Annotated in this window: 323 protein-coding genes and 3 pseudogenes; 170 read left to right on the top strand and 156 right to left on the bottom strand. The window is 68.1% G+C overall.

What is annotated here, in order from left to right; all coding sequences use genetic code 11:
* Window positions 1-107: 107 nt before the first annotated feature.
* Both lpxO and J8I35_RS11430 read left to right on the top strand, forming a co-directional pair.
* Window positions 108-977, top strand: a pseudogene (gene lpxO, locus J8I35_RS11435) (lipid A hydroxylase LpxO); the annotation flags it as partial.
* 166 nt (window positions 978-1,143) lie between these two features.
* Window positions 1,144-1,935, top strand: a complete 792-nt coding sequence (locus J8I35_RS11430; RefSeq protein WP_209925449.1) for an extensin — start codon at window positions 1,144-1,146, stop codon at window positions 1,933-1,935.
* Between the two features lie 96 nt (window positions 1,936-2,031).
* On the opposite strand, the gene ahpF is transcribed toward J8I35_RS11430, so the two are convergent.
* The 3 genes from ahpF to J8I35_RS11415 all read right to left on the bottom strand — a co-directional run bounded on the left by ahpF (window position 2,032) and on the right by J8I35_RS11415 (window position 5,683).
* Entirely contained in the window at window positions 2,032-3,633 is a 1,602-nt protein-coding gene (ahpF, locus tag J8I35_RS11425) for an alkyl hydroperoxide reductase subunit F (RefSeq protein ID WP_209925448.1), read from the bottom strand.
* A 123-nt stretch (window positions 3,634-3,756) separates the two neighbouring features.
* Window positions 3,757-4,320 carry an alkyl hydroperoxide reductase subunit C gene (gene ahpC / locus J8I35_RS11420; protein ID WP_034179823.1) on the bottom strand — a complete coding sequence of 188 codons (564 nt, stop codon included), beginning with the start codon at window positions 4,318-4,320 and terminating at the stop codon, window positions 3,757-3,759.
* A 466-nt stretch (window positions 4,321-4,786) separates the two neighbouring features.
* Window positions 4,787-5,683, bottom strand: coding sequence for a LysR substrate-binding domain-containing protein (locus J8I35_RS11415; protein WP_050018014.1), 897 nt, complete (start codon window positions 5,681-5,683; stop codon window positions 4,787-4,789).
* A 178-nt stretch (window positions 5,684-5,861) separates the two neighbouring features.
* Between J8I35_RS11415 and J8I35_RS11410 the strand changes: the two genes are divergently transcribed.
* The 3 genes from J8I35_RS11410 to J8I35_RS11400 are packed head-to-tail and all read left to right on the top strand — an operon-like array spanning window position 5,862 to window position 8,833.
* Entirely contained in the window at window positions 5,862-7,028 is a 1,167-nt protein-coding gene (locus J8I35_RS11410; RefSeq protein ID WP_176015364.1) for a branched-chain amino acid ABC transporter substrate-binding protein, read from the top strand.
* 31 nt (window positions 7,029-7,059) lie between these two features.
* Window positions 7,060-7,584, top strand: coding sequence for an L-2-amino-thiazoline-4-carboxylic acid hydrolase (locus J8I35_RS11405; RefSeq protein WP_209925447.1), 525 nt, complete (start codon window positions 7,060-7,062; stop codon window positions 7,582-7,584).
* Window positions 7,577-8,833: a Zn-dependent hydrolase gene (locus J8I35_RS11400; RefSeq protein WP_209925446.1), complete on the top strand. Its 1,257-nt coding sequence runs from the start codon at window positions 7,577-7,579 to the stop codon at window positions 8,831-8,833. The genes J8I35_RS11405 and J8I35_RS11400 overlap by 8 nt, the downstream gene beginning before the upstream one ends.
* 36 nt (window positions 8,834-8,869) lie before the next feature.
* Here the strand turns inward: J8I35_RS11400 and J8I35_RS11395 are convergent, their stop codons facing one another.
* The 10 genes from J8I35_RS11395 to J8I35_RS11350 form a co-directional block, all read right to left on the bottom strand.
* Complete coding sequence (locus J8I35_RS11395; RefSeq protein WP_209925444.1) at window positions 8,870-9,706, bottom strand: cytochrome c; 837 nt, start codon at window positions 9,704-9,706, stop codon at window positions 8,870-8,872.
* A gap of 278 nt (window positions 9,707-9,984) precedes the next feature.
* Window positions 9,985-11,250 (bottom strand): hypothetical protein, encoded by a 1,266-nt coding sequence (locus tag J8I35_RS11390; protein WP_209925442.1) that lies wholly within the window; start codon window positions 11,248-11,250, stop codon window positions 9,985-9,987.
* On the bottom strand, window positions 11,247-13,070 hold the full coding sequence (gene glmS, locus J8I35_RS11385; protein WP_209925441.1) for a glutamine--fructose-6-phosphate transaminase (isomerizing): 1,824 nt from the start codon (window positions 13,068-13,070) through the stop codon (window positions 11,247-11,249). Before glmS ends, J8I35_RS11390 begins: the two co-directional genes overlap by 4 nt.
* 119 nt (window positions 13,071-13,189) lie before the next feature.
* Window positions 13,190-13,678, bottom strand: coding sequence for a hypothetical protein (locus J8I35_RS11380; RefSeq protein ID WP_050018021.1), 489 nt, complete (start codon window positions 13,676-13,678; stop codon window positions 13,190-13,192).
* Window positions 13,656-14,927: a poly-beta-1,6-N-acetyl-D-glucosamine synthase gene (pgaC, locus tag J8I35_RS11375; protein ID WP_050018022.1), complete on the bottom strand. Its 1,272-nt coding sequence runs from the start codon at window positions 14,925-14,927 to the stop codon at window positions 13,656-13,658. Before pgaC ends, J8I35_RS11380 begins: the two co-directional genes overlap by 23 nt.
* Window positions 14,924-17,017, bottom strand: a complete 2,094-nt coding sequence (gene pgaB, locus J8I35_RS11370; protein WP_209925467.1) for a poly-beta-1,6-N-acetyl-D-glucosamine N-deacetylase PgaB — start codon at window positions 17,015-17,017, stop codon at window positions 14,924-14,926. Before pgaB ends, pgaC begins: the two co-directional genes overlap by 4 nt.
* A gap of 18 nt (window positions 17,018-17,035) precedes the next feature.
* Complete coding sequence (pgaA, locus tag J8I35_RS11365) at window positions 17,036-19,564, bottom strand: poly-beta-1,6 N-acetyl-D-glucosamine export porin PgaA (protein WP_209925439.1); 2,529 nt, start codon at window positions 19,562-19,564, stop codon at window positions 17,036-17,038.
* A gap of 116 nt (window positions 19,565-19,680) precedes the next feature.
* Window positions 19,681-20,439, bottom strand: coding sequence for a hypothetical protein (locus tag J8I35_RS11360; RefSeq protein ID WP_209925437.1), 759 nt, complete (start codon window positions 20,437-20,439; stop codon window positions 19,681-19,683).
* Between the two features lie 52 nt (window positions 20,440-20,491).
* Complete coding sequence (locus J8I35_RS11355) at window positions 20,492-20,917, bottom strand: hypothetical protein (protein ID WP_050018025.1); 426 nt, start codon at window positions 20,915-20,917, stop codon at window positions 20,492-20,494.
* 633 nt (window positions 20,918-21,550) lie between these two features.
* On the bottom strand, window positions 21,551-22,546 hold the full coding sequence (locus J8I35_RS11350) for a LysR substrate-binding domain-containing protein (RefSeq protein ID WP_050018026.1): 996 nt from the start codon (window positions 22,544-22,546) through the stop codon (window positions 21,551-21,553).
* Between the two features lie 583 nt (window positions 22,547-23,129).
* Here J8I35_RS11350 and J8I35_RS11345 point away from each other — a divergent pair.
* The 7 genes from J8I35_RS11345 (at window position 23,130) to J8I35_RS11315 (ending at window position 34,370) form a co-directional block, all read left to right on the top strand.
* Window positions 23,130-24,545 carry a circularly permuted type 2 ATP-grasp protein gene (locus J8I35_RS11345; protein ID WP_050018027.1) on the top strand — a complete coding sequence of 472 codons (1,416 nt, stop codon included), beginning with the start codon at window positions 23,130-23,132 and terminating at the stop codon, window positions 24,543-24,545.
* A 64-nt stretch (window positions 24,546-24,609) separates the two neighbouring features.
* Window positions 24,610-25,551 (top strand): alpha-E domain-containing protein, encoded by a 942-nt coding sequence (locus J8I35_RS11340; protein ID WP_050018028.1) that lies wholly within the window; start codon window positions 24,610-24,612, stop codon window positions 25,549-25,551.
* Between the two features lie 8 nt (window positions 25,552-25,559).
* Window positions 25,560-26,549: a transglutaminase family protein gene (locus tag J8I35_RS11335; RefSeq protein WP_209925435.1), complete on the top strand. Its 990-nt coding sequence runs from the start codon at window positions 25,560-25,562 to the stop codon at window positions 26,547-26,549.
* A 93-nt stretch (window positions 26,550-26,642) separates the two neighbouring features.
* Entirely contained in the window at window positions 26,643-30,056 is a 3,414-nt protein-coding gene (locus J8I35_RS11330; protein ID WP_209925434.1) for a transglutaminase family protein, read from the top strand.
* A 214-nt stretch (window positions 30,057-30,270) separates the two neighbouring features.
* Window positions 30,271-32,877 carry a circularly permuted type 2 ATP-grasp protein gene (locus J8I35_RS11325; protein ID WP_209925463.1) on the top strand — a complete coding sequence of 869 codons (2,607 nt, stop codon included), beginning with the start codon at window positions 30,271-30,273 and terminating at the stop codon, window positions 32,875-32,877.
* The gene (locus tag J8I35_RS11320; protein WP_209925432.1) at window positions 32,871-33,920 is read left to right on the top strand and encodes a transglutaminase family protein; all 1,050 of its coding nucleotides are present in this window, start codon (window positions 32,871-32,873) and stop codon (window positions 33,918-33,920) included. The genes J8I35_RS11325 and J8I35_RS11320 overlap by 7 nt, the downstream gene beginning before the upstream one ends.
* Window positions 33,921-34,097: 177 nt before the next feature.
* On the top strand, window positions 34,098-34,370 hold the full coding sequence (locus J8I35_RS11315) for a hypothetical protein (RefSeq protein WP_124638543.1): 273 nt from the start codon (window positions 34,098-34,100) through the stop codon (window positions 34,368-34,370).
* Window positions 34,371-34,431: 61 nt separating this feature from the next.
* On the opposite strand, the gene pip is transcribed toward J8I35_RS11315, so the two are convergent.
* Complete coding sequence (gene pip / locus J8I35_RS11310) at window positions 34,432-35,364, bottom strand: prolyl aminopeptidase (RefSeq protein ID WP_209925430.1); 933 nt, start codon at window positions 35,362-35,364, stop codon at window positions 34,432-34,434.
* 327 nt (window positions 35,365-35,691) lie between these two features.
* Here pip and J8I35_RS11305 point away from each other — a divergent pair, with 327 nt between their 5' ends.
* Entirely contained in the window at window positions 35,692-36,843 is a 1,152-nt protein-coding gene (locus J8I35_RS11305) for an acyltransferase (protein ID WP_209925428.1), read from the top strand.
* Window positions 36,844-36,870: 27 nt separating this feature from the next.
* Here the strand turns inward: J8I35_RS11305 and J8I35_RS11300 are convergent, their stop codons facing one another.
* The 9 genes from J8I35_RS11300 to J8I35_RS11260 form a co-directional block, all read right to left on the bottom strand.
* The gene (locus J8I35_RS11300) at window positions 36,871-37,689 is read right to left on the bottom strand and encodes a multidrug ABC transporter ATPase (protein ID WP_209925427.1); all 819 of its coding nucleotides are present in this window, start codon (window positions 37,687-37,689) and stop codon (window positions 36,871-36,873) included.
* 121 nt (window positions 37,690-37,810) lie between these two features.
* Complete coding sequence (locus tag J8I35_RS11295; RefSeq protein ID WP_209925426.1) at window positions 37,811-38,731, bottom strand: serine protease; 921 nt, start codon at window positions 38,729-38,731, stop codon at window positions 37,811-37,813.
* Between the two features lie 85 nt (window positions 38,732-38,816).
* A complete protein-coding gene (locus tag J8I35_RS11290) occupies window positions 38,817-39,881 on the bottom strand; it encodes a 2-aminoethylphosphonate aminotransferase (protein WP_124554117.1) in 1,065 nt (354 codons plus the stop codon).
* Complete coding sequence (gene aepY / locus J8I35_RS11285; RefSeq protein ID WP_209925425.1) at window positions 39,881-41,077, bottom strand: phosphonopyruvate decarboxylase; 1,197 nt, start codon at window positions 41,075-41,077, stop codon at window positions 39,881-39,883. Before aepY ends, J8I35_RS11290 begins: the two co-directional genes overlap by 1 nt.
* Window positions 41,074-42,759, bottom strand: coding sequence for a phosphoenolpyruvate mutase (gene aepX / locus J8I35_RS11280; protein ID WP_209925424.1), 1,686 nt, complete (start codon window positions 42,757-42,759; stop codon window positions 41,074-41,076). The genes aepY and aepX overlap by 4 nt, the downstream gene beginning before the upstream one ends.
* Window positions 42,756-43,523: a phosphocholine cytidylyltransferase family protein gene (locus tag J8I35_RS11275; protein WP_050010761.1), complete on the bottom strand. Its 768-nt coding sequence runs from the start codon at window positions 43,521-43,523 to the stop codon at window positions 42,756-42,758. The genes aepX and J8I35_RS11275 overlap by 4 nt, the downstream gene beginning before the upstream one ends.
* A 35-nt stretch (window positions 43,524-43,558) precedes the next feature.
* Window positions 43,559-44,560 carry a TIGR00374 family protein gene (locus J8I35_RS11270; protein ID WP_050010763.1) on the bottom strand — a complete coding sequence of 334 codons (1,002 nt, stop codon included), beginning with the start codon at window positions 44,558-44,560 and terminating at the stop codon, window positions 43,559-43,561.
* Entirely contained in the window at window positions 44,557-45,366 is an 810-nt protein-coding gene (locus J8I35_RS11265; RefSeq protein ID WP_209925418.1) for a 2OG-Fe(II) oxygenase, read from the bottom strand. Before J8I35_RS11265 ends, J8I35_RS11270 begins: the two co-directional genes overlap by 4 nt.
* A complete protein-coding gene (locus J8I35_RS11260) occupies window positions 45,363-46,058 on the bottom strand; it encodes a CDP-alcohol phosphatidyltransferase family protein (RefSeq protein ID WP_050010767.1) in 696 nt (231 codons plus the stop codon). The genes J8I35_RS11265 and J8I35_RS11260 overlap by 4 nt, the downstream gene beginning before the upstream one ends.
* A 654-nt stretch (window positions 46,059-46,712) precedes the next feature.
* Between J8I35_RS11260 and J8I35_RS11255 the strand changes: the two genes are divergently transcribed.
* On the top strand, window positions 46,713-48,227 hold the full coding sequence (locus tag J8I35_RS11255; RefSeq protein WP_124650982.1) for an acetyl-CoA hydrolase/transferase family protein: 1,515 nt from the start codon (window positions 46,713-46,715) through the stop codon (window positions 48,225-48,227).
* Between the two features lie 30 nt (window positions 48,228-48,257).
* Here J8I35_RS11255 and J8I35_RS11250 read toward each other — a convergent pair.
* A pseudogene (locus J8I35_RS11250) lies at window positions 48,258-48,362 on the bottom strand (multidrug transporter); the annotation flags it as partial.
* A 108-nt stretch (window positions 48,363-48,470) separates the two neighbouring features.
* A complete protein-coding gene (locus J8I35_RS11245; protein WP_209925416.1) occupies window positions 48,471-48,968 on the bottom strand; it encodes a DUF2938 domain-containing protein in 498 nt (165 codons plus the stop codon).
* Window positions 48,969-49,108: 140 nt separating this feature from the next.
* Between J8I35_RS11245 and J8I35_RS11240 the strand changes: the two genes are divergently transcribed.
* Window positions 49,109-49,534 (top strand): helix-turn-helix domain-containing protein, encoded by a 426-nt coding sequence (locus tag J8I35_RS11240; protein WP_209925414.1) that lies wholly within the window; start codon window positions 49,109-49,111, stop codon window positions 49,532-49,534.
* 146 nt (window positions 49,535-49,680) lie between these two features.
* On the opposite strand, the gene J8I35_RS11235 is transcribed toward J8I35_RS11240, so the two are convergent.
* Together J8I35_RS11235 and J8I35_RS11230 are read right to left on the bottom strand one after the other, a co-directional pair.
* Window positions 49,681-50,562, bottom strand: a complete 882-nt coding sequence (locus tag J8I35_RS11235) for a helix-hairpin-helix domain-containing protein (RefSeq protein ID WP_124650978.1) — start codon at window positions 50,560-50,562, stop codon at window positions 49,681-49,683.
* 182 nt (window positions 50,563-50,744) lie between these two features.
* Window positions 50,745-52,271: a sigma-70 family RNA polymerase sigma factor gene (locus J8I35_RS11230; RefSeq protein WP_124554123.1), complete on the bottom strand. Its 1,527-nt coding sequence runs from the start codon at window positions 52,269-52,271 to the stop codon at window positions 50,745-50,747.
* A gap of 297 nt (window positions 52,272-52,568) precedes the next feature.
* Here J8I35_RS11230 and J8I35_RS11225 point away from each other — a divergent pair, with 297 nt between their 5' ends.
* Window positions 52,569-52,991 carry a hypothetical protein gene (locus J8I35_RS11225; RefSeq protein WP_124594644.1) on the top strand — a complete coding sequence of 141 codons (423 nt, stop codon included), beginning with the start codon at window positions 52,569-52,571 and terminating at the stop codon, window positions 52,989-52,991.
* A gap of 28 nt (window positions 52,992-53,019) precedes the next feature.
* Window positions 53,020-53,865: an SH3 domain-containing protein gene (locus J8I35_RS11220; protein ID WP_209925412.1), complete on the top strand. Its 846-nt coding sequence runs from the start codon at window positions 53,020-53,022 to the stop codon at window positions 53,863-53,865.
* Window positions 53,866-53,985: 120 nt separating this feature from the next.
* On the opposite strand, the gene ilvD is transcribed toward J8I35_RS11220, so the two are convergent.
* From ilvD to J8I35_RS11195, 5 genes are all read right to left on the bottom strand, one after another.
* The gene (gene ilvD / locus J8I35_RS11215; protein WP_209925410.1) at window positions 53,986-55,845 is read right to left on the bottom strand and encodes a dihydroxy-acid dehydratase; all 1,860 of its coding nucleotides are present in this window, start codon (window positions 55,843-55,845) and stop codon (window positions 53,986-53,988) included.
* 337 nt (window positions 55,846-56,182) lie between these two features.
* Window positions 56,183-57,205: an Ldh family oxidoreductase gene (locus J8I35_RS11210; protein ID WP_209925408.1), complete on the bottom strand. Its 1,023-nt coding sequence runs from the start codon at window positions 57,203-57,205 to the stop codon at window positions 56,183-56,185.
* Window positions 57,198-58,790 carry an aldehyde dehydrogenase (NADP(+)) gene (locus tag J8I35_RS11205; protein ID WP_209925406.1) on the bottom strand — a complete coding sequence of 531 codons (1,593 nt, stop codon included), beginning with the start codon at window positions 58,788-58,790 and terminating at the stop codon, window positions 57,198-57,200. Before J8I35_RS11205 ends, J8I35_RS11210 begins: the two co-directional genes overlap by 8 nt.
* A 71-nt stretch (window positions 58,791-58,861) precedes the next feature.
* Entirely contained in the window at window positions 58,862-60,487 is a 1,626-nt protein-coding gene (locus tag J8I35_RS11200) for an APC family permease (protein ID WP_124680050.1), read from the bottom strand.
* Between the two features lie 236 nt (window positions 60,488-60,723).
* A complete protein-coding gene (locus tag J8I35_RS11195) occupies window positions 60,724-61,644 on the bottom strand; it encodes a dihydrodipicolinate synthase family protein (RefSeq protein ID WP_089489277.1) in 921 nt (306 codons plus the stop codon).
* A gap of 251 nt (window positions 61,645-61,895) precedes the next feature.
* On the opposite strand from J8I35_RS11195, the gene J8I35_RS11190 reads away from it, so the two are divergent.
* The 8 genes from J8I35_RS11190 (at window position 61,896) to J8I35_RS11160 (ending at window position 67,095) form a co-directional block, all read left to right on the top strand.
* A complete protein-coding gene (locus tag J8I35_RS11190; protein WP_209925461.1) occupies window positions 61,896-62,828 on the top strand; it encodes a 4-hydroxyproline epimerase in 933 nt (310 codons plus the stop codon).
* Window positions 62,825-63,952 (top strand): FAD-dependent oxidoreductase, encoded by a 1,128-nt coding sequence (locus J8I35_RS11185; protein WP_089489278.1) that lies wholly within the window; start codon window positions 62,825-62,827, stop codon window positions 63,950-63,952. The genes J8I35_RS11190 and J8I35_RS11185 overlap by 4 nt, the downstream gene beginning before the upstream one ends.
* A 130-nt stretch (window positions 63,953-64,082) precedes the next feature.
* Window positions 64,083-64,316, top strand: coding sequence for a 2Fe-2S iron-sulfur cluster-binding protein (locus J8I35_RS11180; protein ID WP_050010794.1), 234 nt, complete (start codon window positions 64,083-64,085; stop codon window positions 64,314-64,316).
* The gene (locus J8I35_RS11175; RefSeq protein ID WP_209925404.1) at window positions 64,313-65,581 is read left to right on the top strand and encodes an FAD/NAD(P)-binding oxidoreductase; all 1,269 of its coding nucleotides are present in this window, start codon (window positions 64,313-64,315) and stop codon (window positions 65,579-65,581) included. Before J8I35_RS11180 ends, J8I35_RS11175 begins: the two co-directional genes overlap by 4 nt.
* Window positions 65,582-65,663: 82 nt before the next feature.
* Window positions 65,664-65,798, top strand: coding sequence for a hypothetical protein (locus tag J8I35_RS34835; protein WP_256975748.1), 135 nt, complete (start codon window positions 65,664-65,666; stop codon window positions 65,796-65,798).
* 98 nt (window positions 65,799-65,896) lie between these two features.
* A complete protein-coding gene (locus J8I35_RS11170; protein WP_209925402.1) occupies window positions 65,897-66,247 on the top strand; it encodes a metalloregulator ArsR/SmtB family transcription factor in 351 nt (116 codons plus the stop codon).
* A complete protein-coding gene (locus J8I35_RS11165) occupies window positions 66,237-66,671 on the top strand; it encodes a YeeE/YedE family protein (RefSeq protein WP_089489279.1) in 435 nt (144 codons plus the stop codon). Before J8I35_RS11170 ends, J8I35_RS11165 begins: the two co-directional genes overlap by 11 nt.
* A gap of 1 nt (window position 66,672) precedes the next feature.
* On the top strand, window positions 66,673-67,095 hold the full coding sequence (locus J8I35_RS11160) for a DUF6691 family protein (RefSeq protein WP_124554133.1): 423 nt from the start codon (window positions 66,673-66,675) through the stop codon (window positions 67,093-67,095).
* Between the two features lie 109 nt (window positions 67,096-67,204).
* Here J8I35_RS11160 and J8I35_RS11155 read toward each other — a convergent pair whose 3' ends face one another.
* The gene (locus J8I35_RS11155) at window positions 67,205-67,555 is read right to left on the bottom strand and encodes a hypothetical protein (protein WP_124638530.1); all 351 of its coding nucleotides are present in this window, start codon (window positions 67,553-67,555) and stop codon (window positions 67,205-67,207) included.
* A 213-nt stretch (window positions 67,556-67,768) separates the two neighbouring features.
* Here J8I35_RS11155 and J8I35_RS11150 point away from each other — a divergent pair, with 213 nt between their 5' ends.
* The gene (locus tag J8I35_RS11150; protein WP_209925400.1) at window positions 67,769-69,253 is read left to right on the top strand and encodes a PLP-dependent aminotransferase family protein; all 1,485 of its coding nucleotides are present in this window, start codon (window positions 67,769-67,771) and stop codon (window positions 69,251-69,253) included.
* An 84-nt stretch (window positions 69,254-69,337) separates the two neighbouring features.
* Here the strand turns inward: J8I35_RS11150 and J8I35_RS11145 are convergent, their stop codons facing one another.
* The 3 genes from J8I35_RS11145 to J8I35_RS11135 all read right to left on the bottom strand — a co-directional run bounded on the left by J8I35_RS11145 (window position 69,338) and on the right by J8I35_RS11135 (window position 72,567).
* The gene (locus J8I35_RS11145; RefSeq protein WP_209925398.1) at window positions 69,338-69,616 is read right to left on the bottom strand and encodes a hypothetical protein; all 279 of its coding nucleotides are present in this window, start codon (window positions 69,614-69,616) and stop codon (window positions 69,338-69,340) included.
* Between the two features lie 96 nt (window positions 69,617-69,712).
* The gene (locus tag J8I35_RS11140; protein WP_209925396.1) at window positions 69,713-71,107 is read right to left on the bottom strand and encodes a cytochrome c peroxidase; all 1,395 of its coding nucleotides are present in this window, start codon (window positions 71,105-71,107) and stop codon (window positions 69,713-69,715) included.
* Entirely contained in the window at window positions 71,104-72,567 is a 1,464-nt protein-coding gene (locus tag J8I35_RS11135) for a metallophosphoesterase (protein WP_209925394.1), read from the bottom strand. The genes J8I35_RS11140 and J8I35_RS11135 overlap by 4 nt, the downstream gene beginning before the upstream one ends.
* Before the next feature lie 163 nt (window positions 72,568-72,730).
* On the opposite strand from J8I35_RS11135, the gene J8I35_RS11130 reads away from it, so the two are divergent.
* Window positions 72,731-73,579 (top strand): class I SAM-dependent methyltransferase, encoded by an 849-nt coding sequence (locus tag J8I35_RS11130; protein ID WP_050010811.1) that lies wholly within the window; start codon window positions 72,731-72,733, stop codon window positions 73,577-73,579.
* 103 nt (window positions 73,580-73,682) lie between these two features.
* Here J8I35_RS11130 and J8I35_RS11125 read toward each other — a convergent pair whose 3' ends face one another.
* From J8I35_RS11125 to J8I35_RS11105, 5 genes are all read right to left on the bottom strand, one after another.
* Window positions 73,683-73,994, bottom strand: coding sequence for a hypothetical protein (locus tag J8I35_RS11125; protein ID WP_209925392.1), 312 nt, complete (start codon window positions 73,992-73,994; stop codon window positions 73,683-73,685).
* Window positions 73,991-76,012, bottom strand: a complete 2,022-nt coding sequence (locus tag J8I35_RS11120) for a BCCT family transporter (RefSeq protein WP_124594655.1) — start codon at window positions 76,010-76,012, stop codon at window positions 73,991-73,993. The genes J8I35_RS11125 and J8I35_RS11120 overlap by 4 nt, the downstream gene beginning before the upstream one ends.
* A 315-nt stretch (window positions 76,013-76,327) precedes the next feature.
* Window positions 76,328-77,515, bottom strand: coding sequence for a porin (locus J8I35_RS11115; protein WP_089489281.1), 1,188 nt, complete (start codon window positions 77,513-77,515; stop codon window positions 76,328-76,330).
* A gap of 112 nt (window positions 77,516-77,627) precedes the next feature.
* The gene (locus J8I35_RS11110; protein WP_209925391.1) at window positions 77,628-80,048 is read right to left on the bottom strand and encodes a glycoside hydrolase family 31 protein; all 2,421 of its coding nucleotides are present in this window, start codon (window positions 80,046-80,048) and stop codon (window positions 77,628-77,630) included.
* A 27-nt stretch (window positions 80,049-80,075) separates the two neighbouring features.
* Entirely contained in the window at window positions 80,076-81,347 is a 1,272-nt protein-coding gene (locus tag J8I35_RS11105; protein WP_124594658.1) for an MFS transporter, read from the bottom strand.
* Between the two features lie 472 nt (window positions 81,348-81,819).
* Between J8I35_RS11105 and J8I35_RS11100 the strand changes: the two genes are divergently transcribed.
* The 9 genes from J8I35_RS11100 to J8I35_RS11060 all read left to right on the top strand — a co-directional run bounded on the left by J8I35_RS11100 (window position 81,820) and on the right by J8I35_RS11060 (window position 92,143).
* Window positions 81,820-82,764, top strand: coding sequence for a MurR/RpiR family transcriptional regulator (locus J8I35_RS11100; RefSeq protein WP_209925390.1), 945 nt, complete (start codon window positions 81,820-81,822; stop codon window positions 82,762-82,764).
* On the top strand, window positions 82,761-83,750 hold the full coding sequence (locus J8I35_RS11095) for an isoaspartyl peptidase/L-asparaginase (protein ID WP_209925389.1): 990 nt from the start codon (window positions 82,761-82,763) through the stop codon (window positions 83,748-83,750). Before J8I35_RS11100 ends, J8I35_RS11095 begins: the two co-directional genes overlap by 4 nt.
* A gap of 26 nt (window positions 83,751-83,776) precedes the next feature.
* Window positions 83,777-85,681, top strand: coding sequence for a dipeptide ABC transporter ATP-binding protein (locus tag J8I35_RS11090; RefSeq protein ID WP_124554143.1), 1,905 nt, complete (start codon window positions 83,777-83,779; stop codon window positions 85,679-85,681).
* Between the two features lie 102 nt (window positions 85,682-85,783).
* Complete coding sequence (gene gsiB, locus J8I35_RS11085; RefSeq protein WP_089489285.1) at window positions 85,784-87,346, top strand: glutathione ABC transporter substrate-binding protein GsiB; 1,563 nt, start codon at window positions 85,784-85,786, stop codon at window positions 87,344-87,346.
* A 67-nt stretch (window positions 87,347-87,413) separates the two neighbouring features.
* On the top strand, window positions 87,414-88,334 hold the full coding sequence (gene gsiC / locus J8I35_RS11080; protein WP_050010825.1) for a glutathione ABC transporter permease GsiC: 921 nt from the start codon (window positions 87,414-87,416) through the stop codon (window positions 88,332-88,334).
* A 7-nt stretch (window positions 88,335-88,341) separates the two neighbouring features.
* Entirely contained in the window at window positions 88,342-89,235 is an 894-nt protein-coding gene (gsiD, locus tag J8I35_RS11075) for a glutathione ABC transporter permease GsiD (RefSeq protein WP_050010827.1), read from the top strand.
* Complete coding sequence (locus J8I35_RS11070) at window positions 89,235-90,317, top strand: P1 family peptidase (protein ID WP_209925388.1); 1,083 nt, start codon at window positions 89,235-89,237, stop codon at window positions 90,315-90,317. The genes gsiD and J8I35_RS11070 overlap by 1 nt, the downstream gene beginning before the upstream one ends.
* On the top strand, window positions 90,314-91,141 hold the full coding sequence (locus tag J8I35_RS11065; protein ID WP_209925387.1) for a M55 family metallopeptidase: 828 nt from the start codon (window positions 90,314-90,316) through the stop codon (window positions 91,139-91,141). The genes J8I35_RS11070 and J8I35_RS11065 overlap by 4 nt, the downstream gene beginning before the upstream one ends.
* Window positions 91,142-91,363: 222 nt before the next feature.
* Window positions 91,364-92,143 (top strand): helix-turn-helix transcriptional regulator, encoded by a 780-nt coding sequence (locus tag J8I35_RS11060; RefSeq protein WP_050010830.1) that lies wholly within the window; start codon window positions 91,364-91,366, stop codon window positions 92,141-92,143.
* A gap of 429 nt (window positions 92,144-92,572) precedes the next feature.
* On the opposite strand, the gene pcaG is transcribed toward J8I35_RS11060, so the two are convergent.
* The 3 genes from pcaG to J8I35_RS11045 form a co-directional block, all read right to left on the bottom strand.
* A complete protein-coding gene (gene pcaG, locus J8I35_RS11055; protein ID WP_050010832.1) occupies window positions 92,573-93,166 on the bottom strand; it encodes a protocatechuate 3,4-dioxygenase subunit alpha in 594 nt (197 codons plus the stop codon).
* 3 nt (window positions 93,167-93,169) lie between these two features.
* Window positions 93,170-93,877 carry a protocatechuate 3,4-dioxygenase subunit beta gene (pcaH, locus tag J8I35_RS11050; protein ID WP_006489685.1) on the bottom strand — a complete coding sequence of 236 codons (708 nt, stop codon included), beginning with the start codon at window positions 93,875-93,877 and terminating at the stop codon, window positions 93,170-93,172.
* A gap of 275 nt (window positions 93,878-94,152) precedes the next feature.
* Window positions 94,153-94,719: a YiiX/YebB-like N1pC/P60 family cysteine hydrolase gene (locus tag J8I35_RS11045; protein WP_209925386.1), complete on the bottom strand. Its 567-nt coding sequence runs from the start codon at window positions 94,717-94,719 to the stop codon at window positions 94,153-94,155.
* A gap of 120 nt (window positions 94,720-94,839) precedes the next feature.
* Here J8I35_RS11045 and J8I35_RS11040 point away from each other — a divergent pair, with 120 nt between their 5' ends.
* From J8I35_RS11040 to J8I35_RS11025, 4 genes are all read left to right on the top strand, one after another.
* A complete protein-coding gene (locus tag J8I35_RS11040) occupies window positions 94,840-95,577 on the top strand; it encodes a helix-turn-helix transcriptional regulator (RefSeq protein ID WP_050010837.1) in 738 nt (245 codons plus the stop codon).
* Window positions 95,578-95,654: 77 nt separating this feature from the next.
* Entirely contained in the window at window positions 95,655-96,641 is a 987-nt protein-coding gene (pcaQ, locus tag J8I35_RS11035) for a pca operon transcription factor PcaQ (protein WP_050010839.1), read from the top strand.
* Window positions 96,642-96,769: 128 nt separating this feature from the next.
* The gene (locus J8I35_RS11030) at window positions 96,770-97,129 is read left to right on the top strand and encodes a type II toxin-antitoxin system RelE/ParE family toxin (protein WP_124554150.1); all 360 of its coding nucleotides are present in this window, start codon (window positions 96,770-96,772) and stop codon (window positions 97,127-97,129) included.
* Between the two features lie 73 nt (window positions 97,130-97,202).
* Window positions 97,203-97,499, top strand: coding sequence for an XRE family transcriptional regulator (locus J8I35_RS11025; RefSeq protein ID WP_012338300.1), 297 nt, complete (start codon window positions 97,203-97,205; stop codon window positions 97,497-97,499).
* Window positions 97,500-97,595: 96 nt separating this feature from the next.
* Here the strand turns inward: J8I35_RS11025 and J8I35_RS11020 are convergent, their stop codons facing one another.
* The 3 genes from J8I35_RS11020 to J8I35_RS11010 all read right to left on the bottom strand — a co-directional run bounded on the left by J8I35_RS11020 (window position 97,596) and on the right by J8I35_RS11010 (window position 104,323).
* A complete protein-coding gene (locus tag J8I35_RS11020; protein WP_124650949.1) occupies window positions 97,596-98,870 on the bottom strand; it encodes an amino acid permease in 1,275 nt (424 codons plus the stop codon).
* A gap of 139 nt (window positions 98,871-99,009) precedes the next feature.
* The gene (locus tag J8I35_RS11015; RefSeq protein ID WP_209925385.1) at window positions 99,010-103,521 is read right to left on the bottom strand and encodes a DEAD/DEAH box helicase; all 4,512 of its coding nucleotides are present in this window, start codon (window positions 103,519-103,521) and stop codon (window positions 99,010-99,012) included.
* A gap of 277 nt (window positions 103,522-103,798) precedes the next feature.
* Complete coding sequence (locus J8I35_RS11010) at window positions 103,799-104,323, bottom strand: metal-dependent hydrolase (RefSeq protein WP_209925384.1); 525 nt, start codon at window positions 104,321-104,323, stop codon at window positions 103,799-103,801.
* 398 nt (window positions 104,324-104,721) lie between these two features.
* Between J8I35_RS11010 and ggt the strand changes: the two genes are divergently transcribed.
* Both ggt and ppk2 read left to right on the top strand, forming a co-directional pair.
* Window positions 104,722-106,443 carry a gamma-glutamyltransferase gene (gene ggt, locus J8I35_RS11005; protein WP_050010847.1) on the top strand — a complete coding sequence of 574 codons (1,722 nt, stop codon included), beginning with the start codon at window positions 104,722-104,724 and terminating at the stop codon, window positions 106,441-106,443.
* A gap of 298 nt (window positions 106,444-106,741) precedes the next feature.
* Window positions 106,742-107,692, top strand: a complete 951-nt coding sequence (gene ppk2, locus J8I35_RS11000) for a polyphosphate kinase 2 (protein ID WP_050010849.1) — start codon at window positions 106,742-106,744, stop codon at window positions 107,690-107,692.
* 143 nt (window positions 107,693-107,835) lie between these two features.
* Here ppk2 and J8I35_RS10995 read toward each other — a convergent pair whose 3' ends face one another.
* Both J8I35_RS10995 and J8I35_RS10990 read right to left on the bottom strand, forming a co-directional pair.
* Entirely contained in the window at window positions 107,836-108,423 is a 588-nt protein-coding gene (locus J8I35_RS10995) for a YigZ family protein (RefSeq protein WP_124630314.1), read from the bottom strand.
* A 163-nt stretch (window positions 108,424-108,586) separates the two neighbouring features.
* A complete protein-coding gene (locus J8I35_RS10990) occupies window positions 108,587-109,444 on the bottom strand; it encodes a LysR family transcriptional regulator (protein WP_209925382.1) in 858 nt (285 codons plus the stop codon).
* A 130-nt stretch (window positions 109,445-109,574) separates the two neighbouring features.
* On the opposite strand from J8I35_RS10990, the gene J8I35_RS10985 reads away from it, so the two are divergent.
* On the top strand, window positions 109,575-110,153 hold the full coding sequence (locus tag J8I35_RS10985; RefSeq protein ID WP_209925380.1) for a DUF4865 family protein: 579 nt from the start codon (window positions 109,575-109,577) through the stop codon (window positions 110,151-110,153).
* Entirely contained in the window at window positions 110,153-110,275 is a 123-nt protein-coding gene (locus tag J8I35_RS34830; protein WP_280884144.1) for a hypothetical protein, read from the top strand. The genes J8I35_RS10985 and J8I35_RS34830 overlap by 1 nt, the downstream gene beginning before the upstream one ends.
* A gap of 82 nt (window positions 110,276-110,357) precedes the next feature.
* Here the strand turns inward: J8I35_RS34830 and J8I35_RS10980 are convergent, their stop codons facing one another.
* On the bottom strand, window positions 110,358-112,559 hold the full coding sequence (locus J8I35_RS10980; RefSeq protein ID WP_209925378.1) for a glycoside hydrolase family 3 C-terminal domain-containing protein: 2,202 nt from the start codon (window positions 112,557-112,559) through the stop codon (window positions 110,358-110,360).
* Between the two features lie 501 nt (window positions 112,560-113,060).
* Complete coding sequence (locus tag J8I35_RS10975) at window positions 113,061-114,320, bottom strand: oligosaccharide flippase family protein (protein ID WP_050010854.1); 1,260 nt, start codon at window positions 114,318-114,320, stop codon at window positions 113,061-113,063.
* 558 nt (window positions 114,321-114,878) lie between these two features.
* Here J8I35_RS10975 and J8I35_RS10970 point away from each other — a divergent pair.
* A complete protein-coding gene (locus J8I35_RS10970) occupies window positions 114,879-116,732 on the top strand; it encodes an alpha/beta hydrolase (protein ID WP_209925376.1) in 1,854 nt (617 codons plus the stop codon).
* Window positions 116,733-116,894: 162 nt separating this feature from the next.
* Here J8I35_RS10970 and J8I35_RS10965 read toward each other — a convergent pair whose 3' ends face one another.
* A complete protein-coding gene (locus tag J8I35_RS10965; RefSeq protein ID WP_209925374.1) occupies window positions 116,895-117,326 on the bottom strand; it encodes a hypothetical protein in 432 nt (143 codons plus the stop codon).
* 134 nt (window positions 117,327-117,460) lie between these two features.
* Here J8I35_RS10965 and J8I35_RS10960 point away from each other — a divergent pair, with 134 nt between their 5' ends.
* Genes J8I35_RS10960 through J8I35_RS10950 form a run of 3 tightly spaced genes read left to right on the top strand, consistent with a single transcriptional unit; the run spans window position 117,461 to window position 122,396 of the window.
* Entirely contained in the window at window positions 117,461-118,678 is a 1,218-nt protein-coding gene (locus tag J8I35_RS10960) for a polysaccharide biosynthesis/export family protein (protein ID WP_050010859.1), read from the top strand.
* A 59-nt stretch (window positions 118,679-118,737) separates the two neighbouring features.
* On the top strand, window positions 118,738-121,017 hold the full coding sequence (locus J8I35_RS10955) for a polysaccharide biosynthesis tyrosine autokinase (RefSeq protein WP_209925372.1): 2,280 nt from the start codon (window positions 118,738-118,740) through the stop codon (window positions 121,015-121,017).
* Entirely contained in the window at window positions 121,014-122,396 is a 1,383-nt protein-coding gene (locus tag J8I35_RS10950; RefSeq protein ID WP_245170195.1) for an oligosaccharide repeat unit polymerase, read from the top strand. The genes J8I35_RS10955 and J8I35_RS10950 overlap by 4 nt, the downstream gene beginning before the upstream one ends.
* A 42-nt stretch (window positions 122,397-122,438) precedes the next feature.
* Here the strand turns inward: J8I35_RS10950 and J8I35_RS10945 are convergent, their stop codons facing one another.
* From J8I35_RS10945 to J8I35_RS10930, 4 genes are all read right to left on the bottom strand, one after another.
* A complete protein-coding gene (locus J8I35_RS10945; RefSeq protein WP_209925370.1) occupies window positions 122,439-123,491 on the bottom strand; it encodes an acyltransferase in 1,053 nt (350 codons plus the stop codon).
* Between the two features lie 130 nt (window positions 123,492-123,621).
* Window positions 123,622-124,701, bottom strand: a complete 1,080-nt coding sequence (locus J8I35_RS10940) for a glycosyltransferase family 1 protein (protein WP_209925459.1) — start codon at window positions 124,699-124,701, stop codon at window positions 123,622-123,624.
* 21 nt (window positions 124,702-124,722) lie between these two features.
* Complete coding sequence (locus J8I35_RS10935) at window positions 124,723-125,871, bottom strand: glycosyltransferase (protein WP_209925369.1); 1,149 nt, start codon at window positions 125,869-125,871, stop codon at window positions 124,723-124,725.
* Window positions 125,872-126,191: 320 nt separating this feature from the next.
* On the bottom strand, window positions 126,192-127,238 hold the full coding sequence (locus tag J8I35_RS10930) for a glycosyltransferase family A protein (protein WP_209925367.1): 1,047 nt from the start codon (window positions 127,236-127,238) through the stop codon (window positions 126,192-126,194).
* Between the two features lie 288 nt (window positions 127,239-127,526).
* Between J8I35_RS10930 and J8I35_RS10925 the strand changes: the two genes are divergently transcribed.
* Window positions 127,527-128,813 carry a right-handed parallel beta-helix repeat-containing protein gene (locus tag J8I35_RS10925; protein WP_209925359.1) on the top strand — a complete coding sequence of 429 codons (1,287 nt, stop codon included), beginning with the start codon at window positions 127,527-127,529 and terminating at the stop codon, window positions 128,811-128,813.
* Between the two features lie 62 nt (window positions 128,814-128,875).
* Here the strand turns inward: J8I35_RS10925 and J8I35_RS10920 are convergent, their stop codons facing one another.
* Window positions 128,876-130,453: a mannose-1-phosphate guanylyltransferase/mannose-6-phosphate isomerase gene (locus J8I35_RS10920; RefSeq protein WP_124594676.1), complete on the bottom strand. Its 1,578-nt coding sequence runs from the start codon at window positions 130,451-130,453 to the stop codon at window positions 128,876-128,878.
* Window positions 130,450-131,028 (bottom strand): drug:proton antiporter, encoded by a 579-nt coding sequence (locus tag J8I35_RS10915; RefSeq protein WP_050011082.1) that lies wholly within the window; start codon window positions 131,026-131,028, stop codon window positions 130,450-130,452. Before J8I35_RS10915 ends, J8I35_RS10920 begins: the two co-directional genes overlap by 4 nt.
* A 1,198-nt stretch (window positions 131,029-132,226) precedes the next feature.
* Between J8I35_RS10915 and J8I35_RS10910 the strand changes: the two genes are divergently transcribed.
* Entirely contained in the window at window positions 132,227-133,618 is a 1,392-nt protein-coding gene (locus J8I35_RS10910; RefSeq protein WP_175976070.1) for a sigma-54 dependent transcriptional regulator, read from the top strand.
* A gap of 41 nt (window positions 133,619-133,659) precedes the next feature.
* On the opposite strand, the gene J8I35_RS10905 is transcribed toward J8I35_RS10910, so the two are convergent.
* The 6 genes from J8I35_RS10905 to J8I35_RS10880 form a co-directional block, all read right to left on the bottom strand.
* Complete coding sequence (locus tag J8I35_RS10905) at window positions 133,660-136,146, bottom strand: glycoside hydrolase family 2 protein (protein ID WP_209925356.1); 2,487 nt, start codon at window positions 136,144-136,146, stop codon at window positions 133,660-133,662.
* Window positions 136,143-137,198: a DUF1839 family protein gene (locus J8I35_RS10900; RefSeq protein ID WP_050011084.1), complete on the bottom strand. Its 1,056-nt coding sequence runs from the start codon at window positions 137,196-137,198 to the stop codon at window positions 136,143-136,145. The genes J8I35_RS10905 and J8I35_RS10900 overlap by 4 nt, the downstream gene beginning before the upstream one ends.
* On the bottom strand, window positions 137,195-138,178 hold the full coding sequence (locus J8I35_RS10895) for an amino acid--[acyl-carrier-protein] ligase (protein WP_209925354.1): 984 nt from the start codon (window positions 138,176-138,178) through the stop codon (window positions 137,195-137,197). The genes J8I35_RS10900 and J8I35_RS10895 overlap by 4 nt, the downstream gene beginning before the upstream one ends.
* Window positions 138,175-139,371 carry an acyl-CoA dehydrogenase family protein gene (locus tag J8I35_RS10890; protein WP_209925352.1) on the bottom strand — a complete coding sequence of 399 codons (1,197 nt, stop codon included), beginning with the start codon at window positions 139,369-139,371 and terminating at the stop codon, window positions 138,175-138,177. Before J8I35_RS10890 ends, J8I35_RS10895 begins: the two co-directional genes overlap by 4 nt.
* Window positions 139,368-139,619 carry an acyl carrier protein gene (locus tag J8I35_RS10885; protein WP_006490451.1) on the bottom strand — a complete coding sequence of 84 codons (252 nt, stop codon included), beginning with the start codon at window positions 139,617-139,619 and terminating at the stop codon, window positions 139,368-139,370. Before J8I35_RS10885 ends, J8I35_RS10890 begins: the two co-directional genes overlap by 4 nt.
* Before the next feature lie 180 nt (window positions 139,620-139,799).
* Entirely contained in the window at window positions 139,800-140,582 is a 783-nt protein-coding gene (locus tag J8I35_RS10880; protein WP_209925351.1) for a Crp/Fnr family transcriptional regulator, read from the bottom strand.
* Between the two features lie 916 nt (window positions 140,583-141,498).
* Here J8I35_RS10880 and J8I35_RS10875 point away from each other — a divergent pair.
* The 3 genes from J8I35_RS10875 to J8I35_RS10865 all read left to right on the top strand — a co-directional run bounded on the left by J8I35_RS10875 (window position 141,499) and on the right by J8I35_RS10865 (window position 144,476).
* The gene (locus J8I35_RS10875; protein ID WP_050010874.1) at window positions 141,499-142,281 is read left to right on the top strand and encodes a Crp/Fnr family transcriptional regulator; all 783 of its coding nucleotides are present in this window, start codon (window positions 141,499-141,501) and stop codon (window positions 142,279-142,281) included.
* An 11-nt stretch (window positions 142,282-142,292) separates the two neighbouring features.
* Entirely contained in the window at window positions 142,293-143,699 is a 1,407-nt protein-coding gene (locus J8I35_RS10870; RefSeq protein WP_050011086.1) for an undecaprenyl-phosphate glucose phosphotransferase, read from the top strand.
* Between the two features lie 384 nt (window positions 143,700-144,083).
* Window positions 144,084-144,476: a TraR/DksA family transcriptional regulator gene (locus tag J8I35_RS10865; RefSeq protein WP_050010876.1), complete on the top strand. Its 393-nt coding sequence runs from the start codon at window positions 144,084-144,086 to the stop codon at window positions 144,474-144,476.
* A gap of 274 nt (window positions 144,477-144,750) precedes the next feature.
* On the opposite strand, the gene ald is transcribed toward J8I35_RS10865, so the two are convergent.
* Window positions 144,751-145,866, bottom strand: coding sequence for an alanine dehydrogenase (gene ald, locus J8I35_RS10860; RefSeq protein WP_209925350.1), 1,116 nt, complete (start codon window positions 145,864-145,866; stop codon window positions 144,751-144,753).
* Window positions 145,867-146,153: 287 nt separating this feature from the next.
* Here ald and J8I35_RS10855 point away from each other — a divergent pair, with 287 nt between their 5' ends.
* Window positions 146,154-146,570 (top strand): DUF3995 domain-containing protein, encoded by a 417-nt coding sequence (locus tag J8I35_RS10855; protein ID WP_050010881.1) that lies wholly within the window; start codon window positions 146,154-146,156, stop codon window positions 146,568-146,570.
* 19 nt (window positions 146,571-146,589) lie between these two features.
* Here the strand turns inward: J8I35_RS10855 and J8I35_RS10850 are convergent, their stop codons facing one another.
* Window positions 146,590-147,177: an RNA 2'-phosphotransferase gene (locus tag J8I35_RS10850; RefSeq protein ID WP_209925349.1), complete on the bottom strand. Its 588-nt coding sequence runs from the start codon at window positions 147,175-147,177 to the stop codon at window positions 146,590-146,592.
* Between the two features lie 591 nt (window positions 147,178-147,768).
* Between J8I35_RS10850 and J8I35_RS10845 the strand changes: the two genes are divergently transcribed.
* The 4 genes from J8I35_RS10845 to J8I35_RS10830 all read left to right on the top strand — a co-directional run bounded on the left by J8I35_RS10845 (window position 147,769) and on the right by J8I35_RS10830 (window position 153,639).
* Complete coding sequence (locus J8I35_RS10845; protein WP_124594681.1) at window positions 147,769-148,512, top strand: gluconate 2-dehydrogenase subunit 3 family protein; 744 nt, start codon at window positions 147,769-147,771, stop codon at window positions 148,510-148,512.
* Entirely contained in the window at window positions 148,512-150,290 is a 1,779-nt protein-coding gene (locus J8I35_RS10840) for a GMC family oxidoreductase (protein WP_011547848.1), read from the top strand. The genes J8I35_RS10845 and J8I35_RS10840 overlap by 1 nt, the downstream gene beginning before the upstream one ends.
* Window positions 150,287-151,714: a cytochrome c gene (locus tag J8I35_RS10835; protein ID WP_209925348.1), complete on the top strand. Its 1,428-nt coding sequence runs from the start codon at window positions 150,287-150,289 to the stop codon at window positions 151,712-151,714. The genes J8I35_RS10840 and J8I35_RS10835 overlap by 4 nt, the downstream gene beginning before the upstream one ends.
* A 209-nt stretch (window positions 151,715-151,923) precedes the next feature.
* Window positions 151,924-153,639 (top strand): cation:proton antiporter, encoded by a 1,716-nt coding sequence (locus J8I35_RS10830; protein ID WP_050010888.1) that lies wholly within the window; start codon window positions 151,924-151,926, stop codon window positions 153,637-153,639.
* A 27-nt stretch (window positions 153,640-153,666) separates the two neighbouring features.
* On the opposite strand, the gene J8I35_RS10825 is transcribed toward J8I35_RS10830, so the two are convergent.
* A complete protein-coding gene (locus J8I35_RS10825; RefSeq protein WP_209925347.1) occupies window positions 153,667-155,529 on the bottom strand; it encodes a penicillin-binding protein 2 in 1,863 nt (620 codons plus the stop codon).
* Window positions 155,530-155,943: 414 nt separating this feature from the next.
* Window positions 155,944-156,291 carry a DUF3564 family protein gene (locus J8I35_RS10820; protein WP_050010890.1) on the bottom strand — a complete coding sequence of 116 codons (348 nt, stop codon included), beginning with the start codon at window positions 156,289-156,291 and terminating at the stop codon, window positions 155,944-155,946.
* 650 nt (window positions 156,292-156,941) lie between these two features.
* Between J8I35_RS10820 and J8I35_RS10815 the strand changes: the two genes are divergently transcribed.
* Entirely contained in the window at window positions 156,942-158,153 is a 1,212-nt protein-coding gene (locus J8I35_RS10815) for an SDR family oxidoreductase (protein ID WP_209925346.1), read from the top strand.
* Between the two features lie 55 nt (window positions 158,154-158,208).
* Here J8I35_RS10815 and hpaR read toward each other — a convergent pair whose 3' ends face one another.
* A complete protein-coding gene (hpaR, locus tag J8I35_RS10810; protein WP_209925345.1) occupies window positions 158,209-158,649 on the bottom strand; it encodes a homoprotocatechuate degradation operon regulator HpaR in 441 nt (146 codons plus the stop codon).
* Window positions 158,650-158,801: 152 nt separating this feature from the next.
* Between hpaR and J8I35_RS10805 the strand changes: the two genes are divergently transcribed.
* Genes J8I35_RS10805 through hpaI form a run of 7 tightly spaced genes read left to right on the top strand, consistent with a single transcriptional unit; the run spans window position 158,802 to window position 164,701 of the window.
* The gene (locus J8I35_RS10805; protein ID WP_209925344.1) at window positions 158,802-159,491 is read left to right on the top strand and encodes a fumarylacetoacetate hydrolase family protein; all 690 of its coding nucleotides are present in this window, start codon (window positions 158,802-158,804) and stop codon (window positions 159,489-159,491) included.
* On the top strand, window positions 159,488-160,252 hold the full coding sequence (locus J8I35_RS10800; RefSeq protein WP_050010894.1) for a fumarylacetoacetate hydrolase family protein: 765 nt from the start codon (window positions 159,488-159,490) through the stop codon (window positions 160,250-160,252). The genes J8I35_RS10805 and J8I35_RS10800 overlap by 4 nt, the downstream gene beginning before the upstream one ends.
* Before the next feature lie 25 nt (window positions 160,253-160,277).
* A complete protein-coding gene (gene hpaE / locus J8I35_RS10795; protein WP_209925334.1) occupies window positions 160,278-161,741 on the top strand; it encodes a 5-carboxymethyl-2-hydroxymuconate semialdehyde dehydrogenase in 1,464 nt (487 codons plus the stop codon).
* A gap of 47 nt (window positions 161,742-161,788) precedes the next feature.
* Window positions 161,789-162,637, top strand: a complete 849-nt coding sequence (gene hpaD, locus J8I35_RS10790; protein WP_209925332.1) for a 3,4-dihydroxyphenylacetate 2,3-dioxygenase — start codon at window positions 161,789-161,791, stop codon at window positions 162,635-162,637.
* 28 nt (window positions 162,638-162,665) lie between these two features.
* Window positions 162,666-163,058 (top strand): 5-carboxymethyl-2-hydroxymuconate Delta-isomerase, encoded by a 393-nt coding sequence (locus J8I35_RS10785; protein ID WP_011547838.1) that lies wholly within the window; start codon window positions 162,666-162,668, stop codon window positions 163,056-163,058.
* A 20-nt stretch (window positions 163,059-163,078) separates the two neighbouring features.
* Window positions 163,079-163,882 (top strand): 2-oxo-hept-4-ene-1,7-dioate hydratase, encoded by an 804-nt coding sequence (gene hpaH / locus J8I35_RS10780; RefSeq protein WP_089489299.1) that lies wholly within the window; start codon window positions 163,079-163,081, stop codon window positions 163,880-163,882.
* 12 nt (window positions 163,883-163,894) lie between these two features.
* Complete coding sequence (gene hpaI, locus J8I35_RS10775; RefSeq protein ID WP_050010898.1) at window positions 163,895-164,701, top strand: 4-hydroxy-2-oxoheptanedioate aldolase; 807 nt, start codon at window positions 163,895-163,897, stop codon at window positions 164,699-164,701.
* A gap of 75 nt (window positions 164,702-164,776) precedes the next feature.
* On the opposite strand, the gene J8I35_RS10770 is transcribed toward hpaI, so the two are convergent.
* On the bottom strand, window positions 164,777-165,568 hold the full coding sequence (locus tag J8I35_RS10770) for a helix-turn-helix transcriptional regulator (protein WP_089489301.1): 792 nt from the start codon (window positions 165,566-165,568) through the stop codon (window positions 164,777-164,779).
* A 95-nt stretch (window positions 165,569-165,663) separates the two neighbouring features.
* Between J8I35_RS10770 and J8I35_RS10765 the strand changes: the two genes are divergently transcribed.
* The 6 genes from J8I35_RS10765 to J8I35_RS10745 all read left to right on the top strand — a co-directional run bounded on the left by J8I35_RS10765 (window position 165,664) and on the right by J8I35_RS10745 (window position 169,198).
* Window positions 165,664-165,915, top strand: coding sequence for a hypothetical protein (locus J8I35_RS10765; RefSeq protein WP_050010900.1), 252 nt, complete (start codon window positions 165,664-165,666; stop codon window positions 165,913-165,915).
* Window positions 165,916-165,946: 31 nt separating this feature from the next.
* Window positions 165,947-166,909 carry a zinc-binding alcohol dehydrogenase family protein gene (locus J8I35_RS10760; protein WP_209925330.1) on the top strand — a complete coding sequence of 321 codons (963 nt, stop codon included), beginning with the start codon at window positions 165,947-165,949 and terminating at the stop codon, window positions 166,907-166,909.
* A gap of 178 nt (window positions 166,910-167,087) precedes the next feature.
* Window positions 167,088-167,432: a hypothetical protein gene (locus J8I35_RS34585; protein ID WP_245170194.1), complete on the top strand. Its 345-nt coding sequence runs from the start codon at window positions 167,088-167,090 to the stop codon at window positions 167,430-167,432.
* Window positions 167,433-167,511: 79 nt separating this feature from the next.
* Window positions 167,512-168,288 carry a DUF6402 family protein gene (locus tag J8I35_RS34960; protein WP_348522257.1) on the top strand — a complete coding sequence of 259 codons (777 nt, stop codon included), beginning with the start codon at window positions 167,512-167,514 and terminating at the stop codon, window positions 168,286-168,288.
* Entirely contained in the window at window positions 168,249-168,701 is a 453-nt protein-coding gene (locus tag J8I35_RS34820; RefSeq protein ID WP_348522256.1) for a DUF6402 family protein, read from the top strand. Before J8I35_RS34960 ends, J8I35_RS34820 begins: the two co-directional genes overlap by 40 nt.
* Window positions 168,698-169,198: a hypothetical protein gene (locus tag J8I35_RS10745; protein WP_244137922.1), complete on the top strand. Its 501-nt coding sequence runs from the start codon at window positions 168,698-168,700 to the stop codon at window positions 169,196-169,198. Before J8I35_RS34820 ends, J8I35_RS10745 begins: the two co-directional genes overlap by 4 nt.
* A gap of 142 nt (window positions 169,199-169,340) precedes the next feature.
* Here the strand turns inward: J8I35_RS10745 and J8I35_RS10740 are convergent, their stop codons facing one another.
* The 5 genes from J8I35_RS10740 to J8I35_RS10720 form a co-directional block, all read right to left on the bottom strand.
* Window positions 169,341-170,432, bottom strand: coding sequence for a porin (locus J8I35_RS10740; protein ID WP_089489303.1), 1,092 nt, complete (start codon window positions 170,430-170,432; stop codon window positions 169,341-169,343).
* A 145-nt stretch (window positions 170,433-170,577) separates the two neighbouring features.
* Window positions 170,578-171,645 carry an ABC transporter ATP-binding protein gene (locus J8I35_RS10735; protein ID WP_050010903.1) on the bottom strand — a complete coding sequence of 356 codons (1,068 nt, stop codon included), beginning with the start codon at window positions 171,643-171,645 and terminating at the stop codon, window positions 170,578-170,580.
* The gene (locus J8I35_RS10730) at window positions 171,638-173,410 is read right to left on the bottom strand and encodes an iron ABC transporter permease (RefSeq protein WP_089489304.1); all 1,773 of its coding nucleotides are present in this window, start codon (window positions 173,408-173,410) and stop codon (window positions 171,638-171,640) included. Before J8I35_RS10730 ends, J8I35_RS10735 begins: the two co-directional genes overlap by 8 nt.
* Before the next feature lie 113 nt (window positions 173,411-173,523).
* Window positions 173,524-174,621 carry an ABC transporter substrate-binding protein gene (locus J8I35_RS10725; RefSeq protein ID WP_209925329.1) on the bottom strand — a complete coding sequence of 366 codons (1,098 nt, stop codon included), beginning with the start codon at window positions 174,619-174,621 and terminating at the stop codon, window positions 173,524-173,526.
* Between the two features lie 192 nt (window positions 174,622-174,813).
* A complete protein-coding gene (locus J8I35_RS10720; protein ID WP_209925328.1) occupies window positions 174,814-176,292 on the bottom strand; it encodes a PLP-dependent aminotransferase family protein in 1,479 nt (492 codons plus the stop codon).
* Between the two features lie 102 nt (window positions 176,293-176,394).
* Here J8I35_RS10720 and J8I35_RS10715 point away from each other — a divergent pair, with 102 nt between their 5' ends.
* The 3 genes from J8I35_RS10715 to J8I35_RS10705 all read left to right on the top strand — a co-directional run bounded on the left by J8I35_RS10715 (window position 176,395) and on the right by J8I35_RS10705 (window position 179,991).
* Window positions 176,395-177,636, top strand: coding sequence for a multidrug effflux MFS transporter (locus J8I35_RS10715; protein ID WP_209925327.1), 1,242 nt, complete (start codon window positions 176,395-176,397; stop codon window positions 177,634-177,636).
* 125 nt (window positions 177,637-177,761) lie between these two features.
* The gene (locus tag J8I35_RS10710) at window positions 177,762-178,436 is read left to right on the top strand and encodes a response regulator (protein ID WP_050010908.1); all 675 of its coding nucleotides are present in this window, start codon (window positions 177,762-177,764) and stop codon (window positions 178,434-178,436) included.
* A gap of 151 nt (window positions 178,437-178,587) precedes the next feature.
* Window positions 178,588-179,991: a sensor histidine kinase gene (locus tag J8I35_RS10705; protein WP_050011087.1), complete on the top strand. Its 1,404-nt coding sequence runs from the start codon at window positions 178,588-178,590 to the stop codon at window positions 179,989-179,991.
* A gap of 77 nt (window positions 179,992-180,068) precedes the next feature.
* On the opposite strand, the gene J8I35_RS10700 is transcribed toward J8I35_RS10705, so the two are convergent.
* From J8I35_RS10700 to J8I35_RS10655, 10 genes are all read right to left on the bottom strand, one after another.
* Window positions 180,069-181,022: a quinone oxidoreductase gene (locus tag J8I35_RS10700; protein WP_245170193.1), complete on the bottom strand. Its 954-nt coding sequence runs from the start codon at window positions 181,020-181,022 to the stop codon at window positions 180,069-180,071.
* 63 nt (window positions 181,023-181,085) lie between these two features.
* Window positions 181,086-181,652 carry a TetR/AcrR family transcriptional regulator gene (locus J8I35_RS10695; RefSeq protein ID WP_089489307.1) on the bottom strand — a complete coding sequence of 189 codons (567 nt, stop codon included), beginning with the start codon at window positions 181,650-181,652 and terminating at the stop codon, window positions 181,086-181,088.
* A 117-nt stretch (window positions 181,653-181,769) separates the two neighbouring features.
* The gene (locus tag J8I35_RS10690; protein ID WP_050010911.1) at window positions 181,770-182,636 is read right to left on the bottom strand and encodes an MOSC N-terminal beta barrel domain-containing protein; all 867 of its coding nucleotides are present in this window, start codon (window positions 182,634-182,636) and stop codon (window positions 181,770-181,772) included.
* Between the two features lie 94 nt (window positions 182,637-182,730).
* Complete coding sequence (locus tag J8I35_RS10685) at window positions 182,731-183,684, bottom strand: ABC transporter substrate-binding protein (RefSeq protein WP_050010912.1); 954 nt, start codon at window positions 183,682-183,684, stop codon at window positions 182,731-182,733.
* Window positions 183,681-184,901 carry a cytochrome c gene (locus J8I35_RS10680; RefSeq protein ID WP_209925326.1) on the bottom strand — a complete coding sequence of 407 codons (1,221 nt, stop codon included), beginning with the start codon at window positions 184,899-184,901 and terminating at the stop codon, window positions 183,681-183,683. Before J8I35_RS10680 ends, J8I35_RS10685 begins: the two co-directional genes overlap by 4 nt.
* 50 nt (window positions 184,902-184,951) lie before the next feature.
* Entirely contained in the window at window positions 184,952-185,773 is an 822-nt protein-coding gene (locus tag J8I35_RS10675; protein ID WP_209925317.1) for an ABC transporter ATP-binding protein, read from the bottom strand.
* Window positions 185,767-186,864, bottom strand: coding sequence for an ABC transporter permease subunit (locus tag J8I35_RS10670; RefSeq protein ID WP_050010915.1), 1,098 nt, complete (start codon window positions 186,862-186,864; stop codon window positions 185,767-185,769). Before J8I35_RS10670 ends, J8I35_RS10675 begins: the two co-directional genes overlap by 7 nt.
* Window positions 186,865-186,868: 4 nt before the next feature.
* Window positions 186,869-187,903 (bottom strand): ABC transporter substrate-binding protein, encoded by a 1,035-nt coding sequence (locus J8I35_RS10665; RefSeq protein ID WP_027782912.1) that lies wholly within the window; start codon window positions 187,901-187,903, stop codon window positions 186,869-186,871.
* Window positions 187,904-187,936: 33 nt separating this feature from the next.
* Complete coding sequence (locus J8I35_RS10660; RefSeq protein WP_209925309.1) at window positions 187,937-188,776, bottom strand: class II aldolase/adducin family protein; 840 nt, start codon at window positions 188,774-188,776, stop codon at window positions 187,937-187,939.
* Window positions 188,777-188,799: 23 nt separating this feature from the next.
* Window positions 188,800-189,885 (bottom strand): LLM class flavin-dependent oxidoreductase, encoded by a 1,086-nt coding sequence (locus J8I35_RS10655; protein ID WP_209925307.1) that lies wholly within the window; start codon window positions 189,883-189,885, stop codon window positions 188,800-188,802.
* 239 nt (window positions 189,886-190,124) lie between these two features.
* On the opposite strand from J8I35_RS10655, the gene J8I35_RS10650 reads away from it, so the two are divergent.
* A complete protein-coding gene (locus tag J8I35_RS10650) occupies window positions 190,125-191,483 on the top strand; it encodes an acyl-CoA dehydrogenase family protein (protein ID WP_209925306.1) in 1,359 nt (452 codons plus the stop codon).
* 79 nt (window positions 191,484-191,562) lie between these two features.
* Here J8I35_RS10650 and J8I35_RS10645 read toward each other — a convergent pair whose 3' ends face one another.
* Complete coding sequence (locus J8I35_RS10645; RefSeq protein WP_179233168.1) at window positions 191,563-192,537, bottom strand: LysR family transcriptional regulator; 975 nt, start codon at window positions 192,535-192,537, stop codon at window positions 191,563-191,565.
* A gap of 17 nt (window positions 192,538-192,554) precedes the next feature.
* Between J8I35_RS10645 and J8I35_RS10640 the strand changes: the two genes are divergently transcribed.
* Both J8I35_RS10640 and J8I35_RS10635 read left to right on the top strand, forming a co-directional pair.
* On the top strand, window positions 192,555-193,121 hold the full coding sequence (locus J8I35_RS10640; protein WP_006482085.1) for a cysteine dioxygenase: 567 nt from the start codon (window positions 192,555-192,557) through the stop codon (window positions 193,119-193,121).
* Between the two features lie 105 nt (window positions 193,122-193,226).
* Entirely contained in the window at window positions 193,227-194,852 is a 1,626-nt protein-coding gene (locus J8I35_RS10635; protein WP_124638086.1) for a rhodanese-related sulfurtransferase, read from the top strand.
* A 70-nt stretch (window positions 194,853-194,922) separates the two neighbouring features.
* Here the strand turns inward: J8I35_RS10635 and J8I35_RS10630 are convergent, their stop codons facing one another.
* Window positions 194,923-196,068 carry a glycerophosphodiester phosphodiesterase gene (locus J8I35_RS10630; protein ID WP_050010922.1) on the bottom strand — a complete coding sequence of 382 codons (1,146 nt, stop codon included), beginning with the start codon at window positions 196,066-196,068 and terminating at the stop codon, window positions 194,923-194,925.
* A 369-nt stretch (window positions 196,069-196,437) separates the two neighbouring features.
* On the opposite strand from J8I35_RS10630, the gene J8I35_RS10625 reads away from it, so the two are divergent.
* Both J8I35_RS10625 and J8I35_RS10620 read left to right on the top strand, forming a co-directional pair.
* On the top strand, window positions 196,438-197,502 hold the full coding sequence (locus J8I35_RS10625; protein ID WP_050010923.1) for a phytoene/squalene synthase family protein: 1,065 nt from the start codon (window positions 196,438-196,440) through the stop codon (window positions 197,500-197,502).
* A 465-nt stretch (window positions 197,503-197,967) separates the two neighbouring features.
* Window positions 197,968-199,182 (top strand): porin, encoded by a 1,215-nt coding sequence (locus J8I35_RS10620; RefSeq protein WP_050010924.1) that lies wholly within the window; start codon window positions 197,968-197,970, stop codon window positions 199,180-199,182.
* 68 nt (window positions 199,183-199,250) lie between these two features.
* Here J8I35_RS10620 and J8I35_RS10615 read toward each other — a convergent pair whose 3' ends face one another.
* From J8I35_RS10615 to J8I35_RS10560, 12 genes are all read right to left on the bottom strand, one after another.
* Window positions 199,251-200,729, bottom strand: coding sequence for an efflux transporter outer membrane subunit (locus J8I35_RS10615; protein WP_209925303.1), 1,479 nt, complete (start codon window positions 200,727-200,729; stop codon window positions 199,251-199,253).
* 10 nt (window positions 200,730-200,739) lie between these two features.
* Window positions 200,740-201,894, bottom strand: a complete 1,155-nt coding sequence (locus J8I35_RS10610) for an ABC transporter permease (RefSeq protein WP_209925301.1) — start codon at window positions 201,892-201,894, stop codon at window positions 200,740-200,742.
* Window positions 201,891-202,841, bottom strand: a complete 951-nt coding sequence (locus tag J8I35_RS10605; RefSeq protein WP_089489318.1) for an ABC transporter ATP-binding protein — start codon at window positions 202,839-202,841, stop codon at window positions 201,891-201,893. The genes J8I35_RS10610 and J8I35_RS10605 overlap by 4 nt, the downstream gene beginning before the upstream one ends.
* Window positions 202,838-203,803, bottom strand: a complete 966-nt coding sequence (locus tag J8I35_RS10600) for an HlyD family efflux transporter periplasmic adaptor subunit (RefSeq protein WP_209925299.1) — start codon at window positions 203,801-203,803, stop codon at window positions 202,838-202,840. The genes J8I35_RS10605 and J8I35_RS10600 overlap by 4 nt, the downstream gene beginning before the upstream one ends.
* Window positions 203,800-204,495 (bottom strand): TetR/AcrR family transcriptional regulator, encoded by a 696-nt coding sequence (locus J8I35_RS10595; RefSeq protein ID WP_050010929.1) that lies wholly within the window; start codon window positions 204,493-204,495, stop codon window positions 203,800-203,802. Before J8I35_RS10595 ends, J8I35_RS10600 begins: the two co-directional genes overlap by 4 nt.
* A gap of 273 nt (window positions 204,496-204,768) precedes the next feature.
* Window positions 204,769-205,188 (bottom strand): cupin domain-containing protein, encoded by a 420-nt coding sequence (locus tag J8I35_RS10590; protein WP_124630287.1) that lies wholly within the window; start codon window positions 205,186-205,188, stop codon window positions 204,769-204,771.
* A 10-nt stretch (window positions 205,189-205,198) separates the two neighbouring features.
* Window positions 205,199-205,636, bottom strand: coding sequence for a carboxymuconolactone decarboxylase family protein (locus J8I35_RS10585; RefSeq protein ID WP_209925297.1), 438 nt, complete (start codon window positions 205,634-205,636; stop codon window positions 205,199-205,201).
* Window positions 205,637-205,731: 95 nt separating this feature from the next.
* A complete protein-coding gene (locus J8I35_RS10580; RefSeq protein WP_209925295.1) occupies window positions 205,732-207,216 on the bottom strand; it encodes a PLP-dependent aminotransferase family protein in 1,485 nt (494 codons plus the stop codon).
* Window positions 207,217-207,319: 103 nt separating this feature from the next.
* On the bottom strand, window positions 207,320-208,597 hold the full coding sequence (locus tag J8I35_RS10575; protein WP_050010933.1) for an MFS transporter: 1,278 nt from the start codon (window positions 208,595-208,597) through the stop codon (window positions 207,320-207,322).
* Window positions 208,598-208,626: 29 nt separating this feature from the next.
* A complete protein-coding gene (locus J8I35_RS10570; protein ID WP_209925294.1) occupies window positions 208,627-211,449 on the bottom strand; it encodes a molybdopterin cofactor-binding domain-containing protein in 2,823 nt (940 codons plus the stop codon).
* On the bottom strand, window positions 211,430-212,284 hold the full coding sequence (locus tag J8I35_RS10565; RefSeq protein WP_209925293.1) for an FAD binding domain-containing protein: 855 nt from the start codon (window positions 212,282-212,284) through the stop codon (window positions 211,430-211,432). The genes J8I35_RS10570 and J8I35_RS10565 overlap by 20 nt, the downstream gene beginning before the upstream one ends.
* A gap of 56 nt (window positions 212,285-212,340) precedes the next feature.
* Window positions 212,341-213,018, bottom strand: a complete 678-nt coding sequence (locus J8I35_RS10560; RefSeq protein WP_050010936.1) for a TetR family transcriptional regulator — start codon at window positions 213,016-213,018, stop codon at window positions 212,341-212,343.
* 332 nt (window positions 213,019-213,350) lie between these two features.
* Between J8I35_RS10560 and J8I35_RS10555 the strand changes: the two genes are divergently transcribed.
* The 3 genes from J8I35_RS10555 to J8I35_RS10545 all read left to right on the top strand — a co-directional run bounded on the left by J8I35_RS10555 (window position 213,351) and on the right by J8I35_RS10545 (window position 216,010).
* Entirely contained in the window at window positions 213,351-214,733 is a 1,383-nt protein-coding gene (locus J8I35_RS10555) for an ATP-binding protein (protein WP_209925292.1), read from the top strand.
* Between the two features lie 338 nt (window positions 214,734-215,071).
* Entirely contained in the window at window positions 215,072-215,461 is a 390-nt protein-coding gene (locus tag J8I35_RS10550) for a BON domain-containing protein (protein ID WP_050010938.1), read from the top strand.
* Window positions 215,462-215,548: 87 nt separating this feature from the next.
* Complete coding sequence (locus tag J8I35_RS10545; RefSeq protein WP_245170192.1) at window positions 215,549-216,010, top strand: DUF3331 domain-containing protein; 462 nt, start codon at window positions 215,549-215,551, stop codon at window positions 216,008-216,010.
* A 23-nt stretch (window positions 216,011-216,033) separates the two neighbouring features.
* Here the strand turns inward: J8I35_RS10545 and J8I35_RS10540 are convergent, their stop codons facing one another.
* The 3 genes from J8I35_RS10540 to J8I35_RS10530 all read right to left on the bottom strand — a co-directional run bounded on the left by J8I35_RS10540 (window position 216,034) and on the right by J8I35_RS10530 (window position 217,537).
* A complete protein-coding gene (locus J8I35_RS10540; RefSeq protein WP_050010940.1) occupies window positions 216,034-216,465 on the bottom strand; it encodes a universal stress protein in 432 nt (143 codons plus the stop codon).
* Window positions 216,466-216,650: 185 nt separating this feature from the next.
* Window positions 216,651-217,196, bottom strand: a complete 546-nt coding sequence (locus J8I35_RS10535; RefSeq protein WP_209925291.1) for a sigma-70 family RNA polymerase sigma factor — start codon at window positions 217,194-217,196, stop codon at window positions 216,651-216,653.
* A 110-nt stretch (window positions 217,197-217,306) separates the two neighbouring features.
* On the bottom strand, window positions 217,307-217,537 hold the full coding sequence (locus J8I35_RS10530; protein WP_209925290.1) for a DUF4148 domain-containing protein: 231 nt from the start codon (window positions 217,535-217,537) through the stop codon (window positions 217,307-217,309).
* A 584-nt stretch (window positions 217,538-218,121) separates the two neighbouring features.
* Between J8I35_RS10530 and J8I35_RS10525 the strand changes: the two genes are divergently transcribed.
* The 4 genes from J8I35_RS10525 (at window position 218,122) to J8I35_RS10510 (ending at window position 221,884) form a co-directional block, all read left to right on the top strand.
* A complete protein-coding gene (locus J8I35_RS10525; RefSeq protein ID WP_050010943.1) occupies window positions 218,122-218,790 on the top strand; it encodes a response regulator in 669 nt (222 codons plus the stop codon).
* Between the two features lie 128 nt (window positions 218,791-218,918).
* A complete protein-coding gene (locus J8I35_RS10520; RefSeq protein WP_050010944.1) occupies window positions 218,919-219,302 on the top strand; it encodes a response regulator in 384 nt (127 codons plus the stop codon).
* A 142-nt stretch (window positions 219,303-219,444) separates the two neighbouring features.
* Window positions 219,445-220,521, top strand: a complete 1,077-nt coding sequence (locus J8I35_RS10515; protein WP_209925289.1) for a HAMP domain-containing sensor histidine kinase — start codon at window positions 219,445-219,447, stop codon at window positions 220,519-220,521.
* 172 nt (window positions 220,522-220,693) lie between these two features.
* On the top strand, window positions 220,694-221,884 hold the full coding sequence (locus J8I35_RS10510) for an MFS transporter (protein ID WP_209925288.1): 1,191 nt from the start codon (window positions 220,694-220,696) through the stop codon (window positions 221,882-221,884).
* A gap of 34 nt (window positions 221,885-221,918) precedes the next feature.
* Here J8I35_RS10510 and J8I35_RS10505 read toward each other — a convergent pair whose 3' ends face one another.
* Window positions 221,919-223,184 (bottom strand): condensation domain-containing protein, encoded by a 1,266-nt coding sequence (locus J8I35_RS10505; RefSeq protein WP_348522255.1) that lies wholly within the window; start codon window positions 223,182-223,184, stop codon window positions 221,919-221,921.
* A gap of 252 nt (window positions 223,185-223,436) precedes the next feature.
* On the opposite strand from J8I35_RS10505, the gene J8I35_RS10500 reads away from it, so the two are divergent.
* The 4 genes from J8I35_RS10500 to J8I35_RS10485 all read left to right on the top strand — a co-directional run bounded on the left by J8I35_RS10500 (window position 223,437) and on the right by J8I35_RS10485 (window position 227,155).
* Entirely contained in the window at window positions 223,437-223,853 is a 417-nt protein-coding gene (locus tag J8I35_RS10500; RefSeq protein ID WP_124554201.1) for an organic hydroperoxide resistance protein, read from the top strand.
* Window positions 223,854-224,069: 216 nt separating this feature from the next.
* A complete protein-coding gene (locus J8I35_RS10495; RefSeq protein WP_050010948.1) occupies window positions 224,070-224,618 on the top strand; it encodes an RNA polymerase sigma factor in 549 nt (182 codons plus the stop codon).
* A gap of 20 nt (window positions 224,619-224,638) precedes the next feature.
* On the top strand, window positions 224,639-225,481 hold the full coding sequence (locus J8I35_RS10490; protein WP_245170191.1) for an anti-sigma factor: 843 nt from the start codon (window positions 224,639-224,641) through the stop codon (window positions 225,479-225,481).
* A 210-nt stretch (window positions 225,482-225,691) separates the two neighbouring features.
* Window positions 225,692-227,155 (top strand): catalase, encoded by a 1,464-nt coding sequence (locus J8I35_RS10485; protein ID WP_209925283.1) that lies wholly within the window; start codon window positions 225,692-225,694, stop codon window positions 227,153-227,155.
* Window positions 227,156-227,305: 150 nt separating this feature from the next.
* Here J8I35_RS10485 and J8I35_RS10480 read toward each other — a convergent pair whose 3' ends face one another.
* Window positions 227,306-228,211: a ketopantoate reductase family protein gene (locus tag J8I35_RS10480; protein ID WP_209925281.1), complete on the bottom strand. Its 906-nt coding sequence runs from the start codon at window positions 228,209-228,211 to the stop codon at window positions 227,306-227,308.
* Between the two features lie 308 nt (window positions 228,212-228,519).
* Between J8I35_RS10480 and J8I35_RS10475 the strand changes: the two genes are divergently transcribed.
* The 3 genes from J8I35_RS10475 to J8I35_RS10465 all read left to right on the top strand — a co-directional run bounded on the left by J8I35_RS10475 (window position 228,520) and on the right by J8I35_RS10465 (window position 231,746).
* Window positions 228,520-229,812, top strand: coding sequence for an MFS transporter (locus J8I35_RS10475; protein WP_124593318.1), 1,293 nt, complete (start codon window positions 228,520-228,522; stop codon window positions 229,810-229,812).
* Between the two features lie 144 nt (window positions 229,813-229,956).
* Window positions 229,957-230,874 carry a LysR family transcriptional regulator gene (locus tag J8I35_RS10470; RefSeq protein ID WP_124638094.1) on the top strand — a complete coding sequence of 306 codons (918 nt, stop codon included), beginning with the start codon at window positions 229,957-229,959 and terminating at the stop codon, window positions 230,872-230,874.
* A gap of 122 nt (window positions 230,875-230,996) precedes the next feature.
* A complete protein-coding gene (locus J8I35_RS10465; protein ID WP_209925279.1) occupies window positions 230,997-231,746 on the top strand; it encodes an SDR family oxidoreductase in 750 nt (249 codons plus the stop codon).
* Window positions 231,747-231,791: 45 nt separating this feature from the next.
* Here the strand turns inward: J8I35_RS10465 and J8I35_RS10460 are convergent, their stop codons facing one another.
* Window positions 231,792-233,429 (bottom strand): glycoside hydrolase family 32 protein, encoded by a 1,638-nt coding sequence (locus J8I35_RS10460; RefSeq protein ID WP_209925278.1) that lies wholly within the window; start codon window positions 233,427-233,429, stop codon window positions 231,792-231,794.
* A gap of 177 nt (window positions 233,430-233,606) precedes the next feature.
* On the bottom strand, window positions 233,607-235,190 hold the full coding sequence (locus J8I35_RS10455; protein WP_050010956.1) for a glycoside hydrolase family 68 protein: 1,584 nt from the start codon (window positions 235,188-235,190) through the stop codon (window positions 233,607-233,609).
* A gap of 187 nt (window positions 235,191-235,377) precedes the next feature.
* Between J8I35_RS10455 and J8I35_RS10450 the strand changes: the two genes are divergently transcribed.
* The 5 genes from J8I35_RS10450 (at window position 235,378) to J8I35_RS10430 (ending at window position 240,520) form a co-directional block, all read left to right on the top strand.
* Complete coding sequence (locus J8I35_RS10450; protein WP_209925276.1) at window positions 235,378-236,406, top strand: substrate-binding domain-containing protein; 1,029 nt, start codon at window positions 235,378-235,380, stop codon at window positions 236,404-236,406.
* Window positions 236,407-236,780: 374 nt separating this feature from the next.
* Entirely contained in the window at window positions 236,781-237,467 is a 687-nt protein-coding gene (locus tag J8I35_RS10445) for a type 1 glutamine amidotransferase domain-containing protein (protein WP_050010958.1), read from the top strand.
* Window positions 237,468-237,605: 138 nt separating this feature from the next.
* Window positions 237,606-238,715, top strand: a complete 1,110-nt coding sequence (locus J8I35_RS10440) for an NADH:flavin oxidoreductase/NADH oxidase (RefSeq protein WP_209925273.1) — start codon at window positions 237,606-237,608, stop codon at window positions 238,713-238,715.
* Window positions 238,716-238,854: 139 nt separating this feature from the next.
* Entirely contained in the window at window positions 238,855-239,925 is a 1,071-nt protein-coding gene (locus J8I35_RS10435; protein WP_050010960.1) for an AI-2E family transporter, read from the top strand.
* Window positions 239,926-240,145: 220 nt separating this feature from the next.
* Entirely contained in the window at window positions 240,146-240,520 is a 375-nt protein-coding gene (locus tag J8I35_RS10430) for a hypothetical protein (protein WP_209925272.1), read from the top strand.
* Between the two features lie 39 nt (window positions 240,521-240,559).
* Here J8I35_RS10430 and J8I35_RS10425 read toward each other — a convergent pair whose 3' ends face one another.
* Window positions 240,560-241,354, bottom strand: a complete 795-nt coding sequence (locus J8I35_RS10425; RefSeq protein ID WP_050010962.1) for an SDR family oxidoreductase — start codon at window positions 241,352-241,354, stop codon at window positions 240,560-240,562.
* Window positions 241,355-241,514: 160 nt separating this feature from the next.
* Between J8I35_RS10425 and J8I35_RS10420 the strand changes: the two genes are divergently transcribed.
* The gene (locus tag J8I35_RS10420) at window positions 241,515-242,360 is read left to right on the top strand and encodes an AraC family transcriptional regulator (protein WP_209925270.1); all 846 of its coding nucleotides are present in this window, start codon (window positions 241,515-241,517) and stop codon (window positions 242,358-242,360) included.
* A 12-nt stretch (window positions 242,361-242,372) separates the two neighbouring features.
* Here the strand turns inward: J8I35_RS10420 and J8I35_RS10415 are convergent, their stop codons facing one another.
* The 4 genes from J8I35_RS10415 to nthA form a co-directional block, all read right to left on the bottom strand.
* Complete coding sequence (locus J8I35_RS10415; protein ID WP_209925268.1) at window positions 242,373-242,960, bottom strand: LysE family translocator; 588 nt, start codon at window positions 242,958-242,960, stop codon at window positions 242,373-242,375.
* Between the two features lie 187 nt (window positions 242,961-243,147).
* Complete coding sequence (locus J8I35_RS10410; protein WP_050010965.1) at window positions 243,148-244,410, bottom strand: GTP-binding protein; 1,263 nt, start codon at window positions 244,408-244,410, stop codon at window positions 243,148-243,150.
* Entirely contained in the window at window positions 244,407-245,060 is a 654-nt protein-coding gene (gene nthB / locus J8I35_RS10405; protein ID WP_209925266.1) for a nitrile hydratase subunit beta, read from the bottom strand. Before nthB ends, J8I35_RS10410 begins: the two co-directional genes overlap by 4 nt.
* 46 nt (window positions 245,061-245,106) lie before the next feature.
* Complete coding sequence (gene nthA, locus J8I35_RS10400) at window positions 245,107-245,706, bottom strand: nitrile hydratase subunit alpha (protein ID WP_050010967.1); 600 nt, start codon at window positions 245,704-245,706, stop codon at window positions 245,107-245,109.
* Window positions 245,707-246,217: 511 nt separating this feature from the next.
* Here nthA and J8I35_RS10395 point away from each other — a divergent pair.
* The 4 genes from J8I35_RS10395 (at window position 246,218) to J8I35_RS10380 (ending at window position 251,029) form a co-directional block, all read left to right on the top strand.
* Window positions 246,218-247,114 carry a transporter gene (locus J8I35_RS10395; RefSeq protein WP_050010968.1) on the top strand — a complete coding sequence of 299 codons (897 nt, stop codon included), beginning with the start codon at window positions 246,218-246,220 and terminating at the stop codon, window positions 247,112-247,114.
* 95 nt (window positions 247,115-247,209) lie between these two features.
* Window positions 247,210-248,262 carry a phenylacetaldoxime dehydratase family protein gene (locus tag J8I35_RS10390; RefSeq protein ID WP_209925257.1) on the top strand — a complete coding sequence of 351 codons (1,053 nt, stop codon included), beginning with the start codon at window positions 247,210-247,212 and terminating at the stop codon, window positions 248,260-248,262.
* A 55-nt stretch (window positions 248,263-248,317) separates the two neighbouring features.
* Window positions 248,318-249,844 (top strand): amidase, encoded by a 1,527-nt coding sequence (locus tag J8I35_RS10385; RefSeq protein ID WP_124630273.1) that lies wholly within the window; start codon window positions 248,318-248,320, stop codon window positions 249,842-249,844.
* 144 nt (window positions 249,845-249,988) lie between these two features.
* Window positions 249,989-251,029: a helix-turn-helix domain-containing protein gene (locus J8I35_RS10380; protein WP_124630272.1), complete on the top strand. Its 1,041-nt coding sequence runs from the start codon at window positions 249,989-249,991 to the stop codon at window positions 251,027-251,029.
* A gap of 75 nt (window positions 251,030-251,104) precedes the next feature.
* Here J8I35_RS10380 and J8I35_RS10375 read toward each other — a convergent pair whose 3' ends face one another.
* The 6 genes from J8I35_RS10375 to J8I35_RS10350 form a co-directional block, all read right to left on the bottom strand.
* Complete coding sequence (locus tag J8I35_RS10375) at window positions 251,105-252,616, bottom strand: heavy metal sensor histidine kinase (protein ID WP_209925255.1); 1,512 nt, start codon at window positions 252,614-252,616, stop codon at window positions 251,105-251,107.
* Window positions 252,613-253,308 carry a heavy metal response regulator transcription factor gene (locus J8I35_RS10370; RefSeq protein WP_124554216.1) on the bottom strand — a complete coding sequence of 232 codons (696 nt, stop codon included), beginning with the start codon at window positions 253,306-253,308 and terminating at the stop codon, window positions 252,613-252,615. Before J8I35_RS10370 ends, J8I35_RS10375 begins: the two co-directional genes overlap by 4 nt.
* 33 nt (window positions 253,309-253,341) lie before the next feature.
* Window positions 253,342-254,853 carry an efflux transporter outer membrane subunit gene (locus tag J8I35_RS10365; RefSeq protein ID WP_209925452.1) on the bottom strand — a complete coding sequence of 504 codons (1,512 nt, stop codon included), beginning with the start codon at window positions 254,851-254,853 and terminating at the stop codon, window positions 253,342-253,344.
* 5 nt (window positions 254,854-254,858) lie between these two features.
* On the bottom strand, window positions 254,859-256,088 hold the full coding sequence (locus J8I35_RS10360; protein WP_050010974.1) for an efflux RND transporter periplasmic adaptor subunit: 1,230 nt from the start codon (window positions 256,086-256,088) through the stop codon (window positions 254,859-254,861).
* Window positions 256,089-256,124: 36 nt separating this feature from the next.
* Window positions 256,125-259,292 carry an efflux RND transporter permease subunit gene (locus J8I35_RS10355; RefSeq protein ID WP_209925253.1) on the bottom strand — a complete coding sequence of 1,056 codons (3,168 nt, stop codon included), beginning with the start codon at window positions 259,290-259,292 and terminating at the stop codon, window positions 256,125-256,127.
* A gap of 185 nt (window positions 259,293-259,477) precedes the next feature.
* Entirely contained in the window at window positions 259,478-260,221 is a 744-nt protein-coding gene (locus J8I35_RS10350) for a Crp/Fnr family transcriptional regulator (RefSeq protein WP_050010976.1), read from the bottom strand.
* Between the two features lie 168 nt (window positions 260,222-260,389).
* Here J8I35_RS10350 and J8I35_RS10345 point away from each other — a divergent pair, with 168 nt between their 5' ends.
* On the top strand, window positions 260,390-262,042 hold the full coding sequence (locus J8I35_RS10345; protein ID WP_050010977.1) for an acyl-CoA synthetase: 1,653 nt from the start codon (window positions 260,390-260,392) through the stop codon (window positions 262,040-262,042).
* A 37-nt stretch (window positions 262,043-262,079) separates the two neighbouring features.
* Here the strand turns inward: J8I35_RS10345 and J8I35_RS10340 are convergent, their stop codons facing one another.
* The 3 genes from J8I35_RS10340 to J8I35_RS10330 form a co-directional block, all read right to left on the bottom strand.
* On the bottom strand, window positions 262,080-264,074 hold the full coding sequence (locus J8I35_RS10340; RefSeq protein WP_124554220.1) for a methyl-accepting chemotaxis protein: 1,995 nt from the start codon (window positions 264,072-264,074) through the stop codon (window positions 262,080-262,082).
* A 139-nt stretch (window positions 264,075-264,213) separates the two neighbouring features.
* Window positions 264,214-264,645: a YqaA family protein gene (locus tag J8I35_RS10335; protein WP_209925251.1), complete on the bottom strand. Its 432-nt coding sequence runs from the start codon at window positions 264,643-264,645 to the stop codon at window positions 264,214-264,216.
* 82 nt (window positions 264,646-264,727) lie between these two features.
* Entirely contained in the window at window positions 264,728-265,393 is a 666-nt protein-coding gene (locus J8I35_RS10330) for a LysE family translocator (protein WP_050010980.1), read from the bottom strand.
* Between the two features lie 285 nt (window positions 265,394-265,678).
* On the opposite strand from J8I35_RS10330, the gene J8I35_RS10325 reads away from it, so the two are divergent.
* Window positions 265,679-266,161 carry an Lrp/AsnC family transcriptional regulator gene (locus J8I35_RS10325; RefSeq protein WP_006479115.1) on the top strand — a complete coding sequence of 161 codons (483 nt, stop codon included), beginning with the start codon at window positions 265,679-265,681 and terminating at the stop codon, window positions 266,159-266,161.
* An 804-nt stretch (window positions 266,162-266,965) separates the two neighbouring features.
* On the opposite strand, the gene J8I35_RS10320 is transcribed toward J8I35_RS10325, so the two are convergent.
* The gene (locus J8I35_RS10320; protein WP_209925249.1) at window positions 266,966-268,615 is read right to left on the bottom strand and encodes an IclR family transcriptional regulator C-terminal domain-containing protein; all 1,650 of its coding nucleotides are present in this window, start codon (window positions 268,613-268,615) and stop codon (window positions 266,966-266,968) included.
* A gap of 177 nt (window positions 268,616-268,792) precedes the next feature.
* Between J8I35_RS10320 and J8I35_RS10315 the strand changes: the two genes are divergently transcribed.
* The 3 genes from J8I35_RS10315 (at window position 268,793) to J8I35_RS10305 (ending at window position 272,732) form a co-directional block, all read left to right on the top strand.
* On the top strand, window positions 268,793-269,752 hold the full coding sequence (locus tag J8I35_RS10315) for an MBL fold metallo-hydrolase (RefSeq protein ID WP_050010982.1): 960 nt from the start codon (window positions 268,793-268,795) through the stop codon (window positions 269,750-269,752).
* Between the two features lie 183 nt (window positions 269,753-269,935).
* The gene (locus J8I35_RS10310; protein WP_124679545.1) at window positions 269,936-271,288 is read left to right on the top strand and encodes an MFS transporter; all 1,353 of its coding nucleotides are present in this window, start codon (window positions 269,936-269,938) and stop codon (window positions 271,286-271,288) included.
* Between the two features lie 94 nt (window positions 271,289-271,382).
* Window positions 271,383-272,732: an MFS transporter gene (locus J8I35_RS10305; RefSeq protein ID WP_124638105.1), complete on the top strand. Its 1,350-nt coding sequence runs from the start codon at window positions 271,383-271,385 to the stop codon at window positions 272,730-272,732.
* Here the strand turns inward: J8I35_RS10305 and J8I35_RS10300 are convergent.
* Entirely contained in the window at window positions 272,729-273,529 is an 801-nt protein-coding gene (locus J8I35_RS10300) for an SDR family oxidoreductase (RefSeq protein WP_050010985.1), read from the bottom strand. The genes J8I35_RS10305 and J8I35_RS10300 overlap by 4 nt on opposite strands.
* Before the next feature lie 133 nt (window positions 273,530-273,662).
* Between J8I35_RS10300 and J8I35_RS10295 the strand changes: the two genes are divergently transcribed.
* A complete protein-coding gene (locus J8I35_RS10295; RefSeq protein WP_209925247.1) occupies window positions 273,663-274,622 on the top strand; it encodes a GlxA family transcriptional regulator in 960 nt (319 codons plus the stop codon).
* Window positions 274,623-274,700: 78 nt separating this feature from the next.
* Entirely contained in the window at window positions 274,701-275,849 is a 1,149-nt protein-coding gene (locus J8I35_RS10290; protein ID WP_209925245.1) for an epoxide hydrolase, read from the top strand.
* A 101-nt stretch (window positions 275,850-275,950) separates the two neighbouring features.
* On the opposite strand, the gene J8I35_RS10285 is transcribed toward J8I35_RS10290, so the two are convergent.
* The gene (locus tag J8I35_RS10285) at window positions 275,951-276,442 is read right to left on the bottom strand and encodes a 2,4'-dihydroxyacetophenone dioxygenase family protein (protein ID WP_050010988.1); all 492 of its coding nucleotides are present in this window, start codon (window positions 276,440-276,442) and stop codon (window positions 275,951-275,953) included.
* 168 nt (window positions 276,443-276,610) lie between these two features.
* Here J8I35_RS10285 and J8I35_RS10280 point away from each other — a divergent pair, with 168 nt between their 5' ends.
* The 3 genes from J8I35_RS10280 to J8I35_RS10270 are packed head-to-tail and all read left to right on the top strand — an operon-like array spanning window position 276,611 to window position 278,692.
* On the top strand, window positions 276,611-277,081 hold the full coding sequence (locus tag J8I35_RS10280; RefSeq protein ID WP_209925243.1) for a MarR family transcriptional regulator: 471 nt from the start codon (window positions 276,611-276,613) through the stop codon (window positions 277,079-277,081).
* Between the two features lie 37 nt (window positions 277,082-277,118).
* Window positions 277,119-277,454 carry a hypothetical protein gene (locus tag J8I35_RS10275; protein ID WP_209925241.1) on the top strand — a complete coding sequence of 112 codons (336 nt, stop codon included), beginning with the start codon at window positions 277,119-277,121 and terminating at the stop codon, window positions 277,452-277,454.
* Entirely contained in the window at window positions 277,451-278,692 is a 1,242-nt protein-coding gene (locus J8I35_RS10270; RefSeq protein ID WP_209925239.1) for an MFS transporter, read from the top strand. Before J8I35_RS10275 ends, J8I35_RS10270 begins: the two co-directional genes overlap by 4 nt.
* 18 nt (window positions 278,693-278,710) lie before the next feature.
* On the opposite strand, the gene J8I35_RS10265 is transcribed toward J8I35_RS10270, so the two are convergent.
* Entirely contained in the window at window positions 278,711-279,661 is a 951-nt protein-coding gene (locus J8I35_RS10265; protein ID WP_050010992.1) for a LysR family transcriptional regulator, read from the bottom strand.
* Between the two features lie 105 nt (window positions 279,662-279,766).
* Between J8I35_RS10265 and J8I35_RS10260 the strand changes: the two genes are divergently transcribed.
* The gene (locus J8I35_RS10260) at window positions 279,767-281,122 is read left to right on the top strand and encodes an aspartate aminotransferase family protein (RefSeq protein ID WP_175976165.1); all 1,356 of its coding nucleotides are present in this window, start codon (window positions 279,767-279,769) and stop codon (window positions 281,120-281,122) included.
* 49 nt (window positions 281,123-281,171) lie between these two features.
* Window positions 281,172-282,689 (top strand): CoA-acylating methylmalonate-semialdehyde dehydrogenase, encoded by a 1,518-nt coding sequence (locus tag J8I35_RS10255; protein WP_209925237.1) that lies wholly within the window; start codon window positions 281,172-281,174, stop codon window positions 282,687-282,689.
* Between the two features lie 128 nt (window positions 282,690-282,817).
* Here J8I35_RS10255 and J8I35_RS10250 read toward each other — a convergent pair whose 3' ends face one another.
* On the bottom strand, window positions 282,818-283,192 hold the full coding sequence (locus J8I35_RS10250; RefSeq protein ID WP_050010995.1) for a hypothetical protein: 375 nt from the start codon (window positions 283,190-283,192) through the stop codon (window positions 282,818-282,820).
* A 406-nt stretch (window positions 283,193-283,598) separates the two neighbouring features.
* On the opposite strand from J8I35_RS10250, the gene J8I35_RS10245 reads away from it, so the two are divergent.
* On the top strand, window positions 283,599-283,976 hold the full coding sequence (locus tag J8I35_RS10245; protein WP_050010996.1) for a nuclear transport factor 2 family protein: 378 nt from the start codon (window positions 283,599-283,601) through the stop codon (window positions 283,974-283,976).
* 97 nt (window positions 283,977-284,073) lie between these two features.
* Here J8I35_RS10245 and J8I35_RS10240 read toward each other — a convergent pair whose 3' ends face one another.
* A complete protein-coding gene (locus tag J8I35_RS10240; RefSeq protein ID WP_050010997.1) occupies window positions 284,074-284,877 on the bottom strand; it encodes a helix-turn-helix transcriptional regulator in 804 nt (267 codons plus the stop codon).
* Window positions 284,878-285,009: 132 nt separating this feature from the next.
* On the opposite strand from J8I35_RS10240, the gene J8I35_RS10235 reads away from it, so the two are divergent.
* On the top strand, window positions 285,010-286,416 hold the full coding sequence (locus J8I35_RS10235; protein WP_209925235.1) for an APC family permease: 1,407 nt from the start codon (window positions 285,010-285,012) through the stop codon (window positions 286,414-286,416).
* 64 nt (window positions 286,417-286,480) lie between these two features.
* A complete protein-coding gene (locus tag J8I35_RS10230; protein ID WP_209925233.1) occupies window positions 286,481-287,590 on the top strand; it encodes a P1 family peptidase in 1,110 nt (369 codons plus the stop codon).
* Window positions 287,591-287,758: 168 nt separating this feature from the next.
* Here J8I35_RS10230 and J8I35_RS10225 read toward each other — a convergent pair whose 3' ends face one another.
* Complete coding sequence (locus J8I35_RS10225; protein WP_012338215.1) at window positions 287,759-287,971, bottom strand: hypothetical protein; 213 nt, start codon at window positions 287,969-287,971, stop codon at window positions 287,759-287,761.
* A 136-nt stretch (window positions 287,972-288,107) separates the two neighbouring features.
* The gene (locus J8I35_RS10220) at window positions 288,108-290,291 is read right to left on the bottom strand and encodes an FUSC family protein (RefSeq protein ID WP_209925232.1); all 2,184 of its coding nucleotides are present in this window, start codon (window positions 290,289-290,291) and stop codon (window positions 288,108-288,110) included.
* 198 nt (window positions 290,292-290,489) lie between these two features.
* Here J8I35_RS10220 and J8I35_RS10215 point away from each other — a divergent pair, with 198 nt between their 5' ends.
* Entirely contained in the window at window positions 290,490-291,437 is a 948-nt protein-coding gene (locus J8I35_RS10215; protein ID WP_050011002.1) for a LysR family transcriptional regulator, read from the top strand.
* A 110-nt stretch (window positions 291,438-291,547) separates the two neighbouring features.
* On the opposite strand, the gene J8I35_RS10210 is transcribed toward J8I35_RS10215, so the two are convergent.
* The gene (locus J8I35_RS10210) at window positions 291,548-291,850 is read right to left on the bottom strand and encodes a DUF4148 domain-containing protein (protein WP_050011003.1); all 303 of its coding nucleotides are present in this window, start codon (window positions 291,848-291,850) and stop codon (window positions 291,548-291,550) included.
* A gap of 213 nt (window positions 291,851-292,063) precedes the next feature.
* Window positions 292,064-293,206, bottom strand: a complete 1,143-nt coding sequence (locus tag J8I35_RS10205; protein ID WP_209925230.1) for a porin — start codon at window positions 293,204-293,206, stop codon at window positions 292,064-292,066.
* A gap of 335 nt (window positions 293,207-293,541) precedes the next feature.
* Between J8I35_RS10205 and codA the strand changes: the two genes are divergently transcribed.
* From codA to J8I35_RS10180, 5 genes and pseudogenes are all read left to right on the top strand, one after another.
* Window positions 293,542-294,783, top strand: a complete 1,242-nt coding sequence (gene codA / locus J8I35_RS10200; RefSeq protein WP_050011005.1) for a cytosine deaminase — start codon at window positions 293,542-293,544, stop codon at window positions 294,781-294,783.
* Window positions 294,784-294,947: 164 nt separating this feature from the next.
* The gene (locus J8I35_RS10195) at window positions 294,948-296,282 is read left to right on the top strand and encodes a chloride channel protein (protein WP_209925228.1); all 1,335 of its coding nucleotides are present in this window, start codon (window positions 294,948-294,950) and stop codon (window positions 296,280-296,282) included.
* A gap of 255 nt (window positions 296,283-296,537) precedes the next feature.
* Window positions 296,538-296,849 carry a helix-turn-helix transcriptional regulator gene (locus J8I35_RS10190; RefSeq protein WP_332371493.1) on the top strand — a complete coding sequence of 104 codons (312 nt, stop codon included), beginning with the start codon at window positions 296,538-296,540 and terminating at the stop codon, window positions 296,847-296,849.
* The gene (locus J8I35_RS10185; RefSeq protein WP_209925226.1) at window positions 296,846-298,105 is read left to right on the top strand and encodes a type II toxin-antitoxin system HipA family toxin; all 1,260 of its coding nucleotides are present in this window, start codon (window positions 296,846-296,848) and stop codon (window positions 298,103-298,105) included. The genes J8I35_RS10190 and J8I35_RS10185 overlap by 4 nt, the downstream gene beginning before the upstream one ends.
* Before the next feature lie 115 nt (window positions 298,106-298,220).
* Window positions 298,221-298,367: pseudogene (locus J8I35_RS10180) on the top strand (TIGR00366 family protein); the annotation flags it as partial.
* Between the two features lie 14 nt (window positions 298,368-298,381).
* Here the strand turns inward: J8I35_RS10180 and J8I35_RS10175 are convergent.
* The 4 genes from J8I35_RS10175 to J8I35_RS10160 all read right to left on the bottom strand — a co-directional run bounded on the left by J8I35_RS10175 (window position 298,382) and on the right by J8I35_RS10160 (window position 302,492).
* Window positions 298,382-299,710, bottom strand: coding sequence for an MFS transporter (locus J8I35_RS10175; protein WP_209925224.1), 1,329 nt, complete (start codon window positions 299,708-299,710; stop codon window positions 298,382-298,384).
* A gap of 223 nt (window positions 299,711-299,933) precedes the next feature.
* Entirely contained in the window at window positions 299,934-300,866 is a 933-nt protein-coding gene (locus tag J8I35_RS10170) for a 3-keto-5-aminohexanoate cleavage protein (RefSeq protein ID WP_124630254.1), read from the bottom strand.
* A gap of 35 nt (window positions 300,867-300,901) precedes the next feature.
* On the bottom strand, window positions 300,902-301,708 hold the full coding sequence (locus J8I35_RS10165) for an SDR family oxidoreductase (RefSeq protein ID WP_124554243.1): 807 nt from the start codon (window positions 301,706-301,708) through the stop codon (window positions 300,902-300,904).
* A 73-nt stretch (window positions 301,709-301,781) separates the two neighbouring features.
* On the bottom strand, window positions 301,782-302,492 hold the full coding sequence (locus J8I35_RS10160; protein ID WP_209925222.1) for a GntR family transcriptional regulator: 711 nt from the start codon (window positions 302,490-302,492) through the stop codon (window positions 301,782-301,784).
* 287 nt (window positions 302,493-302,779) lie between these two features.
* On the opposite strand from J8I35_RS10160, the gene J8I35_RS10155 reads away from it, so the two are divergent.
* A complete protein-coding gene (locus tag J8I35_RS10155) occupies window positions 302,780-303,232 on the top strand; it encodes a type VI secretion system amidase immunity protein Tai4 (protein WP_209925451.1) in 453 nt (150 codons plus the stop codon).
* Between the two features lie 54 nt (window positions 303,233-303,286).
* Here J8I35_RS10155 and J8I35_RS10150 read toward each other — a convergent pair whose 3' ends face one another.
* A complete protein-coding gene (locus J8I35_RS10150; protein ID WP_175977248.1) occupies window positions 303,287-304,078 on the bottom strand; it encodes an IclR family transcriptional regulator in 792 nt (263 codons plus the stop codon).
* A 159-nt stretch (window positions 304,079-304,237) separates the two neighbouring features.
* Here J8I35_RS10150 and J8I35_RS10145 point away from each other — a divergent pair, with 159 nt between their 5' ends.
* From J8I35_RS10145 to J8I35_RS10125, 5 genes are all read left to right on the top strand, one after another.
* Window positions 304,238-305,014, top strand: a complete 777-nt coding sequence (locus tag J8I35_RS10145; RefSeq protein ID WP_089489349.1) for an ABC transporter substrate-binding protein — start codon at window positions 304,238-304,240, stop codon at window positions 305,012-305,014.
* Window positions 305,015-305,102: 88 nt separating this feature from the next.
* Window positions 305,103-305,759: an amino acid ABC transporter permease gene (locus tag J8I35_RS10140; RefSeq protein ID WP_050011016.1), complete on the top strand. Its 657-nt coding sequence runs from the start codon at window positions 305,103-305,105 to the stop codon at window positions 305,757-305,759.
* Window positions 305,756-306,511, top strand: coding sequence for an amino acid ABC transporter ATP-binding protein (locus J8I35_RS10135; RefSeq protein ID WP_050011017.1), 756 nt, complete (start codon window positions 305,756-305,758; stop codon window positions 306,509-306,511). Before J8I35_RS10140 ends, J8I35_RS10135 begins: the two co-directional genes overlap by 4 nt.
* Complete coding sequence (locus J8I35_RS10130) at window positions 306,508-307,803, top strand: FAD-binding oxidoreductase (RefSeq protein WP_209925220.1); 1,296 nt, start codon at window positions 306,508-306,510, stop codon at window positions 307,801-307,803. Before J8I35_RS10135 ends, J8I35_RS10130 begins: the two co-directional genes overlap by 4 nt.
* A gap of 78 nt (window positions 307,804-307,881) precedes the next feature.
* The gene (locus J8I35_RS10125) at window positions 307,882-308,613 is read left to right on the top strand and encodes a class I SAM-dependent methyltransferase (RefSeq protein ID WP_209925219.1); all 732 of its coding nucleotides are present in this window, start codon (window positions 307,882-307,884) and stop codon (window positions 308,611-308,613) included.
* Window positions 308,614-308,637: 24 nt separating this feature from the next.
* Here J8I35_RS10125 and J8I35_RS10120 read toward each other — a convergent pair whose 3' ends face one another.
* Both J8I35_RS10120 and J8I35_RS10115 read right to left on the bottom strand, forming a co-directional pair.
* Entirely contained in the window at window positions 308,638-310,059 is a 1,422-nt protein-coding gene (locus tag J8I35_RS10120; RefSeq protein ID WP_209925217.1) for a cytochrome c peroxidase, read from the bottom strand.
* 96 nt (window positions 310,060-310,155) lie between these two features.
* The gene (locus tag J8I35_RS10115) at window positions 310,156-311,829 is read right to left on the bottom strand and encodes an alkaline phosphatase family protein (RefSeq protein ID WP_209925215.1); all 1,674 of its coding nucleotides are present in this window, start codon (window positions 311,827-311,829) and stop codon (window positions 310,156-310,158) included.
* A 401-nt stretch (window positions 311,830-312,230) separates the two neighbouring features.
* Here J8I35_RS10115 and J8I35_RS10110 point away from each other — a divergent pair, with 401 nt between their 5' ends.
* The gene (locus J8I35_RS10110; protein WP_209925213.1) at window positions 312,231-313,088 is read left to right on the top strand and encodes an EamA family transporter; all 858 of its coding nucleotides are present in this window, start codon (window positions 312,231-312,233) and stop codon (window positions 313,086-313,088) included.
* A 70-nt stretch (window positions 313,089-313,158) separates the two neighbouring features.
* Here J8I35_RS10110 and J8I35_RS10105 read toward each other — a convergent pair whose 3' ends face one another.
* The 3 genes from J8I35_RS10105 to J8I35_RS10095 all read right to left on the bottom strand — a co-directional run bounded on the left by J8I35_RS10105 (window position 313,159) and on the right by J8I35_RS10095 (window position 315,143).
* Window positions 313,159-313,650 carry a hypothetical protein gene (locus J8I35_RS10105; RefSeq protein ID WP_063772871.1) on the bottom strand — a complete coding sequence of 164 codons (492 nt, stop codon included), beginning with the start codon at window positions 313,648-313,650 and terminating at the stop codon, window positions 313,159-313,161.
* Complete coding sequence (locus J8I35_RS10100) at window positions 313,647-314,360, bottom strand: M35 family metallo-endopeptidase (RefSeq protein WP_124554253.1); 714 nt, start codon at window positions 314,358-314,360, stop codon at window positions 313,647-313,649. Before J8I35_RS10100 ends, J8I35_RS10105 begins: the two co-directional genes overlap by 4 nt.
* 309 nt (window positions 314,361-314,669) lie before the next feature.
* Window positions 314,670-315,143: an Lrp/AsnC family transcriptional regulator gene (locus J8I35_RS10095; RefSeq protein WP_050011023.1), complete on the bottom strand. Its 474-nt coding sequence runs from the start codon at window positions 315,141-315,143 to the stop codon at window positions 314,670-314,672.
* 322 nt (window positions 315,144-315,465) lie between these two features.
* Here J8I35_RS10095 and J8I35_RS10090 point away from each other — a divergent pair, with 322 nt between their 5' ends.
* The 6 genes from J8I35_RS10090 (at window position 315,466) to J8I35_RS10065 (ending at window position 319,837) form a co-directional block, all read left to right on the top strand.
* Window positions 315,466-316,851 (top strand): amino acid permease, encoded by a 1,386-nt coding sequence (locus J8I35_RS10090; protein WP_209925211.1) that lies wholly within the window; start codon window positions 315,466-315,468, stop codon window positions 316,849-316,851.
* 46 nt (window positions 316,852-316,897) lie between these two features.
* Window positions 316,898-318,100 (top strand): amino acid aminotransferase, encoded by a 1,203-nt coding sequence (locus tag J8I35_RS10085; protein WP_124554254.1) that lies wholly within the window; start codon window positions 316,898-316,900, stop codon window positions 318,098-318,100.
* Between the two features lie 167 nt (window positions 318,101-318,267).
* A complete protein-coding gene (locus tag J8I35_RS10080) occupies window positions 318,268-318,666 on the top strand; it encodes a DUF488 family protein (protein ID WP_209925209.1) in 399 nt (132 codons plus the stop codon).
* 120 nt (window positions 318,667-318,786) lie between these two features.
* On the top strand, window positions 318,787-319,077 hold the full coding sequence (locus tag J8I35_RS10075) for a DUF1488 domain-containing protein (RefSeq protein WP_209925207.1): 291 nt from the start codon (window positions 318,787-318,789) through the stop codon (window positions 319,075-319,077).
* Between the two features lie 16 nt (window positions 319,078-319,093).
* Window positions 319,094-319,333, top strand: a complete 240-nt coding sequence (locus J8I35_RS10070; protein ID WP_006479066.1) for a hypothetical protein — start codon at window positions 319,094-319,096, stop codon at window positions 319,331-319,333.
* Between the two features lie 153 nt (window positions 319,334-319,486).
* Complete coding sequence (locus tag J8I35_RS10065; RefSeq protein WP_050011028.1) at window positions 319,487-319,837, top strand: hypothetical protein; 351 nt, start codon at window positions 319,487-319,489, stop codon at window positions 319,835-319,837.
* A 29-nt stretch (window positions 319,838-319,866) separates the two neighbouring features.
* On the opposite strand, the gene J8I35_RS10060 is transcribed toward J8I35_RS10065, so the two are convergent.
* From J8I35_RS10060 to lhpI, 3 genes are all read right to left on the bottom strand, one after another.
* Entirely contained in the window at window positions 319,867-320,643 is a 777-nt protein-coding gene (locus tag J8I35_RS10060) for a helix-turn-helix domain-containing protein (RefSeq protein WP_089489355.1), read from the bottom strand.
* Window positions 320,644-320,659: 16 nt separating this feature from the next.
* Window positions 320,660-321,064 (bottom strand): response regulator transcription factor, encoded by a 405-nt coding sequence (locus tag J8I35_RS10055; RefSeq protein ID WP_050011030.1) that lies wholly within the window; start codon window positions 321,062-321,064, stop codon window positions 320,660-320,662.
* Between the two features lie 181 nt (window positions 321,065-321,245).
* A complete protein-coding gene (gene lhpI / locus J8I35_RS10050) occupies window positions 321,246-322,181 on the bottom strand; it encodes a bifunctional Delta(1)-pyrroline-2-carboxylate/Delta(1)-piperideine-2-carboxylate reductase (protein WP_209925205.1) in 936 nt (311 codons plus the stop codon).
* A 263-nt stretch (window positions 322,182-322,444) separates the two neighbouring features.
* Between lhpI and J8I35_RS10045 the strand changes: the two genes are divergently transcribed.
* The 7 genes from J8I35_RS10045 (at window position 322,445) to J8I35_RS10015 (ending at window position 330,469) form a co-directional block, all read left to right on the top strand.
* Window positions 322,445-323,182 carry a GntR family transcriptional regulator gene (locus J8I35_RS10045; protein WP_209925203.1) on the top strand — a complete coding sequence of 246 codons (738 nt, stop codon included), beginning with the start codon at window positions 322,445-322,447 and terminating at the stop codon, window positions 323,180-323,182.
* Window positions 323,183-323,297: 115 nt separating this feature from the next.
* Window positions 323,298-324,419, top strand: a complete 1,122-nt coding sequence (locus J8I35_RS10040) for a branched-chain amino acid ABC transporter substrate-binding protein (RefSeq protein ID WP_209925201.1) — start codon at window positions 323,298-323,300, stop codon at window positions 324,417-324,419.
* A gap of 68 nt (window positions 324,420-324,487) precedes the next feature.
* Window positions 324,488-325,495, top strand: a complete 1,008-nt coding sequence (gene lhpH / locus J8I35_RS10035; RefSeq protein ID WP_089489359.1) for a trans-3-hydroxy-L-proline dehydratase — start codon at window positions 324,488-324,490, stop codon at window positions 325,493-325,495.
* 174 nt (window positions 325,496-325,669) lie between these two features.
* Window positions 325,670-328,255, top strand: coding sequence for a transglycosylase domain-containing protein (locus J8I35_RS10030; RefSeq protein ID WP_209925199.1), 2,586 nt, complete (start codon window positions 325,670-325,672; stop codon window positions 328,253-328,255).
* A gap of 79 nt (window positions 328,256-328,334) precedes the next feature.
* Window positions 328,335-329,213, top strand: coding sequence for a PilZ domain-containing protein (locus J8I35_RS10025; protein ID WP_209925196.1), 879 nt, complete (start codon window positions 328,335-328,337; stop codon window positions 329,211-329,213).
* A gap of 223 nt (window positions 329,214-329,436) precedes the next feature.
* Window positions 329,437-329,766 carry a DUF4148 domain-containing protein gene (locus J8I35_RS10020; protein WP_105132824.1) on the top strand — a complete coding sequence of 110 codons (330 nt, stop codon included), beginning with the start codon at window positions 329,437-329,439 and terminating at the stop codon, window positions 329,764-329,766.
* Window positions 329,767-330,064: 298 nt separating this feature from the next.
* Window positions 330,065-330,469 carry a lysozyme inhibitor LprI family protein gene (locus J8I35_RS10015; RefSeq protein WP_050011038.1) on the top strand — a complete coding sequence of 135 codons (405 nt, stop codon included), beginning with the start codon at window positions 330,065-330,067 and terminating at the stop codon, window positions 330,467-330,469.
* 82 nt (window positions 330,470-330,551) lie between these two features.
* On the opposite strand, the gene J8I35_RS10010 is transcribed toward J8I35_RS10015, so the two are convergent.
* Together J8I35_RS10010 and J8I35_RS10005 are read right to left on the bottom strand one after the other, a co-directional pair.
* Window positions 330,552-331,199 carry a response regulator transcription factor gene (locus J8I35_RS10010; RefSeq protein ID WP_006479054.1) on the bottom strand — a complete coding sequence of 216 codons (648 nt, stop codon included), beginning with the start codon at window positions 331,197-331,199 and terminating at the stop codon, window positions 330,552-330,554.
* Complete coding sequence (locus J8I35_RS10005; RefSeq protein WP_209925195.1) at window positions 331,196-333,298, bottom strand: PAS domain S-box protein; 2,103 nt, start codon at window positions 333,296-333,298, stop codon at window positions 331,196-331,198. Before J8I35_RS10005 ends, J8I35_RS10010 begins: the two co-directional genes overlap by 4 nt.
* 321 nt (window positions 333,299-333,619) lie before the next feature.
* On the opposite strand from J8I35_RS10005, the gene J8I35_RS10000 reads away from it, so the two are divergent.
* The 5 genes from J8I35_RS10000 (at window position 333,620) to J8I35_RS09980 (ending at window position 339,104) form a co-directional block, all read left to right on the top strand.
* Window positions 333,620-334,090, top strand: coding sequence for a universal stress protein (locus J8I35_RS10000; protein WP_124554261.1), 471 nt, complete (start codon window positions 333,620-333,622; stop codon window positions 334,088-334,090).
* Between the two features lie 310 nt (window positions 334,091-334,400).
* Complete coding sequence (locus J8I35_RS09995; protein WP_050011041.1) at window positions 334,401-334,907, top strand: cupin domain-containing protein; 507 nt, start codon at window positions 334,401-334,403, stop codon at window positions 334,905-334,907.
* Window positions 334,908-335,092: 185 nt separating this feature from the next.
* A complete protein-coding gene (locus tag J8I35_RS09990; RefSeq protein WP_050011042.1) occupies window positions 335,093-336,118 on the top strand; it encodes a DedA family protein/thiosulfate sulfurtransferase GlpE in 1,026 nt (341 codons plus the stop codon).
* Window positions 336,119-336,576: 458 nt separating this feature from the next.
* Window positions 336,577-337,959, top strand: a complete 1,383-nt coding sequence (locus J8I35_RS09985) for an amino acid permease (protein ID WP_209925193.1) — start codon at window positions 336,577-336,579, stop codon at window positions 337,957-337,959.
* Window positions 337,960-338,168: 209 nt separating this feature from the next.
* The gene (locus J8I35_RS09980) at window positions 338,169-339,104 is read left to right on the top strand and encodes a universal stress protein (protein WP_209925191.1); all 936 of its coding nucleotides are present in this window, start codon (window positions 338,169-338,171) and stop codon (window positions 339,102-339,104) included.
* A 462-nt stretch (window positions 339,105-339,566) separates the two neighbouring features.
* On the opposite strand, the gene J8I35_RS09975 is transcribed toward J8I35_RS09980, so the two are convergent.
* Window positions 339,567-340,001 carry a hypothetical protein gene (locus J8I35_RS09975; RefSeq protein ID WP_089489368.1) on the bottom strand — a complete coding sequence of 145 codons (435 nt, stop codon included), beginning with the start codon at window positions 339,999-340,001 and terminating at the stop codon, window positions 339,567-339,569.
* Window positions 340,002-340,543: 542 nt separating this feature from the next.
* On the opposite strand from J8I35_RS09975, the gene J8I35_RS09970 reads away from it, so the two are divergent.
* Together J8I35_RS09970 and J8I35_RS09965 are read left to right on the top strand one after the other, a co-directional pair.
* A complete protein-coding gene (locus tag J8I35_RS09970) occupies window positions 340,544-340,798 on the top strand; it encodes a DUF3562 domain-containing protein (protein WP_050011051.1) in 255 nt (84 codons plus the stop codon).
* A 186-nt stretch (window positions 340,799-340,984) separates the two neighbouring features.
* Window positions 340,985-342,784: a methyl-accepting chemotaxis protein gene (locus tag J8I35_RS09965; protein ID WP_089489369.1), complete on the top strand. Its 1,800-nt coding sequence runs from the start codon at window positions 340,985-340,987 to the stop codon at window positions 342,782-342,784.
* A gap of 21 nt (window positions 342,785-342,805) precedes the next feature.
* Here J8I35_RS09965 and J8I35_RS09960 read toward each other — a convergent pair whose 3' ends face one another.
* Window positions 342,806-343,846, bottom strand: a complete 1,041-nt coding sequence (locus J8I35_RS09960) for a sigma-54 dependent transcriptional regulator (RefSeq protein ID WP_209925189.1) — start codon at window positions 343,844-343,846, stop codon at window positions 342,806-342,808.
* A gap of 391 nt (window positions 343,847-344,237) precedes the next feature.
* Here J8I35_RS09960 and J8I35_RS09955 point away from each other — a divergent pair, with 391 nt between their 5' ends.
* The 4 genes from J8I35_RS09955 (at window position 344,238) to J8I35_RS09940 (ending at window position 347,994) form a co-directional block, all read left to right on the top strand.
* A complete protein-coding gene (locus tag J8I35_RS09955; RefSeq protein ID WP_209925187.1) occupies window positions 344,238-346,214 on the top strand; it encodes an ATP-binding protein in 1,977 nt (658 codons plus the stop codon).
* A 66-nt stretch (window positions 346,215-346,280) separates the two neighbouring features.
* Window positions 346,281-346,691: a BON domain-containing protein gene (locus tag J8I35_RS09950; RefSeq protein ID WP_209925185.1), complete on the top strand. Its 411-nt coding sequence runs from the start codon at window positions 346,281-346,283 to the stop codon at window positions 346,689-346,691.
* Window positions 346,692-346,770: 79 nt separating this feature from the next.
* Window positions 346,771-347,319, top strand: a complete 549-nt coding sequence (locus J8I35_RS09945) for a hypothetical protein (protein WP_209925183.1) — start codon at window positions 346,771-346,773, stop codon at window positions 347,317-347,319.
* A gap of 51 nt (window positions 347,320-347,370) precedes the next feature.
* Window positions 347,371-347,994: a DUF4142 domain-containing protein gene (locus tag J8I35_RS09940; protein ID WP_209925181.1), complete on the top strand. Its 624-nt coding sequence runs from the start codon at window positions 347,371-347,373 to the stop codon at window positions 347,992-347,994.
* A gap of 31 nt (window positions 347,995-348,025) precedes the next feature.
* Here J8I35_RS09940 and J8I35_RS09935 read toward each other — a convergent pair whose 3' ends face one another.
* The 3 genes from J8I35_RS09935 to J8I35_RS09925 all read right to left on the bottom strand — a co-directional run bounded on the left by J8I35_RS09935 (window position 348,026) and on the right by J8I35_RS09925 (window position 349,682).
* The gene (locus tag J8I35_RS09935; protein ID WP_050011057.1) at window positions 348,026-348,529 is read right to left on the bottom strand and encodes a PRC-barrel domain-containing protein; all 504 of its coding nucleotides are present in this window, start codon (window positions 348,527-348,529) and stop codon (window positions 348,026-348,028) included.
* 99 nt (window positions 348,530-348,628) lie between these two features.
* Window positions 348,629-349,060, bottom strand: a complete 432-nt coding sequence (locus J8I35_RS09930) for a CBS domain-containing protein (RefSeq protein ID WP_209925180.1) — start codon at window positions 349,058-349,060, stop codon at window positions 348,629-348,631.
* Window positions 349,061-349,433: 373 nt separating this feature from the next.
* Window positions 349,434-349,682 (bottom strand): hypothetical protein, encoded by a 249-nt coding sequence (locus tag J8I35_RS09925; protein WP_089489373.1) that lies wholly within the window; start codon window positions 349,680-349,682, stop codon window positions 349,434-349,436.
* 121 nt (window positions 349,683-349,803) lie between these two features.
* Between J8I35_RS09925 and J8I35_RS09920 the strand changes: the two genes are divergently transcribed.
* The 5 genes from J8I35_RS09920 (at window position 349,804) to J8I35_RS09900 (ending at window position 355,889) form a co-directional block, all read left to right on the top strand.
* Window positions 349,804-350,103: a hypothetical protein gene (locus J8I35_RS09920; protein ID WP_050011058.1), complete on the top strand. Its 300-nt coding sequence runs from the start codon at window positions 349,804-349,806 to the stop codon at window positions 350,101-350,103.
* A gap of 303 nt (window positions 350,104-350,406) precedes the next feature.
* Complete coding sequence (locus tag J8I35_RS09915) at window positions 350,407-350,718, top strand: hypothetical protein (RefSeq protein ID WP_041492268.1); 312 nt, start codon at window positions 350,407-350,409, stop codon at window positions 350,716-350,718.
* Window positions 350,719-350,921: 203 nt separating this feature from the next.
* Entirely contained in the window at window positions 350,922-351,803 is an 882-nt protein-coding gene (locus J8I35_RS09910; RefSeq protein ID WP_124554268.1) for a MipA/OmpV family protein, read from the top strand.
* 94 nt (window positions 351,804-351,897) lie between these two features.
* Window positions 351,898-353,592: a VRR-NUC domain-containing protein gene (locus J8I35_RS09905; protein WP_209925179.1), complete on the top strand. Its 1,695-nt coding sequence runs from the start codon at window positions 351,898-351,900 to the stop codon at window positions 353,590-353,592.
* Entirely contained in the window at window positions 353,589-355,889 is a 2,301-nt protein-coding gene (locus tag J8I35_RS09900; protein WP_209925178.1) for an ATP-dependent DNA helicase, read from the top strand. The genes J8I35_RS09905 and J8I35_RS09900 overlap by 4 nt, the downstream gene beginning before the upstream one ends.
* Window positions 355,890-355,904: 15 nt before the next feature.
* On the opposite strand, the gene J8I35_RS09895 is transcribed toward J8I35_RS09900, so the two are convergent.
* From J8I35_RS09895 to shiA, 3 genes are all read right to left on the bottom strand, one after another.
* On the bottom strand, window positions 355,905-356,678 hold the full coding sequence (locus J8I35_RS09895; RefSeq protein WP_050011062.1) for an IclR family transcriptional regulator C-terminal domain-containing protein: 774 nt from the start codon (window positions 356,676-356,678) through the stop codon (window positions 355,905-355,907).
* Between the two features lie 382 nt (window positions 356,679-357,060).
* Entirely contained in the window at window positions 357,061-358,362 is a 1,302-nt protein-coding gene (locus tag J8I35_RS09890) for a UDP-N-acetylglucosamine 1-carboxyvinyltransferase (RefSeq protein ID WP_124554271.1), read from the bottom strand.
* Window positions 358,363-358,593: 231 nt separating this feature from the next.
* Window positions 358,594-359,901, bottom strand: coding sequence for a shikimate transporter (gene shiA, locus J8I35_RS09885; protein ID WP_089489376.1), 1,308 nt, complete (start codon window positions 359,899-359,901; stop codon window positions 358,594-358,596).
* A 359-nt stretch (window positions 359,902-360,260) separates the two neighbouring features.
* Here shiA and J8I35_RS09880 point away from each other — a divergent pair, with 359 nt between their 5' ends.
* On the top strand, window positions 360,261-361,388 hold the full coding sequence (locus J8I35_RS09880) for a VOC family protein (protein ID WP_050011065.1): 1,128 nt from the start codon (window positions 360,261-360,263) through the stop codon (window positions 361,386-361,388).
* 45 nt (window positions 361,389-361,433) lie between these two features.
* Here the strand turns inward: J8I35_RS09880 and J8I35_RS09875 are convergent, their stop codons facing one another.
* The 3 genes from J8I35_RS09875 to J8I35_RS09865 all read right to left on the bottom strand — a co-directional run bounded on the left by J8I35_RS09875 (window position 361,434) and on the right by J8I35_RS09865 (window position 364,026).
* Window positions 361,434-362,774: a type II toxin-antitoxin system HipA family toxin gene (locus J8I35_RS09875; protein WP_089489377.1), complete on the bottom strand. Its 1,341-nt coding sequence runs from the start codon at window positions 362,772-362,774 to the stop codon at window positions 361,434-361,436.
* Between the two features lie 2 nt (window positions 362,775-362,776).
* On the bottom strand, window positions 362,777-363,184 hold the full coding sequence (locus J8I35_RS09870) for a helix-turn-helix transcriptional regulator (RefSeq protein ID WP_050011067.1): 408 nt from the start codon (window positions 363,182-363,184) through the stop codon (window positions 362,777-362,779).
* 176 nt (window positions 363,185-363,360) lie between these two features.
* A complete protein-coding gene (locus J8I35_RS09865) occupies window positions 363,361-364,026 on the bottom strand; it encodes a cation diffusion facilitator family transporter (protein ID WP_050011068.1) in 666 nt (221 codons plus the stop codon).
* Between the two features lie 270 nt (window positions 364,027-364,296).
* On the opposite strand from J8I35_RS09865, the gene J8I35_RS09860 reads away from it, so the two are divergent.
* The 8 genes from J8I35_RS09860 to J8I35_RS09825 all read left to right on the top strand — a co-directional run bounded on the left by J8I35_RS09860 (window position 364,297) and on the right by J8I35_RS09825 (window position 373,532).
* A complete protein-coding gene (locus tag J8I35_RS09860) occupies window positions 364,297-365,316 on the top strand; it encodes a DNA-binding protein (protein WP_050011069.1) in 1,020 nt (339 codons plus the stop codon).
* Between the two features lie 169 nt (window positions 365,317-365,485).
* Entirely contained in the window at window positions 365,486-366,106 is a 621-nt protein-coding gene (locus tag J8I35_RS09855) for a TetR/AcrR family transcriptional regulator (RefSeq protein ID WP_050011070.1), read from the top strand.
* 234 nt (window positions 366,107-366,340) lie between these two features.
* Entirely contained in the window at window positions 366,341-367,399 is a 1,059-nt protein-coding gene (locus J8I35_RS09850; RefSeq protein WP_050011071.1) for an NADP-dependent oxidoreductase, read from the top strand.
* Window positions 367,400-367,491: 92 nt separating this feature from the next.
* Window positions 367,492-367,791 (top strand): putative quinol monooxygenase, encoded by a 300-nt coding sequence (locus tag J8I35_RS09845; RefSeq protein WP_209925177.1) that lies wholly within the window; start codon window positions 367,492-367,494, stop codon window positions 367,789-367,791.
* 144 nt (window positions 367,792-367,935) lie between these two features.
* Window positions 367,936-368,391, top strand: a complete 456-nt coding sequence (locus J8I35_RS09840; protein ID WP_006479019.1) for a (2Fe-2S)-binding protein — start codon at window positions 367,936-367,938, stop codon at window positions 368,389-368,391.
* A 1-nt stretch (window position 368,392) separates the two neighbouring features.
* Window positions 368,393-370,612: a xanthine dehydrogenase family protein molybdopterin-binding subunit gene (locus J8I35_RS09835; RefSeq protein ID WP_209925176.1), complete on the top strand. Its 2,220-nt coding sequence runs from the start codon at window positions 368,393-368,395 to the stop codon at window positions 370,610-370,612.
* 16 nt (window positions 370,613-370,628) lie between these two features.
* On the top strand, window positions 370,629-371,933 hold the full coding sequence (locus J8I35_RS09830) for a cytochrome c (RefSeq protein WP_209925175.1): 1,305 nt from the start codon (window positions 370,629-370,631) through the stop codon (window positions 371,931-371,933).
* A gap of 153 nt (window positions 371,934-372,086) precedes the next feature.
* A complete protein-coding gene (locus J8I35_RS09825; RefSeq protein WP_050011075.1) occupies window positions 372,087-373,532 on the top strand; it encodes an NAD-dependent succinate-semialdehyde dehydrogenase in 1,446 nt (481 codons plus the stop codon).
* Window positions 373,533-373,746 lie beyond the last annotated feature (214 nt).

Genomic DNA, 373,746 nt, shown 5'->3' with positions numbered 1-373,746 from the left:
GTGTCGTGCATGATCGTGATATCAACGCTGCGCTGAACATTCTCCGATGCGGACGTGCATCGCCAGGTGTGGGAATCTTCCGCCTTTAGGCGGAGGAGGACGTCAATGCGTGCGTCGCGTACACGCATCGGCGCGGCAAGGTTCGGCACCGGTTGTTCAGGCAACTATCCGACCACTCGACCTTTACCGCACCGCTGAACTGCTTTTCGTACGCGTTCTCGTCGGTGCCGACCACGCCGTTTCTCGACACCGATCATTTTCCGGAGCTCGCGGTGCTGCAGCGCGAATGGCGCACGTTTCGCCGCGAAGCGCTCGCGTTGCGCGACGCGAGCCGGATCAAGGCGTCGGGCGAGTACAACGACATCGGCTTCAATTCGTTCTTTCGCCGCGGCTGGAAGCGGTTCTACCTGAAGTGGTACGACGCGCCGCATCCGTCCGCGCAGGCGTTGTGTCCGCGCTCGGTCGAGATCCTGTCGCGGATGCCGTCGATCAAGGCGGCGATGTTCGCGCAGTTGCCGCCGGGCGGGAAGCTCGGCCTGCATCGCGATCCGTATGCGGGCTCGCTCCGCTATCACCTCGGGCTCGATACGCCGAACGACGATGCGTGCCGGATCGTCGTCGACGGCGAAGCGTACGCGTGGCGCGACGGCGACGCCGTGATGTTCGACGAGACGTACCTGCACTGGGCCGAAAACCGCACCGCGCACGATCGCGTGATCCTGTTCTGCGACGTCGCGCGCCCGATGAAATATCGCTGGGCGCAGCGCGTCAACGATGCGGTCGGGCAACTGCTGATGCGCGCGGCCGCATCGCCGAACGAAACCGGCGATCGCACGGGCGGGCTCAATCGCGCGTTCCGGTACCTGTATGCGATTCGCCGCGCCGGCAAGCGGCTGAAGGCGTGGAATCGCACCGTGTACTACATCGTCAAGTGGCTGCTGTTCGGCGGGATCGCGGTCGCGATTTTCTGGATCTGACGACGGGCGAGAGTGGGCGGTTGCTTTCCGTCTGACGATAGCGCGCGGCCTCGCACGGGCCGACGGCCTTGCGCCGCCGTCAATGCAACCAAATGTATTCGTGCGAGATCAACGTGCATTGGCCGCGTATGATGGCTTGTTCACATCGATAGGTCGGTGAGCAAGCATGACGAGTACCCGTAAAACCATGATCATCGCCGGCGGGCTCCTGGTCGCCGCGGCCGGCACCGCGTACGTGATGCTCCTGCGCGCGGACCACCGTGCGATCGAAGACGCCGGCATCGCCGATTCGGCCGCACCCGTTGCCGCGGCGTCCGCGGGCAGCGATCACGCGGTGCAGGGCGCGATCGCGCCGCCGGGGCCGGCTGCTGCGACGGTACCGAAACAGGCGGCTGTCGCGGCACCAATAGCACCAGTCGCACCAACACCCGCGCCGGCCCCGACCGCGCGCGTCGCCGCCGCGCCTGCGCCGGCCCCCGCGGTCCCGGTCGTCAGCGACAAGCCGCAACTCGTGACGAAGCCCGCTGCGCCGCCGCCGAAGGTCAATGTCGTAACGGTGGATGCGCAGGATTCGACCCCACCGGCACCGGCACCGGCCCCGGCCGCGAAATCCGCTCAGTTCATGCCACCCGCGCAGGTCACGCAACGCGCGCCGCGCAAGCGCGACGGCCTCGAACGCCACGCCACCGCCGCGCCGCCGGCCGCGACGAAATCCGAAACGCCGGAGACCGCCGCGCTCGTCAGGGAATCGGCGAAGCTCGATCCGTCGTTGCCGCCGCCGTCGATGTCGTCGATCTCTTCGATGCCGGCGAGCACCGGTTCGTACCGGCAGGGCGGTTCGTCGTCCGGCGCGAATCCGGTGGCGGCCGCGATGACCGAGCAACTGGTCAGGCAGTCGAGCAGTTTCAAGTCGACGGCGCCTGCGCCGGCGGACGGCGGCCCGAGCGCGACCAAGTAACCGCGAACGCCTTCGGCATAAAAAGCGCCCCGCACGCCGACCAAAGCATGCGGGGCCAAGAGAGACAAACTTTAATGTCGTCGGGGCTGACGTCCGTCAGGCGGCGACCGCTTCCTCGGCTTGCGGCTGAGCGGTCGTCACGGGCGCGGCCACGTCCTGCCGGATCAGGTGGTCGAACGCGCCGAGCGACGCCTTCGCGCCTTCGCCGACCGCGATCACGATCTGCTTGAACGGCACCGTCGTCACGTCGCCGGCCGCGAACACGCCCGGCACCGACGTCGCGCCGCGCGCATCGACGACGATCTCGCCGTGCTTCGACAGTTCGACCGTGCCTTTCAGCCATTCGGTGTTCGGCACGAGGCCGATCTGCACGAACACGCCTTCGAGCTCGATGCGCTGCGTGTCGCCCGAGCGCAGATCCTTGTACACGAGCCCGTTCAGCTTGCTGCCGTCGCCGGTCAGCTCGGTCGTCTGCGCCTGCGTGACGATCGTCACGTTCGGCAGGCTGCGCAGCTTGCGCTGCAGCACCTCGTCCGCGCGCAGTTGCGTGCCGAATTCGATCAGCGTGACTGCCTTCACGATGCCGGCGAGGTCGATCGCGGCCTCGACGCCCGAGTTGCCGCCGCCGACCACCGCGACGCGCTTGCCCTTGAACAGCGGGCCGTCGCAGTGCGGGCAGTACGCGACCCCGCGGTTGCGGTATTCGCGCTCGCCCGGCACGTTGATTTCGCGCCAGCGTGCGCCGGTCGCGAGGACGATCGTCTTCGCTTTCAGCACCGCGCCGTTCGCGAGGCGGATCTGGTGCACGTCGCCGGGAATCAGCGCGTCGGCGCGCTGCACGTCCATGATGTCGACGTCGTATTGCTTCACGTGCTGTTCGAGTGCGGTCGCGAACTTCGGCCCTTCGGTTTCCTGCACCGACACGAAATTCTCGATCGCCATCGTGTCCAGCACCTGGCCGCCGAAACGCTCGGCCACGACACCCGTCGCGATGCCCTTGCGTGCCGAGTAGATCGCCGCGGCCGCGCCTGCCGGGCCGCCGCCGACGATAAGCGTGTCGAACACCGGCTTGTTTTCGAGCGACTTCGCCGCGCGTTCGCTGGTGCCCGTGTCGAGCTTCGCGAGGATTTCCTTCACGCTGCTGCGGCCCTGGCCGAACGATGCACCGTTCAGGAACATCGTCGGCACGGCCATGATCTGGCGCGATTCGACTTCATCCTGGAACAGCGCGCCGTCGATCGCGACGTGGCGGATGCGCGGGTTGATCAGCGACATCACGTTCAGCGCCTGCACGACTTCGGGGCAGTTCTGGCACGACAGCGAGAAATACGTTTCGAATGCGTAGTCGCCGTCGAGCGCGCGAATCTGTTCGATCACGTCGTCGTCGAGCTTGATCGGATGACCGCCCGTCTGCAGCAGCGCGAGCACGAGCGACGTGAATTCATGGCCCATCGGAATGCCGGCGAAGCGGATGCCGGCCGGCTTGCCGGGTTCGCCGATCGAGAACGACGGCTTGCGCTCGGCGTCGTCGCGGCGTTCGGCCACGGTCACGCGATCCGTCAGCGACGCAATCTCGTTCAGCAGCGCCAGCAGTTCCTGCGATTTCGCGCTGTCGTCGAGCGAGGCGGCGAGTTCGATCGGGCGCGTGATCTTTTCGAGGTACGCTTTGAGTTGGTTCTTGAGATTGGCGTCGAGCATGGCGTTTCGGATTCCGTATTGATGATGCTGGTCGGGCACGTCGTGCCGGAAGAGGGCGCGGGCCGCGCGAGGCCGCCCGTGGTGACGCGTGTCGCGCGCCTCGTGCGAGGCGCGCTGCGACCCTTAGATCTTGCCGATCAGGTCGAGCGACGGGGTCAGCGTTTCCGCGCCCGGCGTCCACTTGGCCGGGCACACCTCACCCGGGTGAGCGGCGATGTATTGCGCGGCCTGGACCTTGCGCAGCAGTTCGCCTGCGTCGCGGCCGATGCCGTTGTCGTGGATTTCGCACAGCTTGATCTCGCCTTCCGGGTTGATCACGAACGTGCCGCGCAGCGCCATCCCTTCTTCCTCGATCAGCACGTCGAAGTTGCGCGACAGCGTGAGCGTCGGGTCGCCGATCATCGGGTACTTGATCTTGCCGATCGTGTCCGACGTGTCGTGCCAGGCCTTGTGCGTGAAGTGCGTGTCGGTCGACACGCCGTAGATTTCGACACCCAGCTTCTGGAATTCCGCATAACGGTCGGCGAGGTCGCCCAGTTCGGTCGGGCAGACGAACGTGAAGTCGGCCGGGTAGAACACGACGACGGACCACTTGCCCTTGAAGTTCTCTTCCGAGACGGGCACGAATTCGCCGTTGTGGTAAGCGGTTGCCTTGAACGGCTTGATTTGGGTGTTGATGATCGGCATCTGGACAATTCCTTTTCGTCAGGGGTGAGTGGAGTGTTGCCAGTATCCGGGTTCACCCTGAACTTGTGAAATTGCTTGTTTCAATCCGGGGCATCGGGATTTTCTATCTGCTTCCGGCCCTTGATTGGCGGGGGCGGGCGGGGGACATCGGATGAGTAGTTGCGACGCTGGGGCCGCGATGGGCCGGACGGCGGGCTTCTGGTGACGATCGCCTCCCGGCGAATCGGTTCCGGACGGCGCCTGAGGACCTGCGCTCGGAATGGTGAGTGCGCGGGAGCGGTTCCCGGCCGCTGCGATGAGGCTCAACGCGGCATGCTGGTCATCCGACAGATCGATCGGGATCGTGCGCATTGCAATCTCCATGACTTGATGCATCCATCATCGATATGCGGTTGCGCAAATGCAAGGTCGCCGCCGATCCGAAGCGAATACCGCTTCGCGGTTCGGTCGGCGGGACACGCGCCGCTCAAATCCCCGCCATCTTCCGCAACCACGCCGCCAGCCGCCGCGCCCCGTCCGGCATGTCCGCGTCCTCGCGCGTGCACAGGTAGTAGTCGCGCCCGTCGTCGAGCGCGTGATCGAACAGCTGCACGAGCTCGCCGTTCGCCAGTTCGCGCTGGACCAGCGGCGCGCGCAGCAACGCCGCGCCGAGATCCGCGCGGGCGGCGCTCAGCGTGAGCTGCCCATCCTCGAACATCGGCCCCACCGCGTGCGACACGTGCCGCACGCCGGCGCCCTGCAGCCAGTTGACCCACGTGCTGCGATCCTCGTCGTGCACGAGCGGCGCGCGCGCGAGATCGGCCGGCGTGCGGAACGGCCCGTGACGCTTCAGGAACGACGGGCTGCACATCGGCACCATCGCGCCCGGCAGCAGCCGCTCGCAGCGATAGCCGGGCCAGTCGCCGGTGCCGAAACGGATCGACAGGTCCGACGCATCGCTTCGGTAATTGCGGTGATGCGCGTACAGCACCGTGACGTCGACATCGGTGTTGTCGGCCAGGAACGCGTGCAGCCGCGGGATGAACCAGCCGATGCCGAGCAGCGGAATCAGGCTGACGGTGATCTGGCGCAGCGACGAACGGTCGCGCACGAAGCGCGTCGCGCTGCGCAGCACCGAGAACGCCGCGCTGATCGACCGGTAGTAGTCGCGTCCCTCGTCGGTGAGCGCGAGCAGCCGGCCTTCGCGTACCGTCAGCGGCGTCTGGATGAACGCGTCGAGCAGTTGCAGCTGATGGCTGACCGCCGACGGCGTGATGTCGAGCTCGCTGGCCGCCGCGGTGACCGACCCGAGACGCGCAAACGCTTCGAACGCACGCACCGCACGCAGCGGTGGATCGTGCGGCAATTGTTCGATATTTTTCATGTATCGAATTTTATCGAAAAATCAGGGTAAGCGACAACACAAAAATATCCCGTATTTACAGGGTGATACGTTAATGTGTCGGGAACGGCATAAGCATCCAACAATTGGGTATTTGGGGTTTGGATGTCGAATATTTAATATTTTTCATGTTTCAGATCCAACCGACCGATCCCCGCACATGAAAATCGCTTTCCTCTCCGTCAGCCTCGCCTTCTCGGCGGCCGCCCTGGTCGCTACCGTTCCCGCGTCCGCGCAGTCCGCGCCGCAGACGGTCCTGATCGGTCTCGCCGCGCCGCTCACCGGCCCGTCCGCGCGGATCGGCAAGGATCTGCAGAACGGCGCGCAACTCGCGATCGACGACGCGAACGCGAAGCATCCGACCATCGGCGGCAAGCCGGTCGTCTACAAGCTCGTCGCGGCCGACGACCAGTCCGACCCGCGCACGGCCGTCGCGGTCGCGCAGCAACTCGTCGACCAGCACGTGATCGGCGTCGTCGGTCACTGGAACACGGGCTGCAGCGTGCCGGCGTCGCGCGTGTACCGCGATGCGGGCATCCCGCAGATCGCGCCGGCGTCCACCGGCCATCAATACACGCAGCAGGGCTACGCGACGGCGTTCCGCATCATGGGTCACGACGATGCCGGCGGCCATTTCACCGGTGCGTACGCGGTGAAGACGCTGAAGGCGAAGCGCATCGCGGTGATCGACGATCGCACGTCGTTCGGCGCGGGGCTGGCCGATCAGTTCATCAAGGGCGTGCAGGCGAACGGCGGCACGATCGTCGATCGCCAGTACGTGAACGACAAGACGACCGACTTCAGCGGCGTGCTGACCGCGATCAAGGGCAAGCGCGCGGATCTCGTGTTCTTCGGCGGCCTCGACGCGCAGGCCGCGCCGATCGCGCGCCGGATGCGCCAGCTCGGCGTGAACGCGCCGCTGCTCGGCGCGGGTGGTTTCGTGAGTCAGACCTTCCTGTCGCTCGCGGGCAAGGACGGCGACGGCGTGACGGCGCTCGAACCGGGCCTGCCACTCGACCGGATGCCGGGCGGCAAGGCGTTCGACACGCAATACCAGGCACGCTTTCATGCGCCGATCGAATTGCATGCGCCGTTCGCGTACGACGCGGCCGCCACGCTGATCGCGGCCGCGCAGAAGGCCGGTACGACGCAGCCGGCGAAGCTGGTCGCGGCCGTTCGTGCGGCAGATCGACCGGGCGTGACCGGGCGCATCGCGTTCGACGCCGAAGGCAACCTGAAGGACCCGGCTTTCACGATCTATCAGGTGCGAGGCGGCAAGTGGGCCGTCGTCGACGTGCTCGGCGGCTCGCGCACCGCGGCCAGGTAACGACAAAACGACAATAACCAGGACGATTCCCATGACAGAAGCGAACCCGACATCCGCCGCCGCTCCCGAGGACACGCGCCTCGGGATCCTCGCGCGGCGCCGCATCGAAGCGGAAATCATCAAGCCGATCTACGAGATCATGAAGCGCGAATTCGGCACCGAGCGCGCGCAGGCCGTAATCGCGGAAGCCGTGCGCGGCGCGGCCATCGACGCGGGCCGTACGTTCGCCGCGCAGGAGCCGGACGGCACGAGCGTGAAGTCGTTCATCGCGCTGCAGGTGCTGTGGGAGAAGGACGATGCGCTCGACGTCGAGGTGCGGCGCGCGGACGACGCGCACTACGACTACGACGTGCATCGCTGCAGTTACGCTCAGATGTATCACGCGATGGGGCTCGGCGAGATCGGCCACCTGCTGAGCTGCGCGCGCGACAGCCATTTCATCCAGGGCTATGCGCCGGACATCGCGCTCACGCGTACGAGCACGATCATGCAGGGCGGCAAGCGCTGCGATTTCCGCTATGCGCTGCAACGCGCGCCGGAGAACGGCGATGCGTGACGATACCGATATGGCGAGCGTGCCGCGCGTCGACGGCGAACGCCTGTGGGCGTCGCTCGAACGGATGGCGCAGATCGGCGCGACGCCGAAGGGCGGCGTCTGCCGTCTCGCGCTGACCGATCTCGATCGCGAGTCGCGCGACCTGTTCGTGCAGTGGGCGCGCGATGCCGGTTGCGCGGTGCGCGTCGATCGGATGGGCAACGTGTTCGCGCGCCGTGCGGGCCGCAATCCGGACGCCGCACCGGTGATGACGGGTTCGCACGCCGATTCGCAGCCGACCGGCGGCCGCTACGACGGCATCTACGGCGTGCTCGGCGGGCTCGAAGTCGTGCGCGCGCTGAACGATGCGGGGATCGAGACCGAACGCCCGATCGACGTCGTGATCTGGACCAACGAGGAAGGCTCGCGCTTCGCGCCGGCGATGGTGTCGGCCGGCGTGTTCTCGGGCGTCTATACGCTCGACTACGGGCTGTCGCGCACCGACGGCGCGGGCCGGACGATCGGCGAGGAGCTCGAACGGATCGGCTACGCGGGCGCGGAGCCGGTCGGCGGCTATCCGGTGCACGCGGCGTACGAACTGCACATCGAGCAGGGCGCGATTCTCGAGCGGGCCGGCAAGACGATCGGCGTCGTGACGGCCGGGCAGGGACAGCGCTGGTACGAGGTGACGCTCACCGGGGTCGACGCGCACGCCGGTACGACGCCGATGGCGTTCCGTCGCGACGCGCTGGTCGGCGCGGCGCGGATGATCTCGTTCATCGACGTGCTCGGCCGCCGTTACGCACCGGATGCGCGCGCAACGGTCGGGATGATCGAGGCCCGGCCGAATTCGCGCAACACGGTGCCGGGCGGCTGCTTCTTCACGGTGGAATTCCGTCACCCCGACGATGCGGTACTCGACGAACTGGACGCGGCGCTGCGCGCGGAACTCGCGCGCGTGGCCGACGAAACCGGTCTCGGCGCGCAGGTCGAGCAGATCTTCACGTATGCGCCGGTGCCGTTCGCGCCGCGCTGCATCGATGCGGTGCGTGACGCGGCGCGCTCGCTCGGGCTGTCGCACATGGACATCGTGTCCGGTGCCGGCCATGACGCATGCTATGTCGCGCGTGTCGCGCCGACCGGGATGATCTTCGTGCCGTGCGTCGACGGGCTGAGCCACAACGAGGCCGAAGCGATTACGCCGGAATGGGCGACGGCCGGCGCCGACGTGCTGTTGCGCGCGGTGTTGCAGAGCGCGCAGGAAGCATAAGCGCGACGCGCGCGGCCGAGCAGCGGCGCGCCCGCGTTACTTCGCTGCCTTGCGCCGCGCCCTATACGCGAGATACGCGACGATCTGGTCGAGTTCGCGGTCGCTCAACTGATCGGGCGGAAACGCCGGCATGCTGCGGCCCGGCCAGTCGCGCACCGACGCCGGATTGCGGATGTAGCGGCGCAGCGCGGCGGGCTGGAAGTAGTCGACCGGGTTCATCGGCGTGTTCAGATCGGGGCCGGCGTGGCTGCTGCCCGCGCCGTCGATGCGGTGGCACGCGAGACATTGCGTGACGAACAGCCGCTGGCCCGCACGGGCCGGATCCTTCGCGGGCAATGCGGTGTCGACCGCGAGCGACGGCCAGCGCGCGAGCGGCGACGATTCGATCGTGATGCGCACGATCTGGTACGGCCACTGCTCGCCGCGCACCGACGACGCGTCCGGGCCGAGCCAGACGAGATAGAACGGCCCCGCGCTGACCTGCTTGCCGGGTAGTTTCGGCCACGGACGGGCCGGATCCTCGATCGCGAGCCACGGGGTCGCGCCGGCCGGCGCGCGGCGGTGCACGAGATCGAGCGGCAGTTGCGCGGCGAAGCCGTCGGCCGCGCGCGTTTCGAGCACACCGTCGTCCGGCAGCGGCGTGTCGCCGAGCAGCGCGGCGAACGGCACCGCGCGGAACGTCATCGGGCGGCCGTATGCGATGTCGCGCGGCACGTGGATGTCGGCCGCGTCGGCGCGTGCGAGCAGCGTCTGGCGGGAGACGGCGCGGGCCGTGCCGTCGGTGTCGAGTTCGAGCGTGGACTGGGCCGACGCATGTTGCCCGAGCAGGCAAACCGTCAGCAGCACAAGCGAAAACCACTGGCGCTTCAGCATTCGTTCTCCGGGAAGGGGCGTTCCGGCGGCGGCAGGAGGCGGGGCGCCGCGGCCGATGGAAGGAATCGGGCGACAGTCTATCCGGTACGGGCGGCGCTGGCGAATTCGGCAGAGGAAAGGCGCGGCGGTCGCGGTCGGACAGGCCCGCGACAGCGCGCCCGACTACCGGGTTGGCGGGGTGGTGTCATAGCGCGGTCCGGACGGAGGGAAGACGAAGGGCTCGCTGGCGACACGCGGCCTGCCCGCGTTCACGACGACATTGCGTTACCGGACCGCCATCAATGATTCGAACACGTCGCTTCGTTTCTCGGCATCGGCGTGTCTTGCTTCGGTTCGAAATCGGCTTCGCGCATTCCCGACGGCGTCAGCGACACGAAATGCATCACCGTGCCGCGCGCCGGGAAGCCGGCGACGCCGGTCGAGCCCCACGGAATCGGTGAGCGCTGCACGCCGCTCACCGCGATGTCCGCCGGCGCGAGCGCGAGCGTCAGCAGCCGGCCGTCGCGGGTTGGCACGTACGCGTGCGTGCCGGAAACGCCGATGTCCGATTCGCGCACCGACGCGGGCAGGCAGTCGAGCGTCGCCGTGCGGCGGCCGTCCGGTGCGATCAGCATCGCGACGCCGCGATCGTCCGCCGCCGTCGTGACGACGATGAAACGGTCGATGTCCGGCACATAGGCGGCCGAATACACGTAGTACTGGATCGCGCCGTTCAGCGATCCGAACGTTTCCAGCTTCGCGGCGACCGGGTCGAACATCGCGTATTCGAGCGTCGCGTCCGTGCTGCCTTCGATGAACTTCTGCCACACCAGCAGCGCGTTGCGCGGCGAGCCCGCGATCACGGGCCACCACTCGCGGCGGTGCGGCGCGACCGCGACATGGTTCAGCACGCGCCCGGCCGCGTCGTAGGTTTTCAGGTAGACGCCGTTGCCGCTGCCGAGGTTGTCGACCCCGCCGCCGTTGACCCAGTCGGCCGAATAGAACACGACGAAGCGGTCGCCGACCGTCGCGACGTGCCCCGAATGGCCGCCCGATTCGACGTCGTTCGGATAGGGCTTGATCGGCTTCAGGTCGCGGCGGTAGACGCCGTAGCGCTGGCTGACTTCCTGCGACGTGTTCCAGCCGTCCTCGAACGTGACGAAGATGTCGCCGCGCGCGTTCTGCGCGATCGACACGGGTTCCTGCGCCTCGGGGCGGCTGATGAACGTGCGGACGCGCAGCGCGCGCCGCTTGTCGGGCAGCCATTCGCCGACGTACACGTCATGCGGCCAGTTGCCGCTGCGCAGCGCACCGCGCGGCACGATGCCCGAGCTGCTGAAGAATACCCAGCGTTTGCCGTCGCCCGCATCCGCCACGCCGATGCCGTGCATGAAGCGCCGCGGGTCGCCGGTGTCCTGCGGCGACGGGGCGCTCGACACGGTGACCGTATGCACGGCCGGCGCGCCGGCGAGGGCCGGCAAGCCTGCGCCGACGCCGCCCGCGCCGCAGAGCACGGTCGCGGCCAGCCGCATGACCGCCTGTCCCGCGCGCGTTCGCCGCGTCATTCGACGGTCACCGATTTCGCGAGGTTGCGCGGCTTGTCGACGTCGGCGCCGCGCGCGCAGCCGACGTGATACGCGAGCAGTTGCAGCGGGATCACGTTGACGATCGGCGACAGCAGGTCGCCCGATTCGCGCACGCGGATCAGGTGCGTGTCGCGGTCGGCGTCGATCTCGAGCTGATTGCCGGCCAGCACGTAGAGCCGGCCGCCGCGCGCGCGCACCTCGGCCATGTTGGACTTCAGCTTCTGGAACAGGCGGTCGTCCGGCGCGATCGTGACGACCGGCATCGCGCTCGTGACGAGCGCGAGCGGCCCGTGCTTCAGCTCGCCGGCCGCATAGCCTTCCGCGTGGATGTACGACACTTCCTTGAGCTTCAGCGCGCCTTCCAGCGCGATCGGGAAATGGACGCCGCGGCCGAGGAACAGCGCATTCTCGGTGCGCGCGAATTTCGCGGCCCAGCCCATGATCTGCGTTTCCAGCGCGAGCGCGTGGCCGATGCGGTCCGGTAGCGCGCGCAACTGCTTCAGATGCGCCGCGACTTGCGCGGCATCGAGCCGGCCGCGCAGTTGCGCGAGCGTCAGCGTCAGCACGAACAGCGCGACGAGCTGCGTGGTGAACGCCTTGGTCGACGCGACGCCGAGTTCGATGCCGGCCCGCGTCAGGAACCGCAGCGGCGCGTTGCGCGCGATCGTGCTGGTCGCGACGTTGCAGATCGCCAACGACAGTGCCTGGCCCATCGCGCGCGCCTGCTCGATCGCGCCGATGGTGTCGGCCGTTTCGCCCGACTGCGAGATGCCGACGACGAGCGTGCGCGGATCGGCCACCGTATCGCGGTAGCGGAATTCGCTGGCGATCTCGACCTGGGCGGGCACGCCCGCGATGCTTTCGAGCCAGTATTTCGCGGTCAGGCCCGCGTAGTAGCTGGTGCCGCAGCCGAGCAGCAACACGCTTCTGACCCGCGACAGCAGCGCGCGCGTGCCTTCCGTCGCGTCGAACAGCGCCGGCGAGATCGTGTCGATGCCGTCGAGCGTGCTGTCGATCGCCTTCGGCTGCTCGAAGATTTCCTTCTGCATGAAATGCTGGTACGGGCCGAGCGCGGCGTCGTCCGCGCGCGCCTTCACTTCGCACAGCGGGCGCCGCGCGTCCTGCCCGCCCGCGTCGACCACGGCGATGCGATCCGGCGTGATCAGCGCGACGTCGCCGTCCTCCAGGTACACGAAGCGGTCGGTCAGGTCGCCGAGCGCCGCGCAGTCGGACGCGAGGTAGTTCTGCTCGGCGCCGATGCCGATCACGAGCGGCGAGCCGGCGCGCGCGGCGACGAGGCGCTGCGGCTCGCGCGCGCCGAGCACTGCGATCGCGTACGCGCCGTGCAGCCGTTTGACGGCGCGCACCACCGCGTCGAACAGGTCGTCGCGATAGAAACTGTGGATCAGGTGCGCGATGACCTCGGTGTCGGTCTGTCCGCGAAACGTGTAGCCGCGTTGCTTCAGTTCGGCGCGTAGCGTGTCGTGGTTCTCGATGATTCCGTTGTGCACGACGGCGATCGTGTCGCCCGACATGATCGGGTGTGCGTTCATTTCAGACGGCGCGCCGTGCGTCGCCCAGCGCGTATGCGCGATGCAGGTCTGTGCTTCGAGACCGAGCGTCAGCACGCGATCCTGCAGATCCGTCACGCGTCGCAGCGTGCGTTCGCTGCGCAGGCGGCCGTCGCCCTGCACGGCGATGCCGCACGAATCGTAGCCGCGATATTCGAGCCGGCTCAGCGCATTGACCAGTTGCGGCACCTGATTGTTCAGGCCGCTTGCTCCGACGATTCCGCACATGATTCACCTCGTCTCCATGAAGTTTTCCGGCTGGCGCGCGACGCGCGCCGGCGCGATGTCAGAAGCGGCGCCGCGTCGCGCGGCAGGCGTCGCGCCCGGCGCGGCACGTCTCCGGCGGGCTATTCGCGGGGCTGCGGCCCGGCATGGGCGACCCATTCGATGCCCGAAATCGACCCGTTCGCATCGTGCGACGCGACGAGAATGCGCGTCGTGCGCCGCGCGCCGCGCCGGCGCTCGCTCGCGAACGCGGTCGGCGGCACGGAGCGCACCTTCACGCTGGCCGAGCGCCGCATCATCTTCGATACGCGTAACCGATAGGCGAATGGATGCACGACGCGTCCCGCGATCAGCCACATGACGATCGTGCCGGCGATCAGCGCGATGCTCGTCACGTAGAACACGATCTGTTCGATCGGCATCTCGGCCTCGTTGAACGGCAACAGGTAGCGATACGTGTAGATGCAGATCGATGCCCATACGCCCCCGACCAGCGCGGGCCGCACGAGGCGGAACCACGCGACGAGCACGGGCCCGACGATGCTGCCGCGTTCGGCGATCATGTCGCGCGGTGCGCGCAGGGAAAGGTCAATAATCGGCGCGTTCTTCATGTTGAATGCCTCGGTCGGGACTGACCCAAACGGCGCGCTTGCCGCGGCCCCGCAGTACGACGGCGGGCAGGGCGACGACGGTGGTGATCATGCTGATCAGCCAGAACGCGACGGGGTACCAGATGGTGTCAAGGAAGTACATCAGGAGTTTTTCGTCGTAACGACGATCGATCATGCTGCCGATGATCAGCTGCAGGATGCAGGTCGCGACCAGCAGCATCCCGTGCCAGTGCGGCACCACGGACACATGCCAGTTCGGCGGAAGCGGGTAGACGACGTCGATCAGCGCGAGCAGCAGGATGAACGACATCGAGTACGCCCATGCGATGCCGATCAGGTACTCGACGAACAGCGGCCACATCATCATTTGCGTCGGCCGCATCAGCGTGCCCGCGTACTTGAGCAGCACCTGGATGCCGCCCTTCGACCAGCGCAGCCGCTGCCGGTAGAGCCCCTTGATCGTCTCGGGCATCAGGATCCAGCTGAGCGCGTGCGGCTCGTACACGACGCGCCAGTCGCGGCACTGCAGCTTCCAGCTGATGTCGATGTCCTCGGTCAGCATGTCCGAGCTCCAGTAGCCGACGTCGGCGAGCGCGGTCTTGCGGAACATCGTGATCACGCCCGACACCGTGAAGATGCGGCCGTACACCTGCTGCGTGCGCTTGATCAGCCCGACGATCGACGAGAACTCGCCGACCTGCATGCGGCCGAGCAGCGACGTGCGCGTGCGGATGCGCGGGTTGCCGGTCACCGCGCCGACGCCCGGGTCGGTCAGGAAGTGCTCGAGCATCCAGCCGATCGCGTCGTGCGCGAGCAGCGCGTCGCCGTCGATGCACAGCAGGTACTCCGCGTTCGACACGGCCGCCGCGGTCGTGAGCCCGACCGCCTTGCCTTCGTTGCGCGCGTGATGGATCACGAGCAGCCGCGGAATCTCGACGGCCAGCTCGTTGAGGATCTCGCCGGTGCGATCCTTGCTGCCGTCGTTGACCGCGATGATGTCGTAGTTCGGATACTGCATCCCGTTCAGATGCGCGATCACGCTGCGCGCGTTCGCGGCTTCGTTGAAGCAGGGCACGACGATCGAGACCTTCGGGATGCCGCTCGACGCGATCGTGCGCGTCGACAGCTCGCGGCCCTCCTCGAGCAGGAAGTAGTGCACGACGCCGCCGATCATCCACAGATACGACATGAAGAACGGATAGTAGAAGACGAAATCCTGCAGGCGCTGGATGAGGCTATGGGAGGTCATGGCGTCTTGGTTCCCTGCGCGTGCTGCATCTGCATCAGCGCGTTGATCGAGGTCGGGTCGAGGCGCGACTTCAGCGACATCACGTCGCGCATCGCGTCGAGCTCCGGCTGGCCGTTCAGGAAGTTGTCGGGGTAGTAGCCGAAATTCACGGCGCCCTCGCTGCGCAGCCGCCGCATCTGCGCGAGCAGCGTGCTGGCGGGCACGGCCTTCTGCGCGTGCCAGTCGTACGACTGCAGTTCGAACACGGTGCGCTGCAGCCCGCGCTGCTTCGTGCGCACCGCCTTCACGAGTTCGTCCAGCCAGCCTTCCGGGTCCTTCGCCTGCTCCATGTACGGCATCGCCATCAGCGCGACGTAGTCGTAGGCGGCGAGGAAATCGTCGTAGTTCTGCGCATACCATGCTTCCGATTCGGGCTTGAGCACCGGCATCGCGAAGATGTTGCGCGCGGTCAGCACGTCGCCGACGTTCTGGTGAGCCAGCACGATCTGCTCGAGCTGCCGGGTCATGTCGATCAGGTGGCGCGTCTTCTGGCGCGTCCAGCGCTTCATCAGGTCGGGGTTCTCGCGGATCTTGCCGACGTCGGCCGGCAGCCCCCATTGGGAATAGATGCGCAGCGCATGCCGGCCCGCGTCCTCGTAATCGTCGAGCGCCGCGTCGTCGCCGAACAGGATGCCGCTGAACGACGCATGCTTGCTGAGATCCTCGTAGATCTGCTGGATCATCAGCCGCGCATCAGGATCGAACGGGCTCAGCCGGAACACGCGCGTGCCGTTCTCGCGGGCCGGCGCGCCGCCGAATGCCGTGACGGCCTCGAGGCTGCGCTGCTTGTCGGCAGGCGGCCGGAACGCGAGCACCGGCATCCATGCATACACCTGCACGTTGGCGCGCGTATTGAGTTGCCACGCGGCACGCGAGAACAGGTCGGAACGCATCGGCAGGTGCCGGTTCGGGAAATACACTGCTTCGGCCACGCCGGTGCCCTTCGGGTCCGCATACGCCTGCAGGTACACCGATTTCGGCTGCATCCGGTAGATGCGCTCGATCAGCTTGCCGAGATTCGCTTCCTGTCGCGCGGGATCGGGATCGTAGACCTGGTCGAGGTCGACCTGCACGGTGCGCTCGGGCACGTCGACGTCGCCGCGGTTCGACGCCGGTTCGCGCATCGAGCGCTCGAACCCGCCGATGTCGACGTCGTACATCATCAGGATCCGTCTCAGCCGATCGAGCGGCACGTCCGGCGTATTCGGGCCGGCGTCGAGGCTGAACTGGATGTCCATGCCGAGCGACGTCGAGATCTGGCGCACGGGCTGGTTTTCCGCGCCGTACGGCCACACCATCGAGCGTGCGACGATGCCGGTGCGTTCGCGGATCTGCCGCACGCACGTCTGCAGGTCGTCGTGCACGCGTGCGTGGAACTCGGCGTCGGTCTCATAGCGCTTCTGGTCTTGCAGATAGAGGTGCGACGTGGTCGCCGGCAACTCGTTGCCTTGCGGATTGGCGATCGCGCCGTGATGGAGATTGTGCGTGTGGCAGCCGAGCTCGACGAATTCCGACTGCCCGAGCTTCTTCACCTCGTCCCACGACAGGAAGTAGTCGCGCGGCACCTGAACCTTGTCGCTGATGCGGATCGGCGTATCCGGCGGCGTGTCGATCCATGCGGTGACGAGCCCCATCACGGCCGGATACTTGAAGCGCTCGAGCAGCGGCAGCACTTTCGTATAGTGGCTGCGGAAGCCGTCGTCGAACGTGAGCAACACCGAGCGCGGCGGCAGCGGCTTGCCGCCGTGCCGCGACGCCTCGATCTGCTTGACCGTGATCGTGTGGTAGTTGTTGGTCTGCAGCCACGAGAAGATCGCGGTCAGCGTGCCGGTGTCGACCGCGAACGGATCGATGATGGCCGTCTGCGACGAAAACGACGCCATCAGGTTGTCGCGCACGTCGTGCATGCAGATCACGCGGAACGTCTTGCCGTCGGCCGGATCGGACGGCGGCAGCAGGTCGATCATCTTGGCGCCGGTCACGCCCGGAAACAGCGAACAGGCGGCAAACGTGCCGAGGCATCCGCACATGAAGGTCCGTCTGGATTGCAGCATTGCCCGATCTCCTTGCTAGAACGGCAGGTTGAGCGACAGGAAGCCGGTTTCGGAGCGCTCGCGCTGGCCGTCGTATGCGTGACTGCTGACCTCGACGCCGTAGCTCAGCGTGATGTCGTGCTTGAACGTCCACGCGTGCTCGAGGCGCGCGCTCCACAGCGGGCTGGTGCCGAAGCCGCGCTCGTTGTACACGCCGCCCGACACCGACACGCGCTGTTGCAGCCCCACGTCCCCCTTCTTGAACAGCGTCAACTGATGCATCACGGTCGCGGCGGCCGCGTAGTCGCGACCGGGGCTGAAGTAGGGCGCGTCCCGGCGCGTGTTGCTGTCGGTACCGAGGTTCAGCGAGACGTTGACGAGCTGGTTCGCAGCCGTGTACACGCGCTGCGTGGCGGTCGCCGCGATCTCCTGGTGGAAGTTCGAATCGCTGTAGCGGCTCACGCCGTAGCTCAGCCTGACCTGGCGTCGGTCGTTCTGGCGATACACGACCTCGACGTTCGCGGAGCGGCCCCAGATGTGCGCGGCATACGCCTTCCACGGCAGCGAGTTGTCGTTGGTGTCGAGCCCGGCGCTGACCGTCCAGTAGTCGTTCAGCGCGTACGCGATCGTCCCGCGGCCGCCGGTTCGACCGTCCCCGCCCATCGAGCGCGTGACTTCGCCCAGCACCGTGAGCGGCCCATGCCGGTAGTCGCCGCCGATGCCCGTGCGCGTGCGGCTGAGGTTGCCGTCGTCGGTCTGCGCGAAACCGTAGAACGTGTGCGAAAACACGCGCCAGTTGTCGCCGAATGGTTGCGAATACACATAGCTGTCCGACGTGAAGCTGTTGTTGGCCAGTGCGCTGTTGCCGTGCTCGAAGCTCAGGTCGGTCGTGAACACCGGGCTGCGGTACGCTTTGTAGTCGCGCTTGAAGCCGCGCACGGCGCCGCTGTCCGGGAACGTGTTGCCGAGCGTCTGGTCGACGGTCTTCGCGGTCGCGTAGTCGTCCGCCACGAGCGACGCGCGGCCGAGGCCCGCGAGCATCTCGACGCTGTCCGGGTGATCGGTCAGCGACGCGCGATACATCGAGATCGCCTGGCGCGGATGCGACTGGCCCGATACGGCGTCGGCGTGCGCGGCGCGGATCTCCGCGTTGAACGGCACCTGCTTCTCGAGTTCTTCGAGCGCGGCAATCCCCTGGTCGACGTGTCCGGTGAAGATCAGGTACTGCGCGCGCAGCCGGTAGTAGCGCAGATAGTCGCTTTCTCCGGGACCGACGTTGGTCACCTGCTTGACCGGCGGCAGCGACTTCTCCATGTCGTCGAGCACCTGTTTCGCTTCGGGCGCACGCGCCTGGTCGACGTACGACCAGAACAGCCCTTCGCGCAGCTCGATCGGCTGCGTGCGGGCGCCGTACTGGAAGCCGCGGGTCGCGCGATCCGTCGGCGACGCGGTCGCCTGCTGCAGCGCACGCGCGTAGACGGCGTTCGCCTTGGCCGGCTCGCTCAGGTACAGGTAGGCGTCGCCGACGGCCGCCAGCGCGTCGATCGAGATCTCCGCATTCGACGGAATCGTCTCGAACGTCGCGACGGCCGGCTTCATGTCGCCGCGTGCCGCAAGGGCGACGACCCGATCGCCCGCGAGCGCCGTGCGGACCGGCGTGTACTCGGGTGTGGCCGGCATCCGCTTGTCGAGGTCGTCGGCCGCGCGCAGCGCGTTGTCGAGCCCGTCGAAGCGGTCCGAACTCGTCATCGAGCGCGACTTGTCGCGTCCGCCGCGCACCTGCTGGCGAATCGACAGTTCTTCGAGTTGTGCGATGTCGACGGCGGAGAACGCATCGGGGCGGGCCTTCGCTTCGTCGAGCGCCTTGACCGCGCCGCCGCTCGTCGCGAGGCCGAACACGTCGTTGCGGACCGTCGCGACGTCGGCGGTGCGCAGATTCGGCGCCTGCGCATTGGGCGCCTCTACGTCGGGTCCTTGCGATCGCTGGATCGGCTCGCCGGGGAGCTGCGCGCCGGGTGACTGTGAAGTCGGTTGCCGGGACGACGGCGGCTCGGCGCCGGCGGGCTGGGTCATGGGCGTGGGCGAATTCGGCATCGGCGTGCCGGACGCCTGCGCGGTGAGCGTCGGCGTAGTCGGTGGTGCGGGCGGTGCGGGCGGTGCGGCGGTCGCGGTTTGGGCGGGCGGCTGCGGTGCATCCGACGTCTGCGCGCGTGGCGCCGACGTATCCGGCGGCGCGGTGTCGACGAATGCCTGCGCAAGCAGCATCGGCGCATTCGACGATGGCCCGCTCGGCTGCGCCGCATCGGGGTCCACCACGACCGTGGTCGGCATCGCCGGGTTCGATCCCTGCGCGATCTGCATCGACGTATCCGACGCCTGCGCGATCGGCGTCGGCGCTTGAGGGGGCTGCGTACCGGAACCCTGGGCGACCTGCGGCTGCGCGTCGCCTTCGCCGGCAAGGCACGGGCCGGACGCGACGAGCAGGCACAGCAGCGGCGCATGCAGGAGGATCCGCCGGGTCGGCGGAACGACGGTGGTGCATTGTTGTTGACGATTGTTAGCCACGGTGTCTCCTCACTTTGAAACGATCACATCGGTTGCACGCCCGACGGCGCGCGTCGCCGGCCGTGATGCCGGCCGTCATGCCGCCGGGCGGCAAGGCCCGACGACATCCGGCCCGCTCACAAGCGGTTGCGGATCGCTTGTCCAAGCAGCGCGCGCGATTCGCTGTTCTTCGGATCGATGGCGAGTGCACGGCTCGCGTTTTGCTCCACACAGCTCCATTCGTCGATCTGTGCGCACCAGCGCGCCTTGGCCAGCGCGCGGGCGCCTTCCAGCTCATCGTGTGTGACGCTGGTCGCTTCCATGTGCGACGCGCCGGCGAGATACGATTGCGGTTGCTGTTTCGGCACGGGGTCGGGGTGTTTTCTCGTGCGCGCCAGCGCCTGTGAACGGGATGTCCGGTGCGCGTCGCCGGCGCGCGCCGTGCGCCTGGCGGCCGACGCGGCGTGCGGCTCGGCCGCGAGCTTCGTCGCCGGCACATGCGCGGGGCGCATGGGTTTCACGTCGGAACGGGCCGTCGTTTGCGGCGGTACGGGCGGCTCGGCTGCGGCCGACATGGCCGGCGTCGCCGAGGCAGACGGCGGAATCGGCCCGGCCCGCGCGACCGTCGCCGTCGAGCCCGCGGGCGCCGCGGTGCCGGACGCGCCGCCCGTTGCCGCCACGATGAACTCGCGGTACTTGCCGGCGGCGTTTTCGATCACGCCGGCGATATCGTGCGTCACGCTCGCATGGCCGATCCTCGCGTCTCGCTCGACATACGCGAAGGCACCGAAGATCGCGGCAAATGCGGCGACGCTGAGCGCCGCATTCTTTCCCGGACCCCACGAGGGTTTCGGCTCACGGGCGGGCGAGTCGTCCGGTCGTTCTGCACGAGGCATTCAAGGCTCCTTGATTCGATACGTTCGACGAATGACGCGATCGGCGCGACGCTCACCATCGCAACTGCGTCGTGAGCGTGCCCGTCTCGACGATCGCGAACTGGGTTGCTCCCTGATAGGTCCCTTCGACCCGGTAGCTCGCATCCGGCACGCTGAACAGGCAGCGCGATCCCGATGCATTGAATTCGACGAGCACGCGCCCATGCCGGCGCAGGCGCACCTGCACGTTGGAGAGCGGCTGTCCGGTGCTCTCCGACAGGAAAGACACGCCCAGGTTGTACGGGCGTCCGTCAGGCGGAAGCGGCGCGGTACCGTCGATTCGCGCGTCACCGCAGATATACGAAATCACGTACCGGTTCGCCCCCGGCCCGGACGCCGGCGACGAAGCCGCCGGTGTCTGGGCCATGACGTTCATGCAGAGCGTGGAAAGCACGGCGCTCAGGAAAGGGCGAGCATGTTGTCGAAGCGAGGGTGACATTGCAATCTCCCGTCCAGACGCGATGACGCGCATCGACGCCGAGTCGAATTTGCCAACGTTCTTTTTGCGACAAGCTATTGATACACGATGGTTTTTGAACCAACAACTGCGTGTGGCCCGAATGGGACGAAGGGAAAGATCCTATCTAAACAGGATAAGGACGGATTGGTGAGGATTTCTTAATTCTGAATAAAGTCGAGAATTCCGAACATGGAAATTGCTCGTCGGTAGCGATGATCGAGCACGCTTTGAATCACGTCGGAGGTATCGATTTTCGTGCCGAAAAATAACGACTGATAAAAGAAACTATTGCACCTGTATTCAAGGCGAATCGATGAAGGTCCGAGTACAGGTGGCGGATTGTGAAATAAGGGTGCGACGTTTTTGATCATCCCGGCAGTTACAGGTAAATGGAAACTTGTGTAACAAGGTATTTCTGCCTGGAAAATCTGGCTGAATATTCTTACTTAATACCGAAAACAGTAAAAAATACGATGTGAATTCGCAAACGTTTGCGTTTTCCGCAGATCGATTACAGGTCTGCAAGGGATTTTATGGTGTCGGACGGGATTATCGATTGCTATTGAAACCACGCGCATTCGCGCCGTGGGCGCTCACGGCGCGAATGCGCGATCAGCGGCTGCCGCCCGCGCTTCGCCGCGCGCTGCGCATCGCCGGCGCGGCCGCCTCTTCGGTGCCGATCGCGCCGTCGAGCGCCGTGCGCGGCCGGTTCATGATGTAGGCCCACAGCTGTTCGGCCGCGAGCCCGCGCTTGCGCGCCGATCGATACAGGCGGATTTCGAGTTCGGTGATCCAGTCGCCGGCGCCCGCGCACACGAGCGTGCCGTCCACGAGCTCCTTCGCGACACAGCTTTCCGGCAGCCAGCCGATGCCATGCCCGGCCACGACCATGCCTTTCAGCGCCTCGGACATGTGCGTCTCGAAACACCGGTGCAGCACGTACGGCTCGGTCGCATTCAGCAGCAGCATCTCGACGATGTTGCCGAGAAACGCGCCCGACGAATACGCGAGCAGCGGCAGCGGCGCGTCGGGCGTGCCGGGCAGCTGGAACACCGGCTTGCCGCGCGCGTCGGGCGACGACACCGGCAGGATCCGCTCGACGCCGAGGCTGACGAACGGGAAGTGGTTCGGATCGAGCACGATCGGCAACTGCGGGTGGTGATAGCCGAGCAGCAGGTCGCATTCGCCTTCGACCAGTTGCTGCACGCCCTCCGGCACGTTCACCGCATTGACGCGGGCCGTGACGTGGCCGACCTCGCTATTGAGCTGCTTGAGCCATTCGGGAAACAGCGTGAACACGAGCGTGTGCGCGACGGCGAAGCGCACGACCTGGTCGCTCGCCGCGAACTGGTCGTAGCCGTTTACGAGATTGCGCGCCGCATACATGCTGCGCAGGATGTCCGCGGCGAGCCCGCGGAACATCTGGCCGGCGGGCGTCAGCGCGACCGGGTTGATGCTCCGGTCGACCAGCTTCGCGTCCATCCAGGTTTCGAGGGCGGCGATTCGTCTGCTGAACGCCGACTGCGTCAGGTGCCGGTGACGCGCGGCCCGGGAAAAACTCTTGGTATCCGCCAGGCTCAGGAAATCTTCCAGCCACTTTGCTTCCATTTCGATCTTCGCTTTTTATAGTCGGGCGCCTGAAAGGCGGCGCCGTCTGCTGCACCAACGTTCTAGCGTACCGCGCATCGCGCCGGTCGGGCCGATGTTTTTTTTCGATCGGTGTCAGTCGAAATATGCATGGGCGTTGTCGGCGGGATTACGGCTGCATAGCGTTGAGGGGCCGGACCGGTTAACCGGACAGTTCACCGCGTTGGACTGTCCCGGCCGCCCGGACGGCACTTCCCCAGGGCCGGCTGCGCCGTGTGCGTGCCGGCCCGCCCCGTTCACGGTCGTTCCGGGGGCCCGGCTCGCCGTTTTTGGTGCAGTGCAGATTGCACATTCGTGACACGCGGGGGAACTATGTTCGTCGGACGCGGCGCAGCATCGGCCGTGTGCGCTCGCGGCGCACCGCCAGCGCCCGTCGCGCCCGACGTTGCACCGTTATGGTGCGCAATGCCGCGCAGGCGTGCCTGCACGGCGCAAAACAGGGGGATATCGAAGGGATCGAGCAAGGCACGTTCCTTGCAAAGCAATCAGTACGCCGGTCCGGCATGCGCAATGCCGGGGAAAACGATCGATGGAGAGAAGATCGATGAAGCCATTCGATGAAATGCTGCAATCCGGCGACATGGTGAGGGCGCCTTACGCGCGCCTGAAACAATGGCTCGACACGCAGGATCCTGCGAGCCTCGCCCAGAAGGCCCACGACGCGGAAGGCGTGTTCCGCAAGACAGGCATCACGTTCGCCGTCTACGGCGACGCGGAAGCCGCCGAGCGGCTGATTCCGTTCGATATCGTCCCGCGCATCATCTCGGGTTCGGAATGGAGCCGGCTGTCGCTCGGCATCGAGCAGCGCGTGATGGCGCTGAACGCGTTCCTCGACGACATCTACCACCGCCAGGAAATCGTGCGCGCGGGCATCGTGCCGAAGCACCTGATCGCGCACAACGAGGCGTTCATCCCGGAGATGATCGACTTCCGGCCGCCCGGCAACGTTTACACGCACATCATCGGCGTCGACATCGTGCGCACCGGCGAGAACGCGTTCTACGTGCTGGAAGACAACGCGCGCACGCCGTCCGGCGTGTCGTACATGCTGGAAAATCGCGAAACGATGATGCAGCTTTTCCCCGAGCTGTTCCAGCAGGTGAAGGTGCGCCCGGTCGAAACCTATCCGCAGATGCTGCGCCAGTCGCTCGCGGCCGTGTGCCCGCCGGGCGGCAACGCCGACAACCCGACCATCGCGGTGCTCACGCCCGGCATCCACAATTCCGCGTACTACGAGCATTCGTTCCTCGCCGACCAGATGGGCGTGCACCTCGTCGAGGGCAGCGACCTGCAGGTGATCGACGGCCGCGTCGCGATGCGCACGACCGAAGGCTTCCAGCCGATCGACGTGCTGTACCGCCGCGTCGACGACGCGTTCCTCGATCCGCTGACGTTCCGCCCCGACTCGGTGCTCGGCGTGGCCGGCATCATGGACGTGTACCGCGCGGGCAACATCACGATCGCGAATGCGCCCGGCACCGGCATCGCCGACGACAAGGCGATCTACTCGTACATGCCGGAAATCGTCGAGTTCTACACGGGCCGCAAGGCGCTGCTGGAGAACGTGCCGACCTGGCGCTGCGGCGAGGCCGACAGCCTGAAGTACGTGCTCGCGCATCTCGACGAACTGGTCGTGAAGGAGGTGCACGGCTCGGGCGGCTACGGGATGCTGGTCGGGCCGTGCGCGTCGAAGGCCGAACTCGAGGCATTTTCCGCGAAGCTGCGCGCGCGTCCCGCGAACTACATCGCGCAACCGACGCTCGCGCTGTCCACGACGCCGATCCTGACCGACGCCGGCCTCGCGCCGCGCCACGTCGACCTGCGACCGTTCGTGCTGGTGTCGGACCGGATCCGCATCACGCCCGGCGGGCTCACGCGCGTCGCGCTGCAGGAAGGATCGCTGGTCGTCAACTCGAGCCAGGGCGGCGGCACCAAGGACACCTGGGTGCTGGCCGACTGAGCCGGGCACGACCGCGCGCGCCGGAGCCGGCGCGCGAACCGAACGAAGACGGAGTGGACACGAGATGCTTCTGGGACGTACTGCAAGCGGTCTCTACTGGATGTACCGCTATATCGAGCGCGCGGAGAATATCGCGCGCATCGTCGATGCCGGGCTGCGGATGGCGCTCACGCGCACGGCCGACGCGCCGGCCGAATGGTCGTCGGTGCTCGTCAGCTCGGGCGCGGACGACGGCTATCGGGAGAAATACGACGCGTATGCGGCCGATACCGTGACCGACTACCTGCTGCGCGACCGCGACAACCCGTCGAGCGTGCTGTCGTGCATCGAGGCCGCGCGCTCGAATGCGCGGATGGTGCGCACGGCGCTCACGCGCGAGGCGTGGGAAAGCGTGAACGGCGCGTGGCTCGCGCTGCGCCGCGCGTTCGCGCAGCCGGTGCCGGAAAGCGAGCTGCCGGCCGTGCTCGACCAGGTGAAACGCGAAACCGCACTGATTCTCGGCAGCTTCTACAGCACGATGCTGCGCAACGAGATCTTCGATTTCGCGCAGATCGGCGCATTCATCGAACGCGCGGACAACACCGCGCGGATCATCGACGTGAAATACCACCTGCTGCTGCCGTCGGTATCGCACGTCGGCACAATCCTCGACAACTACCAATGGGAGACGATCCTGCGCTGCGTGGCCGCGCATCGTTCGTACCGCTGGGTGTACGACGTGCAGTACAAGCCCCTGAACATTGCCGACTACCTGATCCTGAACGGCCGCATGCCGCGTTCGCTGCGCTATTGCTACGGGCGCGTCGTATCGAGCCTGAACCTGCTCGCGAAGGATTACGGCGTGACACACCCGTGTCACGACACGGCCACGAAGATCCTGCAAATGCTGTCCGATACGTCGGTCGAGCGAATCTTCAAGAGCGGCCTGCACGAGTTCCTGACCGACTTCATCGGCCGCAACAACAGCCTCGGGCTCGAAATCGCCCAGGCTTACAACTTCGACTGAGACTTGCCATGCGACTCGCCATCCGACACATTTCGCGTTATCAGTTCGACGATCAGGCCACCCACGCGCTGCAACGGTTGCGGCTGCGCCCGCAGTCGGGCCCCGGGCAGACGGTGCGCGCGTGGCAGGTCACGATCGACGGCGTCGAGCCGACGCTGTCTTACGCCGACGGGCTCGGCAACCGGATCGACCTCGTGCGCCACGATCGCGGCGCGAAGGCCGAGATCGTCGTCGTGGCGGCCGGCGTCGTCGAGACGCAGGACCGCTCGGGCATTATCGGGAATCCTGAAGGCTATGCGCCGCCGTGGATCTTCGAGCGCGAAACAGCGCTCACGAAGGCCGGCGACACCGTGCGCGCGCTGACCGACGCGCTGCCGATCGAGCCGCACGGCCTCGACGCTTTGCACTGGCTGATGACGGAAGTGCACGGCCGCATCGCGTACGCGCCGAACCTGGCCGCCGACGCGCCCGTCGATGCGGAAACCGCGCTGCAAAGCGGCGAGGGCACGAGCCGCGACCATGCGCACGCGTTCATCGCGGCCGCCCGCGTGCTGAAGATCCCCGCGCGCTACATCTCGGGCTACGTGCTGGCCGACAGCGCGATGCAGCGCATCGCCGATGCGAAGCAGAATGGGACCGACGTCGAGGACGAGGAAGCGCTCGCGCTGCAGAGCGGCGACGGGATGCAGCAGGTGCTCGGCGCATCGCATGCCGCGCAATCGCAGTCGCAATCCCAGGGGCAGCCGCACGCGGCGCTCGGCGCGCAGCCGCAAGCCACGGCGCTGATGCAGCAGCCGGCCGGCCATGCGTGGGCGGAGGCCTATGTCGAAGGGCTCGGCTGGGTCGGTTTCGACCCGTTCATGAACCGTTGCCCGGACGAACGCTACGTGCGCATCGCGGTCGGCCTCGACCATCGCGACGCGCAGCCGGTGACGGGGCTCGGCGCGACGGCCGTCGGCGTCGAGATCAGCGTCGTGCAGACGCCGGAACTCGTCTGACCCGCGGCGCGCCTTCGCCGCATCCGCCATGCCGGGCCGCCGCGTTGCAAACGACGCGGCGTGCGCGGCCGGCCCAACCCGACTCGAGCTCCCATGTCCATCCACGTCGCGCTGCATCACACCACCCGCTATCGCTACGACCGGCTCGTCAACCTCGGCCCGCAGGTCGTGCGACTGCGGCCCGCGCCGCATTGCCGGACCCCGATCCTCGCGTATTCGATGACGGTCGAGCCCGCGCAGCACTTCATCAACTGGCAGCAGGATCCGTTCTCGAACTATCTCGCGCGGCTCGTGTTTCCGGAGCGCACCGAGCACTTCGAGATCACGATCGATCTCGTCGCCGAGATGTCGGTGTACAACCCGTTCGACTTCTTTCTCGAAGCGAGCGCGGAGCAATACCCGTTCAGCTATGACGACGCGCTGAAGACCGAACTCGCGCCGTATCTCGCGTGCGACCCGCAGACGAGCGCCGCGCCGCTGTTTCGCGCGTATCTCGACGGCGTCGACCGCACGCCGGCCGGCACCGTGAACTTCCTCGTCGCGCTGAACCAGCAGCTTCAGCGCGACATCGGTTATCTGGTGCGGATGGAGCCGGGCGTGCAGACGCCCGTGCAGACGCTCGAACTCGCGTCGGGCTCGTGCCGCGACAGCGCGTGGCTGCTCGTGCAGCTGTGCCGTCATCTCGGCATCGCCGCGCGCTTCGTGTCCGGCTACCTGATCCAGCTGACCCCCGACGTGAAATCGCTCGACGGCCCGAGCGGCACGTCGGTCGATTTCACCGACCTGCACGCATGGTGCGAGGTCTACCTGCCGGGCGCCGGCTGGATCGGCTTCGATCCGACGTCGGGCCTGCTCGCCGGGGAAGGGCATATTCCCCTCGCGTGCACGCCGCAGCCGACGAGCGCCGCGCCGGTCGAAGGGCTGATCGACGAGTGCGAGGTGTCGTTCGAGCACGAGATGAGCGTGACGCGCGTGTACGAATCGCCGCGCGTGACGAAGCCGTACACCGAATCGCAGTGGGAGGCCGTGCTCGCGCTCGGCACGCAGGTCGACGGCGCGCTGGCCGCCGGCGACGTGCGGCTCACGCAGGGCGGCGAGCCGACCTTCGTGTCGATCGACGATCGCGACGGCGCCGAGTGGAACACCGACGCGCTCGGCCCGACCAAGCGCGGCTACGCGACCGAACTCGTGCAGCGGCTGCGCGCCGAATACGGCGACGGCGGCTTCCTGCATTTCGGGCAGGGCAAGTGGTACCCGGGCGAGCAACTGCCGCGCTGGGCGCTGTCGATCTTCTGGCGCGCAGACGGTCAGCCCGTGTGGCACGATCCGTCGCTCTTTGCCGACGAGCGCGAACCGTCGTCGTACACCACCGACGACGCGAAGCGCTTCATCGATGCACTCGCCGCGCGGCTGAGCCTGAGCGGCGAATTCATCCAGCCTGGCTACGAGGACGTCTGGTATTACTTGTGGCGCGAGCGCCGGCTGCCCGTCAACGTCGATCCGTTCGATGCGCGCCTCGACGACGAGCTCGAACGCGCGCGGCTGCGCAAGGTTTTCGAGCAGCAGCTCGACAGCGTGGTCGGCTACGTGCTGCCGGTCAAGCGCACGGACGACGCGCCGGGCCTCGACGGGCCGCGCTGGCAGACGGGCCCGTGGTTCTTCCGCGACGAGCGGATGTATCTCGTGCCGGGCGATTCGCCGATGGGCTATCGGCTGCCGCTCGATTCGCTGCCGTGGGCGGCGCGCGCCGACTATCCGTACCTTGTCGAGCGCGATCCGTTCGCGCCGCGCGACGTGCTGCCGGACGCCGCCGCCATTCGCGCCCGTTACGCCGGCCCGGCCGACGCGCCGCGCTATCTGGCCGGCGTGCATCGCGAAGCGTCCGCGCAGACCGTGATGCAGTGGCGCGACGACGGCACGGCCGCGAGCGGCCGACCGGACGCCGCGGATCCGCATCGCCGGCCCGAGCGCTTCGAATCGGCCGCGTGGATCACGCGCACCGCGCTGTGCGTCGAAGTGCGCAACGGCATCTTGTACCTGTTCATGCCGCCGCTCGCCGCGCTCGAGGATTATCTCGACCTGCTCGGCGCGATCGAGCTGACCGCCCACGCACTCGGCGTGAAGCTCGTGCTCGAAGGCTATCCGCCGCCGCGCGACGCACGGCTGAAGCTGCTGCAGGTGACACCGGATCCCGGCGTGATCGAGGTGAACATCCATCCGGCCGCGAGCTTCGACGAGCTCGTCGACCACACCGAATTCCTGTACGACGCCGCGTGGCAATCGCGGCTGTGCAGCGAGAAGTTCATGGTCGACGGGCGGCACGTCGGCACGGGCGGCGGCAACCACTTCGTGCTCGGCGGCGCGACGCCGGCCGACAGCCCGTTCCTGCGCCGCCCCGATCTGCTCGCGAGCCTGATCGCGTACTGGCACAACCATCCGTCGCTGTCGTACCTGTTCTCGGGGCTGTTCATCGGGCCGACGAGCCAGGCGCCGCGTGTCGACGAGGCGCGCAACGACCAGCTTTACGAGCTCGACATCGCGTTCGCGGAGATCCAGCGCAACAAGCTGCTGTTCGGGCAGGACATGCCGCCGTGGCTCGTCGACCGCGTGCTGCGCAACCTGCTGATCGACGTGACGGGCAACACGCACCGCAGCGAGTTCTGCATCGACAAGCTGTATTCGCCCGATTCGTCCACCGGCCGGCTCGGCCTGCTCGAACTGCGCGCGTTCGAGATGCCGCCGCATGCGCGGATGAGCATCGTGCAGCAACTGCTGCTGCGCGCGCTGGTCGCGCGCTTCTGGGCCGCGCCGTACACGACGCCGCTCACGCGCTGGGGCACCGCGCTGCACGACCGGTTCATGCTGCCGGAATTTCTTCAGATGGATTTCGACGACGTGCTGGCCGAGCTGCGCGACGCCGGTTTCGCGTTCGATCCGGCGTGGTTCGCCCCGCACTTCGAATTCCGGTTTCCGCTGTTCGGGCAGATCGCGGTGAACGGGATGGAACTGTCGCTGCGCGGCGCGCTGGAACCGTGGCACGTGATGGGCGAGGAAGGCGCGCCCGGCGGCACGGTGCGCTACGTCGATTCGTCGGTCGAACGGCTCGAAGTGAGCGTGACGGGGCTGAACGACAACCGGCACGTCGTGACCGTCAACGGCCGCGCGCTGCCGCTGCAGCCGACCGGCACCGTCGGCGAATACGTCGCGGGCGTGCGCTACAAGGCGTGGTCGCCGCCGTCGGCGCTGCATCCGACCATCGGCGTGCACGCGCCGCTCACGTTCGACATCGTCGATACGTGGCTGCAACGCTCGCTTGGCGGCTGCCGGTATCACGTCGCGCATCCGGGCGGGCGCAACTACGCGACGTTCCCGGTCAATGCGTACGAAGCGGAGAGCCGCCGGCTCGCACGCTTCGTCGAGATCGGGCACACGCCGGGCCGGATGGAGGTCGCGGCCGCCGCGCCGAGCCGCGAATTCCCGTTTACGCTCGACTTGCGGCGGCCGTGATCGATCGATGACAGGGCGGACGACGATGCGCGGTTCGCGACCGCCCGGCGCACCGGCCGGTCGCGGCCCCGCCGGAATGCTAGGATGCGGGCAGAATGCGGTTCCGCACTGCGGCTTGCCGCCTGAATGGCGGCGCGCATGCGCGGCCGCACCCTGACGACGGAACGACATCGTGCCGCCCATTGACCTCGATCATCTCGCCGCCCTCGACGCGATGCCCACGCTTTTCGATACCGGCGCGCAGCCGGACGCCGCCGAACTGGCCGCCGCGCTCGCGGCGCCGGCCGCCGCCGGCCGCTACGACGAACTGCGCGGCAGCGCGGCCGGCCTGCACGCGCCTGCGCTGGCGCCCGCGTGGCGCAGCTTCTTCACGTCGATCGGCAGCGACGGCGTGGCCGACCTCGACCGCCGCGCCGACGCGCTGCACCGGCGCATGCGCGAGAACGGCCTGTTCTACCAGTTGCACGAGCAGCGCGCCGGCGACGGCGCGGTCGGCCCGTGGTCGCTCGACCTGCTGCCGCTGATCGTCACGCCCGAGGACTGGGTCGGGATCGAGCGTGGCGTGCTGCAGCGCGTGCGGCTGCTCAATGCGACGCTGGCCGACCTGTACGGGCCGCAGACGATCCTGCAGCGCGGGCTGCTGCCGCCCGCGCTCGTGACCGGCCACCCCGGGTATCTGCGTGCGATGCGCGGCGCGCGCGTGCCGGGCGATACGTGGCTGCACGTCGTCGCGTTCGATCTCGCGCGCGGCCCGGACGGCCAATGGCGGATCGTCGCGCAGCACACGCAGGGCCCGGCCGGGCTCGGCTACCTGCTCGAGAACCGGCTGATCGTGTCGCGGCTCTTTCCGCGCGGGTTTCGCGGGCTGCGCGTGCAGCGGCTTGCGTCCGCGTACCGCGCGCTGCTGCAGAGCATGCAGTCGCTCAGCCCTGCCGCGAAGAGTTCGCGGATCGTGCTGCTGACGCCGGGGCCGCACAGCGCGACCTATTTCGAGCATGCGTATCTCGCGCGCTATCTCGGCCTCACGCTCGTCGAAGGCGGCGACCTGACCGCGCGCGACAACCGCGTGTTCCTGAAGACGCTGAGCGGGCTCGAACCGGTGCACGGCATCCTGCGGCGCGTCGACGATGCGTGGCTCGATCCGCTCGAACTGCGGCCCGATTCGATGCTCGGCGTGCCGGGGCTGTTGCAGGCCGTGCGCGCGGGCAACGTGCTGCTCGCGAACGCGCCGGGCTCGGGCTTCCTCGAGTCGCCGGCGATGCTCGGCTTCATGCCGCGTCTCGCGGAAGCGCTGCTCGGCGAAACGCTGACGCTGCCGGCCGTGCATTCGTGGTGGTGCGGCGAGGCGGCCGCGTGCGACGACGCGCTGCCGCAGCTCGCGCGCGGCATCGTGAAGGCATCCTATCCACCCGACGTGCAGGAAGGCGGTGCATTCGAACCGGTGATCGGCGCGCGGCTCACGCAGGCGCAACTGGCGGAATGGCGCGCGCGGATTCTCGCGCAGCCCGAACACTACACGGTGCAGGCCGACCTGCCGCTGTCGCAGGCGCCGACCTGGCCGCGGCCCGACGCGCCCGACGGCAACGACAGCGCGCGCATCGTGCCGAAGCCGCTGCTGCTGCGCGTGTTCGCGCTCGCCGACGGCGCGCAGCGCTGGCGGCTTCTGCCGGGCGGGCTGTCGCGGGTCGGCACGCGCGACGCGCTGTTCAACGCGCCGATGCCGCGCGGCGGCAGCACCGTCGACACGTGGGTGATGACCGAGGGCATCGTCGATTCGACGACGCTGCTGCAGACGCATCTCGGCCCCGACGACCTCATCGAACGGCCGCGCGCGATCGCGAGCCGGGCGGCCGAGAACCTGTTCTGGCTCGGCCGCTACACCGAGCGCGCGACCAACCTGATGCGCCTCGCGCGCGCCGCGCTCGAACGGCTGCGCGGCGAAGACGACGTCGACAGTCCCGCGCATCTGGAACTGATCGACACGTTGTGCCGGGACACCGGGCTGATCGCGGCCGACGCGCCGCACGCCGTCGATGCGCCGCGCGCGTTCCAGCATGAGCTGGCGACGTCGCTGACGCGCGGCGCCGACCGCACGTCGGGGATCGCGTCGTGCCTGTTCGGCATGCGCGGCGCGGCTGCCGCGATCCGCGAACGGCTGTCGAGCGATCAGTGGCGGCTGATCGACGACGCGACCCAACTGTTCGCCGACAGCGCAGGACAGCAGGAAGCGGAGGAGCAGGTCGGCAACGACGCGCTGCAGTTGCTCGAGCGCCTCGGCCTGCTGCTCGGCGCGATCACCGGTGCGCAGACCGACAACATGACGCGCGACGACGGCTGGCGATTGCTGTCGATCGGCCGGCAGATCGACCGGCTCGACTTCCTGTGCAGCGTACTGAAGTTCGCGTTCGACGAAGGCGCCGTGCATCGGCAGGACGGCTTCGAGCTCGTGCTCGAACTGTTCGACAGCACGATCACGTTCCGCTCGCGCTTCCAGCGCGGCTTCGACGTCGCGCCGCTGCTGTCGCTCGTCGTGCTCGATACCGACAACCCGCGCTCGCTCGGCTGGGTCGTGCAGGCGCTGCGCGGCCGGCTGACGAAGGTCGAACGCGGCGAAGGCTATGCGCTGTCGGAACTGGCCGAGACGGTTCCGGACATCCCCGCGTGGTCGCTGCACGAGCTGTGCGAGACCGCCGAAGACGGCCGACACGACAAGCTGCTCGCCGCGCTCGACACGACGGTAAAGGCCGTCTGGGAGCTGTCGAACCGGATCGGCGAGCGCTATTTCAGCCACGTGCGCGAGGCGGGCAGGACGCTATGGTGACGACGAAAGGCGCACCGAAAACCCCGGCTGGTTCCGGCAACGCACGGCAGGCGCCGCCCTCGGCTCCGGCGGCGACGGTTGCGCCGGCCGCCGTTGCGCCGGGCCGGTTGCTGCGTGTCACGCACGACACCGAATACCGTTATGCGGCGCGCGTCGAATCCGCGCAGCACCAGGCACGCCTGCAACCGCTCGCGACGCCGCGCCAGCAGGTGCTGTCGTTCTCGCTCGACATCGAACCCGCACCGGAATCGGTTTGTACCGAAGTCGACGCGTTCGGCAATGCACGTGCTTCGTTCGCGCTGAACCTGCCGCACGACACGTTGCTGGTGCGCAGCCGCAGCACCGTGCGCGTGACGCCGCCCATGTGGTCGCTCGGCGCGCGCGGCGCGCCGCCGCCTGCGATCGCGAACCCGGACGCCGCGCATGGCACCGCATGGGAGGCCGTGCGCGACCGCCTGCGGTTCCGCGCGGGGCAGCCTTACGACCCGGCGAGCGAATTCGTGTTCGCGTCGCCGCACGTGGCGTGCGACCCGGAACTCGCCGCATACGCGGCCGCGAGCTTCACGCCGCAACGGCCGCTCGTGCAGGCGGCATGGGACCTGATGCGGCGCGTGCATGCCGATTTCGCGTACACGCCGAACAGCACCGACATCACGACGTCGGCGCTCGACGCGCTGCGGTTGCGCAAGGGCGTGTGCCAGGATTTCGCGCACGTGATGATCGGCGCGCTGCGCTCGCTCGGGCTGGCCGCGCGTTACGTCAGCGGCTACCTGCTCACGCAGCCGCCGCCGGGCCAGCCGCGGCTGATCGGCGCCGACGCTTCGCATGCGTGGGTCGAGGTTTACGACCCCGCGTGGCCCGAGGACAACGGATGGCTGCAACTCGATCCCACCAACGATCGTGCTCCCGGCGACGACTACGTGATGCTGTCGGTCGGCCGCGATTATGCCGACGTGACGCCGCTGCGCGGCGTGATCCGCGGCGGCGGCGCGGATCAGGAGCTGAAGGTCGGTGTGACGGTCGAGCCGCTCGATGCGGCCTGAGGGTACTGTCAGGCGGGGCTCGCGCGCTTTAAGTCTTCGTTAATTCTGCACGCCTAGCATGGTGATGCCGGCGGACGGCTCGGACCCCGGTCCGGCGCGCCGGCGGCACGCGCGGGTGCGTCGACGTCACGGCGCCGCGCCGTCGCGCGTCGCCATTTCCCTGCAACGGCGGCGGACATGATCAAGAATTTCGACTATACGCTCGGCAACGAGAAGATCGAGCTTTGTGCGAGCTTCGGCGCGGGTCCGGCATTCCGCCGTGTGCTCGTGAGCCGTGCGGATTCGATGGAAACACTGGTGGTGCTCGACGCACGCGGGCTGTCGGGCCTGCTGAAGGTGGCGACCGAAGAACCGGAAGGGCTGCTCGACGACGCGATCCGCAAGGTCGGTGACGAACAGCTCGTCGAGCGGGCGATCCGCGGCCGGACGATCGTCGAAGCCGCACTGTGATCGGGCGGCGCGTGAGCGTGCCGGCAGGCACGGCAACACGCGCCGCGTCGCGTGACGTCGCTCAGGCGGCGAACCGGTCCGTCGCCACAACCAGCGCCTCCAGAATCCCCGGCTCGTTGTACGCGTGCCCGGCGCCGGGCACGATTTCGAACGTGGCGTCCGGCCACGCCTTCGACAACTCCCACGCGGTGCGCGCCGGCGTCGCGATGTCGTAGCGGCCCTGCACGATCACGCCAGGGATGCCGGCGAGACGATGCGCGTCGCGCAGCAACTGGCCTTCCTCGACGAAGCCCTTGTTCACGAAGTAGTGGTTTTCGATCCGCGCGAACACGAGCGCATAGTGGCCGTCCGCGAAGTGCGCGGCGAGCGCGGGATCGGGCAGCAGCGTGATCGTGCGGCCCTCCCAGATGCTCCATGCGCGCGCGGCTTCGAGTTTCGCGGCTTCGTCGTCGCCGGTCAGCCGACGATGGTAGGCGGCCATCAGGTCGCCGCGCTCGGCTTCCGGAATCGGCGCGAGGAAGTCTTCCCAGTGATCGGGGAACAGCCACGACGCGCCGTCCTGGTAGTACCACAGCAATTCCGCGCGACGCATCGTGAAGATGCCGCGCACGATCAGCGCGCTCACGCGTTCCGGATGGGTTTCCGCATACGCGATCGCCAGTGCGCTGCCCCACGAGCCGCCGAACACCAGCCATTGCTCGGCGCCGACCATCTCGCGCAGGCGCTCGATATCGGCGACCAGATGCCACGTCGTGTTGTTCTCGAGGCTCGCATGCGGCGTCGAGCGCCCGCAGCCGCGCTGGTCGAACAGCAGGATGTCGTAGCGCTCGGGATCGAACAGGCGGCGATGGTCGGGGCCGCAGCCGGCGCCCGGGCCGCCGTGCAGGAATACGGCGGGCTTGCCGGCCGGATTGCCGCAGCGCTCCCAGTAGATGCGATGGCCGTCGCCGGTGTCGAGGTGGCCGTGGGCGTAGGGTTCGATCGGTGGGTACACAGGCAGGCTCCGGGTGAGGGTCGACAGGAGGCGGACGAGGCGCGGACCGGTGTGCGGGCGGGGTACGGTACTGCGTGGATTGCTGCGCCGCAAAAGTCGTTGCGTGGGCATCGGACCGGCCGCCGCCGGACAAGGTTTGTCATTATGCCCATTCGTCGCGCCGGACGTTGACCCGCCGGGAAGCGGCGTCGCCGGCGGTGTGAGTCACGCGGATTTTTGAAGCAATTTCATTCCGATATTTTTCATACAAAATCCGGCGACAGGTCGGCGGGCTGATCGGACGCCGGCCCATTCCCGCTCCTTCACCGTGCCAACGGAAACCAGCCGATGAACCATCGCGTCACGCAGTTGACCGGGTTGCGCGCCGTCGCGGTCGCGATGGTCGTCGTCGGTCATGCCGAGCATGTGCTACCCGGCGGCTATACCGGCTGGTACGCGCCGTTGCGGCTGATCGCCGATGGGCGGCTCGGCGTGCTGATCTTCTTCGTGCTGAGCGGTTTCCTGATCACCAACGTGCTGCGCGCCGAGTTCGCGCGCACGGGCGGCATCGCGCTGACGTCGTTCTACGTGCGCCGGGCGCTGCGGATCTGGCCAGCTTGCTACGTGTATCTCGCGGCGGTGGCGATCGTCGCGTTCGCCGGCGGGTTCGATGTCGACCGCCGGCAGTGGCTTTATGCGGCGCTGCACCTGTGGAATTACTCGGCGTGGTTCGGGCTGACCGGGGACAACGCGCTGCATCCGGACGGCGCGTGGTACCTCGGCCATTTCTGGTCGCTCGCGCTCGAGGAGCAGTTCTACTGGTTCTGGCCGCTGCTGTTCGTGTTCGGCATCCGCCGCACCGGCACGCGCTGGCTGGCCGCGCTGATCCTGATCGTACCGCTGGTCCGTGCGACCACGTATTTCCTCGCGCCCGCGCTGCGCGGACAACTCGGGATGATGCTGCATACGGGTATCGATCCGATCCTGATCGGCTGCTATGCGTCGCTCAACCGCGAACGGCTCGAAGCGTGGATCGGCTCGTGGCGCGGCGAGGCGCGCATCGTGACGGCGCTCGTGTTCGTCGTGCTGCTCGGCATGCCGCTCGCCGAACACCGGCTCGGCGGCTTCTGGAATGCGACGTACGGCGTGACGCTCGAAGCCGCGCTGATCGCGATCGTCATCGTCGTGCTGAATTTTCGCAGCGAGTTCTGGTGCGCGCGCTGGCTGCGCGCCCGGCCGGTGGTGTTCGTCGGCACGATCTCGTTCAGTCTTTATCTGTGGCAGCAGCCTTTTGCGAATCCGGATCTGCCGGTGCCGCATGGGTTTCCGCTGGGCATCGTATGGGCGCTGATTGCCGCGACCGCCAGCTATTTCCTCGTCGAAAAGCCGTTCCTGCGGCTGAAGGATCGCTATTCGGCGCGCGAGGCGCGACGCGTGCGGGACGACGCATTGCGGAGGCCGGCGCCGACCGAGGCGATCGGGCCGAAGGTGGTGGAATAGGTGGGCGGGGTGGTGATTCGCGTGGCCTTACTTGAAGCGCTTCTTCGAGGCGGGTGAATACCAGAAGTCGCGGAACATATCGATTCCATACGACTTGCCGTCGTATTTGACGATCGTGCGCACGGTACGTTTCCCGGTGGCCGAGCCATTGTCGTCGTCGCTTTCCATATCGGTGACGTGCGCCGTAATCGATAGATCCGCGAAACCGTTGTGAGACGTTTTCTCGACAGCAATCGTCATGTGCGCAGATTCACTACGCAAGTCGCTCGTGTCGGGGCCGCAAGCGGTGCCCGTGGTGGCTACCCAGCCATGGAGATTTGTACCGAACACCGGCCGGAGGCGGGCGCCGTCGCGAATCCACAGCGTCAGGTCGTTCTCGGGGTATGCGTCCACGCAACTTGGCCCGCGCGCGCTGCTGGTAAACACGACGCCGAACGCACGCACGTCGGGCGACAACCGGTAGGGCGCCGTGTCGATGCGGTAGCTGTTCTCGCCGATCTCAGTCGCCGCATCCTCTTCGACCACCGATCTATCGGCCGCCACGACCTTGCCGCCCTCGACGAGCGCGACGACCTGCAGCTTTTTGCTCTCGTCCGGGTTCTTGCTTTTGGGCAGCGAATCGAACGCGACGGCCGCGATCGTCGTTTGCGGCGCGTTCGGCATGGCCTTGCATGACGACGCGACGACGAGCCGATCCGCGTCGCGCGTGGCGATGCGTGCGCTCGCGATGCCGGCCCAGCGGGCGATGGCTGTGACGGTTTCGTCGCCGCAAGGATGATTATCGGCGGCGTGAGCGACGGGGAAGGCGGCGAGCGCCAGTATTGGGGCGAAGCGCAGGACTCTCATTGTCGCGATCGGAAATGTCTCTTCATGGATTTTCGTGGGTGTCGTTTACCGGCCCGTTGTTGCCGTTGAGCTTTGACGAAAGCTGTTGTTCAATGAGATGTTAGGCGGCAACCGCAAGAACCTAGTTAAGTGCACCACAGCACTCCTTGTATCGCTTTCCGCTTCCGCAGGGGCACCGCGCGTTTCGGGACACCGCCGGCGCTGACTGCAAAGCTTTCTTTACGGCCTCTTCGAGCACCAAAAGCTCACTTGCCTGAATCACGTATCCAAGGTTGTTCGGGATACTTCCAACTGCTATCGACTTCGTATCCGTTGGAACGTCAACTACGACGATCTCGCCGGTTGTAGTGTGTTGAGGGCCGGCGTACAGGGTTCCAAGCAATGCCACTCGACTTCCTGCACAAAGCGAACCGTTCGGGCTGACATAGCTTCCAATATTCGCCAAGAATACGGGGGATCCTGACGAGCCAGGGAAGCAAGCCGCATCAATGAGGAACTCAGGCTTCCCGTTCAATTTCAGCTTGGGATGTGTTGCCGTAATTCCCTTTCTGATGATTGGTAGATTGTGAAGCTGATCCCATAGACCGTTGGGGTAACCAATCATCACGATCTCCTCCATCGGAGGCAAAGACTCCAGAAGATCGTTGCTTGCGAGCGCCCCTTTACCAAGAGGTACAAAATGATAGGCCCGCCCGTCCTTGCTTGCACTATTTAAGATTGGGCCTATAGGAAAGGCAACTAGATCTATCGTGGCTGTAGGGTGGGGTATGCAATATTTACCCAAATCGTTAAGGACTACGGCCTCATGCTTCCCAAGCTCTGGAGTACCGTCTTTATTCTTCAACGTTAAATGAAAGACTCCTCGGATCGCACCCTCGACAACATGCTTGTTCGTCACTACGCAGGGAAGTACTGTCCCCTCTGCCTCGCAGAACATAAAGATGTAGCCAGAACCCGACGAAATTCTATTCTGTGAATCCGTGCATTCAATGCGCACCGTGCTATGCACAAGTTGCGTGATGGGATGGATGAACTGAGACATCGATCAAAGCGCTTTACGTTCAAAGATTTTCGAAGAATAAAAAAGGCCCTTGCGGGCCTTTCGTCGACGAAGATGCGGACAACGCTTACCGCGTCAACGCCGTAAACCCCTCCAGCAACCGCTCGACATCGGCCGCCTGAATCGCGCCCATCGTCGAGATCCGGAACAGTTCCTTCGACAGCCCGCCTTGCCCGGCATAAATCACGAAGCCGCGTGCCTTCAGCCCGTCGTGCAGCGCTTCGTACGTTACACCTTGCGGCAGCCGATACGCACGCAGCACGACCGACGACGCACCTTCCGGCAGCACCAGCGGCATCCCGCGCGCCGCAAGCCCGGCCTGCGCCTGGTCGGCAAGCGCCTTGTAATGCGCATGCCGCGCGCGCCAGCCGCCAGCCTCGTCAAACTCGCGCAGCGCCTCGACGAGCGCGTAATACGCATGCACGGAAGGCGTAAACGGCGTATTCCGCTGATCCTGCAGCTTCGCAAGCCGCCCGAGATCGAGGTAGTAAGTCCGGCTCGCGGCTTTCACGAGCGCGCTGCGGCGCACGATCACGAACGCCGCGCCCGGCACGCCGTGCAGGCACTTGTTCGCGGTAGCGGCAACGGCGTCGATCACGCCACCGCCGAAATCGATCGCTTCCGCACCGAAGCTGCTGACGCCATCGACAAGCATCTTCACGCCACGGGCACGACAGACTTCGGCGATCGCATCGAGATCATTCAGCCGGCCCGTCGTCGTTTCATGATGAATCACCGCGACGTGCGAATAACCGCCGGCGTCAAGACGCGCACCGATCTGCGCGAGATCCGGCGCCTGCATCCACTCATGCTTGAGCACGTCATGCGCGATGCCGTACTGCGTGGCGATCTGCGTGATCCGCTCGCCGTACACGCCGTTCTCGATCACGAGCAGCTTGCCGTCCTGCGGCACGAGCGCCGCGATCATGCTCTCGACGGCGGCCGTGCCCGAACCCGTCATCAGCACGGCAGCCCATTCGGCCGGATCGAGTTCGTACGCGGCGACGAGGCGCGCGCGCGCTTCATCCTGCAGGTCGAAGAATTCGCCTTCGCGATGGCACAGATCGGGTTGCAGCAGGCTGCGGCGCACGCGTTCGGTGAGCGTGACCGGGCCGGGGTTCAGCAGCAGCATCAATGGGCTCCTTCAACGTGGGCTTCGGTCTGCTCGGCGCCGATGTGCCGCATCAGACGGGTCTTGACCTCGACCGGCGTGACGGTCGGGCGGGGCAGGCCGTCGGGCACGCCCGTGCGGATCGCCACGCGAACGAACTGCGCACCGGATGGCCGGCCCCCCTCGCTGGTTGAGGCGAGCGTCGCATCGAGCACGTCGAGCGTATCGCCTTCGACCGCCGACGCGTAACCGCAAGCGGCCGCGACGCCCGCGAACGACACATGCTGCGACACCGTCGCCTGGCCGCCCGTCGATTCGTGCGCGCCATTGTCGAGCAGCGCGTGCGTGAGGTTGGCCGGGCCGTAGGTGCCGAGCGTCGCGAACACGCCCATGCGCATCAGCGCGGCGCCGTCGCCGTCGACGGCCACCACGCGCAGGTCGGGGCGCGCGAGCGCGAGGCCGAGCGCGAGCGGCGTCACGCAGCCCATCGAGCCGACCATGTACAGCTGGTTCGGGCGATCGTCGAGCGCGTAGAGTTCGCGCCCGCAGAAACCGGTCGATGCGAGCACGACGGTCGAATCGACCGGCGTATGCGCGATCACGCGCTGCAGCGCGTCGTGACGGGTCGGCCACGCGTCGGCCGATGCGGCGCGCGACGACGATTGCGCGGCGACGTGCGCGCGCGGCTTCGCGGCCGGGTTCGCCTTCAGTTCATACGGCGCGACGCTGCCTTTCTGCATCACGAGCGCGTACGGGCGGCCCGTCGCGTCCATGTGCGCGATCGCGCGGTCGAGTGCCGGGCCGACCTGTTCGGGGTCGGTCGGGAACGTCTCCCACGGGATCTCCATCGTGTCGAGCATCGCCGGCGTGATCGGGCCCATCAGCGCATGCTGCGGCTCGTCGGCTACGCCCGGCTGGCCGCGCCACGTGACGATCAGCAACTGCGGCAGGCGGAACGTCCAGGTCAGCGACGTGAGCGGGCTCACCGCGTTGCCGAGCCCGGAGTTCTGCATCATCGCGATCCCGCGCTTGCCGCCGAGCGTCGCGCCCGCGATCAGCGCGACCGCGTCGCCTTCGTTCGCGGCCGACACGTAGTGCAGCGTCGGGTCCTGCAGCACGTAATTGATGAACGGCGTCAGGTACGAGCAGGGCACGCCCGCGTACCAGTCGAAGCCGCGTTCGCGCGCGGCCTCGACGAACTGGGCCGCTTCGATCATTGCGCGCCCCCGTTGCCGGTACCCGGTTCGGACAGCGGCGTCTGGCCGTGCGCGAAGTCGCCCGCGCGACGGAAGTCTTCCAGATCGTTGACGCCGCGCCAGTGGCCGTGCACGTACTGCACCTCGATCTTCTCGCCGGCGGCGATCAGCTCGTTCAGCAGCGACGGGATGTCGAGCGTGTCGAAATCAGGACGTGCCTGCAGCGTCGCGAGCATCGCCTTCAGGCGGTCGACGCCGGCGCCGCGCACGTTCAGCAGACCGATCCAGCGGCCGTGCGGCGTGCCCGCGGCGACGTCGCTCGATACGCGTTGCAGATAGGTCTTCTGGCCGAACAGGCCGCGATCGTCGGCTGCCGAGCAGAGGGCGAAGTCGCGCACGCTCTGATTGGTCTCGGTGAGCGACGAATCGACCACCACGCTGAACTCGGCCTCGCTCTCGGCGAGGTCGCGCACGATGTAGCTGCGGAACAGCAGGTCGCCGTACGAGATCACGGTGTCGCCGGTCAGGCGTTCGGCCGCGCATGCGAGCGACGCGAGCTCGCCGGTCTGCGCGTGGCGCTCGTTGACGATGAGCTTGATGCCCGACGTATCGATCGCATCGGCGCGATAGCCGCCAACCACGGTGATGTCGTTCACGCCGTGCGTCTTGAAGCCGTCGACGAGCCAGCGCAGCAGCGGCTTGCCGGCGACCGGCAGCATGACCTTCGGCTTGTCTTCGGTCACGGCTTCGAGGCCCTTGCCGCGGCTCGCGGCGAGCACGATCGCGGCGTTCGACGCGCGCGACGACGACGACAGGTAGATACGCTCGGCGGCCGAGTACTCGTCGGCGTCCTGCAGGCGGAAGATCTCGTTGACCGACGCAACCCGGTCCTCGACGTTGATCAGCGTTTCGCTTTCGTGGATCTCGCGCGCGGTCGCCTGCATCGCCGATGCCGACGCGCGGATCAGATGATTCGCCCAGATCACGGTGCTGATGCCGGCCTGGCGGAACACGTCGGTCGGCGTGCTGTAGTACTTGGTCGGCACGATCACGAGCGGCGCCTTGCCGCTCCATTCGCGCGCGAACTGCAGGATCTCGTCCGGGCGCGACAGCTTGCTGTGGATCAGGATCGCGTCGGCGCCGGCTTCCGCGTACGCGTTCGCGCGGCGCAGCGCCTCGTCCATCCCCCAGCCTGCGATCAGCGCCTCGACGCGCGCGACGATCGAGAAGTCGGGATCGGTCTGCGAATCCTTGCCGGCCTTGATCTTGCCGCAGAATTCGTCGATTTCCGCGAGCGGCTGGCGCTCGCCGCCGATGAAGCTGTTGGTCTTCGGGAACTGCTTGTCCTCGATGCAGACGCCCGCGATACCGCGCTGTTCGAGCTTCTTCACGAGGCGGCGCACGTTGTTGAAGTTGCCGTAGCCGGTGTCGCCGTCGAGCAGGATCGGCAGGTCGCTCGCATCGGCCATGAACTCGAGCACGTCGACGACCTGGGTCCAGCTCGCTTCGTTGTTGTCGCGCACGCCGAACTGCGCGGAGATCGCGAGGCCCGACGCCCAGATGCCCTTGAAGCCGGCTTCGCGGACGATCCGCGCGGACAGGCCGTTGTGCGCTTCCATCAGGAATTCGAGATCGCTGCTCACGAGCATGCGGCGCAGGCGCGCGCTGCGCGATTCGGTGAAGTTGGGTTCGCGTGCGTTCATCGTGCGGCTCCGGCGGTGGTGCGTTGAATCAGGGGAAGAATGTCTTGCGTCGCGCGTGCGACGTCGTTCGGGAAGTCGATCTCGATCCACGGCGAGCCGGTGACGTCGGCGACGTCGAACGAATGGCCGCCTTCGAGCAGCAGGTCGCGCACGGCTTCCTCGTGCGGCATGTTCGCGCGGCCGCTGTCGACGTAGCCCGCGACGATCGTCGCGAGGCGGCGTGCGGTGCCTTCGGTGAAGCGGAAGAAGCCGACCGATTCGCCGATCGTGTCGTAGTCGAGGTCGACCGCGAGCTGCTTGCGCAGCTCGACCGGCACGCCGTTCTTCAGGCACAGCTTGACGGGTTCGTCGCCGGCCTCGAAGTCGCGGTCGATCAGCAGGCGGTCGACGGTCTTGTCGGCATCGGCCACCAGCGCGTGCAGGATGTTCTCGTCGTACAGCACGTCCGCGTCCATCAGCAGCACGTCGCCGCCGCGCGTCATCGCATCGGCGACGGTATGCACGGTCAGCACGCTGCCGAGGTCGTAGCGGTCGTTGATCACGATCTCGGCGGTGCGGCCGAGGCGCTTGAGCTCCTGTTCGACCTTCTCGTGCTGGAAGCCGAGCCCGAGCACGATGTCATCGACGCCCGCGGCGTCGAGCACGCGCAGATGGCGCTCGAGCAGCGACACGTCGTCGAAGCGCAGCAGGCACTTCGGGAACTGCGCCTCGGGCGGTTGTTGCAGGCGCAAGCCGAGGCCTGCCGCAAGAATGATGGCTCGCATGGGTTCTCCAACCAAAAAGCCGGCGATCTGAACGATCAGTCGGCGAGCGGCTGCGGCGCACGACGCCGCTGCCAGTTTCTTTCACTGAAATGCAGATAGAGCAGGCCGGGCAGGCCGAGCGCGAGTTCGCGCGCGCGCTTCGCGAGAGACAGCGCGAGCGCTGCGTCGGGCGGCAAGCCGACCAGCGGCGCGAGCAGCAGGTAGCCGCCTTCCTGCGCACCGAGCGAGCCGGGGATCGCGAAGGCCGCCCCGCGAATCGCCTGGCCGACGCTTTCCAGCAGCAGCGCGTCGAGCCAGCTGACCGGGTGCCCGAGGAAGTGCAGCGCGAGCCACACTTCCGCGGTGCCGACGATCCAGCCGACGAGGCTCAATGCGAAGGTCTTCGCGACTTTCGCGCGATCGCGGTACAGCGCGCCGACCGCGTCGTCGATCGCGTCGGCGCGCGTGGCCAGCGACGACCAGTCGCGCGGACCGAGCAGCTTCGACGCGAGGCGCAGGCCGCGGCCGAACAGCCCGCGCCGCTGCGCCGCGTAGAACGCGACGGCGAGGGCGCCGAGCACGCCGGTGGCGATCAGCGCGGGCGTGCGCAGATACGCGACCGACTCGTGCGTCGCATACAGGCTGAACGCGGCGATGCCGATCAGCGCGAACGCCATCTGCGCGAGCGCCTGCATCGTCGTGCCGACGGTCATGGCGGCAGCCGCGTCGGCCATCCGCGTGCCGCGCTGCGCGAGGTAGCGCACCATCAGCACGGGGCCGCCGATCTGCCCGGCGGGCAGCAGGCTGTTTACCGATTCGCCGACCCAGCGCGCGCGCAGCGCGTTGCCGAGTTCGGCGCCCGGCTGCCCGCGGCGGAACATCACGGAGATCGCGACCGCGTCGATCGCGAGCGGCACGACGTGGAACGCCGCGACGAGCGCGAGGCCCCAGCCGGCCGCGAGGAGCGTGGACGCTACCGCGCCGACGCCCTGCCAGGCCAGCAGTGCGATGAAGAGTGCGGTCCCGAGGGACAGCAGGATGAGGCCCGCACGTGTCATGACCCGCTCGTGCGTCGCGTGGCCAGTTGCTTGAACACCTGGCGGAAACCGAAATACGCGATCGCGTCCTTCATGTTCGAGATGAAGCGCTTCCACGGCCGCATGCCGGGGTTCGTCACGTATTCGAACGTGAGCGACACGCGCATCTCGTTCTGGCCGAGCGGCGTGATGCGGTGGCGCAGCTTGTCGCCGTCGAACAGCACGATGCCGCCGTCGGCGATCTGCACGGAGCCCGGTTGATCAGGCACGTCCGGGTTGCGCGTATGCAGCTCGTAGTCGAGCCGGCACGACGATTCGTCGATCACGCCGATCAGCAGCGTGTAGCGGCGGCCATCGTAGTACGACGTGTCGTAGTGCCAGCCGATGTGGTCGCCGGGCTTCGTGTAGTAATACAGCGCGTACGCGTGCGGATCGTCGTCCGGCGACAGCATCAGCTTGTCGCCGGTGATCTTCTCGAGGAAGGAGAGGAGTGCCTTCGAGCGATACAGCTCGGCGATGTACGGCGCCTGCTCGTCGATCGTATGGCGGCTCACGCTGCCGCCCTGCTTGTGGCCGGGCAGGTAATTGCGGTTCAGGCCGGCCTGCATCGCGCGGGCCGCGTTCGCGAGCTTCGCGTGCGCGTCGGCCGGCAGGAAGGTGTCGAGGTAGAGGAACGAGCCCTGGCGCGTGTAGTCGCCGCGCAGGCGGTCGAGGTCGAGCTGGCCGACGCGGTCGGCCACGGTGCGATCGGGATCGGCCGCGGCCGCGCGCACGGGCGCGGGGCGTGCCGGGCTCAGCACGGAATCGTCGCGCGTGCTAGGAGTCATTTGGAAGCCTGGATTTCGGTTGGGTTCTGCGCGGCCGGGGTCTGCGGGAGGTTGCCGCGCCGCACGATGCGCCACCAGTCGATCACGACCCAGGCGGCGAACAGCGGGGCGCCGATCGACGCCGCGAGCAGGAACGGCTCGACGCCGTCGACGAGCGTCACGATCGGCAGCAGGTACAGCACGTCTTCGGTCTCGAAGCCGCCGGCGAACGCCTGCTTGGTGCCGGCCTTGCCGGCGATCGATTCGATCCGCATGCGCAGGAAGAAGATCAGCGCGACGGCCGCGCCGGCGACCGCGCCGAGCAGCACCGGCGACGCGGCCATCTGGCCGCCCTGGGCGACGATGCCGACGCCCATGCTGACGAACAGCGCGACCGTGACGAGCGCATCGGCCGCGAGGTCGTAAAAATGACCGATTTTGCTGGACTTGCCGCTGATGCGCGCGAGTTCGCCGTCGGTGTGGTCGACGAAGTTCGACAGCACGATCAGGAACGCGCCTGCATTGCCCCAGACGAAGCCGCCGTGCGCGAGGCACCAGGCGCCGGCGAGGCCGATCAGCAGACGAAGGGTGGTGAGGTGATTCGGCGTGACCGGCGTATCGACGAGCGGCCGGACAAGCGAGCGCGCGAGCCGCGCATCCCAGGTGCGTGGCGGGGGCGGCTCGGGGCGTTTGACGGTTTTTCTTTGGTCCATCGGCGAAATATATACGGAATTGTAATTTGTTGCTTTTTATTCGATCAATGTCCTGACATGCGGGAGTGTTACCGCGTCTTGCAGGCATCGGCCGGTTCAAAAACGCACCCGCGAACGACGCGGCCGACCGGGCGGCCGGACCCGTCTTCCAGTGTGGTTCGCGTCGCGCGACTGTCAAGGCCGGACGGGCCTCGCAGGCCGGCGAGGCGGTGTTTTTCGCGCCGCCCGGCCGGTGTCGCGCAGCCCATGCGACCTTGATCCCCGTCAGCGCCGGAAAAACCGCATCGGGCGACAATCGGCCGCGCCGGACGGGTCGCGGCGATGACCGAGCCGAACGTCGCCGATGTCGATGCAGACCGGTCGATCGACGCGCGACGGCCGGCGATCGCGAACCGGCGATTCGCCCGATGCTTTCGTGCACCTTTCGTGGGTGTCCGGGGCGGGCGGATCGCCTGTCACAGAACGGTCGTTCGATACCCGGCAAATCCGGCAAGGATCTTTTGCATCCAGCGGACATTTCGCGGCGATCGCCTCTGCGATACTCCGACCGTGCCTGTGGTGCCGGGCCGCCCCTCGCGGCCCCAAGGGCTTCGCGTCGCTCAGGAGACACCCCCCGCGACGTCAACGACAGACCCAAGCGTCAGATAACCAGCCATGTCTTCTTCACGCATCCTCGCTCCCGCCCTGCGTTCGCTCGTCCGCACCGCCGACGAAGCCGCCGCGCTGATCCGCCCCGGCATGACCGTCGCCATGAGCGGCTTCACCGGGTCGGGCTATCCGAAGGCCGTGCCGGCCGCGCTGGCCGCCCACATCGACGCGGCGCACGCGCGCGGCGAGGACTTCCGGATCAACGTGCTGACGGGCGCATCGACCGCACCGGAACTCGACGGCGCGCTCGCCCGCACGAACGGCATCTCGATGCGGCTGCCGTACCAGTCCGACCCCACGCTGCGCGACAAGATCAACGGCGGCGAAGTCGATTACCAGGACGTCCACCTGAGCCACGTCGCGCAATACGCATGGTTCGGGCTGTACGGCGATCTCGACGTCGCGATCGTCGAAGTCGCGGGCATCCGCGAGGACGGGTTGCTGATTCCGTCCGCGTCGATCGGCAACAACAAGACCTGGCTCGAGCGCGCGAAGCACGTGATCCTCGAAGTGAATACGCGGCAGCCGCTCGGCCTCGACGGGATGCACGACATCTATTACGGCACCGCGCTGCCGCCGCACCGCAAGCCGATTCCGCTGACGAAGAGCGACGACCGGATCGGCGAGCCGTATCTGCGCTGCCCGGCCGACAAGATCGTCGCGATCGTCGAGACCGACGCGCCCGATCGCAGCAATGCATTCTCCGCGCCGGATGCGACGTCCAAGCAGATCGCGCTGCAGCTGATCGACTTCCTGCGTCACGAAGTGAAGCGCGGCCGCCTGCCGGAAAACCTGCTGCCGCTGCAGTCGGGCGTCGGCAACATCACGAACGCGGTGCTCGCGGAACTCAGCTCGGCCGGCTTCTCGAACCTGACCGCCTACACCGAGGTGATCCAGGACGGCATGCTCGACCTGCTCGACGACGGCACGCTGAGCTTCGCGTCGGCCACCGCGCTGTCGCTGAGCCCCGCCGCCGTGCAGCGTTTCGCCGACGAAATCGCGACGTTCCGCGAGAAGATCGTGCTGCGCCCGCAGGAGATCAGCAACCATCCGGAACTCGTGCGCCGGCTCGGCTGCATCGCGATGAACGGGATGATCGAGGCCGACATCTACGGCAACGTGAATTCCACGCACGTGATGGGCACGAAGATCCAGAACGGCATCGGCGGCTCGGGCGACTTCGCGCGCAACGGCTACCTGTCGTGCTTCATGTCGGCGAGTACCGCGAAGGGCGGCGCGATCTCGCGGATCGTGCCGATGGCGAGCCACGTCGACCATACCGAGCACGACGTCGCGGTCGTCGTCACCGAACAGGGGCTGGCCGACCTGCGCGGCCTGTCGCCGAAGCAGCGCGCGCGCAAGATCATCGCGACCTGCGCGCACCCGGACTACCGGCCGATGCTCGAGGACTACTTCGAGCGCGCGTCGCGCGAGAGCTTCGGCAAGCACACGCCGCATCTGCTCGCCGAAGCGCTGTCGTGGCACGAGCGCTACGTGCGCACCGGGTCGATGAAGGCCTGACGGGGCCTGGGACGGGCGCAGGCGGGCCCGTCAATCCATCGCCGCATGCGCGACGTCGACGCTCGCCGCTTTCTGCGGCGGGCGGATCAGCAGCAACAGCGGGATCATCAGCAGCGTCGCGACGCGCGAGATCTTTCCGCAGATGCTGGAGGTGGGCGATACCGCCGCCGATGACGGGCTGCGCGGCTTCACGCCCGACGAGCGCGATACGCTGGTGCGGCTGACGGTACGCCGGTGCGCGGGTCAACCGGCCAGCGCCGCGAGCGTGTACGCCGCAACGTAGAGCCCCACGCCGTACGACAGATGCGTGACGAGGCAGTGCCGGCGCGCGACGCCCGGCCGCGGCGTGCGCGACGCCGCCATGCCGAAACCGAACGCCGGATGCATCACGAAGAACGGCGCGGCCACGCTCGCGAGCCCTGCCACGAGGGCGGGGAGCAGCGTCGGCGCGTCGATCCACGCCGGGCCGGCGATCAGCACGGGCAGTGCCGCGAACGCGATGCCGATCGCGTAATGCGCGACCCATCCGAGCACGCGTTCGCCGGGCACGGGCGCGGCGGCGACGATCGACGCATGCCGGAACCGGCCGTGCGTCATGTGGCCGAGCCAACGGCCGACCAGCGCGTAGTCGAGCGACGGAATGCCGAACGCACGCCGCCGGAACAGCGTCCACAGATCCATCACGAGCGTGGCGCCCGCGCCGATCAACAGCAGTTTGAGGAGGGTATCGGGCGTGCTCATCGCGCCCCTCTACAGCGGGCGGTGATGGCGATGCGGTACAGCGGAATACGACGCGGTTTCAACGGTTTCATGACGGTTGGGGCTTGTCTTCGTGGAGTCGGGCGACTATCTTGCAACTTCAAGTTAACTTGAGGTCAAGCATGAGCCGACTGGACATTGCGGACGTCGTGCGGCGCACGGGATTGCCCGCGTCGACGCTGCGCTACTACGAGGAAAAGGGACTGATCGTTCCGATCGGCCGGCACGGGCTGCGGCGGCAATACGACGAGTCGGTGCTGGAGCGCCTGGCGCTGATCGCGCTCGGGCGGGAGGCCGGGTTCTCGCTCGACGACATCCTCTCGATGGTCGGCGCGGAGGGCCGGCCCGCGATCGACCGCGCGAAGCTCGACGGCAAGGCCGACGAGCTCGATCGCACGATCCGCCGTCTCGGCGCGGTACGCGACGCGCTGCGGCATGCGGCCGTGTGCCCGGCCGTGAACCACCTCGAATGCCCGTCGTTCCAGAAGCTGCTGCGCATTGCCGCGCATCGTCATCCGGCGCGCCGCGCGAAGGCGGAAGGTGCGTAGGCGGCGAGCCTGCGCGAAGCGGGCGGTGCGGTAGCGGTGCGGCAGGAGAGGCTACGTGGCGACGTAACGGGTTCGACCCGTCGAATCGCGAAAAGGCGACGCGGCCTGTGCCGCCTTCGACGTCAGCGAAACCGCCGACGCCTGCATCACCCTGCGTAATACACGCGGCATTCCATCTCGCGCCCGCGCACGATCCGCTTGCCGGCGAGCGCGCCGTACGTTCCGGTGAACACGGTGCGCTGGTGCTCGCATTGCACGGCGTCGTAGAAGTAGAGCGACACCCAGTCGGTCGGGCGCCCGGCTTCCGGCGTGCGCATGGCCGCATGCTGGCTCAGCACCGTGAAATGCCAGCCGCCCTTGGTCATGTGCATCACGGGCGGCGGCACGTAACCGTCCGCGTTCAGGCGCCGGTGCGCGAGCGTCGGCAGCACGCCGGCGGCCGCCTTGTTGCGGTACTGGCGATCGATGTAAAGCAGCAGTTCGACGGGCGGCTCCGTGCCGGGGCCGGCATGTCGCATATGGCCTTGCCAGCGCCGGCGGCGGCTCAGCACGTCGTCGAGCGCGGCGCGGATGCCGACCGCGCGTCGCGGGCCGACGCCCGCGATCGTTTCGAGCTGGCCGTTGCGGGCCGCGCGTTCGAGCTCCTCCAGCGTGTCGATGTGCAGTGCGTCGTGAATGCGCAGCGCGAGCGCGTGGCCGATGCCCGGCACCGCTTCGAAGGCGGACGCGCGTTCCGCGTCGCCGCGCAAGCGGTCGAGCTGGCGCCAACGTCCCGTGACCAGCAACTCGGCGATCGCCTGCGCGACGCCCGCGCCGATGTCGGGCAGCGCGCCGAGCGCCTCGACGCCGCCGGTTTCGAACACGCCGCGAATGTCGCGGTCGAGCGCGTCGACCGTATCGGCCGCCGCGCGGTACGCGGCGACCCGATACGGGTTCGCGCCCTGGTCGACGAGCCACTGCGAGGCCTCGCGCAGGCAGGCCGCGACAGTCCGGTTTTCCTCGTACGTCTGGCTGACGGTCGACTGCATGGCAAGAGACCCGGAAAGCACAAACGGAATGGACGCGGCGCGCGACGCGCCGGTCGGCTGTCAACCATTGTCGCGACGCGCGATGAAGAAAACTTGATGCGCGTCAATGGCAAACGTAACACAGGCGCGCGGCGCACGGTCGTGCCGGAGTGCGGCATGACCGTGCGCCGCGCGCGATGCGGTTACGCGTCGAGAAACGACTGCGCGTTCTCGGCCTCGGCGGCCGTACGCAGCGCGGCGAGCGCCCGTTTCTCGATCTGCCGCACGCGCTCCCGCGACATCCCCGCATCCTGCGCGATCGCGTCGTAGGTGTCGGGCTCGGCGCCGCCGAGGCCGAACCGCCGGCGCAGCACGTCGGCCTCGGTCGGCGTGACCGAACGCAGCAGCGCCCGTACGCATTCGCGCATGCGCGTGTCGGCCAGTTGCTCGAACGGGCTGGCCGATGCCTGATCCTCGATCAGCTCCACGAGGCCGGTGTCCGCGTCGGGCAGCGGCGTGTCGAGCGAGACCGGCTCGGCGGGCAGCGCGAGCACCGCGCGCAGCTTGCCTTCGTCGAGGCCGGTTTCGGCCGCGAGCTCGGCCGGCGTGGCCCGCCGGCCGGTGCGCTGCCGAAAGCGCAGCGCATGCCGCTGCACGCGCTGGTACTGGTCGCCGACGTGCACCGGCACGCGGATCGTGCGCGAACGATCCGCGACCGCGCGCGCGATCGCCTGGCGAATCCACCAGGTTGCATAGGTCGAGAACTTGAACCCGCGCCGGTATTCGAATTTCTCGATCGCGCGCATCAGGCCGAGGCAACCGTCCTGCACGAGGTCGGACAGGTCGACGCCGCGGTTCAGGTACTTGCGCGCGATCGACAGCACGAGCCGCAGGTTCGCCTCGAGCATCGCACGCGTCGCGTCGCGGACTTTCTGCTGGCCGTCGCTCAGCGCGGCTGCGAGGGCGCGCCGCGCGACCGCGTCGAAGCCCGCGGCGTCGGTCGCCGACGGATCATCGCGGGCGGTGGCGAGTGCGCGCACGGCACGACTTGCGTCGTCGACGGCCGGCGCGACCCACGCGAGCGAACCCAGCAGGGTCGCCACGTGGTTGCGCGCGTCACGGTAGTCGGCCGAACGACTGCCATGCGTATGCAACGCGTCGCGCAATGCCGACACCGCTGCGTGCAGCGCGTCGTAGCGGGCGGGCGCGGACGTTTCGCGATCCTCTTCATCGGGCGATCCGGTTGCACCCGTCGCGCGATGGCGCTCGAGCAGCGCGTCGACCGCGGGCGGATAGCCGGCAATCGCATGCAGTATCTGATGGCGGCCCGTCTCGATCTCGCGGGCGAGCACGATTTCGCCTTCGCGCGTGAGCAGGGGCACCGCGTGCATGCGCCGCATGTACAGCGCGAGCGGATCGGTCGACGCGCTCGTGCCGCGCGCGAGGTCGCCGAGCATGGCGCGGCCTTCGTCGAGCGCGTCGCGATCGACCTCGACCGGCGCCGCGCCGGCGAACGGTGCAGGCACGGCCGGCTCGTCGAGTACCGCGATGCCGATGTCGGCCAGCGCGGCGCGCACGACCTCGAGCGCGTCGGGGCTGTCGCTTTCGGGCGGCAGCGCGTCGACGAGGTCGGCGTGCGTCAGATAACCCTGCTCGCCGGCAAGGGCCAGCAGCTGGATGATCGGATCGAGCGGTGTGTCCGCCCGGGGAGTGGGGCGTGGCGTAGTCATGTCGATGGCGGCGCGAGCCGCGTTCCTGTCAGGGCGGGCCGAAGCTCGCCGGTTTGCGGTTGCCGGTGGACCGCGGACGCCCGTCCGCGCCGGTCAGCCCGACATCGTCCAAGTTGAGGGCATTTGCGCCAACTTCAACGCGGGCGCCGCGGACGGGCCAGCACGCGGCGTGCCCGCGCGGCCGTCCGGCGCAGGAAACAAAAAGTAACCGATCATACGCGCGGAAATCTGCAGGGGACGTAAGCTAGAGTCAGGCGCGCGCCCGGCGGCGGCGCGCGGATTCTGCCGGAGTACGAGATGAACCCGATTTCCGCCGCGAGGCCCGCCGTCGTCGCGCTGGCCGCATTGACGCTGGGCGGCTGCTACTACACGAGCCCGTACGGTTATGCACCTTATTACGCGCCGGTGCCCGCCACGGTGACGCAGCGCGAGATCCCGGCCGCACCGACTGCGTCCGGTCCGGCCGCGTCGACCGTGCCGCAGGCGCAGGTCGACGCCGGCACGGCGGTGCCCATGTACGTCGCCCCGGCCTACGTGCCGCCACCGTATCCGTATTACTACCCGGCGTACTACTCCGGCTGGTACGGGCCGCCCGTGACGATCGGCTTCTGGGGCCGCTGGGGCGGCGGATACTGGGGCGGGCGCGGCGGGTACTGGCATCGTCCGTGGGGCGGCGGGCATTGGGGTGGCGGTCACTGGGGTGGCGGCCATCGGCACTGACCGGCGCGCGGCGGCGCGGGAGAGCATCATGAGGAACACGATTGTCCGAAGTCTGTGCATCGTCCTGGCTGGCCTCGCGGCCGCGCCGGGCGTCGCCGATGCGCAGAGCAGCGCTTACACGAATTCGCCGGCCGAGCTGTATGCGGGGCCGGCGCCCGATTACCCGGTGGTCGCGCAGATTCCGCCCGGCACCGCGCTGGGCGTATTCGGCTGCCTGAGCGACTACACGTGGTGCGACGTCGCGCTGCCGGGCGTGCGCGGCTGGATCGATGCGCAACTGCTCGACTATCCGTATCAAGGCAGCTACGTGCCGTTGCTCGAGTACGGCGCGATCATCGGCGTGCCGGTGACCGGATTCGCGATCGGCGCGTACTGGGATCGTTATTACCGGCACCGCCCGTGGTATCCGGACCGCGACCGCTGGGCGCGCCGTCCGGAGCCGAGGCTCGGCCCCGGAGGCATGCCGCCGGCGCAAGGGCGTCCGCAACCGGGCGCGCCGATGCAGGTCGCGCCGGGCGGCCCGCCGCCCGTGCATGACACGCGGCCGTCGGCGACGCGCGGCGGCTGGAACGGTGCGAACCGTATGCCGCCGCCGGCCGCGCCAACGCCGATGCCGGGTGGGGTGGGCAATGCGCGTCCGGCGAGCCCGGCGCCCACGCCGATGCCGGGCGGAGCGGGCAACGCGCGTCCGGCCGGCCCGCCGCCGGCCGTGCTCCGGCCGCCGCCCGCGCCGGGCGGCGAGGCCCGCACGATGCCGCCGCCGGTGCGGCAGGGAGCCGGAGGCGGCGGCGGTTATGCGCAGCCGCAGGGCGGCGGAAACGGTGGCGGTAACCGCGGCGGCGGTGGCGGCGGCCCGGACGAACGCCGGCACTGACCGCGCCGGTGCCGCGGGTGCTCCGGCACCGGACGAAAAAAAGCCGCTCCGGAGAGCGGCTTCGGGATCAGGCAAGCGGGGGCGAGGTCACGCGCTACCGGTCGCCCGCAGCCCGCTGCGTCAGTCGTCGAGCAACGACAGATCGCGCACCGCGCCCTTGTCGGCCGACATGACCAGCTTCGCGTAGGCCTTCAGCGCCGCGGACACCTTGCGCGGACGCGGCTGCGCGGGCTTCCAGCCCTTCGCGTTCTGCTCCTCGCGGCGGCGCGCCAGTTCCTCGTCCGACACCAGCACGTCGATCGTGCGGTTCGGAATGTCGATGCGGATCCGGTCGCCGTCGCGCACGAGGCCGATCGCGCCGCCCGCTGCCGCTTCCGGCGAGCAATGGCCGATCGACAAACCCGACGTACCGCCCGAGAAACGGCCGTCCGTCAGCAGCGCGCACGCCTTGCCGAGCCCCTTCGACTTGATGTAGCTGGTCGGGTAGAGCATTTCCTGCATGCCCGGGCCGCCCTTCGGGCCTTCGTAGCGCACGATCACCACGTCGCCGGCCTTGACCTTGTCGTTCAGGATGTTCTCGACCGCTTCGTCCTGCGATTCGGTCACGTGCGCCGAGCCTTCGAACACGAGGATGCTCTCGTCGACGCCGGCCGTCTTCACCACGCAGCCGTCGAGCGCGATGTTGCCCGTCAGCACCGCGAGGCCGCCTTCCTTCGAGAATGCATGCTCGTACGAGCGGATGCAGCCTTCGGCGCGGTCGAGGTCGAGGCTCGGCCAGCGCGTGTTCTGGCTGAACGCGACTTGCGTCGGAATCCCGGCCGGGCCGGCCTGGTAGAACGTGCGGACCGCTTCGTCCTGCGTGCGGACGATGTCCCACTGGTCGAGCGCATCCTTCAGCGTCGGCGCGTGCACGGTCGGCACGTCGGTGTGCAGCTTGCCGGCGCGGTCGAGTTCGCCGAGGATCGCCATGATGCCGCCTGCGCGGTGCACGTCCTCGATGTGGTACTTGTTCGTGTTCGGCGCGACCTTGCACAGCTGCGGCACGATGCGCGACAGCCGGTCGATGTCCTTCATCGTGAAGTCGATGCCGGCTTCCCGCGCGATCGCCAGCAGGTGCAGGATCGTGTTGGTCGAGCCGCCCATCGCGATGTCGAGCGTCATCGCGTTCTCGAACGCCTTGAAGCCGACCGCGCGCGGCAGCACGCGGTCGTCGTCCTGCTCGTAGTGCTGGCGCGTCAGTTCGACGATGCGGCGGCCGGCGCGCTTGAACAGTTGTTCGCGGTCGGCGTGCGTGGCGACCACCGTGCCGTTGCCGGGCAGCGACAGGCCGAGCGCTTCGGTCAGGCAGTTCATCGAGTTCGCGGTGAACATGCCCGAGCACGAACCGCAGGTCGGGCACGCCGAGCGTTCGACTTCGGCGACGTCGGCGTCCGAATACGACTGGTCGGCTGCGATCACCATCGCGTCGACGAGGTCGAGCTTCTTCAGTTCGATGGCCTTGGTGACCGGGTTCGCGAGGCGCGTCTTGCCGGCTTCCATCGGGCCGCCCGACACGAAGATCACCGGAATGTTCAGGCGCATCGCGGCCATCAGCATCCCCGGCGTGATCTTGTCGCAGTTCGAGATGCACACCATCGCGTCCGCGCAGTGCGCGTTCACCATGTATTCGACCGAGTCGGCGATGATGTCGCGGCTCGGCAGCGAATAGAGCATGCCGTCGTGGCCCATCGCGATGCCGTCGTCGACCGCGATCGTGTTGAATTCCTTCGCGACGCCGCCCGCGGCTTCGATCTCGCGCGCGACGAGCTGGCCGAGATCCTTCAGGTGCACGTGCCCGGGCACGAATTGCGTGAACGAGTTGACGACCGCGACGATCGGTTTCGAGAAATCGTCGTCTTTCATGCCGGTGGCGCGCCACAGCGAGCGCGCACCTGCCATGTTGCGGCCGGCGGTGGAGGTTTTGGAACGGTAAGTGGGCATGGTGATGGCTGAAGAAATATCGCGGGAAAAGGGTGGAGGCTCGGGGAATAAAGGCCTCTCTCGCGCCCGTGCGAACAACCTCTTGAGCTGCGCCCTGGGCAAACTCCGCGATTATCCCACAGCCGCCGGGCGGGCGGCGCCGGCGGACAAGGCCGACCGGCGCGGGGCGGGCGCGGTGGGCAGCGCGTAGGCAAACGAAGCGCGGCGCGAAGGCGCGAAGACGGAACGGCGGGAACGCGCGAATTCGGAACCCGGCCATCGCCAGCGGAGCCCGGCAGCGGCTTCATCGCCCGTCTTGCCGACGATGAAGCCGTGCCATGCCGTCCGCGATCGCGCATCAATCGAGCAACGTCAGGATCTCGTCGTACAGCGGCTTCGGAATCCGCACCCCATTCGCGATGCTGCGCGCGCGGGCGTCGAAGCGCCGTTGCGACGGCAGCCGCGCGCCCTGCGCGACGATCGATTCGAACATCCGCTCGCCGCGCGCGAGCCCCGCGTCGAGATCGTCGCCGAGAAACACCTTCGGATCGAACGCGATCACGAGTTCGCCGTGGCACGGCGTCGCGCCGACGCCTTCGTCGAAGTCCATCGATTCCCGGCTCGTCATGTCGCCGATCAGCGCGCCGCCGAGCAGCTCGACCATCGCCGCGAGCGCCGACCCCTTGTGGCCGCCGAACGTGCGCATCGCGCCTTGCAGCGCGGCCTTCGGGTCGGTGGTCGGCTGGCCGTCCGCGTCGATCGCCCAGTGCGCCGGAATCGCCTTGCCCTGTTTCGCGTGCAGCTCGATGTCGCCGCGCGCGATCGCGCTCGTCGCGAAATCGAACACGAACGGCTCGCCGCCCGGGCGCGGCCACGCGAACGCGATCGGGTTGGTGCCGAACACGGGCTCGCGGCCGCCTTCCGGCGCCACCCAGCTATGGCTCGGGTTCATCGCGATGCCGACCAGCCCTTCGGCCGCGATCGCCTCGACCTCGGGCCACAGCGCGGAGAAGTGATAGCAGTGGTTGATCATCATCGCCGCGATGCCGTGCTGCTTCGCCATCTCGACCAGCACGGGCAGCCCGGTCTCGAAGCTCAGCAGCGAGAAGCCGCGATGCGCGTCGACCGCGACGACCGACGACGACAGCCGGCGCAACGTCGGCACGGCTTGCGGATCGACCTTGCCTTTCTTCAGCGACCGCACGCAGACGAGCAGCCGGTACACGCCGTGCGAATGGCATTCGTCGCGCTGGCCCTGCGTGATCACGTTGGCGATGGCGCGCGCATGCGCGTCGGACATCCCGTTGTGCATCAGCACGCGCAGCGCGAGCGCGTGGACTTCGTCGAGCGACAGCACGACTTCGGCGGTGCGCTCAGACATGGTTCACCTCGCGCGGGGCGGGCACGCCGTCGATGCGTTGCGGCACGTGCAGCGGATTGCTGCTGCGGAGCGCGTCCGGCAGCAGCGCGTCCGGCAGGTCCTGGTACGACACGGGGCGCAGGAAGCGCTCGATCGCGCGTGCGCCGACCGACGTCGTACGCGTGTCGGACGTCGCCGGGAACGGGCCGCCGTGCACCATCGCGTGGCCGACTTCGACGCCCGTGCCGAAGCCGTTGACGAGAATGCGGCCGGCCTTGCGTTCGAGCGTCGGGCGCAGCGCGGCGAACAGCGCCGCGTCGCCGTCGGCGAGATGCGCGGCGATCGTCAACTGGCCTTCGAGCGATTTCAGCACGCGATGCAGCGTGTCGGCGTCCGCGCAGCGCACGATCAGCGACGCGGGGCCGAACACTTCGTCGCGCAGTTCGGGGTGCGCGATGAACGCGTCGGCGGAGGTCGCGAACAGCGCCGCGCGGGCCTGATGGCGGCCGCCTTCGACGCCTTCGGCCAGCCGTTCGACGGCCGAGTGATCGCGCAGCGCCGCGACGCCTTGCGCATAGCTCGCGTGGATGGCCGGTGTCAGCATCGTTTGCGCGGCGACGGCGCGCACGGCATCGGCCGCTGCGGCTTCGAACGCGCGCAGCGCGGGGCCGTCGACCGCGAGCACGAGGCCCGGATTCGTGCAGAACTGCCCGGCGCCGAGCGTAAGCGACGCGACGAACTGCGATGCGATGGTGTCGTGACGCGCATCGAGCGCGGCCGGAAACAGCAGCACCGGGTTGATCGAGCTCATTTCCGCATAGACCGGAATCGGTTCGGCTCGCGCCGCCGCGATATGCATCAGCGCCACGCCGCCACGGCGCGAGCCGGTGAAGCCGACGGCCTTGATGCGCGGATCGGCGACGAGCGCCTGGCCGATCTCGCGCGATGCGTCGAACAGCAGCGAGAACACGCCGGCCGGCATCCCGCATTCGCGCGCGGCCTGCTGGATCGCGCGGCCGACGAGCTCCGACGTGCCCGGATGCGCGGAATGCGCCTTGACGATCACCGGGCAGCCGGCCGCCAGCGCCGACGCCGTGTCGCCGCCGGCCACCGAGAACGCGAGCGGGAAGTTCGACGCGCCGAACACGGCGACGGGCCCGAGCGCGACGTTGCGCAGCCGCAGGTCGACGCGCGGCAGCGGCTTGCGCTCGGCGCGAGCCGGATCGATCCGCGCGTCGAGAAAACCGCCGTCGCGCACGAGCGACGCGAACAGCGCGAGCTGGCCGACCGTACGGCCGCGTTCGCCCTCGATGCGCGCGCGCGGCAGTCCCGTTTCGACGATGCAGCGCTCGATCAGGTCGTCGCCGAGCGCCATGATGTGGCGGCCGATCGCGTCGAGGAACGCGGCGCGTGCTTCGAGCGACGTCTCGCGATAGGTGTCGAACGCGTCGTCGGCGAGTGCGCACGCCGTTTCCAGATCGTGCAGGCTCGCGCCGCCGAAGGCCGGTTCGAGCGGTTCGCCGGTGGCGGCGGCGAGCGCGTGGAGGGTGCCGTTCTGTCCGGCGACGGCCGACTGGCCGATCAGGAGCTGACCTGTGAGTTGCATGGTTTTCCTCGAAAAAAGCCGGGCCGGGCGTGGGGCGCCCGGCCGATGGAAGGGGAAAGGGTGCGGGCGCGTCAGTCCTCGTCGTCGTCGAGTTGCAGCTTGTCGGCGCGCACGCCGGTGTTCGCGCCCCAGTAGTAGATGACGAGCGCGACGGCCGCGACGACGACCGTGTCGTACGGATGCGCGAGCCGGCCCGTGCCGCCGAAGCCGCCGAGATACGACAGCACGATCATCGCCGCATAGAACGCGATCAGCCACGCGGACGAACGCACCTGCTCGGCGAGGCTCAGGTGCGCGGTCGGCACCCAGCGGCGGCACGCGAGATAGACGACGAACATCGCGATTTGCAGCCCGAGCAGCCAGGACACCGTGCTCCAGCCCGACCAGTAGACGATCAGCGCGGCGATCACGAACGACGCGGGGCCGGTGAGGCCGAACGCGCTGGCGCGGAACGGCCGCGGCAGGTCGGGCGCGGTGCGGCGCAGCGCGGCGACCGACACGGGCGCGACCGCATAGCTCAACACCAGCGCGGCCGACACGATGTTGATCAGCGCTTCCCACGACGGGAACGGCAGCGTCCAGAAGATCGCGAGTCCGAACGTGAGCCACAGGCCCGCGCGCGGGATGCCCGACGCTTCGTCGACGCGCGTGAACACCTTGAAGAACGTGCCCGTCTTCGCCCAGCCGTAGACCACGCGCGGCGTCGCGTTCATGTAGATGTTGCCGCAGCCGCTCGGCGAGATCATCGCGTCGGCGACGACCATCACCGCGAGCCAGCCGACGCCGAGCGCGAGCGCGATGTCGCGGTACGGCAGCGAGAACGCCTTGTTCACGTCGTGCCAGCCGGCGGCGAGCATGTCGGTGGGAATGCTGCCGATGAACGCGAGTTGCAGCAGCACGTAGATCAGCGTCGACAGCAGGATCGACAGGATCAGCGCGATCGGGATCGTGCGCTGCGGATTGCGCACCTCGCTCGCGACCGACACGATCGGCGTGAGCCCCAGATACGCGAAGATAATGCCGCCCGCGGACACGGCCATCTCGATGCCCGGCATGCCGAACGGCGCGAAGCCGTGCACGGTCAGGTTCGCAGGCTTGAAGAACGTGAACAGCACGCCGATCACCGCGAGCGGCACGATGAACTTGAAGATGCTGATGATGTTGTTCGCCTTCGCGAACGTCTTCACGCTCGAATAGTTCAAGTAAAAGAAGAAGCAGAGCAGCGCGGCCTGCACGAGCCAGCCGAGCGTGGTCGGGTCGCTCGATCCTTCGACCGTCAGGCCCGGAAACCACGCGGCCGCGTACTGGCGCGCGGCGACGACTTCGATTGCGATCAGGCTCGAGAACGCGATCAGCGTGATGAAGCCCATCAGGTAGCCGAGCAGCGGGCCGTGCGAGAACACCGGGTAGCGCACCACGCCGCCCGCGCGCGGCAGCGCGGCGCCGAGTTCGCAGTAGACGATGCCGAGCAGCAGCACCGCGAAGCCGCCGAGCAGCCACGAGAAGATGCCGGCCGGGCCCGCGATCGTCGACACGTGACTCGCGGCGAACAGCCACCCCGAACCGAAAATGGCGCCGAGACCGATGAACGTGAGATCGGTCAGCGACAGCTGTTTCTTGAACTTGCCGTGACCCGCGCCGGGGTGCGCGGAACGGGAAAGCGGGACAGACGGGTGTGCATTGCCTTGGCCTGGCATGGGCGTGTCTCCTGGAGGGAATATCGGCACAGGCTTGAGGTGCGCCGCGCTCCGACGGAGCAGCCGCGCCTGCCTGTCGGCCGGCAACGCCCGGTTCGAGCGACCGGGGCGGGCTGCGGGACATTCACGCGCGGCGCGGGCTGGCGCCGGGGGCGAACGGGCCCGCAGGCCATGCCGGACCGGAGACGGCGGCACGCAGGCGAAATGCCCGCGCACCGCCGCCGCAGAGGCGTCGATCAGAGACCGACGTCGGGCAGCGCCGGGCGCGTGTCGAGCGCCTTCGCGACGATGGCCTTCACTTCCGCGAGCGTCTCGCCTTGCAGCGCGAGGCGCGGCGGACGCGTGACCGCGCTACCGCGGCCGACGAGTTCTTCGCACAGCTTGATGCACTGCACGAGGTCCGGGCGTGCGTCGAGGTGCAGCAGCGGCATGAACCAGCGATACAGCGCGAGCGCTTCGTCGAAGCGCTTCTGCTTCGCGAGGCGGAACAGCGTCTCGCCTTCCTTCGGGAACGCGTTCGACATGCCCGATACCCAGCCTTCGGCGCCGACCGCGATGCTCTCGACCACGACGTCGTCGAGGCCCGCGAACAGCACGAAGCGATCGCCGACCGCGTTGCGCAGGTCGATGAAGCGGCGCGTATCGCCCGACGAATCCTTGAAGCAGACGATGTTCTCGCAATCCTGAAGCGCGATCAGCACGTCGGGCGTCACGTCGTTCTTGTAGATCGGCGGGTTGTTGTAGACCATCACTGGCAGGTCGGTGCTCGTTGCGACCGCGCGGAAGTGCGCGGCGGTTTCGTGCGGCTTCGCCGAGTAGACGAGCGCGGGCATCACCATCACGCCGTCGACACCGACGCGCTGCGCTTCGCGCACCGTGTTGCGCGCGAATTCGGTCGTGAATTCGGCGATGCCGGCGATCACCGGAATCTTGCCGCCGGCCGCGTCGCGTGCGGCCTCGATCACCTGGAGTTTCTCGCTCGTCGACAGCGACGTGTTTTCGCCGACCGTGCCGCAGACCACGAGGCCCGACACGCCGTCGTTCACCAGGTTCTTGACCACGCGGTGCGTGGCGTCGATGTCGAGGGAAAAGTCCGGCTTGAACTGGGTGCTGACGGCCGGGAAAACCCCGGTCCACTGAATGGCTTTGCGGCTCACTGAAATCTCCTACGTTCGTATCGGTCGGCCGACGGGTGTGTCGGTGTGGCAACCAGTATCGCCGCGCAAACGTCCATCACGCTTGAGTCGTATCGCGGAGCAAAATGACGAAATCGGCACAGCGGCCGGCAGGGGCGCGAAGGGCGCGTCGCACTATGCCGATTTCGTCGTCGTCCTCATCGAAAAGCCACAAGCGGACGGACGCGCGACGGAGGAAGCTATGCTCCTTTCCCCACTTCGGACAGCTCATGATGAAGCGCATCCAGATCATCGATTCGCACACGGGCGGCGAACCCACTCGGCTCGTCGTGTCCGGCTTTCCGTCGCTCGGCAACGGCACGATGGCCGAGCGCCGCGACGTGCTCGTGCGCGAGCACGACCGTTATCGCACCGCGTGCATCCTCGAGCCGCGCGGCAGCGACGTGCTGGTCGGCGCGCTGTTGTGCGACCCGGTGTCGGCGGACGCGGCGGCCGGCGTGATCTTCTTCAACAATAGCGGCTATCTCGGGATGTGCGGGCACGGCACGATCGGCGTCGTGCGCACGCTGCATCACATGGGACGTATCGCACCCGGCGTGCACCGGATCGAGACGCCGGTCGGCACCGTCGAGGCGACCCTGCACGACGACCTGTCGGTCAGCGTGCGCAACGTGCCCGCGTATCGCCATGCGCAGGGCGTCGCGCTCGACGTGCCGGGATACGGCCCCGTGAAGGGCGACGTCGCGTGGGGCGGCAACTGGTTCTTCCTGATCAGCGACCACGGGCAGCGCGTCGCCGGCGACAACGTCGCGGCGCTCACCGCGTATGCGTCGGCCGTGCGCGAAGGGCTCGAACGCGCGGGCATCACCGGTGCGAACGGCGGCGAGATCGATCACATCGAGCTGTTCGCCGACGATCCCGCGCACGACAGCCGCAGCTTCGTGCTGTGCCCGGGCCTTGCCTACGACCGTTCGCCGTGCGGCACCGGCACCAGCGCGAAGCTCGCGTGCCTCGCGGCCGACGGCAAGCTCGCGCCCGGCGTCGTGTGGCGGCAGGCGAGCGTGATCGGCAGTGTGTTCCACGCAAGCTACGAGTTGGCCGACGGCGGCATCGTGCCGACGATTCGCGGCAGCGCGCACCTGAGCGCGGAAGCGACGCTGCTGATCGACGAAGACGATCCGTTCGGCTGGGGCATCGGGTCGTGAGCGAAACGAAGACCGACGTCGTCGTGATCGGCGCCGGCATCGTCGGCGCGGCGTGCGCGCACGAACTCGCGCAGCGCGGGCTGCGCGTGCTAGTCGTCGACGACGCGAGCGGCGGCGCGACCGGCGCGGGCATGGGGCACCTCGTCGCGATGGACGACAACGCGGCCGAGCTCGCGCTGAGCCATTACTCGATCGGACTGTGGCGCGCGTTGAGTGGCGAGATGCCCGACGGCTGCGCATACCGCAACTGCGGCACGCTATGGCTCGCGGCCGATGCGCACGAAATGGATCTGGCGCGCGCGAAGCAGGCGACGCTCGCTGCCCACGGCGTGGCCGGGGAGCTGATCGACGCGGCGGCGCTCGCGCGACTGGAGCCGATGCTGCGCGCGGGCCTCGGCGGCGCGCTGAGGATTCCGGGCGACGCGATCCTCTATGCGCCCGTCACCGCGAACTGGCTGCTGCAGCGCGCGCCGCGCATCACGTTGCGCCGCGAGCGGGCCGTCGCGATCGACGGCCCTAGCGTGACGCTCGCGAGCGGGGACGTGCTGCGCGCGGAGCGTGTGGTCGTCGCGAATGGCGTCGCGGCGCGTACGCTGCTGCCCGAACTGCCGCTGCGCCCGAAAAAGGGCCATCTGCTGATTACCGACCGTTATCCGGGCCACGTGTCGCACCAGCTCGTCGAGCTCGGCTATGCGGCGAGCGCGCACGCAAGCGACGGCACGTCCGTCGCGTTCAACGTGCAGCCGCGGCCGACCGGCCAGTTGCTGATCGGCTCGTCGCGCCAGTTCGACACCGAGGACGCGCAGGTGGAGCCGCCGGTGCTCGCGCGGATGCTGCGCCGCGCGGTCGGCTATCTGCCGGATCTGGCCGACCTGAACGGCATCCGCGCATGGACCGGCTTCCGCTCCGCGAGCCCCGACGGCCTGCCGCTGCTCGGCGAGCACCCGGCGCGGCCGGGCGTGTGGCTCGCGGTCGGGCATGAAGGGCTCGGCGTGACGACCGCGCCGGGCAGCGCGCGGCTCGTCGCCGCGCTGATGGCCGGCGAGCGGCCGCCCATCGATATCGAACCGTATTTGCCGGGACGCTTCCTGAGCGCGTCCCTCGTCACCGGAGCGCTGACATGAAACGACCCCCACGCTCACTTTGTTCGCTGTCGACCGGAGTTGGTGCATCAGCGCTTACTCCGGTCCCATGCAACGCTCTCCCCGAGGGGGCGGTCAGCCTCATTGGCGCGGCCCGGCGGCGGAGGCTGACATGATCATTCATCTGGACGGCCGCGCGCTGACGGTGGCCGACGGCGCGACCGTCGCGGCCGTCGTCGCGGCGAGCGGCGACGACACGACGCGCGTGTCGTGCACGGGCGCGGCGCGCGCGCCGTTTTGCGGGATGGGCATCTGCCAGGAATGCCGGATGACGATCGACGGCCGCCGCCGGCTCGCGTGCCAGACGCTGTGCCGCGACGGCATGCAGGTGGAGCGCACGCGATGAAACAGGAACGACTGAGCGTCGACGTCGCGATCGTCGGCGCGGGTCCGGCCGGGCTGTCGGCCGCGCGGGCCGCCGCGCGAAGCGGCGCGACCGTTGCGATCGTCGACGACAACCCGCGTGCGGGCGGGCAGATCTGGCGGCAGCCGGCAGCGGCTGTACCGACGCCGGCCGCCGCCGAACGCGTCGCCGTGCTGCGACAGCCGAACGTCACGCACCTCGCGGCGACCCGAATCGTCGCCGAAACGCAGCCGGGCACGCTGCTGCTCGAAGACGACGAACGCGGGCTGCTGCTCGATTTCCGGACGCTGATTCTCTGCTGCGGCGCGCGCGAGCTGCTGCTGCCGTTTCCGGGCTGGACCCTGCCGGGCGTGACCGGCGCGGGCGGCTTGCAGGCGCTGATCAAATACGGGCTCGACGTGCGCGGGCAGCGTACGGTGATCGCGGGCAGCGGGCCCCTGTTGTTGGCCAGCGCGGCGACGGCCCGGCAGGCCGGCGCGCGCGTGTCGCACGTGGTCGAACAGGCCGCATGGGGCGACGTGGCCGGCTTCGGCGCGGGGCTGTGGCGCTGGCCGTCGAAGCTCGCGCAGGCCGCGAAGCTCGTTACGACCGCGTATCGGCCCGCTGCGCACGTCGTCGAGGCATTCGGCGATAAGCGGCTCGAACGCGTGCGAATTCGCCAGGGCGATCGCGAATTCGACGTCGGCTGCGACCGGCTCGCGTGCGGCTTCGGCCTCGTGCCGAACACCGTGTTGCCGCGTCATCTCGGCTGCCGGATCGACAACGGCGCGGTGGCGGTCGACGCGCACCAGCGCACGAGCCGCGACGGATGTTTCGCGGCGGGCGAGTGCACGGGCGTCGGCGGCAGCGAGCTGGCGATGGTCGAAGGCGAGATCGCCGGCTATGCGGCGACCGGGCAGACCGCACAACTGGCCGCGCTGGTTGCACGCCGCGCGCACTGGCAGGCGTTCGCGGATGCCGTGCGCGAGCGCTTCGCGATCCGGGAGCCGATCCGCCGGCTCGCGCGACCCGACACGCTGCTGTGTCGTTGCGAAGACGTGCGGTTCGATGCGGTCGCGCGGGAACCGGGCTGGACGGCCGCCAAACTGCAATCGCGCTGCGGGATGGGCGCGTGCCAGGGCCGTGTGTGCGGCGCGGCCGCGCAGGTGTTGTTCGGCTGGACGCCGCCGGCGTCGCGCACGCCGCTCGTGCCCGCGCGGGTCGGCACGCTGATGCTCGACGGCACGGAATCCTGCGACCGCGCGTGACGCATGCAGCGTCGCGGTGATGCGGCCCGGTTCAGGCCGGGCCGCGCCTTTTACTCTTCCTCCACTTCGGATCGGCGACGCGATGCTGTTGACCGCGTTCGCCGTTGTTACCGCGCCACGCGTGATCGCGGCGGTCGTGATGCTCGCGCTCGGCGTGGTTCGCGGAGGTGCGGTACGCGCGGCAGCCGCCGACGGGTTGGCGGGCAAGCAGGCCTGACAGAAGGAAGGGCGGCCGGATTGCCGATCCGGGAAGCAGCGGGATACGACAATATATAAAGTTATATAATATTAGTTCTTTAATCGTATCCCGCCCCGATGAACGACGATCTTCCCGCCGGCTTGCCCGGCCTCGATCAGATGCGCGCCGCCGCCGAATCGGCGTGCGCGCTCCTCAAGGTGATGTCGAATCCCGACCGGCTGCTGCTGCTGTGCGAACTGTCGCAGGGCGAGCGCGGCGTGAGCGATCTCGAGGCGCGACTCGACATCCGTCAACCGACGCTATCGCAGCAGCTCGGCGTGTTGCGGGACAACGCGCTGGTCCGTACGCGCCGCGAAGGCAAGTCCATCCGCTATTCGCTCGACAGTCCGGCCGTGATCGCGGTGATGGGCGTGCTGTACGAACAGTTTTGCGGGGCGACCGCGACGGAGGCGCGCGATGCAGGTTGATGCGCTTCATTTCACGCCGTGGCTGTCGCTGGCCGGCGGCGTGCTGATCGGGCTCGCGGCAGCGTGGCTCGTCGCGTTCAACGGCCGGATTGCCGGTATTAGCGGGATCGTGGGCGGCTTGCCGACGGCGGGCGGCGCAGAGCGCGGCTGGCGCGCCGCGTTCGTCGCCGGGTTGATCGCAGCGCCCGTCGCGATGCGTTTCGTCGGGAGCGATCTGACGCCGCAGGTCGACGCCAATTGGCCAGAATTGCTGGCGGCCGGGCTGCTGGTGGGAATCGGCACGCGGTACGCGGGCGGCTGCACGAGCGGTCACGGCGTATGCGGGATATCGCGCGGGGCGTTGCGTTCGGTGGTCGCCACGGCGACCTTCATGGTCGCGGGCTTCGCGACCGTCTTCGTGCGGCTGCACGTGGCGGGAGGCTGACATGCAAGCAGGATTCGCGTTTCTGGCGGGGCTGCTGTTCGGCGTCGGCCTCATCGTGTCGGGCATGGCCAATCCGCAGAAGGTGCTCGGTTTTCTCGACTTGGCGGGCCGCTGGGATCCGTCGCTCGCGTTCGTGATGGCGGGCGCGATCGGCGTCGCCGTGTTCGCGTTTGCGTGGGCGAAGCGCCGGACACGGTCGTGGCTCGGCCTGCCGATGCAGTTGCCGGCATCGCGGGCGATTACCGTGCGCCTCGTTGCAGGAAGTGCGGTATTCGGCATCGGCTGGGGAATTGCCGGGTTCTGCCCGGGGCCCGCGATCGTGTCGATCGGCTTCGGGTCGGCCAAGGGGATCGGGTTCGTCGTCGCGATGCTGGCCGGGATGGCCCTGTTCGAGTGGATCGAGCGTCGGCGAAACGGGCGGTGACGCCGGTGCACGCTCGCCGGGTACGGTTGCCCGGAACATCATGTGTTCGTCGGTCACCGCGATGATGCGATGAGCTCCCAGTGTTTCCCGCGGCAGGCAGGTCGCGATGTCAGACATGCTCGCTTACGTGGCGGCCGCCGTGCGCTCGCCCGGACAGCCGGCGCAGGATGCCGCGCCACACCGAGAGCATGCCTCGTTGCCCCGAGGGTTCAACGATCGTTGTGCTGACCACGCGGCTGCCGCGAGCCGACAGCGCGACATGACCGGCGGTTTCGAGCGTCAGGCATTCGCCTTCGTCGAGTTCGCGGCGAACGTATTGCGGTACATCGGGCAGCCAGTCGAGCCCGCCATGGCGCAGCGTGACCGCCAGCGCGCCGTCCAGCACGATCAACTGGCTGCCCTTGTCGAACCACGCAAAGTGGCTTTGCCCGGCGTCGAGCCGGAGGTGTTGCGTCCGCATGGCGATTCCCTTTTTCCGGTTACTCCGGTTGTGCGGCCTCGCGACGACGAGGCGACATCGTGCAATCAGGTTAGGGAAACGGACGTGCGCACGACAGATTCAGGGGACGGGAATCTGTTGCGGTGCAGGCGACGATTTCGGGCTGCTGTATCGGTGGGTTTTCCCCGGATCTGTATCTGGCGTGCGCGGGAGGCAGCGGGCACGATGGTCCGCATGACGATTCCCGCCGACGCATCCCGCACGCCTTTGCCGAGGGACGGCGAGCCGCTTTACGAACGGCTCGCCGAACATTACCGCCGCATCATCGCGGCCGGCACGCTGGCGCCCGGCGACCGGATGCCGTCGGTCCGCGCGTGCATGGCGCAGCACGGCGTGAGCCTGTCGACCGCGATCCATGCGTTTAGGCGGCTCGAGGATGCGGGCTGGTGCGACGCGAAGCCGCGTTCGGGTTACTTCGTGCGCCGCCGCGCGGCGGCCGTGCTCGACACGCTGCCGGAAAGCGACGGGCCGCCGCTGAGCGTCGAGCCGCCGTTCGCGGGGCTGCACGAGCGCGTATCGCGCGTGATCGACCGTGCGAACGCGGCGACCGATGCGTTGAATCTCGGCGGCGCATCCGCGCACGCCGCGCTGTATCCGACCGAGCGCCTGCAGGCGCTCGCGATCCGGCTGCTGCGGCGCAAGCCCACGTTGCTGACCGACGCGGGGCCCGTCGGCGGCTCGCCCGAATTCCGGCAGACGATGGCCAAACGCGCGTTGTCTTACGGCGTGACGCTGACGCCGGACGACGTGATGTCGACGAGCGGCGGCGTCGATGCGGTGAATCTCGCATTGCGGGCGGTCGCGCGGCCCGGCGACACGATCGCGATCGAATCGCCGGCCTTCTTCGGCCTGATCCAGTTGCTCGAAAGCCTCGGCCTGAAGGCGCTCGAAATTCCGGCAAGCCCGACGACCGGCCTGTCGATCGAGGCGCTCGACGTGGCGCTGGCTGCCTATCCGGATATCCGGGCCGTGGTCGTCGTGCCGAACCTGCAAAACCCGCTCGGCTGCGTGATGCCCGACGAGCGCAAGGCCGCGCTCGTCGCGCTGTGTTCGCGCCACGGTGTGGCCGTGATCGAGGACGAGCCTTATCGCGAGCTCGTCGAGGCGCCGACGGCGGCCAGGCCGGTCAAGGCATGGGATCGCGACGGCACGGTGATCTACTGCCCGTCGTTCAACAAGGTGCTGGCCCCCGGGATGCGGCTCGGCTGGATGAGTGCGGGCCGCTGGCAGGCGCGCGTGAGGATGCTGAAATTCGCTCAGAGTCGACACAACGCCGCGTTGCTGCAGGCCGTGGCCGCCGAATTCGTCGGCTCCGGCGCATTCGATCGACACCTGCACCGGTTTCGCGAACAGTTGCGCGTGCAGCGCGACGTGACGATCGACGCGATTGCGCGGCATTTCCCGGCCGGCACGCGGATGAACCAGCCGCCGGGCGGGATGTTGCTGTGGATCGCGTTGCCGGCAGGCGTGCGCTCCGATGCGCTGTTCGACGCCGCGCTGGCGCATGGCGTCAAGATCGCGCCCGGTTCGATCTTCTCGAATTCGGACCGTTTCGACGGCTATATCCGGCTTGCCTGTACGCGCGTATTCGACGCGGCGCACGAGGCGGCGTTCGACATACTCGGCCGCCTCGTACGGGAAGCCATGGCGGCCGCGTAAGCGCGACGGCGGCAGCGGGCCGGATTTCCGAATACGCGAGTGCTCCGGCCGGACGCGGTACCGAAGCGGCAAGCCGCCGCCACTTCATCGGCCGACCGAATGCGTGGCGAGGTGCTGGCGGATCAGCGACAGATAACGATCGCCGACCGAGAAATCGAGTGCCGCGCGCGGCCGGGCGGGGGCCGGACGCAGCGTGGCCGGCGCGCTCATGCCCAGGTACCGGCAGACGGCGGACGGAAAGGGCTTGCGCGTATGCCCGAGCTGACGCGCCGCGCGCTCGACGCGGGCATCGCCGACCTGGGCACGCAGCCACGCCAGCACTTGGCGATCGGTGTCGTTGACGATACGGACCAGATGTTCCATCGCGCACCTCACTGTTCATAAATACAGTACTGTAAATATAACCAGTGTTTGCGCGAACCGCAAGCGCGGGCGCGTCGGCTGGCCGTTCGGCCAGGGTCAGCGCACCGGCGCGGCAGTGCGCGCGACCCGGGCCGCAGGAGGCGCAGAGGCGGCAGGCGCGGCCCGGCCGGTATAGCGCGCGTCGGTCAGCGTGCCGAGGAACGCGACGATGTCGTCGATTTCCGCGTCGGTCAGTGCGGGCGGCGTGCCGGGCCGGCGGTTCATCGGCGTCGAATTCACGTTGATGTTGCCGCGATAGGCGGCCGGCACGTCGTCGAACGTCTTGGCGCCGTGATACCAGAAGCCGGGATCGGTCGAGCGCGTGTTGTAGAACGCGACCGCGTCGCGCAGCGTCGTGAACACGCCGTTGTGCATGAACGTCTGCTTGAGCGCGACGTTACGCAGCCCCGGCGTGCGCAGGTAGCCGCACCATTGCGTCGGCTCGGGCCAGCGCAGCCGCCGCGCGGTATCGCACAGCCCGTTGTCGAAATGGCGCGGATCGCGGTTCGCCGGCAGCGCGCGGTTGCGCGGCACGGCGATCGCGTCGTAGCCGAAATCGGTGAACAGCGAGCGTTCCGGGCGGCTCGACGTGTCCGACAGCGTATGGCAGGTCATGCAATTGCCCTTGTCCGGATTCCGGAACAGCGCGAGGCCGCGCATCTCGGCCGGCGCGAGCGGCTTGCGCGTGCGCAGGAACGCGTCGAAGCGCGACGTGAACGGCGCCATCTCGTCGCTCTGCAGATAGGCTTCGACGGCCGCGCCCAGCGCGCGCACCAGTTGCTCGGGATCGCGCCGCACCGGCGCGCCGAAGCGCGCGGCGAGATCGGGCGCGAGTTCGGTCGCATCGACCTTGCGCAGCAGCGCGGCCGGCGACCGGTTGTTCATCTCGTTCGGATCGAACAGCGGTCCGCGGATCTGTTCGGCGAGCGTATCCGCGCGACCGTCGCTGAACAGGCCGCCGAACGGCGACGGCGCGGGCGCATCGTCGTCCCGGTAGAAGTGGCGGCGCGGCACGTAGCGCACATACAGCAGCGATGGCGCATTGCGCTGGCTGAAGCGTCCGGGCCGGCTGCCTTCCGGCACGCCGGGCCCCGCGAGCGATGCGGCCGACAGTGTCGGCGCGAACGCGCGGCCCGGATCGTGGCAGCCCGCGCACGACATGCCGCGCGGCTCGGACAGCCGCGGGTCGAAGAAGATCCGGCGGCCGAGCGCGACGAGCGTCGGGTCCGGCGCGAAGCGCGCGGTGGCCGCGTCGATCTTGCCCGTCACCTGCGGCGTGCCGTTGCCGATCGTGTCGACGACGCGCGACGGCGGCGCGCCGGGAAGCAGCACCGTTTCGGCCGGCGCGGCGTGAACCGCGAGCGTCAGGCCGGCGAGCACGGTGGCGGCAAGCGTGTGCAGCGTCTGCCGGCCACGCTTGCCGCGGCCGTCGCATCGAACTTCTTCCGTCACGGCGCGATGAACCCCGTCTTGTCGCAGGCGAGCGTCCGGCCCGACTGATTGCACGACGCCAGCAGCTTGCCGGCCGCCGAATACGCATGGAACGTCCAGCCCGTCGCCGGCGCGGCGTTGCGCTCCATGATCAGGAAGCCGAAGCTGTTGTTGTGCGACAGCCGTTCGATCACCGCGCCCGGCGCGGGCGTCAGGCCGGCCGGGAACGGGTCGGGCAGCGCGACGTCGAGGTTGTCGCCGCCGTTGCCGGACACGATCGTCGCCGGGTGCCCGGACGAGAAGTTGATCGCCTGGAAATCATGCACGTGACCATGCAGCGCGACGTGCACGCCCGGCGGGTAGTACGCCTGCGCGTTGAGGCTCGACATCACCGACTGCAGTGCGAGGTTGCCCGGCGCGGGCGTGCTGCCGGCGATCGGCGCGAACGCGAGGATCGGATGATGGTTCGTGAAGATCGTCGTGGTCATGCCGGCCTTCGACGCGAGCGATGCGACCGTCTGGAACTGCTTCTGGTAGATGCCGAACTGCGCGTCGGTGGTCTTCAGCGGCGTGCGGCCGACCTTCGCGGTGTCGAACACGATCACTTGCGAGCCGCCGCCGAGCGACACCGCATAGGGTTCCGAATAGTTCGCGGTGTTGTCGTTGGCCGGATCGTCGCACGAGCGTGCGGCCGAATACGGGCGCGGGTCGAGGAAGCGGAACCAGCCCTGGCCCGCACGTGCGCATTCCTCGTGATTGCCGCGCACGACGACCCACGGCGCCTTCGCGAGCAAGGCGGCGGCCGGGCGGAACAGGTCGGCCTGCCACGTATCCCAGCCGTAGCCCCACGGGCTGTCCTTGCAGCCGGCGATATCGGGCGGGCACGCGTTCTCGCGATAGTGGTAGTCGCCGACGTGCAGCACGAGATCGGGCGACAGCTTCGCGACGCTGGCCGCGATCGTGTCGAGCGGCCAGACCGCGGCATCGTTGCATGCCTGCCATGCGTTGTCGGCCTTCTTCATTCGGCAGCCGGTGTCGGCGATGATCGCGATGCGCTGCGGCTGCGCTTTCGGCAGCGGCAGCGTGCGGCCCGCGACGCTCGCCGCCTGCGCGCCGGCCGGCAGCGTCATTTCGCAGACGGACACCGGGAAGCTCGACGGTTTCGAATCGGCGGGGTCGCTGGCGGTCGGCCGCTGGGCGACGGTCGCGGCGCCCACGCGCAGCGCCATGCGCGAGACCTTGCCGTCGACGGTCAGTTGCGGGCACAACGGATCGCCGGCCGACGCGGGCGTGTAGTTCGTGATCACGCGCGCGATCGCCTGGTTCGCATCGCCGATCTCGACCCATGCGGCCCGGACGTTGGCCGACGCGCTGGCCGGATCGTCCGGCGTATCGATGTGATTCGAGCACGCGGACAGCGCGGCGAGGGCAGCAAGGGGAGCGCAGCGCACGAGCAGGCCGCGCGTGAGGAATCGTCGCATGGGAGGGGCAGGCGCCGTAGGAAAGTCGTCAACGATACGCAGCGCGAATGTAAGAAATGTGAAAACGGGGCGTGACGGGGCGCACACCGGCAGTCCTTGACTTCAAGCCGGCTTGAAGCAGCACAGTCCGGTTCGTGATCAATGAAACGGAAGGGGATCGACGATGGAAGCCAACCGGCCCAATGAAGCGCAATCCGCGCTATGGAACGGTCCGTCGGGGCGCGCATGGGTCGATGCGCAGGCGCTGCTGGACCGGATGTTCGAGCCGTTCGAAACGCTGCTGGCGGATGGCGCGGCAGCGTCGTCTGCCAGCAGCGTGCTCGACGTCGGCTGCGGCACGGGCGCGGTCACGCTCGCGATCGCGCGGCGGCTCGGCGCGAACGCGCAGTGCACGGGCATCGACATTTCGGCTCGAATGATCGACGCCGCCCGGGCGCGTGCCGGACGCAGTGGTCTGCCCGCCCGGTTCGTGTGCGCGGACGTGCAGACGCACGCGTTCGAGCCGGCGAGCGTCGACCTGATCGTGTCGCGTCTCGGCGTGATGTTCTTCGACGATCCGGTGCGTGCGTTCGCGAACCTGCGGCATGCGGCGCGGCCCGGCGCGCAGATGCGGTTCGTCGCGTGGCGCGGCGCGGCCGACAACCCGTTCATGACGACGGCCGAGCGGGCGGCCGCGCCGCTGTTGCCGAATCTGCCCGCGCGGCAACCCGGCGCGCCGGGGCAGTTCGCGTTCGGTGACCGGCAGCGCATTGCGTCGGTGCTGTCGGACGGTGGTTGGGCCGACGTTGCGATCGAGCCGGTCGAGCGGGCATGCGTGCTGTCGGAATCCGCGCTGGACGACTACCTTGCCCGGCTGGGCCCGGTCGGCCTGGCGTTGCTGGAGACGGACGAGGCGACGCGGCGGCGCGTGATCGACACGATGCGCGCGGCGTTCGAGCGGTACGTGCACGGCGCCGAGGTGCGCTTCGATGCGGCGTGCTGGTTGGTGACGGCGCGCGCGCCGTCCGCATGACATGTAGCGTGGAAGCAGCGGATGAGGAACGGCATGGCCGCCCGTTCGCCCCGCACGCGACCGTGCCCGCGTGACGAAGCTGGGGCTGCGCGACCTGCGTGCGTCAGCGTTTGCGCGCGCGCAGCATCAACCACGCGCAGCCACCGGCGACCAGCGCCAGCCCGAGCAGAACGGCCTCGGTGCCGAGTGCGAAACCCGGCGGCATTTCGCCGCTGTTCGGCACCGGCGACAGGTTGCCGCCCATCGCGACCGCGCCGCCGGCAAGCAGTGCCGCGCAGACGATCCAGTAGACCTTGCCGAGCGGCGCCGCGGTGCGGATTCGCCACAGCGCGATGCCGGCGCCGCCGAGGTACAGCACGGCGAGCGTGCCGAGCGCGATGACGTCGACCGCGCGGCTTTGCAGCAGTCCGCTCATTCGGCCTCCGTCGCGTGCCCCGGCGCGCGGCTCAGCAGATGCGTGCGGGTGTCTGCCGCGAGCGATACGTAGCGTTCGTACTGGCGCAGCACGTCGGCGATCACTTCGTCGCCGCGCAGGTATTCGACGTCGTAGCCGAGCCGGCCATCCTCGAAGAACGTGACGATGCCATACACGTGCGCACGTGCCTCGTCGGGCTCGGCCGTCTCGCGCACCAGGAACGCGGCTGCGGATTTCGCGGTGACGCGCACGCCGTACACGAAATCGCGATGTTCGGCTGTCGGCACGGTCAACCGCACCGCATCGTCGCTGTCGTGCTGTACGTGCGCATCGACGCCGCTCGCGCGCAACTCGTCGGCGACCTTGCGCAGCGCCGGTTCGACCGTTTCCGCGATGAACTGGCGCGCTTCGGCCTCGGTCGTCTGCCGCAGGATGTGCGTCAGGCGATGGCGCCAGTGCTGACCGGTCCAGAAGCTCGTTGCAGGCGCAACGTCCTGCGAATAGTGCGCGCGATCGGCCGCGAGCCCGCGCCACAGCCCGTAGCAGAGCGCGAGCATGATGATGGCGACCGGCAGCGCGGCGATCAGCGTCATCGCCTGCAGCGCGCCCAGCCCGCCCGCGACGAGCAGCACCGCGGCCGTCACGCCGAGCAGTGCGGCCCAGAACAGCCGCTGCCAGACCGGCGAATGCGCGCTGCCGCGCGTCGCGATCTGATCGATCACGAACGCGCCCGAATCGGCGGACGTGACGAAGAACACCGCGATCAGCACGATCGCGACGATCGATAGCAGTTGCGGCAACGGCAGGAAATCGAAGAAGCGGAACAGCAGCGCATCGACGTTGGTCGCCGTCTGCGCGAGCGCGCCGGCCGCGCCGTGCGTATCGAGCCAGATCGCGCTGTTGCCGAACACGGTCATCCAGACGAGATTGAATGCGGTCGGCACGAGCAGCACGCCGATCACGAACTGGCGGATCGTGCGGCCGCGCGAGATGCGCGCGATGAACATGCCGACGAACGGCGACCACGACACCCACCACGCCCAGTAGAGGATCGTCCAGCCCCCGAACCAGCCTTCCTCGCGCGGCGGTGCGTACGCATAGGTGCGGAACGACAGGTCGACGAGGCTCGACAGGTACTGGCCGATGTTGTCGCCGAGCGCACGCAGCAGGAACGCGGTCGGGCCCGCGACGGCCACGAACGCGAGCAGCAGGAACGCGAGCAGCAGGTTCAGCTCGGACAGCCGGCGCACGCCCTTGTCGAGGCCGCTCGCGGCCGACAGCCCTGCGAGGATCACGACGAGCGCGACGAGCCCGATGCGAAACAGGTTGCTGCCGGTGTCCCATCCGGCGACCGTATGCAGGCCCGCGCTGATCTGCATCACGCCGTAGCCGAGCGTCGTCGCGATGCCGGCGACCGTGCCGACCAGCGCGAACGCATCGACGGTGTGGCCGATCCAGCCGTTGATGCGCTCGCGCAGCACCGGATACAGCCCCGAGCGCAGCGTCAGCGGCAGGTTGTAGCGAAAGCCGAAGTACGCGAGCACGAGCCCCATCAGCCCGTAGATTGCCCACGCATGGAAACCCCAGTGGAAGAAGGTCATCAGCATCGCCTCGCGCGCGGCGGCGGACGTGCCGGGGTCGACGGTCGGCGGCTTCAGGAAATGCTGCATCGGCTCGCCGACGCCGAAGTACATCAGGCCGATGCCCATGCCGGCCGCGAACAGCATCGCCGTCCACGACACGAAGCTGAATTCGGGTTCGGCATCGTCGGGGCCGAGCCGGATGTTGCCGAAATCGCTGGCGGCGATCAGCACGAGAAACACGAGGAAGCCGGTGACGGCGAGCACGTAGAACCAGTCGAACCGTGCGATGACCCATTGCTGGCCGGCGGAGAACAGCGCGCCGGCTTCGCTCGGGCGCAGTGCGCACACGACGAGCAGCGCGCCGATCACGACGAGCGCGGGCAGGACGACCTGCGGCTTGAATGTCGTGCGGGGCGAGGGACGGGAATCCGGCATGGCGGGTATCCAGTTGTGGGCGCAACGAGGCGCGACGCCGCCCGGCGCGTGGTGCGCGTCGGACCCTGATACGGCGTGCGTCGAGTGTACCGCGGTGTCAGGACTGCAAGAATAGGGCATGCAGAAGGGTAAACCTGACGAATTGTAAGGTATCGGGGCGAGCGAGAAAACCCGCGCGGTGCGTGCGGCGGGCCGGCGAGGCCGGGAAAAACGCCGCGGCGAACGCATATCGGACACCCGGACGGCGCGCACGGCATGCGCAGCGTCCAGGCGTCCAGGTAGAAGACAGCGCGCGGAAGGCGCCGTCGGGCGGGTTCAAAACGTGACCGCGATCCCGGCCATGCCGACGAACTGGCCGTGCGTCGTCGACGGCGTGAGCTGCTGCGAATCGCCGACGATCGGCGCCGCGTCGACGATGTGGCCGGCGCCTTGCGCGCCGAGCGTCCGCCCGCTCGAATGCGTGTACGCCTGCAGCGCATAGAGCGTCGTGCGTTTCGACAGGCTGTACGACTCCTTCAGCGAGTACTGCTGATAGCGGGCCGCGTTCGCGACGCCGTTCGCCTTCGATGCGAGCGTGTACGCGAATGCGCCGGCCACCGAGAACGTCGGCGTGAAGCGGTACGCGGCGAGTGCGCCGTAGGTATTGAACACGGCCGTATCGGTGAAGGCCGAGCCGTTGCCGGGCAGGTACTTCACGTTCGAATAGTTGAGCCCCATCGTCAGGTCGCCGAGCGTGTAGTTGCCGGCCGCCGCGACCTGCTCGACGGCCTTCGCGGTCAGGTAGCCCTGGTTCAGCACGGACACCGCGAAGCTGCCCGACGACGCGGTGGCCGGATTCAGGAAGCCCACGGAAGAGCCCGAGCTGTTGATCCGCAGATAGCCGGCCGCGATCCCGATCGGCCCGTTCGCGTAGCGCAGCGCGGCGCTGAACGTGTTGCCCTTGCCGGTCGCGCCGGCAATGCCGCCGAATGCGTACATCGCGCTCGCGGTCAGCCCGGCGAAGGTCGGCGACGTATAGGTAACCGAATTGTTCACGCGAATCGTCGTGTCGAGGCCGTCGATGTCGCCCGGATGCGCGCCGGTCGCACCGGTCAGCCAGCTGCTCGACGCGTACGGGCCGACGAACAGGAAGTAGGGCGTGTACTGGCGGCCGGCCGTCACCGTGCCGTAGCTCACGTTGCGCAGGCCGACGAAGGCCTGGCGATTGAACATCGTGCCGGCGGCGGCCTGCGCGCCCGTATTCAGGTTGAAGCCGGCCTGCAGGTCGAAGATCGCATGCGTGCCGCCGCCGAGATCCTCGTCGCCGCGCAACCCGAACTTCGACGCATACAGGTTGCCGTCGCGCAGGTAGATGTTCGAGTGCCCTTGCTGGTTGTTCACGTACGCGAGCGAATCGTCGACGACGCCGTACAGCGTGACGCTGCTCTGCGCATGGGCGGCGGTCGCGCCGAGCGAAGCGGCCGATAAAATCAGGATTGCATAACGGTTGACGGGTGCTTTCATTGTCGATCTCCGGGGTGCGTCATCTTTTCAAGGGGCGGGAGGTTGAATGCCTCCTCTGTGGCAGGCGGCGGGCTGCGCGAACGGCCCGCCTGATCGGGTTGGCTTCAGTGGTTCAGTGGTCGAACGCGACGACGAGGCGGCGCCACGCACCGTCCCCCGCATCCTGCTCGACACGCGCGCCGCGCACGGCGACCGGGCCTTGCAGCGACGCGGGCAGCAGGATCTCGACGCGCTCGGCCGGGCGCGCCGGGCGGCCGTCCCAGCGGACCGACACGCCGAGCACGCCCGACGCCTCGCGGCCGGTCTCGATGCGCCACAGGCCGTATTCGCCGTCGCGCCACGCTTCCGTCTCGCCGTCGTCCTCGACGCATTCGCCGTACGCGACGCCATCTTCGATCCGCGGTGCGACGACGAAGCCGCGCGTGTCGGCACGCGCACCGAAATGCTGGACGGCGACGTTCAACGGCAGCACGCGACCTTCGCGCAGCAGCATCACCGGCGTGTCGAGCGGCGCGGGCAGCGTCACGCTCGCGCCGCCGTCGAACGACTGCGCGCTCGAACAGCATGTCCAGCGTGCGCCCGACGGCAGGTACACCGTGCGTTCGGTCCGGCCGGGATCGACGACCGGTGCGACCAGCAGCGCGTCGCCGAGCATCATGTCGTCGCACGCGTCGTAGCAGCGCGCATCGCCGGGGAAATCGGCGAGGGTCGGCCGCAGCACGGGCTCGTAGCGCGTCGTCGACAGCCACAGCAGGTGATAGAGGTACGGCAGCAGCCGGTAGCGCTGCTTGATCAGCGACGCGACCTGCGCGGTGATCTCCGGGTACATCCACGGTTCGTTGACGGTGCCGTCGTCGTTCCACGAATGAATGCTGAAGCGCGGCATGAAGATGCCGAACTGCACCCAGCGCAGCAGCAATTCGGGCGACGGCGCGGGGCCGGAGAAGCCGCCGATGTCGTGGCCGATGTTCGACACGCCCGACAGCGCGAGCCCAAGGCCCATCTTCAGGTTGTAGCGCAGCGTTTCCCACGACGTAGTGTTGTCGCCGGACCAAGTCTGCACGTAACGCTGCATGCCGGCGCCGCCGGAGCGCGACACGAGGAACGGCCGCCGCGCCGGCGCATGCGCGCGCTGCGCGTCGCGCGACGCGCGCATCATCAGCATTGTCTGCAGCACCTTCGCTTCGCGCGCCGGAAACGGCTGGCCGAAGCCGTGCGCGATCGCGTCGGGCGACCAGATCTCGTATTCGTTGTTGTCGTTCCAGGTCGATTGGATCCCGTATTCCAGCAGCGCCGACGTGACCTGCTCCTGCCACCAGCGGTAGGCGTCCGGCTGCGTGAAGTCGATGTACGCGCCGACCTCGTCCCAGAACTGCACCCATGCGGGCTCGCCCGACGCGGAACGGATCAGCAGCCCGCGCTGCGCGGCGTCGTCGAAGGCGGGATGGTCGCGCAGCAGGCACGGCTTGATGTTCGCGCACAGGCGGATGCCGTGGTCGCGATAGTGCTGCACGAAGCCTTTCGCATCCGGAAACTTGTCGCGGTTCCAGTTGAACACGTAACGCTTCGCGCCGATCGACGTATAGCCCGACGACAGGTGGAACGAATCGCACAGGATGTCGTGCGCGTCGCACTGCTCGACGAACTGGTTCATCTGCTGCTGCGCGTCCGGCGCGTCGGTATAGCTCATCGTCGAACCCGAATAGCCGAGCCCCCATTTCGGCGTGCGCGCGGGGCGCCCGGTCAGCCACGTGAAGCGTCGCGCGGCCGCGAGCGGCGTCGCGGGCGACGCGATGAAGTAGTAGTCGAGATCGCCGTGCTCGGCGACGAAATAGCGATAGAGCCCGTGATAGTTGTCGAGCTCGCGGCCCATGTCGAACACGCAGTCGGACAGCGTGTCGTAGAACAGCCCGAAGCCCTGGCACGCATCGGGCGACCACGTGATGTAGAACGGGATGTGCTTGTACAGCGGGTCCGTGCTTTTCGCGCTGTAGCCCATCGCGTCGACGTTGCGCATCTCGAAGCGCGCGCCCGTGCGGTCGAGTTCGCCCGCGCGTTCGCCGAGGCCGAACACCTTGTCGCCGCGCTCGCGGGCGACGTAGTGATACGCGCGATCGTCCCACCAGCCGAAGTTGTATGCCTGCGTCGCGCGGTCGGCGAGCGCGACGCGCCATGCGCCGTTCGCGTCGCGCATCGACCACGTGCAATGGCCGCCTCGCCGGCGCACCATAAGCCGGACCTGCGCGGTTTCGATCCGCACGCCGTCGTCGTCTTCGACGAAGTCGTAGTGGGGCAGCGCGAAGCCGCTCAGGTCGAGGCGGTCGCGCCCGTCGAGCGGCACGTCGTCGAGACCGGGTGCGATCGTCCACGTGCGCGGGGTGCGCGCCGTCGCGTCGGGCAGCACGCGCACGCGCACGATGTCGTCCTCGAGCACGAAGATTTCGACGGTGGCGCCCGTATCGGACGCGAGCAACACGCGGTTCGCGTGGTGGCTGGCGACGCGGAACACGGGCGGATGAAGGAGCGAAGTCATGAATGCGATTCCTGGTGAAAACGGAGGTCAGGCGTGCTGCGCGAGCAGGCGTTCCTGCTTCGACTGCCCGCGGATCAGCAGCGCGAGCAGCGTGACGCCGATGATGTCGAACAGCCCGAGGCACGCGAACAGCGGCGCATAGCCGATCTTGTCGGCGAGCGCGCCGACCAGCAGCGAGAAGCCGAGGCCGCCGATCCACGCGGCCATCCCGGCGAAGCCGCTCGCGGTACCGACTTCCTCGGGGTCGAACACGTCGGCCGACAGCGTGTTGACGAGCGCGGAGATCATCTGGTGCGCGAAGCCGCCGACGCAGAACAGCGCAATCGCCGTGTACGGCGACGACACGAGCCCGATCATCGCCGGCCCGAGCATCAGCACCGCGCCGAGCGCGACGCCGGCGACGCGCGACCACACGAGCGGCAGCTTGAAGCGATTCGCGAGGTACGGCGACAGGTAGCCGCCCGCGATGCCGCCCAGGTCGGCTGCGAGAAACGGCATCCACGCGAATACCGCGATCTGCGTGAGCGGCATGTGGCGCTCGGTCGCGAGGTACAGCGGAATCCAGAAGCTGAAGGTCTGCCACGCGGGTTCCGCGAAGAAGCGCGGCAGCGCGATCGCCCAGAAGCGCCGCGCGGTGACGACGTCGCGGATGCGGCGCTTCGACACGGGCGGCATCGTCGCCTGGCCGTCGCGGATCAGCGTGCGCTCCTGCGGCGTGAGGCGCGGATGGTCGGCCGGGGACCGGTACTGCGTGTACCAGAGCGCGGCCCACAGGAACCCGAGCGCGCCGGTGACCATGAACGCGGCCTGCCAGCCGAAGCGCATCGAGATGAACACGACGAGCGGCGGCGCGATCGCGGCGCCGAGCGACGTGCCCGCGTTGAAGTAGCCGACCGCGACGGATTTCTCGCGATCGGGAAACCATTCGGCGACGGCCTTCATCCCCGACGGAATCGCGGCGGCCTCGAACAGGCCCAGAAAGCCGCGCAGGATGCCGAGCGACAGCCAGCCCGATGCGAAGCCGTGTGCGACGCCGACCACCGACCACAGCATCGCGAACAGCGCGAAGCCGAGTCGCAGCCCGATCAGGTCGACGATGAAGCCGCACACCGGCTGCATGATCGTGTAGCCGATCTGGAACGCGCCGACGATGTACGAGTACTGCTGCGTCGAGATCGCGAACACCTGCTTGAGTTCGGGCGCGAGCACCGCGAGGGAATTCCGTGCGAGGTAGTTGAGGATCGTGCCGAGACATACGAGCACGATGATCCACCAGCGCAACGCCTTGACTGTCTTCACTGCTGTCTCCTGTCAGGGAGGGCGGCGCGCGGCGCCTGCCCGGTCCATGAGGGCCATCCGTCGGAATGGCTTGTTTCGTTCTGGTTCGTACGATGTCCGATCTTGATGCACGCCGGTTTTTGCCGGTTCATATCGAAATCACGGTGTTCGAGCGAACATTTCGTCGTCACAAAGCTGCAATGTTATCTGACGACTGATCATTTTCGAACATCCTATGTTCGAATGCGAATCCGGTCAATGTGAATCTGCATTCGAACGAACGTACTCGGGGTTTTCCCGATGACCGGATGGCGACCGTGAGCGGCGACGCAGGGCGATCGGCCGTCAAAGGCCCGTGGGGCGGGGCCGAACGATCGTCCGCACGGTCGACGGACGCCGGTTGAGGCGCAACACACCCTGATGAAAATTTATTTCTTTTCAGTCGGGAGATTGTGTAAATTCATTTTCATCGAACCTTGCAACAACCCTTCGCATGACGCCTCTCGTTCCGCCCGATGTCAGTCACGACGAACCCGCGATCGCCGAGCGGATCGCGTCGGCGATGCCGTTGATGACGCCGATTCACCGGCGCATGGGCGAGTTCGTGCTCGCGAACCCGTTTCGCGCGGCGACGATGCGGATCGACGAGCTCGCGCAGGCCGTGAATGCGTCGATCGCGACCGCGAACCGCTTCGCGAAGGCGCTCGGTTTCGACGGCTATCCGGCGATGCGCGCGGCGCTCGTGCGCGGCTTCGAGGCCACGCTCGGGCCGGTCGAGCGGCTGCGTTCCGCGCAGGAGCAGGAATTCGGCGTACGCGGCGCAGTCTGGATCGATGCGGTATTCGACCAGGCTGTCGCCAACATCGAGAACACGCGCGCGCAACTGGACGCGGCCGATGTCGAGGCGGCGGTCGAGGCGATCGTCGGCGCGCGGCGCGTGCTGATTCTCGGCGCCGGGTCGAGCGCGTTCCTCGCCGGGCTGATCGAGCATGGCCTGTCCGTCTGCCATGACAGCGTGCAGTCGCTCGCGCTGCTCGGCGGGCCTTCGCATGCGGCGCGACGCCTGTACACGGCCGATTCGCGCGATCTCGTGATCGCGCTCGCGTTTCCGCGCTACGTGAAGGACACGATCGAGCTGGCGCGTCGTGCGGCGGCGCGCGGCGCGCGCGTGCTCGGCATCTCCGACGGCCCGCAATCGCCGCTCGCGCCGATCGCGTCGCTGAACCTGTACGTGAAGGCCGAGCGGCGTTTCGCGGCCACGTCGGAAGCGGCCGTGCTCACGATGATCGAGGCGCTGATCGATGCGGTCGCGCTGCGCACGCACCGGTCCGCGAAATCCGCCGCCGAGATGACTGAATTCCTGCTGCCGTGGCTCGTGCAGCCGCAAGCGGCGCTGCCGGCCGCCAACCCTTCTTCCCCACGTCCGAAAAAATCATGACTTCACCCGCGATCGTCGCGATTCACGGCGGCGCAGGCACGATCCTGCGCGAAGCGATGGATACCGACACCGAACGTCGGTACCGCGCCGAACTCACCGCGATCCTGCAGGCCGCGCAGCAAGTGCTGGCCGACGGCGGCAGCGCGCTCGACGCCGTGACCGTCGCGGTGCGCATACTCGAGGACTGTCCGCTGTTCAACGCCGGGCGCGGCGCCGTCTATACGGCCGAAGGCAAGCACGAACTCGACGCGGCGGTCATGGACGGCGCGACGCTCGGCGCCGGCGCGATCTGCTGCGCGACGCGCGTGCGCAATCCGGTGCTCGCCGCGCGGCGCGTGATGGAGGCGAGCGAGCACGTGCTGTTCGCCGGCGCGGGCGCCGATGCGTTCGCGGCCGCGCAAGGGCTCGAACTCGCGGAACCCGGCTACTTCGACACCGAAGCGCGGCATGCGCAGTGGGTCAAGGCGCGCGCGGCGGCCGGCATGATGCTCGACCACGATGCGGCCAGCTTCGCGTTCGGCGGCGCCGCGCAACCCGCCGAGCCGCTCGATCCGGACCGCAAGCACGGCACGGTCGGCGCGGTCGCGTGCGACGTGCACGGCCATATCGCGGCGGCGACGTCGACGGGCGGCATCACGAACAAGCAGCCGGGGCGCGTCGGCGATTCGCCGATCATCGGCGCCGGCTGCTATGCGGACGACGCGACCTGCGCCGTCTCCGCGACCGGCACCGGCGAGATGTTCATCCGGCTCGCGACCGCGCATGACGTGGCCGCGCAGATCGCGTATCGCGGCGCGTCGCTCGCGGACGCCGCGCACGACGTCGTGATGAACAAGCTGCCGCGCCTCGCGGGCCGCGGCGGGATCATCGCGGTCGATGCGCACGGCAACGTCGCGATGCCGTTCAACACCGAAGGGATGTACCGCGGCTACGCGCGCGTCGGTGAAGCGCCGGTCGTCGGCATCTACCGCGACGATGCGGCCTGATTCCGGATCGCACGAGGAGAGATGCCATGACTTCGAGCCGTAACCCGTCGCCCCTGACGTTGCCCGAGCAGCGCGTGGTGGCCGTCGACGACCTGTCGGTCACGTTCCGCCGCGAAAACGCGACGTTCGACGCGGTGCGCAACGTGTCGTTTCACGTCGATCGCGGCGAGACGCTCGCGATCGTCGGCGAATCGGGCTCGGGCAAGTCGGTCACGTCGCTCGCGCTGATGCGGCTCGTCGAGCACGGCGGCGGCGAGATCACGAGCGGCCGGATCGCGTTCCGGCGCCGTGGCGGCGCGCTGGTCGATCTCGCGCGGGCGAGCGCCGCGACGATGCGCGGCATCCGCGGCGCGGACATCGCGATGATCTTCCAGGAGCCGATGACGTCGCTGAACCCGGTGTTTACGGTCGGCGACCAGATCAGCGAGGCGATCGCGCTGCACCAGTCGAAGAGCGCGGCCGAAGCCCGCGCGGAAGCGCTGCGGCTACTCGATCTCGTGCGCATCCCGGAAGCGCGCCGCGTGTTCGCGCGCTATCCGCACCAGTTGTCGGGCGGGATGCGACAGCGCGTGATGATCGCGATGGCGTTGTCGTGCCGGCCCGCGCTGCTGATCGCCGACGAGCCGACGACCGCGCTCGACGTGACGATCCAGGCGCAGATCCTGCAACTGGTGCGCGGGCTGCAGGACGAAATGAACATGGGCGTGATCTTCATCACGCACGACATGGGCGTGGTGGCCGAAGTGGCCGATCGCGTGCTCGTGATGTATCGCGGCGAGAAGGTCGAGGAGGGCGAGTCGGACCGCATCTTCGCGACGCCCGCGCATCGCTACACGCGCGCGCTGCTCGCGGCCGTGCCGCGGCTCGGCTCGATGCAGGGCACCGACGCACCGGAGAAATTCCCGCTGTTGAAGGTGGACGGCACGAACGCGACGGCCACGGCCGCGACGACGGCGTCCGCGGCGAACGACGCGCAGCCGCCCGTCGATCATGCCGCGCCGCCGATCCTGCGCGTGCGCGATCTCGTCACGCGGTTTCCGGTGAAGAGCGGCGTGTTCGGCCGCGTGTCGCAATACGTGCATGCGGTCGAGCGCGTGAGCTTCGAGCTGCGTGCGGGCGAGACGCTCGCGCTCGTCGGCGAATCGGGTTGCGGCAAGTCGACCACCGGCCGTTCGCTGCTGCGTCTCGTCGAATCGCAAAGCGGCTCGATCGAATTCGACGGCCGCGACATCAGCGCGCTGAAGGGCCCGGACCTCCAGGCGCTGCGTCGGAACATCCAGTTCATCTTCCAGGACCCGTTCGCGTCGCTGAACCCGCGCCTGACCGTCGGCTTCTCGATCATGGAGCCGCTGCTCGTGCACGGCGTCGCGAGCGGCAGCGAAGCGCAGGCGCGCGTCGACTGGCTGCTCGACAAGGTCGGCCTGCCGCCGGAGGCCGCGCGCCGCTATCCGCACGAATTCTCGGGCGGCCAACGCCAGCGGATCGCGATCGCGCGTGCGCTCGCGCTGAATCCGAAGGTCGTGATCGCCGACGAGTCGGTGTCGGCGCTCGACGTGTCGGTGCAGGCGCAGATCGTCAACCTGATGCTCGACCTGCAGCGCGAGCTCGGCGTCGCGTACCTGTTCATCTCGCACGACATGGCGGTCGTCGAGCGCGTCAGCCATCGCGTCGCGGTGATGTATCTGGGCCAGATCGTCGAGATCGGCCCGCGCCGCGCGGTGTTCGAGGCGCCGCAGCATCCGTACACGAAGAAGCTGATGAGCGCGGTGCCGGTGGCCGACCCCGCGCGCCGGCATGCGCCGCGCCAGCTCGCGGCGGACGAGATTCCGAGCCCGATCCGCGCGGTCGGCGACGAGCCGGTCGTCGCGCCGCTCGTCGCGGTCGGCCCGGATCATTACGTCGCGACGCATCGCGTGGGCGGCGCGTATTGAGGAGTGGCGTCGTGCGCCGCGATGACGGTGCGCGAACCAGCAGGCAGTCGAAACCGAAACGCCCGTGAGGCGTCACCGATTCACCGATAGGAGCCCAGCAAAATGAGCAAGCAGCATCCGTTTCCGATGTTTCGTCCGCGCGCATGCTTCGTCGCGCTCGCCGGCGCGTTCGCGCTGTCGGCCGCGCTGCCCGCGTTCGCGCAGCAGACCGCGGTGATGGCGGTGGATTCGACCTTCACGACGATGGACCCGTACGACGCGAACGACACGGTGTCGCAGGCGGTCGTCAAGTCGTTCTACCAGGGGCTGTTCGGCTTCGACAAGGACATGAAGCTCGTCAACGTGCTCGCGACCGGCTATGAAGCCAGCCCCGACGCGAAGACGTACACGATCAAGCTGCGCTCGGGCGTGAAGTTCCACGACGGCACCGATTTCAACGCGGCGGCCGTGAAGGCCAACTTCGACCGCGTGACCGATCCCGCGAACCATCTGAAGCGCTACAACATGTTCCGCGTGATCGAGAAGACCGAAGTGGTCGATCCGACCACCGTGAAGGTCACGCTGCACGAGCCGTTCTCGGCGTTCATCAACACGCTTGCGCACCCGTCGGCCGTGATGATTTCGCCGGCCGCGCTGAAGAAGTGGGGCCGCGACATCGCGCTGCATCCGGTCGGCACCGGGCCGTTCGAGTTCGTCGAATGGAAGCAGACCGACGACCTGAAGGTGAAGAAGTTCGCCGGCTACTGGAAGAAGGGCTATCCGAAGATCGACGCGATCGACTGGAAGCCGGTGGTCGACAACAACACGCGCGCGGCGCTGATGAAGACGGGCGAAGCCGATTTCGCGTTCCGCATTCCGTTCGAACAGGCGGCCGACCTGAAGAGCAACCCGAAGGTCGACGTGGTCGAGCGGCCGTCGATCGTGCAGCGCTACGTGTCGCTGAACATGCTGCAAAAGCCGTTTGACAACCCGAAGGTGCGCCAGGCGCTGAACTACGCGGTGAACAAGGAAGCGCTCGCGAAAGTTGCGTTCTCCGGCTTCGCGACGCCGTCGACCGGCGTGGTGCCGCAGGGCGTCGATTACGCGACGAAGCTCGGGCCCTGGCCGTACGACCCGGCAAAGGCGCGTGCGCTGCTGAAGGAAGCCGGCTATCCGAACGGTTTCGAGACGACGCTGTGGTCCGCGTATAACAACTCGACGTCGCAGAAGGCGATCCAGTTCGTGCAGCAGCAGCTCGCGCAGGTCGGCGTGAAGGTGCAGGTGCAGGCGCTGGAGGCCGGCGAACGCGTCGCGAAGGTCGAGAGCGCGCCGGATCCGGCGAAGGCGCCGGTGCGGATGTACTACATCGGCTGGTCGTCGTCGACCGGCGAAGCGAACTGGGCGATCACGCCGCTGCTGGCCGGCGCATCGGCGCCGCCGAAGCTGGTCAACACCGCGTACTACAAGAACGACACGGTGGACGGCGACCTGACGAAGGCGCTGGAGACGGTCGACCGCGCGAAGAAGGCCGAGCTGTACGCCGATGCGCAGAAGCAGATCTGGGCCGATGCGCCGTGGATCTTCCTCGTGCAGGAGAAGATCGTGTATGCGCGCAGCAAGCGGCTGCAGGGCGCGTACGTGATGCCGGACGGCTCGTTCAACTTCGACGAGATCTCGCTGAAATGACGGCGGTTTGCCCGCCACGCAGTGCCGGCGGCGCGAGCCGCCGGTGCGCTGACTCGATCGGTGTCCCATGCTGAATTTCCTCGTCAAACGCCTGTTCGGCCTGCTGCCCACGCTCGCGATCGTCGCGGTGCTGGTGTTCCTGTTCGTGCATCTGCTGCCGGGCGACCCGGCGCGGCTCGCGGCCGGTCCCGAAGCCGACGAGGCGACCGTCGCGCTCGTGCGCGCCGATCTCGGGCTCGACCGGCCGCTGCCCGCACAGTTCGCGCGTTTCTTCGCGAAGATCGCGCACGGCGATTTCGGGATGTCGACGCGCAGCAAGCGGCCGGTATCGACCGAGATCGGCGAGCGCTTCATGCCGACGCTGCTGTTGACGCTCGTCAGCATGGGGTGGGCGACGGCGTTCGGGATGGCGATCGGCATTGCGTCGGCGGTCTGGCGCAATCGCTGGCCTGATCGGCTCGGCATGACGCTCGCGGTGTCGGGCATCTCGTTTCCTGCGTTCGCGCTCGGCATGCTGCTGATGGAGATCTTCTCGGTGAAGCTCGGCTGGCTGCCGGTCGTGCCGGACGGCACGTGGAAGAGCTACGTGCTGCCGTCGCTGACGCTCGGCGCCGCGGTCGCGGCGGTGATGGCGCGCTTCACGCGCGCGTCGTTCGTCGAAGTGCTGAACGAGGATTTCGTGCGCACCGCGCGCGCGAAGGGCGTGCATGAACCGATGGTCGTGCTCAAGCACTGCCTGCGCAACGCGATGATCCCGGTCGTCACGATGATGGGGCTGCAGTTCGGCTTCCTGCTCGGCGGCTCGATCGTCGTCGAGGCCGTGTTCAACTGGCCGGGGCTCGGGCGCCTGCTGGTCGACGCGGTGACGATGCGCGACTACCCGGTGATCCAGGCGATCGTGCTGCTGTTCTCGCTGGAATTCATCCTGATCAACCTGACCGTCGACGTGCTGTACGCGGTCATCAACCCGACCATCCGGTTCAAGTGAGGCCCGCATGAACGCGACTGTCCAGCCCGCGGCGCCGGCCGCAACGACCGCGATCCGCACGCCGTGGCGCGAATTCTGGCGCAAGTTCCGCAAGCAGACCATTGCGCTCATTGCGGGCGGCTTCGTGCTGGCGCTCGTCGTGCTCGCGTTCGTCGGCCCGCACATCGTGCCGTTCGATCCGGAAAACTATTTCGACTACGACGCGCTGAACGCGGGGCCGTCGGCCGTGCACTGGTTCGGCGTCGATTCGCTCGGCCGCGACATCTTCAGCCGGATCGTCGCGGGCACGCGCATCTCACTCGCGGCCGGCTTCTTCTCGGTGGCGCTCGGCGCGGTGATCGGCACGTTCTTCGGGCTGCTCGCCGGCTATTACGAAGGCTGGTGGGACCGCATCACGATGCGCGTCGCCGACGTGCTGTTCGCGTTCCCGGGCATCCTGCTCGCGATCGGCGTGGTCGCGATCCTCGGCAACGGGATGGTCAACGTGATCTGCGCGGTCGCGATCTTCAGCATCCCGGCGTTCGCGCGGCTCGTGCGCGGCAACACGCTGATGCTCAAGCACATGACCTACGTCGAGGCCGCGCGCAGCATCGGCGCGTCCGACTGGACGATCATCATGCGGCACATCCTGCCGGGCACCGTGTCGTCGGTCGTCGTCTACTTCACGATGCGGATCGGCACGTCGATCATCACCGCCGCGAGCTTGTCGTTCCTCGGGCTCGGCGCGCAGCCGCCGACGCCGGAGTGGGGCGCGATGCTCAACGAGGCGCGCGCGGACATGGTGACGGCGCCGCACATCGCGGTGTTCCCGAGCCTCGCGATCTTCCTGACCGTGCTCGCGTTCAACCTGCTCGGCGACGGGCTGCGCGACGCGCTCGACCCGAAGCTGGAGCGCCGTTGATGCAGGCTGCGCCGATGTGGACCGCGACGCTGCCGGCCGGGCCGCGCGGCACGATCGCCGACGTGCCGGGCGTGATGGTCGGTCATTGCACGCTCGACACCGGCAGCGTGCAGACGGGCGTGACCGTCGTGAAGCCGCATCCGGGCGACGTGTACCGCAGCAAGGTGCCGGCGGGGGCGGCCGTGATCAACGGTTTCGGCAAGAGCGTCGGGCTCGTGCAGGTCGACGAACTCGGCACGCTCGATACGCCGATCGCGCTGACCAATACGTTCGGCGTCGGCGCGGTCGCAGAGGCGCAGATCCGCGCGGCGATCGCCGCGAATCCGCGGATCGGCCGCGACTGGCCGACCGTCAATCCGCTCGTGTTCGAGTGCAACGACGGTTACCTGAACGACATCCAGGCGTTCGCGGTCACCGCGGCGCATTACGACGACGCGTGCCGCGCGGCGTCGCGCGACGTCGCACGCGGCGCGGTGGGCGCCGGGCGCGGGATGTCGTGCTTCGACTTGAAAGGCGGGATCGGTTCCGCGTCGCGCGTCGCCGTCGCGGCCGGCCGCCCCTATACGGTCGGCGCGCTCGTGCTCGCGAATTTCGGCCGGCTGCCGATGCTGACGCTCGGCGGCGTACCGCTCGGCCGTGTTGTCGCGCAACGGCGCGCGGCCGACGCCGCGTACGCGGCGCCGCCCGAGCAGGGCTCGATCATCCTGTTGCTGGCGACCGACGCGCCGCTCGACGCGCGGCAGTTGTCGCGGCTCGCGCGCCGCGCGGCGGCGGGGCTGGCCCGCACCGGTTCCGTGTACGGGCATGGCAGCGGCGACATCGCGCTCGCGTTCTCGACCGCCTACACGATCGCGCCTGACGCATCGACGATCGCGCTGCCGGCCCTCGTGGCCGATGCGGCGCTCGATCCGCTGTTCATGGCCGCGGCCGAAAGCGTCGAGCACGCGATCGCCGACGCGTTGCTGCAAGCGGTAACGGTCGCCGGGCGCGACGGCCACGTGCGGCCATCGCTGCGCGACGCGGTGCCCGATCTCGACCGGTGGTTCAACGAATACAACGAAGGACGTTCGACCCTGTCATGAAGATCCTGATCTCGACCGACATCGAGGGCGTCGCCGGCGTATTCGCGACCGAGCAGACGCGCGCCGGCAATCCGGAATACGAGCGCGCGCGCCGCTGGATGACCGCCGAGGCGAACGCGGCGATCGAAGGCGCGTTCGCGGGCGGCGCGCTGGCCGTCTGGGTCAACGATTCGCATGGCGGCTTCCGCAACCTGCTGCCCGACGGGCTCGATGCGCGGGCGCGCGTCGTGCTCGGCAAGCCGCGTACGCTCGGGATGATGACGGGCGTCGAACAGCAGCCCGATCTCGTGTTCATGATCGGCTATCACGCGAAATCGCAGACGCGCGGCGTGCTCGCGCACACGATCAACAGCTTTGCGTTCACGCAGGTATGGCTGAACGGCGTCGAGCTCGGCGAAGCCGGGCTGTACGGCGCGCTGGCGCGCGAATACGGCGCGCATGTCGCGCTCGCGACCGGCGACGACGTATTCGCCGAGGAAACCCAGCCGCTGTTTCCGGACGCGCGTTTCGAGACGGTCAAGACGGCCGGCGGCGCATCGAGCGGCGAGACGCTGACGCCGTCGGCGTCGTGCGCGCGGATCGCGACCGCCGCGCGGGAAACGGTCGCGCATGCGCTGTCGTCCGGCGTGCGCGCAGGCGCGCATCGGCCCGCGCCGGCCGCTTGCACGCTGCGCGTGCAGACGGTCGCGCTCGCCGACCTGTTCTGCGTGCTGCCGTCGCTCGAGCGCGTCGATGCGGTGACGCTGCGCTTCGACGGGCCGTCGGTCGAGCACGTGGTGCGCACGCTGAACAGCCTGTCGGCGATGTCGTTCATGCTGCGGTAATGCGTGCTGCGACGACGCCGCCGGTGCGCGGCCGGTCAGCCGGTCGCGACGGTGCCAACCGTCGCGGCGAGCAGGAATGCTTCCATCGCCGCAACCGGCGAGAACGGCGTCTCGTTCATCGGATGGGTGTTGGCCGCGAGGTCGCGCAACGGTGGAGCGAGTCGTGGATCGTTCGAAGGCGACCGCCTTCGATATCGGGTCATTGATGATGGAATTCGGGCCGTGAGAAATACGCAGCTAGATCCCTACGAACACATTCCCCGGAGCGTGGTCGTGACCGCCAACGACTATGCGGGGGGCACGACGTTTCCGGATCACGCGCACGTGCGCGGACAATTCGCGTTCGCGTCGCGCGGCACGATCAGCGTATCGACGCCGCACGGCCGCTGGCTGGTGCCGCCGCAGCGCGCGTGCTGGGTGCCGGCCGGCGTGCGGCACGAAATGACGATGACCGGGCCGGTCACGATGCTCAACGCGTTCGTGGCCGCGGACGCCGCGCAGGCGGCCGGGCTGCCCGCGCAGTGCGGCGTGTATGGCGTGTCGCCGCTGCTGCGGCAACTGCTCGACGATGCGGTCGACCTGCCGGCGATGTACGACGTCGACGGCCGCGCAGGCAAGCTGATGGATCTGCTGGTCGCCGAAATCGCGACGATGCCGCGCCTGTCGCTGCATGCGCCGCTGCCGGCCGACGCGCGGCTGGCGAAGGTGTGCCGGCACCTGTTCGCGGCGCCGTCGATCGCGGCCGATCTCGACCGGGTCGCGGCCGACGCGGGCGTGAGCCGGCGCACGTTCACGCGGCAGTTCCGCGCGCAGACGGGCGTGAGTTTTGCCGCGTGGCGCCAGCAGGTGTGCATGCTCGCGGCGATTGCCCGCCTGACCGACGGGCAGCCGGTGACGCGCGTCGCGCTCGATCTCGGCTATGCGAGCGCGAGTGCGTTCACGTCGGCGTTTCGCCGCATTCTGGGCGACACGCCGAGCCGGTATCTGGAGAGTCGCCGCTAGGCGGTGCCTGCCGCCAAAAAATACGCGTCCGCCAACTTCGGCCAGACGCGTTCAAAGGCACTCCGTGTGAAAAAATGCGCGACCGGCCTGTCGGGCAGCGTCGCGCATCGTCCATATCATTGTTGCTTCGTCCGATTCAATCCTGCCGGCTCGTTGCGGATAACGAAGCATACGCTGCATAACGCGCAAACGATATCGTGTCGATCCCACGATTCATGTGCTGTCGCAGCATACGTTCCGATTGCGCATTCGATATCGGAGCGGAAAACCGATGAGGACGGGCATCCGCGGCTCCGCCGGTCACGATGCGCCGCACCATCGAATGCGGGCGACGGAGTCCCCCCAAACGCCGCGTGGCGCGATGCCCATCGGTATCGCGCCACGCGGCGGTGCGGTTGCAGGCGAAGCCGACGCGCGCCGGCGCACGCGTCAAACGTCGAAGAACACGGTTTCGTCCGGCCCCTGCATGCGGATGTCGAAGCGATAGACGACCGGCCGGCCCGGCTGCGCGTCGCGTTTCGCGACGAGCGTCGCGCGTCGCTCGGCGGGCACCGCGTTCAGCACGGGGTCGGTCGCGTTCGCGGCGGCCTCGTCGTCGAAGTACACACGCGTGAACGCATGGGTGAGGATCCCGCGCATCATCACGGTCACGTTGATGTGCGGCGCGTCGTCGGCGGCGACGCGGCCCGGCTTCACCGTCTCGACGACGAAGCGCTGCTGCGGATCGGTGCCCGTGCCGACGCGCGCGAAACCCGTGAAGCCGGATTTCGCGATGTCGTCGCGCGACGCGGGGTAGCGGCCCGCGCCGTCCACCTGCGTGAATTCCAGCACCGCGTCGCCGACGACGTTGCCGTCGCCGTCGAACACCTGCCCGACCAGCAGCACATGCTCGCCTTCGGCGTGCGCGGCGGCAATCGTCGGCGTGAACAGGCTTTTCAGGTCGTAGTCGTATTGCTGCGGGCACAGGCCGTACGCGAAGTACGGGCCGACCGTCTGCGAAGGGGTTTGCTTCAGCGTCGTCATGGTTCAGCGCTCCATCGGGGTGGCGTCGCGGCCGCGCAGCACGATGTCGAATTCGTAGCCGAGCGCATAGCCTTCTTCGGTGATGTCCATCGAGAAGCGCGAGATCAGGCGATCGCGCGCGGCCTCGGGCGTGCCCTGAAAGATCGGGTCGTACGCGAGCAGCGGATCGCCGGGGAAGTACATCTGCGTGACGAGACGCGAGCCGAAGTAATCGCCGAACAGCGAGAAGTGGATGTGATTCGGGCGCCACGCGTTCGGATGGTTGCCCCACGGATACGCGCCGGGCTTGATCGTCAGGAAGCGGTAGCGGCCTTCGTCGTCGGTCAGGCAGCGGCCGGCACCGAGGAAGTTCGGGTCGAGCGGTGCATCGTGCTGGTCGACCTTGTGCACGTAGCGGCCGGCCGCGTTGGCCTGCCACACCTCGACGAGCGTGTTGCGCACGGGCTTGCCGCCTTCGTCGAGCACGCGGCCGGTGACGACCATCCGCTCGCCGAGCGGCTCGCCGTTCTTCACGGCGTTCTTCGTCAGGTCATGGTCGAGCGCGCCGAGATCTTCCGCGCCGTAGACGGGCGCGTACTGGTCGCGCAGCTTCTCCTTCAGCGGGATCAGCGGGCGGGTCGGGCCGCGCTTGACGGACGAACGGTACTCGGGGTGAACATAGGCCGGATGCGACGGCCAGTCGCGCGGCGTGAGGATCGTGGGGGAATCCATCGGGCGTCTCCTGTCAGTTTTTCGCGAAGTGGATGGCACGACTTTAGCCAATCCGGAAAGTTATGCAAAATGACCTTTTTTCGCGAATCGCATAACCGTTCGTTATGTTCGTCCTGACAATGAAAATTCCGCCGGACAGGCAACCTGTCCGGCGGAAAAAGCGATCGGGCTTCGCGTCGTCGGTGACGACCCCGTGCACGGCCCTCCAGCCAGCCCGTCGCTGTTTTTTGTCTTTCGTTCTCGTTGTTATCCGGTCTCCCCGAGCGTGCCCGTCGTCATGGATGGCGGGGATCGAAGACGATCCCGTCGAATTCGAGCACCAGCGTGCCGCTGCGCAGCAGGGCCGACGGTGTCGACGCGTGGCCGGCGCCGAGCACGTCGGTCACGTACTGCGCGCAGAAGCTGCGCCGCGCCCGCAGGTTCAAGCGACGGCCGAGCAGCGCATCGATTCGCTGTTCGGCCAGCGCATGAACGTGGCGCTGCGCGTCGGCCGACGCTGCCGCGACGCGGCGCGCCAGTGCGATGCGTCCGCCGTCGGTACGGGCGACGAAGCGCGACAGCGGCGTGAGCTTCGTCCACGCAAACGCGGTGGACTCGGCGATCAGCGGTTCGTCGCCCGACGTATCGACGACGATGCCGAAGCGATTGGCCCAGGTGTCGACCGCGCCAGCCGCGGCATCCGATGCACCGGCCGGTACGCGGATGAACACCAGATCGCCGACATGTGCGCCGGCGGCCAGCGTGCGCACGGTCGCGAGCGGCATCGTGCGATCGGTGTCGCGTGCATCGCGCGGGGCGGCGTGGTGCGGTTCGCAGAGGGCAGTGTCGATTCGGGTCGTCATTTCGGCTCCGTCGTTGCGTGACAGGACGGAGCGGATTATGCAGACAAGTAACCAAAAGTGCTGATGTGGATGCGCAAGTAGCCTAATATCCGACCTCGAGCATCATTTTTCGATACCGCCATGACCGAGACCGCCCAACTCATCGAAACGCTGAAGCGCCAGCTGAAGGCGCAGGGAATGACTTACCGGGACGTCGCGCGTGCGCTGGACGTGTCCGAGACGAGCGTGAAGCGGCTGTTCGCGAGCGGCCGCTTCACGCTGGAGCGTGTCGCGGAGATCGCCCAGCTGCTCGGCTATACGCTCGCCGAGCTCGTGCAGGAAGCGTCGGCGTCCGCGCCGCGCTTGCGCGTGCTGACCGAGCAGCAGGAGGCGTTGCTGGTGTCGGACGAGAAACTGCTGCTGGTCGCCGTCTGCGCGATCAACTACTGGACCGTGCAGGACATCGTGTCGGCCTATCGGCTCACGCAGGCCGAATGCGTGAAATATCTGCTGATGCTCGACCGGATGAACGTGATCGCGCTGCTGCCCGGCGACCGGATTCGCGTGCGCGTCGCGCGCGATTTCGACTGGCTGCCGGGCGGGCCGATTCGCCGCTACTTCCATGCGCACGTGCTCGACGACTTTCTCGGCAGCCGCTTCGACGGCCCGGGCGAGACGATGACGTTCCTGCAGGGGATGCTGACGGACGCGGCTGCCGCGGAGCTCGAACAGGAACTGCGGCGGCTCGCCAGCAAGGCGGCGGCGCTGCATGCGGAGTCGTCGTCCGCGCCGCTGGGGCAGAAGCACGGCACGGCCCTCCTGATCGCGAAACGAATCTGGGAGCCGACGGGATTCCACGCGCTGCGGCGCCATGCGTGATGCCGCGCCGAATGCTTGGGCCTTTCCGGAAAGTTATGCAAAATGGCGATTCATCATCATTCGCATAACGACTCGTTATGAATAACCGTATCGCCGACGGCCGTGTCAAATTCCGGCACCTGCAGTGTTTTCTCGCGGTCGCGCAGCTGGGCGGCGTGCAGAAGGCGGCCGAAAGCCTGTCGATCACGCAACCGGCCGTGTCGAAGACGATCGCCGAGCTGGAGGCGATCCTCGGCGTGAAGCTGTTCGAGCGCGGCCGGCACGGCGCGCAGCCGACCCGCGAAGCGCAACTGTTCATGCCGCACGCGAACGCGTGCGTGCTGGCGCTGCGGCAGGGCGTCGGGCTGCTGGCGCGCGAGGGCGGGGCCGCCGCCGCGACGCTGGAAATCGGCATGCTGCCGACCGTCGCGGCCTCGCTCGCACCGGCCTTGATGAAGGCGCTGACCGCGCGCTGGCCGCGCATCGTCGTGCGGATCGCGACGGCCGCGAACGCCGAGTTGCTCGAGCGTCTGAAATCCGGCGCGATCGAGTGCGCGATCGGTCGGCTGTCGGAGCCCGAGCGGATGATCGGGCTCGCGTTCGAGCAGTTGTACAACGAGCCGCTCGTCGCGGTCGTGCGCGCCGGGCACCCGCTGCTCGCGAGCGCGGCGCCGGCCGCCGAGCTGGCGCGCTATCCGGTCGTGCTGCCGCCGTTCGGCACGTTGATCCGCCAGTCCGCCGAGCAACTGCTCGGCGCATGCGGCGCGCCGCCGCTGGATTCGTTCATCGAGGTGCTGTCGGTATCGGTCGCGCGCGCCTTGGCGCTCGAGAATGACGCGGTCTGGTTCGTGCCGCTCTATGCGGCCGAATACGATCTGTCGGCAGGCGCGCTGGCGCGCCTGCCGCTGCCGTCGGCGGGCACCGACGAGCCGGTCGGGCTCGTGCTGCGTACCGATGCGCAACCGTCGCCGGTCGCGCGGACGCTGATCGACGCGGTGCGCGACATCGCGCGATCGCGGTTCGGCGATGCGCACCCGCACCGGGCGCCGCGTGCGGCGCGCAAGCCCGGTCGCGGCAAGCGTTGATTCATCGGGCCGGGCGACGCGCCGGGCCCGATCTCCTTTCTTGCTGCAGGGATCCGCCATTCGGCCAGTAGCCGTCATAGGGGTGCTTGGCATATCGTACCGTTTTTGATACGATTGGCGGCAAGACGATGACGAGACAGCAGATTCAGGCCACGCTCGGCGTGCGGTTCTTTCGCTCGGCCCGCGGCAACGAGCCGGTGCGCGAATGGCTCAACGCGCTCGGGCAAGTGGATCGAAGGGCGATCGGCGAAGAGATCAAGACCGTTCAACTCGGCTGGCCGCTCGGCATGCCGCTGGTCCGCAAGATGGCGAAGGATCTTTGGGAGATCCGCGTGGCGGTGCCGGGGCGCAGCGCACGCGTGCTGTTCACGGTCGTCGGCGACACGATGGTGCTGCTGCACGGCTTCTTCAAGCAGTCGCGCGCCACGCCGTCGAACGATCTCGACGTCACCGTCGCGCGCCTGAAAGCGCTGACGCACGCCATCTGAATTCCCCGGTTGCGCCGGAATACACCGTCTCCGACGGTCGGGCAGCCGGCAACGCCATGCACTGGAGTACGACATGACGACCACGAACAATCCGCATATCGGCAGCGATTTCGATGCCTTTCTCGAAGCGGACGGCAATCTCGAAGCGGCCACCGCCACCGCGATCAAGCGCGTGATCGCGTGGCAGATCGGGCAGGAAATGAAGGCGCAGCACATCACGAAAACCGCGATGGCCGCGCGGATGAAAACCAGCCGCGCCGCACTCAACCGTCTGCTCGACGAAACCGACACGAGCCTCACGCTGGCGACGCTCGCGAGCGCGGCCGCCGCGCTCGGCAAACGGCTCAGCTTCGAGCTGGTGCCGGCCTGACCGGCGTGAACGAACGGCGCACGGGCGGCTCGACGTGATGGTTCGCGCGCCGGGCGGGGCGAGCGGGCCGGCGTCGGCCCGCGGGCGCATGCCGGGTCATTTGCGCGGGCCGGCGACCTGCAGATAAAGCAGTGCGCCGCCCGCGAGCAGTAGCGGGAACAGGAAATACCAGCCGGTCGTCATGAACAGTCCGGCCACCGCAATCAGCGAAATCCACGCGCAGCGATACGCGATGCCGCCACGCGGCAACAGTTTCAGCGCGGCCGCCGCGCCGAGCCCATACACCATCACGAAACATCCGGACGTCACAAGCACGAGCGGCTTCGGCCCGACGTCCGACAGCGCCGTGGCGGCCAGTGCGACGGCCGCGAGCACGGCGATCACGCCGAGGCTGCGGCGCGGCACGCCGCCCACCTGGCTGCCTTGCGCGAGCCACGCAGGCAACGCGCCGTCGCGTCCGAGCGCCGCGCCGAGCTTGGCCGCGCCCGCGAAATACGCGTTCATCGTGCCGAGCGTGAGCAGCAGCGCGGCGGCCGCCGCCAGCACTTGCGCATGGCCGCCGATGCCGCCCGCGATCAGTTCGGCGAGCGGCGCGCCCGATGCGCCTGCGGAAGGCCCGAGCACCGTCACGCTCGCGGCGGCGACCGACAGATACAGGAACCCGACGACCACGACCGCGATGCCGGCCGAACGCGGCATGTCGTGCGCGGGCCGGCGGAATTCGGCGGCGAGATGGGTGATCGCTTCCCAGCCGGCGAAGCTCCACACGAGCAGCGCGGCGGCCTGGCCGACGGCGAGCCAGCCATGCGGGGCGAACGGATGCAGGTTCGCGGTGCGCGCATGCGGCGCGGACGCAAGCACCGCGGCGAGCAGCAGCGCGACGAGCAGCGCCGACAACACCAGTTGCATGCGGCCCGACACGGTGACGCCGAATGCATTTGCGGCCGACACGGTCGCGATCAGCGCGGCGGCGGTGACGATGACCGTCGTGTGTCCGCCGCCCGTGACGGCCGCGACGTATGCACCGCCGAACATCGCGGCCGCCGGTGCGCCGGCAGGCACCGCGAAATAGAAGCACCAGCCGACGATGGCGGCAGCCTTCGGGCCGAACGCGCGCCGCGCGTAGGTCGACACACCGCCCGCATCGGGATAGCGGGCGCCGAGTGCGGCGAAGGTGGCCGCGAGCGGCCCGGACAGCACGACGAGCGCCGCCCATGCGAGCAGCGAGGCCGGCCCCGCGACTTCGGCGGCGAGCGCGGGCAGCGCGATCACGCCGGTGCCGAGCACCGCGCCGATATAGAGCGCGGCGCCCTGGAAAATGGTCAGCGAACCCGCGTGATGAGCAGCGGGCGAATCGGCATGCGAAGGCATGAGCGGCAGTCTCCGGGAGTCTTGTTTTGTGTGGACGACGCGCGAAAGCCCGCGCGGTCGATCACCGATGCTACCCGAACGATGGCGCTCGCGCGGCCCGGCGATGAGTAGTCTCGTGCCGCGACCGTGTCAGCCGATGTCAGCAGGAACGCGCGAGCCGCAGGCGCGCGTCCTCGCGCGCGGCAGGCGACAGGTCGGGCGCGTAATGGAACGTACCCGATACCAGCGAGGCGACGGGCACGCCATCGCGGAACAGCACGCGATTGCCGGCCAGCGCCGGCACCTTGTCGCCGGGCAACAGCGTGCCGGCGAGATTCAGCGGATCGGCGCCCGTCACGCATAGGTATTGTCCGTCGCCCGGTTGCCGTCGGAGTTCGCGCAGGATCGGGATGGCCTCGGGCAGCGCGAACTGCTCGCCCGCGAGCCCGGCGACGAAGCGACCGCCGCGAATCTCGCCGCGTGCTTCGAGGCGCTGCAGCACGCGCACGAGTTCGCGCCAGCTGGGCAGCCAGTCGGCTTCGCGTTCGAGCAGCCGCCAGAACACGACGCCGTAGCGGCGCAGCAGCGTCCACACGATATGTTCGAGCGCGTCGGGATCGGTCGTGGCGAGGTTGCGTTTCGGTGCAGGCGTGTCGTCATCCGGCGGTGCCTGACGCTGTACGAGCGCCCAGCGGCCGGCGTCGTCCATCCCGCCGATCAGCGCGCCGCCGCGGCGCGTGCGTGGCGCATACGTCGCGCTGCGCTTGACGGCCGGCTTCAGCAGCGCGCGCAGGCCCGCGTAGCTGTCCGCATTCACGAGGCCGGCCGACACGAGTTCGCCGAGCGCCTGTTCGAGTTCGACGGGCAGCATGCGCAGGTCGTCAAGCAGCGCATCGAAGAACATCGCGCCGTGCGCGGCGAGTGCGTCGCGCACTTGCGTGGCGCGCGCGGACAGCGCCGGTTGCGCATCGGGGTCCCGCAGCGCCTGCCACGCGGAAAGATGACGGCGTGGCAGCAGCACGATTGGCGTCGTCTTCACGGGCGTGCCGGCCGCGCGCGCCGGCGCGCCGATGCGGGTCCACACGAGCTTGCCCGAGCGGCACAACTCGTCGAGGCCGCCCGCCGTGTAGTCGGTGAGCCGCGCGGGCAGCAGCGCGTCTTCCCACGCGCTTGCCGCGGCCTCGTAGCCTTCGAGCTGTTCGACCACGGCTGCCAGCGCGTCGCGGCCGGTGCCGCGCGTGTCGGGCGTCAGGTGCTGCCAGTGGAACAGGAAGCGCATGAAATCGGCGCGTTCGACCGGCTCGATCTCGCGACGCAGCCGCTTCACCGTATAGCGATGAATGCGCGCGAGCAGGTGGCGTTCGCACCATTCGTCGATCGTCGCGCCCGGCGTGAAGCGGCCGCGCATCACGTAGCCTTCGCGCTCCAGCGCCGCGAGCGCCGTCGCCACCGACGCGGGCGGCAGCCCGAGCGGCGCGGCGATCGCATCGAGCGTCAACGGCCCGAAGCCGGTGAGCCGCGCGCGGATCACGTCGACGAGCGCCGCATCGGCTTCCCACGGCTGCACGCATGCGGCCGGCACCTTGAGCGCTGGTGTCGCACGGGCGTCCGCATGCAGCGCGCGCAGGCAGACGAGCCGCTCGACCGGCACCCACAGCGCGGCGCCGCACGGCGTGGCGAGTTTCGTCGCGCGGCGGCGTTCCGCGAGTTCCGCCAATCGCTCGGGCCAGCCTGCGTGCGCGTGCGCCTCGCTGTCGGCGACGCACGCGAGCGTGAGCAGCGCATCATGCATTTCGTCGGCGTCGCGCACGAGCGGCCACGCTTCGTCACGCACCGCGTCGATTGCGTCGGCGTCGAGCGCACCAAGATCGTCGGCCGATTCGGGATCGCTCCAGCGGCGCGACTGCACGGCCTGCGTGCGGCGTTCCTCGAGCGGCGCATCGTCGAGGAATGCGTAGGGCTTCGCGTTCAGGATCTCGGCCGCGAGCGGCGACGGCGCGGGCAAGTCGCGCGCGACGAGCTCGATCGCGCCGCTTTCGATCCGGCGCAGCAGCGCGAGCCAGCCGTCGGTGTCCATCGCGTCGTGCAGGCAGTCGTCGAGCGTCTGGTCGACGAGCGGATGATGCGGAATCTCGCGTTCGCCGACGATGTTCTCGAGGCACGCGACCTGATCGGGGAACACCGTCGCGAGCAGATCGTCGCTCTTCATCCGCTGCAGTTGCGGCGCGGTGCGCCGGCCGCCGGTGAAGCGCGGCAGCGCGAGCGCGGTGGTCGCGTTCCAGCGCCAGCGCACGCCGAACATCGGCGCGTCGAGCAGCGCCTGGGTCAGCACGTGCTCGGCGCTGGCCGAACGCAGGTAGCGCCACACTTCGTCGAGCGCGAAGCTGTGCGCGAGCGACAGCGACAGGATGATCGCGTCGTCGGTCGCGGCGGCCTGCAGTTCGAAGTTGAAGTTGCGGCAGAAGCGCTTGCGCAGCGCGAGCCCCCAGGCGCGGTTGATCCGGCTGCCGAACGGCGAATGGATCACGAGCTGCGTGCCGCCCGATTCGTCGAAGAAACGCTCCATCACGAGCGTGTCCTGCGTCGGCAACGCGCCGAGCGCGGCGCGGGTGCGCGCGAGGTAGTCGGCGATCTGGCGCGCGGCGTCGGGCGACAGGTGCAGATCGTCGACGAGCCAGCGCAACGCGGGCGCGAGGCGGCTTTCGGTGGGGGCGAGCGCGGTGCCGCCGGGCGCGTTGTCGGGCGAGGCGGCGGGCAGCGCGTCAGTGTCAGCGGCCGCTTTTCGGGGTTTGCCGCGGGCGGTCGTCTTGCCGGCCTCGGTGACGTTCGCGTGCTTCGCCGTGTCGGCCCGCGGATGCCGGTCGCCTTCCGCGAACAGCGCATCGAGCCGCGCACGCAACCGGCCGACCGCCATCGACAGCTCGTCGCTGCGCCCGAGCCCCTCGCCGAGCCAGAACGGAATGCTCGGCGATTGCCCCTGCGCATCCTCGACACGCACGCGGCCCGTCTCCACGCGAATGATCCGGTACGACTGGTTGCCCAACTGGAACACGTCGCCGGCCAGGCTCTCGATCGCGAAATCCTCGTTGACCGTGCCCACCTGGATGCCCTGCGGTTCGAGCAGCACCGCGTAGTCGGCCATGTCGGGGATCGTGCCGCCGGAAGTGGTCGCGGTCATCATCGCGTTGCGGCGGCCGCGCACGGTGCCGCCCACCACGTCGCGATGCAGGTATGCGCCGCGCACGCCGCGCCGGCTCGTGAACCCTTCGGCGAGCATCTTCATCACTTCGTCGAAGCGCTCGCGCGTCAGCCGCGCGTACGGCGCGGCGCGCGTGAAGCTCGCATACAGCGCGTCTTCCTGCCATTCCGTGCACGCGACTTCGGCGACGATCTGCTGCGCGAGCACGTCGAGCGGCGCTTCGGGAATCCGCAGCGCGTCGAGTTCGCCGCGCTGCACGCAGTCGAGCAGCGCCGCGCATTCGACCAGCTCGTCGCGCGACAGCGGAAAGAGCCGCCCCTTCGGCACGCCGCCGACGTGGTGCCCCGAGCGGCCGACGCGTTGCAGGAACGGCGCGATGCCGCGCGGCGAGCCGACCTGGCAGACGAGATCGACGTCGCCGATGTCGATGCCCAGTTCGAGCGACGCGGTCGCGACGAGCAGTTTCAGTTCGCCGCGCTTCAGGCGCTGCTCGGCGTCGAAGCGGTGCTCCTTCGCGAGACTGCCATGATGCGCGGCGATCGCGTCCTTGCCGAGCCGGTCGGCGAGATGGCGCGCCATGCGCTCGGCGGTGCGGCGCGTGTTGACGAACACCAGCGTCGTGCGGTGCGCGGCCGCGAGCCCCGCGATGCGGTCGTACACCTGTTCCCACACGTCGGTCGCCATCACCGGTTCGAGCGGCACGTTCGGCAGTTCGAGCGCGAGATCGCGCTCGCGCGTGTGGCCCGTGTCGACGATCGCGCAGTCGCGCGGCGCGTCGGCCGGCCCGCCGACCAGGAAGCGCGCGACCGCGTCGATCGGCTTTTGCGTGGCCGACAGCCCGATGCGCGGCAGCGCGCGGCCGACCAGCGCGTCGAGGCGTTCGAGCGACAGCGCGAGATGGCTGCCGCGCTTGGATGACGCAAGCGCATGGATTTCGTCGACGATGACCGAGCGCACGTTCGACAGCATTTGCCGCCCCGACGTGGACGACAGCAGCACGTACAGCGATTCGGGTGTGGTGACGAGGATGTGCGGCGCGCGCTTGCGCAGCGCGGCGCGCTCGGCCTGCGTCGTGTCGCCGGTGCGCACCGCGGTGCGGATCGCGGGCACCGGCAGGCCGAGTTGCGCGAGCGATTCCGCGATGCCGGCGAGCGGCGCGTCGAGGTTCACGTGGATGTCGTTCGACAGCGCCTTCAGCGGCGATACGTAGACGACCAGCGTCGCGTCGGGCAGCGTGCCGTCATGCGCGAGCGCATCGCGCACCAGATCGTCGAGCGCGCACAGGAACGCGGTGAGCGTCTTGCCGGAGCCGGTCGGCGCGGCGACGAGCGTCGAGCGGCCGGCCTTGATGTGCGGCCACGCGAGCGCCTGCGCGCCGGTCGGCGCGGCGAACGTGCGGCGGAACCACGCGGCGACGGCCGGGTGGAACACGTCGAGCGCGCGGGCGGCAGGGCGGGTAGCTGTGACGTCCATCGGAGCGTTGAAATAGGGTGCGAGCGGGGGGCGAGCGTGCGACGGATCGCACGCGAATCGAATTGTCAGTGTGCCAGACGCCGCGCGCGCGTGCCGGGCATGCGTGCCGACGATTCCAATTCAGATGGGGGCCCGCGCCGTGCTTTCAATCGACGGAAAGTTGCGTGCCCGCCGGCACGCCGAGCGCGCGCTGAATTGTGTCGAATTGCAACTGGGCCGAGCCCCAAGCCTGAATTTTTCCGAACAGCGGAACGTGCGTGATGAGCGCGAACCGCTCCTAGACGCGATGCAGCCAGCCGAGCCAGTGTTCCACCAACGGCGCACGCGACCACAGCGACTGCGCGAGCCACAGCGTGCCGCCCCACGCGGCGGCCACGACGATCAGGTCGCAACGCCCGCTGTTCCACAGGTTCAGCGAATGGCGCCGCCAGATCCACGGTACGCCGAGCGGATTGGGCCAGTCGGCGAGCAGGTGCATCACGCCGCCGCAGGCGAAGCCGAACAGCGGCGCGGCCCACAGCGGATGCGGATGATGGGTGAGCCCGTGCCAGCCGAGCGCGAGCAGCGCGACCCAGCCGATACCCCAGTGCGTGAGGGTGCGATGCGTGATCCACAGGCGGCGTTTGCGGCTCCACCAGGCGACTTCGAGCCAGTCGGGCGCGGTGCCGCCCGCGACGCCCGCCGCGAACGCGGCGAGCATGCCCGAATGCCACGGGCCGGTTGCGCCGGTTTGCGCGACGAGGACGGCGGCGGCGACGCCGGCCGCGAAGCCGGACGCGTGATGCGCATTGTGTGATGCCATAGCGAGCGAGACGAGGAAACGTGAAGCGGCGCGTGCACGAAACGATGATGCGGCGCGCAAGCGGGGCGCTATCTTCGCAGATCGGCCTGAGCCGCGCGCGGCGCGTTTGCAGATTTTTTTGTGCGCAATGCACGGCATGCCGCGCGATTCGCAACTTTCGGTTTTGTGCATTGCGCGACGGCGCGCGCCGCAGGCGGTGCCGAACGCGCCACGTGCGCGTCGCGGCGCCGCAACGTGACCGGCCGCACACACGCGGCACGCTTTCGTCGCGCGCCGCGTGTTCGACCCTTTTTGTGCCCCTATACTACGAAGCCGGCAGATGGCCGTCGGCGCGCCAGCGGCCATCCACGGATCAGGTGCTCGTCGTGCCTGAAGGAGATCCACATGGGGGACATGCAATGACTACGCTGAATCGCTTCAAATCATCCGCCGCCGTGCTGGCGACGGTGGCCGGCATCGGCTTCCTGCCGAACGCGCCCGCCTACGCGAAGGGGCCGCAGCCCGCGGTCCTGACGAGCTCGGCGGTGGCGGTGGCCGACAAGTACAGCGCGGATGCCGCGGAGCGGATCTTCAAGGAAGGCGGCAACGCGATCGACGCAGCCGTCGCGATCGCGTTCACGCTGGCCGTCACGTACCCGGAAGCCGGCAACATCGGCGGCGGCGGCTTCATGACGATCTACAAGGACGGCAAGCCGTACTTCATCGATTACCGCGAGCGCGCGCCGCTCGCCGCGACGAAGGACATGTACCTCGACAAGGACGGCAACGTCGTCAAGGGCATGAGCCTGTACGGCCCGCGCGCGGTCGGCGTGCCGGGCACGGTCGCGGGCATGTGGGAGGCGCAGAAGCGCTTCGGCAAGCTGAAATGGAAGCAGGTGCTCGCGCCGGCGATCCACTACGCGCGCGACGGCTTCGTCGTCGACGAACAGCTCGCGCAGCGCGGCGTCGACGCATCGAAGGAGTTTGGCGGCAAGACCAACTTCGACAAGTATTTTTCCGGGCTGAAGGCCGGCGCGAACTTCAAGCAGCCCGATCTCGCCGACGTGCTGACGCGCATCGCGAACGGCGGCGCGGAGGGCTTCTACAAGGGCAAGACGGCCGAACTGATCGCCGCGTCGATGAAGACCGGCGACGGCAACGGGCTGATCACGACCGAAGATCTCGCGCAGTACCGCGCGGTGTGGCGCCAGCCGGTGCAGGCGAAGTGGAACGGCTATGACGTGATCACCGCGCCGCCGCCGAGCTCCGGCGGCATCGGCCTCGTGCAGTTGCTGAAGATGAAGGCCGACCTCAAGCAGGACTTCGAGGGCGTGAAGCTCAACTCGCCGCAGTACATCCACCTCGTCGCGGAAATCGAAAAGCGCGTGTTCGCCGATCGCGCGCAGTATCTCGGCGATCCCGACTTCTACAAGGTGCCGATCGCGCAGCTGACCGACGACGCGTACATCGCGAAGCGCGCGGCCGAGGTCAACCCGAAGGAGCCGTCGGACACGAAGAGCGTGCAGCCGGGCCTCGGCACGACGATGCCGGAGAAGGCCGAAACGACGCATTTCTCGGTGGTCGACAAGTGGGGCAACGCGGTATCGAACACGTACACGATCAACGGCTATTTCGGCTCGGGTGTGATCGCCGACGGCACGGGCATCGTGCTGAACGACGAGATGGACGACTTCTCCGCGAAGCCGGGCGTCGCGAACATGTTCGGCGTGGTCGGCAGCGACGCGAACGCGATCGAACCGAAGAAGCGTCCGCTGTCGTCGATGTCGCCGACGATCATGACGAAGGACGGCAAGGTGTCGCTGGTGATCGGCACGCCGGGCGGCTCGCGCATCTTCACGTCGATCTTCCAGGTGATCAACAACATCTACGACTTCAAGATGCCGCTGAAGGAAGCGGTCGGTGCGATGCGTTTCCATCACCAGCTGCTGCCGCCGAACACGATCTTCTGGGAGCCGTACCACCCGATCGAAGGCGAACTCGCGAAGCAGATCGAGGCGCGCGGCTATACGCTGAAGGGGCAGGATTTCAGCGGCGACATCCAGGTCATCAAGATCGACGGCAAGACGCCGGAGGCGATGGCCGATCCGCGCGGGCGGGGCGTGACGCGGGTCATTCGTTGACGTTGACGTTGACGTTGACGTTGACGTGAAGCGATGCGTGCGCGTTGGCGACAGCCGCCGCGCGCGCCGTTCGGCAGCCGGTGTCTCGACCCGGCTGCCGAATTTTTTCAGCCGGTCGTTCGGATGAAGCCCGCGATCCGCGCGGCAATGGCTTCGGGCGGATCCTCGAGGCAGCCGTGCCCGATGCCGGTCCGCTCATTTCGCTTCCGACGGGCTTGGCCGCCCGTTTTCATGAATTTGACGCGCGACGCTGGGATAATGGGCGAGTTTGGCTGCGTCAATGATGGAAGGAGGCCCCATGGGCGACAACGATACCCGCACCGAGACCGACAACCGCACCGATACGGACCCGATGGAAGCGCGCCAGCGCCGTTTCGAGGAGGATCTCGTCGACGCCTACGACGAAGAGCTCGAGATGGAGCTCGACGACCGCCGCTTCGACGACGGCGAGGACCTGCTGTTCTCGCCCGAGCGTCGCGAGGCGCGCAAGGAATATTTCCGCGAGCTGTTCCGGCTGCAAGGCGAGCTCGTGAAGCTGCAGGACTGGGTCGTGAATACCGGACACCGGCTCGTCGTCATTTTCGAGGGGCGCGACGCGGCCGGCAAGGGCGGCGCGATCAAGCGCATCACGCAGCGCCTGAACCCGCGCGTGTGCCGGGTTGCCGCGCTGCCGGCGCCGAACAACCGCGAGCGCACGCAATGGTACTTCCAGCGCTATGTCGCGCATCTGCCGGCCGGCGGCGAGATCGTGCTGTTCGACCGCAGCTGGTACAACCGTGCGGGTGTCGAGCGCGTGATGAATTTCTGTACCGACGACGAGTACGAGGAATTTTTCCGGTCGGTGCCCGAGTTCGAGAAGATGCTCGTGCGCAGCGGGATCCAGATCGTCAAGTACTGGTTCTCGATCACCGACCACGAGCAGGAGCTGCGCTTCCAGAGCCGGATCGCGGATCCGCTGAAGCAGTGGAAGCTGAGCCCGATGGACCTCGAAAGCCGCCGCCGCTGGGAGGCTTATACGGCCGCGAAGGAAGAGATGCTGCAGCGCACGCATATTCCCGAGGCGCCGTGGTGGGTCGTGCAGGCCGTCGACAAGAAGCGCGCACGGCTGAACTGCATTCACCATCTGCTGGGCCAGGTGCCGTATCACGAGGTGCCGCGCCCGACGATCGATCTGCCGCAGCGCGAGCATCACGAGGATTACATTCGCCGGCCGGTGCCGGACAACATGATCGTGCCGGACGTTTATTGAGCGATTCGCCCGGTCGATCGCAATGCGACGAAGCGCGCAGCGGTATGCGGCGCGTTTTTTTTGAGGTCTGGCGGAGGGTGGGCGGTTCGAATGCATGCAGTGCATGCGTACGCGCACGCCGCGCGGGCTGTCGCCGCAACGGCTCAAAGATCAGGAAACCCCGAGCGCCCCTGCGTCAGATCGAACAGTTCGGCTCTTGCCGCGGCTTCGGCGGTTTCGGGCAGCTTGATCACGAGCTTCACCGTCATCCCGTACGCGCTGTCCACCAGTTCATAGCCGGCTTGTTCGATCCAGCGGCGCACGCGCGCCTCTTCCGGGTAGCCGATCTCGACCGCGAGCCGCGTGCGCCGAATGCGCTCGACGCGCTCGGCATCGAGCAGCGCCGATGCGATCGCATCCGTATACGCACGCACCAGCCCGCCCGCGCCGAGCTTCACGCCGCCGTAGTAACGCACGACCGCGCCGAGCACGCCGTCGAGGTCGTGATGGCGCAGCACTTCGAGGATCGGCCGGCCCGCGGTGCCCGACGGCTCGCCGTCGTCCGACATACCGGACTGGCCGCCCGCCAGCAACGCCCAGCACACGTGGGTGGCCGCCGGGTGCTCGTCGCGCAGGCGTTGCAGGACCTGCATCGCGGCATCGCGGTCCTCGACCGGAACCGCGTACGCGATGAAACGGCTCTTGCGGATTTCGAGTTCGCGGATGGTGGAGGCGGCGAGCGAGTAACTCATGCGTCGCGACGCGGAAAGTGTAGGGAAGTCAAGGCGATGATAGCTGGTCGATGCGTTTGACGGGGGCCCGTGGACGAATGGATATCGTCTGCATGAGCGCGGGGCAAAGACGGAATTTTACCGTGGCGCGCGTCGAAGCATTTCGATGTCGCTGCGCACGGCATCAACGCACGCCGACCGACGACCGCAGCGCGGCGCCCAGCGTGCGCAGCGCCTGCCGGGCGTGCGCATCGGTCAGATTCGAGTAGAGCACCACGTCGCGCGTCGGCAACGGCGGCAGCCCGTAGCGCATCCCCACGTCGACGGTGCCGGCGGGCGCCACGCGATGCCCGAGCGCCGCGACGGCCAGCCCCGCGGACACCGCCGCACCGATCGTCGCCACGCCGCCGCCGACGAAGACTTCCGTCCACGCGACACCGGCTTCGTCCAGCGCGCCGACCGCCATGCGGCGCACGCTGCACGGTTCGGCCTGCGTGGCGAGCCGCAGCGGTTGCGGCGGATGGTATTCGAAATCGGCCGCCGCCATCCAGCCGAACGACTCCGACAGAATGGTTTCGCCGTCGAGCCGCCGGCTGTCGTGCTGCAGCGCGACGGCCGCATCGAGCAGGCCGCGATCGAACGCATCGAGCACGTCGCGCGACGCGGCGACGCGGATCTCCAGCACCAGCGCCGGCTCCGCTTCGCTCATCCGCCGCAACAGCATCGGCAGATCGGCGCCGACGACATGGTGGCTGACGCCGATCACCAGCCGTCGCCGGCTCGTGCCGAATGCGCTGATTGCGCCATGGTGAGCAACCACCAGTTCGCGCGCCGGCTCCAGGAACGCAGTGCCGTCGGCCGACAGACGAACCTGCCGCGGCGTGCGTTCCAGCAGACGGCGGCCGAGCCCGTCTTCCAGCCGCTTGATCTTCAGGCTCACCGCGGACTGCGTGGTGTCCAGCGCCTCCGCCGCCCGCGTGAAGCTCTTGAGATCGGCGGTCAGCACGAATGCCTGCACGGCTTCGATGTCGAGCGTTTTCATCGCACCCTCGGTCATTTCAGAATCGAATCATTGAAATATTCTGCCATCGTCTTTTCAAATGATTCAAGGTCTTCTACGCTGCGTTCATGCCGTCCGGAATGCCGTCCGTTTCTTTCGCCAGGAGTCGATCATGCTGACCGCGTACTACGTGCACCGCCTGCCGGCGGACTACGACCTCGACATCATCCGCCAGCGTGTGCGCGAGCGCGGCCGCCTGTGGGACGGCACGCCGGACCTGCTGTTCAAGGGATTCCTGCTGCGCGAGGCAGGCCGCCACGGCGCGACGGAAAACGGCTACGCGTCGTTTTACCTGTGGCGCAACGAACAGGCGTTCGCGCGGTTCGTGACGGACGGCCGCTATCGGGTCGTGACGGACAGCTTCGGCCGCGCGCCGATCGACACGCAGGTGGCGCTGGACGCGCGCAAGGGCACTGCGTCGACGGGACGTTTCGCGCGTCTGGAAACGATCGAGATTCCGGCGGATGCCGACCTCGATGCGGCACTGGCGCGGGAGATCGAACGCAATCGCGAAGCGGCGGCACGGCAGGGCGTGGTCGCGGCGGCCGTCAGCCTCGATCCGCTGCGCTGGCGGCTGACGCGTGCGCTCGTGACGGAACACGAACCGGACGACGGCGGCGCGGGCACGGTGTACCAGGTCCTGCATCTGGCGAGGCCGCTGCTCGACACGCTGGAAGCGGGCGGCGCGTGATGGCCGGCATCATGTCGCGATTGCCGGCCGGCGTGGTGGTGGCCGCGCATCTGGCGGGTGTGGTGGCGGGCATCGCCGCGATTGCGGCGCTTGCGACGATGCTGGCGCTGCTGTTCAGATAAGGCGCTTCAGCGCAGTGGTGGTTCAGAAGGGGCGCCGCGCATGCGATGCACGGCGCCCCCGGGTCGCTTCATCGCCGCTTGCTCAGTGGCCCTGCAAGCGGATATCGCGCGACGACGCGCCGACATACACGGTCCCGCCCGGCACGAGCTTCCAGCCGTTGCGCGACGTATCCCACACGCTCTGCATCCGTGGCGACACGGTCACGCGCACACGCCGCGCCTCGCCCGGATTCAGCCGGACCTTTTCCCAGCCGACCAGCCGCTTCGGCGGCTCGTCCTTGTACGGCACGCCGAGATAGACCTGCGGTATTTCGGCGCCGGCGACGCGCCCGTCGTTGCGCACCGTGAACGCGACGCTCAGCGAGCCGTCCCATTGCTTCGACACCGACAGGCCCGAATACGCGAAGTGCGTATACGACAGGCCGTAGCCGAACTCGAACATCGGCTTGATGTTGCGCGCGTCATACCAGCGGTAACCCATGTTCAGTTTTTCCGCGTACACCGGGTCGGGGTCGAACGTGCCGTTTTGCCCCCACGTCGGCGAGTCCTGATCGCGTGCCGGGAACGTCACGGGCAGCTTGCCCGACGGATTGACCGCGCCGAACAGCACGTTCGCGATCGCCTTGCCGCCGGCTTCGCCCGGATACCACGCCTCGACGATGGCCGACACGTTGTCCTTCCACGGCATCAGCACCGGGTTGCCGCTCTGGACGACGACGATCGTATGCGGATTCGCACGCGCGACGGCTTCGACGAGCGCATCCTGGTTCGACGGGTTCGCGAGGCTCAGGCTCTGCAGATCGCCGAAATCCTCGCCGGCCGGCTGCGCGACCACGACGATCGCGACATCCGAGCGGCCCGCGAGCGCCGCGGCCTGATCGATTTCCTGCTGCGTGTATGCGCGGAACGGCGACTGCTGGTCGCTGTTGCCTGCATACGTGACCTGGGCGGCCGGCGCCAGCGCGCGGATCGCCGCGACGATCGGCACGTCGACCTTGAGCCACGGATTGCGCCACCAGCTGCACCCGGTCGACGACCCGAACGTCAGGCCGCCGCAGCCGGCGAACGAACCCGATACCGGGTCGCGCGTATTGCCCGAGCCGCCGCCGGACAGCACGGCCGCATCCGCATGGCCGCCGATCACGGCGATACGCGACAGCGCCGACGCGACCAGCGGCAACTGGTTGCCGTCGTTCTTCAGCAGAACGATCGACTGTTCGGCGGCCGCCTGCGCGAACCGGTTGCCGGCCGCGAAATCGATCGTGCCGCCGCCCTGGGCCGGATCGTCCATCACGCCGACGCGGATCATCACGGCGAGCTTGCGGCGCACCATATCGTCGAGGCGCGCGGTCGACACCGAGCCGTTCGCGATCGCCTGCTTGACGGCCGTCGGCGTCAGGTACACGCTCGGCCCGACGTCTTCTTCCTCGTCGAGGCCGGCGTTGATCGCGGCGGCGGTGCTGTGCGTGGCGCCCCAGTCGGACTGCACCTGGCCCTGGAAGCCCCACTCGTTCTTCAGCACGTCGTTCAGCAGGTGAGGGTTCTCGCACGCATAGGTGCCGTTCAGGCGGTTGTAGCTGCACATCACGCTGCCGGGCCGGCCGCGCTTCGCGGCGATCTCGAACGGCAGCAGGTACAGCTCGCGCAGCGTGCGCTCGTCGATCTGCGTATTGCCGCCCATCCGGCCGTGTTCCTGCTCGTTGCCGGCGTAGTGCTTGATCGTGGCGATGACTTTCTGCCGCTGCGTGGCGAGCGTGCGTTCGGCGAGCAGGTCGCCGGCGAGCAGCGGATCCTCGCCGAGATACTCGAACAGGCGGCCGCCGCGCGGCTCGCGCGCGAGGTTGGTGCCGCCGGCGAGGCCCATGCCGAATCCTTGCGCGCGCAACTGGATCGCGACCTGCTTGCCGAAGTCGTACGACAGCCGCCGATCCCAGCTCGCGGCGACCGCGATCGTGGCCGGGAACGTCGTGCTGGCCTGCGACGTGCTGCCGGAGCCGGTCGCCGAATCGACCATGTTGAGATCGGGAATGCCGAGCCGCGGCACGCCCTGGATGTAGCCGGCGCCGCCGCCCGGCACCTTGGACATTTCGTATTGCGAATGAATGAATTGTAGTTTTTCGTCGAGCGTCATCTTGCGCACGAGCAGGTCGGCGCGCCGTTGCGCGGCGGCTGACGCGAACGTGTCGGTCGCGTCAGCCTGCGCATTGAAATCGGCGTCGCCGGCGTAGGCGGTGGTGCAGAGGGTCGCTGCCAGCACGACGGCCGGCCAGAGTGTGTCCCGCATGTTGCTCTCCTGATCGTATTGCCGGTTGTTGGAATGATGTCTGGAGTTGCGTACGTCCGGCGGATTCGCACCGGACGCATTCGGCTGGCGATGCAGGGTGGTTGCGCGTCGGCATGCCAGCCAGGCGGGGAATCGTTACGGCCGGTTGGGCTCGATCGAGCAACGCGGACGGCGACGCGGACCGTCCGATGCTGCCGAATCGGATGTAGCGATTCTCTGCAGCGACTAATCGTACGAATGTAGTTTGACTACAGCATCGGTGTTTCTACCGATACGTGTGATCTTTATTTCGTAGGGACGCGCGGCGGGGCGGAAAGGCGGTCATCGTTCCCGATCGGGCCTGCGCGGCAGAGTAAGAATTGCCTGCGCATGGGGCGCTCGGAGGGGCGGAAGGTCGGGACGTGTATGCCCGTGCGATATGGTTCGTTGCGCGCGCATCGAACGGAACAGCGTCGGATGCCGGTCGCCCCGTGCGGAAACCGGCGCAGCACCGACAGTGGGCTAGCCGCGTCGAGCGACCGGACTGCCGGGCATCGGAATCCCGGCGCGATAGACGACGGTGGCGAGTGCCGCGGCGACCGCCGCCTCGGCCATCAGCACGGCGACGGCGGCGCCCCGCTCGGCGAAATACCTGGCGAGCACGGGCACCAGCACGATGTTCAGAATGCCCGACGACATCAGGATTCGCGTGAATGCCGACTTCATCCCGAGCGGCAGCATCGTCTGCACACCGAACAGGTCTGTCATGCCGGCCATGAACGGAATGAAGGCCATCCAGCGCAGCACCTGGACCGTCGGTTCGTACGAAGGGCCATACAGGATCCGCACGGCGAGCGGCGCGCCGAAGAAAATCGCGAGCGAGATGCCGAGCACCATCGCGACCTGCACGACGAACAGCTTGCGCAGGAACGAGAACGCGTCGTTGCGCGCATGCCGCATCAGGTAGCTGATGCGCGGATAGGTGGCGGCCTTCAGCGGCTGCAGCATGCTGAGCGCCGCGCGGATCAGCTTGTCGCCGGCGGCGAAGTAGCCGGCCGCGACGTTGCCCGACACGAAGCCGAGCAGCACGGTGTTGGTCGACGCATAGAAGGCGATCGACGTCGACGCGAGAAACACCTGCCAGCCGCCCTTCAGCGATTCGGCGATGTCGGCCGCGCCGACGCGTACGAAGTCGATTTCACGGTTGAGGTACAGATAGGCCGCCAGCGCGATCGCGGACAGCGTCGGCACCGCTGCGTTGACGATCATCGCGCGGTCGATGTCCGCCGGGCTGTGCACGAGCGCGAACATGGCCGGCAGGCTCAAGATGCGCCCGACGAACAGGATCATGCTGAGCGCGCGCAGCTTTTCCATTCCCTGGAAATACCAGCCCGGCGTGAACGCCACGCCGGCGACCATCCCGAACCCGATCAGCAGCAGGTCGCGGTCTTCGCCGAAGCGCTCGACCGCAAAGGTCAGCGCGACGAGCACGACGAAGCAGATCACCGCGATGCCGATCTGCGCGTATAGCGTCGCCCAGAAGATGCGCGAGCGTTCGGCGCGGTTGTCGCGAGCGAGCGCGATGCGCGGCGTGGCGGTCAGGTCGAAGCTGTAACTCGTGCAGTTGGTGAGATACGCGATGACGGCGAGCGAGAACGCGAGCTGCCCGTAGCCTTCGGGCCCGAGGGCGTGCGTCAGCAGCGGTGCGATCAGCAGCGGCACCGCGTACATCGAAATCTGCAGCGTCAGCAGCAGCAGGAAATTCTTCTTGAGGTTTGACATTCGCTGGGTCGGCGCCGTGAGTGTCGCAGTACGGCGGCATGGGACCGCGGTGCGCGCGTGCATCCGGTCGGCGCTGACCCGGGTTGCATGGGTGGGTGGCGCGTCCGGCGTCGCCGGGCACGGCCACATCGTATGGCGGCCATGATACGGGCCGCACGGGACGACTATGTTCGCGAGCCTACCGTTCGCGGATTCCGTTCGTGCGCGCGGCATGAATCGCGGCACGGCGCGCGTCGGCGTGCGTTGTTGTCTCGCGACAGCGATGAATCTATTTGTAAGCTGCCGCACCGAAGGACGTTCGAACCGAGTGCTTTAATCGATCGCACTGTTTTGGTTCACGGTGCAAACCGCCCGACGATGCCTCGGGCACGCAACATCACCTCCCGCGGGCATGGGGAGCAGGGCAACGCATGGAACCGGGCGGGCCGCGCAGGGGCGCGGCGGGGGCCGCTGCCGCGCGTTCATCGACGAGTCGCACGATCGTGGATCGCTCATTCCGGTGGAGCGGCCCGAACGCGTGTCCGCGTCCGATAAAAATACCGATCCGAGGAGTACCGATTGAAGCCGATTACGTTCGGCAGCTGCGTGGGGTGGCTGCACGAAGGACAGACGACACAAGGTGTGATCCTGTGCGAATCGCTGGGACACGAGGCATCGTGGACGCACAAGCTCATGCGGGCGATCGCCGAGCGCCTTGCCCGCGACGGCGTCACGGTGTTGCGATTCAACTATCCGTGCACTGGCGATTCCGCGGGTGACGACCGTGACGCCGATCGGTACGCCGCGACCGTCGGCAGCATTCACGATGCGATCGATCTGCTGCGCGACCAGGTCGGTGTCGGGTCGCTGACGCTCGTCGGAATCCGCGCGGGCGCGCTGTTCGCGATGCTGGCCGCCGCGGGCGACGGGCAGCACCCGTCGCCGCGCGTCGACGCATTGGTGGCGCTCGCGCCGGCCGTGCGCGGACGCGCTTATCTTCGCGAGCTGTCGTTCGTGCATCGCCAGTGGCTCGACGTCACGTCGCCTGCGATTCGCACCGCCCATCGTGACGAGCCCTGCATGAACGTGCTCGGGCACCGCTTTCCGGACGATTTCGTCGCCGCGTTGAAGGCGGTCGATCTGTGCGACGTCGTGCGCGCTGCCCCGAGGCTGCCTGATGCGATGCTGCTGATTCAGCCCGATCAGGACGGACCTGCGTTGCGCGATGCGCTGCTCGCGCGGGGCGTGAACGTGGCGGCCGATCCGTTTCGCGAATGGCCGACGACGATGCTGGACGGGACGCGCTCGCGCCTGCCGCTCGCGGCCATCGACACGCTCGCGCGCTGGATCGGCGAACGCGTGCCGCGCACGGCCGCCGGCGTCGACCCGATGTGGCGGCATGATCCGCCGTGGAACGGCGAATCGGCCGCCGCGCTCGACATGACCGACATGACCGAGCAGGTCGTCGCGGTGGGGCCGGACCGGTTGGTCGGCGTACTGTGCCGTCCCGCCGATACGGGGCCGGCGAATCCCGCCGCTCCGGCGCTCGTGATCGCGAACACGTCGACGAATCCGCGAAGCGGCGAAGGGCGCTTCAGCGTGCGCCTCGCGCGGACGCTTGCACGCGCCGGCGTCACGACGCTGCGGATCGACGTGAACGGCGTCGGCGACAGCGGCGCGGCTGCGCTCGACGACCAGTCGCGCGTCGTGTATTCGGCGCAGTCGAGCGACGACGTGGCGGCCGCCGCCGACTGGCTGCGTGCGCTCGGCCATCCTGACGTGGTCGCGGCCGGCATCTGTTCCGGCGCCTATGCGGCATTGCATGCGGCCGTGAAGACGCCGTCGCTCGGCGGCGTGATCGCGATAAACCTGGCGCGCTTCGTGTGGCCGGCCGGGCTCTCGCTCGACGCGGTGCAGAAGCAGCGGAACAACTCGGTGCGCGGTTACTGGCTGTCGGTGCGCGACTGGCAGAAGTGGAAACGCCTCGTGCGCGAACGGCGCGATTTGCGGCCGATCGCGCGCGCCGTCGCCGCCAATGCGATCGCGCGAGTCAGCGTGCCGGTGAAGGAGGCGGCCGCGCGCGTCGGCTGGAAGCCGCGCGCCGGCACCCCACGCGGCGTGATGCACGTGCTTGCGCAACGCAATGTCCGCACGACCCTGGTATATGGCGCGCTCGATCCCGGCATCGACGATGTCCGGCGCCACTTCGGCGCGATCGAGCACGCATTCAGATGCTCGCGTCACGTGCGGCTGCACCTCGAGCCGCAGGTCGATCACGCGGTGTACGGCGCGGTCGGCACGGACATCGTGATCGAGCGGTGCTTGCAGGCGCTCGGTCGCGACTTGACGAGGCCGGCCGTGCACGTTGCCGATCCCGTCGCGCGTGAAGCGGCAGCGGGATCGTACGCAAACGTGTCGGTCGGCAGCCCGTGATGCGCGCGGTGCCGCATGCGTCGGCGCTTTTGGGGCGCGATCCACGCTTCGTATGAAGATCGACGTTCGGTGGGGTCGCTCACAGACGCGCCGTTCGCCGTGGTGTCCAATCCCTTATCGATGCATGCACGGTCGTGCCGCGGCATGACCGGCCGGGACGGGTCAGTCGCGATCGCCCGGCTCCGCATAGGGTGATTTCGCGTAGGGCGATGCGTACAACGTGTCGCTGCGCCATACGTCGTCGGCGGGCGCATGGGCGACCTGCGCGCGATGTGGCCGCGTCGGCACGAGCGGCCGGCGCAACGCGACGCGGGCCCGCGTGTCGGGCTGGACGGCGGCGCTCGCGGCTGAACGAGCGATCGCGGGTGCTGTCGCCGCAGATGCAGCCGCGGACGCAGCCGCGGCGGGTTCGGCGGCCGCACTCGCGCCGGCAGCTTGCGCCGAGCGTTGTGGCGGCACCGGCGCAACGAGCGTCGACGACGCGAAGGACGCTGTGTCGGCAGCCGTGTCGGACAGGGTTTGCGCACCGGCGGTACAGAGGAAGCCGGTCGACACGATGCAGACGAACGGCGCAAGCGACGAAGAGAAGTTCATGACGGATCGTACGGAATGACGTGCGGTGAAGAGGGTGGTGCGGCATGCAAGCTGCAATGCAAGCCGCGCTGGGCAAGCGTAATGCCGGAATTCGCCGCGTTCGGCGGGTTACCGCACAGTTTTGGAAGGACACCATGTCAATCACCACGCAACCGGAATCGACGCGCGGCACGCCGCGGCCCGGCGCCCGTCGCGCACCGTGGCTGTCGCGCATGGCGATCGTGGCGGCCGCATGCGCGCTGAGCGCATGTGCGCTGTCGCCGGGCATGACTTACCGCGCGCCGGCGGAGCGCGACGCGAATGCGCGCGTGAGCGCCGACGCATCGGGTTCGGGCGGCCTCGACGGCGTGCAGAACGTGTCGAGCGAGGATCTGATCGAGATCACGCCGGCATTCGTCGCCCAGCACCAGGCGGGGCGGTCGGCCAATGTCGACGCGGAGATCCGCCGGCTGTTCGGCAAGCCGACGCCGTATACGATCGGCCCCGGCGACGTGCTGGGCATCGTCGTATGGGACCACCCCGAATTGAACCTGCCGACGACACAGACGCTCGGCGGCGGTGACGGCGTCGGCGCCAGCTCGGTCGCGACGGGCTATACGGTCGACGCGACCGGCAACGTCCAGTTCGCGTATGCGGGCCTCGTGCACGTGGCGGGATTGACCGAGGCACAGGCGCGCGCGCTGCTGACGAAGCGGCTCGGCGAATACGTGCGCAAGCCGCAGCTCGCGCTGCGCGTGCAGAGCTACCGCAGCAAGCGGGTCTATCTCGACGGCGAGGTGCGCACGCCGGGTCTGCAGATCGTCAACGACATGCCGATGACGCTGCCCGAGGCGATCGACCGCGCGGGCGGTTTCACGCCGACGGCCGATCGCTCGCAGGTTTCGGTGACGCGCGGCGACACGACCGTGAACGTGAGCCTGCCTGCCCTGATCGCGGCGGGCGTGAATCCGTCGAACATCCTGTTGCGCGACGGCGATCTCGTGCGCGTGCGTGCGGCGAGCGACGCGAAGGTATTCGTGCTCGGCGAGGTATCGCGGCCCGCGACGCTGACGTTGACCGACGGCCGGATGAGCCTCGGCGAAGCGCTCGGCGACACGGGCGGCGTAAGTCAGTACACGTCGGATGCGCGCCAGGTGTTCGTCGTGCGCCGCGGCCCCGACAATCGCCCGCGGGTGTACCACCTCGACGGCAGCTCGCCCGCGTCGTTCGCGCTCGCCGACCAGTTTCCGCTCGAGCGGCGCGACGTCGTGTTCGTCGATGCGTCATCGCTGGTGCGCTGGAGCCGCGTCGTGAACCTGCTGATTCCGTCGTCCGCGCAAGGTGCGCTGACGGCGAAAGCCATTTCGCCGTGATGCCCGAGGCGGATTTCGTGACCGCGACCGTGCGTCGCGCCATACGGGACTGATGCTGTATGAACACTTCGACCCTGCCTGACCCGCACAGCGGGCGCATTCTGCGGCCGTCCTATCCGGTGCGCCGCTACTGGAGCATGCTGTATGGCGGCCGGCGACTGATCGTCTGCACGGCGCTCGCGGGCGCGCTCGCGGGCGGCCTGTATGCGCTGTTCGCGGCTCCCGTTTACCGCTCCGACATCCTGTTTCAGGTCGAGCAAAGCCAGACCGATTCGAAGCAGACGTCGCCGCCCGGCGATCCGTCGTCGGTGTTCGATCTGAAGACCGATGCATCGACCGAGATCGAGGTGCTCAAATCCCGTGCGGTGCTCGACCGCGCGATCCAGAGCACGAACCTCGCCCTCGACGCACGGCCGCATTACCTGCCGCTGATCGGCTGGCGCTTCGTGAACGCGGCCGACGGGCTGTCGTCGCCGTTGCCGGGCGGATATGTGTATGGCACCGAGCGCATCGACGTGCCGACCTTCGACGTGCCCAAGCGCCTGCTCGGCAAGCGCTTCGCGCTGACCGTCGGCGACGACGGCGCCTACACGCTGCAGCGCACGGGCTTTTTCGGCCGGAAAGGACCGGCATGGCAGGGCCGCATCGGCCAGCCGCTGCACGTCGAGACGCCGCAGGGGCCGATCGACGTGTTCGTGCGCGACGTGGCCGGCCAGCCCGGCGCACGCTTCGACCTGACGCGCTACAGCGACGAGGAGGCGACGACGTGGCTGCAGAAGAACGCGCTGATCTCGGAGCGCGGCAAGCAGTCGAACATGATCGGCGTGACGCTCGACGGCATCGATCCCGTGCACGACAGCCGTGTGCTGAACGCGATCGGAGATGCGTATCTGGCGCAGAACACGCAGCGCAAGTCCGAGGCGGCCGACAAGCTGATCCGATACATGGACGGCCAGTTGCCGCAATTGAAGGCGCAGCTGGAAGCGGCGGAGAGCCGCTTCAACGCATTCCGTGCATCGCACGGGACGGTCAATACGAGCGATGAGGCACTGGCATTGCGTCAACAGTCGGTCGACATCGAGACGCGCGTGCAGACGCTGCAGCAGCGGCGCGAGGAACTGCTGACGCGCTTCATGCCGAAGCATCCGGCCATCGTGGCCGTCGATGCGCAGCTCGCCGATGCGCAGCGCTCGCTCGACACGGCCCGCAAGCAGATCCAGCAACTGCCGACCGTCGAGCAGGGCGTGCTGCAACTGCAGCGCGACGTGGCCGTCGACACCGCGCTGTACACGAACCTGCTCAATACGCGCCAGCAGATGGTCCTCGCGCGTGCCAGCAAGACGGGCACCGTGCGGATCGTCGATACGGCGAAGGTCGCCGAGCAACCGATCGGTCCGCATCGCGGGGTCGCGGTGGTCGGCTTGCTGATGGTCGGCCTGATGGCGGGCGCGGCGATCGTGGTCGCCCGGCAGCGTGTCGTTGGCACGATCGGCGACGCGGAGGAAATCGAGTGGGCGACGGGTTTGCCGGTGTTCGCGACGGTCCCGCACAGCGCCGTCGCGGCACAAGCGGAGCTGCGGTCAAAGGTGCGCCGGCGCGGCCAGCGCATGCTGGCGACGCAGGCCCAGGCCGACGGACAGGATGCGGCGCTCGAAAGCCTGCGCAATTTCCGGGCGGCGCTGCAACTGTCGATGCCGGCCGCATCGAATCCCGTCGTGCTGATTTCCGGCCCGACGACGGGCGTCGGCAAGTCGTTCGTCGCGGCCAACATCGCGTCGCTCGTGGGCGCCGCGAAGCGGCGCGTCCTGCTGATCGATGCCGACTTGCGCAAGGGCTCGCTGCACGACCGGTTCCGCTATAGCCGCGCGCCAGGGCTCTCCGACGTGGTGGCGGGCACCCACACGCTCGACGACGCAATCAAGCGCGGCGTCGCACCGGGCCTGGATTTCATCGCGATGGGCAACGTCGTTCCCGATCCGGGCGAACTGCTGCTGCAGCCCGCGCTCGCCGAACTGATCGAGCGGGTCGCGTCTCGCTACGACATGGTCGTGCTCGACGGCCCGCCGTTGCTCCCGGTCGCCGATGCGCTGGTGCTGGGGCGCCTGGCGGGCACCGTGTTCCTCGTTGCGCGGAGCGGCGTGACGACGTTGACGGAACTCGATGAAAGCGCGCGGCGGCTCGAGCACGCGCATATCGGCGTACGGGGCGTGATCCTGAACGACTACAAGGGCGCGCCGGGACGGTACGACTACGGCTACAACGATGCGAACACGCATCAGGCCACGTCCGGGTTGACGGGGATGATGGCGTCGCGGCAACGGGCGGAACGCCCGTCATGAACCGGCGAGCGGGCAGGGCTGGAGCCGGGCCGCGACCAGGCCCGGCGACGTTGCGCGGGATGGCGCGCGTGCGCGGTGCGGCGGGTGGTTACACGGGCTACTGGTGGGAAGATCCGGCCCGGCTCGTGCTGATGTTCATCCTGCCGTTGTACGGATTGCTGTCGCTCAGCCTGCTGGGCGACCAGAAGTCGATCGCGAGAATCTATTTCGACGGCTACTACGCGTTCGTCGGCGCGCTGTTCCTGATGGTGGTGGCGGCCACGGCGTGGCTCGCGACGACCGAAGCGCGGACGCGGCGCGGGCCGCCGGAAACGCCCGTCGAGGTGCCGCCGCGCGTGCTCGATTGCCTGTTTGCACTCGCGCTGTTCGGCAATCTCGTGATGATGAGCGGAGTCATCGCGCGTCCGGCGCTGCTGCTCGAGTTCCTGCACGGGCAGGCTACCGCGTACGACATGCTCCAGCAGATCGGTCGGATCACCGGGTTGAGTTCGTTCACGCAGGCGACGGCGCCGTTCGTCGCGCTCTATTTCTACGTGTTCCGAACGCCGGCGAAAGGCCTGAACCGCTACAAGATCTACATGGCCGTGCTCGCGGTGCTGACGCTGCTGCGCAGCTTCCTGTTCGCGGAGCGCCTCGCGTTGATCGAGATGGTGATGCCGCTCGCGTTGATGGTCGTGCGGTTCCGGCTGCACGGCCGGTATGCGCGGCTGCTGACGCTCGGGCCGTACGCGGCGATCCCGCTGTTGTTCGCGCTGTTTATCGCGAACGAGTACAACCGTTCATGGGAAGCCTATTACGTCAACATCTACGACAACATCTTCGACTTCGCGCTCGAACGGCTCGGCCTGTACTATTCGACGTCGCTGAACAACGGTGCGGGGATGCTCGCCGTGCTCGGCTGGGGGCAGGGCCATCCGATGTTCACGTTCGATTGGCTGATGCGCTTTCCGGTGATCGGCGCGACGTTCCAGCCGTGGTTCGATTCGAGCGACAGCTTCAACCTGTTTCTGAACAGCTACGCGGACCCGGAATTCAACAATCCGTCCGGGATCTTCGTCCACTTCTATGAATGGGGCTGGTTCGGGCTGCTCGACGCAGCCGTGCTCGGCTGGATGGTTGGCCGCAGCTATGCGGGCTGGCGCAGCGGCAACGGATTCTGGTGCTGCGCGCACGCGGTGCTCTACGTGTCACTGATGGAAATCATGCGTACGCCAAATCTGTTCAGCGGACGCAATTTCCTGCCGATCGTGTTGCCGATCATCGTGTTCCATTGGTTCGGGAAGCGCCCGGCGGGCGTTGGGCCTTCCGGGCATACGGGATCCGGACGCGGGACGCGCGCCGCGGAAACGAACGAGCGGGGCGGCAGTGCAACGGCATAGCAGCTCGCAGGGCGCCCGGACCTCGGGATGATCGCGCGAAGCTCAAGCGGTACGCGTTCGTACCGCCGTGTCGCGTCCTGGCCACGCGGGGAAGCCGGCAACGTGCGCGAAGCCTGTCCGCAATGCGACCAGATAGACGACGATCGGGATCGCGACACCGGCCAGCGTGCCGAGTACGAGGTGTAAGGCGAGATCGGTGATGCCGGCGCGCATCAGCACGATCCGTACGGCCGCCATCGCGAAGATGTGGGTCAGGTAGATCGGCATCGATGCGCAACCGATTGCCGCCAGCCATGCCGCGCGTGCCGGCTGCGACGCATACCGATGCGCGAGTTGCAGCGTCAGCGCGATGCCCGAGAACGCGGCGGGAAGCGCCCAGATGCTCGTCGCGCCACCGAAGCCGTGAGCGAATACAACTGCGGCGACGAATGCCGTTGCCGTGGCGGCGCATGCGGTTGGCCCGCTGTTGCGCGCGAGCCAGCCGGGCAACGCCTGCGACGCAAGGACGCCCGTCACGAAGAACGGTGCGTTCATCAGCGTGATCGACAGGATGCCCCACTGCGTCGCCGCGCCGAGTACCAGCCCGAGCACCGCGCATCCGGCGAGCCAGCCGCGCGCCCGCGATGGCATGGGTGAACGCGTCGTATTCGGCACGGCCGCCGCGAAAGCCCGGATGCCGAGCATGCAGAGCATCAGCGCGTACAGGAACCAGAACTGTGCGAACGGTCGCCAGCCGATCGCCAGCAGGTCGTCCAGCGTGAACGGATGATTGGTGCCGTGCGACGCCATTGCAATCTGCACGGCGCCCTGCGCGATCGACCACAGCAGGTACGGATACACGATCGTCCTGATCTTCGACCACAAGAAACCGTCCGGCGCGCGGCGCAGCGAGCTGCAGACGTGCAGGCCGGACAGGAAGAAGAACAACGGCATGTGGAACGTGTAGATCACGTAGTCGGTCCACGCGAATGCCGTGTCGGCCGCGCCTGTCGGCACAAGGTCGGCGGAAACGGCACCGCGCAGCACGTGGCCGTATACGACAAGAATGATTCCCGCGCCGCGGGCGACATCGAGGCTGGTTTCGCGAGCAGTCATGATGAAGGGGCGGTCGGCCCGTCAGGTTCCGCACCGCCGGGATATCGGACAGTCGTTCACTGTATGGCGGACCGATGCGCAGGACAGTGCGGTGGGCGACAGTGGAGCGTCGTGCAGCCCGACGGATGGCCTACAACCCCTCGAATATCGCCTTCATCATCTCGGCGCTTCGGCTCCAGCGATACTTCTCCGCGTGCAGGCTTCCCTTGCGTTTGAGCTCGGCTCTGAGTGCGTCGGAATCGAGCAGGCTCCGCAATTTCCGCGCGATGTCGTCCTGCGAATACGGATCGCAGTACAGCGCCGCATCGGCACAGACTTCCGGCAGGGCCGCAGATTTGCCGACTACGACCGGGCAGCCGTAGCGCATCGCCTCGAGAGGCGGTATGCCGAAGCCTTCGTAGATCGACGGATACAGGAAGCATGCGGCGTGCTGATACAGCGCCTTCAATTGTTCGTCGCTGATATAGCCGACGTACTTGACGTTCGGTTCCGCCGCCGCCATGAGGTCCTGCTTGCCGAACACGGTGGTGTTCTGCATCCCGACGATGACGAGATCGACCGACGGATCGTCGATCTGCCTGAACGCCGCGATCAGCCGGCCGAAGTTCTTGGTGGGATTCATGCTGCTGACCGCGAGCACGAACCGGTTCGGTGTCAGCGCATGCTTATCGAGCACGCTGGTGTCCGGTTCCAGGGTGTCGAGATGATCCGCGCCGAGCGGCACGACGCTGATCTTTTCCGCGGCAACCCCGCAGTGATGCGCGAGGCGATCCCGCGAGAAATAGGAGTTGGTCAGCACGCAGACGGAGGTTCGCGCCAGGATCCAGAACATGACCCGGTACCACATGCGAAACGGGCGGGAGAAATGCGCGGGGGTGTCGAACACGGCCGCGTCGTGCATGTAGATGATCTGGTTGCCGATGAAAATGGATGCCGAATTGCTGAGATTGACGATGCGGCCGCGGCGTGCGAACAACGGGAGCACCAGCTGTTCCCACACCACGCCCTTGTAAAAGCCGACTTCGACCATCTTCGCTCCGCTTACCTCGATGCCCGGCTGCGGAGGCACCAGCACGGTTACCGGATCCTGCGGCTGAAACTTGATCAATGCGGCGATCAGCTCGCGTGCGACGCGTTGCACCCCGGTTGTCTTCTGCGTGGTGAATCGGCCGTTGTATACGAGTGGCTTCGGTTTCTTGAACGAGATCATGTCCATAAAGGGATATCGAAATCAGGCTTTGACGTGATCCGCTGCAACCGGCTTGAACTCGCGCGTGTCGACGCGCGGCTCGTCGGTGCCGAGTCCGTAAAGCGCATGCCATTGCCGGAAGATCGCGCTCATCGAAAACCGCTGAATGGCCCGCTTTCGCGCGGCTTCACCCATCCGCTCGCGAAGCTGCCGATCGTCGCGAAGGGCGGTCACGTACTCGACCATCTCGTCGGCGGTTGACGCGACATAGCCCGTCACACCATGAATCACCACGTCGCGATTGCCGACAACGTTCGTCACGACGGCCGGAATTCCGGCAACCTGCGCTTCGATCAGCGCGACCGGCATGCCTTCCCAGCGGGAGGTCTGGACATAGATGTCGAGTTCCGACGTCAGCGCCAGCGCGCGTTCGCGGGTTACCCAGCCACTGCATGCGACGGCCTCGCGCGCGGCGGAATCCGGGATCTCGGCCGCGTTGCCGCCGATCCACAGAAACTCGACGCTGGCGCCGTGCAACATGTCGGCGAGTCGCACGAATGCTTCATGGTTCTTCTGGAACGACGCGCGACCGCTCATCCCGATCACGACCTTGTGGTCGTCGCGCGTACGGCGGGCCGGAATCTCCGCGACGTTCACGCCGTTTTCCACCAGGACCGCCGATCTTGGCCTGACTTTTCCGTTGATCTCGCCGAGCTCGCTGCCCGAGCACGCGACAATGGTGCCGCCGATGCGCGCCGCGATGCGCTCGAAGCTCAGATAAGCGAACTGCTTGATGGGCGACACGTCGCAGCGCAGGAATGACAGGCCGTGTGGCGAGTAGAGAACCGTTGCATTCGGGGCGGCGATCCGGGCAGCGATACGTCCCAGCACGCCGGCCTTCGACGAGTGCAGATGAATCGCGGTCGGCTTGCAGTCGCGCAGGGTACGGACGAGCGCGTGCACGCTCCGCAGATCCTGCCGGACGTTGACCTCGCGCACCATGTCGACATAGACCAGCTTCACGTCGGGCCGGAACAGCGTCGAGAAATCGGCCGGCGTTTCCGGCCGGATCGCGTGCAGCACCGTCACATCCACGCCGGCCGCGGCGGCATGGTTGGCGAGATAGGTGAGCATCGACAGCACGCCGCCGCCGAATGCTTCGGCAATATGAACGATCTTTTCCTGGGTCATCTCTCGGTCTGTCGATTCGGTCGCGCTGTTCGTTACCCAGTGCGGCGATGGGGGGCGGCGTATCGTCAAGTCGTCAGCGGGCCACGCATACCGTACGTCCGATCAATTACGCATTCCTGATTGATTGATACGCGATCGCCGCCGCCATTGCTTCCGGTCTGTCGGACTTGATCGCGCGAACACGCCACGTGGCGGCGAAAATCTACGCGCCACGCATGCATCAACTGGTCCGGACCATTGTGAAGCGCACGCCGCACGCACTCGGTGCGATGGCTAACCGAACGAGCGAATCGGCAGCCGCAGTCGCGTCCGGATGGGATTCATCGCGCGCCGGTGCGTTGGTCGGGCGACTTGCGTACGCGAGCGAGCGGATTGGACAGATAGCGGATCGCGCGATTGCTCAGCGTTGACGAGGGCAGCAAGCACGCGAGCGACAACACGGTGACCGCCACCTTCTTGGCCGGGCGCCAGAACGGGTTGCGCAGCACGGTGTGCCAGTAGCGTCCCGATTCGCACAGGAACCAGCGCCAGCGCCGCGCGAGCGGCGCGCGATACAGCGTGCTCGCGAAGCGCGCCTTCTCGATGGCGAAGTCGAGCGGGGCCATCGGTAGCGCTTCCCGCAACCGCGTGCCGGCAAGCGTGCGCAGGATCGACCAGCGGCGTTCGGCCTTCAATGCACCGGTTGCCGCGTCTTCCGAGTTGGCGAGCGCGAGGGCCGGGCCGTCGGCCGCGCTTGCGTTCGACTGCTGGTGCATGCGATAGCCGCCGAGCGTCGCATCGATCATGTGGACGGCACCGAGCAGCGCGATGCCGTAGATCGCGTAGAAATCGGCGCCATGGAGATTGTCGGCAGTGACGGGCACCGGAAAAATGCGTTTCAGCGCAGCGACCTGGTACGCATTGCCCGATGCAGGCGGCGACGGGTACAGCCAGCCCGCGCGCAACAGGCGGCCGCAATCCGTATCGATCACCGACTGCGGCACGCTCGCGCCGGTTCGCGCGCCATCGTGCGCGATCACGTCGAGCCGGAAATGGACCTTCACGAAATCGCCGGATGCGAACGCGGCGAGCACGCGTGCCGCGGCGTCGGCATAGAGCAGGTCGTCCGCGTCGAGCAGGATGACGTAGCTCGACGTGACGTGCTCCAGCGCGCGGTTGTACGCGGCAACCTGACCGCGATTCTCCTGGAACACCGCGGCAATGCGCTCGCCATACGAGCGAATGATGTCGCGCGAATCGTCGGTCGACCCGTCATCGACGATCAGAACGCGGACGCCGTGCGCGGTCTGTGCGAGCGCCGAGTCGATCGCGTCGCGCAGGTACTTGCCGTGGTTGTAGTTGCAGATTGCGATGGTCAGGTCGGTCATGTGCGGAAGTCGGACGGGCGCGCGGACGATCGGGGTCATGATACGGATCGCGCGGCTGCGCACAGTTCGCGAGCCTACCGTTCGGGAGTGCGCGCGCGCATGGCATATCGCGTCGTCGATGCGGTACTGGAGCGCTTGGTCTGATGACGCACCGAAGCCGTTCGGAGCCCCTGATCTAATCGACGTTGGAGCGTCGCCGCTTTCGTCGGCTTAGCGGACAGGCCACGCAGCCGGCCGTCAATACGTGCGGTTCGACGTGCACGAAGACTTGTCAGGGAACGATACGATATGCATGAATTGCAACGCCTGTCGCGCTTTGTGGTCGCCGGCATGTGCATGGCGGGCGCGCTATCGTGGCCGGCGCTCGCCGCGCCCGCCACCTCCGCGACCCAACCGGCCGCGCTTGATGCGGCGGTACCGGACGCGTACGTGCGTCCGGACCCCGCCGCGGCCGATCAGGGCGACGCGCTGCAACGCGCGCTCGACGCGCTGCGGCCGGGGCAGCGGCTTGTATTCGCACCGGGGCGGTATGTCGTCGGCCGGTCCCTCGTCGTGCGGCAGGCGCGTGTGGTGCTGTCGGGCTTCGGCGCGACGCTGATCGCGACAGCGCCGAACGATCAGACGATCGAGTTGCACGGCGACGGTACGACGCTCGTCGGGTTCCGGCTCACGGGAACCGGCACCACGCGTCTCACGACGCCGGAGTCGACGAAGATCGAGGTAACGGGGCGCGACGTGCAAGTGCTCGACAACGTCGTCGACGGTGGCGCAGGCGCGGGCATTTTCGTGTTCGGCGGTGCGGATGTCGCGATCGTCGGCAACGAGGTGCTGTCGACGCTGGCGGACGGCATTCACATGACGCACGGCTCGCGCAACGTGCTGGTGCAGGGCAACGTCGTGCGTGGAACCGGCGACGACATGATCGCCGTCGTGAGCTACCAGGCGGAAGGCGTGCTGACCCGCAACGTGATGATTACCGGCAACTCGCTGGAGGGCAACCCGTGGGGCCGCGGCATCACCGTCGTCGGCGGCGCGAACGTGACGATTTCAAACAACATCGTGCGCAACGTGCAGGTCAGCGCCGGGATTCTCGTCGCTCAGGAAGACAGCAACCGCACGGTCGGCTCGTCTGACGTCCGGATCGAGCGCAACGTGATTGCCGATATCCAGACGGCGACAGGTCGGACCGATTCGCGTCCGCTCACGCAGCAAGCAGCGATCGAGGTCAGCACGTGGTCCGGTTCGGTGTCGCGCGTGACCGTGATCGGCAATCGCGTTTCGAATGCACGATTCGATGGCATTCGGTTGTGGGGCAACGTGTCGGACATACGGCTGGCGGACAATCAGCTGTCGGGGATCGGCGGCATGCCGGTGCGGGTCGGACCTGAACCGGATTGCGCCGCCGGCGCGTCCGCGGGTTCGTCCGCGAACCATCGGGCAAGGGGCGCGCCGTGCACGAGCACGCGCCTGTCTCGGCCCGGCGCGCCCGACGCCGTCGGCGCCGATACGTCACTGCTGCCACGCGTGCGCGAATCCGTCAGACGGGCGCGCTGGTCCCAACGCGGCGTCGATTGATCGTGCGGGGCGCGGCCAACGCGCCGGCGCGATTCGCATGCACCTGTCCGACGCTCGTCCGGCTAACCGGGTTCTCCGGCCGAGAGCGATACGACCGGCTCGGGTTGCGCGGAAGTCGTCCTTGACGATGGCTGAACCGTCCCGACGACCGCCCGCCCATACTGATCGTCGAACCGCACGATATCGTCCTCGCCGAGATAGTTGCCCGATTGCACCTCGATGATTTCGAGCGGGATCCGGCCGGGATTCTCGAGTCGATGCACTTCGCCGACGGCGATATACGTCGATTCGTTCTCGCACAGCAGGAACGTCTCGGCGCCGCGCGTGACCTTCGCGGTGCCGCGCACCACGATCCAGTGCTCGGCACGGTGATAATGCATCTGCAGCGACAACTGCCTGCCGGGTTCGACGACGATCCGCTTCACCTGGAAGCGCTCGCCGAAATCGATCGAATCGTAATGGCCCCACGGCCGCTGCACCTTGCGGTGCTCGCTCGCCTGCGGGCGCTGGTCGGTCTTCAGGCGCGCGACGATGTTCTTCACGCGCTGCACGTCGTGCTTGTTCGCGACCAGCACCGCATCGGCCGTCTCGATCACGACGACGTCCTTCATCCCGACGCACGCGATGAGGCGGCCTTCGGAGCGCACGAGGCTGTCCTGCGTATCCTCGAACACGATCGGCCCGCGCGCGACGTTGCCCTGATCGTCCTTCGGCATGATTTCCCAGATCGCGTCCCACGTGCCGACGTCCGACCAGCCGGCCGCGAGCGGCACCACGATGCCTTCGATGCCGAGCTCGCCGTGTTGCGCGAGGCGCTCCATCACCGCATAGTCGATCGAATCCGACGGGCACGCGTCGAAGGCCGCCGCATCGATCCGGAAAAACGGATCGTCGGCGACGCCCGCGCGCCACGCGTTCTCGCAGGCGGCGTGGATGTCCGGCGCGAGCGCGCCGATCGCCTTCAGCCAGACCGATGCGCGCGTGACGAAGATCCCGCTGTTCCACCAGTAATCGCCCGATTGCAGATAGCGTTCGGCGAGCGCCGCATCGGGTTTTTCGACGAAACGCCCGATCGCGTAGCCGCCCTGGCTGCCGTGGCGGCCCGAGCGCGGCTCGCCGACCTGGATGTAGCCGTAGCCCGTCTCCGCGCGGCGCGGCAGCACGCCGAGCGTGACGATCGCGCCTTCCTGCGCATAGCGCGCCGCGCGTGCGATCGCGTCCTGGAACGCGCCGACGTCGACGATCACGTGATCGGCCGGCATCACGGCGAGCACGGGGTCGTCCGCGAGCGCGCTCGCGTCGAGCGCGGCCAGCGTCAGCGCGGGCGCGGTGTTGCGCGCGGCCGGCTCCAGCAGGATGCGGGCGGGCGCCGAGCGGCCGTGCACCTGCTCGGCGCTCATGAAGCGATGCTGTTCGCCGCAGACGAGCAGCAGCGTATCGCCGAGCGACGCGTTCGCGATGCCGTTCAGGCGGCGCGCCGTCGCCGACAGCGGCGACTCGTTCGAGACCAGCTCGATCAGTTGCTTCGGATACTGCTCGCGCGACAGCGGCCACAGCCGCGTGCCGGAGCCGCCGGCGAGAATCACCGGCAGGATGCTCGGCAGATCGGGCTCGGGAACCGGGCGAAGGGTAGGGGTCATCGGTTCGCTCCGGTATCGGCGGGTAGCCGGGTGCGCGCGCGGCCGTCCGCGCGCGTGTCGTCGTTGCGGGAGACGGAAACGGCCCGCGACAGCAGGTGACGCAGCGCGCCGGCTGCACGGTCGGCCGACCGTACCAGGCCGACGAACGGCGCACCCTGTTCGAGATACGGGCCGTAGGCCTTGCGGAATCCGAACTGTTTGTAGAACGCCTGACGCGGCGCGGGGACGTGCGTGCGCACCGCGGTGTCCGGCCATGCGGCCTGCGCGGCGGTGAGCGCGCGCCCGATCAGGCGTTCGAGCGTGTCGTCGTCGCGGCAGCTTTCGCTCGTCAGCACCTTGTCGATCACGACGTCCGGATCGATGTCGTCGCCGGGCAGGATGCGCGCGTACGCGGCGACTTCCGTCGTGTCGCCGTTGCGCACGCTCGCATAGACGTGCAGCGCGCCCGCGTCCTTGCCGTCGATGTCGAGATGCGTGTGCGCATCCTCGACCACCAGCACGGCGTTGCGCGCGCGCAGGATTGCGTAGAGATCGACGGCGCTCAGGTGTTCGAATTCACAACAATGCCATTCCATGATGCGGTCCTCGCGTGATGCCTTCGGCACGCCGCGCCGCACGGACGCGGTCGTTCCGTGCGGCGCGGCGATCTTCATCATCCGGATGCGGGGTGCGGCGGTCTGTTCGAAAGCGTACTCACGCTCCGGATTCGCATGCACGGCGCGGGATACGACGCGACGTGCGCGTCACGGGAGCGTCGCAATGTGCGATAGCACACACCGTCGGGGCCGGTGCCTTTTCATAATTGCTTCATCGTGGCGGCCTGCAATGAAGCGCGGCCGACATCGCGCGCAAAACGGGTCACCGGGACGCGGGACCGAGGATTGCGGTGGTTCGCGACCGGCCGGTCGCGCGCTTGCACCGTCGTGGTGATCGGCCGGTGGGTTTGCTTCGGGTCGCGACGTGCGCGGTGGCCGATCGCGCCGGGAGGGCCGTCATGCTGCACCGCACGGCGCGCGGGCGTGCGTCCGATGCCCGGCGCCCGGCACCCGAGCCTGTCGGCGGGGAATTCGCCGAAAGGAGGCTGCGCGGCGCGAGGCCGGTGATTACGACGTGTAACGGCCGGGCGGCCCGCGCGCCGGCGCAAGGCGATGCGGCGACCCGCCGGCGCGCGCGATTATGCGGTCCGGACGCGCGGTCCCACGCACTTTTGGGAGATTTCGGTGAAAATCGCAGGTAATCAATCGTATCAATCTTGCGGAAAAGTAGTATTTGCCACTGATTGACGGGAATGGTCGGAGATAATCAAATCTCAGTGGTCAAAAGCGCGCAGCGCGGGGCCACGGGCAGCGTAACCGACTGATTCAGGATTATCTTTTGGTAACAAGGTCATCTCGAAACGGGGTGTAGATTCAGGTGCGGATGAAATGGGGCGGTCAATCCGGGCGCGGTTTGGCAGCCCTCCGGTTCAGCATCGGGCGCGACTGTCGTGTACGACGCGACGCACATGCGGACGGAATGTCCGTTTGCCGGCGTGCCCCGCCTGACGGCGGGTCGCTTCAAAGCCGGAATGTCATGGCTCCCGCAGCCGCGCATTCCGTTCGAGTTCGATGACAACGAGGCCGGATGACATCCGGCTCGACCTCCGGGGGTTTTCGCCGTGTGCAGTTTCGATCTTCGCCAAGGCTGCGGAAACGCAGCGCGGAAGGGCGGCCATGCGCCGCCGGCCGCAGCGCACGCGGACGGTTCGCGGAGTGCAGAGAGTGACGGTTCGTTATGAATATGCCAATAACGCGCGATAAGAGCGCCGGCGCGGGGAGCGGTAACGGGCAGCGTCCGCTGATTTACTGGACGCAGTCGCCGTCCGTGATGCTGCGAAAGGAATTGTCGCGCCGCGACTGGAAAGTGACGGTCGTCGCGCATGCGAACGACCTGCGCGACACGTCCGGCGAAATTACCTGCGGCATTCTCGATCTGAGCGGTGGCCATGCCGATGCAATCGGCAGCATCGCGTCGACCTGCGCGTCGATGCGCGACGTCGTCTGGGTGGCGCTCGTGGACGTCGGCCAGACGGCGTCGCCGAACGTGCGCGCGCTGTTGCGCGACTACTGCTTCGACTACGTGACGCTGCCGGCGTCGCACCAGCGGATCGCCGATACGGTCGGCCATGCCTATGGCATGGAGTGCCTGTTCGCGCGCGATCGCGAACAGCTCGAATCGGAGGAAAAGGGCATCGTCGGCACCTGCAGCGCGATGTTGCGGCTGTTCGATACGGTGCGGCGTTTCGCGCGCACCGACGCACCGGTGTTCGTGTTCGGCGAAACGGGAACCGGCAAGGAGCTCACGGCCGTCGCGATCCACCGTCATTCGGAGCGGCGCAACGGCCCGTTCGTCGCAGTCAACTGCGGCGCGATTCCGCCGCATCTGCTGCAGTCCGAGCTGTTCGGCTATGAGCGCGGCGCGTTTACCGGCGCGAACGCGCGCAAGATCGGCTACGTCGAGGCCGCGAACGGCGGCACGCTGCTGCTCGACGAAATCGGCGACCTGCCGCATGAAAGCCAGGCGAGCCTACTGCGGTTTTTGCAGGAACGTTCGATTCATCGTCTTGGCGGCAGCGATCCGGTGCCGGTCGATGTCCGGATCGTGTCGGCGACGCACGTCGACCTGCGCGACGCGATGGAGGAAGGGCGTTTCCGCGCCGACCTGTTCCACCGGCTGTGCGTGATGCGCATCGACCAGCCGCCGCTGCGCGCGCGCGGCAAGGACATCGAACTGCTCGCGCACCACATGCTCGAACGCTTCCGCGGCGATGCGCGCCATCGCGTGCGCGGCTTTTCGACGGATGCGATCACGGCGCTCTACAAGCACGACTGGCCGGGCAATGTCCGCGAACTGATCAACCGCGTGCGCCGTGCGGTCGTAATGACGGAGGGGCGCCTGATCACCGCGCAGGATCTCGAGCTCGAATACTGTCTCGATGCGGCGTCGCCGTCGGTCGCCGACATCCGCAAGTCGATCGAGCGCGAGGCGATCGAAACCGCGTTATTGCGGACGCGCGGACGCGTCGCCGCTTCGGCGCGCGAGCTCGGCGTGTCGCGCGCGACGCTGTATCGCTGGATGGAGGCGTACGGCATCGAGCGACCGCGCGGGACGGGCTCGTCCGACTGATATGCGCCGGCATGACGCTCGCGCCGGACGCGAGCGTCGTGTCAGCCGGCCTGCGTGGCGCGCACCGCGCGCGCGGCGTTGACGGCCCGGATTTCCACCGTGGGCGCGACGTAGTCGTCGGCCGCCGCGAGCTTCCCGTCCGTTCGCAATGGAATGAGCGCGATGCGCGCAGGCGTGCCGGGCGCGAGATGGAACCAGTCGTCGCTCGGCATGAAGCCCGGCGCGTCGATCTGCACGTGGCGGGCGACGTGTCGCGTGTCGATGTCGACGTGCCAGGTCGCGCCGGTGCGCGACACGCATGCCTCGATCCCCGGTTCGCGACGCGCCAGCACGGCCGGATGCGTACGGGACGGAAAATGGAACGCCTGCGACAGCAGCGTGCCGTCGTCGGCGCGTAAGGTCGCTACGACCGTATCGTGTTCGCAGGGGCCGAAGCGGTACGCGTAGGTCCAGTCGAAGAAGCGGCCGAGCAGCTCGGCCGAGCCGAGCCGTACCGTGTCGTGCGCGGCGATCCGCACCGGGGAGCCGGCCCGCGCGACCGGCGTGCGGCCGTCGCGCAGCGCGACCAGCTCGATCGCGGCCGACAGCGGCGCCGGGCGTTCGTTGACCACATGCACGTCGAGCCCGTTCAGGCCTTCGTCGACGAGCAGCACCTGGATCGGCTGCAGCACCTGACGCAGCGCATACCAAGCCGATTTCGGCCGGTGCGCGGCGTCGATCACGCCCCATCCGGCGCCCGGCATCACGTCCTGGAACTGCCACACGAGCGCGCCCGCGCAACGCGAACCGGTGTGCCGCCATTCGGAAAACGTCTCGCGCATCACGTCCGCGATCACCGCACGCGACAGCTCGAGGTAGCGCGCCGGGTCCTCGCGCCGCAGCCGGTCGGGCACGACGTCGTACAGCGTCTGCAGATAATGGTCGCGGATATCGTCGAAATCCCACGACGTGCCGGGGTCGCGGGGCACGGCCGCCTTCCAGCGCGGTTCGTGCACGCCCGGCCAGCCGAGTTCCGCGAGCGTCGCATCGCCCGGCACGTTCGCGAACGCGAGGCATTCGCTCGCAAAGCGCACGTCCGCGCGGCGCGCGTCGTCGAGCGGGCGCAGATACGCGCCGACGCCGTAGTAGTGCGACACGCGTTCGCGCGGCATGAACGGCAGCACGCCGCCGTCGGGCGAATCGGGCACGTACGGGACGTCGGGGCGGTGTGCGGCCGCGTGGCCGGCCAGCCGGTCGGCGGTCAGCTCGACGAAGCGCTGCTTCGGCCCGAGCCCCGACATCGCGGCCTGCTGCGCGATCTCGCTGCCGCCGCACAGCACCGCAAGCGACGGCGAAGGGCCGTGACGCGACAGGAACTGGCTCGCCTCGCGATCGACGTTGGCCGCGAACGCGGGATCGTCGAGCGCGTAATCGAAGTTCGCGAAACCGAAGTCCTGCCAGACCAGCAACCCGAGCCGGTCGCACCATGCGTGGAACGCGTCGGCCTCGTAGGTCATCGTGCCGCCGACGCGAATCATGTTGAAGCCGGCGTCGCACGCGAGCCCCAGCAGGCGGCCGTAGGTCGCGTCGTCCGCGTGCAGCGCGAGCGGCGCGGCGCTGCTCCAGCATGCGCCGCGCGCGAATACGGGCACGCCGTTGATGCGCAGTCCGAAACCCTTGCCGTCGGCGCCGGCGTCGACGTCGATCGTGCGAAAACCCGTCGAGCCCAGCGACCGGCGCGCATCGCCGATATGCAGCGCGATCTCGTAGAGCGCCGGTTCACCGTGCGTATGCGGCCACCAGCGGCGCACGTTCGGTATCGCGACGCTCGTGCGCAGCCGGTCGGCGCCGGCGCGTTCGAGCGTCGCGTGATGTTCGCCGCATGACAGCCGCGCCGCGAACATGTCGGGCAGCGGCGCGGCGAACGTCAGTTCCGCATCGAGCCAGCCCGTGTCGCCTTCGACGCGTGCATGCAGTTTGCAATCGGTAAGAATGGGCCCGTCGGACGGATCGAGCACGTCGATGGGCCGCCATGGGCCGGTGGGCACATACGGCGGGAACCAGCCCGGCATATGGCCGAACAGCGACGTGCGGATCGTGCGCAGCGCGGCCGGTTCGGCCAGCCGCGTGCGCCAGCGTGCACGGCGCGTCGCGCGCGCGTCGCGCAGGTGCGGCGCGAGCGCGCGGAAACAGACGGTCAGCCGGTGCGTGCCGTCGAGCGATACGGGCACGTCGTGCGCGACGAACATGCTGTCCGAGCAGTGGATCGGCGTGTCGTCGAGCCAGGCCTGCGCGAGCGTCGCGAGGCCGTGAAAGCGCAGGATGCGCAGCCCGCGCCCGCGCAGCTCGAGCCGATACCAGTGGTCGCGCTCGTCGAGCGACGCGGCTTCGTCGAGCCGGCCGGCCAGCGCGAGCGCCTGCGCGACCGTGCCGGGCACCGGCGCCGCGATCCAGCCGTCGTGGTCGGCCGGGAGGTCGCGCGGCTCGCGCACGGCGCCCGCGGCCGTCGCCCGCATCGACCATGCGGGCAGCGTGCGCGCGCGCGTCACCGCATGGCCGGCACGGGCGCTGCGTTGGCGCGCACGGGCGTCACGTGCCGCAGCGGCGCGCCGATCTGCCGCGCGCACGCGACGAGGTCGGCGTACGCAGCCTCGATCGCTTCGAGCGTCGCATCGCCGCGTTCTTCCTTGCCGCGTGCGCACGCACGCGCGAGCCGAAATTCGAGCACCATCGCTTCGGACGCGATGCGATCGCACGCGGCGCGGATCTCGGCGAACGGCCCGGTGCAGCCGCTGGCGTGCAGCCAGCGCGCATAGTGGCCGAACAGTTCGAAATTCGCGCCGAGCTGCCGCACCGAATTGAACGAGTACGCATGGAAGCGTTCGAGCGGCGCTTCCGCGAGGATCTGCGCATCGGTCTGCAACTGCCGGCGGAACGCCGCGATCGGATCGACGACCGGCAGGCGCCGCAGGTGGCGCTGCAACGCGGCGAGCGAGGCTTCGCACAGCGCGCGCTCGTCGAGCGGCGCAAAGCGTCGCTTCGCGCATTCGACATACGGCGGCAGCGTCATCGGCGAACTCGCGCCGATGAGCCCGTTGTAGTCGAAATCCTCGGCAACGTAATAGCCGCTGTTGTGGAAGTAGCCGATCTGGTGCTTCTCGCGGTCGATCGCGTCGATGCCGATCGTCGTCTTCGTATGCTGCGTGCGGTAGCTGGTGCCGCGCGTATCGGGCAGGAACCACGCGTCGACCTCGACGATCATCAGGTGGCCACGCGCGACCTGCGTCTCGATGTGCTGGTCGAGCGGCTCGTAGATCGAATGCTCCTGCACGACGATCCCGTAGAGCCGCTCCAGTTCGTCGTGCGGAAACTTGAAGAACGTGAACTGGTCGCCCTCGAAATCGAGCGCGATCGTGAACGGCAGCGCCGCATACGGATTGAGGCCCCACCAGCGGAGCACCTCGAGCCACATGTCGACGTAGCAGTTGGTCTGCTTCCAGACCATCTCCTGACTGTGCAGCGGGTGCGGCCGGTAGTGGCGCGCGCGGTGGCGCACGCCCTCGAACGACGCGTCTTCGCCGTCGCGGGAAACGAACCTCATCGCGCGCCCCACAGCACGTCGCGCACGTCGCTCGGCCATGCGTCGATGTCGAAGCCGTGGTGGCGGAACAGCGCGAGCGTGAGCCGCTCGAGGCCGAAGCCGACGCAGCCCGTGTGCGCGGCATCGCCGGTCGCGGTGCGGATGTCCCACAGCAGTCCGAAGTGGTCCATGTGGTAGTTGAAGCTCAGGCACGCGGTCTGCCGGTCGTCGTGCTCGATCGGAATCAGCAGCTCGAACTTCAGGTTCTGCTCGCGCTGGCTGTCCGCGACGATCTTGCCGCCGCGCCCGAAGAACGGGTCGTTCGCGAGATCGATCGCATTCGGCAGGCGCAGCGCGTCGATCATCCGCGTGCCGCGTTCGATCCATGTCTCGCGGAACGAGACGATCTGCTCGGGCGTGCCGATCCGCACGTACTCGCGCATCCGGAACAACTGCATGCGGGTCGGGTCGAGCGACGGTTCGTGACGGAAGCAGTACGAGAACACGTCGACGATCCGGCCGTCGGCGGGCAGCGCGCCCGCGCGCGCGACGACGGGATATACGGGGTAGCACGCGGCCGGCGTCATCACGACGTAGGTCGGCTTCTGGTTTTCGGTCCAGTCGTCGCCGCGATCGAGGCATTGCAGCACGCGCTGATGCTGGCGTTCGTCGCCGCAGAACGCATGCACGCTGCCCGCCAGTTGCGGAAAGCTCTTCATGTATTCGCTGCGCTCGAACTCGGTGCGGCTCATCGCCGGCGGGAAGCGCAGCACTTCGGCCCGCTGGTCGGCGCCGAGGCGCGTGACGAACGCGTCGAGCGCTTCGACCACGCGCTCGAATCGTTCGCTGCGGCCGAACAGGCCCTGGATGCCGGTCGAGACCAGCAGGCCCGCATCGATCAGCGCGTCGCGCAGCGGATTGACACCCGCGCGGTCGAGCGGTGCGTCGGCGGGAACGGAGGGGGCGGAAGCGGCAGAGGGCACGGCGAGGCGATCGTTCACGTATGTTTCTCCAGCGTCGCGGGACGCAGCGCGAGCAACAGGCTCGCAGTGTTGGCGGCAATGCGGTCGTTGCTGATCATCAGCGGCGCCGCGTGCAGGTCGCGAATGTGGCGGCCGATGCTGAACGGCGTGCCTTGCTTGTAGCCCGCCATCCCGCAGATCATCATCGCCTGGTGCGCGACCTCGAGCGCGGTCGCCGACACGTAGGTCTTCAGCGTATTGATCTCGGCGGCCCATGCCATGCCGGCCGACCACGAGCGGGCCGACGCGTTCGCGTGGAGGCGCAGCACGTTGTCGACGCGCGCCTGCATCGCCTGCATCAGCGCGAGCGATTCGGCGATGCGCCGCGCGGCGGGCGACGGCGCGCCATCGGTCTGGCGCGCCTGCGCGCGGAAGAACTGGTGCGCGCGATGGAACGCGTCGCCGGCCACGCCGATCCACACCGCGGCCCACAGGATGTGCGAGACCGGCACCATCGTTTCCTCGGCGATCTTCGCGAACGGCACCGGCAGGCATTGCACGGCGGCGCCCTGCGCGTCGAGCACGAAGCCGTTGCTGCACGTGCCGCGCATGCCGAGTGTGTCCCATTCGCCGCGGCGCGTGAGGGTATAGCCGTCGCGCAGCAGCGTGACGAGCACCTGCTCGGAAGCCGGCGCATCCGCATCGCGTCGCGCGGTGGCGAGAATGCCGTCCGCGTAGTCGCCGTACGAGATCGTCGGCGCGGATTTGTGCAGCCGGAACCCGCCGCCGTCGATCTCGAGCGCGCACTGGCTCGCGCGCAGGTTGCCGCCGACGCCGTCTTCCGACGTGGCCGACGCGAGCAGCCACTGGTGACGCACGACCTGCTGCAGGAACAGCTTGTGCCAGCCCTGGTCGGCGGCATGGTCGACGATGCATGCCACCTGGATCTGGTGCATCGCGAACACCATCGCCGACGACGCGCACGCCTGGCCGAGGATCGAGCAGGCCGACGCGATGTCTTCCAGCGACGCGCCAGCGCCGCCGAGATGGGCCGGCACCATCGCGCCGAGCAGCCGGCGCGCGCGCATCGCCTCGATTGCCTCGACGGGGCAGCGCGCGTCGCGATCGACCGCATCGGCATGCTGCGCGGCGATCTGCGCGACGGCATGCGCGGCCTCGTCGAGCCGATGCGAATCGCTGTCGGACGCGAGTTCGGGAAGCAGCGCGCTCATGCGGAGTGCTCGGTGCGTTGCAGCGTGGCGATCGTGTCCGCGAGCGCGTCGATGCTGCGGAACAGGTTGCGGTTCAGCATCTCGTCGGGAATCTCGATGTTGAACTGCTTTTCGATCGCGAGCATCAGCTGGATCGTATCGAGCGAGGAGAGGCCCGCTTCGTAGAGGTCGTCCCCGTCGCCGATCGAGTCGATCGCGGCTTCGAGATGGGCGACGTGCTTCAGGATGGTTCTGATTTCGTTTTTCACGTGCTGCTCCGGCGTGCGTGGTGTCGTCCGCTCGGGCAGACGCGCGATAAGCGCTGACATCCCCCCGGCAGTCCGGCATCAGTAGACCATCGGCAGCCCCGGCGTTCTGTTCGCCACCCTACAAACGGCTGACCCGGCACGCGGGCGGCGCCGAAACGCCGCCCCGACCCGGCGCGCCGATCACGCGCGCGACGCGGCCGGCACGCCGGAGTCGGCCGACAGGATGCGCTTCATCTCGTCGCGCACGATCGCGCGGCAGCCGCACGACATTTTTTCGAGGCCGTCGAGGTCCGCGAGCTCGATCGAGCTGCGGTATTGCCGGATCAGGCCGAGCTTCTGGATTTCGCCGGCGGCGTCCGTGACCGTTTCGCGTCGTACGCCGAGCATTTGCGCGAGCATGCTGTGCGTCACCTGGATCTCGATGCTGCGCGTGCGGTCGAACGCGAGCAGGAACCATCTGCATAACTGATGTTTGAGCACGTGATGACGGCTGCAGAACGTGATCTGCGCGACCTGTGCCATCAGCAGCCGCACGCAGACGAACACGAGATGGCGGATCACCGGCGACGCCTCGAACGCGGTCGCGAAGACGCGCCGGTCGAGCCGGTAGACGAAGCCGTCGCGGCACGCGACCGCGCGGCAGGGCATCCGGCCGCTGCCGCCGATCACGTCGTCGCAGACCACGCTTTCGCTGCCGATCTCCGCGACTTCCAGCGTCATGCCGCCGGACGACACGTACTGCAGCGAAATCGCGGTCGTGATCGGCAGGTAGACGGCGGCGAGCATTTCGCCGGGTTCGCACAGCACTTGCCCGGATTTCAGGTGAACGAGTTGCAGGTGGGGCGTCAGCGTGGCGAGTTCGTCGCGGTCGATGGCCGCGAGAAACCGGTTGGCGTCGAAGCTGTGGGAAAGCTCGATCATGCCGTTCGCATAAGCGACGGCGTCGGTGGCCTGATGAGTCACGGCGCATCCTCGCAGGTGGGCGGTCGCGCGTCGTTGCGGCGAATCCCGGAATGGAAATCGCACGATCGTGCGGACTTTGTTGATCAAAAAAACGGAATGACGATACTCGCGAAAAAGGCTAGCACGCAATTGAATTCGGCCAATTCGACCTTTTGCCATTTCACAAAGTTTGACGATTTCGACTGCACGCAAACGTTATGTCGATTTAAGAATTCCTTTCTCCGGAATTAATCATCCGGAAATGGAATCGTGAACATGCTTGTCATTCTATGTCGACCGGAATCAATCGGACAACGTGACGAATCGTACAGAGAAAGTGGCGGGAAGACATTGAACATTATTTGACAAATAAATGGGGTCATCCAGATTTTGTATTTATATCAACGGCTTGCGGGCGATATGTGCGGTGGTGGACAGAGTGGGGAATTAGTGTGCCGATTCAAATTTGAGACAGTTTGAAACGAGCGTGTGCGGTGCGGCGACGCCGGGAAATGCTGCGCCGCACATCACGGAAACAATTGAAAATCGGCTGTAAGTATTTGAACGATAAGCATCGCGACCCCAACGCCGGCGTCCCGAGCCGGCGCGCGGGAATTGATCAGTCGAATGCGTGCTGTGTCCGTCGTATGGGGGAGTGTCCGGAAATGAGACGTTTTTTCGGTTTTGGGGTTGGTTATTCGGGGGCTCTAAATCGGATGTGATTCATATATTAAGGACGGGCGGCTATTGGCACGTAAATCGCTTATTCGGGCTGGCGTGTCGAAACGGGGCAGTCGACTCAATTCGGCGTTGACAAGCCGATGATCAGTCGGATTCAGGGTTGTGGGCCGCAACCGCTGTCAACGTCCGGGCGCGCATCGCGATAACGAGTTCCGTGCCTGCCGCTGGCGGCGCGGACGATAAAAGGGATACAGACATGCTTCATCTTCACTCGAGCTATTCGGCGAACGCCATTCTTGCTGCCCTCCCGGAGGACAGCATCCGCGCCATCGCCCCGCATCTCGAACTGGTCAGGATCAAGGCCGGGATGCTCGACCGGGTCGGCGAGCCGATGCGTCATCTGCATTTTCCGACGACGGCGATGATGTCGGTGCAGCACCTGATGGAGGACGGTGCGATGGTCGAGGTGGCGGTGGTCGGCCGCGAGGGTGTGGTCGGGCTGGGGACGCTGGTCGGCGGTATCGCCGCGTCGAGCCGGGTCGAAGTGCGCATCGGCGGAATGGCCTATCGCGTGCCGAGTTGCGTGATGCGCGCCGAATTCGAGCGGTCGGCGCAGACCTACCGGCTGTTGCTCAACATCTGCCAGGCGACGATGGCGCAGATCTCGCGCAGCGCGCTGTGCAACCGGCATCACTCGGTCAGCGAGCAGCTCAGCCGCTGGCTGCTGCTCGCGCACGACCGGATCGACGGCGACGAGCTGGCCGTCACGCAGCAGACGATCGCGAACATGCTCGGCGTGCGGCGCGAAGGCGTGACGGAAGCGGCCGGGAACCTGCAGGAAGCCGGGCTGATCCGACAACGCCGCGGCCGCATCACGGTGCTCGACCGCGACGGCCTCGAACATCACGCGTGCGAATGCTACAGCCTGATTCGCGCCGACTATCGGCGGTTGCTCGGCACGCGCGAGCATGCGAGGCCGGCGACGATTCGCCCGCGCATGCCGGACGCGTACCGCGGATTCCCCGCGCATGGTGCGTGACGATGCAGTCGATGTCCGGTGGAACGAATGCGATCCGGCGTGCCGCGATCGCGGCGGCCGACGTCGTGCTCGTGCTGGCCGGGGCGCTCGCCGCGCAGGCGGCGTCGGGGCTCGGTTGGCATGCGCTGTCCGACGCGCAGCGCGGCGCGATCGCACTGCTGTGCGTGCTGACGGTGGCGCTGCTGCCGCGCTACCTGCGCACCGTGCGCGGCGGCGTGGCGGTGCGGGGCGGTGCGCACGTGTTGACACACACGCTGGTGGCCGTGGTGTGCGCGAGCGTGCTGACGGTGGCCGGCACGATGTGGATCATGAATCGCGGCGGCACCGTGACGACCCGCTGGATCGCGCGCACGGTGCTGGCCGGCGACGCGGCGCTGCTGCTCGGCCGCGCGGCGCTGCTGGCGTTCGCGCTGACGCGTGGCGACCCGCGTGCGCGGCAGCGCCGCGTCGCCATCGTCGGCGCGACGGCTTACGGGCGCGTGGCGATCGAGCGGATGCAGCTCGCGCCGAACGGCCCGTTCGCGGCCGCGTGCGTATTCGACGACGATGCGCCGGCCGCCGCGGGCGGCATCGGCGGCGTACCGGTGATCGACGACTGGAACGCGTTGCGCGAGCGGATTCGCGGCGGCGACATCGACGAGGTATGGCTCACGCTGCCGATGTCGCACGAGTGGCGGATCCAGCGGATCGTGCGCGAGTTGCGCGACGAGTTCGTCGAGTTGCGGCTGTTGCCCGACGTGCGGCAGATGGCGGTCGTCGATCGTTCCGCGACCGACGTGCTCGGCATGCCGGCGATCAATCTCGCGACCACGCCGCGCTCCGCGCCTGAGCTGTGGGCCAAGTTCGCGTTCGACCGGCTGTTTGCGTTCGGCGTGCTGATTCCGTTGCTGCCGCTGCTGACGATGCTCGCGATCGCGGTCAAGCTGTCGTCGCCGGGGCCCGTGCTGTTCAGGCAGCGCCGCAAGGGCGTCGACGGCCGCGAGTTCGACATCCTGAAGTTCCGGACGATGCGCGTGCATCGCGTGCAGCCGGGCGTCGTGCGGCAGGCGTCGCGCAACGATTCGCGCATCACGCGCGTCGGCGCGTTCCTGCGGCGCACGTCGCTCGACGAGTTGCCGCAGTTCTTCAACGTGCTGTTCGGGCAGATGTCGGTGGTCGGCCCGCGTCCGCACGCGATCGAACACGACGACTTGTATCGGCAACTGATCGACTGCTACATGTACCGCTACCGCGTACGGCCCGGCATTACCGGATGGGCGCAGGTGAACGGCTATCGCGGCGAAACGCGCAAGGTCGAGGCGATGGCGGCGCGCGTGAAGTTCGATCTGTTCTACATGCAGAACTGGAGCTTCTGGTTCGACATCAAGATCATCCTGCTGACGGTGGTGCGCGGCTTCATCGGGCGCAACGCGTTCTGAGGATCCCGAATGATTGCAGCAGCGCTGCGCGAGCGATCGTATCGACCGCGCGATGCCGGTCCGCGGGCGCGGAAAGAACCGCGGCGACCGCACGGGAAATTGCTGCGCTGCGGGTGTGCCGACGGGCTGCGCCGCCCGCGCCGCCAGGCGGGGATTGCGCGTCCGTCCCCAGTTTCCGCACCGCTGCCGCTGCGTGAACGGCACGCTGATTCCGGTCAACACACGCGTGTTCAATGGGTTTATCCTGCGTCGAATGCGTCCGGCGTTTCGCGTCCGGCCGCCCATCCGGATGCGACCGCGCAGGTCATGCCTGCGCGCCGCGCACCGGTGCGATACCGCGCGCCGCTCTTGTTTCGCGCGGAACCCGGAACAGGAGAGACGGCCATGTCGCTCGACCCACGACAACGGCAGACGCTGAAGCAGCGGCTGAACGAGAGCGAGCAGGCGCTGCGTGCGGAGATCCGCGCGAGCGAAGACCAGCGCGCGTCGGAATCCTATGCGGAGCTTGCCGGCGCGGCGCCGGACGAGGGCGACGAGGCGAACGCGGACCTCTTCGTCGACGTCGACCATGCGTTGATCGGCATGAAGCTGACGGAGCTGCGCGCGGTTGGCCGCGCGCAGCAGCGGATGCGCGACGGCAGTTACGGCGAATGCATCGACTGCGACGGCTCGGTCGGCTACGAGCGCCTGCTGGCGCGCCCGACCGCCGAACGCTGCACGCATTGCCAGTCGCTCTACGAGCGGCGCTACGCGACGACCCCGCGCGCATCGCTCTGACGTCGTGCGTGCGTACGCTCGCCGACCATGGCCGCGACATCCGGACGATGATCGCGAACGGCGACAATCCCGGGAAGATTCCGTCGATCGGGCGCGGCTGGCTGACGCGGCATGACGTGCTGAACACGCGCACGCTCGCGCAACCGCAGCCGCGCTGGCGCGCACGATGGGCGGTGCGGGCAGCACCGGCGGCAGCGGCACGCAGCGGAGCCGGTCGAAGGGTGCGTGAACGCGTCGCGCCCGGCCGCCACGCGTTCGACTCATGCCGGCAAGCTCATCCGAGTACGCCGGTCGCCGGGACGTAGGGCAGCCCGAGCGCCAGCGCGACCGCTTCGTACGTGATATGGCCGTCGCACACGTTCAGGCCCGCGCGCAGATGCGGATCGTCGAGCATCGCCTGTTTCCAGCCCTTGTCGGCGAGCGCGAGCGCATGGCCGAGCGTTGCATTGTTCAGCGCAAAGGTCGACGTGCGCGCGACCGCGCCGGGCATGTTCGCGACACAGTAGTGGACCACCCCGTCGACGACGAAGGTCGGCGCAGCATGCGTGGTCGCATGCGAAGTCTCGAAGCATCCGCCCTGGTCGATCGCGACGTCGACGACGACCGCCCCCTTGCGCATCGTCGCGATCATGTCGCGCGTGACGAGCCGCGGCGCCGATGCGCCCGGCACGAGCACGGCGCCGATCACGACGTCGGCATCGCGCACGGCTTCGTCGACCGTATGCGCATTCGAGCAGACGGTCGCGATCCGGTTGGCGAACACGAGATCGAGCTGGCGCAGCCGGTTCACGTTGGTGTCGAGCACGGTGACGCGCGCACCCAGGCCCACCGCCATCTGCAGCGCGCCGGTGCCCACCACACCCGCGCCGAGCACGACGACGTGCGCGGCCGGCACGCCCGGCACGCCGGCCATCAGCACGCCGCGGCCGCCGCGCGGGCTTTCGAGGTGGGTCGCCGCGACCTGGATCGACATGCGCCCCGCGACTTCGCTCATCGGTGCGAGCAACGGCAGGCCGCCGCCGGGGCCCGTCACGGTTTCGTAGGCGATGCAGACCGCGCCGGATTTCACGAGCGCGGTGGCCTGATCGGGATCGGGCGCGAGATGCAGATACGTGTAGAGGATCTGGCCGCGCCGCAGCATCGCGCATTCGGCCGGCTGCGGCTCCTTGACCTTGATGATCATGTCGGCGCGCGCGAAGATTTCGTCCGCGCCGTCGCTGAGCAATGCGCCCGCGGCCGTGTAGTCGTCGTCGAGCAGGCCGATCGCCGTGCCCGCGCCGCGCTGCACGAGCACGCGATGGCCGTGCCGCGTGAGTTCGCGCGCGCCGGCCGGCGTGAGGCCGACGCGGTATTCGTGGTTCTTGATCTCTTTCGGCACACCGATCAGCATGAGTCGCCTCCATGGCCTTCGTTATCGTCGTCGTGCGGGCAGCCGGTTGCACAGCGGCGTGCCGATCGCAGTACTGGAATAACAGCGTAGTGGTGCGCGGAGGGAAGTCAAGCAGCCGGCTCGCGCGACGACGCATCCGCACTGCAGCGCAGCATGCGCGGCGACCGGTTGCGACCGGACGTCGCAATGCGCGCGTGGCCGGGTTTCGGTATCGTCGTGCGTGGCGCGGGCCGGGGCCGCGTGCCGAATCCTTTCGGCAACACAACGGGACGAGGACATCGATCGACATGACAGGTGCGTATTTCAGCGTGCCGACGCTTTGCGCCATCGCGCTCGTGCACGTCTACTGGGCGTTCGGCGGCCGGCTGGGCAAGCGTGCGGCCATTCCGGAGCAGGACGGCGTACCGCTGTTGCGGCCGACTGCCGTCGGCACGCTTGCCGTCGCGGCGGCACTGCTGGGCGGCGCAGGCGTGGTCGCCGCGCGTGCCGGCTGGCTCGGGCGCAACGCGTATCCCTGCACGATCGCGTTCGCGGTCGTTGCGCTCGCATTGATCTTCGCGGTGCGGGCCGTCGGCGATTTCCGCTACGTCGGCTTCTTCAAGCGGATTCGCGGGTCGCGTTTCGCGCGGATGGACACGCTGTATTACTCGCCGCTGTGCGCGGCGCTGGCGTTGTCGATCGCGTCGATGTTCTGGCCGTGGTGAGTGGCGGCCGGCGCACGGCTCACTCCGTGCGCGTATCGTCGATCAACGCTACGTATTCGGCCGGCACGGCATCGGTCAGCCAGACGCCGTTTTCGGCGACGAAGAACGTATGGCCTTGCCGATGCATGCGCCGCGCATCGACTTCGAGGATCGCGGGCACGCCGTAGCGCGCACCGACGGCCAGCGCCGTGCGGACGTCTGCCGACAGGTGTACGTGATGACGGGCGCCGGGTTTCAGCCCTTGCGCGCGAATCGAATCGAGGAAGCGCGTCGCCGTGCCGTGATAGAGGCGCTCGGGCGGTTGCGCGGCCGGATATTGGCGCTGCACGGCGGCCGTCGAATGGCCCTGTACCGCGCGGATGCGTTGACCGTCATCCGACAGCGCGAAGCGCTGCTTGTCGCTGGTTGCGCACACGCTTTCGATCGTCGCGCGATCGAGCTGGCGTCCGTGACGGGCGGCGCCGGCGATCAGTTCGTCGATGTCGGCCCAGCCTTCGGCGTCCAGTTGGAGGCCGATGGCCTGCGGCTCGTGGCGCAGTAGGTAGCTCAGATATTTGCTGATGCCGGTCGCATCGGGCGCCGGCTGTTTGTTTTTCTCGGTATTCATGAGTTGCGGAGGCTACCAGAGCGCGCTGCAACTCGATACCGTCATCTGTCCGGGCGTCGCCGGAAAGCGACACGCGCGCGCCGCAGCTGATCGTCCGCCCGGCCGGGAAGCTGTCCGCTATCTCGCCATCCTTGCACATTCCGGCTTCCGAATTTCCCATTGTTGCTAATTTCGATGCACTGAATTGCATTGAACCCCCTGGCAATGGAACCGGTTCCAGCTATAATTCGCCCGCACTCGTCGCCGGACCCGAAAGAGGTCGTGCGCGTTGCGCTTGCCGTGGGCAGACGCGACGTCTAAGTTGAACACGGGTCATGGGCGATGACGGACAGATGCAGGCCGATGCCGGTATTTGTCCGACGATAGGCCCGCAAAGAGGTCGATCCGCGCAGCGCGCCGCCGGCATCCGCGGCGCCGCGCGGCCGCAACGAGGGCGTCCCCGCGAATCGCGGCCGGCCGCCAGCATCGAGGTTGTGCGCAACACACGAAAGAACAGGGCAACCGGCCGCCTGCGGCACGGCTGCCTGCCGGGCACGCGGCATGCGGAATGCGCGCGTCCGAACCCCGATCCCCAACGATCAACATCCGACCATGTCCACGCCACCTGACAAACCCAATTCGCGTCGCCGTTTCCTGCGCACATCGGTCGCGCTCGTGCCGATCGCGTCGGTCGCCGGCTGCGACCTGCGCTCGTCGTCGTCGCCGTCCGCGACGACGGCCGGCAACGCGTCCGCTGCGTCGGCCGGCGCCGACCGCGCGCCGTACAAGCCGACCTTTTTCGATGCGAAGGAATGGGCGTTCGTCCAGGCCGCGGTCGACCGGCTGATTCCGGCCGACGCCGAAGGCCCCGGCGCGCTCGAAGCGGGCGTGCCCGAATTCATCGATCGCCAGATGGAGACGCCGTATGCGCACGGCGCGACGTGGTACATGCAGGGGCCGTTCCAGCAGGGCGTGCCGGAGCTCGGCTACCAGTTGAAGCTGGTGCCGCGCGACATCTACCGGCTCGGCATCGCGGCGGTCAACCGCTATTGCGAAAAAGCGCACGGCAAGGCGTTCGCGGATCTCGACGCGCCGACGCGCGACGCCGTGCTCGGCGCGCTGGAGAAGGGCGGCGCGCAGATCGACGACGTCCCGCCCGGCCTGTTCCTCGGCCAGTTGCTGCAGAACACGCGCGAAGGCTACTTCTGCGATCCGGTGCATGGCGGCAATCGCGACATGGCCGCGTGGAAGATGATCGGTTTCCCGGGCGCGCGCGCGGACTTCATGGATTTCGTCAACCAGAGCGGCAAGCCCTATCCGTACGGCCCCGTCTCGATCAACGGGGAGCGCAGCTGATGGCCGCAGACAAGAAGCCGCATGTCGATGCGGTAATCGTCGGTTTCGGCTGGACCGGCGCGATACTCGCGAAGGAACTGACCGAAGCGGGCCTGAACGTCGTCGCGCTCGAGCGCGGCGAATATCGCGACACCTACCCGGACGGCGCGTATCCGAACACGATCGACGAGCTGACCTACAACATCCGCAAGAAGCTGTTCCTCGACCTGTCGAAGACGACCGTGTCGATCCGCCACGGCCTGCAGGACACCGCGCTGCCGTACCGGCAGCTCGCCGCGTTCCTGCCGGGCGAAGGCGTCGGCGGTGCGGGGCTGCACTGGTCGGGCGTGCACTTCCGGATCACGCCGGAAGAGCTGCGCCTGCGCAGCCACTATGAAGAGCGCTACGGCAAGAAGTTCATCCCCGAAGGGATGACGATCCAGGATACGGGCGTCACGTACGACGAGCTCGAGCCGCATTTCGATTTCGCCGAGAAGGTGTTCGGCACGTCGGGGCAGGCGTACAAGGTCGGCGGCAAGGTGGTCGGCGACGGCAACGTGTTCGAGGCGAACCGCAGCGACAATTTCCCGCTGCCCGCGCAGCTCAACACGTATTCGGCGCAACGCTTCTTCGATGCCGCGCACTCGCTCGGGCTGCATCCGTACAGGCTGCCGTCGGCGAACACGTCGGGCCCGTACACGAACCCGTACGGCGTGCAGATGGGCCCGTGCAACTTCTGCGGCTACTGCAGCGGCTACGCGTGCTACATGTATTCGAAGGCGTCGCCGAACCTGAACATCCTGCCCGCGCTGAAGCAGGCGCCGAACTTCGAGCTGCGCTCGAAGTGCCACGTGCTGCGCGTCGACCTCGACGACACGAAGAAGCGGGCGACCGGCGTGACCTACGTCGATCCGGCCGGGCGCGAGGTGCACCAGCCGGCCGATCTCGTGATCGTGGCCGCGTTCCAGTATCACAACGTGCACTTGCTGCTGCTGTCGGGCATCGGCAAGCCGTACGACCCGATCTCGGGCGAAGGCGTGGTCGGCCGCAATTTCGCCTACCAGAACCTGTCGACGATCAAGGCGTTCTTCGACAAGGATACCTACACGAATCCGTTCATCGGCGCGGGCGGCAACGGCGTCGCGGTGGACGACTTCAACGCGGACAACTTCGACCACGGCCCGCTCGGTTTCGTCGGCGGCTCGCCGCTGTGGGTGAACCAGGCCGGCGTGAAGCCGATCAGCGGCATCGCGACGCCGCCCGGCACGCCGCAGTGGGGCTCGGCGTGGAAGAAGGCCGTCAAGGACAACTACGCGCACACGATCTCGATGGATGCGCACGGCACCAACATGTCGTACCGCGACGTGTATCTCGACCTCGATCCGACCTATCGCGATTCGTACGGCCAGCCGCTGTTGCGGATGACGTTCGACTGGAAGGACAACGACATCAAGATGGCGCAGTACGTGACCGGCCAGATGAAGAAGATCGCGGAAGCGATGGGGCCGAAGGCGATCGGCGTGTCGACGCGCGAGTTCGGCAAGCACTTCGACTCGCGCCAGTACCAGACGACCCACCTCGTCGGCGGCGCGATCATGGGCACCGACCCGAAGACGAGCGTGCTGAACCGCTACCTGCAGTGCTGGGACGTGCACAACGTGTTCGTGATGGGCGCATCGGCGCTGCCGCAGGGCATCGGCTACAACCCGACCGGGATCATCGCGGCGCTGGCCTACTGGTCGGCCCGCGCGATTCGCGAGCAATACCTGAAAAATCCCGCCCCGCTGGTGACCGTATGAAGAGGACGATGACCCACCACAACGCCGCGCGCCGCGTTTCTCCGCTGCGGCGCGCGCTGGCGATCGGCTCGGCATGGGCGGCATTCGGCCTCGCGGGTGGAACCGCGTTCGCACAGCCGGCGTCCGCGCCGACCGCGGCTTCGGGCCCGGCGGCTGCACCTGCCGCCCAGTCGGCCGACGCGGCCCTCGTCAAGCGCGGCGAATATCTTGCGCGCGCAGGCGACTGCATCGCCTGCCACACCGCGAGCGGCGGCAAGCCGTTCGCGGGCGGGCTGAAATTCGACACGCCGATCGGCGCGATCTACTCGACGAACATCACGCCGGACGCGAAGACGGGCCTCGGCGGCTGGACCTACGACGACTTCACGCGTGCTGTGCGCGAAGGCGTGCGCAAGAACGGCGACACGATGTATCCGGCGATGCCGTTTCCGTCGTACGCGCGGCTGACCGACGACGACATGAAGGCGCTGTATGCGTACTTCATGCACGGCGTCGCGCCGGTCGAGCACGAGAACCGCAAGGTCGACATCGTGTGGCCGCTGTCGATGCGCTGGCCGCTCGGCATCTGGCGCAAGCTGTTCGCGCCGTCGCCGAAGCCGTTCGACGCGGCGTCGTACCCCGACCCGGTCGTCGCGCGCGGCGCATATCTGGTGCAGGGGCTCGGCCACTGCGGCGCGTGCCACACGCCGCGCGCGCCAACGATGCAGGAGCGCGGCCTGACCGACGCCGATGGCCTCGACTTCCTGGCCGGCGGCGCGGCGATTGACGGCTGGGTGCCGACGAGCCTGCGCGGCGAGCCGCGCACCGGCCTCGGCACGTGGAACGAAACCGAGATCGTGCAGTTCCTGAAGACCGGCCGCACGCTGCGCACGGCCGCGTTCGGCGGGATGACGGACGTGGTCGGCCACAGCATGCAGCACATGACCGACGACGACCTGAACGCGATCGCGCGCTACCTGAAGACGTTGCCGCCGCGCGTGCAGGGCGAGCGGCCGCACGTGTACGACGCGGCCGCGGCGAAGGCGCTGCAGACCGGCGACGCGAGCAAGCCGGGCGCGGCCGTCTATCGCGACAACTGCATGGCTTGCCACCGCAGCGATGGCCACGGCTACACGCGCGTGTTCCCGGCGCTCGCCGGCAACCCGGTCGTGCAGGGCGACGACCCGACGTCGCTGATCCACGTCGTGCTGGAAGGCAGCGCGCTGCAGGGCACGCGCACCGCGCCGTCGACCTTCACGATGCCGCCGTTCGGCTGGCGGCTGTCGGACCAGGAAGTCGCGGACGTGTCGAACTTCGTGCGCACGAGCTGGGGCAACACGGGCGCGCCGGTGACGGCCGCGCAGGTCGCGAAGGTGCGCAAGAGCGTGCCGTCGACGCGGCCCGAGCCGCCGCCGGGCGCGCGGTTCCCGCAAGCGTCGCGCTGACCGGAGCGGCGGGGCGCGAGCCCCGCCTGCTGCTGGGGTGGCGCCCACGCGCGGCGGGTCCGCGCGACGCCTTTCCCTTCGCCGGGGTTGTACCCCGCACCGCGCGCAGCGGCGTGAAATTTTCGCGGCTGCGCGCCATTCTTCCGCCTCATCCCTTATCCTTTCACTCTTGAACCTTACTAAATAGTTACAAGAGCTTGGGAGGGGGGATGCCTCATGACGTTAGCCTGATTGCGTTGCTCGCGGCCGGTTTCGGTCTCGCGATGATCTTCGGTTACCTCGCGTCGCTGCTGAAAATGCCGCCGCTCGTCGGCTATCTGCTCGCCGGGATCGTGATCGGCCCCGGCACGCCCGGTTTCGTCGGCGATCTGTCGCTCGCGCAGCAGCTCGCCGAAGTCGGCGTGATGCTGCTGATGTTCGGCGTCGGCCTGCATTTCTCGCTCGGCGATCTCCTCGCGGTGCGCAAGATCGCGCTGCCGGGGGCGATCGTCCAGATCACCGTCGCGACGCTGCTCGGCGGCGGGCTCGCGCTCACTTGGGGCTGGAGCCTCGGTGCGGCGCTCGTGTTCGGGCTCGCGCTGTCGGTCGCGAGTACCGTCGTGCTGCTGCGCGCGCTCGAAGGGCGCGGGCTCGTCGAGACGGTCAACGGGCGCATCGCGGTGGGCTGGCTGGTCGTCGAGGATCTCGTGATGGTGCTCGTGCTGGTGCTGCTGCCGCCGGTGGCGGGGCTGCTCGGCGGCACGCCGCCCGGCGACGCGCATGCGGCCGGCGGCAGCGTGTGGGGCACGCTCGGCGTCACGATGCTGAAGGTCGCCGCGTTCATCGCGCTGATGCTGGTGGTCGGCAAGCGCGTGTTCCCGCGCATTCTGTGGCTCGTCGCGCGCACGGGTTCGCGCGAATTGTTCACGCTTTGCATGATTGCCGCGGCGGTCGGCATCGCGTTCGGCGCGGCGAAGCTGTTCGACGTGTCGTTCGCGCTCGGCGCGTTCTTCGCGGGGATGATGATGCGCGAGTCGGAGTTCAGCCGGCGCGCGGCCGACGAGACGCTGCCGTTGCGCGACGCGTTCTCGGTGCTGTTCTTCATCTCGGTCGGCATGCTGTTCGACCCGAAGGTGCTGATCGAAGAGCCGCTGCACGTGATCGAGGTCGCGGCGATCGTGCTGGTCGGCAAGACGCTCGCGGCGGTCGCGCTCGTGATCGCGTTCCGCTATCCGCTGAACACCGCGCTGACGGTCGGCGCGGGTCTCGCGCAAATCGGCGAATTCTCGTTCATCCTCGCGGGGCTCGGCCGTGCGCTCGGGCTGCTGTCGGCCGAGGGGCAGAGCCTGATTCTCGCGGTCGCGCTGATCTCGATCGCGATGAACACGCTGCTGTTCGCGATGATCGATCCGGCGCTCGCATGGATTCGCAAGCATTCGGCGTTCGCGCGCAAGCTCGAGGCGCGCGACGATCCGCTCGCCGCGCTGCCGATGTCGACGCCGCAGACGCATCTGACCGGGCAGGTCGTGATCGTCGGCTACGGCAAGGTCGGCACGCGGATCGCGCATGCGCTGGACGAGCGCGGGATCGCCTATGTCGTCGTCGAGCAGAATCGCGAGCTCGTCGAGAAGCTGCGCGCGGACGGCACCGCGGCCGTGTCGGGCGACGCGATCGAGCCGATCGTGCTCGTGCAGGCGCATATCGCGCGCGCCGGGATGCTGGTCGTCACGCTGCCCGACGTGTTCGACGTGCGGCAGATCGTCGAGATCTCGCGCACGCTCAACCCGACGCTCGAGGTCGTGCTGTGCACGAACAGCGGCGACGAGGCCGCGCTGCTGTCGAGCGAGGGCATCGGCACCGTGTTCATGGGCGAGACCGAACTCGCGCGCGGGATGACCGAGCACGTGCTCGGCCGGATGGCGAAGCCGGTCGCGGCCGCGCATTGACGGCGCGCGGCATCGCGCCTGGCATCGTCAGCCTGCGGTAGCGGCCTTCGCGGGCGCGGGAGTGCCGGGTTGCGCGGCCGTCTTCAACGATGCCGCCGGTTTCGGCGCCGCGACCGTTTTCTGCGGCGCGGCGGCCTGCGCCGGTGCATTCTTTTCCGGTTCGACCGGCGCATCGGGCGGCACGCCGAGCAACTGCAACGAGCCGCTCGTGACCGACGCGAACACCGGGCCCGCCACCGTGCCGCCGTAGTACCCCTTGCCGCGCGGCTCGTCGATCATCACCGCGACGATCAGGCGCGGGTTGCTCATCGGCGCCATCCCCGCGAACAGCGCGCGGTACTTGCCCTTCGCGTAGCTCGCGCCGACCTGCTTGCGCGCGGTCCCGGTCTTGCCGCCGATCCGGTAGCCGTCGACGCGCGCGCGGCGCCCCGTGCCGCCTTCGCCGACCGCCATCTCGAGCATCGAGCGAATCGCGGCGGCCGTTTGCGGCGACGTCACGCGATGGCCGCGGTGCGCGTCGATCGTCTGCTGGTCGGTGCCGTTCTTCAGCAGCGACACCGGGTGCAGCGTGCCGTCGCCCGCATAGGCCGTGTAGGTCTGCGCGATCTGCAGCAGCGACATCGACAACCCGTAGCCGTACGCCATCGTCGCCTGCTCGATCGGCCGCCAGCGCTTGTAGCCGCGCAGCCGGCCCGACGCAACGCCCGGGAACGTCAGTTCCGGCGCGCGGCCGATCCCGTACTCCTGGTATTTGTTCCAGATCGTTTCGGCGGGCAGGTTGAGCGCCAGTTTCGCGAGCGCGACGTTGCTCGATTTCTGCAGCGCTTGCGACACCGTCAGCGACCCGTGGTTCGACGTGTCGTGGATCACGGCCGGGCCGATCTTGTAGGTGCCCGGCGACGTGTTGATGATCGTGTTCGGCGTGACCTTGCGCTCGTCGATCGACAGCGCGACGACGAGCGGCTTGATCGTCGAGCCCGGTTCGAACGTGTCGATCACCGCGCGGTTGCGCAATTGCTGGCCGGTGAGGCGGGCGCGGTCGTTCGGGTCGAAGGTCGGATAGTTCGCGAGCGCGAGGATCTCGCCGTTCTGCGCGTCGAGCACGACGACGCTGCCGGCCAGCGCATTGTTCTCGATCACGGCCGCCTTGAGCTGGCTGAACGCGAGTTGCTGGATGCGGCGGTCGATCGTCAGTTCGATCGTCGCGCCGTGCTGCGCGGGGACGAGCGGGCGCGTGTCCGACACGATGCGGCCGAGCCGGTCGCGGATCACCTCGCGCTGGCCGGACGTGCCCTGCAGGCGCGCATTCGCCGCGAGCTCGACGCCTTCCTGGCCCTTGTCCTCGACGTTCGTGAAGCCGACCACGTGCGCGGCCGATTCGCCTTCCGGGTAGAAGCGTTTCGAGTCGGCGATTTGCGTGATGCCGTCGATCGCGAGCTTGTCGAGCCGGCTGGCGGTGTCCGCGTCGACCTGCCGCTTGAGCAGCACGAACGTCTTGTCGTTGCCGAGACGCCGCTTCACCTCGGCGAGCGGCAGGTCGAGCAGCTTCGCGATTTGCGGGTAATCGGTGTCGGCGACCTGTTTCGGGTTCGCCCAGATTTCATAGGTCGACAGGCTGACCGCGAGCATCGCGCCGTTGCGGTCGACGATGCGTCCGCGCATCGCGTCGAGCTCGATCGTGCGCTGATAGCGCTTCTGGCCCTGGCCGACGTAGAAATCCTGGTTCGCGACCTGCACCCAGAACGCGCGCGCGATCAGCGCGGCGAACGCGAGGAACACGACGACCACGATCAGCCGCGAGCGCCACATCGGCAGGCGCGCGGCGAGCATCGGATTCTTGGTCGCCGCCGCGTACGGATCGGCGGGGTGGGTCTTCTTTTTCACGCTCATGCAATGGCCGGGTCGGGCCGCCGTGCGGCGGTGGGTCAGTCTGAATAATGCGATTGTAATAAATGAGTAAACACCGTGTGAGGAAAGTATGGTCCGGCCCCGCAAAAAGACGAAGGGTAGGCCGTCTGGAAAAGGGAGGAAAGCGCAGCAAAGGGGGCGACGCAGGATGCCGCGGCGGCTGCGGAGGATGAAACACGGGCGATCCGTCGCGAGCGGAGCCGGACACGCGGTCTCCGCCATCGCGCGATCGCGACCGTTCCGACGCGCGATCAATTGCCCGCGCGACGATTATTTCTCTAATCTCGAAAATAAAAAGCGCCTCGAACGGAGGCGCCATTCATGCTGAATATCGAAATGAATATCACTACTGCCGGAATAAACCCGAAAACCGCAGACGATTCATGTCAATAATACCTAGCGGGCAACGGAAATAAATTCCCGGTATTCCGGCTGGGTCGTGCAGGTATCGACCGCCTGCAGGCGCCATGCGCCGTCGGGATGATCGCCGGCGAGCACCGCGGGGCCCTGTTCGCGGCGCATCGCATCGAACGACAGCCCCTTCAGTTGACAGACGGCATTGCCGCTGTCGGCTGCACAGAGCGCCATCGCGCCCTCGATGTCGCGGACCTTGCCCCAGGTCGGAAGGTCGATGCCCTGATGTGCCTCGCGCGACCACAGACCCTCGTCGGTATCGACCCACAAGACTGCGAAGGAATGCCGGGTTGCCGATTCGCTGCCATTAATCCGAATGGTGAGGCGCATTGCATCGTCTCCTTAAAAAAAGACACATTCGACCGTTTGAACTTGAACAGTCTAGATAGACTGGTGTGAAACGCAAGTGATAATCCGCAATAAATTTATATTGAGCCCATTTCGATTCCAGATGAAAGGACGTCTGACGATTCATGGTCATTCCCGACGCGTCAGCACAGGCGCGCGATACCGGCGATAGCCGTGGCCGGTCGGGCACGCGCCGCGGTCCAGACATGGGATGACGGGGCCGCCGGCCGCGTCGATCTGTCGCGCACCGGCTGCCATCGCGACCGGGTCGATCGGCGCGTTTCGGCACCGGTCGAATGCAGCCGACCGAACGTTTCGTCGTTTTAATCAGCCGACCGGCACGACACACTCCGACAATCGCGTACAAATCGGCACACTTTCACGAAACTTTCGGGACAGACTTGCATGCGGTCGGGCCCCACACTGGGAACTTCCCCGATCCTGTGCCGCGGACGCCCGTCCGCGCCGGCTGCCGCCGCCTCGTGCCAGAGCGCGATCGACGCGATCGCAGGCCGCACGCCCGATCGGGAGCCGCCGGGGCCCGCGCGGCCCCCGCCCCGGCGGGCGCGCCGGGGGGCGCCCGCAACCGCGGGCGCCGCGCCGCCCCGGCCGATTCTTCGAAGGAGACTATCGTGCTGATCTGGAAAACCGCGTTGTCGCTCAACTGGCGGACGAGCCTCGTGTCGCCGGCCAGCGCACCGGTCGCGGCGGCGAACGTCGGACGGCTGGTGCTGACCGGCGCCACCGGCTTCATCGGCAGTACCGTGCTGACGGCGCTCGTCAATGCAGGGCTGCTCGAACGCATCGTCTGCGTCGTGCGCGCGCAGGACCGCGGCCATGCGGTCGCGCGGCTGCGTGAAGCCGCGTTGCGCGCGGGGCTCACGCCGTACTGGGCGTCGCGCCTGACCGACGCGAACGTGATCGTCGGCGCGCTCGGCGATGTGTGGCACGGCGCCGATGCGTCGCGCCTGGCCGGCGCGACGCACGTGATTCATTGCGCGGGCCATGCGTCGCCGGCCGACGGCGCGCACCTGCGGGCCGACATCGCCGATGCGGTGCGCTTCGCCGAGCGCTTTGCGCGCGCGCCGCGCCTGCAACGCTTCGTGTACGTCGGCACCGCTTACGCGCATGCGGGCCGCGGCGGGATCGTGCAGGAAGAGGCGCAGCGCGCGGGGAACGACGTCGTGCCGCGGGCCGGCGACGGCCTGCCGGGCGCGGTGCTCGCGGCCGACTATCTGCACGCGAAGGCGGAGACGGAGCAGCGCCTGCGCGCGCTCGGACTGCCGCTCGTCGTCGTGCGGCCGTCGCACGTGGTCGGCCATACGGTGCTCGGTACGCGGCCCGCGCCGAATTCGTTCTGGATGTTCCGGCTCGCGCATGCGGCGCGTCGCTTCACCGCGCGGCCGATGACGCGCATCGACATCGTGTCGGTGGACGACGTGGCGCGCGCGACGATGCTGCTGGCCGTCAAGCCGACGCTCGCGCACGACGTCTATCATGTGTCGGCCGGCGACGAGGCGCCGCAGGTCGCGCAAATCGTGCGCGCGATGGACGAGGCGGCGGGCATGACCGGCGCGCCGCGCTACGCGGCATGCGCGCCGGCCGAACTGCCGCTCGTCGTGCGCGACGTGCTCGGGCGGCCCGATCCGGCGCTCGAGCGCGTGATCGGCCGGGCGCTGCAGCGCTGCGGCGAATTCGCGACGGTCGATCGCGTGTTCGACAATCGCCGCGTGCGCGACGAAATCGATTTCGAGCCGCTGCCGTTCATCGATTACGTCGAGGAGTGCATGCGCACGTCGCGCGGCGTGGCGGTGACCGAGCTGATGCGCGGCGCGATCCACTAACCGGTCGCATCGCCCCGGCGCCCGTTCCCGCCCATGGCGGGCGCGGGCGCCGTCTTCATGCCTGGTTGCCGAGCTCGATGAGCCGGTCGAGCGCGCGGTAGATGTCGTCGAGGCCGTCCTCGCCGAATCGCACTTCGAGCTGACGATATTGCTCGTCGATGCGCGGACCGATTTCCGTCACCAGTTTCCTGCTTTGCGGCGTCAGGCTGACCAGCAGCCGGCGCTGATCCTCCTGCGCGCGCGTGCGCGTGATCAGGCCGTCGCGCTCCATCCGTTCCAGCACGCCGGTCAGGCTCGGGCTCAGGATGCAGCAGCGTTTCGCGATCTGCCCGGCTTCGAGCGCCTGCGCCGGTTCGCCGTCAAGCACGCGGATGATCCGCCATTGCTGTTCGGTCAGCGAGAATTCCTTGAGAATGGGGCGAAACAGGCCCATCAGCGTTTCGCGGGCCTCGAGCAGCAGCATGGCCAGGTTGCGATGGTCGAGCGTACGGTTCATCGGGGTGAGCAGAGGACGGGGACGCATCAATCTTAACAGCCGAAGCTGATGAATTTCGCGTATCAGGGTAATCGAGGTTGTCAGCGCCCGATTGTTTACTTAAGATATTAACTATTGATGATGCGCCGCGACGCGCGGCAGGGGAATGACGCATGGAGCTGTCTTGCACGACCGCCGCGGCGCCGCCGTTGCCGGTCGCCATCGGTACCGTCTACGGCGCGCTGCTCAACGAGCGCGGGGCGCTCGCCGCACTCGGCGACGCCGTGAACGCACCGCCTTACCGCCGTCCGCCGCAGGCGCCGGTCCTGTACATCAAATCGGCCAACACGCATGCGGCCGATGGCGCCGCCGTCGTCGTGCCGGCCGGCGTCGACGCGCTGGAAATCGGTGCGTCGGTGGCCGTCGTGTTCGCGCGGCGCGCGACGCGCGTCGCGGCCGCGCGGGCGCTCGACTACGTGCACGGCTTCACGCTCGCGAGCGACGTATCGGTGCCGCACCCCGATTACTACCGTCCGGCTGTGCGCTTCAAGTGCCGTGACGGCTTCTGCCCGCTCGGCCCGGCGATCGTGCCGGCCGCCGCGCTCGCCGATGTCGACGCGATCGGGCTGACGGTGCGGATCGACGGCAAGGTGGCTGCGTCCGCGTCGACCGCGACGCTGATTCGCCCGGTGCGCGAGCTGATCGCCGACGTGACGGCCTTCATGTCGTTCGACGCGGGCGACGTGCTGCTGCTCGGCGTCGCGGGCGGCGCACCGCATGCCCGCGCGGGCAGTACGATCGAGATCGCCGCGGCCGGCATCGGCACGCTGCGGCATACGCTGATGGCGGAGGAAGCACGATGAAGACGGCGCGCGTGATCTACAACGGCGCACTGCATGCGGCCGAACCGGCCGGCGACGGCGCGATCCGCATCGATACGGGGCGCGTGGTGGCGGAGGATGCCGTGGTGTGGCTGCCGCCCGTCGCGCCGCGCACGACGTTCGCGCTCGGCCTGAACTACGCCGACCATGCGAAGGAACTCGCGTTCAACGCGCCGAGCGAGCCGCTGATCTTCCTGAAGGGGCCGAACACGTTCGTCGGTCACCGGTCGCTGACCGTGCGCCCGGCGGACGCCACGCACATGCACTACGAGTGCGAACTGGCCGTCGTGATTGGCCGCCCGGCGCGCCACGTGAGCCGCGCGCAGGCGATCGACTACGTGGCCGGCTATACGGTCGCGAACGACTACGCGATCCGCGACTATCTCGAGAACTACTACCGCCCGAACCTGCGCGTGAAGAACCGCGACACCTGCACGCCGCTCGGGCCGTGGTTCGTCAGCCGCGACGAGATCGGCGACGCTGCCGACCTGACGCTGCGCACGACCGTGAACGGCCGCGAGACGCAACGCGGCAGCACGCGCGACATGGTGTTCGACGTGCCGGCGCTGATCGAGCACATCAGCAGCTTCATGACGCTCTCGCCGGGCGACCTGATCCTGACCGGCACGCCCGAGGGGCTGGCGGACACGCAGCCGGGCGACGAGGTCGTGACCGAAATCGAAGGAATCGGCCGGCTCGTGAACACGATCGTCGGCGAAGCGGACTACTATCGCGCCGGCTGAGGCCGTCGCCAAGGAAGGAGAGCACATGACCATCAAGCACTGGATCGGCGGCCGCGAAGTGGAGAGCCGCGACACTTTCACGACGCTGAACCCGGCGACGGGCGACGTCATCACCGACGTCGCATCGGGCGGCGAGGCCGAGGTCGACGCGGCCGTGCGCGCGGCGAAAGATGCGTTCCCGAAATGGGCGAACACGCCGGCGAAGGCGCGCGCGAAGCTGATGCGCAAGCTCGGCGAGCTGATCGAGAAGAACGTGCCGATGCTCGCGGCGCTGGAGACGCAGGACACCGGGCTGCCGATTGCGCAGACGAGCAAGCAGCTGATTCCGCGCGCGTCCGAGAACTTCAACTTCTTCGCGGAAGTGTGCGTGCAGATGAACGGCCGCACCTATCCGGTCGACGACCAGATGCTGAACTACACGCTGTACCAGCCGGTCGGCGTGTGTGCGCTGGTGTCGCCGTGGAACGTGCCGTTCATGACGGCCACGTGGAAAACGGCGCCGTGTCTCGCGCTCGGCAACACGGCCGTGCTGAAGATGTCGGAGCTGTCGCCGCTGACGGCCGACCAGCTCGGCCGGCTCGCGCTCGAAGCCGGCATTCCGCCCGGTGTGCTGAACGTCGTGCAGGGTTACGGCGCGACGGCCGGCGACGCGCTCGTGCGGCATCCTGACGTGCGCGCGGTGTCGTTTACCGGCGGCACGGTCACCGGCAAGCGGATCATGGAGCGCGCGGGCCTCAAGAAGTATTCGATGGAGCTCGGCGGCAAGTCGCCGGTGCTGATTTTCGACGACGCCGATTTCGACCGCGCGCTCGACGCGTCGCTATTCACGATCTTCTCGATCAACGGCGAACGTTGCACCGCGGGCTCGCGGATCTTCGTGCAGCGCACGATCTACGACCGCTTCGTGCAGGAATTCGCGCGCCGCGCGAACAACCTGGTGGTCGGCGATCCGGCCGATCCGGGCACGAATCTCGGCGCGATGATCACGCGCCAGCACTGGGAAAAGGTGACGGGCTATATCCGCATCGGCGAGCAGGAAGGCGCGCGCGTGGTCGCGGGCGGCGCGGACAAGCCGGCCGGGCTGCCCGATCATCTGCGCAACGGCAACTTCGTGCGGCCGACCGTGTTCGCCGACGTCGACAACCGGATGCGCATCGCGCAGGAAGAGATCTTCGGGCCGGTCGCGTGCATCATCCCGTTCGACGACGAAGACGAAGGGCTGCGGCTCGCGAACGATACGGCGTACGGCCTCGCGTCGTACATCTGGACGCAGGACGTCGGCAAGGTGCATCGGCTCGCGCACGGCATCGAGGCCGGGATGGTGTTCGTGAACAGCCAGAACGTGCGCGACCTGCGCCAGCCGTTCGGCGGCGTGAAGGAATCGGGCACCGGGCGCGAGGGCGGCGAGTACAGTTTCGAGGTGTTCGCGGAGATCAAGAACGTGTGCATCTCGATGGGTTCGCATCACGTCCCGCGCTGGGGCGTGTAACGGGCGCGTAGCGATTCGCCGCAAAGAACCATACGGAGACTTGAACGATGGGCAAACTGTCCCTCGCCGCGAAGATCACGCACGTGCCGTCGATGTACCTGTCGGAATTGCCCGGCAAGCATCACGGCTGCCGTGAAGCGGCGATCCGCGGCCACCGGCTGATCGGCGAGCGCTGCCGCGCGCTCGGCGTCGACACGATCGTCGTGTCGGACGTGCACTGGCTCGTCAACGCGGGCTATCACGTGAACTGCAATGCGCGGTTCGCGGGCACCTATACGAGCAACGAGCTGCCGCATTTCATCCGCGACATGCAGTACGCGTATCCGGGCAACCCGGCGCTCGGCCGGCTGATCGCGGAAACGGCCACCGAGCGCGGCGTCGCGACGCGTGCGCACGAGATCGACAGCCTCGAGCTCGAATACGGCACGCTCGTGCCGATGCGCTACATGAACGGCGACCAGCACTTCAAGGTCGTGTCGATCGCCGGCTGGTGCATGTGGCATCAGCTCGACGAAAGCCGGCGCTTCGGCGAGGCGCTGCTCGAGGCGATCGAGAAGAGCGATTCGAACGTCGCGTTCCTCGCGAGTGGCTCGCTGTCGCACCGTTTCAACGACAACGGCAGCCCCGAGGAATCGATCCACCAGATCAGCCGCGAATTCTTCCGGCAGGTCGACCTGCGCGTGGTCGAGCTGTGGAAGCAGGGCGATTTCAAGACCTTCTGCGCGATGCTGCCCGAGTACAACGTGCATTGCCACGGCGAAGGCGGGATGCACGACACGGCGATGCTGCTCGGGCTGCTCGGCTGGGATCGTTACGACCAGCCCGTCGAGATCGTCACCGACTATTTCGCGAGCTCGGGCACCGGGCAGATCAACGCGATCTTCCCGCTCGCCTGAGCGCCGCATACCTATCAGGAGCGTTGCCATGCCACACATCGTCGTCGAATACACCGCGAACATCCGCGACGACGCGCGCATTCCCGCGCTGCTGCGCACGATCAACGCGACGCTGATCGCGCAGGGCGGCGTGTTCCCGACCGGCGGCATCCGTTCGCGCGCGATCGAGCTGCACGACTACTGCGTCGCCGACGGCACGGAGGACGACGCGTTCGTCCACGTGACGCTGAAGATCGGCGCGGGCCGCAGCGACGAAACGAAGCAAGCCGCGTGCGATGCGCTGTTCGACGCGATCAAGGCCCATTTCGCCGAGTTGTACGCGAAACGCTATCTCGCGCTGTCGATGGAACTGACCGAGTTCAGCGAAAGCGGCTCGTACAAGCACAACAACATCCACGCCCGCTACAAGCGGGCCGGCTGAACCCCATTCCCGATCCGATCATGCTCGAACCCGCCATCATCGACCAGCTCGCGCACCGTCTGCACGACGCCGAGCGTGCGCGCACGCAGATCCGCCAGATCTCGCTCGACCATCCCGACATCACGATCGACGACGCGTATGCGATCCAGCGCGCGTGGGTGACCCTCAAGCTCGCGGAAGGCCGTACGCTGAAGGGGCACAAGATCGGCCTGACGTCGAAGGCGATGCAGAACACGTCGCAGATCGACGAACCCGACTACGGCGCGCTGCTCGACGACATGTTCTTCGAAGACGGCGGCACGATCCCGACCGGCCGCTTCATCGTGCCGCGCGTCGAGGTCGAGCTCGCGTTCGTGCTCGGCAAGCGGCTCACCGGGCCGAACTGCACGATCTTCGACGTGTACGACGCGGTCGATTACGTCGTGCCGGCGCTCGAGATCATCGACGCGCGCAGCCAGTCGATCGACCCCGACACGAAACGGCCGCGCAAGGTGTTCGACACGATCGCCGACAACGCGGCGAACGCGGGCGTCGTGATCGGCGGCCGGCCGGTGCGCCCGCAGGACGTCGATTTGCGCTGGGTCGCGGCGATCATGTCGCGCAACGGCGTGGTCGAGGAAACCGGGGTCGCCGCCGGCGTGCTGAACCATCCGGCGAACGGCGTCGCGTGGCTCGCGAATCGGCTGTCGCGCTTCGACGTCGCGCTGGAACCGGGGCAGATCGTGCTCGGCGGATCGTTTACGCGGCCGTGCGCGGCGCGTTCGGGCGATACGTTCAGCGTCGACTACGGCCCGCTCGGGACGATCCAGTGCTACTTCGAGTGAGGTGAGCGAACGATGCAGATGCCGTCGAATGTCTTCAAGGCCGCGCTCGCACGCGGCGACGCGCAGATCGGCCTGTGGCTCGGTCTCGCGAATCCGTACAGCGCCGAAGTGGTCGCGGGTGCCGGTTTCGACTGGCTCCTGATCGACGGCGAGCATGCGCCGAACACGGTGCCGACGATCCTCGCGCAACTGCAGGCGATCGCGCCGTATCCGTCGCATCCGGTCGTGCGCGTGCCGTGGAACGATCCGGTGATCGTCAAGCAGGTGCTCGATCTCGGCGCGCAGACGCTGCTCGTGCCGATGGTGCAGAGCGCGGACGAAGCGCGCGCGGCGGTGGCCGCGACGCGTTACCCGCCGCACGGGATGCGCGGCGTCGGCAGCGCGCTGGCGCGCGCGTCGCGGTGGAATCGCGTCGGCGCGTACCTGCATCGCGCGAACGACGAGATGGCCGTGCTCGTGCAGGTCGAGACACGCGCGGGGCTGGAAGCGATCGATGCGATTGCGCGGGTCGACGGCGTCGATGGTGTGTTCATTGGCCCGGCCGATCTCGCGGCCGATCTCGGTCATCTCGGCCACCCCGGGCACCCGGACGTGCAGGCCGCGATCGACGGGGCGATCCGCGCGATCAAGGCGGCCGGCAAGGCGCCGGGCATCCTGAGCGCGGATGAAGCGGCTGCGCGGCGCTATCTGGAAGCGGGTGCGTTGTTCGTCGCGGTCGGCGTCGATACGACGCTGCTGGCACGGAGCGCGGAGCGGCTTGCCGCGCAGTTCAAGGGGAACGGCGGCGATGTCGTGAAGAAGGGCGACGGCACGTATTGACGTAGTGGCGGGCGGTTTTTGTCTGCTGATCGCCGGCCGTTCGCCGTGCGGCTTCATGCACGCGCATGGCCGTATCTATTCCTCCGCTCGCCTTCCCGTCTCCATATACTTCCCCGGCGTCGTCCCCAGCGCACGCCGGAACATGTCGATGAACGCGCTCACGTTGTCGTACCCGAGATCGAGCGCGATCGTCGTCACCGGCACGCCGTCGGCGATGCGCTCCAGCGCTCGCAGCAGCCTCGCCTGCTGACGCCACTGCGCGAACGTCAGCCCCGTCTCGGCGACGAAGCGGCGGCTCATCGTCCGTGCGCCGATGCCGGCCCATTCGGCCCATTCCTCCAGCCGCCGGTCGTTCGCGAGATCCGCGGCCAGCGCATCGGTGATCTTCACGAGCCGTGGGTCCCGCGGACGGACCAGCCCCAGCGCCTCGGCTTCCGATGCCGCGATTTCGTCAAGGATCACGTCGGCGATCCGGGTCTGCGCGGCATCCAGTTCCGAGTCGCCCCAGCTTGCGGCGCGCTGCACGGCTTCGCGCAGCAGCGGCGTCGTGCGGATCGCGCGCGGCGTCGCCGGCAGCGTCGCGCAGCGGGCTTCGGCGACGAACGCCGACCAGCCCGAAATCGGCCCGAACGAGCGCAGCGAATGCCGGCAATGCGGCGGAATCCAGATCGCGTGGATCGCCGGCACGACCCATTCCTGGTCGTCGAGGCCGATCGTCACCAGCCCACTCAGCGCGCCGACGAGCTGGCCGCGCGCATGCGAATGCGGCGCGGTGATGCGCGGGTCGCGTTGCGACAGGACGGCGGCGACCACGAACGGGCCGTCGTCGGACGTGACGAAGCGGGCGGGCAGGAGCGGATCGGACATGGCCGGATATCGGTATCGAATGGCCGTTATACCGGAGATTGGCCGGTTTCGCACGCCTACACTGCGTCCATCGATGACAACCGGAGTAAGACGCGATGCGAGCCGAACAGATGCTTCCCGACCATGCCAACCAAATCGATGCCGGCGGAACGACGATCCGCAAGGGGACCGTTGGCGCGTTTCTGGTCAACGCGCGTGTGTTGACCGATCCGAACGCCGCGCCGGCGGAGAGGGCGCGCGCGGAGGCCGATGCGATCGACGCGTTGCCTGCACTGCGTGCGCTCGGCCTGTTCGACGTACTGGAAGTACGCGATCCCGCGCTGCGCGCGTGGCTCGATGCCCGGTAAGGGCCCACCGTCCAGGATTGAAGGAACCACCATGAAAGCAGCAGTCGTTGAAGGCGCCGGACAGCGTCCGGTTTATACGGAGTTCGAACCGCCGCGCGCGATGCCGGGCCACAGCCTGATTGACGTGACGGCGTCCGCGCTGAGCCGCATCGCGCAGGGGCGCGCGGCGGGCACGCATTACTCCTCCGTTGGCGGTTATCCGTTCGTCGTCGGTGTCGACGGCGTGGGGCGTCTCGACGACGGTCGGCGCGTCTACTTCTTCGGTGCACCCACGCCGTTCGGCGCGATGGCCGAACGCACGATCGTGCCCGATACGCAGTGCGTGCCGCTGCCGGACACGCTTGACGATGTCACCGCCGCGGCGATCGCGATTCCGGGGATGTCGTCGTGGGCGGCGCTGACCGAACGCGCGCGATTCGTCGCGGGCGAGACGGTGCTCGTCAATGGCGCAACGGGCACGTCGGGGCGGCTCGCGGTGCGGATCGCGAAGCATCTCGGCGCGGCGAAGGTGATCGCGACGGGCCGCAACGCGGCCGCGTTGCAGGCGTTGCTGAAGGCCGGCGCGGATGCCGTCGTGTCGCTGCAGCAGGACGACGCCGCTCTGGCGCGGGCGCTCGAACCGCATTCCCGCGCGGGCGTGGATGTCGTGCTCGATTATCTGTGGGGCGCCAGCGCGCGGACGCTGCTGGGCGCCGCCGCGAAAGCGACACCGGGCGGGCGGCGGCTGCGTTTCGTGCAGATCGGCTCGATCGGCGGCGCGGACGTGCTGGTGCCCGGCGCCGTGCTGCGGGCGACCGCGATCGAACTGATGGGCAGCGGGATCGGCAGCGTGTCGCTGCCGCGCTTGCTGGCGTCGGTGCGCGGCGTATTCGACGCGGCCGGGGAGGCGGGCCTTACGATCGACACGCGCACGGTGCCGCTGTCGGCGGTCGGTGAACATTGGGGCGATGCGAGCAGCGTCGTGCGATTGGTATTCACGATGCGCGCTGACTGAACGGCGACGGGCGTGCAACGGCCATCGTCTGCCAAGGGGAAGGGCCAGAAGACGGGCGACCGCGCGTATTGAGAGCGAGGTTCGCAGGTCTTGTCAGGGAGGCTATCGAATTTCGCCATTGCTAATAAGATGGTGCATTTGAGAACCCGCTTGGGAGTGCGCGATGCCCCATACCTCGATGTCCGATACGATCTTGCCGGCGGAGCGTGAGGTGCCGTCCACACCTGATCAAGCTGCTCGAATCGATCCGATGCGTTACAAGACCGAACACGATCAGGCGAGCGCCAGTGCGATGGACGAGTTGAGTCGGCAAGCGCAGGAGTTCGGGATGGGCTACGAATGTCAGGGTCACCGTTCACAGTTGGCAACGAGGCTTGGGAGCCTTGTCCTACACCGCGAGGCTGCCTGGCGCTTGTTTCGAGACATGCGTTTTCCGCCAGAAACGAACGAATACATGTGGAATCCATGTCAGGTGATGCGGAATGCTTCGCGTTCGCGACTCCATCGGATCCGTGATTTTTGATGAATGGCGCATGCGGAACATTGTGAGGCGGTGAGTGGGCCTGTATGGTCCGGGATTCCACAACGCAAGGGAACGCACGGTGCGCGATAAAGATGGAATCCCATACTTAAGGATCAACAAGCTGATTTGGAAATGGAAGCTATGCGACGGGGACGATGGGGGCATCCCGGCGTGTGATCTCGGCCTGTCACTAGCAATGGCTCCGCCGGTGAGCGAGTCCTCAGTAGAGCAATCTACGCCCGTTGCGCGAGTCGACAAGCGCGATTCGCTCGACAAGATGGTGGACGACATCGAAAGGGTCGCGGCTGCGTTTTCTCGCTTCAGGAAATGGCTGGATACGCCTGTTCCGCCCAAGCAACCGAAGCCGATGGAGAAGGAAAGGATGGTGCCGCCTTTCGATATTCAGCAAATTCCCGATGCTGTGCGCAAAGAGCATATGCCAGTTTCGGCGAAACTGATGGAGCGGTGGTTTGCAGGAGAGCTTAACTACTCGGCCACATCAAAAGATCAGCGGAACGAGATCAATCAGAACGGCGAACTCTACCCGGAGTCGATGATCGATCGAACCACCATAAAACTGGATTGGGTTCTCAAGCACGCGCGTGCCAAGAGGCAGTACGATAATCTCGTGAATGTCGACATATACAGCCCGCGCGCATATGAAACCCTCAAGGACATTCTTGGTCGCTATCGCAGACGCGGGGATGTATCGCCTTGGACGGTCAGCGGCTACGATATTCGCAAGCTACACAAGGAATTCCAGTTCCAGCGAGCGGCTGTGGAAAGTTCCTTTGAGCAGAAGGCTTTGCAGAGGCTGTGCGGCGGCTTCCGGATGCCGGCGTTCCTGACGACCTGACCGGTGCGTTGGGGGCTTTCAATCTGTATGCAGGGGTAGCTCGCGTTATCTTCGACGCCGAAGGTAAGGAGGCGACGGTCACCCACATCGTTATATACGTCAGGGATGGGTATTCCTTTGACGGGGCTGCAGATTCACGATCCCAGTACCTGGGCCACTGGAGCAAAAACGGTGTGATTATCGTGCCAAGTTACACTGCAGCGAATCTTGCAGATCAGCCGTGGTTTGATTTTCCGGTCGTGTCCGGCAGTACGGTCGCAAACCTCTATGAGCCAGGGAAGGTTTACTATCCGGTCCGGAATCGCTCGTTCCGAGACTGGCAAGCCAGACATCATCGAGGCGGTGACTTCATCATATTTTCCGACTACAAGCCGATTATGCTGGACAAACCAATAACGGTGTATTTCGAATGAACGGATTGGCGACCACCATGCAAGGGGCGGGTATCGTTGCGCTTGCAGCAATCGCGCTGTTCGGAATCGCTGCATGCATGTTGACAGTTGTCCTATACAGCCTCGCGCACCAAGAGGGGCGCGCCGCACGAATGAGATCTGGAATGAGAGCGCTCGGTTTTGGCGTGGCAGCTGTGACTGTGTTGGGCTGCGCCGGTTCTTACTATCAGGATGCGCACGTCCGCGCACGAGCGACTCAGTTTGATACCGAACTCTCCAGGAACGATGGGGGGCGCTACACGGCGCAATACACCTATCTGCCTGGGGACCGCATTCTTTTGCGACTGTATCGGACATCTGACATGCGATTGCTTGCCGAGCGTACTTACACGTACCCGGATGCCGTCCGTTTGGTATGGACTAAGGAATCCTTGGTATTTGATTCTGCCGTTGAGGGCGATGGCGAGATCAAGCTACCGCCTACACTGTTCGATCGATTCAAGGCTATGTTGCCGTAGTCGACCGCACTTCGTGCCTATCCGATGCCGTATTGTGCGCCCGAATGGCGCAGGATAATGCGCGACGGCGCACGAGGACCGGCACCGCATCGAATAGAGGCGGGCGGCCACATGTACCGCCGCCCGCGCCATTCGGTCAGACTCAAAACCGCTGCTGAATCCCCGCCGTGACCCCGACCTGCGTGGTGCCATACCCGTTGAAATCGCGCGACACGCCGACTTTCTGGTCGTGTTTCGCGATCGCGAACGCCCCGGCTGCATACAGCACCGTGCGCTTCGACAACGCGTACTGCGCGCGCACCGACACCAGTGTCGGGTCGGCATCCGTGCCGCCCTTGATGTTCTGGTGATAGACGGCCGCGATCAGCGAGAACGTCGGCGTGAACTGGTACGACCCGCCGAGCCAAACCATGTCGCTCAACTGGTTCGCCGCCGTGGTGCGGAACGTGCGCTTGTAATTGCGGTATCCGGCCATCGTTTTCAGGTTGCCGAAGTCGTAGCTCAGGCCGGCATGAATGCCCTGGATATAGTTGACGGTATCGGCCGGCGTGACGCTGTCGGCCGCGCCGTTCTGCCGGTCGAACGTGACGACGGCGGCGAACGGCCCCGTCTCGTAACCGATCGCGAAATCGTACTTGGAGCTGGTCTTCACGCTGCCCGGCACGTTGCCGAAACCGTACAGCGCGCCGAACTTGAAGCCGCTGAATTCGCCGTCGTAGCGCACTGCGTTCGACGAGCGCGTGAACATGCCGTCCTTGCGGCCGCCCGTCGCCATCGACGACGAGGCCCACGAATAGTTCTGCGAGTAACCCATCGGGTCGAACGGCATCATGTAGTCGTACGTGACGGTGAAGTTGCGGCCAAGCGTCAGCTCGCCCCATTTGCTTTTCAGGCCGACCGTCGCGCGGCGCGCGAAGATCGAGTCCGGGCCGTCGTCGGACGCACCGTTCGCGAGATCGATGCCGCTTTCGAGCCGGAACACGGCCTTCAACCCGCCGCCGAGATCCTCGACGCCGCGCAAGCCCCAGCGCGACGTGTTCTTGTTGCCCGACTTCAGCTTGATCGAATTGCCGCCTTCCGGTGCCGCATGGTTCGCGAATTCGATGCCGGCGTCCATGATCCCGTATATCGTGACCGACGACTGCGCGTGCGCGACCGGCGCGGCGAGACAGGCGGCTGCAGCCGAACCGGTGAGGACTACTGCTCGAATAGAACGTTCTGCGCGTGACTTCATTTTGACGGTGTCTCCTGGGTTGTTTTAGGCGGGGTGGAACGGAAAACGGGCACGCAGCGCGCCATCGGCGGACGCGATGAAGCGTCCGCCGATGCGAGTCGCAAAGGGATACGCGCTCGACTGCCTGCGCGGCGGCGCGATCGGGTCAGCCCGCTTTCGCGAACGCCCAGCAGTCGTTGGTCGGGAATTCGATCCAGTGCTTGCCGGCCGCGCGCGGCACATGGCCGAACGCACGCAGGCGCATGTCGCCGCAATGGAACAGGTATTCCCATCGGTCGCCGAGATACATCGACGTGACGAGGTCGGCCTGCAGCCGGTTCGCGCCCGGGCCGTCGGCGACCTGCACGCGTTCGAGACGGATCACGGCCTGGGCGTCCTGGCCCGGCGCGAGCGTGTCGCGGGCAAGCGCTTGCAACTCCCAGCCGTCGCCGGCGAGCGTCACGCATTCGCCGTCGATCGCGGCGACGCGCGCGTCGATGCGGTTGTTGCTGCCCATGAACTCGGCCGTGTACAGCGAGCGCGGCGCACCGTACAGCTCGGCCGGCGTGCCTTCCTGCTCGATGCGGCCGTTGCGCAGCAGCAGGATGCGGTCGGACATCGCCATCGCTTCGGTCTGGTCGTGCGTCACGCACAGGGCCGACAGCCCGAGCGACACGATCAGCTCGCGCAGCCACGCACGCGCCTCCTCGCGCAGCTTCGCGTCGAGGTTCGACAGCGGCTCGTCGAGCAGGATCACCGGCGGGTTGTAGACGAGCGCGCGGGCGATCGCGACACGTTGCTGCTGGCCGCCCGACAGCTGATGCGGAAAGCGCTCGGCGAGATGGCCGAGGCCGAGCTGGTCGAGCGCGGTCTGCACGCGCTGCTTCTGTTCGGCCGGCGCGACGCGGCGCAGCTTGAGGCCGTAGCCGACGTTGTCGGCGACGGTGCGGTGCGGCCACAGCGCGTACGACTGGAACACGAGGCCGAGCGAACGCTGTTCGACGGGCAGGTCGATGCGTTGCGCGCCGTCAAAGAACACGCGCTCGTCGAGCTGGATGCGTCCGTCGGACGGCTGTTCGAGGCCGGCCACCGCGCGCAGCAGCGTGGTCTTGCCGCTGCCCGACGCGCCGAGCAGGCACACGACTTCGCCAGCCTTCAGTTCGAACGACACGCCCTTGAGGATCGGGTTGGCGCCGTAGCTGAGGTGCAGATCGTCGACGATGAGCTTATCCATGAAGTTTCACTCCGAAGCGCAGGGCCACGCCGAGACCGGCGCCGACCATCGCGATGTTGATGACAGAGAGCGCGGCGACCTGGTCGACGGCGCCGGTCGCCCACAGCGACACGAGCAGCGCGCCGATCACTTCGGTGCCGGGCGACAGCAGGTAGACGGCGGTCGAGTATTCGCGCTCGAAGATCATGAAGATCAGCAGCCACGCGGCGAGCAGGCCGAAGCGCACGAGCGGCAGCGTCACGTCGAGCGACACGCGGCTGCGCGTCGCGCCGACGCTGCGGCCGGCTTCTTCCAGCTCGGGGCCGACCTGCAGCAGCGCGCTCTGGATCAGCCGCATCCCGTACGCGAGCCACACGACCGTGTACGCGATCCAGATGCTCCACATCGAGTTCTTCAACTCGCGCAGGCCGGGCACGAACAGGAAAATCCACAGGAACGCGAGACCGGCGAGCAGGCCCGGCACCGCGCGCGGCAGCAGCACGAGGTAGTCGAGCAGCCTGGTCGCCCAGTCGGGGCGACGGTGGCCGGCGAACGCGACGAGCGAGTAGAAGCCGATCGCGAGCGCGCCGCCGATCACGCCGATGCCAAGCGTGTTGACGATCGCGCGCACCAGGTTGTCCTGCTCGAACAGCTCGATGAAGTTCGACAGCGTCAGTACCTCGGCGAGCGCGACGCCTTCGCCCCAGTTGGTCACGAACGCGCGCAGCACGATGCCCGAGATCGGCACGATCACGGTCAGCATCAGCCACAGCGCGACGATCGCGAGCGCGACCCAACGCCACACGCCGAGCGGCAGCACCGTCGCGCGGCCGGCCTTGCCCTTCACGGTGACGAAGCGGCTCGCGGTCTTCAGCAGGCGGCGCTGCAGCAGCACGAGCGGGAACGTGATCGCGACGATGCACACGGCGACCGCGGCCATCAGGTGATACGACGGCACGCCGAGCTTGTTGGTCAGCTTGTACAGGTAGGTCGCGAGCACGAGGTGGCCTTCCGGGTCGCCGAGCACGAGCGGCAGCCCGAACACCTCGAAGCCGAGGAAGAACACCAGCACGCCGGCGAACAGCAGGGCGGGCATCGTCATCGGCAGGCTCACGTCGAGCGCGACGCGGAACGGGCGGGCGCCCGTCACGCGCGCGGCTTCCTCGACGTCCGAGCCGAGATTGCGCAGCGCGGCCGACGAATACAGGTACACGTGCGGCACGTGCGTGAGGCCGACGATCACCGTGATCGCGAAGATCGAATACACGTTCCAGGGCACGTTCTGCACCCCGAATAGTTCCTTGAACCACACCGAGTAGAAGCCGACCGGGCCGGCCGCGACCACGTAGCCGAACGCGAGCACCATCGGCGACACGAACACCGGCGTGAGCAGCAGCGGTTCGAGCCAGCGGCGGCCGGGCAGGTCGGTGCGCACCATCAGGAACGCGAGGATGCCGCCGAGCGGGATCGAGATGAACAGCATCCCGCCGGCGATGATGAACGAGTTCTTCACGGCCGACCAGAAGTCGGGATCGCTGAAGATGAAGCGGAAGCCGTCGATGCCGAGCGTCTTGTTCGCGTCGAAGAACGGCGCGGACAGCAGGCTCTGGAACAGGATGAAGCCGAGCGGCAGCGCGACCGCGACGGTCAGTACCGCGACGACGATCCAGCGCAGCATGCCGGCGAGCGGCTGCAGGCGGCTGACCGGCAGCGCGGGAACGGCATCGCGCGGGCCGGCGGCGGGCGGAACGGCCGGTGCCGTGCCGCGTGTGCTGGTTGAAAGCATGAGTTCGCCCCTGCGGCCATCCGGATGGCCGCCTCAAGGAAGTCGGTGAGGAGAAGGGGCCGCCCGCGCGACGGGCGGCGGGCAGCCTGGGTCAGCCGAAGCCGATCAGCGCATCAGCGCTTGATCGCCTGCTGCCATTGCTTCAGGAACGCGAGACGCTTCGACTGGTCGAGATAGACGAGCAGGCCGGTGCCGATCTGGATCGGCTTCAGCGAATCGCCGAGTTCCTTCGTGAGGCTCGCGGCCGACGTCTCGCCGGTCACGTCCGCGCGGATCGCGTACAGGTTCGCCTGGTTCGCGATCAGCGTCTGGCCGCGCTTGGACAGCAGGTAGTCGACCCACAGCTTCGCGGCGTTCGGGTTCTTCGCCTTCTTCGACACGGTGGCGAGGCGGCTCACGACCTGTGTGTAGTCCTTCGGAAACACGTAGCCGATCGACTTGTCCTTCTTCGCCTTCGCGTACGCATACGAACCGATGATGTTGTAGCCGATCAGGTTCTCGCCCGACGAGATGCGCTCCATCATCGCGCCCGTGCTCGACTGCAGCTTCGGGCCGGTCGCGCCGATCGCGTTTACCAGCTCCCACGTGACCTTCTCGTTCACGTGCGCGTCCTGGGTCAGGTAGTTGAAGCCGACGCCCGATTTCTCGATGTCGTAGGTCGTGACCTTGCCCTTGAACTTGTCGGCCTGCGTGGTGAGCAGCTTGATCAGCTCGGCGCGCGTCTTCGGCACTTCGTTTTCGGGGATCAGGCGCTTGTTGTAGACGATTGCGAGCGGCTCGAACGTCGTGCCGTACGCCTGCTTCTGGTATTGCGCCCATTGCGGCACGTTCGGGCTTTCCGGCGAATCGTAGGACGCCATCAGGCCGTCGTTGACGAGCTTGACCTGCAGGTCCATCGCCGAGCTCCACAGCACGTCGGCGCTGGTGCTGCTCGCCGCGTTCTCGCTGATGTAGCGGTTGTACAGCTCGGTGCTGTTCATGTCGTTGTACTCGACCTTCACGCCGTACAGGCTTTCGAAGTCCTTGATCAGCGGACGTACGAGGCCCGTGTCGGTCGTCGAGTAGACGATCAGCTTGCCTTCCTTCTTCGCGGCGTCGATCACGCCCTGGTAGTTCCCCGGGTAGCCGGCCGGAACCTGCGCGGCGGCGCTGCCGGCGGCGCCCAGAACGACCGCCAGCGCGGCGGCGAGGTGCTTCGGTGCAAACGGCATGTCTTCCTCCAGTGATGCGTCGATGTTGTTCGAGTGACGCGGATGTTAAGTGCGACGCACTTTCAGCCCGCTTTCATTTCCGTTCACAATCGTGCCGTTCGTGTCATGGATTTCCCGAGGTCGACGCGGCCGCCGCCGCGGGTTTCTCGGCGCGCGGCAGGGTTCGAAAGGGAGAGGGGGCGAGGTTGCCGGCTACGCGGACGCGGCCAGCAGTTGTCCGAGGAGGCGGCCGCCATGCCGCGCGTGCGCGGCCGTCAGCGCGGCATACCCGACGACGACGCCCGCTTCGCACCGGGCGCTTCGACAGAAGCCGCGGATCGGCTGCAACTCGATGCCCGCCGCGCGGGCTTGCGAAACGTACGCAGCCTCCTTGATGCCGGGCGGCAGCCACAGCACGAAATGAAAACCCGCATGCTCGCCGGACACCGTGTATCGGCCGCCCGCATGCTTCGCCAACTGGTCGAGCACGATGTCGCGCCGCTGACGGTATGCGTGGCGGGCGGCGCGCAGGTGCTTCGCGAAATCGCCGTGGCCGATGAAGCGCGCGAGCGCGAGCTGCGGCGCGACGCCGACCGAGCGCGCGGTCGCGTGCCACACGGCGGACAGCGCCGGCCGCAGTGCCGCCGGCACGACCATGAAGCCGATGCGCAGCCCGGAAAACAGCGTCTTGTTGAACGACCCGCAGTAGATCACGCGATCGCACGCATCGAGCGATTTCAGCGCGGGCAGCGGGGCGGTCTGGTAGCTGAATTCGCCGTCGTAGTCGTCCTCGATGATCCACGTGCGGTGGCGTTGCGCCCAGTCGAGCAGTTCGAGCCGACGCGACACCGACATCGTGACGCCGAGCGGCGCCTGATGGGCCGGCGTCACGTAGGCGGCGCGCGCATCGGGATGGCGGTCCAGCGACGCGGTGTCGATGCCTTCCCGATCGACCGGCACGTCGATCGCGGTCGCGCCCGCGAGCGTGAAGATCTGCCACGCCGACGCATAGCCGGGATCCTCCATCAGCACCGTCGAGCCGGGCGCGAGCAGCGTGCGCGCGACGAGGTCGATCGCGTGGCGGATGCCGGTCGTGATGACGATGTCGCCGGCCTCGCACGGGATGCCGCGGTATTCGCGCAGGTACGCGGCGATTTCGGCGCGCAGGCTTTCGACGCCTGGGGCCGGCGTCGCGCCGAGCTCGTCGGCCGTCGCGGCGAGCAGGCCGGCGCCGAGCGCCTTCTTCCATTGCTGCATCGGCAGCAGGCCGGGATCGGCGAGCCGCGCGACGAACGGGACGCCCGGACGCACGCCGTGCTCGGGTTCGGCCGCGGCGGCCGGCGCCGGGGAGGCGGCGGCGTGGAGCGGGGCGCCGTCGCGCGACTGCGCGGCCGCGCGCAGATAGCTGTCCGGCACTACCGCGCAGACCCGTGTGCCGGACCCCTGCGTGCGGGCGATGTAGCCCTCGGCGCACAGGATGTCGTATGCCGCTTCGACGGTGCCGCGTGCGACGTCCCAGCGCGCGGCCAGCGTTCGGCTTGATGGCAGCGGGCTGTCGGCGGGCAGCAGGCGCTTCAGGATCGCGTCGCGAATCGTGTCGGCGATGCATTCCTGCTTCGATTGCGGACTGCCGCCCGACAGCCCGGCGGGGCGCGGCAGATCCAGCGGAATCGCGGCTTTGCCTCGCGGCATAGTGGTCCAGTCAATAGTCGATTTAATGGCCCTTCAGCTTATATCACTTTCGCCTTAGATTGCTGTCGACCCCACCCATCCTGACCGAAACGGACTCACCGCATGAAGACGCGCTCATTACCCCGATGGGGCTGGCTGTTCCTGCTGATGCTCGTGGTGTGCCTGCCGCGCGTCACGATCGATGCGTACCTGCCGTCGCTGCCCGCGATGGCGGACGCGCTGCACGGCACCGACGCGCAGTTGCAGCTCACGCTGACCCTGTACATGGTCGGCTATGCGCTGTCGATGCTGGTGTCGGGGCCGCTGTCCGACCGCTACGGCCGACGTCCGGTGCTGCTCGGCGGCCTGGGCATGTACGTCGTCGCAAGCGTCGCATGCGCAGGGTCGACGAGCATCCCTGCGCTGATCGCCGCGCGCATGTTCCAGGCGCTGGGCGGCTGCACCGGGACCGTGATCGGCCGCGTGATCGTGCGCGAACGTTTTCCGGCCGCGACGCAGGCCACGATGCTCGGCCATATTTCGGCCGGCATGGCGCTGTCGCCGGTGGTCGCGCCGCTGGCCGGCAGCGCGATCGCCGAGTGGCTCGGCTGGCGCGGCGTGTTCGGCTGGCTGGCGGCGGGCGGGCTGGTCGCGACCGCGATGGTGCTGCGCTACCTGCCCGAGACGCGCGAATGCGACGCGCGGCCGCCAGCCGGCGCCGGCGCGGGGTTGCTGCGAACCTACGCCGGCCTGCTGCGCGAGCGGCGCTTCCTGCGCTATTCGCTCGCGATCAGCTTTGCTTACTGCACGTACTACCCGTTCATCGCGGAATCGTCGACGCTGTTCCAGCGGCAAATCGGCGTGTCCGGGCCGGTCTATGCGGCGATCTTCGGCGTGACCGTACTCGGCTATCTGGTCGGTTCGAATATGTTCGCGCGGATCAGCGCGCGCTGGTCAGCCGATTCGGTCATCGCGGCGGCGGCGGCCGTCAATCTCGTCGGCGCCGCCGTGCTGGGGATCGGCGGCGCGATCGCCCCGACTTCGGTGACGGCCCTCGTCGCACCGATGTTCGTCGTGATGATCGCGGTCGGGATCGCGATTCCGGCCTGCCAGTTCGCGGTGATGCAGCCGTACACGAGGACCGCCGGCACGGCGTCGGGGCTGTTCTTCTTTATCCAGATGGCGATCACGGCCGCGTGCGGCGGCGTGCTGGCGTGGCTGTCGGACGGCACCGCGCGCCCGATGATCGCCGTCACGGCCGGCGCGAGTATCGCGTTCGTCGCGGTGGTGGCCGGTTTTCGCGAGCGGCGTGTGACCGGCGATGCGCGCATCGCGGCGCGCAACCGTCCGGCTGCCGAGCGCTGAGCGGCAGCCGCCGGCGCCGCCCGCGGCCGCTTCGCAACATCCGCGCAACCCGTGTTTGCGCGAGGCGTGGAGACGGAAAGGATCATGTAATGTAGCGGGCTGTCGCTGACCTTACCGGAATCCCCATGCGCGTGCTGCTCGTCGAAGACAACCCGAACCTGGCCCAGTCGCTGAACGACGCGCTGAGCGCCGCGCGCTTCGCGGTCGATCACATGGCCGACGGCGAGGCGGCGGACCACGTGCTGCGCACGCAGGATTACGCGCTGGTGATCCTCGATCTCGGGCTGCCGAAGCTCGACGGGCTGGAGGTGCTGCGGCGGCTGCGCGCGCGCCGCAATCCGGTGCCGGTGCTGATCCTCACCGCGCACGGGTCGGTCGAGGACCGCGTGAAAGGGCTCGATCTCGGCGCCGACGACTATCTCGCGAAGCCGTTCGAATTGACCGAACTGGAGGCGCGCGCCCGCGCGCTGATCCGGCGCAGCCTCGGTCACGAGCACTCGCGCGTCGAATGCGGGCCGCTTTCGTACGACAGTATCGACCGCGGCTTCCATCTCGCGGGCGAGCCGCTGTCGCTCACGCCGCGCGAGCGCTCGGTGCTCGAGGTGCTGATCCTGCGCAACGGCCGCGCGATCAACAAGGACACGCTGTCGGAGAAGATCTTCGGGCTCGACGAATCGGTCAACGCGGACGCGATCGAGATCTACGTGTATCGCCTGCGCAAGAAGCTGGAGAACACGGGCGTCGCGATCGTCACGCTGCGCGGGCTGGGCTACTTGCTCGAAGCGAAGGCGGACGAGTGATCCGCCTTGACGCTCACCGTCATTCACTGGCCGCCGAGGAGGCGCATGCCGTCGCCGGCGGGCTTCGCAACGACGACCTCCGGCCCGGGCGCAGGGTAATGCGCCGCGAATGCCCCGCCATGCCCGTCGGGACGGCCCGGCGAGCCGCATGATGACCCGCCCGAACCTGCGCGCGCAGGTCGCGCTGTGGCTGCTGTTGCCGCTGCTCGGCCTGCTCGCGCTCGACTCGTGGCTCACGTACCAGCGCGCGATGAGCGCCGCGCACGTCGCGTTCGACCGCACGCTGTCGTCGTCGCTGAAGTCGATCCGCGAAGGCGTGCGGCTCAACGCCGGCGAGATCGAGGTCGACTTGCCGTATCTCGCGCTCGAAATGCTCGAATCGAGCGACGGCGGCAAGATCTACTACCTGATCCGCGAGGACAACGGCCGCACGGTCACCGGCTATCCCGATCTACCGCTGCCGCATGGCCGCGACGCGGGCGATGGCGCGCTGTTCGTCACGCGCTACTACGACGTCGTGTATCGCGGCGAGCAATTGCGGATGGCCGCGTTGCGTATTCCCGTGCACGACGTGCCGACCGCGCAGTCGCGCATCGTGTGGGTGATGGTCGGCGAGACGATCGAGGCGCGTCAGGCGCTCGCGCGCGAGATCCTGATCGGGTCGTTGCTGCAGGAAGGGCTGCTCGTCGTGCTGGCGCTCGGGATCGTGTGGCTCGGCGTCGGGCGCGGGCTGCGGCCGCTGAACCGGCTGTCGGCGACGGTCGCCGCGCGCAGCGAGGACGATACGACGCCGCTCGACACGGGCGCGATGCCGAGCGAACTCGCGCCGCTCGTCGATTCGATCAACCAGTACATCGGTCGCACGCAACGGATGCAGGTGGCGCGGCGCCGCTTCTTCGCCGATGCGGCCCATCAGTTGAAGACGCCGCTCGCGGCCGTGCAGGCGGGCGTCGAGCTCGCGTTGCGGCCCGACGAGCAGCCGCGCGCGAACGTGCACCTGCGGCGCGCGAACGGCGCGGTGCGGCAGGCCGCGAAGATCGTCCAGCAACTGCTGTCGCTGTCGCGGCTCGATTCGGACAGCGGTCATGCGGTCGCGCACAAGCCGGTCGCGCTGCATCGGCTCGCGCGCAGCGTGACGCTGGACTGGTCGCCCGTCGCACGCGCGCGCGACATCGATCTCGGTTTCGAGCACGAGGCCGACGTCGACGTGCTCGGGCAGTCCGACCTGCTCGGCGAGATGATCGGCAACCTGATCGACAACGCGATCCGTTATGTGGGCGACCATGCGGTGATCACGGTGCGCGTGTCGCGCGACGGGGCGGACGCGCGGCTCGACGTGATCGACAACGGGCCGGGCATTCCGGCCGACGAACGCGACGCGGTGTTCGAACGCTTCCATCGCGGCAGCAAGACGCAGACGGTCGAAGGCACGGGGCTCGGCTTGTCGATCGTGCGCGAGATCGCGCGCGTGCATCAGGGCAGCGTGACGCTGGCCGATGCGCACGGCGGCGGGTTGGTGGTCACGGTGCGGCTGCCGGCGGCGAGCCATCGTTAGAGAGGGTTTCGACACGCGTCGCAGCCGTTGCAGCCGAGTGGCGGGGCGCGCGGCCTGCCGACCGGACGCCCCGGCGCTCACGGTTTCAGCAGCAGCTTGCCGATGGACTTGCGGCTTTCCATGTCGGCATGCGCGTGCGCCGCGTCCGCCAGCGGGTATTCGCCGCCGATCCGGACCTTGAGCCGGCCTTCCGCGATCCAGTCGAACAGCCGCGCCGAGTGCGCGCGGAGCAGTTCGGGCGTGTAGATATGGTCGAAGAAGGTCGTATAGCCGATCTTGATGCTCCTCGGCAGGCTCATGAGGTCGATCGGCCCCGGCCCGCCGAGCACCGGACCGTACCAGCAGAAGGTTCCCGAGCGGCGCAGCACGTCGAGCGACCCTTGAAAGGTCTTCGGCCCGGAGCCGTCGTAGACGACGTGCACGCCTTCGCCGTTGGTCAGGCGCAGCGCCTTCGCGGCGAACCGCCCGCTGGTATCGACGATCAGATGATCCGCGCCCGCTTCCCTGGCCGCGGCGACCTTGTCTTCGGACGAGACGCGCCCGATTACCCGGCCGCCGCGCAGCTTGATGATCTGCGTCAACAGCAGGCCCAGCCCGCCGGCCGCCGCGTGGACGAAAGCGACGTCGCCCGGCTGTACGGGATAGAAATCGGTCGCGAAATGGCTGGCGGTGAGACCCTGCATCATCACGGCGGCGGCCGTGCGATCGTCGATCGTATCCGGAACCGCCACCAGCGACGTGGCGGGGATCGCAATTTGCTCCGCATAGCTGCCGGGCGCGTAGGCCCACGCGACGCGCTGGCCGGGTGCGATGCCGTCGACGCCGTCGCCGACCGCCAGCACCCGGCCCGCGCCTTCGACGCCAAGAATCTTCGGGTTCGGCCATCCCGTCCACGCCATGCCCTGTCGCACGCCGATGTCCATGAAGTTGACGCCTGCGAAGGCGATCTCGACCAGCGCCTCGCCCGTACGTGCGACCGGGGCGGGCCGCTCGACCTGCTCCAGCATGTCGCGACCGCCGGTGCCGTTCATCACAATGGCTTTCATGATTTACCTTGTTATTGAATGATCATTCATTAATTTGCCAAAAAAAATCTACCGTAGCGCCCGCAGCGTCATGTCGGCCAACGCGCTCAGGCTTGCGTGGTCGGCGCCGCCGCGACCGGCCGCGCGGATGCCGGTGATGTTCGCGATCAGGAACCGGGCGGTCGCTTCGGGGACGAGGCCGGCGGCCACGTCGCCTTCGCGCTGCGCATCGCGGACTCGGGCCGCGATCGCGGCGATCAGGCTATGGGCCAGCACCGCATGGATCTCGGCGAGCTCGGGGCGGGACACGCCGAATTCGTAGACCGAAATCGTACCAAGACAAGGTTGGGCAGCCGTTTCGACCACGCGACGGAGCAATGCGTCGATCCCGTCGATCGCGCGTGCGCCGCTGCGCAGCGCGTCGAAGTGCGCAGCGCATTCGCCCATCCCGTAGCGGCGCACGGCCGACAGGTAAAGCTGCCATTTGTCGCCGAAGGCCGCATAGAGGCTCTGCCGCCCGATGCCCATCGCGCTGACGAGCATCTGGGCCGAGCTGCCCTCGAAGCCATGCTCGCTGAAAACGGCGATCGCGCCGTCAAGCGCTGCATCCGTGTCGAATTCCCTTGGTCTTGCCATGAGCGAACTATATCAATTCAGGAACAATCGTTCAATAAAATTGTGGGTGGAGAGCCGAGCCTTGATCTGCCGGCGCATGTGCACGCCTGTCCGGCAGTCGTCGTGGCGGATCGTCGCTCAGTCGCCGAACCCGATCTCCGCTTCGACCGGCTGCCCGACTTCGAGCCACGCGCCCGCGCCTTCGACGACGATCGCATTGATGCCGAACGTCAGCGCGCCGTCGTAATTCGGGTTCGCGCGATAGGTCTGCATCGTGTCGGTTGGCTCGTGCGGCCATGCGGGATCGGGCGTGCCGGTGGCCTGGTCGATCGTCGGCACCGGGCAGCGCGTGCACAGCTTCACGAGCCGCAGCCGCACCGGCGTGTCGCCGTCGGTGTCGAGGTGCTCGACGAAATCCTCTTCGTACGCGTCGAGATCCGACACGACGATGTTCGGACGGAAGCGGTTCATCGGGATCGCCGGCGCGCCTTTCGCGGCGAGCCGCGCATTCAGGTCGTCGAGCGACGACTGACCGATCACGAGCAGCGGATAGGCGTCCGAGAATTGCGTATGCGTATCGATGTCGCCGGTCCATTGGCGGTTGCAGCCGCGGCGCGCGTCGGGGCCGAAGCGCGCGAGCTTCGTCGGCGTGCCGAGGAATTCGGTGAGCCACGCGGCCGTGTCGGCGCCCGTGTCGATCGCATCGACGGTGTCGCGCCACACGGTCGCGGCCATCTTCGGCGTGGCGGGCGTCGCGTCGCCATCCAGCGGCGTGCGGATTGCCGGCATGCCCGGCGCGTTCAGCACGAGCGCGTCGCTGTCGAGCGTCGGGCGGATCAGCGCGAGGCGCGGGTGCGTACGCTGCGTCAGCATCTGCCCGTGCGGATCGGTGATCAGCCAGTGGCGGTCGTACGCGAGGCCCGTTTCGAGCAGTTGCGCACGCGGCAGCGCGATGCCGGCGCAGGATTTGATCGGGTAGACGAAGAGTTCGGCGATGGCTGGCATGACGTGGCGCTGGCTGAAGGCGGGATGATCGAAACGCGATTGTGCCAGATCATGCCCGCGCCGTTCGGGCGGTCGCGCGCCGTCACGCGGCCCGTCACGCGAGCGGGAAGCCCGTGTCGAAGGTCGTGCGCACGTCGAGCGGCTGGCGCAACAGCCCGGCCTTCAGGTAGAAGTCGGCCGTGCGCTGCTGCTCGGCGATCACCGTCGCGTCGATCGGCTGCCAGCGCGTGCCGCGGCGCTCGAACTGCAGCTTCGCGGCGGCCGGCGGAATGCCGATGATGCGCGCGAGCGCGGCCGAATACGCGTCGACGTGCCGGTACGACCAGGCCTGCGCGCGCACGACGCGCCGCAGGAAATCGTGCAGCACGTCGCGCTTCGATGCGATCGCCGCGTCGGTCGCCGCAAGATAGCTGAGGCCCGACCACAGCCCGCGGCCGTTGACCAGCACGCGTGCGCGGCCGCTCGTTTCGGCGAGCGCGGTATAGGGCTCCCAGGTCGCCCACGCGTCGATCGAGCCGGTGGCGAGCGCCAGCATCGTGTCGGCCGGCGGCAGGAAGCGGAACGACACGGCATCGGGCGGCAGGCCGGCCGCGTCGAGCGCCTTCAGCGTGACGAAATGGCCGATCGAGCCGCGCGTGGTGCCGATGCGCTTGCCTTTCAGGTCGGCCGCGCCTTTCAGCGCCGCGTCGGGTTGCACGAGCACGGCCGTGCCGTATGGATCGGAACGGTTCGCGCCGATCACCTTGATGCGGGCGCCCGACGCGAGCGCGAAGATCACCGGCGCGTCGCCGATCGGTCCGCAGTCGACGGCGGCCGCGTTCAGCGCTTCCGCGAGCGGCGCGGCGGCCGGGAATTCGGTCCACGCGATGTCGTATGCGAGGCCGTTCAGTTCGCCGGCCGCTTCGAGCAGCGCGCGCAGCCCGCCTTTCTGGTCGCCGGCGCGCAGCAGCGGGCGGGCGCCGGATTGCGCGCGCAGGGCGGCCGGCGCGGCGACGATCGTGGCAAGGGCGCTCGCCTGCGCGAGGAAGTGGCGTCGGGTCGGATTCATCGTGAAGTTCTGTCGAAGGAAGGATTCGTGGGTTCAATGCGGAGCCCGGCCTGTACGTCGCGCACGGGTTCCTGATCGACGCGCAGCAGCAGCGCGGTCAGTGCGTCGCCGCTTGTCGCGCGCGCGGCGGCCGGCCGGACCGCCGCGTCCGAGCGGCACAGCAGGTCGGCATCCGACCAGCCGGCGCTGCCCGGCAACGCGCGCGCCCGCAGCCAGCCGCGCCGATCCGCCAGCAGTTGCGTGCCGCCGAGCGCGTCGGGCGCAACGCCGGCAATCGTCGCGAATGCGCGCCACGCATCGGCCGTCGTCGCGACGCAGTTCGCGCGCGCGCCGGCTGACGTTGGCACGGGCGCGCCGCGTTCGGTGACGAGCAAGGTCTGCCAGCGCGCGTCTTCCGGCGGTGGCGTCGCACCCGGCGCGAGCGCGACGACGCGCACGCGCTGACCTTCGCGCCAGCGCTGGAGCGCCTGAGGCGCGGCGTCGCCGCAGCGCACGTCGAGTGCCGGCAGCGGGACCGGCACCGGCCACGCGCCTTCCGCCTGCGCGCCGCTACCGGCGGACAACGCTTTCAGGTAGTCGAGCACGGCCCACGTGTCCTGCGGGCCGAGCGTCGCCGCGAAGCCGGGCATCGTCGCTGCGCCGTGCTCGTCCTGCGTGCCGTGGCGCACGCGCCAGAACAGTTCGCCGTCGAGGCGACGCGCGAGCAGCGTGCCGGCGAAGGTCGGCGGCCAGTGCGCGAGCGTGGCCGCGAGCGGCCCTTCGCCGCGTCCGTCCGCGCCGTGGCAGGCCGCGCAATGTTGCGTATACAGGTGCGCGCCGCGCATCACGTTCGATACGGAAAACGGCGCGGGATCGCGCTGGAAGCTCGTCGGCACGGCAGGCGCGAGCCACAGCGAAGCGGGCGGCCACGGCGCGAACCACGCGACGGCGAGCGCGGCGATGGCCGACGCGACACGCCACTTGCGCGAAGCCAGTGCGAGGCAGGCGAGCACGACGGCCAGCGCCGTCACGCCACAGGCGAACGCGAGTTGCCGCGTGAGTCCCGCGTCGACGTGCAGCGTTTCGAGCGCGATGCGGCGTGCCCACGGCCACGCGGCCTGGCCGTCGGCGTCGCCGGTCAGGCCGAGCGCGTGCAGGACACGCGCCAACGCGATCTGCGCGCGATACAGCAGTTGCAGGAACGCGATGGCCCAGTCGGCGAACGGCGGCGCGTTCATCGCACGCGTCTCCGGCGTACCGCAGTCAAACGTCGAACGGCATCCGGCATCTACCAGCTCGCATCGAGCCCGAGATGCCGCAGCGCGTCGTGGCGCAATGCGGCGAGGCGCGGGTCGCCGCGATGGCGCGGGTAGGGCAGGTCGACACGCAGTTCGGCGACGATCCGTGCCGGGCGCGGCCCGAACACGATCACGCGCTGCGCGAGGAACAGCGCCTCTTCCACGTCGTGCGTGACGAGCAGCGCGGAGAAACCGTCGCGTTGCCACAGCGCGGTCAACTCGGCCTGCATCGTGAGCCGCGTCAGCGAATCGAGCTTGCCGAGCGGTTCGTCGAGGATCAGCAAGCGCGGATCGTTGACGAGCGCGCGGGCGAGTGCGACGCGCTGCGCCATCCCGCCGGACAACTGATGCGGAAACACGTTCGCGAACGCCTGCAGCCCGACGCGCGCGAGCGCATCGTCGACGCGATGCTGCGCGGTGCGCGCGACGCCGCGCGCTTCGAGGCCGAGCGCGACGTTCGCGCGCACGCGCCGCCACGGGTACAGCGTCGGGTCCTGGAACACGACGATGCGCGACGGATCGGGGCGCTCGATCGGCGTGCCGTCCTGCGCGATCGTTCCTTGCCGCGCGGCGTCGAGCCCCGCGACGAGCCGCAGCAGCGTCGATTTCCCGCAACCGCTCGGGCCGAGCAGCGCGACGAATTCGCCGGCCGCGACCGACAGCGACACGTCGTCGAGCACCGGCAGCGCGCCGCCGGGGCCGTCGAACGCATGGCTCACGCGGCGGATGTCGATGCGTGCGCCGCGCGGCGACGTGACGGCGGGCGCCGCGACAGTGGCCGCGGACGATTCGAGTACGGCGGCGCTTACCATTTGACGGTTCCTTTCTGCCACGCGAGCACACGGTCGCGCACCGCGAACAGCAGCGCGATCAGCCCGGAAAACAGCAGCGCCATCACGAGCAGCGCCGCATACATGTTCACGTACGACGCCCAGCCCTGCGCCCAGCTCAGATACCAGCCGAGCCCCGACTTGACGCCCATCATCTCGGCGACGACCAGCACCGTGAACGACGCGCTCAGCCCCATGAAGATGCCGACGAACACGTGCGGCAGCGCGGCCGGAATCGCGACGCGCAGCACGAGGAAGCGCGCGTTCGCGCCGAGCGTGCGCGCGACGTCGTAGTACTGCTTGTTCACGCTCGCGACGCCCGACCACGTCAGCACGGCGACCGGGAACCCGGTGGCGAGCGCGATCAGGAACGCCGCGGCTGAATAGCTCGACGGGAAGAAGTAGAACGTGAGCGGCAGCAGCGCGGTGGCCGGCACGGGGCCGAGCACGCGCAGCACCGGATGCACCCAGTAGCCGATCCGGCGCGACCAGCCGATCGACACGCCGACCGCGAAGCCCACCGTGACGCCGTACGCGAACCCGAGCGCGAGCAGCTTCAGCGTGTTGCCGGCGCTGCCGGCGAGGCGCGGCCAGTCGTCGACGTAGACCTCGATCAGCGCCTGCGGCGGCGCGAAGAACGGCGTCGGCAGCCAGCCGGTTTTGGCGGTGACGATTTCCCACGCGGCGAGCACGAGCGGCAGCGCGACGAGCCACGGGCCGGCCGGTCGCACCCGTGCGAGCCGCGTGCGGGTCGCCGCGACGAGATGGCCGAGCGTCGCGGCGACGAGCAGCAGCGCGGCGATCGTCCACGCGGCCGTGCCGAACGTATCGGTGTACGCCCAGTCGCTGAAGCCGACGATCCGGTTCGGCCACAGCTGCGTGAGCGCGCCAAGCGCGGCCCACGCGAGCGCGGCGGCGATCCCGGTCGGCCAGGTGCGCGCGCGCCGGGCTTCTGCGGCCAGCGTGGCTTCGCAAGTCGTGCAGGCTGCGCGCGCGGAAACTGTAGCGTTGGCAGCGGCGCCGGCCGGGGCCGATGCGGCGCGTGCGGCGGAAGCGTGTTCGATCGTCGACATCGCGTTACCCCAGTACGTTCGCATAGACCTGCTGCGCGAAGCGCTGCGGGTCCGTGCTCTTCTTCAGCACGCTGATGCGCCGGAAATCGTCCGCATAGAACGCGATTTCCTGCTGGAGGTCGACGTTGGTCGGGTGATGCGTGTAGGTGAGCGTCGCGTACAGCTTGCGCAGATCCTCGGGGCTGATCTTCGGCGAATACTTCGCGAACACCTTCGCTGCTTCGTTCGGGTTGTCGTGCGTGTATTCGGTGGCCTGCACGATCGAGCGCGCGAGCGCGGCGGCCGACGGCCGGTCGTTGCGTACGAGGTCGCCGCGCGCGCCGATCACGCAGCACACCTTGCGCGCGTATTCGCCGGACAGGTTGGTCGCGAGTTCGGTATACGCGCCGTTGCTGCGCTTTTCGAGCAGGTAGAGATTCGGGTCGCCGTCGGCGATCGCGTGGATTTCGCCCTTGTCGACCGCGACGCCGAGCAGGTCGGCCGGATACTGCCGCCACGTGATGTCGCGCTCGGGATCGATGCCGTTCTTCGCGAGCAGGATCGAGAAGAAGTGCTTGCCGGGCGCGGCCAGATCGCTGACGCCGACCGTCTTGCCCTTCAGCGCCTGCAGCGTCGTGACGCCTGCGGCCTTCGCGCCGAGCAGCCGCACGCAGCCGCCGTGCGAGCTGCCGATGATCTTCACGTCGAAGCCGGCTTCGAGCGGCTTCAGCCAGCGGTGGATCATCCCGACCGCCGCATCGGCCTTGCCGGTCGCGATCGATTCGAGCAGTTGATCGGTCGAGCCGCTGTAGTTGATCAGTTCGACCTTCAGCCCGTTTTTCTCGAAGAAGCCGCGCTCCTGCGCGACGACGATCGGCGTCAGGCAGAACGCGTTCTGGTTCCATGCGAACGTGAGTTTCTTCAGCGGCGGCGCGGACCAGGCCTTGCGGCCGAGCGTGATCGCCGGCACGGCGAGCGCGGCGGCGCCGGCCGCGCGCAGCAGGCGGCGGCGTTGGTCGTCGTGCGCGTCGGCAGGCGTGGGCGCGGTGGTGTGGGTCATGTTGTCTGGTCTCCGGTGTGGCGGAAAGGCGGCTCAGTCGAGCAGGTCGGGTTCGTCGGCGACGATGCGCGCGAACAGGCTGTCGAACGCATGCAGCGCGCCGTCGGGGCCGCCGATCTGGCCGTGCGTATGGCGCGCGGTCGCATGATCGATCGGTTGCGGCGTGCCGGCCGCTTCGGCCAGCAACTGCGTGTGCGCGACGTTGTCGAGCGCGATGTACCACCACGCGGCGGCCTCGACCGTCGGGCCGGCCGTCAGGATCCCGTGGTTCTTCAGGATCACGCCCTTGTGCGTGGTGCCGTCCGGCTTCGCGAGCGCATCGGCGATCCGCGCGCCTTCGCTGGTGTCGACGACCATCCCCGTGAAGTCGTCGAACAGCGCGTGATCCTCGTAGAACACGCACGCGTCCTGCGTGAGCGGATCGAGCGGGCGGCCGAGCGTCGACCAGGCCTTGCCGTAGGTCGAATGCGTGTGCGCGGCGGCGACGACGTGCGGATGGGCTTCGTGGATCGCCGCGTGGATCGCGAACGCCGCCTTGTTCAGCGGCCGCGTGCCGATCGCGGTTTCGCCGCGCGCGTTGACGAGCAGCAGGTCGGACACCTTGATCTGCGAGAAATGCACGCCGAGCGGGTTCACCCAGAAATGGTCGGGCAGCTCTGGATCGCGTGCGGTGATGTGGCCGGCGAGGCCCGCCGCGAAGCCGAAGCGCGCGAACAGGCGGAACGCGGCCGCGAGTCGCTCCTGCCGGTGGCGGCGCTCGGCGGCGACGTCGACGCGCGGCGCGGGCGGATCGAACCAGAAGTGCTGGCGCGGCGTATCGGCGAGCACGAGGCCCGATGCGGTACGGTTGGGCGAGGACAGGACGGCGGACATGGTCGCGTAGGGCTCCGTTGGTCTCAGGCAGCGCGGCGCGCCGCGTCGCGTGCGGCGACGGCGCTGCGCACGCGCGGAATCAGTTCGCGGCCGTAGTCGATCGCGTCTTCCAGCGGATCGAAGCCGCGAATCAGGAACGTCGTCACGCCGAGGTCGTAGTAGTCGAGCAGTGCGTCGGCGACCTGTTCGGGCGTACCGACGAGCGCCGTCGAATTCGAGCGCGCGCCGGTGAGCTTCGCGATCTCGGTCCACAGCCGCTTGTCGACGCGCGAGCCGCGCTCGGCCGCGGCGAGCAGGCGGCGCGCGCCTTCGCTCTGCTGCGGGCCGCCGGCGCCGAGTCCGGCCGCTTCGCGCAGCCGGCGCGTCTCGTCGAGGATGCGGTGCGCACGCGCCCACGCTTCGTCCTCGGTCGCCGCGAGGATCGGGCGGAACGACACGGAGAAGCGCACCTGGCGGCCGTGTTTCGCGGCTTCGGTGCGGACGCGCGTCGTCAGGTCGCGCACCTGGTCGAGCGATTCGCCCCACAGCGCGTAGACGTCCGCGTGCTTGCCGGCCACCGCGAGCGCGGCTTCCGACGCGCCGCCGAAGTAGATCGGCACATGCGGCTGCTGGACCGGCTTCACTTCCGAGAAACCCTGCTTGAACCGGTAATGCGCACCGTCGTGATCGAACGGCTGCGCTTCGGTCCAGATGCGCCGCAGGATGCCGAGGTATTCGTCGGTGCGCGCATAGCGTGCGTCGTGATCGAGGAAATCGCCGTCGCGCTGCTGCTCGCTGTCCGAGCCGCCGGAGATGAAGTGCACGGCGAGCCGGCCGCGGCTGAACTGGTCGAGCGTCGCGATCTGCCGCGCGGCGAGCGTTGGCGCGGTGAAGCCCGGCCGATGCGCGAGCATGAAGTGGATGCGCTCGGTCGCGGCCGCCGCGAACGCGATCGTCAGCGTCGCCGACGGGCCGGTCGAGTGATGCGGCACGAGAATCCGGTCGAAGCCGGCCGTTTCGTGGGCGCGGGCAAAGTCGCGCACATAGTCGGGATCGACCACGGGGCCGGACGCCGGGTGGATTTCCGACTGCTTCTGGCTCTGGATCATGCCGATGAATTCGACGCTCATCTGGGTCTCCGGTACAGGGACGTCCCGGCGCACGGCCGGGCAGGAATGGAGCGCAGGTTAACGCCGGGATCATGCGGAATGGAAATAATCAATCCCGATTTGAATATCAGATTTGCATGGTTTGGGGCCGTATGCGTTGCGCATACGCTATGGGCTCGCGAATGATCGGGCGCGCGTTGACGCTGTATTTGCCCCCGCGTTCGCCGCCGTGTTCGACCTACCCCAGGGAATCCGTTTCGATGTCCGCCAGCCTTGCCGCTTCCTCGCCGCCACCGCAACCTTCGCTGCGCCTTCTGCCTGCTGACGCCGCTGACCTCGTCGCCGCTGCAGACGCCGACGAGGCGAGCGACGCGCGCGTCGCCGCGCTGCTCGAGCGCCTTGCCCCCGAGCTCGCCGCCGATGCGGCCCGCAACGACGTCGACGGCCGCTTTCCGCACGAGAACTTCGCACGGCTGCATCGTGCCGGGCTGATCGCGCAGGTCGTGCCGCGCGAGCATGGCGGCGCCGGTGCGACGCTGGCGCGGGCGAGCCGGATCGTCGCCGCCGTCGCGCGGGCCGACCCGGCGACCGCGCTGGTGCTGACGATGACGTATCTGCAGCATCGCGCGCTCGGCCGCGCCGACAACCGCTGGCCGGCGCAGGTGCGACGCGCGGTGTTCGACAGCGCGGTCGCGCACGGCGCGCTGATCAACGCGCTGCGCGTCGAGCCCGCGCTCGGTTCGCCGTCGCGCGGCGGGCTGCCGGACACTATCGCACGCCGCGATGGCGACGGCTGGCGGCTGTCGGGCCACAAGCTCTACAGCACCGGCATCCCGGCGCTGCGCTGGCTGGCCGTGTGGGCGCGTACCGACGAGCCGACGCCGCGCGTCGGCGTGTTTCTCGTGCCGCGCGACCCGGAGACCGACGGCGACCGCATCCGCGTGATCGAAAGCTGGAATCACGTTGGCCTGCGCGCGTCGGGCAGCCACGAGGTCGTGTTCGACGACGTGCCGCTGCCGGCCGATCACGCAGTCGACGTGCGCGCGCCGGACGCATGGGCCGTGTCGGCTGCCGCGCACGCGGATGCCGACGCGCAGGCCGATCAGCAGGCGTGGATGGTCGCGCTGCTCGGCAGCCTGTACGACGCGGTGGCGCGCGCGTCGCGCGACTGGCTGGTCGAGTTCGCGACGACGCGTGTGCCCAGCGGGCTCGGCGCGCCGCTCGCGACGCTGCCGCGCGTGCAGGAGGCGATCGGCGAAATCGAGGGCTGGCTGCATGCGAATCGCGTGTTGCTCGACGAACACATCGCGCGCACCGACGCAGGCAACGCGCCGTCGCTGACGACCAGCGGCCTCGTCAAGCGCACCGTGACCGAGCACGCGATCCGGACGGTCGAGCAGGCGCTGAAGCTGTCGGGCAATCACGGGTTGAGCCGCGCGAATCCGCTCGAACGCCATTATCGCGACGTGCTGTGCAGCCGCGTGCATACGCCGCAGGACGACGCGATCGCGGTGGCGGCGGGGCGGGCGGTGCTCGATGCGACGACGCGCGGGCGGACGAACGCGGCGGCGGACGCAACGTCACGCAACGGGATCGAAACCGGTCGACGCGATGCGTGAGCCGGGCCGGGTTGCCTTGCCCGGAAATGGCGAGGCGGGAGGCAGGCGCTGTGCGGTGGCCGCAGCCACCGCCAGCACGTTAGGCGGCCTTGTCGTGCGATCGTTCGGGCAGCGCGAATGCCGTGCGCGCATGCGCGGCGACGGCCGCCAGCGGCGCGTCGAGGCGCGCCGCATCGTGCCGGCGCAGCAGCCACAGGTCGATCTGCGGCTTGAAATCGGCGAGCGGCACGATGTCGAGCGCATCGCGCAGCGGGCTGCCTTCGACGAGCGGCAGCGGCATCAGCCCGAGGCCGAAGCCGTTCGCGACGCTCTGCAGTTGCAGGTCGCGGCCGTACGCATCGAGCGTGACCGGCATCGGCAGGCCCTGCGCGTCGAGCGCGCGCCGCAGGCCCGCACGAAAGCCGCAGCCGTCCGGATTGAGCACCCAGCCGCGCGCGTGGCAATCGGCAAGCCGGTAGCTGCGTCGCGGCCAGTCGCCCTTGCGGCCGACCGCGACGAGCCGCGTGGCCAGCAACCGTTCACCCTCGACCTGCGCCGGCAGCACCATTTCGCGGGCGAGGAAGACCAGCGCCGCATCGAGTTCGCGGCGGGCGACGCGTTCGACGAGCAGGCCGCCCCATGCGGTCGTGACCTGGGTCGCGAGCGCGGGCCACTGCGCGGCGAGTTCCGCGATGAGCGCCGGCAGCATCAGCTCGCCGAGCCCTTGCGTGAGCCCGATCCGGAATTCGCCGGCCGGGGGCTGCTCGCCGGCCGTCAGTTCGCGCAGCGCGTCAACCTCGCGCAGGATCGCGCGACACTGCTCGAACACCTGCCGGCCGATGTCGGTCGGGCGCGGCGGCTTCGTGTTGCGGTCGAGCAGCGTCACGCCGAGCGCTTCCTCGAGATTCTGGACGCGCCGCGTGATCGCAGGCTGCGTCATCCCGAGCTCGGCCGCGGCCTGGCTCAGGGTCTGGCAGCGGACGACCGCTGCAAAAGCGTCGATATCGCTAATTTTCATGTTTGTTCTGCATGGTCTTTCGGGTGCATCATGACGATCCATCATATTCCGCATCATATTCGAGGAGCCGGCCGATGAGTACGCTTTCGTTGCAGCAGACGCCGCTGCGTCCGTTCGTCGAGGGGCTGGATGCGCTGCTCGCGTCCGGCGCGAACGAGGCGCGCATTCTCGACGAGGGCGGCGCGCTGCTTGCCGCGCTCGTCGAACACGACGACTGGTTGCCCGACGCGTTCGCGCAGCCCGATCCCGAGCGTTACCGGCAGTACCTGCTGCATCTCGACCCGGACGAGCGCTTTTCGGTCGTCAGCTTCGTGTGGGGGCCCGGCCAGGCCACGCCGATCCACGACCACACGGTGTGGGGGTTGATCGGGATGCTGCGCGGCGGCGAGTTCTCGCAGCCGTACCGGTTCGACGCGGCCGGCAAGCCGGTGCCCGCGGGCGACGCCGTGCGGCTGCAGCCGGGCGAGGTCGAGGCCGTGTCGCCGCGCATCGGCGACGTGCACCGCGTGACCAACGCGTTCGCCGACCAGGTATCGATCAGCATCCACGTGTACGGCGCGAACATCGGCAAGGTCGAGCGCGCGGTGTACCTGGACGACGGTACCGTGAAGCCGTTCGTGTCCGGCTATTCGAATGCCTGACGCGAACGCGCGACGCCCGGCCCGTTGCGGGTGCGCGCGGGCAGGGTCACGCTTGATTTGTTCCGCTTTCTTCACCGACTTCAACGCATTCAACATAGAGACATCGTGACGCAATCCGCCGATTCCACTTCCCGTTTTCCCGCCGCGTCGTACGAGGACGTACGCGCACGCCTGCTGGCCCGCGACGAGATCGCGCTGATCGACGTACGCGAGGAAGATCCGTATGCACAGGGCCATCCGCTGTGGGCCGCCAACTTTCCGTTGTCGAAGCTCGAACTCGACGCGTGGACGCGGATTCCGCGCCGCGACACGCCGGTCGTCGTGTTCGGCGAAGCGGGTGGCGAGGATCTCGCGCCGCGCGCGGCCGCGACGCTCGCGCGGCTCGGCTACACCGACGTGCGGCTGCTCGACGGCGGCCTCGCGGGCTGGGTCGCGGCGGGCGGCGAGCTCTTCATCGACGTGAACGTGCCGAGCAAGTCGTTCGGCGAATGGGTCGAGGCGGAGCGCCATACGCCGTCGCTGTCCGCACAGGAGGTGCAGGCGCTGATCGATGCGAAAGCCGATGTCGTGATCGTCGACGCGCGCCGCTTCGACGAGTACCAGACGATGAACATCCCGACGTCGACCAGCGTACCGGGCGCGGAGCTCGTGCTGCGCGTGCGCGCGCTCGCGCCGGATCCGCGGACGCAGGTGATCGTCAACTGCGCGGGCCGCACGCGCAGCATCATCGGCACGCAATCGCTCGTCAACGCGGGACTGCCGAACCCGGTCGCCGCGCTGCGCAACGGCACGATCGGCTGGACGCTGGCCGGCCAGACGCTCGAGCGCGGCGCGGCGCGCCGCTTTCCGGACGAGATCGACGCGACGCAGCGCGCCGACGCGCGTCGGGCCGCCCGCGCGGTGGCCGAGCGCGCGGGCGTGCCGCGCATCGCGCTGGCCGACGTCGCGGCGCTCGACGAGCCGGGCCGCACGCTGTACCGCTTCGACGTGCGTACGCCCGAGGAATACGAAGCCGGCCACCTGCCTGGCTTCCTGAGCACGCCGGGCGGCCAACTCGTGCAGGAGACCGACCATCACGCGGCCGTGCGCGGCGCGCGGATCGTGCTGGCCGACGACGACGGCGTGCGCGCGGACATGACCGCATCGTGGCTCGCGCAGATGGGCTGGGACGTGCGCGTCGTCGAACCGGCCGGTGCCGCGGCATTCGCCGAGCGCGGCCAGCCGCCGCGCGACGTGCCGGCGACGCCGCCCGCAGCCGACGTGTCGCCCGCGACGCTCGCCGGCTGGCTGAAGGAAGCCGCGCCGGGCGAACTCGCGATCGTCGACGTGACGGCCAGCGCGAACTACGTGAAGCGTCATATCCCGGGCGCATGGTTTGCCGTGCGTGCGCAGTTGCGCGACGCGCTGGCGGCGATTCCGCCCGCGAAGCGCTACGTGTTCACGTGCGGATCGAGCCTGCTCGCGCGGTTCGCGGCGGACGACGCGCGCGCGCTGCTGCCGGCCTCGGCCGAGATCCGGGTGCTGACCGGCGGCACGGCCGCGTGGATCGACGCCGGGCTGCCGCTGGAGAGCGGCGAGACCCATCTTGCGTCGCCGCGCGTCGACCGCTACCGGCGCCCGTACGAAGGCACCGACAATGCGGCCGCCGCGATGCAGGCATATCTCGACTGGGAGTACGGACTGGTCGACCAGTTGAAGCGGGACGGCACGCACCACTTCAACGTGATCTGACCGACGCGGGGCAACCGGGCGCGGCACGTCGTGCGCGGCGCCCGGTCGCGATGCGGGTCGGCGCCGGGTATCAGCGCTTGAACGTATCGACGGCCGTGCGACCGACGGCCGGATCGTCGGTGAAGAAGCCGTCGATGCCCGCGCGCAGGTATGCCTGGATCTCGCGCACCGAGCCGGCCGTATTGCGCGTGGCCGGCGTGCCGCCGTCCTTCAGCGACGCGGGCAGGAAATTGTTTTCCGGGCGGAACGTGTACGGATGCACGACGAGGCCGGCCTCGTGCGCATGGCGCACGTACGGCGTCGGCTGCTGCAGCGTGCCGTCCGCGGCGACCGCGATGATCGACGTCTTGTACGGCCCGACGCCGTTCGCATAGGTCGCGATCTCGCGCATCCCGTCGCGCGTCGACAGGTCGCCGTAGGTGCGCGTGTCGTTCGCCTTCACGAAGTCGTACGGGCGCTGGCCCGCTTCGTCCATCAGCTGCACGAGCTTCCAGTTCGGCTGGCTCGACTTGATCCGGTTGCGGATCGTCTTCAGGTTCGCGACCTCGAACGACTGGATGTAGACGGTTGCCGTGCGCGACGTGTACGCATCCTTCAGCAGCGCGTCGACGAGTCGATCCTCGAGCGGCAGGCCGATCGACTGGAAGTAGGTCGGATGCTTGGTTTCCGGATACAGGTGGATCGTGCGGCCGGTCTGCGCGGACATCTGTTTCGCGAGCGCGACGATCTCGTCGAACGTCGGAATCTCGAACTGGTCGTTGTACGCGGTGTTGGCCGGGCGCACCTGCGGGATGCGCTCGCGCGCCCGCAGCGTCTTCAGCTCGGCGAGCGTGAAATCCTCGGTGAACCAGCCGGTCAACTGCGTGCCGTCGATCGTCTTGGTCGCCTTGCGGCTCGCGAACTGCGGCAGCGTCGACACGTTCGTCGTGCCCGAGATCTCGTTCTCGTGGCGCGCGACGAGTACGCCGTCGCGGGTCGACACGAGGTCGGGCTCGATCACGTCGGCGCCGTCCTCGATCGCCTTGCGGTACGACGCGAGCGTGTGTTCGGGGCGCAGCGCGCTTGCGCCGCGATGGCCGACCACCTGGACCTTCGCGGAAATCGGCTGCGTGGGATCGCGCGTCAGATCGTCGTCGCCGCCGCACGCGGCGAGCAGGAACGCGGCGGCACAGGCGAACGGGACGTAGCGCAGGGAGGTCGGGCGCTTGAGGGGCATGTCGATGAACCTTCGAAACGGAGTCGGGAAAGGGCGCTCGCGCCGGCGGCCGGGCAGGGCGCCGGGCTGCGGAGTCGAACGGTGCGCGATCGTCGCATCGAATCATTACATATGTATTACTTCGACCTTTCCGTTTCGTTTTGGGGCGGCAGTGCGCACGGTAGCGCGCGTGACGGCAGGCGGGCGCGCACCGCATTCCGGCCGTCACAGCGAACCCGCGCGCCGGATGCACTAAACTTGCGGGAATTTTGCATCGCCGCACCGGGGCCGACGCCCGCCTGGCGCGACGATGCGGCGACTCGCGGGCCGGCGCGGGCGCCCGGCGCCCGTGTGCGTCCGGGGCCCGCGCCGGCCGATTTTTCCCGACCCATGACGACCCATACCGATCCCGCCTATCTGCTCGGCGAGCTGCTGAAGAACGTTTCCCGCTCCTTCTACCTGACGCTGCGCGTGCTGCCCGACGGCATGCGCGACCCGGTCGGCCTGGCGTATTTGCTGGCGCGCGCGGCCGATACGATCGCCGACACGGCCCTTGTCGCGCCCGACCGGCGCGCGGCGCTGCTGACCGACCTGCGCGACGACGTCGAGCGGCTTGGCGACGGCGCGGCGCTGTCGCGTTCGCTCGACGACGTGACGCGGATGCAGACCGATTCGCACGAACACCTGCTGCTCGGCTCGATGGAGCCGATGCTCGCGCTGCTGCGCGCGCAGCCGGAGGCCGATCGCGCGTCGATCCGCAAGGTCGTCGCGACGCTGACGGCGGGGATGGAATTCGACCTGCGCACGTTTCCGGACGAGCAGTCGGGGCAGGTCGCCTCGCTGCCGACGCGCGACATGCTCGACCGCTACACGTATCTCGTCGCCGGCTGCGTCGGCGAATTCTGGACCGACATGACGGGGATGCACACGCGCGCCGCGCGCGACTGGGATCTGGCGGACATGCGCGAGAAGGGCATCCGTTTCGGCAAGGCGCTGCAGATGACCAACATCCTGCGCGACTGCGCGAAGGACCTGCGCATCGGCCGCTGCTACCTGCCCGACGACGTGCTGCGCGCGCACGGGCTCGTGGTGGCCGACCTGATGCGGCCCGAGGATTCGGCACGCGCGCGCGGCGTGCTGGTCGACCTGCTGCGCGCCGCGCTCGACCAGTATCGCGACGCATGCCTGTATACACTCGCGATCCCGCGCCGTTTCGTGCGGCTGCGGCTCGCGTGCCTGTGGCCGATCATGATCGGGCTCGAAACGCTCGAGCTGCTGGCCGGCCACGCGGCGTGGCTCGATCCGGCGAAGCCGGCCAAGGTGCCGAGAAAGCGTATCTACCGGATCATGGCGGCGTCGCTCGCGCTGGTCGGTTCGAACACGGCGATTCGCGCGCGCCTGACCGCGCTCGCCGATGCGGTGTCCGCGCGGCTCGCTTCTGCGCCACGGCATTGAAGATCGCCGGCATCGCCTGCCGGTCCGCGTTCGCCGGACCGTACCCGTCCGGTTTCCGGCACGCCGACTAAAAACGTTTTCATGATTTCGTGTCTCGAAATGTGGGTGTCACGAATGTCGGCGATCCTGCGCGGCGGCGTGAATCGCGGCGTCAGCTTCGAACGCGCATTGGTAAGACGTTTTGTCGCCGAAGGCGTCTGACGACATCAGGCGGTCGCGTTGCACCCGTAAAAATGTAAAGCTAGGGTTTTCACCGGCAAATGCCGGAAACACCCGCTGCACAAGCGTTTCGGGCTGTCTTGTAACCGTTTGGTGAACCGCTGCGTTGCGTCGATCATACGATGACCGACCGCACATGTTGGGAAACAATCGGTAATCCGTCAGAATCGCGTCGGCATGTACTCGCACATGTGTCGGTCATAAAACCACACCAGAAAAGAAACATTCTTTGAGGACGGAGAATCAATGAAAAAGCGCGTCGCTTTTGCCATGACGGCAGCGGGTCTCGCAGCCGCTACCGCCGCCCACGCCCAGAGCAGCGTGACCCTGTACGGTATCGTCGACAACGGTATCGCCTGGCAGAACAACTCGTCGGCAGTCGGTGCGACCACGGGCGGTCACTCGAAGGTGCAAATGTCCACCGGCGTGTGGGCAGGCAGCCGCTTCGGCCTGAAGGGCAGCGAAGATCTCGGCGGCGGCACGAAGGCGATTTTCCAGTTGGAAGCCGGCGTCAACACGGCTAACGGCTCGTCGCAGTGGACGGGCGGCATCTTCACGCGTCAGGCATGGGTTGGCCTGACCAACTCCACGTACGGTACGCTGACGGCCGGCCGCCAGTACACCGCGTACTACACGCTGCTGTCGCCGTACAGCCCGACGACCTGGCTGACCGGCTACTACGGCGCGCACCCGGGCGATATCGATTCGCTGGATACCAGCTACCGCGCGAACAACTCGCTCGTCTACATGTCGCCGAAGTTCTACGGCTTCACGGTCGGCGGTTCGTACTCGTTCGGCGGCGTCGCAGGCGCGACGAACCGCGGCTCGACGTGGAGCGCGGCGATCCAGTACCTGAACGGCCCGGCAGGCATCGCGGTCGGCTACCAGAAGATCAACAACTCGACGCTCGGCGGCGGTGTGTGGGGCGCGAACTCGACCGCCCAGAACGGTCTGGACACGAGCGGCAACGGTGCGGAACAGGCCGTGTCGTCGATCAACAACGGCTACAAGACGGCACAGTCGCAACAGCGCGTCGCCGTGACGGCCGGTTACCAGTTCACGCCGTCGTGGGATATTTCGGCGTCGTACTCGAACGTCCAGTACATCCCGGGCGTCGGCTCGTCGTTCCGTAACACGGCGATCTTCAACACGGCAGGCGCCGTGCTGCACTGGAAGGCATCGCCGCAGTGGGACTTCGCCGCAGGCTACTCGTACACGCGTGCGACCGAGTCGAACGGCATCTCGAGCTCGGCCAAGTATCACCAGGTCACGCTGTCGCAGTACTACAGCCTGTCGAAGCGCACGGGCCTGTACGCGGTTGAGGCGTATCAGCACGCGAGCGGCAACACGCTCAACGGCGCGGCGGTCATCGCGGCAACGACGTCGATCGGCGACGGCGTGGGCGCGGGTTCGAAGCAGAACCAGATCGGCGTCGGCGTCGGCCTGATCCACCGCTTCTGATGTCGCGCGGCGCGCGAGCGCCGCTCACGGCATGCGGTATGAAAAAACCGGCCTTCGGGCCGGTTTTTTCATGGGGCGGCCGTTTGCTCCGCCCAGTCTCCCGCCAGCGCCTGAAACAGCGCGGCCGTATCGGTGAGCCGGTCGGCCTGCGCGCGCGTGCGCTCGAGCGTCGTCTGCAGCGCCTGCCGCTGCGCGTCGAGCAGCTCGAACGCGTTGATCCCGCCCGCCGCGTAGCGCACGCCGGCAATCGCCCAGCTGGCTTCCGCCTCCCGCGCGGCCGTGTCCCGCGCCTGCCATTCGGCGGCATCGTGCTCGACGGCGCGCATCGCGTCGGCGACCTGCTGCAGCGCCTGCAACACGATCGACCGATAGCTCGCAAACGCCGCGTCGTAGGCGGCCTGCGCCGCGCGTCGCTTCGCCCGCAGCTCGCCGCCGCGAAAGAGCGGCTGGGCGAGACCGAGGCCGATGTTCCAGATATTCAGGCCGTTCACGATGTCGGCCACGCTCGTGCGTTCGGAGCCGACGCCGGCCGAGATCGAGAAGCGCGGATACAGGTTCGCGGTCGCGACGCCGATGTTCGCGCTCGCCTGATGCAGCATCGCCTCCGCCGCACGGATGTCGGGCCGCTCGCGTGCGAGCGTCGACGGCAGCGTAATCGGCAACGCACGCGGCAGCGCGAGCGCATCGAGCGTCAGGTCGGGGAGGTCGGCATCGGCCGGCGGCGCGCCGAGCAGGATCGCGAGGCGATGGTCGGCCTGCGCGAGTCGTGCCGCGAGCGGCGGCAGCGACGCCTGCGTCTGCGCGAGCAGCGTGCGCTGCGCGTGGACGTCGGCCTGCGACACGCCGCCCGCCGCCGCGCGCGCCTCGACGATGCGCAACTGCCGCGCCTGCGCGTCGGCGAGCTGCCGCGTGAGCGCGATCTGCTGCACGAGCGACGCGCGCAGGATCGCGGTGGCGACGACGTTGCCCGCGAGCGTCAGGCGCGCCGCGTCGAGCGTGTACGACTGGTAGTCGATCCGTGCGCGCAGCGCTTCGAGCGCGCGCCGGTTGCCGCCGAACACGTCGAGCGTGTACGACACGCTCGCCGATGCGTCGTACAACGTGAACGGCCCCGGGTTCGGCACATTGGCCGGCAGGCCGAACGCGGCGATGTCGACCTTCTCGCGCGTCGCGGACAGGTTCGCGTCGACGCGCGGCAGCATCGTCGCGCCGGCTTGCGCCACATGGTTCTGTCGCGCCTCGTCGAGCCGCGCGCGCGCTTCGGCGAGCGTCGGGCTGTTGCGCCACGCGGTATCGACGAGCCGGTTCAGCGGTTCGGAGCCGAATCGCGTCCACCACCGCACCGGCGTATGCGCGGCCGGCGCGAATGTTTGCACGGCGTCGGCCGTCGTCGCCGGCGGTGCGCCGCGTGTGTAGCGTTGCGTCGTCGGCGCGTCCGGCGTGCGGAAATCCGGCCCGACCGCGCAGCCGGCGACGAACGAGGCGACCGCCAGCGAAACGGCGATGGCCGGGCGGGGGGCGCGCGCGCGACGCGAAGCCGGTTTCATCGCGCGCCGCCTAGTCCAGCGTGCGCCGGTAGAAACGCAGCGCGACGCCCATCACGACGACCGTGAACAGCGCGACCGGCCACACCGATGGCCACAGGTCGGCCCAGCCGTCGCCTTTCAGCAGGATGCCGCGCACGAGCCGGTTGAAGTAGGTGAGCGGCAGCAGGTTGCCGATCGCCCGCGCCCACGCCGGCATTCCCGCGAACGGGAACATGAAGCCCGACAGCAGGATGTTCGGCAGGAAGTAGAACACCGCGAGCTGCATCGCCTGCAACTGGTTCTGCGCGAGCGACGACAGCGTGATGCCGACCGTCAGGTTCGCGGCGATGAACAGCAGCGCGGCGAGGTAGATCGCGGGCAGGCTGCCGATGAACGGCACCGCGAACACGAAGCGTGCGGCCGCGAGGATGATCGACACCTGGATCAGGCCGATGAACACGTACGGCACGATCTTGCCCGTCATCACCTCGAGCGGCCGCACCGGTGTCGCAAGCAGGTTCTCCATCGTGCCGCGCTCGCGTTCGCGCGTGATCGCGAGCCCCGTCATCATCACCATCGTCATCGTCAGGATCACGCCGATCAGGCCCGGCACGACGTTGTATTGCGTGATCCCCTCGGGGTTGTACAGCCGGTGCAGCACGACGCCGAACGCGGCCGGGCGGCCGTTCAGGTGCGCGAGCGGCCCGCTCAGGTCCTTCGCCGCGACCGCTTGCGCAAGGCCCGACAGCGCGCCGAGCGCGGACGCGGTCGCGACGGGGTCGGTCGCGTCGGCCTCGACGAGCAGCGACGGCCGTTCGCCGCGCAGCAGCCGGCGCGAGAAATCGGCCGGCACGCTCAGCACGAACAGCACGTCGCCGCGCGCGAGCGCGCGCCGGCCGGCCGCTTCGTCGGGCAGGGTCTCGACGATGTCGAAATACGCGGAGTTGCGCATGGCGGCAATGAAGCTGCGCGTGAACGGGCTCGGATCGGCGGCGATCACCGCCGTCGGCAGGTGCTTCGGATCGGTGTTGATCGCGAAGCCGAACAGCGCGAGCTGGATGATCGGCACGCCGACGATCATCGCGAACGTCACGCGGTCGCGGCGCAACTGCAGGAATTCCTTCAGCACGATGCTCCACCAGCGCGCGGTCGAGAACGATTCGTGCAGGCGCGCCCACGGTCTCATCGCGTCGCTCCGCCGGCTGGGCCGGACGCGCGGCTCATCATGTAGATGAAGACGTCCTCGAGCCCCGTCTCGATCGGCGCGATGCGCAGCGCCGCATCGTCGCGCGCGACCTGCGCGAGCGTCGCGTCGAGCGCGACGCGGTCGTGGCCGCTCACGTGCAGCGCGGAGCCGAACACGACGGTCTGGTCGATGCCCGGCATCGCATGCAGTCGCGCGGACAGTTCGGCCAGGTGCTCGCCGGTGACCGCGCGGGTCGACAATCCCTGCGATGCGACGATCTCGGCCGACGTGCCTTGCGCGAGCAATTCGCCGTACGCGATATACGCGAGCTTGTGGCAGCGCTCGGCTTCGTCCATGTAGTGCGTGCTGACGAGCACCGAGATTCCTTGCGCGGCGAGCCGGTGCAATTCTTCCCAGAAATCGCGGCGCGCGGCCGGGTCGACGCCCGCGGTCGGTTCGTCGAGCAGCAGCAGTTCGGGCTCGTGCAGCATGCACGCGGCAAGCGCGAGGCGCTGTTTCCAGCCGCCCGACAGCGCACCGGTGAGCTGGTCCGCGCGGCTCGCGAGGCCGAGCCCGTCGAGCGCGCGCGAGACGGCGGCCTTGCGGTCGGCCATCCCGTACACGCGCGCGACGAAGTCGAGATTCTCGCGGATCGACAGGTCCTCCCAGTACGAGAAGCGCTGCGTCATGTAGCCGACGCGGCGCTTGATCTGCGTGCTGTCGCGCACGATGTCGTAGCCGAGGCAGGTGCCGCTGCCCGAATCGGGTGTCAGCAGGCCGCACATCATCCGGATCGACGTGGTCTTGCCGCTGCCGTTCGGCCCGAGAAAGCCGAAGATCTCGCCGCGCGCGACGCGCAGCGATACGTCCTTCACGACGTGCTTGTCGCCGAAACGCTTGTTCAGGCGCTCGACGTCGATCGCATACGGGGCCGGCGGCGCGTTCACGGCACCCTCACGGCGACGGGCTGGCCCGGGCGCAGCTTCGATGCGTCGGCCGCGGCGGGGCGTGCCTCGATCATGAACACGAGCTTGCTCCGGCTCTCGTTGCTGTAGATCACGGGCGGCGTGTATTCGGCTTCGCTCGACACGTAGGTGATGCGTGCGGGCACGTCGGCCGCGCAGCCGTCGCAATGGATCGCGACCGCGCGGCCCGGCGCGAGCGAACCGACGGCGGCCTCCGGCACGAAGAAGCGCACCTTCAGGTTCTGCGGCGGCAGCATCTGCACGACCGGATTGCCGGCCTGCACCCATTCGCCGACGCGGTACAGCGTGTCGTACACGCGCCCGGCCGCCGGCACGGCGACGCGCTTCTGGTCGAGCTTCCATTGCGCCTCGGCCACGGCCGCCTGCGCGGCGTCGACCTGCGCGGCCTGCGCGGCAACCTGTTGCGCGCGGCCCGGCAGGCGCGCGACGTCGACCTGGCTTCGCAGCTCGCGCATCTGCGCGGCGGTGGTCTGCGCGGCCGTGCGCGCATCGTCGAGCTGCTGCTTCGAGATGCCGCCCGCCGCGTACTGGCGTTCGTCGCGGGCGAGCTGCGCGGCGGCGCGCGCGGCCTGGGCGGCCGCCTGCGCGAGCTGGGCCTTCGTCACGTTCACTTCGGGCGGGCGCTTGCCGGTCTGCAGATCGGCGAGCTGCGCACGCGCCGCGTCGAACTGATGCCGCGCCTGCTGCAGCGCGGCCGTTTCGTTGACGGCCTCGAGCGAGAACGCGGGCGCGCCGGCGGCGACTGCCTGGCCGCGCTCGACCGACAACTGCGTCAGCGTGCCCGATTGCGACGACGACAGGTACACGAATTCGCCTTCGACGTAGCCTTGATACGTCGGCGTGCGATCGGTCTGGCGGCCGCAGCCGGCGAGCAGCGCGACGGCCGCGCCCAGCGCGAGCGGCCAGCGGTGCGCCGCGTTCACGACGGCCTCCGCGGCGCGCGCGTGCGTGCGCGAGGGGCGGCAGCGGGCGGCCGCATGCCCGAATCCAGCAGCGCGCGGACATGCCGGTGCAGCACGTCGCGGTCGATCGGCGGCAGGCCGCGCGCGCTTTGCCACAGCTTCGCGGTCGCGAGCGGCAGCATCACGAGCGCGACGATCGAATGGAACAGGAACGCGGGTTCGAGCGCGGGATTCAGCGTGCCGGCCCGCTGGGCGGCGCGAATGCGTTCGGCGAGGTGTCCGACGTGCTCGAGCGGAATGCGGCGGATCATCCGTTCGCGCAGCAATCCGCCTTCGTGGACGATCTCGCGCAGCCAGATCGACGGCAGCCACGGCATCCGGCCCGTCACGTCGAAGAAGCGGTCAACGAGTTCGGCGGCGAGCGCGAACGGGTCGTCGGCGGGCGGGTCGGTCGGCCGCCACACGAACGCGATGGCGTGCGCGATCCGCTCGTCGACGATCGCGTCGAGCAGTTGCTCGCGATTCGTGAAGTAGTAGTGGACCATCGCGGACGTGACGCCGGCAGCGGCGGCGATCTGCGCGACGGTCGTCGCGGCGATGCCGCGTTCGGCGAACAGTTGCGTCGCGACGTCGAGCATGTGGTCGCGCAGGTCGAAGTCGTCCACCGACGGGCGGCGCCCGCGCGGCCGGGCGACGGCGGATTTCGCGTTCATGCAGATGACGCTAATTGATGGGTTAGTTAATTTCAAGGAAGGATCCGCGCGTGCGTTGATCGCGATCAGGGGAACGGCGAGCAGCGGCGTGGACGAGCGGGGGGGCGACGCGACGGCGGGCAGGGCACCCACGCCGGAATGTAGGAAGCGGCTAACGAGAAAGGGCGGGAAAACAGGCGGAAGACAGCCGGACAGCGAACGCAGGCGGAAAACCGGCGGGCGAGCGCGCGGCACACGGGCGCGGGCCCTGTCGCGCCCGCGCCCGTTCCGGCATCACTGATCGATCGGCGACTTCAGCGGCTGATGCTCGCCCGTCAGCCCGAACACGACGAGTTGCGCGGGCTCGGTCGCGCTCGCGTTGCGCGACACCTGATGGCGCGAGCCGGGCGGTTCGTACCAGCCTTCGCCGGCGCGATAGCGGCGCAGCGGGCCGTCGTTCACCTGCGACAGCACTTCGCCTTTCGACACGACGGCGAACACCGAGCCGAGATGCCGGTGCGGTTCGGACACCTGACCGGGCGCATAGTCGACCGTCGCGACGACAGCGAGCTTGCCGGGCGCTTCGGGCACGGCCTGCTGCATGATCGCGTGCACGGTGTCGTCGGCGTCGTGCGCGTGAGCGGCGGCCGGCAGCGCCGCGGCGAGCACGAGCCCGGCGCATAGCGCGACGCGATGGAGCGGGGAACGGATCATCGTCGGCGCCTTACTCGGGCATCTTGCGGAACGCGATCGCGAAGCGGTTCCACGCGTTGATCGTCGCGATCAGCATCGACAGGTCGAACAGTTCCTCGTCGGTGAAGTGCGGCTTCACGGCTTCCCAGACGGCGTCGGGCACGTGGTTGCTGGCCACCAGCGTCAGCGCCTCGGTCCATTCCAGTGCAGCGCGTTCGCGCGCGGTGAAGAACGGCGTTTCGCGCCACGTGACGACGGTCGCGAGACGGCGGTCGGTTTCGCCGCCCTTGCGCGCGTCGGTCGTGTGCATGTCGACGCAGAACGCGCAGCCGTTGATCTGCGACGCGCGCAGGCGGACGAGTTCGGCGAGCGGCTTCTCGATCGAGCTCTTCGCGAGGAATTCCTCGGCGTTGCGCATCACCTTGATCGCATTCGGGCTGGCGGCATAGAAGTTCAGGCGCGGTTGCATGGCAGGTCCTTTTCGGTTGGGTGCGCCGGGGTGGCGCGACAGGACCCACTTTAAGCGCCGTACTGGCCTGCTTGAATAGCCAATTCCACGGAAATTCAGGTAACCAGTGGCGGGCCGCCCGCGATGCCGGCATCGAGCAAGCCGGCCAGCTTCGCGAGCGCCGTGTCGATGCGCAGCGCGTCGATCCCGCCATAGCCGAACAGCAGCCCCGGGCGCACCGGCCCGCCCACGTGAAACGCCGAGATCCCGTACAGGCCGATGTCCTGCGCGCGTGCCGCGCGGACCAGCGCCGCTTCGTCGAGCCCCGGTTTCAGGTGCGCGGCGAGATGGATGCCGGCGGTCGGCACGATCGCGTCGAACCACGGCGCGAGTTCGCCGCGCAGGTGCGCGATCAGCATCTTGCGACGCGCGTCGTAGTGCTTCTGCACGCGCTTCAGGTGCCGCGCGAAATCGCCTTCGAGCATGAAGCGCGCGAGCGCCGCCTGCGTCAGCGTGCACGTGTGCCAGTCGACGATCTGCTTCGCCTTGGCCAGCGCGCCGCGCAGCGCGCGCGGCGGAATCGCGTAGCCGATCCGCAGCTCGGGAAAGATGGTCTTCGAGAACGTGCCGACGTACGCGACGAGGCCCGTGCGGTCGAGGCTCTTCAGCGATTCGAGCGGCCGACCTTCGAAGCGGAATTCGCCGTCGTAGTCGTCCTCGATGATCACCGCGCGGCGGCGCTGCGCCCATTCGAGCAGCGCGACGCGGCGATCGAGCGTCATCGGCATGCCGAGCGGGAACTGATGCGACGGCGTCACGTAGACGAGCCGTGCGTCGTCGGGCAGCCGTTCCGCGACGAGGCCCTGCGCGTCGACCGGCACGCCGATCACCGTCGCGCCGAGCGACGCGAACGCGGCGCGCGCGGGCGGATAGCCGGGATCCTCGACCGCGACGACGTCGCCCGGCCGCACGACGACGCGCGCGAGCAGGTCGAGCGCCTGTTGCGCGCCTTGCGTGACGAGCACGTCGTCCCAGCTGCAGGCGACCGCGCGGCTGAATCCGACGTAGCGCGCGATCGCGCCGCGCAACTGCGGATCGCCGGCCGGGTCGTGGTACTGGCCGGGGCCGCGCGCCTGCTGGCGCAGCGCGTGATGCAGGCAGCGCCGCCAGGCGTCGAACGGGAACAGCGTCTTGTCGGTCACGCCGCCGCGAAAGTCGAAGCCGGGCGCGTCCTGCGGCGCGGGCATCGCGAGCGCGTCGGGCAGGTCGTTCCACAGCGCGCGTGCATCGACCGCGTCGATGCGCGGCATCTCGTCGACGATCGACGGCGCCGACGTCGCCGCGGCATGCGGCACGCGCGCGAGGCCGCGGGCGACGAACGTGCCGTCGCCCGCGCGCGTCGTCAGGTAGCCCTCGGCGACGAGGCGCTCGAACGCGTCGAGCGTCGTCTTGCGCGACACGCCGAGCTGTTTCGCGAGGTCGCGCGTCGACGGCAGCCGCGCGCCGCCTTCGAGCCGCCCGTCGACGATCGCCGTGCGCAGTTGCCGGAAGATTTGCCCCGTCAGGTCGTGACGGCCTTCGATGCGGATCGCGATGTCCATCGCAGTGGTTACCTTGATTCCCGGGATTTTGCGCGGATCAGCATACCGGAAGTCGACCGCGCGGCGGCTGTTCGCGGCTAGCGGCCGCAGCCGCGTCCGGCATTCAAAGCGACGTCGCCTTCGTCTCCGGCAGCAGCAGGACGGCGAGCAGCACCACGCCATAGGCTGCGCCGGAAAAGATCGCGATGGCCAGCGCGAGGCCGAGCGAATGGCTCAGCATCCCGACGAGACTCGGGAACAGCGCGCCGATGCCGCGTCCGAAGTTGTAGGTGAAGCTTTGCGCATTGGCGCGGAAAGTCGACGGATACAGTTCCGTCAGGTACGCGCCGACGCCGCTGAAGATGCCGCATGACGAAAAGCCGAGCGGAAAGCCGAGCCACAGCATCTGTGCATTCGACAGCGGGACGGTCAGGTACGCGCACACCGACACGAGGGAGAGCGCGGAGAACAGCATGAAGTTGCGTCGGCGTCCCCACCAGTCGGAAAGATACGCGCCGACGACATAGCCGCAAAACGACCCGACGATGATCACGAACAGATAGGCGCCCGTATCGAGCACCGACAGGTGTCGCTCGATCTTGAGAAAGGCCGGCAGCCACGTCGACATCGCATAGAAGCCGCCCTGGATGCCGGTGCAGAGCAGCGCGGCCAGCACCGTGCGCCGTGCGTGCGCGCGCGAGAAGATCGCCCACACCGACGGCTGGCCTGCGCCTTGTTTGCGGGCGGCGTCCGCCTGCACGAACACTTCCGGTTCGGGCACGTGCTTGCGTACGTACAGGACGAGCAGGGCGGGCACGATACCCACCCAGAACAGGCTGCGCCAGGCCAGCGACTCGGGAAGGACCGAAAATGCGATGCTGTAGAGAATCGCCGCGCCGCCCCAGCCGATGGCCCAGCCGCTCTGCACGAGGCCGACCGCTTTGCCGCGATGGGCGGGTGCGACGATCTCGCCGATCAGCACGGCGCCGACGGCCCATTCGCCGCCGAAGCCGAGCCCTTGCAGCGCGCGCAGCACGAAGATCTGCTCGAAGTTCTGCGCGAAACCGATTGCCAGCGTGCAGACGGAGAACCACAGGATCGTCCCCTGCAATACCTTGACCCGTCCGTATCGATCCGCGAGGATGCCCGCGATCCAGCCGCCCACGGACGAGAAAATCAGCGTCACGGTGCTCAACAGGCCGGCCTTGCCGCGATCGAGGCCCCACAGGTCGATCAGCGAAGCCAGCACGAAGCTGAACACCATGAAGTCGAACGCATCGGTCGCCCAGCCGGCGAACGCCGCCTTGAACGCGCGCTTGCCGGCGGAATCGAGTTCGGCGTACCACGACGCGCGCGGCACGATTCGCAGCGCGGCTTCGTCGGCATCTCTCGTTGTCGTCATTGTTGTTGTTCGTGAAGTAGGGGATGGCGTTATCGAAGCGCGGAAGGCCGTTTGCCGGTCGCGAGTGCGCGCCGCACGACGTCCGGCGTGGCCGGCGCTTCGCGGATGCGTACGCCGGTCGCGTGATGGATCGCGTTCAGGATGGCCGCGGCCGTCGGCACGAGCGCCGGCTCGCCGATGCCTTTCGCGCCGTACGGGCCGACGGCCGTCGGCGCCTCGACGAAGATCGACTGCACGTCGGGCATGTCGTGCACGGTCGGAATCACGTAGTCGTGCAGATTGTTGTATCGGCCGGGGTGGTACTTCTCCATCAGCGCCATGCCGATGCCTTGCGCGACCGCGCCTTCGACCTGTCCTTCGAGCAGCGTCGGATTGACCATCCTGCCGACGTCGTGCGCGGCCACGACCTTGAGTACGCGCACGCGCCCGCTTTCGCAGTCCACCGCGACCTCCGCCATCTGCGCGCCGAACGCGTAGGTTGCATAAGGCGTGCCTTGCCCCGACGCGTCGAGCGACGTGGTCGGCGGATCGAAGCGCTCCTCGGCCGCGATCACGTAGCCGTGCGCATCGACGGGCAGCGTCCGCAGATCCAGCGGATGGCCGTCGACGGCGATGCCGCGCGCATCGGACGAAATCCGCGCATCGGACGCCGCGCCGGCGAACGCGAGCAACCGGTGGCGCAGCGCCGTGCCGGCAAGGAAGGCCGCGCGACCGGTGATGAAGGTCTGCCGCGACGCCGACGTGCGGCCGCAATCCGGCGACAGCGCGGTATCCGGGCCGACGAATCGCAGCCGGTCGACCGGTACGCCCAGCGCGTCGGCCGCGATTTGCGGAATGACCGTGTTCGCGCCCTGGCCGGCATCCACCGCACCCTGGTGCAGGACGATCGTACCGTCGCGGCGGATGCCGAAGCGGACCGTCGACGGATTCGGCAATGCGGTGTTGCCGCAGCCGTAAAAGAACGCCGCGACGCCGATGCCATGACGAATGTGGCCGGGCGCCGCCGCATTCAGCGTCGCGATCCGCGCATGCGCGTCGCGCCACGCCGGACGCAGCGCATCGAGGCATGCGACGAGGCCGACGCTGTCGTCGAGCACTTGCCCGGTCGGCAGCGTATCGCCGGGGCGCAACGCATTCAGCGCACGGAACTCGAGCGGATCGATGCCCGCCGCGAACGCCAGCTCGTCGATCAGCTGTTCCTGCGACATCGTCGTCTGCGGTACGCCGAAGCCGCGGAAAGCGCCGGCCGGCGTCACGTGCGTATGAATCGCGCGCGTGCGGGCCGAGTAGTGCGGGATCACGTACGGGCCGCCTGCATGCACCGGTACGCGATTCGCGACGGCCGTCCCCCAGGACGCGAACGCGCCGGTGTTGTAGTCGCCTTCGAACGTCACCGCGCGCAGCCGCCCATCGGCATCGGCGGCGATGCTGGACGTCATGCGGCCGGGATGGCGCTTGGTCGACGTGGCCATCGATTCCTCGCGCGAGAACGCCATCGCGACGGGCCGGTCGAGATGCCAGGCCGCGATCGCGAGCAGCGGCTGGACCGTCATGTCGAGCTTGCCGCCGAAGCCGCCGCCGACCGCGGTCGCCACGACGCGCACCTGTTCCGGCGCCACGCCGAGAATGCGCGCGAGGTCGGCGCGATGCGGATGCGGCGCCTGCGTCGACGAATGGATTTCGATCACGTTGCCCACGCGTCGCGCCCAGCCGGCTTCCGGCTCGAGGTACGCATGCTCGACGAAACTGGACTGGAACGTTGCGCTGACGACGTGACGGGCATCCCGTATCGCGCGCTCCGGGTCGCCGCGGCGCACCACGCCCTCGATCAGCACGTTGCCGGGGCGATCGGCGTGCAGCTGCGGACTGTCGTCCAGCACGGCGTCGGCGATCGCGAGAACCGGCGTCAGCGGCGCCCACCGCACCGGAAAGCGGTCGAGGTCGAGCGCCGCGAGCGCGGCGCGCTCGCCGACCACCAGCGCGACCGCCTCGAGATGGTGGCGTGTCTCGGTATCCGGAAGGACCGGCTGGTCCGCGTACGGCGTCGCGACGCCGTGCAGATTCATGCCCGGCACGTCGGCGTGGGTGAGGACGCGATGCACGCCCGGATGCGCGTCGACGAATGCGGCGAGGTCGCCGAACGCGAAACGTGCGCGGTGATGCGGGCAGCGCACCGCGCGCACGAACAGGCTGTCGGCCGGGTAGTCGTCGGCGCCGAATCGCTGGCTGCCGTCGACTTTTTCGGGGCCGTCGAGACGCGTGAGCGGGACGCCGACGGACGGCCCTTCGGACGGCGCGGGCGTGCGGCACCGTGCGGCGGCGCCGCATCCGACTTCGGTCACCGCGTCGACGATCTTCTGATAGCCGGTGCAGCGACACAGCACGCCGTCGATCGCGGCCCGCGCACCGGCGCGGTCGCTGACTTCGCCGGCGTCGATGGCCGCCGCCGCCGCGGTGAGCATGCCGGGCGTGCAGAAACCGCATTGCACCGCCTGATGGGCGAGAAACGCCTGCTGCAGGCGGCTGCCGCATCGCGTGCCGTCGGCAAGACCTTCGACGGTGACGACACGGCGCCCCGCGATCTGCCCGACCGGGATCAGGCATGCATAGCGTGCGTCGCCGTCGACGATCACCGTGCAACTGCCGCAATCGCCCTGGCGGCAGCCTTCCTTGGTGCCGAACTGGCGCAGGTCCGCACGCAGATGGTCGACGAGGCGCTGCGAGCGGTCCGCCGGCAGGGGGCGCCGCGTGCCGTTGAGGTCGAACCAGTCCGGTTCCGGCGAAATCGCCGGGCCGCCGCCCGCGATCGTTTCGCGAACGTCGGCAAGCGGGTCAGGCTGCGGATGCGCCACGTGCGTTCTCCTCGATGCAGCATGTGAAAGCGCGCGAGATGGCCAGCCGCGCGAGATGAAGGCGATGCAGGGCGGTCGCCCGGCAGTCGTCGGCCGGGGACAGCTCGTCCAGCGGCGACGTTGCAAGCACGTCGGCCAGTTCGTCGCGCCGCCGGCCCGTCAGTGCATTTTCGAGCACCTGCATCCGGCGCGCAACGTCGGAGGCGCCGCCGACGGCAACGGCGGCCGCCTCGATCGTCCCCGCGGCGCACACGCGCAACTGCGCGGCGGCCGACACCACGGCGATCGCCGCGCCGTCGCGATTCGTGCACTTGATGAACGACGTACGCGCGTGCGCGCGGGGTTGCGCAAACCGCAGCGCCACCAGCAATTCGTCGGCGTCCAGCGCGGTCCGGCGGTTGCCCAGCAGGAATTCGGCCAACGGCAAGCGGCGCATGCCGCGCACGCTGGCCAGTTCGACGCTCGCATCGAGCGCCAGCAGCGCGGGGATGCCGTCCGCGACGGCGGACGCATGGCACACGTTCCCGCCGATCGTGCCCTGCACGCGAATCTGCCGGGGGCCGATCGACGCGGCTGCGTCCGTGAGCGCCGCGGGCAGCCATGCCGTGCGCGCGATGGCGTCCCACGTGGCGGCCGCACCGATACGGGCGACGCCGTCGTTCAGCTCGATGCCGCGCAGCGCGTCGACGCGGCTGATATCCAGCCATGCCGAGCGCGCCGGCACGAGCCCGATATCGGCAAATGCGTCGGTGGCCCCGCACACGATGCGCGGCCGCGGCTGCGCCGCGAGCGTACCGAGCGCTTCGTCGAGGGTAGTGGCGCGAACGTAGTTCATTTCAAGGTGTCTGCATCGTCATGGTCACGCGGGGCGACATCGGCGCCGGCACACGCTCAATCGCCGATCGGCGGATCCTTGCGAACGACCCGCAGCACGCTGTCGATGACGAACGCTTCCCATCGGCGCACGGCCTCCGGCGCATTCAGTTCCTCGCCGAGGAACGCGGACAACGTGTGGCGGTTCGACGTATAAAAATACGCTGCCGAAATGATCAGCAGGAAAACGTCGCGCGCGTTCAGTTCCGTGCGGAACAATCCTTGTTCGGCGCCGTTTTCGAGAATCCTGGCCACGATCTGCACCGCATGCGACGAATATTCGCCCCGGCGTTCGAGCCTGGCCAAATGCTTGCCCTGGTGCAGGTTCTCGGTGTTGAGCAGCGTGATGAAATCGGGATTGCGCCAATAGTAGTCCAGCTTGAAGCGAATCACGGTCTTGAGCGCTTCCACGGGATTCGACGGATCCGGCGCCATCTTGAGCTCCGCCTCGTCCATGCGCCGATAGATGCCTTCCAGCACCGCGACGAACAGGCCCTCCTTGCTCCCGTAGTAGTAATAGATCATCCGGTCATAGGATTTCGCCAGCCTGGAGATCCGCTCCACGCTGCCGCCTTCGTAGCCGTAGCGCGCGAAGACCTTGGTCGCCGCGCGCAGGATCTTGTCGCGGGTTTCCTGTGCCGCTGCCTCCCGGACACCGGTTCCGCGCACCGTCTTGGCTTTTGTTGCTTGAGTCATACCGCTCCTATGGCGGCCGGCAACCTCGTCCTGCCGCCTGAAAGAAACCTGGAACAGCGGCATTCCTCGAACTTTCGTACAGGGAACGCTACATGAATTCGGGATTCTACGGAACTCTCGACGGGTTCGCAACAAATCATAAATAGGTAATTGATTCAATGGGTTGTGGGAGTCGTGTCCGACGTATCGGCACGCATGGAGGAGGCGTGAGCGCTATCTTCACATTTTTATTTTGAGAAACTGCTGCTACCATTCGTTTGTGGAGTACTCACTACATGAAATGTTGATTTCAGGTTGCCGGAGGCCGATGCCGGCAAGCAGGAGATAGACCCATGAACAACGAACTCGACGATGTCTGCGGCGCGCTCGCTGCGCGGACGCCATGGAAATCGCGCGTCGATCCGGGCGGCGCCGAAGCGGGCCCGGCCTTCGACGAACTCATGCCTCGATCGCTGCTGTCGATCGACGTGCACGTGTTGCACGACGTCTCGCGCGCAATGGCGCACGAGGCTTCGCCCGCGACGCGCGTCGCGACACTGCTCGAGTCGGCGCTGCGGGGGGCGGGGGCAACGTGGGGCGTGATCGCGGTGCTGCGCGACGGCGGCTGGGAGGCAGCCGCCGTCGCGACGGCCGCGAACGGACCGCACACCGAGCGGCGGTCGGTCGACCGGCTGCCCGTGCCGATCATTGCCGCCGCCGTGCACCTGCGCAACGGCCTGGTGCTGCGCGATGCGTGCGCCGCCGACCATTGGCGAACGGACGACTATGTGCGCCGCCGCAAGCCGCGCTCGGTGATCTGCGTGCCGATACGGTGCAATGGTGAACTGATCGGTGCGCTGTATCTCGAGCATGGCGACCTGCCGGGCATGTTTACGCCGGCGAAGGCCGCACTGGTCGAGATCATTGCGCCGCATGCCGGATGCGTGCTGGAGAATCTTCGGCTGCGCGACGAGCTGGACGCGCAGCGCGCACGCGTGGGCAGCGTCGAAGCCGCGATGCGCGAAACCCAGTCCGAAATGGACCGCACCAGTCGGCTGACCGCGTACGGAGAGCTTGCGGCGTCGATCGTGCACGAGGTCGCCCAGCCCGTCACGGCGATCGACACGTCCGCGCGTGCCGGGCTGAAATGGCTCGACCGCGGCGCGCCGAACATCGAAGCCGCCCGCGAGATGCTTGCGCACATCTGTGCGTGCACGGTGCGGGCGCGGACCATCATCGGTGCGCTGCGCGCCAGGGCACGGCGCACGGCGCCCGTGTTCGCCGTGTTCGACCTCGCCGATGCGCTGCGCGAGGCGGCGGAGATACTCGAAAGCACGCTGGACGCGATGAAGGTGAACCTGCGCGTCGACGGATGTGCGTCGGCGATACCGATGCGCGGCGAACGCGTGCCGCTGCAGCAGGCCATCATCAGCCTGCTGATGAACGGCGCGGAATCGATGATTGGTACACCTGAAGGAAAGCGTGTCATCGTGCTGACATGCGAATTGGAGCGGAACCTCGTGCGAATCCGGATCGACGACAACGGCGACGGCTTCGATCCGCAGGTGGCCGCGCGCCTGTTCGAACCGCTGTTCACCACCAAGCCGCACGGAATGGGCATGGGGCTGTCCATCTGCAAGTCCATCGTTGAAGCGCACAACGGGCAGCTGGAACTTGCGCCGCGCGAGCACGGCGGCACGCGGGCCACGGTGACACTGCCGGTTTCTTCGATGTGAGCGGGCACGGGCGCGATGTGTCGGGGCGTGAATCGGTGCGCGACCGGTGCACGTCGGGGGAAGGGGCAGGGGGAAACGGACCGGCTGCCTATACGAACGTATGCGGCGACTCATGCCGACGCGTCAGGCGGCTAGCTGCAGATGCTATGGAGCACGCCGACGCGTCACCTTATGCTCGCTTCACCGGTACACGATTCACGTTGACGACGGCTCGACCGACCCGTCAGCGAGTCGGAATCGCGACGCGGCGCGGACGTGATGCGTGCGCATCGTGACGACGCAGGTCGCCGGAACACACGTGCTTGTCGATCCGATACCAGACATCCAAGGAACCCATCATGAAACTCCGACACATCGTCGTCACCGGCGGCCTCGCCGTCGCCCTGATCGCCGGCATGAACTTGCGCGCGTTCGCGGACGAACGACCCGATACGGCCGGCGCGGATGCCGCGCTCACGACGACGCCGGCGGCCGGCACGTCGAAGAAGGCGGTCCGTGCGGCCAATCGCACGTTCTCGCGGTCGGTGCAGAAGGCACTGTCCCATACGAAGGGGCTTGAAGGGAAGCCGATCGTCGTGTTCGGCAACGCGTCGACCGGACGCGTGACGCTGACGGGCCAGGTCGAAAGCGAAGACCTCGATCATCTGGCGGTCGAGGCGGCGCGGAAGGTACGCGGCGTCACGGCGGTGAACAGCCGGATCACGCTGCGCTCGGAAGGCGGCGCCTGAGCGACGGCCGGACGCACCGCCGTGGCCGCTTGCGTGCGTCCGCTTTCACACGACCGATACGACCGACACGACCGGATGGGAGAAACGATGATGGCGACCCTGCCTGAAGCGGACATCATGATTCGCACGTTGATCAATGTCCTCGATCCTTCGCTGGAGCAACGCGATGTTTGCCGGCAAGCGCAGCGCACGCGATACAAGTCGCGCCGCTTCGGCCGGCGCCGGTGCGACGACGACGACACGCGCGCACGTGAAGCCCCGCTTGACGCGATCGAGGTGATCGAGTGCCTGTCGTCGTCCATGATCACCGTTTCATGGAGCGACTCGCGTTCGGGACGGTATACCGAGCAGATCTGGTGCCGCAGCCGCGCACGCGAGCCGGCGGTCTGCGCGTTGACGGGAAGCGCGATCGCGCGCGGCGATCGCGTGTTCCGTCCGCGCTCGAGCGACGTTTGCCTGCCCGCCAACCGGCAACGCATGATTCTCGCGGCAACCATTCAGTCATGCGCCGGCGTATCGGTGCCCGACGCGACCGAGTCGGACGCGTGATGCGCGCGGCGCGAGCGGCGGCCCTACGCGGACGGCACCGTCACGACGATCAGCGCCGCGCCGCGAAGGCGCTCGGCGAGATCGAAGTGAACCGGGCGCTCGCGCCACCAGCGCGCGAACCCGCTGCTCGCGCGATGGCCGACGACGATCATGTCCGGACGGGTGGTCAGCGCGTGGGCGGCGACGGCGTCGGCCGCGCGTCCGAATCGCACGAAGCCGCGCGCGTCGATGCCGTCGTCCGCGAGTTTGACGATCGCGCGTTGAAGTGCGTCGCGCGCGAATTCCTCGAGGCGATGGTGGGCGAGACCGGTGAGCAGTCCGGCCGTCTGCGCGTTCGCGGTCACGGGATCCACGACGGTGACGACGTCGACCGCCGCGGACAGCGCGTGCGACAGCGCCGCACATCGCGCGAGCGCGGCCTGTGCCTCGTCGGTTCCGTCATAGACGAGTAGCATTCTGGAAAGTGCTGACATATTTCGTGTCGAGTAGTAGGTGCCTGGTCGCAACCCCCGCGGCGGATGCGATTGCCTACACTGAACACGCCACGCACGGCGTTTATTCCGTCGCCGTTCGTGCATGGCCGCGACGCGCCGCGAGCGAGGCGGACCCGCGGCGATCGACTTGCCCGCGGCAACGTGCATCAGCCGCCGGCCGCCGAACCCGTGAAGTTGTCCCGCGACGTGCGCGCTGCGCCGCCGCCGAGCGCGATGCGGATTGCCTTGCGCGCACGCGATATCCGGCTCATGACGGTGCCGATCGGGATGTCGAGTGTGTACGCGGCTTCCCTGTAGCTCAGCCCGTCGACGCTGACGAGCAGCAACGCGATGCGCTGCGGTTCGGGCAACCGTTCGACGGCGTCGACGATCTGGCGGACGGCCACGGCGGTCTCCGACGCTGCGCGCGGATCGGCGACCGTTTCCAGCAGTGCGTCGCTGCACTCGAGCAGCAGGCGGTCGCGCCGATTGCGTCGCCGCAACTCGTTGAGCCAGATCGAATGGACGATCGAGAAGACCCAACTGACCGGCGCCGTATCGGACCGCAGTTGATGAACCCGCTCGAGCGCGCGAACGCATGCGCGCTGCACGAGCTCGTCGGCGTCGTGTCGATTCCCGCTCAGACGCAGCGCGAACGACCGCAGACGCGGCAGCATGTCGGGAAGCATCGCTGAAAATTCGGTTGGCTTCATGGGCTGACGGGCGTGCCCCCTACCTGGGGCGAAATGCAGTGACGGCCCGGGCGCTGGCGAGGACGCCGGCGGTGTCCCGCCCGTGCCGGGCCCGACACGAGGGCTGCCGTTCAATGCCCGGAATAGAGTTTCCTCAGCGCGTCGAGCTCGCCGTTCTGTCGCGCCGCCACGAGCTCCTGGCGGACTTCCGAGCGGGTCTTCGCCATCGGTGCGAGCGGCGCCGACTGGGTGGCGGCCTGCACGTCGGAATGTCCGGCGACCGTGTCGGCCGGGGACGCCGCGTAGGCCGATGCAGTCAGCGTGAGCGCGGCGAATGCGAGCGTGATTTTCGAAGTGTTCATGCGGGGCTCCTGAAGAAGGATGGATCGGAACGTATTCGCGTCACCTGATGGCGTCGGGAGCCTGCATGGGCCCGCGGCGTCGTGTTCGTATCAGGTTCCGCCGTGTGTGTATTGAGCCTCCGGGAGGTATCGCGCATGTGTCCGGCGTGCAGCGTTTTGCAATGTCATGTATCCGCCCCGAAGCCCGATACATTCGGATACCCATGGGTGCGTCGGCGCGTAGCGGCAACCGACGGACGCGGTCGGCGCGGTCGATATGCAGCGTCGTTTCCGCGCGGACGCCGACGCACGACCGGCGGTCATGCGCTGTGACGAGGCCGCGCAAGCCGATGAACTGCCGAGCGCGATGCGCACGCAGTTGCATCGGTGAATTGCGACTGGAATAATTGGCGCGTTCGCGTGTTTTCATTGATGCCGGCAGAGTGGGCGATCGTTGGGGCATCGTCCGCATGCGTCGCGGCAACGTGCCCGGCCGCACCATGCGAACGGGGCATCCCGCTTCGAGCGACGGCCGCACCGCGTGCATCGAGATGCCTTCGCGCCGCCACGCGGCCATCCCAGCAAATTCACCAGCGAATATTTCAATGCCCGAGATCAGAATGCCGAACGTGGCGACTTCATCCGACGATCGGAGCGGCCGTGTCGTCTACGTCGTCGACGACGACGAATTCGTGCGTGCCGCGCTCGTCAGCCTGTTGCGCTCGATCGATCTGGCGGTATGCGCGTTTGCGTCGACCGAAGCGTTTCTCGCGGCGCCGAAGGGGACGGGGCCGTCTTGCCTCGTGCTCGACGTGCGATTGCGCGGGCAGAGCGGGATCGCGTTCCAGAAGTCGCTGGTCGAGAATGGCGGCCCGCAGATGCCGATCATCTTCATGACCGGGCATGGCGACATCGCGATGACGGTGAAGGCGATGAAGGCAGGCGCGATGGATTTCCTGACGAAGCCGTTTCATGACCAGGAAATGATCGATGCGGTCGTCGCGGCGCTCGACCGCGACGCGCAGCGGCTGGAGGCCAGCCAGTCGCTGCTCGATCTGCGCGAATGCTGGGAATCGCTGACGCCGCGGGAGCGGGAGGTGCTGCAACACGTCGCGACGGGCCTGATGAACAAGCAGGTCGCCGGCAACATGGGCATCGCCGAGATCACGGCCAAGATCCATCGCGGCCAGGCGATGCGAAAGATGAAGTGTCGTTCCGTCGCGGAACTGGTGCGCAAGATGACCGCGCTCGGCATCGAATTGCCGTCGCGGTAGCGATGGCGCCGTCGGGAGCAAGCCGACCCATACGTAGATATGGTGGCGGTTCGGCGGCGTGACGGTATGCTGGCGACTTGTGTAGCAGTATGGGGCGAGCGTGCTCGTTCCCCAGGCCATAAGCGCGGATGTCTCTTTCACTCTCAGTCACCGATCTCGTAGCGATTGTCGACGACGATCCGTTCGTGCGCGCCGCCGTGAGAAGCTTCGTGCGCGCGCTGGGCGGCGACGCGTGCGAGTTCGCGTCGGCGCCGGCATTCCTCGTGTCCGACCGGGTGGCGCGCACGCGCTGCCTGATCTGCGACATCCAGATGCCCGGGATGGACGGCATCGACGTGCTGTCGCGGATCGAAGCCGCCGGCGCGCGCATTCCGACCATATTCGTCACGGCGTTCGCCACCGTCCGCCAGCGCGAGCGCGTGCGCGCGAGCGCCGCGCTGTGTCTCCTCGAAAAACCGATCGACGCGCGGGAACTCGAAGGGTGGCTCGCCCGCGCGCTCCGGCGCGGCTGACCGTCTGGCGGTTTAGGTTGCCGCGGCGGCAACCTAAACCTTCGTAGGGGGTGAATGGCCGCTCGTTTGATGGTGCACGCCCCCGTGCGCGTGTTTTCATCTGTCCTGTACCGTCCGCCGCGACGGCGACAGGAGAACGAAGATGGCGCACATTCCTACCTTATCGTCAGCGACTGTGTTTGAATCGCGGGCCACGCGCAGCCTGCGTGGCGTTGCCCGCGCAGTGTTCCCGCATCCGCGCGAACTCGTCGTGTGGTCGGTGCGCCTCCTGCTCGTCGCCGGCGTGCCACTGGTCGCGGCCGGCATATACGACGCACGCGCGACGTTCGCGAACGCATTGCGCCCGGTGGCAAGCGAGGGTCTGCTGATCGCCGCCGTCGTGGCGATCCTGTTCGCGCTGGTCGCGGCCGTGCTGTGGTCGTGGCTGCGGATGCTCAGGCTGGATGCGACCGTGCGCGAGCTTGCCGATGCCATCGACAAGCAAGGTATCGAGGCGCTCCCCGATACGTGGGCCGAACGCGGCGCGCCATCGATCTCGACGCTCGCACGCGCGATCAACGGCGCGCACCGCCAGCATGCGGAACGCATGACGGAATTGCTGCACGTGCTGGCCGCCTATGCGCACGACCTGCGCACGCCGCTCACGCGAATGATGCTGCGCAGCGAGATGCTGGATGACGGTGCGCTGCGCGATGCGATCGAGCGCGATCTTGCCGAGATGAGCGAACTGGTCGACGCGAGCCTGGCGTGCGCCCGGCTTCAATGCAGCGTGCCGGAGCCGCCGCGCCGTGTCGACGCGGACGAGATGCTCGGTGTGCTGGTCGACAGCTATCGCGACGCGGGCCTCACCGTCGATCTCGACGGACGGGTCGGGCATCCTCTCGTGACGTTCCCGCACGCGCTGCGCCGCGTGCTTGTCAACCTGATCGACAATGCGTTGCGTTACGGGGGCGACGTCCGCCTGTGTGTATGCGTCGACGCGCGGCACGTGATGCTGACCGTGCTGGATTCGGGGCCGGGTATCGTGCCGACGGAGCTCGAGGCGGTGTTCAAGCCCTGGTACCGCGCGCCGCAGACGGCGGCGCGCGCGCCGGGATCGGGGCTGGGGCTCGCGATCGCCCGCCGGCTCACGCGGGCGATGCAGGGGGACCTGCGACTGAACAATCGCAGCACCGGCGGCCTCGAGGCGACGGTGATACTGCCGCTCGCGCCTGCATGAACGCATCGCCGCGGGCCGTTCATTTCCTCCGATACATTTCGATACGCGAGCGACATACGCCGGATACATGGCGGGCGTCCAATCGGGAAATCGGGCGCGGCATTCCGCTGGATGGCGCGGTCAACTGAAGGACCGGCAGGCCGGCCGGAATTTCGAGACGACAGGAGGCACGATGGCCGATCCCCACACGATGTCCGCGCGCGGCGCATCGTTCGTGCTGCTGGGCGCGCTGTTGACGGCATGCGGATACGGCGCGACGTTCCTGTTGTCGATGCATTTTCGTTCGGCGGGCGGAGGCGACGTCGATACCGGCGTCGCGCTGGTCGAAGCGATGGTCGGCGCGTTGATCGGCCTGCCGCTGGTCGCATGGCTGGCCCATTCGATCGGCACAGCCCGTACCGCTGCGCTGGCCGCACTCGTCGTCGGCGCGGGCGTCGTCGGGTTTGCGCTGATCGACCGCACCGGCTCACTGAGCGTCGTGCCCGGACTGCTGGTCGGCGTCGGCTGGGGCGCGTTCTACCTCGCGGCGCCGATGATGCTAGCCGAGCGCACCGCGGATACCGAACGCGAGCGCTGGTTCCTGCGGTTCGGGTCGTTTCAGATGGCGGGCGTCGGCGGCGGCCCGGCCGTCGCGTCGCTCGCGATACGCAACTGGCACTGGACGACGGGGACGGTGTTCTGCACCGTCGGCGGATTGTGCGCGATGGCCGCCGTCATGCTGGAATGCTTCGGCCGGCTGTCGCCGGCGTCGCTGCCCGCCGCGCGGCCGGTGCGGCCACGATGGAGCTGCGAGATGGCGGCGATCGCCCGCACGCACGCGATCTATCCGATCGCCATCATCGCGCTCGGCTCGAGCGTCTTCTCGGGGCTGATGACGTTCCAGATGTCGATGGCGCAGGAAACCGGCGTGAAGGCCGGAACGTTCTTCGGGCTGTATTCGGCCACGGTGGTCGTCATCCGCTGGCTGCTCGGCGCGCTCGTGATCCGGATGCGCGTCGACGCGACCACGCAGATCCTGCTCGGCTTCATGATCCTGAGCGTCGCGGTGACGTTCGCCGTGCCGCACCATGCGCTCCTTCATTCGGCCAGCGCCGTGCTGCTCGGCACGGGCTACGGCCTCATCTATCCGATCGTCCAGGCGCAGGCCGTCAACAGCGCCGATGCGCGGCATCGGCACGCGGTGCTCACGTGGTTCGTCGCATCGTACTTCGTCGGCGCGTTCGGATTCCCGGCGCTCGGCAGCCTGGTGCTGGTCACCCTGGGCAGGACGATGCTGCTGACGCTCATCGCCGCATGCGGGCTGGCGGCGCTGCTGCTGTCGGTCGTCGAGCACCGCAAGCGAGTGTCGCTCGCGGCGTTCTGAAATCGGCGCAACCGGCGCGGCGCCGGGCCGCCGTTCAGCCGGCGGCGTGCTCGAGAATCGTGCGGACTTCGCCGAGCAGTCCCGGGATGGCGCGATGGCTCGTATGCGCGAGCCGCAGGACGCCGTCGATCGTGCAGGCACCGATGACCTGATCGTCGGCGAATCCGGATGTCACGAACGGACCCCACAGCGCGTCGAGCGATACGCCGTCGTACGTGGCGGCGATGGGTTGATTGCCGAGATTCGACAGCAGGACGTCGAAGGCCAGCACGTTCGACAGGAAGCCGGCCGCGTGTTCGACGCTCGGTCGCGCCGCCATCGCGGTATCCAGCGCCTTCAGCTCCGCCGCGACGCTCGCGCGCGTTTGCGACGGCGCGAGGTCCTGCTTGATCTTGCGGGCCGCTGCCCACAAGTCGACCCCGCGCGGGTAATCGTCGATCGTGACGGTCTGCGTGATGTACACGCCGTTGGCGACACCGGCTTCGCTGGCGAAAGCGCGTACGTCGATCGGCGTGACGGTCCTCAACGCGCGCGCGGCCCAGTCGCTCGACAGGCGCCGGCCCGCTTCATGAACGGCTGCGGCAATCGCGCCATGCACGGTCGTGCACGCTTGCCGGGCGCGCGCGGCGAGGCGACGCGTGGCTTCGGCTGAAAGCGCGACGGCGTCGATGTGCGGCAGCGCCGTCGTATTCGCACGGAACGGCTTCGGCTCCGACGCCGGAACGGGCGCGGGCAGGGTGGCCGCGTCGTTCAGGTCGGCCGCGAGCAGCGTCTCGAGCGACTGCACGAGCGGCAGCGGCGCCGCGGGCTTGCCCGTCAGCGTGCGCAGCAGTTCGTCGATCAGATACGCGGCGCCCATGCCGTCGAGTACGGAGTGATGCGCGACCAGGATCAGCGTCGACGTCGATTCGCGCTGCAACAGTGTCGCGCGCACCAGCGGCGCGGTCGCCCAGTCGAAGCGCGTCGCGATTTCGCGGGCCGTTTCGGTTTGCCACGACGTCGCGTGGTGCTCGATCACGCGCAACGGCACCACGGCGCCGGGTACCGAATGGAACGCCGAATTGTGCTGCGCGTCGGTGGCGATACAGGTGGACAGCAGCGGATGTCTGCGCTGCAGCGCCTGAAAGGCAGCGTGCCATGCGCTGGGCGCAAAGCGCCGGTCGATCTCCGCGACCATCGCGAAATGCGTCGGCCGATTCTGGTCCAGCAACCAGAACAGATGTTCCGTGCTGCCGAGTGCCCGCACGCGCGTGTGCGCGGGCGCCGGACGATCGTCGATTTCCTGCTGCGGGTTCTGCACCGTTTCACTCCCGAAGGGTTGTCTGCCTCAACAGAACACCGCAGGGCGAAGCGTTATTCCCGCTTCGTTTCGGCAATGGCTTTGCCCGGAGCGGCGGATGTGTTTCTCAATGTGTACGCGTCGCGAATGGATACATGACGTTGCAATAGCCCGGCGTCGGGACACATGACCGATACGTGGGCGCGCTCTAATGCATCCCGGCGACGCAATACGTTCTCCGTTCATTCACCCCCATCCAGCACGGTACCGATCATGAGCCAGCAAACCAAAGTCCTGTACACCGGCAAGACTCGCACCACCGGCGGGCGCGACGGCGCGGCCCGCAGTGCCGACGGCCGCCTCGACGTGAAGCTTGCCGGGCCCGGCTCGGCCGCGCCCGGTACGAATCCGGAGCAACTGCTGGCGGCGGGCTGGTCGGCATGCTTCATCGGTGCGATGGGGCTGGCCGCGCAACGGCTGAAGGTTGCGCTGCCGCGCGATACGCACGTCGATGCGGAAATCGATCTGGCCATGGCCGACGGCGCGTACTTCCTGCAGGCCCGGCTGAACGTCAGCGTGCCGGGCGTCGACGCGGACGTCGCGCAGGCGCTGGTCGATGCCGCGCACCAGACGTGCCCGTATTCGAAGGCGACGCGCGGCAACGTCGACGTGGTCGTCACGGTGATCTGACGCGCATCGCGCGCCACGCCGCCGACGCACGGCCGGCGCCCCGTGATCCGGCCTGTCGGGCGACACGCGAGCGCGGATGGAATATCTGCGCCGTCCAGCTGTTTACGTGGGCTGTAGGGGTGTTGCCCGTTCAATTTCGCCTAAACCCATGGATACACATCAGATACGGCCGTTCGTCCGCGTCGGCCGGCTTGCACGTTGCGGAGATCGACGTCGATGACCGCGGCCGAACTGTCCGCCATGCTGCCCGCGATGCTTCCGCGCCTGTGGACGTTCGCGCTGCGCCTCTCCGGCGATCGGCACGACGCGGAGGATCTCGTGCAGTGCGCGTGCGTGCGTGCACTCGAACGCGCGCATCAGTTGCGGCCCGGAACGGCACCGCTCAGCTGGATGTTCTCGATCGTGCAGTCGACCTGGCTCAACGAGCTTCGCGCGCGCAGCGTGCGCCGGCGCTCGGGCATGGACTGGGACGACGACCTGCTCGAAACCATCTCCGATCCCGCCGCGCCGACACTGGAGCAGCAGGCGCTGGATGCGCAGATCGTCAGGGCCGTGCAGCAACTGCCCGAAGCGCAGCGCGCGGTGATGTTGCTGGTGAGCGTGGAAGGACTCAGTTATAGCGAAGCGGCCGACGTGCTCGACGTGCCCATCGGTACGATCATGAGCCGGCTGTCGCGTGCTCGCCAGGCGATCGGTGCGCTGTTCGCCGATCGACACGAACGACCCGTGAAAAGCGCGGCGAACAGTGAGGATCAGGGGGCTTGAAAATGGACGACGTCCTGCTCATGGCATACGTGGACGGAGCGCTCACGTCGCACCAGCGCGCGGAAGTCGACCGGGCGATCCGAACGTCGGTCGAGATCGCGACGCGGGTGGCCTTGCTCGAAGCATCGGTGTTGCCCTATCAGCGCGCGTTTCAGCGTCACCCATGGCTGCCGGTGCCGCAGAGTCTGATCCGGACGGTCGCCGACATCGCGCACGCGCATGCGCCGCCGTCGACGCGGCCGGTCGTCGGCGGCGATCATCGGCAAATCTCGGGTCCAGCGCAGCCCGGCGTACGTGGGCGGCCGTCCACGCCGGTTCGCTCGCGCGTTCGCATGATGGCGCCGTGGCTCGCGGTCGCATTCGTCGCGGGCGCGTTCTGCAGCGCCGCCGTACTGCGCTTCGCGCCGCCACCCGCATCGGTGGTCGCGCGGGCGCGGATGTCGCCGTGGATCATGGCGGCCGTCAATTATCAGCGGCTCTATACGCGCGACACCGTTGCATTCGATTCGGCGAACTTCGCGGCCGCCGCGCAGACGATCGACACGATTCGCCGGGACGACGGACTGGGGATACGGATTCCGGACCTGCGCTCGGCCGGGCTGACGTTCAAACGCATCCAGCGCCTGAATTTCAATCGCAAACCGCTGGTGCAGATCGTCTATCTGCCCGACCAAGGCGCGCCCGTCGCGCTATGCGTGATGAAGGACGAGCGGCCGGACACCGTGCCCGACCGCCAGCAGGTCGGCAACATGGACGTCGTGACGTGGCGGCGCTCGGGAGTCGCGTATGCGCTGATCGCCGCCCCCGGCGACGCGGACCTCGGCGCGCTCGGCGACCGGATCGCCGACAGCGAACCATCGTGACGGCCGGCGCGACGCGCGTGATGCAACCGGCTGCCGACGGAGCCCGGTACAAACCGATACAAACCGGACAAACGCCGGATACGTCGTCCATTTCCAATCTATCCGTGGACGGCCTGACGGATGGCCGTCTGCACGACGCGCGATGCCCGCACCGACGGCGGATCGCGCGACCCATGAACTGAAATCACATACCGTTGGGGGAACCAGGACATGTCAGAGGATTCGATTCCGCGCGAAATTGCCCATGCGAACGGCGCGCCGGTCAGCAACAACGTCAACATCCAGACGGCCGGCGCGCGCGGTCCCGCGCTGCTGCAGGACGTCTGGCTGATCGAAAAGCTCGCGCATTTCGATCGCGAGGTGATCCCGGAGCGCCGCATGCATGCGAAGGGCGCCGGCGCATACGGGACCTTCACCGTGACGCACGACATTTCGCGGTACACGAAGGCGAAGCTCTTCTCCGAAATCGGCAAGCAGACGCCGATGTTCGTGCGCTTCTCGACGGTGGCCGGCGAGCGCGGCGCGGCCGATGCGGAACGCGACATCCGCGGCTTCGCGCTGAAGTTCTATACCGAGGAAGGGAACTGGGATCTGGTCGGCAACAATACGCCGGTGTTCTTCTTTCGCGATCCATTGCGCTTTCCCGACCTCAATCATGCGGTCAAGCGCGACCCGCGCACCGGCATGCGCAGCGCGGAAAACAACTGGGATTTCTGGTCGCTGCTGCCCGAGGCGCTGCACCAGGTGACGATCGTCATGAGCGAGCGCGGCATTCCGCGATCGTACCGGCACATGCACGGGTTCGGCAGCCATACGTACAGCATGATCAATGCGCAGAACGAGCGGACCTGGGTGAAGTTCCATTACCGCTCGCAACAGGGCATCGAGAACCTGACCGACGCGCAGGCGCAAGCGCTGATCGCCCGGGACCGCGAAACCCATCAGCGTGACCTGTTCGACAGCATCGAGGCCGGCAATTTTCCGCGCTGGACGCTGTACATTCAGGTGATGACCGACGCGCAGGCGAAAGCGTTTCGGTTCAACCCGTTCGATCTCACGAAGGTCTGGCCGAAGGCTGAATTTCCGCTGATCGAAGTCGGCGAATTCGAGCTCAACCGCAATCCCGACAATTTCTTCGCCGAGACGGAGCAGGCCGCGTTTTCGCCGGCGAACGTCGTGCCGGGCATCGGCTACTCGCCGGACCGGATGTTGCAGGCGCGCCTGTTTTCGTACGGCGATGCGCAGCGATATCGGCTGGGCGTCAACTTCGCCCAGATCCCGGTGAACGCGCCGCAGTGCCCGTTCCACAGTTATCACCGCGATGGTGCGATGCGCACCGACGGCAATCTCGGCGCGGCGCCGTCGTACTGGCCCAACAGCAAGGGCGCGTGGTCGGACCGGCCGCAGCTCGACGAACCGCCGCTCGAGCTGAACGGCGCGGCCGCGCATTGGGATCATCGCGTCGACGATGATCACTATCAGCAGCCGGGCGACCTGTTCCGGCTGATGGATGCGCGGCAACGCCAGTGCCTGTTCGATACCACCGCACGGCAGCTTGCCGGCGTGTCGGCGGGCATCCGGCAGCGCCACATCGACAACTGCTCGCGGGCCGACCCGGCCTATGGCGCGGGGATCGCCGCGGCGCTCGCGCGACTGGCTGGCGAACGCGAATAGCGGCGGGGATCGGCGCTGCGCGTTCGGCCGCGGCCGGCGCGCGGCAGCGCGGCTGGCGGGCCGGTTCGACACCCCGACGTCACGTCGCCGGCCGCGCGGTGCCGCTCGACGCGCCGCGGCGGTCGGCGACGCACGCGCGAGCGCCGCCCGTCACGAACGCGCGGCCGTCTTTGCTTCCAGCATCTTCACGAGCAGATGGAGCGTCCGATTGACCGGCGTGTCGATGCCTGCCGCGCGCCCGCGCCGCACGACCGCGCCGTTCAGGTGATCGATCTCGCCGGGTCTGCCGCGCGCCAGATCCTGCGCCGTCGACGAATACTGGCCGGGCGGAATCGTCGCTTCGATGTGCTCGACGATCGCGGCCGGCCCGTCGGCGAAATGGATGCCTTCGGCCGCCGCGACCGCGATGCACTCGGCGACGGCCGCACGCATCGTTTCGCGCAACGCATCGCGATGCGACATCTCGCCCAAGGGCAACTGGACGATCGCGGAAATCGCGTTGTACGCGCAATTGAGGATGAACTTGTGCCAGAGCGCCGCGCGCACGTCATCGGCGATCCGGGTCGGAATGGCCGCTGTCCGCAGCACCTGCGCCAGCCGTTCGCTCGACGGCGACGCTTCGATCGCGAGATCGCCGCGGCCATGGTGCAGCAGATGCCCCGGGCCCGCCATCTCGCTGGCGACATAGACCGCCGCGCCAATGACCGGGCCGGCGATCTCCGCGCGCAGCACGGCCGCGTTGTCGACGCCGTTCTGCAGACTGACCACGAGCGCTTGCGGCGCCAGCACGCGGCTCAACGTGCGCGCGGCTTGCGCGGTATCGCCGGACTTCACGCACACGAACACCACGTCGGCCGATGCCGCGGCGTCGATATCGGTCGACGCGTCGGCCGGCACGCGGCGGTCGAACGTGCGCGTCTGGACGCGCAGACCCCGGTCGCGAATCGCGTCGACGTGCAACGGACGACCAATGAAAACCACCTCGTGGCCGTGCAGCGCCAGCATGCCGCCGAAGTAGCAGCCGACCGCGCCGGCGCCCAGAACCGCAAAACGCATGATTGCTCCAGGAGAAGGCGTGAACGTGTCACGCAGGGGCGAGGCGCGCGCAAGCGGCAGGCTCGTGCGCCCTCCATCCTCATGGAACACGCGACGGCGGCCGTTTATTCCCGGCGTCGCACCGGATTCGCGACACGGCGTGCCGACATTGCTCCGCCTGCAGTCCAAATGGAGGTTGCCGAGCGCGGCCTTGAACGGGCGCCGCGGAAAATCGACGCGCAATGGAATGACGTGGGGTGCCCGGGTGTTGTCCATCCGTAGCGCGTCATCGGGTTGGCGCGCGGTTCCCGATTCCTGACTTTTTCGAGATGAACTTTCCAGACTCGCTTCAGATTCCGGCTGTATCCCATCGCCCGCTGACCGGCCGCGATCACCGGACGCTCGCGCTCGCTGCGCTCGGTGGCGCGCTCGAATTTTACGATTTCGTGATTTACGTGTTTTTCGCGACGGTCATCGGTCAATTGTTCTTTCCGCCATCGATTCCCGACTGGCTGCGGCAGTTGCAGACGTTCGGCATTTTCGCGGCGGGTTATCTCGCGCGCCCGCTCGGCGGCGTGGTGCTCGCGCATTTCGGCGATCTCGTCGGCCGCAAACGCATGTTCACGTTGAGCGTGATGATGATGGCGCTGCCGACGTTGACGATGGGGCTGCTGCCGACTTATGCGTCCATCGGCATTGCCGCGCCCGTGCTGCTGCTCCTGTGCCGGTTGTTGCAAGGGGCGGCGGTAGGCGGCGAGGTGCCGGGCGCGTGGGTGTTCGTGGCCGAACACGTGCCGCCGCGCCATGTCGGCTATGCGTGCGGCCTGCTGACCGGCGGCCTGACGCTCGGCATCCTGCTTGGCTCGCTGATCGCGTCGACGATCAATCGTCATTATTCGCCGGCGGAGATCGGCGCGTATGCGTGGCGACTGCCTTTCGTCGTCGGCGGCCTGTTCGGGATTGTGTCGGCGTTGCTGCGACGCTGGCTCGACGAGACGCCCGTATTCGTCGAAATGAAGCGGAGCCGGTCGCTGACCCGCGAAGTGCCGCTGAAAGCCGTGCTGCGCGATCACGGGCGGGCCGTGCTGGTATCGATGATCCTCACGTGGACGCTCACCGCCGCGATCGTCGTCGTGATCCTGATGACGCCGACCCTCGTCGCCAGGCAATTTCACATCGCGCCCGCGCTTGCGCTGCAGGCCAATTCGGCCGCGACGTTCTGCCTGACGATCGGATGCATCGTCGCCGGTTCGATCGCGGGACGGTTCGGCACCGGCCGCACGATCTTCGTCGGCTGCCTGATGCTCGGTGGGTCGTACTGGCTGATGGCGTCGCGACTCGCCGTCGATCCGTCGCTGCTGTTGCCGCTTTACGCGCTATGCGGCTTCTGCGTCGGGGCGGTCGCGGCGATTCCGGTCGCGATGGTCCACGCGTTTCCGGCGGCCGTGCGCTTTTCCGGGATCTCGTTCTCGTACAACGTCGCCTATGCGGTGTTCGGCGGTCTCACGCCGGTGTTCGTCTCGGTACTGCTGAAGTCGCATCCGCACGCGCCGGAACTGTATGTGGGCGCGCTGTGCGTGGCGGGTGCGCTGACGGGCATCATGCTGCGGCCTGCACGGTAAGCGGCGCGCCGGAACAATAGGAACAGGGAGATCCGGCGGTGACGACCGTTCGCGGCAGGCGGGCGGCGCAGCCGCGATCGCTCGATTGGACCGCGGCGCGCCAGTACCTTACGATCCACGACATCCTCACCGTGGAGCGACCTCATGCTGTCCGAAGACGAACTGGCGCTGCTCGACGCGATCCGCGCCACCGGCAGCCTGTCGCGGGCCGCCGCGCGGCTCGGCAAGGCGCCGTCGACGGTGTCGCACGCGGCGCGCCAGCTCGAAACGCGCTTCGACGCGCTGCTGTTCGACCGCCGCGGCTACCGGCTGCAGCTCACGCCGGCCGGACAATTGCTGGCCGACGAGGCGGCGCGGCTGGCGCTCGACGTCGCCCGGCTGACGCAGCGCGTGCGGCAGGTCGCGAGCGGCTGGGAGGACCGGCTGTGGATCGTCAGCGACGAGGTGCTGGAGTTCGATACGCTGCTGCCGGTCGTCCGCGCGTTCGATGCGCTCGATTCGGGCGTGTCGCTGCGCTTCACGCACGAGGTGCTCGGCGGCACCTGGGAAGCGTTGCGCGACGGCCGCGCGGATCTGGTCGTCGGCGCGACCAATGAGCCGCCGGCGATTCCGGGCCTCAAGTGGTTCGAACTCGGCGCGATGGAGTGGGTGTTCGCGGTGTCGCCGCGCCATCCGCTGGCGTCCGTGGGCGGGGTGCTGACGCGCGACGCGATCGGTGCGCACCGATCGGTCGTCGTCGCCGATTCGTCGCGGCGCGCGGCCGGCCGCGCGTACGGGCTGCTCGGCGGGCAGGCGGTGCTCGCGGTGCCGTCGATGCGCGCGAAGATCCTCGCGCAGCGCGATGCGCTCGGCGTCGGCTGGGTGCCGCGCCGGCGCGTCGCGTCGCTGCTCGCGCGCGGCGAACTGGTCGAGAAACAGACAGCCGACCCGCGCGAGCCGAACCTGCTGTATGTCGCATGGCACGACGACCGCGACGGCCGCGCGCTGCAATGGTGGCTGGAGCAATTGCGCGAGCCGCGGCTCGCGCAGCGGCTGCTCGACGGGATCGACGTCGTCGGCTGAACCTGCTCGCGCCAACATGTTCGATGTTTTCGAACATGTTCGTCGCGCCGGTCGTACGGCAAGGCCCGGCGCCGCGCGCATCCTGTGTTCACGGTCAACTCACCGGTTCACAGGAGAACATCATGCAACGCTTCGAAGGAAAGACGGTCCTCGTCACGGGCGGCAACAGCGGCATCGGCCTGGCGGCCGCCCGCGCATTCGCGGCCGAAGGCGCGCGGGTCATCATCACCGGGCGCGACGCCGACACGCTGGAAGCGGCCCGCCAAACGCTCGGCGAAGGCGCGCTCGCGATTCGCAACGAAGCCGGCAGCGTCGCGTCGGCCCGTGCGCTGGCCGACGCGCTCGCCACCGCCGGCGTGCGGCTCGACGCCGTGTTCGTCAACGCGGGCGTCGCGAAACTCGCGCCGTTCGCCGACAGCGACGAAGCGATGTGGGATCTCGTGTTCGACACCAACGTGAAGGGCGCGTATTTCCAGATCCAGTCGCTGGTGCCGCTGCTGAACCGCGGCGCATCGATCGTGATCAACGGCTCGATCAACGCGCATGTCGGGATGCCCGGCTCGTCGGTGTACGCGGCCAGCAAGGCGGCCGTCAATTCGTTCGCGAAGACGCTGTCGACGGAACTGCTGCCGCACGGCGTGCGCGTGAACGTGGTGAGCCCCGGGCCGGTGCAGACGCCGCTGTACGGCAAGCTCGGGCTCGATGCGGCGACGCTCGACGCGACGGCCGACAAGATCAAGGGCCTCGTGCCGATCGGCCGGTTCGGCACGCCGGACGAAATCGCGTCGACGGTGCTGCACCTGAGCGCGCCGGAATCCGCGTTCATCGTCGGCGCGGAAATCATCGCGTCGGGCGGGATGGGGCTGCTCTGAGCGGTGAGGCGGGCGGGGACCGTAACCGGCCCCCGTCACCTGCACCTATCGGGACGCACAGGCGCCGCGTGTATCGTCGCCGGTTCCCAGTTGCGTCACCGTCAACCCCGAAAACGTCGCGCGGCCCTGTTCGGCAAACACGGCCACGCGATCCGCGTCGAGCGGCGGAAAGAGCAGGTCCGTCAGCGCGACGCGGCCGCCGTTCGCGAACACTTCGACCGAGCCGCGATCGACGACGATTTCGAGTCGCAGTTGCCCGCGTTCGAGCGGCAGATCGACGATATGCTCGCGGCTGAACGTGCCGGCGAAATTCGCTTCGCCGGATCGCGAGCGGTCGAGCGTCAGCGTGCGCTTCGCGGTGTCGTACACGATCCGGGTGCCGATCGACCCGTCGGCCGAACGCCGCACGATCAGCCCCGCGCGCGCGGCACGCTGCGGCGAGAGCGTCACCGTGATGCGCTGGACGACGCCACGTGTGGCGGCCGACAGTGGGCGGGTAGCGGAGTCGACCGTGACGTCGCCTTCATGCACGGCCGGCCGGCCGTCGGCCCATGCGTCGAAGGCGGCGGCCGGCGCGACGATCAGGGTCGGCTCGCCGTCGATCGCCTTCAGCGACAGTTCGCGCGGCAGCGTGGTCGCGCCACGCCACGGGGTGGTCGGCACTTTTGCCGCGTAATCCCAGTTGCTCATCCAGGCGATCGCGACCGGCCGGGCGCCGGGTGCGCCGGAGAACGTGCCGGCCGCGTAGAAGTCGGCACCGTGATCGACCCAGCGGAATCGCGCGGGATCGGAGCCGGCGGGCGCGACGCGGTCGGGCGTGAACGTGCGGCCGTCGAAATCGCCGACGAAATACATGGCCCCGGAACCGCCCGCGATCGACCACGGATTCACGTTGACGATCATTACCCATTTGATTCGCTTCGGATCGCCGTCGAGCGGCAGCGGTATGAGGTCCGGCATTTCCCACAGCGCGCCCGCATGCGGCACGTCCGGCAGCGTGAAGTCGCTGAGGAACGACCAGTGGATCAGGTCGTCGGAACGATAGAGCTTCACGACGTGCGCATCGGCGACGACCGTCGTCATCAACCAGTAGCCGCCCGCCGCATACCACGACACTTTCGGGTCACGAAATTGCTTCGATTCCGGATCGAGCGTCAGCACCGGGTTGTGCGCATACGGCTGCCAGGTCGTGCCCTGGTCGAGGCTGTACGCGAGCGACTGTGCCTGTATGCCCGGTGCGTGACCCGAGCCGGGCTTGTAGACGCTCGTATAGAGCGCGACGAGCGGCGTGTGGCCCGGTGTGCCGAGACCGGACGTGTTCAGCGTATCGGCGACGATCGAGCCGGAGAAGATTTCCTCGGTGGCGTTCGCGCGCATCGCGACCGGCTGCTCGCGCCAGTGGACGAGGTCGGTGCTGGTTGCGTGGCCCCACGACATGTTGCCCCAGTCGTTGCCGAGCGGGTTGTACTGATAGAACAGGTGATAGCGGCCGTTCGCGTAGACGAGCCCGTTCGGGTCGTTCATCCAGTTGCGCTGCGGCGTGTAGTGGAGGGCGGGCCGCCACTGCGGCGTGCCGTTGTCGGCCGGCGTATGGCAGGGCGTGGCGACGGCCTGCGTGCAGGCCATGCAGGCGAGCAGCAGCCGGATGAGGCGGACGGAAAAGCGGAAAGACGTCGATTTCATGCGGTGCCGGAGGCGCTTCGTCGGACGAAGCGGGAAAGGAGGGCGCAGGCCGCCTGCAACGGCGGCATGCGCAACGGTCAAAAGAAAGTCGAAAAAAAGCGGAGGCGCGCACGCGGCACGCGCGATACGCGACTCCTGAACCTCGTGCCTTTGTCGACGATGGTTATTTTCGGTTGCTTAATTGGCCTGGCCGTTGCCGTCGTTGTGGCCGGCCCCCGTCGCCGGCAGGTTCGACGGGATGTCGCCGTAGCCGCCGAGGCCGCCGCGTCCATACGTGCGGTCGACCGCCGTCGACGTGCCGTTGATGTTCACCTTCACCGTCGGCGCGAGCGTGCCGCCGCGGCGCGGGCCGATCGCGTCGATGAACGACTCGACGAGCCCGCCCGGCATCACGTAGTGCGAATACGACTGGAATTCGCGCGGGTTCTGGTTCGGGTCCTGCGCATACGGTGCGCCGGCCGGTGCGGAGAAGTCGGTCGGGTTGCCGAGCACGAGGCCGCTGCCGCCGTTCAGCGGCAGGTAATCGCTGCGGATGCCGTTGCCGACGAAGCCGTACACGCCGTCCGGGCCGTCGACGCCGGCTGCCATCGTCGTGCGGTGGCTGATCGTGAACAGGTAGTACTTGCCGTCCTTCAGGTAGATCTGCGGGCGCTCGGTCTGGTCGTCGACGCAGTTCGCCGACAGGATCGGCGGCAGGAACTTCCACTCGGTCAGTTGCGGGTTCGTCGCGACCGCGAGGCCGACGTTGGCCTTTTGATACACTGCGCCCGAATTCATCACCGCGTTGAGATCTTCGCGGTTCGGATCGTTCGGCGCATAGCCGAGATCGGCCTCGGTGCAGGTGCGTGCGCCGCGCGGGCCGCCGGTGTTGCCTTCGAACACCATGTAGGTCTTGCCCGGATGCGCGGGGTCGGTGAACACGAACGGATCGCGGAACGAGAAGTAGGTGTTCTGCTGGCCGGTCTGGTAGTAGTTGCCGTCCGGCTGCAGCAGCGCCTTGTGATCGCCGAAGCCGGTGAACCATACATGCTTGTCGTCGGCGTGGATGTTGCCGTCGGCGCGCGTGATGATCGCCTGCGGCGGCGTGATGTCGGCGCCGCCGGGGGCCGAGCGGTTGAACGACGTCGCGGTGTAGTACAGGCTGACGTTGCTGCCGTTCGTGAGGCGCGCGGAGCCCGACCATTCGGCGTTGTTGGTCATCGGCGCGGTGCCGAACACCCGGGCGCTCGCGCCGTCCGGGAACAGGTGGCCGCCCCAGGTCCAGCCGCCGTTCGCGGGGCGTTGCGACGCGGGGATGCCGGCGCGGCGATAGAAGAAGCCGATGCGGGCGTGGACGTGACGGTCGTCGAACGTGTAGCCCGCGTGCGGATCGGCGGTGAGCGAGAAGATCACCTCCCAGCCCTTGTAGCTGAGCTGGTTCGCGCGCAGGTCGGCCAGCGGCCACGTGTCCCACACCCACACGTTCGAGTTGATGAGCGGGAAGTCCTGCGGGATGTCCGGCATCGTCAGCGCTTGCGGCAGCGAGTTCTTGTCGGCGCCGGCGGTGTGCGACTGGGCGACGATCTGGCGGATGTCCGCGCGCGTCCAGCGCATCGTGAAGTTGCCTTCGGGATCGTAGGCTTGCTGCGTATGGGGCGTGGGCACGGGCGCGCCCGTGCCGCCGGACTGCGCGTGCGCGACGGACGCGAAGGCGGCGAGTGCGCCGCCAGCGAGCAGCAAACGTTTGGCCGCGATCGGGCGGAAAAGGGGAAAGTATGTCATCTCGTCGTTGTTTCCTTGGCAGGTGAAAATGAACGGCTGAGTGGGCATCGATGTCCAAACCGGTTTGGATGCTATTTCAAACCGGTTTGGAACGCAAAAGATATTTATTTGACGGTAATGATTACTCAATGGAAATAATTACCCGGTCGGCGCATCCCGGACCTCGGGCGGCCGGGCGGATCGGCGAATGCGAGGAATGACGGTGAAGGTGAATCTGAAGGCGCTGTCGGACGCGCTGGGTCTGTCGCGGACGACGGTCAGCCGCGCGTTGAACGGTTACGACGACGTCAGCGAGGCGACGCGCGAGCGCGTGGCGAAGGCCGCGCGCGAAATGGGCTACGTGGCCGATCCGACCGCGCGCCGGCTGGCGACCGGCCGGGCCGACATGATCGGCATCGTCTATCCGTTCGGCGCCGGCGATCTCGGCGATCCACGGTTCGGCGAGGTCGTCGCGGGCATCACCGAGCGGCTCGCCGAGCGCAATCTCGATTTCATCATCGCGTCGGCGCGACCGAACGCGGAACTGGACACCTATCGGCGCATCGTCGACGGCAAGCTCGTCGACGGGCTGATCGTCGCGCGCACGCAGGTGGACGATCCGCGTCTCGCGTACCTGCAAGCGAGCGCGTTTCCGTATGTCGCGTACGGCCGCACGCAGGCGGCCGGCCCGTATGCGTGGTTCGACTTCGACAACGAGGCGGGCGCGCGCGACGCGGCGCGCCGGCTGATCGGCTTCGGGCATCGGCGCATCGCGATGATCAGCGCGCCGCTGACGCTGAATTTCGCCGCGCAGCGGCGCGCCGGTTATCTGTCGGCATTGCGCGAAGCCGGTATCCAGGCCGATCCGGCGCTGCTCGTCGAGTGCGCGTTTACGCACGACGGCGGCCAGCAGGCGGCGCGGGCGCTGCTCACGCGCGCCGAACCGCCGACCGCGCTGCTGGTCGACAACAACATCGCGGGCGGCGGCGCGTTTCGCGCGCTGGTCGACAGCGGGCTGCGCCTGGGCGCCGATATGTCGCTGATCGTCTACGACGGCGTGCCGCCCGATATCGCGCACCCGTATCGTGTCACGGCGGTCGTGCAGCCGACCGGGCACGCCTCGGGCCGCGCGCTGGCGGAGCTGATGCTGCGGCTGCTGGACGACGGCGTGCGCGATCACCGGCTCGAAGCGCCAGTCATCGAAGCGGGGGACACGGACGGGCCTGTGCGCGGGTAGCCGTCGGGAGCCGGCGCGGCTGCAGCGGCCGGCTGCTGCGGGCAAACGGCGAAGGGCGGCGACGGCGATGCCGGACTCCGCCCCCCGTCGAAAAGGCCATGACGACGGCAGGGGCGAATACGCGTTCCTCTAGACGACCGGTCTAATTCGCGGCTATCATCCGTCCTTGTGAATGCGGCGACGTCCCCGGCAGCTTCATGTCGCGAGACGCCGTCGTTTTATTTCGGCTACTTCTAGACGACTGGTCTAATAGGTGTATATCGCATGCGGATGAATGAATCGCACGTTGCCGCGCGCGGGCGGACTAACCATCAGGCGCGCCGCGCCGACGTGCGGCTCCGTTCCCCCGTTCATTTTCGAAGGAGTGTCCGATCATGAAGATTCTGGTTGTCCTGACCTCGCACGACACGCTCGGCGACACCGGCAAGAAAACCGGCTTCTGGCTCGAGGAACTGGCCGCGCCGTACTACACGTTCAAGGATGCGGGCGTCGAGCTGACGCTCGCGTCGCCGAAGGGCGGCCAGCCGCCGCTCGACCCGAAGAGCAGCGACCCGACGGCCCAGACCGACGCGACGCGCCGCTTCGACGCCGATGCGGCGGCCCAGGCCGAACTCGCGTCGACGCGCAAGCTGGCCGACGTGTCGGCGGACGACTACGACGCGGTGTTCTACCCGGGCGGCCATGGCCCGCTGTGGGATCTCGCCGAGGATCTGCATTCGATCGGCCTGATCGAGCGCACGCTCGCGGCCGGCAAGCCGGTCGCGGCGGTCTGCCACGCGCCGGGCGTGCTGCGCCACGTGAAGAACCCGCAGACCGGCGAGTCGGTCGTGCGCGGCAAGCGCGCGACGGGTTTCACCAATAGCGAGGAAGCGGCGGTCGAGCTGACCGAAGTCGTGCCGTTCCTCGTCGAGGACATGCTGAAGACCAACGGCGCTGAATTCGAGCGCAGCGCCGACTGGGCGCCGCATGTCGTCACCGACGGGCTGCTGATCACCGGGCAGAACCCGGCGTCGTCGGCGCCCGCGGCCGAAGCGCTGCTCGCGAAGCTCGGCCACCGCTGAACACATGGCGCCGGCCCGGCCGGCGCCGCGTCCTTGCCGTCGCCGGGCGCAGCCGGCCCGCCGACGGCCCGCATCGTTGCGCCGTGCGCCCCGCACGACGCATTCCCCGTTTTGCAGGACCCAATCAAGGAGTCGTGGATGTCTGCCCTGTTCGAACCGTTCAAACTCAAGGATGTCACGCTGCGCAACCGCATCGCGGTGCCGCCGATGTGCCAGTACGTCGCCGAAGACGGCGTCGTCAACGACTGGCATCACGTGCATCTGGCCGGCATCGCGCGCGGCGGCGCGGGCCTCGTGATCGCGGAGGCGACGGCCGTGTCGCCGGAAGGCCGCATCACGCCGGGCTGCGCGGGGTTGTGGAACGACGCGCAGGCCGAAGCCTTCGCGCCGTCGGTCGCGGCGATCAAGGCGGCCGGCGCGGTGCCCGGCATCCAGATCGCGCACGCGGGCCGCAAGGCCAGCGCGAACCGCCCGTGGGAAGGCGACGACCATATCGCCGACGGCGATCCGCGCGGCTGGCAGACCATCGCCCCGTCGGCCGTGCCGTTCGGCGCGCACCTGCCGAAGGTGCCGCGCGAAATGACGCACGACGACATCGCCCGCGTGCAGGCCGATTTCGTCGCGGCGGCGCGGCGTGCGCGCGACCTCGGTTTCGAATGGCTGGAACTGCACTTCGCGCACGGCTATCTCGGCCAGAGCTTCTTCTCGGTGCACTCGAACCGGCGCACCGACGAATACGGCGGTTCGGCCGACAACCGCGGCCGCTTCCTCGTCGACACGCTCGCGGCCGTTCGCAAGGTCTGGCCCGAGCATTTGCCGCTGACCGCGCGCCTCGGCGTGATCGAATACGACGGCCGCGACGAAGAGACGCTCGCCGAGTCGATCGCGCTCACGCAGCGGATGAAGCTCGAAGGGCTCGACATGCTGAGCGTGTCGGTCGGCTTCTCGACGCCCGACGCGCAGATTCCGTGGGGGCCGGCGTTCCTGGCGCCGGTCGCCGAACGCGTGCGCCGCGAGGCCGGCTTGCCGGTGTCGTCCGCATGGGGAATCGATACGCCGCAACTGGCGAACCGCGTGGTGGCGCAGGAACAGCTCGATCTCGTGATGGTCGGCCGAGCGCACCTGGCCGACCCGCACTGGCCGTACTACGCGGCCAAGCAGCTCGGCGTCGAGCGTCCGTCGTGGACGCTGCCCGCGCCGTACGCGCACTGGCTCGAGCGCTACCGGATCGCCGACAAGGTGGCCTGAGCGGCGCGCGTCGACGCGGCGTCGGGTGGTCTGCGCATCGAGCGCGCGTGCCGCCGATCCGGCGCCGATGGATAGAATGGCGGTTCGTCCGGGCGATTGCCTGGGCGAACCGCCATTTTTTCATTTCGACAGAGGTGCCATGGGCGCACATGTCCCGTCGTCTTCCGATTCCGCCGCGCGGCCGCGCGCCCAGCAGGTCGCCCGCATCGCGCTGTATGCGGCGCTGCTCGTGCTCGCGCTGTGGGTGATCCGCGACTTCCTTCCCGCCATCGCATGGGCGTGCGTGATCGCCATCGCGATGTGGCCGCTGCTGAAGTGCTTCGAATCGCACCGGCTGTTCCGCAATCGGCCGACGCTGATCGCGACCGTCATCACGGCAGCGATCTCGCTGCTCGTGGTGCTGCCGGTGGCGGTCGCGACGACCCAGGCGATCGCGCAGGCGCACGACCTGCGCGAGTGGCTGCACACGATCCAGGACAACGGCATCCCGCTGCCGGACGTGATCGGCCGGTTGCCGTACGGCGCCGCGCAGATCACCGAATGGTGGCAGGCCAATCTCGGCCATCCGCTGCATGCGGCCACCGCGATGCACGGCGTCAATAGCGAGAAATTCATCGCGTTCGGCCGGCAATTCGGCACGAAGCTCGCGCACGTGCTGCTCGAATTCGGTTTCATGCTCGTCACGCTGTTCGTGATCCTGCGCGCCGGCCACAAGCTGTCGGGCGCGTTGCTGCAGGGCGCGCGGCGTGCGTTCGGGCGTAACGGCGCGGAACTGATCGAGCGCATGGTCGCGGCCGTGTACGGCACGGTGACGGGGCTCGTCGTCGTCGGGCTCGGCGAGGGCGCGCTGCTCGGCATCGCCTACGCGCTCGCGGGCGTGCCGCACGCGGCGCTGCTCGGGCTCGTCACGGCCGTCGCCGCGATGCTGCCGTTCTGCGCGCCGGTCGTGTTCTGCGGCGCGGCGCTCTGGCTGTTCGTGCAGGGGGCGACCATGTGGGCCGTCGCGATCGCGGCGCTCGGGTTCGTCGTCGTGTTCGTCGCCGAGCATTTCGTGCGGCCGGTGCTGATCGGCGGTTCGACGCGGCTGCCGTTCCTGCTCGTGCTGTTCGGCATCCTCGGCGGCGCCGAGACGTTCGGCTTGATCGGGCTGTTCGTCGGCCCCGCGCTGATGACGGTGCTGACGATGCTGTGGGCCGAATGGATCGCCTGATCGCGCATGCCGTTGCACTGGTTCGATACGACGGTGCGGCGATGCGGATGCGCATGCGCGCGCGCCGGCTGCAACGATTGATGACGATTCGGCCGGCGCGAAGGCCTGCAAACGCAGGGATTCGGATAAAGATCTCTACATTTCTTTTCGATCCGGACCCAAAGGTCGAGTAGCATGGGGCTTTCGATCACGCCGGTATGGCGCAGCAGATTTCCCGAGCATGCGATTGTTTCCGATGTCCCGTCCCGCAGCGACGCTGTCCCTGGCCGCCGGCTGCCTGATGTTGCATGGCTGTGCGTGGTTCGACTCGTGGCTGCCGTTCTCGTATTCGCGTACGCCGCTTGCACGGGCCGCGTCGCGGCACGGCGCGACGCGCGCCGACGTCGTCCGCGTCGCCGGCAACCCGCGCAGCGTCTGGATGGTCCGTAACGGCGGCGGCGTCTGCTACAACTACTTTATCGAGCACGGCAACGATCACCGCGCGTACTTCGTCGTGTTCGACAAGGCCGGCGTCGTCACGCAGTCCGGCTTCGATACCTGCATGGACGCCGATCGCAAGGGCACGCTCCAGTCCGGCAAGCGCGCGTCGCGCTAGGGCGGCGGCCACGCGCGGCGCGAGCGCGTCATCCGGCCGTCACGCTATCGTGTCGACCACGCCGCCGTCGACGCGCAATGCCGCGCCGGTCGTGGCCGACGCCTGCGGCGAGCATACGTACACGACCAGGTTCGCGACTTCCTCCGTCGTCGCCGGCCGCTGGATGATCGAGCTCGCGCGTTCGCTGCGCACGAACTCCACGGCAATGTCGTCGATGCTGCGGCCCGTTTCGTCGGCCTGCGCCTTCAGCATCTCGCGCACGCCTTCCGACATCGTCGGCCCCGGCAGCACCGAATTGACGGTCACGCGGGTGCCCGCCGCGAGCTTCGCGAGGCCGCGCGCGATCGACAACTGCGCGGTTTTCGTGAACCCGTAATGAATCATGTCGACGGGGATGTTCAGGCCCGATTCCGACGAAATGAACACGATGCGCCCGGCATTGCGTTCGATCATCCCTTTGAGGTAATGCCGCGCGAGCCGCACGCCGGACATCACGTTGATCTGGAAAAAATGTTCCCATTCGGCGTCGTCGATGTCGAAGAACGCCTTCAGGCCGTAGATGCCCGCGTTGTTGACGAGAATGTCGGCGTTCGGCGTGTGCTGCGTGACGCGCGCGACGCCGGCCGCGTCGGACAGGTCGGCGGCGACGCCGTCGAAGCTTGCGCCGGGCACGGCGTCGCGCAGTTTCCCGAGCGCGGACTGCACCGACGTGTCGCTGCGGCCGTTGACGACGACGTGCGCGCCGGCGCGCGCGAGCCCTTCGGCGATCGCGAAGCCGATGCCGGCGGTGGAAGCGGTGACGACCGCGGTCTTGCCTTTCAGATCGATCTGCATGTGTGTACCGGTGGGAAGAGGACGCGGAACCCGCCGCGTCTGCCGCGGCGGCCGAATTCAAAGCTTAGGCGATCCAGCCGCGAAGCGTCGGCTCGCTGTTGCGCGGCGCCGCACAGTCTTGTACGGTGAGCGTTCGCCGTTCGAACCGGGAGCCCGCCGCGTGAGCCGTACCGCCAACCGATCCGCCGTACCGTCGCCGTTCTGGCGCGATACCGCGCTGCCGTTCATCGAGGCGCGCACCGTCGACGACGGGCGCGCGATCTGCTACGCGAAGCACACGCACGACACGTTTTCGGTGGGCGCGATCGTCGGCGGCACGAGCACGTACGTGAACGGCGCGACGCACGCACACGTCGGGCGCGGCGTGCTCGTGATCATCGATCCGGAGCAGGTGCACGCATGCAATCCGTACGGTGCCGATGCGTGGGCGTACCGGATGGTCTATGTCGACGTGCCGTGGCTCGCGCGGCTGCAACATTCGCTGGGCCGCGATCCGAACCGCGATTTTCACGGGTTTTCGCCGAAGTTGACCGAGCGCGGCGATCTGTTCGCGCAATTTGGCGGCTTCTACCGCACGCTGGTGTCGCCCGCCACCGATGCGCTCGGCAAGGAGAGCGCGGCGGTCGAATTCTTCACGGCACTGCACGGCGCGCTCGACCGCGAACTGCCCGACCCACGGCCCGGAGACGACAACGCCAAGCTCGCGCGCGCGGCCGACTACATCGCCGCCCATTGCCGCGAGGCCATCACGCTCGATGCGATCTGCGCGGCGGCCGACCTGTCGCCGTCGTACCTGATCCGCGCGTTCAATGCGCGTTACGGGATGACGCCGCATGCGTTCCTGATCGATCGGCGCGTGAAGTACGGCCGCACCGAGTTGCGCCGCGGCCGGCCGATCGCCGAAGTCGCACTCGACGCCGGCTTTGCGGATCAGGCGCATTTCCAGCGCGCCTTTCGGCGGATCGCGGCCGCGACGCCGGGGCAGTACCGCGGCGCGAGGCGCTGAACGCAACGGTGTCTACACGTCGAGCAGAAACAGCGCGCTGCCCGCGAGCAGCAGCGCCATCAGCCGGTTGAACACGCGCATGCGCCGCGCGTTCGCGAGCCGGTGCCGCAGCGACGCGCCCGCATAACCCCAGCATGCGATCGACGCGAAGCAGATCACCAGATACAGCGCGGCGAACTGCCAGACCTGCGCGCGGTCGCCGTCGGCCGCATACGCGCCCATCGCGGCCACGCACGCGAGCCACGCCTTCGGATTGAGCCACTGCATCGCCGCGCCGGCCGCCGCCGACGGGCCGGCCACGTCCGGATCGGCCGCGAGCCGGCCGTCGTCGAGCGCGAGCCGCAGCGCCAGGTAAAGCAGGAACGCGATCCCCCACCACTGCGTGGCCGTCGTCAGTGCGGGCCAGCGCGCGAGCGCCGCGTGCAGGCCGAGGCCGATCAGCAGGAACAGCGCGACGAAGCCTAGCGTGGCGCCGGCCGCGTAGCGCAGGCTCGCGCCGAGGCCATGGCGCGCGCCCGCGCTGAGCGCGACGATGTTGACGGGACCGGGGGTGATCGACGAGGCGAGCGCGAACGCGGCCATCGAAACCAGCATGCTCATCAGGTGTCTCCATGCGACATGTCGAAAGTCGCATCGAGACTACGGGCGCGGCGTCGGCCCGTATTGAAGAAAACTGCCCTCGGCGGTGCTGCCGGGATTCACGTCGTGCTGAACCGCGCGCAGCGCTCACGGGCCGACCGAAAGCGATAGGGCGCAGGCGTTGCGGCCGAAGCCATCCAGTCTCACTTCACGGATGGGCAGTAGTCGCGAGCGCGTCGAACGCGTCGGCTTCCGGAAGCCGGCGCCACGACTCCGGGCCTGCGTCGATTTCTTCGACCGTCAGCAGACACGCATCGAGTTCCCGCTGCAACTGGACGTGATCGATCGACTGACCGATGAACACGATTTCCTGCCGGCAATCGCCTGTCGGCTCTTCCCATTTTTTCAGCACACCGTCGCGACGATAGTCGTCGTGCGGCCAGTCCGACGGGGGCGTAAACCGCCACCATCGGCCAACGTAGCCCCACTGGAACGCGTCGCCGGCCTGCACGAGCATGGCGGTTTCGGCATAGCGGTGCGCAGCCCACACATATCCCTTGCAGCGAAGCAGCCGGCCGTTGGTCCAGGGGCGACGCAGCCACGCGAGCAGGCGCGCCGGATGAAACGGCGCACGTTCGCGATAGACCCACGATGCGATTCCGTATGTATCCGATTCCGACGGGCGCTCGTCGGCCTGCATGCGTTGCATCCATCCCGGAGATTCGACGAGTGCCGGTAGATCGAAGCGCCGCGTATCGAGGACGTCCGACGGATCGATCCCGCCGTGCTGCATCGGCAGGATTCGCGCGGACGGATTCAGCGATGCAAGGACTGCGCGCAGCCTGTCGAAACCCGCGTCGCCGATCCGGTCGAGTCGGCTCACGAGGATCACGTTCGCATATTCGACTTGTTCGATCAGCAGGTCCGACAGCGTGCGCGGTGGACCGGTGCCGCTGCCGTTCGCGAGCGGGGCGTCGCGCGTGACCGGTTCGACCGACGCGATCATGTCCTCGAACGTCTCGCCGTTGACCACCGTGACGAGCGTGTCCAGCCGCGCGAGTTCGCTGAGGCTGAAACCGTCCCGATCGAGAAACGCGAACGTCTCCGCAACCGGCATCGGCTCCGAGATGCCGGTCGACTCGATCAGCAGATAATCGAAGCGATGCTGCCGCGCAAGCGTGCTGATCTGCTCGAGCAAATCGGCGCGCAGCGTACAGCAGATGCAACCGTTGCTCATTTCGACCAGTTCGTCCTCGCCTCGATGCAGCTCGACGTTGCGCCGCACGTCGTCGGCGTCAACGTTGACTTCGCTCATGTCGTTGACGATCACGGCGACCTTCAGGCCGGCGCGATTGCGCAGGATATGGTTCAGCACCGTCGTCTTCCCGGCACCGAGGAAGCCGGACAGCACCGTGACCGGAATCCTCGGCGCCGGGGCGGCCGACACTTGTCGATTGTCCGGCGTCGTCATGCGCTCTGCCCGGATGCGCGATCCAGGTAGCCTTCGAACAGGTCGACCACGACATAGCCGTCGTCGGCGGCGTCACCCCACAGATTCTTCACGCGGAACTCGACATGATAGGTCGGCTGATGCGCGGCGCCGGTGTCGCCGTGGCCGATCGCGTCCGGGAACGGCCACGATTCGGTTGTCCGGTGCAACACGACGCCCGTCTTGCCGCGAACGTAGCCCGGCGCGCGGATGTGTCCGCTGACGTATTCGTCGCGAACGACGACGCGATCGCCGACCTCGAACCGCGTCGACTCGGCCGGGGCTGCCCGGCCGCCGGCGCGCGGCGGGTTCGCGAGCCGAAAAGGCGAACCGAGCGCGCGGTCGAGTTCATCCTGCGTGAGCACGCCGGTTTCGACGAGCAATGTCGCGGTCGCGATCACGTAGCGCTCGTAGTAGCGCGTGCCGACGTGCTGGCGCACGTCGATGCGCTCGACTGCGTGACGTACCTCGTCGACGCTGAATTTTTTCAGTGGGTCCACCCCGACGAACATCAGGCTGTACGCGAGATGCTCCCAGTCTTCCTTGAAGACCGGTTTGTAGCCGAGACTGTTGATCGTATGCGGCACCGGGCCGAAACCCTGGAATCCGCCGAGGTCGTGAAAGCCGTCCATATGTGATCTCCGAGATGTGAAAGTCGAGCGCGAAACGCGGTGCGAGTCAGTGCGCGCGCGGTAGCGCAACGCCGATCAGCACGTCCTTCGTGACGAGCGCGCGCAGTTGTTCCTCGGTCATGTGCTCGCTGCCGGCCGGCCGCACGGGCAGCACGAGATAGCGGCTTTCGGCGGTCGTGTCCCAGACCTTCACGACGACGTCGTCGGGCAGGTCGGTGCCGAGTTCCCGCAGCACCGTGCGCCCTTCGCGGACGAGCCGCGCACGATATTCGAAGCCCTTGTACCACTCGGGCGGCAGCCCGAGCACCGGCCAGTTCGTGCATGAGCACAGGCTGCAGACGATCACGTTCTTCAGCGTCGGGGTGTCCTCGAGCGCGACGATGTATTCGCCCTGCGGGCCGGTGTAGCCGAACTGCGCGCACGCGGCCGTGCCGTCCTTCAGCAGAAGTTCGCGAAATGCCGGGTCGACCCACGCACGCGCGACGATGCGCGCGCCGTTGGCCGGATCCCAGGTCGTGGACATCAGCTCGGTCAGGTTTTCGATATAGCCGTCGGGAATCAGGTTCTTCTCTTTCATCACGCGAAACAGCGCCCAGGCGCGTTCGCCGGGCGTCGACGCTGTTTCCTCGGAAGCAATCGGGTTCATCGTGGGGGCTCCTTGTCGTGGTTCGGGTCGACCGCCGCCACGACGTTGCGACTGGCGTGGCGGGGATGGGCGCGTCGTGTCGGTCACGCTCGATGAGCAGGGTAAGAAGAGAAAAAGCGCGGTTCTTTGCCGGCACGGATCGGAAACTATGCCGAGACGGCCCCGTGGCGCGGCGGGCGCCTACGCGCAACGGATGCCCGGCGATGCGCGGCATCTACAGCGCGTCCGGCATGAAACGGCGGCCGCCCGCGCACGTTTCGCGACCGCTGCGGGGCGCCGGCCGCGGAGGCCCGCCACAGCCAATTTCTTGTTCCGCCGGAAAACAGAAATGCGGATTTTGCCTTTCTATTCTCACCCTCAAGCGACGGCCGTTCGATGTCGCGAATCGTCGGCACTCGCCCGAGTACCGGCGGAATAACAGTCAGCCAGCACCCGCGATTCCACCGTCCGGCAACGGTTTCCGTTCGTCGTACGTCGAGCGTGGCGGTGTCTGCGCATCCAGGTGAGGAGCATGATGGACAACGTCAAAAGAATGAAGCTGAAGCGAATCGCGCGCTGGATCGGCCTGTCGCTGATGGTCGTCGCATCGCATTACGCGGGCGCGGTCGAGGTCGATCCCGGCGACTACGAGCAGTATCCGGTGGGCGCGACGATAGGCGTGCTGTACTACAACTATTCGGCGACGAACGCGTACTACGCGAATGGCCAGCGGACGTCGGATTTCGACCTGCAGTCCAATGTCGGCATCGCCCGCCTGCTGCATGTGTTCCAGCTCACCGACAGGCTCACGATCGATCCGCAGGTACTGCTGCCGTTCGGTCACATCAGCAGCTTCGGCAACGCAGGCGCGCTTGGCAGTACGAACGGCGTCGGCGACGTGATCCTGACCGCGCCGTTGAAATTCCGCCTGAACGAAGCGAAGGACGTCGTCGCCGCGACGGTCTACGTCTACGCGCCGACCGGGAGTTACGACCAGAACCGGGGCCTCAATCTCGGTGCCAACCGCTGGTCGCTCGATTTCCAGGCCGCCTACGTCAAGCACTTTTCGCCGCAGTGGGCACTCGATCTCGTCGGCGACGCGATCTGGTACGGCAACAACACGTCGTACGGCGCGAACGGTGCGACGCTGCATCAGCGGATGAGCTACAGCGCCCAGGCGATGGTGCGTTACATGCCCGATCCGGGCACGTCGCTCGGGGTCGGCATCACCCAGTTCTGGGGCGGTGAAACGAGCGTCGGCGGCGCGGACAACGACGACGCGCTTCGCACCACGCGCCTGCGGATCACCGCGGCGAAGTTCGTGACGAAGGCCGACCAGGTGCAAATCCAGCTCGGCACCGATCTGAGCGTGCGTAACGGCCCGAAAAACAGTGTGCTCGCCGGCCTGCGTTACGCGCACATCTTCTGACGATCCGCATGCGCCGGGATATGGCCGGCGCATGGCGTTTCGCGTCCCCACGTCGAACCTTCGACACCCGATTTCCTTTTCCAGAGAGGTCACGCATGGAATCCGCCATCGACAAACACCTGATCTGCCCGCGGACGCTGTCGCGCCGCGTCGCCGACGATTACCAGCCGCCGTTCCCGATGTACGTCGCCCGGGCCGCCGAAGACCTGAGCCAGGTCGTGATGGGCTACTTCGGCGTCCAGTATCGCGGCGCCGACAAGCGCGCGGCGGCGCTGGCCGCGTTGCGCCGGATCGTCGCCGATTTCGGTGCGCAGGACGGTCCGAACACCTTCGACCTGACGCAACACACCGATGACCAGGGCTACGAGAATCTGATTGCCGTCGGCTACTGGCGCGATCCGGCCGCGTATGCACGCTGGATCGCGTCGCCGGCACTCGTCGAATGGTGGGCCTCCGACGCACGCCTCGCGGACGGGATCGGCTACTTCCGGGAAATCGTCGCGCCACACGCCGAGCAGTTCGAGACGCTTTACGCATTTACGAGCGATTTCCCCGGCGTCGGCGCGATCATGGACGGCGTCAGCGGCGAGATCGAGGAGCACGGTTACTGGGGATCGATGCGTGACCGGTTCCCGATCTCGCAGACGGACTGGATGCGCGCGGACGGCGAATTGCGCATCGTCGAGGGTGATCCGGCTCGCGGCGGCCGTGTGGTCGTACTGGCGCACGACAACATCGCGCTGATTCGGTCCGGTCAGGACTGGCGCGCGGCGGAGAGTGACGAGCGCCAACTGTATCTGGAGGAGATCGAGCCGACGCTGCGCAGCGGAATGGAATTCCTGCGCGACAACGGCAAGGACGTCGGCTGCTACAGCAATCGCTACGTGCGTTCGATCGATCTCGACGGCAACGTGCTCGACGAAAGTTACAACATCGGCCACTGGCGCTCGCTCGACCGCCTCGAGCGCTGGGCCGAATCCCATCCGACGCACCTGCGGATCTTCGTCACGTTCTTCCGCGTCGTCACCGGGCTGTCGAAACTGCGGCTGTATCACGAGGTTTCCGTTTTCGACGCAAGGCATCAGGTCTACGAATACGTGAACTGTCATCCGCGCACCGGGCTGATGCGCGACGCCGTCGCCCGCTGAATCCCACCGGCGCCGCCAACGCTGGCGGCGCCGCTTACCGAACTGGAGAACGTCGATGGCCATCAAACGCCCGACTCGCGAACAACTGTCCGACATTGCAGCCGGCTTCGGCTTTCATGTCGATTCCCGCCAGCTCGCCGAATACGACGAGGCGCTGCAGGCGAACTTCGACGCGTACGACGTGATCGACGCGCTGCCCGACCATCTGCCCGTCGTCGCGTATCCGCGCACGCCCGGCTACCGCCCGGAAGGCGACGAGAACCGGTACGGCGCATGGGCGCACAAGAGCACGATCCACGGCGCCGCCGACGGCAAGCTGCGCGGCAAGACGGTGGCCGTGAAAGACAACATCTGCGTCGCCGGCGTGCCGATGCGCAATGGCGCGAGCACGTTCGAGGGCTACGTGCCCGATATCGACGCGACCGTCGTCACGCGGGTGCTCGACGCCGGCGCGACGATCGCCGGCAAGTCGACCTGCGAGTACTACTGCTTTTCCGGGGGCTCGCACACGAGCGCGTCGGGGCCGGTGCACAATCCGCGCAAGGCCGGACACTCGTCCGGCGGCTCGTCGTCCGGCAGCGGCGCGCTGGTCGCGAGCGGCGAGGTCGACATGGCGCTCGGCGGCGACCAGGGCGGCTCGGTGAGAATCCCGTCCGCCTATTGCGGCATCTACGGGATGAAGCCGACGCACGGGCTCGTGCCGTATACCGGCGCGATGCCGATCGAGGCGACCGTCGATCATCTCGGGCCGATGACGAGCACCGTGCTCGACAACGCGCTGCTGCTCGATGTCATCGCAGGCGACGACGGGCTCGATCCGCGCCAACGGATGGTGCCGCCGCGGGCCGATTATCTCGGCGCGATCCGCGACGGCATCGCGGGCCTGCGGATCGGCATTCTGCGCGAGGCGTTCGGGCTCGCGAATTCGGAGAAAGTGGTCGACGAGGCCGTGCGGGTCGCCGCGCTCCGGCTGCGCAAGCTGGGCGCGAGCGTCGACGAAGTGTCGGTGCCGCTGCATGCGGCCGGCACCGCGATCTGGCTGCCGATTGCGGCCGAGGGGGCGACGCAGCAGATGATGAAGGGCAACAGCCACGGTTTCAACTGGGACGGCCTGTACGTGACCGGCATGATCGATCATCACGCGGGCTGGCGCGAGCGCGCCGATGAGTTGCCGGATACCGTGAAGGTGACGATGCTGCTCGGCGAATATTTCACGAGCCGGTATCGCGGGCGCTATTACGCGAAGTGCCAGAACCTCGCGCGACGCTTGCGTTCGGCTTACGACGCGGCGCTGCAGTCGTATGACGTATTGCTGATGCCGACCGTCCCGATCCGCGCGTCGGCACTGCCGGAGCCCGGCTGTGCGATGTCCGAGTCGCTGACGCGGGCGTTCGAGATGCTCGCGAATACCGCGCCGTTCGACGTGTCCGGGCATCCGGCCATATCGCTGCCGTGCGGGGTGGCCGACGATCTGCCGATCGGGCTGCAACTGGTCGGGCGCCGCTTCGACGAGGCGACGCTCTATCGCTGCGCCTATGCGTATGAGCAGTCTTCCGACTGGCGTCAGACGACCTTCGCATGACATGCCCGGCGCGGCAGCGCATCGCCGCCGCGCCGCCTGTCGGTCCGGCCGGCCACGCGGCTTTCACGGTGGCCGATTGGACAATGCGCTTTTGAACGGGCACGCTACAGACTGCGTGTTGGCTAACCCATGTGGGGCACGACCATGACGATGCGTCCTTTCCCGCGCGCCGCAAGCGGCGACGCGCCCGGCCCGGCGGCCGACAGCCCGCCGGACGAATGGACGAATTCGGCCATCGAGGTGGCCACCGACGGCTCGGTCAGCCAGCGTATCGAGTTTTGGCGCGAGACGATTCTGCGTTTGTTCGCGGACGTGCAGATCGCCGCCGTGCAGAAGGCCGATTTCTTCGGCCAGGTGCGGCAGCGCAAATGCGAAAAGATGCGGATCTCGGAAATTCACGCAAGCGAGCAGGCCGTGATCCGGCGCTATCGCCAGGCGCGGAGCGAGTACGAGGACAAGTATTTCGGCGTATTGATGCTCGAGGGCAGCCAGTCGGTCGAACAGGACGGCAAGATCGTCACGCTGCACCCCGGGGATTTCGCGATCTACGACGCGACCCGGCCTCACCACCTGCAGTTTGGCCAGTCGTGGCGCGAGATCGTCGTCAGCATTCCGCGCGCGACCCTGAACCAGCTCGTCGTCGGGATGGAACACCGCACGGCTTGCCCGACGCACACCGGGGAGGGCGTCGGCAGCGTCATGCGTGCGTTTCTCGAGCAGATGTCGTCGCAGATCCGCAGCGTGACCGAGGACGAGATGCGGCAGTTGTCGGATACCGCGATCTCGCTGATCGCGATGACGCTCGGCGGCATGCAGCGCAACGACCTCGCGCAATCGAGGATGAAGGCGTTGACGCTGACGCGCGTGAAGCGGCATCTGCTCGAGCACCTGCACGACCCGGAGCTGAGTCCGATGATGATCGAGCGGTCGATCGGGATTTCGTCGCGGTACATCAACAAGCTGTTCGAGGCCGAAAACACGTCGCTGATGCGCTACGTGTTGAACCTGCGGCTCGAACGGTGCGCGCAGGATCTCGCGAATCCGCAATGCGCGGTGCTGCGCGTGTCCGACATCGCGTTGCGCTGGGGATTCAACGACATGTCGCATTTCAGTCGCGTGTTTCGCGAGCGGTTCGCGATGTCGCCGCGGGCGTGGCGCGAGCAGGGCGGCAAGCCGCGCGCGTAACGCGTCGTCACGGGCCGCGTTCGCGTCAGGCAAGCGCCGATCGGAAGCGGCTGGACGTCGACAGGCGCGACGCCGTCAGTGCAACGCGCGCGGCACGTGCGCCGGGCGAGCGCCGCGCGGATCCGCCGGATTGGCCGGATTGGCCGGATTGGCCGGATTGGCCGGCTCGGTGGAACCGGCCGGGCCAGCGGCGTCGGCCGCGCGCAGCGGCCCGCCCGGCCACGGTTGCGTCGACACCGAAAAACCGAACGTATTGACGCCGCCCGAGCACGCGACGAACACGCCGCCGCCGTGCATCTCGGCCACGGCCTTGACGATCGACAGCCCGAGCCCGTGGTTTTCCTTGCTGTTCGCGCGCGCTTCCTCGAGCCGGTAGAAACGCTCGAACACGTGCGCGCGCTGCACCGGATCGATCGGCTCGCCGGGGTTCGACACGGTCATCTCGACGAGCGCGTCGCGGCGCGCGATCGTCACGTTCAGCGTCGCGCCCGGCGCCGAATGCTGGATCGCGTTGATCAGCAGGTTCGTCATCGCGCGGCGGAACAGCGACGGATCGACGGCCGCGCGCGCATCGCCGTGCAGTTCGGCGCGCAACTGCGCCTCGTCGAGCGGGATTTCGAGGAAGTCGAGCATGCGCCGCACCTCGTCGGCGAGCGACACGTCCTTCAGGTCGGTCGCGCGTTCGCCGCGGTCGCTGCGCGACAGGAACAGCATGTCGTTGATGATCACGCGCAGCCGCTCGAATTCCTCGAGGTTCGACTGCAGCGTCTGGCGCATCCGGTCGACCGAGCGGTCGCGGCTCGTCAGCGCGACCTGGGTCTGGCCGATCAGGATGCTGATCGGCGTGCGCAGCTCGTGCGCGACGTCCGCGTTGAACGCTTCGAGCCGCGCGTAGGTTTGCTGGATGCGTTCGAGCGCGCCGTTGAACGACGTCGCGAGATCGCGCAGCTCGGTCGGCAGCGCGTCGGTGTGCAACCGCTGGCGACGGTTGGTCGCGCTCACGCTCGCCGCGTCCTGCGACAGCCGGTCGAGCGGCGCGAGCCCGAAGCGCGCGACCGCGCGGCTCAGCAGCAGCGTGATGACGGTGGCCGTCGCGATCAGCGCGGCCAGCGTCCACACGAAACGGCGCAGCATCCGCTGCGTGCGCTCGCACGACGACGCGACGATCAGCTTCACGTCCGGGCGCTCGCCGCTGCCCGCGATCGCGACGGTCTTCGTCATCACGTTGTAGCTGCTGTTGTTGAGCGCGTACTGCTGGAACGCACCGAATGGCTTGCCGTCGGGCACACCGTCGACGGGATGGCCGAAGCGGAAAGCGGCGTCGGGGCTGTCGACCTGATAGCGCGTCGACCCGTCGGGCGGTTCGAGGTCGGCGAGCTTTTCCTGCATCACGCGGCCGCGCGCGGCCGTGGTCGCATGCGACACGATCATCTGCGCGACCTTCGCGCGCGTGTCGATCGTCGCGCGCAGCTCGGCGAGCAACTGGCGCTCCATCATCACGAACAGCCCGCAGCCGACCAGCGTGAACACGAGCAGCGACACGATGCCGAACATCGCCGACAGGCGCAGGGCGATCGAGCGTTTCATGCGTGTCGCTCCACGTCGCCGTCCTCGCGCGCCTCGAGCACGTAGCCCATCCCGCGGATCGTGTGCAGCAGCTTGTCCGCGAACGGGCCGTCGAGCTTCGCGCGCAGGCGCTTGATCGCCGTCTCGACGACGTTCGCGTTGCTGTCGAAGTTCACGTCCCACACGAGTTCGGCGATGGTCGTTTTCGACAGCACCTCGCCACTGCGCCGCGCGAGCACGCCGAGCAGCTGGAATTCCTGCGCGGTCAGGTCGAGGCGCGTGCCGTCGCGGGTCGCGCGGCGGCCGATCAGGTCGACGCGCAGGTCGCCGATCGAGATCAGCGTCGATTCCTGCACGCGCGCGCGGCGCGTGAGCGCGCGCAGCCGTTCGATCAGTTCGAGGAACGAGAAGGGTTTGGTCAGGTAGTCGTCGGCGCCGCCGCGCAAGCCCCGCACGCGGTCGTCGACGCGGTCGCGCGCGGTCAGCATGATCACCGGCGTCTGCTTCTGCGCGCGCAACGCGCGCAGCACGCCGAAGCCGTCGAGCTTCGGCAGCATCACGTCGAGCACGACCACGTCGTAGTCGAATTCGACGGCTTTCCACGCGCCGTCCTCGCCGTCGAGCGCGGTGTCGACGACCCAGCCTTCCTCGGTCAGGCCGCTCTTCAGGTATTCGACGACTTTCGGTTCGTCCTCGACGATCAGCACTTTCATTTTCGTTGTCCGCGTAACCGGGTTAAGGGCGGGTCAAGGGCCGACGCCCGCGTCGCGCGGCGGGGCCGCCGACGCGACGTCGGACGGCGCCGGGCCGTTCGCCGCATCGCCGTCCCAGCCGCCGCCGAGCGCCTTCGCGAGAAACACGACGAGCGCCGCGCGCTGGCCCTGGATCTGCACGGCCTGGCGCTCGCTCGTCAGCAATTGCTGCTGGGCCGTCAGCACGTCGATGAACGGCGTCAGGCCGCCCGCGTAGCGGTCCTGCGCGAGCGACACGAGCTTGCGCGCGTCGTCGACGGCCGCCGACGCCTGCTGCGCCGCCTGCGCGAGCACCGACAGGCCGGTCACCGCATTTTGCACCTCCTGGAACGCGGTGAGCACGGTCTGCCGGTAGCTGGCCTGCGCGGCGACGTAGCCGGCCTGCGCGAAATCGACGCCGGCCTTGAGCTTGCCGCCCTCGAACAGCGGCTGGCTGAGCGACCCGCCGACCGACCACAGCAGCGCCGGCACGGTGAACAGGCCCGCGAAGCGCGTCGCGTCCCAGCCGATGTCCGGCGACAGCGTGACGCGCGGGAAATACGCGGCGCGCGCGACGCCGATCTGCGCGTTCGCGGCGGCCATCGCGCGCTCGGCCGACGCGACGTCGGGGCGCCGCTGCAGCAGGTCGCTCGGCATGCCGGTCGGCAGCGCGGGCGCGTTGATCGGCACCACGCGCGGCGGCAGCGAGAACGCGGGGGCCGGCGTGCCGACCAGCGTCGCGATTGCGGTTTCGACCTGCGCGCGCTGCTGAATCAGCAACTGCGCCTGCGTGCGCGTCGCGTCGAGCTGCGCGCGCTGCTGCAACAGGTCGAGACCCGACACCGCGCCGAGGTCGTGGCGCGCGCTCACGTAGTCGAGCGCCTTTTGTTGCAGTTCGATCGAACGCCTGACGACGTCGATCTCGGTGTCGAGCTCGCGCAGCGCGAAATAGCTCGACGCCAGATCGGCGCCGAGTACGAGGCGCGCGTTCGCGAAATCGTCGCGCGCCTGCTCGGAGCTGGCCTGCGCGGCTTCGACGTTGCGCCGCACGCGGCCGAACAGGTCGAGTTCGTAGCTGACCGCCGCGCCGACCTGGATCTCGTTCTGCACGGTCGACATGCTCTTCGTCGCGTAGTTGGTCTGCGGCCGGTCGGCGGAGATCTTGAAGCGCTGGCCGTTCGCGTTCAGCCCGACGGCCGGATACTGCGCGGATGCGACCGACGCGAGCGTCGCCTTCGCCTGGTCGTAGCGCGCGGCGACCGCCTTCAGGTTCTGGTTGTTGCGCAGCGCATCGGCTTCCAGCGCGTCGAGCTGGGTGTCGCCGAACGCGGTCCACCAGGCCGGATCGAGCGGCGCGCGGGCCGGCGCGGCCGGCTGCCAGTATGCGTCGGCCGGATCGAGCCGCCACGCGGCCGGCGTGTCGACGGCCGGGCGCCGGTAATCCGGGCCGACCGTGCAGCCGGCGAGCAGCGCCGCCGCGACGATCGCGACGGCGCCGATCGCGGCCGGGTGCACGCGCGTGCGTATCGCACTCACGACTTCGCTCCCGCGACGGCCGAGGCCGGCTGCGCCGCCGGCGCCTGCACGACGACCGCGTCGCCGGTCGCGAGCGCGTCGCTCGGGTTCGCGACGAGGCGATCGTTCGGCGTGATCGGCCCGTCGACTTCGAGCGTCTGCCCGATCGTGCGCACGACCGTCACCTGTTTCAGCCGGACCTTGCCGTTCGCATCGACGGTCGCGACCGTCGGGCCTTCGGCGCGGAACAGCAGCGTATTGGCCGGCACCTGCAGGCGGCCGACCGGCGTCATCGGCAGCGTCGCCTGCACGTACGCGCCGGGCAGCAGCCGCCCGTCCGGGTTCGGCAGCGTGATCTCGATCTGCAGCGAACGCGTGGCGACGTCGATCGCCTGCGACGTGCGCGTGATCGTGCCGTCGAAGGTCCGCCCCGGCAGCTCGGCCTGCGCGACGCTCACGTGCTGGCCGACCTTGATCTGCTGTGCATACGCCTGCGGCACCTGCACGTACAGGCGCAGCCGGTCGGCCTGCACGACCGTGAACAGCGAGCGGCCGGCGTTGCCGGAATTGACGAGATCGCCGACGTCGACGTTGCGCTGCGTGACGATCCCGTCGATCGGCGCGACGATCCGCTGGAAGCCCTTCAACTCGGTGAGGCGGCGCATGTTCGCGTCGGCCGCGGCGAGATTCGCGGTGCCCTGGTTGAACGCGCCTTGCCGGTCGTCGAGTTCCTGCTGAGACACGGCATCGCGCTGGCGCAGCTGCTGCGCGCGGTCGAACGACGTCTTCGCGAGCGCGAGCGACGCTTGCGCCTGCTGGCGTTGCGCGGTGGCCTGCGCGAGTTCCTGGTTCAGCTCCGGCGTGTCGAGTTCGGCGAGCGTTTGCCCCTGCTTCACGTGCGCGCCGATGTCGGCCTGCCAGCGCAGCACGTAGCCGCTGGCGCGCGCATAGATCGGCGCCTCGACGAAGCCGCGCAGCGTGCCGGGCAGCGTCAGCTTGCCGCCGGTGGCCGCGTCTACCGGGTGCACGACGCTCACGTACTGGCGCGTGTTCTGCTCGGCGACCGCGTCGAGGCGATGCCGGTTCAGCACGTTGACGACGAGGGTGCGCGCGGCGCCGGCGGCCAGCAGCACGCCGATCACGATCACGACGATCCGGCCGCGTCGCGACACCGACGCGCGCGCCGGCAGGTGCATGCCGTGTTCGTCCACCTGGATGCCGACGGCGCTGTGATGTTTCTCTTCCATGAATTCAACCAGTTCAACCGGGTAGTGGGGCGAAAGTCAGTGACCGGCCTGGCGCGCGCGTCGCCGGGCCAGTCGCGCATGCACGCCGCCGAACACGAGCGGCACGAACAGCAACGTCGAAACGGTCGCGAACAGCAGCCCGCCGATCACCGCGCGGCCGAGCGGCGCGTTCTGCTCGGCGCCTTCGCCGAGACCGAGCGCCATCGGCACCATCCCGATGATCATCGCGAGTGCCGTCATCAGCACCGGACGGATCCGTGTCGCGCCGGCTTCGAGCGCGGCCGTGAGCGGCGGCGCGCCGGCCGCGAGGCGCTGGCGCGCGAACGACACGACGAGAATGCTGTTCGCGGTCGCGACGCCGACCGTCATGATCGCGCCCGTCAGCGCGGGCACGCTCAGGTGCGTGCCGGTGACGAACAGCATCCAAGCGATGCCGGCGAGCGCGGCCGGCATCGCGCTGATGATGATCAGCGGGTCGAGCCACGACTGGAAATTGACGACGATCAACAGGTAGACGAGCACGATCGCCATCGCGACGCCCGCGCCGAGGCCGACATACGACGTGCGCATCGTCTCGATCTGGCCGCGCATCGTGAGGTCGGTGCCGCGCGGCAGCGTCGCGCGCGCGTCGGCCACGATGCGGTCGATCTCGCCCGCGACCGCGCCGAGATCGCGGCCCTCGACGCTCACGTACACGTCGATCGCCGGGCGAATGTTGTAGTGCGTGATCACGGCCGGGTTCACGGTGCTGCGCACCTGCACCAGGTTGCCGAGCAGTTGCAGCGGCATGCCCGTGCGGCCGCTGGCGGAGATCGGCGTGCCGAGCAGGTCGTCGACCGACGACAGGTTGTATTGCGGGGTCTGGATCTGCAGCGGGTACTGGACGCCGGTGCGCGGGTTGATCCAGAACGACGGCGTCGTCTGCGAACTCCCCGACAGCGAGATCAGCATGTTCTGCGCGACGTTCTGCGCGGAGAGATTGAGCTGCTGCATGCGCGTACGGTCCATGTCGGCCAGCAGGGTCGGTTCGTCGTTGCGTTGCAGCACGTGCACGTCGACGGCGCCGGGGATTTGCCTGATCTTTTTCATCAGGCTGCTCGCAATGGTCATGTTACTCGCGAGATCGTTGCCGAGCACCTGCACGTCGATCGCGGCCGGCTGCCCGAAGTTGAGGATCTGCGTGATGATGTCCGACGGCTGGAAGAAGAACTCGACGCCCGGGAAGCGTTGCGGCAGCAGCGTGCGCAGCGTCTCGACGTAGTGCGCGGTCGCGCGGTGGCCGGGCTTCAGCGCGATCAGCAGCTCGCCGTCGAGCGTGCCGATCGTGCCGGCGTTGCTGTACGACAGGTTGATGCCGCTCACCGGCAGCCCGAGGTTGTCGACGATCGCGCCGAGCTCGTCGGGCGGCACGGTTTCGCGGATCACGCGCTCGACCTGGTCGGCGAGCCGCGCGGTTTCCTCGATCCGGTAACCGGTCGGCGCACGCACGTGCAGCCGGAGGTTGCCGGAATCGGCGTTCGGGAAGAAGTCGCGGCCGAGCACGAACACGAGGCCCGTCGACAGCACGCAGAAGGCGAGGAAGCACAGCGCGTAGAAGCGGCGGCGCACGAGCAGGATGCTGAGCAGCACGATGTACCACGCGCGCAGCCGTTCGAACGCATGGTTGAACGCGTGATGGATGCGCGCGAAGCGCGACGTCGAAGCGGCGGGGCCGGTGCTCGCCTGCTGCGGGCGGAACAGCAGCATCGCGAGCGTCGGCACCAGCGTGCGCGACAGCACGTACGACGCGAGCATCGCGAACACGACGGCTTCCGCGAGCGGCACGAACAGGAAGCGCGCGACGCCGGTCAGGAAGAACATCGGCACGAACACGATGCAGATGCACAGCGTCGACACGAGCGCGGGCACCGCGATTTCGCCGGCGCCTTCGAGAATCGCTTCGTGCAGGTTGGTACCGAGGTGTAAGTGCCGCTCGATGTTCTCGATCGTGACGGTCGCATCGTCGACGAGAATGCCGACCGCGAGCGCAAGCCCGCCCAGCGTCATGATGTTGATGGTCTCGCCGAGCGCGGACAGCGCGATCAGCGACGTGAAGATCGACAGCGGGATCGAGATCGCGATGATCAGCGTGCTGCGCCAGTTGCCGAGGAACAGCAGGATCATCATCGCGGTCAGCACGGCGGCGATCAGCGCCTCGTGGATCACGCCCTGGACGGCCGCGTTGACGAACACCGACTGGTCGAACAGCGGCGTGATCGTGAGCCCTTCGGGCAGCGTCGGGATCACCTTCGGCAGCAGCGCCTTCAGGTCCGACACGACCTTGAGCGTCGACGCGTCGCCGCTTTTCAGGATCGAGATCAGCACGCCGCGCTGGCCGTTCTGGCGCACGACGTTGGTCTGCGGCGCGAAGCCGTCGCGCACCGCCGCGACCTCGCGCAGGTAGGTCGTCGCGCCGTTGATCGTCTGGACCGGCAGGTTGCTGATGTCGGCGACCGTATCGGCCGACGCGTTCGTGTCGATCCGGTATTCGGTCTGTCCCATCTTCGCTGTGCCGGTCGGCAGCACGAGGTTCTGCGCATTGACCGCGTTGACGATGTCGGCCGGCGTGAGGCCCTTCGCTTGCAGCGCCTGCGGATCGAGGTCGATCGCGACCACGCGCGTGCGGCCGCCGTACGGAAACGGAATCTGCACGCCCGGCACCGTGATCAGCTGCGGGCGCAGGAAGTTGAGCGCGATGTCGGCGAGCGACTGTTCGCTGAGCGTCTTGCTCGACAGCCCGAGCTGGATCACCGGAATGCTCGACGCGGAATAGGTGATCACGAGCGGCGGCGTCGCGCCCTGCGGCATCTGCCGCACGATCGCCTGCGCGGACGACACCGTCTGCGCGATCGCCGTCTGCACGTTCGCGCCCGGTTGCAGGAACACCTTCACGACCGCGATGCCGGGCAGCGACGTCGATTCGACGTGCTGGATGTTGTTGACGGTCGTCGTCAGGATCCGTTCATGGACGGACGTGATGCGATTCGTCATCTCCGTCGCGGAGAAGCCGCTGTAATTCCAGATCACGCTGATCACGGGGATGTTGATCGCGGGCAGCACGTCGACCGGTGTGCGCATCAGCGCAAGCGGGGTGGCCAGCACGATCATGATGGCCATCACGATGAACGTGTAGGGGCGCCTGAGCGCGAGATTGACGATCCACATGGAGGCAGCGGGGCAGGCGGTGATCGGGCGTCGGTGAAGGGAACCCGAATGATAGGCGTCGGCCCGCAACGGGTTACTGTCGCGAAACTGGCGGAATGGTCAGGTTGGGGCACGCCGGCCTTCGGCCGATTCCGCAGACGGAATGCGCGGCCGCGATGGCGACGGTTTCGTGCAGCGGGCGGCGCTCACAGCTGCTCCATGCCGAAGCGCGCGAGCGCATCGAGATCGACGACCTCGATCTGGTTGTACGCGAGCCGCAGCGCGCCGAGCTTCTCGAGCTGCTGCAGCGCCTGGTTGATCCGCTGGCGCGACACGCCGACGAGCATCCCCAGTTCCTCCTGCGAGATCGACAGCGACGGGCCGGTATCCGGATACAGCGCGGGGTTGAAGAGCTGCGCGAGCGCCTGCGCGACGCGCGCATCGACGTCGAGCAGCCGGCTGTTCTGGATCGACGCGATGAATTCGCCCATCCGGTTGTTCAGCTGATGAATCACGAAGCGCGTGAACGGCAGGCTCGTGTCGAGCAGCGCATGGAACGTGTCGACCGGCACGAACAGCACGGTCGAGCGCTGGATCGCGACGACCTCGTACTTGCGCAGCTCGCGCTTGATCACGCTGCCTTCGCCGAACCAGCCGCCCGACGGCACGCCGGAAAACGTGCAGCCGCGCCCCGACACGTTGAAGATCGCGAGCTTCAGCAGCCCTTGATGGACGCCGATCCAGTATGCGGACGGCGCGAGCCGGCGCGCGATCACGTCGCCGGCGTCGCACTGCACGACGTGCGACTGGGCGAGCACGAGCGCCTGGTGTTCGGGCGCCAGCGTGCGGAACCACGCGCACTGGCCGAACAGCGTCGCGAGCGGCGGCAGCGGGCCCGGTTCGGGGAGCGTATCGGCTGGCCGGGCGGCCGCGTCGGGATGGTCGTGCATGGGTGCGGGTTTGCGAGGATAGGGATAACGCGCAGCGCCTGAGCGGCACTCTGTCGTTTCGACGACAGACGGCTCACAATAGCGCCCGTTAGGCTGTCGGCCATTGAACCACATCAAGACGATCCGGGGTGCACGCATCCCGGTCGACAGAACACGGGAGACAGGATCATGACGCAGATGTTCGAGGCCGGGCTCGGCCGCCGCGATGCCAACTACGTACCGCTCACGCCGATCGATTTCCTGATCCGCGCGGCCGAAGTCTACGGCGAGCGCCTCGCGATCGTGCACGGCGACGTGCGGCGCACGTGGGGCGAGACCTGCACGCGCGCGAAGCAGCTGGCGAGCGCGCTCGCGCAGGCCGGTGTCGGTCGCGGCGACACGGTCGCGGCGCTGCTGCCGAACATCCCGGCGATGGTCGAGGCGCACTTCGGCGTGCCGATGGCCGGCGCCGTGCTGAACACGATCAACACGCGGCTCGACGTGTCGTCGGTGCTGTTCATGCTGCGTCACGGCGAGGCGAAGGTGCTGATCGTCGACACCGAATACGCGGAGCTCGCGCATCGCGCGGCGCTCGAGGTGCCGGGCCTGAAGATCGTCAGCGTGGCCGACGCGATGCCGGCCGACCCCGACCGTTTCGCGGGCGCGACCGACTACGAGGCATTCGTGGCGGGCGGCGACGCCGGCTACGCGTGGACGCCGCCCGCCGACGAATGGGAGGCGATCGCGCTGAACTACACGTCGGGCACGACCGGCGATCCGAAGGGCGTCGTCTACCACCATCGCGGCGCGTATCTCGCGGCGATCAGTAACATCCTCGAATGGGACATGCCGAAGCACGCGGTGTATCTGTGGACGCTGCCGATGTTTCACTGCAACGGCTGGTGTTTCCCGTGGGCCGTCGCGGCGCGCGGGGGCGTGAACGTGTGCCTGCGCAAGTTCGACGCGAAGACCGTGTTCGACCTGATCCGCCGCGAGCGCGTCACGCATTACTGCGGCGCGCCGATCGTGCAGAGCGCGATCGCGAACGCGCCGGCCGAGTTGCGCGCGGGGATCGACCATACGGTGCACGCGATGGTCGCCGGCGCGGCGCCCGCGCCGGCCGTGATCGCGAAAATGAAGGAAATCGGCTTCGACCTGCTGCACGTGTACGGGCTGACCGAGGTCTACGGCCCGGCGACCGTCTGCGCGAAGCAGGCGCACTGGGACGCCGTCTCCGACGAGGAACGCGCGCGGCTCAATGCGCGCCAGGGCGTGCGCTACCACCTCGAAGCGGGCGCGACGGTGCTCGATCCCGACACGATGACGCCGGTGCCGGCCGACGGCGAGACGCTCGGCGAGATCATGTTCCGCGGCAACATCTGCATGAAGGGCTACCTGAAGAACCCGAAGGCGACCGACGAGGCGTTCCACGGCGGCTGGTTCCATACCGGCGATCTCGCGGTGCTGATGCCGGACGGCTATATCCGGATCAAGGATCGCAAGAAGGACATCATCATCTCCGGCGGCGAGAACATCTCGAGTATCGAGGTCGAGGACGCGCTGTACCGGCATCCGGCGGTAGCCGTGGCGGCTGTCGTCGCGATGCCCGACCCGAAGTGGGGCGAGGTGCCGTGCGCGTTCGTCGAGCTGCGCGAAGGCGCGAGCGCGACCGAGGCGGAGATCGTCGCGCACTGCCGGCAACTGCTCGCGGGCTTCAAGGTGCCGAAGGTCGTGCGCTTCGGCGAGCTGCCGAAGACATCGACCGGCAAGATCCAGAAGTTCCAGTTGCGCCATGCGGTCGGCTCGGACAAGGCGATCGACCTGGCGGGCGACAAGAAGTAAGCGAGCCGCCCGGCCCAGGTCGATCATCGGTCGCCCGTCACGCGTTGCGTTCGAGCCGGAACACGCTGACCGCGTCCGACAACTGCGCGGCCTGGTCCCGCAACGCGACGGCCGCGCGCTCGGCATCGGAGATCAGCGTCGCATTCTGCTGTGTCGCTTCGCCGATCTGCGTGACGGCCAGGTTCACCTGCTCGATCCCGGTCGATTGTTCGCGCGACGCCGCGCTGATCTCGCCGATCAGCGTGCGGACCTGGTCGACCCGCGCGACGATGTCGCGCATCGTGCCGCGCGCGGCGTCCGCGATCCGGTAACCCTGTTCGACGGTCGTCGACGATTCGGCGCTCAGCGCGTCGATCTCCTTGACCGCGGCCGCGCTGCGCTGCGCCAACGCGCGCACCTCGGCCGCGACCACCGCGAAGCCCTTGCCGTGTTCGCCCGCGCGGGCGGCCTCGACGGCCGCGTTCAGCGCGAGGATGTTGGTCTGGAACGCGATGCCTTCGATCGCGCCGGTGATCTCCGCGATCCGGCGCGTCGCGCGGCCGATGTCGTCCATCGTCGCGACCACGCGCTGCACTGCGGCGTCGCCGTTCGTCGCGGCGGCCGATGCGTCCGCGACCAGCGCGTTGGCTTGCGCCGCGTGCTCGGCGCTTTGCTGCACGGCGGCGGTGATCTGCTCCATGCTCGCGGCCGTCTGCTCGACGCTGCTCGCCTGCGTCGCGATCCGCGCGGCGATGTCGCCGCTGCCGGCCGCGATGCCGACCGTACCGTGCGCGATGTCGGCCGCGCTGTTGCGCACCTGCGCGACGATCCGCGCGAGGCCGTCGCCGATCCCGTCGACCGCCTGCACGAGCCGGCCGATCTCGTCGTTGCCCGCGCTGCCTTGCTCGACCGCGCCCGCGCCCGCGCTGTCGCGAATGCGCACGCTGAGATCGCCTGCCGCATAGCGCTCGGACGCGCGGGCGGCGGCTTCCAGCGGCCGGCTCACGACGCGACGCACGACGATCACGAACAGCGTCGCGAACGCCGCGACCAGCACGGCGCCGATCATCAGGAAGCGGTTGCGGGTGGCGCGCATCGTGGCGAGCAGTTCGTCGTCGAGCGCGATGCCGCCGACGAGCCATTGCCACTGCGGAATCGTCGTGAAGGACACGACTTTCGCGGTCGGGCCAGCGTCGTGCGCGGCCGGGTCGGTCGACGTGTATGCGAGCCGGCCTTGGGCCGTCGCGAGCATCTGCGCGTAGGGCGCGCGCGTGTTGTCGGCCGGTTGGCCCGCCGCGTCGGGATGCACGACGAAGGCGCCGCGCGACGGGCCCTGCGATGCATCGAGCACGAAGTAGTAGCCGTTGTCGCCGATCTTCAGCGAGCGGATGCCGTCCTCGACCAGCTTGAGCTCGGCGCCGATGTCGAGGCCGACGAACAGCGCGCCGATCACGCGGCCGGTCGCGTCGGTCACCGGCTTGTACTGCGTGATGTACGACCGGCCGAACAGCTTCGCGAGGCCCGTATAGCTGCGCCCCGCGACCAGCGGCGCATACGCGGGGCCCGCGCGGTCGAGCTTGGTGCCGACGGCGCGCGCGCCGTCCTGCTTCTTCAGCGACGTCGTGATGCGCACGAAGTCGTCGCCGTCGCGTGCGAAGATCGTCGCGATCGCGCCGCTTTTCTTCAGGAACTGATCGGGAATCGAGTAATCGAGGTCGAGCGGCTGGCCGCCCGCGAAGAGGGTCGGCGCGGCGACGCCGCCGATATCGACCGTGCGTGCCGGGTCGAGCGAGAAGTCGGCCGGCAGGAAACTCGCGAACAGCGACATCGAGCGGTTGGCTTCGGCGGTGAGCGCCTTGTCGAACAGGTCGACCATCGCGCGGATCGACTGCTCCCTGTCGTCGATCCGCAGGTGCGCTTCTTCGGCGAGCTGCTGGCCGGCGAAATGGGCGAGCGTCCACGCGAACACGGTAAACAGCAGGGCGACGAGCGCGCACGCGAGCGCGGCCAGACGCGCGCCGACGCTCACCCGGCCCAATTGGGTCAGTCTCATGGAACATCCTGAGTGGGAGTGAGAGGGGGCGGAACGCACGCGTCACCGCTCGTGGACCCGTTAATACGGCAACTTTCGCGAAATCTTTAGCGGCTGCCGCGCATCGCGGGCCAGCAGGCGGGCGAAGGGAAAGCGGAGGTCAGTGGATGACGAGCCACGCGACGGCCAGATAGCGGCCGACCTTTGCGATCGTCACGATGACGAGAAAGGTCGGCAGCGGCTCGCGCAGCACGCCGGCGATCATCGTCAGCGGATCGCCGATCACCGGCGCCCAGCTCAGCAGCAGCGACCAGCGGCCGTAGCGCGCATACCAGCCCTCGGCGCGCGCCAGCGCCGACGGCTTGACCGGAAACCAGCGGCGCTCGCGAAAGTGCTCGATGCCGCGCCCGAGCGACCAGTTGATCGCCGAGCCGGCGACATTGCCGACGCTCGCGACGAGCACCAGCGCCCACACGGGCTCGCGGCCGGCGAGCAGCAGGCCGGCGAGCACGGCTTCGGACTGGAGCGGAAACAGGGTCGCGGCGACCATCGACACGGCGAACAGGCCGCCGTAAGTGAGCAATTCGGACATCGCGCGATTGTACCGGCGGCGTCGCCGCCGGTGCGGGGCGTGCGGTCGTGCGGTCGCGTGAAAAGAAACGCGTCGGCGGTGCTCAGTTCCAGCCGACCATGATCGCGCCCATTCCGACGAGCAGCCCGCCCGTCACGCGGTTCATCGCACGCATCCGCGCCGGCCGCTGCAACGCGCGGCTCAGCCGGTGCGAGAACAGCGCCATCGACGCGACGCCGCCCGCGAACAGCAGCGCGAACGTCGCGGCGAGCAGCAGATATTGAAGGTTCAGGCTCCAGTCGGCAGCCGGGCTGATGAACTGCGGAAAGAACGACGGAAAGAACAGCAGCGTCTTCGGATTCAGACCGGAAGTCGCGACGCCGCGCCAGAATAGCGTGCGTCCGGTGTCGGCGTCCGGCGCGGCGATTGCCGTTCCGGTGCCGGTGATGCCGGCCTCGGCCGGCGCCGCGGCTGCGCCGGCCGGCGCGCGGCTCAGCCATTGCTTGGCGCCGAGCCAGACGAGATACGCGGCGCCGGCCCAGCGCAGCACGGTGAGCGCGTGTTCGTCGAGGTGGACCAGCGAATTCAGGCACAGCGCGGTCAGCGCGAGTTGCAGCAGCACGGCGAGCGTGCCGCCCCAGACGCACGGCAGCGCGCGGCGCCAGCCGGTGCGCAGCGCCTGGTTCATCGTGAGCAGGTTGACGGGGCCGGGTGCGTAGATGAGGACGACGGAAGCAGCGAGGAACGACAGATAAAGCTTGAACGACATGACGGACGGGCAGGAACGGGGAAGCAGGCACCGGCCCCGCACGCGGTCGGATAGGCGTGCGGGCGGCGGGGAATCGCATGCCTGCCGGCCGGCACCGCAACTCGTGATTGCGGCCGTGCGTCCCGTTGCGAGGGGGTGATCGCGGGGAGCGTGCCGGGCAGCAGGCATGGAGAAAATGTATCAAGCGGGCCGGTTAAAAGGCTTCCTGTTTTCCAGCAAAACGGGCCTGAGACCGGAATGTCGTTCAGATAGAATGCCCATTTTTAGTAGAAGATTCTTCTCATCATGGCTACCCGCGAACGCACGCCGAAAACGCTCGACAATCAGGACCGCAAGATCCTCGGTGCATTGCAGAAAAATGCGCGTCTGTCGAACGCCGAACTGGCCGAACAGATCGGCATGTCGACCACCGCCTGCTGGAACCGCACGCGGCAACTCGAACTCGACGGCTACATCGACGGCTATGTCGCGCTGGTCAACCAGCGCAAGCTCGGCTACGCGGACATCGTGATCCTCGAAGTCACGCTCGATCGCCATGAAGACGACGCGCTGGCGCGCTTCGGCGCCGAACTGGCGGCGCTGCCCGAGGTGCTCGAGGCGTATCTGGTGTCGGGCGAGTACGACTACTGGATCAAGGTCGCGGTGGACGGCACGGCCGGCTACGAGCGCTTCCTGCGCGAAAAGCTGTACCGGATTTCGAGCATCCGTCACAGCCGTTCGATGTTCGCGCTGCGGTGCATGAAGGACGTGCCTTCGATTCAGGTGTGACGGGGAGAGACAGGAGCGCGGCCGTCGCTGTAACGACGGCGGGTGCGATCGGACCCGGGCGCGGAGAAAAACCGGCGAACGGCTTACAGGAAAGGCTCGCCGGGCAGACGGCCCGCGGGAGCACAAAAACGGATGAATCTTCCGTCCGGCATGGCCCGGCGCCAGCGCGCGCAGGAAGGGAAGAATGGCTTCCCGCCCGGACAACCGCCTGACGACGATCCGCGCCGATGCGAATCGGCGCCGGCTTCGGCCTGAAACACGGCCTCGAGACGACCTTGAAACGCTTCCGATGCGGTGAGCGCATCCGGCCGGGAAGGACGACCCCGGCCTCTTTCTACATGACCGGCGCGCCCGTCCAATAGGCCGCGCAACAGCCGCGGTCGGCGCGCGTCAGCGCAAGCGAATCAGGCGACCGGCGCTCCGCTCAGCGCGGCAGGCGCGCGTGTGCTTCAGCGATGACTTCGCAGTTCTCGAGGTGCAGTGCCCAGGCTTCCGCCAGCAGCTCGCCAACACGTGCGAGCCAGCCAGTGGATTGGGTGGAACGATCGGAGACATTAGACGTTTGCATGACGAAGCCCCATATAGGTGGCGAGTTAGGGATAACCCTAATCATAACGAAGCGGCCCCGCTTTGTGAAATGCGATTTCGTTATATGAGAATTACTGACAATTCATGTTGCTGCTGCGCAACATGGACATTGGCGGCCCGCAGTTGTCGGGCAGGCGTGACGACGCCGTGCCGGCGCGGCCTCGCGGGCAGAAAGAAGCGGAGTCGAACGTACGTACGTCGGGGAAAAGGGCGCGGCTACCGGCCGATCCACCCGAAGCGCCAGGACAGCCGTCGCGTCGCGGCGCGCAGCGTCTGCGCCAGCGCGCTGTCCGGCCCGCGCGGGAAGCCGCGCGACGAGCCGATGATCGCGATCACGAGCCGGATGCTGCCGGTGTGATCGAACACGGGCGCGGCAATCGTGCCGATGCCCGGCACCGGCGCGTCGAACGCGAAATCGAGTTCGTCCGCGCGGATCGCCGCGAGCCGTGAGCGGAAGGCCGCGTCGTCCGGCGCGGTGCGCGCGCCGGCGAGCCGCACGGGCTCGTCGGCGAGTAGGTCGGCCAGCACGTCGTCGGACATGCCGGACGCGAAAACCCGACCGATCGCCGTATTGACGAGGGACATCACGGTGCCGACCTGCAGGCTCACGTGCTGCGGCCGCGCCGATTCTTCCAGCCGGATCACGGTCGGCCCGAGCGGCCCGAGCGTCGCGGCGGCCACGCTCATGTCGGTCGCGCCGGCGAGCGCGACGATCTCGGCTTCCGCGTCGCGCGTCGGCGACACGCGCTGCATCGCGATCAGGCCGAGCGCCTGCGCGAGCGGGCCGCCGTCGAAACAGCCGGCGTCGTCGCGGCTCAGCAGGCCGATCTTCTGCAGGCTGACCAGATGCGGAAACGCCTTCGCCGCCGGCATGCCCGCCGCCGTCGCGAGATCGCGCAGCGGCAGCGCGCGGCCCGCCGACACCAGCGCGAGCAGCAGGTCGCCGGTGCTGTCGAGCGCATTGATCCCGCGCTGTGCTTTCGCGTCGTCGGCGAGCGCGGGCGGTACGCGCGCGGTGCCCGGCGCCGGTGCGGGCGCCGGCTCCGCACGCACCGCACCGAGCGACGCGGTGGCCTGCCGCGCCGCGTCGCGCAACGCCGCGGCGATCGGGCCGTTCCAGTCGACATCGATCGAACCCGTCGAACCGATGACCGTCAACGCGAGCTGCAGGCGCCCGTGCGCATCGAAGACGGGCACGCACATTCCGCTGACGCCCGGGCTCGGCCGGTCGATGCTGCGTTCGATGCCGCGCGCGCGGATCGCGTCGAGTTCGACGTGTTGCGCAGCGGCATCCGGCACGACCGGCTCGCGTTCGGCGCCCGCCAGCGTACCGCCCGCGCCGGCCTGGCTGGCCGCCATCGCGTTGATGTGCGCGGCGTCGCCGAACGCGCGGAACACCCGGCCGGTCGCCGTGGTGTCGAGCGACATCACCGAACCGACGTGCAGGTTCATGTGCAGCGGATAGCCGCCGTGCTCGATGCGCACGATCGTCGGGCCGAGCACGCCCGGCACCGACAGCGCGACGCTCAGGCCGACCGTTTCCGCGAGCCGCGCCGCATGCGGCAGCGTCGCGCGGTAGGCCGGCTGGCGCTCGATCGACATCAGCCCGAGCCGCAGCGACAGCGGGCCGGGCTCGTAGTTGCCGGTGATCGCATCGCGCTTCACCAGCGCGAGCCGCGTCAGGCTCACGAGATAGGTGTGCGCCTGCGCGGTGGAGAGCTCGGCCGCCGCGGCCAGTTCCGACAGCCCGAGCGGCTTGCGCCGGCGCGCGAACGCGTCGAGCAGCCGGCCGCCGACCTCGACGCTCTGGATGCCGCGCTGCGCCTTGGGCGGCGCGTCGTCCGCGCTGACTTCGTGGTTCTGCACGCGATGATTCTTCCGTTGACGAAACCCCGCATGGTATCCGACGCCGTTTTCAGCGCCAGCCCGCAGGTTTACCCGTATTAGACAATAGCAAGCGCGTTTGCCATTGACAAATATTCGGCGCAAGCCGATGATCCGCTCATTCCCCTCAACACATGGCTCGCAGCCACGGAACGCACAATGGCCAAAGCATTCGCCTCCCAAGCCGATCTGGAAGAGAAGAAAGTCACCTGGACGAAGCTGTCCGAGAACGCGTACGCGTACACCGCCGAAGGCGACCCGAACTCGGGCGTGATCATCGGCGACGACAGCGTGCTGATCGTCGACACGACCGCGACGCCCGCAATGGCGCAGGACCTGATCGCGAAGATCCGCAGCGTGACCGACAAGCCGATCAAGCACGTGGTGCTGTCGCACTACCACGCGGTGCGCGTGCTCGGCGCGTCCGCGTACTTCGACGAAGGCGCGCAGCACGTGATCGCGAGCCGCGGCACGTACGAGATGATCGTCGAGCGCGGCGAGGCGGACATGAAGTCGGAGATCGAGCGCTTCCCGCGCCTGTTCGCCGGCGTCGAGACGGTGCCGGGGCTGACCTGGCCGACGCTCGTGTTCGAGCGCGAGATCACGCTGTTCCTCGGCAAGCTCGAAGTGAAGATCATGCACGTCGGCTCGGGCCACACGAAGGGCGACACGATCGTGTGGCTGCCGTCGCAGAAGGTGCTGTTCTCGGGCGACCTCGTCGAATACGACGCGGCCTGCTATTGCGGCGACGCACAGCTCGAACAGTGGCCGGCCACGCTCGAGGCGCTGCGCGCGCTCGGCGCCGAGAAGCTCGTGCCCGGCCGCGGCCCCGCGCTGCTGAATCCGGCCGAAGTGAACAAGGGCCTCGACTACACGAAGGATTTCGTCACGACGCTGCTCGCGCAGGGCCGCAAGGCCGTCGAGCGCAATCTCGACCTGAAGGCGGCGATGGCGCTCACGCGCGAGGCGATGGACCCGAAGTTCGGCCACGTGTTCATCTACGAGCACTGTTTGCCGTTCGACGTGTCGCGCGCGTTCGACGAAGCGAGCGGCATCGCGCATCCGCGCATCTGGACCGCGCAGCGCGACAAGGACATGTGGGCCGCGCTGCAGGAGTGAATCGCACGCGGCGGGGCGGCATTCGCATGATCGCCTCGCCGTTTCACTGAGGGTTGCGGCATCCGCGGCGGCATCGCGCCGCGGTGCCGGCAGCCGTATCCGGTCTCACAAGAAAGCAGGGCGCATGCACGCCCTCGGAGACTGCCGCGCGCTCGACATCGCGCGGCCCGTTTGGAGAGAGACATGCCCCAATCGCTTCCCGCCGAAGCGACGCTCGCGCACGCGAGCGCTTCGGCGCCGACTTCCGCATCCGCATTCGGCGATGCGCTGCTGTTCCGCAAGATCGCGTGGCGGATCGTCCCGTTCCTGTTCCTCTGCTACGTCGTGTCGTTTCTCGACCGCATCAACATCGGCTTCGCGCAGTTGCAGATGAAGCACGATCTCGGCTTCAGCGATGCGATGTACGGCCTCGGCGCCGCGGTGTTCTACGTCGGCTACGTGTTTTGCGAAGTGCCGAGCAACATGCTGCTCGCGCGGTTCGGCGCACGCCGCACGTTCACGCGAATCATGCTGCTGTGGGGCCTTGCGTCGACCGGGATGATGTTCGTGTCGCAGCCGTCGCATTTCTACGTGCTGCGCTTCCTGCTCGGCGTGTTCGAGGCCGGCTTCTTCCCCGGCATCGTGCTGTACCTGACCTACTGGTTCCCCGCGAACCGGCGTGCGGCGGCGATCTCCGTGTTCTTCGCGGGCGTCGCGGTGGCCGGCGTGCTCGGCGGGCTGCTGTCCGGCTGGATCATGCGCGACATGAGCGGCGTGCTCGGCCTGCACGGCTGGCAGTGGATGTTCGCGATCGAAGGCGCGCCGGCGATCCTGCTCGCGTTCGCCGCGTTCACGTTGCTGGTCGACCGGCCGCAGGACGCGACCTGGCTCACGGCCGACGAAAAGGCGCGCGTCGCCGCGCTGTGCGCCGAAGGCCGCGCACACGGCGGCGCGCACGACGGGCGCAGCGTGCTGGCCGCGCTCGCGAACCCGCGCGTGTACCTGTTCGCGTTCATCTATTTCTCGCTGACCTGTGCGTCGCTGACGCTCAACTTCTGGATGCCGCTGATGATCCGCGACTTCGGCGTGACCGACGTCGTGGCCGTGAGTCTCTACACGGTCGTGCCGAATGCGGTGGGCGCGGTGGGGCTGGTGCTGATCGCGCGCCGCTCGGACCGCACCGGCGAGCGGCGCAAGCACTTCGCATGCTGCACGATCGGCGGCGGCCTCGCGCTTGCGGCGCTGACGCTGCACCTGCACAGCTTCGCGGCGATGCTCGCGTGCCTGTCGGTCGCGGCGACGCTGATCTTCGCCGCGCTGCCGATCTTCTGGGCCGTGCCGACCCGCTACCTGTCCGGCAACGCGGCCGCGGCCGGAATCGCGCTGATCAGCAGCATCGGGATCACGAGCGGCATCGTCAGCCCGTGGGTGATCGGGATGATCCGCACGCGCACGGGCAGCATGGATCTCGCCGTGTACCTGCTCGCCGCGCTGCTGGTCGCGAGCGGCGTGGCGCTGATGGTGGGCGTGAAGGGAGAATCCGTGCGGCGCGGCTGAACGTCGGCTTTGGCCGGTCGCCGTCGGTGGGCGGCGGCGACTGGCGTCGCGGTTCCCGCCCGGCCCGTATTCGCATCCATCGAGGAGACGATCGATGTCCATCCCCTTGCAAGCGGACGCCGCGCACGCGGCTGCGTCCGGTTCCGCCGCGCCCGGCAACGACGCGCTGTACCGCCGCATCGGCATCCGGATCGTGCCGTTCCTGTTCGTCTGTTACATCGTGTCGATTCTCGATCGCAGCAACATCGGCTTCGCGCAGTTGCAGATGCGGCAGGATCTCGGCCTGACCGATGCGATGTACAGCCTCGGCGCGGTACTGTTCTTTGTCGGCTACGTGCTGTTCGAGGTGCCGAGCAACGCGCTACTGCGCCGCTTCGGCGCAAGACGCACGTTCGCGCGGATCATGGTCCTGTGGGGTGCGGTGTCGGTCGCGATGATCACCGTCGACAGCGCGAAGCAGTTCTACGTGCTGCGGTTCCTGCTCGGGCTGTTCGAAGCCGGTTTCTTCCCCGGGGTGGTGTTCTATCTGACGTACTGGTATCCGGCGCGCCGGCGCGCGTCGGTGCTGTCGATCTTCTATGCGGGCGTCGCGGTGGCCGGCATGATCGGCGGGCTGCTGTCGGGCTGGCTGATGCGCGCGATGTCTGGCGTGCTCGGGCTGCACGGCTGGCAATGGATGTTCGCGATCGAGGGCGCGCCCGCGATCCTGCTCGGCGCGATCGCATGGTTCTGGCTGTGCGACCGCCCCGAACACGCGCGCTGGCTGTCCGACGACGACCGGCAACGGCTCGCGGCCGACCTGGCCGCCGATCGTGCCGGTGCGCCCGCGCACGCGGCTGCTTCGCTGCGGCGGGTATTGGCCGAGCCGCGTACCTACCTGTTCGCGTTCATCTATTTCTCGCTGACGACCGCGTTGCTGATGCTGCTGTTCTGGATGCCGCTGATGATTCGCGAATTCGGCATTCACGACGTCGTGCACGTCAGCCTGCTGTCGATCGTGCCGAACGCGATAGGCGCGGCAGGCCTGATCGCGATCGCGCGGCGCTCGGACCGCAAGCGCGAACGCCGCCGGCATTTCGCCGCGTGCGCGTTCGGCGGCGCGGTGGCGCTCGCGTTGCTGACGCTGCACCTGCCGAGCATCGTCGCGATGATGGCGTTGCTGTCGATCGCGGCGATGCTGATCTTCGCCGCGCATCCGGTGTTCTGGGCCGTGCCGTCCGCGTATTTCGCGGGGGCCGGCGCAGCGGGCGGGATCGCGCTGATCAGCAGCATCGGCGTATCGAGCGGGATGATTACGCCGTGGATCGTCGGCGTGATCCGCACGCGCACCGGCAGCATGGATGCGGCGATGCTGATGATCGCCGGATTGCTGGCCGCGTGCGCGGTCGCGATGCTGCTTGGCGTGCGCGCCACGCCGCGCGGCGCAGGCCCGGCCGACACCTAGCGAGCCGCAGTGTAGCGCGGGGCCGGCGTATCGGCCGACAAATGCGGCGCCATCGTGCGGCGCGCGGCCTCGTACGCGTCCCATTCGTCACCCGCATGCAGCGAAGGGATCGTCACGAGCTCGCCGCGATCGAATCCGACCAGCGCCGCATCGACCATGTCCGGCGCCGTCATCACGATTTCCTTCGGCAGGTGCTCCAGCGGCAGGCCGCCCGTCTGCCAGAAATCGGTGGCCGTCGCGCCGGGCAGCACGGCCTGCACCTGCACGCCCTTGTCGGCGAGCTCGTGATGCAGCGACTGGCTGAACGCGAGCACGAAGGCCTTGCTGCCGCCGTACACGCCGTTCAGCGTTTCCGGCGAGATCGCGACGATCGACGAAATGTTGATCACCGCGCCGCGGCCGCGCGCGACGAAGCCGGGCACGGCCGCATAGGTCAGCCGCGTGAGCGCGGTCACGTTCAGGTCGATCATCCGCGTCATCGCGTCGACGTCGCTGTCGAGCAGCGGCGCATGCGTGCCGATGCCCGCGTTGTTCACGAGCAGCGTGATGCTCGCGTCCTGTTTCAGCTTCGCTTCGACGGCGGCGAGCGCCGCGCGGTCGTTGAGGTCCGCGTCGACGATCTCGACGCTGCGCTGCGTGTCGTTCGTGATGCGCTCGGCGAGGGCGCTCAGCCGGTCGCGGTTGCGCGCGACCAGGATCAGGTCGTAGCCGCGGCGCGCGAGGCGGTCCGCGTAGACGGCGCCGATGCCCGACGACGCGCCGGTAATGACAGCGGTACCGCGATGTGCTTGCGTCATGATGTACTCCGTTTTGATGAGAATGGCCGGATGGCGTGAAGGCATTCTGGCCTCGAAGCGCGGCGACACAAATGACGTAGATAGGTATGATTTCGGACATCGGGGCCAATCGGCACGAAACCGGAGAACGCGGATGCACCGAATCGGCTTTCTGATCAGCGACGGCTTCCAGATCATGGCGCTCGCCGCGCAGTCGGTGTTCGAGTACGCGAACATGGGGATGGACGCGCCGTTCTACGCGATGGACAGCTATTCGGTCGACGGCGGCGACGTGCGCTCGTCGCTCGGGCTGCCGGTCGCCACGCGCGCGCTGCGCGGGCGGCTCGGCGTCGACACGTGGATCGTCGCGGGCGTCAACGATCCGCTCGCCTCGCCGGCGCCGGCCGGCGTCGTTGCCTACCTGCGCCGCGCGAACGGGCAGGCGCGGCGGATCGCCGGCATCTGCACGGGCGCGTTCGTGCTGGCCGAGGCCGGGCTGCTCGCGCAGCGCCGCGCGACCACGCACTGGGCGTTCGGCCGCGGCATGCAGCGGCACTACCCGGAGATTCGCGTCGAGGACGACCGGATCTTCATCGTCGACGGCCCGATCTGGACGTCGGCCGGGATGACGGCCGGCCTCGATCTCGCGCTCGCGATGGTGGAAAAGGACCTCGGCGCCGACGCCGCGCGCTCGGTCGCGCACAAGCTGGTGATGCATCAGCGCCGGGCCGGGGGCCAGTCGCAGCATTCGGAAATGCTCGAGCTGGCGCCGAAATCCGACCGGATCCAGAACGCGCTCAACTACGCGCGGCAGAATCTCGGCCGCGCACTGACCGTCGAGGAGCTGGCCGAGGCCGTGCACCTGAGCCCGCGCCAGTTCAGCCGCGTGTTCACGCTCGAAACCGGGCAGTCGCCGGCGAAGGCGATCGAGCGGCTGCGGCTCGAATCGGCGCGGCTGATGATCGAACAGAGCCGCCATCCGCTGGACGTGATCGCGAAGGAGAACGGTTTTCGCGACCGCCGGCACATGCACGACGCGTTCGTGCGCGGGTTCGGCGTGCCGCCGCAGGCGCTGCGGCGCGATGCGCGGGCGGGCGAGCGGGAAGCGGGCTGACGGGCGCAGCCGTACGCCGCCAGCGCCGGTCGGGAAAATCGCGCAGAATCCCGTCGACATGTTTCGCGAGGAGACACGATGCACGCCGAGCCGTTCGACATTGCGATACCCGATCAAGCACTTGACGACCTGCGTCGACGTCTGCACGACACCCGCCCGCCGAACCTGGCGCCTGCCGAGCCGTGGCAGCAGGGTGTAGACGGCGCGTGGCTGCATGAGCTGGCCGCGTACTGGGCCGACGGCTTCGATTGGCGCGCGGCGGAACGCGCGCTGAATCGGCTGCCGCAGTTCGTCGCGGACGTCGGCGGCCGGCGCGTGCACTTCGTGCATCGGCGCGGCACAGGCCCGAAACCCTATCCGCTCGTCGTCACGCACGGCTGGCCCGGTTCCGTATTCGAATTCCATGCGTTGATCGATCGCCTGTGCGATCCGGCCGCGTTCGGCGGCGATCCGGACGACGCATTCGACATCGTCGCGCCGTCGCTACCAGGCTTCCTGTTTTCTCCGGCGCCTGCGGTGCCCGGTACATCGGCGCTCCAGGTCGCCGACTGCTGGGCGGAATTGATGGCCGGCCTCGGCTACCGACGCTTCGGCGCGCAGGGCGGCGACCTGGGCGCGGGCGTGTCGGTCGCGCTCGGCGCGCGGCACGAGGGCGTGGTCGACGGCATCCATCTGAACTATCTGCCCGGCAGCTACGAACCGCCGATCGACGCGGCGCGGCCGCTGACCGACGACGAACAGGCGTTCCTGAAGCAGCGCGGCGACTGGGCGGCGCTGGAAGGCGGGTACGCGCACGTCCACATGACGAAGCCGCGGACGCTGGCCGTCGCGCTCAACGATTCGCCGCTCGGGCTGGCCGCGTGGATCGCCGAGAAATTCCGTGCGTGGAGCGATTGCGACGGCGACGTCGCGCGGCGGTTTTCGTACGACACGCTGTTGACCGGCATCTCGCTCTATTGGTTCACCGGCTGCATTGGCTCGTCGATGCAGATGTATTGGGAGAACCGGCTGCAGCCGATGCGGTTTCCCCCCGGGCAACGCCTGGCGGTGCCCGTCGGTTTCGCGCGCTTCCCGAGGGAAATCAGCCGCCCGCCGCGCAGTTGGCTCGAACGCGTATTCGACGTGGTGCAGTGGACCGACATGCCGAGCGGCGGCCATTTCGCGGCGATGGAGGAGCCGGATTTGCTGGCCGACGATATTCGGCGGTTTTTCAGGCGTTTTCGATAACGAGCGGGGCGGTCGGCGACGCGTGCGAAGTACGCCGGTGGCCATCCTGGCAACCGGGTGCGGCCGCATCGCGCGGATCGCGCCGACGCCTATCTCGAGTCTTACCGCGTAACGAACGCCGTGGCCGCATCCGGCGCCGTACGCGCATGCTTGCGCTGGCGCAGCAGCGCGACGCGGCAGTTCTCGCGCGCCGTTTCGCGGCCGTCGTCGTCGAGCAGCACGAGGTCGCCGCGCATCACGTTCAGCGTGATCACATCCTCGCCCGGCGCGCCGAGCGTTTCCGGCGTATGTACCGAGCCGGCCGGTTCGAGCACCGTCGAACCGGCGTGCGCGACCCAGTCGTATTCGCGGTAGCGCCACGCACCCTGCAGCGTATGGACGAATACCTCGCCGTCGTGCCGATGGCGCGGAAGCGTGCCGCCGGCCGGCATCTTCAGCAGCGCGGTGAGCGTGTCCTCGGCCGCGTTGATGTGCAGGTACTTGATCGCGAGCCCCGGCAGGTCGGCGCTCATCGGCAGCCACGGCAGCGCGTCGCCGGGCAGGCACGAGATCGGCGGCAGGTCGGTGGAGAGCGGGGCGGACGGCTGCGTCATGGCGGAAGGCGGGGTGGAAACGGGAAGCCCGCATTATCGCAGAGGCGGATCGCGCGGCCGAACGGGACACGACCGCGTGCCGAAAACGGGGGCGACAGCCGGCTCCTTACACGATGAAATATACAGTCAAACTGTACAGTTTGACTGTCGATGTGTTATCTTGAATTGATGAACTCGCCATCGTCTCTCCCCGACACGCTCCCCCTGGCCGGTCTCGCCGGCGACCTCCGCATCTCGGTCGGCAAGCTGATGCGGCGGATGCGGGAGCAGACCCATCCGAACGACCTCACGTCGTCGCAGAAATCGGTATTGCTGCGGCTCGATCGCGACGGCCCGGCGACCGTATCGGCGCTTGCACGCGCCGAAAGCGTGCGCCCGCAGTCGATGCGCGTGACGGTCGCGACGCTGGAGGCGCTCGGCGCGGTCGCCGGCGCGCCCGATCCGACCGACGGCCGGCAGACGCTGATCGCGCTCACGCCCGGTTTCCGCAAGGTGCTGCAAGCGAACCGCGCGGCCAAGGACGACTGGCTGTTCCGCGCGCTGCACGCGCAACTGTCGGCGGCGGAACAGGCCGAGCTCGCGGCGGCCGTGAAGCTGCTGCAGCGGCTCGCCGAATTCCAGGACCCGGCGCGTTCGTAAACCGTATCGACCCGCTCGCTGAAAGGATGGCTCGCCCATGAACTTCCTGCATCTCGTGTCGTACTTCTTCGGCGGCGCGTTTCTCGCGAATGCCGCGCCGCATCTCGTCAGCGGGCTGCGCGGCGAGCCGTTCCAGACACCGTTCGCACATCCGCCCGGGCGCGGACTGTCGTCGTCGACCGTGAACGTGGTGTGGGGCGTCGTGAACCTCGTCATGGCTTATGCGCTCGTGCGCCGGGCCGGCGATTTCGACCTGAAGATCACGGCCGACGCGGCGGCGTTCGGCCTCGGCATCCTCGTGCTGGGGCTGTTCCTTGCGCGCCATTTCGGCGAACTGCACGGCGGCAACGCGTCCGACCGGGAGCGGCGATGAGCGTGCCGGCCGCGGGCGTGTTCCGCTCGCTTCGCAGCTTCAACTATCGCGTGTGGGCGATCGGCTCGCTGGTGTCGAACATCGGCACGTGGATCCAGCGCACCGCGCAGGACTGGCTCGTCCTCACGCAGCTCACGCATCACGACGCATCGGCGGTCGGCACGGTGATGGCGCTGCAGTTCGGCCCGCAACTGCTGCTGTTGCCGTGGACCGGCTACGCGGCCGACCGCTTCGACCAGCGCAAGCTGCTGATGGCGACGCAGGCGCTGATGGGCGCGCTGGCGCTCGTGCTCGGCGTGCTGACGGTCACCGGCGCCGTGCGGCTCGAGCACGTTTACGTGTTCGCGTTCCTGTTCGGCTGCGCGTCGGCGTTCGACGCGCCGGTGCGGCAGACCTTCGTTGCGGAACTGGTCGGCGACCGCGAACTCGCGAACGCGGTCGCGCTCAATTCGACGTCGTTCAACGCCGCGCGGATGGTCGGCCCGGCGGCGGCCGGCTTCCTGATCGCATCGGTCGGCACCGGCTGGGCGTTTCTCGCGAACGGGCTCAGCTTCTTTGCGGTGCTGGCGTCGCTGTCGCGGCTTCGGGAAGACGAATTGCGCGCGAACGTGCAGGCAGGCCGCTCGCGCGGCAGCCTGCTCGACGGGTTCCGCTACGTATGGCATCGCCCGGACCTGACGGCGATCCTCGTGATGCTGTTCCTGATCGGCACGTTCGGGCTCAATTTCCCGCTGTTCATTTCGACGATGGCCGCCAGCGTGTTTCACGTCGATGCGCGCGGGTTCGGCTTCCTGTCGTCGATGATGGCGGTCGGCACGATCTCGGGCGCGCTGCTCGCCGCGCGCCGCGAGCAGCCGCGGTTTCGTCATCTGTGGATCGGCGCGGCGCTGTTCGGGCTCGGCTGCACGTTCGCCGCGCTGGCGCCCGGCTACTGGTCGTTCGCGGCCGCACTGGTGCTGACCGGCATCGCCGCGATCACCTTCATGAATTCCACGAACAGCCTGATGCAGCTCTCCACCGAGCCGGCGATGCGCGGCCGCGTGATGGCGCTGCGCCTCGCGGTCGCATTGGGCGGCACGCCGATCGGCGCGCCGGTGGCCGGCTGGGTCGCGAACCATCTCGGCCCGCGTTGGGCGCTCGGCCTCGGTGCGGCGTCGGGCTTTGCCGCGGCGCTCGTCGCGACCCATTTCGTCACGCGCGAGCGCGCGCAGCCGCGCGCGGCCGACGATGGGGCCTGAACGAAGCCGAAGCCGCCGCTACGCCGCCGGCAACACCGCCGCATGCGCGGCTTCGAGACACGTCTGGAACAGCAGCGCCGCCCGCGACGGCTGCGGCGAGCGTCGCAGCAGGCTCACGAACCGGCACCGGTAATTGAACCGGTGCGGCGCGATCGGCTGCATCAGCCCCTTGTTGTCGAAACTTTCCGCGTAGTGATCGGGCAGGAAGCCCAGATAGCGGCCCGACAGGATCAGCGTTGCAATCGATTCCTGGTCCGACGCGGTCGCGCTGCGCGTGAGCTTCGCGCGATGGCTCAGCTCCATGTTCGGCGAATGGAAACCGAGCCCCGCGAACGCGTGGTGGCGGATCGTCGTCCACGTGAGCTTGCCGTGCGGCGCGTCGAACAGCGGATGCTGGCGGCCGCAGTACAGCAGCATCCGTTCGTCGAACAGCGCCGAATACACGAGGCTGCCGGAGTTGCGGTGCGCGGGAATGATCCCGACGTGGTAGCTGCCGTCGATCACCCCGCGTTCGACCTCGTTGATCGACGCGACGTGCAGGTTCAGCGCGACGTCGGGCGCCTCGTCCGCGAACTGGCGGATCGCGTCGCCCAGGCGCGCATGCGGGTTGGTCGCCGTCTTGTCGAACACCGCGATGTGCAGTTCTCCGCCCATCTTGTCGTGAATCCCGTCGATTCTGCTGCGAAATGCCTCCATCGACGCGAGCAGCCGCAGCGTTTCCTCGTACACCGTCTGCCCCTCGGGCGTCAGCGTGAAGCCCGCGCGGCCGCGCCGGCACAGCACGAGGCCGAGCCGCGTTTCGAGATCCTTCACGTGCCGGCTGATCGTCGAGATGCCGATATTCAGTTCCAGTTCGGCCGCCGCCATCCCGCCGCACTGCACGACGCCCTTGAAGACCCGCAGCAGGCGGAGATCCATGTCGCTGAGCTGCCCGAGCAACGCGCGGCTCTTCGGTTTCTTTGCTTGCATAGTTGCGCAAGTGAACATTGATATTGCGATATTCAAAAGACTAATTGGCGTCCCGACAATGCGCAATATCAATACGAGAAGGAGGGGCGCGCCGCGCCGACCGACATGACCGACATCACCACCGCGCAGCACGACGACACGAACCTCCGCACCGACGCCGCCTGGCTCGACGCGCACTGGATGCCGTTCACCGCCAACCGCCAGTTCAAGGCCGATCCGCGGCTGATCGTATCGGGCAAGGGTGCGTATTACACCGACGGCGAAGGCCGCAAGATCTTCGACGGCCTGTCGGGCCTCTGGTGCACGGGCCTCGGTCACGGCCGCACGGAAATCGTCGAAGCGGTGAGCCGCCAGGTCGCGCAGCTCGACTACGCGCCGGCCTTCCAGTTCGGCCATCCGAAATCGTTCGAGCTCGCCAACAAGATCAAGGAGCTGACGCCGGCCGGCCTCGACTACGTGTTCTTCACGGGGTCGGGCTCGGAGGCGGCCGACACGTCGCTGAAGCTGGCCCGTGCGTACTGGCGCGCGAAGGGCAAGGGCACGAAGACGCGCCTGATCGGCCGCGAGAAGGGTTATCACGGCGTGAACTTCGGCGGTATCTCGGTCGGCGGGATCGGGCCGAACCGCAAGCTGTTCGGCCAGGGCCTCGACGCCGATTTCCTGCCGCATACGCAACTGGCCGAGAACAAGTTCTCGCGCGGGATGCCCGAACACGGCGCCGAGTTGGCCGACCGCCTGCTCGAGTTGATCGCGCTGCACGACGCGTCGAACATCGCGGCCGTGATCGTCGAACCGTTCTCCGGTTCGGCGGGCGTGGTCGTGCCGCCGAAGGGCTATCTGAAGCGCCTGCGCGACATTTGTACCGCGCACGACATCCTGCTGATCTTCGACGAGGTCATCACGGGCTTCGGCCGGGCAGGCGCGATGACGGGCGCCGATGCCTTCGGCGTGGTGCCGGACATCATGAACTTCGCGAAGCAGGTGACGAACGGCGTGCAGCCGCTCGGCGGCGTGATCGCGACGAAGGAAATCTACGACACGTTCATGGCCGCGGGCGGTCCCGAGTACATGCTCGAATTCCCGCACGGCTACACGTATTCGGCGCACCCGGTCGCGTGCGCGGCCGGCGTCGCGGCGCTCGACCTGCTGGTGAAGGAAGACGCGGTGGCCCGCGTGCGCGATCTCGCGCCGCATTTCGAGGCGGCCGTGCACGGGCTGAAGGGCCAGCGTCATATCACGGACATCCGCAACTACGGGCTGGCCGCCGGCCTGACGATCGCCGCGCTGCCCGGCGAACCGGCACGGCGCCCGTACGAGATCGCGATGCGCTGCTGGGCGAAGGGCTTCTACGTGCGCTACGGCGGCGACACGATCCAGCTCGCGCCGCCGTTCATCGCCGAGAAGCGCGAGATCGACAATCTCGTGAACGCGCTGTCCGACGCACTGAACGAAGTGGACTGAGCCACGGCTCGCTCGCAGCGACAACCGAATCCACCAAAGAGCCAGACACATGAAACACGACAGCAATGTGACCTCCACCGTCGGCCACCTGATCGACGGCAAGCGCGTCGACGGCGGCAGCCGGGTCCAGCCGGTGTTCGACCCGGCCACCGGCGAATCGCACAAGAGCGTCGCGCTCGCCGACAAGCTGACCGTCGAAGCCGCGATCGCGTCCGCGCAGGCCGCGTTCCCGGCATGGCGCAACACGCCGCCGCTGAAGCGCGCCCGCGTGATGAGCCGCTTCAAGACGCTGCTCGAGGAGCACGCGGAAGAGCTGTGCGCGCTGATCACGGCCGAGCACGGCAAGGTGCTCGCCGACGCGATGGGCGAACTGCAGCGCGGGATCGAGAACGTCGAATACGCGTCCTATGTGCCCGAACTGCTGAAGGGCGAGCACAGCAAGAACGTCGGCCCCGCGATCGATTCGTGGAGCGAGTTCCAGGCGCTCGGTGTGGCCGCCGGCATCACGCCGTTCAACTTCCCGGTGATGGTGCCGCTGTGGATGTGGCCGATGGCCGTCGCGTGCGGCAACACGTTCGTGCTGAAGCCGTCCGAGCGTACGCCGTCGTCGACGCTGCGCATGGCCGAGCTCGCACTCGAAGCCGGCCTGCCGCCGGGCGTGCTGAACGTCGTGAACGGCGACAAGGAAGCGGTCGACACGATCCTGACCGATCCGCGCGTGAAGGCCGTGAGTTTCGTCGGCTCGACGCCGATCGCCGAAACGATCTATTCGACCGGCTGCGCGCACGGCAAGCGCGTGCAGGCGCTCGGCGGCGCGAAGAACTTCGCGGTCGTGATGCCGGATGCCGATATCCCCAACGCGGTGAACGCGCTGATGGGCGCCGCGTACGGCTCGTGCGGCGAGCGCTGCATGGCGATTCCGCTCGTCGTCGCGATCGGCGACGAAACGGGCGACCAGGTCGTCGCGGGGCTGAAGGCCGAGATCGAGAAGATGAAGGTCGGCCCGGGCAACGGCGCAGGCGTCGACATGGGCCCGCTCGTCACGCAGCAGCATTTCGAGAAGGTGACGGGTTTCGTCGAAGCGGGCGTGGCAGCGGGCGCGACGCTCGTCGTCGACGGCCGCGGCGTGAAGGTCGACGGCCACGACGGCGGCTACTACCTCGGCCCGTGCCTGTTCGACAACGTGAAACCCGGCATGCCGATCTATCAGCACGAGATCTTCGGGCCGGTGCTCGGCGTGATCCGCGTGAAGTCGCTCGACGACGCGATGGCGCTGATCGACGCGCACGAATATGGCAACGGCACGTGCCTGTTTACGCGCGACGGCGAGGCCGCGCGCTACTTCAGCGACAACATCCAGATCGGCATGGTCGGCATCAACGTGCCGCTGCCGGTGCCGGTCGCGTATCACTCGTTCGGCGGCTGGAAGCGTTCGCTGTTCGGCGATCTGCACGCGTACGGTCCGGATGCGGTGCGGTTCTACACGAAGCGCAAGACGATCACGCAGCGCTGGCCGTCGGCCGGCGTGCGCGAAGGGACCGTGTTCAGCTTCCCGTCGAACCGCTGAGTTGACGCGCGCGCCGGCCGCATGCAGCCGGCGCGACGTGCAAAGCCGCAAAAGCCCGCCCCGATCGACGATCGGCGGCGGGCTTTTTCACGTCCCGGCGAAACGCGCGGAACGCGGCGCAAGCCGGCTCAAGGCGCGACCACGTGCCACACGTTCTTGAAGTTGTCGCCGTTGCGTTCGCCCTGTTTCATGTCCTTCGAGTAGAAGTACAGCGGCTTGCCCTTGTATGCCCATTGCGGGCTGCCGTCGTCGCGCTTGACGATCGTGTAGGGGCCGACCGGTACGTCGGTCGCGCTGGCCTTGTACGGCGGCCAGAGGGTTTCGCATGGGCCCGAACAGGCGCTGGTGCCGGCGTTGGGCTTGTCCTTGTCGAACGAGTAGACGGTCATCCCGTTCGCGGCGACGAGTGCGCCGTTTTCTTCCTTCGTGATGGAACCCTGGGCCGTGGCCGAAGCTGACGCAATGGCGAGCAGGGCGGAGCTGACGAGCAGCGCGGCTTTCATGAGTGCCTCCTGATAATCCGGTGGGCGGCCGCGATTGCGTGCACGGGCGAGCGTGCGCCGGAATCGCGATGAATGGTGCCGGAGCACGGCGCCGTCGCTGCCGGCCCGCGCGAGCCGCGGCGGGGCGAATGGCGGCGAACGGAGCGCCTTATTCACGATAGGCGGTTTTTGGCGGTGCTGCGAGAAGATGGGGGGGCATATCGGCGGCACGCACGCGGCGCGCAACGGCGCGACGATCGTCGTCGTGCCCGGGTATTCGGCATCCGTCCCCGAGCCCGCGCCGGGGGTGCGTTGCGGCGGCAACGACCCCGATACGGGTTTGCTTGGATGACATCGCGCGCATTCCGCCGGAATATCTTCGTCAGCGCGAGCCGGGCTCGCGCCGATCCTTCCGGGAGGGACGACGATGCTTCAGGATCCAGGCGATGTTGCGCGCGCCAGCTATCGCGCGTATGTCGACAAGGACCGCGACGCGATCGAAGCGCTGATCGCGCCGGATTTCCATTTCACGAGCCCGCTCGACAACCGGCTCGATCGCGATGCGTATCTCGCACGTTGCTGGCCGAACAGCGCGATACTCGCCGCTTTCGAGTTCGTCGACGTCGCTGTGCACGGCGAATACGTGTACGTCGTGTACGAAGCCGTGACGACCGCCGACAGGCGGTTCCGCAATGCCGAACGGTTGCGCGTGCGCGATGGCCGGCTTGTCGAGGCCGAGGTGTATTTCGGCTGGTATGTGCCGCACCCGGCACCCGATGGCGGGTTCGTCGAATCGGGCAGGTGAATGCAATCGCGCGGCGCGAAGCTGACGTTTCGCCGTCGCGAGGCGCCCGCGCAGGGCGGCCCGCCGGGGCGTCGCCGGTTGACGGCGTGCGCGCCGCTCAACCGGCTGCATCGTCTTCCCCCAGCGCCCGAATGAACCGCGAAAACAGCTCAGGCTGCGACGAGATTCCAAGCTTCGCGTAAAGGTGCCGCCGATGCACCTTCACCGTCTCCGGTGAAATCGCGAGCCGCTCCGCGATCGCCTTCGACGAATTGCCGCGCAGCACCATTCTTGCGATCGCCATCTCGCGATCGGTCAGCACGCCCGCGCCGAAGCGCGCGAGCGCCTGCTCGACGCGCGCACCGAGGTCCGCGTCGGGCGTGGCGCGCGCGGCATCGCCCACCAGCCGCCAATGCTGCCGGATGACCGCGAGCACCCACGGCATCGCGGCCGTCAGCTTGCCGAGCGGCTCGACGTCGAAGCGCGTCGACGCACCGAGCGACAGCGACAGCAGCGTGTCGGCGTTCGGTCGCACGAGAATCTGGATCTCGTCGTCGCCGACCGCGTCGCGGAAATAGCTCAGGAAATATTCGCTCTGCCGGAACAGGTCGGGTGCGACTTCCTCGAGCCGGTAGCAGCCGTCGGCGAGCCCGTCGTGCGCGGCCTGCAGGAACGGATCGAGCAGATATAACCCGTTCAGGTAAAGCGGCACCGGCGACGCGGTGTCGGCGCCGCCCGTGTCGTATTCGTCGAGCACGAGCGGCACGCCGTCGCGGCCGATCGCGGTCGCGAGCGCGTTGTCGAACGGCGCCATTTCGTTGAGCAGCAGCACGAGGAACCGCCAGAAGCGCGGCTGGCCGAGATGATCGATTGCGCGGCCGAGCGCCTGGTGCATCGCGATTTCGGAAAAGAGACGATCCATACCACCACCGGAAGGGCGTAACACGAAGGGGGAATAGCGGTCCTGAAATTGGCTTCCTAGACTGCCACGCAATCAATCGGGCCCGAGTATGGGTGTTCAAAAAAAGGCGGCAAAGGAACAAAGGAGCACGAAATGGCGATGATGTCGGAATCGACGGGCACGCTGCAAGCGGCCTCTGCAACGGAAGACGCGCCGCGCGCGCTGTCGCAGACGCTCAGCGTGCGCGACGCTGTGATGATCACCGTATCGGGCGTGACCCCGGCCAGCTCGATCTTCGTGATCGCGCCGTTCGCGATCCAGCAGGCCGGCAGCGGCGCGGTGCTGTCGTTCGTGCTCGGCGGCGTGCTCGCGCTGGCGTTCGCGCTCTGCTATGCGGAACTCAGCGCCGCGCACCGCAGCGCGGGCGGCGAATACGTGATGGCCAAGCGCGTGTTCGGCACGCTGCCCGGCTACCTGACCTTCATCACGGTGCTGTCCGTCAGCGTGTTCATCCCGGCCGTGCTCGCGAGCGGCGCCGCGCCGTACCTGAACAGCGCGCTCGGCACGCACTTCGGCAATCAGTCGGTCGCGCTGACGATCGTGCTGCTCAGCTATCTGCTCGGCATGCTGAACATCAAGACGAATGCGTGGATCACCGGCGCGTTCCTGGTCGTCGAAATCGGCGTGCTGATGCTGATCGCCGGGCTCGGCTTCGGGTCGCCGCATCGCGGCGCCGACGTCCTGATCGCACCGGTCGTCGCGAGCGGCAATGCGCTCGTGCCGGCCACGCTCGCGGCCATCGTGCCGGCGATCGGCACCGCGATCTTCTGCTACAACGGTTTCGGCTCGGCCGCCTATCTCGCGGAGGACTTGCGCGGCGGCAACCGCAACGTCGCGAAGGCGGTGATCTATTCGCTGCTCGTGATCCTCGTCGTCGAACTGGTGCCGCTCACCGCGATCGTGCTCGGCGCGCCTTCGCTGACGGAACTGACGAAGAGCGCCGATCCGATCGGCTATGTCGTGCGCTCGCTGAGCAATCCGGCCGTGTCGCGCGTGGTCAGCGGCGGGATCTTCCTGTCGGTGTTCAACGCGATCATCGCGATCGTGATCGCGATGGGCCGCCTGCTGTACAGCAGCGGCCGGCATGCGCTGTGGTCGCGCACCTGCAACCGCGCGTTCTCGACGATCCATCCGCGCCTCGAATCGCCGTGGCTCGCGACGATCGCGCTCGCGATACCGTCGGCCGGGCTCGTGTTCGTGTCGAGCCTCGATGAACTGACCGCATTCACGGTCGACCTGTTGCTGCTGATCTACCTCGTCGTGGGGCTGGCCGCGCTCGCGAGCCGGTTCGTGCGCCGCGACGTCGAGCATCATTACCGGATGCCGCTGTGGCCCGTGACGCCGCTCGTCGCGGTGGCGGGCGCCGCGTATACGCTTTACACGACGCTGGCGACGGCGACGAAGCCGACCGACCTGATCATCATCGCGGGGCTGCTGGTCGCGGCGCTCGTGATGTACGTCGTATGGGCGCGCCACAGCACGGCATTCCGCGCGCTCTGAGCATCGGCTCGACTCCGTGCATCACCGATACACCGAATCATCGAAAGACAGGAGGAATTGCATCATGCGCACGAGGGATCTCGGCATCCGCATCGGACTCGGCACGCCGGGCCGCTTCAACGCGATCACGGACGTGCCGGGCGTGCGGGTCGGACATTGCACGCTGAACGTCGAGAACGGCGACGCATCGATCCGCACCGGCGTCACCGTCATCGAGCCGCGCGCGGGTGCCGCGCACGATTCGCCGTGCTTCGCGGGCGTGCACGTGCTGAACGGCAACGGCGACGCGACCGGGATCGAATGGATTCGCGAAGCCGGCCTGCTGACCACGCCGATCGCCTATACGAACACGCACAGCGTCGGCGCGGTGCGCGACGCGCTGGTCGCGAACGAACGCGAAGCGGCGGCCGGCCGCGTGTACTGGTGCATGCCGGTCGTGATGGAGACCTACGACGGACTGCTGAACGACATCTGGGGGCAGCACGTGAACGCCGCGCACGTGCAGCGCGCGCTGGCAGCCGCGCAGTCGGGGCCGGTCGCCGAAGGCGGCGTGGGCGGCGGCACGGGCATGATCTGCCACGAGTTCAAGGGCGGCATCGGCACCGCGTCGCGCGTGCTGGCGAGCGATGCGGGCGGCTGGACCGTCGGCGCGCTCGTGCAGGCGAACTACGGCGTGCGCGAGATGCTGCGCGTGGCCGGCTACCCGGTCGGCGAAGTGCTGCGGCACGTGCATTCGCCGTTTCGCGAAGCCGACGCGAAAGGCGAGGCCGGCATGGGTTCGATCGTCGTCACGATCGCGACCGACGCACCGTTGCTGCCGCATCAATGCACGCGTCTCGCGCAGCGCGCGAGTGTCGGGCTCGCCCGCGTCGGCGGCGGCACCGAGGATTCGAGCGGCGACATCTTCCTCGCGTTCGCGACCGGCAACGCCGGCTTGCCGGCGGTGAACTACGGCAGCAAGGGCACGCCGACCACCGACGTGCGGATGGTCAACAACGACCATATCTCCGCGCTGTTCGTCGCGGCGGCGGAAGCGGTGGAGGAAGCGATCGTGAATGCGCTGGTTGCGGGCGGCGACGTCGCGTCGCGCGGGGTGCGGGTCGAAGGGCTCGGGCCGGCGCGCTTGCTGGATGCGTTGCGCGAAGTAGGCTGGCGGCCGGGGCGCGGCGCCTGAAACGGCACGCGCCGCTTCAATCGAAGCGGCGTGGTGTAGGACGGCGATGCGGCGATCGGCCGGGCCGCGATCGACCGGGCCGCGATCGGCCGGACCACCGTCCGTCCGCGCACGTCATGCATGCGGTGCATGCGATGCGGGTCTGGCCGTGACGACGCGGCGTCATGCTCAGCTGCCGAAGTAGATGTTGCAGAAGCTGACGGGGCCGACGCACGCGTTCGGGTCTTCCTGCTTCGATTGCGCACGATCGACGCGGCCGGCGGCCTGGATCGCCTCGGCGCGGTTCGCCTGTTGCGGTGCGGCGTCTGCCGGCGCCGGCTGCGCGTGAGCGACGGCAGCGGTGAGCGACAGGGCAACGAGGGCGAGGTGCAGCGGCTTCATTTTGTTTCTCCTGGGTGAGTGCCAGTCTCGCTGGCAGTGAGGAAACTATAGGCTCGCACTGCTTAAAGATTAATCACCGCGCCTGTAGAGCTTATTTCCATCCGGAACAAGGATCCCGTTGCGCGCGCATCGATCTTCAATGGCGGTGCCGGTTGAACGGCGCGTCCTTGTCGAGCAGCGCGCTGCGCATGAAGTGCAGGCAGCCGACGATCCGCTGCATGTTGCGACGCGCGTCGGGCACCGCGTACCACGCCTGCAGCGCGTGCTGCGCCGCGCGGATCGCGAGATTCACGGATTTCAGCGTGCGCGCATGGCGGGCGGGCGTCGGATCGTCGAAGAAGCGTGGCAGTTCGAGCAGCACCGCCTCGATCGAACCGGTCCAGCGCAGCGTCTGCGGCGGTCTCGCCGCGCAGAACATGTGCAGCTCGTCGCGCAGGTCGATGACCGCGTGGCCGATCTCGAGCGTCGACAGCATCCAGCGCAGTGCATCGCGATGCTGCCGCGTGCGGCGCACCAGCAGCGTACGCAGTTGCGCCATCAGGTCGTGCGTGCTCGACTGGAAGCGTTGCGCGAGGCCGTCCGGCGCGCCTTCGCACGCAAGCGTCACCTGGCGGCGCAAGTCGTGCGCGATCCGGCCGGTGAGCCAGGGCATGTGCGTCGGGAACACGACGGCGAACACGAGCGAGCACGCCAGCATCGCGACGACGACCGCCAGCCCGTTGTTGATCAGCACTTCGGGCGTATACGCGATGGTGTTGTCGGGGCCCGCGAGCAGGCAGAAGAACACCGCGAAGCCGATCCCGTAGCCGGACAGGCCCGGCCGCATCGCGAGAAACGCGCCGAGGCCGAGCACCGGCGCGAGCGCCGCGCACAGCAGCGGAAAGCCGTCGATGTTCGGATAGACGTAGCAGAGGAACAGGTAGCCGACGGCGGTCGCGAACGCCGCGCCGACGCCCATCTGCGCGACGAACTTCGGCGCGCGCGGCGACGTCGAGCTGAGCGCGCACGCGATCGCGGTGGCGATCACCGCGAGCGAGCCGCTCGGCCATTCGGACGCGATCCAGAACGCGCTCATCGCGCCGACGGCAACCACCGTGCGCAGGAACGCGAAGCCGACGAAGAACGCATTGGTTTTCACCGCGTAATGCGTGACCGAGCGCTCGAACGCGTGATCGTCCTGGTCGAGCGACGCATAGGTGTCGACGTAGCCGAGATATTCGCCGATGAACCGGTACAGCAGTTCGATCGCCGTATCGAAGTCGAGCAGGCCGCCGGCCGCGTGCTCCTCGATGGCTCGCCGCGATGCGCGCGCGGCCTTCGGCAATGCACCGTGGAAGCGGCGCAGTTCGAGCAGCGCGCCGGTGGCCGGCGCGATGCCGCGCTGGCGTTCGTCGCGCAACGCGGCGAAGCGCAGTGCGAGCGCGTCGACGTGCGGCGCCAGCGCGTCGAGCACCGCGTCCGACCGATTCGCACGCAGCCGCTTGACGAGTTGGTGCAGCGCATGCAGCCGCGTACATGCGTTCATGAACTCGCTGTTCAGCCGCGCGAGCCGGCGGCTGCGCGCGCGAATGTGCGGATCCTCGAACGACGCGAATGCACGGTTCGCTTCGAAGCCGACGATGTCGTCGACGAAATCGGCGAAGCGCCGCTCGAAATCGCCGCGCGCGACGTCGCCCGACAGCGCGCCGGCCGTGAACGCCGCGAACGTCGCGTGGCGTGCGCTCAACGAGCGCATCAGCGCCTTCGCGGAACTCAACGGCAGGATCAGCGCGCTGACCGCGCCCGAGCACGCGATGCCGAGCGCGACTTCCGCGGCGCGCGTGAGCGCGGACTGGAACAGCGTCTGCGGCGTCATCACGGCCGGCAGGCCGATCAGCGCGGCCGTGTAGCCGGCGAGCACGAAGCCGTACCAGCGGAAGTGGCGGTTGCGCACCGCGAGCGCGATGCAGCCGCCGATCCACAGCGTGATACCGGCCATGTACAGCTCGGGCTGCTGCGCGAACAGCCCGCCGAGCGCGAGCGCGCCGACGAGGCCTGCCGCCGTGCCGAGCACGCGGTAGAAGCTCTTCGCGAACACCATCCCCGACAGCGGCTGCATCAGCACGAACACGGTGGTCATCGCGGTGCGCGGCTGCGACATCTCGAGACGCATCGCGATGCCCATCGCCAGCAGCGCCGCGAGCACGGTTTTCGCGAGGTGCAGCCAGATCAGCCCGTCGGTCACGGCCCAGTCGCGCGCCGCGTTGCCGAGCGGATCGAGCCATCGCCTCCATCGTGCCGGTTCGATGGAAGGTCGCGCGATCGCAGGTGGTGGCTTCATGAAAAGGGGCCCAAGGCCGCCCGCGCGAGGTGCCGCGGCGCGTCCGAACGGGTCCGTTCGACTGGTGAGGCGCCGATTGTAGGAGCGCGGCGCCTGTGCATTAACGCAGTTGCCGGGAAACGATAGTTGCAGCCCGAGTAACAATCTGTCGCATCCAGTGGAGGAAAATGGCGGCTCCGCTACAGGTCGCTCACAGGAATGGATACCCTACAAAACATGCGGGTGTTTACGCGCGTCGTCGAGACGGGCAGCTTCACCGCCGCCGCGCAATCGCTGAATTCGACGACGGGCGCGATGTCGCGTGCGGTGTCGGAGCTCGAGGCGCGTTTGCGCACCCGTCTGATGAATCGCTCGACGCGCCGTCTCGCGCTCACGTCGGCCGGCGAAAGCTATCTGCGGCGCTGCCGCCAGATCCTCGCCGACGTCGACCGCGCGGAAGAAGAGGCGAGCTGCGCGCACGAGCGCCCGGCCGGCGTGCTGCGCATGCACAGCTTCGCGAGCGTCGGTCATCACTATGTATTGCCCACGCTGACGCGCTATCACGCGCAATTCCCGGACGTGTCGATCGAACTGTCGCTGTCGCAGCGCATGCCCGACCTGTTCGACGGCACGAGCGACACGGCCGTCGTCACCGCGTCGTCGCTGCCCGATTCGGAACTCGTGTCGCACCTGCTCGGCTCGACGTTCAGCATTCTGTGCGCATCGCCCGACTACGTGAAACGGCACGGCGTGCCGGCCCGCCCGCAGGATCTCGCCGCGCATGCGTGCCTGACGCTGTGTACGCCGGCGTTTCCGACGCACGAATGGGTGCTCGAAGGACCCGAAGGCGTCGAGCAGATTCATGTCGCCGGGCCCGTGCAGACCAATACCGCCGAATCGCTCGCGCTTGCGATCCGCGACGGCATCGGGATCGGCATGCTGCCGCTGTATTCGGCGATCGACGCGCTGCGCGACGGCTCGCTCGTCCGCGTGCTGCCCGCGCATATCCTGCAGAAGATGAACGTGTATGCGCTGTACCCGTCACGCCGCTTCGTCGATGCGAAGGTGCGGACCTGGGTCGAGATGCTGCGTGCACAGGTGCCGACGATGATCGCGCGCGACGTCGAGATGCTGAACGCGATCGATCGCGAACCGCAGGCCGCCTGAGCGCAAGCCGCCTTGACCCCGCGCGCGCATCGGCGCGCGGCGGGTTGCTTCATGCCCATGCCGGAACCGCGTCGCTCGCCATCCATGCTGGATGCGAGCGACGCGCGCCGTCACAGCGCGGGCTTGGCCGCCGCGCCCGATTCGGTTGCCGGCTCGCCGGTCGGGCCGTAGGCGGCCCGCGCCGCTTTCCGTTCGGCGAGACGCTTCGCCTGCAGTCGTTCCTGCGCCGCGAGAATGTCGTCCGGATAGTTGCCGATTTCCCCGCGCGCCGGGTTGTAGCCGACCGATTCGAGGTCGATCAGCTCCTGCAGCACCTGCGCGCGCGTGACGGGCGACTTCGCCTGCTGGGCGAACGACAGGGCCGGTGCGACAAGCAGGACGGCAGCGGCGGCGGTAACGACGAGCGATTTCACGAGGTTCTCCTGAATAAGGGGGGGGTGGCCGGATCGACACGCTGCGCGCGGCGCCGACCTTGGACGTCAGTCTACGGAGCGAGTCCGCGTGCAAACACCCCGATTCCAGGAGGGCTGCGTTCCAGAAGGAACAACATTGGCGGCGTCGCCCGCGGCTACTGAACCCGTGTGTGCACACGGCTCCTGCAGGCGGACGACGTCGCGCGATGCCGGTCAGAACCGCGTGCGCATGCCGATCGTGCCGACCACCTGGTTCGCCGTGCTCGATGCGCCGCCCGACGTGTTGATGAACGCCTGGTAGCCGCGGCCCGACGCATGCTGGAACATCGCTTCCGCGTACAGGTCGGTACGGCGCGACAGCTTGTACACGGCCTGCAGGTTGGCCTGATGCCACTTCGGATCGCTGCCGTGCTTGCTGTCGGGATTCGACACGCTGGCGTCCGTGTACACATAGGCCGCGCCGACGCTGACGGCCGGCGTCACCGCATAGCGCACGTTCACGTCGTAGTTGTTGAACGCGATCTGGCCGCTGGAGCCGAACGCGCCCGTGTTGTCGTACTGCGAGCGCGTGTAGACGAAGCCGACGGTCGCCGGGCCGAACACGTAGCTGACGCCGCCGCCGTAGCTGCGCATGCGGTCCGAGCCGATCGACCAGCCGCCCTGGTTCAGGCTTTTCGCTTCGGCCGAATCGGTCGCGCCTGGGCTCGCGCTCGTCGAGCCCTTCGTGCCGTTCATCTGCAGGTACGCGCCGGCCAGCTTCAGCGGGCCGTTCGTGTAGCTCGCTGCCACGCTGTACGCGCGGTTCGCGCTGAAGTTCGCCGAGTTGGAGAACGCGTACAGCGCGCCGACCTTGAAGCCCGCGATCGTATCGCTCGTGTACTTGACCGCGTTGTTGATACGCAGCGAGTGGTTCAGGTTGTCGTTGTCGAACGGATGCGCGAAGCCCGTATCGCCGAAATCGCCGGACGTCGCGGACAGCGGCGCGACGAAGTCGACCATCGTGTCGTACTGGCGGCCGAGCGTCAGCGTGCCGTAGCCGGCCTGGCTGAGGCCGACATATGCGTGCCGGCCGAACAGCTTGCCGTCCTGGCCGAGCCCGCCGTTGTTCGCATTGAAGCCGTTCTCGAGCACGAACAGCGCCTTCAGGCCGCCGCCGAGATCCTCGGTGCCGCGCAGGCCGAAGCGGCTGCCGTTGATCGTGCCGGTCGCCATGCGCCACTGCGACGCACCGTTCACGTTGTTGGTATAGGCGATGCCGGCGTCGATCAGGCCGTACAGCGTGACCGAGCTTTGCGCGTGGGCGAGCGGCGCGAACAGGGCGGCGGCGCACGCGCCGGCGATCAGGTTTTTTTTCAAGGTGAAGCTCCTGCGTGTGGGACGGGAAACCAAAGTTCGGCGCAAGTATAGGAATGCGCGGCGCGCGCAAGGGCCGGGCGGCCGCGAGCGCACTGTTCCGGATCCTGCAAGAGTCGTTCACAAAACCGACACGACGCGATGCGCCCGCGCCGGCCGGCGGTTCTTGCGCGACGGCAGGCCCGCGGCTGCTGTCCGGCCCGGCCCGGCTGTCGTGTCGATGCAACATGCACGGTACGTGCGCGCATCGCTGCTTTTCCTCCATACTGGTTGCCCGGACCACACGGCCGCCGACTCGGATCGCGCGGCCGTGTCAATGCATACGACAAGAGGCCCCCATGAACCTGTTCAACGTACGCCTGCGCGGCCGCGACGGCCTGTTCACGATCGGCGTCGATGCCGGCAAGATCGCGCGGATCGATGCGCAAACCGCACCGATCGCGTCGACGAACCCCGACCATATCGATGGCGGCGGCCGGCTCGCGATTGCGCCGCTCGTCGAACCGCATATCCACCTCGATGCGGTGCTGACGGCCGGCGAACCCGCGTGGAACATGAGCGGCACGCTGTTCGAGGGCATCGAGCGCTGGGCCGAGCGCAAGGCGACGATCACGCACGAGGACACGAAAGCACGCGCGCATGCGGCGATCGGCATGCTGCGCGACCACGGGATCCAGCACGTGCGCACGCACGTCGACGTGACCGATCCGACGTTGGCCGCGCTGAAGGCGATGCTCGAAGTGAAGGACGAGGCGCGCGGCCTGATCGACCTGCAGATCGTCGCGTTCCCGCAGGAGGGCATCGAATCGTTCGACGGCGGCCGCGCGTTGATGGAGCAGGCGATCGAACTCGGCGCGGACGTCGTCGGCGGGATTCCGCATTTCGAGAACACACGGGAGCAGGGCGTCAGCTCGATCCGCTTCCTGATGGATCTCGCGGAACGCACGGGCTGCCTCGTCGACGTGCACTGCGACGAGACCGACGATCCGCATTCGCGCTTTCTCGAAGTGCTCGCGGAAGAGGCGCGCGTGCGCGGCATGGGGGCGCGCGTCACCGCGAGCCACACGACCGCGATGGGTTCGTACGACAATGCGTACTGCTCGAAGCTGTTCCGGCTGCTGAAGCGGGCGGGACTGAACTTCATCTCGTGCCCGACCGAGAGCATCCATCTGCAAGGGCGCTTCGACACGTTTCCGAAGCGGCGCGGCGTCACGCGCGTCGCGGAACTCGACCGTGCCGGGATCAACGTGTGCTTCGGGCAGGATTCGATCAAGGACCCGTGGTATCCGCTCGGCAACGGCAACATCCTGCGCGTGCTCGACGCGGGCCTTCATATCTGCCACATGATGGGTTACCAGGACCTGCAGCGCTGCCTGGACTTCGTGACCGACCACAGCGCGACGACGATGCATCTCGGCGATGGCTACGGCATCGCGGTCGGGCGGCCGGCCAATCTCGTCGTCCTCGACGCGGACAGCGACTACGAAGCCGTACGCCGGCAGGCGAAGGCCACGCTGTCGATGCGCCACGGGAAGGTCATCATGCGGCGCGAACCGGAGCGCGTGACGTATCCGGATTGACGGGAAGGCGGGCGAGCGCGGCTCGCCGGCTTTGAGTATTCATGGAATGCATCAGTCGATTCGAAAAATACGTTTGTCTCATGAGAGGCGCGGGCCTACGATTCGGTCCTGACGACGGCGTGCCACGTGCGCGCCGTCCTTTTTCCTCTTCGTTCGCCGATCCCATGCGCCTCGATCTTCCGTCCGCTCCCGCTGCTGCTTCGCCGACCGCCAGCCCGTTCGCGCGCATGGCCGTCGTCACGGTCCTGACCGGCATCGGCGCAGGCCTCGGCGGCATGCTGCTCGCGCTGCTGCTGCATGCGATCCAGCACGTCGCGTACGGCTACAGCATTGCGCACGTGATCGGGTCCGAGAGCTTCCTCGCTGGCGTGACCGCGGCCGAGCCGCTGCGCCGGGTCGCGGTGCTGGCCGTCTGCGGGATCGTCGCCGGCGGCGGCTGGTGGGCGCTTTACCGGTATGGCCGGCCGCTCGTCAGCATCCGTCGGGCGGTGCGTGCGGCCGATCCGCGGATGCCGTTCGTCAGCACGACGGTTCACGCGCTGTTGCAGATCGTGACCGTCGCGCTCGGCTCGCCGCTCGGCCGCGAAGTCGCGCCGCGCGAGATCGGTTCGCTGCTCGCCGGGCGGTTTGCCCATGCGGCGCGGCTCACGCCCGACGACTGCCGGCTGATGGTCGCGTGCGGCGCCGGCGCGGGGCTCGCGGCCGTCTACAACGTGCCGCTCGGCGGCGCGATCTTCGTGCTCGAGGTGCTGCTCGGCACGTTCGACATGCGCGCGCTGATCGTGGCGGTCGTGACGTCCGCGATCGCGGCGATCGTCGCGTGGCTCGGTCTCGGCAACGAACACCAGTACACCGTGCCGGCGTTCGTGCTGAGCACGCCGCTCGTCGCATGGTCGATCGTCTGCGGGCCGCTGTTCGGTTTCGCCGCGTACGGTTTCGTGCGGCTCACGAGCCGCGCGCGCGCGAACGCGCCGAAGGACTGGCGGCTGCCGGTGTTCGCGCTGCTCAATTTCGCGGTGATCGGCGTGCTCGCGATGGGGTTTCCGCAACTGCTCGGCAACGGCAAGGGCCCGGCGGCGCTGGGTTTCGACGGCACGCTGACGATCGGCTTCGCCGCGACGCTGCTCGTGCTGAAGGTACTGATCGAGGCCGGCAGCCTGCGGGCCGGCGCGGAAGGCGGGCTGCTGACGCCGGGTCTCGCGAACGGCGCGTTGCTCGGCGTCGTGCTCGGCGGATTGTGGAGCGCCGTGTGGCCGGGCGCATCGCTCGGCGGATGCGCGCTGATCGGTGCGACCGCGTTTCTCGCCGCGTCGATGCAGATGCCGATCACGGCCGTCGTGTTGATGCTCGAATTCACGCGTGCGAATCACGACAGCCTCGTGCCGATGTTGCTGGCCGTGGCGGGTTCGCTTGTCGCGTATCGGCTTGCGCAGAAGCTGGCGGAGCGGCGAGCGACTGCGATCGCGGCCGTCGGCACGCCGGAGGCGGTTGCTCGCTAGCGGGCTCACGCCAGGGCTCGAGTACGCATCGATGAGCGCGGCGATCCATCCACGACGTGGCGTATCTGGAGGGCGACGGGTGGGTACGGGAAGCGCATGCATCGCTGACGCATCACTTCCGTTTCAGAGGGGATTATCCGGGAAATTCTCCCCATAAGATACAACATCAGGGAATTATACTTTCTAAGTACATCCCTTCTGTAACTCTGTGATATTGTGAGTTACGAGAGATATCACGCCGGAAGCCCCCCTATGTTGGAATTAAGTTTTCGCAAGCCCAATGAAATCGTCACGCTGCTTTGCGCCAGGCTTCGCACGGAGCGGCTGGCGTTGCAACTGACGCAGAGCGACGTAGCCGCGCGTGCCGGCGTGGGTTCCAATACCGTGTCCAATCTGGAAGCCGGACGCAATGTGAGCCTCGAGACGGTAGTTCGTGTAGCCATGGTCCTGGGACGAAGCAAGGAACTCGAAGGACTGTTCCTGCCGAAGCTCGATAGCCTGGAAGACGTTCATCGGTATGAAAAAAGTGCCAAACGTCAGCGCGTCAAGAGGGGCAACCAGAAATGATCGAGCGAATCGATGTCTACTATGACGGCTGGGGGGAGCACTGGCTGTGGGGATCGATGGTTTCTACGACGGCGATCACGGGGCGCCCGTTGATCGTATTCGAATATAGCGATGACGCGCGCAAGAGGGGGCTGGAACTGTCGTCTTATGCGCTCCCATTGCATGGGGCGAGGCTGCGCAAGGACTTTCCGTCCCACCAGTTGGGATTGCCCGGCCCAGTCTATGACGCGCTGCCCGACGGATGGGGCATGTTGCTCATGGACCGCTGGTTCAAACGCCGCGGTCTCAACGCGGCACGCATCGGGCCGCTGGAGCGGTTGGCTCACATTGGCAACCACGCAATGGGCGCCCTGTCGTTCGAGCCGGTCGCGCTCGAGATCCAGGCACCGCAGCCGGATATTCCTCTCGACCGGCTCGCGGCCGAGGTACAGGAAGTCCTCAATGGTGAGGGCGGCGAATTCCTTCATCAACTGCTGCAGGTGGGCGGCTCTCCGCAAGGTGCCAGGCCGAAGGCCCTGGTCTATCGTGATCCGCAGTCCGGCGGTTTTACCACGGCCGCGGTGGCGGGTTTCGAAGCATGGTTGGTCAAGTTCCCGGCCCGGCAAGAGCATCCCGAGGTGTGCGCGATCGAAATGGTCTACGCCGAGTGCTTGCGCATGTGCGGCATCGAGACCCCGGACACGCTGCATTTCGATTTGCCTGACGGGATGGCCGCATTTGCGTCCAGGCGTTTCGATCGACGGGACGGTCTGCGCGTGCCCATGCAAAGCGTTGCCGCCTTTACCGGTGCCGATTACACAACGCCGGGTGCGCTGGACTACGTGAACTTCTTGCGCGCGACTCACATGTGCACCAACGACGTACGCGAGAAGGCGCGGGCGTTGGAACGGGCTGTCTTCAATGTCGCGTTCAACAATCGCGACGATCATCCGAAAAACTTCGCATACGTCATGTCGCGATCCGGCCAGTGGAAACTCGCGCCGGCCTACGACGTGACATTCTGCGAGGGACCGGGCGGTTACCACCAAATGGACGTCATGGGCGAGGCGCTGCGGGTCGACCGGGTGGCATTGGTCGGACTGGCAAAGGAAGCGGAGCTTTCCGCAGCGGCTGCCGGCGACATGATCGACGCAATGTGCGGAGTGGCCAGCCAGTTCTCGGCCATTGCGAAGCGCCGCTACGAGGGGATCATCACAGAAGACACGCTGACGGACATTCAGCGTCGAATCGACGAGAACGTTGCGCTGCTGCGCTAGGGCGTGAACATGCCCTCGGGGGGCAGGGGTTGCCGAAAGAGAAGCGGCGAGACGGGCGTTCGTCGGCTCACGGTCTCGCACATGCATGATGGGGATCGGCTCTTGGCAGCGGGGCGCCATCGCGGGGCTCGCCGTGCGCGACATCATAGGATATTGCGTGACGACGCTGCTGTTCGCGGGCGTTGTGTTCGTCGCGCGAATGTACCTGTTCCGACGGCGTGAGGCGCGAGGGGCGGGGGGAACCCGCCTCCCGCCAGCTTGATTCCAGCCGGGCCTTCAGCCGCGCGACCGCACGTCGGCGCGCTCGTGCCCGTGACGCAACGCGAGGCTCGCGAACGCCGCGACGACGAGCGCGGCCGCGAGCAGCGTCAGCCCGTTCTTCGCATTGCCGGTCGTCTGTTCGATCGCGCCGACGACGGTCGGCCCGACGAAGCCGCCGAGCAAACCGCAGGTATTCACGAGCCCGAGCCCGCCGGCCAGCGCACTGCCCGCGAGCCGCGACGCCGGAAACGTGAACACGATCGACTGCACGACGAAGAACATCGACGCGGCCACGCACACGCAGAGCAGCCCCGCCAACGGCGATGCATGCGCGGCGCCGACCATCCCGGCCGCCATGATCACCAGCCCCGCACACAGCATCCGCCGCGAATGACGCGATTCGCGGGCGAAGCGCGGCAACGTGCCTGCGCCGAGCGCGGCGGCGAGCCAGGGCAGCGACGTCAGCAACCCGACCGCGACCGGCGACAGGCGCCCCGACGCGCCGATGATCCCCGGCAGGAAGAAGATCACCGTGTAGATGGTCAACTGATGGCAGAAGTACACGAAGATCGCGAGCCAGATCTGCGGATCGCGCAGTGCGGCGCCGAACGCATGGCCGCCGTGCGCGGCGACGCCTGCGTCCTGCTCGACGGCCAGCTTGCGCTCGAGCGCGCGGCCGGTTTCCGCGGAGAGCCACGGCGCGGCGCTCGGCCGATCCGGCAATCGCGTCCACACGACGAACGCGAGCAGGATCGCCGGAATGCCTTCGACGACGAACAGCCATTGCCAGCCGTGGAAGCCGAGCGTGCCGTCGAGCTCGATCAGCGCGCCGGCCAGCGGCCCGCCGACGATATTCGCGATGCACACGCCGAGCAGGAAATAGCCGGTCGCACGCGCACGCTCCTCGCGGCCGAACCAGTACGTCAGATACAGCATCACGCCGGGAAACAGGCCGGCTTCGGCCACGCCGAGCAGCAGCCGCATCACGTAGAACGACGTCTCGCCGCTCACGAACGCCATCGCGACCGACAGCGCGCCCCACGTGATCATGATCCGCGTGATCCAGAAGCGCGCGCCGACGCGATGCATGATCAGGTTGCTCGGAATCTCGAAGAGCGCGTAGGTGAGAAAGAACAGCCCCGCGCCGAGCCCGTACGCGGCCGATGAAATGCCGAGATCGACGCCCATCGAATGTTTGGCGAACGCGATGTTGGTGCGGTCGAGAAAACTGATCACATACGCGGCGATCAGCAGCGGCATGAGTTTGCGGAACAGCAGCCGGTTCAGCGACGCGTTCGCGTCGGTCGCGGCGGACGACAAGGCCTGAGCGTGATGAGTGGACATGCGGACGACTCCGGTAAGGGGCGAACCGGCGCGCACGGCAAGCACGGCGCGCCGCGTTCGGCAAATGCCGCTGCGGCAAGGCAGCGGATGGGCAGTCGACGGAGCCGCGCCGGCGGCGCTCGAACGGAGCGGGGCGATCAAGGGCGTCCTGGCGCCGGCCGGCTCGGGCCGGCGCCTTGTCACTGCGCTTGCGGATGCTCGTGTTGAGGGCGGGACCCGGCGATCAGAAATTCACCGCGTCGCCGCCCTTGAGCGCGAGCATCGCGCGCGCCTCGGCCGGCGTCGCGATCTCGAGCGACAGGCCTTCGAGCACCTGACGCATTTTCAGGACTTGCGCGGCGCTCGATTCCGCGAGCTTGCCGGGCGCGATCCACAACGAATCCTCGAGCCCGACGCGCACGTTCGCGCCTTGCGCGGCGCCGATCGTCGCGAGCGGAATCTGGTTGCGCCCGGCGCCGAGGATCGACCACACGTAATCGCCGCCGAACAGGCGGTCGGCCGTGCGGCGCATGTGCATCAGGTCCTCCGGATGCGCGCCGATCCCGCCGAGCAGGCCGAACACGCTTTGCACGAAAAACGGCGGCTTCGCGAGCCCGCGGTCGACGAAGTGCGCGAGGTTGTACAAGTGCGAGATGTCGTAACACTCGAATTCGAACCGCGTGCCGTTCGCGCCGCAGCGCGTGAGGATCGTCTCGATGTCCGCGAACGTGTTCTTGAACACGAGATCGCGGCTTTTCTCGAGATGTTCGCGCTCCCACGGATGCTTCAGCTCGGTAAAGCGCTCGAGCATCGGATACAGCCCGAAGTTCATCGAGCCCATGTTCAGCGACGCGACCTCGGGCTGGAAATGCAGCGCCGGCTGCAGCCGTTCGTCGACCGTCATGTGCGGGCTGCCGCCCGACGTGAGGTTGATCACCGCGTCGGTCTGCGCCTTGATGCGCGGCAGGAACTCGGCGAACGCGGACGGATCCTGCGTCGGTTTGCCGTCGGACGGGTTGCGTGCGTGCAGATGCAGGATCGCCGCGCCGGCCTGCGCGGCCGCGACCGCGGCCGTTTCGATTTCGTGCGGCGTCACGGGCAGATACGGCGACATCGACGGCGTATGGATCGCGCCGGTCGGCGCACAGGTGATGATGACTTTGCGAGCGTTGGCCACGGATGGATTCCTTTCGATGAACGATGCAGGACGCGTCAGAGCACTTCGACGTTGCCGCAGACGGAGATCGCCTGCCCGGTGATCCCGTGCCCGCCCGGCGAGCACAGGAACAGCGCGGTCGCGGCGATTTCGGACGGATCGGTCATGCGCCGCAGCGAGATCTTCTCGAGATAGCGCTTTTCCATTTCGTCGTAGCCGATGCCGAGCTGCTGCGCGCGCGCGTCGATCACGCGGCGCATCCGCGGACCGCGCACGATGCCGGGCTGGATCGCGTTCACGCGGATGCCGAGCGGCCCCAGTTCGATCGCGAGGCTTTTCACGAGGCCGACCACCGCCCATTTGGTCGCCGCATACGGCGTGCGGAACGCGTAGCCGAGCCGGCCGGCGACCGACGACAGCGCGATGATCGCGCCACCGTGTTTCGATTCGCGCAGCAGCGGCACCGCGCGGCGCGCGAACTGGAATTGCGCGTTCAGGTTGATCGCGACGGTCTGCTCCCACTGCACGGGGTCGATTTCGTCGATGCCGCCGGTCGGGCCGGCGATGCCCGCGTTGTTGACCAGCACGTCGAGGCCGCCGAGCCGCGTCGACACGTCGGCGAACACGCGCTCGACGGCGGCCGGGTCGGATACGTCGGCCAGCGTCGCGCTGATCGCGCCGGCCGCGGCGTGCGGCGGCCGGTCGGCGAGCGCCGCGATCGCGGCTTGCGACGCGTCGCACACGTGCACGCGCGCGCCGCATTCGGCGAACGCGTCGGCGATTTCGAGACCGATGCCCGACGCGCCGCCCGTCACGAGGACGCGCAGGCCGTCATAGGGTTTCAGCAGGTCGGAAGCTGTCATGCCGGGTTGTCTCCATCGTTGATGTCGTGGGATGGCGGCCGCTCGCGTGTCGGGCGGCCGTCGCAAGCGGCCGCTACGGCTTCGCGTTCACGGTCCGCGGCGTCTGTTCGGCCCGCAGCGTCTCGGCGAGATCGTGCGCGGCGCCGCCGATGTCGAGCGCGATGCCGGCCCGCACGCCCGCGCCGTCGCGACGTTCAAGCGCATCGACGATCGCGCGGTGCGCATCCATCGAGCGCCGCATGTGCGGGATGTCGAGCGCGACCATGTTGAGGAACGGGCCGACGCGCATCCACTGGTTCTCGACGATCGCGAGCGTGTTTTCGCTGGCGCCATGCGCGTAGATCGCGCTGTGGAACGCGAAATTGCTTTGCAGGTAGGCGCGCGAGCGGCCGGCCTCGACGTGTGCCTGCATCGTCTCGCAGGTCTTGCGCACGGCCGCGATCTGCGCGTCGGTCATCCGCTCGCACGCACGCTCGGCGATGCAGCCTTCGAGCGCGATCCGCACGTCGCGCAGTTCGTCGAGCATGTCGAGCGTCATCGGCGGGACGACGAGCGCGCGATTCGGGCCGTCTACCAGCGCGCGTTCGGCGCGCAGCCGCGTGAGCGCGGCGCGCACGGGCATCGTCGACGAGCCGACCGCCTCGGCCACGCTGCGCAGGCTCAGCGCCTGGCCGGGCGCGAAGCGGCCGCTCATCAGTGCTTCGCGCAGTTGCTGGTAGACCTTGTCGGCCATCGTTTCCTGTTCGATGGCTTTCAGTGCGGGCGGGACGATACGGGGCGGCAAGGCGTGGCTCCTGGGTTTGATCTGCGATCTGTGATCACACAGGCGATGTGCGAAGTTTTGTCGATCGGCGGAGCCGAGTCAAGGCGAACAGGATCGGGGAAAACCAGGGGATGGACGAAGAGGCTGTCGGCGACAGTCGGCAATACTTTTCCGCGTCGGGGTTGGATCCGATCATCGCGGCACGACTGCGGATGGCGATGGAGGCGACTATCCAGGGGCGCGGCCAAGTTACTTCAACGAACCGGGTGCGCGGTATCGTACCGATCGCGCAAATTTTGGAGCCTGTCATGAGGCGAATCTGGATCGCTGCCGCGTTGGCGTGCATCGCGTTTCAACCGGCGATGGTCGTGGCGAAGGACGTCGCACAGCAGTCGCCTGAAGCAGGCTCACGGACTTACCTCCAGAACTTCAAGGACATGGTGCTTGCGGAGTGCCTGGCTACCGCTTATAAGCACGAGCCCGGCGCGAGCACGGACATCGGCAGCAGCGCCAGCGCGTTGCGCGACTGGACCTACTACGACATGGAGCATGCGCCGGACGTGATTCACGCGCTGGTCGCGAAGTATCTGGCGCGCGACTATCGGAATCCGATTGTCGAATCCGAAGTCCGGGATGTGAAGTTCGACTTCCTGAAGTGCATCGATCTGTATCACGGCAAGGCACTGGACGCTGCGGCGAAGCAATTCGTATCGCGCCCGAACCGTACCTACCGGGTCGAGCATCCGCCGAAGCCGCAGTAGCGATCGAACGTCGTTGCGCGATGCAACGGCGCGCCGTATGCCATTTCGCCGCCGCTATTCAAGCGTCCGAATCGAATTGCTGATTCCGCGCGCACAGTCGATCACCGCCGGCGCGAGCTTGCGACGCGCGTCGTCGAACGTCCAGCGGCTTGTCGGCGCGACCACGTGCACGGCCGCGACCGGCTGCCCCTGGCTGCCGAGCACAGGCGCCGCGATCGACATGTCGCCGATGAACAGTTCTTCCTGGTTGGTCGCATAACCTTCGCGCCGTGCGCTGTCGAGCAGCGCGACGAGATCGTCGAGCGCCGTGACCGTGCGCGGCGTATGCGGCGTGCGCGCCATGCCGTCGAGCCGCACACGCGCATCGTCCGGCGGCAACGCGCTCAGGAACGCGCGCCCGGAGCCGGTGCAGTACATCGGGATACGGCTGCCGATCGGCATGTGGATCGGCACGAACTTCGTCGACACGAAGCGCGCGACGTACACCATTTCATCCTCGTCCGGCTCGGTGAGGTTGGTGGTTTCGCCGGTCAGGTTCGTGAGCTCGGACAGGAACGGATTCGCGACGTCGATCAACGTATCGGCCGCCAGATAGTTGAAGCCGATCCGCATCACGTGCGGCGTGAGCTGGTAGCGCCGCGTGACCGGATGCTTGCGGATGTAGCCGAGCTTCTCGAGCGTATAGACCATCCGCTGCGCGGAGCTTTTCGTCATCCCCGCCGCGTCGGCCACTTCCGCCAGCGTCATCGTGCGCCGCTTCGCGCTGAACGCACGCAGCACGTTCAGCCCTTTTTCCAGCGACTGGTTGAACAGCAGATCGTTTGCTTGGTCGGGTGACGTATCCATGGCGAGGGGCGGGATCGATTCGATATCGCATCATATCGTATCGAATATCGATACGCAAAAATCTGTTTGCGATGTTTTTGATTCGTTTTAAGATCAAGTCATCGTCGCAGTGTCGATCAGCGACCGGCCGGCGCCCGGATTATTCGAGAAGGAGTCACCATGGTTCCGTTCATCAAGCGGTTCGGCGCACTGGCCGCCGGTTTCGCCATCTGTATCGCACTCTCCACGGCATCGGCGGGCGCCGTTGCGGCCGAGCCCACGCTGAAGGTCGGCGCGACGGCCACCGGCGTGCCGTTCACGTTTCTCGACGTCAAGAGCAATTCGATCCAGGGGATGATGGTCGATGCGATCACGGCAGCCGGGAAGTCGGCCGGGTTTCGCGTCGACGTGCAGCAGACCGTGTTTTCCGCGCTGATCCCGTCGCTCACCACGCAGAAGATCGACATCATTTCGGCCGCGATGCTGAAGACGCCCGCGCGCCAGCAGGTCGTCGATTTCTCCGACACCGTCTACTCGTTCGGCGAAGGCCTGATCGTGAAGGCCGACGATCCGGGCCGCTATACGTCGATGGACGATTTCAAGGACCAGGTGGTCGGCGCGCAGGTCGGCACGGCGTTCGTCGATGCGCTCAACAAGAAGGGCATCTTCAAGGAAGTCCGGACCTACGATTCGATCGCCGACATCATGCGCGACGTCGCGCTCGGGCGCATCAAGGCCGGTTTCGCCGACCAGCCGATCGTCGCGTACCAGATCGAGCACGGCGTCAATCGCCAGGTGCGGCTCGTGCCCGAATACCAGAGCGTCGTGAAGGGGCAGGTGTGCTTCATCGTGCGCAAGGGCGACACCGCGACGCTCGAACAGCTCAACGGCGCGATCCGCAAGATGAAGACCGACGGCACGCTGCAGCAGATCCTGCAGAAGTGGCACATGAGCTGAGCGTCGGCATTCGCTTCCCGACCGGTATCGCCCGCGCGTCGCGGGCATCCATCGCGGCGCGCCGTCCGGACGTCGCATAGGAGATCTCATGTTTTTTCAGAACGCGATCGATTTCCTGCCGATCCTGCTGAAGGGCGCGGTGGTCACGATCGAGATCACCGCTTGCGCGTTCGTGCTCAGCTCGGTGCTCGGGCTGATCCTCGCGCTGCTGAAGGTGTCGCGCAATCGTGCCGTGTCGACCGCCGGCAGCACGATCGTCAACGTGATCCGCGGGCTGCCGATCATCGTGCAGTTGTTCTACATGTACTTCGTGCTACCTGATCTCGGCATACAACTATCGGCGTTCCAGGCCGGCGTGCTCGGCCTCGGCATCGCGTATTCGGCATATCAGGCCGAGAACTTCCGCGCGGGCATCGAGGCGATCGACCGCGGCCAGATCGAAGCCGCGCACGCGATCGGCATGCGCGGCCCGATGATCATGCGGCGCGTGGTGCTGCCGCAGGCGTTCCGCATCGCGCTGCCGCCGTACGGCAACACGCTGGTGATGCTGCTGAAGGATTCGTCGGTCGCGTCGACGATCACGGTCGCGGAAATCACGCGCGCGGGCCAGTTGATCGCGTCGTCGACGTTCCAGAACATGAGCGTCTACACGCTCGTCGCGCTGCTGTATCTCGCGCTCGGCCTGCCGCTGATGTTCGGCGTGAACCGGCTCGGCAAGCGGCTCGCACTGAGGAGGGGCGCATGATCCGGATCGATTCGATACACAAGCGGTTTCAGCAGCACGCGGTGCTGAAGGGCGTGAGCCTCGACGTGCAGGCGGGCGAAGTCGTGTGCCTGATCGGGCCGTCCGGTTCCGGCAAGTCGACCGTGCTGCGCTGTATCAACGGCTTCGAGACGTACGACGAAGGGTCGATCACGATCGACGGCGTGAAGGTCGACGCGCATTCGAAACGGATCCACGAACTGCGGATGCGGGTCGGCATGGTGTTCCAGCGTTTCAACCTGTTCGCGCACCGCACGGCGCTCGAGAACGTGATGGAAGGGCCTGTGCACGTGCGGCGCATGCCGGCCGCGCAAGCGCGCGAGCAGGCCCGCGCGCTGCTCGACAAGGTCGGGCTCTCGCACCGGATGAATGCGTATCCGTCGGAACTGTCGGGCGGCCAGCAGCAGCGCGTCGCGATCGCACGCGCGCTCGCGATGGCGCCGCAGGCGATCCTGTTCGACGAGCCGACGTCGGCGCTCGACCCCGAGCTCGTCGGCGAAGTGCTCGGCGTGATGCGCGGGCTCGCGCGCGACGGGATGACCATGGTGGTCGTCACGCACGAAATGGCATTCGCCCGCGAGGTGGCCGATCGCGTGTGCTTCCTGCACGACGGCACCATCTGCGAAAGCGGGCCGGCGCGCGACGTGCTCACGCAGCCGGCCCATCCCCGCACGCAGGAATTCCTGCGCCGCCTGCTGGCGTCGGACGGCGCCGACCACCCGGATCGAACATGAGCGCAACGCACGCGGCACCCGGATGGCCCGATTCGCTGTGGGCAGCGACCGCCGCGCCGGCGACCGATACGCCCGCGCTCGACACGTCCGTGTCGTGCGACGTGGCGATCGTCGGCGCCGGCTTCACGGGCCTGTCGACCGCACTTCACCTGGCCGAACGCGGTGTGAACGTCCGCGTGATCGACGGCGCGCAGCCGGGCTGGGGCGCATCGGGCCGTAACGGCGGGCAGGTGATTCCCGGGCTGAAATACGACCCGGACGAACTGGTCCGCCGATTCGGCGACGAGGCCGGCGAGCAGCTTGCCGGCATCGTCGGCGGTGCGGCCGATACCGTGTTCGACCTGATCGCGCGGCACGGAATCGACTGCGATGCGCGTCGGGCCGGCTGGATCCAGCCGGCGCCGACCGCCGCGATGCTCGACACGGTCGCACGCCGTGCGCAGCAATGGGCGGCGCGCGGCGCGCCGGTCGACGTGCTCAGCCGCGACGACGTCGCGCGGCGGCTCGGCACGCCGGCGTATGCGGGCGGCTGGATCGATCGCCGCGCCGGCAGCGTGCAGCCGCTCAGCTATACGCGCGGCCTCGTGCGCGCCGTGCAGGCGAGCGGGGCTGTCGTGCACGGCTTGACCCGCGCCGTCGGACTGACGCGCGCCGACGGCCGCTGGCGGATCGCGACGTCCGGCGGCGCGACGCTGTCGGCCGAGCGCGTCGTGATCGCGACCAACGGCTACACGGACGGGCTGTGGCCCGGCTTGCGTCAGTCGGTGATCGCCGCGAACAGCTTCATCGTCGCGACGGAACCGCTCGCGCCAGCGCTCGGTCGCGACATCCTCGCCGGCGGCGAGGTCGCATCGGATGCGCGGCGTCTGCTGCTGTACTTCCGCCGCGACGCGGCCGGGCGCCTGTTGATGGGCGGCCGAGGCCCGTTCGCCGACCCGCGCGCGCCGAGCGACTGGCGCCATCTCGAACGCGCGACGACGCTGTTGTATCCGCAACTGAAGGGTGTCCGGTTCGACTACCGCTGGGCGGGGCGCGTCGCGATCACCGCGGATTTCCTGCCGCACGTGCACGAGCCCGCGCCGGGCGTGACGATCGCGCTCGGCTACAACGGCCGCGGCATCGCGATGGCGACGACGCTCGGCAAGCATCTGGCCGCGCATCTGTCGGGCGATGCGCAACTGCCGCTGCCGTTCCGGGTCACGCCGATCCGGCCGATCCCGTTGCACGGGCTGCAGCGCTTCTATATCGCGGCCGGCGTCGCCTGGTATCGCTTGCTCGACAGCCTGTCCTGACGCAAGCGTGACGGCAGTCGCCATTCGTCGTCCGATCGGGCAGAATCGGCCTGCCCAGTGTCGACCGACGGATGCCGCATGACCGAACCGAACGAACCGCCCGGCCGCCGCGCGTACGCGAGCTTCGCGCAACGCTATGCGGATCTCGCGCCGACGAAGGCGCACAACGCCCTTTACGAGCGTCCGGCAACGATGGCGCTGCTCGGCGACGTCGACGGCCTCACGGTGCTCGACGCCGGCTGCGGGCCCGGCATCTGCAGCGCGCATCTCGCCGGTCGCGGCGCGACCGTGCATGCGTTCGACGTGACGCCGGAGATGGTTGCGCTCGCGCGAACGCGCTGCGCGGGCCTGCCGGTCGACGTCAGGGAAGGCGATCTCGAAGCGCCGCTCGCGTGGCTGCCCGATGCGTCGGTCGACAAGGTGCTGTGCTCGCTCGCGCTCGACTACGTGGGCGATCTCGCGCCGACGCTGCGCGAATTCCGGCGCGTCGCGCGTCCGGGAGGAACGCTCGTGTTCTCGATGGCGCATCCGATGCGCGACTGGATGGACGAACGCACGCGCGGCGACGGCACGTACTTCGACACGTCGCGCTTCGGTTTTCACTGGTCGGGGTTCGGCGAACCGAGGCCGTACGTCGAAGCGTGGCGGCGGCCGCTCGCCGACATCCTGAACGCGGTCGCCGACGGCGGCTGGCGGCTCGACCGCTTCGTCGAACCGAGGCCGCTGCCGGAGATGAAAGCCGTATCCGAACGGCTTCATGCGGAGCTGTCGCTGGCGCCGGCATTCCTGTGCATCCGCGCGCGCTGCTGATGCGGCGCGGCGCGCGGCCGGCGCTCAGTGCTGCGCGGGCGCGTCCGTCAGCGTGCCGAGAAACGCTTCGATATCCTTGATGTCCTGCGCCGTCATCGCAGGCTTGTCGCCCGGCTTGCGATCGAACGGCGCGTCCGTCACGTCGACGTTCGCGCGATATTTCGGCGGGATGTCGTCGTATTCGTCGACCTTGCCGTCCGCACCACGCGAATAGAACTTCTGCGGCGAAATGCTGCGCTCGTTGTAGAACGCCATCACCTGATCGAGCGTGTGGAACACGCCGTTGTGGAAGAACACGTGGCGCGTCGCCGAATTGCGCAGCGTCGGCGTCAGGAACATCCCGCAATACTGCGTCTGGTCCTTCAGGTCGTCGCGGAACGGCCCGCACACGCCGAGATCGTAGAACGCCGGGTTGCGGTTCTGCGCGAGCGCCCGGTTGCGCGGCGCGCCGAGCGCCTCGTACTGGTAATCGGTAAACATCGGCGGCAGCCCGTCCTTGCCGGGTTTCGACAGGTGGCAGCCCGCGCAATTCGCCTTGTCCGGATCGTTGAACAGGCGCAGCCCGCGCAGTTCGGCCTGCGTGAGGCGCGCGCGGCCTTCGAGCCAGCGGTCGTACTTGCTGTCGTACGGATGGAACGACGGATCCTCGACCTGATAGCGCGCGATCGCGAACATCGCCTCCGACACCGCGAGCTGCGGGGCGGAGAACACGCGCGGCCCGAACAACTGCTCGAACTGCGCGCGATGCGACGACTGCGCGAGCTTGCGGGCGACATCGTCGACGCTCGCGTTCGCCATCTCGACCGGATTCAACAGCGGGCCGAACGCCTGCTGTTGCAATGTATCGGCGCGGCCGTCCCAGAACATCCCGCCTTGCGGCACGAGTTGCGGCGCGGCCGACGTACCGGCCACCTTCTGCGCCTTGACGACGCCGGCCGCCGCCGTCGCCTGCTGCGCGACGCTGGGCGCCGCGTCGTTCTCGCCGGCATCGGGGCCGATGCTGAAGTTCGGCTGGCGGTACAGGTACATCAGCGACGGCGGCGGACGATAGCCCTGCTGCGTCATCGCGAGGCCGCCCGGCTGCACGTCGAGTGCATTCGGCGGGCCGTACGCATGATCGGGGCTGTGGCACGACGCGCACGACTGCTTGCCCGACGCCGACAGCGACGGATCGTTGAACAGCGCGCGCCCGAGCTGCGCGACCGCCGACAGCGGCTGCGCGGCGGGCCGCTGCAGCACGACCGGATGCGGGTTCGCGCCGGTCCAGTCGGCGACCACGGTGCCGATCGCCGTCGGCACCCGCGCGGGAAACGCGACGGCGAACGCGCCATAGCCGAGCACGGCCGCGCCGAGCGCGAACGCCGCGCGGCGCAGCAGGCGGGAGCGAGCGCGCGGCGCGGGCGTGCCGGCGGCATCGGGAGACGGAAACGCGGGGCGAGCTGTCATGCTGTCGGTCGAAAAAACGGGCGTCGCACGAAGCGACGCGTTGAAATGGAAACGGCCGGCGCGTGATGCGCCGGCCATGCGGTCAGGCCGTGACGGTCAGATCGCCGGGGCCGCGCTCAATGCGGTGCCGAGCGTCGGGTCGAGATACAGCGGCGTCGTGTTCGGCTTCGACGTGAAGTCGAACAGGTTGCGCAGGTCGCCGGCCGTCGCATCGAACGAACCGCCGCCGATACGCTGGCCGCCGAGCCAGTTGTCCTCGATGAAGCGCACGACGGACGCCTGGTCGAGCATCGTGTGATCGACGTAGTTCTGCTTCGCGTACGGCGAGATCACGACGAGCGGAATGCGCACGCCCGGGCCGCAGCGGCCGTTCACGGTCGCGCCGTTCACGCCGGTGGTGCCGCCCGTGCCGCACTTGCCGGCGCCGTTGAGCTGGTCGACCGGGTCCGACGACGCGTGCGTCGGCGGCGTGTACACGTGGTCGTACCAGCCGTCCGAGTCGTCATAGGTGACGATCACGGCCGTGTTCTGCCAGTCCGGCTGCTGCTGCAGGAAGTTGACGACCTTCGTCACGAACGCCTGCTCGTCGAGCGGATCCGAGTAGCCCGCGTGCCCGTCCTGCGCGGCCGGCGCCTTCAGGTAGCTGACCGACGGGAAGTTGCCAGCCTTCACGGCGGCGAAGAAGTCGTCCGTGTCGTACTGGTGGTTCGCCGGTTCGGCCGTCTTGCCGTCGGTCTCGACGCTCGAGCCGATCGCCGCGATCGAACTCGGGCGCGTGTGTTGCGGGTTCGCGGTCGACGCGTAGTACTGGAACCAGTTGTGGTGCGGGATGTAGTCGGCCGTCGCGGCATTCACGGCGGTCGCGACCGTGCTGCGCGCGCAGCCCGTCGTGCCGTTGCCGTTCGTCGTCGACAGGTTGAAGCCGCCCATGAAGCCGCCCCACGTGATCTTCGCGGCGTTCAGCAGGTCGCCGATGTTCTTGCCGGTCATCATCGCCTGGTCGGTCGTGCTCGAACACACGTCGAAGCCCGGGTCGACGTCGTTGATCATCGTGAGGCCGCCCTGGCCGTCATTGATGTAGTACGAGCTGGCGGCGAGCGTCGACGGCTGCTTCGACGTCTTGACGATCTGCATGCCGTTGGTCTGCCCCGCGACGACGTTCAGCGCGCCCGGCGTCGACGGGCCGTAGACCGTCGTGAACGTGTTGTCGCTCATCGCGAAGCGCTGTGCGTAGTTCCACAGCGCGGTCACCGTGTTGCCGTCGAAGTAGCCCATCACCTGGCCCTTCGTGCCGAATGCGCCGGCGCCGCCGGACGAGCCCTTGCCGGTGTATTTCGGGAATAGATCCGCAAGACCGTTGTCCTCGGCCTGCTGTTCGGCCGTGTACGCGTGGTTCTGGTCAGCGGTCGCGGCCTGCGTGCGGTCGAGACGGAACGGGTTCGCCGCGTCGGTGCCGTTGGCCGTGTTCGTGAAGTTCGGGTTCGCGGTGAGCAGCGTGCCCGTCAGGCCGTTGGACGTCGGCGTGCCGGACTTCGCGGTGAACGCCGGTTCGCCCGACGGGTTCGTCGCGTTCGGATAGGTGCCGAAGTAGTGGTCGAACGAGATGTTTTCGCCGTAGATCACGACGACGTGCTTGATCGGCGTGGCGGTCTGCAGCGCATCCTGCGACGACACGGCGGGCGTCGGCGTGGAATCGTCGCTGCCGCCACAGGCGAACAGCGCCAGCGCTGCGGCTGCGCAGGCGGTGACGAGCAAGGCTTGACGGAACATCGGGAAACTCCAGGGTAAGGTCTTCGATGGTGGAGAACGGCCCCGTCGCCGTGTCGGTTCGGCGCGAAGCTCGTGAGGGAGCACGCGCATTGGAACAGCCGCGTATGAAAATATGGGGACGGAGTGTTTTCGTGACGGTTGCGCTCCGGTATCGGTTTCATTACGGTGCGGCGCGAGGCGAAAGAGAACGGAAAGGGGCGGACCGCCCGCAATCTCGCGTCACATGTCGCGGCTTGGCGGCTGCTTGCGGCGCAAGCGATGCGGGGCGGGCGATGGAGAGCCGGCGGCCGGATCGTTGACGGCGCGCCGTGCGTCGCTTTTTTGACAATCCGGTGACGCATTCATACGATGGACGCCTGCCGCGCACCGCGCGGCCTCCGACCCGTCAGCGAGGTTTCAGCGTGCCGATCCCCGTTCTGTTTGCCGTTCTGTGCGCGGCATTCCTGCATGCGTCATGGAATGCGCTGGTGCGCAGCAGCGGCGACCGGCTGCGCTCGGCCACGGTGCTGCAGATCGCGATCGGGCTGTTCGCGCTGCTGTTCCTGCCGGCTGCCGCGCCGATCGCGCCGGCGAGCTGGCTCTGCGTCGTCGCGTCGGCCGTGATCCACGTCGTCTATACGCTGCTGCTCGTCCGTGCGTACGAGCACGGCGACCTGAGCGTCGCGTACCCGGTCGCGCGCGGCACGGCGCCGCTGCTCGTCACGCTCGGCGCGGCGGCGTTCGCGGGCGAGCACCTGAACGTCGGTGCGCAAGGCGGGCTGCTGCTGATCTGCGCGGGCATCCTGGCGATCGGGCTGGATCGCGGGCGCGGCGCGAAACACCGGATGATGCAGGTGCTGCCGACCGCGTTTGCGACTGGCGTGTCGATCGCCGCGTACAGCGTGGTCGACGGGATCGGTGTGCGCGAGAGCGGCAGCACGGTCGGCTATACCGCGTGGATGTTCGTGCTGACGGGCGCACTGATGGCCGTGTACTACCGGCTGCGGGCGGGGCCGCTGCGGTTGACGCAGGCGGTCGGCGAAACCGCGAAGGCTGCCTGCGGCGGCGTGTTCGCGGCGCTCGCGTACGGCATCGTGATCTGGGCGATGGACCGTGCGCCGATGGGGCCCGTGTCGGCGCTGCGGGAGACGAGCGTGGTGTTCGCGGCGCTGATCGCGCGCGTGTATCTCGGTGAGCGGCTGACGCCGCGCCGGGCGGCAGGGTGCACGGTGATTGCTTGCGGGGCGTTGTTGATCAGTGCGTTCGAGGCGGTGCGGTGAGCAAACGCCAAGATGGCCCCGTTCGGACGCCGTGTACGTACGCGCGCAGCCGACAAATCGTCATTGCCCCTCACAGAATCGCCTTGCTTCGGGGCGTAACGCGCGGGTCGTCGCAAAGCCTTTGACACCCGCCTCGGCAAAGGGGGGTTAGCTCGATGTCGATCTGGTACAGGGTTAGTGTTCCGTCGCTGTTCCGCACCATGGCATCGGTGAAAGTTTTTTTGTCGATGATGATGTGTTCGTTCCTGATTCCAAGTTGCTTCAGATATTCGCTCGCGATCTTGGCTCGCTCGGTCTTCAGGCGCTCGCGGTTCCGTTCCGTCGTATATGCACCGGATATGACAACGGCCTGAATTTCTGCATCCGGCCATTTTCGCGCCTCGATTACAGCATTTGCGATTTTCAGCCTGTCAGCATTGGTCACGTCGACGCTGTTGAGCGGTAACGGGATTCGCACCGATTCCCCAATCGTGCATGCATGCGCTGGAAAGATGCCGGCGCATGCCGACAGTGCAATCACCCGTGAGATACCGGAAAATACGGCTTTGATATGGACTCTCATTCCATGATTCTCTTGTCGAAGGTTGCGATGTATCCCGTAATACTGTCCGCATTTCTAATGGCGACGTCGGCATTGCTTTCTGCAAAAGCCCTTAGCCCTGATTCTGTGTCGGAATATATGATGTCGTCGGAATTGAATGTGTCGACATAGTGCGTGCATTCATGGATCAGTGTTTTAACCTTTGATGCCGTCCATAGGTCTCCGTTTGAAATTGTGCAGAATTTTGAATAGATGGCGATGATCCGTTTCTCAGAGTCCGGCTTGCATACCCCTGCGATGTTGTTACCGCTGTCGGGCACTACACTGCAGGTAAGACGTCTGTTCATGGAGTCGTCCCATCGAACGATCTTCTCCGGCACGAGCTCCCGCATCGCATTAAGTAGTCTAGGCAAGCCAGCGGCAAGGACTGATCTGACATCATTGTCGGAGCGGCCGAAGTAGAGTCGAGCCCGCGCTTGTTCAGCCTTGTCCCAAGCTGTGACGCCCTCAATGCGCTGTAGTATTAGAGAGATTGCTGCATCACGAGCCTTCATGATCAGCTTTCGGAATTCTCTGTTACTCATATTCGAGCATATGGGAGTCGTGTTGATTGACACATACACCATTGAGCCGGGGTTGGTATTGGTGATGGCGCCGGAATGTACCAAAACCCAATTCTCACTGTCGTCAATGTCGAAGTCGTACGGTTTTTTGTCGAAAAAATTGGTCATCCGTCAGCACCCCTTTACATGGATTCTCAAGGATCAAGCTGAGTTCTTGAGGAATGCTCTAGGGTCGCCAGAAGGGCGATTATTGTCCATCGGACGTATTCGAAATTTTGATTGAATCCGCCCGTGGCTCGTAGCGGGCCGCGCGCATACGAACATGAGATCGTAGCGCTCGATGCAATGCGGATGAGCTGCGAGGTGTGCTACGCGAGGTGGGAATAGGCCGACGAGGGATTCGAGCCTATTCGGGGCGACCACGTGCTGCGGATGCCGGGCGCGCGAATGGCGCCGCCGAGAATCCACGTGTGAAGGTCAGCCCTCGACCGGCATCGCACTCGTGCACTTGATCTCGTCGAGGCACACGCTCGAATGCACGCCGCTCACGCCGGGAATGCGCATCAGCGTCTCGAGCAGGAACCGCGACAAGCCCTTCAGATCGTGCGCGACGACCTTCAACACGTAGTCGATGTCGCCCGTCACCGAGAAGCACTCCTGGATCTGCGCAAGATCCGACACGAGCTTCTGGAACTTCGACAGGTCGCGGATATGCCCGCGCTCCATCGTCACGTGCACGAATGCGGTCACACCGAAACCGAGCGTGTCGGGGCACAGCCGGGTTTCGTAGCGGCGGATCGCGCCGATCTCCTCCAGCCGGCGGTGACGTCGCAGCGTCTGCGCGGGCGACAGCCCCACGGCCTTTGCCAGATCGAGGTTCGACGCGCGGCCGTTCTCCTGCAGCACCGACAGCAACTGACGATCGATACGATCGAGAACCGGGTCAGGCATTTTTGTTTCCTCATTCGTCTCCCGGATGCAATCTTATCTCATAATGTAGGGTTTGCATGAGCGGGTTACGCAACCCGATTTCGCGGTCGCGACGCTAAACTGACGCCGGATTTTCGTGTGCGGCCGCAGCAGTGCGGCGTGAGCGGGCGAGTCGGCGGCCAGTCTGACCGGCGCGCTGACGCGAATCGGTTGCCGCCGCACGCGAAAATTGCAGTCCCCAACCCGGCGCCCCCACGAACGGCCGCCGGCACAGCAAAACAGCGCCCGGCACACCGAGGCGCGCCGCACCGCTTCCGGCGGAGGCGGGCAGAATGGAGAAGACATGGTTTCTGGAAACGAGAGCGACGGCCTGAAGCGCGGGCTGAAGAACCGGCACATCCAGCTGATCGCGCTCGGCGGCGCGCTCGGCACGGGGCTGTTCCTCGGCATCGCGCAGACGATCAAGATGGCCGGCCCGTCCGTGCTGCTCGGCTATGCGGTGGCCGGCATCGTCGCGTTCTTCATCATGCGCCAGCTCGGCGAGATGGTCGTCGACGAGCCCGTCGCCGGCTCGTTCAGCTACTTCGCGAACAAATACGTCGGCCACTTCACCGGCTTCCTGTCCGGCTGGAATTACTGGGTGCTGTACATCCTCGTCAGCATGGCCGAGCTGTCGGCCGTCGGGATCTACGTGCAGTACTGGTGGCCCGGCGTGCCGACCTGGGTGTCGGCGCTGGTGTTCTTCGTCGCGATCAACCTGCTGAACCTGGCCAGCGTGAAGTCGTACGGCGAGACGGAATTCTGGTTCTCGATCATCAAGGTCGCCGCGATCGTCGGGATGATCGGCTTCGGCGGTTGGCTGCTCGTGAGCGGCCATGCCGGGCCCGAAGCGAGTGTCGCGAACCTGTGGCAGCACGGCGGCTTCTTCCCGAACGGCGTGTCCGGCCTTGTGATGTCGATGGCCGCGATCATGTTCTCGTTCGGTGGGCTGGAGTTGATCGGCATCACCGCGGCCGAAGCCGACGATCCGAAGCGCAGCATTCCGCGCGCGACCAACCAGGTCATCTACCGCATCCTGATTTTCTACATCGGCGCGCTGGCCGTGCTGCTGTCGCTGTATCCGTGGCAGAAGGTCGTCACCGGCGGCAGCCCGTTCGTGCTGATCTTCCACGCGCTGAGCAGCAACCTGGTCGCGAACGTGCTGAACGTCGTCGTGCTGACGGCCGCGCTGTCGGTCTACAACAGCGGCGTGTACAGCAACAGCCGGATGCTGTTCGGCCTCGCGCAACAGGGCAACGCGCCGAAGGTGCTGTGCTCGGTCAACAAGCGCGGCATCCCGCTCGCCGCGCTCGGCGCATCGGCGCTCGCGACCGGCGTGTGCGTGCTGGTCAACTACTTCATGCCGGGCAAGGCGTTCGAGGTGCTGATGGGCCTCGTCGTGTCGGCGCTGATCATCAACTGGGCGATGATCACGGTGATCCACCTGAAGTTCCGCCAGGCCAAGCGTGCTGCCGGGGAGCAGACTTCCTTCCGCAGTCTGGGCTATCCTTTCACGAATTACCTGTGCCTGGCGTTCATGGCCGGCATTCTCGTCGTGATGTACCTGACGCCGGATCTCCGTCTGTCGGTGTACCTGATCCCGGTATGGCTCGCGGTGCTCGCGATCGGGTATCGCTTCCGTCAGAAGAATGCCGGCTTTGCGGTGCACGACGCTGCGTCCGCACGCTGACGCAGGCCACGACCGACCATTCTTCCAAACGAGACCGATTCAAGCCATGTTCGAACACATCGACGCGTACCCGGGCGACCCGATCCTGACGCTCAACGAGAACTTCCAGAAAGATCCGCGCGACCAGAAGGTCAACCTGAGCATCGGGATCTATTTCGACGCCGAAGGCCGGATTCCGGTGCTGGGCGCCGTGCGCGAAGCCGAAACCGCGCTGCAGCGCGACAGCGGCCCGAAGCCGTACCTGCCGATGGTCGGCTTGGCCGCGTACCGCGACGCCGTGCAAGCGCTGGTGTTCGGTGCGGATCACCCGGCCCGCGCGGCCGGCCGCATCGCGACGCTGCAGACGCTCGGCGGCTCGGGCGCGCTGAAGGTCGGCGCCGATTTCCTGAAGCGCTATTTCCCGGATTCGCAGGTGTGGCTCAGCGATCCGAGCTGGGAAAACCATCGCTTCATCTTCGAGCGCGCCGGCTTCACGGTGAACACGTATCCGTACTACGACGAGGCCACGGGCGGCCTGAAGTTCGACGCGATGCTCGCGGCGATCGACGCGCTGCCGGCGCGCAGCATCGTGCTGCTGCACGCGTGCTGCCATAACCCGACCGGTGTCGATCTCGACGAAGGCCAGTGGGAGAAGCTGATCGACGTGATCGAGGCGCGCGGGCTGCTGCCGTTCGTCGACATGGCGTACCAGGGCTTCGGCGCGGGCCTCGACGCGGACGCGTTCGCGGTGCGCGAACTGGCCCGCCGCGGCGTGCCGACGCTCGTCGCGAACTCGTTCTCGAAGAACTTCTCGCTGTACGGCGAACGCGTGGGCGGCCTGAGCGTCGTCTGCGAGGACGCGGCCGCGGCCGAGCGCGTGCTCGGCCAGCTGGCCGGCGCCGTGCGCTCGAACTACAGCAACCCGCAGACCTACGGCGCGAAGGTCGTCGCGGCCGTGCTCGGCACGCCGGCGCTGCGCAAGCAGTGGGAAGAGGAGCTGTCGGCGATGTGCCGCCGCATCGCGCGGATGCGCCAGTCGATCCACGACGGCCTGCGCGACCACGTGAGCGGCGAAGCGCTCACGCGCTACGTGAAGCAGCGCGGGATGTTCACGTACACGGGCCTGACCGAAACGCAGGTCGACGCGCTGCGCGAGGTGCACGGCGTATACATCCTGCGCTCGGGCCGGATGTGCGTGGCGGGCCTGAACGACTCGAACGTCGGCATCGTCGCGGACGCGATCGGCAAGGTACTGAAGAGCGGCGTCTGAACGCGGCGCGCCCCGGCGCGCAACGCTGAAGAACCGGCTGTTTCCCGTCGCGGGAACAGCCGGTTTTTTGTTGGGCGGCCGTCATGTGCGAGGCGCGGATGACGCACGGGCAGGCGCGGCGGTACGATCACGGGATCGTACGCAATGCAGGGGAGCAGAGGAGCGACATGGGCATCCGGATCATCCAGCTCGGCACGCCGCGCGCGGCCGGCGAGGGCCTGCGGATCGGCACGGTGCGGCGGCCGCCGCGCGGCGTACCGAAGGCGGAATTCGCGTCGCGCAACTACTATGATGTATGGTTGCCGACGTTGTCGCCGAGCCCCGAGCTCGTCGCGCAAGCGCAGGCCGCTGAAACCGACGCCGAATGGAACGCGTTCAAGCGCCACTTCCGCGCGGAGATGGCGCATGGCGATCCGGCCAAGGTGCTGGACCTGCTGGCCGCGCTGTCGGCGACGACTGTGTTCTCGATCGGCTGCTACTGCGACGACGAAAACCATTGCCACCGCAGCGTGCTGCGCGAGCTGCTCGCGCAGCGCGGCGCGGCGATCGAGCCCGACGCCGGCTGAAGCAGAGGAAGCGGCGGCGCGCGGCTACACCGCGATCGTGCGGTGCAGCGAGCCTGTTGACGTGGGTCAAGCGCGCGGCCGCGCGCGCCACTATGCTCTCGTCATGGAGCCATCACGACGATGACAGACCGACAGATGCACATCGTTTTCCCGTCCGAGCCGCCGGAATATTGCGCGCGCGATCTGGTCGTCGCGTTTTCGGCGCTGGTCGACGGGCGTTGCGTTCAGTGCGCGGTCACGGCCGAGGCGCTGGAAGACCATTTCGGCGCGCGGTCGCTGCTCGAACGCGATCTGCTGGGCGCATTCGACGCGCACCGGTCGGCCATCGAGGCGATGGCACGACGAATGCTCGAGGAAATCGGCGGCCGGCCGGTGCTGCTGCACAGCGGGCACTTCCGGCTCGAAGGCTGATACCGCAGGAGGGCGCATGACACTGCAGGGCAACATTCACGAACGCGACTGGTCGGTCGAAGTGGAGACGCGCCCGTGCGAATCGGGCGAATTCCGCTGCCGCGTGTCGGTCGAGCACGGCGCCGGCGCCGCGCGGTTTCATCATACGTTCGAGCACAGCCACGCGTATCCGACGGAGCGCGAGGCGATGATCGAAGGGTTGCGGGCCGGCATGACGTGGATCGAGATGAAGGCGTCGCAGACCTTCAACGTCTGAACGGTCCCGCGCCTGTCGGGCGCGGGCAGACAATCGGCCGGCCGCGATCGAACAATGCGCGCCGCGCCACGGGAAACACGGGCCGCCCCATCGTGAGGCGGCCGGCACTTGCAAGGCGGTCGACGAGCGGGCGGCCCCGTCAGGAGAGACGACATGGGCGTGGGCATGCAGATCGCCTGCCTCGGATTCACCGGTTCGGCTGCGGTCGAGGCCGAAGCCGGCGCGCAACTGGTGCGACTTGAACGGTTTCGCGCGTGGATCGAAGGCTGCCATCTCGCGATCGAATCGCGCACGGCGGCCGATGGCGCGCGCCGGTACGACGTGCGGCTGGAGCTGGTGATGCGCGACGCGACGCTCCGGTCGCTGCCGCCGTGCGTCGGGGCCGACGTGGACGACGCATTGCGTCTCGCGTTCGCGCAGGCCGAACGGGCGCTGCTCGCGTGGCAGGCAGGCGCCGCAACGGTTGCGCTGCGCGACGCGGCGACCGGCGACGCGATGCGGTGACGCCGCGCCTGTCAGCGCGGCGCCGCGTGTCAGACTCGCGCGAGCGCTTGCGGGTCGATGATGCGCACGCGCTTGCCGCGCGTTTCGACGAGCGCGTCGCGATGGAACCGCGAGAACATCCGGCTGACCGTTTCGAGCTTCATCCCGAGATAGCAGCCGATTTCCTCGCGCGTCATCCGCAGGTTGAATTCGGTCGCCGAATAGCCGCGCGCCTCGAACCGCGACGACAGGTTCAGCAGGAAATGCGCGACGCGCTGCTCGGCCGACATCGTGCCGAGCAACAGCATCTGGCTCGATTCGCGGACGATCTCGCTGCTCAGCATCTGGTAGAGGAAGTGCTGCATCGGCTTGATCTCGCGGCACGCGGCTTCGAGCGCGCCGAACGGGATGATGCACACCACGCTGTCCTCCAGCGCGATCGCGTCGCAACAGTGCTGGCCGCTGCCGATGCCGTCCATCCCGAGCGTTTCGCCGGCGATCTGGAAGCCCGTCACGTGCTCGCGGCCGTCGCGATGCATCATCACCGTCTTGAACGAACCCGCGCGCACCGCGTAGATGCTCTGGAACGGATCGTCGGTGCGGAACAGCGCGTCGCCCTGGCGAACCTGTCGCGTCGTGCAGATGATCGCGTCGAGGCGGCCGTATTCGGCGGGCGTCAGGTGCGGCGGCAGGCACATCGAGCGCATCGCGCAGGCCGAGCAGCGTGCGGCCGGGTGTTTGGCGGCGTCGGCGCGCGCGGCCGGGCGCGGCGGAATCGTCGGCCGGGGTACGACGGATACGTCGGCGAAGGCGGTGGCGGTGGACATGAGGCGCTCCGGCTCGTCAGGGGCGGCGCACGCGAGCGTGCACCAGGGATTCGATGACACGGCATGCGGTGTCGAATTCGACGGTCTTGTCGAAGAAGTAGTCGGCTCCCGCCGTCGCGCATGCCTCTCTGAATGCCGGCGCCGAGTGGTTCGTCAGCACGATCGTGACGATGCGCGGCGCGGCCTTCGACAGCATCCCGATCAGGTCGAGACCGCTGCCGTCCGCGAGCCGCACGTCGACGATCACCACGTCCGCGCGACTGCTGCGGATATGCGTCCACGCGTCCTGGCCGTCTTCCGCTTCGCCCACGACGGCGACGCCGCGAATCGCGCCGACGAGCAGCGCGATCCGCTGGCGGACGGCAACCGCGTGATCGACGAGAAACACCCTGAGTGCGGCGGGTGACAGGCTGGCATTCATGCCGGCAGTATCGTGTTGCGCCGCCGAAATTGAAATCGGCCGAATTGGAACTTCGTGTAGGCCGCTTCGACGCGGTGTAGGGCGTTTCTTACACCGCGTACGGGAAATCGCCGGTGTGAATCCGACGATGCGATGCCGCGCGAGCGGCGCGCACGGTGGCGCGAACGGTTGCGCGGCCGGGTCAGCCGGCGCGGCGCGCGGCCAGTGCGTCGCGCGCGGTGCGGCACGCGGCCAGATCCCACGCGGCGCAGCCGACGCTCTTGAACAGCAGCGGGCCGCCGCGGGCGAAGGTGCCGTTCAGCACGTCGGCGAGCGACGCGACGTACTGCCAGTCGACTTGCGCGACGATCAGGTCGCCGGCTTCGTGGCGCGCGCCGGCCGGATCGTCGACCACGAGCCGGCTGCCCCGCACCGTGTTCGCGTCGATCTCCGCGGCATCCGCGGTGAACGCGCCGACGCCGACCACGAGCCGGCTTTCGCGCGCGGCGTCGCGATAGACGGGCGTGCGGCTCGTCGTCAGCGTGACGACCACGTCGATCGCATCGGGAATCGCGTCGCCGTCGAGCGGCGCGAGCTGCGGCGCATGCGCGCGGTGGGCGGCGCAGAAGGCGGCCGCGCCGTCCGCGCTCGTGCCGCGCACGTGAAGGCGCGCGTCCGGAAAGATCGCGGCGAGCGCTTCCGCGTGATTGGCCGCCTGCTTGCCGGTGCCGATCAGCAGGATGTCGCGCGGCGCGTCGCCATGCAGCGCCTGGATGCCGAGCGCGGTGATCGCCGCCGTGCGGCGGCCGGTGACGGTCGGGCCGTCGAGCGCGAAGCGCATTTCGCCGGTCGTCGCATCGTACGCGGTGACCTGGCCGAGAATCGTCGGCAGCCCGCGTGCGCCGTTGCCGGGGCACACGTTCACGAGCTTGTGGCTCGCCAGATCATGTGCGCTCGACGGCATCGACAGCATCACGCCGCCGCGTTGCAGCGGCACGACCAGGCGTTCGGGGCTGACGATGTCGCCTGCCGCGTACTCGACGACCGCTTGCCTGAGCGTGGCGAGCAGCGCCGGGTAGGCGAGCAGCGCGGCCGTGTCGGCCGCATCGAAAACGGGAATCGGGGAGAAGGCGGTCATCGTGTACGTCTTGGCGGTCAGTGAGCGTGGACGGCGGACGCATGCCGCGCCCGCCGCAGGTCTGCCGGTACCGTGACACAGGGCAGTGTGGATCGAATCTATACCACTTGCTGGCGCGTCGGCAACCCAGAAAATAAAGCGTGCCGGTGATTTTGGTTCTAATATCTGGCCAGAAGGCTCGCCGCTGCCGCGCTGCCCGCGCCGCTCCGGTATAGTGCGAACCCATTCCAGATCCACGCCCGCGAACGGGCAGGAGCCACACGATGATGTCCGCGCGTCCCGACTCACTCGAAGGCGGTTTCAGGCCGCTGCAGATCTACGAGCAGGTAGCCGAAAAGATCCGCGACGAGATCCGCGCGGGGCGCTACGCGGCCGAATCGCGGCTGCCGTCCGAGCGCGAGCTCGCGTCGCTGTTCCAGGTCGGCCGGCCGGCCGTGCGCGAGGCGCTCGGCGCGCTGCAGAACGAAGGGCTCGTGTTCACGAAGCGCAATTCGGGCACCTACGTCGTCGCGGCCCCGCTCGACGTGCTCGCACAGCGCGGCGACGCGCACGCGGCGTCCGAGGCCGACTTCAGTCCGACGTCGACGCTCGACGTGCGGCTGATCCTCGAGCCCGCGATCGCGCGACTCGCGGCCGCTCATGGCCGCGCCGACCCCGGTGCCGAGCGCTATCTCGCGCAAATGGAGACCATCACCGACGTCGACGATCCGCACCAGCGCGCGTTGTGGAACGAGAGCGACCGGCTGTTCCACCGGCAGCTCGCGCTGATGACCGGCGACGCGCTGATCGTGAAGATCGCGGACGAAGTCGCGAAGACGATGGACCAGCCGCTGTGGAAGCGGCTGAAGGACGATGGCATCTACGACGCGGGCCGGATCCGGCTGTACGTGTCCGAGCACCGGTTGATCTACGAGGCGATCGTGTCCGGGGATGCCGATGCGGCCGCGTTCTATGTCGAACAGCACATTCGCCGCGTGCGGCGCGACATTGCGCCAAAATGATGGGAGTGGTTTGGTCTTCAATGTGACCAAAATCCCGATAATTATTTTGAAATTGCTTGCGATGTGACCACGCGTGTCCTACATTGGTTTCACACAAAACCAATCAGGAGACACCATGCGACACCTCATGACCGCGCTCTCGGTGGCCGTGGCCGCCGGCGCGCTGACTTCCGCGCATGCGCAGGAAGTCGTGATGATCGGCCATTCGGCGCCGCTCACGGGCCCGCAGGCCGCCAACGGCAAGGACAACGAAAACGGCGCGCGGCTCGCGGTCGACGAGCTCAACAAGGCCGGCGTGAAGGTCGGCGGGAAGACCGTGACCTTCAAACTGGTTTCCGAAGACGACCAGGCCGACCCGAAGGCCGGCGTGCAGGTCGCGCAGAACCTCGTCGACAAGGGCGTCGTCGCCGTGCTCGGCCCGTACAACTCGGGCGTCGCGATTCCGGCGTCGCGCGTGTATTCGACGGCCGGCGTGCCGATCCTGCCGGTCGCGTCGAATCCGGCGCTGACGAAGCAGGGCTTCAAGAACATCTTCCGGATCGGCGCGAGCGACGAGCAGCTCGGCGGCACGATGGCCACGTTCGCCGCGAAGACGCTGAACGCGAAAACCGCCGCCGTGATCGACGATCGCACCGCGTACGGGCAGGGCGTCGCCGAGCAGTTCATGAACGTCGCGAAGGCGAACGGGATCAAGATCGTCGACCAGGAATACACGAATTCGTCGGCCACCGACTTCCTCGGCATTCTCACCAAGATCAAGGCCGCTAACCCCGACGTGATCTTCCTCGGCGGCTATGCGGCGCAGGGTGCGCCGATGGCCAAGCAGATGAAGCAGCGCGGCCTGCGCGCGAAGCTGCTCGGCGGCGACGGCATCTGTTCGGCCGACATGGGCAAGGTCGCGGGCGAGGCCGCGTCGATCGTCTATTGCGCGCAGGGCGGCGTCGCGCTCGAGAAGACGCCGGCCGGGCGCGAATTCCTGAAGAAGTACCACGACGCCTATCGCACCGATACGCAGGTCTACGGCGTCAACTACTACGACGGCATGAAGCTGCTTGCCGATGCGATGGTCAAGGCCGGCACGACCACCGACAAGGCGAAGCTGATCGCGCAGCTCGCGAAGACGAACTACGCGGGCGTCGCGGGCACCTATTCGTTCGACGCGAACGGCGACCTGAAAGGCGCGCCGACCACCGTCTACGTGATCCGCAACGGCCTGCCGGAACCGTACGCGAAGTAATTGCCGCACGGCCTGTCACCGGACGGCGGCCCGGCCGCCGTCCTTCGCTTCAACGCACCCGATCCCCCATGAAAATTTCCCGATCCCTGTCCACCGTCGAAGTGCACACCGGCGGCGAGGCGTTCCGCATCGTCACGAGCGGGCTGCCGCGCCTGCCCGGCGACACGATCGTCCAGCGCCGCGCGTGGCTCAAGGAACACGCCGACGAAATCCGCCGCGCGCTGATGTTCGAACCGCGCGGCCACGCCGACATGTACGGCGGCTATCTGACCGAGCCCGTGTCGCCGAACGCCGATTTCGGCGTGATCTTCGTGCACAACGAAGGCTACAGCGACCATTGCGGACATGGCGTGATCGCGCTGTCGACCGCGGCCGTCGAACTCGGCTGGGTGCAGCGCACGGTGCCCGAGACGCGAGTCGGCATCGACGCGCCGTGCGGCTTCATCGAGGCGTTCGTCCGGTGGGACGGCGAGCATGCGGGGCCCGTGCGCTTCGTCAACGTGCCGTCGTTCATCTGGGAGCGCGACGTGTCGGTCGACACGCCGTCGTTCGGCACCGTGACCGGCGACATCGCGTATGGCGGCGCGTTCTATTTCTATGTCGACGGCGCGCCGTTCGACCTGCCGGTGCGCGAATCGGCAGTCGAGAAACTGATTCGCTTCGGCGCCGAGGTGAAGGCGGCCGCGAACGCGAAATATCCGGTCGCGCATCCGGAGATCCCGGAAATCAACCATATCTACGGCACGATCATCGCGAACGCGCCGCGCCACGCGGGCTCGACGCAAGCGAACTGCTGCGTGTTCGCGGATCGCGAGGTCGACCGCTCGCCGACCGGCTCCGGCACCGGCGGGCGCGTCGCGCAGCTCTACCAGCGCGGGCTGCTCGCGGCAGGCGACACGCTCGTCAACGAATCGATCGTCGGCACGGTCTTCAAGGGCCGCGTGCTGCGCGAAACGACGGTCGGCGACATCCCGGCCGTGATCCCGGAAGTGGAAGGCAGCGCGCATATCTGCGGGTTCGCGAACTGGATCGTCGACGAGCGCGATCCGCTCACGTACGGATTTCTCGTGCGCTGAGCCGCGGCGCGGGGCACGCCGCCGTCGCGCGGCGTTCCGGTTGTGGTACCAGGTTTGGCGCGTCGCTCCGATTGCCGGACACGCGCCTTTTTTGCGTGAGCGCCGGCGTAACACCGCACCGCGTGTGCCAGCCCAAGGCCGCCGCGGGTCGGACGGCCGCGCGAGTTTGGTACGATGCAGCCTTTTCAGCCGAGCCCCACCCGCGTGAATCGCCGAAACGTGCCGTCAGTGCGTGCCTTCTGTGCCAGATGGGTCGCGCGCGCCCAACCCGTCGCGGCGGCCGCCGTCGCGCGGGTCAAGCCTCTCGCCGCCACCGCGTGGCGCCATGTCCGCCACCCGACGCGCCGTGGCGCGCTGCTCGCCGCCGCCGCCGTGCCGGCGCTGTTCGCCGTGTACGTGGTCGCGCTGATCCCGTTCACGCCGGGCATCGGCGACATCCGCAAGGCGCGCGTCGACCAGCCCGCGCAGGTGCTGTCGGCCGACGGCAAGCTGCTGGCCGAATTCAAGCCGTCGAACCGCGAATGGGTGTCGCTCAAGCAGATCTCGCCGCACATGGTCGACGCGCTGATCGCGACCGAGGATCATCGCTTCTACGAACACCACGGCCTCGACTGGAAGCGCACGGCGTCGGCCGCGCTCCATACGTTCTCGGGCAGCCGCCAGGGCGGCTCGACGATCACGCAGCAGCTCGCGCGCAACCTGTACCCGGACGAGATCGGCCGCGCGCCGACGCTCACGCGCAAGGTGAAGGAGGCGATCACCGCGCTGAAGATCGAGGCCGTCTACAGCAAGGACCAGATCCTCGAGACCTACCTGAACACGGTGCCGTTCCTGTACAACGCGTACGGCGTCGAGATGGCCGCGCGCACCTATTTCGACAAGTCGGCCGACGAACTCGACGTGCTCGACAGCGCGACGCTCGTCGGGATGCTGAAGGGCAACAGCTACTACAACCCGGTGCTGAACCCCGAGCGCGCGCTGCAACGGCGCAACACGGTGCTCGGCCAGATGGTGAAGTACGGCAAGCTGTCGCCGGCGCAGTTCGCGCAGTTGCAGCGCCGGCCGCTGCGCATCGACTTCGAGCGCCAGAAGGAGCCGCCCGGGCCGGCGCCGCATTTCGCGCAGCAGTTGCGCAAGTGGCTGATCGCGTGGGCCGACCGCAACGACTACAACATCTACTCGGACGGGCTGATCGTGCGCACGACGATCGACTCGCGGCTCCAGCAGATGGCGACGCAGGCGCTCACGCTGCAGGGCAATCAGTTGCAGGGCATCGCGAACAACGCGTGGAGCGGCCGCGACGGCTGCGGCACCGACAACGAGGTGTTCCGCACCTTCATGCGCGAATCGCCCGAGTACAAGGCCGCGCAGGACGCCGGCAAGGACGACGCGGCGGCGATGAAGCTGCTCGCGGCCGACCGCGGCTTCCTGCATGCGCTGTGCAAGGCGAAGACCGACGTGCAGGCCGGCTTCCTCGCGATCGATCCGCGCGACGGGCAGATCCGCGCGTGGGTCGGCAGCCGCGACTTCACGCGCGAGCCGTTCGACCACGTCGCGCAGGCGCGGCGCCAGCCGGGCTCGACGTTCAAGCCGTTCGTCTATGGCGCCGCGTTCGCGAGCGGGATGAAGCCGGAGGACACGTTCATCGACCAGCCGGTCGAGATTCCGCTGAAGGGCGGCGAGATCTGGCGACCGAACGATGACGCGCCGCCGACGGGCAAGCCGATGACGCTGCGCGACGCCGTCGCGCTGTCGCGCAACCGGATCACCGCGCAAGTGATGGAGAAGGTCGGGCCGGGCGCCGTCGCGCGGCTCGCGCGCGACATGGGCGTGCGCGAAAGCCCGCTCGAACGCGTGCCGTCGCTCGCGCTTGGCACGAGCCCGGTCACGCTGAAGGAAATGGTCGCGTCGTACGCGACGATCGCGAACGGCGGGCTGTACGTCGAGCCGCAGATGGTCACGCGCATCGAGAACCGCCAGGGCGAGGTGCTCGCCGAATACGCACCGGCGCCGCCCGAGCGTGCGCTCGATGCCGAAACCGACAAGACGCTGCTCGACGTGATGCGCGACGTCGTGACGCGCGGCACGGGCGGCAGCATCCGCACCCGCTTCGGGATCCGCGGCGACGTGGCCGGCAAGACCGGCACGACGCAGGACAACGCGGATGGCTGGTTCATCCTGATGCAGCCGGGCCTCGTCGCCGGCGCGTGGGTCGGGTTCGACGACGGCCGCGTGACGCTGCGCAGCGATTACTGGGGGCAGGGCGCGCACAGCGCGCTGCCGATCGTCGGCGATTTCTTCCAGCGCGCTCAGCGCGCCCGGATCGTCGATACGAAGGCGAAATTCGATACCGAGCCGTCGCCGGGCTGGTTCGGATCGCTGCGCGAGCGCGTGACCGACCTGTTCGACACGTGGTTCCCGCCCGAGGCGAAGAAGGCGCCCACGCCGGTCAGGACACAGCGTATCGAGCGTCCGGCCGAGACCGACGAAGAGGCGGCGTCGGCGGCTTCGGCTGCATCGGCGCCGGATGCCGCGTCCGGCGGCATCGTCGAGGAATGGGTGCCGGCGTCCGAAGTGGCCGCGTCGGCTGCGGCGCTGTCGGCGAGCGCATCGCAGCCTGCGCAGCCGCCGGCAGGCGCCAGTATCACGAGCGGAAGCAGCACCGGCGTCGGCGCCGCCCCGTCGGCCGTGCCGGCTCCGCCACCGCCAGTGCCGGTGCCGGTCCCGGCGTCGCCCGATGCCACGGGTGCGTCGCAGTAACGAAGCCGTTCAGATTCCGCGCGATGCTGCCGTAATCAAGTTGTCACGATAGCTCGCGCGGTCGCTCCGCGCTTCTCCGATGCGGCTTTCCACCGACTACGTCGCGCTCGCGCGCGACGATCTTTCCGCCGGCGTCCCGCTCGGCTTCGACCTCTACGACGCCGACGGTGCCGCGCTGCTGCCGGCCGGCACGACGCTGCAGGATGCCGCGCAGCATGCGTTCCTGTTCGACCATTTCCACCCCGTACGCCGACGCGAGGGCAGCGGCATCGAGCCGAGCGTGCCCGGGGCGGCGGGCGGGCCCGCCACGCGCATGGGCTTGTCGGCGGGCGCCGCGATCGGCATTCGCCGCCGGGTCGGCACGACGCGTGCGCTGCAACGCTGCCGGCTGATCGGTGTCGGTGCGTCGGGCGCGCTGTTCGTCGAACCGCTACCCGCCGCCATGCTCGAGTTCGCACGCGGCGACGACGTTGAAGCGGTGGCGATCGGCGCTGCCGCGGTGTTCCGTTTCGGCGCGACGGTCGAATCGGTGCAGGCGTCAGGCGCCGCGCCGTTCATGATCCTGTCGCCGCCCGGCTTCGTCGACCGGCTGCGTGCGCGCGCGGAGCCGCGCGTGCCGGTGCGCATCGCCGCACGCTGCAGCGGCGGGGCGCAGGGGGCGGAAGGCATCGGAATGGTGCACGACATCAGCCTGAGCGGCTTGTCGATCGCCGTCGACCGGCCGCTCGCGGCCACCGGCGAGCCGTTGCGCGTGCTGCTTCCGTACGAAACAGGCGGCCGCGTCGAGCAACTGGCGCTCGACGGCACGGTGCGGGCCGTGCATGCCGACCCGGCGGCCCCAGCGCTGACGTTGCATCATGCGGCGTTCGGCGACATCGATGCCGACGATCGCGTGCGCCTCAAGGCGTTGCTGTTCGACAGGCAGATGGCGTCGGTGGATACCGCTCGCCCGCGCTGACGCGCTGCCGAGCGTGCCGGATGCCGAAGAGTGGCATTCGGTGTGCGAGCGTCGATAATCGTCTGATGAATCGCGTTATTCCCGCGCGATTGTACGGTTTCGGTCAACAGTGAATTTGCGATTTAAGTATTTACCCTGATAGCCGCGACTCCTAGACTTCTACTCATGCGCAACGACCCCGAGTCCGAAGCGCCTGACAAAACAATCCTGGAGGTAACGCATCATGAAATCGCTGATCAAGGCAGTTGCACTGGCCGCCCTCGTGGCTGCACCGGTCGTCTCGTTCGCCCAATCGAACCAACAGCCGCTGACGCGCGCGCAAGTGCGCGCCGAGCTGGTCCAGCTCGAAAAGGCCGGCTACAACCCGAACGACTGGATCAACTATCCGGAAAACATCCAGGCCGCCCAGGCCAAGATCGCCGCCGCGCAGAACACGGGCGCGCAAGCCGACGCAACCGGTTACGGTTCGAACCCGGTCGCGACGTCCCAGTCGGGCCAGCGCGCGGTCGTGCCGGCCGTCAGCGACCGCTCGTCGGTGTATTTCGGCCACTAAGTCGGCCGTTGTGTCGCGGCCCTGGGGACCGTGGCTGAAGGTTTGTCGAGAAAGCCCGCACTCGGTTCAGTTTCGAGTGCGGGCTTTTTCAATGATGCGCAGCGATCGGATGCTTTCGCCGTCGGGAAAACACGACAACCGGCGAAATCGCGTCTCGGGCGTCACCCCGGCACCCGCTGACAATCCGCCGCGCGTGCGCTAGCATCGCGGTCGATGTCGACGCGGTGGCGCGGCCCATGCACACGGGGCGCAACAAGGCACCGGGTTCCACACTTCAACGAACAACAAAGGAGCATCCATGCGTGTCTTGACCGGTCTGCTGGGCTCGCTGGCGCTGGTGGCGAGCGTCGCCCATGCGCAGGCGAATTGTGCGGACGCGACGGATCAGGCGACGATGACGGCGTGTGCCGATCGCGCGTACAAGAAATCCGACGGGGAACTGAACCGGATCTACCAGGCCGTCACCGCGCGCCTGCGCGGCGCGCGGCCGCTCGCCGACAAGCTCGTGGACGCGCAGCGCGCGTGGATCGCGTACCGCGACGCCGAATGCCATTTCTCGAGTGCGAATGCCGAGGGCGGCAGTGCATACCCGATGGTCGTATCGACCTGCCTCGACGATCTGACCAAAGTGCGCACCGAAACGCTGAAAGGCTATCTGTCCTGCGAGGAAGGCGACCTCGCGTGCCCGGTGCCCGCGAAGTAACGCGTCATGCGCGGGCCTGCCGAGGCCCACACCACGCCGGCCAGACGTCGTCCGTTACACGTCGTCCGCTACACGTCGTCCGTTACACGTCGTCCGTTTCGTCGAGCAGCTTGTGCCGCATCGCGTAACGCACGAGCGCCGCTTCGTGCGGCATCTGCATCTTTTCCAGGATCCGGGTCTTGTAGGTGCTGACCGTCTTCGCGCTCACGCACAACGCGTTCGCGATCTCGGTCAGCGTCTGGCCGGCGGCGATCCGCCGGAACACGTCGAATTCGCGGTCGGACAGCCGCTGGTGCGGCAGCGTTTCGGCCGGCTCGTTCAGGCTCTGCGCGAACTGCTCGGCCATCGCGAGGCTCACGTAGACGCCCCCCGACGCCACTTTCGTGACCGCGCCGACCAGCTCCGCGCTCGCGCTTTCCTTCGTCAGATAGCCGGACGCGCCCGCGCGGAACGCACGCACCGCGTATTGCTGCTCCGCGTGCATCGTCAGCACGAGCACGCGCAGCGCGGGCTTCTCGTCCTTGATCTGCTTGATCAGTTCGACGCCGTTGCGGCCCGGCATCGACAGGTCGAGCACGAGTACCTGCGCAGGCGTCGCCCGCACCAGCGCGATCGTCGACGGGCCGTCGAAGGCTTCGCCGGCCACCTCGAATCCGGTGGCGTTCTGGAGGATGTGCCGCAGACCGTCGCGTACGAGCGTATGGTCGTCGGCGATGAGCACCTTGATCATGTGATGAGCGTGTCCTGTTGAACGGTGCCGAGCGGAAACGAGACGGTAATCGAGAAACCGCGCGCGAGCGCGGTATCGATGGTCACGGTGCCGCCCAGCATGTGTGCGCGTTCGCGAATGCCGATCAGGCCGAACGATTTGTCCTCGTGGGCCGGCCCGCCGGGCGCCGCGCCGCGGCCGTTGTCCGCGACGCGCAGCACGCAAAAGCCTTCCTCGATGTCGAGCCGCAACGCCACGCGCGTCGCATCCGCATGGCGCGCGACGTTCGTCAGCGCTTCCTGGACGATCCGGAACAGCGTGGTCGCGCCCGTGCTGGTGAACGTGAGGCCGCCCGTTTCGATGTGGCGCTCGACATCGATCCCGTAGCGGTTCGTGAAATCGTTCGCGAGCCATTCGATCGCGGGCACGAGGCCGAGGTCGTCGAGCATTACCGGCCGCAGGTCGGCCGCGATGCGCCGCACTGACGCGACCGTCGCGTCGATCAGCCGCCGCATGCCTTGCAGATGCGTCTGCAGGCCTGCGTCGGGCTGCGCGCGGCCGGGCATGCGCAGTTGCTGTTCGACGACCGACAGATCCATCTTCAGCGCGGTGAGCTGCTGCCCGAGGTCGTCGTGCAGCTCGCGCGCGATGCGGGTCTTTTCCTCTTCGCGCACGTTCTGCAGGTTCGCCGATAGTTCGCGCAATTCCTCGCGTGATTGTTTCAGCGCGTTCTCGGCCCGCAGCCGCTCGGTGATGTCGCGCAGCATCACCGTATACAGCTTGCCCGACGCGTCGCGGATCTGCGAGATCGATGCTTCGATCGGGAATTCCTCGCCGTTGGCGCGCAGCCCGAACAGCACGCGCTGGCGGCCCATCTGCCGCTCGGACACGCCCGTCACGCCGAACTGGTCGACGTGTTTCGCGTGCGCCGCGCGGAACCGTTCGGGAATGAAGCGCGACAGCGGCGCGCCGATCGCCTCCATCGCGGACACGCCGAACACCTGCTCGGCCATCGGATTGAAGATCACGACCGTCTGCTTCTCGTCGATCGTGATGATCGCTTCCATCGACGACCGGATGATGCCCATCATCCGCGCTTCGTTGAGGCTGCCGCGACTGCTCGCGCCCGCATCGGCGCGGCCGCGCAGCAGCGCATGGACGAGCGCCGCGAACCCGAACGACGCGATCAGCCCGGCGGCGAGCACGGTGCCGGCCGCACGCTGCGCGCCGGTCGCGCTCGGCCGGCCGTCCGCGGAATAGGCGAGCGTCAGCGCGGTGCCGCCGAAATTCAGCACATCGGTGCGCCGCATCAGGTCGGGCGACGCCGATGCTTCGTCGGTCGTCGTCTCGACGCTGACGATCGCGCGCGAATCGCCGCTGGCGGTCATCCACAGATCGATCCCGCGTTCCGCGTCGAGCGCACGCTCGACCAGGCGCCGCGGGCTCAGCGCCGCGAACAGCATCCCGTCGACGCCGGCTTCCCGCGTGCCGGACGGCGTGGCGGCGGCCAACGGCGAGCTCGTCACGGGCAGGAACAGCGTCAGGGTGCGGGCGTCGCGGGACGCGTCGTCGTCGGCCGGGTGGACGCCGAGCGCGATATCGCCGGTCCGCAGCGCGCGCGTGAGCGGCGCCGCGTCGGACGCACCGAAGCGCACGACCGGCGAGTTCGACACGGGCGCGCTGAGCGTCGTTGCCGCGAGCGGATCGGCCGGCAGCGGCTTCGCGCCGGCCAGCGCGCCGCGCGCCGCGCGCGTCAGCGGCGCATAGCCGATCTGCCGGACCGGCGAGCGGCCGCTGTCGAGATCGAGCGTCTCCGCATACCGGCGCCATTGGCCGGGCGTCATGTCCGGGACGAGGCCGAACGCGCCGCGCGCACCTTCGAGCACGGCGACACCGGCCTGCAGTTCATGCCGCAGCATCGCGGTCACGTGCGTGGTCCGACGCTCGAAACGCGTATGAACGGCGGTTTGCCACTGCTCGCGCACGAGCAGCGCGACGCCGAGCGACAGCACGGCGCCCGCGCACAGCGCAACGACGCCGGCCGCGAGCGGCTGGCGTAACATGATCTCGAGGCGCGTCGGCTCTCGGGCGTCCCGCGTCGGGGTTCCACTGACGGTCATTCGATGGCCATTCTGTTGTTCGGGCTGCCCGGGGCACGCGGGCAGCGCGGCAAAACCGGGGGGAAACTCGCACCGGCTGCGTGCAACGACGATTTTCAGGACGAAATTGTGCGCGTTTTACACATTTTTTGTAATGGGGGCAGTTGAAATTGCGGCAAACGGCGTGCAGCAGCGGGCGCGCCGGCCACGCTTGACGCGCGTCAACGCACGCGTCGGCACGTGGGGCAGACTGTTCGGCAGGCAAGCCGGCGCCGGGCCGGCTCGCGGTAACGGGCCGTGGTTGCGCAACGCGCGACGCACGCCCGGTCGGAGGGACGGACCATGTACAAGCGGATTTTCGTTGGGCTCGATGGCAGCCCGAGCGCACGTCTCGCGCTGAACGAGGCGATCCGGATCGCGGCCGCGTCCGGCGGCGAAGTGACGTGTGCGTACGTCGTCGAACATCGGCCGCAGCTCGTCGACGTCGACGCCGGCTTCGCAGCCGAGCGCGACGGCGACGTCGCCGCGACCGATGCCGCGACGCCGGTGCTCGACGACGCGAAAGCCGCGCTCGCGCAGCAGCATGTGCGGGGCACGGTGCGCGCGCTCGACGCGTACGGCGAGGACATCGCGACGGTGCTGATGCGCACGGCGGCCGAAGCCGACGCCGATCTGGTCGTGATGGGCACCAGCGGGCGGCACGGCCTGCGCAGGCTGTTGCTCGGCAGCGTAGCGGAATCGTTGCTGCGCGCGGCCGACCGGCCCGTGCTGCTGGTGCGGCACGCCGAGGGCGGGACGCCGGCGGCCGCATAAGCGACGCGGCGCGGCGGTCGACGCTGCCTGCCTCGCGCATTGGCGGGCCGCAGGGCGCCGCTTGCTTGACCGCACATGGGCGTGATCGGCGTACTGCGCCGTGCCACCGGTACGTTCGCCGGTGCGTGATTGCACGTCGGCGGTTGCCTCCCGGCACGTAGTTCTGGCAGCATCGGCCGGTGTCCGCTTGTTCGCCGCGCGCATGGCCGCGGCGATCGACGCAGGGACATCCGGCGGCACGCGATCGCAAGAATGAGGGTCGGGCAACCCCGCCGGATGCCGGTTTTCACCCTTACCGACGTCATCCGCCATGCCGATTTCCGCGACCGACCTGATTCGCCAGTTCGACCTGCAGCCGCATCCCGAAGGCGGCTATTTCCGTGAAACCTACCGCGCGACCGATTCGGTCGTGCGTCCGGCCGACGGCGCGCCACGTGCCGCGTCGACCGCGATCTACTACCTGCTGTGCGACGGCGCGTATTCGTCGTGGCATCGCATCCGCTCCGACGAGGTCTGGCATTTCTACGCAGGCGATCCGATCGAAGTGTGGGTGCTCGACGCGCGCGACGGGCTGACGATCCACCGGCTCGGCAACCCGCTCACGCATCCGGGCACCGTGTTCCAGGCGGTCGTGCCGGCCGGCAGCTGGTTCGGCGCGCGCTGCGCGTCGCCGGAGCACGTCGCGCTCGTTGGCTGCACGGTGGCGCCGGGGTTCGAATTCTCGGAATTCGAGCTGGCGGACGCGGCCGCGCTCGCGGCCGAGTTTCCCGACTACGCGGAACATGTCGCGCAACTTGCGCAGCGCCCGGACGTGTGACCGTCACGGTCGCGTCACGCCGGGCGCAAAGCCCGTGCGGACGGCCCGTGTTCCGCGCGGTCGAGGCCAAACCCGTTTAGAATGCGCAGGATGCACCGGTTGGTCGCGGACATGCCGCGGTGGCCGTTGCGCCGCCGTACCGACGGCCCTGTCGCGCGGCCCGCATGTCTTCCAGGAGCGCCGCCGTGTGGCACTTTCCCATCGCAATTCCATCGTCGCTCGGCCCGTGGGCCGTGTTCGCGAGCGTGTTGATCACGCAGCTCGGCGTGCCGGTGCCGGCCGTGCCGATGCTGATTCTCGGCGGCACGATGGCGGCGATGGGGCAGGCGTCCTGGGTCAGCATGTTCGCGGCGGCGATCGGCGCGACGATGCTGGCCGATTCGCTGTGGTTCTTCATGGGCCGCACGCGTGGCCGGCGCCTGCTGAACGGCCTCGTGCGCTTCTCGCTGTCGCTCGACACGACGCTGCGTTTCGCGCGTAACGTATTCGAAAGGTATGGTGCGCCGCTGCTCGTGCTGTCGAAATTCCTGCCGGGCCTCGGCCTCGTATCGGCGCCGCTGCTCGGCACGACCGCGATCGGCATCGGTGTGTTCCTGTTCTGGGATCTGGCCGGCGCGTCGCTGTGGGCGGCGTTCTGGCTGATCGGCGGCGCGGCCATTCACGACCAGATCGTCCAGTTCGTGCTGTGGGTGCGCGCGAGCGGCGGCACGATCCTCGACGCGTTCCTCGCGATCTTCATCACGTTCCTGCTGTACCGCTGGGTGCGCCGCGTGCAGTTCCGCCGCTATCTCGCGCAGGTGCGCATCTCGCCGCCGCAGCTCGTCGAAATGATGACGTCCGACGAGCCGCCGCTGATCTTCGACGCGCGGCCGAAGGCGATTCGCGAACGCGAGCCGTACCGGATTGCCGGCGCGGTGCCGGTCGATCTCGATTCGCCGGACCTGCTCGACCCCGAAGTGTTGAAGCGGCCGATCGTCGTCTATTGCGTGTGCCCGAACGAAGCGACCGCGAAGCGCCTGATCGCGAAGATGCAGCGCAAGAAGATGATCCACAACATCCGCGCGCTGAAGGGCGGGCTCGATGCGTGGGAAAAGCACGGTTATCCGGTCGAGCCGCTGCCGGCCGATCTGGATTCGTCGCGGTATTTCGTGCGGCCCGAGCAGGGCGGGCTGGAAGGCGAATATACGGTGCGGGCGACGTTGTCGAAATAAATCCGCAGGCCGTAAATACGTACGCCGCGTCCCTCGCATTCAAATTCAACCGCCGCTTCCCCCACCGCGATTTCCCCAAAATCGCCTGGCGTGAAGCCGCCGATCCTCCCTATAATCCCGCCTGCATATTGCGTGCGCTTGATTGCGCACATTCGACGCGCGTTCGTTCGCGCCGAAAGCGATGGATCCCGTTACCGCTCGTCACGCGCACAGCCGTGTCGCGCGGGGCGCTCGGGTGTATTCCGTGAAAAGACCCTATCCGTATTTCCGGCTTGTTCGGTGAAATGCGGATAATCCGCGCCAATTCCAACCGAATTGACGCGGCATCCGTGTCGTTTCTCATTCGGGAATCGACAGCGGGGATTATTTCGTTTTCGGCCGCCAAAATCGGCATGAACGGTCGCGCATGGTCATCGACACAATGACGGCGGCCCGCTCGCGGCTGCCAGGAGACGAATTTGAAACAACCTGAAGACCAGTTGCACCGCGGGCTGGAAGAACGCCACATCAACCTGATGGCGCTCGGCGCGACGATCGGCGTCGGCCTGTTCCTCGGCTCGGCCACCGCGATCCGCACGGCCGGCCCGGCCATCCTGCTGACCTACCTGCTCGGCGGCCTCGCGATCTTCCTGATCATGCGCGCGCTCGGCGAGATGGCGATCACCAATCCGGTCGCCGGCGCATTCAGCCGCTACGCGCGCGACTACCTCGGCCCGCTCGCCGGTTATCTGACCGGCTGGACCTACTGGTTCGTGTGGATCGTCACCTGCATGGCGGAAATCACCGCGGTCGGCGTCTACATGCACATGTGGTTTCCCGGCGTGCCGAACTGGATCTGGGCGCTCGCGGCGTTGCTGGCGATGGGCTCGGTGAACTTCATCGCGGTCAAACTGTATGGCGAATTCGAATTCTGGTTCGCGCTGATCAAGATCGTCACGATCGTGCTGATGATCGTCGGCGGCGGGTTGATGATCGCGTTCGGTATCGGCAACGGCGGCATCGCGACCGGCATCTCGAACCTGTGGTCGCACGGCGGCTTCATGCCGAACGGAATCAACGGCGTGATCGCCGCGCTGCCGATCGTGATGTTCGCGTATCTCGGCGTCGAGATGCTCGGCCTCACGGCTGGCGAGGCGCGCAATCCGGAGAAGTCGCTGACGAAGGCCGTGAATTCGGTGTTCTGGCGCGTGCTGATTTTCTACATCGGCGCGCTGTTCGTGATCATGTCGCTCTATCCGTGGGACCAGATCGGCACGCAGGGCAGCCCGTTCGTGATGACGTTCTCGCGGCTCGGCATTCCGGCCGCCGCCGGCATCATCAACTTCGTCGTGCTGACCGCGGCGCTGTCGTCGTGCAACAGCGGCCTGTTCAGCACCGCGCGGATGCTCTACAACCTCGCGCAGCAGGGCCAGGCGCCGGCCGCGCTCGGTCGCGTGAACCGCAGCGGCGTGCCCGTGTATGGCGTGGCCGTGTCGGTCGCGCTACTGCTGATCGGCGTGTTACTCAACTATCTCGCGCCGCAGCACGTGTTTACGTGGCTCACGTCGGTGTCGACGTTCGGCGCGATCTGGACGTGGTGCGTCATCCTGATCGCGCAGATGCGTTTTCGTCGCACGCTGTCGGCCGACCAGATCGCGCGCCTGCCCATCCGCGTGCCGCTCTTTCCGCTCGGTTCGTTCGTCGCGCTCGGCTTTCTCGTGCTGGTCGTCGTGCTGATGGCGTTCACGCCCGATACGCGCGTCGCGCTCGTGATCGGGCCGGTGTGGATCGTGCTGCTCGGCATCGCGTACATGCTGTTCTACGCGAACCGTCCGGCTGCGTCGGTGCCGACGAAGTCGTAAGCCGCGCGGGCAGGGTGCCGCGCGACCGTTCGCGATCGTTGATCGCGATCATGCACGCGCGGGCCGGACGGCCTATGCTGAACGAACGCATTGCTTGTCCGCGCTTCGCGTGGCATCCCGCCGATCCCTGACCGTAGCGGCTGTCCGGCCGCCGCGCGAAACGCCCCGTCGTCGCCCGGCGACGACGTGCACGCACGGAGACCTTCGCCATGCAGCCTGCCCAGCCCATCCCGACGCTCGCGCGAATCGCGCTGGCCGTCGATCCGACGCCCGAATCGCTGACCGCCGCCCGTTACGTGCGCACGCTGCTGCGTCCCGGCATGCGATTGCGCATCATTTGCGCGATCGACAATCCGCGTCTCGTATTGCCCGACATTCCGCGCATCGACGCGCTGCTGACGTCGGCGCGCGAGGACATGATGCGCGACGCGCAGGCCACCTGCGAGCGGATCGCGGCGCTGTTCGCCGACAGCGGGATCGAAGTCGAACAAGTGGTCGTCGACACGTCGGTCACGGGCGGCTCGGTCGCCGACGCACTGGTCAACGATACGTCGACGTGGCACGCGGACGTGCTGGCGATCGGCGCGAATCCGCATCACGGGCTGTTGCGGCTGGTCGAAGGCGCGATGTCGGACGCGCTGACGAAACGCGCGCGCTGCGCGCTGCTGATCGTGCCGTCGGCCTATGCACGGACGTCGGACGGCACGCTGCAGCGGCTGATGTTCGCGGTCGACGGCAGCGAGCCGTCGCTGCACGCGGTGCGCGTGGGGCTCGGCTTCGCGGCGCCGACGACGTTGCTGTATGCGGCGTACGTGATCGATCGCGCGGTTCGTCTGACCGATGTCGTGCCGGTGCGCGCCCTCGAGGATGCGTACCGCGCAGAGGGCGAGGATGCGCTCGCTAAGATCGGCCCGCTGTTTCATGCGACAGGCAACCCGACCAAGCGCGGCATCGTCGAAACGCATCCGACCAGCGACGACGTGGCCCATGCACTGATGCGCGATGCGGTGCACTGGCGGGCGGAGCTGCTGGTGGTCGGCACGCATGGCCGTCGCGGCATCGCCGCCTGGCTGATCGGCAGCGTCGCGCGGCGGGTCGCGCATCTCGCGCAGGTGCCGGTGCTGCTGGTGCGCGGTGCGGAATGAATCGCGTGTCGTCGCGATCGAAGCGGTATGGATTGACCTGCATCAGAAACGCGGCGCATGTCGCGTGAGACAGTGGGGGAGCGTCCCCGCGACGCGGCTGGCCTTCGCATGCATGCGGGACCAAGGCCGCGCCGGCGTGCGAAAGGCGATGAAAGGCGATCGCTGTCGCACTCGCCGCCACATCATGTTCGGGCGCCGCGCCGCGTGTGTGTCCGGCGCGCCATCCGACCGGAAACTCTCTGGCACGAGGGTAGGCAACCGACGGTTGCCTTGGAGGACGGGCGGGGTGGAAGTCACCCCGTCCGCTTTCCGCCTGGCCCCGCCGAATTCATTTCCCCGTACGAATCGTCTGGAATGCGGCCGCGTCGAGCTGCGCGTCATCGCGCGCGGTCGCTTCGATACGGATCGCGGCGGACAGCGCGCATGCACGGCGCGGTGCCGTGCGCCGGTGACGTGCGCAGATCAGAGGGAGCGAAGAATCGATCGCAGGTCGTGCCGGCGGCCCGTGCAGCGACGGACCCGCGCATGCGGACGCACGACATGGAGCGGCGCACATACGCTGCACGTGCGACTGCGCAAACGATTCGCATGGGGCCACCCGGGGCGCGCCTTGCGACGCGGCTCCGATGCGGCCGGCGCGTCGGCCGCGTTGCGCGCGGACAGCGCCGCGGCGAATCGCTGCAACGCGAGGACGGATCCCGCGACGCTCTGATACTTTTCGCGGCCGATCTGCCCGTCGAGCGTGACGAGCAATCCGGCCTCGCGTGCGAGCGCGAGCAAGGTGTCGAGGTCGTCGGACGGACGGTTGCCGGCCGACGCGGGCCGGGCGGGCAGGGCGCGCGTGTTGCCCGACGCGCGCCGCTGGCCGTCCCGGCCCGGTAAGGTGCGATGTGCCATGGTTGGTCTCCTGCGCCAGACCCCGCGTGCCGGCTCGATGGCCGACTGAGCGATGTTCCGGTATGAACGCCTGGTTCATGTGATCAGTATCGTGTGGCGACGGCGCGCTGCCAAGCGGCGCGCGCTGAAGTCGCTGTCAGGAAATTGCGCGGCGCTATCGGAATCCGCTGACACGCGCGGCGGATGATCGGCCGCACCGCCGCGTTCGTCCGACGAATGCATCGCAGGGGGGCGCTTGACGCATGATTTCGGACGGTCTAAGTTTCCCCACTGCATCGGCGTCGCGCGGCGGTCCACCCGCCGCCCGTCGCCCATGCCGCGCCCCGGGGTGGCGTGGCAAGGCTTCCATCCAGTCTCGTTCGCGGGCCATGTGCACCGCGAACCCTGCGCGAACGGTTCGGAAACGGATCGACGCGGCGGCACGCGACGTGCCGTTGATCGCGCGCAAACCCGCGCCGGCGCATCGTACGCCGCGTGTCTGTCCAGTCTTTAAGCTTCCAGTACCGTCATCTTTTCGTTCCTCGACCGTCAGGAGTCTGTCGATGTCCAAGGACAATTTGCTCGATTCACTGAAGGAAGCCGCCGAACGGCGCGCGATCGGCGCGGATCAGCTGCGTGCGATGCTCGACGACGAAGTGCGTGCGCTGTCGTCCGGCGCGCGCGTGCACGACTACATCCACGTATTCGCGATCCGGCACCTGCGCGAGCGGATGCGCCAGAAGGACGTCTTCGACCGCGACACCCGGGCCGATGCGGCGCCCGCGGACGCCGATCCACGTCCGCGCCACCGGCTGTAGGGAGTAGCCGGCGGGCAGCACGCAGGTCGAACCCGGCCATCCTGACGATTTATTGGCAGTCGCAGACACCTGTCGTCATACGTTTCGTCGAATCGTCACAACGACCTCAAGTAAGTGGCCCGATTTGCCGTTTACACGGTGAATTCGTCCAATCGGGCGTTCCTGCTCTCTTACCGAGTCGTTGCCATGTTCTCGTCCATTCGCGCCCGCATCCTTGCCGCGTGCGTCGCCATCGTCGTATTCGCGCTCGTCGCCACGACCCTGATCAACTATTTCATCGCACGCGCGTACAACGACGACGCGATCGACCGCAACCTGACCTCCGTCGCCAGCGGCCACGTGGTCGGGATCGCCGATTGGGTCGCGACCCGCAGCCGGATGATCGCGTCGCTGCAGGATGCCGCGCTGACGCCCGACCCGCTGCCTGTGTTCAAGCAGATGGCGGCGGCCGGCGGCTTCACGAACGTCTATGCCGGCTATGCCGACAAGGCGTTCCACTTCTCCGACCCGACCGGCATCCCGCCCGACTACGACCCGACGGGCCGCCCGTGGTACAAGCAGGCCGCGCAGGCCGGCAAGCCGGTCGTCACGCCGCCGTACGTCGATGCCGGCACGGGCAATCTCGTCGTCACGTTCGCGGTGCCGATCCTGCGCGACGGCGCGCTGAAGGGCGTGGTCGCCGCAGACCTGTCGATGGACAGCGTGATCGCCAACGTCAAGTCGATCCGCCCGACGCCGGCGAGCTTCGGGATGCTGGTCGACAGCAGCGGCCACGTCGTCGCCCACCCGGACGCCAAGCTCACGCTGAAGCCGGTCGCCGACGTGTCGCCCGAACTCGGCTCGCTGGGCGTGGCGTCGATCGCGGCGGCGAACGCGCCGGTCGAGGTCGGCGTCGGCGGCGACGCGAAGCTGGTGCGCGCGAAGCCGGTGCCGGGCACCGACTGGTACGCGCTGGTGCTGCTCGACAAGACCGAGGCGACGGCCGGGATGCGCTCGCTGCTGACCGCGTCGCTGATCACGCTGATCGTGATCGTCGGCGTGGCGTCGCTGATCATCGGCGCGATCACCGCGACCGCGTTCCGCCGCCTGTCCCAGGTGCGCCAGGCGATGGCCGCGATCGGCTCGGGCGCCGGCGACCTGACGAAGCGGCTGCCGGCCGACGGCCGCGACGAAGTCGCCGACATCGCGCGCTCGTTCAACAGCTTCGTCGACAAGCTGAACGACGTGATGCGCCAGATCCGCGACGCGAGCGAATCGGTGCGCACGGCCGCGAACGAGATCGCGGCGGGCAACCAGGACCTGTCGTCGCGTACCGAATCGGCGGCGGCGAGCCTCGAGGAAACCGCGGCGTCGATGGAAGAGATCACCGCGACCGTCGGTCAGTCGGCGGCGGCCGCCGGCCAGGCCGACGAGCGCGCGGCGGCCGCGTCGCGGATCGCGTCGCACGGCGGCGTGGTCGTGTCGGACGTCGTCGCGACGATGGGGAAGATCGAGGAAGCATCGGGCCGGATCGGCGACATCATCGGCGTGATCGACGGGATCGCGTTCCAGACCAACATCCTTGCGCTGAACGCGGCCGTCGAGGCGGCGCGGGCAGGCGAACAGGGCCGCGGCTTCGCGGTCGTCGCGCAGGAAGTGCGCAGCCTCGCGCAACGCAGCGCCCAGGCCGCGCGCGAAGTGAAGGTGCTGGTCGAGTCGACGGTCGCGAGCGTGTCGGCCGGGTCCGGGCAGGTGCGCCAGGCCGGCGATACGATGCGCGAGATCGTGGCCAACGTGGCGAACGTGACGACCATCATCTCCGAGATCACGCATGCGGCGAACGAGCAGACGCGCGGGATCCAGGAAGTGAACCGCGCGGTCAGCCAGCTCGATGAGATGGTGCAGCAGAACGCGGCGCTCGTCGAACAGTCGACCGCGGCCGCCACCGCGCTGCAGTCGCAGGCGAACGCGCTCGCGACGACGGTCGGGCAGTTCAAGGTCGCCTGACGCGGCGGCCGACCGCGCCGCTTACGAACCGTCCTGATCGCGCATCAGCGCGAGCCGGTTGTAGAGCGTCTTCAGGCTGATGCCGAGCGCCTTGGCCGCGCGCGGCTTGTTGCCGTCGAAGTGACGCAGCGTCGCCGCGATGAAGCGCTGCTGCGCGTGGTGCAGCGTCGCGCCGACCGGCAGCGCCATCGCGCCTTCCGACGTGCTGTCGGCCACCGGCATCGGCTGCTTCGGCAGGGCGACGTCGATGCCTTCGTCCGCCAGGATGTACGCGCGCTCGATCGTGTTGTGCAGCTCGCGCACGTTGCCGGGCCACGAATACGCGCGCAATGCGGCGATCGCCGCGTCGGTCAGCCGCTTGTGCGCGCGATGCCGCGCGTTCAGCGTGTCGACGAATTCCTGCGCGATCGTCTCGACGTCGCCGTCGCGCTGGCGCAGCGGCGGCACGTAGATCGCGAACGCGGCGAGCCGGTAGAACAGGTCTTCGCGCAGCCGGCCGTCGCGCACCGCGTCGGCAGGATTGTGGCGGGTGGCCGACACGAACCGCAAGTCGAGCGGAATCGATTCGGTGCCGCCCACGCGTACGATCGTGTTCGACTCGATCGCCCGCAGCAGTTTCACCTGCAGCGCGGCGGGCATTTCCGCGACCTCGTCGAGCAACAGCGTGCCGCCGCGCGCGGCTTCGAAGAAACCCTCGCGCTGCGTGATCGCGCCGGTAAAACTGCCTTTCTCGTGCCCGAACAGTTGCGCCTCGGCAAGATCGGCGGGAATCGCGCCGCAGTTCATCGGCACGAACGGGCCGTCGCGCCGCGTGCTCAGATCGTGCAGCCGGCGCGCGACGATATCCTTGCCGACCCCGCTTTCGCCGGCAATCATCACGCTCGCGCGGGTGGGCGCGATTTTGTCGATACGGGCGAGCAGCGCGCGCATCGCGGCGGACCGGCCGGACAGCCGGCGACCGTCTGCGCGCTGCTTCGTCCGGTTGGCGGATTCACCCATAGGCGTTCGCGGGCCGTTTTGAAAAACGGCATCACGCGTCCCGTTGGTTGCAATATTTATCATCGACAGCGAAACGACCGCGAAGGTGCCGCGGAATAGAAAATTCCAATGTGCGCGGCGCGAGCGAAAGAAATCGTCCATCGTTTTTCGCGCACCCTTGCACGACGCGTCGGTCAGGTGATAACCGGCGCTTTTTTACAGAAACTCGATGAAAAAAGCGGCCGGCGACCCCTTGCGACGGTGCGCGCGGCAACACCGGCAGCCACCCATCCGGGCCGCAGCCGACGCGGGCGGAGGGTCCGGCCATCCGTTCCCCGGAACGCCGCGCGCGGCCACCATCGGGTACGTCGTTTGCTGGCGTTTTCCTGCTCGCCCGGCGCGCTCGACGGTATGCCGGATGGCCGAAAGGCGGCATCCCCCCGCACGACGGGAGCCGGCGCGATGCAAGGACGCAATGAGGACTCTGACCCGTGAGTTGTTCCGGCAGGGTGCATGGGTCGTGCTGGCCGTCGGGCTGGCGTCCGCGCTGCAGGCGTGGGCGATTCGGGCCGTCGGCCAGCACGCGCCCTTTGCGCCGCTGCCTTTTTATGCCGGCGTGGCGGCCGCCGCATGGCTGACGTCGTTCGGCGGCGGCCTCGTCGCGACCGTCGCGAGCGTCGGCGTGATCTCCGCATTGTGGTGGCGCGACGCGCCGCTGGTTACGCTGCTGGCGCAAGCCGGCGCGTTCGTCGCGATCGGTTTCGTCGAATGCGTGCTGGTGGCGGCGGTGAAGCCGCTGCTCGCGAACGATCGTCCGCACGGGACCGGCGACCACGACGACGATCCGTATCCGCCGCATCGCGAGCCGTCGTCCGTCGCGTGCGTGTCCGACGACGGGCTGCTGCGCCGCGTGGTCGATGCGTCGCCCGATGCGATCGTCGGGACCGACGCCGAGCGCCGGATCGTCAGCTGGAATCCGGCCGCGGCACACATCTTCGGCATCGATCCGGCCCAGGCGAGCGGACGCGACATCGTCACGATGATCGCGCCGCGCTGGTTGCGCCGGCATGCGGTGCCGGTGTCGTTCGCGAACCTGCGCACGCCGGTCGGGCCGCTCGACGTCCTGTGCGTGCGACCCGACGGCGGCCGTTTTCGCGCCACCTTCGCCGCGTCGCCGCTCGTCGACGCGCAGGGCAACTGCACGGGCCTGTCGCTGACGCTGCGCGAAGCGGGCGAACGCCACCACCTGCGCTCGCTGCGCGGCGCGCGCGACGCGCGCGTGCAGGCCGACGCGTCGAACCGGCTGAAGGACGAACTGCTGGCGACGGTGTCGCACGAACTGCGCACGCCGCTGAACGTGATCTACGGCTGGGTCGAGGTGCTGCGCAACGCCGACGGGCAGGGCCTCGCGCAACAGGCGGTCGACGCGATCGATCGCAGCGCGCGGTCGTTGTCGCACATGGTCGCCGACCTGCTCGACGCGTCGTCCCTCGCGACCGGCCGGCTGCGCCTGGAACGCGTGCCGGTCGATCTCGTGCGGATCGTGCGCGACGCCGCGCGCGAACTCGACGCGACGGCCGAGGCGAACGGGCTCGTGCTGTCGACGGAGTACGCGATGCCGGCCTGCGTGATTCCGGCGGACGGCGAACGCCTGCGCCAGGTCCTGTCGAACCTGCTGTCGAACGCGATCAAGTTCACGCCGCCGGGCGGACGCATCAACGTGTCGCTCACGCGTGCCGGGGAGCGCGTGCGGCTGTCGGTCTCCGATACCGGGCAAGGCATCGCGCCGGAATACCTGCCGCACCTGTTCGACACGTTCAGCCGGCCGGAAGGCGCGTTCACGTCGCCAAAGCGCGGCCTGGGGCTCGGCCTGTCGATCGTGCGCAACATCGCGCAGCTGCATGGCGGCGAGGTCGTCGCGACGAGCGCGGGGGCGGGGCGCGGCATGACCGTCACGGTGACGCTGCCGGCCGGCTGGGACGCCGACGATCCGGTGGAGCAGCCGCCACGCGCGAAGCGTATGTCCGATACGGTCGCGCTCGACGGCCAGCGCGTGCTCGTGGTCGACGACGACCCGACGTCGCGGACGAGCCTCGCGGTGGCGCTCGAAACGATGGGCGCGCAGGTATCGACCGCGCAGTCGGGGCACGATGCGCTCGAGGCGGTCGAGCGGCAGCAGCCGAGCGTCGTGCTGTCGGATCTCGCGATGCCGGACGGCGACGGTTACTGGCTGCTGGACCGGATCCGGCGCCTGCCGAACGGCGGCGGGCATCTGCCGGTCGTCGCCGTCACCGCGCACGCCGGCAAGGCAGACCGGCGCCGCGTGATGGCCGCCGGGTTCGATGCCTATCTGTGCAAGCCGGTCGACATGCCGACGCTCGCGAGCGTGATCGTCGACGTCGTACCGGACGACCCGAACGACAGGAGCGGCGGGAAGCCGCGCGAGCAGTAGCGGCGCACACGGACGGCGCGGCACGCCGGTCGCCTGACGCTGAGCACATACGAAAAAGGAGACGCGATGGACGCAACGGAAAACCCGCGGCGCGACGGCACGGACGGCAAGCCGGCACGCACCCGACGCAGGACGCCGGTCGTGCCGATCGCGAGCATACTGATGATGTCGTGTGCATGGTTCGCGACGCCCCGCTACGCATCGGCCGACGAAAGCACCCGTGCGAAGCTGGCGAGCCAGGCGTCGGCCGTCGGGGGCCAGATCCGCGATGCGACGCTCGCGTCCCGCGTCAGGGCCGCGCTCGTCGCCGAACGCGGCCTGGCCTCCAGCGACATCGATGTGCAGGTTCGCGACCGCGTGGTCGAACTCACGGGCAACGTGCCCGACGAGCGGCAACGCGCGACCGCCATCCGCGTCGCGCACGACGTCAGCGGCGTGAGCGGCGTGCGCGACAAGCTGCAGATTCGCCGGAAGTAACGTGATGCGCGGGCCAGCGCCGGGCCGATCGGGCGTCGCGCGCCCGCGACCCTGCGCGTCACCGGGCAGGAGGTTCGACATGGACACCATCATCGCGGGCCGCTTCTCGCGGCTCGAACAGGCGGAACGCTGCGCGGAGCAGTTGCGCGGCCACGCGATCCATCGGGACGACGTGAAGGTCTTCTTTCTCAATCCGCCCGGGCAGCACGCGCTGTTCTGGCTCGGCGGCGACGTCTATGCGGACTCCGCCGCGCGGCCCGGCGGCCTCGGCGCGCTGGAAGGCGTGGCCGTCGGCGCGGTCGTCGGGCTCGCCGGGGCCGCGCTGCTGTATCTCGGCGGCCTTCATTCGCCGCTCGCGTGGATCGGCGTGCCGCTCGTGGGCGGCTATGTCGGCGCGTTGTGCGGCGCGCTCGGCAAGATGCGCGGCGATGCGCCGGAGGGGCATGGCGCGTTGAAGCAATGCGAAAACGGCGTCGTGCTGGCCGCGCATGTGACGCGGCGCACGATCACGTTCGCGGAGCGGACGATGCTCGCGGCCGGCGCGCTGTCGGTGGAGCGCACCGAGGGTGCATGGCACCACGGCGCGTGGACCGATTTCTTCACGTCGTCGGCCCATCGTCCCGCGTGACGGCAAGCCGCGCGGCCGGCCCGCTCCGTCGTTCCACACGGGAGGCCCCGGATGACGAAAACGACCCGAATCGAGCAACGCACGCGTCGGCGGCTGGGCAGCGTGCTGACCGCCATCGCCGGTGTCCTGGCGTGCGCGGCTTCGCACGCGCAGACGCCGGCTTCGTCCGCCCGGGTCGCACCGGGCGTCATCCTCCCCGGCCCGACCGCCGACGAGCCCGGCATGACGCAGCGGCCAACCGGCATCGACGCCGAGTTCGTCGACAAGGCCGGCATGATCGGCAAGGTGGAACGGCAGGCCGGCCAGCTCGCGCTCGATCGCTCGTCGAACGCGGACGTGAAGGCCTTCGCGCGCCGGATGGTCGACGATCACGCGCGTATCGCGGACGAACTGCGGCACCTTGGCGCGCAAAAGGGCGTGCCGGTCCAGACGCGTATGCTCGTGGACCCGGCCGTGACGGCATTGCGGGCGAAGAACGGGCGCGCGTTCGATACGGCGTATGTGGCGCTGGCCGGCCCACACGCGCACGAAGCGGCGGTCCGGCTTTACGAAGCCGAGGCGAAAGAGGGCCGCGACGCGCAGCTACGCGCATTCGCGGCCCGCACGCTGCCCACGCTGAACGCGCATCTGGGCGCCGCGCGGCAACTCGCGAAGGCGGTGGCCACCGCGCAGTGACCGGCTTTCGGGCGGACAGTTCGGATAGCGTTCAGTGCTGCCGCGTCCCGTCTTCCGGGCCGCCCGGCGACGCCTCGTACGGCGGCGAATCGAGCGCCGTTTCGCCTTCCTCGATCAGCCAGTACGGCGAACGGCCGTAATACGCATGCAGCGCTTCGGCCCACTCGGGGTCGGCCATCGTCGGCCAGCGGCTCTTGTCGAAGCCGGGCGCCTCGCGCACACGTGCAGTGTCGACGGGCAGCACGAAGCATTCGCGTTCGGCATCGAGAACGAGCGCGTTCCACGGCACCGCGAGCAGCTTGTCGCCGATCCCGAGCAGACCGCCGGACGACACGACCGCATACGCGATCCGCCCGGTGCGCACGTCGAGCATGATGTGGGCGATCTTGCCGATGTCGTCGCCGTCCATCGTCAGCACGCGATCGCCTTCGAGCGTGCGGGCGGCCATCACGTCGGGTCCCGGCCCGCCGGCGGCCGTACGCGGATTCGCGCCGACGATGCGCGCGGCGTCGCGCGACGGTTTGTCCGTTGTCATCGAAAACCTCCTGGTCGAAGCGGCAGCCCGGCCCGCGCGCAGACTCGTTGCGCGGGTAGTGCGCCGGGGCGGCAGGCCGCGGGATGATCGGGGCGTCGGTCAGCGGCGGCGCGGCAACGAGACGTCCTCGAGCGTATTGGCCAGCTCGTCGCGCGCCGGTCCGCCCGCGCGCGTGGCGATGTCGCCGAGCGACACCATGCCGACGAGCTTCCGGCTGCGGTCGAGCACCGGCAAGCGGTGCAGCTGCACGTCGGCCATCCGCTGTTGAACGTCGCCGACGCCGTCGTCCTCGACGCACCACTGCACGGGCCTGGACGCGACCGCCTGTACCGGCGTATCGGGCGAATGGCCGTGCGACAACGCCCGCACCGCGAGGTCGCGATCGGTCACGATCGCGATGAGTTCGGCGCCGTCGCAAACGGGCAGCACGCCGATATCGAAGCGCTGCATCAATTCGGCCGCATGGCGAATCGTGTCGGTCGGCGCGACGCACACTACGTCGCGCGACATGATCTCGTTGACGCGATACATGAACGCCTCCTTCGTGATCGGGACGATACGGGAGCACCGCTTGTGCCACGCGCGCGGCGCGTACACCGGAGCCAAGCCCCGTTCACGCTGATAACGCACCTGCACCGGGCTTGCCGGGCGACGGAGGAATTTGCCAGCGCGCTTGTACATCTTCCACGGCGGCAGCCGCGGCCTGGCGACGGGGGCGTCAGTGACCGATGCCCGTCATCGTGACGATTGCCAGCACCACCGCGCTTTCGATCGCGGCGAGCGCCGCCACGCCGGCCGCGCCACTGATTTCATGCCATCTGCGTTCAAGGACTTTCATCGGATCGCTCCTGATTCGAGCCGACGCGGGGCTGCGCTGCCACGCAACGCGCGCCGGCTGCCGCCGTCAGCCGTGATCGCGGGGCGGGGAAGGGACGTGCGGCGCGCGACGTTCGCGCTCGCCGGACGGCTTGGTGGGGTCGATACGCGTCGCACCGCCGACGGCGGGCGGATCGCTGGCCGGAAACGTCTCCTCGAGCCCTTCGTCGATGCGCTCCTCCGTCTTGTCTTCAGACGGCGGACGCGACGAGGCGAGCCGGAGCAGTCCGGCAGCCGGTGACACGGCGTCGCGGCGGCCGGTGGAGTATACGGTCATGGTCGAACCTCCTTGTCGATGAGAAGCCGCAAGCGCCGTACCCGCGGCAGCCGGGGGCACGGCGTTTGCAAGCCGGCGGAACCAGCCGGCACGCGTCCGGGATGGACGAGAGGACATCGTGATGAATGCAGCCAGGGAAAGAATACGTTACGACGCGAACGTATGCGGTGGCGATTTCGGCCATGTGCGCGAGCGTTTCGATACGTGGAAACGCGAATCTCGGCTCTATCGGCCGGAGCGGCGCATGTTCGACGGCAAGGACGAGGTGCGCGAACTGAACGACACCGTTTACGACGGCCCGGAACGCGCGCAGCAGGCACTCGTCGCGCAATGCGAACCGTCCGATCCGTTCGCGCTCGCCGTGCAGCTGACCGCCGAGGGGCGCACGATGTGGCTCGTCATGGCGGCGTACGACGCGTGAGCCGACCGGCCAAGGGGCGCGACAGCAGGCACGCCGCTTGCGAGGGCTCGCCTCGCCATTGAACGGCGCGCGCCGCCGCGCAGGAGTGACATGAACACGCCATCCATGCTGCACCGCCCCGAACCGACGACACCCGACGTCGACCCGGATCCGCCGCCGCCCGGGCACGACGACCCGGTCGATCCGCCCGTGCCCGACGGGCTGCCGCAAGGCGATCCGCCGTCGAACCCGCCGCCGATGCGGATGCCGGGCGGACGCCGTGCGCCACGACCGGCCACGCGAACATTGAAAAGGAGGACCGTCATGGACATTCACGTGCAATCGCCAGACAAGCGCGCGATCGCTCAGGTACTGGGCCGCTATTTCGAATCGCGTTCGCTCCGCTATCACATCGAGGAATTGCCGGGCGGCGTGCTGCAGATCGGCTTTCGCGCGAGCGGCCGTCCGGTCGCCGTCACCGTTTCGTTCGACGATGCCGCCTACGACACCTACACGCACTGGGACGCGAGCCAGAAGCAGCTCGCGCTCGGCCGGCTCGCCGACGGCTTCTCGCGAATGATGTCGACCCGCAGTCCGGCCGCGCTCGCCGGCGACTATCACGTCGAGCGTTTCTGATTCCGCAATCGTCCGCCGGCTCGTGCCGGCTTCCGGCAAAGTGCCCGCCCACAACGGGCGCTTTGCGTCTGCGCGCGCGTCGCGTAGGATGTCCGTTAATTCAGCGCATGCTACGTTCGCGCCGCAGGCTGCCTGCCGTTGCAGCCGATGAAGCGCGACGCGCTTTCCCTCAGGTTCGTTTCGTGCAACCGACGGAGACCGCCTTGACCACTGTTGCTCGCCTGTTGCTGTCCACCGGCGTACGCCGGTTCGTATCCGGCCTGTCGGCATTCGCGGCGCTCGCCGCCGCCGGCGCCCGCGACGCGTCGGCCCAGACGCCTTCGCCGCTCGGCGAATGGCAATACACGGCGGGTGTACCGCTCCAGAAACTCTTCGATCCGAACATCCCCACGTGGCAGGTGAGCGTCGGCGCCGCGATGACGCTGCAGCCGCGCTACGCGGGCTCCGACCGCTATCGCGTGATGGGCGGCCCGAATTTCGACATCCGCTATCGCGACCTGTTCTTCCTGTCGACGGGCGAGGGCCTCGGCGCGAACGTGCTGCGCGGGCCGAACTGGCGCGTGAGTTTGTCGGTCGGCTATGACCTCGGGCGTCGGTCGGCCGACGATCTCGGTCACCTGAACGGTCTCGACAACATCAACGCGGCGCCCGTGATGAAGCTCGCGGCCGACTACGTGGTCTCGAAGGATTTCCCGCTCGTGCTGCGCGCGGACATCCGGCGCAGCATCGGCGGGTCGAACGGCTGGACCGGCGATTTCTCCGCGTACATGCCGATGCCCGGCAGCAACGAGCACTTCTTCTGGTTCGCGGGGCCGACCGTGACGTTCGCCGATTCCCGCTACATGAACAGCTGGTTCGGCGTGAACCAGGGCGCGGCTGCGCGCTCCGGGCTGCCGGCCTATTCGTCGGGGGCCGGGATCAAGTCGGCCGGCGTGGGCATGACGATGGTGTGGTTCGTGAACAAGCACTGGTTCGTCACGGTGGACGGCGCGCTCGAGCAGCTCGTCGGCCGCGCGGCGCGCAGCCCGATCACGCAGCAGTCGACCAACGGCGTGTTCGACATGTCGGTGAATTACCAGTTCTGACCGGCCGGGCAGCGCAAGGGCGATGCCGCGTGCGGCATTGCCCGTCATATTTGATATGATTGCGACCTGTACAAATGTACAGTAATCGATCCCCGTGACGCCTGCCTCGCCGACGCCTCCGGCGTTTTACTACCTGACCAATTTCGAACGCGCGCTGGCCTGGCTCGGCGAGCGTTACGACGACCTGTTCGACGCGCACGAGCATGCGTTCGTCCGGCAGTTCGCGACGCTGCCGCAGGCGTCGCGCGCGCTGCTCGTGCGGATGCTGATGCGCAACGGGTCCGATTTCCGCGCGACCAAGCTCGTGTACGACGAGATCGGCTGCACGCTCGACGCCGCCGCGCCGCTCGTCGCGCTCGGCTGGGTCGATCCGGCGCCGGCGCTCACGCTCGACGAGCTGTTCGCGCTGTCCACCAAGGCCGATCTGCTGCGCATCTTCCCGGCGCTCGCCGCGCATGCGGGCGAGCGCAAGGCCGACTGGCTCGACCGGCTGCGGCCCGCGCACGACGTCGCGCAACCGTTCGACGCGTGGTGCGCGCAGCCCGGCGATCGGGTGTTACGGGTGACGGTCGGCGCGCTGTGCGACCGGCTGCGGCTGATGTTCTTCGGCAATCTGCATCAGGACTGGAGCGAATTCGTGCTCGCCGATCTCGGCGTGTTCCAGTACGAAAGCGTGCCGATCGCGCCATCGTCGCGCGCGTTCCAGCAGCGCGGCGACGTCGACGCGTATCTCGCGCTACAGATGTGCCGCGACGCACTCGATGCATGGCCCGACGATCTGCCGTTCGACGACCTGATCCGCGCGCTGGATGCAGTCGACTGCGCGCAACCGTGGCTCGCGACGCGCCGCGCGAAGTTGCTGTTCGCGCTCGGCCAGGCATGCGAACGCCGTGCCGACTGGTGCGCCGCACTCGACGCATACGCGCGCAGCGCGTGGCCCGGCAGCCGCCACCGGCGAATCCGCGTGCTCGAACGCTGCGGGCGCGACGACGACGCGCTCGCGCTGGCGCTCGACGCCCGCGGCGGCTTCGAGAGCGACGAGGAGCGTCAGCGCGTCGAACGCATGCTGCCGCGCCTGCAGCGCCGTGCCGGCCAGCGCGTCGAACGCGCGACCGCTGCCGCGGACGTGCCGCGCGAGACGCTCGTGCTTGCGCGTCCCGACGCGTCCATCAGCGTCGAATTCGCGGTGCGCGACCATCTGGCGCAGCCGGCTTCGCCGGTCCACTACGTCGAAAACACGCTGATCAATTCGCTGTTCGGACTGCTGTGCTGGGAGCCCGTGTTCGCGGCCGTGCCCGGCGCATTCTTTCACCCGTTCCAGCGCGGCCCGGCCGACTTGCACGCACCCGATTTCGCCGTGCGCCGCGCGGCGGCCTTCGACGCCTGCTTCGCGCAGCTCGATTCGGGCGCGTACCGCGACACGATCCGCCGGCATTTCGCGACGAAGGCCGGGCTGCAGTCGCCGTTCGTGTTCTGGGGCGTGCTGACCGACGCGCTGCTCGACGAAGCGCTCGCCTGCCTGCCGCCCGAGCACCTGCGGCTGTGGTTCACGCGCCTGCTCGCGGATATCCGCAGCAACCGGTCCGGCTTGCCCGATCTCGTCCGCTTCTGGCCCGACGAGCGCCGCTACGAGCTGATCGAGGTGAAGGGCCCCGGCGACCGGCTGCAGGACAACCAGACGCGCTGGCTCGCGTACTGCCTCGCCCACCGGATGCCGGTGCGCGTCGTCGACGTCGAATGGGCCGGCGACGACGTCGCGCACGCCGAGGCGGCGGGGTTGTCCGCATGAGCTACGTGGTCGCGGTGCGGGCGATGTGCGAGTTCACCGCGCGGCGCGGCGATCTCGACCTGCGCTTCACGCCCGCGCCGACCGCGCTCGAAGGCATCGCCGGCCACGGCGCGGTCACGTCGAAGCGCGGCGCGCGCTACGAAACCGAGATCGCGCTGACGGGCACGTGGGGCACGCTCACCGTGCGCGGCCGCGCCGACGGCTACGATCCGGTGGCGAACCGGCTCGAGGAAATCAAGACCTATCGCGGCAGCCTCGACGCGATGCCGACCAACCATCGCGCGCTGCACTGGGCGCAGGCGAAGGTCTATGCGCACCTGATGTGCGACGCGCGCGACCTCGAGGCAATCGACGTCGCGCTCGTGTATTTCGACATCGTGTCCGAGCGCGAGACGGTGCTGACGGAAACGCTGGATGCCGCCACGCTCGCGACGTTCTTCGCCGAGCAGTGCGCGTGCTTCGTCGGCTGGGCCGAACGCGAGACGGCCCACCGCGCCGCGCGCGATGCGGCGCTGCGCGCGCTCGCGTTCCCGCACGGGCAGTTCCGCAGCGGCCAGCGCGAGCTGGCGGTGGCCGTCTATCGCGCGGCGCGCAACGAACACTGCCTGATGGCGCAGGCGCCGACCGGCATCGGCAAGACGCTCGGCACCGTGTTCCCGCTGCTGAAGGCATGCGGCGAGGGCGAGCTCGACCATGTATTTTTCCTGACCGCGAAAACGCCCGGCCGCGCGCTCGCGCTCGAAGCGGCGACGACGCTCGGCGCCGGCACGCCCGCGCTGCCGTTGCGCGTGCTGGAACTCGTCGCGCGCGACAAGGCGTGCGAGCATCCGGACCTCGCGTGCCACGGCGAATCGTGCCCGCTCGCGAAAGGCTTCTACGACCGGCTGCCGGCCGCGCGCGACGCGGCGATCGAGGCCGGGCTGCTCGATCGCGATACCGTGCGCGCCGCCGCGCTCGCGCACGACGTCTGTCCGTACTACCTGGCGCAGGAACTCGCGCGCTGGTCGGACATGATGATCGGCGACTACAACTACTACTACGACGGCAGCGCGATGCTGCACACGCTCGCGCAGCAGAACCAGTGGCGCGTCGGCGTGCTCGTCGACGAAGCGCACAACCTGCTCGACCGCGCCCGCAAGATGTACAGCGCGTCGCTCGATCCGTTCGCGTTCGCGGCCGCGCGCGAAGCCGCGCCGGCCGCGTTGCGCAAGGCATTCGACCGGCTCGCCCGCGCGTGGGGCACGCTCAATCGCGCGCAGGCCGAGCGCTATGCGGCTTATCCAGACGTGCCGGGCCCGATCGTGTCGGCCGTGCAGAACCTCGTCGCGGCGATCGGCGAACACCTGACCGACGCGCCGCGCGCGAACGGCGACGCGCTGCTGCGTTTTCATTTCGAGGCGATCCAGTTCGGCGTGCTGGCCGAGGCGTTCGACAGCGCGTCGATCTTCGACGCGACGCTGCAGGGCGAACCGATGCCGCGGCAGCCGGCGCTCGACGGCGTCGCGACGGCCGGCCGTCGGCGCCGCGTCCAGTCGACGCTGTGCGTGCGCAACGTGATCCCTGCCGGTTTCCTCGCGCCGCGCTACGAAGCCGCGCGTGCGACCGTGCTGTTCTCGGGCACGCTGAGCCCGTTCCATTTCTATCGCGACACGCTGGGGTTGCCCGGCGATACGGGCTGGCTCGACGTCGACGGGCCGTTCCGCGCCGAGCAGCTGACGGTGCGCGTCGCGAGCCACGTGTCGACGCGCTGGCGCGACCGCGGTCGTTCGCTCGAACCGATCGCCGACCTGATCGCCGCCCAATACGCGGCACGGCCCGGCAACTATCTCGGCTTCCTGAGCAGCTTCGACTACCTCGGGCGCGTGGTCGCGCTGATGCAGACGCGCCATCCGGACGTCCCCGTGTGGGCGCAGGCGCCCGGCATGGCCGAAAGCGAGCGCGACGCGTTTCTCGCGCGCTTCGACGCGGGCGGACGCGGCGTCGGCTTCGCGGTGCTGGGCGGGGCGTTCTCGGAAGGCGTCGACCTGGTCGGCGAGCGGCTGATCGGCGCGTTCATCGCGACGCTCGGGCTGCCGCAGGTCAACGACATCAACGAGCAGATGCGGCGCGCGATGGACGCGCGCTTCGGCAACGGTTACGACTACATGTACCTGTATCCGGGGCTGCAGAAGGTCGTGCAGGCGGCCGGGCGCGTGATCCGCACCGAGCAAGACGAGGGCGTCGTGCATCTGATCGACGACCGTTACCGACGGCGCGAAGTGCGCAACTTGCTGCCGCGGTGGTGGCGGATCGGGTGACGGCGGCGTCGGTCGCTACAGCACGTTGAGCATCGCGAGCGCGGCTTCCTGCAGATGCGGCAGCACACGTCGCACGGCCGCGTCGGTTGTCTCCGCGCCGATCGGCATGTTCGTGCTCAGCGCGGCGACGACTTCGCCGTGACGGTTTTTCAGCGGCACCGCGATCCCGCGAACGCCGACCTGCAGTTGCTGCTCGATCGCCGCGTAGCCGGCGTCGCGCGCATGGTCGACCTGTTCGAGCAGCCGCGCCTTGTTGGTGATCGTGTGCGGCGTGAACGGCGGCAGCTCGGTCTCGTCGAGCCACGCGCGCACGGCTTCGCGATCGGGATGATGGGCGAGCAGCACGACGCCGGGCGACGTCAGCGGCGCCGGCACGCGCGCGCCGAGCACGAAACCCGTCGTCATCACGCGCGACACGCCGTTGCGGGCGATGAACACGAGCTCCCAGCCGTCGAGCACGCTGACGTACGCCGATTCGTTCAGCGACGCGCTCAGTTGCTGCAGATAAGGCTGGACCGTGCGCGGCAGCCGCGCCGAATCGAAGTACGACCAGCCGACCCGCAGCACGCGCGGCGTGAGGCCGTACAGCTTGCCGTCGGTGTACACGTAGCCGAGCGATTCGAGCGTCAACAGGTAGCGCCGCGCGGCCGTGCGCGTGAGGCCCGTGCGTGCGGCGGCCTGCGTGGGCGTCATGCGCGCGTGCTGGCTGTCGAAAGCCTCCAGGATCATCAGGCCTTTTTCGAGGCCGGCAATCCAGTCGCGTCGGTCGAGTTCGGGCTTTTTCGTCATCACGGATGGGCTATGGCGCGCGGTGTTCGCGCAGGAGTGGGCGATTATCGCGCGACTGGTGGGGGAACGGGAGATCGGTTGATCCGCGATCCTTGCCCGCCGGATAGGGGCTCACGTTTCGGCAATTGGACAGGTCTGAATCTGGTTTTCCGCGAGCGGGAAAAGGCCGACGGGTCGCGGAAGTAGACGTTCCGACGATGCATCGCCAGGCTGGCGCAGACTGCGGGAAGAAGCGTGAAGCAGCACGCAGTGTGCTGACGTGAATAGATGGCGGCCGATGGCAGAGCGCTGCGCGGCCGCGCATGGAAGCGACCGATACGGCATGAAAAGCGCGAGAACCGGATGCGACGCGACCGTTACGCGCGCCGCATCCGTCATGACTTTACTCGCTACTCGTCCACTCGACGTTCGCGCCCACCGAACGCAGGTTTTCGACGAAATGCGGATGCGCGCGGCGAATCGGCAGCGCGTTCATGATTTCCGAACGGCCTTCGATGCTCGCGGCCACCATCAGCAGCGCGATCGCGACGCGAATGATGTACGGGCTCTCGACGCGCGCCGGCGTCAGTTGCAGCCCGCCGAACGTGATCAGCCGGTGCGGATCGGACAGCAGCACGTGCGCGCCGAACTTCGACAGTTCGCCGGACCAGCCGAGCGCGCCGTCGTAGACCTTGTTCCAGAACATCGCGCTGCCTTCCGCACGCACGCCGAGCGCGATGAAGATCGGCAGCAGGTCGACCGGCAGGTACGGCCACGGCGCGGCCTCGACCTTGGTCAGGATGTTCTGCGTGAACGGCCGGCGCACGCGCAGCGGGCCGTCGCGTTCCGCGCGCGACCAGCCGTCGCGGTGCGTGACGGTGACGCCGAATTTCGCGAACGTGCGGTCGATCAGCGGGAAATGCTCGGGCGACGAATTGCGCACCGTGATGTCGCCGCCGGTGATCGCGCCGAGCGCGAGGAACGTCGCGATTTCATGGAAGTCCTCGGCGAAGCGGAACTCGCCGCCGCCGAGCTTGCCGCCGCCCGTCACGCAAAGCCGCGACGTGCCGATGCCCTCGATCGCGACGCCGATCATCGCGAGGAACTGGCTGAACTCCTGCACGTGCGGCTCGGAGGCCGCGTTCATCAGCGTCGACGTGCCGTTCGCGGCCGTCGCGCACAGCGCGAAGTTCTCGGTGGTCGTCACTGACGCGTAGTCGAGCCAGTGATCGTTGGCCGTCAGCGGGCCGTCGGTACGAACGATCAGCGAATCGGGCGTGCGTTCGATGTGCGCGCCGAAACGTTCGAACACCTCGACGTGCGGATCGATCTCGCGCACGCCGAGCGTGCAGCCTTTCACGTCGTTCTCGAGGCGCGCGACACCGAAGCGTGCGAGCAGCGGCGGAATCAGCATGATCGACGAACGCATCGCCTCGGGCAGCCGATGGACGGCCGGATCGAACGTCGTGTTGCGATGGTGAAGCTCGAGCAGGCCCGTCGTGAAATCGACCGACACGTCGCTGCCGAGCGTGCGGAAGATATCGAGAATCTTGCGCACGTCGGTGATGTCCGGCACGCCGACGAGACGCAGCGGCTGATCGGTCAACAGGGTGGCGCACAGAATCGGCAGGACGGCGTTCTTGTTCGCGGACGGCTTGATGTCCCCGCGCAGCGGAGTGCCGCCGTGGACGATGAGATTCGACATGATATGGGGGCGTATCGGTGACTGACGTAGGCCCATATGATGCCATTGGTCGGCACGCGGCGTGGAATGTTCGGAGGGGGAAAAGGGGAATCGGCGCGCGTAACTGACAGTGTTTGACGTCGCGCCCGCGATGTAGCAGGTCGAATTGCAGCAGATCGAATGTCGGCCGGCATGGCCGCATGACCGGCCGCTTGGCCGACCGTGAATCGGGTCGGCCATCCGGTCAGGCGATCATTGCGCCGCCCGCATCCGCGCGGCGACCACCAGCGAGATCAGGCAGCCGGCCGCCAGATAGCCGGCCACGAGGTGCCACGAACCGCCGGCCACGCTGACGAGCCCGACCGCGATGAACGGCGTGAACCCGCCGCCGACGACGCTCGCGAACTGATAGCCGACGCCCGCGCCGCTGTAGCGATATTCGGCGCCGAACAGCTCGGTGAACAGCGGCTGCTGGACGCTCACGACCATGTCGTGCGCGGCGTTCGCCAGCAGGATCGAGAAGATCACGATCCACGCGATCGAGCGCGACTCCAGCGCGACGAAGAACGGCACCGCGGACGCAAGGCCGATCAGCGCGCCGATCAGGTAGATGCGGCGCAGGCCGTAGCGATCGGCCAGCCACGCGAAGCAGGGGATCGTCACGCAGCTCACCGCGCCGACCAGCAGGCCGATGTTCAGGAACAGGTCGCGCGACATGCCGAGGTTCGTCGTCGAATAGCTGAGCGCGAACGCGGTGACGATGTACATCGTGAACAGTTCGGCGAGCCGCAGCGCGACGATCAGCAGGAACGCCTTCGGGTGGCGCGTCAGCGCTTCCAGCACCGGCAGGCGCAGCTTGCGGTTGCCGTGCTCGACCTTGTCGACGAACTCCTGCGATTCGTCCATGTTCTTGCGCACCCAGAGCCCGATCAGCACCAGCACGATGCTGAACACGAACGGCAGGCGCCAGCCCCACGACTTGAACGCGGCCTCGCCGAGCGTATGGCTCAGGATCGAGACGATGCCGGTGGCCAGCACGAGCCCGACGCCGTAGCCGACCTGCACGCCGCTGCTGTAGAACGCCTTCTTCTGCTTCGGCGCGCTCTCGACGGCCATCAGCGCCGCGCCGCCCCATTCGCCGCCGACCGCGAAACCCTGGATCGCGCGCATCAGCACCAGCAGCACGGGCGCCCACCAGCCGATCGTCGCGAACGTCGGCAGCAGGCCGATCGCGACCGTCGACAGCCCCATCAGCATCACGGTCAGCACGAGCATCCGCTTGCGGCCGAGCCGGTCGCCGTAGTGGCCGAAAACGATGCCGCCGAGCGGCCGGAACAGGAAGCCGACGCCGAAGGTGGCGAACGCCGCAAGCGTGCCCATCGTCGGGCTGACTTTCGGGAAAAACTCGGAATTGAATACCAGCGCGGCGACGATTCCATACAGCAGGAAGTCGTACCAGTCGACGACGGCGCCGACGAAGCTGCCGATCGCGGCCTTGCGGGCCTGGCTGCGTGCACGCGCGCCGGCGGCGGCGTCGAGGGTGTCGAAGGTAGGGGTCATGGCGGTGTCTCCTGGCACGGCGCATCGTGGAATCGTGGCGGCGCCGCGTCCGATGCTGCATTGAAGTCGATGGGTGAACGGAGAATAGGGCGCGCGCCGCACGGCGGCAATTGGCCAATCGGATAATGTGCGCGATTATCGTTCAATTTCGTGCGATTATCGAACGATTTTCGGGTTTGCACTAGGCGGCGTGTCGATATCCCGTTCGGCCGGGGTGTGCCGCCGTGAACGATCTGGTTAAAATCTGCAGCATCGACAACTCGCCCGTCCGGGGCGGAAGTGCGGCCGCCACATCGGCCGCGCATGCCGCACGCGACAGGCACCATTCCCCCATCGACCGCATGCCCCCGGAGACTGGAATGCCCGGCAATTCCCACCCGTTGTCCAGCGATACGCCGCCCGTCGCCGATCCGGCCGCCAATCCGCTCGGGATGGCCGGCCTCGAATTCGTCGAATTCGCGGCGCCCGTGCCGGACGCGCTTGCGCAGCGCTTCGAGCAGTTCGGGTTCAAGGCGATCGCGCGGCACGTTAGCAAGAACGTCACGCTGTACCGGCAGGGGCAGATGCATTTCCTGATCAACGCCGAACCCGAGTCGTTCGCCGCGCGCTATGCGGAGGAATACGGGATGGGCGTGTGCGCGATCGGGTTGCGCGTGGCGAACGCCCGGCGCGCGTTCGAGCGCGCGATCCAGCTCGGTGCGTGGGCGTTCGAAGGCGAAAAGGTCGGCGTCGGCGAACTGAAGATTCCGGCGATCCAGGGCATCGGCGATTCGCACCTGTATTTCGTCGACCGGTGGCGCGGGCGGGACGGCCAGCGCGGCGGCGTCGGCGACATCTCGATCTTCGACATCGATTTCCGACCGATCGACATCGCGACCGCGCATACCGATCTCGATTGCGCGGGCGTCGGCCTGCAGCAGGTCGACCACTTCACGCAAACCGTCGGCGCGGGCCGCATGCAGGAGTGGCTGGATTTCTACCATGACTTGCTGCATTTCCGCGAGATCCACCAGATCGACGCGCATTGGCATGTGTCGGAGGAATCGCGCGTGATGGTGTCGCCGTGCGGCGCGGTGCGGATTCCGGTCTATGAGGAAGGTACGCGGCGCACCGAGCTGATGCATGCGTACCTGCCCGACCATCCGGGCGAGGGCGTGCAGCACGTCGCACTGGCCACCGACGACATCCTGGCGTGCGTCGATGCGCTGCGTGCGAACGGTGTCGAGTTCATCGAGCCGCCCGCACGCTATTACGACGACGTCGATGCGCGGCTGCCGGGGCACGGCGTCGATCTCGACGCGCTGCGCGGCCGCGCGGTGCTGGTCGACGGCGAGATCGGCAGCGACGGCGTGCCGAGGCTGTTTTTCCAGACCTTCGTCAAACGCCGTCCCGGCGAGATCTTCTTCGAGATCGTGCAGCGCAAGGGGCACCACGGGTTCGGCGAGGGCAACCTGGCGGCACTCGCCCGCGCCCGCGACGCCGGCTGAACGACCTGGCGCCGGCGGCCGTTACGCCGCCGCGCATGCCTTCGATCACGCCGGATCGGCCGCCGCGAGCTTGCGGCTGTGCCGACGCATGCCGTCGAAGATCGCGTCGGCCACGTCCGCCGGAAAATCCGCCGGGATCTGCGCAGCGGCTTCGGCAATCGCGGGCTCCGTCCGTGCGGCGACGGCCGCCATCGCGACGCGCACGTCGTCTTCGGTCAGGCCGACGCGGCGGCCCTGCGCGATCCAGTGGCGCGGCTGGATTTCGCCGATCACGTAGTGCCGGTTCTTCCCGCAGACAGCCATCGCGAGGCGTGCGCGGCGCGGCGGAATCTGGTTGCGGCGCGTGCCGATGATCGGATGCGCGGACAGCACGTCGTACAGCGGCGTGCTTCGATACGCATTGCCGGGCAGGTGCGCGATGCTGAAATTCTTCGCGTGGCCGTCGATCGCCGCCAGCACCCAGAACACGAGCTGGGCGACGAAAAAATTCATCCGGTCGCGCGACGCTTCGGCCGAGTTCGCGAGGATGCCCATGATCGTCTCGATGCCGGGGCCGCCGTCCGATTCGTATTTCGCTCCCGATGGCGTGCCGGTCGCCTGGCACATGTCCTCCTGCGGCAATCGCAGGATCCACGAGCCGTCGCGCGACGGACGCCGGTCGAAGCGCTCGACGATCAGCGCCTTCTGGTCGTCGAACCGGCCGATCTCGCACGGCGCGACCGGCAGGCCGTACGCGGCGACGAGTTTCGAGCACAGCCATTCGTTTTCGACGGACGTGCGCATGTCGGCCTGCATGTTGCCGACACGCCCGAGCGGCAGCTTGAAGATGTGCGTCGTCGGCGTGCTGCCCGACGGCCGCAGCCAGCGATTGCGCCGACGCAGCAGCGCGGTCTTTTCCTGCGCGCCGGCAATCGACAGGCGCAGGTCGGCGTCCGGCTCCGCGCGGCCGGGCAACGGCGCGGCGGTCGCGTGGCGCAGCACGTCGGCGACGGCTGCGTCGTCGAGCGTCGCGCCTTCGATGGCCTCGAGATCGACCGGCGTCTCGCCCGGCGGCAGCATCTGGATCGCGCCGACGCAGTCGCGGCCGATCGACGCGAGCAATTCGAACGGTGCCGTCGATCCGAGCCGGTAACGCTGCGCGATGCGGCGGCGGATCGGCTCGCTGTCCGGCAGCAGGTTGTCGAAGTAGTCGGCCACGATCGCGCCCTGGTGCGGCTGGTTGCCGGGCGTGAAGGGCAGCGACAACGACAGGGGCCGGCCCTGGGGATCCTCGAGCCAGTCCGGCAGGTAGACGAGACGTTCGACGCCACGGCGGATTTCCCAGTACCCGACGGGAATGCCGTTCATCCACAGGTCGAGCCGGTCGTGGCGGGCACGTGCGGCCATCGTCACCAGTCCTCCCGCTTCGACACGCGTGGCCTGGCGCGAGTCGTCGCTGCCGGGCGCTTCCGCGCGGCGTCGGCCGCGGCTCCGGTCGAGGCCTGGGCGGCCGTGGCGCCGCGCTTGCTCGCGACCGGCTTGCGGCGCGCCGGCGGCTCCGCGCCGGAAGCCGAATCGGCCGCTTCCGCCGGCGCATCCCGTTCGTCCGGGCTGAGCATCATCCGAACGCCGAGCGCGTTCAGCACCTTGAAAAGCCGTTCGATGCTGACCGCCGACGGGTTGGCTTCGAGCTGGGCATAGGATTGCTGGGTGATGCCGAGGCGGGCGGCCAGTTGCGCCTGCGTGAGCCCCGCGGATTTCCGGAAGCCGACGAGTATCGGGCGCAACTGGGTCAGGGTCTGGACTGGAAAGGCCATCGGGCGCTCCGCGAGATGACAGGCGATCGTTTGTAATCGGAAAATACAGTTTATGGCATGTATTGTACAAATACAAATCATAGCCTGTATCAACGAAAAACAAACGATAGCCTGTTACGCGGGGCCGATCGTACAGGCATTGGCGCGAATCGGGCGTTGGGCGACACCCGCGGCGTTCACGACCCGCGCGTCGAGCGATTCGCCCAATCCGCCCATGCCGGCCACTGCGCCCAGCCGCGACGGACGAACCCGGCGCCCGTGCGGATCACGAGCGCGCCGATCGCGAGCGCCGCGAGGTCGTCGAGACGGCCGAAGCCGACCAGCGCCGCGCTCATCGCGAGCGCCGCGAGCAACGACGACAGCGCATCGGTCCGCACGTGCCAGCCGCTTGCCTCGAGCAGCGCGGAGCCGGTCTCGCGCGCCTTGCGCAGCATCCAGTACGACAGCACGGCCTTGCCGGCGAGCGTGACGACAACCAGCGCAAGCGCGGTCGCGCCCGGCTGCACGACGGGCGGCGTATCGAACCGCGTCAGCGCATGCCAGATCATCTGCGCACCGGTTACGGCCAGCAATGCGCCGAGGCCCGCGAGCGCGAGCGGCTCGTAGGTCGGGCGGCGCTCCGGCGGCAGGCGCGCGTCGAACCGGCAGGCGACGAGGAGCAGCGCATCGGCTGCGAGATCGATCGCCGCGTGCGCGACGTCCGCGAGCAGCCCCGACGAATGCGCGGACCATGCCGCCGCCGCCTCGACGGCGAGCAACAGCAGGTTGATCGCGAGGCTGACGGCGAGGGCGCGGGACGTGGCTGTGTAAACGTGGGACGTGGCGCGCGACGGGCGCTGCATGGCGGGTTCGTCTGTAGAAAACGGGGGGAAGCTCGAACGCTACCGGTCGACGATGGCAGGTCCGTGACAGGCGGCCGGATAGCGGGGCAACGGGGCGCGATGCTCGACGCGAAGGCGGGCTGGGCGGGAAGATTCAACGCTGTGATCGGGGAGGGCCGCCCGAAGCCGACGATTCAACATTATAGAAATAATGTCAAATCTAAACCCTGAAAAATTGGGTATTTAACGGTTTACGTTATATTACTTACTAAATTTCCTTCGAAGCCCGCCATGTCCGACCTCGCCGCCGATGAACCCCGCCTGACCGCCGAAATCGAGCGCCTCAAGGCCGACTTCCCGAAAACCCGCGAGCTGTACCGCGAAGCCTGCGCACTGCTGTTCTTCCGTTTCGGCATCACGCCGACGGCCAACCGCCTGTACCAGCTCGTGCGCAAGGGCAGCATGAGCACGCCGACAGCCGTTCTCGGGGAGTTCTGGGCCGAGCTGCGGGAAAAGAGCCGTGTGCGCATCGAGCATCCGGACCTGCCGGCCGATCTGCAGGCGGCGGCCGGCGAACTGGTTGCGGCGCTATGGAACCGGTCGAGCACCGACGCGGCCGCCGCACTCGACGCGCTGCGCGCGGAAGTCGAGGCCGAGCGGGCAGCGGCGCAAGCAGAAGTGGCGACGCTGCAAGCCGAACTGGCCCGCACCGAAACCGCGCTGGAGCAACGCACGGCCGCGCTGCTGGCTGCGCAGGTCCGCATTCAGGAACTGGAGCAGGCAAGAGCGGCGGACGATGCATCGCGGCGGGCAATGCAAGCGGATATCGAACGCCTGAAGGCAGACAACGCGGAGGGCGACCGTGCACTCGCGCAGGCCCGTGCGGACTTCACCACCCAGCTCGACCGGCTGCGCGACGACACCGGGCGCGCCGAAGAGCGGCTGCGCGCATCGGAAAAGCGGGCGCTTCAGGAAATCGATCGCGAGCGGCTCGCGACCGCGCGCTTGCAAAAGGAACTCGACGCGGCGACATCGCGCGCGGAACAGCGCGACGCGCAGCAGCGGAAGGAAGCGGCCGCGCTACAGGCACAACTCGGTGACGCGCTGCATCGCTGCGGCGTGCTTCAGGGGCAGCTCGACGGCGCACTGGCGGCCGACGCGGCGCGCAGCGCCGAACTTGACGCGCTGAGGCGCGAGATGGCGGCGCGGGTGCGCCGGCCGCCGTTGCGCGGCGTCAAGACCATCCCGGCCGTCGAGCGGAGCGAGCGGCGGGCGCGCACGAGAAAGCGTGCCGACGAAGCGCCGCGCTGACGGCGAAACCGAGTCGTCGACATGACGCGCCACGCGCAGACGGCACGCGCGGGCGAGCAGCACGCCGGCCGGGCATTGGGCGCAGGACTGGGATCGGGTAAAGTGCCGCTCAACATGCCGGCTCGACGTTACTAGACGACCGGTCTAATCGTTGCTACCATACACCATCATGAATGCATCTTCAGGCGCCGAAGTCCGCCAGCACATCCTGAACATCGCGAAGCCGATCATGCTCCACAAGGGGTTCTCGGCGGTCGGTCTGAACGAGATTCTCGCTGCGGCGGGCATCCCGAAGGGCTCGTTCTACCATTACTTCGGCTCGAAAGAAGCATTCGGCGAAGCGCTGCTCGAATCGTATTTCGAAGGCTATCTCGCGCATCTCGACAAGCTGCTCAAGCAGCAGGCCGGCACGGGCGCCGAGCGCCTGATGACGTACTGGGGCAACTGGCTGCACACGCAATGCGCGGACGATCCGGAAGGCAAGTGCCTCGCGGTGAAGCTCGGCGCGGAAGTGTCGGATCTGTCGGAAGCGATGCGCGCGGTGCTGCGGCGCGGCACCAGCCAGATCATCGAGCGGCTCGCGGGCGGCATCGAGGCCGGGCTCGCCGACGGTTCGCTGAGCGGCGTCGACGATCCGTCGCACACGGCCGCGATCCTGTACGAGCTGTGGCTGGGCGCGACACTGCTGGAAAAGATTCACCGCAACCGCCAGCCGCTCGAAAGGGCGATGGCCGAAACGCGGCGCATGCTGAGCCTGCCGCCGGCCGCATCCGACGGTGCGCAGTCGTAGTCCGGGCGCGCATCGGCGCGCCTTGTTTTTGCCTTGACCCTAGACGACTGGTCTACTCAATCACTCATGACGAACGCTTCACGCCGCGTTACGCTGTCCCGATCGTTCCCACCGCCTGCCTGCGACCGCACCGGCCTGCTTGCCGATGCCGCCGCAGACGCGCACTTCCCGCTGGTCCATCCCTGATCCGATCGTGCCCACGAAGCACGTTCATTCCTGTTGACGGAGGCACACATGCCGCAAAGCAAGATCGCAAACCGCCAGATCGTCCTGAATTCGCGCCCGGTCGGCGCACCGACGCCGGACAACTTCCGCGCCGAAACCGGTGACGTGCCGGTTCCCGGCCCCGGTCAGGTGCTGCTGCGCACCGTCTGGTTGTCGCTCGACCCGTACATGCGCGGCCGGATGAGCGACGCGCCGTCCTATGCGCCGCCGGCCGAACTGGGCCAGCCGATGGTCGGCGGCACGGTCAGCCGCGTGGTGTCGTCGAACCTGCCCGCGTTTCGCGAAGGCGATCTCGTCGTCGCCGGCGCCGGCTGGCAGGACTACGCGCTGTCCGACGGACGCGACCTGATCCCGCTCGGCCGCGATTTCGCGCACCCGTCGTACGCGCTCGGCGTGCTCGGCATGCCGGGCTTCACCGCATACACCGGGCTGCTGAAGATCGGCGAACCGAAGGCCGGCGAAACCGTGGTCGTCGCGGCCGCGAGCGGTGCGGTCGGCGCGGTGGTCGGCCAGATCGCGAAGCTGAAGGGTTGCCGCGTGGTCGGCGTCGCGGGGGGCGCCGACAAGTGCGCGTACGTGACCGGCACGCTCGGCTTCGACGCGTGCGTCGACCATCGCGATCCGGCGTTCGCTGCGAAGCTGAAGGACGCGTGCCCGAACGGCATCGACGTGTATTTCGAGAACGTCGGCGGCGCGGTGTTCGACGCAGTGTGGCCGCTGCTGAACGACCATGCGCGGGTGCCGGTCTGCGGCATCATTGCGCACTACAACGATGCGGCCTACGACGACAAGGCCGTGTCGACCGGCCGTGACCGCGTGCCGGCGCTGATGGGCGCGATCCTGCGCAAGCGCATTCGCGTGCAGGGTTTCATCATCCTCGATCACTATGCAACCGGCTATGCGCCGTTCCTGAAGGACATGAGCGAGTGGGTCGCGCAGGGCAAGGTCAAGACGCTCGAAGACGTCGTGCCCGATCTCGCCGACGCGCCGCAAGCGCTGATCGGCTTGCTGGCCGGCAAGAATTTCGGCAAGGTCGTCGTGCGCGTCGGCCCGGACGAACTGGCCTGATCCCGCCGTTCGGCGACAGACAACCGCTGCACGCTGGCGTCGCGAGACGCCGGCTTGTGGCATGCTCGTTTCCGTTTTCAAAGGAGTAGAAAATGGCGCTTCACGTGATTGCTTCGCTGTTCCTGAAACCCGAACACGCGCAGGCCGCCGAGGCCGAACTGCGCGGCATGGTCGCGAAGACACGCACCGAGCCGGGCAACCGGCGCTACGACCTGTTCCGCGAGCGGGACGGCGCGCCAACCCTGCATCTGTACGAGATCTACGACGACCAGGCGGCGTTCGACGCGCATCTCGCCAGCCCGTATTTCGGCGAATTCCGCACGAAGTCGGCCGACTGGTTCACCGCACCGCCCGTCATCAAGGTGCTGTCGGCCATCGACGTGGCCGAGTAACGACGCAAGCACGCAACACCACCGCCGCGGCTCGCCCGCACCCGGGCCGCGCGGCACCCGTTGCGCACGACGCAACGGCGACGCCCCCATGACGCGGCGCGCATCGTTCGCGCCGCTCCCCAATACAACGGCCCCGGAGGCTGAATGATCACCCTCAACATCAACGGCGAAACCCGCTCGGTCGACGCCCCCGACGACATGCCCTTGCTCTGGGTGCTGCGCGACGTCGTCGGCCTGACCGGCACCAAGTTCGGCTGCGGGATCGCGCAATGCGGCGCGTGCACCGTGCATCTCGACGGCGTGGCCGCGCGTTCGTGCGTGCTGCCGGTCGCCGCCGTCGCGGGCCGCAAGATCACGACGATCGAAGCCGTCGGCGCGACGCCGGCCGGCCACAAGGTCCAGCAGGCGTGGCGCGAGCTCGACGTCGTCCAGTGCGGCTACTGCCAGTCGGGGCAGGTGATGGCCGCCACCGCGCTGATCGCATCGAACCCGAACCCGAGCGATGCCGACATCGACGCGGCCATGGCCGGCAACATCTGCCGCTGCGGCACGTACCACCGCATTCGCGCGGCCGTCAAACAAGCCGCGAAGGAGGCCTGACATGTCGCGAGGACTCCTCGAAGCAGGCAGGGTCGGCGCCGGTGTGTCGCGCCGCGGGTTTCTGAAACTCGGCATGTCGCTCGGCGCGGCGGCCGGCGGCGGCTTGCTGCTCGGCTTCAGCCTGCCGGCGGCGGGCGACGATGCGCGCCGCTCGGTGATCGGCGGCGACGCAGCCGAGCCCGCACCGTCGGGCGTGTTCGCCCCGAACGCATTCGTGCAGATCGACCGCGCCGGCAAGATCACGCTGGTGATGCCGAAGGTCGAGATGGGGCAGGGTGTCTATACGGCGCTGCCGATGCTGATCGCGGAAGAGCTCGAGGTGCCGCTGTCGAGCGTCACGCTCGATCATGCGCCGCCGAACGAGAAGCTGTTCCTCGATCCGCTGCTCGGCGGCCAGCTCACCGGCGGCTCGACGTCGGTGCGCTACGCGTGGGAACCGCTGCGCCGCGCGGGCGCCACCGCGCGCACGCTGCTGGTCTCGGCGGCCGCGAAGCAATGGAACGTCGATCCGGCCAGTTGCCGCGCGGCAAACGGCGAAGTGCAGCATCCGCCGACCGGCCGGCGCGCATCGTACGGCCAGTTGGCCGACGCCGCGGCGAAACTGCCGGTGCCGAAGGACGTCGCGCTGAAGCAGCCGGCGGATTTCAAGCTGATCGGCACGCCCGCGAAGCGCCTCGATTCGCCGGAGAAGGTCGACGGCACCGCGCAGTTCGGGCTCGACGTGCGCCTGCCCGGCATGCTGTACGCGGTGATCGTGAACAGCCCGGTGTTCGGCGGCACGGTCGCGAGCGTCGACGACACGGCGGCGAAGAAGATCCCCGGCGTGCGCCAGGTCGTGCGTGTCGACAACGCGGTCGCGGTGGTCGGCGACCACACGTGGGCCGCGAAGCGCGGCGCATCGGCGCTCGTCGTGAAGTGGAACGAAGGCGCGGGCGCGAAGGTGTCGACGAAGGACCTGTTCGCGGATCTCGCGCAGGCGGCGGCGAACGGCAAGGGCGCGGTCGCGCGCAAGGAAGGCGACGTCGGCAACGCGTTCGCGAACGCCAAGACGCGCGTCGACGCCGTCTACGAACAGCCGTTGCTCGCGCACGCGACGATGGAGCCCGTGAACTGCACGGTGCACGTGCGCGGCGACGGCTGCGATATCTGGGTCGGCACGCAGGTGCCAACCCGCGCACGGGACACGGCACAGCAGTTGACCGGCCTGTCGCCGGACAAGATCGTCGTGCACAACCATCTGCTCGGCGGCGGGTTCGGCCGGCGGCTCGAGACCGACATGATCGGGCAGGCCGTGAAGGTCGGCAAACAGGTCAATGCCCCGGTGAAGGTGATCTGGACGCGCGAGGAAGACGTCCAGCACGACATGTACCGGCCGTGCTACTACGACACGCTCTCGGCCGGCCTCGATGCGAACGGCAAGCCGGTCGCATGGCGGCACCGGATCGTCGGCTCGTCGATTCTCGCGCGCTTCGCGCCGCCCGCGGTCAAGGACGGCGTCGATCCCGACGCGGTCGAGGTCGCGGCCGAGCTGCCGTACGACCTGCCGAACCAGCTCGTCGACTACGTGCGCCAGGAGCCGCGCCACGTGCCGACCGCGTTCTGGCGCGGCGTCGGGCCGACGCGCAGCACGTTCGTCGTCGAAAGCTTCATCGACGAACTGGCCGTGCAGACCAAGACCGACCCGGTGCAATACCGTCGCGCGCTGCTCGACAAGACGCCGCGCGCCCGCAACGTGCTCGACGTCGCGACGAAGGCGGCCGGTTGGGGCGCGTCGCTGCCGAAGGGGCAAGGGCGCGGCGTATCGGTGATGCATGCGTTCGGCAGTTTCTTCTCGATCGTCATCGACGTCGCGGTGGACGGCGGCGAAGTGCAGGTCAAGCGCGTCGTGTGCGCGGTCGATTGCGGGATGGTCGTGAATCCGAACACGATCGAGGCGCAGGTGCAGGGCGGCATCATCTTCGGGATCACGGGCGCGCTGTACGGCGAGATCACGATCGAGGACGGCCGCGTCGTGCAAACCAACTTCACCGACTACCGGATGATGCGAATCAACGAGGTGCCCCCGATCGAAGTCCATCTGGTGAAGAGCGCCGAGGCGCCGGGCGGGATCGGCGAGCCGGGCACGGCCGCGACCGCGGCGGCGCTGGCGAACGCGATCTTCGCGGCGACCGGCACGCGGCTGCGCAAGCTGCCGGTCGGCAACCAGCTGAAAACGGCCTGAGGAGGAGGGGACGACCATGCGACATCTCACCCTGAACCCGAATGCACTCCGCGCGTCGCTGCTCGCGCTGTCCGCACTGCTGGCCGGCACGGCCGCGCAGGCCGCGCAAGCGGCGCCCGCCGACAGCGCACTCGTCGCGCGCGGCGCGTATCTCGCGAAAGCCGGCGACTGCGTCGCGTGCCACACCGCGCCGCGCGGCACGCCGTTCGCGGGCGGCCTGAAGATGGTCACGCCGATGGGCGCGATCTACACGACCAACATCACGCCCGACCCGGAGACCGGCATCGGCGGCTATACCGAAGCCGAGTTCGCCGGCGCGTTGCGCAAGGGCGTCGCGAAGGACGGTCACAATCTGTATCCGGCGATGCCGTATCCGTCGTACGCGAAGCTGAGGGACGACGACGTGAAGGCGCTGTATGCGTACTTCATGCACGGCGTCGAACCGGTGAAGCAGGCGAACCGGCCATCCGACATCCCGTGGCCGCTCAACATGCGCTGGCCGCTCGCGTTGTGGAACAAGGTGTTCCTCGACACGACGCCATACGCGGACAAGCCGGCGAAGGACGCAATGTGGAACCGCGGCGCGTATCTCGTGCAGGGGCTCGGGCACTGCGGGTCGTGCCACACGCCACGCGGTGTCGGCTTCCAGGAGAAGGCGCTCGACGAAAGCGGCGCGGCGTTCCTGTCGGGCGCGTCGATCGACAACTGGTTCGCGTCGAACCTGACCGGCGAGCACAACACCGGGCTCGGCCGCTGGAACGAGGCCGACGTCGCGCAGTTCCTGAAGACCGGCGCGAACCAGCACGCGACCGCGTTCGGCTCGATGGTAAGCGTGATCAACCACAGCACGCAGGAACTGACCGACGACGATCTGGCATCGATCTCGCGCTACCTGAAATCGCTGCCGGCGGCAGGCGGCACGGGCGCGCTGCCGTACCGCTATGATCCGAAGGCGACGCAGGCCGCGCTGGGTCGACCGGCAACGGATCCGGGCGCGAAGGTGTATAACGCTTACTGCCTGCATTGCCACGGGGCGGACGGGCGCGGCTATGCGCCGCTGCTCGCGCCGCTCGCCGGCAATCCGAACGTGCTCGAGGCCGACGCGTCGTCGCTGATCAACGTGACGCTGAACGGCAGCGACACGCTCGTGATCGGCGGCGTGCCGTCCGCGTATCCGATGCCGGCGTTCTCGAATCAGTTGAACGACCGGCAGATCGCCGACGTGCTGACGTTCATGCGCGCCGGCTGGAACAACGGCGCGCCGGCCGTGCAGGCGGCGGACGTCGCGAAACTCCGCAAGGCGACGGCGGCCGCGCACTGAGCGCGGTGCGCCGCGCAACGATGGCGGGCCGGCGTGCCTGCCGTCGACGCCGCCGGGTGCGTGCCTGCCCCGGCGGCTTGGCTTTTTCTGTCAACCGGCGTGCGGCCGTTCGCGGCCGCGCGCGTTTTATCGACGCAATGTAGGGGTGTCTGGATGGCTAACGTGACTTATACGGATACGCAATTGCTGATCGACGGCGAGTGGGTCGACGCCGCGAGCGGCAAGACGATCGACGTCGTGAACCCGGCGACCGGCAAGGCGATCGGCAAGGTGGCCCACGCGGGCATCGCCGATCTCGACCGTGCGCTCGCCGCCGCGCAGCGCGGCTTCGAAGCATGGCGCAAGGTGCCCGCGCACGAACGCGCGGCGACGATGCGCAAGGCGGCCGCGCTGGTGCGCGAACGCGCCGACGCGATCGCGCAGCTGATGACGCAGGAGCAGGGCAAGCCGCTCACCGAAGCGCGCGTCGAAGTGCTGTCGGCGGCCGACATCATCGAATGGTTCGCGGACGAAGGGCGCCGCGTGTACGGCCGGATCGTGCCGCCGCGCAATCTCGGTGCGCAGCAGACGGTCGTGAAGGAACCGGTCGGCCCGGTCGCGGCGTTCACGCCGTGGAATTTCCCGGTCAACCAGGTCGTGCGCAAGCTGAGCGCGGCGCTCGCCACCGGTTGTTCGTTCCTCGTGAAGGCGCCGGAAGAAACCCCGGCGTCGCCGGCCGCGCTGCTGCGCGCGTTCGTCGATGCGGGCGTGCCGGCGGGCGTGATCGGTCTCGTGTACGGCGATCCGGCTGAAATCTCGTCGTACCTGATTCCGCACCCGGTGATCCGCAAGGTCACGTTCACGGGTTCGACGCCGGTCGGCAAGCAGCTGGCCGCGCTCGCGGGCCAGCACATGAAGCGTGCGACGATGGAACTGGGCGGCCACGCGCCGGTGATCGTCGCCGAGGATGCGGACGTCGCGCTCGCAGTGAAGGCCGCCGGCGGGGCGAAGTTCCGCAACGCGGGACAGGTCTGCATTTCGCCGACGCGTTTCCTCGTGCACAACAGCATCCGCGACGAATTCACGCGCGCGCTGGTCAAGCATGCGGAAGGGCTGAAGATCGGCAACGGTCTCGACGAAGGCACGACGCTCGGCGCGCTCGCGAACCCGCGACGCCTGACCGCGATGGCGTCGGTCGTCGACAACGCGCGCAAGGTCGGCGCGAGCATCGAGACCGGCGGCGAGCGGATCGGCGCGGAAGGCAACTTCTTCGCCCCGACCGTGATCGCGAACGTGCCGCTCGAAGCGGACGTGTTCAACAACGAGCCGTTCGGCCCGGTCGCGGCGATTCGCGGGTTCGACAAGCTCGAGGATGCGATCGCCGAGGCGAACCGTCTGCCGTTCGGTCTGGCCGGCTACGCGTTCACGCGTTCGTTCGCGAACGTGCATCTGCTGACGCAACGCCTCGAAGTCGGGATGCTGTGGATCAACCAGCCGGCGACGCCGTGGCCGGAAATGCCGTTCGGCGGCGTGAAGGATTCGGGCTACGGGTCGGAAGGCGGGCCGGAAGCGCTGGAGCCGTATCTCGTCACGAAGTCGGTGACGGTGATGGCGGTTTGATGGTCGGTTGAGGGTGGGCGCGCTGCAGTTGGGGGCGCGCCCGATTGGCAGATTTTTCAGCGTATGGACGCATTCGAGATCGCCGAACCCGCGCCATAGAGGGTGATCATGGCTATTTAAAATTTGACATAAGGTGAATTATCGACATTTTTTGTTGTAGTAGCTTTTTAGAAATGTCGTGTTCTAGCCATTTAGAAATGTCGCGTTTGGACCT

Source organism: Burkholderia sp. CpTa8-5, assembly GCF_017815045.1.
GTDB lineage: Bacteria > Pseudomonadota > Gammaproteobacteria > Burkholderiales > Burkholderiaceae > Burkholderia > Burkholderia sola.
The sequence above is the reverse complement of the archived record's forward strand: the minus strand, read 5'-3'. Positions and strand labels throughout refer to the sequence as shown.

Bases quoted from the DNA above. Each gene is read 5' to 3' on its own strand.
- J8I35_RS11430 (WP_209925449.1), top strand. From the start codon at position 1,144: ATGACGAGTACCCGTAAAACCATGATCATCGCCGGCGGGCTCCTGGTC.
- ahpF (WP_209925448.1), bottom strand. From the start codon at position 3,633: ATGCTCGACGCCAATCTCAAGAACCAACTCAAAGCGTACCTCGAAAAG.
- ahpC (WP_034179823.1), bottom strand. From the start codon at position 4,320: ATGCCGATCATCAACACCCAAATCAAGCCGTTCAAGGCAACCGCTTAC.
- J8I35_RS11415 (WP_050018014.1), bottom strand. From the start codon at position 5,683: ATGAAAAATATCGAACAATTGCCGCACGATCCACCGCTGCGTGCGGTG.
- J8I35_RS11410 (WP_176015364.1), top strand. From the start codon at position 5,862: ATGAAAATCGCTTTCCTCTCCGTCAGCCTCGCCTTCTCGGCGGCCGCC.
- J8I35_RS11405 (WP_209925447.1), top strand. From the start codon at position 7,060: ATGACAGAAGCGAACCCGACATCCGCCGCCGCTCCCGAGGACACGCGC.
- J8I35_RS11400 (WP_209925446.1), top strand. From the start codon at position 7,577: ATGCGTGACGATACCGATATGGCGAGCGTGCCGCGCGTCGACGGCGAA.
- J8I35_RS11395 (WP_209925444.1), bottom strand. From the start codon at position 9,706: ATGCTGAAGCGCCAGTGGTTTTCGCTTGTGCTGCTGACGGTTTGCCTG.
- J8I35_RS11390 (WP_209925442.1), bottom strand. From the start codon at position 11,250: ATGACGCGGCGAACGCGCGCGGGACAGGCGGTCATGCGGCTGGCCGCG.
- glmS (WP_209925441.1), bottom strand. From the start codon at position 13,070: ATGTGCGGAATCGTCGGAGCAAGCGGCCTGAACAATCAGGTGCCGCAA.
- J8I35_RS11380 (WP_050018021.1), bottom strand. From the start codon at position 13,678: ATGAAGAACGCGCCGATTATTGACCTTTCCCTGCGCGCACCGCGCGAC.
- pgaC (WP_050018022.1), bottom strand. From the start codon at position 14,927: ATGACCTCCCATAGCCTCATCCAGCGCCTGCAGGATTTCGTCTTCTAC.
- J8I35_RS11360 (WP_209925437.1), bottom strand. From the start codon at position 20,439: ATGCCTCGTGCAGAACGACCGGACGACTCGCCCGCCCGTGAGCCGAAA.
- J8I35_RS11355 (WP_050018025.1), bottom strand. From the start codon at position 20,917: ATGTCACCCTCGCTTCGACAACATGCTCGCCCTTTCCTGAGCGCCGTG.
- J8I35_RS11350 (WP_050018026.1), bottom strand. From the start codon at position 22,546: ATGGAAGCAAAGTGGCTGGAAGATTTCCTGAGCCTGGCGGATACCAAG.
- J8I35_RS11345 (WP_050018027.1), top strand. From the start codon at position 23,130: ATGAAGCCATTCGATGAAATGCTGCAATCCGGCGACATGGTGAGGGCG.
- J8I35_RS11340 (WP_050018028.1), top strand. From the start codon at position 24,610: ATGCTTCTGGGACGTACTGCAAGCGGTCTCTACTGGATGTACCGCTAT.
- J8I35_RS11335 (WP_209925435.1), top strand. From the start codon at position 25,560: ATGCGACTCGCCATCCGACACATTTCGCGTTATCAGTTCGACGATCAG.
- J8I35_RS11330 (WP_209925434.1), top strand. From the start codon at position 26,643: ATGTCCATCCACGTCGCGCTGCATCACACCACCCGCTATCGCTACGAC.
- J8I35_RS11325 (WP_209925463.1), top strand. From the start codon at position 30,271: ATGCCCACGCTTTTCGATACCGGCGCGCAGCCGGACGCCGCCGAACTG.
- J8I35_RS11320 (WP_209925432.1), top strand. From the start codon at position 32,871: ATGGTGACGACGAAAGGCGCACCGAAAACCCCGGCTGGTTCCGGCAAC.
- J8I35_RS11315 (WP_124638543.1), top strand. From the start codon at position 34,098: ATGATCAAGAATTTCGACTATACGCTCGGCAACGAGAAGATCGAGCTT.
- J8I35_RS11305 (WP_209925428.1), top strand. From the start codon at position 35,692: ATGAACCATCGCGTCACGCAGTTGACCGGGTTGCGCGCCGTCGCGGTC.
- J8I35_RS11300 (WP_209925427.1), bottom strand. From the start codon at position 37,689: ATGAGAGTCCTGCGCTTCGCCCCAATACTGGCGCTCGCCGCCTTCCCC.
- J8I35_RS11295 (WP_209925426.1), bottom strand. From the start codon at position 38,731: ATGTCTCAGTTCATCCATCCCATCACGCAACTTGTGCATAGCACGGTG.
- J8I35_RS11290 (WP_124554117.1), bottom strand. From the start codon at position 39,881: ATGCTGCTGCTGAACCCCGGCCCGGTCACGCTCACCGAACGCGTGCGC.
- aepY (WP_209925425.1), bottom strand. From the start codon at position 41,077: ATGATCGAAGCGGCCCAGTTCGTCGAGGCCGCGCGCGAACGCGGCTTC.
- aepX (WP_209925424.1), bottom strand. From the start codon at position 42,759: ATGAACGCACGCGAACCCAACTTCACCGAATCGCGCAGCGCGCGCCTG.
- J8I35_RS11275 (WP_050010761.1), bottom strand. From the start codon at position 43,523: ATGCGAGCCATCATTCTTGCGGCAGGCCTCGGCTTGCGCCTGCAACAA.
- J8I35_RS11270 (WP_050010763.1), bottom strand. From the start codon at position 44,560: ATGACACGTGCGGGCCTCATCCTGCTGTCCCTCGGGACCGCACTCTTC.
- J8I35_RS11265 (WP_209925418.1), bottom strand. From the start codon at position 45,366: ATGACTCCTAGCACGCGCGACGATTCCGTGCTGAGCCCGGCACGCCCC.
- J8I35_RS11260 (WP_050010767.1), bottom strand. From the start codon at position 46,058: ATGGACCAAAGAAAAACCGTCAAACGCCCCGAGCCGCCCCCGCCACGC.
- J8I35_RS11255 (WP_124650982.1), top strand. From the start codon at position 46,713: ATGTCTTCTTCACGCATCCTCGCTCCCGCCCTGCGTTCGCTCGTCCGC.
- J8I35_RS11245 (WP_209925416.1), bottom strand. From the start codon at position 48,968: ATGAGCACGCCCGATACCCTCCTCAAACTGCTGTTGATCGGCGCGGGC.
- J8I35_RS11240 (WP_209925414.1), top strand. From the start codon at position 49,109: ATGAGCCGACTGGACATTGCGGACGTCGTGCGGCGCACGGGATTGCCC.
- J8I35_RS11235 (WP_124650978.1), bottom strand. From the start codon at position 50,562: ATGCAGTCGACCGTCAGCCAGACGTACGAGGAAAACCGGACTGTCGCG.
- J8I35_RS11230 (WP_124554123.1), bottom strand. From the start codon at position 52,271: ATGACTACGCCACGCCCCACTCCCCGGGCGGACACACCGCTCGATCCG.
- J8I35_RS11225 (WP_124594644.1), top strand. From the start codon at position 52,569: ATGAACCCGATTTCCGCCGCGAGGCCCGCCGTCGTCGCGCTGGCCGCA.
- J8I35_RS11220 (WP_209925412.1), top strand. From the start codon at position 53,020: ATGAGGAACACGATTGTCCGAAGTCTGTGCATCGTCCTGGCTGGCCTC.
- ilvD (WP_209925410.1), bottom strand. From the start codon at position 55,845: ATGCCCACTTACCGTTCCAAAACCTCCACCGCCGGCCGCAACATGGCA.
- J8I35_RS11210 (WP_209925408.1), bottom strand. From the start codon at position 57,205: ATGTCTGAGCGCACCGCCGAAGTCGTGCTGTCGCTCGACGAAGTCCAC.
- J8I35_RS11205 (WP_209925406.1), bottom strand. From the start codon at position 58,790: ATGCAACTCACAGGTCAGCTCCTGATCGGCCAGTCGGCCGTCGCCGGA.
- J8I35_RS11200 (WP_124680050.1), bottom strand. From the start codon at position 60,487: ATGCCAGGCCAAGGCAATGCACACCCGTCTGTCCCGCTTTCCCGTTCC.
- J8I35_RS11190 (WP_209925461.1), top strand. From the start codon at position 61,896: ATGAAGCGCATCCAGATCATCGATTCGCACACGGGCGGCGAACCCACT.
- J8I35_RS11180 (WP_050010794.1), top strand. From the start codon at position 64,083: ATGATCATTCATCTGGACGGCCGCGCGCTGACGGTGGCCGACGGCGCG.
- J8I35_RS11175 (WP_209925404.1), top strand. From the start codon at position 64,313: ATGAAACAGGAACGACTGAGCGTCGACGTCGCGATCGTCGGCGCGGGT.
- J8I35_RS34835 (WP_256975748.1), top strand. From the start codon at position 65,664: ATGCTGTTGACCGCGTTCGCCGTTGTTACCGCGCCACGCGTGATCGCG.
- J8I35_RS11170 (WP_209925402.1), top strand. From the start codon at position 65,897: ATGAACGACGATCTTCCCGCCGGCTTGCCCGGCCTCGATCAGATGCGC.
- J8I35_RS11165 (WP_089489279.1), top strand. From the start codon at position 66,237: ATGCAGGTTGATGCGCTTCATTTCACGCCGTGGCTGTCGCTGGCCGGC.
- J8I35_RS11160 (WP_124554133.1), top strand. From the start codon at position 66,673: ATGCAAGCAGGATTCGCGTTTCTGGCGGGGCTGCTGTTCGGCGTCGGC.
- J8I35_RS11155 (WP_124638530.1), bottom strand. From the start codon at position 67,555: ATGCGGACGCAACACCTCCGGCTCGACGCCGGGCAAAGCCACTTTGCG.
- J8I35_RS11150 (WP_209925400.1), top strand. From the start codon at position 67,769: ATGACGATTCCCGCCGACGCATCCCGCACGCCTTTGCCGAGGGACGGC.
- J8I35_RS11145 (WP_209925398.1), bottom strand. From the start codon at position 69,616: ATGGAACATCTGGTCCGTATCGTCAACGACACCGATCGCCAAGTGCTG.
- J8I35_RS11135 (WP_209925394.1), bottom strand. From the start codon at position 72,567: ATGCGACGATTCCTCACGCGCGGCCTGCTCGTGCGCTGCGCTCCCCTT.
- J8I35_RS11130 (WP_050010811.1), top strand. From the start codon at position 72,731: ATGGAAGCCAACCGGCCCAATGAAGCGCAATCCGCGCTATGGAACGGT.
- J8I35_RS11125 (WP_209925392.1), bottom strand. From the start codon at position 73,994: ATGAGCGGACTGCTGCAAAGCCGCGCGGTCGACGTCATCGCGCTCGGC.
- J8I35_RS11120 (WP_124594655.1), bottom strand. From the start codon at position 76,012: ATGCCGGATTCCCGTCCCTCGCCCCGCACGACATTCAAGCCGCAGGTC.
- J8I35_RS11115 (WP_089489281.1), bottom strand. From the start codon at position 77,515: ATGAAAGCACCCGTCAACCGTTATGCAATCCTGATTTTATCGGCCGCT.
- J8I35_RS11110 (WP_209925391.1), bottom strand. From the start codon at position 80,048: ATGACTTCGCTCCTTCATCCGCCCGTGTTCCGCGTCGCCAGCCACCAC.
- J8I35_RS11100 (WP_209925390.1), top strand. From the start codon at position 81,820: ATGACGCCTCTCGTTCCGCCCGATGTCAGTCACGACGAACCCGCGATC.
- J8I35_RS11095 (WP_209925389.1), top strand. From the start codon at position 82,761: ATGACTTCACCCGCGATCGTCGCGATTCACGGCGGCGCAGGCACGATC.
- J8I35_RS11090 (WP_124554143.1), top strand. From the start codon at position 83,777: ATGACTTCGAGCCGTAACCCGTCGCCCCTGACGTTGCCCGAGCAGCGC.
- gsiB (WP_089489285.1), top strand. From the start codon at position 85,784: ATGAGCAAGCAGCATCCGTTTCCGATGTTTCGTCCGCGCGCATGCTTC.
- gsiC (WP_050010825.1), top strand. From the start codon at position 87,414: ATGCTGAATTTCCTCGTCAAACGCCTGTTCGGCCTGCTGCCCACGCTC.
- gsiD (WP_050010827.1), top strand. From the start codon at position 88,342: ATGAACGCGACTGTCCAGCCCGCGGCGCCGGCCGCAACGACCGCGATC.
- J8I35_RS11070 (WP_209925388.1), top strand. From the start codon at position 89,235: ATGCAGGCTGCGCCGATGTGGACCGCGACGCTGCCGGCCGGGCCGCGC.
- J8I35_RS11065 (WP_209925387.1), top strand. From the start codon at position 90,314: ATGAAGATCCTGATCTCGACCGACATCGAGGGCGTCGCCGGCGTATTC.
- pcaG (WP_050010832.1), bottom strand. From the start codon at position 93,166: ATGACGACGCTGAAGCAAACCCCTTCGCAGACGGTCGGCCCGTACTTC.
- pcaH (WP_006489685.1), bottom strand. From the start codon at position 93,877: ATGGATTCCCCCACGATCCTCACGCCGCGCGACTGGCCGTCGCATCCG.
- J8I35_RS11045 (WP_209925386.1), bottom strand. From the start codon at position 94,719: ATGACGACCCGAATCGACACTGCCCTCTGCGAACCGCACCACGCCGCC.
- J8I35_RS11040 (WP_050010837.1), top strand. From the start codon at position 94,840: ATGACCGAGACCGCCCAACTCATCGAAACGCTGAAGCGCCAGCTGAAG.
- pcaQ (WP_050010839.1), top strand. From the start codon at position 95,655: ATGAATAACCGTATCGCCGACGGCCGTGTCAAATTCCGGCACCTGCAG.
- J8I35_RS11030 (WP_124554150.1), top strand. From the start codon at position 96,770: ATGACGAGACAGCAGATTCAGGCCACGCTCGGCGTGCGGTTCTTTCGC.
- J8I35_RS11025 (WP_012338300.1), top strand. From the start codon at position 97,203: ATGACGACCACGAACAATCCGCATATCGGCAGCGATTTCGATGCCTTT.
- J8I35_RS11020 (WP_124650949.1), bottom strand. From the start codon at position 98,870: ATGCCTTCGCATGCCGATTCGCCCGCTGCTCATCACGCGGGTTCGCTG.
- J8I35_RS11015 (WP_209925385.1), bottom strand. From the start codon at position 103,521: ATGGACGTCACAGCTACCCGCCCTGCCGCCCGCGCGCTCGACGTGTTC.
- J8I35_RS11010 (WP_209925384.1), bottom strand. From the start codon at position 104,323: ATGGCATCACACAATGCGCATCACGCGTCCGGCTTCGCGGCCGGCGTC.
- ggt (WP_050010847.1), top strand. From the start codon at position 104,722: ATGACTACGCTGAATCGCTTCAAATCATCCGCCGCCGTGCTGGCGACG.
- ppk2 (WP_050010849.1), top strand. From the start codon at position 106,742: ATGGGCGACAACGATACCCGCACCGAGACCGACAACCGCACCGATACG.
- J8I35_RS10995 (WP_124630314.1), bottom strand. From the start codon at position 108,423: ATGAGTTACTCGCTCGCCGCCTCCACCATCCGCGAACTCGAAATCCGC.
- J8I35_RS10990 (WP_209925382.1), bottom strand. From the start codon at position 109,444: ATGAAAACGCTCGACATCGAAGCCGTGCAGGCATTCGTGCTGACCGCC.
- J8I35_RS10985 (WP_209925380.1), top strand. From the start codon at position 109,575: ATGCTGACCGCGTACTACGTGCACCGCCTGCCGGCGGACTACGACCTC.
- J8I35_RS34830 (WP_280884144.1), top strand. From the start codon at position 110,153: ATGGCCGGCATCATGTCGCGATTGCCGGCCGGCGTGGTGGTGGCCGCG.
- J8I35_RS10980 (WP_209925378.1), bottom strand. From the start codon at position 112,559: ATGCGGGACACACTCTGGCCGGCCGTCGTGCTGGCAGCGACCCTCTGC.
- J8I35_RS10975 (WP_050010854.1), bottom strand. From the start codon at position 114,320: ATGTCAAACCTCAAGAAGAATTTCCTGCTGCTGCTGACGCTGCAGATT.
- J8I35_RS10965 (WP_209925374.1), bottom strand. From the start codon at position 117,326: ATGAACTTCTCTTCGTCGCTTGCGCCGTTCGTCTGCATCGTGTCGACC.
- J8I35_RS10960 (WP_050010859.1), top strand. From the start codon at position 117,461: ATGTCAATCACCACGCAACCGGAATCGACGCGCGGCACGCCGCGGCCC.
- J8I35_RS10955 (WP_209925372.1), top strand. From the start codon at position 118,738: ATGAACACTTCGACCCTGCCTGACCCGCACAGCGGGCGCATTCTGCGG.
- J8I35_RS10950 (WP_245170195.1), top strand. From the start codon at position 121,014: ATGAACCGGCGAGCGGGCAGGGCTGGAGCCGGGCCGCGACCAGGCCCG.
- J8I35_RS10945 (WP_209925370.1), bottom strand. From the start codon at position 123,491: ATGACTGCTCGCGAAACCAGCCTCGATGTCGCCCGCGGCGCGGGAATC.
- J8I35_RS10940 (WP_209925459.1), bottom strand. From the start codon at position 124,701: ATGATCTCGTTCAAGAAACCGAAGCCACTCGTATACAACGGCCGATTC.
- J8I35_RS10935 (WP_209925369.1), bottom strand. From the start codon at position 125,871: ATGACCCAGGAAAAGATCGTTCATATTGCCGAAGCATTCGGCGGCGGC.
- J8I35_RS10930 (WP_209925367.1), bottom strand. From the start codon at position 127,238: ATGACCGACCTGACCATCGCAATCTGCAACTACAACCACGGCAAGTAC.
- J8I35_RS10925 (WP_209925359.1), top strand. From the start codon at position 127,527: ATGCATGAATTGCAACGCCTGTCGCGCTTTGTGGTCGCCGGCATGTGC.
- J8I35_RS10920 (WP_124594676.1), bottom strand. From the start codon at position 130,453: ATGACCCCTACCCTTCGCCCGGTTCCCGAGCCCGATCTGCCGAGCATC.
- J8I35_RS10915 (WP_050011082.1), bottom strand. From the start codon at position 131,028: ATGGAATGGCATTGTTGTGAATTCGAACACCTGAGCGCCGTCGATCTC.
- J8I35_RS10910 (WP_175976070.1), top strand. From the start codon at position 132,227: ATGAATATGCCAATAACGCGCGATAAGAGCGCCGGCGCGGGGAGCGGT.
- J8I35_RS10900 (WP_050011084.1), bottom strand. From the start codon at position 137,198: ATGAGGTTCGTTTCCCGCGACGGCGAAGACGCGTCGTTCGAGGGCGTG.
- J8I35_RS10890 (WP_209925352.1), bottom strand. From the start codon at position 139,371: ATGAGCGCGCTGCTTCCCGAACTCGCGTCCGACAGCGATTCGCATCGG.
- J8I35_RS10875 (WP_050010874.1), top strand. From the start codon at position 141,499: ATGCTTCATCTTCACTCGAGCTATTCGGCGAACGCCATTCTTGCTGCC.
- J8I35_RS10870 (WP_050011086.1), top strand. From the start codon at position 142,293: ATGTCCGGTGGAACGAATGCGATCCGGCGTGCCGCGATCGCGGCGGCC.
- J8I35_RS10865 (WP_050010876.1), top strand. From the start codon at position 144,084: ATGTCGCTCGACCCACGACAACGGCAGACGCTGAAGCAGCGGCTGAAC.
- ald (WP_209925350.1), bottom strand. From the start codon at position 145,866: ATGCTGATCGGTGTGCCGAAAGAGATCAAGAACCACGAATACCGCGTC.
- J8I35_RS10855 (WP_050010881.1), top strand. From the start codon at position 146,154: ATGACAGGTGCGTATTTCAGCGTGCCGACGCTTTGCGCCATCGCGCTC.
- J8I35_RS10850 (WP_209925349.1), bottom strand. From the start codon at position 147,177: ATGAATACCGAGAAAAACAAACAGCCGGCGCCCGATGCGACCGGCATC.
- J8I35_RS10845 (WP_124594681.1), top strand. From the start codon at position 147,769: ATGTCCACGCCACCTGACAAACCCAATTCGCGTCGCCGTTTCCTGCGC.
- J8I35_RS10840 (WP_011547848.1), top strand. From the start codon at position 148,512: ATGGCCGCAGACAAGAAGCCGCATGTCGATGCGGTAATCGTCGGTTTC.
- J8I35_RS10835 (WP_209925348.1), top strand. From the start codon at position 150,287: ATGAAGAGGACGATGACCCACCACAACGCCGCGCGCCGCGTTTCTCCG.
- J8I35_RS10830 (WP_050010888.1), top strand. From the start codon at position 151,924: ATGCCTCATGACGTTAGCCTGATTGCGTTGCTCGCGGCCGGTTTCGGT.
- J8I35_RS10825 (WP_209925347.1), bottom strand. From the start codon at position 155,529: ATGAGCGTGAAAAAGAAGACCCACCCCGCCGATCCGTACGCGGCGGCG.
- J8I35_RS10820 (WP_050010890.1), bottom strand. From the start codon at position 156,291: ATGCGCCTCACCATTCGGATTAATGGCAGCGAATCGGCAACCCGGCAT.
- hpaR (WP_209925345.1), bottom strand. From the start codon at position 158,649: ATGAACCGTACGCTCGACCATCGCAACCTGGCCATGCTGCTGCTCGAG.
- J8I35_RS10805 (WP_209925344.1), top strand. From the start codon at position 158,802: ATGGAGCTGTCTTGCACGACCGCCGCGGCGCCGCCGTTGCCGGTCGCC.
- J8I35_RS10800 (WP_050010894.1), top strand. From the start codon at position 159,488: ATGAAGACGGCGCGCGTGATCTACAACGGCGCACTGCATGCGGCCGAA.
- hpaE (WP_209925334.1), top strand. From the start codon at position 160,278: ATGACCATCAAGCACTGGATCGGCGGCCGCGAAGTGGAGAGCCGCGAC.
- hpaD (WP_209925332.1), top strand. From the start codon at position 161,789: ATGGGCAAACTGTCCCTCGCCGCGAAGATCACGCACGTGCCGTCGATG.
- J8I35_RS10785 (WP_011547838.1), top strand. From the start codon at position 162,666: ATGCCACACATCGTCGTCGAATACACCGCGAACATCCGCGACGACGCG.
- hpaH (WP_089489299.1), top strand. From the start codon at position 163,079: ATGCTCGAACCCGCCATCATCGACCAGCTCGCGCACCGTCTGCACGAC.
- hpaI (WP_050010898.1), top strand. From the start codon at position 163,895: ATGCAGATGCCGTCGAATGTCTTCAAGGCCGCGCTCGCACGCGGCGAC.
- J8I35_RS10770 (WP_089489301.1), bottom strand. From the start codon at position 165,568: ATGTCCGATCCGCTCCTGCCCGCCCGCTTCGTCACGTCCGACGACGGC.
- J8I35_RS10765 (WP_050010900.1), top strand. From the start codon at position 165,664: ATGCGAGCCGAACAGATGCTTCCCGACCATGCCAACCAAATCGATGCC.
- J8I35_RS10760 (WP_209925330.1), top strand. From the start codon at position 165,947: ATGAAAGCAGCAGTCGTTGAAGGCGCCGGACAGCGTCCGGTTTATACG.
- J8I35_RS34585 (WP_245170194.1), top strand. From the start codon at position 167,088: ATGTCCGATACGATCTTGCCGGCGGAGCGTGAGGTGCCGTCCACACCT.
- J8I35_RS10745 (WP_244137922.1), top strand. From the start codon at position 168,698: ATGAACGGATTGGCGACCACCATGCAAGGGGCGGGTATCGTTGCGCTT.
- J8I35_RS10740 (WP_089489303.1), bottom strand. From the start codon at position 170,432: ATGAAGTCACGCGCAGAACGTTCTATTCGAGCAGTAGTCCTCACCGGT.
- J8I35_RS10735 (WP_050010903.1), bottom strand. From the start codon at position 171,645: ATGGATAAGCTCATCGTCGACGATCTGCACCTCAGCTACGGCGCCAAC.
- J8I35_RS10730 (WP_089489304.1), bottom strand. From the start codon at position 173,410: ATGCTTTCAACCAGCACACGCGGCACGGCACCGGCCGTTCCGCCCGCC.
- J8I35_RS10725 (WP_209925329.1), bottom strand. From the start codon at position 174,621: ATGCCGTTTGCACCGAAGCACCTCGCCGCCGCGCTGGCGGTCGTTCTG.
- J8I35_RS10720 (WP_209925328.1), bottom strand. From the start codon at position 176,292: ATGCCGCGAGGCAAAGCCGCGATTCCGCTGGATCTGCCGCGCCCCGCC.
- J8I35_RS10715 (WP_209925327.1), top strand. From the start codon at position 176,395: ATGAAGACGCGCTCATTACCCCGATGGGGCTGGCTGTTCCTGCTGATG.
- J8I35_RS10710 (WP_050010908.1), top strand. From the start codon at position 177,762: ATGCGCGTGCTGCTCGTCGAAGACAACCCGAACCTGGCCCAGTCGCTG.
- J8I35_RS10705 (WP_050011087.1), top strand. From the start codon at position 178,588: ATGACCCGCCCGAACCTGCGCGCGCAGGTCGCGCTGTGGCTGCTGTTG.
- J8I35_RS10700 (WP_245170193.1), bottom strand. From the start codon at position 181,022: ATGAACGGCACCGGCGGTCGCGACATGCTGGAGCAGGTCGAGCGGCCC.
- J8I35_RS10695 (WP_089489307.1), bottom strand. From the start codon at position 181,652: ATGGCAAGACCAAGGGAATTCGACACGGATGCAGCGCTTGACGGCGCG.
- J8I35_RS10690 (WP_050010911.1), bottom strand. From the start codon at position 182,636: ATGCCAGCCATCGCCGAACTCTTCGTCTACCCGATCAAATCCTGCGCC.
- J8I35_RS10685 (WP_050010912.1), bottom strand. From the start codon at position 183,684: ATGAATCCGACCCGACGCCACTTCCTCGCGCAGGCGAGCGCCCTTGCC.
- J8I35_RS10680 (WP_209925326.1), bottom strand. From the start codon at position 184,901: ATGAACGCGCCGCCGTTCGCCGACTGGGCCATCGCGTTCCTGCAACTG.
- J8I35_RS10675 (WP_209925317.1), bottom strand. From the start codon at position 185,773: ATGGTAAGCGCCGCCGTACTCGAATCGTCCGCGGCCACTGTCGCGGCG.
- J8I35_RS10670 (WP_050010915.1), bottom strand. From the start codon at position 186,864: ATGTCGACGATCGAACACGCTTCCGCCGCACGCGCCGCATCGGCCCCG.
- J8I35_RS10665 (WP_027782912.1), bottom strand. From the start codon at position 187,903: ATGACCCACACCACCGCGCCCACGCCTGCCGACGCGCACGACGACCAA.
- J8I35_RS10660 (WP_209925309.1), bottom strand. From the start codon at position 188,776: ATGTCCGCCGTCCTGTCCTCGCCCAACCGTACCGCATCGGGCCTCGTG.
- J8I35_RS10655 (WP_209925307.1), bottom strand. From the start codon at position 189,885: ATGAGCGTCGAATTCATCGGCATGATCCAGAGCCAGAAGCAGTCGGAA.
- J8I35_RS10650 (WP_209925306.1), top strand. From the start codon at position 190,125: ATGTCCGCCAGCCTTGCCGCTTCCTCGCCGCCACCGCAACCTTCGCTG.
- J8I35_RS10645 (WP_179233168.1), bottom strand. From the start codon at position 192,537: ATGATGCGGAATATGATGGATCGTCATGATGCACCCGAAAGACCATGC.
- J8I35_RS10640 (WP_006482085.1), top strand. From the start codon at position 192,555: ATGAGTACGCTTTCGTTGCAGCAGACGCCGCTGCGTCCGTTCGTCGAG.
- J8I35_RS10630 (WP_050010922.1), bottom strand. From the start codon at position 196,068: ATGCCCCTCAAGCGCCCGACCTCCCTGCGCTACGTCCCGTTCGCCTGT.
- J8I35_RS10625 (WP_050010923.1), top strand. From the start codon at position 196,438: ATGACGACCCATACCGATCCCGCCTATCTGCTCGGCGAGCTGCTGAAG.
- J8I35_RS10620 (WP_050010924.1), top strand. From the start codon at position 197,968: ATGAAAAAGCGCGTCGCTTTTGCCATGACGGCAGCGGGTCTCGCAGCC.
- J8I35_RS10615 (WP_209925303.1), bottom strand. From the start codon at position 200,729: ATGAAACCGGCTTCGCGTCGCGCGCGCGCCCCCCGCCCGGCCATCGCC.
- J8I35_RS10610 (WP_209925301.1), bottom strand. From the start codon at position 201,894: ATGAGACCGTGGGCGCGCCTGCACGAATCGTTCTCGACCGCGCGCTGG.
- J8I35_RS10595 (WP_050010929.1), bottom strand. From the start codon at position 204,495: ATGAACGCGAAATCCGCCGTCGCCCGGCCGCGCGGGCGCCGCCCGTCG.
- J8I35_RS10590 (WP_124630287.1), bottom strand. From the start codon at position 205,188: ATGATCCGTTCCCCGCTCCATCGCGTCGCGCTATGCGCCGGGCTCGTG.
- J8I35_RS10585 (WP_209925297.1), bottom strand. From the start codon at position 205,636: ATGCAACCGCGCCTGAACTTCTATGCCGCCAGCCCGAATGCGATCAAG.
- J8I35_RS10580 (WP_209925295.1), bottom strand. From the start codon at position 207,216: ATGGACATCGCGATCCGCATCGAAGGCCGTCACGACCTGACGGGGCAA.
- J8I35_RS10575 (WP_050010933.1), bottom strand. From the start codon at position 208,597: ATGACGACAACGAGAGATGCCGACGAAGCCGCGCTGCGAATCGTGCCG.
- J8I35_RS10565 (WP_209925293.1), bottom strand. From the start codon at position 212,284: ATGAACTACGTTCGCGCCACTACCCTCGACGAAGCGCTCGGTACGCTC.
- J8I35_RS10560 (WP_050010936.1), bottom strand. From the start codon at position 213,018: ATGACTCAAGCAACAAAAGCCAAGACGGTGCGCGGAACCGGTGTCCGG.
- J8I35_RS10555 (WP_209925292.1), top strand. From the start codon at position 213,351: ATGAACAACGAACTCGACGATGTCTGCGGCGCGCTCGCTGCGCGGACG.
- J8I35_RS10550 (WP_050010938.1), top strand. From the start codon at position 215,072: ATGAAACTCCGACACATCGTCGTCACCGGCGGCCTCGCCGTCGCCCTG.
- J8I35_RS10545 (WP_245170192.1), top strand. From the start codon at position 215,549: ATGATGGCGACCCTGCCTGAAGCGGACATCATGATTCGCACGTTGATC.
- J8I35_RS10540 (WP_050010940.1), bottom strand. From the start codon at position 216,465: ATGCTACTCGTCTATGACGGAACCGACGAGGCACAGGCCGCGCTCGCG.
- J8I35_RS10535 (WP_209925291.1), bottom strand. From the start codon at position 217,196: ATGAAGCCAACCGAATTTTCAGCGATGCTTCCCGACATGCTGCCGCGT.
- J8I35_RS10530 (WP_209925290.1), bottom strand. From the start codon at position 217,537: ATGAACACTTCGAAAATCACGCTCGCATTCGCCGCGCTCACGCTGACT.
- J8I35_RS10525 (WP_050010943.1), top strand. From the start codon at position 218,122: ATGCCCGAGATCAGAATGCCGAACGTGGCGACTTCATCCGACGATCGG.
- J8I35_RS10520 (WP_050010944.1), top strand. From the start codon at position 218,919: ATGTCTCTTTCACTCTCAGTCACCGATCTCGTAGCGATTGTCGACGAC.
- J8I35_RS10515 (WP_209925289.1), top strand. From the start codon at position 219,445: ATGGCGCACATTCCTACCTTATCGTCAGCGACTGTGTTTGAATCGCGG.
- J8I35_RS10510 (WP_209925288.1), top strand. From the start codon at position 220,694: ATGGCCGATCCCCACACGATGTCCGCGCGCGGCGCATCGTTCGTGCTG.
- J8I35_RS10500 (WP_124554201.1), top strand. From the start codon at position 223,437: ATGAGCCAGCAAACCAAAGTCCTGTACACCGGCAAGACTCGCACCACC.
- J8I35_RS10495 (WP_050010948.1), top strand. From the start codon at position 224,070: ATGACCGCGGCCGAACTGTCCGCCATGCTGCCCGCGATGCTTCCGCGC.
- J8I35_RS10490 (WP_245170191.1), top strand. From the start codon at position 224,639: ATGGCATACGTGGACGGAGCGCTCACGTCGCACCAGCGCGCGGAAGTC.
- J8I35_RS10485 (WP_209925283.1), top strand. From the start codon at position 225,692: ATGTCAGAGGATTCGATTCCGCGCGAAATTGCCCATGCGAACGGCGCG.
- J8I35_RS10480 (WP_209925281.1), bottom strand. From the start codon at position 228,211: ATGCGTTTTGCGGTTCTGGGCGCCGGCGCGGTCGGCTGCTACTTCGGC.
- J8I35_RS10475 (WP_124593318.1), top strand. From the start codon at position 228,520: ATGAACTTTCCAGACTCGCTTCAGATTCCGGCTGTATCCCATCGCCCG.
- J8I35_RS10470 (WP_124638094.1), top strand. From the start codon at position 229,957: ATGCTGTCCGAAGACGAACTGGCGCTGCTCGACGCGATCCGCGCCACC.
- J8I35_RS10465 (WP_209925279.1), top strand. From the start codon at position 230,997: ATGCAACGCTTCGAAGGAAAGACGGTCCTCGTCACGGGCGGCAACAGC.
- J8I35_RS10460 (WP_209925278.1), bottom strand. From the start codon at position 233,429: ATGAAATCGACGTCTTTCCGCTTTTCCGTCCGCCTCATCCGGCTGCTG.
- J8I35_RS10455 (WP_050010956.1), bottom strand. From the start codon at position 235,190: ATGACATACTTTCCCCTTTTCCGCCCGATCGCGGCCAAACGTTTGCTG.
- J8I35_RS10450 (WP_209925276.1), top strand. From the start codon at position 235,378: ATGCGAGGAATGACGGTGAAGGTGAATCTGAAGGCGCTGTCGGACGCG.
- J8I35_RS10445 (WP_050010958.1), top strand. From the start codon at position 236,781: ATGAAGATTCTGGTTGTCCTGACCTCGCACGACACGCTCGGCGACACC.
- J8I35_RS10440 (WP_209925273.1), top strand. From the start codon at position 237,606: ATGTCTGCCCTGTTCGAACCGTTCAAACTCAAGGATGTCACGCTGCGC.
- J8I35_RS10435 (WP_050010960.1), top strand. From the start codon at position 238,855: ATGGGCGCACATGTCCCGTCGTCTTCCGATTCCGCCGCGCGGCCGCGC.
- J8I35_RS10430 (WP_209925272.1), top strand. From the start codon at position 240,146: ATGCGATTGTTTCCGATGTCCCGTCCCGCAGCGACGCTGTCCCTGGCC.
- J8I35_RS10425 (WP_050010962.1), bottom strand. From the start codon at position 241,354: ATGCAGATCGATCTGAAAGGCAAGACCGCGGTCGTCACCGCTTCCACC.
- J8I35_RS10415 (WP_209925268.1), bottom strand. From the start codon at position 242,960: ATGAGCATGCTGGTTTCGATGGCCGCGTTCGCGCTCGCCTCGTCGATC.
- J8I35_RS10410 (WP_050010965.1), bottom strand. From the start codon at position 244,410: ATGACGACGCCGGACAATCGACAAGTGTCGGCCGCCCCGGCGCCGAGG.
- nthB (WP_209925266.1), bottom strand. From the start codon at position 245,060: ATGGACGGCTTTCACGACCTCGGCGGATTCCAGGGTTTCGGCCCGGTG.
- nthA (WP_050010967.1), bottom strand. From the start codon at position 245,706: ATGAACCCGATTGCTTCCGAGGAAACAGCGTCGACGCCCGGCGAACGC.
- J8I35_RS10395 (WP_050010968.1), top strand. From the start codon at position 246,218: ATGATGGACAACGTCAAAAGAATGAAGCTGAAGCGAATCGCGCGCTGG.
- J8I35_RS10390 (WP_209925257.1), top strand. From the start codon at position 247,210: ATGGAATCCGCCATCGACAAACACCTGATCTGCCCGCGGACGCTGTCG.
- J8I35_RS10385 (WP_124630273.1), top strand. From the start codon at position 248,318: ATGGCCATCAAACGCCCGACTCGCGAACAACTGTCCGACATTGCAGCC.
- J8I35_RS10380 (WP_124630272.1), top strand. From the start codon at position 249,989: ATGACGATGCGTCCTTTCCCGCGCGCCGCAAGCGGCGACGCGCCCGGC.
- J8I35_RS10375 (WP_209925255.1), bottom strand. From the start codon at position 252,616: ATGAAACGCTCGATCGCCCTGCGCCTGTCGGCGATGTTCGGCATCGTG.
- J8I35_RS10370 (WP_124554216.1), bottom strand. From the start codon at position 253,308: ATGAAAGTGCTGATCGTCGAGGACGAACCGAAAGTCGTCGAATACCTG.
- J8I35_RS10360 (WP_050010974.1), bottom strand. From the start codon at position 256,088: ATGGAAGAGAAACATCACAGCGCCGTCGGCATCCAGGTGGACGAACAC.
- J8I35_RS10355 (WP_209925253.1), bottom strand. From the start codon at position 259,292: ATGTGGATCGTCAATCTCGCGCTCAGGCGCCCCTACACGTTCATCGTG.
- J8I35_RS10350 (WP_050010976.1), bottom strand. From the start codon at position 260,221: ATGCACGACCATCCCGACGCGGCCGCCCGGCCAGCCGATACGCTCCCC.
- J8I35_RS10345 (WP_050010977.1), top strand. From the start codon at position 260,390: ATGACGCAGATGTTCGAGGCCGGGCTCGGCCGCCGCGATGCCAACTAC.
- J8I35_RS10340 (WP_124554220.1), bottom strand. From the start codon at position 264,074: ATGAGACTGACCCAATTGGGCCGGGTGAGCGTCGGCGCGCGTCTGGCC.
- J8I35_RS10335 (WP_209925251.1), bottom strand. From the start codon at position 264,645: ATGTCCGAATTGCTCACTTACGGCGGCCTGTTCGCCGTGTCGATGGTC.
- J8I35_RS10330 (WP_050010980.1), bottom strand. From the start codon at position 265,393: ATGTCGTTCAAGCTTTATCTGTCGTTCCTCGCTGCTTCCGTCGTCCTC.
- J8I35_RS10325 (WP_006479115.1), top strand. From the start codon at position 265,679: ATGGCTACCCGCGAACGCACGCCGAAAACGCTCGACAATCAGGACCGC.
- J8I35_RS10315 (WP_050010982.1), top strand. From the start codon at position 268,793: ATGGCCAAAGCATTCGCCTCCCAAGCCGATCTGGAAGAGAAGAAAGTC.
- J8I35_RS10310 (WP_124679545.1), top strand. From the start codon at position 269,936: ATGCCCCAATCGCTTCCCGCCGAAGCGACGCTCGCGCACGCGAGCGCT.
- J8I35_RS10305 (WP_124638105.1), top strand. From the start codon at position 271,383: ATGTCCATCCCCTTGCAAGCGGACGCCGCGCACGCGGCTGCGTCCGGT.
- J8I35_RS10300 (WP_050010985.1), bottom strand. From the start codon at position 273,529: ATGACGCAAGCACATCGCGGTACCGCTGTCATTACCGGCGCGTCGTCG.
- J8I35_RS10295 (WP_209925247.1), top strand. From the start codon at position 273,663: ATGCACCGAATCGGCTTTCTGATCAGCGACGGCTTCCAGATCATGGCG.
- J8I35_RS10290 (WP_209925245.1), top strand. From the start codon at position 274,701: ATGCACGCCGAGCCGTTCGACATTGCGATACCCGATCAAGCACTTGAC.
- J8I35_RS10285 (WP_050010988.1), bottom strand. From the start codon at position 276,442: ATGACGCAGCCGTCCGCCCCGCTCTCCACCGACCTGCCGCCGATCTCG.
- J8I35_RS10280 (WP_209925243.1), top strand. From the start codon at position 276,611: ATGAACTCGCCATCGTCTCTCCCCGACACGCTCCCCCTGGCCGGTCTC.
- J8I35_RS10275 (WP_209925241.1), top strand. From the start codon at position 277,119: ATGAACTTCCTGCATCTCGTGTCGTACTTCTTCGGCGGCGCGTTTCTC.
- J8I35_RS10270 (WP_209925239.1), top strand. From the start codon at position 277,451: ATGAGCGTGCCGGCCGCGGGCGTGTTCCGCTCGCTTCGCAGCTTCAAC.
- J8I35_RS10265 (WP_050010992.1), bottom strand. From the start codon at position 279,661: ATGCAAGCAAAGAAACCGAAGAGCCGCGCGTTGCTCGGGCAGCTCAGC.
- J8I35_RS10260 (WP_175976165.1), top strand. From the start codon at position 279,767: ATGACCGACATCACCACCGCGCAGCACGACGACACGAACCTCCGCACC.
- J8I35_RS10255 (WP_209925237.1), top strand. From the start codon at position 281,172: ATGAAACACGACAGCAATGTGACCTCCACCGTCGGCCACCTGATCGAC.
- J8I35_RS10250 (WP_050010995.1), bottom strand. From the start codon at position 283,192: ATGAAAGCCGCGCTGCTCGTCAGCTCCGCCCTGCTCGCCATTGCGTCA.
- J8I35_RS10245 (WP_050010996.1), top strand. From the start codon at position 283,599: ATGCTTCAGGATCCAGGCGATGTTGCGCGCGCCAGCTATCGCGCGTAT.
- J8I35_RS10240 (WP_050010997.1), bottom strand. From the start codon at position 284,877: ATGGATCGTCTCTTTTCCGAAATCGCGATGCACCAGGCGCTCGGCCGC.
- J8I35_RS10235 (WP_209925235.1), top strand. From the start codon at position 285,010: ATGGCGATGATGTCGGAATCGACGGGCACGCTGCAAGCGGCCTCTGCA.
- J8I35_RS10230 (WP_209925233.1), top strand. From the start codon at position 286,481: ATGCGCACGAGGGATCTCGGCATCCGCATCGGACTCGGCACGCCGGGC.
- J8I35_RS10225 (WP_012338215.1), bottom strand. From the start codon at position 287,971: ATGAAGCCGCTGCACCTCGCCCTCGTTGCCCTGTCGCTCACCGCTGCC.
- J8I35_RS10220 (WP_209925232.1), bottom strand. From the start codon at position 290,291: ATGAAGCCACCACCTGCGATCGCGCGACCTTCCATCGAACCGGCACGA.
- J8I35_RS10215 (WP_050011002.1), top strand. From the start codon at position 290,490: ATGGATACCCTACAAAACATGCGGGTGTTTACGCGCGTCGTCGAGACG.
- codA (WP_050011005.1), top strand. From the start codon at position 293,542: ATGAACCTGTTCAACGTACGCCTGCGCGGCCGCGACGGCCTGTTCACG.
- J8I35_RS10195 (WP_209925228.1), top strand. From the start codon at position 294,948: ATGCGCCTCGATCTTCCGTCCGCTCCCGCTGCTGCTTCGCCGACCGCC.
- J8I35_RS10185 (WP_209925226.1), top strand. From the start codon at position 296,846: ATGATCGAGCGAATCGATGTCTACTATGACGGCTGGGGGGAGCACTGG.
- J8I35_RS10175 (WP_209925224.1), bottom strand. From the start codon at position 299,710: ATGTCCACTCATCACGCTCAGGCCTTGTCGTCCGCCGCGACCGACGCG.
- J8I35_RS10165 (WP_124554243.1), bottom strand. From the start codon at position 301,708: ATGACAGCTTCCGACCTGCTGAAACCCTATGACGGCCTGCGCGTCCTC.
- J8I35_RS10155 (WP_209925451.1), top strand. From the start codon at position 302,780: ATGAGGCGAATCTGGATCGCTGCCGCGTTGGCGTGCATCGCGTTTCAA.
- J8I35_RS10150 (WP_175977248.1), bottom strand. From the start codon at position 304,078: ATGGATACGTCACCCGACCAAGCAAACGATCTGCTGTTCAACCAGTCG.
- J8I35_RS10145 (WP_089489349.1), top strand. From the start codon at position 304,238: ATGGTTCCGTTCATCAAGCGGTTCGGCGCACTGGCCGCCGGTTTCGCC.
- J8I35_RS10140 (WP_050011016.1), top strand. From the start codon at position 305,103: ATGTTTTTTCAGAACGCGATCGATTTCCTGCCGATCCTGCTGAAGGGC.
- J8I35_RS10135 (WP_050011017.1), top strand. From the start codon at position 305,756: ATGATCCGGATCGATTCGATACACAAGCGGTTTCAGCAGCACGCGGTG.
- J8I35_RS10130 (WP_209925220.1), top strand. From the start codon at position 306,508: ATGAGCGCAACGCACGCGGCACCCGGATGGCCCGATTCGCTGTGGGCA.
- J8I35_RS10125 (WP_209925219.1), top strand. From the start codon at position 307,882: ATGACCGAACCGAACGAACCGCCCGGCCGCCGCGCGTACGCGAGCTTC.
- J8I35_RS10120 (WP_209925217.1), bottom strand. From the start codon at position 310,059: ATGACAGCTCGCCCCGCGTTTCCGTCTCCCGATGCCGCCGGCACGCCC.
- J8I35_RS10115 (WP_209925215.1), bottom strand. From the start codon at position 311,829: ATGTTCCGTCAAGCCTTGCTCGTCACCGCCTGCGCAGCCGCAGCGCTG.
- J8I35_RS10105 (WP_063772871.1), bottom strand. From the start codon at position 313,650: ATGAGAGTCCATATCAAAGCCGTATTTTCCGGTATCTCACGGGTGATT.
- J8I35_RS10100 (WP_124554253.1), bottom strand. From the start codon at position 314,360: ATGACCAATTTTTTCGACAAAAAACCGTACGACTTCGACATTGACGAC.
- J8I35_RS10095 (WP_050011023.1), bottom strand. From the start codon at position 315,143: ATGCCTGACCCGGTTCTCGATCGTATCGATCGTCAGTTGCTGTCGGTG.
- J8I35_RS10090 (WP_209925211.1), top strand. From the start codon at position 315,466: ATGGTTTCTGGAAACGAGAGCGACGGCCTGAAGCGCGGGCTGAAGAAC.
- J8I35_RS10085 (WP_124554254.1), top strand. From the start codon at position 316,898: ATGTTCGAACACATCGACGCGTACCCGGGCGACCCGATCCTGACGCTC.
- J8I35_RS10080 (WP_209925209.1), top strand. From the start codon at position 318,268: ATGGGCATCCGGATCATCCAGCTCGGCACGCCGCGCGCGGCCGGCGAG.
- J8I35_RS10075 (WP_209925207.1), top strand. From the start codon at position 318,787: ATGACAGACCGACAGATGCACATCGTTTTCCCGTCCGAGCCGCCGGAA.
- J8I35_RS10070 (WP_006479066.1), top strand. From the start codon at position 319,094: ATGACACTGCAGGGCAACATTCACGAACGCGACTGGTCGGTCGAAGTG.
- J8I35_RS10065 (WP_050011028.1), top strand. From the start codon at position 319,487: ATGGGCGTGGGCATGCAGATCGCCTGCCTCGGATTCACCGGTTCGGCT.
- J8I35_RS10060 (WP_089489355.1), bottom strand. From the start codon at position 320,643: ATGTCCACCGCCACCGCCTTCGCCGACGTATCCGTCGTACCCCGGCCG.
- J8I35_RS10055 (WP_050011030.1), bottom strand. From the start codon at position 321,064: ATGAATGCCAGCCTGTCACCCGCCGCACTCAGGGTGTTTCTCGTCGAT.
- lhpI (WP_209925205.1), bottom strand. From the start codon at position 322,181: ATGACCGCCTTCTCCCCGATTCCCGTTTTCGATGCGGCCGACACGGCC.
- J8I35_RS10045 (WP_209925203.1), top strand. From the start codon at position 322,445: ATGATGTCCGCGCGTCCCGACTCACTCGAAGGCGGTTTCAGGCCGCTG.
- J8I35_RS10040 (WP_209925201.1), top strand. From the start codon at position 323,298: ATGCGACACCTCATGACCGCGCTCTCGGTGGCCGTGGCCGCCGGCGCG.
- lhpH (WP_089489359.1), top strand. From the start codon at position 324,488: ATGAAAATTTCCCGATCCCTGTCCACCGTCGAAGTGCACACCGGCGGC.
- J8I35_RS10030 (WP_209925199.1), top strand. From the start codon at position 325,670: ATGCAGCCTTTTCAGCCGAGCCCCACCCGCGTGAATCGCCGAAACGTG.
- J8I35_RS10025 (WP_209925196.1), top strand. From the start codon at position 328,335: ATGCGGCTTTCCACCGACTACGTCGCGCTCGCGCGCGACGATCTTTCC.
- J8I35_RS10020 (WP_105132824.1), top strand. From the start codon at position 329,437: ATGAAATCGCTGATCAAGGCAGTTGCACTGGCCGCCCTCGTGGCTGCA.
- J8I35_RS10015 (WP_050011038.1), top strand. From the start codon at position 330,065: ATGCGTGTCTTGACCGGTCTGCTGGGCTCGCTGGCGCTGGTGGCGAGC.
- J8I35_RS10010 (WP_006479054.1), bottom strand. From the start codon at position 331,199: ATGATCAAGGTGCTCATCGCCGACGACCATACGCTCGTACGCGACGGT.
- J8I35_RS10005 (WP_209925195.1), bottom strand. From the start codon at position 333,298: ATGACCGTCAGTGGAACCCCGACGCGGGACGCCCGAGAGCCGACGCGC.
- J8I35_RS10000 (WP_124554261.1), top strand. From the start codon at position 333,620: ATGTACAAGCGGATTTTCGTTGGGCTCGATGGCAGCCCGAGCGCACGT.
- J8I35_RS09995 (WP_050011041.1), top strand. From the start codon at position 334,401: ATGCCGATTTCCGCGACCGACCTGATTCGCCAGTTCGACCTGCAGCCG.
- J8I35_RS09980 (WP_209925191.1), top strand. From the start codon at position 338,169: ATGCAGCCTGCCCAGCCCATCCCGACGCTCGCGCGAATCGCGCTGGCC.
- J8I35_RS09975 (WP_089489368.1), bottom strand. From the start codon at position 340,001: ATGGCACATCGCACCTTACCGGGCCGGGACGGCCAGCGGCGCGCGTCG.
- J8I35_RS09970 (WP_050011051.1), top strand. From the start codon at position 340,544: ATGTCCAAGGACAATTTGCTCGATTCACTGAAGGAAGCCGCCGAACGG.
- J8I35_RS09965 (WP_089489369.1), top strand. From the start codon at position 340,985: ATGTTCTCGTCCATTCGCGCCCGCATCCTTGCCGCGTGCGTCGCCATC.
- J8I35_RS09960 (WP_209925189.1), bottom strand. From the start codon at position 343,846: ATGATAAATATTGCAACCAACGGGACGCGTGATGCCGTTTTTCAAAAC.
- J8I35_RS09955 (WP_209925187.1), top strand. From the start codon at position 344,238: ATGAGGACTCTGACCCGTGAGTTGTTCCGGCAGGGTGCATGGGTCGTG.
- J8I35_RS09950 (WP_209925185.1), top strand. From the start codon at position 346,281: ATGGACGCAACGGAAAACCCGCGGCGCGACGGCACGGACGGCAAGCCG.
- J8I35_RS09945 (WP_209925183.1), top strand. From the start codon at position 346,771: ATGGACACCATCATCGCGGGCCGCTTCTCGCGGCTCGAACAGGCGGAA.
- J8I35_RS09940 (WP_209925181.1), top strand. From the start codon at position 347,371: ATGACGAAAACGACCCGAATCGAGCAACGCACGCGTCGGCGGCTGGGC.
- J8I35_RS09935 (WP_050011057.1), bottom strand. From the start codon at position 348,529: ATGACAACGGACAAACCGTCGCGCGACGCCGCGCGCATCGTCGGCGCG.
- J8I35_RS09930 (WP_209925180.1), bottom strand. From the start codon at position 349,060: ATGTATCGCGTCAACGAGATCATGTCGCGCGACGTAGTGTGCGTCGCG.
- J8I35_RS09925 (WP_089489373.1), bottom strand. From the start codon at position 349,682: ATGACCGTATACTCCACCGGCCGCCGCGACGCCGTGTCACCGGCTGCC.
- J8I35_RS09920 (WP_050011058.1), top strand. From the start codon at position 349,804: ATGAATGCAGCCAGGGAAAGAATACGTTACGACGCGAACGTATGCGGT.
- J8I35_RS09915 (WP_041492268.1), top strand. From the start codon at position 350,407: ATGGACATTCACGTGCAATCGCCAGACAAGCGCGCGATCGCTCAGGTA.
- J8I35_RS09900 (WP_209925178.1), top strand. From the start codon at position 353,589: ATGAGCTACGTGGTCGCGGTGCGGGCGATGTGCGAGTTCACCGCGCGG.
- J8I35_RS09895 (WP_050011062.1), bottom strand. From the start codon at position 356,678: ATGACGAAAAAGCCCGAACTCGACCGACGCGACTGGATTGCCGGCCTC.
- J8I35_RS09890 (WP_124554271.1), bottom strand. From the start codon at position 358,362: ATGTCGAATCTCATCGTCCACGGCGGCACTCCGCTGCGCGGGGACATC.
- shiA (WP_089489376.1), bottom strand. From the start codon at position 359,901: ATGACCCCTACCTTCGACACCCTCGACGCCGCCGCCGGCGCGCGTGCA.
- J8I35_RS09880 (WP_050011065.1), top strand. From the start codon at position 360,261: ATGCCCGGCAATTCCCACCCGTTGTCCAGCGATACGCCGCCCGTCGCC.
- J8I35_RS09875 (WP_089489377.1), bottom strand. From the start codon at position 362,774: ATGGCCGCACGTGCCCGCCACGACCGGCTCGACCTGTGGATGAACGGC.
- J8I35_RS09870 (WP_050011067.1), bottom strand. From the start codon at position 363,184: ATGGCCTTTCCAGTCCAGACCCTGACCCAGTTGCGCCCGATACTCGTC.
- J8I35_RS09865 (WP_050011068.1), bottom strand. From the start codon at position 364,026: ATGCAGCGCCCGTCGCGCGCCACGTCCCACGTTTACACAGCCACGTCC.
- J8I35_RS09860 (WP_050011069.1), top strand. From the start codon at position 364,297: ATGTCCGACCTCGCCGCCGATGAACCCCGCCTGACCGCCGAAATCGAG.
- J8I35_RS09855 (WP_050011070.1), top strand. From the start codon at position 365,486: ATGAATGCATCTTCAGGCGCCGAAGTCCGCCAGCACATCCTGAACATC.
- J8I35_RS09850 (WP_050011071.1), top strand. From the start codon at position 366,341: ATGCCGCAAAGCAAGATCGCAAACCGCCAGATCGTCCTGAATTCGCGC.
- J8I35_RS09845 (WP_209925177.1), top strand. From the start codon at position 367,492: ATGGCGCTTCACGTGATTGCTTCGCTGTTCCTGAAACCCGAACACGCG.
- J8I35_RS09840 (WP_006479019.1), top strand. From the start codon at position 367,936: ATGATCACCCTCAACATCAACGGCGAAACCCGCTCGGTCGACGCCCCC.
- J8I35_RS09835 (WP_209925176.1), top strand. From the start codon at position 368,393: ATGTCGCGAGGACTCCTCGAAGCAGGCAGGGTCGGCGCCGGTGTGTCG.
- J8I35_RS09830 (WP_209925175.1), top strand. From the start codon at position 370,629: ATGCGACATCTCACCCTGAACCCGAATGCACTCCGCGCGTCGCTGCTC.
- J8I35_RS09825 (WP_050011075.1), top strand. From the start codon at position 372,087: ATGGCTAACGTGACTTATACGGATACGCAATTGCTGATCGACGGCGAG.